General features: G+C 64.8%; 392 protein-coding genes and 8 pseudogenes (2 of these 400 only partly in view). 234 read left to right on the forward strand and 166 right to left on the reverse strand.

Going from position 1 to position 461,373, the window contains the following annotated elements; genetic code table 11:
• From ACE10X_RS13340 to ltrA (ACE10X_RS13370), 7 genes are all read left to right on the forward strand, one after another.
• Positions 1–3,022, forward strand: the 3' portion of a protein-coding gene (locus tag ACE10X_RS13340) for a helicase-related protein (RefSeq protein ID WP_038386469.1). 83 nt of this gene lie to the left of the window's left edge; only the last 3,022 of its 3,105 coding nucleotides appear in the window; its start codon lies beyond the left edge, outside the window; the stop codon is at positions 3,020–3,022.
• A 740-nt stretch (positions 3,023–3,762) separates the two neighbouring features.
• Positions 3,763–5,334 carry a porin gene (locus ACE10X_RS13345; protein ID WP_038386466.1) on the forward strand — a complete coding sequence of 524 codons (1,572 nt, stop codon included), beginning with the start codon at positions 3,763–3,765 and terminating at the stop codon, positions 5,332–5,334.
• Positions 5,335–5,817: 483 nt separating this feature from the next.
• Positions 5,818–6,165 carry a hypothetical protein gene (locus ACE10X_RS13350; RefSeq protein WP_375764261.1) on the forward strand — a complete coding sequence of 116 codons (348 nt, stop codon included), beginning with the start codon at positions 5,818–5,820 and terminating at the stop codon, positions 6,163–6,165.
• 93 nt (positions 6,166–6,258) lie between these two features.
• On the forward strand, positions 6,259–7,809 hold the full coding sequence (istA, locus tag ACE10X_RS13355; protein ID WP_080586188.1) for an IS21-like element ISBj11 family transposase: 1,551 nt from the start codon (positions 6,259–6,261) through the stop codon (positions 7,807–7,809).
• Positions 7,806–8,615: an IS21-like element ISBj11 family helper ATPase IstB gene (gene istB, locus ACE10X_RS13360; protein WP_016842034.1), complete on the forward strand. Its 810-nt coding sequence runs from the start codon at positions 7,806–7,808 to the stop codon at positions 8,613–8,615. The genes istA and istB overlap by 4 nt, the downstream gene beginning before the upstream one ends.
• 167 nt (positions 8,616–8,782) lie before the next feature.
• Entirely contained in the window at positions 8,783–9,850 is a 1,068-nt protein-coding gene (gene ltrA, locus ACE10X_RS13365) for a group II intron reverse transcriptase/maturase (RefSeq protein ID WP_375764262.1), read from the forward strand.
• Between the two features lie 574 nt (positions 9,851–10,424).
• Positions 10,425–11,750 carry a group II intron reverse transcriptase/maturase gene (gene ltrA, locus ACE10X_RS13370; RefSeq protein WP_375763020.1) on the forward strand — a complete coding sequence of 442 codons (1,326 nt, stop codon included), beginning with the start codon at positions 10,425–10,427 and terminating at the stop codon, positions 11,748–11,750.
• A 141-nt stretch (positions 11,751–11,891) separates the two neighbouring features.
• Here the strand turns inward: ltrA (ACE10X_RS13370) and ACE10X_RS13375 are convergent, their stop codons facing one another.
• From ACE10X_RS13375 to ACE10X_RS13390, 4 genes are all read right to left on the reverse strand, one after another.
• The gene (locus ACE10X_RS13375; RefSeq protein WP_038388063.1) at positions 11,892–12,926 is read right to left on the reverse strand and encodes an LLM class flavin-dependent oxidoreductase; all 1,035 of its coding nucleotides are present in this window, start codon (positions 12,924–12,926) and stop codon (positions 11,892–11,894) included.
• A 206-nt stretch (positions 12,927–13,132) separates the two neighbouring features.
• Entirely contained in the window at positions 13,133–14,056 is a 924-nt protein-coding gene (locus ACE10X_RS13380; protein WP_038388064.1) for a glutathione S-transferase family protein, read from the reverse strand.
• A 110-nt stretch (positions 14,057–14,166) separates the two neighbouring features.
• Positions 14,167–14,925, reverse strand: coding sequence for an SDR family NAD(P)-dependent oxidoreductase (locus ACE10X_RS13385; RefSeq protein ID WP_051003266.1), 759 nt, complete (start codon positions 14,923–14,925; stop codon positions 14,167–14,169).
• A gap of 37 nt (positions 14,926–14,962) precedes the next feature.
• A complete protein-coding gene (locus tag ACE10X_RS13390) occupies positions 14,963–15,532 on the reverse strand; it encodes a TetR/AcrR family transcriptional regulator (RefSeq protein WP_038388065.1) in 570 nt (189 codons plus the stop codon).
• 104 nt (positions 15,533–15,636) lie between these two features.
• On the opposite strand from ACE10X_RS13390, the pseudogene ACE10X_RS13395 reads away from it, so the two are divergent.
• Both ACE10X_RS13395 and ACE10X_RS13400 read left to right on the forward strand, forming a co-directional pair.
• Positions 15,637–16,424 (forward strand): annotated as a pseudogene (locus tag ACE10X_RS13395) (crotonase/enoyl-CoA hydratase family protein).
• 509 nt (positions 16,425–16,933) lie between these two features.
• Positions 16,934–17,719: a division plane positioning ATPase MipZ gene (locus ACE10X_RS13400; protein ID WP_051003267.1), complete on the forward strand. Its 786-nt coding sequence runs from the start codon at positions 16,934–16,936 to the stop codon at positions 17,717–17,719.
• A gap of 15 nt (positions 17,720–17,734) precedes the next feature.
• Here the strand turns inward: ACE10X_RS13400 and ACE10X_RS13405 are convergent, their stop codons facing one another.
• From ACE10X_RS13405 to ACE10X_RS13420, 4 genes are all read right to left on the reverse strand, one after another.
• Entirely contained in the window at positions 17,735–19,240 is a 1,506-nt protein-coding gene (locus ACE10X_RS13405; RefSeq protein WP_038388066.1) for a hypothetical protein, read from the reverse strand.
• Positions 19,241–19,297: 57 nt separating this feature from the next.
• Positions 19,298–20,158 (reverse strand): sugar phosphate isomerase/epimerase, encoded by an 861-nt coding sequence (locus tag ACE10X_RS13410; protein ID WP_304556557.1) that lies wholly within the window; start codon positions 20,156–20,158, stop codon positions 19,298–19,300.
• Positions 20,159–20,161: 3 nt separating this feature from the next.
• The gene (locus tag ACE10X_RS13415; protein WP_038388072.1) at positions 20,162–21,508 is read right to left on the reverse strand and encodes an MFS transporter; all 1,347 of its coding nucleotides are present in this window, start codon (positions 21,506–21,508) and stop codon (positions 20,162–20,164) included.
• A gap of 140 nt (positions 21,509–21,648) precedes the next feature.
• Entirely contained in the window at positions 21,649–22,521 is an 873-nt protein-coding gene (locus ACE10X_RS13420) for a phytanoyl-CoA dioxygenase family protein (protein WP_375764263.1), read from the reverse strand.
• Positions 22,522–22,619: 98 nt separating this feature from the next.
• On the opposite strand from ACE10X_RS13420, the gene ACE10X_RS13425 reads away from it, so the two are divergent.
• A complete protein-coding gene (locus tag ACE10X_RS13425; RefSeq protein ID WP_051003269.1) occupies positions 22,620–23,630 on the forward strand; it encodes a LacI family DNA-binding transcriptional regulator in 1,011 nt (336 codons plus the stop codon).
• Between the two features lie 48 nt (positions 23,631–23,678).
• On the opposite strand, the gene ACE10X_RS13430 is transcribed toward ACE10X_RS13425, so the two are convergent.
• The 8 genes from ACE10X_RS13430 to ACE10X_RS13465 all read right to left on the reverse strand — a co-directional run bounded on the left by ACE10X_RS13430 (position 23,679) and on the right by ACE10X_RS13465 (position 32,160).
• Positions 23,679–24,212, reverse strand: a complete 534-nt coding sequence (locus tag ACE10X_RS13430) for an NADH-quinone oxidoreductase subunit B family protein (protein ID WP_038388075.1) — start codon at positions 24,210–24,212, stop codon at positions 23,679–23,681.
• A 12-nt stretch (positions 24,213–24,224) separates the two neighbouring features.
• Positions 24,225–25,736, reverse strand: coding sequence for an NADH-quinone oxidoreductase subunit C (locus ACE10X_RS13435; RefSeq protein ID WP_038388076.1), 1,512 nt, complete (start codon positions 25,734–25,736; stop codon positions 24,225–24,227).
• 18 nt (positions 25,737–25,754) lie between these two features.
• The gene (locus ACE10X_RS13440) at positions 25,755–27,203 is read right to left on the reverse strand and encodes a hydrogenase 4 subunit F (RefSeq protein WP_038388077.1); all 1,449 of its coding nucleotides are present in this window, start codon (positions 27,201–27,203) and stop codon (positions 25,755–25,757) included.
• Positions 27,200–27,862, reverse strand: a complete 663-nt coding sequence (locus ACE10X_RS13445) for a hydrogenase-4 component E (protein WP_038388078.1) — start codon at positions 27,860–27,862, stop codon at positions 27,200–27,202. Before ACE10X_RS13445 ends, ACE10X_RS13440 begins: the two co-directional genes overlap by 4 nt.
• Positions 27,862–28,818 (reverse strand): respiratory chain complex I subunit 1 family protein, encoded by a 957-nt coding sequence (locus ACE10X_RS13450; protein ID WP_304556556.1) that lies wholly within the window; start codon positions 28,816–28,818, stop codon positions 27,862–27,864. Before ACE10X_RS13450 ends, ACE10X_RS13445 begins: the two co-directional genes overlap by 1 nt.
• Positions 28,809–30,824, reverse strand: coding sequence for a hydrogenase 4 subunit B (gene hyfB / locus ACE10X_RS13455; protein WP_304556555.1), 2,016 nt, complete (start codon positions 30,822–30,824; stop codon positions 28,809–28,811). The genes ACE10X_RS13450 and hyfB overlap by 10 nt, the downstream gene beginning before the upstream one ends.
• Entirely contained in the window at positions 30,821–31,093 is a 273-nt protein-coding gene (locus tag ACE10X_RS13460) for a helix-turn-helix transcriptional regulator (protein WP_028339461.1), read from the reverse strand. The genes hyfB and ACE10X_RS13460 overlap by 4 nt, the downstream gene beginning before the upstream one ends.
• Positions 31,094–31,260: 167 nt before the next feature.
• Positions 31,261–32,160, reverse strand: coding sequence for a CHAD domain-containing protein (locus ACE10X_RS13465; protein ID WP_375764264.1), 900 nt, complete (start codon positions 32,158–32,160; stop codon positions 31,261–31,263).
• A 292-nt stretch (positions 32,161–32,452) separates the two neighbouring features.
• Between ACE10X_RS13465 and ACE10X_RS13470 the strand changes: the two genes are divergently transcribed.
• The 3 genes from ACE10X_RS13470 to ACE10X_RS13480 all read left to right on the forward strand — a co-directional run bounded on the left by ACE10X_RS13470 (position 32,453) and on the right by ACE10X_RS13480 (position 34,732).
• Positions 32,453–32,887 carry a MarR family winged helix-turn-helix transcriptional regulator gene (locus tag ACE10X_RS13470; protein ID WP_038388084.1) on the forward strand — a complete coding sequence of 145 codons (435 nt, stop codon included), beginning with the start codon at positions 32,453–32,455 and terminating at the stop codon, positions 32,885–32,887.
• 77 nt (positions 32,888–32,964) lie between these two features.
• On the forward strand, positions 32,965–33,732 hold the full coding sequence (locus tag ACE10X_RS13475) for an enoyl-CoA hydratase-related protein (RefSeq protein WP_028339458.1): 768 nt from the start codon (positions 32,965–32,967) through the stop codon (positions 33,730–33,732).
• Between the two features lie 115 nt (positions 33,733–33,847).
• Complete coding sequence (locus ACE10X_RS13480; protein WP_038388085.1) at positions 33,848–34,732, forward strand: aldose 1-epimerase family protein; 885 nt, start codon at positions 33,848–33,850, stop codon at positions 34,730–34,732.
• A gap of 11 nt (positions 34,733–34,743) precedes the next feature.
• On the opposite strand, the gene ACE10X_RS13485 is transcribed toward ACE10X_RS13480, so the two are convergent.
• From ACE10X_RS13485 to bfr, 4 genes and pseudogenes are all read right to left on the reverse strand, one after another.
• On the reverse strand, positions 34,744–34,944 hold the full coding sequence (locus ACE10X_RS13485) for a hypothetical protein (protein ID WP_038388086.1): 201 nt from the start codon (positions 34,942–34,944) through the stop codon (positions 34,744–34,746).
• Between the two features lie 83 nt (positions 34,945–35,027).
• Positions 35,028–36,028 (reverse strand): annotated as a pseudogene (gene trpS, locus ACE10X_RS13490) (tryptophan--tRNA ligase).
• A 430-nt stretch (positions 36,029–36,458) separates the two neighbouring features.
• Positions 36,459–37,514 carry a cell division protein FtsZ gene (gene ftsZ, locus ACE10X_RS13495; protein WP_038388088.1) on the reverse strand — a complete coding sequence of 352 codons (1,056 nt, stop codon included), beginning with the start codon at positions 37,512–37,514 and terminating at the stop codon, positions 36,459–36,461.
• Between the two features lie 327 nt (positions 37,515–37,841).
• Complete coding sequence (gene bfr, locus ACE10X_RS13500) at positions 37,842–38,324, reverse strand: bacterioferritin (protein WP_038388089.1); 483 nt, start codon at positions 38,322–38,324, stop codon at positions 37,842–37,844.
• Positions 38,325–38,585: 261 nt separating this feature from the next.
• Between bfr and ACE10X_RS13505 the strand changes: the two genes are divergently transcribed.
• From ACE10X_RS13505 to ACE10X_RS13515, 3 genes are all read left to right on the forward strand, one after another.
• Complete coding sequence (locus ACE10X_RS13505; RefSeq protein ID WP_038388090.1) at positions 38,586–38,954, forward strand: VOC family protein; 369 nt, start codon at positions 38,586–38,588, stop codon at positions 38,952–38,954.
• 123 nt (positions 38,955–39,077) lie between these two features.
• Entirely contained in the window at positions 39,078–39,989 is a 912-nt protein-coding gene (locus ACE10X_RS13510; RefSeq protein WP_038388091.1) for a complex I NDUFA9 subunit family protein, read from the forward strand.
• Positions 39,990–40,526: 537 nt separating this feature from the next.
• On the forward strand, positions 40,527–41,213 hold the full coding sequence (locus tag ACE10X_RS13515) for a hypothetical protein (protein WP_375764265.1): 687 nt from the start codon (positions 40,527–40,529) through the stop codon (positions 41,211–41,213).
• 78 nt (positions 41,214–41,291) lie between these two features.
• Here ACE10X_RS13515 and ACE10X_RS13520 read toward each other — a convergent pair whose 3' ends face one another.
• On the reverse strand, positions 41,292–41,897 hold the full coding sequence (locus ACE10X_RS13520) for a CarD family transcriptional regulator (RefSeq protein WP_038388093.1): 606 nt from the start codon (positions 41,895–41,897) through the stop codon (positions 41,292–41,294).
• A 502-nt stretch (positions 41,898–42,399) separates the two neighbouring features.
• Complete coding sequence (locus ACE10X_RS13525; RefSeq protein ID WP_038388106.1) at positions 42,400–43,134, reverse strand: SDR family NAD(P)-dependent oxidoreductase; 735 nt, start codon at positions 43,132–43,134, stop codon at positions 42,400–42,402.
• A 197-nt stretch (positions 43,135–43,331) separates the two neighbouring features.
• Between ACE10X_RS13525 and ACE10X_RS13530 the strand changes: the two genes are divergently transcribed.
• From ACE10X_RS13530 to ACE10X_RS13540, 3 genes are all read left to right on the forward strand, one after another.
• Positions 43,332–43,745, forward strand: coding sequence for a DUF3830 family protein (locus ACE10X_RS13530; RefSeq protein WP_016843084.1), 414 nt, complete (start codon positions 43,332–43,334; stop codon positions 43,743–43,745).
• Position 43,746: 1 nt separating this feature from the next.
• Positions 43,747–44,685 carry an allantoinase PuuE gene (puuE, locus tag ACE10X_RS13535; protein ID WP_038388094.1) on the forward strand — a complete coding sequence of 313 codons (939 nt, stop codon included), beginning with the start codon at positions 43,747–43,749 and terminating at the stop codon, positions 44,683–44,685.
• 141 nt (positions 44,686–44,826) lie between these two features.
• On the forward strand, positions 44,827–45,978 hold the full coding sequence (locus ACE10X_RS13540) for a mechanosensitive ion channel family protein (protein WP_051003271.1): 1,152 nt from the start codon (positions 44,827–44,829) through the stop codon (positions 45,976–45,978).
• Positions 45,979–45,990: 12 nt separating this feature from the next.
• Here ACE10X_RS13540 and ACE10X_RS13545 read toward each other — a convergent pair whose 3' ends face one another.
• Genes ACE10X_RS13545 through ACE10X_RS13565 form a run of 5 tightly spaced genes read right to left on the reverse strand, consistent with a single transcriptional unit; the run spans position 45,991 to position 51,366 of the window.
• Positions 45,991–47,523, reverse strand: coding sequence for an ABC transporter ATP-binding protein (locus ACE10X_RS13545; RefSeq protein ID WP_038388095.1), 1,533 nt, complete (start codon positions 47,521–47,523; stop codon positions 45,991–45,993).
• Positions 47,520–48,203, reverse strand: coding sequence for a cysteine hydrolase family protein (locus ACE10X_RS13550; protein WP_038388096.1), 684 nt, complete (start codon positions 48,201–48,203; stop codon positions 47,520–47,522). The genes ACE10X_RS13545 and ACE10X_RS13550 overlap by 4 nt, the downstream gene beginning before the upstream one ends.
• Positions 48,204–48,222: 19 nt before the next feature.
• Positions 48,223–49,149 carry an ABC transporter permease gene (locus ACE10X_RS13555; protein WP_028339446.1) on the reverse strand — a complete coding sequence of 309 codons (927 nt, stop codon included), beginning with the start codon at positions 49,147–49,149 and terminating at the stop codon, positions 48,223–48,225.
• 1 nt (position 49,150) lies between these two features.
• Positions 49,151–50,260: an ABC transporter permease gene (locus ACE10X_RS13560; protein ID WP_038388097.1), complete on the reverse strand. Its 1,110-nt coding sequence runs from the start codon at positions 50,258–50,260 to the stop codon at positions 49,151–49,153.
• Positions 50,257–51,366 carry a BMP family ABC transporter substrate-binding protein gene (locus ACE10X_RS13565; RefSeq protein WP_038388098.1) on the reverse strand — a complete coding sequence of 370 codons (1,110 nt, stop codon included), beginning with the start codon at positions 51,364–51,366 and terminating at the stop codon, positions 50,257–50,259. The genes ACE10X_RS13560 and ACE10X_RS13565 overlap by 4 nt, the downstream gene beginning before the upstream one ends.
• Positions 51,367–51,739: 373 nt before the next feature.
• On the opposite strand from ACE10X_RS13565, the gene ACE10X_RS13570 reads away from it, so the two are divergent.
• The 3 genes from ACE10X_RS13570 (at position 51,740) to ACE10X_RS13580 (ending at position 54,820) form a co-directional block, all read left to right on the forward strand.
• A complete protein-coding gene (locus tag ACE10X_RS13570; RefSeq protein WP_038388099.1) occupies positions 51,740–53,011 on the forward strand; it encodes an allantoate amidohydrolase in 1,272 nt (423 codons plus the stop codon).
• A 199-nt stretch (positions 53,012–53,210) separates the two neighbouring features.
• Entirely contained in the window at positions 53,211–54,449 is a 1,239-nt protein-coding gene (locus ACE10X_RS13575) for an ATP-binding protein (RefSeq protein ID WP_038388100.1), read from the forward strand.
• A gap of 149 nt (positions 54,450–54,598) precedes the next feature.
• On the forward strand, positions 54,599–54,820 hold the full coding sequence (locus ACE10X_RS13580) for a hypothetical protein (RefSeq protein ID WP_038377517.1): 222 nt from the start codon (positions 54,599–54,601) through the stop codon (positions 54,818–54,820).
• On the opposite strand, the gene ACE10X_RS13585 is transcribed toward ACE10X_RS13580, so the two are convergent.
• Positions 54,768–55,739, reverse strand: coding sequence for a LysR family transcriptional regulator (locus ACE10X_RS13585; protein WP_038388101.1), 972 nt, complete (start codon positions 55,737–55,739; stop codon positions 54,768–54,770). The two genes, ACE10X_RS13580 and ACE10X_RS13585, sit on opposite strands and share 53 nt — an antisense overlap.
• Positions 55,740–55,825: 86 nt before the next feature.
• On the opposite strand from ACE10X_RS13585, the gene ACE10X_RS13590 reads away from it, so the two are divergent.
• Positions 55,826–56,896: a YeiH family protein gene (locus ACE10X_RS13590; protein ID WP_038388102.1), complete on the forward strand. Its 1,071-nt coding sequence runs from the start codon at positions 55,826–55,828 to the stop codon at positions 56,894–56,896.
• 63 nt (positions 56,897–56,959) lie between these two features.
• Here ACE10X_RS13590 and ACE10X_RS13595 read toward each other — a convergent pair whose 3' ends face one another.
• Positions 56,960–57,973 carry a formamidase gene (locus ACE10X_RS13595; RefSeq protein ID WP_038388103.1) on the reverse strand — a complete coding sequence of 338 codons (1,014 nt, stop codon included), beginning with the start codon at positions 57,971–57,973 and terminating at the stop codon, positions 56,960–56,962.
• A gap of 227 nt (positions 57,974–58,200) precedes the next feature.
• Between ACE10X_RS13595 and ACE10X_RS13600 the strand changes: the two genes are divergently transcribed.
• From ACE10X_RS13600 to ACE10X_RS13610, 3 genes are all read left to right on the forward strand, one after another.
• Positions 58,201–58,878: a cysteine hydrolase family protein gene (locus ACE10X_RS13600; protein WP_038388104.1), complete on the forward strand. Its 678-nt coding sequence runs from the start codon at positions 58,201–58,203 to the stop codon at positions 58,876–58,878.
• A gap of 104 nt (positions 58,879–58,982) precedes the next feature.
• Entirely contained in the window at positions 58,983–59,594 is a 612-nt protein-coding gene (locus ACE10X_RS13605) for a TIGR00730 family Rossman fold protein (RefSeq protein WP_038388105.1), read from the forward strand.
• Between the two features lie 209 nt (positions 59,595–59,803).
• Positions 59,804–61,153 carry an IS701 family transposase gene (locus tag ACE10X_RS13610; RefSeq protein WP_304556539.1) on the forward strand — a complete coding sequence of 450 codons (1,350 nt, stop codon included), beginning with the start codon at positions 59,804–59,806 and terminating at the stop codon, positions 61,151–61,153.
• A gap of 36 nt (positions 61,154–61,189) precedes the next feature.
• On the opposite strand, the gene ACE10X_RS13615 is transcribed toward ACE10X_RS13610, so the two are convergent.
• From ACE10X_RS13615 to ACE10X_RS13630, 4 genes are all read right to left on the reverse strand, one after another.
• A complete protein-coding gene (locus ACE10X_RS13615) occupies positions 61,190–62,014 on the reverse strand; it encodes a carbohydrate ABC transporter permease (RefSeq protein WP_038383999.1) in 825 nt (274 codons plus the stop codon).
• On the reverse strand, positions 62,011–62,862 hold the full coding sequence (locus ACE10X_RS13620; protein ID WP_229159989.1) for a carbohydrate ABC transporter permease: 852 nt from the start codon (positions 62,860–62,862) through the stop codon (positions 62,011–62,013). The genes ACE10X_RS13615 and ACE10X_RS13620 overlap by 4 nt, the downstream gene beginning before the upstream one ends.
• 164 nt (positions 62,863–63,026) lie before the next feature.
• On the reverse strand, positions 63,027–64,349 hold the full coding sequence (locus tag ACE10X_RS13625) for a sugar ABC transporter substrate-binding protein (RefSeq protein WP_028339434.1): 1,323 nt from the start codon (positions 64,347–64,349) through the stop codon (positions 63,027–63,029).
• Positions 64,350–64,464: 115 nt separating this feature from the next.
• A complete protein-coding gene (locus ACE10X_RS13630) occupies positions 64,465–65,319 on the reverse strand; it encodes a VOC family protein (RefSeq protein WP_038383997.1) in 855 nt (284 codons plus the stop codon).
• A 77-nt stretch (positions 65,320–65,396) separates the two neighbouring features.
• On the opposite strand from ACE10X_RS13630, the gene ACE10X_RS13635 reads away from it, so the two are divergent.
• From ACE10X_RS13635 to ACE10X_RS13645, 3 genes are all read left to right on the forward strand, one after another.
• Positions 65,397–66,764, forward strand: coding sequence for an NAD(P)/FAD-dependent oxidoreductase (locus ACE10X_RS13635; protein WP_375764578.1), 1,368 nt, complete (start codon positions 65,397–65,399; stop codon positions 66,762–66,764).
• A 229-nt stretch (positions 66,765–66,993) separates the two neighbouring features.
• Entirely contained in the window at positions 66,994–68,181 is a 1,188-nt protein-coding gene (locus ACE10X_RS13640; RefSeq protein WP_038383995.1) for a 6-phosphofructokinase, read from the forward strand.
• 143 nt (positions 68,182–68,324) lie between these two features.
• Positions 68,325–69,542, forward strand: a complete 1,218-nt coding sequence (locus ACE10X_RS13645; protein ID WP_375764266.1) for a fructose-1,6-bisphosphatase — start codon at positions 68,325–68,327, stop codon at positions 69,540–69,542.
• 16 nt (positions 69,543–69,558) lie between these two features.
• Here the strand turns inward: ACE10X_RS13645 and ACE10X_RS13650 are convergent, their stop codons facing one another.
• From ACE10X_RS13650 to ACE10X_RS13665, 4 genes are all read right to left on the reverse strand, one after another.
• On the reverse strand, positions 69,559–71,184 hold the full coding sequence (locus tag ACE10X_RS13650) for an ABC transporter ATP-binding protein (RefSeq protein WP_038383994.1): 1,626 nt from the start codon (positions 71,182–71,184) through the stop codon (positions 69,559–69,561).
• Complete coding sequence (locus ACE10X_RS13655; protein WP_016843116.1) at positions 71,181–72,011, reverse strand: ABC transporter permease; 831 nt, start codon at positions 72,009–72,011, stop codon at positions 71,181–71,183. The genes ACE10X_RS13650 and ACE10X_RS13655 overlap by 4 nt, the downstream gene beginning before the upstream one ends.
• Before the next feature lie 2 nt (positions 72,012–72,013).
• Positions 72,014–72,991, reverse strand: coding sequence for an ABC transporter permease (locus ACE10X_RS13660; RefSeq protein WP_038383993.1), 978 nt, complete (start codon positions 72,989–72,991; stop codon positions 72,014–72,016).
• 218 nt (positions 72,992–73,209) lie between these two features.
• Positions 73,210–74,823, reverse strand: a complete 1,614-nt coding sequence (locus ACE10X_RS13665; protein WP_038383992.1) for an ABC transporter substrate-binding protein — start codon at positions 74,821–74,823, stop codon at positions 73,210–73,212.
• Between the two features lie 433 nt (positions 74,824–75,256).
• Between ACE10X_RS13665 and ACE10X_RS13670 the strand changes: the two genes are divergently transcribed.
• Positions 75,257–75,556, forward strand: coding sequence for an HU family DNA-binding protein (locus ACE10X_RS13670; RefSeq protein WP_021077434.1), 300 nt, complete (start codon positions 75,257–75,259; stop codon positions 75,554–75,556).
• Positions 75,557–75,720: 164 nt separating this feature from the next.
• Here ACE10X_RS13670 and ACE10X_RS13675 read toward each other — a convergent pair whose 3' ends face one another.
• Positions 75,721–76,500 carry an SDR family oxidoreductase gene (locus tag ACE10X_RS13675; protein WP_038384007.1) on the reverse strand — a complete coding sequence of 260 codons (780 nt, stop codon included), beginning with the start codon at positions 76,498–76,500 and terminating at the stop codon, positions 75,721–75,723.
• A gap of 165 nt (positions 76,501–76,665) precedes the next feature.
• On the opposite strand from ACE10X_RS13675, the gene ACE10X_RS13680 reads away from it, so the two are divergent.
• Positions 76,666–77,619 (forward strand): sulfonate ABC transporter substrate-binding protein, encoded by a 954-nt coding sequence (locus ACE10X_RS13680; RefSeq protein ID WP_063709665.1) that lies wholly within the window; start codon positions 76,666–76,668, stop codon positions 77,617–77,619.
• A 56-nt stretch (positions 77,620–77,675) separates the two neighbouring features.
• Here ACE10X_RS13680 and ACE10X_RS13685 read toward each other — a convergent pair whose 3' ends face one another.
• On the reverse strand, positions 77,676–77,945 hold the full coding sequence (locus tag ACE10X_RS13685; protein ID WP_038383990.1) for a hypothetical protein: 270 nt from the start codon (positions 77,943–77,945) through the stop codon (positions 77,676–77,678).
• Between the two features lie 338 nt (positions 77,946–78,283).
• Positions 78,284–79,270, reverse strand: a complete 987-nt coding sequence (locus ACE10X_RS13690; protein WP_085970574.1) for an ABC transporter substrate-binding protein — start codon at positions 79,268–79,270, stop codon at positions 78,284–78,286.
• 472 nt (positions 79,271–79,742) lie between these two features.
• On the opposite strand from ACE10X_RS13690, the gene ACE10X_RS13695 reads away from it, so the two are divergent.
• The 8 genes from ACE10X_RS13695 (at position 79,743) to ACE10X_RS13730 (ending at position 88,695) form a co-directional block, all read left to right on the forward strand.
• A complete protein-coding gene (locus ACE10X_RS13695) occupies positions 79,743–80,837 on the forward strand; it encodes an ABC transporter substrate-binding protein (protein WP_038384005.1) in 1,095 nt (364 codons plus the stop codon).
• Entirely contained in the window at positions 80,815–81,831 is a 1,017-nt protein-coding gene (locus ACE10X_RS13700; RefSeq protein WP_038383988.1) for an ABC transporter permease, read from the forward strand. The genes ACE10X_RS13695 and ACE10X_RS13700 overlap by 23 nt, the downstream gene beginning before the upstream one ends.
• A complete protein-coding gene (locus ACE10X_RS13705) occupies positions 81,825–82,622 on the forward strand; it encodes an ABC transporter ATP-binding protein (protein WP_038383987.1) in 798 nt (265 codons plus the stop codon). The genes ACE10X_RS13700 and ACE10X_RS13705 overlap by 7 nt, the downstream gene beginning before the upstream one ends.
• Complete coding sequence (locus tag ACE10X_RS13710; protein ID WP_038383986.1) at positions 82,616–83,788, forward strand: acyl-CoA dehydrogenase family protein; 1,173 nt, start codon at positions 82,616–82,618, stop codon at positions 83,786–83,788. The genes ACE10X_RS13705 and ACE10X_RS13710 overlap by 7 nt, the downstream gene beginning before the upstream one ends.
• Before the next feature lie 33 nt (positions 83,789–83,821).
• A complete protein-coding gene (locus ACE10X_RS13715) occupies positions 83,822–84,916 on the forward strand; it encodes an LLM class flavin-dependent oxidoreductase (protein ID WP_038383985.1) in 1,095 nt (364 codons plus the stop codon).
• Positions 84,913–85,854: an ABC transporter substrate-binding protein gene (locus ACE10X_RS13720; RefSeq protein WP_038383984.1), complete on the forward strand. Its 942-nt coding sequence runs from the start codon at positions 84,913–84,915 to the stop codon at positions 85,852–85,854. Before ACE10X_RS13715 ends, ACE10X_RS13720 begins: the two co-directional genes overlap by 4 nt.
• 518 nt (positions 85,855–86,372) lie before the next feature.
• Positions 86,373–87,215, forward strand: a complete 843-nt coding sequence (locus ACE10X_RS13725; protein ID WP_038384004.1) for a CmcJ/NvfI family oxidoreductase — start codon at positions 86,373–86,375, stop codon at positions 87,213–87,215.
• Positions 87,216–87,459: 244 nt separating this feature from the next.
• Complete coding sequence (locus tag ACE10X_RS13730; RefSeq protein WP_038383983.1) at positions 87,460–88,695, forward strand: MFS transporter; 1,236 nt, start codon at positions 87,460–87,462, stop codon at positions 88,693–88,695.
• Between the two features lie 13 nt (positions 88,696–88,708).
• On the opposite strand, the gene ACE10X_RS13735 is transcribed toward ACE10X_RS13730, so the two are convergent.
• The 4 genes from ACE10X_RS13735 to ACE10X_RS13750 are packed head-to-tail and all read right to left on the reverse strand — an operon-like array spanning position 88,709 to position 91,955.
• The gene (locus tag ACE10X_RS13735) at positions 88,709–89,473 is read right to left on the reverse strand and encodes an anti-sigma factor (RefSeq protein WP_038383982.1); all 765 of its coding nucleotides are present in this window, start codon (positions 89,471–89,473) and stop codon (positions 88,709–88,711) included.
• Positions 89,470–89,997, reverse strand: a complete 528-nt coding sequence (locus ACE10X_RS13740) for an RNA polymerase sigma factor (protein ID WP_038383981.1) — start codon at positions 89,995–89,997, stop codon at positions 89,470–89,472. Before ACE10X_RS13740 ends, ACE10X_RS13735 begins: the two co-directional genes overlap by 4 nt.
• Positions 89,994–91,451, reverse strand: coding sequence for a YncE family protein (locus ACE10X_RS13745; RefSeq protein WP_375764267.1), 1,458 nt, complete (start codon positions 91,449–91,451; stop codon positions 89,994–89,996). Before ACE10X_RS13745 ends, ACE10X_RS13740 begins: the two co-directional genes overlap by 4 nt.
• Before the next feature lie 12 nt (positions 91,452–91,463).
• On the reverse strand, positions 91,464–91,955 hold the full coding sequence (locus ACE10X_RS13750) for a DUF305 domain-containing protein (RefSeq protein ID WP_038383979.1): 492 nt from the start codon (positions 91,953–91,955) through the stop codon (positions 91,464–91,466).
• Positions 91,956–92,215: 260 nt separating this feature from the next.
• Here ACE10X_RS13750 and ACE10X_RS13755 point away from each other — a divergent pair, with 260 nt between their 5' ends.
• Positions 92,216–93,868 (forward strand): hydantoinase B/oxoprolinase family protein, encoded by a 1,653-nt coding sequence (locus tag ACE10X_RS13755; protein WP_038383978.1) that lies wholly within the window; start codon positions 92,216–92,218, stop codon positions 93,866–93,868.
• A 7-nt stretch (positions 93,869–93,875) separates the two neighbouring features.
• A complete protein-coding gene (locus ACE10X_RS13760; RefSeq protein ID WP_038383977.1) occupies positions 93,876–95,915 on the forward strand; it encodes a hydantoinase/oxoprolinase family protein in 2,040 nt (679 codons plus the stop codon).
• A gap of 250 nt (positions 95,916–96,165) precedes the next feature.
• Here the strand turns inward: ACE10X_RS13760 and ACE10X_RS13765 are convergent.
• Positions 96,166–97,281 (reverse strand): annotated as a pseudogene (locus ACE10X_RS13765) (integrase core domain-containing protein); the annotation flags it as partial.
• A gap of 326 nt (positions 97,282–97,607) precedes the next feature.
• Here ACE10X_RS13765 and ACE10X_RS13770 point away from each other — a divergent pair.
• Positions 97,608–98,840: pseudogene (locus ACE10X_RS13770) on the forward strand (ABC transporter substrate-binding protein).
• Between the two features lie 156 nt (positions 98,841–98,996).
• On the opposite strand, the gene ACE10X_RS13775 reads toward ACE10X_RS13770, so the two are convergent.
• The gene (locus ACE10X_RS13775; RefSeq protein ID WP_038383976.1) at positions 98,997–100,211 is read right to left on the reverse strand and encodes a mandelate racemase/muconate lactonizing enzyme family protein; all 1,215 of its coding nucleotides are present in this window, start codon (positions 100,209–100,211) and stop codon (positions 98,997–98,999) included.
• Positions 100,212–100,443: 232 nt separating this feature from the next.
• Positions 100,444–101,703 (reverse strand): amidohydrolase family protein, encoded by a 1,260-nt coding sequence (locus ACE10X_RS13780; RefSeq protein ID WP_038383975.1) that lies wholly within the window; start codon positions 101,701–101,703, stop codon positions 100,444–100,446.
• A 153-nt stretch (positions 101,704–101,856) separates the two neighbouring features.
• Between ACE10X_RS13780 and ACE10X_RS13785 the strand changes: the two genes are divergently transcribed.
• The gene (locus ACE10X_RS13785) at positions 101,857–102,276 is read left to right on the forward strand and encodes a hypothetical protein (protein WP_038383974.1); all 420 of its coding nucleotides are present in this window, start codon (positions 101,857–101,859) and stop codon (positions 102,274–102,276) included.
• Positions 102,277–102,409: 133 nt separating this feature from the next.
• Here the strand turns inward: ACE10X_RS13785 and ACE10X_RS13790 are convergent, their stop codons facing one another.
• Positions 102,410–103,168 carry a GntR family transcriptional regulator gene (locus tag ACE10X_RS13790; protein ID WP_038383973.1) on the reverse strand — a complete coding sequence of 253 codons (759 nt, stop codon included), beginning with the start codon at positions 103,166–103,168 and terminating at the stop codon, positions 102,410–102,412.
• A 75-nt stretch (positions 103,169–103,243) separates the two neighbouring features.
• Between ACE10X_RS13790 and ACE10X_RS13795 the strand changes: the two genes are divergently transcribed.
• From ACE10X_RS13795 to ACE10X_RS13850, 12 genes are all read left to right on the forward strand, one after another.
• Complete coding sequence (locus ACE10X_RS13795; protein ID WP_162136644.1) at positions 103,244–103,396, forward strand: hypothetical protein; 153 nt, start codon at positions 103,244–103,246, stop codon at positions 103,394–103,396.
• Positions 103,380–104,234, forward strand: a complete 855-nt coding sequence (locus ACE10X_RS13800; RefSeq protein ID WP_051002917.1) for an ABC transporter ATP-binding protein — start codon at positions 103,380–103,382, stop codon at positions 104,232–104,234. Before ACE10X_RS13795 ends, ACE10X_RS13800 begins: the two co-directional genes overlap by 17 nt.
• A 2-nt stretch (positions 104,235–104,236) precedes the next feature.
• Positions 104,237–105,013 (forward strand): ABC transporter permease, encoded by a 777-nt coding sequence (locus ACE10X_RS13805; protein ID WP_038383971.1) that lies wholly within the window; start codon positions 104,237–104,239, stop codon positions 105,011–105,013.
• A 44-nt stretch (positions 105,014–105,057) separates the two neighbouring features.
• Positions 105,058–106,083, forward strand: a complete 1,026-nt coding sequence (locus ACE10X_RS13810) for an ABC transporter substrate-binding protein (protein ID WP_038384001.1) — start codon at positions 105,058–105,060, stop codon at positions 106,081–106,083.
• A 190-nt stretch (positions 106,084–106,273) separates the two neighbouring features.
• The gene (locus tag ACE10X_RS13815) at positions 106,274–107,716 is read left to right on the forward strand and encodes an amidohydrolase family protein (RefSeq protein WP_038383970.1); all 1,443 of its coding nucleotides are present in this window, start codon (positions 106,274–106,276) and stop codon (positions 107,714–107,716) included.
• Positions 107,717–107,889: 173 nt separating this feature from the next.
• Complete coding sequence (locus tag ACE10X_RS13820; RefSeq protein WP_038383969.1) at positions 107,890–110,313, forward strand: CaiB/BaiF CoA-transferase family protein; 2,424 nt, start codon at positions 107,890–107,892, stop codon at positions 110,311–110,313.
• A complete protein-coding gene (locus tag ACE10X_RS13825) occupies positions 110,313–111,389 on the forward strand; it encodes an ABC transporter ATP-binding protein (RefSeq protein WP_304556552.1) in 1,077 nt (358 codons plus the stop codon). The genes ACE10X_RS13820 and ACE10X_RS13825 overlap by 1 nt, the downstream gene beginning before the upstream one ends.
• Positions 111,386–112,390 (forward strand): ABC transporter ATP-binding protein, encoded by a 1,005-nt coding sequence (locus ACE10X_RS13830; RefSeq protein WP_375764268.1) that lies wholly within the window; start codon positions 111,386–111,388, stop codon positions 112,388–112,390. The genes ACE10X_RS13825 and ACE10X_RS13830 overlap by 4 nt, the downstream gene beginning before the upstream one ends.
• Before the next feature lie 130 nt (positions 112,391–112,520).
• On the forward strand, positions 112,521–114,068 hold the full coding sequence (locus ACE10X_RS13835) for an ABC transporter substrate-binding protein (protein ID WP_038383960.1): 1,548 nt from the start codon (positions 112,521–112,523) through the stop codon (positions 114,066–114,068).
• Positions 114,069–114,071: 3 nt separating this feature from the next.
• Entirely contained in the window at positions 114,072–115,028 is a 957-nt protein-coding gene (locus ACE10X_RS13840; RefSeq protein WP_038383959.1) for an ABC transporter permease, read from the forward strand.
• Entirely contained in the window at positions 115,025–115,909 is an 885-nt protein-coding gene (locus ACE10X_RS13845) for an ABC transporter permease (RefSeq protein ID WP_038383958.1), read from the forward strand. The genes ACE10X_RS13840 and ACE10X_RS13845 overlap by 4 nt, the downstream gene beginning before the upstream one ends.
• A gap of 82 nt (positions 115,910–115,991) precedes the next feature.
• Entirely contained in the window at positions 115,992–119,294 is a 3,303-nt protein-coding gene (locus tag ACE10X_RS13850; protein ID WP_038383957.1) for a carboxyl transferase domain-containing protein, read from the forward strand.
• Positions 119,295–119,519: 225 nt separating this feature from the next.
• Here ACE10X_RS13850 and ACE10X_RS13855 read toward each other — a convergent pair whose 3' ends face one another.
• Entirely contained in the window at positions 119,520–121,154 is a 1,635-nt protein-coding gene (locus ACE10X_RS13855; RefSeq protein ID WP_375764269.1) for a flavin-containing monooxygenase, read from the reverse strand.
• Positions 121,155–121,388: 234 nt separating this feature from the next.
• On the opposite strand from ACE10X_RS13855, the gene ACE10X_RS13860 reads away from it, so the two are divergent.
• From ACE10X_RS13860 to ACE10X_RS13895, 8 genes are all read left to right on the forward strand, one after another.
• Positions 121,389–122,612, forward strand: coding sequence for a cytochrome P450 (locus tag ACE10X_RS13860; protein WP_038383956.1), 1,224 nt, complete (start codon positions 121,389–121,391; stop codon positions 122,610–122,612).
• Between the two features lie 66 nt (positions 122,613–122,678).
• Entirely contained in the window at positions 122,679–124,280 is a 1,602-nt protein-coding gene (locus ACE10X_RS13865; protein WP_038383955.1) for a GMC family oxidoreductase, read from the forward strand.
• 17 nt (positions 124,281–124,297) lie between these two features.
• Entirely contained in the window at positions 124,298–124,747 is a 450-nt protein-coding gene (locus ACE10X_RS13870; protein ID WP_038383954.1) for a hypothetical protein, read from the forward strand.
• Between the two features lie 71 nt (positions 124,748–124,818).
• Complete coding sequence (locus tag ACE10X_RS13875; RefSeq protein WP_038383953.1) at positions 124,819–125,841, forward strand: S1C family serine protease; 1,023 nt, start codon at positions 124,819–124,821, stop codon at positions 125,839–125,841.
• 418 nt (positions 125,842–126,259) lie between these two features.
• Positions 126,260–126,835 carry a hypothetical protein gene (locus ACE10X_RS13880; protein WP_038383952.1) on the forward strand — a complete coding sequence of 192 codons (576 nt, stop codon included), beginning with the start codon at positions 126,260–126,262 and terminating at the stop codon, positions 126,833–126,835.
• Positions 126,836–127,560: 725 nt separating this feature from the next.
• Positions 127,561–128,469 carry a LysR family transcriptional regulator gene (locus ACE10X_RS13885; protein WP_038383965.1) on the forward strand — a complete coding sequence of 303 codons (909 nt, stop codon included), beginning with the start codon at positions 127,561–127,563 and terminating at the stop codon, positions 128,467–128,469.
• A 91-nt stretch (positions 128,470–128,560) separates the two neighbouring features.
• Positions 128,561–129,460, forward strand: coding sequence for an NAD-dependent epimerase/dehydratase family protein (locus ACE10X_RS13890; protein ID WP_080583302.1), 900 nt, complete (start codon positions 128,561–128,563; stop codon positions 129,458–129,460).
• A 3-nt stretch (positions 129,461–129,463) separates the two neighbouring features.
• Entirely contained in the window at positions 129,464–129,781 is a 318-nt protein-coding gene (locus tag ACE10X_RS13895) for a DoxX family protein (protein ID WP_038383951.1), read from the forward strand.
• 261 nt (positions 129,782–130,042) lie between these two features.
• Here the strand turns inward: ACE10X_RS13895 and ACE10X_RS13900 are convergent, their stop codons facing one another.
• From ACE10X_RS13900 to ACE10X_RS13920, 5 genes are all read right to left on the reverse strand, one after another.
• Positions 130,043–130,822 (reverse strand): alpha/beta fold hydrolase, encoded by a 780-nt coding sequence (locus tag ACE10X_RS13900; RefSeq protein WP_038383950.1) that lies wholly within the window; start codon positions 130,820–130,822, stop codon positions 130,043–130,045.
• A gap of 4 nt (positions 130,823–130,826) precedes the next feature.
• On the reverse strand, positions 130,827–132,122 hold the full coding sequence (locus tag ACE10X_RS13905) for an O-acetylhomoserine aminocarboxypropyltransferase (RefSeq protein WP_038383949.1): 1,296 nt from the start codon (positions 132,120–132,122) through the stop codon (positions 130,827–130,829).
• Positions 132,123–132,167: 45 nt separating this feature from the next.
• Complete coding sequence (pncB, locus tag ACE10X_RS13910) at positions 132,168–133,472, reverse strand: nicotinate phosphoribosyltransferase (protein WP_028343682.1); 1,305 nt, start codon at positions 133,470–133,472, stop codon at positions 132,168–132,170.
• A 61-nt stretch (positions 133,473–133,533) separates the two neighbouring features.
• A complete protein-coding gene (locus ACE10X_RS13915) occupies positions 133,534–137,076 on the reverse strand; it encodes a molybdopterin cofactor-binding domain-containing protein (protein ID WP_375764270.1) in 3,543 nt (1,180 codons plus the stop codon).
• Complete coding sequence (locus ACE10X_RS13920) at positions 137,076–137,543, reverse strand: (2Fe-2S)-binding protein (protein WP_038383947.1); 468 nt, start codon at positions 137,541–137,543, stop codon at positions 137,076–137,078. The genes ACE10X_RS13915 and ACE10X_RS13920 overlap by 1 nt, the downstream gene beginning before the upstream one ends.
• Positions 137,544–137,818: 275 nt before the next feature.
• Between ACE10X_RS13920 and ACE10X_RS13925 the strand changes: the two genes are divergently transcribed.
• From ACE10X_RS13925 to ACE10X_RS13960, 8 genes are all read left to right on the forward strand, one after another.
• On the forward strand, positions 137,819–139,258 hold the full coding sequence (locus tag ACE10X_RS13925; protein ID WP_038383946.1) for a hypothetical protein: 1,440 nt from the start codon (positions 137,819–137,821) through the stop codon (positions 139,256–139,258).
• The gene (locus tag ACE10X_RS13930; protein WP_051002912.1) at positions 139,255–140,163 is read left to right on the forward strand and encodes a UPF0280 family protein; all 909 of its coding nucleotides are present in this window, start codon (positions 139,255–139,257) and stop codon (positions 140,161–140,163) included. Before ACE10X_RS13925 ends, ACE10X_RS13930 begins: the two co-directional genes overlap by 4 nt.
• Positions 140,164–140,179: 16 nt before the next feature.
• Positions 140,180–140,764, forward strand: coding sequence for an amino acid synthesis family protein (locus tag ACE10X_RS13935; protein WP_038383945.1), 585 nt, complete (start codon positions 140,180–140,182; stop codon positions 140,762–140,764).
• Positions 140,765–140,792: 28 nt separating this feature from the next.
• Positions 140,793–142,007, forward strand: coding sequence for an ABC transporter substrate-binding protein (locus ACE10X_RS13940; RefSeq protein WP_038383944.1), 1,215 nt, complete (start codon positions 140,793–140,795; stop codon positions 142,005–142,007).
• Positions 142,008–142,158: 151 nt separating this feature from the next.
• Positions 142,159–144,048, forward strand: a complete 1,890-nt coding sequence (locus ACE10X_RS13945) for an ABC transporter permease (protein ID WP_038383943.1) — start codon at positions 142,159–142,161, stop codon at positions 144,046–144,048.
• Positions 144,045–144,836 carry an ABC transporter ATP-binding protein gene (locus ACE10X_RS13950; protein WP_038383942.1) on the forward strand — a complete coding sequence of 264 codons (792 nt, stop codon included), beginning with the start codon at positions 144,045–144,047 and terminating at the stop codon, positions 144,834–144,836. Before ACE10X_RS13945 ends, ACE10X_RS13950 begins: the two co-directional genes overlap by 4 nt.
• Complete coding sequence (locus ACE10X_RS13955) at positions 144,833–145,537, forward strand: ABC transporter ATP-binding protein (protein WP_038383941.1); 705 nt, start codon at positions 144,833–144,835, stop codon at positions 145,535–145,537. The genes ACE10X_RS13950 and ACE10X_RS13955 overlap by 4 nt, the downstream gene beginning before the upstream one ends.
• Before the next feature lie 14 nt (positions 145,538–145,551).
• Positions 145,552–146,007 (forward strand): MarR family winged helix-turn-helix transcriptional regulator, encoded by a 456-nt coding sequence (locus ACE10X_RS13960; RefSeq protein ID WP_038383940.1) that lies wholly within the window; start codon positions 145,552–145,554, stop codon positions 146,005–146,007.
• 203 nt (positions 146,008–146,210) lie between these two features.
• Here ACE10X_RS13960 and ACE10X_RS13965 read toward each other — a convergent pair whose 3' ends face one another.
• The 3 genes from ACE10X_RS13965 to ACE10X_RS13975 all read right to left on the reverse strand — a co-directional run bounded on the left by ACE10X_RS13965 (position 146,211) and on the right by ACE10X_RS13975 (position 150,134).
• A complete protein-coding gene (locus ACE10X_RS13965) occupies positions 146,211–146,879 on the reverse strand; it encodes a hypothetical protein (RefSeq protein ID WP_038383939.1) in 669 nt (222 codons plus the stop codon).
• A 103-nt stretch (positions 146,880–146,982) separates the two neighbouring features.
• A complete protein-coding gene (locus tag ACE10X_RS13970; protein ID WP_038383938.1) occupies positions 146,983–148,383 on the reverse strand; it encodes a selenium-binding protein SBP56-related protein in 1,401 nt (466 codons plus the stop codon).
• 554 nt (positions 148,384–148,937) lie between these two features.
• Positions 148,938–150,134 (reverse strand): amidohydrolase family protein, encoded by a 1,197-nt coding sequence (locus ACE10X_RS13975; RefSeq protein WP_038383962.1) that lies wholly within the window; start codon positions 150,132–150,134, stop codon positions 148,938–148,940.
• Between the two features lie 146 nt (positions 150,135–150,280).
• Between ACE10X_RS13975 and ACE10X_RS13980 the strand changes: the two genes are divergently transcribed.
• Positions 150,281–151,054, forward strand: a complete 774-nt coding sequence (locus tag ACE10X_RS13980; protein WP_038383961.1) for a ferredoxin--NADP reductase — start codon at positions 150,281–150,283, stop codon at positions 151,052–151,054.
• Between the two features lie 127 nt (positions 151,055–151,181).
• Here the strand turns inward: ACE10X_RS13980 and soxA are convergent, their stop codons facing one another.
• The 9 genes from soxA to ACE10X_RS14025 form a co-directional block, all read right to left on the reverse strand.
• Entirely contained in the window at positions 151,182–151,955 is a 774-nt protein-coding gene (gene soxA, locus ACE10X_RS13985) for a sulfur oxidation c-type cytochrome SoxA (RefSeq protein ID WP_375764271.1), read from the reverse strand.
• Entirely contained in the window at positions 151,952–152,272 is a 321-nt protein-coding gene (gene soxZ, locus ACE10X_RS13990) for a thiosulfate oxidation carrier complex protein SoxZ (protein WP_038383936.1), read from the reverse strand. The genes soxA and soxZ overlap by 4 nt, the downstream gene beginning before the upstream one ends.
• On the reverse strand, positions 152,272–152,736 hold the full coding sequence (locus tag ACE10X_RS13995; RefSeq protein WP_038383935.1) for a SoxY-related AACIE arm protein: 465 nt from the start codon (positions 152,734–152,736) through the stop codon (positions 152,272–152,274). The genes soxZ and ACE10X_RS13995 overlap by 1 nt, the downstream gene beginning before the upstream one ends.
• Before the next feature lie 9 nt (positions 152,737–152,745).
• On the reverse strand, positions 152,746–153,195 hold the full coding sequence (gene soxX, locus ACE10X_RS14000; protein ID WP_304556550.1) for a sulfur oxidation c-type cytochrome SoxX: 450 nt from the start codon (positions 153,193–153,195) through the stop codon (positions 152,746–152,748).
• On the reverse strand, positions 153,188–154,459 hold the full coding sequence (locus ACE10X_RS14005; RefSeq protein WP_038383928.1) for an NAD(P)/FAD-dependent oxidoreductase: 1,272 nt from the start codon (positions 154,457–154,459) through the stop codon (positions 153,188–153,190). The genes soxX and ACE10X_RS14005 overlap by 8 nt, the downstream gene beginning before the upstream one ends.
• Positions 154,460–154,516: 57 nt before the next feature.
• Complete coding sequence (locus ACE10X_RS14010) at positions 154,517–156,712, reverse strand: xanthine dehydrogenase family protein molybdopterin-binding subunit (RefSeq protein WP_038383927.1); 2,196 nt, start codon at positions 156,710–156,712, stop codon at positions 154,517–154,519.
• A gap of 10 nt (positions 156,713–156,722) precedes the next feature.
• Positions 156,723–157,172 carry a (2Fe-2S)-binding protein gene (locus ACE10X_RS14015; RefSeq protein WP_028338899.1) on the reverse strand — a complete coding sequence of 150 codons (450 nt, stop codon included), beginning with the start codon at positions 157,170–157,172 and terminating at the stop codon, positions 156,723–156,725.
• Between the two features lie 152 nt (positions 157,173–157,324).
• Positions 157,325–158,722: an MFS transporter gene (locus ACE10X_RS14020; RefSeq protein ID WP_038383926.1), complete on the reverse strand. Its 1,398-nt coding sequence runs from the start codon at positions 158,720–158,722 to the stop codon at positions 157,325–157,327.
• A gap of 100 nt (positions 158,723–158,822) precedes the next feature.
• Entirely contained in the window at positions 158,823–159,446 is a 624-nt protein-coding gene (locus tag ACE10X_RS14025; RefSeq protein ID WP_038383925.1) for a TetR/AcrR family transcriptional regulator, read from the reverse strand.
• 77 nt (positions 159,447–159,523) lie between these two features.
• On the opposite strand from ACE10X_RS14025, the gene ACE10X_RS14030 reads away from it, so the two are divergent.
• From ACE10X_RS14030 to ACE10X_RS14050, 5 genes and pseudogenes are all read left to right on the forward strand, one after another.
• Entirely contained in the window at positions 159,524–159,886 is a 363-nt protein-coding gene (locus ACE10X_RS14030) for a darcynin family protein (protein WP_051002910.1), read from the forward strand.
• Between the two features lie 259 nt (positions 159,887–160,145).
• Positions 160,146–161,320: pseudogene (locus ACE10X_RS14035) on the forward strand (IS481 family transposase).
• Positions 161,321–161,711: 391 nt separating this feature from the next.
• Positions 161,712–163,454, forward strand: a complete 1,743-nt coding sequence (locus ACE10X_RS14040) for an iron ABC transporter permease (RefSeq protein ID WP_038383932.1) — start codon at positions 161,712–161,714, stop codon at positions 163,452–163,454.
• Positions 163,455–163,477: 23 nt separating this feature from the next.
• Positions 163,478–164,503: an ABC transporter substrate-binding protein gene (locus ACE10X_RS14045; protein WP_244435755.1), complete on the forward strand. Its 1,026-nt coding sequence runs from the start codon at positions 163,478–163,480 to the stop codon at positions 164,501–164,503.
• Between the two features lie 15 nt (positions 164,504–164,518).
• Positions 164,519–165,622, forward strand: coding sequence for an ABC transporter ATP-binding protein (locus tag ACE10X_RS14050; RefSeq protein WP_038383923.1), 1,104 nt, complete (start codon positions 164,519–164,521; stop codon positions 165,620–165,622).
• 62 nt (positions 165,623–165,684) lie between these two features.
• On the opposite strand, the gene ACE10X_RS14055 is transcribed toward ACE10X_RS14050, so the two are convergent.
• The gene (locus tag ACE10X_RS14055) at positions 165,685–166,473 is read right to left on the reverse strand and encodes an IclR family transcriptional regulator (RefSeq protein WP_038383922.1); all 789 of its coding nucleotides are present in this window, start codon (positions 166,471–166,473) and stop codon (positions 165,685–165,687) included.
• Positions 166,474–166,596: 123 nt separating this feature from the next.
• Between ACE10X_RS14055 and ACE10X_RS14060 the strand changes: the two genes are divergently transcribed.
• Together ACE10X_RS14060 and ACE10X_RS14065 are read left to right on the forward strand one after the other, a co-directional pair.
• Positions 166,597–168,417, forward strand: coding sequence for an NAD(P)/FAD-dependent oxidoreductase (locus tag ACE10X_RS14060; protein ID WP_080583301.1), 1,821 nt, complete (start codon positions 166,597–166,599; stop codon positions 168,415–168,417).
• 49 nt (positions 168,418–168,466) lie between these two features.
• Entirely contained in the window at positions 168,467–170,410 is a 1,944-nt protein-coding gene (locus ACE10X_RS14065; RefSeq protein WP_304556549.1) for an alkyl/aryl-sulfatase, read from the forward strand.
• A gap of 172 nt (positions 170,411–170,582) precedes the next feature.
• Here the strand turns inward: ACE10X_RS14065 and ACE10X_RS14070 are convergent, their stop codons facing one another.
• From ACE10X_RS14070 to ACE10X_RS14095, 6 genes are all read right to left on the reverse strand, one after another.
• Complete coding sequence (locus ACE10X_RS14070) at positions 170,583–171,287, reverse strand: ABC transporter ATP-binding protein (protein ID WP_202948914.1); 705 nt, start codon at positions 171,285–171,287, stop codon at positions 170,583–170,585.
• Positions 171,280–172,029: an ABC transporter ATP-binding protein gene (locus tag ACE10X_RS14075; RefSeq protein ID WP_038383919.1), complete on the reverse strand. Its 750-nt coding sequence runs from the start codon at positions 172,027–172,029 to the stop codon at positions 171,280–171,282. The genes ACE10X_RS14070 and ACE10X_RS14075 overlap by 8 nt, the downstream gene beginning before the upstream one ends.
• 10 nt (positions 172,030–172,039) lie before the next feature.
• A complete protein-coding gene (locus ACE10X_RS14080) occupies positions 172,040–173,026 on the reverse strand; it encodes a branched-chain amino acid ABC transporter permease (protein ID WP_038383918.1) in 987 nt (328 codons plus the stop codon).
• A complete protein-coding gene (locus ACE10X_RS14085; protein WP_028334343.1) occupies positions 173,026–173,895 on the reverse strand; it encodes a branched-chain amino acid ABC transporter permease in 870 nt (289 codons plus the stop codon). The genes ACE10X_RS14080 and ACE10X_RS14085 overlap by 1 nt, the downstream gene beginning before the upstream one ends.
• 16 nt (positions 173,896–173,911) lie before the next feature.
• A complete protein-coding gene (locus ACE10X_RS14090; protein WP_038383917.1) occupies positions 173,912–175,165 on the reverse strand; it encodes an ABC transporter substrate-binding protein in 1,254 nt (417 codons plus the stop codon).
• A 303-nt stretch (positions 175,166–175,468) separates the two neighbouring features.
• Positions 175,469–176,536 carry a glycosyltransferase family 4 protein gene (locus ACE10X_RS14095; protein ID WP_038383916.1) on the reverse strand — a complete coding sequence of 356 codons (1,068 nt, stop codon included), beginning with the start codon at positions 176,534–176,536 and terminating at the stop codon, positions 175,469–175,471.
• Between the two features lie 313 nt (positions 176,537–176,849).
• On the opposite strand from ACE10X_RS14095, the gene ACE10X_RS14100 reads away from it, so the two are divergent.
• The 5 genes from ACE10X_RS14100 (at position 176,850) to ACE10X_RS14120 (ending at position 184,722) form a co-directional block, all read left to right on the forward strand.
• The gene (locus ACE10X_RS14100; protein WP_038383915.1) at positions 176,850–178,613 is read left to right on the forward strand and encodes an ABC transporter ATP-binding protein; all 1,764 of its coding nucleotides are present in this window, start codon (positions 176,850–176,852) and stop codon (positions 178,611–178,613) included.
• 84 nt (positions 178,614–178,697) lie between these two features.
• Entirely contained in the window at positions 178,698–180,899 is a 2,202-nt protein-coding gene (locus ACE10X_RS14105; protein WP_038383914.1) for an amylo-alpha-1,6-glucosidase, read from the forward strand.
• A gap of 48 nt (positions 180,900–180,947) precedes the next feature.
• Positions 180,948–181,511: a PRC-barrel domain-containing protein gene (locus ACE10X_RS14110; RefSeq protein WP_051002909.1), complete on the forward strand. Its 564-nt coding sequence runs from the start codon at positions 180,948–180,950 to the stop codon at positions 181,509–181,511.
• A gap of 88 nt (positions 181,512–181,599) precedes the next feature.
• Complete coding sequence (locus tag ACE10X_RS14115; protein WP_304556548.1) at positions 181,600–182,838, forward strand: MFS transporter; 1,239 nt, start codon at positions 181,600–181,602, stop codon at positions 182,836–182,838.
• Positions 182,839–183,102: 264 nt separating this feature from the next.
• Entirely contained in the window at positions 183,103–184,722 is a 1,620-nt protein-coding gene (locus tag ACE10X_RS14120; RefSeq protein ID WP_038383910.1) for a L,D-transpeptidase, read from the forward strand.
• 90 nt (positions 184,723–184,812) lie between these two features.
• On the opposite strand, the gene ACE10X_RS14125 is transcribed toward ACE10X_RS14120, so the two are convergent.
• Together ACE10X_RS14125 and glgA are read right to left on the reverse strand one after the other, a co-directional pair.
• Entirely contained in the window at positions 184,813–185,871 is a 1,059-nt protein-coding gene (locus ACE10X_RS14125) for a class I SAM-dependent methyltransferase (RefSeq protein WP_038383909.1), read from the reverse strand.
• Positions 185,872–186,051: 180 nt separating this feature from the next.
• Complete coding sequence (gene glgA, locus ACE10X_RS14130; RefSeq protein ID WP_038383912.1) at positions 186,052–187,479, reverse strand: glycogen synthase GlgA; 1,428 nt, start codon at positions 187,477–187,479, stop codon at positions 186,052–186,054.
• 153 nt (positions 187,480–187,632) lie between these two features.
• Here glgA and ACE10X_RS14135 point away from each other — a divergent pair, with 153 nt between their 5' ends.
• The 8 genes from ACE10X_RS14135 to ACE10X_RS14170 all read left to right on the forward strand — a co-directional run bounded on the left by ACE10X_RS14135 (position 187,633) and on the right by ACE10X_RS14170 (position 196,759).
• Entirely contained in the window at positions 187,633–188,862 is a 1,230-nt protein-coding gene (locus tag ACE10X_RS14135) for a CaiB/BaiF CoA-transferase family protein (RefSeq protein ID WP_038383908.1), read from the forward strand.
• A gap of 306 nt (positions 188,863–189,168) precedes the next feature.
• Complete coding sequence (locus ACE10X_RS14140) at positions 189,169–190,644, forward strand: ABC transporter substrate-binding protein (RefSeq protein ID WP_244435754.1); 1,476 nt, start codon at positions 189,169–189,171, stop codon at positions 190,642–190,644.
• A gap of 6 nt (positions 190,645–190,650) precedes the next feature.
• A complete protein-coding gene (locus ACE10X_RS14145; protein WP_028338875.1) occupies positions 190,651–191,601 on the forward strand; it encodes an ABC transporter permease in 951 nt (316 codons plus the stop codon).
• Complete coding sequence (locus ACE10X_RS14150) at positions 191,588–192,460, forward strand: ABC transporter permease (RefSeq protein WP_038383906.1); 873 nt, start codon at positions 191,588–191,590, stop codon at positions 192,458–192,460. Before ACE10X_RS14145 ends, ACE10X_RS14150 begins: the two co-directional genes overlap by 14 nt.
• A complete protein-coding gene (locus ACE10X_RS14155) occupies positions 192,457–193,443 on the forward strand; it encodes an ABC transporter ATP-binding protein (RefSeq protein WP_304556547.1) in 987 nt (328 codons plus the stop codon). Before ACE10X_RS14150 ends, ACE10X_RS14155 begins: the two co-directional genes overlap by 4 nt.
• Positions 193,440–194,408, forward strand: a complete 969-nt coding sequence (locus ACE10X_RS14160; protein ID WP_304556546.1) for an ABC transporter ATP-binding protein — start codon at positions 193,440–193,442, stop codon at positions 194,406–194,408. The genes ACE10X_RS14155 and ACE10X_RS14160 overlap by 4 nt, the downstream gene beginning before the upstream one ends.
• Before the next feature lie 84 nt (positions 194,409–194,492).
• Complete coding sequence (locus ACE10X_RS14165) at positions 194,493–195,563, forward strand: alcohol dehydrogenase (protein WP_038383899.1); 1,071 nt, start codon at positions 194,493–194,495, stop codon at positions 195,561–195,563.
• Positions 195,564–195,676: 113 nt separating this feature from the next.
• The gene (locus ACE10X_RS14170; RefSeq protein ID WP_038383898.1) at positions 195,677–196,759 is read left to right on the forward strand and encodes an isocitrate/isopropylmalate dehydrogenase family protein; all 1,083 of its coding nucleotides are present in this window, start codon (positions 195,677–195,679) and stop codon (positions 196,757–196,759) included.
• Between the two features lie 39 nt (positions 196,760–196,798).
• On the opposite strand, the gene ACE10X_RS14175 is transcribed toward ACE10X_RS14170, so the two are convergent.
• Both ACE10X_RS14175 and ACE10X_RS14180 read right to left on the reverse strand, forming a co-directional pair.
• Positions 196,799–197,131 carry a hypothetical protein gene (locus ACE10X_RS14175; RefSeq protein WP_075968771.1) on the reverse strand — a complete coding sequence of 111 codons (333 nt, stop codon included), beginning with the start codon at positions 197,129–197,131 and terminating at the stop codon, positions 196,799–196,801.
• A gap of 522 nt (positions 197,132–197,653) precedes the next feature.
• Complete coding sequence (locus tag ACE10X_RS14180; protein WP_016844123.1) at positions 197,654–198,049, reverse strand: helix-turn-helix domain-containing protein; 396 nt, start codon at positions 198,047–198,049, stop codon at positions 197,654–197,656.
• A 622-nt stretch (positions 198,050–198,671) separates the two neighbouring features.
• Here ACE10X_RS14180 and ACE10X_RS14185 point away from each other — a divergent pair.
• Positions 198,672–198,929 (forward strand): hypothetical protein, encoded by a 258-nt coding sequence (locus tag ACE10X_RS14185; RefSeq protein WP_051002908.1) that lies wholly within the window; start codon positions 198,672–198,674, stop codon positions 198,927–198,929.
• A 51-nt stretch (positions 198,930–198,980) separates the two neighbouring features.
• Here the strand turns inward: ACE10X_RS14185 and ACE10X_RS14190 are convergent, their stop codons facing one another.
• The 3 genes from ACE10X_RS14190 to ACE10X_RS14200 form a co-directional block, all read right to left on the reverse strand.
• Positions 198,981–200,300, reverse strand: coding sequence for a dicarboxylate/amino acid:cation symporter (locus ACE10X_RS14190; protein ID WP_375764272.1), 1,320 nt, complete (start codon positions 200,298–200,300; stop codon positions 198,981–198,983).
• Between the two features lie 87 nt (positions 200,301–200,387).
• Positions 200,388–201,896: a sensor histidine kinase gene (locus ACE10X_RS14195; protein WP_080583299.1), complete on the reverse strand. Its 1,509-nt coding sequence runs from the start codon at positions 201,894–201,896 to the stop codon at positions 200,388–200,390.
• Between the two features lie 183 nt (positions 201,897–202,079).
• Positions 202,080–203,354, reverse strand: a complete 1,275-nt coding sequence (locus ACE10X_RS14200) for a serine hydrolase (RefSeq protein WP_038383895.1) — start codon at positions 203,352–203,354, stop codon at positions 202,080–202,082.
• A gap of 156 nt (positions 203,355–203,510) precedes the next feature.
• Between ACE10X_RS14200 and ACE10X_RS14205 the strand changes: the two genes are divergently transcribed.
• The 6 genes from ACE10X_RS14205 (at position 203,511) to ACE10X_RS14230 (ending at position 209,428) form a co-directional block, all read left to right on the forward strand.
• Positions 203,511–204,425 (forward strand): intradiol ring-cleavage dioxygenase, encoded by a 915-nt coding sequence (locus ACE10X_RS14205; protein ID WP_028338860.1) that lies wholly within the window; start codon positions 203,511–203,513, stop codon positions 204,423–204,425.
• Positions 204,426–204,770: 345 nt separating this feature from the next.
• Positions 204,771–206,081, forward strand: a complete 1,311-nt coding sequence (locus tag ACE10X_RS14210) for a CmpA/NrtA family ABC transporter substrate-binding protein (RefSeq protein ID WP_038383894.1) — start codon at positions 204,771–204,773, stop codon at positions 206,079–206,081.
• A gap of 58 nt (positions 206,082–206,139) precedes the next feature.
• Complete coding sequence (gene ntrB, locus ACE10X_RS14215) at positions 206,140–207,042, forward strand: nitrate ABC transporter permease (protein WP_038383893.1); 903 nt, start codon at positions 206,140–206,142, stop codon at positions 207,040–207,042.
• Between the two features lie 10 nt (positions 207,043–207,052).
• Positions 207,053–207,847, forward strand: coding sequence for an ABC transporter ATP-binding protein (locus ACE10X_RS14220; RefSeq protein ID WP_038383892.1), 795 nt, complete (start codon positions 207,053–207,055; stop codon positions 207,845–207,847).
• Positions 207,848–207,951: 104 nt separating this feature from the next.
• Positions 207,952–208,377, forward strand: coding sequence for a globin family protein (locus ACE10X_RS14225; RefSeq protein ID WP_038383891.1), 426 nt, complete (start codon positions 207,952–207,954; stop codon positions 208,375–208,377).
• A gap of 151 nt (positions 208,378–208,528) precedes the next feature.
• On the forward strand, positions 208,529–209,428 hold the full coding sequence (locus ACE10X_RS14230) for an SMP-30/gluconolactonase/LRE family protein (protein ID WP_193375409.1): 900 nt from the start codon (positions 208,529–208,531) through the stop codon (positions 209,426–209,428).
• A gap of 94 nt (positions 209,429–209,522) precedes the next feature.
• Here ACE10X_RS14230 and ACE10X_RS14235 read toward each other — a convergent pair.
• A pseudogene (locus tag ACE10X_RS14235) lies at positions 209,523–210,608 on the reverse strand (substrate-binding domain-containing protein).
• Between the two features lie 117 nt (positions 210,609–210,725).
• On the opposite strand from ACE10X_RS14235, the gene ACE10X_RS14240 reads away from it, so the two are divergent.
• From ACE10X_RS14240 to ACE10X_RS14275, 8 genes are all read left to right on the forward strand, one after another.
• Complete coding sequence (locus tag ACE10X_RS14240) at positions 210,726–212,210, forward strand: aldehyde dehydrogenase family protein (RefSeq protein ID WP_038383902.1); 1,485 nt, start codon at positions 210,726–210,728, stop codon at positions 212,208–212,210.
• Positions 212,211–212,451: 241 nt separating this feature from the next.
• Positions 212,452–213,291 (forward strand): aldo/keto reductase, encoded by an 840-nt coding sequence (locus tag ACE10X_RS14245; RefSeq protein WP_038383901.1) that lies wholly within the window; start codon positions 212,452–212,454, stop codon positions 213,289–213,291.
• 199 nt (positions 213,292–213,490) lie between these two features.
• Positions 213,491–214,468 (forward strand): DMT family transporter, encoded by a 978-nt coding sequence (locus ACE10X_RS14250; protein WP_038383889.1) that lies wholly within the window; start codon positions 213,491–213,493, stop codon positions 214,466–214,468.
• A gap of 242 nt (positions 214,469–214,710) precedes the next feature.
• Positions 214,711–218,598, forward strand: coding sequence for an autotransporter domain-containing protein (locus ACE10X_RS14255; protein ID WP_375764579.1), 3,888 nt, complete (start codon positions 214,711–214,713; stop codon positions 218,596–218,598).
• 117 nt (positions 218,599–218,715) lie between these two features.
• On the forward strand, positions 218,716–219,798 hold the full coding sequence (locus ACE10X_RS14260) for a zinc-binding dehydrogenase (RefSeq protein WP_038383887.1): 1,083 nt from the start codon (positions 218,716–218,718) through the stop codon (positions 219,796–219,798).
• A 107-nt stretch (positions 219,799–219,905) separates the two neighbouring features.
• A complete protein-coding gene (locus ACE10X_RS14265; RefSeq protein ID WP_038383886.1) occupies positions 219,906–220,664 on the forward strand; it encodes an SDR family NAD(P)-dependent oxidoreductase in 759 nt (252 codons plus the stop codon).
• Between the two features lie 11 nt (positions 220,665–220,675).
• Positions 220,676–221,923, forward strand: a complete 1,248-nt coding sequence (locus ACE10X_RS14270; RefSeq protein ID WP_085970565.1) for an FAD-binding oxidoreductase — start codon at positions 220,676–220,678, stop codon at positions 221,921–221,923.
• Positions 221,924–221,981: 58 nt separating this feature from the next.
• The gene (locus ACE10X_RS14275; RefSeq protein WP_016839817.1) at positions 221,982–222,650 is read left to right on the forward strand and encodes an amino acid ABC transporter permease; all 669 of its coding nucleotides are present in this window, start codon (positions 221,982–221,984) and stop codon (positions 222,648–222,650) included.
• Positions 222,651–222,843: 193 nt separating this feature from the next.
• On the opposite strand, the gene ACE10X_RS14280 is transcribed toward ACE10X_RS14275, so the two are convergent.
• Both ACE10X_RS14280 and ppk2 read right to left on the reverse strand, forming a co-directional pair.
• Positions 222,844–223,722: a transporter substrate-binding domain-containing protein gene (locus ACE10X_RS14280; protein WP_038383884.1), complete on the reverse strand. Its 879-nt coding sequence runs from the start codon at positions 223,720–223,722 to the stop codon at positions 222,844–222,846.
• Positions 223,723–223,997: 275 nt separating this feature from the next.
• Positions 223,998–224,945: a polyphosphate kinase 2 gene (gene ppk2 / locus ACE10X_RS14285; protein ID WP_038383883.1), complete on the reverse strand. Its 948-nt coding sequence runs from the start codon at positions 224,943–224,945 to the stop codon at positions 223,998–224,000.
• A 148-nt stretch (positions 224,946–225,093) separates the two neighbouring features.
• Here ppk2 and ACE10X_RS14290 point away from each other — a divergent pair, with 148 nt between their 5' ends.
• Positions 225,094–226,266 (forward strand): fumarylacetoacetate hydrolase family protein, encoded by a 1,173-nt coding sequence (locus ACE10X_RS14290; RefSeq protein ID WP_038383882.1) that lies wholly within the window; start codon positions 225,094–225,096, stop codon positions 226,264–226,266.
• A gap of 115 nt (positions 226,267–226,381) precedes the next feature.
• Positions 226,382–226,711, forward strand: a complete 330-nt coding sequence (locus ACE10X_RS14295; protein WP_244435752.1) for a hypothetical protein — start codon at positions 226,382–226,384, stop codon at positions 226,709–226,711.
• Between the two features lie 329 nt (positions 226,712–227,040).
• On the opposite strand, the gene ACE10X_RS14300 is transcribed toward ACE10X_RS14295, so the two are convergent.
• Positions 227,041–227,502 (reverse strand): Lrp/AsnC family transcriptional regulator, encoded by a 462-nt coding sequence (locus tag ACE10X_RS14300; protein ID WP_375764273.1) that lies wholly within the window; start codon positions 227,500–227,502, stop codon positions 227,041–227,043.
• A gap of 131 nt (positions 227,503–227,633) precedes the next feature.
• Here ACE10X_RS14300 and ACE10X_RS14305 point away from each other — a divergent pair, with 131 nt between their 5' ends.
• On the forward strand, positions 227,634–230,000 hold the full coding sequence (locus tag ACE10X_RS14305; protein ID WP_375764274.1) for a transketolase: 2,367 nt from the start codon (positions 227,634–227,636) through the stop codon (positions 229,998–230,000).
• A 226-nt stretch (positions 230,001–230,226) separates the two neighbouring features.
• Positions 230,227–231,660, forward strand: a complete 1,434-nt coding sequence (locus tag ACE10X_RS14310) for an aldehyde dehydrogenase family protein (RefSeq protein ID WP_172648255.1) — start codon at positions 230,227–230,229, stop codon at positions 231,658–231,660.
• A 232-nt stretch (positions 231,661–231,892) separates the two neighbouring features.
• On the opposite strand, the gene ACE10X_RS14315 is transcribed toward ACE10X_RS14310, so the two are convergent.
• A complete protein-coding gene (locus ACE10X_RS14315) occupies positions 231,893–232,855 on the reverse strand; it encodes an SMP-30/gluconolactonase/LRE family protein (protein ID WP_038383874.1) in 963 nt (320 codons plus the stop codon).
• Between the two features lie 113 nt (positions 232,856–232,968).
• Here ACE10X_RS14315 and ACE10X_RS14320 point away from each other — a divergent pair, with 113 nt between their 5' ends.
• A complete protein-coding gene (locus ACE10X_RS14320) occupies positions 232,969–233,790 on the forward strand; it encodes an NAD(P)-dependent oxidoreductase (RefSeq protein ID WP_038383873.1) in 822 nt (273 codons plus the stop codon).
• Here the strand turns inward: ACE10X_RS14320 and ACE10X_RS14325 are convergent, their stop codons facing one another.
• Complete coding sequence (locus tag ACE10X_RS14325; RefSeq protein ID WP_157787919.1) at positions 233,791–234,357, reverse strand: invasion associated locus B family protein; 567 nt, start codon at positions 234,355–234,357, stop codon at positions 233,791–233,793.
• A gap of 34 nt (positions 234,358–234,391) precedes the next feature.
• On the reverse strand, positions 234,392–235,084 hold the full coding sequence (locus tag ACE10X_RS14330) for a GntR family transcriptional regulator (protein WP_028331865.1): 693 nt from the start codon (positions 235,082–235,084) through the stop codon (positions 234,392–234,394).
• 170 nt (positions 235,085–235,254) lie between these two features.
• Here ACE10X_RS14330 and ACE10X_RS14335 point away from each other — a divergent pair, with 170 nt between their 5' ends.
• The 4 genes from ACE10X_RS14335 to ACE10X_RS14350 all read left to right on the forward strand — a co-directional run bounded on the left by ACE10X_RS14335 (position 235,255) and on the right by ACE10X_RS14350 (position 240,067).
• On the forward strand, positions 235,255–236,958 hold the full coding sequence (locus ACE10X_RS14335) for an IlvD/Edd family dehydratase (RefSeq protein ID WP_038383871.1): 1,704 nt from the start codon (positions 235,255–235,257) through the stop codon (positions 236,956–236,958).
• 160 nt (positions 236,959–237,118) lie between these two features.
• The gene (locus tag ACE10X_RS14340) at positions 237,119–238,120 is read left to right on the forward strand and encodes a TRAP transporter substrate-binding protein (RefSeq protein WP_038383870.1); all 1,002 of its coding nucleotides are present in this window, start codon (positions 237,119–237,121) and stop codon (positions 238,118–238,120) included.
• Between the two features lie 25 nt (positions 238,121–238,145).
• Positions 238,146–238,730, forward strand: a complete 585-nt coding sequence (locus ACE10X_RS14345) for a TRAP transporter small permease (protein ID WP_038383869.1) — start codon at positions 238,146–238,148, stop codon at positions 238,728–238,730.
• Positions 238,727–240,067, forward strand: coding sequence for a TRAP transporter large permease (locus ACE10X_RS14350; RefSeq protein ID WP_038383868.1), 1,341 nt, complete (start codon positions 238,727–238,729; stop codon positions 240,065–240,067). The genes ACE10X_RS14345 and ACE10X_RS14350 overlap by 4 nt, the downstream gene beginning before the upstream one ends.
• Before the next feature lie 153 nt (positions 240,068–240,220).
• Here the strand turns inward: ACE10X_RS14350 and ACE10X_RS14355 are convergent, their stop codons facing one another.
• Entirely contained in the window at positions 240,221–241,015 is a 795-nt protein-coding gene (locus tag ACE10X_RS14355; RefSeq protein ID WP_038383877.1) for an enoyl-CoA hydratase/isomerase family protein, read from the reverse strand.
• 257 nt (positions 241,016–241,272) lie between these two features.
• Between ACE10X_RS14355 and ACE10X_RS14360 the strand changes: the two genes are divergently transcribed.
• Positions 241,273–242,490, forward strand: a complete 1,218-nt coding sequence (locus ACE10X_RS14360; protein WP_038383867.1) for an NAD(P)/FAD-dependent oxidoreductase — start codon at positions 241,273–241,275, stop codon at positions 242,488–242,490.
• Positions 242,491–242,588: 98 nt separating this feature from the next.
• On the opposite strand, the gene rbsK is transcribed toward ACE10X_RS14360, so the two are convergent.
• Both rbsK and ACE10X_RS14370 read right to left on the reverse strand, forming a co-directional pair.
• A complete protein-coding gene (gene rbsK / locus ACE10X_RS14365; RefSeq protein WP_038383866.1) occupies positions 242,589–243,524 on the reverse strand; it encodes a ribokinase in 936 nt (311 codons plus the stop codon).
• 22 nt (positions 243,525–243,546) lie between these two features.
• On the reverse strand, positions 243,547–244,440 hold the full coding sequence (locus ACE10X_RS14370) for a sugar kinase (protein ID WP_038383865.1): 894 nt from the start codon (positions 244,438–244,440) through the stop codon (positions 243,547–243,549).
• A gap of 225 nt (positions 244,441–244,665) precedes the next feature.
• Between ACE10X_RS14370 and ACE10X_RS14375 the strand changes: the two genes are divergently transcribed.
• The 9 genes from ACE10X_RS14375 (at position 244,666) to ACE10X_RS14415 (ending at position 254,222) form a co-directional block, all read left to right on the forward strand.
• Positions 244,666–245,514 (forward strand): VOC family protein, encoded by an 849-nt coding sequence (locus ACE10X_RS14375; protein ID WP_038383864.1) that lies wholly within the window; start codon positions 244,666–244,668, stop codon positions 245,512–245,514.
• 250 nt (positions 245,515–245,764) lie between these two features.
• Positions 245,765–246,421, forward strand: a complete 657-nt coding sequence (locus tag ACE10X_RS14380; protein WP_038383863.1) for a TetR/AcrR family transcriptional regulator — start codon at positions 245,765–245,767, stop codon at positions 246,419–246,421.
• A 264-nt stretch (positions 246,422–246,685) separates the two neighbouring features.
• Positions 246,686–247,495: an ABC transporter permease gene (locus ACE10X_RS14385; RefSeq protein ID WP_038383862.1), complete on the forward strand. Its 810-nt coding sequence runs from the start codon at positions 246,686–246,688 to the stop codon at positions 247,493–247,495.
• A gap of 58 nt (positions 247,496–247,553) precedes the next feature.
• Complete coding sequence (locus ACE10X_RS14390) at positions 247,554–248,552, forward strand: ABC transporter substrate-binding protein (RefSeq protein WP_038383861.1); 999 nt, start codon at positions 247,554–247,556, stop codon at positions 248,550–248,552.
• A 169-nt stretch (positions 248,553–248,721) separates the two neighbouring features.
• A complete protein-coding gene (locus ACE10X_RS14395; protein WP_038383860.1) occupies positions 248,722–249,567 on the forward strand; it encodes an ABC transporter ATP-binding protein in 846 nt (281 codons plus the stop codon).
• Between the two features lie 14 nt (positions 249,568–249,581).
• Positions 249,582–250,988 carry a hypothetical protein gene (locus tag ACE10X_RS14400; RefSeq protein ID WP_038383859.1) on the forward strand — a complete coding sequence of 469 codons (1,407 nt, stop codon included), beginning with the start codon at positions 249,582–249,584 and terminating at the stop codon, positions 250,986–250,988.
• A complete protein-coding gene (locus ACE10X_RS14405; RefSeq protein WP_038383858.1) occupies positions 250,985–252,136 on the forward strand; it encodes a Gfo/Idh/MocA family protein in 1,152 nt (383 codons plus the stop codon). The genes ACE10X_RS14400 and ACE10X_RS14405 overlap by 4 nt, the downstream gene beginning before the upstream one ends.
• A gap of 14 nt (positions 252,137–252,150) precedes the next feature.
• Positions 252,151–253,359 carry a dihydrodipicolinate synthase family protein gene (locus ACE10X_RS14410; protein WP_038383857.1) on the forward strand — a complete coding sequence of 403 codons (1,209 nt, stop codon included), beginning with the start codon at positions 252,151–252,153 and terminating at the stop codon, positions 253,357–253,359.
• Positions 253,359–254,222 (forward strand): sugar phosphate isomerase/epimerase, encoded by an 864-nt coding sequence (locus tag ACE10X_RS14415; protein WP_038383856.1) that lies wholly within the window; start codon positions 253,359–253,361, stop codon positions 254,220–254,222. The genes ACE10X_RS14410 and ACE10X_RS14415 overlap by 1 nt, the downstream gene beginning before the upstream one ends.
• A gap of 46 nt (positions 254,223–254,268) precedes the next feature.
• On the opposite strand, the gene ACE10X_RS14420 is transcribed toward ACE10X_RS14415, so the two are convergent.
• Together ACE10X_RS14420 and ACE10X_RS14425 are read right to left on the reverse strand one after the other, a co-directional pair.
• On the reverse strand, positions 254,269–254,961 hold the full coding sequence (locus ACE10X_RS14420; protein WP_038383876.1) for a potassium channel family protein: 693 nt from the start codon (positions 254,959–254,961) through the stop codon (positions 254,269–254,271).
• 130 nt (positions 254,962–255,091) lie between these two features.
• A complete protein-coding gene (locus ACE10X_RS14425) occupies positions 255,092–256,018 on the reverse strand; it encodes a Spy/CpxP family protein refolding chaperone (protein ID WP_375764275.1) in 927 nt (308 codons plus the stop codon).
• 72 nt (positions 256,019–256,090) lie between these two features.
• On the opposite strand from ACE10X_RS14425, the gene ACE10X_RS14430 reads away from it, so the two are divergent.
• A complete protein-coding gene (locus tag ACE10X_RS14430; RefSeq protein WP_375764276.1) occupies positions 256,091–256,525 on the forward strand; it encodes a hypothetical protein in 435 nt (144 codons plus the stop codon).
• A 522-nt stretch (positions 256,526–257,047) separates the two neighbouring features.
• Here ACE10X_RS14430 and rocD read toward each other — a convergent pair.
• Both rocD and ACE10X_RS14440 read right to left on the reverse strand, forming a co-directional pair.
• The gene (gene rocD / locus ACE10X_RS14435) at positions 257,048–258,262 is read right to left on the reverse strand and encodes an ornithine--oxo-acid transaminase (RefSeq protein WP_038383875.1); all 1,215 of its coding nucleotides are present in this window, start codon (positions 258,260–258,262) and stop codon (positions 257,048–257,050) included.
• 125 nt (positions 258,263–258,387) lie between these two features.
• Positions 258,388–259,611 carry a cytochrome P450 gene (locus tag ACE10X_RS14440; protein ID WP_038383854.1) on the reverse strand — a complete coding sequence of 408 codons (1,224 nt, stop codon included), beginning with the start codon at positions 259,609–259,611 and terminating at the stop codon, positions 258,388–258,390.
• A 203-nt stretch (positions 259,612–259,814) separates the two neighbouring features.
• Between ACE10X_RS14440 and ACE10X_RS14445 the strand changes: the two genes are divergently transcribed.
• The 6 genes from ACE10X_RS14445 to ACE10X_RS14470 all read left to right on the forward strand — a co-directional run bounded on the left by ACE10X_RS14445 (position 259,815) and on the right by ACE10X_RS14470 (position 266,954).
• Positions 259,815–260,348 (forward strand): thiamine pyrophosphate-binding protein, encoded by a 534-nt coding sequence (locus tag ACE10X_RS14445; RefSeq protein ID WP_038383853.1) that lies wholly within the window; start codon positions 259,815–259,817, stop codon positions 260,346–260,348.
• Positions 260,345–260,935 (forward strand): thiamine pyrophosphate-dependent enzyme, encoded by a 591-nt coding sequence (locus ACE10X_RS14450; protein WP_304499255.1) that lies wholly within the window; start codon positions 260,345–260,347, stop codon positions 260,933–260,935. Before ACE10X_RS14445 ends, ACE10X_RS14450 begins: the two co-directional genes overlap by 4 nt.
• Before the next feature lie 64 nt (positions 260,936–260,999).
• Positions 261,000–261,701: a TetR/AcrR family transcriptional regulator gene (locus ACE10X_RS14455; RefSeq protein WP_026192475.1), complete on the forward strand. Its 702-nt coding sequence runs from the start codon at positions 261,000–261,002 to the stop codon at positions 261,699–261,701.
• A gap of 1 nt (position 261,702) precedes the next feature.
• A complete protein-coding gene (locus tag ACE10X_RS14460) occupies positions 261,703–262,896 on the forward strand; it encodes an efflux RND transporter periplasmic adaptor subunit (protein ID WP_038383848.1) in 1,194 nt (397 codons plus the stop codon).
• A gap of 81 nt (positions 262,897–262,977) precedes the next feature.
• The gene (locus ACE10X_RS14465; protein ID WP_038383847.1) at positions 262,978–266,079 is read left to right on the forward strand and encodes a multidrug efflux RND transporter permease subunit; all 3,102 of its coding nucleotides are present in this window, start codon (positions 262,978–262,980) and stop codon (positions 266,077–266,079) included.
• Between the two features lie 131 nt (positions 266,080–266,210).
• The gene (locus ACE10X_RS14470; protein ID WP_038383846.1) at positions 266,211–266,954 is read left to right on the forward strand and encodes a hypothetical protein; all 744 of its coding nucleotides are present in this window, start codon (positions 266,211–266,213) and stop codon (positions 266,952–266,954) included.
• Positions 266,955–267,154: 200 nt separating this feature from the next.
• On the opposite strand, the gene ACE10X_RS14475 is transcribed toward ACE10X_RS14470, so the two are convergent.
• The 12 genes from ACE10X_RS14475 to ACE10X_RS14530 all read right to left on the reverse strand — a co-directional run bounded on the left by ACE10X_RS14475 (position 267,155) and on the right by ACE10X_RS14530 (position 280,895).
• On the reverse strand, positions 267,155–268,045 hold the full coding sequence (locus ACE10X_RS14475) for an ABC transporter permease (protein ID WP_038383845.1): 891 nt from the start codon (positions 268,043–268,045) through the stop codon (positions 267,155–267,157).
• A gap of 4 nt (positions 268,046–268,049) precedes the next feature.
• A complete protein-coding gene (locus ACE10X_RS14480) occupies positions 268,050–268,991 on the reverse strand; it encodes an ABC transporter permease (RefSeq protein WP_038383844.1) in 942 nt (313 codons plus the stop codon).
• 31 nt (positions 268,992–269,022) lie between these two features.
• On the reverse strand, positions 269,023–270,534 hold the full coding sequence (locus ACE10X_RS14485; RefSeq protein ID WP_038383851.1) for an ABC transporter substrate-binding protein: 1,512 nt from the start codon (positions 270,532–270,534) through the stop codon (positions 269,023–269,025).
• A gap of 18 nt (positions 270,535–270,552) precedes the next feature.
• A complete protein-coding gene (locus ACE10X_RS14490; protein WP_038383843.1) occupies positions 270,553–271,650 on the reverse strand; it encodes an ABC transporter ATP-binding protein in 1,098 nt (365 codons plus the stop codon).
• Positions 271,647–272,636 (reverse strand): ABC transporter ATP-binding protein, encoded by a 990-nt coding sequence (locus ACE10X_RS14495; RefSeq protein ID WP_375764277.1) that lies wholly within the window; start codon positions 272,634–272,636, stop codon positions 271,647–271,649. Before ACE10X_RS14495 ends, ACE10X_RS14490 begins: the two co-directional genes overlap by 4 nt.
• Positions 272,633–273,343, reverse strand: a complete 711-nt coding sequence (locus ACE10X_RS14500; protein WP_375764278.1) for a DUF1028 domain-containing protein — start codon at positions 273,341–273,343, stop codon at positions 272,633–272,635. Before ACE10X_RS14500 ends, ACE10X_RS14495 begins: the two co-directional genes overlap by 4 nt.
• Positions 273,344–273,358: 15 nt before the next feature.
• Positions 273,359–275,164 (reverse strand): gamma-glutamyltransferase family protein, encoded by a 1,806-nt coding sequence (locus tag ACE10X_RS14505; protein WP_038383840.1) that lies wholly within the window; start codon positions 275,162–275,164, stop codon positions 273,359–273,361.
• Positions 275,165–275,276: 112 nt separating this feature from the next.
• Positions 275,277–276,269 (reverse strand): ABC transporter ATP-binding protein, encoded by a 993-nt coding sequence (locus ACE10X_RS14510; RefSeq protein ID WP_038383839.1) that lies wholly within the window; start codon positions 276,267–276,269, stop codon positions 275,277–275,279.
• Positions 276,266–277,249 (reverse strand): ABC transporter ATP-binding protein, encoded by a 984-nt coding sequence (locus ACE10X_RS14515; protein WP_028338803.1) that lies wholly within the window; start codon positions 277,247–277,249, stop codon positions 276,266–276,268. Before ACE10X_RS14515 ends, ACE10X_RS14510 begins: the two co-directional genes overlap by 4 nt.
• Entirely contained in the window at positions 277,246–278,205 is a 960-nt protein-coding gene (locus tag ACE10X_RS14520) for an ABC transporter permease (protein ID WP_038383838.1), read from the reverse strand. Before ACE10X_RS14520 ends, ACE10X_RS14515 begins: the two co-directional genes overlap by 4 nt.
• Before the next feature lie 11 nt (positions 278,206–278,216).
• On the reverse strand, positions 278,217–279,197 hold the full coding sequence (locus tag ACE10X_RS14525) for an ABC transporter permease (protein ID WP_038383837.1): 981 nt from the start codon (positions 279,195–279,197) through the stop codon (positions 278,217–278,219).
• 102 nt (positions 279,198–279,299) lie between these two features.
• The gene (locus ACE10X_RS14530; RefSeq protein WP_038383836.1) at positions 279,300–280,895 is read right to left on the reverse strand and encodes an ABC transporter substrate-binding protein; all 1,596 of its coding nucleotides are present in this window, start codon (positions 280,893–280,895) and stop codon (positions 279,300–279,302) included.
• A 423-nt stretch (positions 280,896–281,318) separates the two neighbouring features.
• Here ACE10X_RS14530 and ACE10X_RS14535 point away from each other — a divergent pair, with 423 nt between their 5' ends.
• From ACE10X_RS14535 to ACE10X_RS14560, 6 genes are all read left to right on the forward strand, one after another.
• Positions 281,319–281,573 carry a DUF6489 family protein gene (locus ACE10X_RS14535; RefSeq protein WP_038383850.1) on the forward strand — a complete coding sequence of 85 codons (255 nt, stop codon included), beginning with the start codon at positions 281,319–281,321 and terminating at the stop codon, positions 281,571–281,573.
• A gap of 65 nt (positions 281,574–281,638) precedes the next feature.
• Positions 281,639–282,373, forward strand: coding sequence for an alpha/beta hydrolase (locus ACE10X_RS14540; protein WP_051002907.1), 735 nt, complete (start codon positions 281,639–281,641; stop codon positions 282,371–282,373).
• A 59-nt stretch (positions 282,374–282,432) separates the two neighbouring features.
• Complete coding sequence (locus ACE10X_RS14545) at positions 282,433–283,983, forward strand: wax ester/triacylglycerol synthase family O-acyltransferase (RefSeq protein ID WP_304556543.1); 1,551 nt, start codon at positions 282,433–282,435, stop codon at positions 283,981–283,983.
• A gap of 12 nt (positions 283,984–283,995) precedes the next feature.
• Positions 283,996–284,991 (forward strand): alpha/beta fold hydrolase, encoded by a 996-nt coding sequence (locus ACE10X_RS14550; RefSeq protein WP_028338798.1) that lies wholly within the window; start codon positions 283,996–283,998, stop codon positions 284,989–284,991.
• A 161-nt stretch (positions 284,992–285,152) separates the two neighbouring features.
• Complete coding sequence (locus tag ACE10X_RS14555; RefSeq protein ID WP_038383832.1) at positions 285,153–288,386, forward strand: bifunctional cytochrome P450/NADPH--P450 reductase; 3,234 nt, start codon at positions 285,153–285,155, stop codon at positions 288,384–288,386.
• 134 nt (positions 288,387–288,520) lie between these two features.
• Positions 288,521–289,195, forward strand: coding sequence for a spermidine synthase (locus ACE10X_RS14560; RefSeq protein WP_038383831.1), 675 nt, complete (start codon positions 288,521–288,523; stop codon positions 289,193–289,195).
• Between the two features lie 65 nt (positions 289,196–289,260).
• Here the strand turns inward: ACE10X_RS14560 and ACE10X_RS14565 are convergent, their stop codons facing one another.
• Together ACE10X_RS14565 and ACE10X_RS14570 are read right to left on the reverse strand one after the other, a co-directional pair.
• Entirely contained in the window at positions 289,261–289,656 is a 396-nt protein-coding gene (locus ACE10X_RS14565; protein ID WP_375764580.1) for a nuclear transport factor 2 family protein, read from the reverse strand.
• Positions 289,657–289,928: 272 nt separating this feature from the next.
• Positions 289,929–290,849 carry an alpha/beta fold hydrolase gene (locus ACE10X_RS14570; RefSeq protein WP_038383829.1) on the reverse strand — a complete coding sequence of 307 codons (921 nt, stop codon included), beginning with the start codon at positions 290,847–290,849 and terminating at the stop codon, positions 289,929–289,931.
• Positions 290,850–291,026: 177 nt separating this feature from the next.
• Here ACE10X_RS14570 and ACE10X_RS14575 point away from each other — a divergent pair, with 177 nt between their 5' ends.
• The 19 genes from ACE10X_RS14575 to ACE10X_RS14665 all read left to right on the forward strand — a co-directional run bounded on the left by ACE10X_RS14575 (position 291,027) and on the right by ACE10X_RS14665 (position 309,614).
• A complete protein-coding gene (locus ACE10X_RS14575; RefSeq protein ID WP_038383828.1) occupies positions 291,027–291,410 on the forward strand; it encodes a hypothetical protein in 384 nt (127 codons plus the stop codon).
• Positions 291,407–292,489 carry an alpha/beta hydrolase gene (locus tag ACE10X_RS14580; protein ID WP_038383827.1) on the forward strand — a complete coding sequence of 361 codons (1,083 nt, stop codon included), beginning with the start codon at positions 291,407–291,409 and terminating at the stop codon, positions 292,487–292,489. The genes ACE10X_RS14575 and ACE10X_RS14580 overlap by 4 nt, the downstream gene beginning before the upstream one ends.
• 26 nt (positions 292,490–292,515) lie before the next feature.
• Positions 292,516–293,112 carry a GNAT family N-acetyltransferase gene (locus ACE10X_RS14585; RefSeq protein WP_038383826.1) on the forward strand — a complete coding sequence of 199 codons (597 nt, stop codon included), beginning with the start codon at positions 292,516–292,518 and terminating at the stop codon, positions 293,110–293,112.
• 181 nt (positions 293,113–293,293) lie between these two features.
• Positions 293,294–293,770 carry a phasin gene (locus ACE10X_RS14590; RefSeq protein ID WP_028331816.1) on the forward strand — a complete coding sequence of 159 codons (477 nt, stop codon included), beginning with the start codon at positions 293,294–293,296 and terminating at the stop codon, positions 293,768–293,770.
• Positions 293,771–293,971: 201 nt separating this feature from the next.
• A complete protein-coding gene (locus ACE10X_RS14595) occupies positions 293,972–295,255 on the forward strand; it encodes a DUF445 domain-containing protein (protein WP_038383824.1) in 1,284 nt (427 codons plus the stop codon).
• Between the two features lie 190 nt (positions 295,256–295,445).
• Positions 295,446–296,216, forward strand: coding sequence for a triacylglycerol lipase (locus ACE10X_RS14600; protein ID WP_038383823.1), 771 nt, complete (start codon positions 295,446–295,448; stop codon positions 296,214–296,216).
• Between the two features lie 212 nt (positions 296,217–296,428).
• Positions 296,429–297,298 (forward strand): phenylacetic acid degradation operon negative regulatory protein PaaX, encoded by an 870-nt coding sequence (gene paaX / locus ACE10X_RS14605; RefSeq protein WP_304556542.1) that lies wholly within the window; start codon positions 296,429–296,431, stop codon positions 297,296–297,298.
• A gap of 76 nt (positions 297,299–297,374) precedes the next feature.
• Complete coding sequence (gene paaA, locus ACE10X_RS14610; RefSeq protein WP_038383820.1) at positions 297,375–298,367, forward strand: 1,2-phenylacetyl-CoA epoxidase subunit PaaA; 993 nt, start codon at positions 297,375–297,377, stop codon at positions 298,365–298,367.
• A gap of 13 nt (positions 298,368–298,380) precedes the next feature.
• Positions 298,381–298,668, forward strand: a complete 288-nt coding sequence (paaB, locus tag ACE10X_RS14615) for a 1,2-phenylacetyl-CoA epoxidase subunit PaaB (protein ID WP_016842890.1) — start codon at positions 298,381–298,383, stop codon at positions 298,666–298,668.
• A gap of 142 nt (positions 298,669–298,810) precedes the next feature.
• Positions 298,811–299,587, forward strand: a complete 777-nt coding sequence (gene paaC / locus ACE10X_RS14620; RefSeq protein WP_304556541.1) for a 1,2-phenylacetyl-CoA epoxidase subunit PaaC — start codon at positions 298,811–298,813, stop codon at positions 299,585–299,587.
• Complete coding sequence (gene paaD, locus ACE10X_RS14625; RefSeq protein ID WP_038383818.1) at positions 299,581–300,084, forward strand: 1,2-phenylacetyl-CoA epoxidase subunit PaaD; 504 nt, start codon at positions 299,581–299,583, stop codon at positions 300,082–300,084. Before paaC ends, paaD begins: the two co-directional genes overlap by 7 nt.
• A 2-nt stretch (positions 300,085–300,086) precedes the next feature.
• Positions 300,087–301,163, forward strand: a complete 1,077-nt coding sequence (gene paaE / locus ACE10X_RS14630; protein WP_038383817.1) for a 1,2-phenylacetyl-CoA epoxidase subunit PaaE — start codon at positions 300,087–300,089, stop codon at positions 301,161–301,163.
• 96 nt (positions 301,164–301,259) lie between these two features.
• Complete coding sequence (paaI, locus tag ACE10X_RS14635) at positions 301,260–301,715, forward strand: hydroxyphenylacetyl-CoA thioesterase PaaI (RefSeq protein WP_038383816.1); 456 nt, start codon at positions 301,260–301,262, stop codon at positions 301,713–301,715.
• Between the two features lie 20 nt (positions 301,716–301,735).
• The gene (gene paaK, locus ACE10X_RS14640; protein ID WP_038383815.1) at positions 301,736–303,067 is read left to right on the forward strand and encodes a phenylacetate--CoA ligase PaaK; all 1,332 of its coding nucleotides are present in this window, start codon (positions 301,736–301,738) and stop codon (positions 303,065–303,067) included.
• A gap of 35 nt (positions 303,068–303,102) precedes the next feature.
• Positions 303,103–304,533 carry an indoleacetamide hydrolase gene (gene iaaH, locus ACE10X_RS14645; protein WP_304556540.1) on the forward strand — a complete coding sequence of 477 codons (1,431 nt, stop codon included), beginning with the start codon at positions 303,103–303,105 and terminating at the stop codon, positions 304,531–304,533.
• A gap of 103 nt (positions 304,534–304,636) precedes the next feature.
• Positions 304,637–305,671 (forward strand): zinc-binding alcohol dehydrogenase family protein, encoded by a 1,035-nt coding sequence (locus tag ACE10X_RS14650; RefSeq protein ID WP_375764279.1) that lies wholly within the window; start codon positions 304,637–304,639, stop codon positions 305,669–305,671.
• A gap of 25 nt (positions 305,672–305,696) precedes the next feature.
• The gene (locus ACE10X_RS14655) at positions 305,697–306,752 is read left to right on the forward strand and encodes a YeeE/YedE family protein (RefSeq protein ID WP_038383812.1); all 1,056 of its coding nucleotides are present in this window, start codon (positions 305,697–305,699) and stop codon (positions 306,750–306,752) included.
• A 61-nt stretch (positions 306,753–306,813) separates the two neighbouring features.
• Positions 306,814–308,163, forward strand: coding sequence for an IS701 family transposase (locus tag ACE10X_RS14660; protein ID WP_304556539.1), 1,350 nt, complete (start codon positions 306,814–306,816; stop codon positions 308,161–308,163).
• A gap of 101 nt (positions 308,164–308,264) precedes the next feature.
• Entirely contained in the window at positions 308,265–309,614 is a 1,350-nt protein-coding gene (locus tag ACE10X_RS14665) for an IS701 family transposase (protein WP_304556539.1), read from the forward strand.
• A gap of 278 nt (positions 309,615–309,892) precedes the next feature.
• Here the strand turns inward: ACE10X_RS14665 and ACE10X_RS14670 are convergent, their stop codons facing one another.
• The 3 genes from ACE10X_RS14670 to ACE10X_RS14680 all read right to left on the reverse strand — a co-directional run bounded on the left by ACE10X_RS14670 (position 309,893) and on the right by ACE10X_RS14680 (position 313,609).
• Positions 309,893–311,197 carry a serine hydrolase domain-containing protein gene (locus tag ACE10X_RS14670; protein ID WP_375764280.1) on the reverse strand — a complete coding sequence of 435 codons (1,305 nt, stop codon included), beginning with the start codon at positions 311,195–311,197 and terminating at the stop codon, positions 309,893–309,895.
• Positions 311,198–311,348: 151 nt separating this feature from the next.
• Entirely contained in the window at positions 311,349–312,428 is a 1,080-nt protein-coding gene (locus ACE10X_RS14675; RefSeq protein ID WP_038387974.1) for an AraC family transcriptional regulator, read from the reverse strand.
• 281 nt (positions 312,429–312,709) lie between these two features.
• Complete coding sequence (locus ACE10X_RS14680) at positions 312,710–313,609, reverse strand: DMT family transporter (RefSeq protein WP_038387975.1); 900 nt, start codon at positions 313,607–313,609, stop codon at positions 312,710–312,712.
• Positions 313,610–313,699: 90 nt separating this feature from the next.
• On the opposite strand from ACE10X_RS14680, the gene ACE10X_RS14685 reads away from it, so the two are divergent.
• Positions 313,700–315,157, forward strand: a complete 1,458-nt coding sequence (locus tag ACE10X_RS14685; protein WP_080583564.1) for a PLP-dependent aminotransferase family protein — start codon at positions 313,700–313,702, stop codon at positions 315,155–315,157.
• 210 nt (positions 315,158–315,367) lie between these two features.
• Here ACE10X_RS14685 and ACE10X_RS14690 read toward each other — a convergent pair.
• The 5 genes and pseudogenes from ACE10X_RS14690 to ACE10X_RS14710 all read right to left on the reverse strand — a co-directional run bounded on the left by ACE10X_RS14690 (position 315,368) and on the right by ACE10X_RS14710 (position 320,201).
• Positions 315,368–316,587, reverse strand: a pseudogene (locus tag ACE10X_RS14690) (alpha/beta fold hydrolase).
• A 28-nt stretch (positions 316,588–316,615) separates the two neighbouring features.
• Positions 316,616–317,278, reverse strand: coding sequence for a sulfite oxidase-like oxidoreductase (locus tag ACE10X_RS14695; RefSeq protein WP_304556538.1), 663 nt, complete (start codon positions 317,276–317,278; stop codon positions 316,616–316,618).
• A 12-nt stretch (positions 317,279–317,290) separates the two neighbouring features.
• Complete coding sequence (locus tag ACE10X_RS14700; RefSeq protein ID WP_038387980.1) at positions 317,291–318,613, reverse strand: MFS transporter; 1,323 nt, start codon at positions 318,611–318,613, stop codon at positions 317,291–317,293.
• A gap of 81 nt (positions 318,614–318,694) precedes the next feature.
• Positions 318,695–319,921: a cytochrome P450 gene (locus ACE10X_RS14705; RefSeq protein WP_038387981.1), complete on the reverse strand. Its 1,227-nt coding sequence runs from the start codon at positions 319,919–319,921 to the stop codon at positions 318,695–318,697.
• A gap of 73 nt (positions 319,922–319,994) precedes the next feature.
• Positions 319,995–320,201: a ferredoxin gene (locus tag ACE10X_RS14710; RefSeq protein WP_038387982.1), complete on the reverse strand. Its 207-nt coding sequence runs from the start codon at positions 320,199–320,201 to the stop codon at positions 319,995–319,997.
• A gap of 208 nt (positions 320,202–320,409) precedes the next feature.
• Here ACE10X_RS14710 and ACE10X_RS14715 point away from each other — a divergent pair, with 208 nt between their 5' ends.
• Positions 320,410–321,042, forward strand: coding sequence for a TetR/AcrR family transcriptional regulator (locus ACE10X_RS14715; protein ID WP_038387983.1), 633 nt, complete (start codon positions 320,410–320,412; stop codon positions 321,040–321,042).
• Between the two features lie 172 nt (positions 321,043–321,214).
• On the opposite strand, the gene ACE10X_RS14720 is transcribed toward ACE10X_RS14715, so the two are convergent.
• Positions 321,215–322,639: an amidase gene (locus ACE10X_RS14720; RefSeq protein WP_038387984.1), complete on the reverse strand. Its 1,425-nt coding sequence runs from the start codon at positions 322,637–322,639 to the stop codon at positions 321,215–321,217.
• 88 nt (positions 322,640–322,727) lie between these two features.
• On the opposite strand from ACE10X_RS14720, the gene ACE10X_RS14725 reads away from it, so the two are divergent.
• The gene (locus ACE10X_RS14725; protein WP_038387985.1) at positions 322,728–323,588 is read left to right on the forward strand and encodes an alpha/beta hydrolase; all 861 of its coding nucleotides are present in this window, start codon (positions 322,728–322,730) and stop codon (positions 323,586–323,588) included.
• Between the two features lie 134 nt (positions 323,589–323,722).
• Here ACE10X_RS14725 and ACE10X_RS14730 read toward each other — a convergent pair whose 3' ends face one another.
• On the reverse strand, positions 323,723–324,499 hold the full coding sequence (locus ACE10X_RS14730; RefSeq protein ID WP_028338769.1) for an SDR family oxidoreductase: 777 nt from the start codon (positions 324,497–324,499) through the stop codon (positions 323,723–323,725).
• Positions 324,500–324,668: 169 nt separating this feature from the next.
• On the opposite strand from ACE10X_RS14730, the gene ACE10X_RS14735 reads away from it, so the two are divergent.
• The gene (locus tag ACE10X_RS14735; protein WP_038387997.1) at positions 324,669–325,748 is read left to right on the forward strand and encodes a tartrate dehydrogenase; all 1,080 of its coding nucleotides are present in this window, start codon (positions 324,669–324,671) and stop codon (positions 325,746–325,748) included.
• Between the two features lie 194 nt (positions 325,749–325,942).
• Here the strand turns inward: ACE10X_RS14735 and ACE10X_RS14740 are convergent, their stop codons facing one another.
• Genes ACE10X_RS14740 through ACE10X_RS14750 form a run of 3 tightly spaced genes read right to left on the reverse strand, consistent with a single transcriptional unit; the run spans position 325,943 to position 329,082 of the window.
• Positions 325,943–326,854, reverse strand: a complete 912-nt coding sequence (locus ACE10X_RS14740; RefSeq protein WP_038387998.1) for an NAD(P)-dependent oxidoreductase — start codon at positions 326,852–326,854, stop codon at positions 325,943–325,945.
• Between the two features lie 30 nt (positions 326,855–326,884).
• A complete protein-coding gene (locus ACE10X_RS14745; RefSeq protein WP_038387986.1) occupies positions 326,885–328,135 on the reverse strand; it encodes a Zn-dependent hydrolase in 1,251 nt (416 codons plus the stop codon).
• A gap of 14 nt (positions 328,136–328,149) precedes the next feature.
• On the reverse strand, positions 328,150–329,082 hold the full coding sequence (locus ACE10X_RS14750) for a LysR family transcriptional regulator (RefSeq protein ID WP_038387987.1): 933 nt from the start codon (positions 329,080–329,082) through the stop codon (positions 328,150–328,152).
• 120 nt (positions 329,083–329,202) lie between these two features.
• Here ACE10X_RS14750 and ACE10X_RS14755 point away from each other — a divergent pair, with 120 nt between their 5' ends.
• From ACE10X_RS14755 to ACE10X_RS14780, 6 genes are all read left to right on the forward strand, one after another.
• The gene (locus ACE10X_RS14755; RefSeq protein WP_028338764.1) at positions 329,203–330,021 is read left to right on the forward strand and encodes a putative hydro-lyase; all 819 of its coding nucleotides are present in this window, start codon (positions 329,203–329,205) and stop codon (positions 330,019–330,021) included.
• A gap of 87 nt (positions 330,022–330,108) precedes the next feature.
• Positions 330,109–331,356 (forward strand): ABC transporter substrate-binding protein, encoded by a 1,248-nt coding sequence (locus ACE10X_RS14760; protein WP_375764281.1) that lies wholly within the window; start codon positions 330,109–330,111, stop codon positions 331,354–331,356.
• A gap of 172 nt (positions 331,357–331,528) precedes the next feature.
• Positions 331,529–332,362: a branched-chain amino acid ABC transporter permease gene (locus ACE10X_RS14765; protein WP_016842864.1), complete on the forward strand. Its 834-nt coding sequence runs from the start codon at positions 331,529–331,531 to the stop codon at positions 332,360–332,362.
• On the forward strand, positions 332,362–333,339 hold the full coding sequence (locus ACE10X_RS14770) for a branched-chain amino acid ABC transporter permease (protein WP_038387989.1): 978 nt from the start codon (positions 332,362–332,364) through the stop codon (positions 333,337–333,339). The genes ACE10X_RS14765 and ACE10X_RS14770 overlap by 1 nt, the downstream gene beginning before the upstream one ends.
• A complete protein-coding gene (locus tag ACE10X_RS14775; RefSeq protein WP_028338762.1) occupies positions 333,336–334,067 on the forward strand; it encodes an ABC transporter ATP-binding protein in 732 nt (243 codons plus the stop codon). The genes ACE10X_RS14770 and ACE10X_RS14775 overlap by 4 nt, the downstream gene beginning before the upstream one ends.
• On the forward strand, positions 334,051–334,755 hold the full coding sequence (locus ACE10X_RS14780) for an ABC transporter ATP-binding protein (protein WP_018270525.1): 705 nt from the start codon (positions 334,051–334,053) through the stop codon (positions 334,753–334,755). The genes ACE10X_RS14775 and ACE10X_RS14780 overlap by 17 nt, the downstream gene beginning before the upstream one ends.
• Positions 334,756–334,931: 176 nt before the next feature.
• Here the strand turns inward: ACE10X_RS14780 and ACE10X_RS14785 are convergent, their stop codons facing one another.
• Positions 334,932–335,207 (reverse strand): hypothetical protein, encoded by a 276-nt coding sequence (locus tag ACE10X_RS14785; protein ID WP_018270526.1) that lies wholly within the window; start codon positions 335,205–335,207, stop codon positions 334,932–334,934.
• A 33-nt stretch (positions 335,208–335,240) separates the two neighbouring features.
• Positions 335,241–335,897 (reverse strand): aldolase, encoded by a 657-nt coding sequence (locus ACE10X_RS14790; RefSeq protein WP_038387991.1) that lies wholly within the window; start codon positions 335,895–335,897, stop codon positions 335,241–335,243.
• Positions 335,898–336,093: 196 nt separating this feature from the next.
• On the opposite strand from ACE10X_RS14790, the gene ltnD reads away from it, so the two are divergent.
• The 6 genes from ltnD (at position 336,094) to ACE10X_RS14820 (ending at position 345,698) form a co-directional block, all read left to right on the forward strand.
• A complete protein-coding gene (ltnD, locus tag ACE10X_RS14795; protein WP_038387992.1) occupies positions 336,094–337,005 on the forward strand; it encodes an L-threonate dehydrogenase in 912 nt (303 codons plus the stop codon).
• Positions 337,006–337,017: 12 nt separating this feature from the next.
• Complete coding sequence (gene otnI, locus ACE10X_RS14800; RefSeq protein WP_038387993.1) at positions 337,018–337,800, forward strand: 2-oxo-tetronate isomerase; 783 nt, start codon at positions 337,018–337,020, stop codon at positions 337,798–337,800.
• On the forward strand, positions 337,797–339,086 hold the full coding sequence (otnK, locus tag ACE10X_RS14805) for a 3-oxo-tetronate kinase (protein WP_038387994.1): 1,290 nt from the start codon (positions 337,797–337,799) through the stop codon (positions 339,084–339,086). The genes otnI and otnK overlap by 4 nt, the downstream gene beginning before the upstream one ends.
• A 170-nt stretch (positions 339,087–339,256) precedes the next feature.
• Complete coding sequence (locus ACE10X_RS14810) at positions 339,257–340,948, forward strand: methyl-accepting chemotaxis protein (protein ID WP_038387995.1); 1,692 nt, start codon at positions 339,257–339,259, stop codon at positions 340,946–340,948.
• 381 nt (positions 340,949–341,329) lie between these two features.
• Positions 341,330–344,509: an efflux RND transporter permease subunit gene (locus tag ACE10X_RS14815; RefSeq protein ID WP_375764282.1), complete on the forward strand. Its 3,180-nt coding sequence runs from the start codon at positions 341,330–341,332 to the stop codon at positions 344,507–344,509.
• Positions 344,496–345,698: an efflux RND transporter periplasmic adaptor subunit gene (locus tag ACE10X_RS14820; protein ID WP_038379444.1), complete on the forward strand. Its 1,203-nt coding sequence runs from the start codon at positions 344,496–344,498 to the stop codon at positions 345,696–345,698. The genes ACE10X_RS14815 and ACE10X_RS14820 overlap by 14 nt, the downstream gene beginning before the upstream one ends.
• A 183-nt stretch (positions 345,699–345,881) precedes the next feature.
• Here ACE10X_RS14820 and ACE10X_RS14825 read toward each other — a convergent pair whose 3' ends face one another.
• Both ACE10X_RS14825 and ACE10X_RS14830 read right to left on the reverse strand, forming a co-directional pair.
• Positions 345,882–347,396, reverse strand: coding sequence for an acetyl-CoA acetyltransferase (locus ACE10X_RS14825; RefSeq protein WP_038388000.1), 1,515 nt, complete (start codon positions 347,394–347,396; stop codon positions 345,882–345,884).
• A gap of 194 nt (positions 347,397–347,590) precedes the next feature.
• Positions 347,591–348,724: a nitronate monooxygenase gene (locus tag ACE10X_RS14830; protein WP_038388001.1), complete on the reverse strand. Its 1,134-nt coding sequence runs from the start codon at positions 348,722–348,724 to the stop codon at positions 347,591–347,593.
• 278 nt (positions 348,725–349,002) lie between these two features.
• Between ACE10X_RS14830 and yghU the strand changes: the two genes are divergently transcribed.
• Positions 349,003–349,878, forward strand: coding sequence for a glutathione-dependent disulfide-bond oxidoreductase (gene yghU / locus ACE10X_RS14835; protein WP_038388002.1), 876 nt, complete (start codon positions 349,003–349,005; stop codon positions 349,876–349,878).
• A 67-nt stretch (positions 349,879–349,945) separates the two neighbouring features.
• Here the strand turns inward: yghU and ACE10X_RS14840 are convergent, their stop codons facing one another.
• The 5 genes from ACE10X_RS14840 to ACE10X_RS14860 form a co-directional block, all read right to left on the reverse strand.
• Positions 349,946–350,221: a GNAT family N-acetyltransferase gene (locus tag ACE10X_RS14840; protein WP_038388003.1), complete on the reverse strand. Its 276-nt coding sequence runs from the start codon at positions 350,219–350,221 to the stop codon at positions 349,946–349,948.
• Between the two features lie 13 nt (positions 350,222–350,234).
• Positions 350,235–350,852: a flavin reductase family protein gene (locus ACE10X_RS14845; RefSeq protein WP_038388004.1), complete on the reverse strand. Its 618-nt coding sequence runs from the start codon at positions 350,850–350,852 to the stop codon at positions 350,235–350,237.
• A 269-nt stretch (positions 350,853–351,121) separates the two neighbouring features.
• A complete protein-coding gene (locus ACE10X_RS14850) occupies positions 351,122–352,396 on the reverse strand; it encodes an acyl-CoA dehydrogenase family protein (RefSeq protein ID WP_038388005.1) in 1,275 nt (424 codons plus the stop codon).
• Between the two features lie 160 nt (positions 352,397–352,556).
• Positions 352,557–352,934 carry a VOC family protein gene (locus tag ACE10X_RS14855; protein ID WP_038388006.1) on the reverse strand — a complete coding sequence of 126 codons (378 nt, stop codon included), beginning with the start codon at positions 352,932–352,934 and terminating at the stop codon, positions 352,557–352,559.
• A 441-nt stretch (positions 352,935–353,375) separates the two neighbouring features.
• Positions 353,376–354,158 (reverse strand): SDR family NAD(P)-dependent oxidoreductase, encoded by a 783-nt coding sequence (locus ACE10X_RS14860; RefSeq protein WP_038388007.1) that lies wholly within the window; start codon positions 354,156–354,158, stop codon positions 353,376–353,378.
• A gap of 151 nt (positions 354,159–354,309) precedes the next feature.
• Here ACE10X_RS14860 and ACE10X_RS14865 point away from each other — a divergent pair, with 151 nt between their 5' ends.
• Genes ACE10X_RS14865 through ACE10X_RS14875 form a run of 3 tightly spaced genes read left to right on the forward strand, consistent with a single transcriptional unit; the run spans position 354,310 to position 356,457 of the window.
• Positions 354,310–355,101: an enoyl-CoA hydratase/isomerase gene (locus ACE10X_RS14865; RefSeq protein ID WP_304556536.1), complete on the forward strand. Its 792-nt coding sequence runs from the start codon at positions 354,310–354,312 to the stop codon at positions 355,099–355,101.
• Complete coding sequence (locus ACE10X_RS14870) at positions 355,098–356,084, forward strand: phosphotransferase family protein (RefSeq protein ID WP_038388010.1); 987 nt, start codon at positions 355,098–355,100, stop codon at positions 356,082–356,084. Before ACE10X_RS14865 ends, ACE10X_RS14870 begins: the two co-directional genes overlap by 4 nt.
• A gap of 1 nt (position 356,085) precedes the next feature.
• Positions 356,086–356,457, forward strand: coding sequence for a DUF6285 domain-containing protein (locus ACE10X_RS14875; protein WP_038388011.1), 372 nt, complete (start codon positions 356,086–356,088; stop codon positions 356,455–356,457).
• Between the two features lie 254 nt (positions 356,458–356,711).
• Here ACE10X_RS14875 and ACE10X_RS14880 read toward each other — a convergent pair whose 3' ends face one another.
• Entirely contained in the window at positions 356,712–357,491 is a 780-nt protein-coding gene (locus ACE10X_RS14880; protein WP_028331766.1) for an enoyl-CoA hydratase-related protein, read from the reverse strand.
• A 220-nt stretch (positions 357,492–357,711) separates the two neighbouring features.
• Here ACE10X_RS14880 and ACE10X_RS14885 point away from each other — a divergent pair, with 220 nt between their 5' ends.
• Positions 357,712–358,986: an acyl-CoA dehydrogenase family protein gene (locus ACE10X_RS14885; RefSeq protein WP_038388013.1), complete on the forward strand. Its 1,275-nt coding sequence runs from the start codon at positions 357,712–357,714 to the stop codon at positions 358,984–358,986.
• A gap of 20 nt (positions 358,987–359,006) precedes the next feature.
• Positions 359,007–359,480, forward strand: a complete 474-nt coding sequence (locus ACE10X_RS14890) for a GFA family protein (RefSeq protein WP_038388014.1) — start codon at positions 359,007–359,009, stop codon at positions 359,478–359,480.
• Positions 359,481–359,570: 90 nt separating this feature from the next.
• Here the strand turns inward: ACE10X_RS14890 and ACE10X_RS14895 are convergent, their stop codons facing one another.
• The gene (locus tag ACE10X_RS14895; protein ID WP_038388015.1) at positions 359,571–361,151 is read right to left on the reverse strand and encodes a fatty acid--CoA ligase; all 1,581 of its coding nucleotides are present in this window, start codon (positions 361,149–361,151) and stop codon (positions 359,571–359,573) included.
• Positions 361,152–361,509: 358 nt separating this feature from the next.
• On the opposite strand from ACE10X_RS14895, the gene ACE10X_RS14900 reads away from it, so the two are divergent.
• Complete coding sequence (locus ACE10X_RS14900) at positions 361,510–362,451, forward strand: IS110 family transposase (protein WP_304557332.1); 942 nt, start codon at positions 361,510–361,512, stop codon at positions 362,449–362,451.
• Positions 362,452–362,505: 54 nt separating this feature from the next.
• Here the strand turns inward: ACE10X_RS14900 and ACE10X_RS14905 are convergent, their stop codons facing one another.
• Positions 362,506–363,381, reverse strand: a complete 876-nt coding sequence (locus tag ACE10X_RS14905; protein ID WP_038386383.1) for an SDR family oxidoreductase — start codon at positions 363,379–363,381, stop codon at positions 362,506–362,508.
• 98 nt (positions 363,382–363,479) lie between these two features.
• Here ACE10X_RS14905 and ACE10X_RS14910 point away from each other — a divergent pair, with 98 nt between their 5' ends.
• The 3 genes from ACE10X_RS14910 to ppc all read left to right on the forward strand — a co-directional run bounded on the left by ACE10X_RS14910 (position 363,480) and on the right by ppc (position 369,022).
• Positions 363,480–364,292 carry a crotonase/enoyl-CoA hydratase family protein gene (locus ACE10X_RS14910; RefSeq protein ID WP_038386384.1) on the forward strand — a complete coding sequence of 271 codons (813 nt, stop codon included), beginning with the start codon at positions 363,480–363,482 and terminating at the stop codon, positions 364,290–364,292.
• 149 nt (positions 364,293–364,441) lie between these two features.
• On the forward strand, positions 364,442–365,986 hold the full coding sequence (locus tag ACE10X_RS14915; protein ID WP_038386385.1) for an acyl-CoA synthetase: 1,545 nt from the start codon (positions 364,442–364,444) through the stop codon (positions 365,984–365,986).
• Positions 365,987–366,229: 243 nt separating this feature from the next.
• Positions 366,230–369,022, forward strand: a complete 2,793-nt coding sequence (ppc, locus tag ACE10X_RS14920; RefSeq protein ID WP_038386386.1) for a phosphoenolpyruvate carboxylase — start codon at positions 366,230–366,232, stop codon at positions 369,020–369,022.
• Between the two features lie 135 nt (positions 369,023–369,157).
• Here the strand turns inward: ppc and ACE10X_RS14925 are convergent, their stop codons facing one another.
• From ACE10X_RS14925 to ACE10X_RS14940, 4 genes are all read right to left on the reverse strand, one after another.
• Positions 369,158–370,270: an SMP-30/gluconolactonase/LRE family protein gene (locus ACE10X_RS14925; RefSeq protein WP_193375435.1), complete on the reverse strand. Its 1,113-nt coding sequence runs from the start codon at positions 370,268–370,270 to the stop codon at positions 369,158–369,160.
• Positions 370,271–370,440: 170 nt separating this feature from the next.
• Complete coding sequence (locus ACE10X_RS14930; RefSeq protein WP_375764283.1) at positions 370,441–371,355, reverse strand: SDR family oxidoreductase; 915 nt, start codon at positions 371,353–371,355, stop codon at positions 370,441–370,443.
• A gap of 175 nt (positions 371,356–371,530) precedes the next feature.
• Entirely contained in the window at positions 371,531–372,670 is a 1,140-nt protein-coding gene (locus ACE10X_RS14935; protein ID WP_038386417.1) for a thiolase, read from the reverse strand.
• A 4-nt stretch (positions 372,671–372,674) separates the two neighbouring features.
• Positions 372,675–373,088 carry a Zn-ribbon domain-containing OB-fold protein gene (locus tag ACE10X_RS14940; protein ID WP_016841161.1) on the reverse strand — a complete coding sequence of 138 codons (414 nt, stop codon included), beginning with the start codon at positions 373,086–373,088 and terminating at the stop codon, positions 372,675–372,677.
• Between the two features lie 253 nt (positions 373,089–373,341).
• Here ACE10X_RS14940 and ACE10X_RS14945 point away from each other — a divergent pair, with 253 nt between their 5' ends.
• The 10 genes from ACE10X_RS14945 to ACE10X_RS14990 all read left to right on the forward strand — a co-directional run bounded on the left by ACE10X_RS14945 (position 373,342) and on the right by ACE10X_RS14990 (position 382,928).
• Positions 373,342–374,589, forward strand: coding sequence for an amino acid ABC transporter substrate-binding protein (locus tag ACE10X_RS14945; protein ID WP_038386388.1), 1,248 nt, complete (start codon positions 373,342–373,344; stop codon positions 374,587–374,589).
• 45 nt (positions 374,590–374,634) lie between these two features.
• Positions 374,635–375,558 (forward strand): branched-chain amino acid ABC transporter permease, encoded by a 924-nt coding sequence (locus tag ACE10X_RS14950; RefSeq protein WP_028338731.1) that lies wholly within the window; start codon positions 374,635–374,637, stop codon positions 375,556–375,558.
• Positions 375,551–376,471 (forward strand): branched-chain amino acid ABC transporter permease, encoded by a 921-nt coding sequence (locus ACE10X_RS14955; protein ID WP_038386389.1) that lies wholly within the window; start codon positions 375,551–375,553, stop codon positions 376,469–376,471. The genes ACE10X_RS14950 and ACE10X_RS14955 overlap by 8 nt, the downstream gene beginning before the upstream one ends.
• Entirely contained in the window at positions 376,461–377,189 is a 729-nt protein-coding gene (locus ACE10X_RS14960) for an ABC transporter ATP-binding protein (RefSeq protein WP_038386390.1), read from the forward strand. The genes ACE10X_RS14955 and ACE10X_RS14960 overlap by 11 nt, the downstream gene beginning before the upstream one ends.
• Positions 377,179–377,898, forward strand: a complete 720-nt coding sequence (locus tag ACE10X_RS14965; RefSeq protein ID WP_051003112.1) for an ABC transporter ATP-binding protein — start codon at positions 377,179–377,181, stop codon at positions 377,896–377,898. The genes ACE10X_RS14960 and ACE10X_RS14965 overlap by 11 nt, the downstream gene beginning before the upstream one ends.
• A gap of 87 nt (positions 377,899–377,985) precedes the next feature.
• Entirely contained in the window at positions 377,986–379,335 is a 1,350-nt protein-coding gene (locus ACE10X_RS14970) for an amidase (RefSeq protein ID WP_038386391.1), read from the forward strand.
• Positions 379,328–380,014 carry a DUF2848 domain-containing protein gene (locus ACE10X_RS14975; protein WP_038386392.1) on the forward strand — a complete coding sequence of 229 codons (687 nt, stop codon included), beginning with the start codon at positions 379,328–379,330 and terminating at the stop codon, positions 380,012–380,014. Before ACE10X_RS14970 ends, ACE10X_RS14975 begins: the two co-directional genes overlap by 8 nt.
• Before the next feature lie 247 nt (positions 380,015–380,261).
• Positions 380,262–381,005, forward strand: a complete 744-nt coding sequence (locus ACE10X_RS14980; RefSeq protein WP_038386393.1) for a 2OG-Fe(II) oxygenase — start codon at positions 380,262–380,264, stop codon at positions 381,003–381,005.
• A gap of 13 nt (positions 381,006–381,018) precedes the next feature.
• A complete protein-coding gene (gene alkB, locus ACE10X_RS14985) occupies positions 381,019–381,672 on the forward strand; it encodes a DNA oxidative demethylase AlkB (RefSeq protein ID WP_038386394.1) in 654 nt (217 codons plus the stop codon).
• Positions 381,673–381,713: 41 nt separating this feature from the next.
• Positions 381,714–382,928: a hypothetical protein gene (locus ACE10X_RS14990; protein WP_038386395.1), complete on the forward strand. Its 1,215-nt coding sequence runs from the start codon at positions 381,714–381,716 to the stop codon at positions 382,926–382,928.
• Here ACE10X_RS14990 and ACE10X_RS14995 read toward each other — a convergent pair.
• The 6 genes from ACE10X_RS14995 to hpaH form a co-directional block, all read right to left on the reverse strand.
• Positions 382,925–384,553 (reverse strand): thiamine pyrophosphate-dependent enzyme, encoded by a 1,629-nt coding sequence (locus ACE10X_RS14995; RefSeq protein WP_038386396.1) that lies wholly within the window; start codon positions 384,551–384,553, stop codon positions 382,925–382,927. The two genes, ACE10X_RS14990 and ACE10X_RS14995, sit on opposite strands and share 4 nt — an antisense overlap.
• A 24-nt stretch (positions 384,554–384,577) precedes the next feature.
• The gene (locus ACE10X_RS15000) at positions 384,578–385,447 is read right to left on the reverse strand and encodes a fumarylacetoacetate hydrolase family protein (RefSeq protein ID WP_038386397.1); all 870 of its coding nucleotides are present in this window, start codon (positions 385,445–385,447) and stop codon (positions 384,578–384,580) included.
• A gap of 194 nt (positions 385,448–385,641) precedes the next feature.
• Positions 385,642–386,625, reverse strand: a complete 984-nt coding sequence (gene hpaD / locus ACE10X_RS15005; protein WP_375764284.1) for a 3,4-dihydroxyphenylacetate 2,3-dioxygenase — start codon at positions 386,623–386,625, stop codon at positions 385,642–385,644.
• A gap of 109 nt (positions 386,626–386,734) precedes the next feature.
• Positions 386,735–388,279: a 5-carboxymethyl-2-hydroxymuconate semialdehyde dehydrogenase gene (hpaE, locus tag ACE10X_RS15010; protein WP_038386399.1), complete on the reverse strand. Its 1,545-nt coding sequence runs from the start codon at positions 388,277–388,279 to the stop codon at positions 386,735–386,737.
• Positions 388,272–388,670 (reverse strand): 5-carboxymethyl-2-hydroxymuconate Delta-isomerase, encoded by a 399-nt coding sequence (locus tag ACE10X_RS15015; protein WP_038386400.1) that lies wholly within the window; start codon positions 388,668–388,670, stop codon positions 388,272–388,274. The genes hpaE and ACE10X_RS15015 overlap by 8 nt, the downstream gene beginning before the upstream one ends.
• A gap of 21 nt (positions 388,671–388,691) precedes the next feature.
• On the reverse strand, positions 388,692–389,498 hold the full coding sequence (gene hpaH, locus ACE10X_RS15020) for a 2-oxo-hept-4-ene-1,7-dioate hydratase (protein ID WP_038386401.1): 807 nt from the start codon (positions 389,496–389,498) through the stop codon (positions 388,692–388,694).
• A gap of 111 nt (positions 389,499–389,609) precedes the next feature.
• Between hpaH and hpaR the strand changes: the two genes are divergently transcribed.
• Positions 389,610–390,143, forward strand: coding sequence for a homoprotocatechuate degradation operon regulator HpaR (hpaR, locus tag ACE10X_RS15025; protein ID WP_038386402.1), 534 nt, complete (start codon positions 389,610–389,612; stop codon positions 390,141–390,143).
• A gap of 25 nt (positions 390,144–390,168) precedes the next feature.
• On the opposite strand, the gene ACE10X_RS15030 is transcribed toward hpaR, so the two are convergent.
• Positions 390,169–391,164, reverse strand: a complete 996-nt coding sequence (locus tag ACE10X_RS15030; RefSeq protein ID WP_038386403.1) for a GntR family transcriptional regulator — start codon at positions 391,162–391,164, stop codon at positions 390,169–390,171.
• Between the two features lie 289 nt (positions 391,165–391,453).
• On the opposite strand from ACE10X_RS15030, the gene ACE10X_RS15035 reads away from it, so the two are divergent.
• From ACE10X_RS15035 to ACE10X_RS15085, 11 genes and pseudogenes are all read left to right on the forward strand, one after another.
• Complete coding sequence (locus tag ACE10X_RS15035) at positions 391,454–392,599, forward strand: ABC transporter substrate-binding protein (protein ID WP_038373756.1); 1,146 nt, start codon at positions 391,454–391,456, stop codon at positions 392,597–392,599.
• A gap of 75 nt (positions 392,600–392,674) precedes the next feature.
• Positions 392,675–393,551: pseudogene (locus ACE10X_RS15040) on the forward strand (branched-chain amino acid ABC transporter permease).
• Positions 393,548–395,137, forward strand: a complete 1,590-nt coding sequence (locus ACE10X_RS15045) for an ATP-binding cassette domain-containing protein (RefSeq protein WP_375764285.1) — start codon at positions 393,548–393,550, stop codon at positions 395,135–395,137. The pseudogene ACE10X_RS15040 and the gene ACE10X_RS15045 overlap by 4 nt, the downstream one beginning before the upstream one ends.
• Positions 395,137–395,865 carry an ABC transporter ATP-binding protein gene (locus ACE10X_RS15050; RefSeq protein WP_038386419.1) on the forward strand — a complete coding sequence of 243 codons (729 nt, stop codon included), beginning with the start codon at positions 395,137–395,139 and terminating at the stop codon, positions 395,863–395,865. The genes ACE10X_RS15045 and ACE10X_RS15050 overlap by 1 nt, the downstream gene beginning before the upstream one ends.
• 36 nt (positions 395,866–395,901) lie before the next feature.
• Positions 395,902–396,987 (forward strand): malate/lactate/ureidoglycolate dehydrogenase, encoded by a 1,086-nt coding sequence (locus tag ACE10X_RS15055; RefSeq protein ID WP_028338710.1) that lies wholly within the window; start codon positions 395,902–395,904, stop codon positions 396,985–396,987.
• A 40-nt stretch (positions 396,988–397,027) separates the two neighbouring features.
• Positions 397,028–397,804 carry an HpcH/HpaI aldolase/citrate lyase family protein gene (locus ACE10X_RS15060; protein ID WP_028338709.1) on the forward strand — a complete coding sequence of 259 codons (777 nt, stop codon included), beginning with the start codon at positions 397,028–397,030 and terminating at the stop codon, positions 397,802–397,804.
• A 231-nt stretch (positions 397,805–398,035) separates the two neighbouring features.
• The gene (locus ACE10X_RS15065; protein ID WP_038386405.1) at positions 398,036–399,559 is read left to right on the forward strand and encodes a UxaA family hydrolase; all 1,524 of its coding nucleotides are present in this window, start codon (positions 398,036–398,038) and stop codon (positions 399,557–399,559) included.
• Positions 399,560–399,784: 225 nt separating this feature from the next.
• The gene (locus ACE10X_RS15070) at positions 399,785–400,288 is read left to right on the forward strand and encodes a GDSL-type esterase/lipase family protein (RefSeq protein ID WP_038386406.1); all 504 of its coding nucleotides are present in this window, start codon (positions 399,785–399,787) and stop codon (positions 400,286–400,288) included.
• 190 nt (positions 400,289–400,478) lie between these two features.
• Positions 400,479–403,736, forward strand: a complete 3,258-nt coding sequence (locus ACE10X_RS15075; protein WP_038386407.1) for a DUF2126 domain-containing protein — start codon at positions 400,479–400,481, stop codon at positions 403,734–403,736.
• Positions 403,737–403,756: 20 nt separating this feature from the next.
• Positions 403,757–406,300, forward strand: coding sequence for a circularly permuted type 2 ATP-grasp protein (locus tag ACE10X_RS15080; protein ID WP_038386408.1), 2,544 nt, complete (start codon positions 403,757–403,759; stop codon positions 406,298–406,300).
• Positions 406,297–407,175 carry a transglutaminase family protein gene (locus ACE10X_RS15085; protein WP_038386409.1) on the forward strand — a complete coding sequence of 293 codons (879 nt, stop codon included), beginning with the start codon at positions 406,297–406,299 and terminating at the stop codon, positions 407,173–407,175. Before ACE10X_RS15080 ends, ACE10X_RS15085 begins: the two co-directional genes overlap by 4 nt.
• Positions 407,176–407,222: 47 nt before the next feature.
• On the opposite strand, the gene ACE10X_RS15090 is transcribed toward ACE10X_RS15085, so the two are convergent.
• Both ACE10X_RS15090 and ACE10X_RS15095 read right to left on the reverse strand, forming a co-directional pair.
• Complete coding sequence (locus ACE10X_RS15090; RefSeq protein ID WP_038386410.1) at positions 407,223–408,725, reverse strand: sensor domain-containing diguanylate cyclase; 1,503 nt, start codon at positions 408,723–408,725, stop codon at positions 407,223–407,225.
• Between the two features lie 162 nt (positions 408,726–408,887).
• Positions 408,888–410,594 (reverse strand): methyl-accepting chemotaxis protein, encoded by a 1,707-nt coding sequence (locus ACE10X_RS15095; protein WP_085970715.1) that lies wholly within the window; start codon positions 410,592–410,594, stop codon positions 408,888–408,890.
• Between the two features lie 335 nt (positions 410,595–410,929).
• Here ACE10X_RS15095 and ACE10X_RS15100 point away from each other — a divergent pair, with 335 nt between their 5' ends.
• The 4 genes from ACE10X_RS15100 (at position 410,930) to ACE10X_RS15115 (ending at position 417,408) form a co-directional block, all read left to right on the forward strand.
• Positions 410,930–412,312 (forward strand): ethanolamine ammonia-lyase subunit EutB, encoded by a 1,383-nt coding sequence (locus ACE10X_RS15100; RefSeq protein WP_038386412.1) that lies wholly within the window; start codon positions 410,930–410,932, stop codon positions 412,310–412,312.
• A gap of 128 nt (positions 412,313–412,440) precedes the next feature.
• Positions 412,441–414,027, forward strand: coding sequence for a B12-binding domain-containing radical SAM protein (locus tag ACE10X_RS15105; RefSeq protein WP_038386413.1), 1,587 nt, complete (start codon positions 412,441–412,443; stop codon positions 414,025–414,027).
• 4 nt (positions 414,028–414,031) lie between these two features.
• Positions 414,032–414,826 (forward strand): ethanolamine ammonia-lyase subunit EutC, encoded by a 795-nt coding sequence (eutC, locus tag ACE10X_RS15110; protein WP_038386414.1) that lies wholly within the window; start codon positions 414,032–414,034, stop codon positions 414,824–414,826.
• Positions 414,827–415,023: 197 nt separating this feature from the next.
• Positions 415,024–417,408, forward strand: coding sequence for an RND family transporter (locus tag ACE10X_RS15115; protein ID WP_304556535.1), 2,385 nt, complete (start codon positions 415,024–415,026; stop codon positions 417,406–417,408).
• Between the two features lie 95 nt (positions 417,409–417,503).
• Here ACE10X_RS15115 and ACE10X_RS15120 read toward each other — a convergent pair whose 3' ends face one another.
• On the reverse strand, positions 417,504–418,007 hold the full coding sequence (locus ACE10X_RS15120; RefSeq protein WP_026192497.1) for a hypothetical protein: 504 nt from the start codon (positions 418,005–418,007) through the stop codon (positions 417,504–417,506).
• A gap of 405 nt (positions 418,008–418,412) precedes the next feature.
• Between ACE10X_RS15120 and ACE10X_RS15125 the strand changes: the two genes are divergently transcribed.
• The 10 genes from ACE10X_RS15125 to ACE10X_RS15170 all read left to right on the forward strand — a co-directional run bounded on the left by ACE10X_RS15125 (position 418,413) and on the right by ACE10X_RS15170 (position 429,117).
• Positions 418,413–418,649 carry a hypothetical protein gene (locus ACE10X_RS15125; protein WP_038386421.1) on the forward strand — a complete coding sequence of 79 codons (237 nt, stop codon included), beginning with the start codon at positions 418,413–418,415 and terminating at the stop codon, positions 418,647–418,649.
• Positions 418,650–418,844: 195 nt separating this feature from the next.
• A complete protein-coding gene (gene hpnC / locus ACE10X_RS15130; protein ID WP_038386422.1) occupies positions 418,845–419,723 on the forward strand; it encodes a squalene synthase HpnC in 879 nt (292 codons plus the stop codon).
• The gene (gene hpnD / locus ACE10X_RS15135; protein ID WP_038386423.1) at positions 419,720–420,556 is read left to right on the forward strand and encodes a presqualene diphosphate synthase HpnD; all 837 of its coding nucleotides are present in this window, start codon (positions 419,720–419,722) and stop codon (positions 420,554–420,556) included. The genes hpnC and hpnD overlap by 4 nt, the downstream gene beginning before the upstream one ends.
• Entirely contained in the window at positions 420,556–421,806 is a 1,251-nt protein-coding gene (gene hpnE, locus ACE10X_RS15140) for a hydroxysqualene dehydroxylase HpnE (protein WP_038386424.1), read from the forward strand. The genes hpnD and hpnE overlap by 1 nt, the downstream gene beginning before the upstream one ends.
• A 162-nt stretch (positions 421,807–421,968) precedes the next feature.
• Positions 421,969–423,930, forward strand: coding sequence for a squalene--hopene cyclase (shc, locus tag ACE10X_RS15145; protein ID WP_051003114.1), 1,962 nt, complete (start codon positions 421,969–421,971; stop codon positions 423,928–423,930).
• Entirely contained in the window at positions 423,927–424,685 is a 759-nt protein-coding gene (locus ACE10X_RS15150) for a phosphorylase (RefSeq protein WP_038375998.1), read from the forward strand. The genes shc and ACE10X_RS15150 overlap by 4 nt, the downstream gene beginning before the upstream one ends.
• A gap of 347 nt (positions 424,686–425,032) precedes the next feature.
• Entirely contained in the window at positions 425,033–425,677 is a 645-nt protein-coding gene (locus tag ACE10X_RS15155; RefSeq protein WP_038386425.1) for a TetR/AcrR family transcriptional regulator, read from the forward strand.
• Entirely contained in the window at positions 425,674–427,374 is a 1,701-nt protein-coding gene (locus ACE10X_RS15160; protein WP_038386426.1) for an acyl-CoA dehydrogenase family protein, read from the forward strand. The genes ACE10X_RS15155 and ACE10X_RS15160 overlap by 4 nt, the downstream gene beginning before the upstream one ends.
• Before the next feature lies 1 nt (position 427,375).
• Positions 427,376–428,218, forward strand: a complete 843-nt coding sequence (locus ACE10X_RS15165; RefSeq protein WP_038386427.1) for a class II aldolase/adducin family protein — start codon at positions 427,376–427,378, stop codon at positions 428,216–428,218.
• Positions 428,215–429,117, forward strand: coding sequence for a Rossmann-like and DUF2520 domain-containing protein (locus ACE10X_RS15170; RefSeq protein WP_038386428.1), 903 nt, complete (start codon positions 428,215–428,217; stop codon positions 429,115–429,117). The genes ACE10X_RS15165 and ACE10X_RS15170 overlap by 4 nt, the downstream gene beginning before the upstream one ends.
• A 59-nt stretch (positions 429,118–429,176) precedes the next feature.
• Here the strand turns inward: ACE10X_RS15170 and hpnH are convergent, their stop codons facing one another.
• Positions 429,177–430,337: an adenosyl-hopene transferase HpnH gene (gene hpnH / locus ACE10X_RS15175; RefSeq protein WP_038386429.1), complete on the reverse strand. Its 1,161-nt coding sequence runs from the start codon at positions 430,335–430,337 to the stop codon at positions 429,177–429,179.
• A gap of 44 nt (positions 430,338–430,381) precedes the next feature.
• Positions 430,382–431,308, reverse strand: a complete 927-nt coding sequence (gene ispH, locus ACE10X_RS15180; protein WP_304556533.1) for a 4-hydroxy-3-methylbut-2-enyl diphosphate reductase — start codon at positions 431,306–431,308, stop codon at positions 430,382–430,384.
• Positions 431,309–431,758: 450 nt separating this feature from the next.
• Between ispH and ACE10X_RS15185 the strand changes: the two genes are divergently transcribed.
• Positions 431,759–434,371 carry an MMPL family transporter gene (locus tag ACE10X_RS15185; protein ID WP_038386430.1) on the forward strand — a complete coding sequence of 871 codons (2,613 nt, stop codon included), beginning with the start codon at positions 431,759–431,761 and terminating at the stop codon, positions 434,369–434,371.
• 86 nt (positions 434,372–434,457) lie between these two features.
• On the opposite strand, the gene ACE10X_RS15190 is transcribed toward ACE10X_RS15185, so the two are convergent.
• A complete protein-coding gene (locus tag ACE10X_RS15190) occupies positions 434,458–435,087 on the reverse strand; it encodes a DUF2147 domain-containing protein (RefSeq protein ID WP_375764286.1) in 630 nt (209 codons plus the stop codon).
• A 102-nt stretch (positions 435,088–435,189) separates the two neighbouring features.
• Here ACE10X_RS15190 and hpnO point away from each other — a divergent pair, with 102 nt between their 5' ends.
• On the forward strand, positions 435,190–436,581 hold the full coding sequence (hpnO, locus tag ACE10X_RS15195; RefSeq protein WP_038386432.1) for an aminobacteriohopanetriol synthase HpnO: 1,392 nt from the start codon (positions 435,190–435,192) through the stop codon (positions 436,579–436,581).
• A 101-nt stretch (positions 436,582–436,682) separates the two neighbouring features.
• On the opposite strand, the gene ACE10X_RS15200 is transcribed toward hpnO, so the two are convergent.
• The 4 genes from ACE10X_RS15200 to ACE10X_RS15215 all read right to left on the reverse strand — a co-directional run bounded on the left by ACE10X_RS15200 (position 436,683) and on the right by ACE10X_RS15215 (position 439,391).
• On the reverse strand, positions 436,683–437,453 hold the full coding sequence (locus ACE10X_RS15200; RefSeq protein ID WP_038386433.1) for an anti-sigma factor: 771 nt from the start codon (positions 437,451–437,453) through the stop codon (positions 436,683–436,685).
• Complete coding sequence (locus ACE10X_RS15205; RefSeq protein ID WP_018270594.1) at positions 437,450–438,007, reverse strand: sigma-70 family RNA polymerase sigma factor; 558 nt, start codon at positions 438,005–438,007, stop codon at positions 437,450–437,452. Before ACE10X_RS15205 ends, ACE10X_RS15200 begins: the two co-directional genes overlap by 4 nt.
• Before the next feature lie 94 nt (positions 438,008–438,101).
• Complete coding sequence (locus ACE10X_RS15210; protein ID WP_038386434.1) at positions 438,102–438,425, reverse strand: cupredoxin family copper-binding protein; 324 nt, start codon at positions 438,423–438,425, stop codon at positions 438,102–438,104.
• A 12-nt stretch (positions 438,426–438,437) separates the two neighbouring features.
• Positions 438,438–439,391, reverse strand: coding sequence for a metallophosphoesterase (locus ACE10X_RS15215; protein WP_304556532.1), 954 nt, complete (start codon positions 439,389–439,391; stop codon positions 438,438–438,440).
• Positions 439,392–439,628: 237 nt separating this feature from the next.
• Between ACE10X_RS15215 and ACE10X_RS15220 the strand changes: the two genes are divergently transcribed.
• On the forward strand, positions 439,629–440,006 hold the full coding sequence (locus ACE10X_RS15220) for a GFA family protein (protein WP_038386437.1): 378 nt from the start codon (positions 439,629–439,631) through the stop codon (positions 440,004–440,006).
• Between the two features lie 193 nt (positions 440,007–440,199).
• Here the strand turns inward: ACE10X_RS15220 and ACE10X_RS15225 are convergent, their stop codons facing one another.
• Positions 440,200–440,667, reverse strand: a complete 468-nt coding sequence (locus tag ACE10X_RS15225; protein ID WP_244435892.1) for a Spy/CpxP family protein refolding chaperone — start codon at positions 440,665–440,667, stop codon at positions 440,200–440,202.
• A gap of 308 nt (positions 440,668–440,975) precedes the next feature.
• Here ACE10X_RS15225 and cax point away from each other — a divergent pair, with 308 nt between their 5' ends.
• Complete coding sequence (gene cax / locus ACE10X_RS15230) at positions 440,976–442,079, forward strand: calcium/proton exchanger (RefSeq protein WP_038386439.1); 1,104 nt, start codon at positions 440,976–440,978, stop codon at positions 442,077–442,079.
• A gap of 46 nt (positions 442,080–442,125) precedes the next feature.
• Here the strand turns inward: cax and ACE10X_RS15235 are convergent, their stop codons facing one another.
• The 4 genes from ACE10X_RS15235 to ACE10X_RS15250 form a co-directional block, all read right to left on the reverse strand.
• Positions 442,126–442,359, reverse strand: a complete 234-nt coding sequence (locus ACE10X_RS15235) for a hypothetical protein (RefSeq protein ID WP_028338677.1) — start codon at positions 442,357–442,359, stop codon at positions 442,126–442,128.
• A gap of 165 nt (positions 442,360–442,524) precedes the next feature.
• A complete protein-coding gene (locus tag ACE10X_RS15240) occupies positions 442,525–442,983 on the reverse strand; it encodes a hypothetical protein (RefSeq protein ID WP_080583440.1) in 459 nt (152 codons plus the stop codon).
• Positions 442,984–443,740: 757 nt separating this feature from the next.
• Positions 443,741–444,607, reverse strand: a complete 867-nt coding sequence (locus ACE10X_RS15245) for a hypothetical protein (RefSeq protein WP_038386449.1) — start codon at positions 444,605–444,607, stop codon at positions 443,741–443,743.
• A gap of 59 nt (positions 444,608–444,666) precedes the next feature.
• Entirely contained in the window at positions 444,667–445,716 is a 1,050-nt protein-coding gene (locus ACE10X_RS15250) for an AraC family transcriptional regulator (protein WP_038386442.1), read from the reverse strand.
• A 231-nt stretch (positions 445,717–445,947) separates the two neighbouring features.
• Here ACE10X_RS15250 and ACE10X_RS15255 point away from each other — a divergent pair, with 231 nt between their 5' ends.
• From ACE10X_RS15255 to ACE10X_RS15280, 6 genes are all read left to right on the forward strand, one after another.
• Complete coding sequence (locus ACE10X_RS15255; protein WP_375764287.1) at positions 445,948–446,313, forward strand: helix-turn-helix domain-containing protein; 366 nt, start codon at positions 445,948–445,950, stop codon at positions 446,311–446,313.
• A 106-nt stretch (positions 446,314–446,419) separates the two neighbouring features.
• Entirely contained in the window at positions 446,420–447,088 is a 669-nt protein-coding gene (locus ACE10X_RS15260; RefSeq protein ID WP_244435891.1) for a hypothetical protein, read from the forward strand.
• Between the two features lie 104 nt (positions 447,089–447,192).
• Positions 447,193–447,534, forward strand: coding sequence for an HdeA/HdeB family chaperone (locus ACE10X_RS15265; protein WP_051003117.1), 342 nt, complete (start codon positions 447,193–447,195; stop codon positions 447,532–447,534).
• Positions 447,535–447,627: 93 nt separating this feature from the next.
• On the forward strand, positions 447,628–449,061 hold the full coding sequence (locus ACE10X_RS15270; protein WP_038386443.1) for a DUF1254 domain-containing protein: 1,434 nt from the start codon (positions 447,628–447,630) through the stop codon (positions 449,059–449,061).
• Between the two features lie 216 nt (positions 449,062–449,277).
• On the forward strand, positions 449,278–450,279 hold the full coding sequence (locus ACE10X_RS15275) for a transporter (protein ID WP_375764288.1): 1,002 nt from the start codon (positions 449,278–449,280) through the stop codon (positions 450,277–450,279).
• 207 nt (positions 450,280–450,486) lie between these two features.
• Positions 450,487–450,921: a DUF2721 domain-containing protein gene (locus tag ACE10X_RS15280; RefSeq protein WP_038386445.1), complete on the forward strand. Its 435-nt coding sequence runs from the start codon at positions 450,487–450,489 to the stop codon at positions 450,919–450,921.
• A gap of 26 nt (positions 450,922–450,947) precedes the next feature.
• Here the strand turns inward: ACE10X_RS15280 and ACE10X_RS15285 are convergent, their stop codons facing one another.
• The 5 genes from ACE10X_RS15285 to ACE10X_RS15305 all read right to left on the reverse strand — a co-directional run bounded on the left by ACE10X_RS15285 (position 450,948) and on the right by ACE10X_RS15305 (position 456,100).
• On the reverse strand, positions 450,948–451,850 hold the full coding sequence (locus tag ACE10X_RS15285) for an alpha/beta fold hydrolase (protein WP_085970717.1): 903 nt from the start codon (positions 451,848–451,850) through the stop codon (positions 450,948–450,950).
• A 7-nt stretch (positions 451,851–451,857) separates the two neighbouring features.
• A complete protein-coding gene (locus tag ACE10X_RS15290) occupies positions 451,858–453,477 on the reverse strand; it encodes a GMC family oxidoreductase (protein WP_038386447.1) in 1,620 nt (539 codons plus the stop codon).
• Between the two features lie 99 nt (positions 453,478–453,576).
• Positions 453,577–454,884, reverse strand: a complete 1,308-nt coding sequence (locus tag ACE10X_RS15295; RefSeq protein WP_304556530.1) for an MFS transporter — start codon at positions 454,882–454,884, stop codon at positions 453,577–453,579.
• A 260-nt stretch (positions 454,885–455,144) separates the two neighbouring features.
• The gene (locus tag ACE10X_RS15300) at positions 455,145–455,597 is read right to left on the reverse strand and encodes a MaoC family dehydratase (RefSeq protein ID WP_038386453.1); all 453 of its coding nucleotides are present in this window, start codon (positions 455,595–455,597) and stop codon (positions 455,145–455,147) included.
• An 11-nt stretch (positions 455,598–455,608) separates the two neighbouring features.
• On the reverse strand, positions 455,609–456,100 hold the full coding sequence (locus ACE10X_RS15305) for a MaoC family dehydratase (RefSeq protein WP_038386454.1): 492 nt from the start codon (positions 456,098–456,100) through the stop codon (positions 455,609–455,611).
• Positions 456,101–456,270: 170 nt separating this feature from the next.
• Between ACE10X_RS15305 and ACE10X_RS15310 the strand changes: the two genes are divergently transcribed.
• The gene (locus ACE10X_RS15310; protein ID WP_304556529.1) at positions 456,271–457,041 is read left to right on the forward strand and encodes an IclR family transcriptional regulator C-terminal domain-containing protein; all 771 of its coding nucleotides are present in this window, start codon (positions 456,271–456,273) and stop codon (positions 457,039–457,041) included.
• Positions 457,042–457,205: 164 nt separating this feature from the next.
• A complete protein-coding gene (locus ACE10X_RS15315; RefSeq protein ID WP_157788047.1) occupies positions 457,206–457,832 on the forward strand; it encodes a pyridoxamine 5'-phosphate oxidase family protein in 627 nt (208 codons plus the stop codon).
• Positions 457,833–457,875: 43 nt separating this feature from the next.
• Here the strand turns inward: ACE10X_RS15315 and ACE10X_RS15320 are convergent, their stop codons facing one another.
• On the reverse strand, positions 457,876–458,301 hold the full coding sequence (locus tag ACE10X_RS15320) for a hypothetical protein (protein ID WP_038386457.1): 426 nt from the start codon (positions 458,299–458,301) through the stop codon (positions 457,876–457,878).
• Positions 458,302–458,563: 262 nt separating this feature from the next.
• Between ACE10X_RS15320 and ACE10X_RS15325 the strand changes: the two genes are divergently transcribed.
• A complete protein-coding gene (locus tag ACE10X_RS15325; RefSeq protein WP_028331680.1) occupies positions 458,564–459,736 on the forward strand; it encodes a M20 aminoacylase family protein in 1,173 nt (390 codons plus the stop codon).
• 3 nt (positions 459,737–459,739) lie between these two features.
• On the opposite strand, the gene ACE10X_RS15330 is transcribed toward ACE10X_RS15325, so the two are convergent.
• The gene (locus ACE10X_RS15330) at positions 459,740–460,921 is read right to left on the reverse strand and encodes a cytochrome P450 (protein WP_038386458.1); all 1,182 of its coding nucleotides are present in this window, start codon (positions 460,919–460,921) and stop codon (positions 459,740–459,742) included.
• Positions 460,922–461,058: 137 nt separating this feature from the next.
• Here ACE10X_RS15330 and ACE10X_RS15335 point away from each other — a divergent pair, with 137 nt between their 5' ends.
• Positions 461,059–461,373, forward strand: the 5' end (the start) of a protein-coding gene (locus ACE10X_RS15335; RefSeq protein WP_038386459.1) for a LysR family transcriptional regulator. The gene runs 594 nt beyond the window's last position; the window shows 315 of its 909 coding nt (coding positions 1–315); the start codon lies at positions 461,059–461,061; its stop codon lies off the right edge, out of view.

Below are 461,373 nucleotides of genomic sequence, written 5' to 3' on the forward strand. Positions count from 1 at the left end.
CGAGCGCCTCGGCAGCGTGCTGCATTCGCTCGATCCCTCGGTCGAGGTGCTGGTGTTCCCGCGGCTGAATACCTTGCCCTTTGACGGGCTGGAGCCGTCACGAGAGATCGCCGGCAGGCGCAGTTCGGTGTTGAGGCGCCTCGCCAGGAGCAAGAAGCCGGTGTTCCTGGTGTCGACGGCAGAGGCGATCATGGAGCGGTTGCCGTTGCCTGCCAGCTCGGCGCGCCTCAGCATCAGCCTGAAGGTGGGGGCGGGCTATTCCGAGCAGGAACTCAAGGATCGTCTGGAAGCTTTGGGATACGATCTCGACGAAGAGGCGGATTATCCCGGCAGCGCTCTCTTCCACGGAATGACGTTCGAGGTATTTCCCGCGGGCGCGCTGGGGCCGTTCAGAATTGAGCATTCCGGTGGCGTGATCCGCAGAATCGTAGGTGTCGATCCGGACGAGCACGACGTCGTGTTCGACGCGGAGGAACTGCACATCGACCCGATGTCCGAACGGATTGCGTTGGAAGGCAAGCGGGTCCAGCGGGCGGCGCTGCCGGATTATTGCCAGCGCGCGCACTGGATCGCGGACGCAGGCGTTTCGGGCCACGCCGATAGCTGGCTGAGCACGATCAAGGAGGCGGCCGGCCGCAGGGAGGCGGAACGCGAATATCTGGGGCCCGCTGACTGGAAACGGCTGGCCAAACGGATGAGCGCGCTGCCTCGAAAGGCGGCCTTCATCGCCACGCCTGACTTCTCGAAGGTCGCCTCGTCGCGGAAAGCTCTTCGCGCATTTGTCGCCGACACGCAGCGCGGCGGATCGCGGCTGCTCTTTGTCGCGGCGGTCGAGGACGATCTGCGCGCGTTGGAGCGAATGAGCGGGATCAAGGCGGAGCGTTTCGCCGACTGGAACGAGGCGGCGAAAGGGCGCGGGGGCGAAGGCGCGCTGTTGGCCGACTTCGACACCGGCTTCATCGGCCCAGGACGCAAGCCGCTCGTCGTCGTGACGGCGACCGACGTGCTCGGCAGCAGGGCGCATCATCCGCAGCCCATGGCGAGAGCCTGGAGTTCGGCTTTCGATCATCCCGACGTGCCGGAGCGCGGCGCGGTCGTCGTGCATCTGCAGCGCGGGCTGGCCGTGCTCGATGGCTTGCAGACCCTCGATATGGGGAAGGGATCATCGCGCGAGATGATCAGGCTGGCCTTTGCGGGGGATGATGCCGTCCTCGTTCCGCCGGCCGATCTTGCGCTGATTTGGCCGTATGCCGCGGAGCTCGGCAAGCTGGCACTGGACAGGGCCGATGGCAGTACGTGGTGGACGCGCCGTACCAAGGCGGAGCAGGAAATTCAAACGGCCGCCAAGGCGCTTGCCAAACACATCGCGCAACGGCGCCGCCGGCGCGCGCCCAAGCTGGTCGCTCCCGGTCCCGCATATGAGCGGTTCGTCGCGCGCTTTCCCTATTTCACGACCGTCGACCAGGCGAAGGCAATTCGCGACGTCCTGGATGATCTGGCGTCCGGTCATCCGATGGATCGGGTCGTCTGCGGCGACGTCGGATTTGGCAAGACCGAGGTGGCGTTGCGCGCGGCGGCGGCCGTTGCGTTGTCTGGCAAGCAGGTTGCCGTCGTTGTGCCGACGACTGTTCTGGCAAGGCAGCACGTCGCAACCTTCCGCAAACGGTTTGCTCCGCTTGGCATCGAAGTGGGAAGCCTGTCGCGGGCGACGTCGGCTGCGGAGATGAAGGAGACCAAGGAGGGCCTGCGAAGCGGCAAGATGAAAGTCGTGGTCGGCACGCAGGCGATCGCGTCGAAGGACTTGAAATTCGCCAAGCTGAGCCTGGTCATTGTCGACGAGGAGCAGCACTTCGGCGCAGCCGAGAAGGCGAAGCTTTCAGGCCTGGCGAAGGGCGCCCATACGCTGTGGATGAGTGCCACGCCGATCCCGCGCACGCTTGCGGCGGGACTTGCGGGATTCAGGGAGCTGAGCGTGATCGCATCCCCGCCCGTTCATCGGCTTCCGGTCGCGACCAAGATCGCTCCGCTCTCGGACGCCGCCATTGCCGCCGCATTGCTGCGCGAGCAGCGACGTCACGGGCAAAGCTTCCTGATCTGTCCGCGCATCCAGGATCTGGATCCGATGCTGGCGCGCGTGCAGTCGATGGCCCCGGAGCTGCGCATCGTCTGCCTGCATGGCAAGCTGCCCGCCGACGAACTGGACGATCGAATGATGAGTTTCGTCGAAGGCGAGGCGGACGTTCTGCTGGCGACCAACATCGTCGAAAGCGGTCTCGACATCCCGAGGGCGAACACCATCGTGGTCTGCTGGCCGGAAAAGTTCGGTCTGGCACAGCTCCATCAATTGAGAGGCCGGGTGGGACGCGGCGGGACACGCGCCTTCGCATACATGCTGACCGAATCCAGTTCGGAACAATCCGGCAGGCGTTTGGCCGTTCTGGAGGAGTTCAGCAGACCGGGCGCCGGGTTCGCGATCAGCGAGCGGGATCTCGACCTCAGAGGCGCCGGGGATCTGCTTTCGGAGCGGCAATCCGGCCACGTGCAGGTGTTCGGTCCGGTGCTCTACAGCCACCTTCTGAAACAGGCCTCGGAGAAGACCAACGACCGGTCCGCCGATCTGTGGGTGCCCGATCTCAACCTTCCGCTCGCGGATTTGCTGCCCAGGAGCTATGTGCAATCGGAATCCGTGCGGCTTGAAATCTATGGCCGTGCCGCGAGGTGCCGGAGCGAAGACGATCTGGAAGATCTCGAGGAAGAGACCTCGCGCCGCTTCGGCAGGCTGCCCTTGGCCGGTCGGGATTTCTTCGCCGCGGCGAGGCTCAGGATCGATTGCAAGCGGCGAGGCATCGTGAGGCTCGATGTCGGCCCGGAGGCCGTCGCGGCGACGTTCCTTCCGGGGAGGCTGCCGAAATCCAGGGCACGTTCGCTCGAGCGCGACGGCGATCGCGTGTTCTATTCGGACAACATACACGAGCCGCCTTTCGAGCGGATCGAGGATCTCCTGGACATTCTGGACGAGTGAGCGCGACGCGGCTCCGTCGCAGGCGAGCCTTGCGGGTGCGCCGCGCATAGCAGAGATATTTCAGCGCGCCGGGGCTGCGGAGAACAATCGACCGATTCTGCGCGCTGACATCCCAGTGACATGTAGCATCGTTACTGCACATCCGTGGCAAACCGCCCGCCGTCATTCGGCCTGCTCCGAGCCATCGGAAAGCCCCCTTCCAGGCGCGAGTCGACGGTATTCGGGGCGGGTTATGTTGTTCAAATCGCGGCGTTTTGGGCCAAAATGCCGTGCCCGGATACCGGAATCAGCGCTGCCGAAGCCGGCTCCGCTCTTCGCTTTCTCCGTAGGACTACCCGTTTTGCACACCGTTCCGCGCGGTGTTGCCCAATCTTGTACCCGATAACGGTAACTGAAATATTCGTATTGTATTTCAATGGCTTGCCGAAGTGTCGCAGTTCAAATGCCCGTGATATTTGTGCAACATTTGCCCGAAAACAGCCGCAACTCGCCCCAAACCGAGCGGTCTTTTGTTGCGTGATCGGGGGGCTTCTGTCTCATATGGAACTACGACGGAGGGGGGCATCCCGAGGTCGTCCCGTTCTAGGTGGTTCGCTTAAGTCCCTCGCGTTCATGCGGGTGTGTCCGAAGGCGCGAAGCGACTAAGCGGGGATTTTAAGGGACAAAGGGAACCAACCTGAGGGTGTTCGACCCGGCGGATCCGGAACCTTCCCTGAGATAGAGCAACTTGGAGGTTTAACATGAAGATGGTTAAGAGCCTTATCCTCGGCTCGGCGGCGGCTCTCGTCGCGGTCGGCGGAGCTCAGGCGGCCGATCTTCCCGTCAAGGCCAAAGCGGTCGAGTACGTGAAGGTTTGCTCCCTGTATGGTCCCGGATTCTACTACATCCCGGGCACCGATACCTGCATCAAGCTGGGCGGCTACCTGCGCGTCGACGTTCTGGCAAACACCAACTCGGACCACACCGGCAACACCTCGGGTGCTGGTGGTGCGAACAACCGCTTCACCAACGGCTACACCTGGCGTTCGCGTGAAGACCTGAACATCGATACGCGCACCGCGACCGAGTACGGCGTGGTCCGCACCTTCTTCGATGCCACGTTCTCCTGGACGTCGGACTCCTATGCCGGTCAGGGCAACGGCGCGACCGTTTACTCGCCGATCGGCGCGGTTGCGGCTCCGAACAATGCCGGCTCCGGTAACGTCGCCGCTGGTACGGTCGGCGTCTACTATGCCTTCATCCAGTTCGCCGGCTTCACCATCGGTAAGGCGGTCTCGCAGTTCTCGGCTCCGTGGGCCAACTACCCGGGCAACAGCTACGACGGTCTCGTCGGCGGCGGCGGCACGATCACTGGTGTGAACCAGTTCACCTACACCGCGCAGTTCGGCAACGGCGTGTCGCTGTCTCTGTCGGCTCAGGATCAGTCGGCCTACTATCAGGCTGGCGTGGTCAACCTCGGTGCGCCCGTCAACTTCGGCGTTCCCGGCAACACCAACGTGTTCGGCATCAGCGACTACGCTGGCACGATCGCTCCGGATCTCGTCGCGATGCTGCGCGTCGATCAGGCCTGGGGTCTGTTCCAGGCATCGTTCGCCGCGCATAACAACCACGTGGCCTACTATGGCGGCACCGAGTTGACCGGTCATCCGGACGACAAGTGGGGCTGGGCTGGTCAGTTGGCCTTGTCGATCAAGAACATCCCGACCGGACCTGGCGACACCATCAACTTGCAGGGTGTCTACACCAACGGTGCGACCCGCTACAACATCCAGGACCTTGCCGGTTCGGCTGGTGGCAACACCATCTTCGGCGGAACCAACGTTCCGGGCGCCTATCAGAGCATCGGCTTCGGCATCGCGCCGGACTCGATCTTCGTGACCGGCGGCCAGCAGCAGCTGATCACGACCTACGGCTTCCGCGGTGCCTACGTGCACAACTGGAACCCGAACTGGAACACCAGCATCTACGGTGCTTGGGCCCAGGTTAACTACAACAGCACGGCCAAGGGCTATATCTGCGGTCCGGCTGGGAACGGCGTGGGTGGCTCGCTCAGCAACTTCTTCGGTGCTGGTTCGGCTCTGACGTCCTGCAACCCCGACTACAGCATCGCGCAGCTCGGCACGCAGACCCAGTGGACCCCGGTGAAGAACCTGACCTTCTCGGCCGACTTCACCTACACCCGTCTGGACCAGAGCTTTGCCGGTACGGTCGCTTTCCCCGGCAGCGCCGCGATTGGCAAGCCGGCTGCGGTCTACGAGCTGAAGGACCAGAACACCTACATGTTGCTGCTCCGCGCTCAGCGCAACTGGTAATACCGGTTGATCTGATTGCGATCTAACAGGGCCCCCGGCGTGCAAGCGCCGGGGGTTTTGCTTGTGTGCCGAGTATGAACGACAGCTTGGAGGTGGAAGTCCTCTACCCAGCCTGATGGCGGCGAAGGGTTAGCGAAGCGCAAGGGCATCATCGCGAGGTGGGGTCTGAAGAAAGCGTGGAGCAAAGCCGCGGCCCGATGGACAAGAACCGGATAACGAGGCCTACCCGGCCGGACGAGCGAGCAAACGGTCGCGAAGTCCAAGGTCATCAAGGGTCGGGGTGGTAAATCCGGCGGGCGTGCGGCGAAGGCGGTCGGTCTTACCTCGGGAGGTCTGCGCTGTGTCCCGGCAACGGGACTGAGGTCGTCGCAAGGCGGCCTGACCGCAGCGCAGAAGTCAGCCGAGGGCATAGTAGGCGGCAGCGCGCCGCCGAAGGCCCGAACGGTGGAAGTGGTTAGTAGAGCGGTCGATCTCGCGCGAGCCATGCGGCAGAAGAATCAGGTTGAGCTGAACTCGGACACCGGAGCGAAGGGTGAAGCCCAAAGCGCCGCCGTCCGAGAGACCGAAGCAAGCGCGGCGACGGCCAGTCTTGAACGCCCGGCGGTCGCAGGGCTGTCGATGGAAGCAGTGGTCGAGCGTGAGAATCTGAAGAAAGCGTTGGCGCAAGTGAAGCGCAACAAGGGCGCGGCAGGCGTCGATGGGATGACCGTCAACGAACTGCCGGCCCACCTGAAAGAGCACTGGCTCACGATCCGAGCTCAACTTGCCGCGCGGCGAACAGGATGGAAGTGGAGCGTCGACCATGATGAGAGGGCTACGCCGGGCTCGTGACGCAGGGAGGGCGTAGCCCGACCGGAGTTACGAGCCCGGCGTCGGCGCGATCCACAGCGGACCGCGCCGACTGGTGATCGCGGCCGGCTGGTTATGCAAGTGGTTCTTCCGCCAAGAGGAATCACTCGCGTGCCAGGCCGACACATTACCGATCACCAAATGAGGCTCTACATGAAGTACCGTCAGACCGATAGCCCGCCCGTGGCCGCCGCCAAGGCGTCGTTCAGCACCTCGACCGCTTACCGGATCGAGCAGGATCGACGCCTTCCGTCGCAGAAGAAGGCTCCTCGCGGCCGTCGCCGGCCAGATCCCTTGGCCCGCGTATTTGAGACAGAGATCGTGCCGATGCTGAAGGCCGCCCCCGGTGTGCGGCCGGTCACGATCTTCGAGGAGTTGCTCCGACGCCATCCTGAGCTCGGCGCCGGCATCCGTCGCACGCTGGAGCGCCGGATCCGGGCCTGGCGGGCGATCCACGGCGAGGAGCAGGAGGTCATCTTCCGGCAGACCCACGAACCCGGTCAGCGCGGCCTGTCCGACTTCACCGACATGGGCGAATTGGGTGTCACGATCGCGGGCGTGCCGCTCGACCATCGTCTCTATCACTTCCGGCTGGCCTATTCCGGGTTTGAGCACGCCCATGTCGTGCTCGGCGGTGAGAGCTTCATCGCTCTGGCCGAAGGCCTGCAGAATGCCTTGTGGTCACTCGGTGGAGCGCCACGGGAGCATCGCACCGACAGCCTGTCGGCCGCCTTTTGCAATCTCGACCGCGACGCCAAAGACGATCTGACGCGGCGATACGAAGACCTCTGTGCCCATTACGGCATGCGCCCCTCCCGCAACAATCGTGGCATCGCCCACGAGAACGGGGCGATCGAGAGTTCGCATGGCCATCTCAAGCGGGCGGTCGGCGACGCGCTGTTGCTGCGTGGCACCGCCGACTTCGACGATCTCGCTGCCTATCGTGGCTTCATCGATGAGATCGTCAGCCGCCGCAATGCCCGCAACGCCAAGCGGATCGACAGCGAACGTACCGCACTTCAGGATCTGCCGGACCGCCGCACGTCGGACTATGAAGAGGTGATCGTCCACGTGACATCGTCCGGCGGCTTCACCTTGCGCAAGGTGTTCTACACGGTGCCGTCGCGCTTGATCGGCCATCGGCTGCGGGTGCGCCTGTATGACGATCACCTCGACGTGTTTGTCGGCGGCACGCATCTCCTCACCTTGCCGCGCGGGCGGCCGCATCCCAATGGCAAGCACGATCAGGTCGTCGATTATCGGCACGTGATCCATTCCTTGCGGCGCAAGCCGATGGCGCTCCTCAACCTGGTCTACCGCGACCAGCTGTTCCCCCGGGAAGCTTACCGCCGAGCCTTCGACGTCTTGCGCAAACGCTTACCGGACAAGAAGGCCTGCCGGATCATGGTCGATCTCCTCGCACTCGCCCATGAGCGCGGTTGCGAGGCCGAACTCGCCGATCAGCTCACGGCCGACCTGAACGACGGCCGGCTGCCCGACCTCAACCGGCTACGTACTCACTTCGCCCCGGATCCCGCCCAGATGCCGAACGTCGTGGTGCGCCTCGCACCGCTCGCCACCTATGAATGCCTCATCGGTACTGCCGAGATCGGAGGTGCCGCATGAGCACAACCAACGTAGTCGACACCGCGCGCCTCAATCTGTTGCTCAACGAGCTGCGGCTGCCCGCCATCAAGGTGCTGTGGCCGCAATTTGCCGAGCAGTCCGATAAGGAAGGCTGGCCGGCGGCGCGCTTCCTCGCCACCATTGCAGAGCACGAGATCGCTGAACGCAGCCGTCGCCGCATCGAGCGCCATCTCGTCGAGGCGCGGCTGCCCACCGGAAAGACCTTTGACAGCTTCGACTTCGAAGCCGTACCGATGATCTCCAAGGCGCAAATGACCGCGCTCGCCGCCGGCGACGGCTGGTTGAACAAGGGCGCCAATCTGCTGCTGTTTGGTCCGCCCGGTGGCGGCAAGAGTCACTTGGCAGCAGCAATCGGCTTGGCTCTCATCGAGAACGGATGGCGCGTCCTCTTCACCCGCACCACCGATCTCGTGCAGAAGCTCCAGGTGGCGCGCCGCGAACTCAACCTCGAGGGTGCCATCAACCGCCTCGATCGCTTCGATCTCGTTATCCTTGACGATCTTGCCTATGTCACCAAGGACCAGGCCGAGACCAGTGTGCTGTTCGAGCTCATCAGCGCACGCTACGAGCGACGCTCTTTGCTGATCACCGCCAATCAGCCCTTTGGAGAATGGAACAAGGTCTTTCCGGACCCAGCTATGACCCTCGCGGCGATCGATCGCCTTGTTCACCACGCCACCATCGTCGAGATGAACGTCGAGAGCTATCGCAGGCGGACTGCCCTCGAGCGAAAGCGTGGTCCAGGGCGGCCACCGGAGCACGCGACACAAAAAACGCTCGCTTGATTGACGCTCCGCGACAATCAAAGCAAACAAAACTCTTGCGCGCGACAATCATCGCGGCGATCATCATCGCGCCGCGACACTGACTCGCCATCCTGATCGCCGCGCTCTTCCGACCCAGATCGTCGCGCTATACTCAACTGCTTGACGGCACCTACAAGCCGCAGCCGGTGCGGCGGGTCGAGATACCGAAGGCGTCGGGCGGCCTGCGGCCGCTCGGCATCCCGACGGTGCTCGACCGCGTCATCCAGCAGGCGGTGATGCAGGTGCTGCAGGCGGATTGGGATGGGACGTTCTCCGAGACGAGCTTCGGCTTCCGGCCGACCCGCTCGGCGCATCAGGCGGTGGAACGGGCGCAGGCGTATATCGCGTCCGGGCACGCCGTCGTCGTGGACATCGACTTGGAAAAGTTCTTCGACCGGGTCAACCACGACGTCCTGATGGGGCTGGTCGCCAAACGGGTGACTGACAAGCGCCTTCTGAAGCTCATCCGCAGATTCCTGAATGCGGGGGTGATGGAGGGAGGGGTGGTCAGCCCGACGGAAGAGGGCACGCCGCAAGGCGGTCCGCTCTCGCCGCTGTTGTCGAATCTGATGCTGGATGTGCTGGACAAGGAACTGGAGAAGCGCGGCCACCGCTTTGTGCGTTATGCCGATGACTGCAACATCTATGTGCGCAGTCAGCGAGCGGGCGAACGGGCGCTGGCCGGCATCGAGAAGTTCCTCGAAAAGCGCCTCAAGCTCAAGGTCAACAAGGCCAAGAGTGCGGTCGCCAAACCGAGCGTTCGCAAGTTCCTGGGCTTCAGCTTCACCGGCGGGACAGCACCGCGGCGGCGCATTGCGCCGCAGGCGCTCGCCCGCTTCAAGGCGAAAGTTCGGGAGCTGACACGGCGCACGCGCGGCCGAAGCCTTGCGCAGATTGTCAAGGAGTTGTCCGTCTATCTGATCGGATGGCGCGGCTACTTCGGCTTCTGCCAAACCCCGTCGATATTGCGCGACCTTGATCAATGGCTCAGGCGGCGGTTGCGCGCCATCGCCTGGAAGCAGTGGAAGCGCGGAATCACTCGTTTTGCCGAGCTGCGACGCCGCGGCGTCGGCCGGGATCGGGCGGCGCAAACCGCCGGAAGCCCACATGGCCCCTGGCGGCTCGCGAACAGTCCCGCACTCACCATCGCCATGCCAATCGCGTTCTTCAGTTCACTCGGCTTGGCTTCCGTCGCGGCGCTGCAGACCGCATAATCCACTGAACCGCCGGATACGGACCCGTATGTCCGGTGGTGTGGGAGTTGCGCCTTGCAAGCGCGTTGAAATCTGCCGTCTGAGATGACGGCCACGGCAAAGCCTAGCGAGCGGCCGTGTACCAAGTCTTGCGTGGCGTCCGGTAACGGTCGCTACGAAGCGTAGACAGGGAGGTTGCAGGCCGGAATGAAGTGAACGGGAAGATAGCCCCGAAATCGAACGTGATCGGAGTAGCCGACCCTGTCTCTCAAAGGGGAAGGCGGAATCGCAACCCGCGTCATCGCGAGCGGGCTGAGGTGCTCCCGGGGTTCGTACCGCCAGCATGCAACCAAGGGGATTGACGTGAACAAGGGAGATCCGTCCGGTTCAAGCGCAAGCTTGTAGGACCTGCCAAGCCGATGAGGTGAGAAGGGTCTGATGACCGGGTGGAAGTCAGACTGACTGATAGTACTCGGAGGTCGGGAGAGCCGACTACATGGGGAAGCGGTCAGCGGTAGTTGAATTGTTCTTGGGCGACATGGGCTCCATTCAACGGGAGTCACGGCCTTCTATCCTAAGAGAAGATCAGCTGACCATGGAAACGAAACTTGAACAAATAGCAGTGAAAGCTCGGCGCGAGCCAAATCTTCGCTTCACCTCGTTGGCCCATCACATCACGCGCGACCGAGTGCAAAAGAATCTATTACAGATTCCGAAGCGCTCCGCCGCCGGGGTGGACGGACAGACGGTGGAGGCGGCGAGGGAGAGCTTCGACGGATGGATCGAGCCGATGCTCCAATCCATCCACCGACAGGGATATCGGGCGCCGAACATTCGGCGTGTCTATATCCCCAAGCCCGGTAAGACGGAGAAGCGCCCCCTCGGGGTTCCAACTGTCGCCGACCGGGCCCTCCAGCGCAGCACGGCTGAGGTGTTGTCCGCCATCTACGAGCAGGACTTCTTGCCCAGCTCGTTCGGCGGCAGGCCGAAGCTCAGCGCCCATCACGCCTTGGCGACCCTCAATGAGGTCATCGCCGGCGGCATGATCAGCTGGGTGTTGGAGGCGGACTTGAAGAACTTCTTCGGGAGTCTCGATCATGATTGGGTCCTCCGGTTTGTCGAACATCGAGTCGGTGATCCGCGCCTGATCAGCTTGATCCGGCGCTGGTTGAAAGCGGGTGTCTTGGAAGACGGAGCAGTGCATCCGAGCGAACAAGGAACGCCACAAGGCGGATCGATCAGTGTGCTTTTGAGCAACCTCTACCTTCATTACGTTCTCGACCTCTGGTTCGAACGCGTGGTGAAGGGTCGGTTGCGGGGCGAAGCCCGACTTTTGCGCTATATCGACGACTTTGTGATCTGCTTCCAATATCGATCGGACGCCATCCGCGTACAGGAGGCCCTGCGTCTTCGGTTGGGGAAGTTCGGCCTCACTCTAGAGCCGACCAAGACCAAGTTGGTCGAGTTTGGTCGGTTCGCGCAAAGACACGCGGGCAAACGCGGCAGAAACCGCCCGGAAACAATCTACTTTCTGGGGCTGACGCTCTATTGCACGCGAAACCAAAGAGGCAACTTCAAGGTTGGGATGCGTACCGAGAAATCTCGGCTAAAGCGCAGCCTCATGTCTCTGCAGGAGCTGATGCGGCGAATACGGCATTACAAGATCAGTGACCAGGCCGATGAAATCAACGTCGTCCTGCGCGGCCACTATGGCTATTACGGCGTCGCCGGAAATCTCCGGAGCCTCGTAAAAGTTTATCGGGCAGTGGAGCGTTACTGGCGCGGAATGCTGCGCAGCCGCAGCTGGGCAGGCCGACGCCTCACTTGGGACGCCTTCAACCAAATCAAAGAACGGACACCGTTGCTGAAGCCTAAGCTGCGCCTCCCTTATCGGGAGCTGCAGGCGCTTGCGGTGCTGTGAACCAACTGTCGAAGAGCGTCGGTGCGGGAAATCCGCACGCCACGTTCTGTGGGAACCGGGGGCGGGCGACCGCCTCCGGTGACCCGGTGGGCGGAGCCGCGAGGCCCCCCCTATCCCGATTGTCATGCCGGTTCTGGCGCGTCACGCGGCGAGCATCTCGCGCACCATCGGCACCACCTTGCTGCCATAGAGCTCGATGCTCTTCATCAGCTTGTCGTGCGGCAGCGGGCCCGCCGAGTATTTCAGCTGGAAGCGCGCCGCGCCGAGCGCCTTGACGGTCGCCGCGATCTTGCGGGCAACGGTTTCCGGCGCGCCGACATAAAGCGAGCCGTGCTCGGCCTCAGACACGAACTCGTCGCGGCCCATCGGCGGCCAGCCGCGCTCCTTGCCGATTCGATCGCGCATGACCTTGTAGTCCGGCCACAGCTCCTCGCGTGCCTGCGCGTCGGTCTCGGCGACATAGCCCGGCGAGTGCACCCCGATCGGCTTCGGTTCGCGGCCGAACTGCTGGTAGGCGCGCTGGTGCAGGTCGACATAGGGTGCAAAGCGCTTGGGATCGCCGCCGATGATGGCAAGCATCAGCGGCAGGTCGTAATGCGCCGCGCGAACGACCGATTCGGGACTGCCGCCGACGCCGATCCAGGTCTTCAGCCGGCCATGCTCGACCGGCGGATAGACCGACTGGCTCTTGAGCGGTGGCCGCAGCTTGCCCTGCCAGGTCACCGGCTCCTGCTTGAGCAGTTCGGTGAACAGATCGAGCTTCTCCTCGAACAGCTCGTTGTATTGCCTGAGGTCGAAGCCGAACAGCGGGAACGACTCGGTGAAGGAGCCGCGGCCGAGGATCACCTCGGCGCGGCCGTTCGAGACCGCGTCGACGGTGGCGAAGCGCTGGAAGACGCGGATCGGGTCGTCCGAGCTCAGCACAGTCACCGCCGAGCCGAGGCGGATGTTTTCGGTGCGCGCGGCGATTGCCGCCAGCACGGTCTCGGGCGTGGAGATCGCAAAATCGGCGCGGTGGTGCTCGCCGAGCCCGATGAAATCGATCCCGAGCTGATCGGCCAGCACCGCTTCGTCGACGACGTTGCGGATCACCTGGGCGTGGGGCAGCGGCGCGCCGGCGGCGTCGTTGGTGACGTCGCCAAACGTGTCAAGCCCGAATTCGACGGAGGTCGTCATAGTCAGTCCGGTTGTCGGCGTGGCGGAGCATCCGCCACGGGCTACCCATCGCACGCAGGCCGAAATTGCTGCGGATCTATCCGCAAGCCTGCGCTGTGGAGCCTTGGGTTGGAGATATGGTTGAGCTATTGCCGGTTCAGGGGGGCGGCAAGGTCACGCCGCGAAACGCAGCGTTTCCAGGCTCGCTTGGGAGCAGCCTGCGGCAATCAGCCCGGGAGCACCAGGAAGCCGGCGCGCGGGAAATGCACCACCACCTCGCCGGCGCGCTCATCCGACCGGCGGATCGCGATGTGTTGCGCCGACAGCGAAACGATCTCGCCACGCACCGGGATCTTGCCGTAGTCATCCGGCATCACGGCAACGACGTCGCCGGGCTTGCGACCGTTCGGATCCGTGGGGTCGCCGAACACAGGCGACTGCGGCCGCTCCTTCGCGGCGATCTCGAGCGCGTCGGCCGACGACATCTCGGTGCGCGTGCCGTGGCCGATGGCGCGGATGCGCTCCTCCCACGCCGCAACACGCGGCACGGACTTCATGATCTCGTCCATCGTGGCGAGGCTCTGCCGTGCGTACCACACGTTCATGTAGGCGCTGACGTCCGCGAGGCCGAACTCGCCGAACAGCCACGGCCGGCCGTCGCCGAGTTGCGCCTCGATCCAGTCGACATTGGCGCGGAACTGGTCGCGCATCTGCGGCAGCGCCGCGGTCATGGCGGCGACGTCGAACTTGCCGCCGCGCAACTTCTCGCGATCCTCGATGAAATCCCGCGGGACCTTGTCGCCGATGAAGCCGAACACGAGGTTGACCGTGTTCTGGAAGAACGGCCGGTCGGTCCACATGCCGAGCGCCCAGGGCATGCCGGCATTACCCGCCGGAAACAGCGTCGGCGTCGGGTAGCGCCGCTCTAGCTCGCGGATGATGATCTGGGTGTCACAATAGATGTCCGCGCCGATCTGCATCGTCGGCGTGCGGCGATAGCCGCCTGCCATCGGCATCAGGTCCGGCCGCGGCATGATCCGGGAGATCCGCACCGAGTTCCAGGCGAGCTTCTTGAATCCGAAGATGATGCGGATCTTCTCGGAGAACGGCGACTGATCGAAATGATGCAGGATCGGCGTGGGCTGCGACATGGCCTTCCCCCGGGACAGGATGCGATCTCGACGGACCTTGTCGCATAAGCTGACAAGATTCCGGCAGATCGCAACCCATATTCACGGGTGAGATGGGTGGCGCAGCGCGTTCAGAACTGCTCCGCCCACGGCCGCAGGTCGAGCTCCAGCGTCCAGGCGCTGCGATGCTGGTGATGCAGCACCCAATAGGCGTCGGCGATGGCCGCGATGTTGAGCATGCCATCCGGTCCGCGTTCATCCTTCAATTGCGGACGCATGCTCAGCAGGCGGTCGCCCTCGATACCGCCGTCGACTACGACATGGCCGACATGGATGCCCTGCGGCCCGAATTCCCGCGCCACGCTCTGCGCCAGCGCGCGCAGCGCGGCCTTGGCGGCGGCGAACGGTGAGTAGTTGGCCTTGCCGCGCAGCGAACCGCTGGCGCCCGTAAACACCAGCGTGCCGCCGCCGCGCGCAAGCAGAGCGGGGATCGCGGCCTGTGCGAGCTGGAAACCGCCGAGCGCATGCTCGCGCCAGTGTTCCTCGAAGCGCTGCTCGCTGACCTTCAGAAACGGTGCCGGCCGGTTGGAGCCGGCATTGTGCACGGCCATCGCGAGCGGTGCGAGCTTCTCGGCCGCCTCGACGAAGCGCGCGACATCGGCCGCCGTGGAGGCGTCGCCGACCACGTGCGCGACCGTCGCGCCGCTTGCGGCCAGCTCGGCCGCCGTCGCGGCGAGCTTGTCGGCGTTGCGGCCGGCGATCGCGACGGGATAGCCGCCGGCGGCAAAGCGACGCGCAATCGCAGCGCCGAGGCCGTTCGACGCGCCGACGCCGGCAATCAGCACGCTTCCTTGCACGGCGGTCGGCTCGAGGGCGGATCGATCGTTCATGGCTCACTCCATCAAGCTGCCCGCGGCGCGGGCGAAATCATTCGTCGGACGCCATCGCGACGATGGCATCGCGCACGGTGCGCAGAACGGCGTCGGACCGCTTCTGGTCGGTGAGGACACGCGAGATCGCCAGCGCCCCGACCATCGCACTCACCGCGACGATAGCGTTGCTGTCGTCATCGTCGCCGAACGTCTCGGCGACCTTGGCGATGAAGGATTCGATGTGCGGTTCCATCACCGCACGGCACTGCGCATCGGCGCGGCCGACATCCGAGATCAGTGCGCCGATCGCGCAGCCCGACTTGGGCGCGTCGCGATGGGCGCGGCTGAGATAGCTCCGCACCAGTGTGTTGATGTTGACCGGCCTGTCGGGACCGCGCGCCGCGTGAGCCGATGCTTCGCCTGCATTCAGCGCCTGTTCCAGCGCCGCGGCGATCAGGTCGGAACGTGAGGCGAAGTGCCCATAGAAACCGCCATGGGTCAGCTTCACCTGCTGCATCAGGCCGCCGATGCTGAGCGCGTCGAGGCCCTTGTCGCGGATCTGCGTTGCAGCCTCGTTCAGAATGCGCTCACGGCTTCTGGCCTTGTCGGCCTGGGAATGGCCCATCTCGGCTAGCCCCTGTTTGACTCTCTTTCTGGATTATGACCATCATGCATATGGATGACAACTATCATCCAGAAATTATCCGGTCACAAAGCAGGGAGGAACAGATGTCCGGCAGCGCGAGCGAAGGGCGGGTCCGCCACGAGCGGCACGACCACATCCTCAAGATCATCATCGACAATCCCGCGAAGAAGAATGCCTTCAGTCCGGAGATGATGACTGAGCTTTCCGACGCGCTGACGCTGCTCGACAATGACGACGGCCTCTGGGTTGGCGTGCTCTGCGCCGCCGGCGGCAGTTTCACCGCGGGTCTCGACATGCCGAAATTCTTCGGTCCGACGGCGACGCGCAAGCCGCTGCCGGAGGGCAACGTCGATCCCTTCGGACTATCGAAGCGCTGCCGGAAGCCGATCGTCACGGCGGTGCAGGGTATCGTGTTCACCGTCGGCATCGAGATGATGCTGGCAGGCGATATCGTGATCGCCGCGGACGACAGCCGCTTCTGCCAGATGGAAGCCAAGCGCGGCATCGCGCCGCTGGCGGGCGCGCATTTCCGATATATCAGCCGCGCCGGGTGGGGCGATGCGATGTATCACCTGTTGCTGTGCGACGAGTTCACCGCCGCCGAGCGTATCGGATCGGCCTCGTGCAGGAAGTCGTGCCGGCGGGCCAGCAGGTCGAGCGTGCAATGGCGCTCGCGGAGATCATCGCACGCAATGCGCCGCTTGGAATCCAGGTGACCAAGGAGGCGGGCCGCAAGTTCATCGAAGCCGGCGAGCAGGCGGCGATCGCGATCATCCCGCAGATCCGCGAACGCGTGCTCAACACCGCCGATGCCGCCGAGGGGATCAAATCTTTCGTGGAGCGCCGCGCCGCCGTGTTCCAGGGGCGCTAAAGCGGGATGAGTTTTGGTTGAATCTGCTTGGCGCGGTCTCGGTCACCTCTCCCCGCTGGGGAGAGGTCGGATTGCGCCTGGCGATGCGAAGCATCGTCCAGTGCAATCCGGGTGAGGGCTCTTGCTCTCTCGATGGACCGGAGCCCCTCACCCGATTTGCTGCGCAAATCGACCTCTCCCAAGGGAGAGGTGAACCTTCGACGTCGTTCCAGCTCAACCTAATCTCATCAGGCTTTAGCCTCGGGAGCGCCAGCCCCACGGCGCAAGTTGCGTTCACGATACGTGCTCGAAGAAGCAGTGACAATGATGTCGCAGCTTCTTGATTTCGATCACGACAATGTCGCAGCGACTCTTGTCGAGATTCGTCGAATCAGTGAGATTCGAATCCGTTCATTAAATTCTGTTTTGTCCTGCTTTCACTCAAGCGTCCGGTATGGATTCCCATGACAAACGCACGAGTAGTAGTTGTCGGAAATAACAAGGGCGGCTCTGGCAAGTCGACAATTGCCATGCACGTCGCCATCGCGCTGATCAAGGCGGGTCAGCGTGTCGCCACCATCGATCTCGACAACAAGCAAAAGTCGCTGACGCACTACGTCGAGAACCGGCGGGACTGGGCGCGGGAAACCTCGCTGGATCTCGGCATTCCCGCGCATATGTGCTTCGAGACAGTGAGCGGCAGGAGCAGCGAGGTCGAGACGCTCGGGCGCAGCGCGCTCGCCGAGATCGTCGAGCGGCTGGGCCGGTCGCACGATTTCGTCGTCATCGACTGTCCCGGCCACGACACCTATCTGACGACGTTCACGCATTCGCTGGCGAATACGCTGATCACGCCGCTCAACGACAGCTTCCTCGATTTTGACGTGCTGGGCACCGTCGATCCGAACAACTTCAAGGTGACCGGCATCAGCCACTATTCGAAGATGGTGGAGGAGGCGCGGCGCGAGCGCAGCGCACACGATCAGCCGGCATTCGAGTGGGTGGTGCTGCGCAACCGTCTCTCCACGCTCGGGTCACGCAACAAGCGCCTGGTCGGCGAAGCCCTGAGCGAATTGTCCAAGACGCTGAATTTCCGTCTGGTCGATGGCCTGGCCGAACGCGTGATCTTCCGCGAATTCTATCCGCGCGGACTGACCGCGATCGACGATGTCAGCCAGCTCGCACTCGGTAGCCGGCCGACCATGTCGCATGTCACCGCACGGCTCGAGATGGAACGGCTGATGACCGCCATCATGCTCGGCCATCTGGTGGCGCGCCCGCCGGAATCCTCCGACGCCAGCCGCGACGCGGCGTAAGGCGACGTCAGGCCGCTAACGGCAATTGGCGTTGCCGGCGTCGGCGACGGTCAGGAACGTGATCGTTGCAGGTGCGAAGACGATCGTTCCGGCGGCGGCTGGGTCGCCGTTCAGGGCTGGGATCCTGTCAGCGGCTCCAAGCAAAAGCGTCGCGCCATTGAGCTGAACATTGGCGTCGGCAGGCTTAGCGCTCGTCAGCGTGTAGCGTTGCGAGGCGGCTGGCAGCATGAGCTTGCGTTGTTTTCGCCGATCATTGTTGATGACGAGCAGGGCTATTCCATCAGGCATGTCGCACGCGCAATGCGCATAAACATGGAAGCCGGATTGCTCGGCGACACCGGCATCGAGCACAATGGTCCCCATCAACCGTCGCCACAGCAGCGCCGCCCAGTAGTTCGGCCGCGGCAGATGGGTTCGTTCGTCGAGCAGCCCGTAGTCGCTCGCGGCCAGCGTGTTATGCATCACCACCTGAACGCCAGCCCTGGCCAGCCGTCCGAGTTGATCGAGGTAACGGAACGTGTCGGCGAAGGTTTTAGCCCAGCGATTGCCGCCGCACGCGGTGTCGGCCGTCTCGGTCAGCCAGATCGGCTTTCCCGGTGCTAGCTGGTCGCGCAGCGTCTCGTAGAGGGCGAGGCTCTTGCCGGTTCGCGCCAACCATTCGTCCGACAATGCATGCCTTGCCTTGCGATCGCCGCCGCATCGGGCCGACAGCGCGCCATAATGATGGTAGGAGACCGTGTCGATGCCGGCTGCTGATGCGGCGAAGAGCGCTGGAGCCTCAGCGCCGGCGCCGATCGTGCCGGGGCCGAGGATCGTCACGTCGGGCGCTGTGTCCTTCATGAAGGCGCGGAACGCTGCAAAATCCCTGCCGTAGGCCGCGGCATCGTAGCCGCCAGGGGCGCCGCCGATGGTCGGCAGATCGGGCTCATTCATGAACTCGGCTGCGGCGATACGCCCGCCTGCGGATCGCGTGAACGCGAGAAGTTGCCGGGCCTGTTCGGGGCTCCATTGCCCCGTAGCGTCACGCGCGCCCGCGCTGATCGCAAAGGACGTGACGATCGGAGCGTCGACGGCGCGCGAGAACTCGATCACGTCCCGCCACTGCCGTCGCGTCAGGACGCCGTTGAAGCCGGCCGGCGGCGCGATCGGTGACGTTTCGGAATCTGCAAAGAACGTGCTGTTGGCCCAAGTCCCGCTGACGCGCAGATAGGCGGGGGAGAGCGCGGCGGCGAGTTTGCGCAATCTATCATCGTGCAGGTCGATCGGAGCGCGGGCCGCGAACCGCTCCGTTTCCGCACGCCGGCGCGTGGCGGCGGTTGCATAGGGCTTCCAGAACCGTCCGCCGGTCACCTCGACCATCTCGATGTTGTAGGACTGAAAGCGCGAGTCGATGGTCGCGACGCGCGGCAGGGTCGCGACATTCAAGGCCAGCTCTGCCGCGACCGCCTTCGTATGCGCGAAGGTTGCCATGGCCGAGACGGCGACGAGACATCGAAGCGGATAAGCCCAGCGGTCACGCACGGGTCCTCGCGGCGTTCCGGATTGTGGCGTTCAGGATGCCGCCGCGGCGTGTTTGAATCAATGCGGGAGCGGGCCTTGCGGCTCGTTCGCGATGCGATCCCACAGCGCGCGGATCATGTCCTTCATGACCAGCGCGTCCTGCCAGCGGTCGGACAATTCCCTGCCGTCGGGCCCGGTGATGGCATAGGGCGGGGGACCGAGCTCGCACAGGAAGGTCAGGGTCGCGTCGGGACCGGCACGTTTCCGCCAGGAGCGGATACCGTAGTCCCACCAGTCCATGAATAGGGACACCCAGCCCTGGTGCTGCGGAAAGCCGAGCGAGACCTGCACCTGCTCGCGGCTCGCGATGCGGCCGTGGATGCCCCAGGCGTTGTCGAGGATGCGATGGATCATCGCGTGGTTGACGTCGTCGACCGGCCAGGCGAATTCGCGGCCGACCAGATAATGCGAGAGATCGGCGGTGAGCCGCAGATCGGGAAAGCAGTCGAGCAGGTCGAGCATGAAGAACAGGTCGGTCGTCATGCGGTCGCGATGGGTCTCGACATGCACGGCGACGCCGGCCTCGGCGGCAAGCCGCCGCCAGCCTTCGAGCAGGGGAATGCAATCCGCGAGCCGGCGCGGCCGAACGTCCGGCTGCAAATTGACATGATCGGCGCCGAGCTTGGCGACCAGCTCGAGCACCGGCTTCAGGTCGTCGACGCTCTTCGGATAGCATTGCGCCTGCCAGAACATGCCATGCGCGCGAAGGAAGTTCGTCACTTCGCGCGCGAAGGCAGGATCGATGAAACGAACGCCGGCGCCGTCAAATCCGGCATCGCGGATCATCGCGAGCTGGGTGTGCAGCGGCCATTCGCCCTCATCGGCCAGCCGCCGCTCCATCGCCCAGAGCGACTGCAGGACACGCAGTTGCTGCGCCACCTATCAGGCCCGCGCCGGGATCGCCGCGGACAGCTCGGCCTGTTCGCTCGCGTCGGCGTCGATGTTCTCCTGGTAGGTCTCGGGCCCGATCCAGATCGCGACGACGGTGCAGGCCGACAGGAACATCGCGTAGCAGGCGACCGGCCACCAGGTGCCGTAGGCTGCCACCAATGCGGTGGCGACGAACGGCGCCGGGCCGCCCGACAGCAGCGAGCCGAGCTCGCGTGCGAAGGCAAAGCCGGCGAAGCGGCGTTGCGGCGGGAACAGTTCGGCGAAATACGCCGCCTGCGGCCCGAACATCGCCGCCGTCACCACGGCGCGCGCCAGGATGAAGGCGAGCGCGATCATGATCCATTCCTTGGTGCCGACCATCCAGAAGAACGGGAAGGCGAGCGCCACGCCGGCCAGCGCGCCGAACATGTAGACCGGCCGCCGTCCGATCCGGTCGGACAACGCCGCAAAGCCGAGGATCGCGAACAGCTCGACCGTGAATGCCAGCATCAGCGCGCTGAGCGCCTCCGCCTTGGGCACGCCGAGCGTTGTGATCACGTAGCTGAGACCAAACACCGGGAAGAAATAGCCGAGCCCGTTCTCGGCCATGCGGGCGCCGAGCACGACGAAGAAGTTGCGCGGGTGCCGGCGCAATGCCTCCATCGCCGGATTGCTCTCGACCTTGCCGCGCGCGACCACCGCCTCGGTGTAGACCGGCGTCTCGGTGATGCGCATCCGGACGAAGATGCCGACCACGATCAGGAGGAAGCTCGCCAGGAAGGGCAGGCGCCAGCCCCAGCTCATCAGGTCCTCGCGCGGCAGCATGGTCACCAGCGCGAAGGCGCCGGCGGCAAGCAGGTTGCCGACGGAGACGCCGAGCGGCGCGAAGCCGCCCCAGAAGCCGCGATGCTTCGGCGGTGCGTTCTCGACCAGGTAGATCACCGCGCCGCCATATTCGGCGCCGGCGCCGAGGCCCTGGATGACGCGCATCGCGACCAGCAGCAGCGGCGCCCAGATCCCGATCTGCCCATAGGTCGGCAGGAAGCCGATCGCGGTGGTGCCGATCCCGATCATCAGGAGGGTGGCGACCAGCACCGGCTTGCGGCCATAGCGATCGCCGAGGATGCCGAACAGGAGGCCGCCGAACGGCCGCACCACGAAGCCGACGCCGAAGGTCAGGAACGACAAGAGCGTGCCGACCACCGGATCGCTCTTCGGAAAGAACAGCTCGCCGAACACCAGCGCCGCTGCGGTGCCGTAGAGGAAGAAGTCGTACCATTCGAGCGCGGAGCCGATGCTTGCGGCCAGGATCACACGCAGGCGCGATGTGCGAGCGCCATCTCTTGCCATCTCGGTCATTCGTTTCCCCGTTATGTCTGTTTTTATGGTCGTCTTGATCGGGCGCGATCTCCGCGCAAACGCGTTCTACGTTGTCGCGGGGGATCGTGCTCGTGAAAGCAGCAATGCCCGCGGCCTGGCCGCGGGCATTGTCTCGGGTCTCAGGCGGCGCGCGTGAAGTAGGATTTCTTCGACGCCGATTGTGTCTCGTAGATCGATCCCTGCCGTTTCGCCGGCGGCAGTGGCATGCGCACCGGCACGTCGGTGAGCCGCGGCGCGACCACCGGTGGACCCGCCAGCAGGCGGCTGTTGAATTCGTCGAAGTCCTTCACGCCCATCAGCGGCCAGGCGTCGCTGGCAGCCACTTCATAGAGCAGCAGGTTGCGCGGCCGGTTCGACGTGTTGGTCGCTGAGCCGTGCAGCGCGCGCACGTGATGGAACGACATGCTGCCGGCCTTGCCCATGCAGGGCACCGCCCGCTTGATGTCGTCCGCGATCTGGTCCGGATCGATCAGGCCGGCGAAGTGGCCGTCCTCGCCGTGATGATCCCACATCGTGTCGCCGGTGTGCGACCCGGGCGTCACCAGCATCGGACCGTTCTCGATATCGCAATCGTCGAGCAGCACGCCGATCGCGAGGATGTCGTCATTGGTGTGCGGATAGAACGCCCAGTCCTGATGCCACTCGACCGGCGAGCCGTATTGCGCCGACTTCATGTTGAGCTTGGAGCCATGCAGGCGAAGGCCGGGGCCGATCAGCTTGGTGAGGATCGAGATGACGGCCGGGCTGCGCACGATCTCGTCGAAGATCGGATGCACCTTGTGCGGCGCCTTGATGCGGCGGACGCGCGGATTGTCAGGCGAATGGCCCGGCTCGAGGTCGTAGACGTCGGTGTGCTCGCTCACGCTGGCGGCGCCGGCCACCAGCTCGGCGAGCACCGTGCGCACCTTGGCTAAGGTCTCCTGGTTGAGCACCTCGGGGACCATGATCACCCCGTCGCGCTTGTAAGCCTGGGCCTGCTCGTCCGAAATCATGCCGTTTCTCCCTTTTTGTTCTATGTTAGCGCTAACATGGCACGATGCTAGCGCTAACATCATGGCTTGGCAACCCGGAATCGGGCAGGCTCCGCCCCATGAGCTCCGAACTGACCGCCCCCGGGACCGGCCCGGCCGGTGCCGCGCCCACCCTTTCAGAAGTGGCCAAGCGCGCCGGCGTCTCGTCGATCACAGTGAGCCGGGTGGTGCGGACGCCCGATCTGGTCGCCCCGGAGACCCGGGCGCGGGTCGAGCGGGCGATGCGCGACCTCGGCTATGTCCCGAACCTGGTGGCAGGCGCGCTGGCGAGCGCGCGGACCAATTCGGTCGGCGTGCTGGTGCCGACCATCGCCAACGCGATCTTCGCCGACACGGTGCAGGGCCTGTCGGACAAGCTCGAGCCGCTGGGCTTCTCCGTGATCCTGGCGCAGTCGCGCTATGACGCGGCGCGCGAGGAGCGCATGCTGGCGGCGCTGCTGTCGCGGCGGCCCGAGGCGATCATCATGGTCGGCTCGCCGGCGACCGAGGAAGGCAGCCGCCTGCTGCGCAATGCGCGCATCCCGATCGTCGAGACCTGGGATCTGCCGGCAAACCCGATCGACGCGGTCGCTGGCTTCGACAATTACATGGCCGGTGTCGCCGTCGCGAAGCATCTGGTCGCGCAGGGCCGCAAGCAGCTCGCCTTCATCGGCGGCGACGATCCGCGCGGAACGCGCCGCTGGTTCGGCTTCAGGGACGAGGCACTGGCCAGCGGCCTTGCAGAGCCGCGCCGGCTGATCCTGGACCGCAAGGATTCCGGCAGCGTGGCGGCGCATGCACGCCTGCCCGATGTCGACGCGGTGTTCGCCGCCAACGATGCCCATGCGATCGGCTTCATGTCGGGACTGCGCAAGGCCGGGCTGCTGCGCGACGGGCCTGCATCGGCGCAGCCGGTCGCCGTGATCGGGCTCGGCGATCTCGAAATGGGCCAGCTGATCTCGCCGACCCTGAGCACGATCAGCGTGCATGGCGACGCGATCGGCCGCACCGCCGCGACGCTGACGCTGGAGCGCGGCGGCGAGCGCCGCGTCGATCTTGGCTTCGAACTGGTGCTGCGCGACAGCGGTTAGCGACGCTGCCCACGGTGCGGGCGGAGGTGCTCGCTTCTTTCCGTGCTTTCACCTTGCCGCGACCCCGGAGTCGACCGCCTCGAGCAAGGTCACGAGGCCACGCAGGATGGCGATCGGCGAAGGCGGGCAACCCGGAATATGGAGATCGACAGGAACGACGGTGGAGACTCCGCCAACCACGGCGTAGCTGCCGGCGAAGCATCCGCCATCCCTTGCGCAATCGCCCGCAGCGACAACCCATTTGGGATCTGGCGTCGCACGGTATGTGCGCTCCAGCGCCTCGCGCATGTTCTTGGTGACCGGACCTGTGACCAGCAGCACGTCGGCGTGACGGGGCGAGGCAACGAACCGGATTCCAAACCGTTCGACGTCGTAATACGCATTGCTTAACGCGTGTATTTCCAGCTCGCATCCGTTGCAGGAGCCCGCATCAACCTCGCGGATCGAGAGGCTGCGGCCGAGGCGTCGTCGTGCGGTGCGGCCGACCATGGTCGCGAGCTCCACGAGCGCAGCGTCGTCCGGGCGCGGCGCTTGCTCCGTCAATGGCTGGCGAAACAGGCTCTGGAACAGAAGTTTGCGCATCGCCTCAAGCCCTCAGAGATCCTGCCCGGAATAGGAGCAGTTGAACGACTTATTGCAGAGCGGGAAGTCCGCCACGATGTTGCCTTCGATGGCCGCCTCGAGCAGCGGCCACTGAAACCACGACGGATCGCGCAGATGGCATCGCTCGATCCGATCGCCGTTCAGGCGCAGCCAGGCCAGGATGTCGCCGCGGAAACTTTCGACGAGGGCCATGCCTTCGCAAGGCTCTGCCGCACTGTGCAGTGGCACTTTCACCGGGCCGGCCTCGAGGCCAATGAGGATCTGGTACGCCAGCGCAAGACTCTGCTCAACCTCGCGGATCCGGATCCAGACCCGGGCGTTGACGTCGCCGTCGCTGAGGACGGGGACTTCGAAGCGGAGGCCATCATAGGGGAGATAGCCGGGCCTGCGTCGGGCGTCATGGTCGCGGCCGCTCGCACGCCCGACATAACCACCGGCAGCGAATTGCCGGGCGAGCGTTGGAGTCACGATGCCGGTGCTGACGGTGCGGTCCTGCAACGAGGCGGTGTTGTCATAGAGCTCGACCAGCGCAGGGAAATGCCGGCGGATCTGGTCGAGTACGGCCCGGATTACGTCGGCTCCATCGCCGGCGATATCGCGCGCGACGCCGCCGGGAACGACGAGGTCGCGCATCAGGCGGTGGCCGAATGCAGCGTCAGCGGCGCGCAGCACGGATTCGCGCAGCACGGCGCAATGCGCCTGCATCAGCGCAAATGACGCATCGTTGCAGATCGCGCCGATATCGCCGAGATGATTGGCCAGTCGCTCGAGCTCGGCCATCAGCGCGCGAAGCAACAGCGCGCGCGGCGGCACGGCAATCCGCTGCGCGGCCTCGACGGCTTGCGCGAATGCCAGCCCATAGGCGACCGTGCTGTCGCCGGAGACCCGGCCGGCAAGCCGCGCGGCCTGCTCGACGGTGCTTCCGGCCATCAGCCCTTCGACGCCCTTGTGGGTGTAGCCGAGCCGCTGCTCGAGGCGGACCACCGTCTCTCCGCTCGCGGTAAAGCGGAAATGCCCGGGCTCGATGATGCCGGCATGCACCGGACCGACCGCGATCTGATGCAGGCTGTCCCCCTCGGCCGGGAGGAATTGATAAGGCGCTGCGTCCGCCGATGCATCGCGACGTTCGCCCAGCGGGAAGCGTGTTTGCCAGCGGCCATGATCGAGCCAGGGACGGGGATCCGGTATGCCCATGGCCTGCAATCCGAACAGGTCGTGGAGGGTGCGCTCCAATCGAAGCGCCGGTGGATGATGGGCCGCGACCGAAGGGAATTGGCGATCGGGACAATCCAGGCTGATCACGCCGATATCGGACGTGCGGTCGTCGAGGATGGCCATGTGCACGCGCGACGGCTCACCCCACAGCCCGAGCAGGCTCAGGCCGCCATCGGCAAATGCGTGAGCGGCGGTGCGCCAGGTATCGCCGTCCACCACGGCGCGCGGCCATGGATGATGCCGTTCGATTCTGTGGCCGGCCCGGATCAGATCGATCAACCTCGGCATATCCCGTTCTCCCTCGCGCTAACCCAGCAGGTTGGCGACGTGCTGGAACCAGACGACCAGCGGTCCCGGAAGGTAGATGCCCGCAGTCAGCACCAGCGCGAAATGCGCGAACATCGGCAAATAGGACGCATCCGCCGGCGCGGCATTGCCGCGCGGCTCGCCGAACGCAAGGCTGGTAAGGCGCAGGATCAGCGCGCCGAAGGCGAGCAGCAGGCCGAACACCAGCGGGATGGCGAGCAGCGGCTGGCGCGCGAAGGTGGAGCTGACGATGAGAAACTCGCTCATGAAGATACCGAGCGGCGGCAGGCCGGCGATCGCGACCACGCCGATCACGAGACTCCAGCCGAGTGCCGGATGCGACTCGGTCAGGCCGCGAATGTTGGCGATCCGCTGCGTGCCCTTCACCTGTGCAATGTGGCCGACCGCGTAGAAGATTCCCGACTTGGTGAGGCTGTGCATCACCATGTGGAGCAGGCCGGCAAAGTTGGCGAGCGGACCACCCATGCCGAACGCAAACACGATGATGCCCATGTGCTCGATCGAGGAGTAGGCGAACAGCCGCTTGATGTCGCGGCGGCGGTAAAGCATGAAGGCCGCGAACAGCAGCGAGGTCAGCCCCATCGTCACCATCAACGGCCCGGGCGATATCGCATCCGGATTGGCGGCGAGCAGGATCTTGAAGCGGAGCACCGCGTAGAGCGCGACGTTGAGCAGCAGGCCGGAAAGCACGGCGGAAATCGGGGTCGGGCCCTCGGCATGCGCATCCGGAAGCCAGGCGTGCAGCGGCGCCAGGCCGACCTTGGTGCCGTATCCGAGCAGCAGGAAGATGAAGGCGACGTTGAGCAATGCCGGGTCGAACGTCGCCGCACGGCTGATCAGCACCGTCCACACCATGGCGTCCTGACCCTCGCCGACCACCGGCAGCGCGGCCATGTACACCAGGATCGTGCCGAACAGCGCCAGCGCGATGCCGACGCTGCCGAGGATGAAATACTTCCAGGCCGCTTCCAGCGCCGCATGGGTCCGGTAGATGCCGACCATCAGGACGGTGGTGAGCGTGGCAACCTCGACCGCGACCCATATCAGGCCGATATTGTTCGACACGAATGCGAGGTTCATGCCGAACATCATCACCTGATACATGGCATGGTAGAATCGCAGATAGCCCGGCGTCAGCCGCCCGGTTTCGAGTTCGTGGGCGATATAGCTTGCGCTGAACACGCTCGTGGTGAATCCCACGAAGGTGTTGAGCACGATGAAGACGATGTTGAGATCGTCGATCAGCAGGTACCGGCCGGGTTGCGGGCGCTCGATGACGAGCAGCGAAAGCGCGGCCAGCAAGGTGCCGAGACTGGCCACGATATTGAGACCGGCGGTCAAGCGGTAGCCGGGCAGCGCGGCCAGCACCGCCGCGGCGGCGATCGGTATCAACAGAACCCAGGTGACGGCATCCGACGCGGCAGTCATCGGCGCTCCCCCCTGAATTCATCGAGCGCGCCGACGTCGACGGTGTCGAACCGCTCGCGAATGCGGAACAGGAACACGCCGATCACGATGAACGCGATCAGGATCGAGAAGGCGACGCTGATCTCCACGACGAGCGGCATGCCCTTGGCGCCTGTCGCGGCCAGCACCAGGCCGTTTTCCAGCGACATGAAGCCGACGACCTGGCTGACGGCGTTGCGCCGCGTCACCATGACGAGCAATCCCAGCAGCACCACCGACAGCGCGAAGGCGAGGTCTTCCCGCGCAAGCGGATCGGCCGCGCCGGTGATGCGCAGCATCAGCACCATGGACAGGGCGACGAGCCCCATGCCCGCAAGCATGGTCGGACCGATGCTCACCGCGGTCTCGATATCGCGATGAATGCCGAGCTGCTTGATGATCCGATGCAACGCCACCGGGATGACGATCGCCTTGAAGACCAGTGCGATGGCTGCGGTCACGTAGAGATGCGGCGCATTCTGGATGAAGGCCTGCCAGGCGACCGAAGCTGCGAGCACCACCGCATGAAGCGCGAAGATGTTCAGCAGCGCATACAGGCGGTCCTGATACAGCATCATGAAGCTGATCAGCACGAGCCCGCCGGCGAGCAGATGGGCGATGTCGAAGGCGAGGTTGTGCATCAGAAGCCCCGTGACACGAACCGAAGCAGCGTGCCGAGCAGGCCGAGCATCAGCGCCGCGCCAAGGAATTCGGGGACGCGGAACACCCGCATTTTGGCCGTCGCGGTCTCGAACACGGCAAGCAGGAAGCTCGCGACCGCAAGCTTGAGGATGTAGGCGGTAACGCTCACCAGATAGGACAGCGGCCCCGCGCCTTCCGTGGTGATCTGCCACGGGAAGAACACGCAGATGATCAGGGAGATGTAGAGCAGCAGCTTGAGGAAGGCGCCGAACTCGATCATGGCGAGGTGACGCCCGGAATATTCGAGGATCATCGCCTCGTGCACCATGGTCAGCTCCAGATGCGTCGCCGGGTTGTCGACCGGGATGCGCGCGTTTTCGGCGAGCGCCACCATGATGAGGGCGATCATCGCCATGCCGAGCGAGACGCGCAGTCCGACCTCCGACGATGCCATGAAGGTCGCGACCGTCGACAGCTGCGTCGAGCCGGCAATCAGCGCGACGCAGAACACCATCAACAGCATGGCCGGCTCGGCGAGCGCGGCGATCATCACCTCGCGGCTGGAGCCGATGCCGCCGAAGCTGGTGCCGACATCCATGCCGGCAAGCGCGAGGAAGAAGCGCGCGCTGCCGAGCAGGGCGACGATCGCGATCAGGTCGGCGCTCCAGTTGAATTGCAGGCCGGTCGCGAATGTCGGGACCAGCGCCGCCGCGACCCAGATGGCCGCAAACGTCACATAGGGCGTGACGCGAAACAGCCAGGACGCGTTTTCGGCGAGCACGACCTCCTTGCGCAGCAGCCGCAGCAGGTCGCGGTAGGGCTGGAAGATCGACGGCCCTTTCCGCCGCAACAGCCGCGCCTTGATCTTGCGCACGACGCCGGTCAGCAGCGGCGCGAGCAGCAGCACAAGCGCCATCTGGCCGAGCTGAACGAGGATGTCCGAGATCACGACCATATCGCGAGCGCCAGCAGCAATGTGATGAGGGTTGCGAACACCAGGCTGAGGTAGCGGCGGATGGTCAGGAACTGGAGCTGGTTCAGCCGATCGGCGAAAAACCACACGGCTTCCGCCACGGGTGTGTAGAGCCGCTCCCAGACCAGGTCGTGCATATCGACCCTGAGGCGGGCCGGCCGCAGTTCGCTCGGCGCCGGCATGTCGACATGCTCGCGGGCCTGGAAAACCAGCGTGCCGAAGACGCGGCGGATCGGCTGCACGAAGCTCACGCCGGAATACTGCGCCGCCGGTGTCGGGTCGGCGAAGCCGCAACCCCATGCCGGTCCGCGCCGGATCGCGCGCGACGCAAAGCGATGGATGAAATACACCGCGAGCGACGCCGCGGCGGTGATGAACGCAAAGACGAGCAATCCGTTGTAGGAACTGCGGCTCTCCTCGATTGGAACGATCGAGAGCCAGGGATCGTTCATCTGAACCGGCATCCGGTGGCCGATCACAGCCTGCGCAACGGGCGAGAGCGCGTCGATCACCGTGCCGGGCAGAATGCCGGCGAGGAAGCAGAGCACGGCGAGGCTGAACATCGCGGCGAGCGAATAGCGATCGACTTCGCCGGCGGCTTCCGCGGCCGGGCTCCGCGCGCGGCCGAGAAATGTGATTCCGAAAGCCTTGACGAAGCATGCGGCGGCGAGCGCCGCCGCCAGCGCCAGCAAGGCGCCGACCGCCGGCACCATGATCTTCAGCAGCCATTGCGGCAGGTCGGGGCTCTGCAGGACGGCCTGAAACATCAGCCATTCCGACACGAACCCGTTGAACGGCGGCAGCGCCGAGATCGCGACGCAGCCGACCAGAAAGACGAAGCTCGTGAGTGGCATGCGGTGGATCAGGCCGCCCAGCTTCTCCATGTCGCGTTCGCCGGTCGACGTCAGCACCGCGCCGGCCCCGAAGAACAGCAGGCTCTTGAAGAACGAATGGTTGAGCACGTGGAACAATGCGGCCGTGAAGGCGAGGGCCGCCGCGAGGCCAAGGCCGTTCGCCTGAAATGCCAGCGCAAGGCCGAGGCTTGCGAAGATGACGCCGATGTTCTCGATCGTGCTGTAGGCGAGCAGGCGCTTGAGATCCTTCTCCATCAGCGCATAGAGGATCCCCATGACTGCGGTCGCGCCGCCAAGGACGAGAACCACGACACCCGCCGACCAGCCTGGCGGCCCGAGCAGATCGAACACGACCCGGATGAATCCGTAGATCGCGACCTTGGTCATCACGCCGCTCATCAGCGCCGAGACATGGCTCGGCGCGGCGGGATGAGCCAGCGGCAGCCACACGTGCAACGGGATCAGGCCGGCTTTCGACCCGGCGCCGAGCAGCATCAGTGCGAGCACCAATGCGGCCTCGGACGGGGTGTGCCGGGCGGCGCGGATGGCCGCAAAGCTGTAGCTGCCGCCGGCTCCCGCCAGCAGGCCGAAGGCAAGCAACAGAGCCAGCGTCCCGAAGCTTGCCATCACGAGATAGACGTAGCCTGCGCGGGCATTGTCTGCGTCACGGTGATGCGCCATGACGAGCGCCCATGAGGCGAGCGACATGAACTCCCAGCACAGCAGGTAGGTGAACGCATCGTCGGCGAGCACGACGAGATTCATCCCGGCCAGGAACGCCGGGAAAAACGGAAGGATGCGCTGTGGCGCGGATTCGTGGCTGCCGTAACCGATGCCATAAAGACTTGCGGCCGCACCGCCGAGATTGACCACGACGAGAAAGAATGCGGCGAGCGCATCGAGGCGGAAATGCGATCCCAGCCATGGCAAGCCGACCGGCAGTATCAGTTCCGTCGCGCCGGTGCGGGCGATGAGCGAGAGCAGGGCTCCGGCCAATGCGACCAGCGAAATCGCAAAGGTCGTGCCGTAGACGATGGCTGTCGATTGGCGCGATCGGCTCGTTGCAATCGCGAGAGCGGTCGTTCCCAGCAGGGCGGCTACACACCAGATCTGCTGAGTGACCGCCGGGATCATGTCTGCACCTTCGGTGAGCCTGATCCGGCCTTCAATCGCACCCCGCGGCCGCCGCCGCTGCTGACGGCGCCCTCATTGATGACCTCGACGCCGGCCGTGCCGAGCGCGTCGATCAGTTTCACGAGCGAGTCGACGTTGCCGCGAATGGTGCCTTCGCTCGCCTCCATCCTCTGGATGGTTGGCACCGAAAGTCCGGACAGCTCGGCGAGCTGCCGTTGGTCGATGCCAAGCAAGGCTCTGGCAGCTCGCAGCTGCGCCGCGGTGATCATCGAGTGATGGCCGTCGATTTGAGGAGTCGCGTCTATTTGAATGTCATTTATGCACATCAAGTAATGATGGCACAAGAGCAATAAATGACGTTTTATACATCATTCATGCGCGTGATCGTCGACGCGAGCCGCATCCGCCGCGCCGACGACGTTGCGCTGACGCGCGCTCAGCTGGAGATTTTTCGATAGACCGCCGCGGCGTGGCGCAGCAGCCGGCTCTTGCGCTTCCGCTCGTGGACGCGCTGGTGCTTGGCCTTGCGCTCGTGGGCGCGCTGCGCGGGTGCATCGACACTCTCGAGCAATCCGCGACGCACCTCGTCGTCGTTCAATTCGCCGAGCAGTTGTTGCCCCTTGCGCAGATGCTTCAGCATGATCCGCCATGACGCGTATTCGTCAGGGGGCAAGCCGCCCTCCGAGAACTCGATGGCGTAGCGCAGCCGCTTGCTGGCGAGACGGACGCGGTGCCGCTTGTTCTTGCCCATGCCTTGCAGCCCGCGGCTCTTCTGGCACAGCTTGCCATGCCACCGCGCCAGCCGGCGCGCGTGGAAGACCGAGACCGGCACGGCGCGCCGTTGCGCGGCACGGGGATCCTGCCGCGTGGTCCAGGGGCCGCTGCCGACCCAGTCCCACATGCCATCGAACCACTGCCAGTAGCGGTCGCTTTGCAACGCCTCCCTGAGGGCTTCGAACGCATCGGTTCGCGCCGTCTGCAGCATGCGTTCTTCGGGCAAGCCCTTGCTGTTCTCGATCGCGACGTCGAGGTCGCGCGTTGCGCCGAGATGTGCGCTCAGCCATTTCAGTTCGGATTTCAGTCGCGTCCACTCGCTATCCGCCACCATCGGGCCGTAGAACGCGATCGCGGCTTTCAGGCGTGTCAGTGCAATGCGGGTCTGATGGAGCGCGGCCGGATCACCGGAGCTCAAGGCCTCGTGATTGGTCGCGACTTCTTCGAGGCACTCGGACAGGATCAGGCGAAAGGCGGTCTCGCAACGCATGGCGTCGCTGAGATGGCGTGCCCGCTTCGGGCGGACAACGCGCTCCCTGTCCGGACCTGCCGCTAACGTCATGACACTCTCGTGACCCCGCCAGAGCCGCAACGCGGCTCCCGGATGCAAAGATTTCCCGTTTGATCGACGTCGATCAAGGGTTTTCTGCCGGGCTGCAGCGCAGCGATCGGGCGGCGGGATCAAAATGTCGCAGTTGCGCCGATGGGAACGGCTTGTTCCGGCCGAGCGCGTGCTGATTGGGTGAGTGCGGGGTTCTGAGACCCCCGAACGCAATGACGGATCTCCGCCAATAGCCGGATATTTCGTGCACGAAATATCTTGATATTTCGCGTGCGAAATATATAACGGCGTGATGAAAGCGGAACACCGGCTGATCTTTCTTCTGACCGTGGCCTATCGCCGGTTGCAGCGCGCCATCGATCAGGAGACGGCCGCCCACGATCTGACCTCGGCTCAGGCCGGCGTGCTGTTCTCTCTGGGGCGCAATGACGGCGCGCTGATCGGCGACGTCTCGCAGGCGCTCGACATCGTGCCGTCGGCGATGAGCGGGCTCGCCGACCGGATGGAACGTGCAGGCCTCGTGAAGCGCCGGCGCGATGGCGAAGACGGGCGCAGCCAGCGGCTCTATCTGACCGCGGCGGGGCAGGAGCTCGGCAAACGCGCCGCAACGCGGACCAGGGCGATCAACAACCGTCTGATGGAGGGATTCTCGGACGCTGAAATCGACGTGGTGGCGCGTTGGCTGACCAGCCTGCAAGACAAGTTTCCGAAAGACAAGGACAGCTAGAGCGTCTTCGAGCGAAGTGGGTACCGGTTCGCGTGAAGAAGACGCGTCGAACAACAAGCAAGCAACAGGAGTGCAGCATGAGTGAAGTGGTCGTAGCGCTGGACGGCGGTGTCCTCACCGTGACGATGGCGCGCCCCGACAAGAAGAACGCGATCACCAACGCGATGTATGGCGCGATGGCCGACGCGCTCGAGCGCGCCGAAGGCGATTCCGCGATCCGCGCCGTGCTGCTGCAGGGCGACGGCGACAGCTTTACCGCAGGCAACGATCTCGCCGATTTCGCGGCGGTGTCGCGCGGCGTGCAGGGCGAGCGCCACGTGACGCGCTTCCTCGCCGCTTTGGCCAAGGCGACGCGGCCGCTGATTGCCGCCGTGCAGGGCAATGCGGTCGGCATCGGCACCACCATGCTGTTGCATTGCGATCTCGTCTATCTCGCGCCGACCGCGCGGCTGATCACGCCGTTCGTCAATCTGGCGCTGGTGCCGGAGGCGGCGTCGACCTATCTGCTGCCGCAGCGTATCGGCTATGCGCGCGCCTATGCGATGTTTGCGCTCGGCGAACCGGTCGAGGCGGAGACTGCGGTCTCGATCGGCCTCGCCAATGCGGTTGTGCCGCTCGCGGAGCTGCGCGCCAAGGCCCGCGCGGCGGCGGACGCGCTGGCGAAGCGGCCGTTCGGCTCGCTTCAGCATACCAAGGCGCTGATGCGCGACCCCGCCAGGATCAGCGCGCAAATGGCGCGCGAGGGTGAAATCTTCCAGGAACGGCTGATGAGTGCGGAGGCGCGCGAGGCCTTTGCCGCCTTTGCCGAGCGCCGCCAGCCCGATTTCTCCAAGATTGCGGGGTAGGCCCGAAGCGTGGCGCCGCCACGCAAGGGCGGCCGCACCATTGCTTTGGGGTTGACGGCCTCGCCGGCTTCGAACATCTCCTGTCGGGGCATAGCGCAACCCGGCGAGGCGAGGCATGAGCGACAGTCACACGCTGCGCGGCGATGGAATCGCCGCGACCATTTTGGCGCAGGGCGCCGAATTGTCGTCGCTCAGCAATGCCGACGGGACCGAACTGTTGTGGCAGGCCGGTCCGCAATGGCCGCGCCATGCGCCCATCCTGTTCCCGATCGTCGGCCGATTGAAGAACGATGCGCTGCGCCACAACGGCAAGACCTATCCGATGACGCAGCACGGTTTCGCGCGCGATCGCCGCTTTGCCTGGGTGGAGCAGGGGCCCCGATCCTGCAAGCTCGCGCTCATCGACGATTCAGAGACGCGTGCGCGCTATCCCTTCGCATTCAGGCTCGAGGTCACCTATACCGTTGATGGCGCCGATCTCGATGTCGCCTTCGACATCGTCAACACCGGCGCCGAGACGCTGCCGGCCTCGCTCGGCGGTCATCCAGCCTTCAACTGGCCGCTGCTTCCGGGGTTGCGGAAGGAGGCCTACGCGCTGACCTTCGAGAAGGATGAGCCGGCGCCGATCCGGCGGCTGACGGAGGGACTGATGCGGCCGCAGGCCGAGCCAACTCCGATCAAGACAAGTCCGATCAAGGGCAGGGTGCTCGCGTTGTCGGAGCAATTGTTCGACGACGACGCCATGATCCTCGATCAGGTTGCGAGCGCCTCGGTGCGCTTTGCTGCTGCGCAGGGCCCCGCGATCGAGGTGTCGTGGCGCGGCTTTCGCGAACTTGGCATCTGGTCGAAGGTCGGCGGCGCGGCGTTCCTCTGCATCGAGCCGTGGCACGGCTTTGCCAGCCCGGTCGAATTCGACGGCGAGTTCGCCGGCAAGCCCGGCCTCATGCACATCGCGCCGGGCGCGCGGCAGTCACTGGGCTATCGCATTCGCGTGAGCTGACGAAGCACAGGTCAATGGGCACGGGGGCTGAGCGCACTGGTGATCGCGCCGACCGATGGCGGGTTCTCGTTCGCCCAAGCCTCATGCGCGGCCAGGTCGCGGTAATGCCCGGCCATGCGCAGCAGCCGCTCGCGGATGCCGGCATCTTCCTCGCCCTTGGCCTGATCGGTCAATTGTGCGGCGCGTTCGAGAAGCGTTTTCGGATCGATCACGACAAGCTCCAAATCCGGTTTTCGCCAAGCGGACAACTGTTACAGGCAAGCACAGTTCCTGCCATGGTTTGATGACAGCGCATTCAGAGCTGGAACACGCCGAGTCCCGCCATCACATCGCGCTTGGTGCGCTCGGTGATCTCGCGGGCTTTCAGGGTTCCGCGCCTGATCACGTCAGCGACATGGTCGCGATTGCTTGCCAGCTCGGCGCGCCGGGCCCGGATCGGTGCGATCAGGGCTTGCAGGATATCCTCCAGCCGCCGCTTGACGGCTGCGTCGCCGAGACCGCCACGCCGATAGCGCGCCTTCAATTCCTCGACCGCGTGCTGATCGTCATCGAACGCGTCGAGATAGCTGAAGACGACATTGCCCTCGATCTTGCCGGGGTCGCCGACACGCAGGTGATCGGGATCGGTGAACATCGCATGCACCGCGGCCGAGATGTCACCGGGCGAGGCCGAGAGAGCAATCGCATTGCCGGCGGATTTGCTCATCTTGGCGCGCCCGTCGGCGCCCGGCAGCCGTCCCGCGCGCGGTATGACGGCCACCGCCTCCTGCAGGAGCGCACGACCGGCGAGCGCGTTGACGCGCCTGATGATCTCATTGGTCTGTTCGATCAGGGAAGCCTGGTCCTCGCCGACCGGCACGACGGTGGCCCGAAACGCGGTGATATCGGCGGCCTGCGCCACCGGGTAGCACAGGAAGCCCGCCGGGATGTCGCGTCCGAATCCGCGGGCGCGGATCTCGTCCTTGATGGTGGGATTGCGCTCCAGCCGCGCGACGGTGACGAGGTTGAGATACAGCATCGACAACTCCGCGAGCGCCACAGCTGCGACTGCAGGCAGATCGAGGTTCGTTCGGGATCGATGCCGACGGCGAGATAATCCAGCGCGACCTCGATGACGTTGCCGCGGACCTTGCCGATGTCGTGCGCGTTGTCGGTCAGCGCCTGCATGTCGGCGAGCAGCAGGAACTGCTCATGACTGTCCTGAAACGCGAGGCGGCTTCTGAGCGAGCCGACGTAATGGCCGAGATGCAGCGGCCCGGTGGTGCGGTCGCCGGTGAGGATGATCGGTTTGGTCACGGCTTGTCTCCATTCGGTTGAATGGGGACGCCGCATGCGGGCCGGATGAGATGAAAGAAAAAGGCCGCCCAATGCGGCGGCCCCGAAATGCATGAACGCGTTCGGCCCGCCTGTCAGTCGGCGAGCCACCAGAAATTGGCGATCAGGATCGAGCGGTTCATGGCGTGAGGCGTAAGGCAATCAAGCGAGCCGGTCAAGCCGGCATAGCCGGGTGCGTCCTCAAAAAGTCGGTTGCTGCGAGCCGGCTACCTGATGTCTGCTTCTCCCCCAAACAGCGGCGCGGGAGCGGACATCGCGGCACTTCGCCTTCGGGCCAGGAGCGGAAATAGCCGAGTGCCCGGCATTCATGGACGCGGAGTAGCCAAGGTCGATACCGAAACGCTCCTTTATTGCGCGCACTGGACCGACGCGCCGATGCGGTGCGCGTCGGTTAGCGGTGTACTGCGCTCGATTCGGCGATTTGACGGCTGTCGTTGCGCAGCCTGCCGGCGAGCTCTGTAAGTGAGCTTTCCGCTGGTTGCGCGTGGGGTGCCGGGTCAAGATTATCGATGCCGGTCGCCACTACCGAGACGCGGACGATACCCTCCAGGCTTTCATCAAACGATGCGCCAATGATGATGTTGGCGTCCTGGTCGGCCTCGTCGCGAATGCGGGTAGCAGCTTCGTCGACTTCGAATAACATCAGGTCCTTGCCGCCAGTGATGGAAATGATGAGGCCGCTGGCACGCTTGATCGAGGGGTCCTCGATCAATGGGTTTGAGATCGCTGCTACGGCGGCGGTGACCACGCGGTTTGCGCCGGAAGCCTCGCCTCTGCCCATCATGGCCTTGCCCTTCTCCCGCATGACGGCGAGAACGTCGGCAAAATCGAGGTTGATCAGACCTTCCTTGACTATGAGGTCGCTGATGCAGGCCACACCCGAATAAAGCACCTGATCGGCCAACACGAAAGCATTGGAGAACGTGGTTTTTTCGTTGGCCACCCGGAATAGGTTCTGGTTTGGGATGATCAGCAGAGTATCTACCACCTTCAGTAGTTCCGCGATGCCGGCCTCGGCAAGGCGCATGCGGCGCTGGCCCTCGAAGTGGAATGGCTTAGTGACTACACCGATGGTGAGAATGCCAAGCTCGCGCGCGGTCTTGGCGATAATGGGCGCTGCGCCGGTGCCCGTACCGCCGCCCATGCCGGCAGTAACGAACACCATGTGTGCGCCGGTCAAAGAATCGCGGATCGCGTCGATCGTCTCTTCGGCTGCGGCGCGCCCCACTTCAGGATGCGAGCCAGCGCCGAGACCTTCCGTCACCCGCGTGCCCATCTGGATGAGGCGCTCGGCCTTCGACATGGTAAGCGCCTGTGCATCGGTATTGGCGACGATGAAGTCGACGCCTTGCAGCCCGGCCGCGATCATGTTGTTGACTGCATTGCCACCGGCACCGCCGACCCCAAACACGGTAATGCGCGCCTTCATCTCGCAAATATCGGTCATTCTTGCCTCACAATTGCTCTACCGAGCTGGGGACTGAGGGCTATACACCAGGATTTTGCTCCTAAGTGAGCGCGGCAAGCGCAGTCGCTTAGCAAGCGACGAGCGGCCACTGGCGAGATTTTCAGGCGCGCACCTGGCGCGGCATATGTCAGCGTCTTGGCGGACACCGGCTGTTCCTGGACCGAACCGAGCGGCAATCGGCTGATGATGACCAGGCTTGAGGTTAGGCTAGGCCGCGATGGTTAACGAATTCCTAACGGGCGAGCAGCGGTCATAATTCCGCGCCGCCGCGGTGTCCGATTTGGGCCGAATGCAGTCGTTTGCACTTTAGTCCTTGTCGAGCTCTCCGATATGACGCTGGGCATACAGCTCGAGGCCGATCCTCGCGACGAGTTCGATCTGGGTTTCCAGAAAATCGATATGCTCTTCCTCATCGTGCATGAGTTGCTCAAACAGATCCCGTGTCACGTAGTCCTTGACCTGATGGCACTGGGTCGCAGCTTGAGCGTAGAGGGAGTACGCCGACAATTCGGCTTGCAAGTCGCTATCGAGCACGGCCTTCACGGTCTTCCCGATATGGAGGGATTCCAGCGTCTGCATATTGGGAGATCCATCGAGGAAGATGATGCGTTCGATGAGCTTGTCTGCGTGTTGCATTTCTTCAATCGATTCCTTGCGCCACGCCTTGGCCAGCATCTTGTAGCCCCAATTGTCGAGGAGGCGGTAGTGCAGCCAGTACTGGTTCACTGCGGTGAGCTCGTGGCGCAGCGCTTTGTTGAGGTGTTCGATAACGTCTTTATCGCCCTTCATGCTCCCCTCCTTTTCGCGGGTGCCACCGGGATCGATAGGTTGTGTGGGCGTCTGGACTTGATGTTTGGCCGACGCGATGGAGAGCTTAGAGCGTCAGCGCTTTCGGTTCGAGCGGTTTGGGGCATCTACCGCTCGCCGTGAGCGGCGACGCAAGGAAAGGGGCGCTCGGCGTTGACTTGCTCACCGTTCGACGCACATGAGAGGTTAATCTCTGCGCCGCGACTTCAAAAGCGTCGGGAGGTAGAACAGGGAGTTTTGGCCATGATCGAGGGGATAAGCGCGCTCACGCTGGGCACCCATGACATGCCACGAGCTGTCCGATTCTACCGAGCCCTGGGCTTTGAGGTCCTGCATGGCGGCGAATGGTCGTCGTTCACAAGCTTTCGAGCAGGTCCGAGCTACCTCAACCTCATCGACCAACCTGCCGAACGACGCTGGTCCTGGTGGGGTCGGGTCATCTTCTACGTCACCGATGTTGACGCACTTTACGAACGCGCGCTCGCGGTGGGTTACCAGCCGGCGACTGTGCCCCGCGATGCTGAATGGGGTGAGCGTTTCTTCCACCTAGCTGACCCCGACGGCCACGAACTCAGTTTCGCTCGGCCTTTGCATCCGGCTTCCGTCCAATAGCGGTTCGAAGCGGCCTGCATTCCAACCGTCGCTGCGAAAGGGTATTGTTCCGACAGACGGCCATCGCCCTGACGTCAGCTTCGGCTCGGGCTATGGCGCGTTCTCTCGAGCAAAGATCAAAGGATGGCAACGAACGGTCGCACCGTCACTGTATTCGGCGGAACCGGCTTTCTCGGCCGCCGCATCGTTCAGCATCTGCGCGATCACGAATTTCCCGTCCGGATCGCGTCAAGGCATCCAGATCGCGGGCGCAGTCAGTTTGGACCGCATGATTCCCAACTTCTGTTCGTCGAGGCCGATATTCACGACGAACGGTCTGTCGCAAATGCGCTTGCCGGCGCTTACGCCGCCGTCAACACCGTCAGCCTTTACGTCGAGCACGGGCGTGAGACGTTTCATTCCGTTCATGTCGAGTCCGCCCAGCGGGTAGCGGCCCAAGCGCACCGGGCCGGAGTCAAAAGACTCGTTCATTTGTCAGGCATCGGCGCCGATGCCGCGTCTCGATCGCGGTACATCCGAGCGCGCGGCGAAGGTGAACTGGTGGTCAGGGCTACGTTTGCCGGCGCGTATATCATCCGACCCGCCGTCATGTTCGGACCGGACGATGCGTTTCTTACGACCATCCTCAACCTTCTCCGCCGGCTGCCGATCTATCCGATGTTCGGCCGCGGCTCGATGAAACTGCAGCCGGCCTATGTGGAAGATGTGGCGGAGGCGACTGTCCGGATCATCCAGCGAGCCGAGACGCAACCGACGATCTTCGAGTGCGGCGGCCCTCGCGTTTATTCCTACGAAGAATTGGTCGGAATCGTCGCGCAGCAGGCCGGTCTTGCGCCCATCCTGGTCCCGATCCCGCTCGCCGTTTGGCACGCCCTGGCATGGGCTTCCGAAATACTCCCGGACCCGATTCTCACGCGCAATCAGGTGGAGCTGATGCAGATCGATACCGTGTCGTCGCCTGGCCTTGTCGAACTTGGGATTTCGCCGCAGCCGGTTGAGGCAATACTCCAAAAGATGCTGTCAACGCGCGGATGACAGGGACTCATCGGTTAGATCCGCTTCAGATGGCTGGTTCGCGCGCTACCATTACAGGACGCGGTGGCTTATCCGCCGTTCGACGGCGGCAATATGGCTGTGCGCCGTCGGCAGCTGCAGATGGTTCGGGGGCAACTGACCTTGGGGTCACGAACGACAAAACTCAAAGTAACGCGTCCGCTTTCGGGCGCATCGCGACCAAAGCGCTCCTTGGCGGGGCTTTTTGAGCCGCCTGCGCCAGAACAGGCAAGGTCCGCTCCGTACCATTGAGCCGAAACTGTGAAGCGATCTTCGGCTGCGGGCCAAGCCTCGGTTCATGCGATGCACAACAGGAGACCGAGATTCGTTCATGCGGCGGGTGCTTCCGAGGCGGTCTTATTGATCATGTTCCTGCCAAGACGCGATTGGGCGTCACCAAGTCCACGTTGAACCGTCATCAATCTAGCGGGGACTAACCATTCAGCGCGGCTGGTCCAACCGCAAGCGGGACAAGACCGCGAAGCCGCCGCAGCCGAATGCCTTATATGGACCCTCTCCATGTCCGACACCCATGTCCGCGATCCCTCGTGGAAAACCGATTTAATCTGGCACTATTTCCACGCCGTCACGACGGCGGCCAAGGCACCCGCCGCCTATCGCAAGTTCTACAGCAATCAGGACGCCAGCGACGAATTGGACAGCCGCCATCGCGTCTATGAAATGCTGGTGGATGAGCAGCTGCACACCCTTCCCACCCTGGCGGCGACCGCTGACGCGTCGATGGAAAACTACAAGAAGAGCAAGCTGCCGTGGAACCAGAACAATGACGGTTTCCTCAAGGCTGTGAACAACGAATATTGGTGCGGATCGATCATCAAGATCGTGTTTGTCCGCTATATGGGCTGGAAAATGGCCGAACCGACGGCGCGCGACCAGGTGAGCGCGGGCCGCGATCCCAGCAAAGCGGTGGATTGGACAATCAAGAATCTCGAAAACAAGGTGCCGGTGCGGGCTTCCCTCGGCGGCGCCCATTATGTGGGCATTGTCGGCCACCGCACATCGGGAGCCGACGGCAAGATCACCGAGTTTCTGTGTCTCGACCCATGGGCCTATGGCATCGACGGGGGCAATCGGGACATGAAATATGCCGGTACAAAGACCGCCTTTCTCGGGATCAGCAAACGCGACGGCGCGATATGGACCTATAGCAACAAGACCGTCGCCTTCGTCGAACGGCCATCCTAGGAAATCATATCTGGCCGGCGGCGCCGGAACGTCGGCCGGGACCCGGACGCAGACGTTCCGAGGAGGTGCGACCAGTCTCTATGCGCTCCGCCTGACCTCAGCAATGATGAGGCTTTCAAGCTGCTTGACGGCTTCCTCTTCAGTAATGCCGCTAACGAGCGCCACTTCTCCGGACAGGCGTTCGACCGCCGCAGCGTACAGCTGTCGTTCGCTGTAGCTCTGCTCGGAATTGACCGCGGGCCGATACAGATCGCGCATGACCTCCGCGATAGCGACAATATTGCCCGAATTGATCTTGCTTTCGTATTCTTGAGCAAGTCGGGACCAATTACCCCGCGCTTTGTGCGGCGCCTGCCCCAGGATTCGTCGCATGTGCTCGATCGAAACGGGATCGGACAGTTGACGCATTCCGGCGTTTGCCGCCTTCCTCGTCGGAACGCGGAGCGTCATCTTGCTCTTCGCGAAATAGACGACAAAGAACTCGAGGCAAGCCCCCGCCACCGTCTGTTCCTCAATCGCTACAATTTGGCCGACGCCGTGCGCAGGGTATACGATCAAGTCCGTTGCCCTAAATCCAAAGCGCGTCTCGCCGTTCTGGCCCTCATCCGTTTTATCGGCGGAGGTCACTGATGCTGAATGTGTGTGGTTCGAATAAGGAGATCTGGTCTGATTATCGAAATTCATTTCGCGACAAGCTCCATGGCTTCTGAAATTGGCTCATGCCAATTTCAGCTCTGATCAATCAAGCATCTGAAACAAACTGCCGGGCTGGAAATGATTCATGTTGCCCGATCTGTCCCTAACCAATAAGCCGCAAGCGCGTGCGCCGCCACGAGAATGACGCCTCCAATTTCCATTCCCTTCAATCGCTGTGGCTTCTTGGCAACGTGTTCCCACTCGGCGAAATCAATCGTTTCGTGCCGATGAAACGAACATTTGCCAAAACCCAAGGGACGGGACACCGGAGCAATGGGTGGAACCGGCAGGGATGCACACGTCTCTGCCGCTGCTGGTCCAGATGCACTCACCTGCAGGCGATGATCTCTCATGCCTCGATCAGTTCACTCATTCGTACCGCAGGCGCGATGATCCCGCGACCGACGCGTTATGACAAGCTCGCCGCCAGCTACCTTGCCTTCGTTCAATTCGCATCGATCGGGCTATGGCTGCGCGCTGATGAGTCCGCCTAGTTGAACGCCATGCCGCCGCTCATTGCGATGGTCTGTCCGGTCATGTAGGGATTATTGACCAGCAGCATCACGGCCTGCGCGACCTCCTCGGCGGTGCCGAAACGGCCCATCGGAATGCGGCTGGCCAGCTCGCTCTGTCCCTTCATCATGTCGGTCTCGATCAGCGACGGCGCGACGGCATCGACCGTGATGCCCTCCTTGACGAGGCGTGCGGCGTAGCCGCGGGTCAGGCCCTCCATCGCCGCCTTGGATGCGTTGTAGTGCGGCCCGATCGAGCCGGCGCCGCGTGCGGCGCCGGAGGAGATGTTGACGATGCGGCCCCATTTCCGGGTGCGCATCATCGGCAGCACCGCTTGCGTGCACAGGAACGCCGATTTGAGATTGACCGTGATCGTGCGGTCGAAATCCTCCTCGGTGAGGTCGTCGATACCCCTGACGATGGCGATGCCGGCATTGTTGACGAGGATGTCGACCGGGCCGAGCCCGGATTTGACGCGCTCGACCAGCGTGGCGACGGCGGCGGCTTCCGAGACGTCGGCGGCGATCGCGACGGCGCGGCCACCGGCGGCAATGATGCCCTTCGCCAGCGTCTCCGCCTCCGCCGAGCGCTCGCGATAATTGATGGCGACGGCGGCGCCGGCATCCGCCAGCATCTTGACGATCGCCGCACCGATGCCGCGCGATCCGCCGGTCACCAGCGCCACGTGTCCGTGCAGAATGCTTGTTGTCATCAAAGTCACCCTGTTCGACGTATCCGTACAGGCTCGCAAACGGGGAGGCGCGGCGCAACGCAACTCTGCTCAAATCTGCGTTGCGGGGGCGCCGAGCGGCGAAAAACCGGCTTCCCGGGCCGGAATCGGCCTTGCGTCGGGCGCGGGCCGGCGGCAATGGTTGGGGCATCACTTCTTTGCGCACCCACGAGAGATCGATGAGCAAACTGATTGTCCGCGCCGGCGAGTTCACCTTTGACGCCCGTTTCGAGGAGCAGCTCGCGCCGAAGACGGTCGCCGCGTTCCGCAAGGCGATGCCGTTCGAGAGCCAGGCGATCCATGTGCGCTGGAGCGGCGAGGGCGTCTGGATGCCGCTCGGCGATCTCGACTTCGGCGTGTCCTACGAGAACCACACCAGCTATCCGGCGCCGGGCCAGATCATCCTCTATCCCGGCGGCATCAGCGAGACCGAGATCCTGCTCGCCTATGGCGGCGTGCATTTCGCCAGCAAGATGGGCCAGCTCGCCGGCAATCATTTCATCACGCTGACATCGGGGCTGGAGAACCTCACCGCCTTCGGCAAGACCGTGTTGTGGAAGGGCGCGCAGAACATCCGCTTCGAGGAAATCTGATGTGACCGAGGCCCGCTATCCGCGCGATCTCCGCGGCTACGGCCGCAATCCGCCCGATCCGAAATGGCCCGACGCGGCGCGCATTGCCGTGCAATTCGTGGTCAATTTCGAGGAGGGCGGCGAGAACAACATCCTGCACGGCGATCGCGCCTCGGAAGCGTTCCTGTCCGATGTGCTCGGCGCGCAGCCCTGGGTCGGGCAGCGTCACGCCAATATCGAAACGATGTTCGAATATGGCTCGCGCGCCGGCTTCTGGCGGCTGTGGCGGATATTCACCGCGCGGAAGCTGCCGGCCACGGTGTTCGGCGTCGCGATGGCGCTGAAGCGCAATCCGGACGTCGTCGCCGCGATGCAGGAGGCAGGCTGGGACATCGCGAGCCACAGCCTGCGCTGGGTCGAGCACAAGGACATGTCGGAGGACGAGGAGCGCGAGGAGATCGCCCGCGCCATTGCCGTGCACACCGAGGCGACAGGCGCGCGGCCGCTCGGCTGGTACACCGGCCGCTCCTCGATCAACACGATGCGGCTTTTGATGGAGGCGGGCGGCCTCCGTTATCTCTGCGACTCCTATGCCGACGATCTGCCGTACTGGATCAAGGCTGATGGCACCGAGCCGCATCTCGTGATCCCCTATACGCTCGATGCCAACGACATGCGCTTCATCAACGCGCAGGGCTTCGGCGGCGGCGAGGAGTTCTACAGCTATCTGAAAGACAGTTTCGACGTGCTCTATGCCGAGGGCGCGACCTCGCCGAAGATGATGTCGGTCGGCCTGCATTGCCGTGTCGTCGGCCGTCCCGGCCGCGCCGCCGCGTTGATGCGCTTTCTCGACTACATCCAAAAGCACGAGCATGTCTGGGTGCCGACGCGGCTTGCGATCGCCGAGCATTGGCACGCCAATCTGAAGCATCTCGCCGCGGACGCGTTCGAGATCGGCTAGCGCCGGTTCCACTCCAGCCAAATTGACGCAACATCCTGCGCATCCGAATTGCGTCGGGTGAATTGCTGCGTTGCACAGACGTCAGAAGCGATCCCGGATTCCACGCGTTAGCAGCCTGCAACGCGGGAGCAGGCGGGTTTCATGCAAGACGTCCAGGAGATCGTAACCGGATTGGAACACACATTTCGCTGGGTTCCGGATTGGGTGGTCGGCCTCGTCCTGATCACGGCCGCGATCGCCGTTGCGCTCGTCGTTCACTCCATCGCGCAACGCATCGTCCATCGCATGGTTGGACCAAAGAATTCCGTCGCGCCGATGCTGCTTGACCGGACGGCCGGTCCGTCGCGGCTGGCGCTGTGCCTTGCCGCCGTCGCGCTGGTGTTGCCATTGGCGCCGCTCAACGATCTGTTGCGGCTGACCCTCAGTCATTTCTTCGGCGTCGCCGTGATCGCGCTGATCGGCTGGATCTCGATCCGCGCCGTCGACATGGCGTCGGCCAGATATCTCGACAAATTTCGTCTCGACGTTGCCGAGAATTTCCTGGCGCGCAAGCACGTCACCCAGGTGCGCGTCTTCAAGCGGGTCACCGACACGCTGATTGTCATCATCGCGGTCTCCACCGCGCTGATGACGTTCGACTCGGTCAGGCAATATGGCGTCAGCCTGTTCGCTTCCGCCGGCGCCGCCGGCCTGATCGTCGGCCTCGCGGCAAGGCCGTTGCTGAGCAACCTGATCGCCGGCGTGCAGATCGCTGTGACCCAGCCGATCCGGATCGAGGACGCCGTCATCATCGAGAACGAATGGGGCTGGGTCGAGGACATCGCTTCGACCTATGTCGTGATCCGGCTGTGGGACTGGCGCCGCATGGTGGTGCCGCTGTCCTATTTCATCGAGCGCCCGTTCCAGAACTGGACGCGCGACGCGCAATCGCTGATCGGTGCGATTGCGCTGCATGTTGATTATAGTGCCGACGTGCCGGCGATCCGGAAAAGGCTGGAGCAGGCGGCGAAGGAGTCGCGGCTCTGGGACGGCGCGGTGGTCAATCTGCAGGTAATCGACACCCACCCGCGCACCATCGAGCTGCGCGCGCTGATCAGTGCACGGAATGCGCCGCAATCCTGGGACCTGCGCTGCGAGATCCGCGAGAAGCTGCTGGCGTACATCCGTGACGAGATGCCGGACGCGCTGCCGCGCGATCGGGCGATCCTGGCGCCCGCCGTCGATGATTTCGGCCGGGCGTTCCTGCGCGGCGCGCCGGCACGGCAGCGTGCGGCGGCGCCGGCGGGCAACTGATCGTGGTTTGCTCTAGTGCCCTGCCATGTGCCGGCCGATCTCAGTGAGGTCGGCCTCGCTGGCGCGGGCCTCATGCACGAACGCGCCGTGGAACATCACGACCAGCCGATCCGACAGCTCCAGCAGCTCATCGAGGTCCTCGCTGACCAACAGCACCGCCGCGCCGCGATTGCGGGCGGCCATGATCTCGGCGTGGATCTGCGCCACTGCCGCGAAGTCAAGCCCGAAGCAGGGATTGGCGGCGATCAGCACCTCGACGTCGCCCGAAAGCTCGCGCGCCAGCACCGCGCGCTGCACATTGCCGCCCGACAGCGCCGCGATCGGCGTCTCCGGCGTGCGGGTCTTGATCTTGTAGCGGTTGATCTTGCGCTCGGCGTCGTTGCGGAAGGCGGTGCGGTTCAGCCACCAGCCGCCGCGCGCGAACGGGGCGCGATCGAACTCGCGGAATGCGATGTTGTCGGCGACGCTCATGCCGCCGACGCAGGCGTTCTTCAGCGGCTCTTCAGGCAGCAGCGACATCCTGTGGCGCCGCATCTCCGCGCGGCTCGCCGCATAGCTCTCGCCCTGGACGCGGATGGTGCCGCTCTCGGCCTCGCGCTGGCCGGCCAAAACCTCCACGAGCTGGCGCTGGCCGTTGCCGGACACCCCGGCGATCCCGACGATCTCGCCGCTCTTCACGGTCAGTGACACGCCGTGCACGGCGATCGCCCCGGCATCGTCGAGCGCGGTGAGCTTGTCGAGCTCGAGCCGCGGCGCGCCGACGTTCCCGGTGCGCGGCGGTTGCACCGTCAGCTGCTCGGCGCCGATCATGGTGCGGGCCATCTCGTCCGGTGTCAGCTCGGCAACCCGGCCGGTGCCGGCAAGCTTGCCGCGGCGCAGGATGGTCACCTCGTCGGCAAAGGCCATCACCTCGCGGAACTTGTGCGTGATCATCAGGATGGTGAGCTCGCCCGCGACCACCATCGCGCGCAGCATGCCGAGCACCTCGTCGGCTTCGCCCGGTGTCAGCACCGAGGTCGGCTCGTCCAGGATCAGGAAGCGCCGCTTCAGGTAGAGCTGCTTGAGGATCTCGCATTTCTGCCGCTCGCCGGCGGAGATGTCGGAGACTTTTGCGTCGAGCGGCACCTTGAACGGCATCCGCGCCAGGAAGGCCTCGAGCTCCTTCTTCTCCTTGCGCCAGTCGACCATCGCAGGCACGTCATCGCGCGCCAGCACCAAATTCTCGGCAACCGTCATCGCCGGCACCAAAGTAAAGTGCTGGTAGACCATGCCGAGTCCGAGCGCATGCGCGTCCTTCGGATTGGCGATGGCCTGCTGGCGGCCGCCGACGAGGATGTCGCCTTCGGTCGCGTGGTAATAGCCCATGATGCATTTCACGAGCGTGCTCTTGCCCGCGCCGTTCTCGCCGAGCAGCGCGTGGAATGAGCCTGGACGCACCTTGAGCTCGACATTGTCGAGCGCGGTGAAATCGCCGAACCGCATCGTCATGGCGATGGCATCGACGCCGAACGCGCCTGATGGTGCGGGCGGCTCGCCGATGATCATGACAGTGCCCCGATCAGGTCGGCGGATTTGGTCACTGCGCCGAACACGCCGCCCTGCATCTTGATCATCTTCAGCGCGTGGTCGTGATTGCCTTTGTCGGTCGCGCCGCAGCAGTCCTCGACCAGCACGCATTCGAAGCCGCGGTCATTGGCCTCGCGCATGGTGGTGTGGACGCAGACATCGGTGGTGATGCCGGTCAGCACGATATTCTCGATGCCGCGCAGCCGCAGCATCAGCTCGAGGTCGGTGGCGCAGAACGAGCCTTTTCCGGGCTTGTCGATAACAGGCTCGCCCGGCAGCGGCGCGAGGTCGGGAATGATCTCCCAGCCCGGCTCGCCGCGCACCAGGATGCGGCCGCAGGGGCCGGGATCGCCGATGCCGGCGCCGATCTGGCGCGAGCGCCAGCGCTTGTTGGCGGGCAGGTCGGCCAGATCAGGCCGGTGCCCCTCGCGCGTATGGATGATGTGAAAACCCTGCGCGCGCATCACCGCGAGCAGCTTCCTGATCGGCTCGATCGGCGCCCGCGTCAGCGAAAGGTCGTAGCCCATCTTGTCGACATAGCCGCCGACGCCGCAGAAATCGGTCTGCATGTCGATGATGATGAGCGCGGTATTCTCTGGCCGCAGATCGCCATTATAGGGCCAGGCGTAGGGCTCGGACTTGATGAAGCGCTTGGGCATGAAATGATCTCGCAAGATGCTATCGGGTGATGGACAATTCGGCGGGCGCGCCGGTCAGCGTGCGTTTCGGCGAGCAGGTGATGATCATGATCGCGAGCGTCAGGATGTAGGGCGCGGCGTTGAACAGATGATAGCCGGAGGTGATACCGACCGATTGCAGCGCGGGGCCGAGCGCGGCCGCGCCGCCGAAGGCGAGCGAGGCCCACAGGCACAGCATCGGGTCCCAGCGCGCGAAGATCACCAGCGCCACCGCGGTGATGCCCTGTCCCGACGAGAGGCCTTCGTTCCAGCTGCCGGGATAGAACAGCGACAGGAACGAGCCGCCGATGCCGGCGAGGAAGCCGCCGACCATGGTGGCGCGCAGCCGGATCAGCAGCACCGAATGGCCCATCGCGCGCGCCGCATCGGCGCTCTCGCCGGCGGTGCGGATCAACAGGCCCCAGCGCGTGGTCCTGAAGGCCCAATAGAGCAGCGGCGCGATCGCGACGCCGATCAGGAACAGCACGTTGATGCGCAGCGCCGCGCGCACCTGCGGCACGTCGCTCCACCAGCCGAAATCGATCGCCGGCAGCCGTGCGGCCGTTGGCTCGATCAGCGGCTTGCCGAGGAAGAACGCGAGGCCGGTGCCGAGCAGCATCAGCGCGATGCCGACCGCGATGTCGTTGACGCGCGGCAGCGAGCAGATGCCGGCATGCAGCGCCCCGAACAGCGCACCGGTGATTCCGGCCGCGAGCACCCCGAGCCACGGCGAGCCCGACAGATAGGAGATGCCGTAGGCGCTCATCGCGCCCATCACCAGCGTGCCCTCGAGGCCGAGATTGATGCGGCCACTTCGCTCGGTGATGCACTCGCCGAGGCTGACGAACAGGAACGGCGTCGAGACGCGGATGGCGCCGCCGAACACGGCGAGCGGGACGGTCCAGAGCCCGAGCGATGCGTCCGCCATGTCAGGACTTTCCCTTCAGGAAGCCGATGCGCCCGTAGAGCGCGTCGCTGGCCAGCACGAACACGAAGATGATGCCTTGCAGCACCAGCACGGAGGCGTCGGGCAGGCCGAGCCGCCGCTGCAACAGGCCGCCGGAGGCCGAGATGCCGCCGAGCAGGATCGCCACCGGAATGATCGCCAGCGGATTCTGCCGCGCCAGGAACGCGACCAGGATGCCGGTGAAGCCGTAGCCCGCGGCGAGGTTGGCGTTGGTGCGGCCCTGCACCGCCGCGACCTCGATCATGCCGGCAAGTCCCGCGCAGCTGCCGGCGAGGAAGCACACGGTCAGGATCAGCTTGCCGACACTGAGGCCGACGATCTTGGCGGCCCGGATGTTGCCGCCGGCAACGCGCGCCGCGAAGCCGAAGGTGGTGTGATAGATCAGGATGTAGGCGGCGACGGCGGCGACGAGGCCGAACACCAGGCCCCAATGCACATCGGTGCCGGGAATGGTGCCGATCATGTTGGCGGCGCCGATCTCGCGCGTCGACGGCTTGTTGAGGCTCGCCGGATCCCGCATCGGGCCCTCGACCAGATGGTTCAGAATCGCAAGCGCGATATAGACCAGCAGCAGGCTCGAGATCGTCTCATTGACCCCGCGATATTGCCGCAGGCCGCCCGACAGCGTGATCCAGAGGCCGCCGCCGATCATGCCCGCGATCACCATGGCGATCTGCACGACGATCGGCGCCGCGCCTTGCAGCGCCAGCGCGGCAGCGGTTGCCGACAGCGCGCCGATCAGCAGCGCGCCTTCGCCGCCGATGATCACCATGCCGAGCTGCGCCGGCAGCGCGGTACACAGTGCGGTCAGGATCAGCGGTGCAGCGCGGGTCAGCGTGTTCTGCCAGGAGAAGGCGGTGCCGAACGCGCCGTAATACATGTAGAAATACAGATCGAGCGGGTTCTTGCCGTACAGCGCGACAAAACCGCCGAACACCGCGAGCGCGCCGACCAGCGCCGCGGCCGGGATCAGGATGTATTCGATGCTCGCGCCGTGGCGCTGGAGGAATCCGGGATCGACGGCCGGAGCGATGCCGGCCGCCTCCACCGATTCCGCCGTTTCCGTCGTCACGCGGTGGCTCCGATCACGCCCTCGACGAGATAGTCCATCTTCTCGAGCTCGGGATCCTGCTGGCCGCGATCGGTGCCGGAAGCGATCACCGTCTTGCCCTTGTTGTCGACGAGCGGACCCTTGAAGATCGCGTACTCGCCGGCCATGAACTTGGCCTTGACGTCGTCGGCATGCTTGCGTGCTTCCGCCGAGACCATCTCGCCATAGGGCGACACCTTGACGATCTCTTCCTTGAGGCCGCCGCGATAGAAGTTCGGGATCGCTTCGCCGGCGGTGATCATCTTGACGAATTTCGGGTACAGCGCCTCCCAATTCCACTCGGCGCCGGTGAGATAGGCCTTCGGCGCCAGCGGCGACTGGTTGACGTGATAGCCGCATACGAAAGCGCCGCGGCGCGCGGCGTTCTCGACCATCGTCTTCGGTCCGTCGACATGGCAGGTCAGCACGTCGACGCCCTGGTCGATCAGGCTGTTGGTCGCCTCGGCTTCCTTGACCGGCATCGACCAGTCGCCGGTGAAGATCACCTGCGTGGTCGCCTTCGGGTTTGCGAGCCGGGCGCCGAGCGTGAACGCGTTGATGTTGCGGAGCACCTGCGGGATCGGCTTGGCGGCGACGAAGCCGAGCTTGCCGCTCTTGGTCGAATAGCCGGCGACGATGCCGGAGATGTACTGCGCCTCGTCGATATAGCCGAAATAGCTGCCGGCGTTCTTCGGGTCCTTGTCGGACCACAGCCCGCCGCAATGCTCGAAATGCAGTTTTGGAAACTTGCCCGCCATCTTGAGGACGTGCGGGTTGTAGTAACCGAACGAGGTCGGGAACATGAGCGTGGCGCCGTCGAGATTGATCATGGACTCGATGGTCTTCTCGACGGCATCGGTCTCCGGCACCTTTTCTTCCTCGACGACCTTGATGCCGGGAAGCTTCTTCACCGCCGCGGCTCCTTGCGCGTGCGCCTGGTTGTAGCCGTAGTCGTCGCGCGACCCGACATAGATGAAGCCGATCGTGGTTTCGGCGGCGGCCGCGCCACGAATGCCAAGCGTGCTGCCGAGCGCCAGTGCGGCGCTCCTCTGCAATAAATGCCTTCTTGAAATCCTGCCAAAATCCATCGCCTGCTCCCTCCGGCGGGTCCGGCCCGCCTGTCCTTGTCGCAGCCGCCCGACGGCGGAGCTTGAGGGAAGTGTCGCAAGCTTCATGCCAGAGCATGTTTGGCGGTCATTCCTCCGTAAGTAGCTGAATATACGTTGGAATGATGATCGGCTCCCGAACGCTCGGAAGCTGATTGAGATCAGTTTGCCTATTTTATGAGCGATCAATCGTTGTTGTATGCAATGCCGTTAAGCAGTCGCTAACCGCTGGACAGCCGGTGCGAGCCCGGTCGGGACCTGCGCACGACGCGCCATTTGCCGGCTGGTGAATCGGATCGGGCCTGCTACGAGTGAAGCGGGCTCCGGCGGCCGCGTTGGACTGATGGGAAACAGCATGAGCGAGACAAAACCGTCCTCGAAACCGTCTTCCCTTGGCGAAGAGATCGTGGCGCGGATCAATCAGCTCGCGACGATCTCCGAGACGCCGGAGCATCTGGCGCGAATCTTCCTCACCGACGAGCACCGCAAGGCGGCCGATCTCATCCTGTCCTGGATGCGCGAGGCCGGCATGAGCGCGCATCTCGATGCCATCGGCAATGTCTGCGGCCGCTACGAGGGCGAGCGGCCGGGCCTGCCGGCGCTGATGCTCGGCTCGCATTACGACACCGTGCGCGACGCCGGCAGATGGGACGGCCCGCTCGGCGTCATAACCGCAATCGCCTGCATCGCCGATCTGAACCGGCGCGGCAGGCGACTGCCGTTTGCGATCGAGATCGTGGGCTTTGCGGACGAGGAGGGCGTGCGCTTCGCCTCGACCCTGCTCGGCAGCCGTGCGGTCGCCGGCACGTTCGACGAGAGCGTGCTCAGCACGCGCGACCGCGCCGGCACGTCGATGCGCGACGCGCTGATCCAGTTCGGGCTCGATCCCGATCATATCGGCAAGGCGGCGCGCGCCCGCCGCGAACTGCTCGGCTATGTCGAGCTGCACATCGAGCAGGGCCCCGTGCTTGAGGAGAAGGCGCTGCCGGTCGGCGTCGTCACCGCGATTTCAGGTGCGACCCGGCTGGCCGCCAGTCTCACCGGCGTCGCCGGCCATGCCGGCACGGTGCCGATGCCGCTGCGGCGCGACGCGCTGGCGGGCGCTGCCGAATGCATCGGTGCGATCGAACAGTTTTGCAAGTCCGACGAACAAGGCCTCGTCGGCACCGTCGGCTATGTCAACGCGATGCCGGGCGCCACCAATGTGATCCCGGGCAAGGTGTCCTTCACCATGGACATCCGCTCGCAGAACGACATGCATCGCAAGCGCGCCGTCGCCGACATCGTGCGGCAGATCGAGGCGATCGCAAAACGCCGCGACCTCGCCTTGCAGATCGATGTCACCCACGAGAACCGCAGCGTGCCCTGCGCGCTGTGGCTCAAGACGCAGATCGCCGAGGCCGTCGCGGCCGAGGGCTATGCCGCGTTCGAGCTGCCGAGCGGGGCCGGGCATGACGGCATGGCGATGGTCGACGTCGCCGATATCGGCATGATCTTCGTGCGCTGCCGCGGCGGGATCAGCCACAATCCGGCCGAGCATGTCGAGCTCGCCGATGCCGACACCGGCGCGCGGGTGCTGCTGCGCTTCGTCGAGAACTTTCGTCCGCATGGTGCAGTGAATAGCTAAAATTGCGCGCTTCGCAGGCCTTCGCTGAGAAGCGCTTGCTGTCCACGTTGCGTCAGCACGCCGCAGGCAACGGTCCGGGGGCCGCTGCCGGTCCCGCCCCGTCGAGTACAGACAGAGCAGACCACCGTTTCCGGCTCAGCTGGGCTATTTGCGGGCCGGGCGTGAAGCGCTAGACTTGGTGCAACGGGGGGTAGTGGACATGAGGTCGTCCGTCGTCCAGGACGTTCAGTTCCCAAAGCAACCGGCGCTGCAGCTGATCTACGACACTGCGCCGATCGGTCTTGCCTACCTCTCTCCCGATTGCCGTTACCTTCAGATCAACCAGCGTCTCACCGAGATCTGCGGCATTTCGGTCGAAGGCCACCTCGGGCGTACGGTGCACGATTGCGTGCCCGCACTGGCTTCGGCGGTCGAAGGTATCGTTCGGTCGATCATGGAGACCGGAGAGCCCGTCACCGACGTGGAGGTTTACGGCCAGCGCCCGGGCCACAATGACGAGCGGTGCTGGATCACGCATTGGCATCCGCAGCGCGAACCGAACGGGAGCATCGTCGGCGTCAACGTTGCGGCCGAAGAGATCACCGATCGCAAGCGCAGCGAACGCGAGATCCGCGCCGCGCGCGATGCAGCCGAGAAGGCCCTGCACCATCTGCAGGAGACCCAGGCGTCGCTGATCGAGGCGGAAAAGCTCGCGGCGTTGGGTCGGCTGGTGGCCGGCGTCGCGCACGAGATCAACAGTCCGGTCGGCACCAGTCTCACCGTCGCCTCGGTGCTGGAGCAGAAATGCGCCGACTTCGCTGCCGAGGCCGCGCGCGGCAAGCTGAAGCGATCCAGCCTGAGCGATTTCATCGAAGTCGTCGAAAGCGCCTCGTCGCTGCTTGTCGGCAACCTCAAGCGCGCGGCGGATCTGGTGCAATCGTTCAAGCAGGTCGCCGTCGATCGCAGTTATTTCGACCGCAGCCAGTTCGATCTCGCCGCGGCGACCGAGCAGGTCCTTTCGAGCCTGCGTCCGGCCTTGCCGAAGAACAACCTGGCGCTCGAGGTCGATTGCCCGCCCGGTCTTGCCATGAACAGCTATCCCGGCCCCTACGGCCAGGTGCTGACCAACCTGTTCGTCAATTCGGTGGCGCACGCGTTTCCGGATGGCAAGGGCGGCACGATCGCGATCCGGCTGCGCGCCTCAGGCGCGGACCAGGTCGAGATCCTGTTCACCGACAACGGTTGCGGGATGGACGACGACGTGCTGCGGCAGGCCTTCGATCCCTTCTTCACCACGCGCCGCGACATCGGCCGCATCGGGCTCGGTCTCCACATCGTTCATAACATCGTCACGAACCGGCTGGGCGGAGAGCTCCATCTCGACAGTGCCCCGGGCATGGGGACACGCATGCGGATCACGCTGCCATGCGTGGCGCCGCAGCGCGTGACCGATAGTTGATGGCTGAAGGGGACGTCGAGAAGGAAATGCTCCCCGGCTTTCAGACCGGAAAACGTCCTTCCAAGTAACCGCCGCAAAAGGCATTCCACTACCCTTGCTTCCGCCCCCGTCGTCGCGACATTCTCAGGGTATTCCTGATGGTTAGGACGATGAGCCAATCCGCATTCGATCCCTTCGGCGAGCCGGTCCCCGCGGTCGATCCTTCGATCGCGAGCGAGGGCGTGTCGAAATGGCTGAAGACCGCGGGCACCAGCGTGTTCTGGGTGCTGGTGGTCGGCATCGTGCTGGCAAGGGCCGTCTATTTCGAGCCCGGCGTGTTCAGCTTCGAGCATGCCGTTGCCTGGGCCCAGGGTCTGTTCGCCGCGCTCTAGCCGCAGGCCCGCGCGGCGCCGTCTTCGCCGTTTGCGCCTCCCGAATGATCCCCTCGAACGCCACTGCCGCCGGCACGTCCAGACGGCCGGGCGATTTCAGTTGCCAGAGCGTGCGCTCGATGTGGACGCCCTTGATCGGGATCACCTTCAGCTTTCCGAGCTTCACCTGATCGTCGATCGTCGCGATCGACACGATGGCGACGCCGACGCCTGCCGCCACCGCCTGCTTGATCGCCTCGGTGCTGCCGATCTCGAGCGTCCGCTGCGGCTCGACGTGGTGCGCGGCCAGCGCCTGCGCGACCACCTCGCGCGTGCCTGAGCCGGGTTCCCGCACGATCAGGATCTCGTCATTCAGCGACCGGATGTCGATCGGCCCCTGGACCGCTGCGAAGCGATGATCCGGACCCGCGATCAGCGCCATCACGTCGGTACGCCAGGCTTCGCTGACCAAATTCTCGTCCTCGACCGGTCCCTCGACCAGCGCGATCTCGATCTCGTGTCCCAGCATCAGCGCGGCGATGTCGCTGGTGTTGGCGCTCACGACGTGCAGATCGATGCCGGGAAAGGCGCGGTGGAACACGCCGAGATATTCCGGGATCATGTAGGTCGCGATCGTGGTGCTGGCACCGATCCGCAGCGAGCCGCTGTCGAGGTTGCGCAGCGCCTGCAATTCGTCCTCGGCGGCGCGTTCGGCCGCGAACAGGGTCTCGGCATGCCGCGCCAGCGCCGTGCCCTCCCGGGTCGGCCGCACCCCCTTCGGCGTGCGGTCGAGCAGCCGGCAGCCGACCTGCAGCTCGAAATCCCGCACGCCCTTGGAGATCGCCGGCTGGCTGATGTGCAGGAGGTCGGCGGCGCGGGAGAAACTTCCGGTTCTCGCCACGGCCGCGAACAGGCGGAGCAGATGCAGGTTGAGGGACATAACTTCTCTCTATCGGGGCAGTCCGAAAATATATTAGCCAAGAGGGGTGCCATGGCGCATAAAATCTTCTCCGAAAAGAGGATTTTGTGCCGGAACAACAACAAGACCAGGGGCAGAAGCAGGGGGCGTCGAGGCGCATATTCCAGCTCATTCCGGGGATTCTGCTCTGCGGGGTCGTCACGGTGATTTCGCTCGGCATCCAGGCCGCCGAGGAGCGCGTTTTCGACCATCCCTACATCGAGGCCCTCGTCGTCGCGATTCTGCTCGGCATGGCGGTGCGCACCGCCTGGGAGCCGTCGGAGCGCTGGCGCTCGGGCATTGCCTTCAGCGCCAAGCAGCTGCTCGAGGTCGCGGTGATGCTGCTCGGCGCCTCCATCAGCTTTGCCGCGATCGTGGCATCGGGCGGGCTGCTGATCGGCGCCATCGCCGTGACCGTCGTGATCATGCTGGCGGTGAGCTACGGCCTCAGCCGGATGCTCGGGCTCAAGACCAAACTCGCCATCCTGATCGCCTGCGGCAACTCGATCTGCGGCAACTCGGCGATCGCGGCGGTGGCGCCGGTAATCGAGGCCGATGGCGACGACATCGCCTCGTCGATCTCGTTCACCGCCATTCTCGGCGTGCTGATGGTGCTCGGCCTGCCGCTCCTGATTCCGCTGCTCAAGCTGACGGCGACGCAATACGGCATCCTTGCCGGCCTCACCGTCTATGCCGTGCCGCAGGTGCTGGCAGCGACCGTGCCGGCGGGCATCGTCAGCACCCAGATCGGCACGCTGGTCAAGCTGGTGCGGGTGTTGATGCTGGGCCCGATCGTGATCGGCCTCTCGCTGCTGGTGGCGCGGCGGCGCAAGGCCGGCGCCGCCAGGGAGGGCACTTCAAAGGCGGCCTCGATCAGCCCGTTCAAGCTGGTGCCCTGGTTCATCATCGGCTTTCTGGTGCTGGCCGCGCTGCGCTCGTTCCAGCTCGTGCCTGACATCGCGATCGCGCCGGTGACCAAGACGGCGGCGATCCTCACCGTCGTCTCGATGGCAGCTCTCGGTCTCGGCGTCGATGTCCGGGTGCTCTCGACCGTCGGCGGCCGGGTGACGGCCGCCGTCACGCTGTCGCTGATGCTGCTCCTGGGCTTGAGCATCGGCCTCGTGCACTTCTTCAAGTAAAGCATGATCCGGAAAAGTGTGGAGCGGTTTTCCGAAGAGATCATGCTCACATCAAAGGGCTGGCTACTCGGCGGCCTTCGCGGTCTTGCCGAACATCCGCGTCGGTGCGGGAAAGCCGCAGGACGTGCCGTCGGTGATCTTGACCTGATCTTCCCAGGGCAGGCGGAAGCGGCCGGACACCATGTCCTGCATGAACGTGTAGGGGCAATCCATCGCGCCGCCCTTCACAGCGACATAGCCGCGGTGCCAGAGCTGATAGATGTTGTTCTCGACGCCCCAGTTGATCCGCGCCTCGCGCACGAGGTCGGGCCGCACCTCGGCGGTGATGATCTCGTCGGCCCGTCCCGTGGTCCCGTGCGCGATGATGCTGCCGTCGAAATTGACGATCATGCCTTCGCCCATCGAGTCGAACGACCCATCCGAGCCGCACATACAGACATTGGCCGTCACCATCAGGTTCTGGAACGCGTTGGCCTGGTTGGTGAAGCGCCAGCTGTCGCGGATCGGCGCGGTGTAGCCTGCGGTGCGGATCATGATCTCCGCGCCCTTGTAGGCGCATTCACGCGCCATTTCCGGGAACATGCCGTCATGGCAGATGATCAGCGCGATCCTGGCGCCTTTCGGTCCGTCGATCACGGGAATGCCGATGTTGCCGGGCTCCCACGGCTCGACCGGAATCCAGGGATGGAATTTGCGGTAGTACAGCTTGATATCGCCGTGATCGTCGATGATCAGCCCTGAATTATAGGGGTTACCATGCGGATTGAACTCCATGATGGAGAAGCAGCCCCAGATCTTGTTCTCGATGCAGGCCCGCTTGAAAGCTGCGACTTCAGGCCCGTCGAGCCGGCACATGATCTCCGGATTGGTATCCATCGAGAGGCCGTGCAGCGAGTATTCGGGGAACACGACGAGGTCCATGGTTCCGAGGTTGCGCCGCGCCTTGCCGACCATCCATACGATGCGCTCGGTCTGCCGTGCCAGGTCGGACCTTGTCGCAACCACAGGCAACTGCAGCTGCACCAGTCCGATTACCACGCCATTTGGTGATTTGTTGAGACCGCCAAGTCCATTCATGCCTGTCCTCCCGCCTGTTTGAAATGGGCTGTCATTTCGCGAACGATGATCTTCGTTCGGTCGGGGCTCCCAGCTAGCAACGATCATGCCAGCAAGATCGCAGAATGCGCAAATGCAGGCGTACGGTCACATGCTGATCGGGATCGCCGCGATGCGCCGCATCATTGCGCAATGGCACGCGGTTTGCTTAATCAAATGCGGGTTTTCTCGCATTCGGGGCGTGCGTCATGGCGAATTCAAGCGGGACGATCGCGGCGGAGCCGGCGCCGATCACGCTCGACTGGAGCAGGACCGCGCTCGTCATCATCGACATGCAGCGCGACTTCATGGAGCGAGGGGGCTTCGGCGAGACGCTCGGCAATGACGTCAGCCAGCTTGCCCGCGCGGTGAAGCCGATTGCCGCAGTGCTCGCGGCCGTGCGCGACGCCGGGCTGCTCGTGGTCCATACCCGGGAGGGCCATCTGCCCGATCTTTCCGACGCGCCGCCTGCAAAGGTCGAGCGGGGCGCGCCTCGCTTGCGGATCGGCGATCCCGGACCGATGGGACGAATCCTGATCCGCGGCGAGGCGGGGCACGACATCATTCCCGAGCTCTATCCGCAGGGCAGCGAGATCGTGATCGACAAGCCCGGCAAGGGCGCGTTCTACGCCACCGAATTCGGCGACATCCTGCAGAAATACGGCATCGAGAATCTGCTGGTCTGCGGCGTCACCACCGAGGTCTGCGTCAACACCACGGTGCGCGAGGCCAACGACCGCGGCTACCGCTGCGTCGTGATCTCAGACGGCTGCGCGTCCTACTTCCCGGAATTCCACGAGATGGGCCTGAAGATGATCAAGGCCCAGGGCGGCATCTTCGGTTGGGTCACCGATTCAGCCGCGGTGCTGGAGGCGCTCGCTGGCTAGAGGGCGAGAGGACGCGTCAGGGATATCGCCTTTGTGACGCAAAGCGGACTCTGGCGAGCACAACAAGCTTGACGCTATGGCCGTGCATCGCGTTTATCCTCCACATGAGCACGATCAAAGCAGTCTGCGTCTATTGCGGCTCCTCGCCCGGTCACGACGTTGCCTACGTCGAGGCAGGCGAACGATTGGGACACGCTCTTGCCGCATCGGGATTAACGCTGATCTACGGCGGCGGAACCCATGGTGTGATGGGCGCGGTCGCTCGCGGCACACTGAACAACGGCGGCAAGGTCGGCGCGATCATCCCGAGATTTCTCACGAACTGGGAAACGACGACTGATGCGCTCAAGATGTTCGAAGACTTGACGATCACAGACACCATGCACGAGCGCAAACACAGAATGTTCGAGCGTTCTGATGCCTTCGTGGCACTTCCGGGTGGCATCGGCACCGTCGAAGAAATCGTGGAAATCATGACTTGGGCCCAGCTTGGGCAGCACCGTAAGCCGATGGTCTTGGTGAACATCAAAGGTTTTTGGGCGCCGATGATGGCAATGCTGGACCACATACGCAGCGCAGGTTTCCTTCATAGGGACCACCTGCTTCAACCCATTATCGTTGATCGTGCCGAGGACGTAATCCCCGCGATTGTCGCGGCCGCTCCTAAAGATAGCGCGTCCGAAGTCGGTGGTTCGTCGATCATCGACAAGATGTAGATTTCAGTGTCCTCAGACGTAATGGGGCCGGGTGCCATCGGCTTCTGCTATTGGCCTCGGCCGACATGATCGAGCGCGTGTCGTTTGTCCGCTTCTGACGGTAATGCAGGCGTCATTCGGCGGGCGGATTTACGAGTACGCGCTCTAGCACTACTTTGGCAGATTGTTGGATTTCGGCTTTTTATTAGGATTCCCGAATCAATTTTTCAATGATTCATGGGTGGTCGGCTCTTGGAGGGCTGACCATGGCGGAATGGGAAGACGAACTCGAACGCTGGCTGATGCCGTTCTTGGACCGGTTGGGTCATAAGACGCGGCAGCGGATGTGTCCCCTGTACGTTGCGGGATTGATCGGTCCTGGCGATCGCAAGAGCATTCAGCCGATGGCAGAACGCCTCGCAACCGGCAACTACGATCAGCTGCACCATTTCATTGCCGATGGTGTCTGGGACGCGTCAGCGCTGGAATCTGAGTTGCTCAACCAGGCCGACCGGCTTGTCGGCGGCAACGATGCGGTGCTGGTTATTGATGACACCGCGATCCCGAAGAAGGGTGAACGTTCGGTTGGTGTTGCAGCTCAATATGCATCGGCTCTCGGCAAAACGGCAAATTGCCAAACGCTGGTGTCTTTGACGCTTGCGCGAGGTGAAGTGCCGGTGATGGTCGCGTTGCGTCTTTTTCTACCCGACAGTTGGACGAGCGACCTGTCTCGTCTAAAGCGCGCTCGCGTGCCGGTCGAACACCGAACGGCACGGTCCAAGCCGGAAATTGCTTTGGCCGAGATTGACCGCGCGATGGCAGCCAACGTGCGCTTTGGATGTGTGCTGGCGGATGCAGGATACGGGCTCAGCGCGCCGTTTCGACAAGGGCTAACGGCACGCGGGCTGGCCTGGGCCGTCGGCATCCCTCGGCATCTCAAGGTGTATCCGGTCAATGTGAAGCTCATTTGGCCGATTACCAAAGTCCGCGGGAAACCACGAAAGCACCACGTACCAGATATCTTATCGATTGCGGCAGAACACATGCTGGCCAGCGCCAAATGGAAAACCGTGAGTTGGCGCAGCGGGACGAAAGGTCGGCTGAAAGCCCGATTTGCTGCTCTCCGTGTCCGCACCGCCGACGGCCCTCCGCAGCGGATTTGGGACAAGGGTCAGCAGCATCTCCCAGGCGACGAGGCCTGGCTCATTGGCGAGCAACGAGCCTCGGGGGAGAAGAAATACTATCTCGCCAATCTCCCTGCGGCGACGGATCTGCGCACACTGGCCGCCACTATCAAGGCAAGATGGGTTTGTGAGCAGGCGCATCAGCAGTTGAAGGAGGAGCTTGGACTTGATCACTTCGAAGGGCGATCATGGCAGGGTCTTCATCGCCACGCCCTGATGACAATGATTGCCTACGCCTTCCTGCAACATCGCCGCCTCGCATACGCGGGGCGGAAAAAAAAGAATCAACGGGCCTCCGCCTCAGCCAACCATGCCCGCCGTGCGTCACGCCATCGTCGATCTCATCCTTCGGCCACCGTCTCAACGGTGTCCATACTGCCGAAAACAAATCCTTGAAAAACACCGGCGCAAACAGATTCTGCCAAAGTAGTGCTAGCCGCCTTTCACCGCGCCCGCCGTCAACCCCGCCACGATCTGCCGCTGCGCCATCACGGTGAGCAGCAGCACCGGCGCGGTCACGATCAGCGCGGCGGCGGCGAGCGGGCCCCAGCTCAGCTGGTCGAACGAGATCATGTTGTAGACCGCGACCGGCAGCGTGCGGGTCTCGCGCCCGGCCAGCACGATGCCGAACACGAAATTGTTCCAGGAGAAGATCACCGCGAGGATGAAGGCGACGGCGAGCCCGGGCTTGGCGATCGGCAGCGCGACATGGCGGAACACCTGCCAGCGCGTCGCGCCGTCGATCAGCGCGGCTTCCTCGAGCTCCAGCGGCGTGGTCTCGAAATAGCCGATCATGATCCAGATCACGATCGGCACCGTGACGACGAGATGGATGATGATCTGCGGCACCAGCGTGCCGAGCAGGCCGAGCCACTGGAACAGCAGGAAGAGCGGGATCAGGTATGACAGGCCGGGCGTGATGCGCGCGATCAGGATCACGATCGCCGATTTGTGCGCGGCCATCCGCGCGATGCCGTAGCCCGCGGGCACGCCGACCAGCATCGCAAGCCCCGTGGCGCAGCCGGTGACCACAAGGCTGTTGCTGAAATAGGTCAGGAAGCGGTTGGAGGCGAACACGTCGGCATAGTTCTTCCAGGCGATATGCTCCGGAAAGAACACCGGCGGATAGGAGGCGTTGTCGATCTCGAATTTCAGCGACAGCGACGCCATCCAGAGGAAGAACAGGATCGCCGGCGAGACGATGACGAACACCGACAGCCAAAGCCCGATCCGCCCGAGAATCTGGCGCGGGTTCATGCCTCGCCCCCGAGCTCGGATGTCCACAGCAGGCGCTTGCGCAAGTAAAGCAGCAGTGCCGCCAGCGCCACGATCAGGAGGAAGAACACCACTGCGATCGCCGAGCCGTAGCCGAGGTCGTAATAGACGAAGGCGACGCTGTAGAGATAGACGTTGATGGTCTCCGACGCCGAGCCCGGCCCTCCTTGCGTGATCGCGAAGATGATGTCGAAGCTTTTCACCGCGTCGATCATGCGGATCATGCCGGCGATGAACAGGAACGGCATGATCAGGGGCAACGTGATGAAGCGGAACACCTGCCAGAAATTGGCACCGTCGATCTGCGCGCTCTCATAGGGTTCGGTCGGGATCGCGGCGAGGCCGCCGAGCACGATCAGCATCACCAGCGGCGTCCATTGCCAGGTCTCGACCAGCACCAGCGACGGGATCACCGTCGCGGGGTTGAACACCCAGAGCTGCGGCGGCAGCCCGACAAGCGACAGCAGATAGTTCAAGACGCCGAGCTGCGGGTGGAACATCATGGTCCACACCAGCGCGATCGCCACGGGTGTGGCCATCATCGGCATGATGAAGATGCCGCGCAGGAAGCCGCGCGCGGCGAATTTCTGATGGAACACCACCGCAGCCAGCGTGCCGAACACCAGCGGCAGCACGACCGACAGCGCGGTGTAGGACAGCGTGTGCCCGACCGCCTCGACGAAGCGCGGATCGGTCGGCAGCCGCAAATAGTTGGCGAGGCCGACGAAGACGGTCGGCGAGCCGACCTTCCATTCCTGCAGGCTCATCCAGATCGTGAACACCCACGGAAAGATGATCACCGCCAGCACCACGACCAGCGCCGGGATCACGAACGGCCAATAGGACGGCGGACGCCATTCACGCGCCGGGCCGGCCTCTCCAGAGCCTGCGGCTCTGGACTCTTGCTTTGACGCGCTTTCTTCACGCGAACCGGTACCCACTTCGCTTGAAAACGCTTTGCTGGCCGCCGCCGGCTCAGTCTGTGTCACCACGCTCACGCTTTTTCGCTACGCTCCAGGATGGGGCGGAATTGCTCGTGCGCCTTTTTCAGCTCGGTGGCGGGATCGGCGCCCGACAGCGTTGCGGTCAGCGCCGCACCGACGATGTCGCGGAATTCGGCGACCGGGATGATGACGGGCAGGCCGAGCTTCGAGATCTTGGCGGAATCAACCACCGACTGCAGCCATTCCTTGGTCTTCACGCCCTTGGCGACCTCGGCATCGTCGACGATGGAGTTGCGGAACGGCACGCCGCCGCCGGCCTGCAGCAGGCGCGCGCCCTGTCCGCGCGAGACCACCCATTGGCAGAGCAGATAGGCCGCTTCCTTGTTCTTGCTCGCGGCGGCGATACCGACGCCGTCGCCATAGGTCGAGGAGAACTTGCCCTTGGGACCGGCGGGCACCAGCGTGTAGCCGACCTTGCCGACGACGCGCGAGGCGGCGGGATCTTCCAGCGGCGGCGCCCAGCCGTCGGCGTCGATCCACATCGCCGACCTGCCTTGCGTGAAGGACGCCATCGACTCCATCCAGTTGAAGCCGGCGACGCCGGGAGGCGCGCATTTCGTCAGCAGCCGCTGATAGAGTTTGGTGGCCTCGATCGCCTCGGGGCCGTCGGTCAGGATGTTGCCCTTGGCATCGAGGAATTCGCCGCCATAGTTCAGATAGAAGTTGGTCCACATCGCCATGTTGGCGTTGCGCAGGCCGCGGCCGACAAAGCCGTAGATGCCTTCCTTCGGATCGGTCAGCTTCTCGGCCGCGATTGCCATCTCCTCCAGCGTCTTCGGGACCTCGACGCCCTTCTTCTGGAACAGCTCCTTGTTGTAGTAGAGGATGAAATAGTCGACCGACCACGGCAGCGACAGCATCTGGCCCTTGTCGTTGCGCGCATATTGCAGCCCGGCCGCCGAGAAATCGCTCTCGACGAGGTCCGGCGGCGTCATGCTCGGATCCTTGAGGTAGCCCGACATGTCGGCGAGCCAGCCGGCCTTCTCGAACTGCCGCTTCTGCACGTGATAGCTGAGATGCACGACGTCGAAGCTCGGCTTGCCCGAGGACAGCTCGATTACGCATTTCTGGCGCTGCTGCTGCTCGGGAATCTGCTCCGACTCGACCTTGATGCCGGTGAGCTCGGTAAATTCCTTGATGTATTTCTGCAGATTGTCGCCGCGCGGCCCCTTGGCGAGGATCACCTCGAGCGTGGTGCCGGAATATTTCTTCCAGTTGATGTCGGCGCGGGCCGGAAATCCGGTCAATCCAACCGCGCCGGCGGCAGCGGTGCCGGCCAGCATCTGCCGGCGCGAGATCAGGTGATGCGACATGTTTCTCTCCCTGGACGGTTCTTGTTTGGGAGAGATACTAGCGCCTCAACTTTCTGTGCCTAGTCCCACATGCGCGGCGCCGTTGCATAACGCTGCGCCGCGCATGGTATGGCAGCTATGCCTTGACGAAAGCGAGCAGGGTGCCGTTGCCGGAAGCCGGCGGCACGGTGATGCTGTTGCCGCTCTTCACGCCGGCTGAGCCCAGCGCTTTCTCGGTCGCGGCAAGGTCGGCCGCGATCACGAGGCCGGCGCCGCCGCGGTCGGACAGGCCATCCAGCGATACGCCGGGATAACGTTTGCCGAGCTGATCCCTGGTCAGGAACACGAAGTCGGCGCGGTCGCCGCCGGACGGCACCGCAACGGCACCGTCGGCGTCGTTCCTGACGGCGACGTCGATCATCTTGGAGAGATGCGCGGCATCGGCTGCGGGATCGGGCGAGACGATCAGCACCTGCTTGAGGCGTTTTGCCCCATTGGCGTGCGTCATCAATTCGGGAAGCCACACCGTCTCGCGGGTCTTGTGCTGGCAGGCGAAGATGCGGACGCCGCCGGGCGCCTCCGCGGTCGGCCACTGGAAGGTGCGGAATTTCGCCGCGGAGACCGTGCCATCAGGCAAGGTCACCGGGCGTTCGAAATCGGTCGGCCCGATCGGCGCATAGCCGCGCGCGCGGATCTCCTCGGCACCAGCAGCGGAATCCACCGCGGTGAACGCAATGCGTTCGATGCCTTCGCCGCGCTTCTCGAGGAAGGCGCGCGCCGGAGCGTTGTGTTCGGTCGGCGTCAGCACGCCGAGCAATTCCATGTAGTCGGGGTCGAACATGATGGTGTAATTGCCCGATCCCATATGCGCGCTGTGGGTGCCGCGCGGCGACACGGTGAAGCCGAGCCGCTTGTAGTTCTCGGCGGCCTTGTCGAGGTCCTTCACCATGACCACGGCGTGATCGATTCCGATGACGTTCTTGAGTGCCACTTGTTGTCTTCCCGGCTGGAATAGGAGAGTAGAGTTAGCTAACCAGAATGACCGGGCGCCCGCAAGAAAGGATCATGATGAACAGCAATGCCGTGCGCTGGCCCAATTCGCTCTGGGCGGCAGTGACGCCCTCCGGCCCTGATTGCCCCGAGCTGACCGGCGCGCAGCAGGCCGATGTCGTGATCATCGGCGGCGGCTTCACGGGTCTATCGACCGCACTGCATCTGCGCGAGGCCAATGTCGACGTCGCGATCGTCGAGGCCGCCGAACCGGGCTGGGGCGCCTCGGGGCGCAACAACGGCCAGGTGATCCCGACGCTGTCGCGTCCCGATCCCGACGACATCATCGCGAGACACGGCGCGGCCGGCGAGCGCTTCGTCGCGATGCTGCGCGACAGTGCCGCTGATCTGTTCGACGTCGTCAAACGCTACAGCATCGAGGCCGAGCAGGAGCAGGCCGGCTGGGTGCAGCCGGTGCACTCGCCGGGCCGTATCAAGATCGCGGAGCGGCGGGTGCAGCAATGGTCGAAATTCGGTGCGCCGGTCGAATTGCTATCGCGCGATCAGACCAGCGACATGCTCGGCTCGGATGCCTGGTACGGCGGCTTCTGGAACAGGACCGGCGGTCACGTCAATCCGCTGGCGCTGGCGCGCGGCCTTGCGCGCACCGTGCTCGGCCTCGGTGCGCGGATCTATGCCTGCTCGCCGGCACTCAGTTTCGAGCGCCGCGGCGATCGCTGGGTGGTGAAGACGGAGAAAGGTGAAATCTCCGGCCGCGCGCTGGTGGTCGCCACCAATGCCTATAGCGGCGAATTCGCGAAATCGCTGGTGCCGGAGATCGCAACCGAGGTGATGCCGGTGCTGTCGTGGCAGATGGCGACGCAGCCGCTGTCGGACAATGTCCGCAAGACCATCATTCCCGGCCGGCAGGCGATGTCGGACACCCATGGCGAACTGTATTTCGCGCGTTACGACGCCCGCAATCGCCTCGTCACCGGTGGTGCCGTGCTCGGCCCCGGCGACAAGACCGGGCGGCTGAAGGCACGGGTGACCGAGCGGTTGCAGCGCCTGTGGCCGCAGATCGGCGACGTCTCCTTCGACTATGTCTGGAACGGCTATGTCGGGATGACCGCGGATTTCCTGCCGCGCATGCACCGGCTGGGTCCTAACGCCTATGGCTGGACCGGCTGCAATGGCCGCGCGGTCGCGTTGACGATTCCGCTCGGCCGCGAATTGGCACGCGCGGTCCAGGGCGTCCCGGAAAGCGAGCTGGCGCTGCCGTTCTCCGAGCCGGTGCAGTACATGGCGCATGGCGTGCTCCGCAAGCTCGCGCCCTGGATGCTGGTGCTCTACCGGCGCCGCGACGCGCAGGAGCTGGTCAAGGGCGATCGTTTCGAGTTGCTGCGATGGGCGGAGTATTTCCTCGCCTCGCGCCGTTCACGGTAAGCGCGGAGCAACGTCGCGCCACGCACGCGAGATAAAGGGCATGGAGGGCAAGCCGCCCGAGGTGGGGATTGGTCGGAGAACGTTGCCTGAAGAGTGGGGGCCCAAGGAGGGCCCATGCAGGTTCGGCCGGGTGCCGCGATCACGAGGATTCCGCCGTTGGCGGATAGCGTTGTGGAAACCCCGACGCGACGCAGGCGTTATTGCCAGATAGCAACCCTGGGAGGTGGGCATGGCGAGGAAGCGCATTGGTATTCTCACGGGAGGCGGTGACGTCCCCGGCCTTAACGCGGTGATCAAGAGCGTGACCTATCGCGGCAGCGAGGACGACATCGAGGTTGTCGGTCTCCGCCGAGGCTGGGAGGCCCTCACGTACCTGAACCTCGACGACCCGTCGAGCAAGTCCCATTACATCATCCCGCTGAACCGCGAAAACACGCGCGTCATCGACCGGCGCGGCGGCACCGTGCTGCACTCGAGCCGCACCAATCCCTCTAAGATGAAGAAGTTGCCCGATCATCTCGCGGGCCGCGACTTTCCGGTTTCCCGGAGCACCAAGGGTGGCATCGCAACCACGACGTGGGACCTCACCGACGAGGTGCTCGCGAACCTCGCGGGGCTCGGTATCGAACATCTGATCGCCATCGGCGGCGACGATACTCTCAGCTACGCGGACAAGCTCAACAGGCGAGGCGTCAAGATCATTGCCATCCCGAAGACGATGGACAACGACGTGCGCAACACCGAATACTGCATCGGCTTCTCGACCGCGATCACCCGTGCCAGCGATGCCATCCAGCGCCAGCGCACCACCGTCGGCTCGCACGAGCGAATCGGCATTTTCCGCGTCTTTGGTCGCGATGCCGGCTTTACGGCACTCTATACCGCATACGCAACCTCGATCCGATGCGCCATACCGGAGTACAAGGTCAATCTCGACAAGCTGATCCAGCTTCTCCTCGATGACAAGCACGGCAACCCAAGCAACTACGCGCTGATCGTGCTCAGCGAGGGCGCCGAGTGGGAGGGCTACAAGGTGCAGGAATTCGGCGAGCCTGATGCCTACGGTCACCGCAGGAAGGCGAGCGTGGCCGAAGCGTTCGCGGACGAGATCAAGCGGCGCACCGGCGAGGAGACCATCGTCTCTGACCTCACCTACGACCTGCGGTCAGGCGATCCGGACTTCATCGACAAGCTTGTGGCGCTGACGTTCGGCAACATGGCTTACGATGCGATCCTGGAAGGCAAAACCGGCCTGATGTCGGCGCTGGTCGAGGGCCGCTACGACCTCGTGCCGATCCCCGACGCCAAGCTCGGGCCACGCAAATTGGACGTCGCAAGCGCGTACAACACCGAGCGCTACCGTCCTCTCTATTCCAACAAGCGGGGCCTGCCGATCTTTCTCAACCGCGCTTCATAGGGCGGGTGGTAATCCCATCGAGCATCACGAGTTATTCCAGATGCGTCGATCGCCCGTATCGACACGCGGTGACGGAGGGGCCATAGTTCCGCAAGAAATTTGCGCAGGGAACCTGTCGCACCACACGACGTTCTTTTTCGCAAATGAGCGCGCCGTCGCCCCCGGCGCAGCGAGCGCCGAGGCGAAGGCGCTGCGCTGCGGTCGGAGGGATGCTCATGAAACTCACCATTTCGGTCATCAAGGCTGACATTGGCTCCGTTGGGGGCCACACGAAACCATCTGCGCGCATGATGGTGGCTGTCGAAGGGGAGGTCGCGAAAGCGATCGACAACGGTCTCCTGATCGACGGGTTCGTGCGCCATACCGGCGACGATATTGCGATCATCATGACGCACACGCGGGGCGAAGGGAGCTCCGAAGTCCACCAATTCGCCTGGAAGACGTTTCTCGCGGCCACTGCGGTTGCGAAGACCTCCGGGCTCTACGGCGCCGGCCAGGATCTTCTCGTCGACGCCCCGTCCGGAAACGTTCGCGGCGCGGGCCCGGCCGTCGCCGAACTCAGCTTCGACCACAGCCTCTCGGGCGCGAGACCCGCGGAGTCCTTCATGGTGTTCGCCGCAGACAAATGCGGCCCCGGCGCCTACAACCTGCCGCTCTATCTGGCTTTTGCCGATCCCATGTATTGCGCCGGGCTGATGCTGCCCCCGATGATCAAGGGTTTCCGTTTCCATATCATCGATATGGACAACACGGCCGGCGACAGCGTGATCGAACTCGATGCGCCCGCGGACGGCTACCACATTGCGGCGCTGCTTCGCGACAACGAGCGCTTCGGTATTGATCGCATCGTCTCGAAAACCTATGGCGAGGTCGCCGTCGCCGTTTCGGCGCAGCGCCTTCACTCCATCGCAGGCAAGTACACCGGCAAGGATGATCCGGTCGCGGTCGTCAGGAACCAGGGCATTTTCGCGGCGCCCGAAGAAATCATCTCGCCCTTCGCCAAGGCGCACTTCGTGGGCGGCGATGCGCGCGGCTCGCATGTGATGCCGCTCATGCCGGTGCCGCTCAACACCCCGGTGACGGGGATGTACTGCCTGCCGATCGTGTCCTGCGTCGGCTTCTCGATCGACCGGGACGGGAAGTTCGCGGAGTCCTATACCGATTTCTTTGACAACCTTGCGTGGGACGAGGTCCGCCAGCGCGCGCAGCGCAAGGCGATCGAGATGCGCAGCCAGGGCTGGTCCGGCGCCGCGATGCTGCCCTATTCGGAGCTCGAATATGGCGGCTTCCGCGACACGGTATCCGGATTGCTGAAGCGCTTCCGGCTGCGCGAGGAGCCCAAGCCACAAGCGGCGGAGTAGGGCCGCGCGTGCCCGGCTACACGGTTGCGGTGCCGTGCTCGCGCGCGAACGCGCCGCCGGGGATCGCTGACAGCAGCGCCTGCGTATAGGGATGCTGCGGCTTGCCGAACACCTCGGCGGTCAGCCCTTGCTCGACCACGGCGCCGTCCTTCATCACGGCGACGAGATCGCAGATCTGGGCGGCGACGCGCAGATCGTGGGTGATGAAGATGATGGAGAGGCCAAGCTGCTGGCGCAGCCCGGCGAGCAGCTTCAAGACCTGCGCCTGCACCGAGACGTCGAGCGCCGAGACCGGCTCGTCGGCCACCAGCACATCCGGCTTCAGCGCCAGTGCGCGGGCAAGCCCGATGCGCTGCCGCTGGCCGCCGGAGAATTCGTGCGGGTAGCGATCGCCGGCGGACGGATCGAGGCCGACCAGCTCGAACAGCTTTCGCGCTTCCGCAATCGCGGTGGCGCGGTCGGTGCCGTGCACGATCGGTCCCTGCGCCACCAGCTCGGCCGCCTTGCGGCGCGGATTGAGCGAGGCGAACGGATCCTGGAACACCATCTGGATGTGGCGGGTCTCGCGCCTGATATCGTCGCGGCCGAGCTTTGCCCAGTCCTTGCCGTCGAGCACGATCGACCCGGTGTCGGGATCGATCAGCCGCACGATGCAGCGCGCGAGCGTCGATTTGCCCGAACCGGATTCGCCGACGATGCCGAGCGTCGCGCCGCGCGGCAGGTGCAGCGAGACGTTCTTGACGGCTTCCGTGATCCGCGCGCCGCGGCCGAGGAAGCCGCCGGTGCGGTAGGTCTTGGAGACGCCGTCGATGGTCAGGATGTCCTTGCCGGACAGGATGCGCGGCGGCGGCGCCTTCAGCGGGGGTACGGCCGCAATCAGCTGCTTCGTGTAGGCATGCTGCGGATCGTTCAGCACCTTGTCGGCCGCGCCTTGCTCGACGATCGCGCCGTGCTGCATCACCACGACGCGGTCGGCGATTTCGGCGACGACGCCGAAATCATGGGTGATGAACAGCACCGCGGTCTTCTTGCGCTGCTGCAAATCGCGGATCAGCTTCAGGATCTGGGCTTGCGTCGTGACGTCGAGCGCGGTGGTCGGCTCGTCCGCGATCAAAAGCTTTGGGTCGAGCGCCAGCGCCATTGCGATCATCGCGCGCTGGCGCTGGCCGCCGGACAGCTCGTGCGGATAGGCCTTTGCGGCCGCCCTGGGGTCGGGGATGCGGACGTCCTCGAGCAGCGCCAGCACCCGCGCATTGATCCCGGACTTCGACAGGCCGGTGTGGATCGCAAACATCTCGCCGATCTGGTCGCCGATGGTGCGCAGCGGATTGAGCGCGGTCATCGGCTCCTGGAAAATCATCGCAATCCCGGCGCCGCGCACATCGCGCATTTCGGCGCTGTCGGCGGCACAGAGGTCGCGGCCGTCGAACATCATCCGGCCCCGTTCGATCGTCACCTCGTTCGGCAGCAGCCGCATGATGGCGTTCGCCATCATCGACTTGCCGGAGCCGGACTCGCCGACCACGCAAAGAATTTCGTTGGAGGCGATCGACAGCGAGACATCGGACAGCGCATGCGGCCGGTCGGCGCCCTTGGGCAGGCGCACCGTCAGGGCGTCGAGGGAAAGGACGCTCTCGCTCATCGGCTCTTCAGCCTCGGATTGAGCGCGTCGTTGAGGCCCTGGCCGACCAGCGACACCGCGAGCACGGTGACGAGGATCGCAATGCCGGGGATCGCCGAGACGTACCACTGCACCCGGAGCACGTCGCGGCCGAGCCCGATCAGATTGCCCCAGGAGGCGACGTTGGGATCGGACAGCCTCAGGAAGGCGAGCGCGCTTTCCAGCAGGATCGCGACCGCCATCACCACGCTGGCATAGACGATCACGGGCGGCAGCGCGTTGGGCAGGATCTCGCCGAGGATCAGCTGGACGTCCTTCATGCCGAGCGTCTTGCCGGCCTGTACGAATTCGCGGTTGCGCAGCGACAGGAACTCGGCGCGGGTCAGCCGCGCCGGCGCCGGCCACGACACTACTCCAACTGCAATGGTCACCGTGGTCAGGGTCGAGCCGAACACCGCGACCAGCACCAGCAGCAGCACGAAGTTCGGCAGCGTCTGAAACGCCTCGGTGATCCGCATCAGCACATTGTCGACCCAGCCGCCGTAATAGCCGGCGAAGGCGCCGACCAGGATGCCGATCAGGATCGCGATCACGGTGGCGACGCCGCCGATCAGCAGCGAGATTCGCGCGCCGTAGAAGATCTGGGCGGCGATGTCGCGTCCGGAATTGTCGGTGCCGAGCAAAAAGCGCGGGTTGGAGAACGGCCAGATCAGCGGCCGGCCGGCAAGGGCGAGCGGATCGCGCGGATAGAGGAGACCCGCGCTGATTGCCATCGCGATGACAAGCAGCAGCAGGATCAGGCCGATCACCGCGGCCGGGCTGCGGAAGTAGCGTTTCACGGCATCCATCGTCAGCCCTCCGCCGCGATGCGCGGATCGAGCCGCGCGTAGAGCAGGTCGACGACGAAGTTCACCGATATGACGAGCAGCGCGGACACGAAGACGATGCCGAGCAGCGTGTTGAGGTCGCGCTGCACGACGGATTCATAAGCAAGGCGGCCGAGGCCGGGCAGCGAGAACACGCTCTCCACCACGACCGAGCCGCCGAGCATGGTGCCGGCCTGCAATCCGATCAGCGTCACCATCGGCAGCAGCGCGTTGCGCAGCACATGGCGGGTGATGACGTGGGTCTCGTCCAGCCCCTTGGCGCGGGCGGTGCGGACGAAATCGAGGTTCAAGACCTCCAGCATCGAGGCGCGCATGATGCGCAAATAGATCGCGAGGAAGATCAGCCCGAGCGTCAGCGTCGGCAGCACCAGGTGCGCGGCGATATCGAGCACGCGCCAGATTCCGGTCTGGACGTTGCCGATATCCTCGAAGCCGCCCGGCGGCAGCCACTGCAGATAGACCGAGAACACCACGATTGCCATCAGCCCGAACCAGAACGAGGGCGTGGCGTAGAAGATCAGGCCGAGCGTGGAGATCATCGTGTCCGGCCAGCGGTTGACGCCACGCGCGGCGATCACGCCGAACACGAGGCCAAAGAAGAACGCGAATGACAGCGACGCCGTCATCAGCAGGATGGTCGGCGGCAGCCGTTCCAGGATCACGGTCGCCACCGGCTTGCCGTAGATCGAGGAGAAGCCGAGGTCGAGCCGGACCAGATGCCACAGATAGTTCCCGAGCTGCGCCGGAACCGAGAGGTTCAGCCCGTAGAATTTGCGCAGCGCCTCGGCGGTCGCGGCGTCGCCACCGCCCATCTGCGCCATCAGCGCATCGACGGTGTCGCCCGGCGCGAGCTGCAGCAGCAGGAACACGCCGATCAGGATCAGGAACAGGGTCGGGATCGAGGCGGCGAGCCGCCGCCCCGCAAGGCTCAGGATACGCATGCGTTATTGTGGCTGATAAGGAGTTGGAGCGCGACGACTTTCGTCGTGCCATTTCGATCTATTCGTCAAGCCACTGATTTCAACGGGCCAGTCCGCGCCGGCCAATTCCTCATCCTGAGGAGCTTGCGGAGCAAGCGTCTCGAAGGATGAGGCCTCCACCGGGGCCTCATGGTTCGAGACGCGCTTCGCGCTCCTCACCATGAGGGGTGAGCCACGCCTCACGCACTCAGCCAAAGATCGTGCCAGCTCGTCGAGCCCCAGCGCGGCGTGTTGGAGTGGTTGCGCGCCTTGGCCGTGATCACGGTGACGAAGATCTGCTCGATCGGCATCCAGACCGGCAGCTCGGTGTTCACCTCCTTGACGAAATCGGCATAGAGCGCCTTGCGCTTGGCCGGATCGACTTCGGTGGCGGCATCGTCGATGGTCTTGTCGACGGTCTTGTCCTCCCAGCCCCATTGGTTGGTCCATGGCGCGCCCTTGGGCTGGCCGGAGCGGTACCATACCGTGGTCGAGACTGCCGGGTCGTTGCGATACTGGTGCCAGCCGGTCGCGAGATCGAAGGCGTGCTCGTCATAGACCTGCTTGAGGAAGCCGCCGCCGTCGTTGCGCACGATGTCGACCTGGATGCCGACTTCGCCCAGCGACTGCTGGATGAAGGTCGACCACAGCGAGATGTCCTCGCCCCACGGCGCCGGCAGCAGTTTGAGCGCGAAGCGGTTGCCGCCGGAGGCCTTGAAACCGGCCTCGTCGAGCAGCGCGATGGCCTTGGCCTTGTCATAAGGATATTGCGGCGTGTTCGGCCCGGGATAGAAGTCGGTCGAGGTCGACGGGATCGGGCCGGTGCCGAGCTTGGCGAAATCGCCCAGGAAATTCTCGATGAAGAAAGGCACGTTGATCGCGTGCGCGATGGCACGGCGGACGCGGATGTCAGACAGCTCCTTGCGGCGGAAGTTGAATTCGATGGTGTTGGTGCGGGCGTTGCCCTCATTGCCCTTGGTCGAGACGATGAAGCGCTTGTCCTTGCCGAGCCGCGCCATGTCCGAAATCGTCAGGCCCGAGAACGGGCTGTAGTGCAGCTCGCCGGCCTCCATCTGCGCGGCCGCTGCGGCGCGGTCGGTGATCACCTTCCAGACGATGCGGTCGAGATAGGGCGCGTTCGGCCGCCAGTAGTCCGGGTTGCGGTCGGCGATGATGTATTGCCCGCGCTCATATTTGACGAATTTGAACGGGCCGGTGCCGACCGGCGCCAGATTGGTCGGGTTCTGCCTGATGTCGCCGCTCTCATAGAGATGCTTGGCGGAGACATAGCCGAGGTCGGGCAGGGCCCGCAGCAGCAGGTTCAGCGGCATCGGCCGCTCGTAGCGGAAGATCGCGGTCTGCGGATCGGGCGTATCGACCGATGTGAGGAACAGCTGCAGCGTCGATCCGTAGTTGAGGATCTTCTTCCACATGTTCATCGCGGTGAAGGCGACGTCCTCCGAGGTGAACGGCTTGCCGTCGTGCCAGGTGACGCCCTTGCGCAGCTTGAAGGTGACGGTCTTGCCGTCCGGCGTCGCCTCCCAGCTCTCGGCGAGCACGCCGACCGGCTGGCCGTTGGCATCGAGGTCGACCAGATTCTCCTGGATCTTGCCGCCGATGATGTAGACGCCGGTCGAGGCCTGGATGCTGGGGTTGAGCTGGCGCTGCTCGGCGCCGTAATGGACGTTGAACACGCCGCCCTTGCGCGGGGTTTCCTGCGCGAATGCCCGCATCGGATTGATGACATTGGCCGCAATCGCGGCCGAGGTCAGAAGGGCCGTGCGGCGGTTGATCTCGAGGCGGCTCAAATCCATACGCGGGTCTCCAGCACATACATAAAGGCTGCATCCGGCGGCCAGCCGATCGGTCGTGGCCACGCTTCGCCGATGTTACCTTGGATTGGGAACCCGAGTCATTTTCTAATGCCTCGGCCTTTTGGAGGATCGTTTCCAAAACCTGAAGTGGCGTGCCGCAGCGTCTCGCAACCCGGATTGCGCGCAGCATTGTCGCACTTGGGCCGCGCGGGATGCGCCTGGTGATTCTCTCGAGGGGGCGTTTTCGGGAGCGCCGAAGCCGCGCAAACCCTGTAAATTTAGGGGTCGGAAGCGCCTTGACTGGAAAAAACACTGGAAAAACCCCTGATTCGGGGGCTGTCCACAGCGATATTGTGGTGGGGAGTGCAGAAAACACTGTTTTTCTCGGCGTTTTCCGCCATATCGTGCCCACTCCAGAATCAATGGAGCAACCATGGCTACCCAACTGTCGAAGTCGCAAGTGATCGAGAAGATCGCGACCACCACCGAACTCTCCAAGCGCGACGTCAAGAACGTTTTGGACTCGCTCGTCGATGTCGGCCACAAGGAGCTGAAGAAGGCCGGGGTGTTCCTCGTCCCCGGCTTCGCGAAGTTCGTTGTGGTCAAGAAGCCGGCGACCAAGGCGCGCAAGGGCACCAACCCCTTCACCGGCGAAGAGATGATGTTCAAGGCCAAGCCGGCCCGGAAGATCGTCCGCGCACGGCCGGTCAAGGCCGCCAAGGACGCGGTTTAAGACGAGAAGGCCTCCGGTGACGGAGGCCTTTTGCTTTTGAGCCGTCGCTTCCTGCCGTTGGTTGCCAGCCCGCGTTTTCCAGCGAGTGGACACCGGTTCGCGTGAAGAAAATGCGCCAAAGCAGAATCTGGAGCCCTGGTTCTGGTTGAACCAGGACCGGGGCTCTAGACTACCGACGACCGGCCACCATCGACATTGATGGCGGTGCCGGTGATGTAGGAGCCTTGCTCCGAGGCCAGGAAGCAGGCGAGGTTGGCGAACTCCTCCGCCGTGCCGATGCGGCCGAGCGGCGTACCCTTGGCAAGGCCCTTGGCGAATTCCCCGAAATCCGTGTTCGGCGCCTGGGCAGCATGCCGCTTGACCCATTGATCGCTCATGATCAGGCCGACCAAGAGCGCATTCACCAGGATGTTGTGCTCGCCGCCTTCATTGGCCATGACCTTGGTCAGCGCCATGCCGGCCGCGCGCGACACCGAGGTCGGCGCGGAATTGCCGGCCGGCGCCTTGGCAAAGGTGTTGAGCACGTTGATGATGCGGCCCCATCTGCGCTGCTTCATGCCCGGCCACACCAGCCGGCTGAAGCGGATCGCGGCGAACAGTTTCAGGTCGAGGTCCTCCTGCCAGGCCTCGTCGCTGATGCTCTCGAACGCCAGCGTGCGCGCGGTGCCGGCGTTGTTGACGAGCACGTCGATCTTGCCGAGATCGGCAACGATCTGGTCGTGGGCCTTGGTGATATCGGCGGCCTTCGCGACGTCGCAGACGTAATCGCGCACCGCAAGGCCGTCCCTGGCGAGCGCTTCGCGCGCCGCTGTGAGATCGGCGGCGCCGCGGGCGAGGATCGCGACGTTGGCACCGGATTCGGCAAACCGCCGCGCCACCGCGATGCCGATGCCCTTGCTGCCGCCGGTGACCACCGCGACGCGGTCCTTCATTGATAGTTGCATGCTGCTCTCCCTGTTGTCGTTGCGGACGGCGTCAAAGAAATTCTGCCGCACCGATGCTGCGTGAAAGGCTTGAACCGGAAATCGCCCATCTTTGAAATTGCTGCGATCAGCAAAATCAAACACGCTTGCCCTCTCCAATACTGTCTTTCGAGGGGGAAAGCGAGCATGCGAAACTGGCTGGGTCGAAGTCTTGCGCTGGCGATGGCTGGCTTGCTTCTGGGCTGGAGCGCGCTTCCGTCCGCGCAGGCGAGAGACAAGGTATTTCGCATCGCGTTCCAGAAGGGCGGCGGCAATCTGATCTTCCTCAAGGAGCGCGGTATCCTTGAGCAGAAGCTGGCGCCGCTGGGCTGGACGGTGAGCTGGAACGAATTTCAGGCCGGCCCGCAGCTGCTCGAATCCCTGAATATCGGCGCGGCCGACTTCGGTCCGGTGGGCGAGGCGCCGCCGATCTTCGCGCAGGCCGCCGGCGCCAACATCGTCTATGCCGGCTACGAGCCTGCGTCGCCGCGAAACGAGGCGATCATCGTCCCGAAGGACAGCCCGATCAAGACGATTCCCGATCTGCGAAAGAAGCGCGTCGCGTCGAACAAGGGATCGAACGTCAATTATTTCCTGGTGCGCGCGCTGGAGGCCAACGGTTTGACCTATCAGGATATCGAGCCGGTCTACCTTGCCCCGGCGGACGCGCGCGCGGCGTTCGAACGCGGCGCGGTGGACGCCTGGGTGATCTGGGATCCCTACTATGCCGCGGCGGAAATCGGCCTCGGCGCGCGCAGCATTGCGGACGCGAGCGGCCTTGCAGCCAATGTTTCCTTCTACATCGCATCGCGGCCGATCGCGGAAGAGAATCCGAAGGTGCTGACGACCGTGCTGACGGCGATCGACGAGATCGATCTATGGATCAGGGACAATCGCAAGCAGTACGCGGCCGAACTCAGTCCGAAGATCGGTCTGCCCGCCGAGATCATCGAGCGCTCGGTCAATCGCGCCGAGCTCGGCGCCCGGCGTGTGGACGCTTCGGTGCTTGCGGAGCAGCAGAAGATTGCCGATGTCTTCACCCGCCTCAAGCTGATCCCGAAGCCGATCAACGTATTCGATGCCGAATGGAAGACGGAGTGAGCCGGCGGCACTCTCAATAAGTCAAGCCCGAGCGCGCTCCCCAGCAATGGCGTTTGCTAGGAAGCGCTGGTCTCATCGGGCAACTCGGCGACCAGGAAGCGATCAGAGCCGTCGGCAAATTCGTCGGCGACGTCGCGATACAGCATGGCTTCCTCGGGGGTGGCCGCCCGGATACCGGTGGGCTCGCACGCCTGCGATGGCTCGCGGTGTCGACGATGAAACGCCTCGAAGGCCGCGGCGAGCCATGGCGTCCGCAGCAATTGCCGGGCCTGCGCAAGGCTCGCAGCCTCAAACGCGAACGCCGCATGCTGGCGGGTCTCGATCACAAAAACCGTTCGTTGCCTGATTGCCATTATGCGTATCGGGAGCTCTAGAGCGAAAGCATCACCAGCAGCGTCATGCAGGCAAGATGCGCTGCGACGATCAGTGCGAGATGGAGCGGACCGGACATCGGAGGTCTCCATTGTGGTGAGCGGCTTGATACTCGTTAGGTGGGCACCGCCGTCTGTCTTCCTCCCCCTGAAAGGGGGAGGGCGGGGTGGGGGTTGCTCTCCACGGACGCCGGAGTCTGCGGAGGCAGGATCCCCGCCCGGTTTGCTGCCCAAACCGACCTCCCCTTTTCAAGGGGAGGTGAGGAAAGAGCATGCCCGGTTCACGCGCGCCGCTAGTTCAAGCTCGCGCTTGCCGTAAAGCTGCGATCGACGGCCTTGCCGAGGTCGAGTGTCTTGCCGAGAATGCCGTAGCGCGTGGCGCGATCGGAGGCGGCCTGCACCTCCTTCACCACGGCCTCGTCGATCGCGATCGGGCTCGTCTTCTGCGCGGTGTAGGCGGCGAGCAGCACGTCTTCCGGCAGCTTGGTCAGCTCGGCTGTGTTTTTGGCATACTCGGCGAGATGGTCGAGCGACCATAGCCGCGCCTTGTTGAGCCGCTGCACCAGGTCCTGCACCGCCGCGCGCTTGGTCGCGATGGCGTTGTCGGAGGCGACGATGAAGGTGATGGTCGGCGTCAGCCCTTCGCCGTCGGCGACGACGCGCGCGTTGTCCTTCAACGTGGCGTAGGAAATGTAAGGCTCCCACACTGCCCAGGCGTCGATCGAGCCGGCCAGCAGCGCGATCTTGGCGTCGACCGGGCCGAGCGGGGCGAAGGTCGCATCCTCGATCCTGCTGCCGGCCTTCTCCAGCGTCGCGTTGATCAGGAACTGCCCCCAGCCGCCCCGCGTGCCGGCAAGGCGCTTGCCCTTCAAATCGGCCGCCGTCTTGATCGGCGAATCCCCGCGCACCAGGATCGCTTGCGTCCGCGCATCGGAGCGCGTGCCGCCGATTGCCTTGATCGGCGCGCCCGACGCATAGACCGTGAGGAAGGACAGGTCGCCGGTGTAGCCGACGTCGAGCGCGCCGGCATTGATCGCCTCCAGGATCGGCGCTGCGGCCGGGAATTCCGACCACTCGATCTTGTAGGGCAGATCCTTGGCGAGGCCGGAAATTTCCAGCAGCGAGCGGTTGCCGCCCTTCTGGTCGCCGACGCGCAGCACGATCGCGTCAGCCGCGAGTGCCGCAGCCGACGTCGACAGCGTGATCACGGCTGTGATCAGCGCGGCCGCCGTGCGGCGGGTGAAAGTATAGGGGGAACCCGAACGGGTCAGTTTGCGCATTTGAAGTTTCTTTCTGATTCATTCGCCGCTACGCGGAACGCGCGGCAGCGTTCGGTCAAGTCTATGAGCAAGCCGTTCGCCGTCAACGAAACGGAAATCTGAATTCGCCGGCTGCGCTGCAAGGATGATCTCGTCAGGCATGCCGTGCGTAGAAGACATCGCGCATGCGACCGCAAAACGCTCAAATTTGATGCAGTCGCGGTGATCGCGCCGCATCTCCGTGTGGGGACGATCGTGAAAATCCTTTCATCGCCGCGCGATGCGATCGTGGAGAGTTCGGCTGTGGCGTCGACAACATTCGAAATTCCATTTCATTGACGATGAACTTGTCGCGCCGCATCATTTGCACGTTGCTTTGAGTGCAATCGCGCCGGAGAAATCCGCTTTTTCTAAAACCATGAGCTTCGAACGACGGGGCGCGCAGACACGCTTTGCGCGCGGGGCGGAGCCTTGCCGAAATGCAGGAGTGATGATGTCGAGAGATAACAAGAAGACGGTGATGGATCGCCGCACATTGCTGCGTGCCGGCGCCGCCGCGGCCTTTGCCGCGCCGATCGGCGCCTACAGCGCGCAGGCCTTCGCACCACGGGCGATCACGCCGGCGATCGACTTCTCCGAATTCCCGATCTGCAAGACCGCGTCCGATGCGCCGGCTTTGACCGGCGCGCCGCGCAAGCTGAAGCTGTCCTGGAACGCCGGCGCGGTCTGCCTTGCGCCGCTGCCGGTCGCGATCGACCACGGCTTCTTCCAGAAGCAGAATCTCGACGTCGAGCTGGTCAACTATTCGGGCTCGACCGACCAGCTGCTGGAGGCGATCGCCACTGGCAAGAGCGACGCCGGTCTCGGCATGGCGCTGCGCTGGCTGAAGCCGCTGGAGCAGGGCTTTGACGTCAAGATCGCCGCCGGCACCCATGGCGGCTGCATGCGCGTCTTGACCCGCACCAATTCCGGTATAGGCAAGCTCGGCGATCTCAAGGGCAAGATCGTCGCGGTCGGCGATCTCGCCGGTCCCGACAAGAATTTCTTCTCGATCCAGCTCGCCAAGCTCGGCATCGACCCGATCAAGGACGTCGACTGGCGCGCCTATCCCGGCAATCTGCTCAACGTCGCGGTCGAGAAGGGCGAGGTGCAGGCCTTCCTGTCGTCGGACCCGCTGGCCTATCTCTGGCTGAAGGATGCGCAATACAAGGAGGTCGCCTCCAACCTCGACGGCGAATATCGCGACAAGAGCTGCTGCATCGTCGGCCTGCGCGGCAGCCTGGTGCGTGAGGAGCCGCAAGTCGCGCGCGCCATCACCCAGGCGCTGCTCGACGCCGCGATGTTCACCTCGCAGAACCCGGACAAGGCGGCGAAATCGTTCCAGCCCTATGCGCCGAAGGCGGCGAGCCTCGCCGATCTCGAGGCAATGGCACGCTACCACACCCATCACCATCATCCGACCGGCGAGGTGCTCAAGCGCGAGCTGAAGGGCTACGCCGACGACCTCAAGTCGGTGCAGGTGTTCAAGCAGAGCACCGACACGGCCAAATTCGCGGAGCGGATCTATGTCGACGTATTCAGTGTCTGACACGACGGCCGCGCCCGCGCCGCGGGCAGCGGTCACGTTCTCGAACCTCTCCGGCAGTTACGGTGTCGGCCTTGCGGCGAGCCTCGTCTGGCTCGCCTTTGGCCTCTCATGCCTTTATTGGCCCGATGTCGGCGACTGGTCGCGGACCGGATCGCTCGGCATCGGCGCGATCGTCATCGCCGCCTTCATCCTGTTCGGCACGGTCAGCGCGGATTATCTCGGCGGCGCCGGTCAGGCGTTGCGCAAACGCGCGCCGTGGCTGGTGGCGTTCGGCGCCTTCGTCACGCTGTGGGAGGTCGCCACCGCAAAGTTCGCCTGGCTGCCGCTGCCGTTCTTCCCGCCGCCGCAGTCGATCCTCGAAGTCTATACCGACGATCTGCCAAAGCTGCTCGACAGCGTGTTCGCCTCGATCAAGCTGCAGCTCGGCGGCTACATCATCGGCGCAACCGTCGGATTTATCACCGGTGTCTCGATCGGCTGGTCGCAGAAGATCGGTTATTGGGTGCATCCGGTGCTGCGCTTCATCGGTCCGCTGCCGGCCACCGCCTGGCTGCCGATCGCCTTCTTCACCTTCCCGTCGAGCTGGAGCGCCTCGACCTTCCTGATCGCGCTCGCCACCGGGTTTCCGGTGACGGTGCTGACCTGGTCGGGCGTGGCGAGCGTCAGCAGCGCCTATTACGACGTCGCGCGCACGCTCGGCGCGAAGCCATCGTTCCTGGTGTTGAAGGTCGCGATCCCCGCCGCGCTGCCGCATGTGTTCGTCGGCCTGTTCATGGGACTCGGCTCGTCCTTTGCGGTGCTCGTCGTCGCCGAGATGATCGGCGTCAAGGCCGGGCTCGGCTGGTACCTGCAATGGGCGCAGGGCTGGGCGGCCTATGCCAACATGTATGCGGCGCTGATCGTGATGTCGCTGCTCTGCTCCGGCGCGATCACGCTCTTGTTCCGCACCCGCGACCGCCTGCTGGTCTGGCAGAAGGGCGTCGTCAAATGGTAGTGCAGTCCGCCGCCGAGGCGATCACCTATCCTGCGGTCGGCGCCGAGCTCGATATCGAAGGCGTCAGCCACGCCTTTGATATCGATGGCGCCACGCTGCCGGTGCTCGACAATGTCAATCTCTCGATCGCGCCGGGCGAGTTCGTGGCGCTGCTCGGCCCGTCCGGCTGCGGCAAGTCGACCCTGCTGCGGCTGGTCGCGGGGCTGGAAAAGCCCTGGTCCGGCTCGCTGCGCGAGGATGAAGTGCGGATCGCCGGCCCGCATCCGTCGCGGGTTGTCGTGTTCCAGGATCCGACGCTGTTTCCGTGGCGTACGGTGTGGGACAATGTCGCGCTTGGCCTCGAAGCGCAGGGCATTTTGAAGGCGCAGCGCCACCGTGTCGATGATGTCATCGAGCTGGTCGGCCTGTCCTCGTTCCGAAACGCCTATCCGCACCAGCTGTCCGGCGGCATGGCGCAGCGCGTAGCGCTGGCGCGCGCGCTGGTCAATGATCCGAAGATCCTCGTGCTCGACGAGCCGCTCGGCAAGCTCGACTCGCTGACGCGGATCGCGATGCAGTCCGAGCTGGTGGCGCTGTGGCAGCGCAAGGGCTTTACCACGCTGCTCGTTACTCATGACGTCGAGGAGGCGCTGGTGCTGGCCAACCGCGTCATCGTGCTGTCCGATCGGCCGGCGCGGATCAAGGCTGACATCGCCGTCGCCCGGCCGTATCCGCGGCATCGCGGCGATCCTTATCTCGCCGAGCTGCGCAAGCAGATCCTCGGCCTGCTCGGACTGGAGGCGACATGGTGACGACAGCGGCGAGGGAGCTGCCGCAGACGAACGAGCCGGAGCACATCGCGCGCGCGTTGCAGCTCGCCGAGGTGTTTGCGGCGCGCGCACCCGCGCATGATCGCGATGCCAGCTTTCCGTTCGAGAACTTCGCTGATCTGTCGCGCGAAGGTCTGCTGGCGCTGACCGTGCCGGCAGCGCTCGGCGGCGGCGGAGCAGGCGCCCGCGACGCCACGCGCGTGCTCGGCATCATCGGCAAGGCCGATCCGTCGACCGCGCTGGTGCTGTCGATGCATTACATCCAGCATCTGGTGATGGCGCGCAGCACGCGTTGGCCGGCACGTCTTTCGCGCAAGCTCGCCAAGGAAACGGTCGAGGGCGTGGCGCTGATCAACGCATTGCGCGTCGAGCCCGAGCTCGGCTCGCCCGCGCGCGGCGGTCTTCCGGCGACGACGGCGCGCCGCACCGAGACCGGCTGGCGGCTGACCGGCAAGAAGATCTATTCGACCGGTGCACCGATCCTGAAGTGGTATTCGGTCTGGGCGAAAACCGACGAGCCGGAGACCCGTGTCGGCTTGTTTCTGGTTCCGGCTGGTCTGCCGGGAACGCGGATCGAGGAGACCTGGGATCACCTCGGCCTGCGCGCCAGCGGCAGCCACACCGTGATCTTCGACGACGTGGTGTTTCCGCTGGATTACGAGATCGACGTCCGCAGGCCCGACGACTGGAAGGTTCCTGACGTCACCCAGGCGACCGTGCATGCGATCTTCGTCGCAGCGATCTATGACGGCATTGCCCGCGCCGCCCGCGACTGGCTGGTCAAATTCCTGAAGGAGCGGGTACCCGCCAATCTCGGCGCGCCGCTCGCGACCTTGCCGCGGATGCAGGAGGTCGTCGGCGCGATCGAGGCGCAGCTCGCGGTCAATGCCCGCCTGATCGACAGCTTCGCCGCCGATTTCGATAACGGCTTCCAGCTGTCCACGATCGAGTCTAACATCATCAAGCTGACGGTGACCAATAACGCCGCGGCAGTGGTGGAGGATGCCTTGTCGCTGACCAGCAATCACGGCCTGTCGCGAACCAATCCGCTGGAGCGGCATTACCGCGACGTGCTGTGCGGTCGCGTTCATACCCCGCAAGACGATGCCACCCGTGTCTCCGCCGGACGCTCCGCGCTGGGCGTCTGAAAAACAATAGCCAACAACAACGGAGTTCCCGTCATGCCGGTCGAGTTCATCGGCTTCATCACCAACAACAATGCCTCCGAGACCATCGTCCGCGCCGGGCCGGTGCTCGATCCGCCCTATATCGAGACGGTGGCCAAGGCGCATGAGCTCGCCGGTTTCGATCGCGCGCTGCTGGCGTTCCATTCCACCACGCCGGATGCGTTGCAGGTCGCGCAGCATGTCCTGACCATCACCAAGCAGCTCAAGGTGATGATCGCGCAGCGGCCGGGCTTCACCGCGCCGACGCTGCTGGCGCGCCAGCTCGCGACGCTGGATCAGTTCTATGGCGGCCGCGTCTCGCTGCATGTCATCACCGGCGGCAACGCCATCGAGCTGCGCCAGGACGGCAACACGCTCGACGACAAGGACGAGCGCTACGCCCGCACCAGCGAATTCCTCGACGTGGTGCGGCTGGAATGGACCAGCGAGAAGCCGTTCAACTACAGCGGCAAGTATTACAACGTCGAGAACGGCTTCTCGCAGGTGAAGCCGCTGCAGAAGGGCGGCATCTACACCTTCGTCGGCGGCGGCTCGGACGCCGCGGTCGAGGTCGCCGGCAAGCACGCTGACACCTTCGCGCTGTGGGGCGAGTCCTACGCGCAGGTGCGCGACGTCACCGCGCGGGTGCGCGCGGCTGCTGCCAGGCACGGTCGGCCGACGCCGCGCTTCAGCCTGTCGGTGCGGCCGATCCTCGCCGACACCGAGGAGAAGGCGTGGAAGAAGGCGGAGCATATCCTCGAGCGCGCCACCGCGCTGCAGGACCAGACCGGCTATCGCCGGCCCGATCACGCGACCGACGGCGCCAAGCGGCTCTTGGCGCTCGCCGATCAGGGCACGCGCATCGACAAGCGGCTGTGGACCGAGATCGCCAAACTGACGGGCGCCAACAGCAACACCACTGCGCTGGTCGGCACGCCCGAGCAGGTCGCCGAGGTGTTCAGCGATTATTACGATCTCGGCGTCAGCCATTTCCTGATCCGCGGCTTCGATCCGCTGGTCGATGCGATCGACTATGGCCGTGCGCTGATCCCGCTGACCCGCAAGCTGATAGAAGCGCGCGACCAGCAGCGGGGGATTGCCGCCGAATGATCCGTCTCATTGTTGCGGCAGCGCTTGCGCTCGCCGCCGTCGATGGCGCTGCCGCGCAGACCACATTGCGCGTCGGCGACCAGAAGGGCAATTCGCAGGCCGTGATGGAAGCGGCCGGTGTGCTCAAGGACGTCCCCTACAAGATCGAGTGGAAGGAGTTCGCCGCTGCGGCGCCGCTGCTGGAGGCGTTGGGGGCGGGTGCGATCGACACCGGTCTGGTTGGCGACGCGCCGTTCACGTTTGCGGCCGCCGCCAAAATTCCGGTCAAGGCGATCGCGGCGGTGCGGCAGTCGCGCGACGGGCTCGCGGTCGTGGTGCCGGAAAACTCCGCGATCAAGAGCTTCGACGATCTGCGCGGCAAGAAGATCGCGACCGGCCGCGGTTCGATCGGCCATCAGCTGATCCTGGCGGCGCTGGAATCGAAGGGCTGGCAGGCGAGCGACGTGCAGATCGTGTTCCTCGCGCCGTCGGACGCCAAGGTCGCCTACACGCAGGGCGCGGTCGACGCCTGGTCGACCTGGGAGCCTTATGTCAGCCAGGAAGAGGTGCTGTTCAAGTCGCGCCGCGTCATCACGGCCGACGGCATCACGCCCGGCCTCGGCTTCCAGGTCGCAACGCCCGATGCGATCAAGGACAAGCGCGCCGAGCTCGAGGATTTCGTGCGGCGCCTCGCCGCCGCGCGCGCCTGGTCGCAGAACAATGTCGAGGGCTACGCCGCGACCTGGGGCAGGCTGATGAACATCCCGCCAGCGGTACCGCTCAACTGGCTGACGCGGGCCAAGATCCGCATCGCGCCGATCGACGACGGCGTGGTGGCCGACGAGCAGAAGACCATCGACCTCTACGACCGCTGGGGCCTGATAAGGCAGAAGATCAACGCCGCCGACATCGTCGACCGGTCGTTTAGCACCGCGGTCGAGAAGGGTGCGGGACTGTAGGCAATTTGCGAGCGACACCAGCGTCGTCCTGGCGGAAGCCAGGACCCACTACCCCGGCTGGCAGTTGTTGTACGACGCTGGGGCCGCGATGCCGCTCACTATCAAATTCGGTGGTAATGGATCCTGGCTTTCGCCAGGGCGACGGGCGCTTGCACAATTTCGGAATAATGGAAACGTATTCCTGATTTGCCCGACGTGTCAAGCGGCTCTGTCGAAGGCCGGCAGCCGCGAGCTCCTTTGCATGGGGTTGTTTTCGATATTTAGCCAGCGCACCTGCGGCGGCCCTGCAAGTCGGAGATGTGGACCGTCTGCGCGGAAGCGCTTCAACTCCGCACCATTGCACCGCTAACGAACCCGTGATTCAAAACATCCATTCGTCCGCGCGCTGCCGCGCGGCAAGGATTTTCCCCGTTTGGCACATTCCAAAACCGCAACGTTGCTATTTTCGCCACGACCTTGCCACCCCGGCCGGCGCCGCCAAGATCAAAAGGACGAACAATCGAGTCCGGGAGATCACCGTGGGCCTTCAACAAACTCGCATCGAGTCGCTGCCGTTTGTGACCGCTGAACTGAATTATCTTGCGCCGACGCCGGGCAAGCCCCGGACCTACGCCTTCGATCCGCCGCCCGGCGAACCCAAATCCACCGCGCTGCCCGAAGCCCACAACGTTCCGATCTTTGACGGGCGCCTGATCGCGGACAGCTTCTCGCTCGATCGCGAGGGCTTTGCGCTGGTCAAGCATCCGACCAGCGTGAAGGACTATTACGACGACAACGAAGTCCGCAACGTCTACTATCCCGCCGTGGAAGCCTTCCTGAAGGCGACGCTGAAAGCGGATCGTGTTTTCATCTTCGATCACACCGTGCGCAAGCGCGTCGAGGGTGCGGCCGATATCCGCGGCGGCGGACCGCGTCAGCCCGCGACCCGCGTCCATGTTGACCAGACCGCCGTCTCCGGCCGAAACCGGGTGTTCGAGCATCTGCCCGAGGAAGCCGAGCAACTGGTCAAGGGCCGCGTCCAGGTGGTCAACCTGTGGCGCCCGATCCGCGGACCGTTGCGCGATTCACCGCTCGCGATGGCCGACGGTACGACAGTGGCGCCGGAAGATCTGATTGCCTCCGACCTGATCTATCCGAACCGCAGCGGCGAGACCTATTCGGTGAAGTACAATCCGAACCATCGCTGGTTCTACATTCCCGAGATGACGCCGGACGAGGCGATCCTGCTGAAATGCTACGACTCGGCGACCGACGGCCGCACGCGGTTCGGGCCGCATACGGCGTTTGTCGATCCCACCACGCCCGCGGACGCCGCGCCGCGCGAGAGCATCGAGCTGCGCACGCTGGTGTTCCATAAGTAGTAAAGTCACCTCGCCCCGCTTGCGGGGATCGAGACGAGCGAAGCTCGCTCTTAGGTCGCCGCGAAGCGGAGGGTGAGGGGGAGCTTCCACGCATCCAATTGTCACCGTGTTCGCCGAGGCTGCCCCTCACCCCAACCCTCTCACCGTGAAGAACGGGGAGAGGGCTAACCAGATTGGCACCATCCGCCCAATAATGTTACGCCCGTCGCCAAACCGCTCGGGGAAGAGGCGATTCGTGGACGGCGTGGTGACGAAGGAAGAGGCGGGGATCGGGTTCCGCGCCCTGGTGCTTGCACTTCTGGCATTGGCCTCCGGCCACATGCTGTCGACGCTGCTGCGGACCATCCCGGCGATCAGCCTCGATCTGATGGCGTCGGATTTCGGTACCTCGCCGCAGGCGCTGGCGAGCCTCACCTCGATCTATCATTTCTCCTTTGCCGCCTCGCAAATCCCGGTCGGCGCCGCGATGGATCGTTTCGGCGTGCGGCCGGTGTCGCTGAGCCTGCTCGCCGGTACCGTGATCGGAACGCTGGTCTCGGCACTGGCGACGGGGCCGGCGAGCTTCGTGCTTGGCCAGCTCATGCTCGGCGTCGCCACTTCGGGCATGCTGATGTGCCCGATGACGCTCGCGGCCAAGCAGATGTCGGCGGCGAAGTTCGGCCTGTGGTCCGGCCTGATCCTCTCGATCGGCAATATCGGGATGCTGCTGTCGGCAAGCCCGCTGGCCTTCGTGGTCGATCAGTTCGGCTGGCGCGCCGGTTTCTGGGTTTCGGCCGGCTTCGGCATTGTCGTACTGATCGCGGTGTTCGGGCTGGTGCCGCGGCAGCCGGCGGCGCATGCGGACGATTCCTCGCCGCTGCACCAGATGGCCGAGGTGCTGCGGCTCGGCATGTCGCGCGGCCTGCGCGGGTTGATCGCGCTGTCGCTGGTGTCGCTCGGCGCGTCGTTGACCTTGCGCGGCTTGTGGGGCGGCCCGTGGCTGATGGACGAGAAAGGGCTGAGCCGGATCGAGGCCGGCAATGTGCTCGGCCTGTTCACGCTGGCGATGATCGTCGGCCCGGCCTGCATCGGCGCCTTCGATCGCAAGTTCGGGCACCGCCGTACCATGGTGGCGGTGACGCATGCCATCGCCGCGCTGCTGCTCGTCTTGATGGCGGCCGGTGCAGCGCATTTCCCGGTCTCGAACCTCTTCGGCGTTGCCGTGATGCCGACGCAATATGACCTGGTGCTGTTGATCCTGATCGGGCTCGCGACGTCGGCGCAGCCGCTGATCTACGGCATGACGCGCCAGCTCGTCGACGCACAGAACACCGGCAAGGCGCTGTCGTCGGTCAATCTCGCGTTCTTCCTCGGCGCAGCGCTGCTGCAATCCAGCACCGCCGGCGTTGCGGCGCTGTTCGGGCTGCCCGCGGTGCTGCTGTTCATCGCCGGCGCGCTGGCGATCGGGATCGTGCTGTTCCTGGTCTACACCAGGCCCTAGCGTTCCGTTCCGATCAGATCGTCTGCGCCTGCTTGCGAATCTCGTTGGCAAGCGGCCGCAGGGAATCGCCCCCGCGCGGCCCCACCAGGGAGTAGCCCGTACCGCCGTCGGCCCACGAGAAGCCCGCGACGTCGCCACCCGAATGCGCGGCCATCGGCGCGTTCTGGTCTGACGTCATCGGGCGGGTGAGAACCACAAGCCGCTCGCCGCGATCGTCGTCGTACATGAACATGGCCGCAGGACCATGTGCGGTCGGCACCACCCGTCCGCCCATCAAACGATATCCCGACTTGGTGAGATCCGGCAGCTTCACCGGTTGATGCAACCGGTTGGAGACCCATTGCACAAGCTCGGTGCTGTCGCGCAGCTCGACCGGCCGCGTGCGATCGGAGGCGTACACTCTGTAGGAATCGCTGGCCTCCTCGGCGAGCGCCACAATTCCGCCGACCGGTGCCTGTGTCGCGCCACGGATCACCCATCCGCCGAGGCCGCCGATCGAGAGCATCAGCATGGCTGCGATGGCCCAGCGCAATGACGAGGGGCGGCGGCGCGGGCTCTCGATCATCCTGGCGAGGTTAAGCTGTGGCGGCAGCGGCTCCTCGGTAATCGGCAGTAGTGCCGATCGCAAAAGGTTACGCTCATTGGAGTAGGCGGCGATGCGCTTGGCCACATCCGGATGCTTCTCCAGATAGGCAGCGACATCAGCCTCGCGTTCCGGTTCGAGCGCGCGATCCACATAGGCATGCAGATCGTCTTCGGTAATGGGTCGACTGCTCATGTCCTGTTCCGCAATTGCACGACATTATGGTCCCGCTGGCCTGACATCCCCTCCAACTCGTGATGCAGCCGCTCGCGGGCGCGCGCCAGCCGCGACATCACCGTGCCAACAGGCACGCCAAGCACCTTCGCGGCCTCGGCATAGGACAGATCCTCGACGCCGATGAGCAGCAGCACTGCACGCTGGTCATGCGGAAGCCTCGCGAGCTTCGCCATGACGTCGCGATACATCACCTTGTGCTCCTGTTCCGCCTCCTGACCGAATGTATCCTCGTTGGTTTCGTCGATCGTGACATGGACGCCGCGCCCCGTTGCGCGGCGAAACTGGTTGATGGCGAGGTTGTGCAGGATCGCGAACAGCCACGGCCGCGGATTGTCCGACCGCCGCTGCTCCCAGTGAATCACGGCGCGCTCGAGGCAGTCCTGCACCAGGTCGTCGGCCGCCGCCTGGTCGCGGACCAGGGCCCGCGCATACCGCCGCAAGGCGGGTATCAGCGGCTCGACCAGGTGCAGCATGTCGCTCATGGCGCTTGCACCTGCACGACCGCTCCGAGTTTCGCCGGTTCGCCGGATGCGATGACGAGGTAACGCCGCTCGGTCCTGGCTGCGCTCTGCACGATCTGGCGGATCGGTCCGATGACGTTGACAATGGCGGAGCCGGCGGGATTGGTCGTGAAGACTGCCAGAGGCTCCACCGATCCCGTGCCATCGGCACGTTCGGCCAATCCTAGCACGTAGTGCTGCTTGGGTTCGAGTCCGGTGACCGATGCCTGCAGCACCTGGATCAGCCCCTGATCGAACAGCGAGACGCTGGTCGGCGGCTTCTCCCCCTTGGCCTGCTTCTTCGGCGCGAGCGCAAGGTGAGCGGCCTGGCCGGCAACACCGAGCGCCTGCAGGTTCTGGCGGTCATCCGGATTCGGCGCGGCGTTCGGTACGTAAGCTATGGCCTGCGGCGCCTGGCCGATCGGGATGTTGGCGACCACCTTGTTGGTCGCGGTGTCGATCGCGGCCAGCGCGTCGGCGTTTTCGAGACCGACATAGACCCGCGTGCCGTCGCCGGACGGCCAGACGCCGTGCGGCAGATTGCCGACGGGGATGGTCGCGACTTGCGAGAAATCATCGGTTCGGAACACCTTGACCTCGTTGGTGCCGCCGATGGTCACATAGGCGAAGGTCCCCTTTGAGGTCCTGGCGAAATTGACGTGGTTGGTGATCGGGCCGGTGTCGATGGCCTTGATCAGGTTGAACGGCGGCTTGGCGTTGAACACCTGCGTCCTGCCGACATCCTTCAGCGTGAACCACACCTGGTCGCCATCGGGCGAGGCCGCGATGTTCGGGCAGAACGGGCTTTCCTGCTTCACCTTCGCGACGATCTGATGGTCTGCGACCGAGACCACGTCGGTCTCCGGATTGAACGACGAGCAGATGTAGCCGTACCTGCCGTCCGGCGAGAAGATCTGCATGCCGGGTCCCGCGGGCACCTCGATGCGCATCGTTTCCTTGAAGCTCTGCGCGTCGATGACCGAGATGTAGTTCTCGCCGCGCACGGTGACCCAGACTTCCTTGCCGTCGGGCGTGAAGAAGGCCTCGTGCGGCGAACGTCCGACATAGGTGACGTGCTTGACCGAGTTCGTCGCCGTGTCGATGAAGGTCACCGAGTTCGACCCGATCGAGACCACCGCGAGGGTCTGGTGGTCGGGCGAATAACCCATGCCGTGCACCAGCACCTGCCCCTTGTAGAGCGGGCTGAAATTCCCCGGCTGCGGATCGCCGAGCCGGATCACGCCGAGCAGCTTGTTGTCGGCCGGGTCGGTGACCGACACCGTGTTGGAGAACTGCTCGGCGGCGTAGACGCGATCGTGATGGCTGACCGGAATGTCGGGCGAGGATGCCGCCCCCGGCGCCTGGCCGGCGAAGGCGGAGCTCGACATCGCCAGCACGGTCGTCGCCAGCAGGCACTTCAGGATTTTGCGGTTCATCGTTTGAGGCTCCTAGTTCTTCATTTCGTGCGACATGTTCATGTGATCGTGAGCCGCGTGATCGTGGGCTGCGGCGGGCGCCGGGCCCGGCTGCGTCGGGGCCGGCGCGGATGCCGTCACCGGCTCGCCGATCGCGAGCTTCATGGCGTCGATCTCCTGCCGTTGCTCGATGATGATCTCCTGCGCGATCCGGCGCAGCTGCTCGTTCTTGCCGTAGCGGAGCTCGATCACCGCCATGTCGATCGCGCCCTGGTGGTGCGGCGCCATCATCGCGACGAAGTCGCGATCGATATCGCCGCTCGGTTTGGCGGCCATGTCGTTCATCATCTTGGTCATCGCGGCATCGTTTTCGGCGAGGAAGGCGCGCTCTTCCGCCGACTGCGCGGTCTGGTCCGGATGATGGGCTTCCTGGGCGAGCACCACCGGGGAGACCGCGACGGCGAACAGGACACGCATGCCGAACACCGCGGCACCGAAGCCGGGTCTGAGGAATCGCAGGATCATGATGTTTCACCCTGAAGGTTGTCGCGGAGGGGCCCCGCGATCCGGTTGGCTTGCATGGGTGGGACGCAGCAGCGTCAGTTCTATTCCGTCGCGGGGCAGGTTCTTCTCGATCACGACTTGCTGATCGAAGGAATGATCCGTTTCGGCCGAGCCAGCCGATTTGCGATCGGCAAGCCACTGGCTATAAGAGGGAATTCCGGTTCCGATCGACCGGTTCCTCGATCCTCCCTGCGCAAGTCGCTCGCGCCAAGAAGGCCAAGATGTCCGCCAAGATCGATCCGATCACCCGCTCCGTCGTCCAGCACCGCCTGTCGTCGATAGTGAAGGAGATGGGCGAAGCCATGCTTCGCACCTCCTATTCGCAGATACTCAATTCCAGCCGCGATTTTTCCCTGGCGATCTGCGACACCAAAGGGCGGCTGATCGCGCAGGCCGATCACATTCCGGTTCATGTCGGCGCCTTGCCCTGGGCGACGCTGGCGGTCGAGGAGCGCTTCAAGGATGTCGCGCCCGGCGACGTCATCCTGCTCAACGATCCCTATCAGGGCGGCAGCCATCTGCCTGACCTGACCGCATTCGTGCCGGTATTCGACGGGGGAAAAAGGCTGCTCTGGACCATCGTGCGTGCGCATCAGAGCGACATCGGCGGCGCCACCCACGGCGCCTACAATCCAGCCGCCACCGAGATCTATCAGGAAGGCATTCGCATTCCGCCGATCAAGCTCTACGAGGCCGGCAAGCCGCGCGAGGATCTGCTCGATCTGCTGGCTTTGAACATCCGCAACCCCCGTGAATTCCGCGGCGACCTCGCGGCAATGCTTGGCGCCGCGCATCTCGGCGAGCGGCGCGTCGCAAAACTGTTCAGCGAGTTTGGCGCGGAGACGGTCGAAGCCGCGATCGAGGCGATCTTGGATGCCACCGAGCAGCAGACCCGCGCCGTGGTGTCCGCCTGGAAGGACGGCGTGTTCTACGGCGAGGCGCTGCTCGACGATGACGGCCACGGCCGCACCGACATCAAGATCGCCGCCAAGGTGACCAAGAAGGGCAGTGACATCGAGGTCGATCTCACCGGCTCCGATCCGCAGTCGACCAGCTTCGTCAATTCGTCGCACGCCAACATGCAGGCGGCGGTCGCGATGGCCTTTGCCTATCTGATCGACGCCGATATCCCCAAGAACACCGGCGCGCTGCGGCCGCTGAAGGTGGTGGCGAAGCAGGGCACGATTGTCTGGGCCGATCCCGGCCGTCCCGTCACCTTGTGCACCAGCCATCCCTCCAACGAGATCGTCGAAGCCATCATCAAGGCGATGTCGGCGTCCTGTCCGGATCGGGTGATGGGCGGGTGGGGGCGCCGCTTCCGCATCGCGATCCAGGGCGAGGATCCGCGCAACGGACGCAATTTCATCTGGCACATGTTCCAGGCACGGCCCGGCGGCGGCGCCTCGCCTGGCGGCGACGGTTATTCGTCGATCGGCGAATGGCACTCGGTCGGCGGTCTCAAATTCGGCAGCATCGAGGTGGCCGAGGTGCGCTTTCCCCTGCATTTCCGCCAGCACGAATTCCGGCCGGACTCCGGCGGCGACGGCCAGCATCGCGGCGGGCTTGGCGTCGCGCTCGACATGGTGCTGGAGACGCAAAAGCCGGCCAAGGGCAACACCGCCGGCGACGGCGCGCGCCATGGTCCCTGCGGCATGCTCGGCGGCAAGGATGGCGAGCCGCACCACTACCGGCTGCTCTCGGAAGGACGCGAGCCGCGCGTGCTGAAGACCAAGGAGGTTGGCATCGAATTGCGCCCCGGCGACTGTCTCGAGATCCGCTCCTCCGGTGGTGGCGGCTGGGGTCCATCAGAGAAACGCTCGGCGGAAGCGCGGGCGCGCGACGTTGCGCAAGGTCTGGTTTCGAAGGCGGTATAGGGCAGCGATGTATACGATTGGGGTTGACGTCGGCGGCACCTACACCGACCTGATTGCGACTGATCAAACCGGGCGCACCGTTTTCGCGAAATCACCGTCCACGCCGGCCGATCAGTCGATCGGCGTCATGGCGGGACTGGAAGAGCTGGCGCGCCGCCTCGGCGTGACACGCGCGGCGATGCTCGCCGCGACCGATCGCCTGGTGCACGGCACGACGGTTGCGACCAATGCGCTGCTCGAGCGCAAGGGCGCGAGGGTTGCGCTCTTGACCACCGAGGGACACCGCGATGTCGTCGAGATGCGCGAAGGGCTGAAGCCGGACCGCTACGATCTGCGCACGCCGCCGCCCGAGCCGCTGGTGCCGCGCGAGCGCCGCTTTGGCGTGCGCGAGCGGCTGAAGGCCGACGGCAGCGCCGCGGTTGCACTCGATGCCACAGCGCTCGGCGATGTCATCGCCGAGGTGAAGCGCTCGGGTGCGAATTCCGTCGCGGTCTGCTTTCTGCACGCCTATCTCAACCCGGCGCATGAGCTCGCCGCCGTCGAGCAACTGGCGAAGGAGCTGCCCGACGTCAGCGTGTCGCGCTCGAGCGACGTGCTGCCGCAGATCAAGGAATATGAGCGCGTCTCGACCACCATCGTGAACGCCTATGTCGCGCCGACGGTGCGGCGCTATCTCACCAATCTGGAGCGCAGCCTCGCGGAAGCCGGCTTTGCGGGCTCGCTGTTCGTCGTGCTGTCGCATGGCGGCATGGCGCCGGTCGAGGAAGCCTCGCGGCTCGCCGCAGGCACCGTGCTGTCGGGGCCGGCCGGCGGCATCTCCGGCAGCCGCCGCTGCGCGGATCTTCTCGGAATTCCCGATCTCGTGCCGTTCGACATGGGCGGCACCTCGACCGACATCTCGCTGATCGCGGACGGCCAGGCCTCGCTGTCGGCCGACGGCATGCTCGCCGGCCAGCGCATCGCGCTGCGCAGCCTCGATATCGCCAGCATCGCCGCCGGCGGCGGCTCGATTGCGAGCGTCGACGGCGGCCGCACACTGCGGGTCGGGCCGGAGAGCGCGGGCTCGGTGCCGGGTCCAGTCTGCTACGGCAATGGCGGCACGGCCGCCACAGTCACCGATGCCAATGTCGTGCTCGGCTATCTCGATGCCGCGGCCTTCATGGGCGGCGCGCGGCCGCTCGATCGTGCGGCGTCGGAAACGGCGGTGGATCAGATCGCCGCAGCGCTCGAGCTGTCGCGGATCGAGGCCGCCGCCGGCATCTACAAGATGATCAATCTGAAGATGGCCGACGGCATCCGCCTGATGACGCTGCGCCGCGGCGTCGATCCGCGCAAATTCGCGCTGCTCAGCTTCGGCGGCGCCGCCGGCATGCACGCCGCCGAGGTCGCGCGCGAGCTCGAGATCAAGCGCATCATCGTGCCGACGGTCGCCTCGGTCCTATCGGCCTGGGGCATGCTGACCAGCGATCTGCGCTACGAGGTCAGCCGCACCCATTACGGCACGGGCCGGATTTCCGCCGACGAAATTCGCGCCTTGTTCGCCGGGCTGGAAGAGCAGGCGGCGGGGCGGCTGCGCGACTGGTTCAAGGGCGATATCGCCATCGAGCGCTCGGCCGAGATGCGCTACGGCGAGCAGGTGTTCGAGATCGACGTGCCGCTCGGCGACGTCGATCTCGGTGCCGCGGACCTGGTGGCGCAGATCGAGGAGCGCTTCCATCGCCGCCACGAGGAGCTCTACACCTATGCTTCGCGCGGCCAGGAGGTGGTGTTCGTCAACGCCCGCGTCGCCGCGGTCGGCAAGGTGGCGCGCGGCAGCAGTGATGCCGGAAAGGCCAGCTCGGCTGCACCCTGCGCGCCGCGCGGCAAGCGGCAGGCCTGGTTCGGTGGGTGGCGCGAGGTGCCGGTCTATGCGCTCGACGATCTCAAGCCGGGCCATGCGCTGGCCGGTCCCGCGATCATTGAGGCCGAAACCACGACGGTTCTGGTCGACAGCGGCGATCGTGTCGCGGTCAACCCGCTGGGCTGGCTCGACATAACATTGCGCTGATCGCCATGCTGGAACTGCGCTCTCTCTCTCTCTCTCTCTCTCTCTCTCTCTCTCTCTCTCTCTCTCTCTCTTGAGCAACCGGCAACATAGGTAACAGTTCAGACCGACAACATAGGTAACACAATTCTCGTTTCGTTCAGGTCTGTTGTTGTTGAGGCTGTGGACCCTGAGGGCAACGGGCAGCGTTGTCCTCAAGTCCACAGCCGCTTGCTTTGCGTCTCGGCCTGCGAAGTTGGTCACCGCGGCGAGCGATCGTGCCGAGCACGATCGGGCCATAGCTGACGGTCCAGCCGTCGTGGTCCTCGGCCAAGCCGACGGGCTCACCGATCAGCGCTTCGCTGATGTAAATCGTGTTGCCCAGCCACTTGATCTCTCCGTTCTGCCGGACCGAACGGACCTCCTGATCGTCAGCGTATTCCGGCTCGCGCAAGACACCGTGGAAGCGGCGCGAGGAGGCTTGGTAACGGTCGGCTGGCGTGGCGTTGTCGAGCGACTGGTGCGGGCGCTCTTCGTTGTAGAGATACTGGAAGCTGTGCAAGCGCTTAAGCTGCTCGCGCATGGTGGGAGCCGGCGGGCTGGCGACGTCTTGCAGCAGGGTCAGATGCATGCGCTCATGGCGGCCGTTCTGCTGAGGTTTGCCCGGTGCAATGCGCTCCGGCGTCACGCCGGCTTTGATCAGCTTCACCGACAGCCGCGACAATCCTCCAGCGCCGCGCGAGGCAAACGGCGAGCCGTTATCCGAGCGCATGTAATGCGGCAACCCAAATTCGCGGAACGCCGCGTCCAGCACGGGCCAGACATGATCCGTGTCGGTGCGCGCCAAAACCTGGCAGCGCAGCAGGTAGCGGCTATAGGCATCGGTGATCGTCAGCGGCTCGCAGCGCATGCCGTCCCCGGTCAGGAACCAGCCCTTGAAGTCGATGCACCAAGTATCGTTGGCTGCATCGCAACCGGCAAAGGGCGCGCTCGAGGGCGGGCTGCGTCGGCGCAGCTTGCGCTTCACCGTCAGGCCTTCACGATCGAACAGCTCGCCGATCGTGCTTGCCGCGGGCCATGCCGTCCGAGGTGACTTCCGTTCGAGAAAGGCCAGCACCTTGATCGGCCCCCAGGTCGGATGCGCCCGACGCACTTCAAGGCAGCGCTCGGCAATCTTTTCCGCAACGCTTTGCGGACGATGCAAAGGAGCTCGTGGACGATCGAACAGTCCGGCCGCGCCTTCTTCCTCGAACCGCGCAAGCCATTTGTAGCCCACCCGACGGCTCACTCCGAATCGCCGACACACCGCCGCAAATGACTCCTCGTGCTTTTGCGCCGCCACCACAAACCGCATCCGCTCATCCACAGCACAGGTCTCCATCCACCCCATCGGCAAGCTCCTCCTCGCCGATCAGTTGACCTGTTACCCATGTCGCCGGTCTATTCTGTTACCTATCTAGCCGGTTAGGACCCTCTCTCTCTCTCGCTTGCGGGGGAGGGTTGGGGTGGGGGTCTCGCCACGAGTCGGACCACGATTCTGTGGAAGGAGCCCCCACCCGAATTGCATCTTCGATGCAATCCGACCTCCCGCGCAAGCGGGAGAGGTAGAGGTCCGCCGCCGCCATCAACATTTCATTTTCCCGGCATTGGCTTGGGCGATAAGGTCGCGTCCTCGGGAGGGAGCGCCGGCTGCTGCCGGCGTTTGTGGCGATGTTGATGCAAACAAAAAGACAAACGGCGCTTTCGATATCCCTCGTCCTCGCAGCTGTCCTCGCGGCGGCGCCGTTGCGCGCGCAGCAGGCGCCCGAAGCAAGCGGCAGCGAGATCCGCGTCGGCAACGTCATGCCCTATACCGGGCCGCTCGCGGCGTTCGCGACCATCGGGCGGGCGGAGGCGGCCTATTTCGACATGGTCAACGAGCATGGCGGCATCAACGGCCGCAAGGTCAGGTTCGTCTCGGTCGATGACAGCTCCAATCCGAAGATCGCGATGGAGAAGACCCGCGATCTCGTCGAGAAGCAGGACGTGCTGTTGATGTTCGGCTCGTTCGGCACGCCGAGCAATCTCGCGGTCCGAAAGTACCTTAACGAGAACAAGGTGCCGCAGCTGTTCGTTGCCTCCGGCGACGAGGCGTGGGCGCATCCTGTGGCCTTTCCCTGGACCATGGGCTGGCAGCCGACCTTCCGCGCCGAGGGGCGGATCTACGCCAACTATATCCAGGCCGCCTATCCCTCGCGCAAGATCGCGGTGCTCTGGCAGAACGATCAGTTCGGCCGCGACCTGTTCAAGGGATTGCAGGAAGGGCTCGGCGACACCGCCGGCATGATCATCGCCGATCTCGCCTTCGACGCGTCGGAGACCGCGATCCAGAACCAGATCGGAATCCTGAAGAACTCCGGCGCCGATATTCTGGTGTTCGACGGCGCGCCGGCAATCGCGGCGCGCGCGATCCGCGTCGCCGCCGACCTCGACTGGCATCCGGTGTTCATCCTCGACAATGCGTCGGCCTCGATCGCCAGCGCCTTGCGGCCGGCAGGCTTGCAGAATTCGCTCGGCGTGATCTCGACCTCGTTCCTCAAAGATGCCGGCGATGCCTCCTGGAAGGACGATCCGCAGATCAAGGCGTAACTTGCCTTCATGGACAAGTATTATCCTGACGGCGACAAGGACGACATCTACGCCGTGTTCGGCTACGCCGCCGCGGATACGCTGATGCAGGTGCTGCGCCAGTGCGGCGACGATTTGTCGCGCGAGAACATCATGCGCCAGGCCGCGTCGCTGAAGGACTACCAGAGCCCGATCGCGCTGCCCGGGATCGTGATCAACACCGGACCGAAGGACTTCCGCCCGATCAAGCAGATGCGGCTGGTGCAGTTCGACGGCAATGCCTGGCAGCCGATCGGCGACGTGATCGACAGCGCGTTCACGGCAGTGCGCGAGGATAATTGAGGCACTCAGCTGGGTTATGCGTCGTCCCGGCGAAGGCCGGGACCCATTACCCCAACTCTCAGTTGTTTGTGCGTCGCCGGGGCAACAATCCTTTTCACACCACGCAGCGGTGGTTATGGGTCCCGGCTTTCGCCGGGACGACGGTGTGGAGAGAGTTTACTTCTTCAACCCGTAATTCAACAGCCCGCCCTTGTTCTTCGGCGGATGCGCGCGCAGGCCTTCCTCGTTCGGCTCGGTGCCCCAGCCCGGACGATCCGGGATCACGAGATGGCCGTCGACGAACTCCGGCACGTGGGTGAACAGCTCGTGGTCCCAGGCCAGCCGATCGATGTCGGTCTCCATGATCCGCAGGTTCGGCACCGCGGCGCAGAAATGCGCGTTCATCATGGTGCAGAGGTGGCCGTAGAAATTGTGCGGCGCGACGTTGACCTCGAAATGCTCGGCGGCGGCGGCGATCTTCATCGATTGCCAGACCCCGTTCCACGGCGTGTCGATGATCGCGACATCCATCGCCTGCTCGGTGAAATAGGGCAGGAATTCGCGCAGGCCGAGCAGCGTCTCGCAGGATGAAATCGGGTGCGGGCTCTGGCGGCGGATATAGCCGAGCGCCTGCGGATTGAAGGTGTCGATCTCGACCCAGAACATGTCCATCTTCTCGATGGCGCGCAGGATTTTCAGATAGCCCTCGGTCTTGGCGTTGAAGTTGAGGTCCAGCAGAAGATCGACATCCGGCCCCGCGCCGTCGCGGATCGCCTCCAGATGCATGCACAGATTGCGCAGCACATTGCGGTCGATATTGATCTCGGGCTGGAACGGCGAGCCGAAGCCGGGGCGCCAGCCCTGCGGCTTGCCGTCGGTGTAGACGAAGATGTTGGTCTTCATCGCCGTGAATTTCTTCTCGCGCACCTCGGCCCCGATCGCCTTGACGCCGTCGAGATCGGTGATTGCCGGCTTGTACCAGTCGGGATGATTGATGCGCCAGGTCGCGCAATGCGACCAGTAGACCCGCACGCGGTCGCGAATCTTGCCGCCGAGCAAATCGTAGCAGGGCACGCCGAGCGCCTTGGCCTTGACGTCGAGCAGCGCGTTCTCGATCGCCCCGAGCGCCAGCGCCACCACGCCGCCGGCGGCAGGGCGCGTCGCGGCGAACAGCTCGACATAGATCCGCTCGTGCTCGAACGCGTTCTTGCCGACCACCCGCGCCGACAGCCGCTCGATCGCCGCCGTCACGCCAGGCGCGCCGAAGCCCTCGTCATATTCGCTCCAGCCAACCAGCCCGTCCGCGGTCGTTACCTTGACGAAGTGATAATTCCGCCAGCCGGCATCGCAGGCGAGCGTCTCGACGCTTTTGATTGTGGTGGATTTGCTCATGGTTTCCTGCCCGACTGTTTGTTGGTGTTGAGGACGTTCAACAACGGATCGGCGAGGGCGTCAATTCGCGCCAGGACAAGGCGACAATGCGCGCAGGTTGGTGCTGCGGCACCGTATCGCTGTGCACGCTGGTACTCGATCCGTCATCCTGAGGAGCGCGGAACGCGCGTCTCGAAGGATGAACGGCCCCGCTCGTGGCCGTCGACCCTTCGAGACGCCGCTTCGCGGCTCCTCAGGGTGACGGGCAGAGTCCGGTGTCAGGCCGGAACAGCGTCGGGCGCTGGCGTTCGAAGGTCTTGCGGCCGCGCTTGAAACCCATCAGCACGTCGGGCAGTTCGGCGATCGCGTTGGTTCCGCTGTCGGTGTCGAGCACGACGATGTCGGCGGGATTGCCGACCGCGATGCCGTAGTCGCCGAGGTTCATCAGCCGTGCCGGCAGGTCGGTGACGAGATCGAGGCAGGCGTCGAACTCGCCGATCCCGGCATGCGCCGCATTGGCGTAGAGATTGGCCATCCGCAGCAGCGAGGCATCGCCGAACGGCGTGAAGGGATTTTGTACATTGTTGGTCGCGACCGAGCACAGCACGCCATCTGCGACGAGCCGGTGCGCGGCGGTCAGCCCGCGCGGCGCGTTATGGGTGGCGTCGCGGCCCATCAGATAGAGATCGGTCGCGGGCAGCACGGTGACCGCGACACCGGCCTCGGAGAGGCGTGTGCTCGCCGCCTTCAGCCGATCAGGCGGCAGCGCGGAGAGTTTGGTGGCGTGCCCGATCGCGACGCGCCCGTGATAGTTGCGCCGTTCGGTCTGCCGGCAGACCTCCTCCATGTGCCACCAGGAGGGATCGAGGTCGAAATCGAGATGGAGGTCGACATCGACGTCGAACTCCTGCGCGAGGTCGAAGATGCGCGCGATATGCGCGTTCGGATCGCTGTCGACATAGGGGCAGCCGCCGACCGCCTCGGCACCGTCGTTGAGCGCCGCGACCAGCAACTCGTCGGCGCCGGGGTCGTTGGTCAAGCCCTCCTGCGGAAAGACACAAAGCGAGAGGTCGAGCGCCCAGGCGTAGTCGCGCTTCAGCGCCTTGACCGCCTCGAAACCGCGCAGCCCGATCCGCGGATCGATCTCGACATGCGTTCGCATCCGCGTCGTCCCTGCCGTGATCGCGCGCTCGATGACTTTTGAGCCGCGCGCATAGACATCCTCGACCGTGAAGTCGCGCTTCATCGCCGACACCGCGCGGATCGCCTCGCCGAGGCTGGCGTGATCGTGGCCGCAGCGGCCGAGCAGGCAGGCCTTGTCGAGATGGATATGGGTGTCGACGAAGCCGGGCAACGCCAGCCGGCCGTTGAGGTCGACTTCGACCGCCTCGCACACGAGGTGCGGCGCGATCGCGGCGATCCTGCCGCCGGCGATGCCGATATCGACCGCTGACGCGGAGCTGCGCGTCACGGCATTGCGGAAGACCAGGTCGAAGGCAGGTTTCGCGATCATCGGGAAGAAGACATCAGGATGGTCTGAGCCTAGCGGAAGGGCAGGGAACCAGCAGCATCAGATTGTGTGCAATTTGCTAGTCATATTGTCCAAAAAATGTGCATACACTTTTGTCGCCGAATTGTAGAGTCCTGATTATCCCCGGAGGCCCCCATGTCCGCACCCGCCAAAGCCGATGTCCGCCCGATGTCCGATGCCGAGATCGTCGAGGCCTATCTGACGGCGTCGATGATCCCCGATCCGGATGCGGCCGCGGCCTATATGAAGCCGGGCACGCTGATCACCTTCACCGGCGGGCGCGAATTCGACCATCCGCGCGGGCCGACCGCCTTCAACGCGAAGCGCTACCGCTGGGTGAAGAAGAAGATGGACCGCTTCGATGTCTGCCCGGGCACGGACGAGACCGTCGTCTACAGCGTCGGCACGCTCTACGGCGAATGGACCGACGGCACGCCGTTCGAAGGCAACCGCTATGTCGACCGCTTCGTGGTGCGGGGCGGGCAAATCGTCAAGATGGATGTCTGGAACGACAGCGCCGAGCGGATTTTGGTGCAGCGGGGAATCGAGGCGTAGGGGAAGCAACCTTCTATCCCCGTCATCCTGAGGAGCGCATTGCGCGTCTCGAAGGATGCACGGCCCGACCGGTGGCCGTCGATCCTTCGAGACGGCCGCGTTGCGGCCTCCTCAGGATGACGGTGATGGAGCATCAGCGCCGCGCCGCCTTCGGCAGCTTCACCACCTTTTCGCCGCTCGCTTCGTCGGCATAGGGGGCCAGAATATCCAGCAGATCGCGCCCGCGCTGCGGGCTTGGCGCGACCAGCGCGCGGGTCGCCACGGAATCCAGATGGCTGTGCATCAGCCCCATCACCTTGTCGACGTCGCCTTTCGCCAGCGCGGCGATGATCGCGCGGTGCTCGTTGATCGCGCATTCCGACGAATGCGGCCGGCTGTAGAGCGACAGCGTCAGGCAGCAGCGGTAGGCGACCTCGCTGACATAGCGCACGAGGATCGGGCTGTTCGTCATGTGAGCAAGCAGGATGTGGAATTCGGTGGCGAGCCGGATCGACACCGCATCGGTGCCGTCGCGGGCCCGATCCTCGGCGTCGACATGCGCTGTGAGCTCGCCGATCTGCGCCTTGGTCAGCTTGCCCGCGAGCTGCCGCACCACCAGCCGCTCGAGCTCGATGCGAATATCGAAGGCGTCGCGCGCCTCCTGCCAGCTCGGCGTCGCCACCACGGCGATGCGGTTGCGGCGCAGCTCGACCAGGCCTTCCGCCGCCAATTGCCCGAGCGCATGCCGTGCGATGGTGCGGCTGACGCCGAAGCGCTCGCCGAGCGAATCCTCGGGCAGCTTGGCGCCGGGCTCCAGCGCCTGCTCGATGATCGCGCGCCGCAGCGCGCGGCAGATCACGCTGACCTTGTCTGACGATTCAGCCGTCTTGCTGCTGTCGGCGCGCCCCGCCATTGCCGCGAATCCCTCTCGAAGGTGCTTCGAACGCCTCTTTATCATACCGCCAAGGCAATCGGGCGCTCGAATTGCATGCAGTTTGAGCCGCGGATTGCCCAAAAGGAATCCGGCCTCTGGGGCGCGGAACGCGCGATCTCCTTGATTTTCAACGATTTTCAACGCGGCGGCCGCTGGCATCCGGCTTGCATGCACTTTGCTCGTGATGCGCATGCAACCAAACTCTGAATTCGCCGGCGAGCCGATGGCCGCCGGATCCGCGCCGACCGCGATCGAGCTGTCGGACGCCTCCGTGACCTTCGGCCGGGGCGCCCGCGCCGTGCCGGCACTGTCGACAACCACGCTGCGGATCGCCGACGGCGAGTTCGTCGCGCTGGTCGGCCCGTCCGGCTGCGGCAAGTCCACCATCCTGCGGTTGGTGTCGGGCCTGGCACGGCCGACCACCGGCGTCGTCATCGTCGGCGGCCGCGAGGTCGCGGCGCGCGCGATGCGGGTCGGCATGGCGTTCCAGAACCCGACCATGCTGCCGTGGATGACGATCGAGAAGAACATCATGCTGCCGCTGAAGATCGTCGAGCCGTTCCGCTCGCAATTCCGCAAGCTGCGCAAGACCGAATTCCGCGACAAGGCCAATACGCTGCTCGAGCAGGTCGGGCTGAAGGGGTTCGGCGGCCGCTATCCCTGGCAGCTCTCCGGCGGCATGCTCCAGCGCGCCAATCTGTGCCGCGCGCTGATCCACGAGCCGCGCATGCTGCTGCTCGACGAGCCGTTCGGCGCGCTCGACCAGTTCACCCGCGAGGAGCTGTGGGGAATCCTTCAGCAGCTCTGGATGACCCACAGGCCGACCGTGCTGCTGGTCACCCATGATCTGCGCGAGGCCGGCTTCCTCGCCAGCCGCATCTGCGTGATGAGCGCGCGGCCCGGCCGCATCCTCGACGACTCCAGGGTCGATTTCGCCCGCCCGCGCACCGTGGCGATGACCTTCGAGCCTGACTTCGTCGCGCTCAACCAGAAGCTCCGCGCCTTCATCGTCGATGCGCGCACCGCCGCGCTAGAGGGAGCCTGACCATGTCCGTGTCAGACATCAGGCAAAAGGCCTGGTCCGCCGCCCTGATCGTGCTGTTCTTCGTCGCCTGGGAGCTGTTCTGCCTGATGACGGGGATGTCGGATCTCGTGTTGCCGCGGCCGTCGCAGATCTTCGTCACGCTGTTCGATAAATTCCCGATCCTGTGGCCGCACATCGTGCAGACCCTGGTCACCACCATGATCGGCTTCGTGCTCGGCGTGGCGCTCGGCGTCGCGCTCGGTGCGGTGATCGGGGTGTCAAAAACCGCCTACGACACCTGTTATCCGCTGCTGGTCGGCTTCTCGTCGATCCCGAAGGTCGCCGTGGTGCCGATCTTCGTGCTGTGGTTCGGCTCCGGCACCGTGCCGGCGGTGTTGACCTCGCTGTCGATCTGCTTCTTCCCGATCGTCGTCAACATCGCCACCGGGCTTGCCACCACCGAGCCCGAGCTCGAGGACGTGCTGAAGGCGCTCGGCGCCAGCAAGTTCGATATCCTCTGGAATGTCGGCCTGCCCAGGACGATGCCGTTCTTCTTTGCCTCGCTGAAGGTCGCGGTCTCCTACGCCTTTGTCGGCGCGGTGCTGTCGGAAACCGTCGCCTCGAACCGCGGCATCGGCAACGTCATGATGACCGCGTCCTCCAATTTCAACGTGCCGCTGGTGTTCGCCGGGCTGTTCGTGCTCGCCGGTCTCGGCGTCGCGCTCTACGTCCTGTTCTCGCTGATCGAGGGCCGGGTCACCGGCTGGGCGACACGCAAGGACAATGTCATCGCCACCTGAGACACTTCGTCGACCGTCAAGCAATGAAGCTTAAGGAGATCTCGATGCTGAGAAAAGTAAGCGCCGCGCTGTTGGGATTGGCCCTGATCGCCGGTCCCGCGCGCGCCGAGGAAACCACCATCAAGTTCACGCTGGGCTGGAAGACGCAAGGCTCGGACGCCGCGTTCTTCTACGCCAAGGACAACGGTTACTTCAAGGAAGAGGGCCTCAACGTCGTGATCGACCAGGGCGAGGGCTCCGGCGCGACGGTGACGCGCATCATGTCGGGCGCCTATGACGCCGGCTTCGGCGACGTCAACGCGATCATCCAGAACGCCGCGACCAAGCCGCAGGATGCGCCCGTCATGGTCTACATGATGTGGAACCAGCCGCCATTCGCGATCGTCGCCAAGAACTCGAGCGGCATCAAGTCGATCAAGGATTTCGAGGGCCATACGCTCGGCGGCGCGCAGGGCACGCCGACCACGCGGCTGTTGCCGGTGTTCGTGCACAAGAACGGGCTCGATGGCGAGAAGATCAAGGTCTCCAACATGGCGCCGAACCTGCAGGAGCCGATGCTGATCAAGGGCGACATCGACGCCGCGCTGGTGTTCAACATCACGAGCTATTTCAACCTGGTGCTGAACCGCCAGGACCCCGACAAGGACTTCAAATGGTTCTCGTTCGGCGATTACGGGCTCGACCTCTATTCCAACGGCGTGATGGTCTCGCGCAAGCTGATCGCATCAAACCCGAAGGCGGTGGCCGGCCTCGTCCGCGCCATCAACAAGGGTGCGATCGCGGTCGCCAAGGATCAGAACGCGGCCATGAAGGCGGCGCTGAACTACGACAATCTGATCAATGTCGATGTCGAGAAGCGCCGGCTGCAATATTCCTTCGAGAAGCTGATCGTCTCGCCGGAGATGAAGGACATCGGCATCGGCGACGTCAGGGACGACCGCATGGCCCGCGCCATCGGCTTCATCGTCGAAGGCTACCAGCTCGCCCGCACGCCGGCTCCGACCGAAGTGTTTTCGCGAGAATTCCTGCCGCCGCGCGCGGAGCGGGAATTGGTGTATACGGCGAATTGAGTGAGGTTGAGCGCGGCCTGCAGCCTCGCCGCCGGTGCTCTCCCTCTCCCGCTTGCGGGGAGGGCCGGGGTGGGGTCCTCTCCACGAGTCATATTGCGGAGAGAGCCCCCACCCGGATCGCATCTCCGATGCGATCCGACCTCCCCCGCGAGCGGGAGAGGTGAAGTTACGCAAGCGGAGATGACAGGCGATGATGACCAACGTCACGGCAACCCGTCTGTTCTGCGGTGCTGACCGCGACATCCGCAACGACGCCGTGCTCCGTCACGCCGACGGCATCATCACCGACATCGCCGAAGCCGCGAGCCCGGAGACAGCCCCGCGCTCGCTCATCCTTCCCGCCTTCATTAACGCGCACGACCACGCGCGTCCGCGCGCGTCGAGCTTCGGCGCGGTCGGCATGCCGCTGGAGAGCTGGATCCTGCGCACGGTGGTCGGCACGCCGATCGATCCGTATCTCTCCGCGGCTTCGGCGTTTGCCCGCGCAGCGCGGGCCGGCTGCGCGGCGATGATGGTGCATTACACAAGGCCGAGCGGCACCATGCCGTTGCTCGATGAAGCCAGGGCGATCGCGCGCGCCGCCGCCGATGTCGGCATCCGCATCGCCTTTGCCATCGCGGTGCGCGACCAGAACCCGATCGTTTATGGCGACAGCGAACCGGTGCTGTCAGACCTTCCGGCCGACGACCGCAAGATGATCGAACAGCTGTTCGTGCGCGCCCCGATGTCGCCGAAGGCCTATATCGAGCTGACCGACGCCATCGCGGCAGCGATCGGCGGGCCGAAGATTGATGTGCAGCTTGGGCCGGCCGGGGTACAGTGGTGCTCGAAGCCGCTGCTGGAGGCGGTCGCGGAGAACTCTGCGCAGGCCGGCCGCCGCATTCACATGCATCTGCTCGAGACGATCTACCAGCGCGCCTGGGCCGACCGGCATTTTCCCGGCGGCATCGTCCGCTATCTCCGCGACATCGGCTTCCTCTCGGAGCGGCTGACGCTCGCGCATTGCATCCACGCCCGGCCCGACGAACTCGAGATGATCGCGGCGTCGGGCGCGCGCATCGTCACCAATTTCTCCTCCAACCTGCACCTGCGGTCCGGGCTGGCGCCAATCGCGGCGGCGCACGCTTGCGGCTGCGGGATTGCGGTCGGCGTCGATGGCCTCGCGCTCGATGAGGATGACGACGTGCTGCGCGAGATGCGGCTGGTGCAGATGACGCACGGCGGCCTCGGCTTCAAGCGTACATGGACTGCTCCGGAATTCTTCACGCTCGCGATCCGCAACGGCCGCCGCGCCACCGGCGCGCCGGGCACGGGCGAGCTCGCGGTCGGTGCGCCGGCTGATTTCGTCAGCATCGATCTCGACCGCCTCGAGCGTGATCAGATTCTCGATACCGATCCGCTCGACCTCTTGTTCGCACGCGGCAATGCGTCGCTGATCTCAGAGCTTGTGGTCGATGGTCGCACCGTCGCCAAGGCCGGCCGGTGCCTCGGTGTTGATCTTCCCGCCATTGAGCAGGAACTGCGCGGCATCACCCGCGCGAGCGTGGCCACATACGCGCATGTCTTGCGCGCATGGCCGCGATTGTCGAACTCAGTGCAACACTGGTTCGAGGCGCAGCTCACCTGCAATTAGCTGCACAATCTTCGCTTCGCGCTGAGCAGCAACTTCGGTCATATGCTCGCTAATTCCGCCAAGCGGAAGAAAATTCCACTTGCATCACACTCGTCGCGCGGCTTCAAGTTCACCCAACAAGAAACTGAATCAGCCGCTGTCACCGGCTGGTCATTTTGTCGCGAGGAAGCGTGATGGGCGCGTTGTCGCATCTGCGGATTGTCGAGATCGGAAGTGCTGCGGCGACGAGCTATTGCGCGCGGCTGTTTGCCGATTTCGGCGCCGATGTGCAGAAGGTCGAGCCGCCGCACGGCGATCCGCTTCGCCGCACCGCGCCGCTGACGCCCAAAGGGCAGAGCGCGTGGTTTGCGTTCCTCAACTTCAACAAGTCGAGTGTCGTGCTCGACAAGCGCGACGTCTCGCGCCTGCGCGAGCTGATCACCGGCTGCGACGTCCTGCTCGACGGGCGCGGCATCGCTGCGGCGGATTGTCCCGAAATCGATCTCGACGCGATCAAGCGGGATAATCCTGGCCTCATTCATCTCGACCTCGCCTGGTTCGGCGATCGCGGTCCCTACGCCAATTTCGCGGCGACGGACTCCACGATCCGCGCGCTGACCGGACTGGTGAAGCTGGTCGGTCCGGAGCAGGGGCCGCCGATGCATGCGCCGGATTTCCAGATCGGCATTCTGGGCGGGCTGTGGGGTTTCATCGCCGCCGCATCGTCGGTGCTCGGGCGCATGCAGGACGGGCGCGGCCGCGAAAATCATCTCAGCCTGTTCGAGGCCTCTATCGCCGTCACCGAATACATCATGTTCGAGGCGTTCCAGCGCGGCGACATCATGCGGCGGATCGGCGTCAACCGGTTCTGGCCGACCTTTCCGGTCGGCATCTACGAGACCAGGCAGGGCTGGCTCGGCGTCACCACGGTGACCCCGGCGCAATGGCGCGCGTTCTGCGAGATGCTCGAGCTCAACGAGTTGCGCGACGATCCGACGCTGGTCATGGGTGTCGACCGGCTGCGCCATGTCGCCGAGATCGAAGGCAGGATATTGCCGAAGCTGAAGCAGCGCACCGCGCAGGAGTGGTTCGCCGAAGGGCTCAAGCGCAGGATTCCGATCGTGCCGGTGCCGGAGGTGGCGGATCTCATCGCCGATGAGGAGAAGCGTGCGCGTGGCGCTATCGTCCCGATCACCATCGGTGACGAGACCGGCTTTTCCGCCGGCACGATGCAGCGGCTGACCGCAACGCCGCCGCTGCGCGGCGGCCGGGTGCCTGATCTCGGCGAGCAGCGGGCGAGGCGCGAGGCTGCGCCGCGCGTGCCGGCGCCCAGGCCCGCTGCAACCGATCGCTTGCCGCTCGCGGGCATCCGTGTCGTCGACTTTTCGATGGGCTGGGCCGGACCCATCTGCACCCGCACGCTCGCCGATCTCGGCGCCGATGTCATCAAGATCGAGGCGACGCAATATCCGGACTGGTGGCGCGGCGTCGACCGCCGTCCGGCCTATGTGCTGGAGCAGATGTACGAGAAGTCGGTGCGCTACTGCATCATGAACCGCAACAAGCGCGGCATCACGCTCGATCTGACCCGGCCGAGGGGGCTTGAATTGGCGAAGCGCCTGCTCGCCGATGCCGACCTCGTGGTCGACAATTATTCGGTCGAGGTGCTGCCCAAGCTCGGCCTCGGCTACGACGTGCTGAGCAAGATCAATCCCAAGCTGGTGATGATGTCGATGTCGGCGTTCGGCGCCGGCAGCGTGCATCGCGACTGCCGCGCCTATGGCTCGACCCTGGAGCAGGGCTCCGGTCTGCCCAGTGTTGTCGGCGATCCCGATGGTCCGCCCGTCATGAGCCATACCGCGTTCGGCGACGCCGTGGGCGGGCTCAATGGCGCGGCCGCGGTGCTGACCGCGCTGATCCACGCCAAACTGACGGGGCAGGGGCAGTTCATCGATCTCGCCCAGATCGAATGCATGATGCCGTTCGCCGCGCCCTGGATCGTCGCGCATTCGACCAGTGGCAAGCCGCCGACCAAATACGGCAACCGCCACCCCGATTTCGTGCCGCATGGCTGCTTTCGCTGTGATGGCGAAGACAACTGGATCGTCGTCGCGGTGTCCGGCGACGCGATGTGGCCAAAGCTCGCGCGGCTGCTCGGCCGCGAGGACTGGGCGGCGGACAAGACGCTCAAGACCGCCGCGGGCCGCCGCGCCATCGAGGGCGAGATCGAGGCTGCGATCATGGCCTGGACCGCGGCGCGCGATGCCGATGCAGCGATGGCCTCGCTGCAATCTGCCGGCGTTGCCTCCGGCGTGGCGCGGCTGCCGATCGATCTCCTGGAGGATCCGCAGCTCCACGCCCGCGGCTTCATCCAGCAGGTCGACCGCGCGTTCATCGGACGACATCCGCAGCCGTCGATGCCGTTTCGCGAGAGCGACGCGCCATTTGCCATTCGTTCAGTGCCGCCGACCCTCGGCGAGCATAACCGCGAGATTCTTGGCGGCATGCTCGGGCTCTCCGACGCCGAGCTCGATGAGCTCACCCGCGAGGGCATCATCGGCACCGAGATGCTGATGGAGGAGCAGCTGGTGAAAGAGAAGAAGCGGGCGGCGGGCTGATGGAGGCAGGTCAGCCGGCACAGCGCAGGGCGGAGGGCGCGCGCGAGGCCGCACGGCCGCTGCTGTCGGTGCGCGGGCTCGGCATCCGCTTCAAGACTGCGCAGGGCGTCTGGCAGGCGACGCGCCGCATCGACTTCGACATTGCGCCCGGCGAGCGCGTCGGCATCGTCGGCGAGAGCGGCTGCGGCAAGACCATCACCGGCCTGTCGATCCTGCGGCTGTTGCCGGGCAATTTTGCCGGCCTCGACGGCAAGATCCTGTTCGACGGCGTCGATCTCGCCTCCTGCAGCGCGCGGCAGATGCGCACGATCCGGGGCAAGCGCATCGCGATGATCTTCCAGGAGCCGATGAGCGCGCTCGATCCGGTCTTCACCGTCGGCCACCAGATCGCCGAGACGCTGCGCGTCCATACGGACGTTTCCCATGAGGAGGCGCGCGCCAAAACGCTGGAGATGCTCCGCCGCGTCGGCATCGCCTCGCCCGAGCGGCGGATCGACGACTATCCGCACCAGCTCTCCGGCGGCATGCGGCAGCGCGTGATGATCGCGGCGAGTTTGATCTGCGGGCCGCAGCTTCTGATCGCCGACGAGCCGACCACCGCGCTCGACGTCACCGTGCAGGCGCAGATCCTCGAGCTGCTGCGCGACATCAGCGAGACCTCGAAGACCGCGCTGATGCTGATCACCCACGATCTCGGCGTCGTCGCCGAGACCTGCACGCGGATGATCACGATGTATGCCGGTGAGGTGATCGAGGACGCCACCGTCGACGAAGCGCTGGTGCGGCCGCTGCATCCCTACACGTCGGGACTGTTACGCTCGCTGCCGCATTTGAGCCCGCGCCACGGCCGGCTGCCGTCGATCCCGGGCCGGGTGCCGTCGATCGCGGAGATGCCGAACGGCTGCCGCTTCCGGGCCCGCTGCGCGCATGCGGCCAAAGGTTGCGAGGCCGAGCAGAAGCTGCAGGACGCCGGCGGCGGCAGAAGAGTGCGCTGCTGGCGCTTTGCCGAGCTGAATCTGCCGGGCGCGCTGCATCCGCCCGGCGCGCCGGCTGCTGCAAAGGTCGCGACGCAATGACCACAGCCGATGCCGAGCCCCGCCGCGATGCCATCGTCTCGGTGCGCGACCTTCAGGTCCGCTTCCAGACCTCGGACCGCCGCGCCACCGTGAAGGCGGTCGATGGCGTCAATTTCGACGTCCGCCGCGGCGAGACCTTCGGCATCATCGGGGAGTCCGGATCGGGCAAGACCACGATCGGCCGCGCGCTGGTGTTCCTGCTCAATCCCAGCGCTGGCGCCATCCTGCATGACGGCATCGATCCAACGGCACTGCCACGGCGGGAGTTTCAAAACCATCGCCGCGACTACCAGATCATCTTCCAGGACCCGAACGCCGCGCTGAATCCGCGCATGACCATTCTGGCCTCGGTGCTGGAGCCGCTGGGGCTCGCCCGCGTCGGCAATAGCGCCGAGCGCGAGCGGCAGGCGCGGGAGGCGCTGGAGCGCGTCGGCCTGCCGCAAGAGTTCGGCGCGCGCTATCCGCATCAGCTGTCCGGTGGCCAGAAGCAGCGCGTCGTGATCGCCCGCGCGCTGACGCTCAAACCCAAGCTGATCGTCTGCGACGAGGTGGTGGCCGCGCTCGACATGTCGATCCGCGGAGACGTGCTCAATCTGTTTGCCGATCTGCAGCGCGACCTCGGGCTGACCTATGTCTTCATCACCCACGATCTCGCGGTGGTTTCGCATATCAGCGAGCGCGTTGCGGTGATGTATCTCGGCCAGTTCGTCGAGCTCGGGCCGACCGAGGAGGTCGCCGAGCGGCCGCTGCATCCCTACACGATCGCGCTGTTGTCGGCCGAGCCGCGGCCGCTGCCGTCCACGATGCGGCAGGAGAGCCGCATCGTCTTGCAGGGCGAGGTGCCGAGCCCGATCGATCCGCCCTCGGGCTGCCGGTTCCGCACCCGCTGCCCGCATGCGCAGCCGCTCTGCACCGACCGCGTGCCGGAGTGGCGCGAGCTGAAGCCCGATCACTGGGTGGCCTGCCATTTCGCCGACCGCCCCAATTTTTCGCCGAGTTAGCGCGCGATGAGATCAGTTCGAATAGTGACCCCGAAGGGACTGCACTCCCTCCCCCGCAAGCGGGAGAGGTGCAGCCAGTCTGCCGCTAAGCCGATTCAAATTGACGCCCTGGGATAATGGAGGACCTGCCATGACAATGACGACACGACGCGAGGCCATGGCGCTGATCTCGGGCGCATTGGCAAGCACCACGCTCGGCGGCCGCGCCTTCGCGGAAGGCGCGCCGAAGAAGGGCGGCACCCTGCGCATCTCGGCGCCGGCCAATCCGTCGAGCCTCGATCCCGCGACCGGCGGCGCCGGCTCCGACCACGCCTTCCTGTTCACGATGTACGACACGCTGACCGAATGGGAATTCGACACGCTGAAGCCGAGGCCCGGCCTTGCCGAAAGCTGGAAGTTCACCGATCCGACCACGCTGGTGCTCAACATTCGCGCCGGCGTCACCTTCCATGACGGCACGCCGCTCGATGCGGAAGCCGTCAAGTTCAATCTCGAGCGCAACCGCAGCGATGCGAAGTCGAACATCAAGGCCGATCTTCTCTCGGTCGCCGCGGTCGAGGTCACTGGCCCGCAGCAGGTGACGTTGAAGCTGAAGACACCGGATACCGCACTCCCCGGCATTCTCTCCGACCGCGCCGGCATGATGGTGTCGCCGACGGCGCTGAAGGCGGCCGAGGGCGGCGTGGTGACGCGCAAGCCGGTCGGCGCCGGCGCCTATTCGTTCGTCAGCTGGGCCGACGGCGAGAAGATCGTGGTCAAGCGCAACGAGAAATACTGGAAGCCGGAGCGGCCGCTTCCCGACGCCATCGAGATCTCGATCATTCCCGAGCTCACCACCGGCGCCCGCTCGGTCACCGCCGGGCAGAACGATCTGATCTACCAGCTGCCGCCGCGGCAGAAGGTGATCATCGAGCGCGCCTCGAGCGTCAAGGTGGTGCATGGCCCGACGCTCTACGTGCTTCAGATCTTCCTCAACTGGGCCAAGCCGCCGTTTGACAATCTCAAGGTCCGCCAGGCGCTCAACTTCGCGATCGATCGCGAGTCCTTCGTCAAGGCCGCGCTCGCAGGTCTTGCGGAGCCCGCCTACATGAATTTGCCGAAGGCGCATTGGGCCTATGATGCCGAGGTCGCAAAGCTCTATCCCTATGATCCCGACCGAGCGCGCAAGCTGCTCGCCGAGGCCGGCTTCAAGGAGGGCACCCCAATCGAGCTCGGCGGCTATCCGGACCAGGATTCGGTGCAGCGTCAGGAGATCCTGATCGAGCAATTGCGCAAGGCCGGCATCGGCGTGCGTTTCGTCAACGCCCCGATCGCGGAAGCTTCAGCGGCCTTCTTCGGCGCGGAGAAGAAGGGCGCCGGCCTGCTCTCGGCCTGGACCGGGCGGCCCGACCCGAGCCTGACTTACTCGCTGATGTTCACCAAGGACGCCTACTACAATGCCGGCCGCGCGCCGGTGCCGGCCGAGCTCGAGGCCGCGATCAAGGAATCGCGTGCGTCTGAGGATATCGAGGTCAGGCGCAAGGCGTTCTCCACCGTGCAGCGGCTGGTGATGGAGAATGCCTTCGTGGTGCCGCTCGCGTTCCAGTTCGAGCTGGTCGCGATGAACAAGAAGGTGCAGGGCTATCGGCCGAACCTGCTCGGCAAGCCGAAATACGACGACGTCTGGCTCGGGAGTTAGGCGATGGCGCGACGGTCACCAGTCAAGGTCGTCGGCAGCCGCCTCGTGCAGGCGCTGCCCGTGATCCTGCTCGCGACCTTCATGGTGTTCGCGCTGCTCAAGCTGGTGCCCGGCGACATCGCCGTGACGCTGGCGGGCGACAACGCGACCGACGCGCGGATTACCGAGATCAGGAAGATCTACGGCCTCGACCGCCCGTTCCTGGTGCAATATGGCGCCTGGCTCGGCAATGTCGCGCAGGGCGATCTCTCGCAATCGTTGTTGACCGGCGAGAAGGTCGCGGACTCGATCGGCCGCGCGTTTCCGAACACGCTCCTGATCGTCGTGATCGCGCTGGCGCTGGCGCTGGTCACGGGCATCCCGATGGGCGTGATGGCCGCGATCAAGCCGAACGGCTGGGCCGACAAGCTGATCAGCATGCTGGCGTCGTTCGGCGTCGCGGTGCCCGGCTTCTGGCTCGCGATGATCCTGGTGGCGGAATTCTCATTGAAGCTGAACTGGCTGCCGGCGACCGGCGCAAAATCCTTCAGCGCCTCGCCGGTCGATGCGATCAGGCATGCGCTGCTGCCTGGCATCGCGATCGCGGCCTACGGCATGGCCGAGGTCGCGCGCCAGCTGCGCGGCGCGCTGCTGGAGGTGCTGTCGTCGCAATATGTCCGCACCCTGCATGCCAAGGGGCTGTCGATGTCCCGCATCCTCTGGCAGCACGGCCTGAAGAATGTCGGCGTCAATCTGCTCACCATCATCAGCCTGTTGGTCAACCGCATGCTGGCGGCGACCGTGGTGATCGAGGCGGTGTTCGCCATTCCCGGGCTGGGCAGCTTGATCGTGCGCGGCGCGATCCAGCGCGATTTCCCGATCGTGCAGGGCGTCGTCTTCACCATGGTGGTGGTTGTGATCGCGGTGAATTTGATCACTGATTTGCTGTGCGCAGCGGTCGATCCGAGGATCGAGCAATGACCGAGGTGGCGCTTGCTCCCCTGAAGGCCCCGGCGAGGCCGACGCGGCTGCGCCGATTTGCGCGCTGGCTCGCCGGCGATCTCCGCGCCGCGCTGTCGATCCTGGTGCTCGTGGTGCTCGTTGTCGTCGCGATCGGTGCGCCCTGGATCGCGCCCTATGCGCCGACCGCGCAGGACGTCAACAACATGCTGGCGCCGCCGGGGCCGGTCCATCTGCTTGGCACTGACGATCTCGGCCGCGACATCTTCTCGCGCTTGATCTACGGCGCGCCGGCCACCGTCTATGCCAGCCTGCTTGCGGTCGGCGTCGCGGTTCTGATCGGGCTGCCGGTCGGCCTCATCGCCGGCTATTTCGGCGGCTGGATCGACGACATCATCAGCCGCATCATCGACACCTTCCTGTCGTTCCCCGCCATCGTGCTGGCGATCGCGGTCACCGGCGCGCTCGGCATCGGGCTGACCAACGGCATGATCGCGGTCGGCATCACGATGTTCCCGGCGCTGGCGCGCATCGTCCGCGCCCGCACGCTGATCGTACGGCAGGAGCTCTATGTCGATGCCTCCAGAGGCTTCGGCGCGCCGACCTGGCACGTGCTGTGGCGCCACGTGCTGCCGAACACGCTGCAACCGGTCATCGTGCAGGTGACGCTCTTGCTCGCCGCCGCGCTGCTGGCCGAAGCCAGCCTGTCGTTCCTCGGCCTTGGCATCCAGCCGCCGGACCCGAGCTGGGGCGCCATGCTGGCGCGCGCCTATCAATACATGGAAATCGCTCCGGAGCAGATGTATGCGCCGGGCCTTGCCATTCTCGTCGTCTCCCTGGCGTTCAATGCGCTCGGGGAGTCCTTGCGTGTCGTGCTCGATCCGACCATGAAGGATCGTTGACTGTGAGACGTCGGCCGGTCGCGCACGATTTCTTCACCTCTCCCCGCAGGCGGGGCGAGGTAGCAAACTCACGGAATTGATCATGTCGTTCAAGAAATTGCTGATTGCCAACCGCGGTGAGATCGCGATCCGCATTGCCCGTGCCGCTGCCGACAGCGGCATCGCGACCGTCGCGATCTATCCCGCCGACGATGCCGCCTCGCTGCATGTCCGATCCGCCGACGCCAGCCACGAGATTCCAGGCCGCGGCGCGCGGGCCTATCTCGACATCGAGACCGTGATCGCGGCGGCCAAGACCACGGGTTGCGATGCGCTGCATCCGGGCTACGGCTTCCTCAGCGAGAACACGCAGCTCGCGCGGCGCTGTGCCGAGGAGAGGATCACCTTCGTCGGCCCGTCGCCGGAGGCGCTCGATCTGTTCGGCGACAAGGCCAAGGCAAAGGCGCTGGCGAAGAAATGCGGCGTCCCGATCATTGCCGGCACTTCGGGCGCGACTGGTCTCGACGAGGCAAAGGCGTTCTTCGCCGCGCTCGGCGCCGGCGCCGCCGTGATGATCAAGGCGATCGCCGGCGGCGGTGGGCGCGGCATGCGCGTGGTCGAGGATGCCGCCAAGCTCGACGAGGCCTATGCGCGCTGCCAGTCGGAGGCCAAGGCGGCGTTCGGCAGCGATGCGGTCTATGTCGAACGGCTGATCCGCAAGGCCCGCCATATCGAGGTGCAGATCATCGGCGACCGTCACGGCGTCATCAGCCATCTCTGGGAGCGCGAATGCACCATCCAGCGCCGCAACCAGAAGCTGATCGAGGTGGCGCCGAGCCCGTCGCTGAGCGAGGGAATGCGCGCGCGCATCATCGAGGCGGCGAAGCAGCTCGCGGCCGCCGCGCGCTACGACAATCTCGGCACCTTCGAATTCCTGGTCGATGACGAAGCCGGGGAGAGCGAGGGTGCGTTTGCCTTCATCGAAGCCAATCCGCGGCTCCAGGTCGAGCACACCGTTACCGAGGAGGTGCTCGGCATCGACCTCGTGCGTTCGCAGCTCGCGGTCGCCGCCGGCGCCACGCTGGCCTCGCTTGGGCTGGCGCAATCAGCGGTGCCGCTGCCGCGCGGCTATGCGATGCAGCTCCGCGTCAACATGGAGGTGATGGACGAGAAGGGCATCACGAAGCCGACCGGTGGCACGCTCAGTGTGTTCGACCTGCCGTCCGGCCCCGGCGTTCGCGTCGATACGTTCGGCTATTCCGGCTACCGGACCTCCGCCGCGTTCGATTCGCTGCTGGCAAAGGTCATCGTGCATTCGCCGAGCCCGAAATGGACCGACGTGGTGCACAAAGCATCGCGCACCTTGCGCGAATTCCGCATCGGCGGCGTCGCCACCAACATCCCGTTCCTCGGCGCGATCCTGGCGCATCAGAGCTTTGGGCGGAACAAGATCAGCACCAACTTCATCGATACCCATGTGGCCGCGCTGGTCGGCGCGGCGCAGGATCTCGCCGCACCATTGATCGAAGTGAGCGAGGCGACTGCGACCAAGGCCGTTGCGACTGAGGCGCCGCCCGAGGGATCGCTCCCGGTGCCCGCGCCGCTGCAGGGCACCATCGTGGCGATCGAGGTCGCGGAGGGCGATCTGGTTCGGCCCGGCCAGCAGATCGCGGTGCTGGAATCGATGAAGATGGAGCATCTGGTCACGGCGCCGCATGGCGGCCGGGTGACCAGGATCGCGGGCGGCATCGGCGTCACCCTGATGCATGGCGAGCCGATCCTGTTCTTTGAGCCTGCCGAGGTCGACGGCCATGCCGCGGCGGAAGAGGCCGCGATCGATCTCGATCACATCCGCCCGGATCTCGCCGAGCTGATCGCGCGCAAGGCGATCACGCTGGACGAGAACCGCCCGGCCTCGGTCGAGCGGCGCCGCAAGACCAACCAGCGCACCGCGCGCGAGAACATCGCGCAGCTGGTCGATGAGGGCTCGTTCGTCGAATACGGCTCGCTGGCGATCGCGGCACAGCGCCGCCGCCGCAAGGTCGAGGACCTCATCAAGAATACGCCGGCCGACGGCCTGATATCAGGCGTCGCCACCGTCAACGCCAGGGATTTCGGCGCCGACGGCGCGCGCTGCATGGTGATCTCCTACGACTACACCGTGCTCGCCGGCACCCAGGGCCATATGAACCACAAGAAGATCGACCGCATGCTCGGCCTCGCCGAGCAGTGGCGCATGCCGCTGGTGTTTTATGCCGAGGGCGGCGGCGGCCGTCCCGGCGATACCGACCGGCTCGGCATGACCGGTCTCGACGGCCCGTCCTTCGTGCAGTTTGCAAAACTCTCCGGGCTGGTGCCCGTGGTCGGCGTGGTCTCCGGCTATTGCTTCGCCGGGAATGCCGCGATGCTCGGCGTCTGTGACGTCATCATCGCCACCAAAAATGCGTCGATCGGCATGGGCGGTCCGGCGATGATCGAGGGCGGCGGGCTCGGCGTCTACCATCCGGCCGAGGTCGGCCCTGTCTCGTTCCAGTCGCCGAACGGCGTGATCGACATCCTGGTCGAGGACGAGGAAGAGGCGACGGCGGTGGCGCAGAAATACCTGTCCTATTTCCAGGGCGCGATCGCCGACTGGAAGGCGCCGGACCAGCGGCTGCTGCGCCGCGCGATCCCGGAAAATCGCCTGCGGGTGTATGACATCCGCAACGTGATCGACCTGCTCGCCGACGAAGGCTCGGTGCTGGAGATCCGCAGGGATTTCGGCGTCGGCATGATCACCGCTTTCATCCGCATCGAAGGCAAGCCGTTCGGCCTGATCGCCAACAACCCGAGGCATCTCGGCGGCGCGATCGACGCCGCGGCCGGCGACAAGGCCGCGCGCTTCATGCAGCTGTGCGACGCCTTCGACATCCCGATCGTCTCGCTCTGCGACACGCCGGGCTTCATGGTCGGCCCCGAGGCCGAGAAGACCGCGATCGTGCGCCACGTCGCGCGGATGTTCGTCACCGGCGCGAGCATCACGGTGCCGCTGTTCGGCATCGTGCTGCGCAAGGGCTATGGCCTCGGCGCGCAGTCGATGATCGGCGGCGGCTTCCACGCCTCGTTCTTCACGGTGGCGTGGCCGACCGGCGAGTTCGGCGGCATGGGCCTCGAAGGCTATGTCCGCCTCGGCTTCCGCAAGGAGATGGAGGCGATCGAGGATCCGGTCGAGCGCGAGAAGTATTTCCAGACCAAGGTCGCCGAGCTCTACGCCAACGGCAAGGCGGTCTCGATCGCCTCGGTGCTTGAGATCGACGAGGTGATCGATCCCGCCGACACAAGGCACTGGATCATGGCCGGCCTCCGCTCGGTGCCGAAGCCCGAGCCGCGGACCCATCGCAAGCGGCCGTGCATCGATGCGTGGTAACGTGAGGGCGCGGCTGCGTCCTCACCCCAACTGTCATCGCCCGGCTTGACCGGGCGATCCAGTACGCAGCGGCCCGTCGGCTCGATAACCATTGTCTCTGGAATACTGGATCACCCGCCTTCGCGGGTGATGACGGGACCAGAGGCGCAACACACTCTGTGTCGTCCCGGCTTTCGCCGGGACGACGGCGGTGGGTGTGGCTCGCGCTTCGCCTCAATACGCACGTTAGCCCAACCTCAACTCCGCATACCCCTTCGCCGCCACCTCGTCGCATCGCGCGCGATATGCCGGCGCGCTGCCGCTGTAGCGGGCGACGATGCGGGTCTGCTTGCCCTCGACGTTGCGGTTGATGCCGGTCATCCAGGAATCGACCTCGTTGGAAAGCAGGCCTGTGCCGAGCGCCTTGACATGCTCGGTCCAGTCGGCGGTGCCTTCAGGCGTGGCGTCGAGGAAGGTCAGGCCTCTCTCCTGAGCGAAGCGGATCAGCCCGGTGACCCAGTCGACGCTGTATTCGATGCTGCGCGGGATGTTGCCGAGCGCGGTGTGCGGGCCCATCAGCATCATCATGTTGGGGAAGCCGTCGACCATCAGCCCGAGGTAGGTTTCCGGGCCGTGCGTCCACTTCTCCTTCAGCCGCGCACCGTGCGCGCCGCGGAAATCGATCCTGTCGAAGCTGCCGGTGATGGCATCGAAGCCGGTGGCGTAGATGATGATGTCGAAGGCGTAGTCCTTGTCGGTGGTCTGGATGCCGTCGGGCGTGATCTGCTCGATCGGCGTCTCCTTGAGATCGACCAGCTCAACATTGTCGCGGTTGTAGACCTCATAATAAAAGGTCTCGAGCGGCAACCGCCGCGTGCCGAAGCCGTGGTTCTTCGGGATCAGCATCTCGGCGACCGCCTGGTTCTTCACGCGCTCGCGGATCTTGCGCGCGACGAAATCGCTGATCGTTGCATTCGCCGCGCGGTCGATCAGGATATCCTTGAAGTTGCCCTGCCAGATGCCGAACCCGCGTTCGCCATAGAGCTTCTCGTAGAACGCCTCGCGCTCCGCCTCGCTCACCTCGAACGCGCCGCGCGGATCGGGCGTATGCACGAAGCAGGCGAAGGTCTCCTTGCAGCGCGCGAAGATCTCGGGATAGCCGGCCTTGATCCCGGCTTGCGTCTCGGCGTCGATCTTGCCGTTGTGCAGCGGCGCCGCCCAGTTGGCGGTGCGCTGGAACACGGTGAGGTGCCCGACCTCGCCGGCAATGGTCTGGATGGTCTGGATGCCGGTCGCGCCGGTGCCGATTACCGCGACGCGCTTGCCGGTGAAATCCACGTTCTGCTTTGGCCAGCGCGCGGTGTGGAACGATTGGCCCCTGAAATCGTCGCGGCCCTCGATGCGCGGCAGGGTCGGCGTCGACAACGGACCGATCGCGGTGATCAGGAAGCGGCAGGCGTGCTGCGCGCCGCTCTCCAGCGTGATCCGCCAGCTTCGCGTGTCGTCCTGGTAGATCGCTGATGCGACCCGGCTCTCGAACTGGATGTCGCGGCGCAGGTCGAACTTGTCGGCGACATAGTTGCAGTAGCGCAAGGTCTCGGGCTGGCCGGCGAAATGCTCCGACCATTCCCATTCATCGAGCAGCTCCTTCGAGAACGAATAGCCGTAGGAGTAGCTCTCGGAATCGAAACGCGCGCCGGGATAGCGGTTCCAGTACCAGGTGCCGCCGACGCCGGTGCCGGCCTCGAACACGCGCGCGCTAAGGCCAAGCTCGCGCAGCCGGTAGAGCTGGTACATGCCGGACAAGCCTGCGCCGATGATGATGACGTCGTAATCCAGCGCAGCCGTCTGGGCGCTGTTGTCCTGGCGCAATTCGGCCACCTGTCGTTGCTCCCTGATGGATCGATTGCCGGCAAGGCTAACCGGTCTTCCTGTCGCCGACAAACATCGAACAGCGGGGCAGCTATCGGGATTTGCCGGGTGCGTCGGGTTGCGCGCATTCCGCGCGGCGGACTGTCTGCCCCGCGGCTTTACTCGGCCGCGGGATTTCCTCTATCGTCGGCCCGACACAACGATCGCCCACCAAGCGGCGACGGAACCAGCGGGAGTGAAGCGATGGGAGAGGCGCTGCGCAGGCCGACGTCTACGGACGTCAGCAATCCCCGGCTTTATCAGGACGACACCTGGCGGCCGCTGTTCGCGCAGCTCCGCCGCGACGATCCCGTGCACTATTGCGAGGCGTCAGCCTACGGCCCCTACTGGTCGGTGACGCGCTACGACGACATCTTCGCGGTCGAGCTGGATCACCAGAACTATTCGTCGGCCTCCGAGCTTGGCGGTATCCAGGTCGCGGACCAGCCGAAGGGGCAGGAGCGGCCGAGCTTCATCCGCATGGACCCGCCCGGCCACACCGCGCAGCGCCGCACGGTGGCGCCGATCGTGGCCCCGTCAAACCTCGCCAATTTCGACGCCCTGATCCGCAAGCGCACCGCCGCGGTGCTCGACGCGCTGCCGCGCAACGAGACCTTCGACTGGGCCGAGCGGGTCTCGGTCGACCTCACCAACATGATGCTGGCGACGCTGTTCGATTTCCCCTCTGAGGACCGCGCCAAGCTGACCTGGTGGTCGGATGTCGCGATCGCCAACGTCGAATCCCCCGACGCGGTGGTGCATTCGGAGGCTGAACGCACCGCCGAACTGGTCAAGATGGGAGAATATTTCCGCAAGCTATGGGACGCGCGGATCGATGCGCCGCCGACTTTCGATTTGATCTCGATGCTGGCGCATTCGGACGCGACGCGGAATCTGGAGCCGCGCGAGTTCATCGGCACGATCGGGCTGTTGATCGTCGGCGGCAACGATACCACGCGCAACTCGATGTCGGCCGGGCTGATGGCGCTGTGCGAGAACCCGGAGCAGTTCGAGCTGGTCCGCGCGAGGCCGGAGCTGATCCCGAACCTGGTCTCCGAGACCATCCGCTACCACACGCCGGTGCTGCACATGCGCCGCACCGCACGCAACGATGTCGAGCTTGCCGGCCGGAGGATCAGCAAGGGCGACAAGGTCGTGATGTGGTACATCTCCGGCAACCGCGACGAGGACAAGATCGAGCGCGCCGACGAATTCATCATCGACCGCGCCAAGCCGCGTCAGCATCTCGCCTTCGGCGCCGGCGTCCACCGCTGCGTCGGCGACCGCCTGGCCGAGCAGCAGCTGCGCATCCTCTGGGAGGAGGTTCTGGCGCGTGATCTGCGTTTTGAGATGATGGGCCCGCCGCAAAGGCTCTATTCCAATTTCATCCGCGGTATACGAAGCTTGCCGGTGAGAATCGTCAATTGAGCTGCATTATCCCGTCATTGTTATCGCGCCTCGCAATGACGAAAGAAGAGACTTCAAGGAACAAGAATGAAGAACGATCCCGTTGACGTCCTGATCATCGGCGCCGGCGCGTCCGGCGCCGCGGTGGCTTGGAGCCTCGCCGATACCAAGATGCACATCCTCTGTCTCGATCAGGGCGGCTGGATGAATCCGGCCGAATATCCGAGCACAGGGCGCGACTGGGAGGCGAAGTTCTACGGCGAGTGGTCGTCCAGCCCGAATGTCCGCCGCCGGCCCGAGGACTACCCGATCAACGACGACAATTCGCCGATCAAGGTCGTCAACTTCAACGCCGTCGGCGGCTCGACGGTGATGTACACCGCGCACTGGCCGCGGCTGCATCCGTCCGACTTCAAGGTGAAGACGCTCGACGGCGTCGCCGACGACTGGCCGATCGATTACGACGCGCTCACTCCGTTTTTCGAGGAGAACGATCGGATGATGGGCGTCTCGGGCCTGTCGGGCGATCCGCTGTCGCCGCTGAGCCACCCGCCGATGCCGCAGCAGCCGCTCGGGCTATCCGGCCCGCTGATTGGCAAGGCCATGAACAAGCTCGGCTGGCACTGGTGGCCGTCGGACACGACGGTGGCGACGATGGATTACGAGGGCAGGGCGCGCTGCATCAATCTCGGCCACTGCACGCCGGCCTGCGCGCAGGGTGCCAAGGCCTCGACCGACATCACCTACTGGCCGCACGCGGTCCGCGCCGGGGTCGAGCTGAAGACCCATTGCCGGGTGCGCGAGATCCTGACCAACGAGCACGGCATGGCCTCCGGCGTCATCTATTACGACCAGGACGGTGTCGAGCAGTTTCAGGCGGCCGAAGTCGTCATCATCGCCTGCAACGGCGTCGGCACGCCGCGGCTGCTGCTCAATTCGGCGTCAGGCAAATTCCCGAATGGCCTTGCTAACTCATCCGGCCTGGTCGGCAAGAACCTGATGTTCCACCCCTACGCGCAGATTTACGGCTTCGTGAAGGAGCCGACCGACAGCAACCGCGCGCCGCCGACCTGCCTGTGGAGCAAGGAGTTCTACGACACCGATCTGTCGCGCGGCTTCGTCCGCGGCTACGGCATCCAGTTCGGCCGCGGCGCCGGGCCGGTGTTTGAGGCGGTCGCGAGCGAGCAGAAGGGCATCCTGCCCTGGGGCAAGGATCATCACCGCGTCTTCCGCAAGCTCAACGGCCATCGTCTGGCGGTATCGGCGATCTGCGAGGATTTGCCGGAGGAGCACAACCGCGTCACGCTCGATCCCGTGCTGAAGGACAGCCATGGCATCCCCGCGCCGAAGATCGACTACACGATCAGCGCGAACAGCCGGAAAATGATGGATCACGGGTTGGCGCGCGGCCGGGAGATCCTCGAGACCGCCGGCGCCACCGACATCTGCATCAACGATCCGATCCCGTGGGGCGGCTGGCATCTGCTCGGCACCGCGCGGATGGGCACCGATCCAGCGCGCTCCGTGGTCAACGAATGGGGCCGCTCGCACGACGTGAAGAACCTCTTCATCGTCGACGGCAGCATCTTCGTCACCTCGGGCGGGGTGAACCCGACCTCCACCATCCAGGCCCTTGCGCTCTACATCGCCGACCAGATGAAGCAGCGCCTCGCCAATCTGTTCGACTGAGACCGCCAGAGACCGACATGTCCGATAGCAATGAACTGACTGCAGCCCAGCGCGCCGATCTGCGCACCGTCGCCGCGATGATCGTTCCCGAAAGCGACGAGTACAAGGTGCCGGGGGCGGATGATGCCGCGATCCAGGCCGACCTGCTGGCGACGCTCGGCCGCGACACCGCGCTGGTCGCGCGGGCGCTGGATCATCTGGCTGATCTCGCGGGCAAGCCGCTCGCCGAGCTCGACGATGCCGGGCGCGATGCGGTGGCGCAGGAGTTTCGTAGCCGCGGCGGCGCGGCCGCGGCAACGCTCGTTCGCGTGGTGCTGCAATGCTACTATCGCGACGACCGCGTGCTGCGCTCGCTCGGGCTTGAGCTGCGCGCGCCGTTCCCGAAAGGCCATGTGCTGCCGGAGGGCGACTGGTCGCTGCTCGATCCGGTCAGGGAGCGTGGCGGGACGCTGCGGCGGGCGCCCTAGCCGACCGGGCAGGTAACCACTTGCGGCGCGGGGAACCGGTCACCATCTGAGGAGACCAAAGGACTCTCGCCATGCTGGATATTACCTCAGATACCGCCGGTGACACGCCGTCACCGCGAACGGCCGATGCTGCCCGGGATAATGACCGGGCTTTGCGGGATGCCTATTCCAATGCCGTGATCGACGTCACCGACCGCGTCGGCCCCGCCGTGGTCCGGGTCGAAACCGGGCCGAAAGTGCGCAACGCGCGCGAGCGCGGCGGGCTCGGCTCGGGCATCGTGATCTCGCCCGACGGGTTCGTGCTGACCAACAGCCATGTGGTCGGATCGTCGAAGGAGATCCGCCTGCGCGACACCGAAGGCTTCGTCACCGATGCCCATGTGCTCGGCGTCGATCCCGACACCGACCTCGCCTTGCTGCGGGCCGACGGCGCGCGCGATCTGCCTTATGCCTTGCTCGGCAACTCCAAGACGCTGCGGCGCGGCCAGCTCGTGGTCGCGATCGGCAATCCGCTCGGCTTCGAATCGACGGTCACCGCCGGCGTGGTCTCGGCGCTCGGCCGCTCGATCCGCTCGGTGAGCGGGCGGACCATCGAGGACGTGATCCAGACCGATGCCGCGCTCAATCCCGGCAATTCCGGCGGGCCGCTGGTGTCGTCGAAGGGCGAGGTGATCGGCATCAACACCGCGATCATCAACGGCGCGCAGGGCATCTGCTTTGCGGTCGCCAGCAATACCGCGCAGTTCGTGCTGTCGGAGATCATCCGCCACGGCTATGTCCGCCGCGCCTATATCGGCGTCGCCGGCCAGACCGCGCCGGTGCCGCGGCGGCATGCGGTGCTGGCCGGGGTCGAGAACAAGATGGGTGCGCTCTTGATGCAGATCGAGCCGGACAGCCCGGCCGCCCGCGCCAGCCTGTTGCCGGGCGACGTCGTGATCAGGCTCGACGGCATCGAGATCAACGGCGTCGACGACCTGATCCGCGCACTCGATCACAGCCGGATCGACCGCACCCTGTCGATGGACGTGCTCCGCCTCGGCCGCCTGCGCGCGATCGACATTCACCCGATCGAGCGGAGGCCGGCGAAGCAGTGAGCGCTACGAGGGAGATCCCAAACCCTCATGGTGAGGAGCCGCGCAGCGGCGTCTCGAACCACGAGGCCCCGACTGTGGCCTCATCCTTCGAGACGCGCGTTCCGCGCTCCTCAGGATGAGGGGAGAGTGTTGAGCGCGCGGCAGCGTTACAGCCGCGCCGCCAGCAGCTCGTCGGCCTGCTCGACCTTCATGATGTGACCGGCGCCTGGCAGCACCACCATGCGGGCGTTCGACGTCGCGGCATCGTCCGCTGCCGCCTTCGCAGTCCGACATGTGCCGCCAGCAGCCGATGAGGCCGCACCTAGGTGTAATCACCGAATCCGCTCGCTGGTTGCTTGACGTGTGAACGCGAATTAAGTTGCCATCCACAATTTTTGATTGAGAGCAGTTGCAGCGTCACTGAATTTGGATCGTCAATATGTCCACCAAGCTCGAAACGAACGACTGCCTGGAAATCTCCGAATCCCGCGTCCGGCTCGTAATTTTCGCTGCCTTAGGTATGGTTATGACTGCCGGTGTGCTGTTCATGACCGGAGCGTGCGTTGGCGTTCTTCTCGGCTTCCTTGGTCCTCCATCAAAGGATCACACGCTTGTTGCACCTATTCTGGTCTTCCTGATTGGGACTGTCGGCATCATCCTGTTCGGATCAGCTACCTTTCAGGCCATTGTCAGGTGGTTAGGCCCCGGCGGCCAACCAGTCCTCTTCATGACGCGGGACGGCTTCAAAGATGTTCGGATCAGCGCCGATTGGATTCCATGGTCTGCGGTTTTGTCCTTAAAAGATTATCGTGGTAAGGGCATCGTCATAGATGTTGATCCTGACTTCCTTCGGAAAAATCTGCGGCTAGGTTCTGTAACCCGGTTCACGCGAATGGCGAACGGGCTTTTTGGCAATCGTGGCCTATGGGTCGCCGCATTCTCCCTAGGCATATCATCGCGCGAACTTCTCGATGCTATGGCAAGCCATATCGCCCGGCGCACAGGACGTAGCTGAAACGCTACCCAGAAGATGCTGACTACCCACTTGCGTTAATGGCCCCTCCGGACCTACGGCAATGTCCGTTTTCGCGTTCCTGTCAGGGCCATAGCAGACGTCCAACGCGCGTGATCCGTACGCTGTTGCGTAGGCGCCGGGGCATTCGCAAAACTTCGGAATAATAGAAGATATCGCTGAGTTGCCCGACGTGCAAGCTGCTTGTCCGGGTGGCGGCGGCCGCCCTGCTCTTCATGGGGTTGTTTTCGATATTTTGGTGGCGCTCACGCTCGAATGACGTTTTCCAACGTCACCAGCAGTCGCGGCGGTAAAGGGCATTCGAATGCGGAAGCATCAAAGCCGGGTGAGGGGTCTGTCTCCGCGATCTCATCCGTGGAGAGAACCCCTCATCCGGCGCTGCGCGCCACCTTCTCCCACAAGGGGAGAAGGGTGGCCGTGTCGTCTCTAACCTGAGATGAATGCCTTTATTGAAAAGACCCGGCCTCGCTAGGGTGTGGCCTTCGTTCGCGGGCTTTTTCCCATTTTCGATGTCGCCTATTGACCCTCGGCGCCGCTTCCTAAGCGGCGTCCGCTTGTGGGTGAGCGCGGACTGCCAGGCGATGCATGACTCGCCGTAACGCCATCCTCGACGGATCGGGTCCAGCCCAACCGGGGGGCCCTCGAGCGGCGTGCGCTTGACATACGGCCGCTATCCCCGTTCGGCGCATTCCCTTATGGTCGGCCACATGGATATAGCCGGCTTCGACCTCAACTTGATGAAGGCCTTTGATGCGCTGTACGCGGAGCGCCACGTGACGCGCGCCGGATCGCGGATCGGCCTCAGCCAGTCGGCGATGAGCGGAGCGCTCACGCGCTTGCGAGAGCTTCTTGGGGACGAGCTCTTCGTGCGAACGCCTTCAGGCATGCAGCCAACGCCCCGCGCCCATGACCTTGCTGGTCCCGTCTCGGATGCGCTCCGGCTTCTGCGGAGCGCGCTGCAACCTGATAGCTTCGACCCCGCGACGGCCGACAATACCGTCACGCTCGCGATGAGTGACTATGCGGCGTTCGTCTTGTTGCCGCCGCTCATGGCCCGCCTCAGCATCGATGCCCCGCACGTCAACGTGCGGGTCTGCGGGATGTTCGGACGAGAAGAAGCCATCACGCTGCTCGACAGCGGCGAGGCGAACCTCGCGATCGGTTTCCCCGTCGAGACGTCGGCGCGCATTATCAGCAGCCCGCTCTTTCTTGAGAGTTTCGCCTGCGTCGTGCGGGAGGGACACCCGGCGTTCGCGGACGGTCCGAGCCTCAAGGCTTTCGCAGCGGCGCCGCATCTTCTGGTCTCTCCGGAAGGCGACCGCTCCGGGATCGTCGATCTGAGGCTTGCCGATCTCGGCCTCGAACGGCGCGTCGTGCTGAGCCTGCCACAATTCCTGGCCGCCCCTTTCGTGATCGCCGGGACCGACCTCGTCGCGACGCTGGCCTCCCGGGTCGCACGAAGGTTCGCTGGTACCGGAGCAGGCATAGCGATTTATGATCCGCCGCTCGAACTGCCCACTTGGCCACTCCACCTGATGTGGCACCGGCGGGCGGATACGCATGGGGCTATTGCCTGGCTGCGCGGCATTATCACCAAAATCGCCGCCTCGGCTTGACTCCATCGGCGCGATCGATAGCGCCACATCAGAACTCGCGATTTCCATCCGCATTGCCGTTCCGCTTTGTTGGATTCACCGAAATTGAAGGATGATCGACATGCGAGTTTTGGTAACAGGCGCGACTGGCTTGATCGGCGGTGCAGTAGCGCACCGATTGAAAGAGGGAGGCCATGAAGTCGTGGGACTCGCCCGGTCGGAAGCGAGCGCGACCAAGCTGCTCGACCGAGGTTTCGTGGCGAAGATAGGTGAGCTTGCCGACCCGGTGAGCTTGGCCTCGGCGGTGCGGGGCGTGGACGCCGTCGTCCATGCCGCTTCGCCCAACGATCAGAACGCTGCGTCGCTCGATGAGATTGCGACGCGCGCGATCCTCGAAGCCCAGCGCGGAACGGGTAAGCGCTTCATCTATACCAGTGGCAGCTTGGTCTACGGCTCCGCGGGTGACACGTCAGTCACCGAGCGCACTCCACTGAACCCGGTCGAGATGGTCCGCTGGCGCCAGGCCCTGGAACGCGAGATCCTCGCGGCCGAAGTCGGGGGCGTCCATCCGGTCGTTATCCGGCCTGCCTGGGTATATGGCAACTGGGGCGGCGCCGCGATGATGATGGTCGCAGCGGCCAAGGAACATGGTGCGGCGCTTCATGTCGGTGACGGTCAAAATCGCTGGTCGACCGTGCATGCCGACGATCTGGCCGATCTCTATGCGCTCGCGCTCGAGCGGGCACCGGCGGGATCCGTCTTCAATGGCGCGCACGGTTCGGCGCCGCGGCTCATCGAGATCGCCCGTGCAGCGAGCGAGTTGGGCGGTGCCGGGGGCCGAGTAGCGGCATGGCCGCTCGAAGAGGCGCGCAAGGTCCTCTGGGGTTTCGCCGATGCGATCGCCTCCGATCAGATCATCTCGGGCGAGAAGGCGAAGCGCGAACTCGGCTGGAATCCTTCGCGGGGATCGATCATCGACGAGTTACGCGCTTATGCGTTGGCGGTCGCTTAAGTCATGCACCTAATATTCATTAGGCTGCTTGCCGTTGCCTTCGCCAGTGCAGGTCTGTTCAATGCGATCGCGACGGCGACGACGCGGAGCAACTTTGTTCGATGGGGGTATCCCGCGTGGTGGTGCCGGGTCACCGGCGGATTGGAGATATCGGCCGCGATCCTGGTCGCCATATCGGCAACCCGTGCAGCAGGCTTGATCCTCTGCGCCGTCATTCTCGCGGCGGCAGCTTTGACCATTCTGCGACATCGGGAGTTTTCCCACCTCGTACCGATCGGTTGCTTCGCTGCCTTGCTCCTGATGGCGAGTCGGATTTCCTGAAAGATCGGCGGCTCCGGGCACTTGAGGAGGCTGCCGATCGGCTTGAAATGCCCAAGGGGCACTGGGAGCGTTGCGCAATTTCTGAATAATAGAAGGTATCGCTGAGTTGCCCGACGTGTCAAGTCGCTTGTCCGAGGGCCGGCGGCTGCCCTGCTACTTTGCATGGGGTTGTTTTCGATATTTTGGCGGCGGTCATCCGGCGCGGACTTGTGTCCGCGCGACCTTCTCCGACAAGGAAAGGGAGAGGAGCCCGCGGCTCCGCTACCGCAGCGCCGCCAGCAGCTCGTCGGGCTGCTCGACCATCATCATGTGGCCGGCACCGGGCAGCACGACGGTGCGGGCGTTCGGCGTTGCGGCGGCGAGCGCCTTGCCGGCCTTGGCGGGGGTCATCATGTCGCGCTCGCCGAGCACGAAGGTCGCGGGCACCTTGACAGCGGCAGCAGCCGTGAGCGCGTTCTGGTAGGCGTTGCAGGCGTTGAGGTCGTTGTACAGCACGCCCGGCTTCGCCTCCTGCAGCACCCGCTGCGCGCCCTGGTGCATCCACAGGCCCGGCGCGAGGCTGCCGCCGAGCTCGGCCTTGAAGCCGAGGCCCCAGATCGAGACCATGTCGATCGCCGCGACATCATTGGCTTCGGCGGCCTTCAAGAGATCGGGGCCGACCGTCATGGTCGCCGCGGTGCCGATCAGCGCGAGGCCGGAGACCTTGTCGGGATGCCGCGCCGAGGTCTCGATCGCGATCAGCGAGCCCATCGAATGGCCGACCAATCGGGCCTTCGATGCGCCGGCCGCCGTGATCAGCGCCGCGATCCAGTCGGCCATCTCGGCGATGGTCGGGAGCGGCTTGCCGGCGGAGCGGCCATGACCCGGCAGGTCCGGCGCCAGCACGGAAAAACCGTGATGGGCGAACCAGCGGCTGTGCAGCGCCCAGGTCGAGGAATCGAAGCCGGCGCCGTGGATCATCACCACCGCCGGCAGCGATGGATCGAACGGCCTGCCGCCGGTCGCGATGAAGGTGTCTGATCCGTTCACGGAAAGCTGCATGGCCCTAAGTCCTTTGCGAGGCGCGCAGCGCCTGGCCGAGATCGTCGATGATATCCTGCGCGGTTTCGATGCCGACCGAGAGCCGCACCAGCTCTTCGCCGATGCCGGCCGCTTTGAGTTGTTCGGCATCCATCTGCTGGTGCGTGGTGCTGGCGGGATGGATCACCAGCGTCTTGGCATCGCCGACATTGGCGAGATGGCTGATCAGCTTCAACGACTCGATGAACTTCTTGCCGGCGGCGCGGCCGCCCTTGATGCCGAAGCTGACGATCGAGCCGGCGCCGCGCGGCAACAGCTTCTTGGCCAGCGCGTAATCCGGATGCGTCTCCAGCGAGGGATGCAGCACCCAGTCGACCGCCTTGTTCGCGGCGAGGGCGTCCAGCACCGCGTGGGTGTTGCTGACGTGGCGGTCCATGCGGACGCCGAGCGTCTCGATGCCCTGCAGCAGCTGGAACGCGTTGGTCGGCGACAGGCAGGCGCCGAAATCGCGCAGCCCCTCGGTGCGGGCGCGCATGATGAAGGCGGCCTTGCCGAACTGCTCGTCGAAGACGATGCCGTGATAGCCGGCATAGGGCTCGGTGAGCTGCGGGAACTTGCCGGAGGCGCGCCAGTCGAACCGCCCGCCGTCGACGATCACGCCGCCGATCGCGATGCCGTGGCCGCCCATCCACTTGGTCGCCGAGTTCATCGTGATGTCGGCGCCGAGCTCGATCGGCTGGCTGAGATAGGGCGTCGCGAAGGTGTTGTCGATCAACAGCGGAATCTTCGCGTCATGCGCGATACTAGCCACCGCGGGGATATCGAGCACCTCGAGGCCGGGATTGCCGATGGTCTCGCCGATCACGAGGCGTGTGTTCGGCTTGATCGCGGCACGGAATTCGTCGAGCGCACGCGGCTTCACGAAGGTCGTGGTGATGCCGAACCGCGGCAGCGTGTGCGCCAGCAAATTGATGGTGCCGCCATAGAGCGAGGCGGAGGCGACGATGTGGTCGCCGGCATTGAGCAGCGTCGCGATCGCGAGATGCATCGCGGCCATGCCGCTGGCGGTGCAGATCGCGCCGACGCCGCATTCAAGCGCGGCGATGCGTTCTTCCAGAACCGCAGTCGTGGGGTTCGAGATGCGGGTGTAGATGTGGCCGGCGCGCTCGAGGTTGAACAGCGACGCGGCGTGGTCGGCGTCCTGGAACACGTAGGACGTGGTCTGATAGATCGGAACCGCGCGCGCGCCGGTCGCGGGATCGGGGCGCTGGCCGGCGTGCAGGCTCAGGGTTTCGAAGGCAGGCGGCTTGGGTGCGGGCATGCGAAACTCGTCAGGTCAGTCGATGGGAGTGATCGGTGCGTTGATTTATACGTGAACGGCGGTGCGAACGCGGCCGACATTGCCGAACACGCGCAAATAGCGCTCGACCTCGGACGGGATGCCGGTCGCCTTCTCCGGATTGTCGGAGAGCTTGACGGCCGGCCGGCCGTCGACCGACGTCACCTTGCAGACGATCGAGATCGGGTCGAGCTCGGCGGTGCCATCCGGCGCGCAGCCGACGAAATCGTTGGTGAGGTTGGTGCCCCAGCCGAAGCTGACGCGCACGCGTCCCTTGAAATGGTGGAATGTCTCCTCGATCGAGCCGACATCCATCGCGTCGGAGAACACCAGCAGCTTCTCCTTGGGGTCGCGGCCCTTCTGCTTCCACCACTTGATGATCTCTTCGCCGGCCGTGATCGGCGGCGCGCTGTCGGGCCGAAAGCCAGTCCAGTCGGCGACCCAGTCCGGCGCGTCGCGTAGGAACGGCTTGGTGCCGAAGGCGTCGGGCAGCGCGATCAGTAGATTGCCGCCATAGGTGTGGCGCCACTGGTCGAGGATGCGATAGGGCGCCCAGCGCAGCGCCTCGTCGTCGTTGGCGAGCGCGGCGGCGACCATCGGCAGCTCATGCGCGTTGGTGCCGATCGCCTCGAGGTCGTTGTCCATCGCGAGCAGCACGTTCGACGTTCCGGTGAAGGAGGGGCCGAGGCCTTCCTTCACTGCCTCGACGCACCAGCGCTGCCAGAGGAAGCCATGGCGGCGGCGTGTGCCGAAATCGGACAGCCGCAAGCCGTCCAGCTTGCGCAACCGCTCGACTTTGGCCCACAGCTTGGCCTTGGCGCGCGCATAGAGCACGTCGAGCGCGAAGCGGCCGTAGGTCTTGGTCGCCGCGCGCGAGCGCAGCTCGTTGAGGATCGCGAGCGCCGGAATCTCCCACATCGTGGTGTGGGTCCACGGCCCGTGGAAATGCAGCTCATACTGGCCGTCGACCTTGTGCAGCTCGTATTCGGGCAGCCGGAAGTTCGAGAGCCAGTTGATGAAGTCGGGCGAGAACATCTGGGTCTTGCCGTAGAACGTGTTGCCGGCAAGCCAGATCAGCTCTTTCTTGGTGAAGCGGATGGTGCGGGCGTGGTCGAGCTGGGCGCGCAGCTCGGCCTCGTCGATGACCTCGGCGAGCCGGATATGGGTCGAGCGGTTGATCACCGAAAAGGTCGTGCGGGTGTCCGGATAGCATTCCCGGATCATCTGCTGCATCAACAGCTTGTAGAAATCGGTGTCCAGCAGGCTGCGCACGATCGGGTCGAGCCGCCAGCCGTGGTTGTAGGTCCGGGTCGCGATATCTGTCACGGTCATGCGGGAACCTTAGCCTGCCGGGCGCCGCCCGCCCAGTGGGTATCGGGCGGAACATGGCAGGTCAGCGCGCTATGGTCTGCCGCATACGGCCGACCGTGGCGGTGACATCGGTCCAGACCGGCTTGTCAGGGGCAAATTGCCGCCGGAGGAAGGTGACGAGGTCGACGACCTGGCCGTCGCTCATGCTGTCCTTGAAGGCCGGCATGTAGCCCAGATCGGTCACGGCCGGCTTGGCGATGCCGTGCAGGATCACCTGGATCAGATTGTCGGGCGCGTCGCTGTGCAAATTGCTGTTGAGCGCCAGCGAGGGCCGGCTGCCGAACAGCGGCGGGCCGCCGACCTCATGGCAGACCGCGCAGGCGCCTTGATAGATCCGCGCGCCGGTCGAGGCTGCCGTGGTCACAACGGTGCCGGCTTCGAGCTTGGCTGCCATGGCGTCGTGGGCCGGCCGATCAGCGGTCACGTTGAACGAGGCGAGATAGATGGCCATCGCGCGGATGTCCTGGTCGGGCAGCGCGGCGAGCTCCTGCACGACCGGCGCCATCGGCCCCGCGGCGACGCCGTGCAGGCGGGACTCGCCGGTGCGCAGATAGGCGTAGAGCTCGTCCTCGCTCCAGGGAATCGGCGCCTTCGACAGCGACGTCAGCGCCGGCGCCTCCCAGCCCTCGGCGAAGCCCCCGGCGAGATAGGCCGCTTGCCGCTCGGCGCCGAGCGCATTGCGCGGCGAGTGACAGGCGCTGCAATGGCCGAGCCCTTCGATCAGATAGGCGCCGCGATTCCATATCGCTGACTTCGATGGATCGGGCTGGAATGCCTGCGCCTGATGGAACAGCGCATTCCACCCCGCGAGCAGCGGCCGCAGGTTGAACGGAAAGGCGAGCGCGTTGGCCGGCGTTTCGGCGCGCACCGGCGCCTGCGCCATCAGATAGGCATAGAGCGCCTGCAGGTCGGCATCACTGGTCCTGGCGAAGTGCGTGTACGGGAACGCGGGATAGAGATGGCGTCCGTCGCGATGGATGCCCTCGCGCATCGCGCGCTCGAACGCGGGATAGGACCAGGCGCCGATGCCGGTGTCGACGTCGGGCGTGATGTTGGTCGTGAAGATGGTGCCGAACGGCGTCTCGAGCGGCCGACCGCCGGCGTTCGGAACGCCATGCTCCGACGTGTGGCAGACGGCGCAGGCGCCGAGCGCTGCAAGCTCCTTGCCGCGCGCGATCGTCGCGGCGGAATACACCGAAGCGTCGGGCCGGGCGATCGGCGCGATCGCGCGCCACGGCAGCACGGCCGCGCCGATGCCGATCGCGGCTGCACACATCGCTGCAATGCCGGCAAGGATCCCGCCGCGCTTTGCAAAGGGATTCTGCCATCGGTTGCGGTCAGCGGTTTGCGCGGGCGGCGGGAGCGGGGCGGGCGCGACCGGCTGCTCGCCGCGCAATCCCTTCAGGATGCGTTCCGGCGTGAACGGCAATTCGCGGAAACGGACGCCGGTCGCGTCGTAGATCGCGTTGGCGATCGCGGCGGCACTCGGCACCGAGGCGGACTCGCCGACCCCGAGCGGCGGTTGATCCTGCCGCGGCAGCATCAGCACATCGATCTTGGGCAGCTCAGGAAACTTGATGATGGGGTAGGCACCCCATTCCCTCGCCGTCACCGCGCCGCGCTCGAAGGACACTTCCTCCATCAGCGCGCGGCTGGTCGACTGGATCACATTGCCTTCGATCTGGTGCCGCACGCCTTCCGGATTGATCATCAATCCGGAATCCTGGCCGGCGACGACGCGCGTCACGCTGACATCGCCGGTCGCCTTGTTGACGACGACATCGGCGATCCAGGCCGACCATGCCGCGCCGTAACCGGGAAACTTGCTGTGCACGTAGAGCGCATAGGCAAAGCCGCGACCGCGGACGATGTCGCCGTCCGCCTCGGGCTCTTTCCACACCGGGCGCGGCGTCCAGCCGGCGCGCTCGGCGACCGCATTGACGAGATCGATCGCGCGCTCGTCCCTGAGATAGCGCAACCGGTATTCGATCGGATCGACCCCGGCCTCGGCCGCAAGCTCGTCGATGTAGGATTCATGCGCAAAGGTGTTCGGCAGCGCCGAGACGCCGCGAAACCAGGACGCGCGCACGATCGGCGGCATGTCGTTGGCGACCACGCGCATGTTCTCGTAGTCGTAGGGCGGGATCGCGGTGCGGTCGCCCATCTCGAACACCGCGGCTTCAGGCGCGATCCGCCCGGTGAGCAGCAGCGCCAGCGTCGGCGCACCGTTCGAGGGATAACGTGTCGCGAAATCGTAACCGGCGACGCTGCCGTCGGCGTTGAGCCCGCCATTGACATCCATCAGCTGCGCGGTGCCCTTCGGCTCCCAGGCATGTTCCTGCTCGCGGGTCAGCTGCACGCGCACCGGGCGACCGACCGCACGCGACAGCAGCAGCGCATCGGCGGAGACATCGTCGGCACAGTTGCGACCGTAGCAGCCGGCCGCCTCCATCCGGATCACGTCGATCTCGGACTCGGGCCGCTGGATCAGCAGTGCGAGGTCGCCGCGCAGGATGTGCGGGTTCTGCGTGCCGGACCAGACCCGGATCGCGCCCTCGCTGTAATCGGCAACCGCGCATGACGGGCCGATCGAGCCGTGCATCTGGTAGGGCCAGAGATAGGTCCGCTGCATCGGCTTGGCAGCCGCCTTGAGCGCGGCGTCGACGTCGCCCTTGTCGATCAGCTGGCGCGGCGTCGAGGGATTGGCGCGCAGCGCCTGCTCGACGTCGGCAAGATCGGTCAGCACTGGCCCCGGCTTCCAGCTCACGGTGAGCTGCGCGGCAGCCTTGATCGCATTCTCCTCGCGCTCGGCAACGACGCCGACGAAATCGCCGATCCGCACCACCGCGACGAGGCCTGGAATATCGCGCACCGAAGCCTCGTCGACCGCGATCAGGCTGGTGCCGACGAACGGGCCGGCATCGACGCCGGCGTAAGGCGGGCGGACCACGCGGCCGTGCAGCATGCCGGGCACGCGCACATCGTGGACATAGACGAGCTCGCCGGTGGCCTTCGCCGGCAGATCGACGCGCGGCACGGACTTGCCGACCACCGAATAGGCGCTCACGGCCTTGACCGGAACCTCATCGGCAAGATCGAGCCGGATGATCTCGTCCGCGATCAGCTCGCCATAGGTGACGCTGCGGTTGTCGTGGCCGCGGATCAGCCCGTCCTCGATCGTTAGCTCGTCGACAGCTAGCTCCAGTCGTTCGGCCGCGCGCGCGAGCAAAAAATGCCGCGCTTGCGCGGCGGCCTTGCGCAGGGGAACGGCGGTGATCTGGATGGTCTCGCTTGCGATGGTCGGGCCCTGGTTCGGCACCACGGCGGTGTCGCCGAGGATCACGACGACGCGGGCAAGGGAGACGTCGAGCTCCTCGGCAACGATCTGTCCGAGCGCGGTGCGGATGCCGGTGCCGAGATCGACATGGCCGTTATAGGCATTGACCGTGCCGTCGGCAGTGATGGTGATGAAGGTCTCCAACGCGCCTTCCGCGCCCAGCACCGCAGGGCGGACGACCGACAGCGAGCCGCGCTGGCGTTGCTCGGGAGGCCGTGCGTCGACCATCAATCGCGCGCCTCGAGCGCGTGGCCGGCCGCGCGCATCGCCGCGCGGATGATCTCGATGTGCGCGCCGCAACGGCAGAGATTGTAGCGCAGCGCCTCCAGCACCTCATGCTCGGACGGATTTGGATTGCGCGTCAGCAATGCCTTGGTGGTGATGATCATGCCGTTGAGGCAATAGCCGCACTGCGCGGCCTGTTCGTGAATGAAGGCATCCTGCACCGGATCGGGATGCTCGCGGCTGCCGAGGCCTTCGAGCGTGACGATGTTGCGGCCGGCGCAGCCCTCGATCGGAATCAGACAGGCGCGCGCGGCGATGCCGTCGATCAGCACCGCGCAGGCGCCACACTCGCCGAGCCCGCAGCCATATTTCGGTCCGTTCAATTCGAGGTCGTTGCGCAGCACGTAAAGCAATGCGGTGTCGGGAGCGGCGTCGACATCGTGATTCCTGCCGTTCACGGTCAGGCGCATTGCCCAGGTTCTCCCTTGATGTTTGCGCTGCAACGTCAGCGTCAGATCGCCGACGAGGATAACGTTTGTATACAAACGTGCAAGCGGCGGCATGCCGCGCTGCAGCGCGTGCCCGCTTTATGAACAGGGTGCGCAAGCGAAGGGCAGGGTTTGATTGCAAAGGCCGCTTGACAGGTCCCGGGCTCGCGCGCAGGATCATTCGTATACGAACGATATGCATGGGAGGCGGAAGCGCAGTATGATCCACCGCCGCCACAAGTCCAGGCTTGGTCACGATGGCTGACACAATGACCGTCGCCGCCGGCGACAAGATCCGCTGCGATGCCTGTCCGGTGATGTGTTACATCAAGCCGGGCGCGGCCGGCGCCTGCGACCGCTATGCCAACCATGACGGCACGCTGGTGCGCGTCGATCCGCACGTCGTGCTGGAGCGCACCGTGTCGCATGGCGGCAAGCTGGTTCCGTTCCAGGTGAGCGGCGACTGGGACGGCAAGATCGTCCGCCAGCCCGAACTGTTCGTCACGGCGATCGGCGCCGGAACCACCTATCCGGACTACAAGCCGGCGCCCTTCATCGTGTCGTCGGAGGTCGACGGCGTCGACATGGTCACCGTGGTGACCGAAGGCATTTTCTCGTATTGCGGCGTCAAGGTGAAGATCGACACCGACCGCTATCTCGGCCCGGAAACCGCGACCGTGCGCGCGGACGGCGAGGCGGTCGGCCATGTCACGACCAGCGAATATGGCTCGCAGATGCTCTCGCTCGGCGGGGTGCATCATCTGACCGGCGGCTCCAAGAAGGAGGGCCGCGTCACCTGCGACACGCTGATGGACCTCTCCAACTGCAAGGCGGTGGAGCTGACCATCGACGGCGGCGCCACCGTCGTGGTGCAGGCCGGCAGGCCGCCGATCGTCAACGGTGTGGCAGAAGAGCGCATGCGGGTCGGCTGCGGCTCGGCGACGATCGGCATGTTCGCCAAGCAATGGCACGGCAAGGTCGATGAGGTCGTGGTGGTCGACGACCACATCACCGGCGTGCTCAGCGAACACCAAGCCGGCAAGCTGCTCGACATCGCCGACACCGGCATCAAGATGAAGGGGCGGCGCTCGACGCCCGGCCGCTATTTCCAGGTCGCCGATCCCGGCACCGGATGGGGCGGCACCAACATCTCCGATCCGCTGTCGATCCTCGGTCCCTTCAATGCGAAGGAGGCACGGCCCGGGCTCACCATGCTGATGGTCTCGACCACCGGCGAACATGCTTCTTATTATGTGCTCGACGAGGCGTTGAAGCCGGTCGAGACCGAGATGCCCGCGGACCTCAAGTTCTCGGTCGAGCGCATTCAGGAGAATTGCGAGCCGGCGCTGTGCACCGTGCTGTTCATGGGCGGCGCGGGCGGATCGCTGCGCGCCGGCGTCACCGACAATCCGGTGCGGCTGACGCGCTCGGTGAAGGACGCGCTGACGCGGGTGACCAGCGGCGGCGCGCCGGTCTATGTCTGGCCCGGCGGGGGCATCACCTACATGGTCGATGTCACGCAGATGCCGGCCGGTGCCTTCGGCTATGTGCCGACCCCGGCACTGGTGGCGCCGATTGAATTCACGATGCGCATGACCGATTATGCGGCGCTGGGCGGTCACATGGACTATGTCCGGCCGCTGTCGTCACTGCGGGACAGCGCTGAGGTCCGGCCGATGCCCGGGCGGCGCGCATGACTAGGCTTCCGCAAATCGCGCTTCTTCCTGACGGCAAGCGGCTGCATTTGCAGGACGGTCCGATTGATCTGGTCATCGAGGCGAAGGGCAGGGACGACGACGTCAGCGCCGCCTATCGAGCGGCGGCCGAGCGCTTCACCGGTTTGCTCGACGAGCTATGCGCGGAACTCACCGAGCTGCGCAGTGCAGCCGATCCGCACCGTTGCATGTTGAGAGGCGTGGTCGCGCGGCGCATGCATGCAGCGGTCGCGCCGTTTGCCGCCGATTGCTTCATCACGCCGATGGCGGCGGTCGCGGGCTCGGTCGCCGAGGAAATCCTCGGCGCGATGCTTGAGGCGGGGCCGCTCGATCGCGCCTATGTCAACAATGGCGGCGACATTGCCCTGTATCTCGGCGACGGCGAACAATTCACGGTCGGCCTGATAGATCGGCCCGACCGTCACGGCGTGATGCGCACCATGACGGTCGATGCCGACACGCCGGTCCGCGGCATCGCGACCAGCGGCCGCCATGGCCGCAGTTTCTCGCTCGGCATTGCCGATGCCGTCACCGTGCTGGCGCGAACGGCGTCGCAGGCCGACGCCGCGGCGACGGTGATCGCCAATGCGGTCGATCTGCCTGATCATCCCGCGATCCTGCGCTGTCCGGCGAGCGAATTGCAGCCCGACAGCGACCTCGGCGCGCGGCTGGTGACCCGCGATGTCGGGCGGCTCTCGGAACACGAGATCGATCAGGCGCTCGAGGCGGGGGCTGTGCGGGCGCGCGACCTCCTGACGTCGGGATTGATCGAGGGCGCGGCATTGCGTCTACTGGGCGAAACGCGAATTGTCGGCGCAACTGGGATTGGGGCGCCGGCGTCGCACGCGTTTCAGGGACAAACGATAGAACATATGCTGCGGGCATGACCGGGAGCGAGGCAAGATGAGCGCCGTCATTCGCAAGATCGTCACCGTGGTCGAGGAGACCCATCTGGAGATGGGCAAGACCATCGCACCGCCGACGAGGCGGGCCGCCGTGATCGCCGTGATCGAGAACCCCTTTGCCGGCCGCTATGTCGAGGATCTGTCGCCGCTGATCGCGATTGGCGAGGAACTCGGCGAACTGCTCTCGAAACGGGCCGTCGCCGCGCTCGGCATCGACGGCGCCAAGGCGCACAGCTACGGCAAGGCCGCCGCGGTCGGTGAAAATGGCGAGCTCGAGCATGCGGCGGCGATCCTGCATCCGAAGATGGGGGCGCCGGTGCGCAAGGTGCTGTCGAAGGGCGCGGCGCTGATCCCGTCGTCGAAGAAGCGCTCGGGCCCCGGCACCACGCTGGATATTCCGCTCGGGCACAAGGACGCGGCTTTCGTGCGCAGCCATTTCGACGGCATGGAGGTGCAGATCAACGACGCGCCGCGGGCCAACGAGATCATGGTCGCGGTCGCGGTAACCGACAGCGGGCGACCGCTGCCGCGCGTCGGCGGGCTGACGGTCGGCGAGATCAAGGGCGAAGACGGATTGCGATAATCTCTTTGAAGAAAAACTGGAGGACGGGATGCGTGGTTATTTCGTAGGGGCGGGATTGGCGATCGCGGTTGCGACCATGGCAACGAGCGCCATGACGACGCAGGCCATGGCGCAGAGCGAAATCAAGATCGGCGAGATCAACAGTTACTCGCTGCTGCCGGCGTTCACCGAGCCCTATCGCAAGGGCTGGCAGCTCGCGGTGGAAGAGATCAACGCGGCCGGCGGCATCGGCGGCAAGAAGCTCGTGGTCATTTCCAAGGACGACGGCGGCAAGCCGGCGGATGCGCAGACCGCGGCGAACGAGCTGGTGTCGAGCGAGAACGTCGCGATGCTCACCGGCACGTTCCTCTCCAATATCGGCCTTGCCGTCTCCGACTTCGCCAACCAGAAGAAGGTGTTCTTCCTCGCGGCCGAACCTTTGACCGATGCGATCACGTGGTCGAAGGGCAATCGCTATACATTCCGCCTGCGTCCCTCCAACTACATGCAGGCCGCGATGCTGGTGGAGGAGGCGGCGAAACTACCCGCAAAACGCTGGGCGACGATCGCGCCGAACTATGAATACGGCCAGTCAGCGGTCGCGGTGTTCAAGAAGCTGATGTCGGCGAAGCGGCCCGACATCCAGTGGGTCGACGAGCAGTGGCCGCCGCAGGGCAAGATCGACGCCGGCCCGGTGGTGCAGGCGGTTGCCGCGGCGAACCCGGAAGCGATCCTCAACGTCACCTTCGGCGCCGACCTCGTCAAGCTCGTGCGCGAAGGCAACACGCGCGGCCTGTTCAAGGGCCGCACCGTGGTGAGCTTCCTGACCGGCGAGCCGGAATATCTCGATCCGCTCAAGGACGAGACGCCGGAAGGCTGGATCGTCACCGGCTATCCCTGGTACGCGATCAAGACGCCTGAGCATGACGCATTCCTGAAGGCCTACCAGGGCAAGTACAACGACTATCCGCGGCTCGGCTCGATCGTCGGCTACCAGACCATCAAGGCGGCGGCGGCGATCCTTGCCAAGGCCGGCTCGAGCGATCCGGAGAAGCTGATCGCGGCGGCGGAAGGCATCTCGATGCCGTCGCCGTTCGGCGAAATCACCTTCCGCAAGATCGATCACCAGTCGACGCTCGGCGCCTTCACCGGCAAGACCGCGCTGAAGGACGGCAAGGGCATCATGGTCGACACCGCCTATCGCAAGGGGGCGGACTATCTGCCCAGCGATGCCGAGATCGAGAAGCTGCGGCCGAAGGATTGAGGTTGCGAATATAGCGGGGCCTCGTGGTTCGAGACGCGCGGCGTTGCCGCGCTCCTCACCATGAGGGTCTCGCTCCTCATCCTGAGGAGGCGCGGAGCGCCGTCTCGAAGGATGAGGCCCTGATGCAAGTTCACGTTGAAGCGGACCGCCCATGGCCTTCTATGTCGTCCAGTTCCTGACCGGTCTTGCCAGCGCGGCGTCGCTGTTCCTGGTCGCTTCGGGTCTGTCGATCATCTTCGGCGTGACGCGGATCGTGAATTTCGCGCATGGCGCGTTCTACATGCTGGGCGCCTATGTCGCCTTCACGCTGACCGAGCGCTTCTCGGGCGCGCTCGGCTTCTGGGGCAGCATCGTCGTCGCGGCGCTGGCGGTTGCTGCGATCGGCGTGCTGGTCGAGATGGTACTGCTGCGCCGGATCTATCATTCGCCGGAGCTGTTCCAGTTGCTCGCCACCTTCGGCCTGACGCTGATGGTCGAGGATCTCGTGGTGCTGATCTGGGGCCCGGACGATCTGGTCGGCCGCCGCGCGCCCGGCTTCAAGGGCGCGATCGATTTCTTCGGCCAGAATATTCCGAGCTATGATCTGTTCCTGATCGTGCTCGGGCCGGTCGTGCTCGGCGTGCTCTGGCTGTTGTTCCAGCGCACCCGCTGGGGCGTGCTGGTGCGCGCGGCGACGCAGGACCGCGACATGGTCGCGGCGCTCGGCGTCAATCAGAAATGGCTGTTCACCAGCGTGTTTGCGCTCGGCGTCTTCCTCGCCGCGCTCGGCGGCGCGCTGCAGATTCCGCGCGATGCGGTCAACCACGCGATGGATCTGCGCGTCATAGTCGAGGTCTTCGTCGTGGTCGTGATCGGCGGCCTCGGCAGCATCATCGGTGCCTTCGTCGCGGCGGTGCTGGTGTCCGAGCTCAACGCCTTCGGCATCCTGATCTTCCCGAAGATCTCCATCATCCTGGTGTTCCTGGTGATGGCGGTGGTGCTGATCGTCCGGCCGTGGGGGCTATTCGGCAAGCCGGAGGCGCCGGCACGGCGCACGCCGGGTCTCACCGTTAATCCGTGGCGGCCGCTGACGATGAACGAGCGGTTCGCCGCGATTGCCGCGCTCGTCCTCGCCGCCGCGCTGCCGTTCGTCGCCGGAAATTACGTGCTCACGGTCGGCTCGGAGATCGCGATCTTCGTGATCTTTGCGGTGAGCCTGCACTTCCTGATGTCGGTCGGCGGGCTCGCCTCGTTCGGCCACGCCGCCTATTTCGGCCTCGGCGCCTATGGCGTGGCGCTGCTCGCCAAGATGGCGGGCTTGCCGATGATTGCCTGCCTGCTGCTCGGCCCGCTGCTCGGGCTGCTCGGCGCCGCCGTATTCGGCTTCTTCGCGGTGCAGCTCTCCGGGGTCTATTTCGCGATGCTGACGCTGGCCTTTGCCCAGATCGTCTGGTCGATCGCGTTCCAGTGGGTGTCGGTCACCGGCGGCGACAACGGCATCCTCGGGGTCTGGCCGGAAAAATGGGCGGCGAGCCCGTCGCATTTCTACTGGCTGTCGCTCGGCATCGCCGCGCTCGCGGTCGTGATCCTCCGCATCATCGTGTTCTCGCCGTTCGGCTTCGCGCTGCGCGCGACGCGCGATTCGCCGCTGCGCAGCGAAGCCATCGGCATCGACGGCAAGCGCATCCAGTGGACCGCCTTCGTGATCGCGGGTACGGTCGCCGGCCTTGCCGGCGCGCTGTTCGCCTATCTCAAGGGCAGCGTGTTCCCCGACAATATGGGCATCTCGCTGTCGGTCGATGCGCTGGTCATGGTGCTGCTCGGCGGCGTCGAGACGGTGTCGGGCGCGGTGGTCGGCGCCATCGTCTACAAGGCGCTTAACATCTGGCTGGTCAGCCAGACCGATTGGTCAAAACTCGTGCTCGGCGGCTTCGTCGTGCTGATCGTGGTCGCGTTCCCGAAGGGCATCGTCGGCACGCTGGAAGCCTTCATGCATCGCCGGCGCAAATCCTCGTCGTCGGTATCGCCCTTGCTGACCTCCCGCATCGAGAGCGCCGAATGAGCATGGTTCCTACATTGCTGTCGGTTGAGGGGCTGACCAAATCCTATGGCGGCGTGCATGCCGTGCGCGGCGTCTCCTTCGAGCTGCGCGGCGGCGAGATTTTGGCGCTGATCGGGCCGAACGGCGCAGGGAAAAGCACCTGCTTCGACATGCTCAACGGCCAGAACATTCCTGACAGCGGCCGCATCCGCGTGCTGGGTGCGGAGACCACCGGCAGGAAGCCGCGCGTGATCTGGCGCATGGGCGTCGGCCGCACCTTCCAGATCGCCGCGACCTTCCCCACCATGACGGTGCGCGAAAACGTGCAGGTCGCGCTGGTGTCGCATGGCGGGCAATTGTTCAACCTGTGGGCCTCGACCGCGCGTCACGCTCGCGACGAGGCCGGACGGCTGCTCGATCTGGTCGGCATGGGCGCCTATGCGGAGCGGCCCTGCGGCGAGCTCGCCTATGGCGACGTCAAGCGGCTCGAGCTTGCGATCGCGCTCGCCAACCAGCCAAAGCTGCTCTTGATGGACGAGCCGACCGCCGGCATGGCGCCGCGCGAGCGTGTCGAGCTGATGCGGCTGACGGCGCGGATCGCGCGCGAGCAGTCGATCGGCGTGCTGTTCACCGAGCACGACATGGACGTGGTGTTCGAGCATGCCGACCGCATCCTGGTGCTGAACCGCGGCAGCCTGATCGCCGAAGGCTCGCCCGGGGAAGTCCGTGGCAATGCCCAGGTGCGCGCGATCTATCTCGGCGAAGGCCTCGTCTACGATGCGCGGCACCGCGAGGGAGCATCGGCATGAAGCTGACGGTGAAGGATCTCAACAGCTTCTACGGCCCGGCGCACATCCTGTTCGACATCGCGCTCGAGGTCGGCGAGGGCGAAGTGGTCGCCTTGCTCGGACGCAACGGTGCCGGCAAATCGACCACGTTCCGCTCCATCGTCGGCCTGGTCGAGAACCGCTCCGGCCGCGTCATGTTCGAGGGCAGGGACGTCTCCGATCTGCCGACGCATGCGATCGTGCGCGGCGGGCTCGGCTATGTCCCGGAGGAGCGGCGCATCTTCACGGATTTGACGGTCGAGGAGAATCTCGAGGTCGGCCGCCAGCCGAAGCGGGCAGGCGCGCCGCAATGGGACCGCGAAAAACTGTTCAAGCTGTTCCCGAACCTCGGCGAGATGCGCGGCCGGCCCGGCGGGCGCATGAGCGGCGGCGAGCAGCAGATGCTGACGATCGCGCGCACGCTGATGGGCAATCCGTCGCTGGTGCTGCTCGATGAGCCCTCGGAGGGGCTGTCGCCGAAAATCGTCGAGCAGATGGTCGATGCGATCCTGGCGATGAAGAAAGAGGGCGTCAGCATCGTCGTCTCCGAGCAGAATCTGCATTTCGCACGATTGATCTCGGATCGCGCCTACATCATCGAGCGCGGCCGGATATGTTTCGGCGGCACCATGGCGGAACTCGATGCGCGTCCGGATATCCGCGACGCGCATCTGTCGCTGTAAGGGCGGGGTGGACGATGGCGAGGAGTGCAGCACCGAAGCGAAACGGGAAGGCGACCAAGCCGGGATACGTGCTTGACGAGCAGATCGGCTTCATCCTGCGCCAGGTGTCGCAGCGCCACGCCGTGATCTTCGCCCGCGAGATCGGCATCAATTTGACGCCGACGCAGTGGGCGGCGCTGTCGAAGCTGTCGGAGGTCGGCGCCTGCTCGCAGAACCAGCTCGGGCGGCTGACTTCGATGGACGTTGCGACCATCAAGGGCGTGATCGATCGCCTGACCGCGCGCGGTCTGACCGAGACCGCGCCCGATCCTGATGATGGCCGCCGCCTGCTGGTAAGTCTCACGCGCGCCGGCCAGCAGATGGCCGACAAGGCAGCGCCAAATGCGCTGGTGATCTCCCGCGAGACGCTGGCGCCGCTGGACGCCAAGGAGCGCGAGACGCTGATCGCGCTGCTCGGCAAGTTGCGGTGACACAATCTATCACCGTCACCCTGAGGAGCGCGAAGCGCGTCTCGAAGGGTCGACGGCCCGGCTCTCGCCGCGCAGATCTCGCCGGGCCGTTCACCCTTCGAGGCACGCTTGCGCGTGCACCTCAGGATGACGGGTTATCTATCGTGCCTCACGTCGTCACGACCTCCGCAACCTTGCCGATTGGGCAGCGTGTCGTGTCCGCACTACGATTCCAGGCCAAGCACCAGCGCAACGACACCCACCAGCACCAAGCTGAGCGCCCAAACCGTGTCCAGGTTGAACCAGCTCCGGGACACGAATTTGAGCCCGAGGTAACGGTAGACCAGCCACGCCAGGCATCCGCCGGCGGCGATCATCGCGCCGGCATGGACGACGGAAACCAGCACGGCCATCGTGAGGCTGGTGTCGATCAGGCTGTTGGCGGCCGCATGGCCCTGGTCGGCTTCAGCCTCGCGGCACAGCCCCAGATAGATCGGCACCAGCATCAGCGCCGCGCCATGGGCGATCGCCACCGCGAACGACCACAAAGCGAGTTGCGTCGGCGGTATCCGCGCCAGGGCCCGCGGATGGCGCCGGTCGATCAGTCGATAGACACCGAACAGGATGACGAGCAGGCTGGCGCCGATCCGGATCGTGCGCTGCCATTCGACGAGGGTGATCAGCAGCGCGAACGGAAGGATCACCAGCAGCATCGCCAGCAGATGACCGATCGCGAGCGGGCCAAGCGCGGCGAGCAGCGCGCGCGAACTTCGCTGCATCAATCCCGCAGAAACGGCGAGCGGCCAGCCCATGCCCGGGTTGATCCCGTGGTAGAGGCCACTCGCGATGACCGCCAGCCACAGCCAGGCCGGAGTCCAGTCGGCCGGACTCACGTCAAGGCCCTTTCCGGTTCCGATCGAATCGGAACGGTCTCTGGGTTCTTGTTTTGACGCGTTTTCTTCACGCGAACCGGTACCCACTTCGCTCGAAAACGCTCTAGACCGACGGATAGCAGAAGGAGTCGGTGGAGCAGTCACCGCCATCGAGCCGGATCTGGTGCGCCCGGTAGCCGTCGGGGAAGCTGACCCAGTAGTCCTTCGCCAGTTCGAGGCCGCCGCCCGGGCTTGCATTCGCCATCACCTCGGCGCCGGGAATGCCTTGCGGATAGAACTGGTTGTCCCAGGTCGAGTAGAGCGAATTGGTCCAGTACACCCGCTTGCCGTCGCGGCTGATCTCGACCATCTGCGGCCCGCCGGCAAAAGCCTGTCCGTTCGGGTGTGGCGCGCGATGAACGATGCCGCCGATGCGGACCGATCCGGCGAGCTTCGGCTTGCGCGGATCGCTGACATCGTATTGGCGCATCTCGCCAGTGCCCCAGCAGGCGACGTAGAGAAACTTGTCATCCATCGACAAGTCGATGTCGGTCACCAGCGGAGGTACGGCGCCGAAACCCTGCAGCAGCGGCGGCAGCTGGTCTTTCGATGCAGGCTCGGGCGGGATCGTCACCGTCTTCTCGATGTGAAACTTGCCGCCCTCGCGCCACCAGGTCCAGATCGAACCCTCGAGGTTCGTGGTGTCGACCACGACGCCGACGAAGCCGTGTTCGCGAACCGGATCGTGCGCCGGACGCACCTCCAGCGCCATTTGATGGTTGGCGCCGAGGTCGATGGTCTGGACATTGCGTCGGGCGCGCAGGTCCCAGAAATGCAGCCGGTGGCCGTATTTGTTCGACAGCAGGTCTTCCGGCACGATGCCGTTCTCGAACTGCGGCGGCAAGGCCCACTCGCTGCTCACCATGTAGTCGCGCGGCAGGTTCCACCAGAAGTCATAATGCTTGGTCTGCGGACCACGATCGATCTCCCACCGGCCGAGCACCTCGAATGTCTCGCAGTCCATGATGAAGATGCCGGGCGGCCCATCGGTGCCGTCCTTGCCGCTCCCGCCGAGCGTGCTGACATAGATGCCTTCCGGCCCGCAATGGATCGTATGTGGCCGCGAGTAGCCGGTCTTCTTGAAGATTTCCTCGGGCTCGATGATCTTGTGGATCTTCGCTTGCGTCGGGTCCGGCTTGGTGTCGACGATATAGATCCGGGACGATCGCATGCCGGGGATGATGAGATAGCGCCGCTCGAGGAAGGCGTGTCCGGCCAGCGGGGACAACGCCGACGAGCAGGCGTTCCAGCCGAAATGGTGGAACTCGTCGCCCTTGTTGGGCATCGTCACCGTATGGACGACCTTGCTGTAGGTCGGCGAGCCGGGCTTGACGTCGATCACCGCGAGTGCGTCCGGCTTTGAAAAATCCGGACTGAGCAGCACGGTGTAGGCAAAGCTCTCGGCCGGCGCTTCCATCGCGAGCTTCGGCGACGCGTGGAACGTAGGATCTGGCCTCATCGTCATCGGCTGCCTCCTGGTTGTGTGATGTGGATCAACACGGCGCGGCGGCATGCAGCAGCGGGAATTTAAATCCGGTTCGAGATGCCTCTTGCGAGTGCTGCCGGCCAAGGTTCGCTTCCGCTGAGACTACACCTCAACGGTGACATGTGAAAACAAGGTTCGTTGACGGCGTCGGCGCGGCAAAGCCGCGCGGTGCCTAGTCCGTCCGATCGCCTAGTCCGTCACTGTCATCCTGAGAGAATGTTGAAATGCATAACTGAGAGCGGCACCAAATATTCAGTGTCGTCCCGGCGAAGGCCGGGACCCATAACCACCGAAGGTCATGGTTACGCGACGCTGGGGCCACAGCATTCTTCAGCAATCCAACCCTGTGGTTATGGGTCCCGGCTTTCGCCGGGACGACGCATGGGGAGAACTACGCTGCCGTCACCGTCACCCTGAGGAGGTCGCGAAGCGACCGTCTCGAAGGGTCGACGGCCCGGCTGTCTGCCACGGGCCGTTCATCCTTCGAGGCTCGCAAGAGCTCGCACCTCAGGATGACGGATCACGTACAGCGCTCACTTCGCCACGATCTCCGGCACCTTGCCCGCGGGCGGCGTGTTGCGGCTGCGCTGGGTGCGGACGATGCCGTCGATGATGGTCATGCCGATGCCCGGGAGATCGCCGAGCTGAACGCTGTCCAGAATGTTCTTGCCCGGGGAATGCTGCGCCTTGTCCATCAGCACGAAATCGGCCGAGCGGCCGACCTCGATCAAGCCGCAATCGAGCTCGCGCATCCGCGCGGTGTTGCCGGTCGCAAGGCAGAACGCCAGCTCGGCCGGGAGTTCGCCGAGCGAGGACAGCAGCGAGACCATCCGCAAGATGCCGAGCGGCTGCACGCCGGAGCCGGCGGGCGCGTCGGTGCCGAGGATGACGCGGTGCAAGTCGCCCATCTCGCGCGCGGTGCGCAGCGTGAACAGCGCCGAGCGCTCATTGCCGTTGTGCACCAGCTCGAGCCCGCGCTTGCAGCCCTCGCAGATGCAGCGGATCTGGTCGTCGGGCAGGGCGGTGTGGCCGCCATTGATATGACCGACCACGTCGGTGTCGGCTTCCAGCACCACGTCCTTGTCGATCAGGCCGGAGCCCGGGATCGATGGGCCGCCGGTGTGGATCGTGCTTTGAATGCCGTATTTGCGCGCCCAGCCGACCATCTTGCGCGCGGTCGGTCCATCCTTGACGCCGCCGAGCCCGACCTCGCCGAGCAGCTTGACGCCGGCGGCGGCCATTTCCTTGAAATCGTCCTCCACCATCTCGCATTCGATCACGGGCGCGCCGGCATGCACCTTCACGCCGCCCGGACGCAGCGTCCAGAACGCGCGTTGCGCGAAGATCGCCATCGCCTTCAACCCGACGACGTCGCGTGGACGCCCGGGCATGTGCACCTCGCCGGCGGAGATCATGGTGGTGACGCCGCCATGCAGATAGCTGTCGATCCAGTTGATCTGGTTCTGCCGCGGCGTCCAGTCGCCGGCGACCGGGTGAACGTGGCTGTCGATCAGGCCGGGCGCGACCGTCGTGCCGTTGGCATCGACTGTCGTGGTGGCGCCTTCGGTGTCGACGTCCTTGAGGCGGCCGATCGCGGTGATCTTGCCGTTCTCGGCGACGATGGTATCGGCATCCAGGATCGGCTTCTCCAGGGCCCCCGACAGCAACAGCCCGATATTGCGGATCACCAGCTTGCCCGGACCGGTCGCCTGGGGTGCATCGTGCGCCATGGTTTTTCCTTTTGGTTCAATGCCTTCGCCGGCCATTGTGCCCGTGGCTTGACGGCCGGATCAAGCTGGATTATTCATTTGCATACGAACGATCGTGTACAAATGATTTTGCCGCCAATCCGGCCCGCGCGTCAAGGAAACTGACGATGAGCAATTTCAACCAGGAAAGCGTCCTCAGCGTTCATCACTGGACCGACACGCTGTTCTCCTTCAAAACCACGCGCAATCCGTCGTTCCGCTTCCGCAACGGCGAGTTCACCATGATCGGGCTCAAGGTCGGCGAGAAGCCGCTGCTGCGGGCCTACAGCGTCGCCAGCGCGAATTACGAGGACACGCTGGAGTTCTTCTCGATCAAGGTTCCGGACGGCCCGCTGACCTCGCGCCTCCAGCACCTGAAGGAAGGCGACGAGATCATCGTCAGCCGCAAGGCGACCGGCACGCTTGTCATCGACAACCTCGAGGATGGTCGCAACCTCTATCTGGTCGGCACCGGCACCGGGCTTGCGCCGTTCCTCAGCGTGATCAAGGATCCCGAGACCTACGACCGGTTCGAGAAGGTCGTGCTGCTGCACGGCTGCCGCCGCGTCAAGGAGCTCGCCTATGGCGAGATGATCACCGAGAAGCTGCCGCAGGACGAATTGATCGGCGAATTGGTGCGCGACCAGCTGATCTACTACCCGACCGTGACGCGCGATCCGTTCCGCAACCGCGGCCGCATCACCGACCTCATCACCTCGGGCAAGCTGTTCAACGACATCGGCCTGCCGGCGCTCGATGCCGCGCATGACCGCGTCATGATCTGCGGCTCGCCCGCGCTGGTCGCCGACACCCGCACGCTGCTGAACGGCCGCGGCTTCGTCGAGGGCAATCACGGCGAGCCCGCGCAATTCGTGGTCGAGAAGGCGTTCGCTGAGCGCTGACCGCTACGCAGTAACTCCATCTCCTCACCCTGAGGAGCTTGCGCAGCAAGCGTCTCGAAGGGCGAGGCCCGACTGGGGCCTCATGGTTCGAGACGCGCTTTCGCGCTCCTCACCATGAGGGTTGGCGCTAGGGCCTGACCGCCGGTGTCTCGACCGGCATGCCGCGCGCCCGCGTCATCAGATAGAGCTCGAGCTCGACCAGCTCGGGCGAACCATAATCGTAAGCCTGCGCGCGGATGCCGGTGATGCAGGCGCGCAGCCGTCGCTGCAGCGATCCCAGCGCCTGCCATTCCAGCCGGTACAGCGGATAGCCGGTCGGCTGGCCTTGCGTGATCGCGCTGCCCGCGAGCTTCTTGTCCCAGTTATCATCGTGGCAGTTGGTGCAGCCGAGATTGAGCTGGCCCTGCCGCTGCATGAACAGCGCGTGGCCCTGTTCGACGAACGGCGCGAGTTCCGGATCGTCGCCGGCCGTAATCGGCATGCCGCGCGATTGCCGTGCGACATAGGCGGTCACCGCCAGCAGCTCGCGGCTTTCATAGGCGAAGGGCGAGACCTGCTGGTGGTTGGTCCGGCAGAGGTTGATCCGTCCCTCGAGGTCGACCGGCTTGCCCAACGCCTTGTCGAAGGCCGGGTAGCGCGCGGCGACGCCCTTCATGCTGACGCGGGCGTCGTTGTGGCAGTCGGCGCAGGCCTTGTTTGCGCTGCCGGCCTTGCGCGTCCACAGCGCCTCGCCGTCGAGCACGGACAGCATGCCGGGATTGGCGGTGTTCTCGTCCTGCATCGCCTTGCTGTCGGCGCTCATGAAGCTGTAGCCGGAGCGGCGTTCGCCTTGCGGGATCCCGTCGGCGAGCGCGGCGCCCGCCATCGCCGTCAGCAGCGCGATGCAGACCGCAATCCTCATTCGACCGTGATCGAAGCCTGCGCGGTCTCCGAAAATCCCTTGTCGCCGATCCACTCGAATTCGAACTTGCCGCTCTCGGTCACCGTGGTGAAGAAGGTGATGAACGGATTGGCCGCGATCGCTGGATAAAGATCGGCGCGGAACACTTCCTCGCCGTTGAAGCGGCAAGTGAAGCTCGTGATGATGTCGCGCGGCACCACGCTGCCCGAGGCGGTGTGGCGATAGCCGGTCTCCATGATGTGCGACATCAGCGTCTTGATCTCGATGACGCTGCCGCGCTTGGCCTTGGCGGGGACATTGATCAGGGCCGACGGCATCAGATCGCCTCCTCGGTGCAGGCGGCGAGCGTCACCACGACGTCGGCGGTTGCCGACCAGAACGTGTCGTCGGACAGCCGCGCGATGGCGGTGATCTTCTGGCTGTCGGCGAGGCGGATGCGGGTCGACACCTGGGCGCGTCCGGCGCGCGGCCCGAGATATAAATTGCCGATGTTCGGCTGCGGGTTCTTCTCGTTGAAGACATGGATGCTCTTCACATACTCGTCCGCCGTCATTGGGCTGGTGACGCTGACCGTCATCGGCACCGTGTTGCCGTTCTCGACCAGCGGCGGGATCTCGAGCTTGACCTTGCCGGTGTGGACATTGGCCTCGCCGATGACATTGCGGATCGCAGCCGACAGCATCGCCGGCGTCGCGTCCACGGGGCGCACGATCACCAGCGCGGCGGCACCGCCAGTAAGGCTCAGAAACGTTCGGCGTGTGGTGGAGTCGGAAATCGCCATCGCTTGGTCCTAGTTCCGCAGTGTCGTCAAGTAAGCCACGAGATCCTCGATCTGCTCCGCCGACAGGATCGGCTTGCCGCGCCATGAGGTGCCGACACGCGCGAGCCCATCGACGCGATAGTAGGACGGCATGATCGTCATTGCATTGAGATGCGACGCATCGACCAGGCGGAGTCGCAATTCTCCTTCCGACCAGCGGCTGCCGCTGCCGGCGAGGTTCGGCGCGAGGTCGCCCTGGAACGCCTGCTCGGGAAATGGGCCGCTGTGACAGAGGATGCAAGTGGAGGAACGCTCGACGATCAGCGCACGGCCGCGCGCGACATCGCCTTTGGTTCCCGTCAGCGAGGCTGGAATCGCATCGCCCGCGACGGTGTAGGGCCGTAGCTCTTCGGCGCCGGCGGGCCAGCAGGCCGCGAACAGTCCCGCGGCGAGGAGCGTCGTGAGGGCGAACCTAGCCAAAGGCCTCTCCCGTGATCCTCTTGAACCAGTCGAGCGCTTGGTCAGCTTCTCGCTGGCGCATTTCCCGCGGCGCGTCGACCGGGCTCGTGGTGACCTCGGCTTCGGCGTACTGATCTTCCTTGGGCTGATAGATGCCCTTCAGCGAGAAGGCGTAGCCGGGAGCGACCGTGTTGTAGCAGGCGCCATCGAGCCGCGGCGTCTCCGGCGCCTTGCCCGCAAGTGAGTTGACGATCGCGGCCGCGCAGGCGCGGCCTTGCGCTGCCGCGGCGGAGGCGGATTTCGGAATGCCGCCGGCGATCGCGGCATCACCGATGACGTGGATGTTGGGCACGAGCTTTGATGCAAAGGTAACGGGATCGATCGGGCACCAGCCGGTATGGTCGGCGGCTCCGGCGATGTCAGCAATGCGGCCGGCCCTTTGCGGCGGGATCACATTGGCCACCGCGGCGGTGTAGTTGCCGAAGTCGGTGACGATCTCGTTGGTCGCCGGATCGACCGACGTCACCCGTCCGCCCTGCGACAGCGCGATCCGTTCGATCATGCCGGGATAGAGCTCTGACCACGCTTTCTCGAACAGCTTCTGCTGCGAGTAATTGTCCTTGGCGTCGAGCACCAGGATCTTCGAGCGCGGCTTGTTCGCCTTCAGATAATGCGCGATCAGGCTGGCGCGCTCGTAAGGCGCGGGCGGACAGCGCAGCGGCGCAGCCGGCACCGCGATCACGACGAGGCCGCCATCGTCCATGGCTTCAAGCTGCCTGCGCAGCAGCATGGTTTGCTCGCCGGCCTTCCAGGCATGCGGCATCTTCTCGGCCGCCGCCTCGTCATAGCCGGAGAGGGCGTCGAAGCGCAGGTCGATGCCGGGGGCCAGCACCAGCCGGTCATAGGACAGCGTCGTGCCGTCAGCGAGCGCGATGCTGCGCGCCTGGGCATCGACCTTCGTCGCCGCCTGCGCGGCGACCGTGATGCCGTCGGCCGCAACCTTGTCATAGGTGAATTGCTGTGCGGCAAGCTCGCGCAGACCCGCGATCACCTCGTTGCTGAACGGGCAGGCGGTGAAAGTCCTGTTCGGCTCGATCAGCGTGACCTGAAGCTTCGTCTCGAGCCGCCGCAGCGCCCGCGCGCAGGCCGCGCCGCCGAAGCCGCCGCCGATCACCGCGATGCGCGGCGCAGCCTGCGCCAGCGCCGGACGCGCCAGTGCGGCCGCTGCGACGGCAGCAGCGCCACGGATCACATCCCTGCGCGTCTGATGACGCGTGACGGCCATGCACGAGAATCCGAAAGATGGAAGCAGCGGCCGGTCGGGCCGCCGCTTCCGGTTTGATCAGGCGAAGCTGATGTTCTGGTTGCGCAGCGGGAAGCTGCGGATGCGCTTTCCCGTCGCCGCGAAATAGGCGTTGAGCACCGCCGGCGCCGCGACGCCGATGGTCGGCTCGCCGACGCCGCCCCAGAATCCGCCGCTCGGCACCATCACCGCTTCCACCTTCGGCATTTCGTTGATGCGCATCGAGTTGTAGGTGTCGAAATTGGTCTGCTCGATGCGGCCGTCCTTCACGGTGCAGCCGCCGTAGAACAGCGCGCTGAGGCCGTAGACGAAGGAGCCCGCGATCTGCCGTTCCACCTGCGCCGGATTGACGACATAGCCGGGGTCGGTGGAGGCGACGATGCGATGCACCTTGATCTTGCTGCCGTCGGTCACCGAGATCTCGGCGGCGCCGGCAACATAGCTGCCATAGCCCATCACCTGCGCGATGCCGCGATAGACGCCCTGCGGCGCCGGCGTGCCCCAGCCGATCTTCTCGGCCACGGCGTTGAGCACGGCGAGATGCTTGGGGTGCTTGCCCATCAACTTGCGGCGGAATTCGAGCGGGTCCTGGCCGACAGCCAGCGCCAGTTCGTCCATGAAGCATTCCATGTAGATCGCGTTGTGGTTGACGTTGACGCCGCGCCAGAAGCCCGGCGGAACGTGCGGGTTGCGCATCGAATGCTCGACCAGCAGGTTCGGCACCGAATAGCCGATCGCGGCCTCGCCGGCTTGCGCGACGCCCTGGAACGCGGCGGGGTCCATGCCGTTCTGTAATGCTTCAGGGCGCACCGAGAACAGGATGGATTGGCCCGACAGCCGGTAGTGCAGCGCGACCAGGTTGTTGTCGGCATCGAACGCGCCGGTCAGCTTGCACTGGGTGATCGGGTGATACTTGCCGTGCTGCATGTCCTCTTCGCGCGACCACAGCAGCTTGATCGGCGTGCCCGGCATCTGCTTGGCGATCGCCACGGCCTGCCGCACATAGTCGGTCATGCCGCGCCGGCCGAAGCCGCCGCCGAGCATCAGCTTGTGCACGTCGACCTTCTCCGCCGGCAGGCCGGAGGCCTCGAGCGCCGCCGCGAAGGCCGCCTCGCCATTCTGCGTGCCGCACCACACCTCGCATTTGTCAGGCGTGTAGAGCACGGTGGCGTTCATCGGCTCCATCGTGGCGTGGTTCTGGTAAGGATAGCTGTAGACCGCCTCGACCTTCTTGGCAGCAGCAGCGATCGCCGCCTTGGCGTCGCCGTTCTGGTTGCCGACATAGGCCGGCTGCGCATTGTCGAGACCCTCGGCGAGCCATGTCGCGATCGTCTCGCTGGAGACCTTGGCGTTGGGGCCTTCGTCCCAGACGATCGGCAGCGCATCCAGCGCAGTCTTGGCGTGCCACCAGGTGTCGGCGACCACGGCAACGGCGCTGTCGCCGACCTGCACCACCTTCTTGACGCCCTTCATGCCAGCGATCTTGGCCTCGTCAAAGCTCTTCACCTTGCCGCCGAACACCGGGCAGTCCTTGATCGCGGCGTTCAGCATGCCGGGCAGCTTGACGTCGATGCCGTAGACCATCTTGCCGGTGGTCTTGTCTGATGTGTCGAGCCGCTTCAGGCCCTTGCCGGCGATGGTCCAGTCCTTCGGGTCCTTCAGCTTGACGTCGGCCGGCGGCTCGAGCTTGGCCGCGGCTTCCGCGACCTTGCCGTAGGTCGTTGTCTTGCCCGAGGCCGTGTGGGTGATGACTCCGCTGGAGACCTTGCACTCCGAGGCCGGCACCTTCCACTCGTTGGCCGCCGCCTGGATCAGCATCACGCGCGCGGTGGCGCCGCCCTTGCGGACATAGTCCTGCGAGGTCCGGATACCGCGGCTGCCACCGGTCGAGAAATCGCCCCAGGCGCGCTTGCGGGCGACGCTCTGGCCGGGCGTCGGATATTCGGTCGTGACCTTCGACCAGTCGCATTCCAGTTCTTCGGCGACGAGCTGGGCGAGGCCGGTCAGCGTGCCCTGGCCCATTTCGGAGCGGGCGATGCGGATCACCACGGTATCGTCGGGCCGGATCACGACCCAAGCGTTGACTTCAGGCGCATTGACTTCAGGCGCGCCGTCGGCCGCGCGCACCACGGCGGGGCCGCCGAACGGCAGGTCGAGGCCGAGCGCGAGGCCGGCGGTTGCGGTGCCGATCACAAAGGCGCGGCGATTCAGTTTTGGCATGACGTACTGGTTCATCGCTGCGTCCTTATGCGTTCGCGGCAGCATGGATCGCCTCGCGCACCTGCTGGAAGGTGCCGCAGCGGCAGATATTGGTGATGGCGTCGTTGATGTCGTCGTCGGTCGGCTTCGGATTGTCCTTCAAGAGCGCCGCGACGGCCATGATCATGCCGCTCTGGCAATAGCCGCACTGCGGCACGTCGCTGGCGATCCAGGCGAGCTGCACCTTGTGCATCACGCCGCCCGCCGCGAGACCCTCGATCGTGGTGATCTCCTTGCCGGCCGCCTCACTCACCGTCACGCCGCAGGAGCGCATCGCGACGCCGTCGATATGCACGGTGCAGGCGCCGCATTGGGCGATGCCGCAGCCGTATTTGGTCCCTGTCAGTCCGACGTTCTCGCGAATCGCCCACAACAGTGGCGTGTCGTCCTCGACGTCTACATTTATTGTCTTGCCGTTGATTTTGAGGTTTGCCATCGCGATCCCCTGAATGGTCCGATCCTCCGACCGGACTGCGGGGCGATGTTGGCCTTGGAACTGGAACGGTTCAAATCAAGAAAATGCGCTCGCAGCGCGAAGAAAGTTGATGCTGTGGTGTTTGGCCGCGCACTGTGCGCGCCGCATACCTGTCATGACTTTTGCGGTGATGCGACGGCCAAACGCAGAAAGCTCATGACGCTGCCGAGCGCGGCAAATCCGGCACCCAGCGCCAGCGCCACAGTGGCGCCCTCGCGATCGGCCAGCGCGAAGCAGAGCGCGGCGAGGGCGGCGCCGGTGGTCTGCCCGGTCAGCCGCGCGGTCGCGACGATGCCGCTGGCGCTGCCGCTGCGATGCGACGGCGCGCTCGACATGATCGCCTTCATGTTGGGGGTCTGGAAGAAGCCGAAGCCGATGCCGCAGATCATCGTGCGCCAGACGATGTTGGCGACGCTGGGCTCGGCCGGCAGGGTGGCGAGCAGCACCATGCCAAGCCCCAGCAGCAGCATGCCGATGCCGCCGAGGATGCCTGCCGGATAGCGGTCCGACAGCCGGCCGCCGATTGGCGCCATGAAGGCGACCACCAGCGGCCAGGGCGTCATGAAGAAGCCGGTCTCGACTTGCGAGCGGTGCAATATGTCCTCGAAGTAGAAGGGCAGCGATACGAAGGCGAGGCCCTGCACAGCGAATGAGCAGACGGCGGTCGCGGCGGACAGCGCGAAGATCGGCCGCCGGAACAGGTCGATCGGCAGCATCGGTGCCGGATGATCGGCATGCCGCCGGGTCAGGATCCATCCGAACAGGACGGCGGCGACAAGCTCGGCGATGACAAGCGCCGGCGCAGCCTTGTGCGCAGCGCTACCGATGCCGATGATGAAGAGGCCGAGACAGGCGCAGGCCAGTGCCGCGCCGGTGAAGTCGAAGGCGTGGGTGGCACGCGGCGTCGTCGGCAGCGTCTTCATGCCCATCAGCAACGCGACGACGCCAAAGGGAATGTTGACGGCGAACAGCCAGGGCCATGGGCCGAGCGCGAGGATTCCGGAGGCGATGGTCGGCCCCAGCGTAAAAGCCGTCGCGACCACGAGCGCATTGTGGCCGAAGCCGCGGCCGTGCATCCGGCTCGGATAGACGAAGCGCACCAGCGCGGTGTTGACGCTCATCAGGCCGCTGGCGCCGAGCCCCTGCAAGGTACGCGCGACCAGCAGGCTCGGCAGCGACCACGCCAGCGCACAGCCGAGTGACGCCAATGTGAACAGCAGCAGGCCGCCGAGATAGATTCGCTGATGGCCGACGATCTCGCCGAGCGCGCCGAGCGGCAGCAGCGTCGCGACCAGCGCGATCTGATAGACGTTGACGACCCAGACCACTTCCGCAGGGCTGACATGCAGATCGCTCGCGATCGCCGGCAGCGCGATATTGGCGATCGCGGTATCGAGCGAAGCCATCGCCAGCGCCGTGAAGATCGCGGCCACCGCCCAGCGCCGGGTCTCCCAAGGCAAACCATCGGTGATCGGTGCCGCAGCCGCGGCGGTCGGGGTCTTCTCGAGCATGCCTGTAAGTGTCTCCGGGACCGCCATGTACTACGCCGGCATCCCGTTCCCCAGCCGCGGCATTGCATGATGCGTATGCGAAGCGGCCTAGCCGGAAGTGTCAAAAGTCCCGCCGCGGACCGAACAGATATCCTTCGATGGCGCGCAGCACCCGGCGGCTGGCCGCAGCCTGCGAGAGGTCCTTTTGAAGCGCGTGGTCGACCATGGCGCGGCTGATCACGATCAAATCCTCGACGGCGTCATCGTCGACGGGCCTTGCGATCTCACGACGATGCCGGGCCAGCAGGGCGGCGACCAGTTCCTTCAATTCGTCGGCTGCTGACGTGCCCGATGACGCGGGGCGCAGCCGATCCTCCTCGGCCTCCAGAATGCGATTGAGCCCGGCTCGCTCGGCGTGCGCCTCGAGCTGGGCTTGAACGATCAGGTTGAGCGACGCCGTCAGGCTCTTGCTCTCGGATGCCGCGACCGCATCCCGCACTTTTGCCAGCAGCGCGTCCTCGAACCTCGTGATCAATGCCAGCGTCAGCGCGTCCTTGTTGGGGAAGTACTGGTACACCGATCCGACGCTGATCCCGCCGCGTTCGGCCACCGCATTGGTGTTGTAGCCCTCGAGCCCGCGCGCCTCCAGAACGCGAGCCGCCGCTTCCAGAATCACGGCCACGGTTTCCCGCGAACGCTGCTGAAGCGGCTGTTTCCGGGCCTTTATGCGCCGCTTCGCCGGCATGAGGGGGATCTCCCAAAACGCGAGTTGTGGAATATGAGCAATTACTCACATTATGGGCGTGAAAGGAGAACCGATCAATGGTGACACTGCAAACGACCTCGTCCCCCGTGCTTCCCGAACACGAGGACGATCCGCACAGGTTTCACATCTTCGTCATGGTCAAGACCACGCGGCATTGGCTCGATCTGAAGACCGAGCAGCGCCTCGCCTTCCTGCATGAGGAGGTCATTCCTTTGCTCCGGCGCCGTCCGGAGCTGAAGGTGCGCTGGTTCGAGCCGGAGGCCTTCTGGACCAGGGCGACCGACGTCATGATCTGCGAGACCGATGACCTCTCGGCCTGGGCGTGGTTCTGCGACCACCTGCGCGAGACGAAGTTCTGGGACCATTACTTCGAAGTGCTCGACATCATGCCGGCGCTCGAAGGCAATTACCTTGCCTAGAATGCCGACGCCGGCCCGGATCGTTCCGGGCCGGCGTCCCGGCAGCCTGTGGCGACGCAACTGCGTCCCAATCCACATCTGTCATCGCCCGGCTCGACCGGGCGATCCAGTACGCCGCGGCCCATCGGCTCAAGCACTGGCGTCTCTGGAATACTGGATCACCCGCTTTCTGTTTGGCCCGGACAGATCACTGACGGGTGTTCGGAGACATAGCTGACACATCAACCTTGGCTGGATTGGTCCGATTCGGGAGGCCGCCATGCCGTGGAGTGAGGTGTCAGTAATGGATCAGCGCCACGAGTTCGTGCGGCTGGCTCTGCAGGAAGGCGCCAACCGGCGCGAGCTGTGCCGACGGTTCAACATCAGCCCTGACGTCGGCTACAAATGGCTGCGGCGCTGGCAGGCTGGCGATCGGGAGCTGGCCGACCGCTCCCGGCGCCCCCATGAGATGCCCAAGCGCAGTGAGGCTGCGGTCGAGACGCAGGTTCTGGCCGTGCGCGACAAGCATCCGGCCTGGGGTGCGCGCAAGATCGCCCACTGCCTGGAGCGGGATGGCCAGACGGTGCCTGTGCCGTCGACGGTGCACCGGATCCTGTGCCGGAACGGCCGGGTCAAGCCGAGCGAGAACGCGCCGCCAAATCCAGGGCACCGCTTCGAGAAGGAAGCTCCCAATCTGCTGTGGCAGATGGACTTCAAAGGCCACGTGCCGCTCGCCGACGGGACGCGGTGCCATCCGCTCACGATCGTCGACGATCACTCGCGCTATGTCCTGTGCCTGAAGGCCTGCGCCGACGAGCAGCGGCGCACCGTGCAGGGTCACCTGACGACGACGTTCCGCCGCTATGGTTTGCCGGAGGCCTTCTACACCGACAACGGCTCACCATGGGGCGATACGTCCGGCATTCGCTGGACCGGATTGAAGGTCTGGCTGCTCAAGCTTGGCGTCAGGGTGGTGCATGCCAGGCCATGTCATCCACAGGCCCGCGGCAAGAACGAACGCTTCCATCGCACCCTGAAGGCTGAAGTCTTTGCGATGCGTCGCTTCCGCACTCTCCCGGAAGTCCAACGCGCCTTGGATGCCTGGCGGCCGGTCTACAATCTGGAGCGTCCCCACCAGGGCCTCGATATGCACGTTCCCGCCGATCGCTTCCGACCGAGTATCCGGGCCATGCCGGCCCGCGTCCCGAACGTCGCGTACGACAGCGGCGAGATCGTGCGCAGGGTCTCATCGACAAGACCCTACATCTCCTTCAAGGGACGCTTCTGGAAGGTTCCGCTGGCCTTCGCGCGCGAACGGCTTGCCATCAGGCCCTGGATCGCGACGGCCATTACGGCGTCTTCTTCGCCAGCTGGCAGGTCGCATCAATCGACTTGACCGCCGGCCAACCTGTCAGTGATGTGTCCGAACAGGTGTCAGCCATGTCTCCGGACTAAACATTTCGCGGGTGATGACACCGAGTGGCTGTTTTGACATCTCGAATTGCGCCCCACCCACATCCTGACAGACTTCCAAGACACAGGGACCCATAACCACCGATGCTGCTTGTCGGGCAATGCTGGAACGACGAGTCCCGTTCAAGACATCCGCCGCGGAGTATGGGTCCCGGCCTGCGCCGGGACGACGGCGGTGGATGCAGCGTGCGAGCGCGATCAATCCGAATTCATGTTCCCGCGGTGCGTCACAGAATCGCGCCGAAGCGACTTTCGGATAGCTTGCGTCACAGTCGCGATCGACTACCCTTGGTATACAAGCAGGCCCGGCGTCAGATCGGGCCGCAAGAGGGAACGCGCATTGCACGGACAGGCCGACCGGCGCAGCGAAGCCATGCGAAGCGCCAGCGAGGGAACTCGCCGCCGCGCGTTCACCGGCCTCTGGGTCGCGGCATTGCTGGCGATCCTGACCTTCCTGGTCATCTATCCCGTCTTCATGCTGCTGCTCGGCGCGCTTACCGACACCAATCCGGTGGTCGACGGCATTCGTCTCAGCCTGAGCCATTTGTCGATCGCCAATTTCCTCGCCGTGCTGGCCAATCCGAACGTCGCCGAAGCGCTGCTCAACACGCTGATCGCCTGCGGCGGCGGCACGGTGATCGCGGTCGCGATCGGGCTGTTGTTCTCCTGGATCGTGGTGCGCACCAACACGCCGTTCAAGGGCTTCATAGCCGCGGCCAGCATCCTGCCGCTGTTCGCGCCGCCGCTGGTCGCGGGCGTGGCCTGGGCCATTCTCGGTTCGCCGAAGACCGGCTTGATCAACACGATGTTCAAGTGGATGGGCTCCGACCTGCGCGTCGATCTCTACTCGATGTGGGGCCTGGTGTTCGTCTTCGGCATCTACTACGCGCCGTACGTCTACATGTTCACCTCGTCGGCGCTGCGCAACATGGACCCGAGCCTGGAGGAGGCCGCGGAAATCTCCGGCGCGAGCCCGGTCGCGACCCTGTTCACGGTGACGTTCCCGCTGATCATGCCGGCAATCGTCTCGGGCATGCTGCTGTCGTTCATCGTGATGCTCGGCATCTACGGCATCCCGGCCGTGCTCGGCGCGCCGACCAACCTGAACGTGCTCACCACCTACATCTTCAAGCTCACCAACTGGTCGCCGCCGCTCTACAACACCGCGGCGGCGGTCGCGATCATCCTGATGGTGGTCACGGGACTGCTGGTCTATCTGCAGCAGAAACTGCTGAGCGGGCGCAGCTATACCACCGTCGCGGGCAAGGCGTTCCGGCCGCGCAGCCTCGATCTCGGCCCGTGGCGCTGGCTCACCTTCGCGATCGGCATCGTCTACCTCCTCATCGTCGTGGTGCTGCCGTCGCTGGCGCTGATCGTCGCGGCGTTCCGCAAGTTCATGTTCATCCGTGACATCGCGAGCCTGTTCGACATGCGGCAATATTCGCTGACGCATTTCGAGAGCATCTTCGACAATCCGTTGACGATGCGGTCGATCTACAATGCGGTCGAGGTCGGCGTCATCACGGCTGTTGTCGGCGGCGCGCTCGCCTTTGCGATCGGCTACACCATCCATCGTACCCGCGTCAGCGGACGCGGCGCCATCGACCTGATCTCGACCCTGCCGGTCGCGATCCCCGGACTGGTGGTCGGCGTCGCCTATCTATGGGCCTGGATCGGCGTGCCGGGCGGGCTCTACGGCACGATCTGGATTCTCGCGCTGGCCTTCATTGCGCGATTCATGCCGGACACCGTGAAGGCGCTGTCGACCTCGTTCCTGCAAATCCACCGCGAGCTCGAGGAGGCCGCCTGGGTCTGCGGCAAGGGCATGCTCGGCACCATCAGGACGATCGTTTTGCCGCTGGCGCGGCCGGGCGTGCTGGCGTCGATGACGCTGCTGTTCGTGCTGGCGATCCGCGAGCTCGGCTCGTCGCTGTTCCTTTACACCAGCAACACCATGGTGATGTCGGTGCTGCTGCTCGACTATTACGAGGGCGGCAATATCGGCAAGACCGCGGCCTTCAGCCTGGTGCAGACGGTGCTGCTCGGTGTCCTGATCGGCGGCGCCAACTGGCTGTCGCGCGGATCGGCGCAGGGCAACGTGGCGCGGACCGGATAACAACGAATAAGGGGAGGATTGCGATGGATAGACGAACCTTCACCACACTGGCCTTGGCAAGCGTGGCGACGCTTGCATTGCCGCCTGCGGCACGGGCGCAGGACTTCGGCTCGGCGGAGTTGATCGCGGCGGCCAAGTCCGAAGGCAAGCTCGTCTACTACACCGCGAACTTCGCCGAGATCGAGCAGCAGGTCATCAAGGCCTTCAACAAGCGCTTTCCCGAGATCAAGGTCGAGATGGTCCGCGCGCCCGGCGGGCAGCTGATCACCCGCGTCAAGACGGAGGCTGCGGCCGGCAAGCTGATCGCCGATGTCGTCGACCACTCCGACCGCGCGCTGATGCAGCCGCTGGAGGCCCTGTTCCAGGATTACGCGCCGCCGAACGCAGCCGATTACGATCCGCACGCGCTGATCTCGCCGAAATACTGGCCGCGCGCGACGATCGCCTGGTCCATCGCCTACAACACCGAGCTGGTGAAGGACCCGCCGAAATCCTGGATGGACCTGACCAAGCCGCAATATGACAAGTTGATCGGGCAGGTGTTCGCGCAGTCCGGCGGCACCACCTGGACGCGGATCATGTTCGAGCGCCAGGTGCTCGGCGAAGACTACTGGGCCAAGCAGGCCGCGACCCATCCGGTGCTGTATCCCTCCGGCGCGCCGACGGCCGATGCGCTGGTGCGCGGCGAGATCGCGATCGCGCCGCTGCTCTATAACGTCATCTACCAGAAGAAGAAGGACGGCGCGCCGATCGAGATCTTCTTTCCGCCCGAGGGTGCTCCGGTCAATCCCTACGCGACCGGCATTCCGAAGACGGCGGCTCATCCCAATGCAGCAAAGCTGTTCCTGAACTGGTGTCTGTCCAAGGAAGGACAGACCTTCATGATCAAGGAGCTCGGCAATCTCACATCCCTGAAGGCACCGCCGGCATATCCGGAGGGGTTCGATCCAAAGGTGGTCAAGCTCTGGTATCCGAAGTTCGACGAGTATGTGAAGCTGCATGCGGCGTGGGTCGCGGACTGGGACAAGACGTTTGGCTACCGGCAATAGGCTGATGGTGCAGCGATGACGGCGACGCTCGAAGTCACCGATCTCAGGAAGCAGTTTTCGATCGGCCGCCCGGCCATCGACGGCGTCAGCTTTGGCGTGCCGGCCGGCGAGATCGTGGTGCTGCTGGGGCCGTCCGGCTGCGGCAAGACCACGACGCTGCGCTGCGTCGCCGGGCTCGAACATCCGACCGGCGGCGAGATCAGCATTTCCGGGCGGGTGGTCTCGTCGCCGGCAAGCGGCGTCCTCGTGCCGCCGCGTTCGCGCGATCTCGGCATGGTGTTCCAGTCCTATGCGGTGTGGCCGCATATGACGGTGCGGCAGAACGTGATCTATCCGCTGAAGCACCGCAAGATCGGACGCACCGATGCTGCCCGCATGGTCGAGGAGGCGCTGGCGCTGGTTGGACTGTCCGACTATGCCGACCGGCCGGTGGTGGCGTTGTCGGGCGGCCAGATGCAGCGCGTCGCGCTGGCACGCAGCATGGTGTACCGGCCGCAACTCCTGCTGCTCGACGAGCCGCTGTCGAACCTCGATGCCAAACTGCGCCTGCGGCTGCGCGACGACCTCCGCGTCATCCTCAAGCAGACCGGGATGACCGCGCTCTACGTCACCCATGACCAGGCCGAAGCGGTCGTGCTCGGCGACCGGATCGGCGTGATGCGCGACGGCAAGCTGTTGCAGATGGATACGCCCGACGTGATCTACAATCGTCCGGCCGATCTGTTCGTCGCTAATTTCACCGGCGCCACCAACGAGCTCGCGGGTACGCTCGTCACATGCAACGGCCGCTATGGCGTGGTCGATTTCGGTGACGGCCGGCAAGGCGAGGTCGCGCTGTGCCAGACGCTCAAGCCCGACGAGAAAGTGCGGATCGCGCTGCGGCCCGAGAACATCGCGATCGGCCGGCCCGACGGCACCAACACGTTCTCGGCAAAGGTGCTCGACCGCAGATATCAGGGCACCCAGACCGCCTACGGCATCGAGCTGTTCGGCAAACGGCTGGAAGCGATCGAACTCGGCACCGCCGCGCGCCATCAGGTTGGCGTCGAGGCACAGGTCGCGTTGCCGCGCGAATGCCTGTGGGCCTACCGCGACAGCGGGCCGGCATCGCATGATTAGCGTGACCGCGGCCGTTGTCGGTTCGCAATGATGTGAGGCAACCCGTGCCGACGGTTCGCCTGTTAGCCTTCCTCCACCAGCGCGCGGATGCTGCGGGCGAGTCCGAGGATGCGCGGGCCGCATTCGCGCTCGATCTGCTCGGCGCTGAAGCGGAAGGAGGGGACGCCGCAATTGACCGACAGGCATTCGCCGGTCGGCGTGCGATAGAGCGGGGCGGCGACGCCGAAGATCTCGCGCCGCCATTCGCCGAGCGAGACGGCAAAGCCGCGCTCGCGGCACAATTCGATGTCGGGCAAGGTGCGCTTCTGCACGTAATCGAACTCGTCGGGGCGCTCGGCCTTGACGCGCGCGACATAGGCGCCGAGCTCTTCCTCGGTGAACAGCGACAGCAGCGCGCGCCCGACCGCGGTCGGCGCCAGCGTGCTGACAAAGCCGACGTCGGGCACGTGCGGCGCCGTATCCGTCGTGCGCAACGTCTCGACATAGATGAAGTCGATCCCGAACGGCATTGCGATCGACACCGTGCCGCCGGCATAGGTCGCGAAGTCGCGCATCAGCGGACGCGCGAGTTGGCGCACCTTCAATGCCGACAGCACGGGGTAGGCGGCGGCGAGTGCGCCGAGGCCGAGCACGAAGCGGCCCTTGGTGTCGCGCCTGAGATAGCCGAGCTGCTCGAGCGTGTAGGTCAGCCGCGACACCGTCGGCCGCGACAGGCCAGTATGCAACGCGAGCTCGGCGTTCGACAGCGAGCCCGGATGACGGCGAAACGCCGCCAGCACGTCGAGGCCATGCGCCAGGGTCGTCGCAAAGGAGGGATCCGCCTGAACCTCGGCAGGGGAAGATGCTGTCATACGGAATATTGGTCTCAGATGGCCAGATTTGTCAATATATCGAAATGAATTTGCAAATCGTGTCGATACCGGTTTATCTGCGGGGAATAAGGACAAGGAACCGCTGGAGCGAGGCGCCTTCCGATGACGATGACCGAGCAAGCCCGAGACGCAAAGCCCGCCGCGATCGACAAGGCGCGGCTGCGCCTGAAGTATCAGGAGGAGCGCAACAAGCGGCTGCGTCCCGACGGCAATGACCAGTATCTCCAGATCAAGGGCCAGCTCGCGCATTATCTCGACGATCCCTACACGCCGGTCGTTGAGCGCGCGCCGAAGACCGATCACGTCACCTTCGCCTTCATCGGCGGCGGCTTCGCCGGGCTCGCCACCGCGGCGCGGCTGACCGAGGGCGGGATCAAGGATGTCCGCATTGTCGAGAAGGGCGGCGATTTCGGCGGCACCTGGTACTGGAACCGGTATCCCGGCGCGCAGTGCGACACCGCGTCGATGGTCTATATGCCGCTGCTCGAAGAAACCGGCCACATGCCGTCGGAGAAATACGCGCATGCGCCCGAAATTCTGGCGCACTGCCAGCGGATCGGTCGGCAGTTCAATCTCTATGACAATGCGCTGTTTCATACCGAGGTGACGAGCCTCGATTGGGACGCAACGCAATCGCGCTGGATCGTCCGCACCACGCGGGGCGACGCCTTCACCGCGCAATATGTCGGCATCGGCACCGGCCCGCTGCATGTGCCGAAGCTGCCCGGCATTCCCGGCATCGAGCGCTTCAAGGGCCACTCGTTCCACACCAGCCGCTGGGACTACGACTACACCGGCGGCGATCCCAAGGGCGCGCTGATGGAGAGGCTTGCCGACAAGCGCGTCGGCATCATCGGCACCGGCGCGACCTCGGTGCAATGCATTCCGCACCTCGCGCGCGCCTGCAAGGAGCTCTACGTGTTCCAGCGCACGCCGTCGTCGGTCGATGTGCGCGGTAACGGGCCGATCGATCCCGACTGGTTTGCCGAGATCGCGACGCCGGGCTGGCAACAGCGCTGGCTGGAGAATTTCACCGCCAACCAGGCCGGCGGATCGGCCGAGGAGGATCTGGTGCAGGACGGCTGGACCGACCTGTCGAAGCGGATCCGCGCCAAAATCATGCTGCTGCCGCGCGAGCAGCGAAGCGTGGAAAACATGCGGGCGGCGTTCGAGGATTCCGACTTCGAGAAGATGGAGGAAATCCGCAACCGGATCGACACCATCGTCCGCGATGCCGACACCGCCAGGAATCTCAAGGCCTGGTACGGCCAGCTCTGCAAGCGGCCATGCTTCCACGACGCCTATCTTCAGGCGTTCAACACCCCTAGCACCCATCTGGTCGATACCGACGGCAGGGGCGTCGAGGAGATCACCGAGAACGGAATCGTCGTCGCCGGCAAGGAATACGCGCTCGATTGCATCATCTATGCATCGGGTTTCGAGGTCGGGACGGAATATCGCCGTCGCGCGGGCTTCGACCTCACCGGCCGCGATGGCGTCAAGCTGTCGGAGCATTGGGCCGAGGGCATGCGTACCAAGCACGGCATCCACGTGCACGGCTTCCCCAACGTGTTCTTCGTGCAGCCGACGCAGGGCGCCAATCTGATCTCCAATGTGCCGCACAACCTGACCGAAGCGGCGCGGACCATCGCGCTGATGGTCGGCCACGCGCAGGATAACGGCTTCGCGGAAATCGAGGTCAGCAAGGAAGCCGAGGATCGCTGGGTCGAGCTGCTGCTGACCGGCGTCGGGCGGATGATCGGCGGGCCGGATTGCACGCCCGGCTACTACAACAACGAGGGCCGTGAGCCCGGTCCCGCCGCCAAGCTCAATGTCGGCCATCCCTTGGGCGCGCTAGCCTACTTCAAATATATCGACGGCTGGCGCCGCAGCGGCCAGTTCGAGGGCGTGCAATTTCGCTGAGGGAAGCGCGATCGGAACCGATTTCCGCCAATCGAGGGAGTGCTTGAGTATGGCCCAGACAACCGCAAGCGAAACGTCACACGAAGGTCCGAAGGCGGCATCCGCTCCGGTCATCGCCCAGCACGCGGCGACGTTGAAAGCGCTGCCGTTCGCCGACACCCGGGATTTCGACGACGCCGCGCGCGGCTTCCTCGGCACCATCGAGAACGCGCGCGTCACCTCGGCCCAGGGCAGGGTGGTCTGGAGTCTCGAGCCTTACGGATTCCTGTCGGAGGAGAAGGCGCCCGCGACCGTCGATCCGAGCCTGTGGCGGCAGTCGCGGCTCAACATGCATCACGGCCTGTTCGAGGTGGTGCCGGGTGTCTACCAGGTGCGTGGCCTTGACATCGCCAACATGACGCTGATCGAGGGCGACAAGGGCGTCATCGTGGTCGACACGCTGACCTCGATCGAGGGCGCGCGCGCCGCGATGGAATTGTACTTCCAGCATCGCGGCAAGCGGCCGGTCGCCGCCGTGATCTTCACCCACACCCACACCGACCATTGGGGTGGCGCGCGCGGCGTGCTCGACGACGTCATGTTGGCGGCGGGCGTACCGATCATCGCGCCCAACTTCTTCATGGAGCACGCCGTCTCCGAGAACATCATCGCGGGGCCGGCGATGCTGCGCCGCGCGCAATATCAGTTCGGGCCGTTCCTCGCCAAGGGCGTGCGCGGCCATGTCGACTGCGGCCTCGGCAAGACCATGGCGGCGGGCGGCGTGGCGCTGCTGCGGCCGACCGATTTGATCATCGCAACCGGCGACAAGCGCGTGATTGACGGCGTCGAGTTCGAATTCCAGATGGCGCCGAACAGCGAAGCGCCGGCGGAGATGCATTTCTTCATCCCGCGCTACAAGCTGTTGAATCTCGCCGAGAACTGCACGCATAATTTCCACAATCTGCTGCCGTTCCGCGGCGCCGATGTGCGCGATGCGCTGGCCTGGTCGAAATATCTCGGCGAGGCGCTGCAGATGTGGGGCGGCAAGGCGGAAGCGATGTGCGGCCAGCACCACTGGCCGGTGTGGGGGCAGGCGCGGATCGACACCATGATCCGCGAGCAGCGCGACCTCTACAAATACGCCCATGACCAGACCATCCGTCTGATGAACCACGGCCTCAACGCGGCCGAGATCGCCGAGACGATCCGCCTGCCGCAGAGCCTGGAGGGCGCCTGGCACGGCCGCGGCTATTACGGCCATATCAGGCACAACGTGAAGGCGATCTACCAGAAGTATCTCGGCTGGTACGACGCCAATCCGGTCAACCTCGATCCGCTGCCGCCGGTCGAGGCCGGCAAGAAATATGTCGAGTATATGGGCGGCGCCGACGCGATCCTGAAACGCGCCGCGGCGGATTTTGCCAAGGGCGAATTCCGCTTCGTGGCGCAGGCCGTCAGCCATCTCGTGTTCGCCGAGCCTGATAATCAGGCCGCGCGTTCGCTCCTCGCCGATACGTTCGAGCAGCTCGGCTACGCCGCGGAAAGCTCGACCTGGCGCAACGCCTATCTGTTCGGTGCGCAGGAACTGCGGCAGGGCATGCCGAAGACGCCGCCGCGCTCGCCGATGCCGCGCGAGACGCTGGCTGCGCTGCGCACCGAGCAGCTTTGGGACGTGCTCGGCATCCGCCTCAACGGCCCCAAGGCCGAAGGCAAGCGCATCGTGCTGAACTGGAGCTTCACCGACACCGGCGAGACCTTCGTGCTCAATCTCGAGAATTCCGCCCTGACCTACGTTGGGGATACGCAGGCGGCCGATGCGCAGGCGAGCTTCACGCTGGCGCGCAGCGTGCTCGACGAGGTCATCGCCAAGCTGACCACGTTCCCGGACGCCGTGGACGCCGGCAGGATCAAGGCATCAGGCGAGCCGCAGCGGCTCGATGAATTGATGGCGCTGATGGACGAATTCCCGCGGATGTTCGAGATCGTCGAGCCGAAGCGGACGGCGGTGACGTAGGGCCACGCAAGCGGAATTTACAAACCGTCACCCTGAGGAGCGCGGAACGCGCGTCTCGAAGGGTCGACGGCCCGGCTGGTGGCCGATTGATCCTTCGAGACGCCGCTACGCGGCTCCTCCAGCGACAAAGGCGAAACCTTTGCGCGGGGATGACGGGTTGGCAGACGATGCCTCAAATCCCGAGATACGCCGCCTGTACCTGCTTGTTGCCCGCGAGTTCGGCGCTCGTGCCCTGCATGATCACGTTGCCGCTTTCCAGCACATAGGCGCGCTGCACCAGCGACAGCGCGCGGCTGACATTCTGCTCGACCAAGAGGATCGCGGTGCCCATTTTGTGGATCTCGCCGATCTTCTCGAAGGTCACGTCGGTCATCACGGGAGCTAAGCCGAGCGAGGGCTCGTCCAGCATCAGAAGTCGGGGCTTCAGCATCAGCCCACGGCCGACCGCGACCATCTGCTGCTCGCCGCCGCTCATGGTGCCGGCGAGCTGTTTCCTGCGGTCGGCGAGCCGCGGGAAGATGCTGTAGACGAGCTCCATCGTGCGCGCGCGATCCGCCTTGGCCTTCGGCGTGTAGGCGCCGATCTCGAGATTCTCCTGCACCGTCATTTCCGGGAACACCTGGCGGCCTTCCGGGACATGCGCGATGCCGAGCTCGGGGATCCGGTAGGGCGGCAGCGTGGCGAGGTCGACGCCGTCGACCGTGACCTTGCCGCCGAACAGTTTGACGAGGCCGGAGACGGCGCGCAGCGTCGTGCTCTTGCCGGCGCCGTTGGCGCCGAGCAGGCCGACGGCTTCGCCCTCGCCAATGGAGATGCTGACGTCGGTGATGGCAGGGACCGAGCCATAGCTGGCGCTGACGCGGGAGAGCTCAAGCATGGGCGTCTCCCTGCGCCGGCGGATGCACATAGGAGCCGAGATAGGCGCGGATCACTTCCGGATTCTCCACGATCTCCTTCGGCGCGCCCTCGGCGATCTTCTGGCCGTGGTCGAGCACCACGATGTGGCGCGCCACCGCCATGATCGCGCGCATGACATGCTCGACGATCACGATAGTCAGGCCGCTGGCGGAGAGCTTCTTCACCAGCGCCACCGCCTGGTCGATCTCGGCGGGGTTGAGTCCGGCCATCACCTCGTCGAGCAGCAGGATCCTGGGCTGCGTTGCCAGCGCGCGGGCCATTTCCAGCCGCCGCTGGTCGATGGTGGTGAGGTCCTTGGCCGGGGTCTGCTCCTTGGCGCCGAGGCCGACGAACTCGATCGCCTCGCGCGCCTTGTTGCGCGCGGCCGCGATATGGCGGTCGCGCAGGAACGCGCCGGTCATCACATTGGCGAGCACGGTCATCGCGCCGAACGGCTTGGCCACCTGGAAGGTGCGGGCAAGGCCGAGCGCGCAGACATCGTGCGGCCTGAGCCCCACGACCTCGTGGCCGAAGGCGAGCACCGAGCCGGAATCCGGCCGGTGAAATCCCGTGATCAGGTGAAAGCTCGTGGTCTTGCCGGCGCCGTTCGGTCCGATCAGCGCGACCGTTTCGTTTTCCTGCACCGTGAAGCTGACGTCCTGCACGGCGCGCAGGCCGCCGAAGCGCTTGCTGAGACCCTTGATGACCAGTGCTTCTGCCATCGCGACGACCTCAGGCGCGCGCCGGCTTGCGCCGGGCGGTGCGGTGATAGATGTCGGTCGCGAACCCGATCAGCCCGGTCGGCCGCCACAGGATCACAGCCATCAGGATCAGGCTGTAGACCGTGAGCTGGATGCCGCCCACCGAGCTGCCGAGCCAGCTTTGCAGCAGCGCCGAGGTGGTCTCCAACAGCACGGTGCCGATCACCGGTCCCCACAGCGTGCCGATGCCGCCGACGATGGATACCAGCGCCGCCTCGATCGAGACGTTGAAGCTGAACGCGGTCGCAGGATCGATGAAGTAGATGTATTGCGTGTAGAACGTCCCCGCGAGCGCGGTCAGGAACGCGCTGATCATGTAGATGTCGCGCTTGACCTTCGGCGCGTTGACGCCGACCGCTTCGGCCGCGTCCTCATCCTCGCCGATCGCGACGAGATAGTAGCCGATCCAGGATTTCTCGATTCGGTGGGTGATCCACAGCCCGACCACGAGCAGGCTGAGCACGACGTAGTAGTAAGACGACTTCTCCTCGAACTGCATCATCAGCGGCGCGCTGCCGAGGTTCGGGATCGTGGTGCCTTCGGCGCCCCAGGCGAAATCGCGGAACTTGAGGAAGATCAGCATCAGCACCTGGGCGGTCGCAATGGTGGCGATGGTGAAGTAGGGGCCGCGCAGGCGGAAGCAGAGCCAGCCGATCGGCAGGCTTGCAAGCATCGCGACCACGCCGCCCGCGATCATCCCGATCCAGGGCGAGATGCCGTAGTTCACCTGCATGATGGTGGAGGTGTAGGCGCCGAGCCCGAAATAGGCGGCGTGCCCGAGCGACAGCTGCTTGGCGTAGCCGCCCATCAGGTTCCAGGCGACGCCGATGAAGGAGAACAGCAGGATGCGGATGAAGATGTCGATCGCGAACGATGAGGTGACGAGCTGGGGCAAGGCGAGCATGACGACGGCCCCGATCGCCAGCCACAGCCATTTGAAGTTGCTGGACGTCTGCATCACCGGCCCCTCCTGGCGCCGAGCCCGCTCGGCCTGAAGGCAAGCGTCAGCAGCAGCAGCGCGAACACCACGATCAGGCCGGAATCGGCGCCGACGAACTGGATGCCGAGCGATTCCGCGACGCCCATCATCAGACTTGCGATCAGTGCGCCCATCACATTGCCGAGCGTGCCCATCACGACGGCGACGAACGCCATCAGCACGAACACCTGGCCGACGAATGGATAGGCCGAATAGAACGGCATCAGCAGCGAGCCGGCGGCGCCCGCGAGCGCCAGCGCGGTGCCGAACGCGACCGCGAACACGCGGTTCGGATTGATCCCCATCAGCATCGCGACGTCGCGGTTCTGCGACGCAGCGCGCATGGCGCGGCCGAGATCGGTGGTGTGCAGGAACACCCACAGCAGCCCGCTCAGCGCCATTGCGACCGCGAAGGCGATCAGTTTCGCCACCGGTATGTACAGCCCGCCGATGTGCCACGCCGCATCCGAATAAGACGTGTGGACGGTGCGGTAGTTGGCGCTGAACAACATCAGCGACAGATTGAGCAGCAACAGCGATAGCGCGAAGGTCAGGAAGATCTGCGGCATGTCGTTCGGCCCCAGCACCCTGCGGATCAGGAAATGCTGGATCAGGACGCCGGCGAGGAACAGCACCGGCATCGAGACCACGAGCGAGACCAGCGGATCGATGCCGAACTGGGTGGCGAGGAAGAACGAGATATACATCCCGATCATCACGAACTCGCCCTGGGCGAAGTTGACGATCTTGACCACGCCGAAGATCAGCGTGACGCCGATGCTGACAAGCGCGTAGATGCCGCCGATGAGCAGGCCGTTGATCACGGCCTGGGCCAGTGTCTCCCACATGCGATGCGACCGCGGCTCAGGTCTTCATCAGCGGCGCGCGGGCGTCTTCCTTCGGGAAGACGCTGACGAGATCGGTGTTCTGCCACTGCACGCCGACCGGGCGGCCGTAGACGTTCTTGCCGTCTGGCCCGAACTTCACCTTGCCGCCCGGCGCCATCGCAGCAAAGCCCGAGGAGACGTCGAGCGTCGAGAGCGCCTCGCGCACCTTCTTGGGATCGGCGGAGGCGGCGCGCTCCAGCGCGTCGGCCAGCATGAAGGTCTGCGCGACCAGGCCGCCGGCATATTCGAACGCGAATTCGCCGGTGCGCTTCTTGAATTCGACATTCACCTTCTGCGCGTCGTCGCTGACGTCGTGGTTCCAGTGCGCGACGCCCTGCAGGCCCTCGGCGGCATTGCCGACATTCTTGTAGAAATCCGGCATCACGAAGCCGCCGGAGCCGCCGTTGATCGCGATGTTGAGCCCGACCTGCTTCACGGTGCGCACGATCAGGATGAGGTCGTTGAGATAGGACAGCGAGAACAGCGTGTTGGCGCCGGAGGCCTTGACCTTGTTGATCAGCGGGCTCGCGTCGGTGAAGCCGGCCGAATAGGGCTCGAACATCACGATCTCGACGCCTTCGCCCGGCGCCAGCTCCTTTAGCCCGTTCGAGGTCGAGGTGCCGAACGCAGTGTTCTCGAAAATCACGGCGACCTTGGCCTGCTCGCTGACCAGCTTGGCCATCTGCAGCTGCGCCTTGGCGAATTGCGAGGCGCGCGCGAACGGCGTGAAGGTGTAGGTGCGTCCCTTGTTGAGCTGATCGGAGCTCGATCCGGTGATGATCGGGACCTTTGCCCGTTCGCAGACTTCGCTCGCGATCAAGGTCAACGCGCTGGCATAGCAGCCATGGATCGCCGACAGCTTGTTGCCCGTGATCAGGCGGTCGGTCTCGGTGCGCGTTACCGTGGTGTCACTCTGCACGTCCGAGACGATGAGGTTGAGCTTGGCGCCGCCGAGCGACTTGATGCCACCGGCCTCGTTGACCATGTCGACCGCGAGCTTGGCCGCAGCCACGCAGCCTACGCCGATCTGCGCCATGCTGCCGGTGGTCGGATAGAGCGCGCCAATGTTGATCGGGTCGGCCGCCCAGCCGCGCAGCGGAACGGCGCCGAACGCGCCTGCCGCCAGCACGCCGCCGGTTTTGGCGAGGAATTTGCGGCGGTTCAGCTTCTTTTGTGAGGCTTTGGTCGGTGCGGCATTATTAATGGGCGACGGCTTGCGGTCCCCTGTCATGGCGTTCCCCCCTGCGCGATCACGGCACGGTTGCTCCGTCCGCTCGCTTATTATTTTTTGCTCAAGCGGGGCGCATAAGAGCACGTAATTCGGCATTCGCAAAGGCGATATCAGCCGAACTCATGGGGAAACCTGTCATTGCTGGTGCGTCGCAGCAATCGCGCGACGCGCGCATGCGGATTGTTTTGCCGCGTGAGAGTTGCCGACGCCCGCGACGGTATTATTGACAATCGAATGACCCGACGGACCGGCACGGATGGTGCCGGCCGGCCCGCCGGATCATTCGATCGGCCGCTGCAACTGCTACTCCGCGCTGGCCACCAGCTTGAAGCGCGGCTCGGCTTCCATCAGGCTGCGGAAGGCGGCGAGATAGTCGAGCGCCATGCGCCGCGCGGTGAAGCGGGTCTCGAACTGCTTGCGGATCGCGTCGCGATTGAGCGTTCCGAGGCGGCCGACGGAGGAGATCGCACTGATCTCGTCCTCGACGATGAAGCCGGTCAGGCCATCCTCGATGATCTCCGGCACCGAGCCGCGGTTATAGGCGATGACGGGCGTGCCGCAGGCCATCGCTTCGATCATCACGAGGCCGAACGGCTCCGGCCAGTCGATCGGAACCAGGAGTCCGATCGCGCCGCTGAGAAAATCCGGCTTCTCGCGGTCGCTGATCTCGCCGATGAACTCGACCAACGGGTTGCTGGTGATGAGTGGCTTGATCAACTCATCGTAATATTCCTGGTCGGCACGATCGACCTTAGCCGCGATCTTCAGTGGAATGCCGCAGCGGGTCGCGATCTTGATCGCGCGATCGACGCCTTTCTCCGGTGCGATGCGCCCGAGCACCGCGAGGTAGGACGGCTTCGCCGGTTGCGGCGTCAGCAGATTCTCCGGCAGGCCGTGATGGATGGTGCGCACCCAATGCGCCTGCGGCACCGGCCGCCGCTGCGCGTTGGAGATCGAGATCACCGGAATCTTGGAGAAGGTGTTGAACACCGGCTGATGCTCCGGCAGGTCGAGCCGTCCGTGCAATGTGGTGACGAACGGCGTCGGCTGCCGCGCGAACAGCGACCACGGATAATAGTCGAGATGGCAGTGCAGGAAGTCGAACTCCTCATCATCGGCCTTCTGCCGCACGCGTTCCAGCATCACCATGTGGAGCGCATTGGGATCGCGGACCGAGCCGTCGAGCCGCAGTGCGTTCGGCCAGGTCGCATCGAGCTTCGCGGAGGTTTGAGAATCGCCACTGGCGAACAACGTCACGTCATGTCCAAGTGTTACAAGTTCTTCGGTCAGCCAGTGCACGACCCGTTCGGTGCCGCCGTAGAGCTTGGGGGGAACAGCCTCCGTCAGCGGGGCAACCTGCGCGATGCGCATCTCTCCGTCTCCTGTTTGTAATGTGGGATGAACTACCCTCAGCCCTCAGATGGCACCGACATGCCAAAGACGGGAACGTTCTCGCACGTGCGAGGTTCCTTAGATGTGGGAGATCTGCCGCTTCTTTCTTCCATCACACTGTGGTCTTGCTGATGCCATCACGCTCCAACACGGTTTTGCCTATGCCAGCGTTGCAAAATTGTTGCGCAGTGATGGCTGCATCAAGGAATCCCACCGCCGCCCTTCACGTCATCGTGCGCGAGAGCTTCGACTAAAATTTTCTCGTTCACCTTCAACAGCTTTGCAGGACGTCATGGACCATCTGTCAGGATACGCGCATCGCCCGTTTCCCTTTGTGCTGCGCTATCTGCGCCGGCGTCTGCCGTCGCATGTTGTGATTTTGTCAGCCGTGGTAGCGGCGGTTGCCTGTTCGGTAGGCACGCAATACGGCGTGAAGAATCTGGTCGATGCGTTGTCGGCGGGGCCGTCGGCCGCGAATGGCGTATGGCTGGCATTCGCTCTGCTCATGTCGCTGATCGCAGCCGACAACTTCCTGTGGCGGATCGCGAGCTGGACCGCGAGCTACACCTTTGTCAGCGTCACCGGCGATCTTCGCCGCGACATGTTCCGGCATCTCACCGGCCACGCGCCGAGCTATTTCACGGACCGGCTGCCGGGCATGCTGACCAGCCGGATCACGGCGACGTCGAACGCCGTGTTCACCGTCGAGAACATGTTCGTATGGAATGTGTTGCCGCCTTGCATCGCGACCTTCGCGGCAATCACCCTGGTTGGAACCGTCAGCGTGACAATGTCAGCAGTGCTGATCCTGATCGCGGGAACCATGGTGGTAGCCATGTTCCGCATTGCCGCCGCCGGCCGGCCGCTGCACGACGATTTCGCCAACAGGGCTGCTGCCGTGGACGGCGAAATGGTCGACGTCATCAACAACCTGCCGCTGGTACGCGCGTTCTGCGGCCTCGGCTATGAGCACGAACGCTTCGATGCGACCGTCAATCGGGAACTCGTCGCACGCGGCCGTTCCCTGCGCTACCTCGAGAAGCTTCGTCTTATTCACGCCGGCGTGACCGTCATTCTGACCATCGCGATGCTGGCCTGGGCGCTCAGTCTCTGGCAGCAGGGCACGGCGACCACGGGCGATGTCGTGCTGGTCTGCACGCTCGGCATCTCGATCCTCAGCGCCACCCGCGATCTCGCGGTCGCGCTGGTCGACGTCACCCAGCATGTCGCCCGGCTGACCGAGGCGCTGGCGACGCTGCTGCAGCCGCACGAGCTGAAGGACCATCCGGAGGCCGAGGCGCTGGTGAAGAGCGGCGCCGCGATCGCGTTCAACAATGTCGCGTTCCGCTATCCCGGCGGCCTGCAGGTGTTCGAGCGCTTCAGCCTGCGCATCCAGCCCGGCCAGCGGGTCGGCCTGGTCGGCCAGTCGGGTGGTGGCAAGTCAACATTGTTTACCCTTCTGCAGCGCTTCTACGACGTCGAGCAGGGCAACATCACCGTCGACGGCCAGGACATCTCGCGCGTCACCCAGCAGAGCCTGCGCGCGGCAATCTCGGTGGTGCCGCAGGATATCTCCCTGTTCCATCGTTCGATCCTGGAGAACATCCGCTACGGCCGGCCGGACGCCACCGACGACGAGGTGCTGCGGGCGGCGATCGCGGCGCGCTGCGACTTCATCGAATCCTTGCCCGAGGGCATGAACACCATCGTCGGCGATCGCGGCGTCAAGGTCTCCGGCGGTCAGCGCCAGCGGATCGCGATCGCGCGCGCCTTCCTGAAGGACGCGCCGATCCTGCTGCTCGACGAGGCCACCGCGGCGCTCGATGCGGACTCCGAGGAGGCGATCCGCGAGGCGTTGTCGCGGCTGATGCGCGGGCGTACCGTGGTCGCAATCGCGCACCGACTCGCGACGCTGCGCAGCTTCGATCGCGTGATCGTGCTGCAGGGTGGCCGCATCGTCGAGGACGGTCCGCCCGATATCCTCGTGAAGGGAAGGGGCCCCTACCGCGACCTGGTCGCGCGCGAGATGGGCCGCCTCTCCACCAGCGCGGCCTGACCCCGCGTTTCTCAAGCGTGTTTGTGCGTTCCGGTGCGTTCGTTCGAGCCGAAGTGGAGCCAAGCAAAGTCGCCAGAGGTTCAGATGGCAGCTGACGTCGTTACGCAGATCATCACCGCTCGTATCACTGAGCACGTCGCCGAATCGCCGTTCTACATTCCGATGACCGGGCCCGCGGCACGGCCGCGGCGCTCGCTCAAGCATGACGACACTTTCATCGTGCTCGACAGCCACGGCGACATCGGCGCCTCGGCCGGTGGGCCGGACGGCCTGTTCAACGCCGACACCCGCTACCTGGCGCGGCTGGAAATGGTGCTGGAGGACGTGCAGCCGCTCCTGCTCGGCTCCAACATGCGCGACGACAATTCGGCGCTGACGGTCGACCTCACCAATTCCGACGTCTATCGCGACGACCGTCTGACCCTGCCGAAGGACACGCTGCACATCGTGCGCTCGATCTTCCTGTGGCGCGGCACGGCCTATCAGCGCATCGGCCTGCAGAATCACGGCGATCATGCCGCGAGCTTCGATCTCACGCTGCTGTTCGACAACGACTTTGCCGATCTGTTCGAGGTGCGCGGCGAGCGCCGGCCGCGGCGTGGCATCGGCTCGAGCAAGCTGCTCGGACCGACCGACGTCGTGCTGGAATATTGCGGCCTCGACGAGCAGACGCGGATCACCGCGCTGCATTTCGATCCGCGGCCGACGCGGCTGTCGGTCAACGCGGCGACCTATCATTTCGATCTCGAGCCGGGGCAGGTCACGTCGCTGTTCGTCGCGGTCTCCTGCAACAAGCCGATCATGCAGAAGCCGGTGCCGTTCTTCCGTGGCCTGCTGGCGCATCGCCGCGAGATGCGGACTTCGTCGGCCGGCGCGGCCAGCATCGAGACCTCGAACAACATCTTCAACGAGGTGCTGTGCCAGGCGATGGCCGACCTCAACATGCTGATGACCGAGACGCCGCAGGGCCGTTACCCCTATGCCGGCATTCCCTGGTATTCAACGACGTTCGGCCGCGACGGGCTGATCACCGCGCTGCAGATGCTGTGGGTCGATCCGCGGATCGCCAAGGGCGTCCTGAAGCGGCTCGCGTTGTTCCAGGCCAAGGCGGTCGATCCGCTGGCCGATGCCGCGCCGGGCAAGATCCTGCATGAGATGCGCGGCGGCGAGATGGCCGCGCTTCGCGAGGTGCCGTTCGCGCATTATTACGGCAGCGTCGATTCCACTCCGCTGTTCGTGCTGCTCGCCGGGCTCTATCTGGAGCGCACCGGCGATTTGGAGACGCTGCGCGAGCTGTGGCCCGCGGTCGAGGCCGGTTTGCAATGGATCGACGGCCCGGGCGATTCGGATCGCGACGGCTTCGTCGAATACCAGCGCGCCACCGAGCAGGGGCTTCGCAATCAGGGCTGGAAGGATTCGTTCGACGCCATCTTCCACGCCGACGGAACGCTTGCCGAGGGCAACATCGCGCTGGCGGAAGTGCAGGGCTATGTGTTTGCCGGCAAGCAGCTTGCCGCGCGCGCGGCGCGCAAACTCGGCTTTGCCGACAAGGCCGCGAAGCTGGAAGCCGAGGCCGAGCGGCTGCGCGAGCGGTTCGAGGAAGCATTCTGGTGCGAGGAGCTCGGCACCTATGCGGTCGCGCTCGACGGCGCCAAGCAGCCGTGCAAGGTGCGCACGTCGAATGCCGGCCAGACATTGTTTTCCGGCATGGTGCGGGAAGACCGCGCGCGACGGGTCGCCGCCGATCTGATGAGCCAGAAGTTCTTCTCGGGTTGGGGCATCCGCACCGTCGCCGCGGGCGAAGCGCGCTACAACCCGATGTCCTATCACGATGGCTCGATCTGGCCGCATGACAATGCGCTGATCGCGCTCGGATTTGCCCGCTACGGCCTCAAGCATTCGGTCGCGCATCTGTTCAAGGGCCTGTTCGATGCCGCGAGCTATATGGAACTGCGACGGCTGCCGGAGCTGTTCTGCGGCTTCCGCCGCGAGCGGCGGCGCGGCCCGGTGCTCTATCCCGTGGCCTGTGCACCGCAGGCCTGGGCGAGCGCGACGCCGTTCACGCTGCTGGAGGCGGCGCTCGGCCTCGAGTTCGACACCGCGCGGGGCGAGATTCGCTTGCGCGATCCGCGGCTGCCGGAGTTCCTCAACGACGTGGTGCTGCGCGACCTCAGGCTAGGCGCTTCCAGCGTCGATTTGAGGCTGCGCCGCCATGGCGACGAGGTGTCGCTCGAAGTGTTGCGCACACGCGGCCAGATCCAGGTGTCGATCGTGCTGACGCATTGAGCGTCGTGGCGCGGCATGCGTGCGCCGGGAAATCGCGGGGAGAGTAACATGCGTCCGAGGGTTTTGATGATGCTGGTCGCAGCGGTGCTGCTGACATGCGCGGGTGTCCGTGCCGCCGACGACGAAGCGCCGGCGCCGACACCATCGCCGCCGCCGGCGGCCCAGGCGCCGCCAGCAACGCCTGCGCCGCCGGCAGCCTCCGCGACGCCGAAGGAGCAGGCCAAGGAGCCCTCAAAGGAATCGTCCAAGGAGCCGTCGCCGCCGCCGTCGGTGACCGTGATCGGCGCGCGCGATGCGCACGGCATTCTCGGGCGCGACGTTCGCAGTTCCGCCAATGAGAACATGGGCCGCATCGTCGACGTCATTGTCGACCGCGACGGCAAGGTCCGCGCCGCGGTGATCGATTTCGGTGGGTTCCTCGGCGTCGGCAGCCGCAAGATCGTGGTCGATTGGAACGCGCTGCGTTTCGCCGGTGTTTCCAGCAAGAGCGACAGTATCACGCTGGACCTCAACAAGCAGCAGGTGAGCGCTGCACCCGAGTACAAGGAAGATACGCCGCTGATCGTGCTGGGCGCGGCGGGAAGCCTGCATCCATGGGACTACGAACATTAGGGGGGTAAAGCTGGTCGCGCGTCCGAACTCTTCTTTCGAGACGGTTGGCGACGATCGTAGCGAGCGATCAGCCGGCAGCACCAACGTTGTGTCAATTGTCCCCGACCAGCCCAGTCCGGAGGAACCGCGCGGGCCGTCGCGGGAGAGCCAGCGCGGGCTCGACTGGTTCATCTTCTTCCTGGCCGACGTGCAGACCGGCTTCGGCCCGTTCGTCGCGGTCTATCTGACGACGCAGAAATGGACCCAGGTCGAGATCGGCTTCGTGCTCTCGATCGGCGGCATCATCGGCCTGCTGGGCCAGATGCCCGGCGGAGCGATCGTCGATGCGGCGCGCTCGGAGCGGGTCGTTGCGGGCTGTGCGGTGGCCGCGATCGGCGCCAGTGCGCTGGCCTACGCGCTCTGGCCGATCTTTCCCGTGGTCACGCTCGCCGCGGCGCTGCACGCGCTCGCAAGCTGCGTGCTCGGTCCGGCGATCGCCGCGATCAGCCTCGGCCTGGTCGGGCCGCTTGCGATCGGCGAGCGGCTCGGCCGCAACGCGCGCTTCGCCTCGCTCGGCAGCGGTTCGGCCGCGGCACTGATGGGCGCCTGCGGTTATCTGCTGTCGAGCCGCTCGGTGTTCCTCGTCACCTTCATCCTGGCGATCCCGACGCTGCTGTCGCTGGCCCGGATCCGCGAGCGCGAGATCGACATCGCCCAGGCCCATGGCGAGGTCAAACGCGAGGTCCCCGACAAGCGCGCCACCAGCGTGTTCGCGCTGGTGCGGCAGCGGCCGCTACTGATCTTCGCCGGCGCGATGATGCTGTTCCAGCTCGCCAACGCCGCGATGCTGCCGCTGATGGCGGGCGTGGTGACGACACGGTCGAGCCAATGGGCGCCGGTCCTGATCGCGGCCTGCATCATTGTGCCGCAGGCGATCGTCGCTTTGTCCTCGCCCTCGGTCGGCCGCATAGCCCAGATCCGGGGCCGGCGGCCGCTGCTCCTGATCGCATTCGTCGCGCTGGCGGTCCGCGGCCTTTTGTTTGCAACCGTGCGTGATCCCTATCTGCTGGTCATGGTGCAGATTTTCGACGGCATCACCGCGGCGATCTTCAGCGTGATGGTGCCGCTGATCGTGGCCGACGTCGCCTTCGGCAGCGGCCATTTCAACCTGGCGCAGGGCATTGTCGGCACCGCGGTCGGCATTGGCGCATCGCTCAGCACGGTGCTGGCCGGCTATGTCAGCGACAAGCTCGGCAGCAGCACCGCCTTCATGGGCCTCGCCGGCGTCGCCGCGTTCGGGCTGCTCGTGGTCTGGCTGGTGATGCCGGAGACGCGGCGGACGGCATGATGGCAGGGCGCAGCCGCGGCACCATTGGCCGCCGCCGACCGGACCAGGGCCGCGGCTACGGGCCCGTTTTGCTGCGCGGCACCCTTTCTCCTGCATGTGCCGTCATATATGAGTGAATACATAAGTGATTTGCTGCTGGAACGAGCCCGATGGTCCCCAGGAGCGAGTTCGCGCGTTGAACCGCGGCGGCGATTAATCAATCCAAAATCGCGGTCTGGTACGGGATTGACGCAGCGCGGGCAGGCATTTCGACCGAGGAACGGCATGGTAAATCGAACGACGACGGCGCAGACCACCGGAGCGATGCGGCGTTGGGGGCAGCCCGCCTTTGTGACTTTCGCGGCGATGGTCACAGTTGCGTCACTGACCGGTGGCGTCGCGGCGAAAGAGCAGCGTCCGGCGGCAGCCGTTGAGGCGACCGCGCCGCGCACCGCTGGCGAGCCGATCATGGCGATCGTGTCGATCAAGGCCCAGAAGGTCACGTTCTACGACGCCGAGGGCTGGATCTACCGCGCGCCGGTGTCGAGCGGCGTGAAGGGACGCGAGACGCCGGCCGGCGTCTTTGCGCTGATCGAGAAGGACAAGGACCACCACTCGACCCTCTATGACGATGCCTGGATGCCCAACATGCAGCGCATCACCTGGAACGGCATCGCGCTGCATGGCGGACCGCTGCCGGGATATGCGGCTTCGCATGGCTGCGTGCGGATGCCCTACGATTTTGCCGAGAAGCTGTTCGACAAGACCCGGATCGGGATGCGGGTGATCATCGCGCCGAACGACCCGGCCCCGGTCGATTTCACGCATCCGGCGCTGTTCGTGCCGAACGCGCAAGCCATGGCGGCCGCGCCGGCGCGCGCCGAAAAGCTCAGCCGCGAGGCCGCGGATGCCGCCAAGGCGGCCGACGAGGCGAAGAAGGCTTCGGTAGCCGCGTCCAAGGAAGCTGCACTGTTCACGCCGGCGTCGCTGCGAAAATTGCAACAGATCAAGACCCGTGCCGACGCGGCGGTTGCGTTGGCCGACAAGACGCTCGCCGCGGCCAAGACCGATCAGGCCAAGGCGCGCGCCGAGGATCTGAAGCAGAAGGCAGTGGCTAAGGCCGCGGAAGCGACCACGCAGTTCGAGGCCGCCCAGGGTGACGCCAAGCCGAAGCTCGACGCCGCAGCCGCCGCCAAGGACGCCGCCAAGGCGGCCGAGACCAAGAAGGCCGATACCCAGAAGGCGGCGACCGAGGCCAAGCTCGCGCTGGAGCCGGTGTCCGTCTACATCAGCCGCGCGACGCAGAAGCTCTACGTTCGGCGCAACACCCACAAGCCATGGGCTGACGGCGGCGAGGTGTTCGATTCAAGCATCGAGGTTCCCGTCACGATCCGCGATCCGGACAAACCGATCGGCACGCATATCTACACGGCGATGGCGCGCAACGACGCGGGCGGCCTGCGCTGGACGCAGGTGACGATCGACGACGGAGACAACGCCAAGGACGCGCTCGACCGCATCACCATCCCGCAGGATGTGCTGGATCGCATCGCGCCGACTGCCGTTGCGCGCTCTTCGATCATCATCTCGGACGAGCCGCTGAGCGCCGAGACCAACTATCGCACCGAGTTCGTCGCCGTGCTGAGCAACCAGCCTCAGGGCGGTTTCATCACGCGCAAGCCGACCCGGCCCATGATGACCGACGACATGATCGCGAGCAGGGACGAGGACGGTTTCGGCTTCTTCTATCAGCGCAGCTGGAATCCCCAGGCGCCGACCAATTATGGTAGCTCCCAATACGGCGCTCCCCAGTTCGGTAGCCCGCAGATTTATGGCAATCCTCAAGCCGCCAACCCGCGCCGGCGCGGCGGCCAATACTACTGGCAGTCGCAACAGGACTGGTAGTGGGCGCTGCCAGGGGCAGGCCGCCCATCACGGTGAGCCTCCGACGGCGGCGTGATGCCGCCGTCGAAACGCACTGCGCTATGGACTGCCTTACGGGCGAGCTTCCAGGATCAGGTTGAACGGCGTTTCCGCTGCGCGGCGGAACCGCGAGAAGCCGCCTTGGCGCGCCACCTCGCGCAGTCTTGCCTCTCCGGCCTGCGCGCCGAGCGCGAGCCCGACCTCCTGGTCCAGCGACGCCGGTGTGCAGATCATCGTCGACGCCGCGTAGTAGACGCGCCCGATCGGATTGAGGTTGTCCTCCAGCCGGTCGTTGGCGAACGGCTCGATCAGCATGCAGGTGCCGTCGTCGGCGAGGGTGGAGCGGGTGTGCTTGAGGGCGCCGACCGGATCACCCATGTCGTGCAGGCAGTCGAAGAAGCACACCAGGTCATAGCCCTTGGCCGGGAATGTCTTGGCGGAATGCGTTTCGAAATGAACGCGGTCCGACAGTCCCGCCTCCCGCGCGGACTTCCGCGCCGCCTCGATCGAGCCCTCGTGATAGTCGAAGCCGTAGAACGTTGATTTCGGGAACGCCTCCGCCATCAATCGCGTCGAGACGCCGTGCCCGCAGCCGACGTCCGCGACGATAGCGCCTTTCTTCAGCTTGTCGACGACGCCCTCGAGCGCCGGCAGCCATTCCTGGACCAGATAATGCTTGTAGCTGGTGCGGAAGAAGCGGGCGGTGCCGCAGAACAGGCACTCGCTGCGCCTGTTCCAGCCGACGCCCTTGCCGGTCTTGAAGGCGTCGGTAATCTTTGGCTCATCGAGAAAGGTCGCGCCGACAAGGCTTCCGACGGCGCCGAGGAAGACCGGGCTGTCCTCGTCGGCCAGCGCGAGCGCCTGCTCGGGCAGCATCGAGAACTTTCCGGTTGCCTTGTCGTACTCGATGTAGCCGGAGGCCGCCTGCGCTGACAGCCACTCCTGGATGTAGCGCTCGGCCGTTCCCGTCGCCTTGGCCAGGGTCGCGGCATTCATCGGCCCGCCCTGCGCGAGAGCCCTGTACAGCCCCAGCTTGTCGCCCAGCAGCATCAGCGAGGCGTTCATCGCCGCACCGACATCGCCGATCATCTTTCCCATGAATGAATTGAGGCGCTCTTCGTTGACGTCCATGATGTTCCTCCATCGCAATCGCGTTTGGCCAAAAGTCATCATTCGCAATTTCACGCATGCGTCGTCGTCCAGCCGTGTGGCGACGTGATCGCCTGAAAGGTTCGGTGCAATGACCCGATTGTTACCGGGCCGGTGGGATCCCAGAGCCGCCGGGCTTCACAAGCCCGCGAGGCGAGCCGCCTACGCCATCACGCGCGGCATGATCAGCCTTTTGTACAGCGCACCATAGCAGGCGGCCGACAGGTCCCAGCTGTAGGACTTGGCCATCGCGCTGGAGCGCATGGCGTTGAGCCGGTCCTTGGCGCGGTAGGCGTCGAAGGCGCGCCTGACGCCGCCGAGGAAGGATTCCGCCGACGGCTGCGCAAACAGGAAGCCGGTCTCGCCGTCGGCGATGGTTTCCGCAAGCCCGCCGGTCTGGTGTCCGATCGGCAGCGAGCCGAAGCGCTGCGCATACATCTGGCTGAGGCCGCAGGGCTCGAAGCGCGACGGCATCAAAGTGAAATCGCTGCCGGCGAAGATCCGGCGCGCCTGCGCGTCGTTGAAGCCGATGATGACGCCGATCGCATCGGGCCGGCGGCGATGCGCGGCCACCAGTGCATCCTCGATGGCGGGCTCGCCGCTGCCGGTGACGACGATCTGTCCGCCGTCCCTGATGATCTCGTCGGCGGCGGATAGCACGAGGTCGACGCCCTTCTGATGCACGAGGCGTGCGACGAGGCCAAAGATCGGCCCGCGCGAGACCGCAAGCCCGAACTGACGGCGGACATAGTCGGCGTTGGCCTGCTTGCCCTTCCAGTCGCCGGAGCCGAACGGCTGTGCGAGCTGCGCGCAATGGCGCGGATCCCAGCTCTCGTCGATGCCGTTCAGGATGCCGGTCAGCTGGTCGGCGTCGGAGCGCACGCGGAGCAGGCCTTCCAGGCCGCAGCCGAGCTCCGCGGTCGTGATCTCCCTGGCATAGGTCGCGCTGACCGTGGTCAGATGCGAGGCGTAGACGAGGCCGCCCTTGAGGAAGGAGAGCTTGTCGTAGAACTCCAGCCCGTCGATGTGGAACGAGCTTTCCGGTGCGCCGATCCGCCGCAGCGAGTCCTTCGGAAACAGGCCCTGATAGGCGAGATTGTGGATGGTCAGGATCGAAGGAATCCGCGCGTTGCGCCAGGCGAGGTAGGCCGGTGTGAGCGCGGCCTGCCAATCGTTGGCGTGTACGAGGTCCGCTGCCCAATCCTTGTCCAGCATTCCGGCTGCAAGTTCGGCAGCGGCCGAGGCAAAACGGCCGAAGCGGATGTCGTTGTCGGGCCAGTCGCGGCCGGACTCATCGCCATAGGGATTGCCCGGCCTCTCGTAGAGTTGCGGGCACAGCAGCACGTAGACCGGAAGTCCGTCCCTGGTCGACGCACGCCCGAGCGTGCAGGCCGGCATCTCGGCGAGCGCTCGGCATTGCCCAACGATTTCAATATGCGTGAACTGTTCGACCACATCCCGGTAGCCGGGAAGCATGATCCTGACGTCGCTCCACGGGCGGAGCGCCCGCGGAAGGGCAGCGGAAACGGCGGCGAGCCCGCCCACGCGGACGAAATCGTCCATCTCCGTCGTGACGAATAAGACCTTCAACAAGCGCCCTCGTTCCAGCCCGTGACATGGCTATGCAAGATCGGGTCCAATCTGCCTTTGAGTAAAATGCAAGACCGCCCGCGCTCCCGGTCTGGACGAGACGCTTTCCTGCCAGGGCGGCTCACTTTAGGGTCACGCGACGCCGAACAACCAATGACGAAGGTGGAGGAAGCCTTGCCGACGACCATAGCCGCTGACGATGAGGGGAATTTGACACGGAGCTTCGACGGCCTTCGCGTGCTCGATTTTTCGACCACGATCGCCGGACCTCATTGCACGCGGATGCTCGCCGACATGGGCGCGGAGGTGATCAAGATCGAGCCCACTGAGGGCGAGACGATGCGGACGCGGCCGCCGGTGCGCAACAATTGCTCGACTGCGTTCGGTCAGCTCAATATCGGCAAGAACAGCCTGGTGCTCGACCTGAAGTCGCCGGCCGGCGTCGAAGCCGTGCGCCGGCTGATCGCCACCGCCGACGTGCTGGTGGAGAATTTCCGTCCCGGCGTGATGCGGCGGCTGAAGCTCGACTATGCCTCGGTCCGCGACATCAATCCGAAGCTGATCTTTTGCTCGATCTCCGGCTACGGCCAGACCGGCCCGTCGGCGGAATTGCCGGCCTATGCGCCGGTGATTCATGCCGCCTCGGGTTACGAGATGGCGCATCTCGCCTATCAGCCGGGACGCAGCCGGCCGGACTATTGCGGCATCTATCACGCCGATGTGCTGACCGGCGTTTACGCCTTCGGTGCGATCTCGTCGGCGCTCTACCAGCGCGCCGCCAGCGGCAAGGGCCAGCACATCGACGTCTCGATGCTGGAATCGATGCTGAGCCTGACCCTGAACGAGTTGCAATGGTCGCAATTCGAGGTGAAGCAAACCCAGCGCCCGATGTTCGGCCCGATCGAAACCACCGACGGCTACGTGATGGTGGCGATCGCCAGCGAGAAGACGTTCCAGAACCTGATGCAGGTGATCGGCCGTCCCGATTGGGTGTCCGATCCGCGCTTCGCCAAATATTCCGATCGGCGGGACAACTGGGCGGGCCTGATGGAGGGCGTCGAGGCGTGGTCGCGCTCGGTCAGCACGCAGGCCTGCCTTGCCGCGCTCAACGAGTATGGCGTGCCGTCGTCGGCCTATCGCACCGTGCGCGAGGCGCTTGCCGATCCGCAAATCGCCCATCGCGGCGCGCTGGCCGAGGTTGCGGACGGCGGCGGCAGCTTCAAGGTGCTCAATCTGCCGTTCCGCATGTCCGGCGCGACGGTCGGTGCGCGCAAGCGGATGTCGACGCTCGGCGAGCACACACTGTCCTATCTGAAGGAGATCGGGCTCTCCGAGGATCAGATCGCAGGCTTCGCAGCGCGACCGGCGGAGACGGGTGCGTAGTTAGAGCATGATCCGGACCCGGAGGGCCGCGTTCGCGCAAAGTGCGTACCGGTTTTCCGAAAGATCATGCTCAAACAAGTAGATCAGATCACGATGCGAGCTCATGAGATCGCATCGTGATCGCCCTGCGGCTTTTCATCCGTATTACGGTCTTGTCGCGCGCGGCGATTCCGGACAATCTGCCGCCCAACAGACGACGATCCGGAACACCGGACGTCGCCCACCTGGGAGGGAGCATTGATGAAGCTGGTCGGGCGCGCGCGCGCAGTTGCGCGCATATTTCTTGTGGCGGGATTAGGTGGGGCGATGTCAGCTGCACCGGCCCATGCGCAGAAGCAGGGGGGCACGCTCACCGTCGGCCAGGAACTGGACGTTCCGGGCTTCGACCCGCTCAAGGTCGGCGTCTACGACACGTCGGCCAACACCGCCGCGGCCGCGATCTTCGACACGCTGACGACGCTCGACGACAAGGGCGAACCGAAGCCGAAGCTCGCGCTGTCGTGGACGCATTCCGACGACTTCAAGACCTGGACCATCAAGCTGCGGCCCGGCGTCAAATTCCACGACGGCACGCCGTTCAATGCGCAGGCGGTGAAGGAGAACTTCGACCGCCAGAAGGACCCGGCCAACAAGTGCCGCTGCGCCTTCTACATCACGAGCATCATCAGTGTGCAGGCGGTCGATGACCTCACGGTGGTCTACAATTTCAGCGACCCGTCGGTGAACTTTCCGGCGACCCAGTCGATCCAGAGCTCCAACAACGTCATGCAGTCGCCGACCGCATGGAAGACCAAGGGCGACGACTACAACCGCAACCCGGTCGGCACCGGACCCTACATTCTGAAATCCTGGACCGCCGGCGATCGCATGCTGCTGGAGAAGAATCCGGACTACTGGGACAAGGGCAAGCCCTATCTCGATCGCATCATCTTAAAGCCGCTGCCGGATGCGCAGTCGCGCTTTGCCTCGCTGCAATCGGGCGAGGCCGACATCATCTGGGACGACGAGGCCGACGCCGACAACATTATCAAGGCGCGCAAGGACACCAGTCTAACCGTGCATACCTATCAAGGCTCGGGGGCTGCAGTCGCGGCCTTCAACACCAAGGTCCCGCCGTTCGACGACGTGCGCGTGCGCCAGGCGCTGGTGATGGCGCTCGACCGCACGAAGATGTCGCAAGCGATCACCAATGGCCTGGCGCGACCGGCCAGCAATCCCTATGGCGACGGGTCCTGGGTGAAGTGCAAGGATGACGGCGCGTTGCCCTACGATGTCGAAAAGGCGAAGGCGTTGATCAAGGATTACGGCAAGCCGGTCGAATTCAAGATGCTGGTCACGGCGACGCCGCGCGGCCGCACCGGCGGTCAGGTGTTGCAGCAATTCTGGAAGCGCATCGGCGCCAATATGGAGATCGAGCAGGTCGATCAGGCGACCATTCCGCCGCGCGCCTTCATGCGCCAGTTCCAGCTCACGCCCTGGCGCATCGTCGATCTCGCCGATCCGGATCCGCAGATGTACGCCAATTTCCACACCGGCAGCCCGGTGGCGCTGGCGAACTACTCCAATCCGGAACTGGACCGGCTGCTGGAGCATGCGCGAACCACCGCCGACGTTGCCCAGCGTACCGAGGACTATTGCGCGATCAGCCGCCTGATCAACAAGGAAGCAATCTGGTTCTGGACCTTCCAGAACACCTACTACGCCATCTCGAGCGCGAAGGTGAAGGGCGTGCCGAAGATGTTCAACGGGGTGCTCGACGTCTCCTACGCCTGGAAGGAATAGCCTTTCATGCTGTTCTTCGTCGCGCGCAGGCTCCTGTACCTGGTACCGGTGCTGATCGCGGTCTCGGTTCTGACCTTCGTGATCGCCTCGCTGTTGCCCGGCGATCTGGCCTACGTGATCCTCGGCGACCAGGCGACGCCCGAGAACGTCGCGGCCCTGCGTCACGACATGGGGCTCGATCAGCCGATCTGGCTGCGCTATCTCGGCTGGCTGTGGCACATCCTGCAGGGTGATTTCGGACGGTCCTTCCGCACCGGGCAGACCGTGTTGCAGGCCGTCAGCGAACGCATCCCGGTCTCGTTCGAGCTGATGATCCTGGCCGAGCTGATCGGGCTTGCGATCGGCGTGCCGCTCGCGATCGCCTGCGCGGCCAAGGCCGGCAGCGCGTTCGACCGCTTCATGACCGGCTCGGCGTTCGGCATGCTGTCGGTGCCGACCTTCCTGTCCGCGATCCTCTTGATCTATCTGTTTGCGGTCGAGCTGCGCCTGCTGCCGGCGACCGGCTATGTGCCGTTCACCGAGGACCCGGTCGCCAATCTGCGCTTCATGGTGCTGCCGGCGCTGACCCTCGGGCTTGCGGAATGGCCGGGCATCATGCGCGTGCTGCGCTCCGACATGATCGCAGCGCTGCAGGAGGACTATATCGCGCTCGCCAAGGCGAAGGGCCTCAAGCCGTCGCGCATCCTGTTCGTGCACGCGCTGAAGCCGTCGTCGCTGACGCTCGTCACCATCACCGGCATCAATATCGGCCGCCTGATCGGCGGCGCCGTCATCGTCGAGTCGATCTTCGCCTTGCCGGGGATCGGCCGCCTCCTGGTCGGCGCGATCTATACTCGCGATCTGATCATTCTGCAGGGCGTGGTGCTGCTGGTTGCCGCGGGCTTCGTGATCATGAACTTCGTCGTCGACATGCTCTACGCCCTTCTCGATCCGAGGATCCGCCATGGCCACGCTTGAGCTCAGCCTCGAGGAAGAGGCCAGTACGACGCCGGCCCGGCGCCGCCGCGGGCTCGGCATGCTGTTCTGGATTGCGATCGGCTGGATGGCGCTGGTGTTCGCGGTCGCGATCTTTGCCGACCTGCTGCCGCTGCCAAGCCCGACCGACATGGACATGCTGGAGCGGCGGGCGCCGATTTCGGCCGAACATTGGCTCGGCACCGACGGTCTCGGCCGTGACGAGCTGTCGCGGTTGATCTATGGCGCGCGCATCTCGCTGATCGTCGGCCTCTGCGCACCGATGATCGGTGTCACGATCGGCGGCGCGCTCGGCATGCTCGCGGGCTATTTCCGCGGCCGGTTCGAATCCTTCGTGGTCGGCAGCATGGACGTGCTGCTGGCGTTCCCGCCGCTGATCCTGGCGCTTGCGGTCACCGCCTATCTCGGCCAGTCGATCTTCAATCTGACCTGCATCCTCGGCGTGCTTGGCATTCCCGCCTTCATGCGGGTAGCGCGGGCGGCGACCTTGTCGCTGGCGCGGCGCGAATTCGTCATCGCGGCGCAGGCGCTCGGCGCCACGCATGCGCGCATCCTGCTGCGCGAGCTGCTGCCCAATGTGATGCTGCCGCTGCTCGCCTTCTTCCTGCTCGGCGTCGCCGTCACCATCGTGGTCGAGGGGTCGCTGTCGTTCCTCGGCCTCGGCGTGCCGCCGCCGATCTCGAGCTGGGGCAGCATGATCGGGGAGGGCCGTGAGAGCCTCGAGGTGGCGCCGCGGCTCGCCTTCATTCCGGCGATCGCGATGTTCCTGACCGTGCTTTCGTTCAACCTGATCGGCGATACGATGCGCGCGCTGACCGATCCCAGGCAGGGGGCGCTATGAGCCGGACGCTGCTCTCGGTCGAGAATGCGGTGGTCGACCTGCCGACGCCGCGCGGCAATCTGCGGGCGGTCGATCATGTCGATCTTGCCGTCGGCGCCGGCAGGACGCTCGGCATCGTCGGCGAGTCCGGGTGCGGCAAGACCATGCTGTCGCGCGCGATCCTGCAGCTGCTGCCCAAGAAGGCGAAACTGTCCGGCCGCGTGATGTTCGACGGGCAGGATCTGACGAAACTGCCGGCGGAGAAATTGCGCAAGCTGCGCGGCCGCTCGCTCGCGGTCGTGTTCCAGGACCCGATGACCTCGCTCAATCCGGTGCTGACCATCGGCACCCAGCTGATCGAGACCATTGTGGAACATCTCGAGCTCGACGTGGCCCAGGCCAGGCAGCGCAGCATCGAACTGTTGGCGGCGGTCGGCATTCCCGCGCCCGAGCAGCGCCTGGCGCAATATCCGCACCAGCTCTCCGGCGGCATGCGCCAGCGCGTCGCGATCGCGGTGGCGCTGTCCTGCGAGCCGCAGCTCCTGATCGCGGACGAGCCGACCACCGCGCTCGACGTCACGATCCAGGCCCAGATCCTCGATCTCTTGGCGCGCGAGCAGCAGCGCCGTCACATGGCGATGATCATCATCACGCATGACCTCGGGGTGGTCGCCGGCCGCACCGACGAGGTCGCTGTGATGTATGCCGGGCGCGTCGTCGAACGCGCGCCGACGCCGGCATTGTTCAAGCAGATGCGGATGCCCTACACCGAGGCGCTGCTCGCCGCCTTGCCGAGGCTCGACGTCGCGCCGCATACGCCGCTGCCCGCGATTTCAGGACGGCCGCCCGACCCGACCCGGCCGCTTAGGGGCTGCTCGTTCTCGCCGCGCTGCCGCTATTCCGCGGAGCGCTGCGGCACGGAGAAGCCGCAGCTCAGCCGGGCGGAAACGCCGGAACATCTCTACGCCTGCTTCCATCCGATCACCGCGGGGGTCGGCGCATGATGCTGCAGGCCGCACCCGATCCGCTGATGAAGGTGGAAAACCTCGTCGTCGAATATTCGGTGGGAGGCAAGACCATCCATGCCGTCTCCGACGTCAGCCTCGAGATCGCGCGCGGCGAGACGCTCGGGCTGGTTGGCGAGTCCGGCTGTGGCAAGTCCACGCTCGGCCGCGCCGTGCTGCAATTGCGCCAGGCGGTCTCCGGCAAGGTGCTGTTCGACGGGCACGATCTCACCGCCCTGAAGGGCGAGGCGCTGCGCAAGATGCGCCGGCGCGTGCAGCTGATCTTCCAGGACCCGATTGCCTCGCTCAATCCGCGGCGGCGGATCGGCGATATCGTCGCCGAGCCGCTGGTGATCGCGGGCGTCAAGGATCCCGAGGAACGCCGGCGGCGGGTCAGCGACGTGCTGTCGGCGGTCGGCCTCGATCCGGCGTTGGTGAGCGGACGACTGCCGCATGAATTCTCCGGCGGACAATGCCAGCGCATCTGCATCGCCCGCTCGCTGGTGCTCAATCCGGAATTCGTGATCTGCGACGAGCCGGTGTCCGCGCTCGACGTTTCAATTCGTGCCCAGATCCTCAATCTGCTGGAGGAGATGAAGGCGCGCTACGGCCTGACCCTGCTGTTCATCGCCCATGACCTTGCCGTGGTGAAGGCGGTCTCAGATCGCGTCGCGGTGATGTATCTCGGCCGGCTCTGCGAGGTTGGCCCGTCGGAGCAGCTGTTTGCACGGCCGGCACATCCCTATACCGCGCTGCTGATCGAGGCGATCCCGGTGCCGGATCCGGATGTCCGGCCGACCCAAAGCGTGCCGGTCGGCGAGCCGCCGTCGCCGATTGCGCCGCCCTCCGGCTGCCGCTTCCGGACCCGCTGCCCGCGGGCCGGTGCGCGCTGCGCCAGCGAGGTGCCGGAACTGCGCGTGGTCGCGCCGGGCCAGTTCGCGGCTTGCCATCATCCCCTGATCTAAATATCCGGAGGCCGACACCGCGTTTGTCCCGGACGGGCAGGCGTGGCAAGGTCCGCCGCAAGAACAAGCTACGGGAGAACAGCGATGAAGAGTTTCCAGGTCGTCGATTTCAACGCCCCCTTGAAGGAGGTCGATCAGCCGACGCCGCAGCCGTCGGGCACGCAGGTGCTGATCAAGGTCAAGGCCGCCGGCGTCTGCCACAGCGATCTGCACATCTGGGAGGGCGGCTATGATCTCGGCCACGGCCGCAAGCCGCTGTCGCTGAAGGATCGCGGCGTCTCGCTGCCGCGCACGATGGGCCATGAGACGGTCGGCGAGATCGTTGCCTTCGGGCCCGACGTCAAGGACGCCGACAAGGGCGGCCTCAAGGTCGGCGATGTCGCGCTGGCCTATCCCTGGCTCGGCTGCGGCAAGTGCCCGACCTGTCTCGGCGGTGACGAGAACATGTGCGCGATCAAGCCGAATGCGCTCGGCGTCTATTGCGACGGCGGCTACGCCGACCACATGACGGTGCCGCATCCGAAGTATCTGCTGAACCTCAAGGGGCTCGATCCCGTCACGGCCGCGCCTTACGCCTGCTCCGGCGTCACGACCTACAGCGCGCTGAAGAAGGTCGAGAAGGATCTCGACACGCCGATCGTGATCTTCGGCGCCGGCGGTCTCGGCCTGATGGCGCTCTCGCTGCTGAAGGCGATGGGCGGCAAGGGCGCGATCGTGGTCGATATCGACGCCAGGAAGCGCGAGGCGGCCGAAGCCGCCGGCGCGCTCGCGACCGTCGACGGCAAGGCGCCCGACGCGCTGGAACAGCTCGTCAAGAAGGCCGGCCAGCCGATCCGTGCAGCGATCGATCTGGTCGGCAACGCCCAGACCTCGCAGCTCGGCTTCGACTGCCTGACCAAGGGCGGCAAGCTCGTGATCGTCGGCCTGTTCGGCGGTGGTGCGCCCTGGGCGCTGCCGCTGATCCCGATCAAGGCGGTCACCATCCAGGGCAGCTATGTCGGCAATCTGCGCGAGACCCAGGAGCTGCTCGACCTGGTGCGGACCAAGAAGATTCCGGCGATCCCGGTTACGCCGATGCCGCTGGCACAGGCGAACGAGGCGCTGACCAATCTGCAGAAGGGCCAGCTGGTCGGCCGCGCGGTGCTGACGCCGTAGATCAACTCACCGTCATTCCGGAATGGTGCGTCAGCACCAGACCCGGAATCTCGAGATTCCGGGTTCGATGCTCCGCATCGCCCCGGGATGACTGTTGTGTTCCGGAGAATCCCATGTCCGCCAACGACGCACTCCACATCGCCGTCCTCGGTGGCGACGGCATTGGCCCCGAGGTGATGGCGCCGGCGCTCGACGTGCTGCGCAAGATCGAGGCGTCGGCCGGTCTCAAATTCCGCTTCACCGAGGCGCCGGCCGGCGCGGGCCATTACAGGGAAACCGGCAAGTCGATGCCGGAGAGCACGATCCGGCTGTGCGAGGAGGCCGACGCGATCCTGCTCGGAGCCTGCGGCCTGCCGTCGGTGCGCTATCCCGACAACACCGAGATCGCGCCGCAGATCGAGTTGCGGATGATCTTCGATCTCTATGCCGGGGTGCGGCCCGCGCGATTGATCCCCGGTGTATCGAGCACGATCGTCGGCGCCGACCGGAAGGGCATCGACCTCGTCGTGATCCGGGAATCGACCGAAGGCCTGTTCGCCTCGATGGGCAAGGGCGTCGTCACCGACAGCGAGGCGCGCGAGACGATGGTGATCACGCGCCACACCTCCGAGCGGCTGTTCGAGTTTTCGTTCCGGCTCGCCGAACGCCGCAAGGCGCGCGGCAAGGTTAATGGCGGGCTGACCTGCGTCGACAAGGCGAACGTGTTCAAGGCGTTCGCATTCTTCCGGAACATCTTCGACGAGACTGCGAAGCGTCATCCCGACGTCAGGGCTGACCACCTCTACATCGATGCGACCGCGGCTGCGCTGGTGAAGCGCCCGTGGGACTTCGACGTCATGGTGACCGAGAACATGTTCGGCGACATCCTGTCCGATCTCACCGCCGGTCTGATCGGCGGCATGGGCATGGCGCCGTCAGCCGACATCGGCGACCGCTACGCGGTGTTTCAGCCGTGTCATGGCACGGCGCCCGACATCATGGGGCAGGGCAAGGCCAATCCGACCGCGATGATCCTGTCGGCCGCGATGATGCTGGACTGGCTCGCCGACAAGCATGGACTCGAAAGCGCCGCCGAAACCGGAGAGCGGATCGAGCGCGCCGTCGACAAGGTCTACGCCGACGGCATCAAGCCGTTTGAGTTCGGCGGCAGCAACGGCACGACCGATGTCGCGAAGGCGGTGCTGGCAGCGCTCTAGCGCGGAAGGGTGAGGGGGCCGAAGCCCCCTCGCGGATGATTAGCGATGGTGTCCGCCGTGATGTCCACCGCCGTGATGGCCGCCATGATGTCCGCCGTGATGAGGGCGGTGCCCATAATGATGCGGACGATGGTGGAAGTGCGGACGATGATGCCATCCGTGATGGCGCGGTCCGTAGTAGCCGTATGCGCCCGGTCGCCAATAGCAGCGGCCCCAGCGATCGCAGACCTGGCGCACCTTGTCGACATTGGACGTTTCGCCCGCGATGTGACTGGCTTGCGGAAGCCCGTTGGGCATCGCGGATGCCGCGCCGGACATCAACGCTGCGCTTCCAAGCGCGGCGAGTCCAATAACGGCAAGCTTGATATTCATCGAGATCTCCTTGGTTGAAGCCTGAAAACGTTCATGCGGGCCACTTCGTTGCTGCGACAAAAAAGACAGGCTTGTGCACTCGGTTCTGGCGGCGCCGGTTCAACTGAGGAAATGCGGGAGTTATGAGGTCGCCCGATGTGCGGGCGACAATTGGCCGCGCGACAGAATAGCGACGCATTGCGCGCGCCTGCGCTGCGCGAGATGGCTAGTCGGAGCGCGAGTTGGAAAAGCGCGGCGCGCATGCGCGGCGATCTGCGCGCATGCTCACGTGGAGCGATGAGATCAATGACGCGATGCTCGTCGCCGCTTCATGACCACGCATCCGGCGTGGGGGACTGAAGCTATATGCCTGGATCACAAAATCTTGAAAGACAGAAGCGCCTCAAGAAAAAGCGCTGCCATCGGCAATGGCAGCGCTTCGACATCTTCTCGGCCCGACCGGCATGTGCGGCCGCAGCGGCCGGCGACCGGCCGTTGCGGTGTGGTGGGATCGCGTTCGCGGCGCCGCGACCCGATCCGCGCTCAGTCTTCGTTGGCGGCGATCGATTCCATCAGCGACACCAGCTGACGCTGCACCGTCTGATCCTTGATCTTGCTGTAGGCGCGCAGCAACCGGAGGCTGAACGCGCTGTCGAGGAACAGCAGGCTCTCGACTTCGCGGGCCTTGTTGTCGCCGTCGTAGAAGAAGGTGACCGGCACATCCAGCGCCGTCGCGATCTGCTGAAGGCGGGCAGCGCCGACACGGTTGACGCCCTTCTCGTACTTTTGAACCTGCTGGAAGCTGACGCCAAGCTTGTCGCCGAGTTCGGCCTGCGAGATCTTTTGCTCGACACGGCGCAGGCGAATCCGCTTGCCCAACTCAATGTCCGGCTTGCCGGCACTGCGCTGCTTCATCTTCTTTGCTGCTGATCTGTTCATTCTTGTGACCCGTCCTTCAAATCGAGAATCCCTGGCCCGGCTGGGTCAGGGACACGTTCATGATGTACCGCGTTAAGCTCGAGTGGATCGCCAGTTCGTCGGAACCACGAAATCCAGGAAGATCGCGGGATGGTATCCAACCGCAAAAGCGCATTGGAAACACCTTAGTGCCAACTCGGTCGACTACCTGAAGTCGACCGCGCCAAGGTGTCTGTCGACACCCCGCCCTCTACATTTGGCAAAATATTGACCAAACCACAACTAGCGCGAGTTTGATCGACACAGATTTTGCGCGCATGCATAATAGGCGTCAACGCACAGCGCCCGTAGTTCTACGGGCCACCATATTGTACGGGCGTCGTTGCGTGGATGCAACCCCAGCTAGTGCAGCCTGAGGTCGAGAAGTGGCCGGCGAGTGCTTGACTGAATCATCCGATTTGCAAGAGTTTGACGTAAGTCCAAGTCAGGCTTTCGGAATGTTGCTGGACAATTGCCCAAAAGTTCTCAATCATCTGGAACAAATGTGTGCCTACGACAAGCCGGCGAACTCTGGCGGGAGGGGCCAATGAAGCGAAAGAGGGGAAGGCCTCGACTCTACCTCGCGGCTTCGGGAGTTGAAGAAATGCCGGTCGCAAACACGGAAGAACGGTTGCTGGCGCTGCTCGCAACGCTGGAGGAATGTCAGGCGTTCCTGACCGACCGGGCGAACACGGAGACGGCGCGGCTGTTGTCCCTTGCCATCCTCGAGCTTCGGATGGAGCTCCACAAGGTGACGGATTCCGAGCTGAAAGCCCTCTGTGACATGATCGCGTCGGACGAGCCGGTGCAGGAACAATCGACGACCCGGCAACTGCCGCCGTATTTGAGGCTGGTCAAGTAAGCCAGCGCCCCGCGCCACGCGCGGGACGCTGCTCGCTTTGGGACGCGCGGCTCAGCCCGCAGTCACGTCAACCGCCTCGGCGCCTTCGAGCACGCGACGGGCCTTGTCGCGGTCGAGGTCACCTTCCCATGCCGCGACCACGACGGTGGCGACGCAGTTGCCGATCAAATTGCCGACGGCGCGCGCCATGCCGATGAACCAGTCGACCGAGAGCACCAGCACGAGGCCGATCGCGGGGATGCTCGGCACGGCGTTGAGCGTCGCCGCCAGGATGACGATCGCCGAGCCGGGCACGCCGTGCGCACCCTTCGAGGTGATCAGCGACACGCCGAGCACCAGCGTCAGGTCGCCGAACGACAGCGGCGTGTTGGTCGCCTGCGCGATGAAGACGACCGCAAGCGTCAGGTAGATCGAGAAGGCATCGAGGTTGAAGGAATAGCCGGTCGGGATCACGAGGCCGACCACCGAATCCTTGACGCCGAAACGCTCCAGCTTGCGCATCACCTGCGGCAGCACCGCGTCGGACGATGCCGTGGCGACCACGATCATCAACTCCTCGCGCAGGTAGCCGAGGAACTTGAGGATGTTGATGCCGGCGAGCGCCATCACGGCGCCGAGCACGCCGAGCACGAAGATCGCGACCGACACGTAGAACAGCGCGACCAGCGATAGCAGCTGCTTCAGCGAACCGACGCCGTATTTGCCGACCGTATAGGCGACGGCGCCGAGCACGCCGATCGGCGCGAAGCGCACGATCAGGCCCATGGCGCGGAACAGCACGGTCGAGACCGCGTCGATGAAGGAGGAGATCTTCTCGCCCTTCTCGCCGCCGACCAGCGCCAGGCTGACGCCGAAGATGATGGCGAAAAACAACACCTGCAGCACGTCGTTGCGCGACAGCGCGTCGAACGAGGTGGTCGGGATGATGTTGAGCAGGAAGCTGCCGATGCCTTCGCCCTTCAGCTTCTGTGCATTGCTGGCATAGTTGCCCAGCGCCTTGGCATCCAGCGTCGAGGTGTCGATGTTCATGCCATGGCCGGGGCCGAACAGATAGGCGAGCAGCAGGCCGACCACGAGCGCGACCGTCGTCATCGCTTCGAAATAGACCAGCGCCTTGACGCCGACCCGGCCGACCTTCTTGAGGTCGCCGGCACCCGCAATGCCGTGCACGACGACGCAGAACACGATCGGCGCCACGATCATCGAGATCAGCTTCAGGAAGGCATCGCTGAAGATCTTCAGCCCGATCGCGAAATCGGGTGCGGCCATGCCGATGACGATGCCGAGCAGCAGCGCGACAAGCACCTGCACGAACAGTGATGTGTAAAGCGGCTTGCGCGTAACTGTCGCTTCCGCTGCGATGGTCGACATGACTTCCCCCTGGTTCTGGCCGGCCGAACCCGCCAATCTTAGCAACTTGCGTGCCAAGATGTCGCAGGATCGGCCACTCCTGCCCGGTCAGCCGTCGATTTCGAGGGTGCTGGTCACGGTGTAGACGACGCCATGGGGCAGGAAATCCACGGTGGCCTCGCCGCCGAGCTGGTCGCGGGCGCTGCGCTCGATCAGGCGGGAGCCGAAGCCGCGCTGGACCGGCGCGGTGACCTGTGGGCCGCCGGCCTCCGTCCAGACCATCCGCAGCTTCGGTCCGGGGCTCTCGTTGAGGATCTCCCAGTCCAGCGTCACCGTGCCAGTGTCGTTGGACAGCGCGCCATATTTGGCGGCGTTGGTCGCCATCTCGTGCAGGATCATCGACAGCACCAGAGCAAGCCGGGGCGACAGCGGCACGCGGGGTCCGAACATCCTGACCCGCTCGGAGGTGTTCAAGAGATAGGGCCGCAGCACGCGGCTGACCACGTCCTGGAAGTCGGAGCTCTGCCATTTGTCGGTCGAGAGCAGATTATGCGCCTCCGCCAGCGCGCCGAGCCGCCCCTCGAACTTGTCGCGCTCGGTGCGGCTTGCGCTGCGGAAGGTCTGCGTGGCGATCGATTGCAGGATCGCCAGTGTGTTCTTGACGCGGTGGTTGAGCTCTTCGATCAGCAGATCGTGCAGCATCTCGCCCCGCGCGATCGTGGTCGCCATCCGCACCGCAAAGCCGAGCCCGACCAGCAGCAGGACGCCACCGATCACGCTGGTGATCGCCAGCGAGCGCCATAGCGGCGCCACCAGCGAGTTCTCGGCGATCCCCGCGGCAACGGTCCAGCCGGTGAGGCGCGATCGGGTGAAACCCGTGATCAGCGCCACACCTTCCAGCGAGACGGTCGGCAGCGTCGCCTCGCTCTGGCGGAACATCTCGGCAAACAGCGATGGCGAGGCGCGCTGGCCGATGGTCGCCTGCGGATTTGGCACCCGCGCCAGGTTGACGCCGTCGCTGTCGAAGATCGAGATGGTCCAGTCCTGGTTGAGGCGCTGCTTCTCGATGATGGCCTGGAATACCTCGATCGGCGGGCTGAAGGAGATGTCGTAAAGCACCTCGCCGTCGCGCATCACCGGCACCTCGACTGTGATGATCAGCCGCTGCTTCACCGCGCCGAAGAACAGGTTGGAGTATTGCGGCTGCCGCGTCGTGAACACCTTCTCGAGGATCTCGAGATTGTTGCGAGGCGGCAGGCTCGCGGTGTCCGGCGTCAGCGAGGAGAACACCTGGCGTCCGGCGCGGTCCGCCACCAGCACCACGCCGTCCTTGCCGTACTGGTCGATGAAGCCGACCGCGACGCGGCGGAAGTTGTCGAAGTCGCTGTTGCGCAGCGAGTTGGTCAGCGCCAGCACCTGCAGCCCGCCGGTCATGCGCTGCATCTCCGCATCGAGCAGCAGGCGGATGCTGCGCGCCGTCTCCAGCACCCGTTGCGTGGCCGTCTGGCGATCTCGCTGATAATTGTGGAAGACGATCCCGACCGCGAAAATGATCAGCGGCAACATCGTTCCCGCGACCAGAAGCGCGAGACGGACTGGCAATGTCAGTTTCGGCACGATGTCCCCAGGTCGGTGCCCATTGGCTGTGAGCTTAGGGGAAGCGGGAAAAGTCCGCCAAAGGAAACAGTTGGTTATCGGAAAAGTTCCGCGGCGCCCAAAGCATGATCCGGAAAAGTGTGAAGCGGTTTTCCGAAAGGATCATGCTCGAACGAGGAGTATGCGCCGCGGAATGACGTCATGTCAGAGATTGCTCTCGGTGATCGCGGCGTAGACCATGGTGCGCAGCTCGCGCCGCAGCGGATACGCGCTCGACGGCAGCACCTGGGTCATGAAGATCGTGATCAATTCCTCGGCCGGGTCGATGAAGAACGACGTCGTCGCGGCGCCGCCCCAGTTGAATTCGCCCGGACTGCCGGCGATCAGCGTCTGCGCCGGGTGCATGGTGACGGCGAACCCGAGGCCGAAGCCGATGCCGTTATAGGCGGCTTCGGCGAACATCGAGCGCGACATCGCCGGCAGGTCGACGCCGCCGGGCAGATGGTTCGAGGTCATCAGCTTCAGCGTCTTCGGGCCGAGCAGCCTGACGCCGCCGAGCTCGCCGCCATTGAGCAGCGCCCGGCAGAAGGTCAGGTAGTCGGCCGCGGTCGAGCACAGTCCGCCGCCGCCCGAGATCAGCGAAGGCGGCGCCAGGAACGAGCTGGTGGTCGGATCGTCCTGCAGCGTCAGTGTGCCCTTGCGCTCGGCGGCGAGCGGGTTGAAGCCGCCCTGCGGATCGGCAGAATAGCAGGCGGCAAACCGATGCGCCTTGTCGGCCGGCACGAAGAAATCCGTGTCGTTCATGCCGAGCGGCTTGAAGATGCGCTCCTTCAGGAATTTCTCGAACGGCACACCCGAGATATTGCCGACGAGATAGCCGAGCACGTCGGTCGAGACCGAGTAGTTCCAGGCTTCGCCCGGCGAGAACTCCAGCGGGATCTTTGCCAGGTCCTCGATCATGCCGTCGAGCGTGCCGGCCTTGATGACCTCGCCAATCTTCTTCTCGCGATAGGCCGCGTCGACATTGGAGCGCTGCTGGAGGCCGTAAGTGAGGCCCGAGGTGTGGCGCAAGAGGTCGACGATCTGGATCGGCCGCGTCGGTGGGCGGGTCAGGAAGGCGGGCGCGGTGCCGGCGACGAACACGCCGAGATTCTTCCATTCCGGAATGTACTTCGCGACCGGCTCGTCGAGCGCGACCTTGCCTTCCTCGACCAGCATCATGAAGGCGACCGACGTGATCGGCTTGGTCATCGAATAGATGCGGAAGATGGTGTCGTCCTTGACCGGCACCTTGCGCTCGAGATCGGCAAAGCCCTGCACCGTGGAATGCACGATCTTGCCACGGCGATAGATCAGGACCTGCGTGCCGGGAAAACGGCCGGCATCGATGTAGCGGCTCTTCAGATGCGCTTCGAGGCGGTTGAGGGCAGCGGTCGACATTCCCGCGGATTCGGGCGAGGCAGGCGTGGGGGCTAGCATCAGGCGTTTCTCCGGCTTGCAAGGCAGCCTTGATAGCCGAAAAGTGTCTGCTGCACCAATCCGCTGCGGCTTACCGGCATTGAACGAGTGGTGTACGGTCGCCCCTGCAATCGCGCCCCCGAGGGGGCCAAGGAACACGTCAAGGGAAACGCCGAGATGACCCAGTTCAACGAAACCGAGCTCACCGCCGCCGTCATCCGCAGCTTCGACCAGACACCCGATCCGCGGGCCAAGTTCCTGCTGCAGGAATTGGTGAAGTCGCTGCACGATTATGTGCGCAGGACCGATCTCACCTTCGAGGAATGGGACCACGCGATCGGCTTCCTGACCCGCACCGGGCAGAAGTGCACCGACATCCGCCAGGAGTTCATCCTGCTGTCCGACGTGCTCGGCGTGTCGATGCTGGTCGATGCGGTCAACCATCGCGATCGCGACGGCGCGACCGAGACCACCGTGCTCGGCCCGTTCTATGTCGGCGAGCACAAGGTGACCCCGCACGGCACCGACATCTCGGCAAGCCTGCCCGGCGAGCGCATGTTCGTGCAGAGCCGCGTCACCGACCTCGACGGCAAGCCGTTGGCCAATGTGCCGGTCGATATCTGGCACGCGGATGACGACGGATTCTACGACTCGCAGAAGCCGAGCTACGCCACCGAAGGTCCGTCGTCGCGGGCGCGCTTCATCACCGATGCCGACGGCCGCTTCTTCTTCCGCACCATCGTGCCGTGCAGCTATCCGATCCCGACCGACGGGCCGGTCGGGCAGATGATCACGCAGACCAACCGTCACCCGATGCGGCCGGCGCATGTGCACTTCCTGGTCAACGCCAAGGGCTACGAGCCGCTGATCACGCATGTCTTCGTCGAGGGCGACAAATACATCGACTCCGACGTCGTGTTCGGCGTGAAGGATGAATTGATCGCCAAGGTCGAGCGGCGCACCGATCCTGTGATGCCCGATGGCCAGCGCTCGGATGGGCCGTGGAGCCTGATGACCTACGAATTCCACGTGAAGCCCGGTGGCGGAATGGCGCCCGCGCCGCTCGGCACCAAGGTCAGCGAAGACGCCTGATCCGTTTCTGAACACTTCTGCTCAATTCTTGTGCGCCGCACAAGGATTGGGCGAATCGCAAGTTTTGGCAGCGCGCGGAAAATCCACGCGCGCTGCGACATGTTGCGCAAGGCTTTGCAGCGAAATCCGTTTTCGCACTGCGGTAGGTTGGCACAAGGCTTGAATAATCATTAGCCGACGCCATTGAAGCCGTCCCTCGAGGCTACCCCATCGGATTTCTGACGCCGCCAGACCGGGGCTTCCCGGTGCACGCCTTTTTGCGCCCTGCGCGCGTCGCCACCCGAAGGACGGCGCTCGACGCACTGACGCAACACCGCAACGCAACGACGCAGCAAAGGACGACCGATGACCAAGCCCACCAACCAGCCTTCTGGCGGCGGCCTCAGCCGCCGTCAGCTTCTGAAGGCAACCAGCGGCGCCGCCGCTCTGCTTGCCGCGGCCAAGCTGAACTTTCCCGCTGGTGCATTCGCGCAGGGCGCGGGTCCGGAAGTGAAGGGCGCCAAGCTCGGCTTCATTGCGCTGACCGATGCCTCGCCGCTGTTCGTCGCCAAGGAGAAGGGCATCTTCGCCAAATACGGCATGCCCGATGTCGAGGTGCAGAAGCAGGCCTCGTGGGGCACCACGCGCGACAATCTCGTGCTCGGCTCCGAGGGCAACGGAATCGACGGCGCGCATATCCTGACCCCGATGCCGTATCTGATCTCGGCCGGCAAGGTGACGCAGAACAATCAGCCGACGCCGATGTACATCATGGCGCGGCTCAACCTGAACGGCCAGTGCATCTCGGTCGCCAAGGAATATGCCGATCTCAAGGTCGGCATCGACACCGCGCCGTTCAAGGCGGCGCTGGAGAAGAAGAAGGCTTCCGGCAAGGCGGTGAAGGCAGCGATGACCTTCCCCGGCGGCACGCACGATCTCTGGATCCGCTACTGGCTCGCCGCCGGCGGCATCGATCCCGACAAGGATATCGAGACCATCGTGGTGCCGCCGCCGCAGATGGTGGCCAACATGAAGGTCGGCACGATGGATTGCTTCTGCGTCTGCGAGCCGTGGAATCTGCAGCTGATCCATCAGGACATCGGCTATACCGCGATCACGACCGGCGAGCTCTGGGACAAGCATCCGGAGAAATCGTTCGGCCTGCGCGCTGCCTGGGTCGACAAGAATCCGAAGGCCGCGAAGGCGCTGCTGATGGCGGTGATGGAAGCCCAGCAGTGGTGCGAGAAGGCGGAGAACCGCGAGGAGACCGCGGCGATCTGCGCCAAGCGGCAGTGGATCAACTGTCCGGTCGAGGACATCACCGACCGCATGAAGGGCAAGTTCGACTACGGCACCGGCCGCGTGGTCGAGAATTCGCCGCAGCAGATGCGGTTCTGGAGCGACAACGCCTCCTATCCGTATCAGAGCCACGACCTCTGGTTCCTCACCGAGGACATCCGCTGGGGCAAGTACGAGGCAGGCTTCGACACCAAGGCGCTGATCGCCAAGGTGAATCGCGAGGATCTCTGGAAGGAGGCCGCCAAGGAGCTTGGCGTGTCGGACATTCCGGCCTCGACCTCGCGCGGCAAGGAAACCTTCTTCGACGGCAAGATGTTCGATCCTGCCGACCCCGCCGCCTATTTGAAGTCGTTGTCCATCAAGCGTGTTGACGTCTGATTTGAGCGAGCCGCGCGTGCAGCGCGGCTCTCCCTTTGACCACGGAGATTTTCGTTCAATGTCGATGCCTGCCATGAAGACCGAAGTGTCGGCGGTCGCGATCCCGCCGGCCGCTGCCGCGGCGCCGGTCGTGACCATGATGCCGAAGCGCGCGCCGCGCGCCGAGGCCTACGCCAGGATGGCGAAGGAGACCGCTGCGCGCGTGGTGCCGCCGCTGATCGTGGTCGCGCTGCTGCTGGTGGTGTGGGAGCTGATCTGCCGGCGCGCCGGCTCCAGCCTGCCGCCGCCGTCAAAGGTGTTCAAGGACACCAAGGAGCTGATCCTCGATCCTTTCTTCGACAATGGCGGCATCGACAAGGGCCTGTTCTGGCATCTCTCCGCCAGCCTGCAGCGCGTCGCCTACGGCTATTCGCTGGCCGCGATCGCGGGCATCGCGCTAGGCACGCTGGTCGGACAATCGGTCTGGGCGATGCGCGGGCTCGATCCGCTGTTCCAGGTGCTGCGCACGATCCCGCCGCTCGCCTGGCTGCCGCTGTCGCTGGCCGCATTCCGCGACGGCCAGCCCTCGGCGATCTTCGTGATCTTCATCACCTCAGTGTGGCCGATCATCATCAACACCGCGGTCGGCATCCGCAACATCCCGCAGGACTACCGCAACGTCGCGGCCGTCGTGCAGCTCAATCCGCTGGAGTTCTTCACCAAGATCATGATCCCGGCGGCCGCGCCCTACATGTTCACCGGCCTGCGCATCGGCATCGGCCTGTCCTGGCTCGCGATCGTCGCCGCGGAAATGCTGATCGGCGGCGTCGGCATCGGCTTCTTCATCTGGGATGCGTGGAATTCCTCGCATATCAGCGAAATCATCCTGGCGCTGTTCTATGTCGGCATCATCGGCTTCGTGCTCGACCGCCTGATCGCGGGGCTGGGCAAGATCGTGACCCGCGGCACGGCGGCGAACTGAGGAGAAAGTCATGCAGGCCTATCTGAAGCTCGATCACATCGACAAGACCTTCACCCGCGGCAACGCCACAACGGAGGTTCTGAAGGACATCAACCTGACGATCGAGAAGGGCGAATACGTCTCGATCATCGGTCACTCCGGCTGCGGCAAGTCGACCCTGCTCAACATCGTCGCCGGCCTCACCGGCGCCACCAATGGCGGCGTGCTGCTGGAGAACCGCGAGGTCAATTCGCCGGGACCGGATCGGGCCGTGGTGTTCCAGAACCACAGCCTGCTGCCGTGGCTCACCGTCTACGAGAACGTCAAGCTCGGCGTCGACAAGGTGTTTGCAAGGACCAAGAGCAGGGCCGAGCGCGACGCCTGGGTAATGCACAATCTCAGCCTGGTGCAAATGGCGCATGCAAAGGACAAGCGGCCGAGCGAGATCTCGGGCGGCATGAAGCAGCGCGTCGGCATCGCGCGTGCGCTCGCGATGGAGCCGAAGGTGCTGCTGCTCGACGAGCCGTTCGGCGCACTCGACGCGCTGACCCGGGCGCATCTGCAGGATTCGGTGATGGCGCTGCACCAGAAGCTCGGCAACACCATCCTGATGATCACCCACGACGTCGACGAGGCGGTGCTGCTGTCGGACCGCATCGTCATGATGACCAACGGCCCGAGCGCGCGGATCGGCGAGGTGCTCGAGGTGTCGTTGGCGCGCCCGCGCAAGCGGCTCGAGCTTGCGACCAACCAAGGCTACCTGAGGTGCCGGCAACGCGTGCTCGAATTCCTCTATGAGCGCCACAGCTTCGTCGAGGCGGCGTGATGATCACGTCGACGGCAAGCGCTTTTCCGCTTTGAACCGAAACGCCGGATGCGGCTACCAATGCTCGCATTTTGCAGGTCATTCCAGAACCAGGGAGAGTCGAGATGAATCCGGCCCAAATCAAGCTGGTTCAGGACAGCTTCGGCAAGGTCGCGCCGATCTCGGAGCAGGCCGCGGTCATTTTCTACGATCGCTTGTTCGAAGTCGCGCCCGCCGTGCAGGCGATGTTTCCGGCCGACATGAAGGAGCAGCGCAAGAAATTGATGTCGACGCTTGCCGTCGTCGTCAATGGGCTGAGCAATCTTGATACGATCCTGCCGGCCGCGAGTGCGCTGGCCAAGCGGCATGTCGGCTATGGCGCCAAGCCCGAGCATTATCCGGTGGTCGGCGGCGCGTTGTTGTGGACGCTGGAGAAGGGGCTCGGCGAAGCCTGGACGCCTGACGTCGCCGCCGCATGGACCGCGGCCTACGGCACGCTGTCAGGCTACATGATCTCGGAAGCCTATGGCTCGGCGCAGCCGGCCGAATAGCAGGCGGTGACAGACTGAAGCCTTCCACGTCGCTGCAAGAACCCTTCCGTCCGGCCATCGCTCAGGCGGATAGGTGGATTGCTTCGCGGCGCTCGCAATGGCGCACGCAAGCATCTATGGTTCGCCCGCTCCGCCAACGGGTGAACCAACAATGATGTTCCTGGAAACGCCGCCGAAACTGATCCCGACCGAAATCTTCTCCGCCGTGCCGGCCGAATTCCGCCGCAGGATGGCGAGCGAATGGGCCGACGCCAACCGCCCGGGCGCGGTGACCGATTGCTTCATCGAGGGACCGTCGTTCGATGCCGATGGCAATCTCTACATCGTCGACATCCCGTTCGGTCGCATCTTCAGGATCGCGCCTGACAAGTCATGGTCGCAGGTTGCCGAGTATGACGGCTGGCCGAACGGGCTGAAGATCGATGCGATGGGCCGCATCCTGATCGCCGACTATCGGCACGGCCTGATGGAGCTCGATGCCAGGTCCGGCGAGTTCACGCCCCTGCTGCGCTCGCGCAATTCGGAATCGTTCCGCGGCTGCAACGACCTGCACATCGCCTCGAACGGCGACATCTATTTCACCGATCAGGGCCAGACCGGGCTGCACGATCCGACCGGCCGCGTCTATCGACTGCGGGTGAATGGGGCGCTCGACTGCCTGATCGACACCGGCATCAGCCCGAACGGCCTGGTGCTCGATCCGCACGAGGCAGTCTTGTTCGTCGCCATGACGCGCGACAATGCGGTCTGGCGCGCGCCGTTCATGAAGGACGGCAGCGTCTCCAAGGTCGGCCGCTTCTGCTCGCTGTTTGGCCCGAGCGGGCCCGACGGCATGACGATGGACGCCGCCGGTCGGCTGTTCGTCGCGCACGCCTCGCTCGGCCATGTCTTCGTGTTTGCGCCGAACGGCGAGTGCATCGCGCGGATCAAGTCCTGCGCCGGGCCGAGCTGCACCAACGTCGCGATCGGCGGCGCCAACCGCGACCGTCTTTACATCACGGAATCGGTGACAGGCTCGGTGCTGGTCGCCGACATCGGCGGCCTCGGCTAGATATTTTCCCGTCTGTCGATCCTCGTCATCGCACCTGACGCGGGTCCCGAAGGATCGACGGCCACCAGGTCGGCCGCCGCCGGGTGTGGCCTGGTCAGCGGTCCGAATGCAGCTTCTCGAGAAACTCCTTCACGCCGCTGACGGCGCCGGTGTTGGAGGCGACATAGCCGGGAAGGGCGCCCACCGCTTTGTGAAACTCGCTGCTCTTCATGATGTCGAGCACCCGCTGCATCGGCTCGGTCTCGAGGAAGGCGCGCTTGCAGACGAAGAAATAATCTTCCGTGAGCAGGCGGATGAAATCGAGCCCGAACTGCCGCGCCGCGGCCTCGACGCCAAAGCTCGCATCCGCCATGCCGCTGGCGACATAGGCGGCGACCGCCGCATGGGTGAATTCCATGTGCTGGGCGCCGTTGATCCGCCCTTCCGGGATCTTGTGCAGCGCCAGCAATTGATCGAACAGCAGCCGCGTGCCGGAATCATGGTCGCGGTTGACGAAACGGGCCTTGCGCTCGACCAGGTCCTTCAGCGACGTGATCTTCAGCGGGTTGCCGCGCTTGACCATCAGGCCCATCTCGCGCGTCACGAAATTGATGACGCGGTCCTCGCGCGGATCGAGCCATTCGCGGCAGGCCTTGATGCCTTGCGCGCGCAATTCGCCGCGCGGCAGGTGCACGCCGGAGAGATCGCAGGCGCCCTGCGCCAGCGAGACCAGCGAGTTCTGGTTGCTGACGTAGCGCAGATCGACGCCGACGCCGCCCGCGCGGTCGAGGAACTCGCGCAGCTTGGACACCGCAAAGCCGTGGCTGGCATGGACCCGGATCACCGACGGCCGCTGCTCGAGAAACGGCTTGATCTCGGTGACCAGTTCCTGCGCGAGGTTCTCGAGCTGCAGCCCGAGCCGCGCCTGCATGCGCTCACCGGCCCACACCAGCTTCTCGCCGAATGGCGTCAGCTTCGAGCCCTTGCCGCGCTGCGTCTCCACCAGCGGCACGCCGAAGAAGCCGGTCCATTGCTCGATCAGGTTCCAGACATGGCGATAGGACAGCTGCGCGTCGTTGGCGGCGCTGGTGATCTTCCCGGTCTTCCTGATCTCGTTGAGGATGCCGAGCATCACGACCGCGGTCTGCGGGCTGTCCTCTTTCCGGAATCACCAGACGGTCTCGATCTCGATCTGCAGCATGGTGGTCACTAAATATGAAAATTACTTCATATCATGGCATGCCAATAGGCACAAGATATCATATTTACTGCTGATGAAAGCCTCCTAGGTTGAATGGCAACACCAGGAGGAAATATGATGTCAGTTGCATATGACTATGAGCGTGACGCCCGCCGCGCCCCGACCATCAGGGACGAATTGTTGCTGATCGACGGCGCCCGCGTCCGTTCGCTGTCCGGAAACACCTTCAAGTCCCTCAATCCCGCCACCGAGCAGGTGATCGCGGCCATCGCCGAAGGCAATGAGGCGGATGTCGACCGTGCCGTGGTGGCCGCCCGCCGCGCCTTCGACGGGCCGTGGCGCACCATGCGCGCGGCCGAACGTGGCCATATTCTGCTCCGATGGGCCGAGCTGCTGAAGCAGCACGCCGATGAAATCGCAGCGCTGGAGAGCCTTGATGCCGGCAAGCCGATCTCGGCGGTGCTGCGCCAGGATTTTCCGGCCGCCATCGACACGCTGACCTATTACGCCGGCTGGGCCGACAAGATCAGCGGCGATGTGGTCTCGGCGCGCGACGACGCGCTGACCTATACGGTGCGCGAGCCGGTCGGCGTGGTCGCCGCGATCGTGCCGTGGAATTTCCCGCTGATGATCGGCATGTGGAAACTCGCGCCGGCGCTCGCCTGCGGCTGCACGGTGGTGATGAAGCCGGCCGAGCTGACCTCGCTGTCGGCGCTCAGGATCGGCGAGCTCGCGCTCGAGGCCGGGTTGCCGAAGGGCGTGCTCAACATCGTAACCGGTCCCGGCCGCATCGTTGGCGATGCGCTGGTCAATCATCCCGATGTCGACAAGGTGACGTTCACCGGCTCGCCCGGCGTCGGCCGCGGCATCATGAAGGGCGCCGCCGGCAACTTCAAACGGGTCTCGCTCGAGCTCGGCGGCAAGTCCGCCAATGTGATCTTCGACGATGCCAATCTCGAAGCCGCTGCCAAGGCCGCGGCTGCCGGCATCTTCTTCAACGCCGGGCAGGTTTGCTCGGCCGGCTCGCGCGTGCTGGTGCAGGAGAGCGCCTATGACGAGGTGGTCGAGCGTCTGGTCGCCCGCGCCGAGGCGTTGCGGATCGGCGATCCCGCCGATCGCGCCACCGCGCTCGGGCCGGTCATCTCCGAGAAGCAGATGCGCTCGATCCTCGATTATGTCGAGATCGGCAAACATGAGGGCGCGCTGCTGGCCACCGGCGGCGCGCGGGTCGGTGACCGCGGCTATTTCATCAGTCCCGCGGTGTTCGCCAACGTCGCGCACGAGATGCGCATCTCGCAGGAGGAGATTTTTGGCCCCGTCGTCAGCGTGATCAAGTTCAAGGACGAGGCCGATGCGCTGCGCATCGCCAACGGCACCGCCTACAGCCTCGCCGCCGGCGTCTGGAGCGCCGATATGGGCCGCGTGCAGCGCTTCGCCAAAAGGGCCCGCGCCGGCACGGTGTGGATCAACACCTATGGCTACACCGATGTGCGGCTGCCGTGGGGCGGCGAGCGCGATTCCGGCCTCGGCCGCGAGCACGGCACCGCCGCGCTCGATAACTTTACCGAGCCGAAGGCGGTGTGGATGAACCTCAACGTTTGACGCGCGTCGAGAGACGCGAGAGCGCGCGTCACAAAACAGCTGTCGTCCCGGCGAAGGCCGGGACCCATAACCACGAATATCTGTTGTTGCACACGGGTGGAATGACGAGTCCCGCCAACTACGCCTGCTGCGGAGTATGGGTCCCGGCCTTCGCCGGGACGACGATGTGGAGACATGGTCGTCCGTTTGCTTTATCGTCCTGCGCGGGGGCCACAAGCCAAACACGCAGAACGAGGCGATCGTGCAGACAAAAAAATTCGGCAACAGCGGCCCGCAGGTCTCGGTGATCGGGCAAGGCACCTGGTATCTCGATCGCGGTGACCGCAAGGCGGCCGTCGCTGCGCTGAAGCGCGGCATCGATGCCGGCATGACGCATATCGACACCGCCGAGATGTATGGCGACGCCGAGCTCGTGATCGCGGATGCGATATCAGGTCGGCGCGACGAAACGTTCCTGGTCTCGAAAGTCCTGCCGAGCAACGCCTCGCGGCGCGGCACCATCACCGCCTGCGAGCGCTCGCTGAAGCGGTTGAAGACCGATCGCCTCGATTGCTATCTGTTGCACTGGCGCGGAACCACTCCGCTCGCCGAAACGGTCGCGGCGTTCGACGAATTGATCGCGGCGGGCAAGATCCGAGCCTGGGGCGTCAGCAATTTCGACGCCGAGGATCTCGACGAACTGCTCGATGTCGCGGGTGAGGGTACGATCGCCTGCAACCAGGTGCTCTACCATCTGCAGGAGCGCGCCATCGAGCACGCCGTGATCCCGTGGTGCGAGCAGCACGGCGTTGCCGTCGTCGCCTACTCGCCGTTCGGTCACAATGATTTTCCGTCGCTATCGACCAAGGCCGGCGCGGTGCTGCAATCGATCGCGCAGGCGCACAAGGCAACGCCGCGCCAGGTCGCGCTGAGCTTCCTCACGCGGCTGCCGTCGGTGCTCGCGATTCCGAAGGCGTCAAACGCGGAACACGCGGCGGAAAATGCGGCGGCAGGAATTCTGAAGCTCAGCGGCGATGAACTCGCCGCGCTCGATGCCGCGTTCCCGCGCGGGCCGAAGCCGCGCTCGCTGCCGATGCTCTGAGCGCGTCCGCTCCACACAGTTCTTAACAAACTGTTGCAGTTGCGGCGGCACACAGCCTGCGGCGGGCGGTCGCGCGCGCTGGCGCATATCGGAGTCCCGTTTTCGGGCATTGTTCTCGCGGCGGAATTGGCGTTTTGTACGAGCAGCAGATTCCCTTTATTTTGCCTTCGAGATTGCCGTGACACCGCCCCCCGCAGCCGTGGCCGCCAGGCTGGACAGCGTTCCCCTTTCATTGCCCGCAAAGACCGCGCCCGCAGCGACAAGCAAGGCGCCCGCCCGCACTGACCGGCCGTTCAAGGGCATCGCGCTGATCCTGCTGTCGACCGTGTTCCTGGGCACCTCCGACGTCACGGCAAAATATCTCTCCGCCACGCTGCCCTCGATCGAGATCGCCTGGATCCGCTTCCTGGTGTTCGCGATGATCATGACGCCGGCGATGCTGCCGGGCTCGCCGCTGTTCGCGCTGCGCAGCAGCCGTCCCGCGCTGCACGTGCTGCGCGGCGCCGCATTGCTCGGTTCCTCGCTGATCTTCATCACGGGGCTCGGCTTCCTGCCGATCGCCGAAGCCTCGGCCACCAGCTTCGTCTCGCCGCTGTTCGTCACCGCGCTGTCGATCGCGTTCCTCGGTGAGAGGGTCGGCATGCGACGCTGGATCGCGACCGCGGTCGGCCTCGCCGGCGTGTTCATCATCCTGCGGCCGGGCACCAGCGCGTTCCATCCCGCCGCGATTTTCCCGCTCGTCTCGGCGCTGGCCTGGGCCGGCACGCTGATCCTGACGCGCATGATGAGCGGCAGCGAGCGCCCGATCACGGTGATGACCTATTCGTCCATTGTCGGCGTCGCCATCGTCAGCGCGCTGGTGCCGTTCGTCTGGGTCACGCCGAGCTGGCACGACATCATGTTCGGCATCCTGATCGGCGTTGCGTCCACCGTCGGACAGTGGATCGTGGTGCTGGCATTCCGCTATGGCGATGCCTCGGTGCTGGCGCCGTTCTCTTACACGCAGCTGCTGTGGGTCAGCATCCTCGGCTTCCTGATCTTCGGCGAAGTGCCCGACAGCTGGACTATCCTCGGCGCCGGCTTCATCGTCGCCTCGGGCCTCTACACCGCGCACCGCGAGCGCGTCCGACGGTCGCAGCTGCTGACCGTGGCCAGCGAGCCTTCGCCGAACGCCTGACCGGGGTACCGAGAATCGTGCGCTGGTTGCGAAGCTAGCCTCCGCTAGCGTTGCGCGTGTACAACAGTCGGGCCGAAACTTCGATTTTCGGAAGCTGAATCGAAGGATTACGGAAACAATCGGCAATCGCGCGTTTGGCTGCATGCTAATCTCGCCCCAAGAGCGCCGTAGAGCGTTTGGGGGCAGTACACGTGCATTTTGGTTCGTTCTTTTTCTCGTTTCGTCGGCAGTTTCGCGGTGTGCTGGCTTCGGCAGTCTGCGTCTCGGCGGCTGCAAGTCTGTTGCCGTCCAGTTCGACACACGCCCAGAGCTTCACCTGGGGCGGCAGCGGCAGCACCACGAGCAGCGACGATTACCAGCTCTCGACCAACTGGTCGACGACGTCGCCCGGCGCGCCGCCGATCCTCCCGTCCCAATCCGCCATTTTCGATTCGACGGGATCGGCGACGGTCACGATCGGCGCTGGCCCGATGCTGCCGGACTCGTGGACCTTCACCGCCAATTCGCAGTCGTACACGATCAGCGGCAACCCGGTTAACTTCGCCTTGACGGGGCCGAGCGGCGGCCTGATCAACCGGGCCAACAGCGGCCAGACGATCACCATCAGCGCCAGCATCAACGACGGGCTTGCGCCCGGCGTGATGGTGCAGCAGCTCGGCAACAGCACGTTGGTGCTCGCGGGCACCAATGCCTACTCCGGCGGCACGCTGATCTCCGCTGGAACCGTGCAGGTGACGAATGCGGATTCGGTCGGCACCGGCACCATCACGCTCAATGGCGGCACGTTCCAGATGCAGTCGCCGACGGTCTCGAGCATCGCCTTCGCCAACAACATCGCGGTCAACGCGGCCGGCGGCACGGTCGATGCGAACGGCGCCCGGGTCAATCTCCAGGGCGTGATCGCCGATGGTGCCGGCGCTGGCGTTCTGCGCCTGATCGACTCGTCGGCGTCCGGCTTCTCCAACGTGCAGCTCTCCGGCGCCAACACCTATTCCGGCGGCACGCTGGTGGTCGATACAGCCGTTGTCGTCGGCAACAACGGCTCGGTCGGGTCGGGCACCGTCACGCTCGACAATGCCTCGTTTCAGGCCGACGGCCTCGGCAACCTGACCTTCGCCAACAACTTCAAGATCAACACGTCGGCCATTGGCAGCGCGATCGACGCCAATGGCGTGACGCTCACGATCGCCGGCAACATTGCCGACGGCAACGGCCCCGGCAAGCTGACGGTGCTGGACAATTCGGGCGGTCTCGGCCGCGTGGTGCTAACAGGCACCAACACCTACACCGGCGGCATCACGATCTGCGATTGCGCGACCTTGCAGCTCGGCGACGCCACCCACACCGCCTCGATCGTCGGCGAGGTCGCCGTCGACGGCAAGTTCGACATCGTCAATGCCAACACGGCGGGCATTACCAAGATCGTCAACGACGGCTTCAACGGGATCGCCACCACAACGTTCTACAATTCCACCACGGCGTCGACGGCGACGATCGTCAACCAGAATTTCGGCATCACGGAGTTTCGCGACAGCAGCACCGCGGGCAATGCCACCGTGAGCAACACCAATGGTGCGCTCACGATCTTCCGCGACACCAGTTCTGCCGGCAACGCCAGATTCACCAACACCAACGGCGGCACCGTGGTGTTCGGCGACGCGTTTGGTCCTCCCGGCGGCTCCGACACCAGCACGGCCGCCAAGGCCGTGATCGACAACTCCAACGGCGGTGCCGCGGTGTTTCTGGGCCACACCAATGCGGGCCAGGCCACCATCACCAACGGCACCAATGGCGGCTCGACGCAGTTTTTCGAGTCCTCATCCGCGGCTTCCGCAACCATCGTCACGCTCGCGGGCGGTCAGGTCGCCTTTTTCCAGAACAGCACGGCGGCAAACGCCAGCTTCGACAACAGCGGCGTGCTCTATTTCGGATCTGGCGGTTTCAACCCGGTGGAGGCGCCGACCGCGGCCAACGCGACGATCGTCAATCGGGACGGCAGCGTTCTCCAGTTCGATACCTATGCCACCGCGGGCAATGCGACCATCGACAACCAGGCCGGCAGCCAACACATCTTCACGGCGTTCGCTACGGCGGGCGATGCCACCATCACCACCGAAGCCGGCAGCACCATCAAGTTCTTCAACAACGCGACCGGCGGCAACGCACAGTTCATCACCAACGGCACCGGACTGGTCGATTTCTCGCTCAGCACGGGGCTGAACGGCGACGGGCGCATCACCGCGGGTTCGATCGCAGGCTCCGGCTTTTACTATATCGGCTCAGGCAACACCCTCGTCGTTGGCAGCAATAATCTCTCGACGGCGCTCAGCGGCGTGCTTGCCGATTTCGATCCGTCGAATCCATTCCACATCTGTGGCTGCTTCGGCGGCGGCCGCACCGGTCCTGCCAATTTCGAGAAGACCGGCAGCGGCACCCTGACGCTGTCCGGCGTCAACAGCTATACCGGCACCACGACGGTCAACGGCGGCATTCTTCAGGTCGACGGCTCGATCGCCTCGTCGAGCCTCACCACGGTGAATGCTGGCGGCGCGCTGTCCGGCGTCGGCACCGTCGGCAACACGACGATTGCAAGCGGCGGCATCCTGCTGCCCGGCAATGCGACGCCAGGCACATTCCTGAACGTGGCGGGCAACCTGGCCTTCCAGTCGGGTGCACTGTACCTCGTCGGGCTCAATTCGACGGCGTCCACCCTGGCCAAGGTGAGCGGCAGCGCGACGCTGGCGGGATCGGTCGGCGTCCGCGTCGCCGCCGGCAGTACGATCGCCAAGCAATACACCATTCTGTCGGCGGCCGGCGGCCGCAGTGGCACGTTTGCGGGTGTCGATTCAACCGGGCTGCCGTCGAACCTCGTCGCGACGCTCGGCTATGACGCGAGCAACGCCTATCTCAACTTCGCGCTCGATTACGGCGCGAAGTCGAAGCTGAACGTCAATCAGCAGAACGTCGCCACCACGCTGCAGAACTTCTTCAACGCCAATGGCGGTATCAATGCGGTGTTCGCCGGACTGTCGCCGAACGGCCTGACGCAGGCCTCGGGTGAGGGTGCTACCGGCTCGCAGCAGGCGACGTTCAACGCGATGGGCCTGTTCCTCGGTCTGCTGACCGATCCGTTCATCGCCGGGCGTGATGGTGGCCTTGGTGACGGCGCGGGGGCAACGCCGTTCGCCGAGGAGAGCACGCCGCTCGCCTATGCGGCGCGCAAGACCGAACCACGCGATGCGCTGGCCGCGATCTACACCAAGGCGCCGCCACCGCAGCCGAGCTTCGAGCAGCGCTGGAGCGTTTGGGCGGCGGGCTATGGCGGCTCGCAGAGCACCAGCGGCAACGCGGTGCTCGGCTCGAACAACACCAGCAGCAACCTCTATGGCACCGCGGTCGGCGCCGACTACCGCTTCTCGCCGAACACCATTGCCGGCTTTGCGCTCGCCGGCGGCGCCACCAGCTTCAGCGTCAACGGTCTCGGCTGGGGCCGCTCCGATCTGTTCCAGGCCGGCGCGTTCGTTCGCCACAGCGTCGGCGCGGCGTACTTAAGCGCGGCGCTCGCCTATGGCTGGCAGGATGTCACCACCGACCGCATCGTCACTGCGGCCGGCGCCGATCACCTGCGCGCCAACTTCAATGCCAATGCCTGGTCGGGCCGGCTCGAGGGCGGCTATCGCTATGCCACGCCGTGGATCGGGCTGACGCCTTACGCGGCGGCCCAGTTCACGAGCTTCGAGCTGCCGGCCTATGCGGAGAGCGTGGTCTCCGGCGGCGGCGCCTTCGCGCTGAACTATGCAGCGAAGAGCGTCACCGACGTCAGGAGCGAACTCGGCCTGCGCTCCGACAAGTCGTTCGCGGTTGACGGCGGCATCGTGACGCTGCGCGGCCGCGTTGCCTGGGCGCATGACTTCAATCCGGACCGCGCCGTTGGTGCCGTGTTCCAGACGCTGCCTGGCGCGGCCTTCGTGGTCAACGGTGCGGCGCAGGCCAGCGACTCGGCGCTGACCACGGCTTCCGCCGAGCTGAGGTGGCGCAACGGCTGGTCGGCCGCCGCGACCTTCGAAGGCGAATTCTCCAACGTGACACAGTCTTACGCCGGCAAGGGCGTTATGCGCTATACGTGGTGACCCTCCGTGCTATAGCCTCCTGCGGCGAAAGCTTGTCCCCGACGTGATCCGCGACAGCATTTCGCGGGACGAAATACGCATCAAAATGAGTGGGACAAAACCCACGCGGGAGGGAATATGCGCGCAGCGATCTTCAGGAACGGCGAGATTGTCGTCGACCGGGTGCCCGAGCCGAAGCCCGGCGCCGGCCAGGTGCTGGTCAAATCGCTCGCCTGCGGCATCTGCGGTTCCGATCTGCACGCACGCAAGCATGCCCACCGCATGGTCGAGCTGAGCAAGTTCCTGCCCGGCCGCACGCCGATGGATCTGTCGCGCGACGTCGTGTTCGGTCACGAGTTCTGCTGCGAGGTCCTCGATTACGGCCCGAACACCACGCGCAAGCTGAAGCCGGGCACGCGCGTATGCTCGTTGCCGGCGCTGCTGACGCCGGAGGGCCCGAAGGGCATCGGCTATTCCAACGATTATCTCGGCGGCTATGCAGAGCAGATGCTGCTCAGCGAGCCGCTGCTGCTCGAAGTGCCGAACGGGCTTGCGGCCGAGCACGCCGCGCTCACCGAGCCGCTTGCGGTCGGGGTGCATGCGGTGGCGATGGCCAACATCAGGGGTGGCGAGGTGCCGCTGGTGATCGGCTGCGGGCCGGTCGGGCTGGCGGTGATTGCGGCGCTGAAGATCAGGGGGCTCGGACCGATCGTTGCTGCCGATTATTCGCCGGCAAGACGCCTGCTCGCCGAGAAGATGGGCGCCGATGTGGTGGTCGATCCTGCCAAGACGCAGCCCTATGCGAGCTGGGCCGAGCATGCCCAGATGACCGACGCGGAGAAGGCGGCGCGGCCGCCGATGCAGGCGCTGCTGCCGCCGCTGAAGCCCGCGCTGATTTTCGAATGCGTCGGCGTGCCCGGCGTGCTGCAGCAGGTGTTCGAGGGCGCCCCGCGCAGCGCCCGTGTCGTCGTGGTCGGCGTCTGCATGGAGACCGACAAGTCCGAGCCGATGCTCGGCATCATCAAGGAGCTCAACGTCCAATATGTGCTCGGCTACACGCCCGAGGAATTTGCCTATTCGCTGCGCCTGATCGCGGAAGGCCAGGTGGATGCCGCGTCGCTCGTCACCGGCCGCGTCGGCATCGACGGCGTCGCGCAGGCGTTTGCCGATCTCGCCAATCCCGAGGCGCACACCAAGATCCTGGTCGAGCCGTGGCGCTGATTTGGCGTTGAACCTGGCGCTACACTGACGGCGATGGGTGCGGTTTGCATTTCGTGGCGCCGAACCTATAGTTCGCTGTCTCTTATCGCACTGACTGCACGCACCTCATGCGCGTTTCAATCATCACGGGAGGCGGCTCCGGCATCGGCGCCGCAGTCGCGCGCCGGCTCGCCGGCCCCGATCAATCCCTGATGCTGCACGGACAGGGCACTGACCCCGCCGGCCTCGCGCGGCTGAATTCGGTTGCGGAGGAATGCCGCAGCAAGGGCGCGAAGGTCGAGGTCTGCACCGGCGATCTCGCCAAGGCCGGCGCCGGCACCGCGCTGGTCGTGGCAACGCGGGCCGCGTTCGGGCCGATCGACGGCATCGTGCACGCCGCGGGCTTTGCCGACCGGCGCGAATTCTTAAGCCTGCCGCGCGAGGCGCTGGAGCGCGCCTTCGCGGTAATGGCGGCGGCCTTCCATGAAATCGCGGCGGCCGCGCTGTCCGACCTCACGCGCAGCGCGCAAGGCCGCGTCGTCGCGGTGTCGAGCTTCGGGCCGCATCGCTTCGTGCCCGGCGCCACCTATCCGGGATCGGCGGCCGCGAAGGCCGCGCTCGAGGTGCTGGTGAAGTCGCTCGCGATCGAGCTCGCCGCGTCAGGCGCCACCGCCAATGCCGTAATGCCGGGCTACACCCGCAAGGATCCCGGCCTGTTCGGCGCGCTTGATACCGCGACCTGGGAGCGCGTCGCAAAGGCCAATCCGATGCAGCGGCTGGCCGAACCCGCCGAGGTCGCCGCCGTCGTCGCCTTCCTGCTGTCGCCGGAAGCGGGCCACGTCACCGGCGCGACACTGCCGGTCGATGGCGGCCTTACCTTGATGTGATGGCAGAGGGCATGGCAGCACAGCAGGTCGATGTCGCCGTGCTCGGCGCCGGCATGGTCGGCGTCTCGGCGGGCCTCGCCGCGCGGCAGCGCGGGCTCTCCGTCGTCGTCGTCGATCGCCGCGAGCCCGGCAGCGAAACCTCCTACGGCAATGCCGGCATCATCTCGTCGGGCTCGATCCTGCCGCTCAATACGCCGTCGCTGCTGAAGAACCTGCCGAAATATCTGACCAACGCGCATCCGGCGCTGCGCTGGAACATTGCGTGGGCGCTCGCCAATGCCGGCTGGGTGATGCGCTTCCTCGCGGCCGCTGTGCCGTCGCAGACCAAACCGCGCGCCGCCGCGCTGCATGGCCTGATCGGGACCTCGCTGAAACTGCATCGCGACTGGATCGTGCAGGCCGGCGCCGGCCATCGCATCCGCGAAACCGGCTGGCTCAAGGCCTGGCGCGCCGATGGGCTCGCCGCCGCGCAGGCCGAGCAGGCGGCGCTCGCCGAGTTCGGCATCAGGAGCGAGGTGCTTGATCGCCAGGCGATCTCCGCGCTCGAGCCGAACATCATCCCTGCCTATAGCACGGGTCTCCTGCACACGCAGACGGCATCGGTCGATTCACCCGGCGCGGTGGTCAAGGCCTACGCGCAGATGCTTGCCGCTGGCGGCGGCACGATCAGGCAATCAGGGATCTGGCGGATCGAACCGCGCGGCGACAGCTGGCGCGTGCAGCTCGCCGACGGCGAGATCGCCGCGCGCCATGTCGTGGTCGCGCTCGGGCCGTGGTCGGCCGAGCTGCTGCGGCCGCTCGGCTATCGCGTGCCGCTGGCGTTCGAGCGCGGCTATCACCAGCACTTCGTGCCGAACCCGGCACGCAAATTGCTGCGGCCGATCCATGACGCGGAGGGCGGCTTTCTGATGACGCCGATGGAGCAGGGCGTTCGCGTCACCAGCGGCGTCGAGCTCACCGGGCGCGACGCGCCGTCGAATTTTTCGCAGCTCGAGGCGGTGGTGCCGATGGCGCGCAGCGTGGTCGAATTTGGCGATGCGGTCGGCGAGCGCTGGCGCGGCGCGCGGCCGACGCTGCCCGACAGCCTGCCGATGATCGGTAAGGCGCCGCGACATCGCGGGCTCTGGCTCGCCTTCGGCAACCAGCATATCGGCTTCACCACCGGTCCCGGAACGGGCGCCGCAATTGCGGCGATGATCGCGGGCGATGCGCCGCCGTTCGAGGTCAAGGCATTTTCGCCGAACCGGTATATCGCGTGACTTGCGCGAGGCCGCCTGCGATGTTTGGCGATCAAGCGCGCGGCAACCGAGGGGCAGGATGAACTACGTCTGGGATTTCGGCATCCTTGCCAAGTACAGCCATCTGTTCTGGCTCGGGCTCGGCTGGACCATCGCCTACACCATCGGCACCATCATCCTCGGAACCTTGATCGGCCTGATCGTCGGCATGCTGCGGCTGCGGCGCATTCCGGTGATCGACTGGCTCCTGATCGCCTATATCGAATTGTTCCGCTGCACGCCGCTGCTGGTGCAGATCATCTGGTTCTACTACGCGTTTCCGGTGGTGATCGGCGTCAACATCCCGGCGCATGTCGCCGCCGTCAGCGTGCTGTCGCTCTATGGCGGCGCGTTCTATGCCGAGATCGTGCGCGGCTCGATCGAGAGCGTGCCGGTCGGGCAGTGGGACGCCGCGAAGGCGCTCGGCTTCCGCGGCTGGCGCCTGATGCGGCTCGTGATCTTGCCGCAGGCGTTGAAGCCGATGATGGCGCCCTATGTCAACCAGTCGGTCACGCAGCTCAAGAACACCTCGCTGGTCTCGATCATCGCGGTGCCCGATCTCGTCTACAACGCGACCTTGATCAACGCCGACACCTACCGGCCGCTCGAGGTCTACACCATCGTGGCGCTGATTTATTTCGCGATCCTGTTCCCGTCGACGCTGGTGGCGAGGCGGCTGGAGCGCGGGCTGACGTATGACAAGGTTTGAGTAATTCTGAGAAGCGGCCGCATCGGTGGTTCACCTCTCCCGCAAGCTTGCGGGGGAGGTCGGATCGCATCGTAAGATGCGATCCGGGTGGGGGCTCTTTCCACCCGAAGGTTCCGACGCGCGGTGACACCCCCACCCCAGCCCTCCCCCGGAAGCGGGAGAGGGAGCCGACCGCCGATGCGGTGGCCAAGCCTCAAATACTCAACTCCACCGGCACATCCTCCGGCTTGACGCCGGCGAGGCCGAGGCCCTTGACGAACCATTCGCGCATCTGGCCGATGCCGCGGTTGTAGTCGATCCATACCGAGAGGAAATCGCGCCAGCGCTTGTCGGCTTCGCGCCGTACCGCCGTGCCGCTCGCGATCGTCACCGACGGCGAGGCCAGGATCTTGTAGGTGCCGAGGTTCGGGTTCTTGGCGATCGCGGTCAGCCCGAGCACCAGCGCGTTGACCACGCAATCGACGCGGCCCGACGACATTTCCAGCATCACCTCGTCGCGCGACTTCAGTGACTTGATAGTGGCGTTCGGCGCAAAGCGGCGCGCCACCGCTTCGTTGGCCGAGCCGACGTCGACCGCGATCTTCACCTCGGGCTTGTTGATGTCGGCCCAGGTCTTGGCTTCCAGCCCCTTCTTCAGCATCGCGCCGAACGGATGCGGGAACACCAGATTGGTGAAATCCACCACCAGCGCGCGCTGCGGGGTCGGGTTGAGCGCGAAGCCGAGATCGATCTTGTTGGCCTGCAGATCGAGAATTGAATTGCCGTAGGTCGACTCGACATATTCCAGCTTGACGTCGAGCAGTTTGGCCAGATCGTTGGCCATCTCGATCGAGAATCCGGACCAGGTGCCCGAGGCGAGGTCCTTGTTGAAATAGGGCAGCTCGCCCGGCAGCACCGCGATCCGCAGCACCTTGCTGGCCCGGATGCGATCCAGCGTATTGTCGGCTTGCGTCTGCGCCGCGGCCGGGGTTGCCATCGCGGCCGCGAGCGCCGCGCCGCTGCCGATCCCGAGCGCATAGCGCAGCGCGTCGCGGCGATCTTCGGAGATTTTGATGTCGTCGGATTGAGTCAAACGGGCCTCCCTGCACCAGATCGGGGGAAGCCTAGCGTCGGTATCCGGTGCCAGCAAGTGGGCGCGCCTGCACCATTGGTAGGCGCCGTTGCCCAAGCGCTGGTCCTTCTTACCTCGCCCCGCTTGCGGGGAGAGGTCGGACTCGAGCGGAGCTCGAATCCGGGTGAGGGGGACTCTCCGCTTGCGAACTGGGAGCGCTTGTGCGGAAGCAGCCGCTCACCCCAGCCCTCTCCCCGTAAGAACGGGGCGAGGGAGCGCAGTGTCGCCCAGTCCGATCAATACCGTCCCGGCACGTACATCTCCGGCGGGATCGGGCCGCGGTGATAGTCGGGGTTGCGCATCCGCGGCGGCAGCACCACCGGTTGGTGCTGAACCGCCTGATACGGTACCTGACTCAGGAAATGCGAGATGCAGTTGAGCCGGGCGCGCTTCTTGTCGACGGCATCGACGATCCACCACGGCGAGTCCTGCAGATGCGTGCGTTCCAGCATCGTCTCCTTGGCCTTGGTGTAGAGCTCCCAGCGGGTCCGCGCCTCGACGTCCATCGGGCTCAGCTTCCACTGCTTCAGCGGATCCTGGATCCGCATCGAAAAGCGGAACGCCTGTTCCTCGTCGGTGATCGAGAACCAGTATTTCAACAGGACGGTGCCGGAGCGGATCAGCATGCGCTCGAATTCCGGCACCGAGTTGAAGAATTCCTCGTACTGCTCGTCGCTGCAGAACCCCATCACCTTCTCGACGCCGGCGCGGTTGTACCAGCTGCGGTCGAACAGCACGATCTCGCCGCCGGCCGGCAGATGCGAGACATAGCGCTGGAAGTACCATTGCGTGCGCTCGCGCTCGTTCGGCGCCGGCAGCGCCGCGATCCGGCACACCCGCGGATTGAGCCGCTGGGTGATGCGCTTGATCACGCCGCCCTTGCCGGCGGAATCGCGGCCTTCGAACAGCACGACGACCTTCTTCTTCTCGTGCTGCACCCAGTCCTGCAGCTTCACCAGCTCGCCCTGCAGCCGCAGCAATTCGCGGAAGTAGAACTTGCGGTCGATCGACGGCTTGCCGGCGGCGCCGTCATGGTCGAGCTCGTCGAGCCTCATGTCGTCGAGCTCGAGCTCGAGTTCCTCGTCGAGGCTGTCGGCCATCTCCTGATGGATGCGGGCGCGCAAGGCTTCGTCCCGCAAGGCTTCATCCCGGGAGGCTTCGTCGGTGAGGGCGGAGGTCGTCATGAAGGTCCGTCTTTCAGTGTGTTAGATGGATCGGACGGCAGCATTGACGGGCGATGTTACCCCTCTATGACAATGCCATGACCGCTGTTTCACGCCGCCGGGCGGACTGTGCTAACAAGCCGACAAAACCAAAAAGGGAGATGTGCCGATGATTTCGCTCACGCCAAAAGACGTCCTGCCGGAGGACGGCACCGCCGGCACGCTGGTCGGGCGGGTCTGGCTGCCGCTGGCCGGGGGGCCCGCTGTCGTCGCGGTTCGGGCAGACGGTGTGTTCGACGTCACGGCGCGGTTCCCGACGGTGAGCGCGCTCTGCGAGGAAAGCGATCCCGCGGCCGCGCTGCGCGCCACGCGCGGCGAGCGGATCGGCGATTTCGAGGCGATCCTCGCCAACACCCCGCCCGACGGCCGCGACAAGGCCAGGCCGCATCTGCTGGCGCCGGTCGATCTCCAGGTGCTGAAGGCCGCCGGCGTCACCTTCGCGATCTCGATGCTGGAGCGCGTGATCGAGGAGCGGGCGCGCGGCAATCCGTCCTCGGCGGACGCGATCCGCAAGGAGGTGGTGCGCCTGGTCGGCGACGATCTCTCCAAGCTGAAGCCCGGCTCCGAGCAGGCGATGAAACTGAAGCAGGTGCTGATCGATCAGAATGCCTGGAGCCAGTATCTCGAGGTCGGCATCGGTCCCGACGCCGAAGTGTTCACCAAGGCGCCGACGCTGTCCTCGGTCGGATCAGGCATGGATGCCGGGCTGCATCCGAAGTCGACCTGGAACAATCCGGAGCCGGAGGTCGTGCTTGTTGTCTCCGCCGCCGGCAAGATCGTCGGCGCCGCGCTCGGCAACGACGTCAATCTGCGCGACTTCGAGGGGCGCTCGGCGCTCTTGCTGTCGAAGGCCAAGGACAACAACGCTTCCTGCGCGATCGGCCCGCTGCTCCGGCTGTTCGACCAGACCTTCTCGCTCGACGATGTCAGGAAGATGGATGTCGGCCTGACCGTGACGGGCGCAGACGGCTTCGTGCTCGAGGGTCATTCCTCGATCTCCAAGATCAGTCGCGACCCGACCGATCTGGTCGCCCAGACCATCGGCCCCGTGCATCAATACCCTGATGGATTTGCGCTGTTCCTTGGCACGATGTTCGCGCCGGTCAAGGATCGCGATGCCAGGGGCGAGGGTTTTACCCACAAGCGCGACGATATCGTCACCATCGCCGCGCCGCAGCTCGGCAAGCTGGTCAACCGGATGCGGGGCAGCGACGAGTGCGAGCCCTGGACCTTCGGCGTCGGTGCTCTGATGAAGAACCTCGCACAGCGCAAGGTGCTGTGAGGATCGGGACGGGACGGCGAGTCCGCTACCTCGGCCGTTTCGTCGGCCATGTGCGGCCTGTCGCGTGGCGGCAGGTCGGCGCTGCGCTCGCAATCCGGTGAGGTTCAGCCGCCTCTTGCAGCGCGTTGAACGCGATGATGGTGACTGTGCCGAAGCGGCGGCATTGTCGAACATGTTCAGAAACCTGCGCGGCAGATCGACCATGTGGCGCAACTTGAGCGCGCTAAAACACGCGGAATTTGCCGCTTTTTCCGAGCTTTATGTGAACCAGTTCATCCTCGTTCGCGCCGGTCCGCTCCAGCATATTGGCTCGACGCGAACAGAAGGAGTCGCGGACATGAGCGAGCAGCCATCAAACGGAATGCCCGATTGGCTCACCACCGATATGCTGGTCATTGCCGTCTCACTGGCCATCATCGTGATTGGGATATGGATCGCGCCGTAGCCTGATTGTCGCGGCGAGGCCGTCCAGCCGGGCAGGGCGCCAACGCCAATCACTGAGTTGCCCGACGGCGCAAACCCCTTTTGCAAAAAAGAACGAGATGCAAAGCTCGGGCAGATCGTGTCGCGAGAATGCGAAGTTATGCCCACTGACAGCGCAAACACTCAGTGTCGTCCCTGCGAAAGCAGGGACCCATAACCCCAAATGCAAATTGTTAAGCGATGCTGCAACGACGAGTCCCTCTCACAACAACTGCTGCGGCGTATGGGTCCCGGCCTTCGCCGGGACGACACTGTGGTGTTGGCACCATTCGAGTTGACAAACCAACGCCCTCACACCGGCAACGCCGTCGAATACTTCACCTGGCTCAGCGCAAAGCTCGACTCGATCGAGGCGATGCCGTCGAGCCGGGTCAGCTTGTTTTTCAGGAACGCTTCATAGGAGGAGAGGTCGGCGGCGACGACGCGCAGCAAATAGTCGCGATTGCCGGTCATCAGGTAGCATTCGAGCACCTCGTCCCATTTCGAGATCGCCCGCGCGAAGCGGTTGAGGTCTTCCTCCTTCTGCCGCGCCAGCTTGATCGAGATGAAGACGGAGACGTGCAACCCGATCGACTTCTGGTCGACGGTTGCGATGTAGCGCGAGATCACGCCGCGCTCCTCGAGCAGCTTGACCCGGCGGTGGCAAGGCGACACCGACAGCCCGACCTTGTCGGCCAGTTCCTGCATGGTCATGCGGCTGTCGGCCTGGAGCAGACTCAGGATCTTGCGGTCGATGGCATCGAGGGCAGGCATTGGGATGAACTCGTCAGTTGAAGCCGGATCGTGGGAATTTATCCCAATTTTTCCTGTGCTGTCGCGTGGAATTGAGATTTTCGCCGCCGCTTGCGGCAGTAACATTCCGGCATATCGCCCGGAGCATTGCCATGGGAATCGCGCCTGAACGCCTCGACATGCTGTCCGCCCTGGCCCGCAAGGTGCTGTGGCTGTCGTCGTGGACCATCCATCACGCCAACCATGTGCGGCCCTCCACCGACGGGTTGAAGGTCGGCGGCCACCAGGCCTCGTCGGCCTCGCTCGCCAACATCATGTCGGCACTTTATTTCTCGGTGTTGCGCCCGCAGGACCGCGTCGCGGTGAAGCCGCATGCGAGCCCGGTGTTTCACGCCATCCAGTATCTGTTCGGCCACCAGACCCGCGACAAGCTGGAGAATTTTCGCGGCTACAAGGGCGCGCAGTCCTACCCCTCGCGCACCAAGGACAGCGACGACGTCGACTTCTCGACCGGCTCGGTCGGCCTCGGCGTGGCGCAGACCTTGTTCGCCTCGCTGGTGCAGGACTACGTCAAGGCGCATGGCTGGCTGAACGACCGGCCGGAGGGGCGCATGATCGCGCTGGTCGGCGACGCCGAGATGGACGAGGGCAACATCTTCGAGGCGCTGCTCGAAGGCTGGAAGCACGGCCTGCGCAACACCTGGTGGGTGGTCGACTACAACAGGCAGTCGCTCGACGCCGTGGTGCGCGAGGGGCTGTGGGCCAAATTCGAGACCATGTTCCGCAACTTCGGCTGGGACGTGGTGATCGTGAAGTACGGCAAGCTGATGCTCGAGGCGTTCGCCGAGCCCGGCGGCGAGGCGCTGCGGCGCTGGATCGACAACTGCCCGAACCAGATGTACGCCGCGCTCTGCTTCCAGGGCGGCGCCGCGTTCCGCAAGCATCTGCGCGACGACATCGGCGACCAGGGCGAGGTGTCGGCGCTGATCGAGCGCCGCAGCGACGACGAGTTGCTGGCGCTGATGTCGAATCTCGGCGGCCACGACATGGCGAGCATGATCGAGGCCTTCGAGGCGATCGACCATGATCGGCCGGTCTGCTTCATCGCCTACACCATCAAGGGCGTCGGCCTGCCGATGCAGGGCCACAAGGACAACCACGCCGGCCTGATGACGGTGGCGCAGATGGAGAAATGGCGCGCCGCGCAGAATATCCGCCCCGGCCACGAGTGGGACAAGTTCGAGGGCCTGTCGCAAGAACCTGCGAAGCTCGAGGCCTTCCTCGCCGAGGCGCCGTTCAACCGCGAGGGGCGCCGCCGCCTGTCGGCGCCTGAAATCGATGTGCCGGAACGGCTGGCCTTCAAGGCCTCGGCGCAGATGTCGACGCAACAGGGTTTTGGCCTCGTGCTGCACGAGCTGGCCCGCGGCGATAGCGAACTCGCCTCGCGCATCGTCACCGCATCGCCCGACGTCACCGTGTCGACCAATCTCGGCGCCTGGGTCAACCGCCGCGGCCTGTTCGCGAAGGCGGAGAACCACGACCTGTTCCGGCAGGAGAAGATCCCGTCCGCCTACACCTGGGAATATTCGCCGAAGGGACAGCATCTCGAGCTCGGCATCGCCGAGATGAATCTGTTCATCATGCTGTCGGCGCTCGGCCTGTCGCACCAGATCAACGGCGCGCGGCTCTTGCCGGTCGGCACGCTGTACGATCCCTTCATCGAACGCGGCCTCGATGCGCTGAACTACGCCTGCTACCAGGATGCCCGCTTCATGGTGGCGGCGACGCCGTCGGGCATCTCGCTGGCGCCGGAAGGCGGCGCGCATCAGTCGATCAAGACGCCCTTGATCGGGATCGGGCAGGACGGGCTCGCGTCGTTCGATCCGGCCTTCGTCGATGAACTTGCCGTGATCATGGGCTGGGGCTTTGGCCACATGCAGCGCGAGGGTGCCGAGGGTGGTTCGGTTTACTTGCGACTCTCGACGCGGACGCTGGAGCAGCCGCAACGGATCATGACCCCGGACCTGCAGCGCGACATCACCGATGGCGCCTACTGGATGCGCAAGCCGGGCCCGAACTGCGACATCGTCATTGCGTATACCGGCACCGTCGCGCCGGAGGCGATCGAGGCGGTCGGCCTGATCGGCGAGAGCCACCGCGACGTCGGTCTGCTGGCGGTAACCTCGGCCGACCGGCTCTATGCCGGTTGGTCCGCCGCGCGGAATTTGCGCCGCGACCGCCGCGGCGCGCAGCATTTGAGTCATATCGAGCGCATGCTGGCGCCGCTCGGCCGCGACTGCGGCATTGTGACCGTGATCGACGGCCATCCGGCAACGCTCGGCTGGCTCGGCAGCGTGCGCGGCCACCGCGTCGAGGCGCTCGGCGTCGAGCATTTCGGCCAGACCGGCACGATCGGCGACCTCTACCGCCACTACGGCATCGACGCCAACGCCATCATCGACGCGGCGGAAAGCGTCTCGGTCGGCGCCCCGGTGCGGCATCGCAAGATGGCCGTGTGAGGCATTGCAGGCTCCACATCGTCGTCCCGGCCTAGTGCGCAATTGCGCACGGGGGCCGGGACGACGGATATAGCCTTGCCACACGTGCGGCTCGGACCTTATATCTCGCGGACGCGCGCGAGCCGCGTCCCGCATATGGCGGGTTCAATTCGCCGGGCTTTCGTGCAAGGATGCCTGCCGAACGCTTTCGTTCCCCATTCCATACGCCCCGTACAAGAGGTTTCCGATGGTCAATCGCATGCAATTCTACATCGACGGCGCCTGGGTCGATCCCGTCGTCAAAGGCAAGTCCACCCCGGTCGTCAATCCGGCGACCGAAGAAGCGATGTATGAGATTGCGCTCGGCTCCAAGGCCGATGTCGACAAGGCAGTCGCTGCCGCCAAGCGCGCCTTCGAGACCTATTCCAAGACCAGCCGCGAGGAGCGCATCGCGCTGCTCACCAAGGTCGTCGAGGTCTACAAGGGCCGCATGAAGGAGATCGGTGCTGCCGTCTCCGACGAGATGGGCGCGCCGCTGCCGATGGCCGAGAAGCTGCAGGCCGGCGCCGGCCTTGGCCACCTCATGAACACCCTCGAAGTGCTGAAGAAGTACGAGTTCGAGGAGACCATGGGCACCGCCGTGATCGTGCGCGAGCCGGTCGGCGTCGTCGGCATGATCACCCCCTGGAACTGGCCGCTCAACCAGATCGCCTGCAAGGTCGCGCCCGCGCTCGCCGCCGGTTGCACCATGATCCTGAAGCCGTCGGAGTTCACCCCGACCTCGGCGCTGATCTTCGCGGAAATCCTTCATGAAGCCGGCGTGCCGAAGGGCGTGTTCAACCTCCTCAACGGCCTCGGCCCGGAGGTGGGTGCGGCGATGAGCGAGCACCCGGACATCGACATGATCTCGTTCACCGGCTCGACCCGCGCCGGCGTCGACGTCGCCAAGCGTGCGGCGCCGACCGTGAAGCGCGTCAGCCAGGAGCTCGGCGGCAAGTCGCCGAACGTGATCCTCGACGGTGCCGACCTGACCAAGGCGGTGACCGGCGGCGTGATGCACATGTTCAACAATTCGGGCCAGTCCTGCAACGCGCCGTCGCGCATGATCGTGCCACTCTCCAAGATGAAGGAAGTGGCCGCGATCGCGAAGGGCGTCGCCGACAAGACCAAGGCCGGCGATCCGCGTGCCGACGGCACGACGATCGGTCCGGTGGTCAACCGCGGCCAGTGGGACAAGATCCAGGCGTTGATTCAGAAGGGCATCGACGAGGGCGCAACGCTTGTCGCCGGCGGACCGGGCCTGCCCGAAGGCGTCAACAAGGGCTTCTATGTCCGTCCGACCATCTTCGCCGACGTCACCAACGACATGACGATCGCCCGCGAAGAGATCTTCGGACCGGTGCTGACCATCCTCGGCGCCAAGGACGAAGCCGATGCGGTGAAGATCGCCAACGACACGCCGTATGGTCTCGCCGGTTACGTCTCGGCCGACACCGTGGAAACCGCGCGCCGCGTCGGCCGCCAGATCCGCGCCGGCAACGTCAACCTGCAGGGCGTGCCGAACGAGCGCACCGCGCCGTTCGGTGGCTACAAGCAGTCCGGCAACGGCCGCGAGTGGGGCCGCTACGGTCTGGAAGAATATCTCGAGGCCAAGGCGGTCGCCGGCTACAACGCCGCGTAAGCCGAGCCACGAGAGACGCGACTTTTGGCGCCGGGGCGGATCACCGCTCCGGCGTCAGACGTTTTGAAGGCAGAAGTTCTTATCGTCGTCCCGGCGAAGGCCGGGACCCATTACCACAGGCCTTCGTTTTGCGAAGATTGCGGCCCCAAGCTTACTCAACCAGATGTATCGGTGGTTATGGGTCCCGGCTCCCGTGCTCAATTGCGTACTAACGCCGGGACGACGACAAGGATCAACCGCCGACCGCGCCTTGGGTGTTGACGTAGAGCGCATAGATCGACTGGCTCGCCGCCATGAACAGGCGGTTGCGCTTGACGCCGCCGAAGCAGAGGTTGGCGCAGCGCTCCGGCAGCGCGATGCGGCCGATCATCACGCCGTCGGGCGCGAACACGACGACGCCGTCGAGCTCCGGATCACCCATGCCCCAGCCGCACCACAGATTGCCGTCGATGTCGCAGCGCATGCCGTCGGGCGTGCCCGGGCCGGCGTCGATGAAGACGCGCTTGTTGGAGATCGTCCTGCCGTCGGCTGCGACGTCATAGGCGAGGATCTTGCGGTTCGGCTCGCCACGGGATTCCACGACATAGAGGATCCTCTCGTCGGGCGAGAAGCACAGCCCGTTCGGCCCCAGTACCCCCTCGGCGACGATGGTGGCCTTGCCGGTTTCGGGATCGAACCGGTAGACGTTGGGCTCGATCTCGGGATCGGCCTTGTAGCCTTCGTAGTTGCCGAGCAGGCCGAAGATCGGATCGGTGAACCAGATCGAGCCGTCGGATTTCACCACGACGTCGTTCGGCGAGTTCAGCCGCTTGCCGCCGAAGGAATCGATCAGCACCGTAATCGATCCGTCATATTCGGTGCGCACCACGCGGCGGCCGCCGTGCTCGCAGGTGATCAGCCGGCCCTGGCGATCGCGGGTGTTGCCGTTGGCGAAGTTCGTCGGCTTGCGGAAGATGCTGACCGCGCCGGTCTCTTCCTCCCATTTGAGGATACGCTGGTTCGGGATGTCGCTGCACAACAGGTAGCGGCCGTCGCCGAACCACACCGGACCTTCGGCCCAGCGCAGGCCGGTCGCGATGCGTTCAACCGCGGAGAGTTTAAGCCAGTATTTTTCGAAGCGCGGATCGAGCGCGTGGATCGCGGGATCGGGATAGCAGGTCGCGGGACGCCAGCCGGCGGAATGAACATCGGACATTTGCTGTTCTCGTTGTTGTGTTTCGATGGTGTTTCCTTGAGCGCCTGGTTTGCTATCATTGTCGGCCTGCGACCGCAATTCGATCGCAGCAATCAAGAAAGAAGAGGAACGGCATGCCACGCATATTGATGACCGGCGCATCGGGGGGAATCGGAACGAGCCTGCGCAAGCTGCTGCCGCCGATCTATCCGGATCTCCTGCTGAGCGACATCAAGCCGCCGGCCGATCTCGGCGCGGGCGAAAAATTCAAGGCGGCCGATCTCGCCGACCTCGCACAGGTCGAGGCGATCTGCGAGGGCGTCGACGGCATCCTGCATTTCGGCGGCTATTCGGTCGAAGGTCCCTGGGACGCGATCCTGCAATCCAACATCATCGGCTGCTACAATATGTTCGAGGCGGCGCGGAAGCAGGGCGTCAAGCGCGTGATCTTCGCCTCATCCAATCACGCGGTCGGGTTCTATCCGCGCCATCACCGCATCGGCACCGACGTCACCGCGCGGCCGGACAGTCGCTACGGTGTCAGCAAGGTGTTCGGTGAAGGCGTCGGCGCGCTCTATGCCGACAAGCACGGCATCAAGGTCACCTGCCTGCGGATCGGCAATTTCGGCGAGGCGCCGCTCGACCACCGCAGGCTCTCGATCTGGCTCAAGCCGGAAGATCTGGTTCGGCTCTGCCGCATCGGGCTCGAGCATCCCGACATCCATTTCGAGGTGCTGTACGGCGCGTCCTACAATGAGCGCTCGTGGTGGGACAATCACCGCGCCTACGATCTCGGCTATCGCCCGACCGGAAGGGCTGAAGATTTCCGCGAGCACGCGATGGCCGAGCAGGCCAAGCTGCCGCCGGATCCGGTCGGCGACTATTACCAGGGCGGTGCGTTCTGCAGCATGGAGTTCGACGGCGACAAGGAGCGGGTGATCGACTGGAAGAAGTGATCAATCCTCGCATTGCGGCAGCTGCTTCACGGATTCGGTGTGCTGCTGCGCGTCCTTCGAACCTTGCCCGGATGTCTTGGGCGGGCTGCCGGGCCCGTCAAAGGTCTCGGCGAAGTGCGTGAGGGGAAAGGCGAGGCTGATGGTCTGCCCGGTGAGGTTCTTGGCTTCGACGGCGATGGTCTGCGCGTGCTTCAGCCGCTCGATCATTTCGCCATCGGCCTCGAGCGTGCCGCCGCAGCCGAGCGTGTAGCAATGCGGCTTGGCGATCTGGATCGGCTCATCCTGATCGATGCGGAGGCTGATCGTGCCCTCCAGCATGGTCCGCGTTCCGACGTTGGCGCTCACGATCGCGCGCTTGCTATTCTGCGGCGAGACGCTGAGCGTGCCACCCGATGGCGAGCACTGACCGCGCGCGGCGGCGCCGACGAAACAGCTCGCCTCTGTCAGGCACGTCTTGGTCCAGGGCTCGTAGGTGAGCTGCGTCGCGCGCGGGTCGGCCGCTTCGCCGACTCCGCCGAGCGCAAGCTGCACGGCCAGCGATCCAAGGAATATAGCTACATAGCGCATCGCCGTCTCCTTCACGAGGAGGCCGGGTATCGCGTTATTGCGGCTTTTTGTCGTTGGAGATGCGGACGAGATAATCCGCCTTGCTGTACTGCATGTGATCGACGCAGAGCTGCGCCAGCGCCCAGCTGTCGCGGCCCTTCAAGAGCTCGATCATCAATTCGTGCTGGCGGCGCGACAATGCGAGGCCCTCGCTGTCGGCGAGATTTTTGGCGCGCATCGGCAGCGTCAGGTTCATGTAGTCCTGCAGCGAGCGGACCAGATAGGGATTGCCGCAGGCGGAGAACAGCGCGAGGTGGAACGCATCGTTGGTCTCGTGAATGCCGCGCATGTCCTGCGCCTCGGCCTTGATGCAGTAATGCCGTTGCAGCTCGCTCAACTGGTCGATCAGGCTTTGCGGCGCGGGCAGTGCAATCATCAGCGCGGCCTGGCGCGTCAGCATCTCGCGCACCTCATAGATCTGCCGCACTTCCTCGGCCGAATAGAACCGCACCGTGGCGCCGACATTCTTCTCGCGCAGCACGATGCCCTGGCGCTCGAGCTGGAACAGCGCCTGGCGGACGAAATGCCGGCTCGCGCCGTAGCGCTGCATCAGGGTATCCTCGACCAGCCGCAAACCGGGCGCGAAGCGGCCGAAGATGATGTCCTCCTCCAGCCGGCGGATCACCTCCGCCTGTTCCTCCTCGCGCGAGGGGGCCTGGAGTTCGGGCAATGTGGGCTCGGCTGTCATGTGCTCTCGGCTTTGGTCGATGCCTGAGGTCAGCATGGCGCTACGGTTATTGTCAATAATGGGGACGATTTTGCCGCAGACCAGCCGCCCGCCGCGACCGGATTATCTCATATTGACAATAATTCCTGCCGCTCCTTAAGTGCGGCCGAACAACCACGGGATAGAAGAAAATGGCCGACGGACTTCGCAAGGGACTGACAAGCTATGGTGACGCCGGCTTCTCGCTGTTCCTGCGCAAGGCGTTCATCAAGGCGATGGGGTATTCGGACGATGCGCTCAATCGCCCGATCGTCGGCATCACCAACACCTACAGCGACTACAATCCCTGCCACGGCAACGTGCCTGACATCATCGAGGCCGTGAAGCGCGGCGTAATGCTGTCGGGCGCGATGCCGTTCGTGTTCCCGACCATCTCGATCGCGGAGAGCTTTGCGCACCCGACCTCGATGTATCTGCGCAACCTGATGGCGATGGATACCGAAGAGATGATCCGCGCCCAGCCGATGGATGCAGTGGTCGTGATCGGCGGTTGCGACAAGACCTTGCCGGCGCAGATCATGGCCGCGATCAGCGCCGATCTGCCGACCGTGGTGATTCCGGTCGGGCCGATGGTGGTCGGCCATCACAAGGGCGAGGTGCTCGGCGCCTGCACCGACTGCCGCAGGCTGTGGGGAAAGTATCGCGCCGGCGAGATCGACGACAACGAGATCGAGGCGGTGAACGGCCGCCTCGCGCCGTCGGTCGGTACCTGCATGGTGATGGGCACCGCCTCCACCATGGCCTGCATCACCGAGGCGCTCGGCCTGTCGCTGCCGATGAGCGCGACGATCCCGGCGCCGCATGCCGAACGCTTCCGCTCCGCGGAGGCCAGCGGCCGCGTCGCCGCCGAGATGGCGAAGACCAAGGGACCGAAGCCGAGCGAAATCCTGACGCCATCCTCGTTCCGCAACGCCCAGGTCGTCATGCAGGCGATCGGCGGCTCGACCAACGGGCTGATCCACCTCACGGCGATCGCCAATCGCTCGCCGCACAAGATCGACCTCGAAGCGTTCGACAAGCTCGGCCGCGAGGTCCCCGTGCTGGTCGACCTCAAGCCGTCGGGCGAACACTACATGGAGCATTTCCATCATGCCGGCGGCGTGCCGAAGCTGATGGCGCAGCTCGGTGACCTCATCGACCTCGATGCCAAGACCATCACCGGCCAGACCCTGCGCGAGGTCGTCGCCAATGCTGAGGATGTGCCGGGGCAGGACGCGATCCGCTCCAAGGCGAACCCGATCAAGTCCGAAGGCGCGATGGCTATCCTGCACGGCAATCTCGCGCCGCGCGGTGCCGTGATCAAGCAGTCGGCGGCGAGCCCGAAACTTTTGCAGCACACCGGCCGCGCCGTGGTGTTCGAGTCGGTCGAGGACATGACGCTGCGGGTCGATGATCCCGCGCTCGATGTGACCGCCGACGACGTGCTGGTGCTGCGCAATGCCGGCCCGAAGGGCGCGCCGGGCATGCCGGAGGCGGGTTACCTGCCGATCCCGAAGAAACTCGCGCGCGCCGGCGTGAAGGATATGGTCCGCATCTCCGATGCGCGGATGAGCGGCACCGCGTTCGGCACCATCGTGCTGCACATCACGCCGGAATCCGCCGTTGGCGGTCCGCTCGGGCTGGTGCGGAACGGCGACATGATCCGGCTCGATGTCGCCAAGCGCAGCATCGACCTGTTGGTCGACGAGGCCGAATTGCAGGAGCGCCGCGCCGCGCTCGCGCCGGCCGGGACGCCCGATTGGGCCAAGCGCGGCTACGCGCATCTCTTCAACGAGACCATCCTGCAGGCCGACGAAGGCTGCGATTTCGACTTCATGCGCGCCAAGGGCAAGTAGCAAGTCGCCCGCGTCGTTCGGCCTGGTGGTCGAATTGTCGATAATTTCTGCGCTGTTGCACTCAATGACACCCGTAGGCGGCTCGTTTCGCCTGTTTTATTGACAATCCCGCGCGACTGGTGGGATGATCCCCTCAACTAAGAACAGGGGGAACGTCGCGATGGGCTATTCAGCCAGGATCGTCGGGATTGCCTTGGCCGCGGCAGCGCTGCTGCTGTCCGCGGGCGCCGGCGCGCAGGAGGTCAAGCATTACCGCTTCGCGCACGATCAGCAGCTCAATACCGGTTATAGCGTCGCCTACGACATGTTCTCCGCCAAGCTCAAGGAATTGAGCAAGGGGACCATGATAGTCGACCAGTATCCGGGGGCGCAGCTCGGACAGGAGCCGCAGCTGCTGCAGCTTGTGAAATCCGGAGACATTGAATTCGCCATCATCTCGTCGGCGAACACTGCAACCATCTCGCCGCAGGCCGGTGTGATGTCGCTGCACTTCCTGTTCCGCGACGCCAACCACGTGGTCAAGGCGCTAGCCGATCAGAAGGTGATCGATGCGATCAAGGCTATGATCGACGACACGTCGCAAGGCCTTCATGTCATCGCGACGGGCAGCCAAGGTGTGAGAAGCATCTATGCGAGGAAGGAAATCCACAACGTCAGCGACCTCAAGGGTGTAAAGATTCGCGTTCAGGCGACGGCCACGGAGGACACGATCTTCCCGGCTTACGCGGCGCAAACCGTCCACATGCCGTTCGGCAGCGTGTACACGTCATTGCAGACCGGCGTCGTCGATGCGGCGGAAAACAGCGTGAACGTTTACCTCGTCAATAAGCACTACGAAGTCGCGCCGGTGCTCTCTATGACCGAGCACGAGGCCAACAATGCGCTGCTGTTCGTCAGCGACAAGCTGTGGCAGAGCCTTTCAGCCGAGCAGAAGGCCTGGGTGACGACGGCGGCCGCCGAGGTGAGCGCCAAGGAGCCGGCGAAGGCGTTCGAATTGGAGAAGGCCGCGGCTGCAAAACTGAAATCGTTCGGCGTCAAGGTGGTCGAGGATGTGGACAAGAAGAGCTTTACCGCGATCGCCGATCCCTATCTCGACAAGCTCGCCAAGGACCTCGGGCCCCATGCCGAGAAGATCAAGAATTTGATCCGCGCGATCAACTAGCCCGGGTCGACGGGGAGCGCGAGCCATGGCCATCGCCGACACGCTGGTGCTGCAACGGCAGCGGCATCTGAAATGGCGGGCGCTCGACCGGCTCGAGCTGATCCTGATGATGCTGTGCGGCTTGCTGTGCTTCGGTTTCTCGCTGTCGGTGACCGCCGATATCGTCACCCGCACCATCGGTCATCCCTGGCTGTGGCTGCAGGAGGTGACCTCGACGCTGTTCATCTACGCGATCTTCATCGGGGCCGCGGTCGCGACACGTCGCAACGACCATCTCTATCTCACCGCGATCTCCGAAGCGCTGCATGGCAGGTCGCGGCTGTTCGTCGAGATCGTCATCCGTCTGGTGGTGCTGGGCGTCGCCTTCTGCCTGGTCTGGCACGGTTATCAAAATTACCTGCGCGGCTTCGGCAGCTTCCGCCTGCCGTCGGGTACGCCGATCGCCTCGCTCTATGCGGTGATCCCGCTGTCCGGAATCCTGATCGGCCTGTTCACGATCGAGCAGCTCGTCAACGGGCTCCGCAACGGCTTCGACCATCCGGAGCCGCCGGATGGCGACCTTCCGATTCCTGCGATCGACACCCGCGCGACGACGGGAGTGCAGCCGTGAGCGCACCGGTCGTGCTGGCGTTGATGTCGTTCTGCTTCCTGTTCTTCGGCTATCTCGGCGTGCCCGTGCCGTTCTCGCTGATGGCCGGCGTGTTCGTCGGCGCAATGCTATCAGACGTCTCGCTGGCGGCGATCATCCAGAAGATATTCGACGGCGTCGATTCCGAGGCGCTGCTTGCGATCCCGTTCTTCCTGCTGGTCGGCGAGCTCATGAGCTCGGCAAATGTCGTGGTCCGCATCGCCAATCTGTCGGTCTCGCTGGTCGGTCACATCAGGGGCGGGCTGTCGCAGGTCGTCGTCGTCTTCAGCATGTTCTTCTCGGAGATGTCGGGCTCGACCACTGCCGACGTCGCGGTCATGAGCCGGGCGCTCGGCGGGCCGATGCGGCGGGAAGGGTATGAGCCGGCCTTCATCGCCGCGATCATTGCCTCGGCGTCGACGATCGCAGCGCTGGTGCCGCCGAGCATCACGGCGGTGGTCTATGGCGCGGTCGGCAATGTCTCGATCGCCGGGTTGTTCATGGCCGGCGTGGTCCCCGGGCTGATGATCGGCTTCGGGCTGATGATCTACTGCTACTTCTTCGGGCCCTCGGGCCTGCGCAAGCCGCGCGCGCCGCTGCGCCAGGTTGTCTTCGCCGCCGGTGACGCGGCGCTGCCGATGATGATCCCGGTGATCCTGCTCGGCGGCATCCTGACCGGCTGGTTCACGCCGACCGAGGCCGGCGTGGTCGCGGTCGCGTACATCATTATCGTGGTGATCCCGGCGCTGAACCGCGGGCATTTGAAAAAGATCCCGTATGATTTCTGTCTGGCCGGCCTGATCTTCTCGCTGCCGCTGATCACGATCGGCGCGGCGAACGCGTTCGGCTGGATGCTGGCCTATCTGCGCGGCGCGATCTACATCGCCGACTGGATTACCTCGATCGCCGGCAACGATCCCCACCTCATCATGCTCTTGATGGTGCTGCTGTTCACCGTGGTCGGCGACTTCATCGAGCCGGTGCCGACCATCATCATCTTCATGCCGCTGGTCAACGCGCTGACCCAGGCCGGCGACATCAACGGCGTGCATATGGGCGTGGTGCTGATCGCAACGCTGGCATTCGGCCTGATCACGCCGCCCTACGGGCTCGTGCTGCTGATGGCTTCGAAATTCGTCGGCATCAGCTTTGCAAAAGCGTTGCGCGCGGCGTTGCCGATCTATGTCGTGTTCCTGGTCACGATCTGCTTCACGATCTATTTTCCGAAGGTCGTGCTGTGGCTGCCCAAGCAGGTGATCCCGGAATCGGTCGGCTGTTTCAAGGCACCCGGCGGCACGGGATACATCTGCCCTAACTAATCTTACCGGCACAGAACCCCTCATGGTGAGGAGCGCGGAACGCGCGTCTCGAACCATGAGTCCCGTCTGTGGCCTCATCCTTCGAGACGCGCGCGATCCGCGCTCCTCAGGATGAGGGGAAAGACCGCTGTAACGCTGTCGTAATTATTGTTCCTACTTCGACTTGCTGGTGAACTTCTTCACGGCGACGCGGAAATCGTCGGTATGCATCGCCGTGATGATCTTGTGTTCCTCGGCGTCGAGCTGCTGCTTGGTCGGCGTGGTGGCGGCCTGATAGACCAGTGATTTGGTCCCCGCGATTGCGGCGGGCGGATTTTGCGCCAGGCGCTCGGCGAGCTGCCGCGTCGCCGCCTTCAGCTCGGCCGCGGGGACGGTCTTGACGACGAGACCCCATTCATAGGCCTGCTTCGCGGTGAACCCATCCTCGGCGAGGAAAATCTGCAGCGCGCGGCGGGTACCGACCGTGCCGACGATGCCGACCGTGCTGCCGCCATCCGGCGACACGCCGATCTTGGCATAAGCGGGCGTGAAGCGGGCATCGTCCGCGGCGATACACAGGTCGGTCACGAACGCGAGGCCCATGCCGGCGCCGGCCGCCGAACCATGCACGCTGGATAGAACGATCTTCGGCATCCGCCGGACCGTCTCGATGAAGGCATGGTAGTGGTGAAGCATCTCGCCGACCACGGGGGCGACATTGTTGGCTTCGGTCGCGGCGCCGATGGTCTGCAGATCGCCGCCGGCGCAGAAGGCGCGGCCTTCGCCCTCGATGACCAGTACGCGAACGTCCTTGTTGGCTTCGACCTCGGCGCTGAGCTGCTCGAGCTTCTTGGCGATCGTCATGTCGATCGCGTTGAACGCGGCCGGCCGGTTCAGCGTGATGGTCGCGATGGCGCCGTCGATGCGGAGCAAAGCGGGGTCGTTGGCGGAGGGGGCGGGTGCTGGCATATTGAAGACCTTGGGCTTGTTGGTTCCGGACATTTAAGGCCTTGGCGGGAGCCGTGGCAATCCGGCCCGGCGGCCGGGGACCGCGGGTGCGCCCAGAATCGCCTGAGACCCCCTTGCATCGGTGCGAGCCATGAGGCCAAATGGCACGCGCCTTCGGTACGCAGACACGAGCGCTGTGGGGACGGGGCAAGCAAGCTAACATCGACAAGAGGAAACGGCATGGGTCACTCCTGCTCGCGCGTATTTGGGTTGTTCCGATGACGGGCTCGGTCATCATCGTCGGCGCCGGACACGCCGGCTTCCAGCTCGCGGCGTTGCTGCGCCAGGCCGGCTTCGCCGAACGCATCGCCCTGATCAATGATGAAGGCCATTTGCCGTATCAGCGGCCGCCGCTGTCGAAGGCCTATCTGAAGGGGACCGGCGGGCCCGAGACCCTGATGTTCCGGCCGGACAAATTCTACCAGGACAACAAGATCGAGCTGATCACCGATCGCGCCCACGCGATCGACCGCAATGCGCGGAAGGTGGCGCTCGCCTCCGGCGCATCGCTCGACTACGGCCATCTGGTGTTCGCGACCGGCGCGCGGAACCGGCTGCTGGATATCCCCAACGCCAGGCTCGATGCAGTCCGCTACCTGCGCATCCTGGATGAGAGCCAGGCGCTGCGCGACTTGATCGCACCCGGCATGCGCGTCGTCGTAATCGGTGCAGGCTTCATCGGGCTCGAATTCGCCGCCACCGCCCGGGCCAAGGGCCTCGAGGTCGACGTGGTCGAACTCGCCTCCCGCGTGATGGCGCGGGCGGTGACCGCGGAGATTTCCGAGTTCTCGCAATCCCGCCACAGCGCGGCCGGCATCCGGATTCACCTCGGGGTGCAGGTCACGGCGATCGAGGCCGATGGCGGCAAGGTTACCGGCGTCAGCCTGAGCAACGGCACGCATATCCCGGCCGATCTCGTCGTGGTCGGCGTCGGCGTGCTGCCGAATGTCGAGCTTGCCGCGGAGGCCGGCCTGCCGGTCGCATCCGGCATCATCGTCGACGAGCATCTGTTGACCGCCGATCCGAATGTCTCCGCGATCGGCGATTGCGCGCTCTATACCAGCAAACGCTTCGGCGGATCGCTGCGGCTGGAGTCGGTGCAGAACGCGACCGACCATGCACGCTGCGTGGCGTCGCGGCTGACCGGCAAGACCGAGATCTATGACGGCCTGCCGTGGTTCTGGAGCGACCAGGGCCCCGACAAGCTACAGATGGCGGGTCTCACCACCGGCTACGACCGCGTCGTGGTGCGCGGAGACCGCGCGCAGGGCGCGTTCTCGGCGTTCTGCTATCGCGGCGACAAACTGCTCGGCATCGAGTCGGTCAATCGCGCCGGCGATCACATGTTCGGCCGCCGGCTGCTCGGCGCCGGTGGCTCGATCACCCCGGAGCAGGCGGGAGATGCGAGCTTTGATTTGAAGAGTGCGCTGACGTAGTTTCAAAAATGCGTCGTCCCGGCGAAGGCCGGGACCCATACGTCATTGGCGGAGTCGAACGCAGTTACTGCGCGGGTGCCCCAAACTGTAGCCGGTGGTTATGGGGCCCGGCCTTCGCCGGGACGACGCGTGGAAAGAACGGCGCTAACCTCATCCGCCGTCGGCATCGACGGTGCCGCCCCCATCCGTTGCACGCAGATCGAGGCGGCGGCGTTGGCGTAGGCCAGCGCGTCGCGCAGCGGCCTGCCGGTGGCGAGCTGTGAGGCGAGGGCCCCGACGAAGCAGTCGCCGGCGCCCGTGGTGTCGACGGCCTTGACCTCGCGCCCCGGCACGAGCAGCGGCTGATCCTCGAACAGCGCCAGCACGCCGCGCTTGCCGAGCGTGACACAAACGATCTTGCCTTGCCCCAGGGTCCGGGCCGCCTCCGAGAAGCGCTCCGGCGCGTCGCTGTCCTGCAGCTCCATGCCGGTCAGGAAGCCGAGCTCGGTCTCGTTGAGAACAAGGATGTCGACGAGATCGAGCAGCGCCTTGTCGGCCTGTTTCGCCGGTGCCGGATTGAGGATCGTGGTGGCGCCGGCAGCGCGAGCGCGCTTGAAGAACGCAGCGATCGCTGGCAGCGGAATCTCGAACTGGCTGACCGCGACGTCGCCTCTTACGAAATCAGGTGAGGCGACGTCACGGGCACTGACCAGCCCGTTGGCGCCCGGCACGACGACGATCGTGTTGTCGGCATTGGCAATGGTGATGATCGCCGTGCCTGAATGGGTGCCGCTCGTAGTCTTGACGCAGGAGAGATCGACGCCTTGCGCGACAAGGAACGCTCTCAGCTCCTTGCCGAACGCATCCATGCCGAGCCGGCCGACAAGCGTGGTCGGGACGCCGAGTTTTGCCGAAGCCACCGCCTGGTTGGCGCCCTTGCCTCCGGGAAAATACAGCACGGCCTCACCGGCGACGGTTTCGCCTACCTTCGGATGGCGCTCTGCGGTCGCCACCACGTCCATATTGATGCTGCCGGCGACGAAGACGTGCCTCATGGCCTAGCCCCATTCACCCATATCAGGCCTCGGCGCGAAATTCCTGCTTGACCGCTGCGATATCTGCGAGTGTCGGCAAGCCGGCCTCGTTGCCGAGCTTCTGGATCTTGAAGGTCGAGGCTGCACGCGCGAACTTGAAGTGCTCATGCCAGCCTTTGCTCGGATTTGAAAGGTAGGAGTAGATGTAGGCGCCGTGGAAGACGTCGCCGGCGCCGTTGGTATCGATCACGCGCGCGCGCGGGATCGGGAAGGCCGGCAGCGTGCGCACTGTGCCGGCCTCGTCATACCAGAGCAGGCCGCGCTCGCCCATGGTGACGCCGCCGACCTTGCAACCGCGACCCTTGAGGTAGTCGAGCATCTGCTCCGGCGTCTTGTCCATCTGCTCGCACAGCCGTTCGGCGACGATCGCAATGTCGATGAATGCGAGCAGCTCGTGGGTGTTGGTGCGCAGGCCGCCGCCGTCGAGCGAGGTCAGGATGCCGTCCTCGCGGCACAGCTTCGCATAATGGATTGCGGCGTCCGGCTGGTGGCCGTCGATGTGCAGCGCGCGGCAGCCCTTGATGTTCAGCAGCGGAAAGGGGTGGATGTGCTGGTCGTCGCGGCAGCGGACGATGGCGCGCTTGCCGTCGTTCGGCATGATGAACGACAGCGAGGAGGAGTTGACCTTGCGGGGGTGGAACGAGATGCCGTACCTGTCGGCCATGTCCCAGAACATCCGTCCCAGCCAGTCATTGGCCATGGTGGCGATCAGGTCCGGCGGGAAGCCGAGCTTGGCGCAGCAGAATGCTGCGGTCACGGCGTTGCCGCCGAACGACACCGCATAGGCGTCGGCGACGTGCTTTTCGTCGCCGACGGGCATGTGATCCGTGATGAAGGTGACGTCGATATAGGTCTGTCCGATGAAGAGAGCCTGCATTCGCTTTCCGTCGTGGCTGGTGTGGTCCCGGCCGGCGGTTCCAGACTAGCATTGCTGATCGGCCGATATCGCTGAAAATATTCGCAACCCTGCCTGGTTTACAGGTAGAGATGATGGCTGCGCCGGGCCCTTCTGGCATGCGGCATAACGGCCGGCGGCAGTCCGTGGTTCCGGGTTGGGTTAAGGGAGAAACACAATGACGGCAGATTCGAGGAGGTTGCGGCCATGATTCCCGGTCTCGATCACGTCGTCGTCCTGACCAGCGACATCGCTGCTGCCAGCGCGGCCTACGAGACGCTGTTCGCGCGGACGCCTTCCTGGCGCTACAGCGGCGGCGGCGCGGACCGCACGCTGTTCACGCTCGACAACACCACGCTGGAATTGGTGGCGCCGCACGGCGACGACGATGCAGCCCAGCGCATCCGCAGCGCGCTTGCCACCCAGGGCGAGGGGCTTGCGAGCCTGTGCTTCCGCACCAGCGATATCGCGAAGACATACCGCAGGCTCGACCGCTTGACGCTGAAGCCCGAACCCGTCGCGGAGGTCGAGAGCCGCGACGACACCAGTGGCGCCACGCTGTCGTGGAAGCGTACGCGGGCCGCGACCGATGCGACGCGCGGCGTGCGCATGTTCTTCCTGGAGCGCGAGCAGGAGCGGCCGCTGTCGGTCCGCACCACGACCGCATCGATCACCGCGATGGATCACGTGGTGGTTTCGACCGCCGATCCGGAACGCGCCGCGGCGCTCTATGGTGCGCGGCTCGGGCTCGACATGGCGCTCGACCGGTCGCATCCGGAGTGGGGCCGGCTGATGTTCTTCCGCTGCGGCGACCTCGTGGTCGAGGTCACGCACCGGCCGGGCAAATCGGAGACGGACGCGCTGGACCAGCTGCGCGGCATCTGCTGGCGCGTCGCCGATATCGACGCCACACGTGCGCGGCTGATTGCCGCTGGCGTCGACGTCTCCGAGGTTCGCACCGGCCGCAAGCCCGGCACGCGCGTGATGACGGTGCGCAACGGCACATGCGGTGTGCCGACGCTTCTGGTGCAGCCGTCACAGGGAAAGCCAGGCTAGGCCGCGTTTTATCCGCGGGTCGTCCCGGCAGCGTGCGTCGCGCGACCCGGTGGCGCGCCCCTCAGGTGCGCAATTGCGCACCGGTGAATGACGAAGAGGGCACCTGCGAGAAATATTCCCGCACGAGCATCACGACAACATTCGTTCTCAAACGTCGCGCGTCATGCTACATTCACCAACCCAGCATCACCGGGCGATCGAATTGGCCAAGGCAAAGCGAATACAGAGATGGCAGCGCGACCCCCAGGGGATGCGGCTGCGCATTCTCGAGGCCGCCAAGCAGGAATTCGCCGCCCATGGCCTCGCCGGGGCGCGGGTCGACCGCATCGCGGCCAACGCCGACGCCAACAAGCGCATGCTGTACTATCACGTCGGCAACAAGGAGGATCTCTATCTCGAGGTGCTGGAAGGCGCCTATGAGAAGATCCGCGCCGAGGAGCGCACCCTCGATCTCGAGCATCTCGATCCGCCCGAGGCGATCGGGCGCCTGATCGATTTCACGTGGAACTATTTTCTGCGCAATCCCGAGTTCCTGGCGCTGCTGAACACGGAAAACCTCGCCAAGGCAAAACACCTGAAGCGATCAACCAAGGTCAAGTCGATGCACTCGCCCTTTGTCGAGATGATCCGCACCGTGGTGACGCGCGGGGTCGAGAGCGGCGATTTCCGCGTCGCCGTCGATCCGGTGCAGCTCTACATCTCGATCGCCGGGCTCGCGTTCTTCTATCTCTCCAACAGCGCCACGCTGAGCGTGATCTTCGGTCGCGACCTCTTGAAGAAGGACGCCCGCGACGAGCGCCTCGAGCACATGACCGCGCTGGTGCTGGCGGCGCTGACCGGCAAATCCACGGCGGCGTTCGGCGGAGCGATGCCGGCGCTGAAGTCGATGGAACACCGCGTGGTGTGAGGCGGCGCGGCTTGTCCGCGCTCATTGCCCATCATTCTGGCGTGTAGCCCGGATGGAGCGAAGCGCAATCCGGGGCGTCTTTATCCGTGGACAGGCCGGTCCCGGATTTCGCTGCGCTTCATCCGGGCTACGCAACTTCAAAATTTTCACCTGACGAAATCAGGGCACTTTTCGGTGCGATTTTGCCGCGCGCTTGGGGCTGGACAGTATTTATCCAACGGGTTAATTTCTGAACGAACAGAGAGACTGCAAGGGGAGCGTGACGTGGCGGAGGCAAAGAGCCCTTCGGGCCTGTCGAAGGTGCTGAACGCGGCGTGGCTGCGCCCGTTCCTGTTTCTGGTCGTCATTGTGGCGGCCTGGGACCTCGCGATCCGCCTGTTCCACATCCCGGCCTATCAAATTCCGTCGCCCGGCGACGTCGTCGCGGTGCTCTGGAGCGACTGGCCGGAGTTGTTGCGGCAATCCTGGCCGACCACCTATGCAACGATCTGCGGCTTCCTGCTCTCGGCGCTGTTCGGCATTCCGGTCGCGATGCTGATCGCGGGCTCGAAGACGGTCGAGAGCTACGTTTATCCGCTGCTGGTGTTCTCCCAATCGGTGCCGAAGATCGCGATCGCGCCGCTGTTCGTGGTGTGGTTCGGCTTCGGCATCATTCCCAAGGTGATCTCCGCGTTCCTGCTCGGCTTCTTCCCCGTGGTGGTCTCGGCGGTGCAGGGCTTCAAGTCGGTCGACCCTGATATGGTCGATCTGGCGCGCGCGATGCAGGGCAGCCGCTTCCAGGTGTTCCGCGCGGTCAACCTGCCGCACGCGATGCCCGCGATCTTTTCCGGCCTGAAGGTCTCGGTGACGCTCGCTGTGGTCGGCGCCGTCGTCGGAGAGTTCGTCGGCTCCAATTCCGGCATCGGCTATGTGATGCAGCGCTCGATCGGCACCTTCGACCTGCCGACGATGTTCGCCGCGCTGGTGATCCTCGCGCTGCTCGGTGTCATCCTGTTCTGGATCGTCGACCGCATCGAGCGGCTGGTGATCCCCTGGCACGTCAGCCAGCGCGACGACATCATCTTCGCTTCATAGCGCAGCAACCGGACAAGCGGTCCACACAAGGACCGCGGACAACAAAGGGAGAACAACCATGAAGCGTTTGATTGCGGTCGCCGGCGCCGCGCTGGCCTGGACCGCGCTTGCGGTGGCTCCAGCATCCGCAGCCGACAAGGTCGTGCTGATGCTGAACTGGTACGTCTATGGCGAGCACGCGCCGTTCTATTACGGCAAGGCCAAGGGCATCTATGCTGCCGAAGGCATCGACCTCGAGATCCAGGAAGGCCGTGGCTCGGCCGCGACCACGCAGGCGGTGGCCGCCAAGACCGCCGATTTCGGCTATGTCGACGTGCCCACCATGATGCGCGCCGCGGTGAAGGGCGCGCCCGTGATCGCCACCGGCGTGCTGCTGCAGACCAGCCCGATGTCGGCGATGAGCCTTGCCGACAAGAACATCAGGAAGCCGGAGGACATCAAAGGCAAGACGGTCGCGATCACGCCGGCGGATTCGATGACGCAGATCTGGCCGCTGTTCCTGAAGAAGACCGGGCTCAAGGAAAGCGATTTCAACACCGTCGCCGGCGACGGCCAGACCAAGCTCAACGCCGTGATCAACGGCCAGGCCGACCTGCTGCTCGGCTACGTCATGGACCAGTCGATGAAGATCAAGGACGCCACCGGCAAGGACGTCTATCCGATCAAGTTCGCCGACTACGGCATCAACATGGTGTCGTCGGGTATCATCGCGAACTCCGACTATGTGAAGGCCAATGCCGACCTGGTCCGCCGCTTCATGTCGGCGACCACCAAGGCCGTGGAAGCCGCGGAGAAGGACCCGAAGGCCGCCGCGCAGTCGATCCTCGACGCCAACCCGAAGGGCGGCAAGATCGACACGTTGACGCAAGGCTTCGAGCTGACGATCCCGCTCTATCGCACGGCGGAGACCAGGACCAAGCGGCCGTTCCAGGTGACCGACCAGAACATGACCGAGTCGGTCAATCTGATGGTCGAGTATGGCGGCCTCGACGCCAAGGCCAGGGCCAATCCGAAGGCGTTCTATACCAATGATTATCTGCCGAAGGGTGACTCGTGAGCCGTAAACTCCCGCTGTCGTCCCTGCCGAGTGCGCTGTTGCGCACGGAGCAGCGACCCATAACCACCGACCTTGATTGTTACGGAAGGTCTCTACCCGCGTGCCAAAATGAGAGGACACGGCGTATGGGTCCCTGCTTTCGCAGGGACGACGGGTGGAGAGGGCTGTGATGAATCCTGCAACCAAATCAGCCGATGTCGAGCCCGCCGCGCATCTGCGCCTGGTGTCGGACCGCGCAGCCGGCGCCACGCCAGGCATCAAACTCTCCGGCGTGTCGAAGACCTACCGCTCGCGCGACGGCGATGTGCCGTCGCTGCGGCCGCTCGACTTCACCATCAATGACGGCGAGTTCTTCGTCGTGGTCGGGCCCTCCGGCTGCGGCAAGTCCACGCTGCTCAAGATGATCTCGGGCCTGCTGCCGCCGACGACGGGCGAAGTGCTGGTCGACGGCGAGCCGGTGACCAGGCCGCACGGCAATGTCGGCATCGTGTTCCAGAACGCGCTGCTGTTGCCGTGGCGCAACATCCTCTCCAACGTGATGCTGCCGATCGACATGAAGCAGCTGCCGCGGGACAAGTATCTTGCGCGCGCCAAGGACCTGCTGAAGCTGGTCGGCCTCGAAGGTTTTGAGAAGAAGCTGCCCTGGCAGCTGTCCGGCGGCATGCAGCAGCGCGCCTCGATCTGCCGCGCGCTGGTGCACGACCCCAAGATCATGCTGATGGACGAGCCGTTCGGCGCGCTCGACGCCATGACGCGCGAGCGGATGAACGTCGAATTGATGCGGATCCAGCGCGAGACCGGCAAAACCGTGCTGCTGATCACGCACTCGATTCCCGAGGCCGTGTTCCTCGCCGACCGCGTGCTCGTGATGACCGAGCGGCCCGGCGCGATCGCCGCGATCTACGACGTGCCGATGCCGCGGCCGCGCTCGCTCGAGACGATGTCCGATCCCGTCTTCAACGAACTGGTGCAGCGGATCCGGAAGCATTTCTTCACACAGGGGTCGCTGGACTAACACCCGAGCCTTCAATGCCGCTTCGCCTCAAAGTCAACGATATCGCGTTCTTCGAACGGCCGCTGGTATTCGCCCGGCCGTTCCGCTTCGGCGCGGTGACGATCACCGCATCGACGCAGTTGTTCGTGCGGGTCGAGATCGAGGTGGAGGGCAAGGGCCGCGCGACCGGCGCCGGTGCCGAGATGCTGGCGCCGAAATGGTTCGACAAGCGGCCGCATCTGACGGAAGCACAGTCGCTCGACGGACTTCGCCGCTCGCTTGCAGTTGCGCGCGAGCCCTATCTGACGAACAGGGGCTTTGACACCGCGTTCGGCTTGCACGCCGCGTGTATCGGTCCGCAGGTCGCGGCCTGCACTGCGGAAGACATTCCGCCGCTCGCCGCTAGCTTCGGCCTGGCCGAGATCGACAAGGCGATCCTGGATGCGCTGCTGCGCGCGGCGGGCGCGAACTTCTTCGACGGCATGGCCGGCAATATCGCCGGCATCGATGCGCGGCTGACGCCGGATCTCGACGACGCCGCGATCGCGCGGTTCCTGTCGACGCGCAAACGGCTCGAGCGTGTCGCTGTCAGGCACACGGTCGGGATGGACGACAAGGTTGAAGGCGAGGGCGGCGTCGCCGACCGCAACGAGAACGCCGGTGCGCGCTATTTCAAGCTCAAGCTGAACGGCGATCCCGCGCATGACGCGGCGCGGCTGGCGCGGATCGGCAGCGAGCTCGCAAAGCTGCCTTACGCAACCAGGATCACGCTCGACGCCAACGAGCAATATGCCGACCTTGCCGCGCTGAGCGCGCTGGTCGACCGGCTCGACCATGACGCCGCGCTGCAGCCGATCAGGGCAAACCTGCTCTATATCGAGCAGCCGATGCCGCGCGATATCACAAGAGCCTCGCCGCTCGGGAAGCTGGCGGCGCACGGCTTCATCATCGACGAGGCCGACGATTCCTATGATGCATTCTCGCAGGCGCGCGCGCTCGGCTATCGCGGCATCTCCTCGAAATCGTGCAAGGGTATCTACAAGTCGATCATCAACGCCACCCGCGCGGCGGCGTGGAGCGCAGGTGCCGGACAGTATTTCGTCAGCGGCGAGGACCTGACGTGCCAGGCCGGGCTCGGCGTGCAGCAGGACCTCGCGCTCGGGGCGCTGATCGGCGTCACCCATGCCGAGCGCAACGGACACCATTATGTCGATGGCTTTGCCGACACGCCGGCTGACGAGGCCGACGCCTTCCTCACCGCGCATCCCGATCTCTACACGCGCGCGGGCGGCAAGGTCCGCCTCGCGATCCATGACGGCGATCTGCTGACCGGATCGATCGCCGCCGCGCTGGGCTTTGCCAGTTCGGTCCATCCGGACTGGTCCACCATGCAGCCGCTCAAGCGGCCAACACCACGCGTTTCGCAGGAGCAGACAGTATGACGACCAAACGCCTCGGCCTGATCATGAACGGCGTCACCGGCCGGATGGGGCTCAACCAGCATCTGATCCGCTCGATCGTCGCGATCCGCGAGCAGGGCGGTGTGCAGCTCGCGAACGGCGACCGCGTCTTGCCCGATCCGATCCTGGTCGGCCGCGACGCCGAGAAGGTCGGCGCGCTGGCAAAACGCTACAACATCGAACGCCACGCCACCGATCTCGATCGTGCGCTCGCGGACAAGGGCGACACCGTGTTCTTCGACGCCGCCACCACGCAGGCGCGGCCCTCACTGCTGACCAAGGCGATCAATGCCGGCAAGCATGTCTATTGCGAGAAGCCGATCGCGACCAATCTCGAGGAGGCCGTTGCGGTCGTGAAGCTCGCCAATGCCAAGGGCCTCAAGCACGGCACCGTGCAGGACAAGCTGTTCCTGCCGGGCCTGAAGAAGCTCGCTTTCCTGCGCGACTCCGGTTTCTTCGGCCGCATGCTCTCGGTGCGCGGCGAGTTCGGCTATTGGGTTTTCGAGGGCGGCTGGCAGGAAGCGCAGCGGCCGTCGTGGAATTACCGGGCCGAGGATGGCGGCGGCATCATCCTCGACATGGTCTGCCACTGGCGCTATGTGCTCGACAATCTGTTCGGCGAGGTCGAGAGCGTGACCTGCCTTGGCACGACTGACATCCCCGAGCGCTATGACGAGAAGGGCAAGAAATACCAGGCGACTGCCGATGATTCCGCCTACGTCACCTTTCGCCTCAAGGGCGGCGTCATTGCACACATCAACATGAGCTGGGTGACGCGCGTCTACCGCGACGATCTCGTCACCTTCCAGGTCGACGGCACCCACGGTTCAGCGGTCGCGGGCCTCACCGACTGCGTGATCCAGGCGCGTCAGGCGACACCGCGGCCGGTATGGAATCCGGACGAGAAGCGGATGCACGATTTTTATGCCGACTGGCAGAAGCTGCCTGAGAACGTCGTGTACGACAACGGCTTCAAGGAACAGTGGGAGATGTTCATCCGCCATGTCTGCGAGGATGCGCCCTACAAATACACCCTGCTCGAAGGCGCCAAGGGTGTGCAGCTCGCCGAATGCGCGCTGAAGAGCTGGAAGGAGCGGCGCTGGATCGACGTCGCACCGATATCAGTCTGAGAAGGGACCTTGCCATGAACAAGCCAGTCCTGCCCAAGCCTGCCATGACAAAGTCATCGCTGTCGCTGAAGCTGCCGACCGCCGGGGGCGGCCTCGAGACCTATCGCCTCGCGGCGTCGCGGACCTTTCCAGCGAAGCTCGAGGGCACGCTCAATCGCGTCGCGTTCTCGGCAGCGCATGTGGTTGCCGATCCGCGCGCCGACGTCGATCCTTGGCTGACGGCCGCGATCGACTGGGACAGGACGATCGCGTTCCGTGAGCACGTCTGGGACCTCGGCCTCGGCGTCGCCGAAGCCATGGACACCGCGCAGCGCGGCATGGGGCTGGACTGGGCGACCTCGCTCGAACTGATCCAGCGCTCAGTGAGGGCGGCGAAGACCAAAGGCAATGCGCTGGTGTTTTCCGGCGCCGGCACCGACCATCTCGCGGTCGAGGACGCCAGGTCGATCGACGACGTGATCCGTGCCTATGAGGAGCAGATCGCGGCAGTCGAGAAGGCAGGGGGGCGCATCATCCTGATGGCCTCGCGCGCTTTGGCAAAGCTCGGCAAGGGCGCGGAGGATTACGCCAGGGTCTACGACCGTGTGCTGTCGCAGGTGCGTGAGCCCGTGATCATCCATTGGCTCGGCGACATGTTCGATCCGGCGCTATCAGGCTACTGGGGTACGGCCGATCTCGACAGGGCGATGGATACGGCGGCTGCGATCATCAACGCCAACGCGGCCAAGGTCGATGGCGTCAAGGTCTCGCTGCTCGACAAGCAGCGTGAGATCGACATGCGGCGCCGGCTCGATCCGCGCGTGAAGATGTATACCGGCGACGACTTCAACTATGCCGAACTGATCGCCGGCGACGACAAGGGCTTTTCCCACGCGCTGCTCGGCATTTTCGATGCCATCGCGCCGGCGGCGTCCTACGCGCTGTCGCGGCTCGCCGCGGGTGACGAGGCCGGCTTCCACGATGTGCTGGGACCGACGGTGCCGTTGTCGCGCCACATCTTCAAGGCGCCGACGCGCTTCTACAAGACCGGCATCGTGTTCATGGCCTATCTCAACGGGCACCAGGATCACTTCACCATGGTCGGCGGGCAGGAGAGCGCGCGCTCGACCTTGCATCTTGCCGAATTGTTCCGGCTCGCCGACAAGGCCGGGCTGCTCGCCAATCCGGAGTTCGCGACGCGCCGGATGGCGACGATCCTGGCCACCCGGGGCATCGACGCCTGATGCGCGATTTCTCCAATGACCACCGCTGGCTGTCGCTGAATACGGCGACCGTTCGCAAGCAGGGCGATCTCCTCGCCATCGTCGAGGCCTGCGCGCGCCATGGCATCCGCGCCATCGATCCCTGGCGCGACCAGGTCGCAGCCGTCGGGCTCGATCGCGCCGTCCGTGCGGTCAGGGATGCCGGGCTCGATCTGTCGGGCTATTGCCGCGGCGGCATGTTCACGGCCGATGGCGCGCATCGCAGCGAGGCGCGCGACGACAACCGCCGCGCGGTCGACGAGGCGGCGGCACTCGGCGCCTCCTGCATCGTGCTGGTGGTCGGCGGCCTGCCGCAATATTCCCGGCCGGGCAGCGCGGCGTCCAAGGATATCGCATTGGCACGATCGCAGGTGCACGACGGCATCGCCGAAATGCTGGATTACGCTAAGCAGGCCAAGCTGCCGCTCGCGATCGAGCCGCTGCATCCGGCCTATGCCGCCGACCGCGCCTGCGTGAACACCACAAAGCATGCGCTCGATATCTGCGACGCACTCGATCCCGACAGAACCGGCGCAATCGGCGTCGCGCTCGACGTCTATCACATCTGGTGGGATCCGGAGCTGGTGAGCCAGATCGCGCGCGCCGGCCAGGATCGCCTGCTCGCGTTCCACGTCTGCGACTGGCTGGTGCCGACCAGGGACATCCTCAACGACCGCGGCATGATGGGCGACGGCGTCATCGACATCAGATCGGTGCGCGCCGCCGTCGAGGCGCAGGGCTTTGCCGGCTATTCGGAGATCGAGATCTTTTCGAATGACTGGTGGGGCCGTCCGGTGGACGAGGTGCTGCGAACCTGCATCGAGCGGCACCGGACGGTGGTCTAGGACGCCGTCAGGTGGGCATCGCGCTGCATGCCCGCTTCGCGCCTCATCAGGACTCCTCGTTGCGGTGCTCGATCTCCAGTGTGACGAGCCGCGCCAGCAGCGTTGCCGGATAGAGCTGGCCGAAGATCGCCTCGAGATTGCACAGACTCCGCGCGATCGGATGCAGCGGAGCGACGTCGCCATAACCTGTCGTCGTGAGCGTGGCGAAGCTGAAATAGAGTACGCGACTCGCCAGGGTCGGGCTGTCTTCCACCTTCATGCCGGGAAATGCGTCGGGCCTCAGCGTGCCGACAAAGGTGTAGAGCGCCGCGAAGATCACGGCGACCGTGAGATAGAGCAGAACCGCGCCGATCACGCGGTGATAGGTGACGCGGCCTGGCGCAAACGTCGCACGCGCCACCGTCACGGCCATGGTGAGGCCGACGAGCAGCCAGGATCCGGCGAACAGGTTGAGATCGACGATTGAAGGTGAGCGTAGTCTCAGGATTCCGCCCGTGACGATCATGACGAGCGCGACCAGCATCGTGACGACCGCCACCGCGCTGCCTGACATCAGGAACACGCCGCCGACCAGGACCAGCGCGAGCAGGAGTTCAAAAATCTGGAATTCGAACAGGCCCAACGCCTGCAACGGCGCCACCACGAAAATCATGACCACGAGCAGGATAGTGAGCACCGTCAATAAGGAATCGCCCCAGCGCTCGCGTAGCTCGCCAGTGTTCATCCAGCCGCGCGTCATTCCCGCCCCGTCATTCGGCATCGCATCGGGATGCCGGTGACAGACATTGCTGCGCGCCGGCCGCAAAGGCAAGATGGGGGACAGGGCATCCTATGGCGCACCCGGCGATCCGGATCGCCCGGCGGCCGTCTCAGGGGCTTGCGACCTGCTGCAACGTGTTGAAGCGGGCTTTCTGCTCGCTGCTCAGCATCGTATAGAACTCGTCCAGTGCAGGCTCGATCAGGTTCGCGGCTTTCTGCATGGCCTCGAGCCGGTGCTGCATCGCCTCCAGCCGGCCGACCGGCGTCAGCGGCACGTCGTTCGGACAGGCCGCCTGCAGGTCCGCGATGGCTTTTGTGGTCGCATCGCTCAGGCGGTCGAGCGCCTCCTTCTGCTTGCCCGCCGGATGAAGCGAGGCCGCGATCCGGTTGATCGGCAGCTGGGCCAGGTCGGATTTCGAATCGCCGCAATTGCCGGTTTGCGCGGTCGCCTCCTGCTGTTGCGCCGAACGCTCGCCGACACGTGGACCGAGCGCATTGAAGCGGGCCTGCTGCTCGTCGCTGAGCGAACTGTAGAAATTCTCCAGCGCAGGTCGCACGATCTTGATCGCCTCGAGCGTCGCGCTGATGCGGTTTTGCATCGACCGCAGGCGGCCGGTTGGCGTCATGGCATAGCTGTCCGTGCAGGAGTCCTTGAAGATATCGGCGGCCTTTGCCGCTGATGTCTTCAACTCGTCGAGCAGCGCGCGCTGCTGCTGGTCCGGCCGTACCGCCCGCGCGATGTCGGCAAGCGGCCAGGCCGTGACGCCCTTGTCCGGTTCGCCGCAGAGCTGCTTGATTGCCTGCGGGCTCGTGTCGGTGCGTTGACGGGACCGATAGCGGCCCGCGGTCGCCGGATAGTCGCCAGGACTGATGCTGGCATAGGCGGAGTAGGGAGTGTTGGTGTCCCAGAACACGGTGTCGACGAAGTCGTCATAGGCGTAGGCCCAATAGCCGGGCTCGTAGGCATAGGACCAGAATGTGTAGTCAAAGATGTCCGAATAGGCGTAGGGCCAGAACACGGGCCCAAGCCACGCCACGAAGGCCGCGCGGCTGCCGCGTCGCCAGGCGTGCCGGGGTGCCCAGCCGCCTTGGCGCGCCGCAAGCCCTGCTTGGCCTTGCGCGCCTGCCTGCTCGCGGAAGTGGGCGGCAAATCGCTCGCGTTGAGCCGCTTGCGTCGCGGCCGTGGTCGCGACCGCGGCGCCAACCGTCGCGGCCGGCGCCAATCTCTGCTGGCGGGCAACGTCGGCCTGCTGCGCGCGCTGCTCGCGCTGCAACAGGCGGTTCTGCGCCTGCAGGGCACGGTCATGGACGCGTTGCGCGCGTGCGCCTTGCACCTTTTGCGACTGCAATTGCTGCACGCGTTGCTGCAGGCGATCGATCCGGGTCTGCCGCTCGGTGGTCTGGCGCGAGAGCGTGTCACGCTGCCGCTGCTGCGCCGCCTGCTGGCGTTGCTGGATCATTTGCTGCTGTTGCTGCGCGCGCTGTTGAACGCGGTCCGTCGGCGACGGCCGCTCGCTCAAGCGCGACGGTGGGCTCGGGCGTGATGGCGCCGCGATATGCGGAGCCTGACGCTGCGGCGCTCCTCGACGGAATTCGGGGCGTGGCGTTGCGACACGCGGCGCGGCGATGTGGGGGGCCTGGCGTACCGACGGGGCAGCGAAATGCGGTGCCGGGCGCGGCGCCATCGCCGGTCGCTGCGGAGCGTGGAACGCGGGTGCTGCCGGCCGTGCCATCGCGGGTGGCCGCGCCATTGCAGGCGGTCTCGCCATTGCGGGCGGCCTGGCCATCGCGGGAGGGGCGGCGTGTACCATCGGGGCGGGACGTGCCATTGCGGCCGGTGCAGCCGGCCTTGCCGCCGGTGGACCCTTTCCGTGTGGCTGGGCGGACGCGCCGCCGTTCGCCACGAGCATCGAGCTGCCAATCGAAAAGACAACAAACAAAGCGCGACGGGAAAGCATGAGCGTAGCTCTCCTTTCAACAGTCGCCCGCAGTGCTTTAACGCACTGACGTCGGATTCGTTCGTTGTGGCTACGGCCGGCGTTACGGTCTTCCGGCGCGGGGAACCGTCAGGAGACGTCCTGCGTGAGGGTCGCCGCGATCCGCTCCGTCGCCCAGTCGACCTGATCGCCCGTGATCACCAGCGGCGGAGCGATCCGGATGGTGTGTTCATGGGTGTCCTTGGCGAGGATGCCGCGCGCCTGCAGCGCCAGACAGTAGCGGCGGGCACCGCCGGCTTCCGGATGCAGCTCGATCGCCAGCATCAGCCCGCGCCCGCGCACCTCGCGGATGACGTTGGCGCGGATGTCCTGCAACCCGGCGAGGAAGCGCGCGCCCTGTTGGGACGCGTTCTCGATCATTCCCTCGTCGATCAGCACGCGCAGCGCCGCCCGCGCCACCGCGCAGGCCAACGGATTGCCGCCGAAGGTCGAGCCGTGCTGGCCCGGCCGCAACGTGCCGAGTACGGCGTTGTTGGAAAGCACCGCCGACACCGGATAGAAGCCGCCCGACAGCGCCTTGCCGAGCAGCGTCACGTCGGCCTCGATCCCCTCGTGCTGCTCGGCGAGCAGCTTGCCGGTGCGGCCAAGCCCGGTCTGAATCTCGTCGAGCACAAGCATCACATTGTGCGCGGTGCACAGCTCGCGCACGCGGACGAAATAGCCTGGCGGAGGAATCACGACGCCGGCTTCGCCCTGGATCGGCTCGACCAGGAAGGCCGCGGTGTTCGGCGTGATCGCCTGCTCAAGCGCGGCGGCATCGCCGAACGGGATGATCTTGAAGCCCGGCGCGAACGGGCCGAAATGGTCGCGCGAACCGGGGTCGGTCGAGAAGCCAACGATGCCGAGCGTGCGTCCGTGGAAATTATTGGCGCAGACGATGATCTCGGCCTGCCCGTCCGGCACGCCCTTGACTTCATAGGCCCATTTGCGCACCGACTTGATCGCGCTCTCCACCGCCTCGGCGCCGCTGTTCATCGGCAGCACCTTGTGCGAGCCGGTCAGTTCCGCGAGCTCGCGGTAGAAGGGAGCGAGCTGATCGTTGTGGAAGGCGCGCGAGGTCAGCGTCAGCCGATGCGCCTGCTCGATCATCGCGGTGAGGATCTTCGGATGGCAGTGGCCCTGGCTCACCGCCGAGTAGGCGGAGAGACAGTCGAGATAGCGGTTGCCATCGGTATCCCAGACCCAGACGCCTTCGCCGCGGGACAGCACGACCCCGATCGGCTCATAATTGTAGGTGCCGAACTGCGCTTCGGTTGCGAGGAAATCAGTGACCGATGCATTCATCATGCGTCACTCCCGCTGCAGCGCACGAGAGATTACATCAAATCGTGCCTGCAGTTGATTTGGGCATCGGTTCCTCCACAGGGAAGTGTGTCGCCGGCCAAATTCGCAGGCGACAATGTGTCGTCTTATGCGCTGATGCTGCAGGGCACGCTGAGGAAGCCGCGGAAGCGCACCCGCCCGCCGCGCACCGGCTCGCCATCGAGCGCGTAGTTCGGGAAGCGTTCAAGTAACCGCGAGATCGCGATGGCGCCTTCGAGGCGCGCCAGCGCCATGCCGGCGCACTGATGCGCGCCGGTGCCGAAGGCGAGGTGGCGGTTCGGCGTGCGCGCGACGTCGAAGCCTTCGGGATTGGGGAATTGCGCGGGGTCGCGGTTGGCAGCGCCGATGCACAGCGTGACCAGCGTGCCCGCCGGCAGCTTGATGCCGCCAAGCTCGGTCTCTTCCACGATCATGCGGTTGCCGAGCTGGTTCGAGCTTTCGTAGCGCAGCATCTCCTCGACCGCGGTCTTGATCAGCTCGGGTTGCGCGATCAGCCGTTGCTTCTGCTCCGGATTTTGGGTGAGCGTCACCAGCCCGTTGCCGATCAGATTGGTCGTGGTCTCATGGCCGGCGTTGAGCAGGAAGATGCAATTGTGCAGCAATTCCTTCGCGGTCAGCCGCTCGCCATTATCCTCGCCCTGGATCAGCCTTGTCAGCACGTCGCGTTCGGGATTGCCAGGCTTCTTGCGGCGGCGTTCAACCAGCGTTTCGAGATAAGCGAGAAAATCCTTCACCGCGTTGTTGCCGCGGTCGAACGCGTCCTTGCCGATCACCGGCTCCAGCGCGCCCAGAATCGCCAGCGACCAGTCGCGCAGCGGCTCGCGTTCGTCGTGCGGCACGTCGAGCAGATTGCCGATCACCTCGACCGGAATTGCCGAGGCGAAGTCGCCGATCAGCTCGAAGCGGTCGCGGGTCTCGATCCGGTCGAGCAGGCTGTCGACCAGCGCGATCAGGTCAGGCTCCATGCCGGCGATCGCCCGCGGCGACAATGCGCCCATGATCAGCCGCCGCACGCGGGTATGCGCCGGCGGATCGTTGAAGACGAGGCTGGTCGTGTGATGCTCGTAGAGCAGCGAGTTGCCGTATTTCGGCAAGAACTCCTTCTTCTTGTCGGAGGAGAATACCTTGGTGTTCTTGTAGGCGGCGATGAGGTCGTCGTAGCGGGTGAGAAAATAGCAGCCGTTCGGCAGCCGCTTGACCGGCGCGTTCTCGCGCAACGCGCGATAGGTCGGGTAGGGGTCGGCGTAGAACTCCGGCGTCAGCTTCTCCAGGTCGAAGCCGTCAGCCAGCTCGCGCGTGTGTCCGTTCATGGCGCATCCAACCCAAATAGTTTCATTTGCAACTATCGTAAGCCGCGGGCGGCGGCCGCGCAACACAATTTGCTCGGCGCCGGGAACGCGCGGCGGACGTCGCGTGGTGCGAGCAAATCGCAGAGCCATATGCGGTTTTGCGCTTTGATGAAGCGCGCGCGCCCCTCTACAGTCGCGACCAAACAACAAGACCGGAAACGCCAGTGCATGCCCGTGCCGACACTGCGGCCTCCTGGCCCGAGGAGATCTTCTCGATATTGCAGCGCTTCGAGGTGCGTCAGGTGCCCTACGTGCCGGACGCCGGCCATTCAGAGCTGATCGAGCGGGTGCTGGGGTCGTCCTCGATGCGCGGCATCGCGCTGACGACCGAGGAGGAGGGCGTGGCGCTGCTCGCAGGCGCCTGGGCCGGCGGCCAGCGCGGCGTGCTGCTGATGCAGTCGAGCGGGGTCGGCAATTGCATCAACATGCTGTCGCTGGTGCAGATCTTCCGCTTGCCGTTCCTCACGCTGGTGACGATGCGCGGCGAATGGGGCGAGTTCAATCCCTGGCAGGTGCCGATGGGCTCGAACACGCAAGGGATTCTCGAATTGTCCGAGATCAAGGTGCTGCGCGCCTCGCACCCTGAAGAGGTCCGCGAAGTCGTCGAGGCCGGCGCAGCGCAGGCTTATAACGCCTGCACGCCAACCGCCGTCCTGCTGTCGCAGCGCCTGATCGGGGCAAAGGTCTTCACCAAATGAGCAAAGCCAATCTCCTCGACCGCCGTGCCGTCGTTTCCGAACTGCTCAGGGATCGCAAGGGCGCCTTTGCCGTCGGCGGCCTCGGCGCTTCGACCTATGACATCGCCGCCGCCGGCGACCACGACCGCAACTTCTATCTCTGGGGCGGCATGGGCGGCGCCGTGATGATCGGGCTCGGCCTCGCGCTGGCCCAGCCGACGCTGCCGGTCGTCGTGATCACCGGCGACGGCGAGATGCTGATGGGGATGGGGAGCCTTGCCACCGTCGGCCTGCAGCAGCCCAAAAATCTCTCGATCATCGTGCTGGACAATGAGGCTTACGGCGAGACCGGCGGCCAGGCCAGCCACACCGGCGGACCCGCCGACCTGGTCGGTGTTGCCAAAGCCTGCGGAATCGGTGATAGCCGGGCGATCAGCACGATGGCTGAGGTCGAGGCTTTTGCCTCGTCTTTGCAAGATGTTACGGCGGGGCCGCGGTTCGCCAGCGCCAAGATCGACGGGGCCAATCTGGAGCGCGTGCTGTCCAGCCGCGACGGCACCTACCTCGTGAACCGCATCAGAGGGTCGATCGGCCACACTCCTATTTAAAGTGGCTTTCGCGGTGCAATAGAACCTTGACTTTTGGTAAAGTGAGTGATTACTCACGACCCAAATGTCTACCTTACGCATGACGAGTGACTTGCGGCGTCAGTTGATCCTGAGCGCCGCAAAGCGCTGTTTCGCCCGCAACGGCTTTGCCGGCACCACGACAAAGAGCGTGGCGGCCGCGGCTGCCATTTCGGAAGGGCTGCTTTTCAAGCACTTCCCGTCCAAGGCGGCGCTCTATGCCGAGATCCTTGCCGAGGAGTGCGAGGCGGATCCCGATCTCGCGCACCTGCTCGGGCAGGAGCCCTCGACCGCGACGCTGGTCGAGCTGGTGCAAGGCATGGTCGGTCACTTCATGCAGTTGCGTGATGCGCCGGACCAGGAAGAGGCGCAACGGATGCGGCTGATGGTGACGAGCCATCTCGACGACGGCGAGTTTGCGCGCCTGCTCTACGACAAGGTCGGCAAGCTGATCGGTCCGACCTTCGCCGCCTCGCTCGAGCGGGCGATTGCCGCCGGCGAGGCCACGAAGATCGGCGACGAGCCGCTCAACCTGTTCTGGTTTGCGCATCATACAGTGCTGATGGGTGCGCTGACACAGCTCCCTGCGACACCATGCCTCCCCTACGGCGATGCCGCCGCGGCCGAGCGCCAGCTTTGCCAATTCATCCTTCGCGGCATCGGACTTACCGAAGCCGCAATTTCAACTCATTTGGGCCGCCAGCCGTCGCCGATCGCAGGACCGTCGGTAACTGCAGAAAGTGCATGACATGAATATTCAGACCGAAAGCCACATCTCGGGGCAACCGATCAAGGAGAAGCAAGCCAAGCGTCCCGTCCGCATGGTGCGCTGGTTCATCATCGTAGGCCTGTTGCTGGCCCTGCTCGTCGGTGCGCTGGTCGGCTTCAATGCCTTCCGCAGCCACATGATCGCGCAGTTCTTTGCCAACAATAAGCCGCCGCCGGCGAACGTGTCTGCCGTTGAGGCGAAGACGGAAGTGATTCCGAACCTGCTGACCGCCGTCGGCGATCTCGTCGCCGTGCACCAGGTCAACGTCACGACCGACGTGCCGGGCCGCATCACCGAGATCCTGTTCACGGCCGGCAGCCACGTAAAGGCCGGCACGCCGCTGGTGCAGTTGTTCGACGCACCGGAGCAGGGCGACCTCGCCAACTACAAGGCGCAGGCGACCGTCGGCGAGCTGCAGCTCGACCGCGCCAAGCAGCTCGCGTCGCGCCAGTTCGGTCCGCAATCGACCGTCGACACCGCGCAGGCCGCTTACGACCAGGCCAAGGCGGGCATTGCCAAGACTGAAGCGCTGATCTCGCAGAAGCTGGTGCGCGCACCGTTCGAAGGCGATCTCGGCGTGCGCCAGGTCGAAGTCGGCCAGTACCTGACGGCCGGCACCCAGATCGTGTCGCTGACCGATCTGTCGGTGCTGTACGCCAACCTGACCGTGACCGAGAAGCAGAGCTCGCAGATCAAGGTCGGCCAGGCCGTGCGGGTCTCGGTCGACGCCTATCCGGGCCGCACCTTCGAGGGCAAGATCACGACCATCGAGCCGCAGATCGCGACCGACACCCGCAACATCCGGGTTCAGGCCACGATCCAGAATCCGGACAGCATCCTCAAGCCCGGCATGTTCGCGACCACCACGATCGTGCTGCCCGGGAAGCCGCCGGTTGTGACGATTCCCGAAACCGCCGTCGACTACACGCTGTACGGCGACTCGGTGTTCCTGATCACCGAGAAGAAGGGCGACGACGGCAAGACCACCCTGACCGCGGACCGCACCTTCGTGAAGACGGGCAACCGCGTCGAGGGCCGTGTCGAGATCCTCAAGGGCCTGAAGGCGGGGGACAAGGTCGTCGCCGTCGGCCAGATCAAGCTGCAGTCGGGCATGCCGGTTGCGATCTCGACCGATCCGCCGCCGCCGGTTCCGGCCGAACCGCCGCGCTACTGATCTTCATTCATCGAACTCGGAGGGCCATTGGCCCTCCGCCACATCTTGCCGCAAGCCGGCAGAACACGAATCGAGTTGGCGATGGCCTTCACTGATATTTTCATCAAGCGCCCTGTGCTGTCGGTCGTCGTCAGCCTGCTGATCCTGCTGATCGGCCTGCGCGCGGCGATGGTTTTGCCAATCCGGCAATATCCGAATCTTTCGAACACCGTCGTGACGATCACCACGTCGTACCCCGGTGCGTCGCCCGAGCTGATCAACGGCTTCATCACCACGCCGATCGAGCAGGCCGTCGCGTCGGCCGAAGGCGTCGACTACATGACGTCGAACTCGGTGCTCGGCACCTCGACGATTCAGGTCTACGTCAAGCTCAATCACGATCCGAACCAGGCGCTGACCGAGGTGCTCGCCAAGGTCAACTCGGTCAAATACCTGATCCCGAAGGAAGCCTTCGATCCCGTCGTGACCAAGGCGACGGGTGACACCATCGCCGTGATGTATCTCGGCTTCTCCAGCGAGGAGCTGACCGGATCGTCGATCTCCGACTACCTGACTCGCGTCGTGCAGCCGGTGCTCTCGACGGTCGATGGCGTCGCGTCGGCCGACATCCTCGGCGGCCAGACCTTTGCGATGCGCGTCTGGCTCGATCCGACCCGCATGGCCGGACGCGGCGTGTCGCCCAACGACGTCGCCGCCGCGATCGCCGCCAACAACTTCCAGGCGGCCGCCGGCCAGACCAAGGGTTTCTTCATCGTCTCCAACGTCTCGGCCAATACCGACCTTCAGAACATCGATCAGTTCAAGCGGATGATCGTGAAGGCGAAGGACGGCGGCTTTGTGCGCATCGAGGACATCGCGACGGTGGAGCTCGCGGCGCAAAGCACCGACGCTAGCGTCGCCTTCAACGGCGAGCATGCGATCTTCATCGGCATCAAGGCGACGCCGCAGGGCAACCCGCTGACCCTGGTGAAGGGCGTGCGCGCGCTGTTCCCCGACCTCGAGCGCAACCTGCCGCCGTCGATGAAGATGAAGGTGGCCTACGATTCCACCAAGTTCATTCAATCGTCGATCGATGAGGTCGAGAAGACGCTCACCGAAGCGGTCCTGATCGTCGTCGTCGTCATCTTCCTGTTCCTGGCCTCGCTGCGGTCGGTGATCATTCCCGTCGTCACCATCCCGCTGTCGCTGATCGGCGTCTGCATCCTGATGCTGGCCGCCGGCTTCAGCTTCAACCTGCTGACGCTGCTGGCGATGGTGCTGGCGATCGGCCTCGTGGTCGACGACGCGATCGTTGTCGTGGAGAACATCCATCGACATCTCGAGGAGGGCCTGCCACCGGTGCAGGCATCGCTAAAGGGGGCCCGCGAGATCGTCGGCCCCGTCGTCTCCATGACGATCACGCTGGCGGCGGTGTACGCGCCGATCGGCTTCCTCGGCGGCGTGACCGGCACGCTGTTCCGCGAATTCGCCTTCACGCTGGCCGGCTCGGTGATCGTGTCGGGCGTGATCGCGCTGACGCTGTCGCCGATGATGTGCTCGGTGTTCCTCAAGAGCGCGGAGGAGGGGCGTTTCGCCAGGCTGGTCAATCGCGTGTTCGGCGCGTTGACGCGCGCCTATGGCCGTCAGCTCGACCGTTCGCTCGACTACCGCCCGATCACGGCGCTGTTCGCCGTGACCATCCTCGGTCTGGTCGGCTTCCTCTATATGCACATCCAGAAGGAGCTGGCGCCGCAGGAGGACCAGGGCATCGTGTTCGCGGTGACCAAGGCGCCGAAATACGCCAACATCGATTACATCGATTTCTACGGCGACAAGATGGACAAGGAGTTCCAGAAGTTTCCCGAGACCGACCTGCGGTTCATCCTGAACGGCATCACCGGTCCGCAGGGCGGCTTCGCCGGCATGCTGCTCAAGCCGTGGGATGAGCGCAAGCGCAGCGCGCAGGCGCTGCAGCCGCTGGTTCAGGCCGAGCTGTCCAAGATCGAGGGCATCAGCGCGTTCGCGTTCAGCCTGCCGCCGCTGCCCGGCGGCCCCGGCGGTCTGCCGGTGCAGATGGTGATCTCTTCGACGGCCGGATTCCAGCAGGTGTTCGACCAGATGAGCAAGCTGAAGGATGCAGCGCGCAAGAGCGGCCTGTTCATCGTCACCGACAGCGACCTCGACTTCAACCAGCCGGTGGTCCGGGTGAAGGTCGATCGCTCCAAGGCGAGCGACCTCGGCATCACCATGCAATCGATCGGTGGCGCCCTGGCGACGCTGCTCGGCGGCAACTATGTCAACCGCTTCAATCTGGAGGGACGCTCCTACCAGGTGATCCCGCAGGTGCCGCGCGCCAGCCGGCTCGCGCCCGAGGCATTCAACGATTACTACGTTCCCACCGCGACCGGGCAGCTGGTGCGGCTGTCGACCGTGGTTTCGGTCGAGACCGGCGTCGATCCGAATGCGCTGACCCACTACAACCAGCTCAACTCGTCGACCTTCCAGGCCGTGCCGATGCCCGGCGTCTCGATGGGCCAGGCGGTGGAGTTCCTGCAGGGTGAAGCCAAGAAGCTGCCGTCCGGCTTCAGCTACGACTTCCTGGCCGACTCCCGGCAATACGTCCACGAAGGCAACCAGCTGCTGGTCACCTTCGCGTTCGCGATCATCATCATCTTCCTGGTGCTGGCGGCGCAGTTCGAGAGTCTGCGCGATCCGTTCGTGATCATGATCTCCGTGCCGATGGCGATCGTCGGCGCCTTGATCCCGTTGTTCTTCGGCGTCGCCACCATGAACATCTACACCCAGGTGGGCCTGCTGACGCTGGTCGGACTGATCACCAAGCACGGCATCCTGATGGTGGAGTTCGCCAACGAGTTGCAGCTCAACGAGGGACTGGACCGCCGCGCGGCGATCGAGATGGCCGCCCGGATCCGCCTGCGTCCGATCCTGATGACGACGGCGGCCATGGTCACCGGCCTGCTGCCGCTGCTCACGGCCTCGGGCGCGGGCGCTGCCAGCCGCTTCTCGATCGGGCTTGTGGTCGTGGCCGGCATGACGATCGGCACGCTGTTCACGCTGTTCGTGCTGCCGATGGTCTACACGGTGATCGCGACCGATCACCAGGCCGCGGCCCATTCCGATCGCGCCAAGCAGATCGCCGACTACGAGCTCGATCAGCGTGGCGGCGCGCTGAAACCGACCTGAGCCCTCCAAGCTCATGCTCGCAGAGAAGGCGGCACTGGCGAAAGCCACTGCCGCCTTTTCTTTGTCTCGTGATAGGGTTTGCCGACGGCGGGCAGAAAATACTCGCCTCAGGAAATCCGGAGGAAGCAGGCATGGCGAGCGAGTTTGCGGCGGGCAACTACCGGTTCATTCCGGCCGTGTTCCAATATTCAAGCGGCGCGCAGGCGAACGCGGGCTATGAGATCGAGCGGGTGCGCTTCGATCGCCTGCTGCCGCTCGCGGAAGGTTTTGCACGGATCGCGGCCTACATCCGGGACGCTGGCCGGCCGCTGACCGCGTTCTGCGCCTGCGAATTGCGTTCGCCGGCCGCCTTCACCGAGGACGGCTTCCGGGCCTTCAACCAGCACTACGTCAAGACGCTCGCCGAATGGGGCCTGTTCGACGGCACCATCAATCCGGTGGCGCGCAGCAACGTCTGTCCCGAGATCGATCCGCCGGCCGAGCCGTCGTTCCATGCGTTCTCGTTCACGCGGCCGAGCACGAGCGCTTCACCGTCCTTCGTGATCGCCGGCGGCGCCGAAGCACGCGGCGGCACCGCCAGCTATCCGGACCGCATCGTTTGCTATCGCGATCTCAGTCCCGGCGCGTGGAAGGAGAAGGTCCGCTTCACCGCCAGCGAGATGGAGCGCCGTCTGGCGGAGTTCAGCTTCGGCTGGCAGGAGACGACGGCGGTACAGGCCTACACCGTGCACGACATCCATCCGGTGCTCGTCGACGAACTGGTCCGCCGCGGCGCCACCCGCTCCGGCCTGACCTGGCACTTCTGCCGCCCGCCGGTGGTCGATCTCGAATACGAGATGGATTGCCGCAGGGTGCTGCGCGAGGTGGTGATCTAGGTTGAACAGCCCAAGGCGCGTACACAGCTAATCCCGTCATCCTGAGGAGCGCGTAGCGCGTCTCGAAGGATGAACGGCCCGGTCGGTGGCCGTCGACCCTTCGAGACGCGCGCAAGATGCGCGCTCCTCCAGCGACAACGGCGAAGCCGTTGCGCGGGGGTGACGGAGAGAGCATAGGCGCTCGCTGTGGCACGAATCCACTACCGCGCCTTCGGATCGAGCGCGTCGCGCAGGCCGTCGCCGACCAAATTGAACGACAGCACGACCAGGAAGATCGCAAGCCCCGGCCAGACCGCCATCCAGGGCGCGCTGGTCAGGAAGCGTTGCGCGGCGTTGAGCATGCTGCCCCAGGACGGCGCCGGCGGTTGCTGGCCGAGGCCGAGGAACGACAGCGCGGCCTCGGCGATGATCGCGGCCGCAATCGACAGCGTCGCCTGCACCAGCAGCGCCGGTAGGATGTTGGGCAGGATGTGGACCAGCGCGATGCGCCAGCGCGGATTGCCCATGGCGCGCGCCGCCTCGACATAATCCTCGACCTTGACGCTCATCACCTGGCCGCGGGTCAGGCGGATGAAGATCGGGGTCGCCGAGACGCCGATCGCGATCATGGCATTGCTAAGACTCGGGCCGAGAAATGCTGCGAGCGCGATCGCCAGGATCAGGAACGGGCAGGCGAGCATGGCATCGGAGATGCGGCTGATCAGCGCGTCGATGAAGCCGCCGCGGTAGCCGGCGAGGAGGCCGAGCGGCACGCCGATCGCAAGCGCGATGCCGACCGAGATGACGCCGGCAAGCAGCGAGGCGCGGGCGCCGAACACGACGCGGGCGAACACGTCGCGGCCGAGTTCATCGGTGCCGAACCAGTGTTGCGCCGACGGCGCCTTGCGCACCAGCGACCAGCTCGTCGCGACCGGATCATAGGGCACGATCAGCGGCGCGAACACGGCGAGCAGGATAAAGAGCGCGATCACGGTGAGTCCGAGCACGGCACCCTTGCGCCGGATCAGCCGCCGCCAGGCGCGCCGCGCCGGGCTCTCGAGCGTTTCGGCGGCGGCAAGCGGAGCGAGGGGGCTGAGTGCAGCGTCGGTCATCCGATCAGCCCCTCAGCCGCGGGTTGACGAGGATGTAGGCGATGTCAGCGATCAGATTGAGCGTGATGTAGATCGTTGCCGTGGTCAGCACCACGCCCTGCACGACGGCATAGTCGCGGTTGAACACGGCATCGACGATCAGCTTGCCGAAGCCCGGGATCGAGAAGATCTGCTCGGTGAGCACCGCACCCGACAGCAGCGTGCCGAGCTCGAGCGCGCCGAGCGTGATGATCGGTGTCAGCGCGTTGCGCATCGCATGCTTGAGGATCACCGTGCGTTCGGACAGGCCCTTCGCCCGCGCGGTGCGGACATAGTCGCTCTCCAGCACCTGCAGCATCGCGCTTCGCGTATGCCGCATCAGGATCGCCGCGATCGCATTGCCGAGCACGAAGGCGGGCATGACGGATGCGGCGAGGCTCGCGCGCCAGTTTTCGCTGAGCGGCACGTAGCCGGAGGCCGGCAGCCAGCCAAGTTCGACGGAGAACAGGAAGATCAGCATGATGCCGAGCCAGAAGTTCGGCGTCGAGATGCCCCACAGCGCGAACAAATTGGCGCCATAGTCCCACGCCGTGCCGATTTTCACCGCCGAGATGATGCCGGCGGGAATGCCGATCAGGAAGGCGACCACGATCGCCATGCCGGCGATTTGCATCGTAACCGGCAGCTTCTGCGCGATCAGGCTCGACACCGGCATCTTGTTGCGCAGGGACTCGCCGAGGTCGCCCATGAGCACGCCCTTGACCCAATAGGCATATTGCACCGGGATCGGTTGATCCAGATGGTATTGCTGGCGGATCTGTTCGATGACGGCCGGATCGCGCTCCTCGCCGGCCATGACGAGTGCCGGATCGCCGGGCAACAAATGTTGCAGCGAGAAGATCAGGAGCGAGACGAAGAACAGCGTCGGGACCAGCTGAACCAGCCGCTTGGCGAGGAAGTTCAGCATTGTCGGCCCCGCGTGTCCTGCGCTGTGGCGATCATTTCAATTTCAGCCCGATCACGCGCACCAATCCATCCGGCATTTGGCGGTAACCCTCGACCTTGGTGGAGTGCGCGATCAGGAGTGTGCGGTGATAGATGTAGATGATCGGCTCGTCATTGAGCACGATCCTGGTCATCTTCTCGTAGATTGCCTTGCGCTGGGCGGGATCGTTGATCAGCCGCGCATCTTCCATCAGCTTGTCGGCTTCCGCGTTGGAATAGCCGCCATCGTTCTGCGGCGCCTTGGTGTGCAGGAAGACATAGGAATTGCCGTCAGGATCGATCCGGCCGCTCCAGTTGATCTGAAACACCTGAAATTCGCCGGCCTGGGCCTGCTTGAAAGTCGTCGCAAATTCGACCACACGGATCTTGATGTCAAAGCCTGCTTCGGCCGCCATCGACTGCACGACCTGGGCTACGGCTTCGTTCTCGGCGCCTTTGGGGACCATGTAGTCGATGGCGACCGGCAGCGTGACACCGGCCCCCTTCAGCAGCGCCTTGGCCTTGGCAATGTCGCGGGCCCGAACCGGAAACGCCTTCTGATAGTAAGGGTGCGTCGGGCTGACCCACTGATTGCCCGGCGTGAACTCGCCGTTGAAGACGACCTGGTTGAGCGCCTCGCGGTCAATCGACAGATCGAGCGCCTGGCGCACCTTTTCCGACTGGCTGAGCGGCCCCTTGCTCTTGTCGTTGCCGATGTTGATGGTGAGGCCGAGATAGCCGAGTTCAGGTGCGGTCGACAGCACGAGCCGCTTGTCAGCTCGGACGTCCTTGATATCGGTGGCGAGCACGCGCTCGATCAGATCGAGCCCGCCGGATTTCAGATTGGCGAGCCGCACCGTGGCATCGACGATAGGAAGGAACACGATGCGATCGATGAAGACGTTGTCCTTGTTCCAGTAATCCCCGAATTTCTCGAACACCATGCGGTCCTGCTGCACGCGTTCGACGAACTTGTAGGGTCCGGCGCAGACTGGATGCAGACCGAATTTGTCGCCGGCTTCCTTCACCGCCTTCGGCGAAACCATCATGCCGGCGCGGTCGGTCAACTGGGCGATCAGCGGCGAGTAGGGCGTCTTGAGCACCAGCTTGATGGTCAGGGGATCAACGACGTCGACGTGGTCGAGCGCAGCCAATTCCGGTTTGCGAAACGAGGTCGGCAGCGTCAGATGGCGCTCCAGCGAGAATTTGGCGGCCTCGGCGTCGAACGGCTCACCGTCGTGGAACTTGACGCCCGGCCGGAGCTTGATCGTCATCTCCTTGCCGTCGGCCGAGTTCTCGTAGGACAGTGCGAGCTGCGGAACGATGTTCAGCTTCTCGTCAATGTCGAACAGCTTGTCGCAGAAGGCTGAAAAGACGATGCGGCCGACATAGGTGCGTCCGATTGAAGGATCGAGGATGTCGGGGTCCTCGGCGAGCCCGATGCGAAGTGTCGTCTCGGCACGCGCACTCGTTCCGCACCAGGTCACGAGGGCCGCCATCAGGACCGCCAAGCGCCAAAATCTCATCGCCAACCCCCTTATTCCCTACGCCTTTGTTCCCTGTGAAATAACCCCGGGCCGCCCCGAGGCTTCCGCCGCATTGAACGCCGCCACCAGCTTTTCCAGTGTCGGCGAGAACCCGCCATCGGAAGGCACGATCGCCTCCGCGCCGGGCAGCTCGCCCGTCCGGTGACAGGCCGCTGCATATCCAGTGCCATCTTCGCGCAACTGCGGCACTTCGCTGCGGCAGCGCGCGATCACATAGGGACACCGGGTATGGAAGCGGCAGCCGGACGGCGGATTGAGCGCGCTCGGCAGCTCGCCCTCCAGCACGATGCGGCTGCGCCTGGCGCGCGGCTTCGGCACCGGGATCGCCGACAGCAGCGCGCGGCTATAGGGATGGCGCGGCGCGGCGAACAGCGCTTGTGCATCCGCCGTCTCGACGATGGTGCCGAGATTCATCACCGCGACGCGGTCGGCGATGTGCTTCACCACGGCGAGATCGTGCGAGACGAAGATGTAGGCAAGCTTCAGGCGATCCTGCAGGTCGCGCAGCAAATTCAGGATCTGGGAACGGATCGAGACGTCGAGCGCCGACACCGGCTCGTCGCAGATGATCAGCTTCGGCTCGACTGCGAGCGCGCGGGCAATCGCGATGCGCTGGCGCTGGCCGCCGGAGAATTCGTGCGGATAGCGGCGCGCAAAGCGCGGCTCGAGCCCGACCAGGCGCAACAGCTCCTCGACCCGCGCGCGGCGTTCCGCGACCGGGACGAGATTATGCAGCGCCAGCGGCTCGGTCAGGATCTGGCTCACCGTCATGCGCGGGTTGAGCGAGGCGTAGGGGTCCTGGAAGATCAGCTGCGCGTCGCGGCGGAATGCGCGCAGCTGCCCGGCATTGAGCGTGCCGAGGTCGCGGCCCTCGAAGCGGATCCGTCCGGCGTCCGGCTCGATCAGCCGCAGCACCAGCCGGCTGACGGTGGATTTGCCGCAGCCGGATTCGCCGACCAGCGCCAGCGTCTTGCCGGCCTCGACCGTGAAGCTGACGCCGTCGACCGCCTTCACATGGGCGGTCGGCCGGCCGAACAGCGAGCGTTCGGCGACGAAATGCTTCACCAGCCCTTCGACCTCGAGCAGCGCGGTCATGACACCAGCCGCTCCAGCGGCGCGCGGATGCAGCGCGAGGCGTGGGTCGGGCTCAGCAGCGCGAGCGGCGGCGGCGATTGGGTGCAGGCAAGTTCCACGAACGGACAGCGCGCGGCGAAGCGGCACCCGGCGGGCGGGTTGGCCATGTTCGGCACCATGCCCTCGATGATGGCGAGGCGGCTGGTGCGGCGGTCGAGCCGCGGGATCGAGCCGAGCAGGCCGACCGTGTAGGGATGCTGCGGATTGGCAAACAGCTCGTCGACCGGCGCGCGCTCGACGATTTCGCCCGCATACATCACCGCGACCTCGTCGCAGACTTCGGCGACGACGCCGAGATCGTGGGTGATCAGGATGATCGCGGCGCCGCTCGCGGCCTTCAGCTCCCGCATCAGATCGAGGATCTGCGCCTGCAAGGTGACGTCGAGCGCGGTGGTCGGCTCGTCGGCGATCAGAAGCTGCGGATCGCAGGCCAGCGCCATCGCGATCATCACACGCTGGCGCATGCCGCCGGACAGCTTGTGCGGAAACTCGTCGATGCGTTTTTCGGGCGAGGGGATGTGGACGCGGCGCAGCAGCTCGATGGTGCGTTCGCGCGCCGCGCGCCGGGAGCCGCCGCGGTGGCGCAAGATGGTCTCGGTGATCTGGTCGCCGATGGTGAAGCTCGGGTTGAGCGAGGTCATCGGCTCCTGGAAGATCATCGCAAGGCGATTGCCGCGCAGGTCGCGCAGCGTCGTATCAGGCACGTCGAGCAGGTCGAAACCGTCGAAGCGGATCGCGCCGGAGACCGCGGCGGATTGCTTCGGCAACAGCCCCATGATCGCGAGCGAGGTCACGCTCTTGCCGCAGCCGGACTCGCCGACCAGGCCGAGCGTCGCGCCTTTGCCGACGGAAAAATCGACGCTGTCGACGGCATGCGTCTTGCGGCCGTCATCGCCCTGGAAGGTGACGCGCAGGCCCTCGATCTCGAGCAGCGGGCCTGCCGTCATTCGCGGCTCGTGGTTGCCGCTGCGATGCCGGCGTCGATTGTGGCGCGATCGCTGGTTCCGGCCGGGTTGCCGCGGGTCGGCGTGAAGCTCCGGAACGGCACCCAGTGCTCGCGGCTGACGGCTTCCAGCCGCTCAAGCTCGCGCAGGGGATCGGCGTGGTCGTCGACGCGCAGGTCGAGCGCCGGCCATTCCTCCGCGCCGTGGATCAGAAGCGCCGCCGATTGCTTGCCGCGCTTGTCGCCGCCGGCCGCTTCGCCGGCGAACATCGCCTTGATCAGCCGCTCCGCGAACGGCAGCTTCTCGTTCTCGGCATAAACGCGCGCGGTCTCGTCGAGCACCGCAGGTCCAGCCAGCATGTTGCCGGCGATCGAGAACCCGTCGCCGGCGATATGGCCGAACCAGTCGATGCAGTCCTTGCCGGAATGCGCCGCGATGCGGCCCCTGGCGTCCATGACATGGAGCTGCCGGCTTTCGCGGCCGCTGTCGGGCGCAATCAGCGCCGCGATCACCTCATGCGGGCTGTTGCCGCTGCGTAACAGCGCAAGGCCGTCGATGCCGTAATAGGGATTGACCAGCGCCTGCGTCGCCACCGCGCCGATTGCGGGTGCGATGTGCGGCACCAGCGCGCCGACCGCGAAGAACCGCGTTGCGACGGCGATGCCGAGCTGGCCGGTGGTTCTATCGCGGGCGATGATCGACCAGGTCATCTCAAACCTTCGTGCTTAGCGGCCTGCGGCGTAACCCTGCATGCCGCGCGGATTGGCGGCAGCGCGGCGGCGGGCGCCGACCTTCGAGGCCGCGGTGAGGCGGCCTTCCGACCAATCGGGACCAATCTCAACCACATGGCCGCGGCGTTTCAATTCGTCGATGGTCGATTTCGGCACGCGGTTTTCCAGCACCAGCACGCCGGGCCGCGACGTGCGCGGCCAGAACGAGATCGGGAAATGCTCGGAGTGCCAGGCCGGGGCGTCGATCGCCTCCTGCAGATTGAGCCCGGCGTGGATGTGGCGCAGGAAGAACTGCGTGATCCACTGGTCCTGCTGGTCGCCGCCCGGCGAACCCCAGGAGAGATACGGTTCGCCGTCGCGCAGCGCCATGGTCGGCGAGAGTGTGGTGCGCGGCCGCTTGCCCGGCGCAAGCGAGGCAGGGTGGTTCTCCTCGAGCCAGAACATCTGGGCGCGGCTGCCGAGGCAGAAACCGATCTCGGGAATCACCGGCGAGGACTGCAGCCAGCCGCCGGACGGCGTCGCCGAGATCATGTTGCCGGCCTTGTCGATGATGTCGAAATGCACGGTGTCGCCGCGCACCTCGCCGAACCGGCCGACGGTCGGCTCGCCCGCGCCCATGGCGCCGACCGCTTCGCGATGCCCTTCGGCGTGTCGCAACTTCACGACGCCGCCGAAGCCCTCGACCGAGCCGGGGCGGAAGTCGAGCGAAGCTTTGTCTTTTGAGATCAGCTTGCGCCGTTCGTTGTTATAGGCATCGGACAGCAGCGTCTCGATCGGGATCTCGGTGAACTTCGGGTCGCCGTAGAACGTCTCGCGATCGGCATAGGCGAGCTTGGCGGCTTCGATCTGCAGATGGATAAAGTCGGGACCTGCGGGATCGAGCCCGTCGAGCTCGAAACCTTTCAGCAGCGCGAGCTGCTGCAGCATCACCGGACCCTGGCTCCAGACCCCGGCCTTCTGCACGGTGTAGCGGCCGTAATCATAGGTGAGCGGCGCCTCGATGGTCGGCTGCCAGCGCGCCATGTCGTCGGCCGACAACACGCCGCGATGCGGCGAGCCGGAGACGTCCATCACCTCCTGGGTGCGGCAGAACTTGTCGATCGCCTCGGCGACGAAGCCCTTCGACCAGGCCTGCCGCGCGCGCTCGATCTGCGCGACGCGGTCACTGCCGGCGCTCTCTGCCTCATCGAGGATGCGTGTGTAAGTTTCCGCGAGCTTCTTGTTGGTGAAGATGGTGCCGGGCTTCGGCACCTCGCCGTTGGGCAGATAGACGTCGGCCGATGTGGTCCAGTATTTCCGGAACAGTTGTTCGACGGTCTTGATGGTGGCCGATGCACGCTCGACCAGCGGATAGCCGTCGCGGGCGTAGGCGATCGCGGGCTCCAGCACGTCGCGCAGCTTCATGGTGCCGTAGTCGCGCAGCAGCAGCATCCAGGATTCGAATGTGCCGGGCACGCAGGCCGCAAGCAGGCCGGTGCCGGGCACCATCTCGAGACCCTCGCTGCGATAATGCGCGATGGTTGCCTTCGCCGGCGCCGGGCCTTGGCCGCAGATCACCTCGCTCTTGCCGCGCTTGACGTCGTGCACGATGATCGGCACGTCGCCGCCGGGGCCGTTCAGATGCGGCTCGACCACCTGTAGCGTGAAGGCGGTGGCCACTCCGGCGTCAAAGGCGTTGCCGCCTTTCTCCAGCGTTGCCATGCCGACCGCGGTGGCGATCCAGTGCGTCGAGGTGACGACGCCGAAGGTGCCTTCGATCTCGGGCCGGGTTGTGAACGGATCGGGGTTGATGTTGCTCATGGCGATTGACCGTTCGTCGGTTTGTTGTTGGGCCTCTTCGGCGGGCGCACTTGATCACAGGCCGGCTGGTATGCCAACCGCTTGGTGGACATGGCCGCTCCCATCCGCGTGATCATGCCGGAACGACGGCGGGACTGTTGACGGCATGGCAGGCGACGCCGTCGATCAGTTCCGGCGTCTTCTGGCGGCAGAGATCGAAGGCGAGGGGACAGCGCGGGTTGAACGAGCAGCCCTGCGGCGGATCGATCGGATTTGGAATCTCGCCCTTCACCGGGATGCGCTGGCGGCCGGACATCGCAAGGTCCGGAACCGCGCCGAGCAGCATCTTCGTGTACGGCATCCGCGGGTTCTCGAACAATTCCCGACCCTCGGCGATCTCGACGATGCGGCCGAGATACATCACGCCGATCCGGCTCGCCATGTGGCGGACCACTGCGAGATTGTGGCTGATGAAGAGATAGGTGAGGCCGAACTTGTCCTGCAGGTCGCGCATCAGATTGAGGATCTGCGCCTGCACGGAGACGTCGAGCGCCGAGGTCGGCTCGTCGCAGACGATGAACTCGGCCTCGGACGCCAGCGTGCGGGCGATCGCAATGCGCTGGCGCTGGCCGCCGGAAAATTCATGCGGGAATTTTTGGCCGTCGTCGGGGTGCAGGCCGACCAGCGAGAGCAATTCGCCGACCCGGGCCTTGATGTCGCGCTCGCCCTGGATCAGGTCGAAGGCGCGGATCGGCTCGGCCAAGATGGCGGCGACCCGGTAGCGCGGATTGAGGCTCGCATAGGGATCCTGGAAAACCATCTGGATGCGCCGACGCAGGCGGCGGCGCGCCTGGCCCTGCCGCGGATCGGTCATCGAGACCCCGTCGATGACGACCTCGCCCGAGCTCGGCGGCAGCAGGCCGACCACCATGCGCGCGACGGTGGTCTTGCCGGAACCGGATTCGCCGACCAGCGCGAAGGTCTCGCCGCGCTTGATGTCGAAAGAGACGCCGTCGACGGCTTTCAGGAATTCGAGATGGCCGCCCTCGATCACGCGGTTGAGCCACGGCTTGGAGACGTCGAAGACGCGGCGCAGGTTCCTGACCTCGATCAATGTCCCGCTCATGCCGCCGTCTCCTTCGCCGGCTCGAACAGGTGGCAGGCGACGGATTGCGTGCCCTGCCGGATCGGCTCGGGGCGTTCGACGTGACAGCGATCGAAGGCAAACGCGCAGCGCGGATTGAACGGGCAGCCTGGCGGAATCGCCGACAGCCGCGGCATCGAGCCGGGGATCTGCACCAGGCGCTTGTCCTCGCCGGCGAGGGTCGGGATCGCGCCCATCAGGCCCCTGGCGTAGGGATGCAGCGGGTTGCGCACCACCTCCTGCACCGGGCCGATCTCGGCGATGCGGCCGGAATACATCACCGCAACGCGGTCACAGGTCTCGGCGATCACGCCCATGTCGTGGGTCACCAGCATCACGGCGGTGCCGTGGTCGCGGCCGAGCCGCTTGATCAGCGCGATGATCTGCGCCTGCACGGAGACGTCGAGCGCGGTGGTCGGCTCGTCGGCGATGATCAGTTCGGGCTCGGCGCAGATCGCAAGCGCGATGACGACGCGCTGGCGCATGCCGCCGGAGAATTCGTGCGGGTAGCCGTCGATGCGCTTTTCCGGCGCGGGAATGCCGACCTCGGCCAACAGATCGATGGCGCGCCTGCGCGCGGCGCTCTCGCTCAGATTGCTGTGGGTGCGAATGGTCTCGATGATCTGGTCGCCGATCCGGTAGAGCGGATTGAGGCTGGTCAGCGGATCCTGGAAGATCATGCCGATCCGCTTGCCCCTGATGCGGCGGATCTCCTCCGGCGGAAGATGGTCGATCCGCGTGCCCGAGAGCTCGATCTCGCCGCCGGAAATCCGGCCGGGCGGATCGATCAGCCCGATCACGGCTAGCCCCGTGACCGATTTGCCGGCGCCGGACTCGCCGACCACGCCGAGCACCTCGCCCTTGGCGATGTCGAACGACACGCCGTTGATGGCGCGCAAGGTCGCACGGCGGGTGACGAATTCCACCTCGAGATTGCGCACGGAAAGAACGGGCTTGGTCATCGGAGCTTTGGATTGAGTGCGTCGCGCAGCCAGTCGCCGAGCAGGTTGATGGAGAGGATCAGCCCGGCCAGCGCAATGCCGGGGAAGGCGACGATCCACCATTCGCCGGCGAACAGATAGTTGTTGCCGATCCGGATCAGGGTGCCGAGCGAGGGCATGGTGTCGGGCATGCCGGCGCCAAGGAACGACAGCGTCGCCTCGGTGATGATCGCGAGCGCGAGGTTGATGGTGGCGATGACGAGGATCGGGCCCATCGTGTTCGGCAGCACGTGCCGCAGCATGATCTTCGGCGCCGGCAGGCCGATCAGCTGCGCCGCGGCCACGTAATCCTTGTTCTTCTCGACCATCACCGAACCGCGCACGGTGCGGGCATATTGCACCCAGAAACTGAGGCCGATCGCGATGATCAGGACGCCGAGCGTGCTTATCTCGTCGAGCCGGTTGCCGAGCAGCGATTTGGCGACGCCGTTGACCAGCAGCGCGATCAGGATCGCGGGGAAGGTGAGCTGCACGTCGGCGATCCGCATGATCACGGTGTCGACCACGCCGCCGAAATAGCCTGCGATCAGCCCGAGGGCGATGCCGAGCGCGCCGGCAAAAACCACGCCGGCCAGGCCGACTGCAAGCGAGATGCGCAGGCCGTAAAGGATCGCCGAGAGCACGTCGCGGCCCTGCTCGTCGGTGCCGAGCAGGAACGGGCTCTGGCCGTCGGCGGTCCACAGCGGCGCGATCCGCGAGTTGATCAGCTGCAGCTGCGCCGGGTCGAACGGGTTCTGCACCGCGAGCCATGATGCGAAGATTGCGAGCAGAAAGAACAGCAGCGTGATCACGGCGGCGACCATCGTCAGCCTGGAGCGGCGGAACGAATAGAAGATGTCGCTGTCGAGCGCGCGCCTGAACCAGCCGGCAGGGGCCTGGTGGTCTTGGGAGCGATGGGGGACGACGGCATCGGACATCGGTCAGCCCCTCACGCCGCGCGGCCGACGGTCGACCGCAAGCGCGGATCGACCACGGTGTAGAGGATGTCGACCACGAGATTGATGGTGACGAAGATCAGCGAGACCATCAACAGATATGCGGCCATGATCGGGATATCGACATTTTGCACGGCCTGCACGAACAGAAGTCCCATGCCCGGCCATTGGAACACGGTTTCGGTGATGATCGAGAAAGCAATAACCGAGCCAAACTGCAGGCCGGCCACCGTGATCACGGGAACCAGGGTGTTCTTCAGCGCATGGCCGAAATGGATTGCGCGCGTGGTCAGGCCGCGGGCGCGGGCGAAGCGGATATAGTCGGTCCGCAACACTTCCAGCATTTCGGCGCGCACCAGCCGCATGATCAGGGTCATCTGGAACAGCCCGAGCGTGATCGCCGGCATGATCAGGGCCTTGAGGCCCGAGACGGTCAGCAGTCCGGTGGTCCACCAGCCGAGCTTCACCACCTCGCCGCGGCCGAAGGAGGGCAGCCAGCCCAGCGTCACCGCGAACAGATAGATCAGGAGGATGCCGATCAGGAAGGTCGGCAGCGAAATGCCGATCAGCGATACCGCCTGGAATAATTTGGCAAGCACGGTGTCGCGGCGCAGCGCCGAATAGACCCCCATCAGGATGCCGGCCACCATCGCGAACAGCGTCGCGCAGATCGAAAGCTCCAGCGTCGCCGGTAGCCGTTCCGCCAGCAGCGAGGAGACCGGCAGGCGGAACTGGTAGGACACGCCGAACTTGAACTGCAGCGCATTGATGAAGTAGCGGCCGAACTGCACCAGCACGGGATCGTCGAGGCCGAGCGATTGCCGGATTTCGGCGCGCTGCGCGGCCGAGGTGTCGATCGAGACGATCTGATTCACCGGGTCGCCGGCGAAGCGGAACATCGCGAACGCAATCACGCCCACGGCGAGCATCACGCCGATCGCCTGCAGGAAGCGGCGAAGAGTGAAAGCCAGCATCTCTACCTTTCACTGCTTTTGACATTGGCGCGCGGCTTTGCACGACCGGAAAACGAGCGGTCCCGGAAGCCTTCGCTTCCGGGACCCAATTCGCCAAAGCCACTATTCACCCTGTTTGGTCGCCCAGTAGAGCAGCACCTGGTTGTCCGCGCGCTGGGTCAATTTGACCTTTTTCGACACGCCCCACACCAGCGGTTGCTGATGCAGCGGAATGTAGCCGTAATCCTTGATGACGATGTCGTAGGCTTGCTTGATCAACTGGTCGCGCTTGGCGGTGTCGCCCTCGACCAGGACCTTGTCGGTGAGCGCGTCGACGTCCTTGTTGCAATAGCCACCGAGATTGGCCTCGCCCCGGGTGGCATCCTTCGGATCGTCGCGGCAGCCGAGGATGTCGTGCAGCACGTTGTGCGAGTCGGACGTCGCGGGCGTCCAGCCCAGCATGAAGAACGAGGTCTGGTAGCCGCCGGGCTTCAGCACCTTGGCGAAATACTGCGCCTTCGGCTGCGCCAGCAGGTTCACCTTGACGCCGATGCGGGCCAGCATGCCGACCACCGCCTGGCAGATCGCGGCGTCGTTGACATAGCGGTCGTTCGGGCAGTCCATCGTGACTTCGAAGCCGTTCGGATAGCCGGCGTCGGCCAGCAGCTTCTTGGCACCATCGGGATCGAGCTTCGGCCGGGTGAATTCCTTCGACAGCGGATAGAGCTCGGGTGCGATCATCAACGTCGAGGGGGTCGACATGCCGCGCATGACGCGGGTCTTGATCAGATCGACGTCGATCGTCTTGTAGAAGGCTTCGCGGACGCGGATGTCCTTGAACGGATTCTTGCCCTTGATGTTGGAATACAGCAGCTCGTCGCGCGCCGTATCCATGCCGATAAAGATGGTACGGATCTCCGGCGCGGTCATGACGGTGGCGACGCCGCTGGAATTGACGCGCTGGATGTCCTGGAGCGGAACCGGTTCGATCACGTCGACTTCGCCCGAGAGCAGCGCGGCAACGCGGGTGGCGTCGGAGCCGATCGGGGTGAAGATGATCTCCTTGAGATTATGCTCGGGCTTCCGCCAATAGCCGGCAAACGCCTTGAACACGGTCTTCACGCCGGGCTGGTGGCTCTCGATCGTGAAGGGGCCGGTGCCGTTCTCGTGCAGCGCCGCGTAGCTCGGCGTGGTTGCGGAGGCCGGCGTCGGTGCAACCGAGTTGTTCTCCTCGGACCACTTCTTGTCCATGATGTACCAGCTATCCCACTGCGAGATCAGGATGGGATTGGGCGAGTCCAGCGTCACGTCGACGGTGTAGTCGTCGACCTTGCTGAACTTGGCGTCGGCCGGGACGTTGCTGAGGAAGTTGGAGCCCTTGGCGCGGACGCGCTCGGCCGAGAACAGCACGTCGTCGGCGGTGAAGGGATCGCCATTGTGGAATTTCACGCCCTTGCGCAGATGGAAGCGCCATTTGGTCGGGCTCAGCGTCTCCCAGCTTTCCGCCAGGGCCGGAATGATCTTGAGGTCCTTGTCGCGCGCGGTGAGGCCTTCGTAGACGTGGGCGTGGTGCGCGATCGTCGTGGTTTCCTTCAGCGTGTAGGGATCCAGCGACTTCAGCTCGCCCTGGTTGGCGTACTTCAGCGTCTGGGCCGATGCCGGCAAAGCAAAGGCGACGAATGCGACGGCAGCCGCCGCAAAACTCCAACGTACCGACATGTGATCCCGCGTCCCCGTTTTTGTCCGCCGGCTGCTCTGTCCGGCTGGTATTATCGATCCATGTTGCCAGAGTTTACCGGCCACGCAAGCGCGATTTGCCAAAGGGTTAACCCGTCCGCGCGGGTGCAGCGCAATGAACCGGAAAAGAGAGTAGGCTGTCGGCGCGAACGCGTGACATTCGACTTTCGGAGTGCCGCTTGTCGCTCTCGGGAATGATCACCGGCGCGCCTCGTTTATGCCGGCCGCTCCAACCAGTCTGGAGCAACCGCTCCAAGCGGTTTGGAGCAACTGCTCCAAACGGTTTGGTTGACCATAACGGATGATTGAGGCCGACTGCCCCCCGGGACAGGTACGGCTCGCTTGCGCAACTCGCCCCGTCCCGGCGATACTATGGCGGGCCAAGGCGCATTTGAGGAGGCGGATATGAAGGTCAACGTCGAGATAGATTGCACGCCCCTCGAAGCGCGGCAATTCTTCGGCCTGCCGGATGTGGCGCCGATGCAGAACGCGGTGATGGACAGGCTGCAGCAACAGATGCTGTCGAACATCGAGAAGGTTTCGCCGGAAGCGTTGCTGCAAAGCTGGTTCACCTTCGATCCCAAACTCGCCGAGCGCTTCCAGGACATGTTCGTGACGATGGCCGGCCTCGGCGGCATGGGCAAGAAGGACAAGAAATAGTGGCGGCGGCGAAAGGGAGCGTTGATGGGACCGAACGCCGGTTGCGCCCGCCGAGCCTGTTCCTGATGCTGGCGGAGGCGCGCGGCGTGCTCGAACTCAATTCGAGCCTGCTGCTGTCGCCCCTCCTGATGCAGGCGCCGAAGGGCGACGGTCATCCGGTGCTGGCGCTGCCGGGCTTCCTTGCCAGCGACCTTTCGATGGCGCCGATGCGGCGCTATCTGAAGGAGCTCGGCTACGACGCCTGTGCCTGGAACATGGGCCGCAATTTCGGCGGGATTTCCAGCAGGCGGGCTGCGCTGCGCGACCTGCTGAAGCGGGTCCATGAGGCGTCAGGGCGCAAGGTCTCGATCATCGGCTGGAGCCTCGGCGGCGTCTATGCGCGCGACCTGGCGTCGCAGATGCCGGAGTTGGTGCGCTCCATCATCACGCTGGGCAGCCCGTTCGCCGACGACATCCGCGCCACCAATGCGACGCGGCTCTATGAGCTGTTGTCCGGCGAAGGTGTGGGCGACATCCCGGAAATCCGCGCCGCGATCGCCGGCGACATGCCGGTGCCGACAACCTCGATCTATTCCCGCACCGATGGCATCGTGAACTGGCGGACCTCGCGCGTGCGGCCGTCGGCCACCGCCGAGAACATCGAGGTGCATTTCGCCAGCCATATCGGCCTCGGCGTCAATCCCGCGGCGCTATGGGCGATTGCGGACCGGCTGGCCCAGCCGGAAGGGGAATTCCGGCATTTTGACCGCTCGGGCCCCTTTGCCATTGCCTACGGGCCGGCAGAACAGGCACTATCCTGACCAAACGACGAGAAGCGCCGCCCAAGGCGCCCGCGTAAGTAGGCTCTCGGGAGGAGATCATGAGCGGCGCCAAGAAGCTGTCCTCGCTGGACGCATCGTTTCTCTATCTGGAAACGCCGGAAATGCCGATGCATGTCGGCAGCATGGCGATCTTCCGCCTGCCCGACGGCTACAAGGGCGACTTCTTCGAGGAGTTCAAGGCGATGATCGCCTCGCGGCTGCACATCGCGCCGATCCTCAAGGCGCGGCTGCAGAAGGCGCCGCTCGACATCGATCATCCGTCCTGGGTCGAGGACGATCAGTTCGACATCGACCGTCACATCTTCCGCGCCAGCCTGCCGGCGCCGCGCGACCGTGCGACGCTGGAGCGTATCGTCGGCTGGATGCACGCCAAGCTGTTGAACCGCGCCCGCCCGCTCTGGGAGTTCTACGTCTTCGAGGGCATGAAGGACAACGAGATCGGGCTCTATTCCAAGATGCACCATGCCTGCATCGACGGCGGCGCCGGCGCGGCGCTGACCAGCATGATCTACGACCTGACGCCGGTGCCGCGCGAGATCGAGCCGCCGAGCGCGAAGAAAGTCGCGCAGGAGCCGCGCGACATCGCGGCCAATCTGATCGATGCCTATCAGCAGCTCTGGACCCAGCCGTTCGAGGCCGCTGCCGCCGCGCAGAAGAGCCTGGAGCTGCCGCGTTCCGGCAAGAGCGACCTTGGCTCGATCCTGTTCGACAACGCCATGTTCCAGATCGAAAGCGCGGTGAAGTTCGCCGGCTCGATGCCGACGGTCATGAAGAGCCTGTCCGACGTCGTCGCCAAGGTCGCCGATCCGAGGTCGCGCGAGAGCCTGCAGGCGATGTCCTCGCCGCCGACCATCCTCAACAAGGCGATCTCGTCCGAACGCAGCTTTGCCGGCACCTCGATCTCGCTGTCGCGCGCCAAGGCACTGGCGAAGGCGTCCGGCGGCAAGCTCAACGACGTCGTGCTGGCGCTCGCCTCCGGCGTGGTGCGGCGCTATCTGATCAGCCAGGGCGCGCTGCCGAACAAGTCGCTGACGGCAGGTGTTCCGATCTCGCTGCGCGAGGAGGGCAATGCCGAATCCAATAACCAGGTGTTCGGCATGATCTGCTCGATCGCGACCGACATCGAAGACCCCAAGAAGCGGCTGGAAACCATCATCGCGCAGTCGACCAGGTCCAAGGAGATGTCGCATCCGCTGCGCGCCTTGGTGCCGCAGGTCACCAACATCTCGCTGCTGGGCGCGCCGATCCTGGTGCAGATCCTGGCGCTGCTCTACAGCCGCTCCGACCTCTCCAACGTGCTGCCGCCGGCCACCAACATCACGGTCTCGAACGTGCCGGGGCCGCGGCAGACGCTGTATGCGGCGGGTGCCGAGCTGCTGCACATCTTCCCGGTTTCGATCTCGACCCACGGCGTCGCGCTCAACATCACCGTGCAGAGCTACCGCGATCAGCTCGATTTCGGTTTCATCGTGGGCGCCAACATCATTCCCCACGTGCAGGTGATGTGCGACATGCTGCCGCTCGAGTTCGATGTACTCGAGGCGGCGTTCGCTCCCCCGCCTGCGGACATCAAGGGCGCAGCCGAATAAGGATCCCTGCCGATGATTGAGATGCCACCGCTGCAGTTCGCCGAGACGAACGGCATCCGCATGGGGTTTTATGAAGCGGGCCCCAAGACCGACACGCCGCCGGTGGTACTGTGCCACGGCTGGCCTGAACTGGCATTCTCCTGGCGCCACCAGATCAAGGCGCTGGGCGAGGCCGGCATCCGGGTGATTGCGCCGGATCAGCGCGGCTATGGCGCGACCGACCGGCCGGAGCCGGTCGAGGCCTACGACATGGAGCACCTGACCGGCGACCTCGTCGGCCTGCTCGACCATCTCAAGATCGACAAGGCGATCTTCGTCGGTCACGACTGGGGCGGCTTTGTCGTCTGGCAGATGCCGCTCAGGCATCCTGCGCGGGTCGCCGGCGTCGTCGGCGTCAACACGCCGCATTGGGACCGTGCGCCGATGGACCCGATCGCGCTGTTTCGCCAGCGCTTCGGCGACCACATGTACATCGTCCAGTTCCAGGATCCGGGGCGCGAGCCCGACCGCATCTTCGGCAGCCGCGTCGAGCAGACCTTCGACGCCTTCATGCGCAAGCCGGTGCCGCGTCCGGCGGATGCGCCGCCCGAACAGCCGATCGCCGGCGTCGGCGCCTCGGCGCGGCTCAATCTGGCGTTTCCGCAGATGATCGCGAATTACGACGCCAAGCATGACCCGCGCACGCCGATCCTGTCCGCGGACGAGAAAAAGGTGTTCGTCGACACCTTCACCAAGACCGGCTTCACCGGCGGCATCAACTGGTATCGCAATTTCACCCGCAACTGGGAGCGCTCGGCCGGGCTGGACCATCACGTCCGGGTGCCGTCGCTGATGATCATGGCCGAGAACGACGCGGTGCTGCCGCCCTCGGCCGCCGACGGCATGGAGCGGCTGGTGCCGGACCTCGAGAAGTACCTGGTCAAGGACAGCGGCCATTGGACGCAGCAGGAAAAGCCTGACGAAGTCAGCGCGAAGCTGATCGAATGGCGCAGAAAGCGGTTTGGGTAGCCGTCATCCTGAGGTGCGCGCCACCTTTGGCGCGCCTCGAAGGATGAGAGGGACTGGAGCAAGCGGCCATCCTTCGAGACGCGCGCGTGCGCGCTCCTCAGGCAATAACGGCAAAGCCGTTATGCAGGGATGACGACTCGTAGCGAGGGGGCACTTCGAAAATGGCGTCCGGCAACAGACTGAGTCCGATTCCGCATCCGCCGACGAAGCCGGTGGTCGGCAACATGCTGTCGCTGGACTCGACCGCGCCGGTGCAGCATCTCGTCAAGCTCTCCAAGGAGCTGGGACCGATCTTCTGGCTCGACATGATGGGCGCGCCGCTCGTGATCGTGTCCGGTCACGATCTGGTCGACGAGCTCTCCGACGAGAAGCGCTTCGACAAGGCGGTGCGCGGCTCGCTGCGCCGGGTGCGCGCGGTCGGCGGCGACGGCCTGTTCACCGCCGACACCAAGGAGCCGAACTGGAGCAAGGCGCACAACATCCTGATGCAGCCGTTCGGCAACCGCGCCATGCAATCGTACCATCCGAGCATGGTCGACATCGCCGAGCAGCTGGTCAAGAAATGGGAGCGCCTCAACGCCGACGAGGAGATCGAGGTCGTCCACGACATGACGGCGCTCACCCTCGACACCATCGGCCTCTGCGGCTTCGACTACCGCTTCAATTCGTTCTACCGCCGCGATTACCACCCGTTCGTGGAATCGCTGGTGCGCTCGCTCGAAACCATCATGATGACCCGCGGCCTGCCGCTCGAGGGTCTGTGGATGCAGAAGCGGCGCAAGACGCTGGCCGACGACGTCGCCTTCATGAACAAGATGGTCGACGAGATCATCGCCGAGCGGCGCGGCAACACCGCCGCGACCGACGACAAGAAGGACATGCTGGCGGCGATGATGACCGGCGTCGACCGCGCCACCGGCGAGCAGCTCGACGACGTCAACATCCGCTACCAGATCAACACCTTCCTGATCGCCGGCCACGAGACCACCAGCGGCCTGTTGTCGTGCACGATCTACGCGCTGCTGAAGCACCCGGAGGTGCTGAAGAAGGCCTATGAGGAGGTCGACCGCGTCCTCGGGCCCGACGTCAACGCGCGGCCGACCTATCAGCAGGTGACGCAGCTCACCTACATCACGCAATGCCTGAAGGAGGCACTGCGGCTGTGGCCGCCGGCGCCGGCCTACGGCATCGCGCCTTTGGCCGATGAGACGATCGGCGGCAAGTACAAGCTGAAGAAGAACACCTTCATCACCATCCTGGTGATGGCGCTGCACCGCGATCCCAGCGTCTGGGGCCCGAACCCCGACGTGTTCGATCCCGAGAATTTCAGCCGCGAGGCGGAGGCCAAGCGCCCGATCAATGCCTGGAAGCCGTTCGGCAACGGCCAGCGCGCCTGCATCGGCCGCGGCTTCGCCATGCACGAGGCGGCGCTGGCGATCGGATTGATCCTGCAACGCTTCAAGCTGATCGACGTGCATCGCTACCAGATGCATCTGAAGGAGACGCTGACCGTCAAGCCCGACGGCTTCAGGATCAAGGTGCGGCCGCGCGCCGACAGGGACCGCGGCGCGTTCGCCGGCAGCACGGGCGCGGTTGCAGCCGCGCCGAAGGCGCCGCGCGCGCCGACCACGCGCCCTGGCCACAACACGCCGATGCTGGTGCTCTACGGCTCCAATCTCGGCTCGGCCGAGGAGCTCGCGACCCGCATGGCGGATCTGTCCGAGATCAACGGCTTCGCGACGCGGCTGGGTCCGCTGGACGACTATGTCGGCAAGCTGCCGGAGGAGGGCGGCGTGCTGATCATCTGCGCCTCCTATAATGGCGCGGCGCCCGACAACGCCACGCAGTTCGTCAAATGGCTCGATAGCGACCTGCCGAAGGATGCGTTCGCCAAGGTCCGCTACGCGGTGTTCGGCTGCGGCAACAGCGATTGGGCGGCGACCTACCAGTCGGTGCCGCGCTTCATCGACGAACAGCTGACTAAACATGGCGCGCGCGCCGTCTTCCCGCGCGGCGAGGGCGATGCGCGCAGCGATCTCGACGGCCAGTTCCAGAAATGGTTCCCGGAGGCCGCGAAGGTCGCGACCAAGGAATTCGGCATCGACTGGAATTTCACCCGCACCGCCGAGGACGAGCCGCTCTACGCGATCGAGCCGGTGGCACAAGGCGCCGTCAACACCATCGTGACGCAGGGCGGCGCGGTGCCGATGAAGGTGCTCGCCAACAGCGAGCTGCAGACCAAGGATGGCGCCAATCCGTCGGAGCGGTCGACCCGGCACATCGAGGTCGAGCTGCCGGCCAGTCTGAAATATCGTGTCGGCGATCATCTCAGCGTGGTGCCGCGCAACGATCCGACATTGGTCGATTCCGTTGCACGCCGCTTTGGCTTCCTGCCGGCCGACCAGATCCGTCTGCAGGTCTCGGAAGGCCGCCGCGCGCAATTGCCGGTCGGCAATGCCGTGTCGGTCGGGCGGCTGCTCACCGAGTTCGTCGAGCTGCAGCAGGTCGCGACCCGCAAGCAGATCCAGATCATGGCCGAGCACACCCGCTGCCCGGTGACCAAGCCGAAGCTGATGGCCTATGTCGGGGACGACGATGCCTCGGCCGCGCGCTATCGCACCGACGTCTTGGCGAAGCGCAAATCGGTATTTGACCTGCTCGAGGAATATCCGGCCTGCGAGCTGCCGTTTCACCTCTATCTCGAAATGCTGTCGCTGCTGGCGCCGCGCTATTATTCGATCTCGTCGTCTCCGGCCGGCGAGGCGCAGCGCTGCAGCGTCACCGTGGGCGTGGTGGAGGCGCCGGCAAGTTCCGGCCGCGGCATCTACAAGGGCGTCTGCTCGAACTACCTGGCGCGCCGCCGCGCCGGCGACACCGTCCACGCCACCATCAAGGAGACCAAGGCAGGCTTCCGCCTGCCCGATGACAATGCCGTGCCGATCATCATGATCGGGCCGGGCACCGGCCTCGCACCGTTCCGCGGCTTCCTGCAGGAGCGCGCCGCGCGCAGGGCGCAGGGCGCGACGCTGGGACCGGCGATGCTGTTCTTCGGCTGCCGGCACCCCGAGCAGGACTTCATCTATGCGGATGAACTGAAGGCGTTCGCAGCCGACGGCGTCAGTGAACTACACACCGCGTTCTCACGTGCCGATGGCCCGAAGACCTATGTGCAGCACCTTGTCGCCGCGCACAAGGACCGGATCTGGGAGCTGATCCAGAAGGGCGCGATCGTCTATGTCTGCGGCGACGGTGGCAAGATGGAGCCCGACGTCAAGGCGACCCTGATGTCGATCTATCGCGAGCGCACCGGTGTCGACACTGACGCCGCCGCGCGCTGGATCGAGGAAATGGGCACCAGGAACCGCTACGTGCTCGACGTCTGGGCAGGTGGGTAGGCTCACGCCTCCGTAGCCCGGATGGAGCGAAGCGAAATCCGGGGCAGCGTCAGATGCGGACCGACCGGCCCCCGGATTTTGCTGCGCTTCATCCGGGCTACGGCAGAGGTGCCGGCCATGTTACAAGCCGCCGCATGATTCCATGGGAAAAGATCGATACCGCGCGCATTCCCGGCACCGAGGGTGAATTGCGTCTGATGCGGCGAGGCCGCGAATTCTCGATCATGCTCGGGACCAACGAGCTGATGAACAGCCGCCTGTCGGGCTCGGAAGAGGCGTTGGCGACGCTTGCCGCAAAGAAGATCGAGAAGGTCGCACGGCCGCATTTTCTGATCGGCGGCCTCGGCATGGGCTTTACGCTGCGGGCCGCACTCGCCGTACTCGGGCCTGAGGCGAGAATCGTGGTGGCCGAACTGGTGCCGGCGGTCGTTGCCTGGGCGCGAGGCCCGATGGCGGAGATCTTCGGCGACAGCCTGAACGATCCGCGCGTGAGCATCCGGGAGGAGGATGTTGCCAGCGTGATCGAACGCCAACCGCTCAGCTTCGATGCCATCCTGCTCGACGTCGATAACGGGCCTGAAGGCCTGACCCGCAAGGCCAATGACGCGCTGTACGATGTCTCCGGACTCAGGATCGCGCACACTGCTTTGCGGCGCGGCGGCGTGCTCGCCGTCTGGTCGTCCGGTCCGAATGCCAGGTTCCCGAAATCGCTGACCCGGGCCGGGTTCGCGGTCAACGAAATTGCCGTCCGCGCCACGGGCCGGGGCCGCGGTGTCCGCCACGTGATCTGGATCGCGGTCAAGCAATAGCCGGCGTCCCGGCGCGCTCGCCAGCCTGATCATGCCAGTGGCCGAGCACAAGCCGTCACGATGCCTCAGAACATCGTGTTGCTGTTCGCCGGGTTTTCCGGAACTGGCTGTACCACGTCCCAATGCTCGACGATCTTGCCGTCCTCGAGCTTGAAGATGTCGATGATCGCATTGCCGCGGGTGCCGGGCTCGCGCACGGCGTGGACGTGCAGGATCACGTAGTCGCCGTCGACGAATGAGCGCTTGATCTCGCTGTGCGAGTTCGGAAACTTCTCGCGCAGGAAGCCGATGAACTTGCGGAAGCCTTCCGGGCCGTCGGCCGCGCCGGGATTGTGCTGCACATAGCGGTTGCCGACATAGGCGAGCGCTGCGTCGGCGTCCTTCTGGTTCAGCCCCTTCTCGTAGAACGCCAGCACCGCCTTGCGGTTGGCCTCCTGCTGCGCCTCGCCGGCGGCCGCCATTGCCGATGTAGATGTCAGCGCGAGGAGGAGAGCGGCGACGGCTGTCCGTGGCCGGAGAAGGGTCTTCATCTGGGGACTCCCGGTGGCTGAGCGGTGGATAGCGCTCTCTACAGCGTCCATGCCGCGCCCGGAAGAACGCACTCCTGGCTCACATGGTTACCGGAAGATACCAGAGCCTCGTTCCGATTGAATCGGGACGGGCTCTCGATTGTGGCTTTGGGGCGTTTTCTTCACGCGAACCGGGATCCGCTTCGCTCGAAAACGCTCCGGCCTCACGCCGCCTTCGCCGCCGCGCCATGCGCGTGCTTGTCGATGGCGTCGATGATCTGCGGCCACATCGGAATCGGCAGGGCGTGGCCCATGCCCTCGATCATCACGAGCTTCGCGCCCGGGATCGAGACCGCGGTGTCCTTGCCGCCTTCGGGATGCACCAGCGGATCGATGGTGCCGTGGATCACCAGCGTCGGCGCCTTGACGCCGCGCAGGCGCTCCTTGCGGCTGCCGGAGGCGAGGATGGCGCGAAGCTGGCGGCCGACGCCCTCGGGATTGAGGCCGCGCTCATAGGTGCGCCGCGCGCGTTCGGGATCGAGCGCCTCATCTTCAGGGAACGAGCCGTTGCGCAGGACCTTCCAGGTCTGCCCGAAGCGGACGAAATACTCTTCCTTGCTCTTCGGCGGCGGCGCCATCAGCAATGCGGTCGCCTCGCGGGTCGGCCCCGGGACCTTTGGATTGCCCGTCGTCGACATGATCGAGGTCAGCGAGCGCACGCGCTCGGGAAAGGTGATCGCAACCTCCTGCGCGATCATGCCGCCCATCGAGGCCCCGACCAGATGCGCGGTGCGGATGCCGAGCGCATCCATCAGCCCGATCGTGTCCCTCGCCATGTCGGCCAGCTTGTAGGGCGCTGCGACCGGGATCTTCAGGAAGCGGAGCTTGAGCAGTTCGAGCGCGGTCAGCCGCTTGCCGCCGCTCAGGCGGGAGGATTTGCCGATATCCCGGTTGTCGAATCGGATGACGCGAAAACCGCGCGCGGCGAGCTGGCGGCAGAATTCGTCGTCCCAATGGATCATCTGGGCGCCGAGGCCCATGATCAGGAGCAGCGGCTCGGCATTCGCATCGCCAAAAATCTCGTAGCAGATGTCGATGCCATTGGCGCGGATGATCTGCGGCGGCTGATGGGCGAGCGTGGTCACGGGCGTCCCCTGCTGGTGTCGCGGTCAGGAACCTCTATGCCACGGATTGACGCAGCGCAGAAGAGCCTCGGCGTCGCTGGTCGCGCCGCGCTGTTGACCGATCAGCAGCAACGGTGTCGTATGGCAGAAACAAATGGAAGCGCGGCAAGCGCTCGGATTTGGTGTGGAGGAGCGCGCATGGCCGACAAGGGCAACGACCCTGCCGTGATCTGGCAGACGATGATTGGCGAGATGGAGAAGGGGTTCAACTCCTTCGGCAACCAGCTGATGACCTCGCCGGAATTTTCCAAGGTGATGAACCAGGCCGGCGGCGTCGCGGCCGGCGCGCAGAAGCAGCTCGGCGAGCTGATGGAGAAATATCTGCTGGCGATGAACCTGCCGAGCCGCGCCCAGCTCGTCGGCATGGCCGAGCGGCTGCAATCGATGGAAAACCAGCTCAACGAGATCAAGACGCTGCTGCAGCAGGTGCACCACAATTCGCTGGCGCCGGACGACGGCCACGGCGCAACGCCACGGCCACCGCGCACCAAGCAGCCGCCAGCGGAGGGAGGCAGCAAATGAATGCTCCCACCCCCTTTGATTTCGCCTCGATCTCCGAGCGGGTCCAGTCCGAGGTGCAGCGCGCGATCCAGCGCAGCATCAAGGGCGTCGAGTATTTCTCGAGCTCCGGCCCGTCGCTCGGCTCGACGCCGAAAGACGTGCTGTATTCGCGCGGCACCATGAACCTCTATCACTACCGGCCGCTGGCCGACGAACTCTATCGTGTGCCGGTCCTGATCGTGATGGCGACCACCAATCGCGGCTACATCCTCGATCTGGTGCCGGGGCAGAGCTTCATCGAGTTCCTGCTCAAGCGCGGCTTCGACGTCTACATGCTGGACTGGACTGCGCCGAAGCCCGAGGAAAAATCGCTGCGCATGGAGGATTACGTCCTCGACTTCATTCCGGAATCGGTCCGCCGGGTGCAGCAGGATTCCGGCGAAAAGGACGTCTCGGTGATCGGCTATTGCTTCGGCGGCGTGCTGTCGCTGCTCTACGGCTCTATCTTCAACGACGGGCCGATGAAGAATCTGATCTGCTTCACCACGCCGATCGATTTCCGCGAGATGAAGCTGTTCTCGAATTTCGCGGACCGCCGCTATTTCGACGTCGACCGGCTGATCGACAGCACCGGCAACATGCCGCCCGAACTGATCCTGCAATCGTTCGACATGTTGCGGCCGGCCGCGCGTGTCGTCGGCCAGATCCAGCTCTGGGACAACATCTGGAACGACGAGTTCGTCAAGTCGTACCGGATGTTCGATCGCTGGGCGACCGACACGTTGCCGCTCGCGGGCGAATATTTCCGCGCCATCACCAAGGACCTGATGTGGGACAACAAGCTCTACAACGACACCATGACGGTCGGCGGCCGCGAGGCGAAGCTTGCCGACATCAAGGTGCCGATCCTGCACGCGGTCGCCGAGCACGATCACATTGTGCCGTATGATGCGGCAAAACATCTGATCACCAAGATCGGCTCCGAGGACAAGGAGGAGGTGATGCTGAAAGGCGGTCACGTCTCGCTGGTCGCCGGCGCCAACGCAATCAAGCGGCTGTGGCCGAAACTGGACTCCTGGCTGGGCAAGAGATCGACCTAAGAAGGGTCGACTTGAGAGAGATCGACATGACCGAACAACGTTCCTATCCGCGCCGCGTCAAGACCGAAGCGGGCGACATCGAGTTTCGCCTGATGATTCGGGACCACGAGGCCGCGGTGCTGGCCTTCGCGCAGAAGCTGCCGACGCATGATCTCTTGTTCCTGCCGCGCAATATCAGCCAACCGAAGGTGCTGTCGGCCTGGATCAACGAGATCGAGCGCGGCGACATCACGAGCCTGCTCGCGATCAAGGACGGCAAGGTGGTAGGTTGCGGCACCCTGGTGCGCGATCCGCACTCCTGGTCGCCGCATGTCGGCGAGATCCGGATGGTGGTGTCGCTCGACGTGCGCGGGCAGGGCGTCGGCCGGGCATTGTCGCAGGAGACTTTCGCCATCGCGCTCGGTGCCGGGCTGGAGAAGTTCTCGGTGCAGATGACAGTCGACCAGCGGGCGGCGATTGCGCTGTTCGAAAGCCTCGGCTTCAAAGCGGAGGCCCTGCTGCGTGACCATGTCCGCGACGTCGAGGGCAAGACCCACGACATCGTCGTGCTGGGCCACAATGTGGCGCAGGTCCGGGCCCAAATGGAGGCGTACGGGGTGTCCGACGCGGTCAGTGGTAATTAGGGACCGTTTGCTGCCGGTTCCTTGGGCGATCTGCCGGATATTCATGCTGTTCACTGTTTCGTGATATCGCGTTGCAACATCAATGTTGCGGCGCACCATGAGGTGTGTCATAACACCGTTGCCCCGGGCCAAACCGGACGGGGTGAGCCCATAGCTCAAACCTGAGGATGGAGAGACCCCAATGACCACCGAAACCAATTCCGTGCTGAACAGCGTCAAGGAAGCCTTCGCGCCCGTCACCGAGGCGTTCACCAAGCTTCAGAACCTGGAAGTTCCGGAAGCCGCCCGTGAGTTCGTGAAGAAGCAGGCCGAGGCCGCCAAGACCCGCGCTGCCGATGCCTATGCCGGCTCGGAGAAGGTGACCAACGTGATCGAGTCCGCTGTTGCCGGTTCGGTGACCGAAGCCGCCAAGATCAGCCGCAACATCCAGCAGGCGATCTACCAGGACGCCGAGGCGTTCTTCGCCGGCATCGACAAGCTCGCGTCCGCCAAGTCGCTGAGCGAAGCCGCCCAGATCCAGTCGGAGCTGGCCCGTGCGCGTGGCGAACTGTTCGTCTCGCGGGCGAAGGCCACCACCGAGTATCTCGGCAAGCTCGTCACCGATGGTGCGAAGACCGCGCAGGACAACTTCGCCAAGGTCTACGGCAAGACCGCCTGATCGCGCTTGCACTGATCGACTGCCCTTTCGAAGGCCCGCCATTTGCGGGCCTTCTTTTTTGGGCGCACTCCCATACATCTCCTCATGGTGAGGAGGCGCTCTTGTGCCGTCTCGAACCATGAGGCCACCATACGGGCCTCATCCTTCGAGATGCGCTCCGCGCTCTGTAGGGTGAGGATCGTCGTCCAGTCGAAGGTCCCCATGACCCTTCCCGCCGCTCTCATCGCAACGCCCGTCGATGCCGAACGCGCGGCCGAACTGCGGCGCGTCAAGTGGCTGGCGACCGGCGTGCTGGCGGCAACCTTCGTCATCTTCGTCGCAGCGAAGGCGCTGCTGCCGGTGCATCCGGTGTTCGGCTTCATCGCGGCATTTGCCGAGGCCGCAACCATCGGCGGGCTCGCCGACTGGTATGCGGTCGTCGCCTTGTTCAAGCGGCCGCTCGGCCTGCCGATCCCGCACACCGCGATCATCCAGAGCAATCAGGCGCGCATCGCCGAGAAGCTCGGCGAGTTCATCGAGAACAATTTTCTGGAGTCCGGGCCGGTCGAGGCCAAGCTGCGCGAGATCGATTTCGGTTCGTTCATCGCCGACTGGCTGCGCGACCGCAAACGTTCGGAGGATCTCGCCCGCTTCGTGCTGCGGATGCTGCCCGAGGCATTCGCGGCGACCGAGAGCTCGGGGCTGATGCAGTTCATCAGCCGCCGCGTCACGACGCAGGTGCTCTCGATCGACCTCGCGCCGCTTGCGGCCGGCGCGCTGCGCGGTTTCGTGCAGGAAGGCAAACATGGCGGCCTGCTCGACGACATCCTGCGCGTGCTGCACCAGACGCTGACGCAGCAGGAGACCATGGCCGTGATCCGCGACAAGGTCCGCGCCGAAATGCCGACGCTGCTCCGGCTCTATCGCGCCGACAAGTTCGTGGTGAACCGGATCATCGCTTCCGCCACGAAATTCTTCGAGGAGGTGCGCAACGATCCGCAGCACCCGTTCCGCGGCGAGTTCGACCGCATGCTGCTGTCCTTTGTCGACCGGCTGGGCAGCGACAAAGCATTCGCCGATCGCATCGACGGTCTCAAGCGCGATTTGATGGCGCGGCCGGAGCTGGCCAATCTCGGGCGCACCATCTGGGCCAACGTCAAGGACTTCATCGAACGCAGCGCCTCGGGCGAGTCGCAGGTGCTGCAGCATCAGCTGGCGCGAATGCTGGTCGAGGCCGGCGACGCGCTCGACGGCGACGCCGACCTGCGCGGCGAGATCAATCAGGGCCTGGTGGCCATCCTGCGCACCGTCGTCGCCGAGCAGAAGAGCGGCGTCTCGGGCTTCATCGCCGACCAGATGAAGGGCTGGGACATGGAGCAGCTGATCTCCCTGATCGAGGTCAATGTCGGCAAGGACCTGCAATACATCCGCTTCAACGGCGCGCTGATCGGCGGGCTTGCCGGCCTCGCGCTTTACACCCTGGAGTACACGCTGCGGCTGCTGTGACCGATTGGGTACGAACGTCACTTTAGTTGTGGCAAGTGTGACCTGGACCGCTTGCGCGAAAGTGTCCGGTTCCCTAGCTTTTCAGGACCGATTGTTGCGTTGCGGAACGATTCCGCCGGGTTTGCGTCAATTCCGTTGACCCATTCTCGTTGGTCCCATTGCCGGCGGCCCTGCCGGAAGAGGAGCTGAAATGTCCGTTGCTGCGCAGACGCTACGCCCGCCGTCCAGGACGCTGATGTTTCTGGAAGGCCGCGCCATTCATGAGCTCGGCGCCTTTCTTGGTGCATTGCCGCTGCTCAGCCTCGCGCCGCGCGGCGATGGGCATCCGGTGCTGGTGCTGCCGGGGCTGATTGCCTCCGACATGTCGACCCGGCCGCTGCGCGACTTTCTCAGGAGCAAGGGCTACGCCGTCAGCGGCTGGCGCCAGGGCCGCAATCTCGGGCTTCGCGCCGGCGTGCAGGACGGGATGGTCGACCTGTTGCAGGAGATGAATGAAACCACCGGCCGCAAGGTCTCGGTGGTCGGCTGGAGCCTCGGCGGCCTCTATGCGCGCCAGCTCGCCAAGATGATGCCGGAGCGCGTGCGCCAGGTGATCACGCTCGGCAGCCCGTTTGCCGCCGGCCCGAAGTCGACCAACGCCTGGCGCGTCTATGAGATGGCCAGCGGCCGCCGCGCCGACGAGGAGGATTCCCGTTTCGGCGGCTCGCTCGCCAGCGCGCCGCCGGTGCCGACCACCGCGATCTTCAGCCGCACCGACGGCGTCTGCGCCTGGCAGGGCTGCCGCGAGCAGTCCTCGTCGATGACCGACAGCATCGAGGTCGAGAGCAGCCATTGCGGCATGGGTCATCACCCGGCCGTGGTCTACGCGGTCGCCGATCGCCTCGCGCAGAAGGAAGGCGAGTGGGCGCCGTTCGATCGCAGCGGCTGGCGCAGCATCGTTTATCCCGATCCCAATCGGTAGGTCTTGCGAAGGTCTCTCTTCACCTCGCCCCGCTTGCGGGGAGAGGTCGGATTGCGAAGCAATCCGGGTGAGGGGGACTCTCCACGTGTCGTCTTTCACCGCATTTGCGGAAGCGGCCCCTCACCCCAACCCTCTCCCCGCAAGAGCGGGGCGAGGGAGAAGCTAGAGCGGCTACATTGTCGTGAATCGACAAAACGCGCTATGCGTTGCGCATGCCACAGCCGCTTGCCCGCATCGTCGATCAGCTGAAGCGCGAGCCGTCACGCACCGGCTCGATCGTCATCACCGTGTTCGGCGATTCCATCGTGCCGCGCGGCGGCTCGGTGTGGCTCGGCACGCTGCTCGAATTCTTCAAGTCGCTCGACATCGACGGCAACGTGGTGCGCACCGCGATGTCGCGGCTCGCCGCCGATGGCTGGCTCGAGCGCAACAAGGTCGGCCGCAACAGCTTCTATCGGCTCAACGCCAGGGGCCGGCAGACCTTCGACACCGCAACAAGGCACATCTACGATCCGCCGCCGTCGGACTGGACCGGCCGCTTCGAGCTGCTGCTGATCGGCAATGCCGAGGACCGCGACGCCGCGCGCGAGGCATTGAAGAATGCCGGCTTCGGCAGCCCGCTGCCCGGCGTGTGGGTCGCGCCGTCGGGCGTGCCGATCCCCGTTGAGGCGTCGCGCGCGATCCGTCTCGAAGTCTCCGCGGAAGACGACAGCGGACGCCGGTTGCTCAGCGAGAGCTGGCCGCTCGACCGCACCGCGGACGCCTATCTGAAGTTCATGAAGACGTTCGAGCCGCTGCACGGCTCAATCGTCCGCGGCGAGCAGCTGAGCGACGCCGACGCCTTCACCGCGCGCATTCTCTTGATCCACCATTACCGCCGGGTCGTGCTGCGCGATCCGCTGCTGCCGTATCAGCTGCTGCCGAAGGATTGGCCGGGCAGGGCGGCGCGCAAACTCTGCGGCGAGATCTATCGCGGGCTGCTTTCGCCGTCGGAACAATGGCTTGACGACCATGCAACCAACGAGGACGGGCCGCTGCCGAAGCCCAACGGGGCGGTGGCGCGCCGCTTCGAGGGCGTCTGAACATATTACAAAAAGCTATTGCATTTTGCAATTTATGTTATATATTCATGCCTAACAACACATTGGGAGGTCGGCCATGTATACGCAGGCGCTCAACTCATCCGACGGCGACGATCGCGGCGTCGAGGATGTTGCCCGTGCCAGTCAGTTCCAGGCCCGCATCGATGCCGACGAGCGCATCGAGCCGAACGACTGGATGCCCGCCGCCTATCGCAAGACGCTGACGCGGCAGATTTCCCAGCACGCTCATTCCGAAATCGTCGGCATGCTGCCCGAGGGCAACTGGATCACCCGCGCGCCGTCGCTGCGCCGCAAGGCCGCGCTGCTCGCCAAGGTGCAGGACGAATGCGGCCACGGCCTCTATCTCTACGCCGCCGCCGAGACGCTCGGCACCTCGCGCGAAGAGCTCGTCGACGCGATGCTCTCGGGCAAGGCGAAATATTCCTCGATCTTCAATTATCCGACGCTGACCTGGGCCGACATCGGCACCATCGGCTGGCTGGTCGACGGCGCCGCGATCATGAACCAGATCCCGCTGTGCCGCTGCTCCTACGGCCCCTATGCGCGCGCGATGATCCGCGTCTGCAAGGAAGAGTCGTTCCACCAGCGCCAGGGCTTTGAGATCATGGTGACGCTGTGCCGCGGCACCGCGGAGCAGAAGGCGATGGCGCAGAACGCGCTCGATCGCTGGTGGTGGCCGGTGCTGATGATGTTCGGTCCGCCCGACCAGGTCAGCCAGCACAGCGACGCCTCGACCAAATGGAAGATCAAGCGCTTCTCCAACGACGAGCTGCGTCAGAAATTCATCGACGCCACCGTGCCGCAGGCCGAATTCCTCGGGCTGACGATCCCCGATCCCGGCATGAAGCAGAACGCAAACGGCAATTGGGAACACAGCCCGATCGACTGGGACGAGTTCAAGCAGGTGCTTGCCGGCAACGGTCCCTGCAACCGCGATCGCCTCGCCGCGCGTCGCAAGGCGCATGAGGAAGGCGCCTGGGTCCGCGAGGCCGCGATGGCCTATGCCGAGAAGCGCAAGCGCCGCCAGCTCGCGCAAGCCGCAGAATAAGGGAGCGCTAGAGATGGCCACGCCGAACGTTCCGCTCTGGGAAGTCTTCATCCGCAGTCGCAATGGCCTCGCGCACAAGCATGTCGGCTCGCTGCACGCGGCCGACGCGACGCTCGCCCTGCAGGCGGCGCGCGACATCTACACCCGCCGCGGCGAGGGGCTGTCGATCTGGGTGGTGCCCTCGAACGCGATCACCGCGTCCGATCCGTCCGAGAAGGGCATGATGTTCGAGCCGGCGGAATCCAAGATCTACCGCCACCCGACCTTCTACGACGTCCCCGACGAAGTCGGGCATATGTGAATTTCACTCCCCCTCATGATGAGGAGCGCGCAGCGCGTCTCGAACCATGAGGCCCGTGCAGTGACCGCAGCCCATCCTTCGAGACGCGCCTTCGGCGCTCCTCAGGATGAGGCTCGAATGTGTTGATACAGGATATGGGACCATGGCAACCGCCAACATCGAAGTCTCCGAAACACCGCTGGTGCTCTACGCACTGCGTCGCGCCGACGATGCGCTGATCCTCGGCCATCGGCTGTCCGAGTGGTGCGGCCATGCGCCCGCGATGGAAGAGGACATGGCGCTCGCCAATATGGGTCTCGACCTGCTCGGCCAGGCCCGTGAGCTCTACAGCTACGCGGCCAAGGTCGAAGGCAAGGATAACGACGAGGACAAGTTCGCCTATTTGCGCGACGTCAGGCAGTACCGCAATCTGCTGCTGGTCGAGCAGCCGAACGGCGACTTTGCCCGCACCATGGTGCGGCAGTTCTTCTATGCGGCATTCGCCGATCTGTACTGGCGCGCAATGATGGCCTCGTCCGATCCGACGCTGGCCGCGATCGCGGCGAAGTCGGAGAAGGAGAGCGCCTATCATGTCAGGCATTCGTCGGAATGGATCGTCCGTCTCGGCGACGGCACCGAGGAGAGCCATCGCCGCGCGCAGGGCGCGATCGACGATCTCTGGGCCTATACCGGCGAGATGTTCGCGGTCGACGACGGCGATCGCGGCCTGATCGACGTCGGCATTGCGATCGATCCCGCGGCGCTGCAGCCGCGCTGGCTGAAGACGGTCACCGGCATCATCAACGAGGCGACGCTGTCGTTGCCGAAGAGCGATTGGATGCAGCAGGGCGGCCGCAGCGGCAGCCACAGCGAACATCTCGGCCATCTCCTCAGCGAGCTGCAATCGATGCAGCGGACCTTTCCTGGGGCGACATGGTGACCGTTGCGCTCAGCGATGCCGATCTGCGCCGGCGCGCCTGGAGCGCGGCCGCGCAGGTGGTCGATCCCGAGATCCCGGTTCTGACCATCGCCGATCTCGGCGTGCTGCGCGATGTCGCGGTCCATGACGGCCATGTCGAGGTCGCGATCACGCCGACCTATTCCGGCTGTCCTGCCATGAACATGATCGCGCTCGAGATCGAGCTCGCGCTGGAGCGCGAAGGCATTCATAAGCCGAAGGTCCGCACTGTGCTGTCGCCGGCCTGGACCACCGACTGGATGAGCGAGGACGGCCGCCGCAAGCTCAGGGAATACGGCATCGCGCCGCCGCTGCCGGGCTCCTCGCGCCGCGCACTGTTCGGCGAGCAGGCGGTCGCGTGCCCGCAATGCGGCTCTGTCAATACCGAGCTGCTGTCCGAATTCGGCTCGACCTCCTGCAAGGCGCTGTGGCGTTGCAAGAGCTGCCGTGAACCCTTCGATTACTTCAAGTGTCATTGACCATGTCGACACCACGATTCCACCGCCTGTCCGTCAGCGATCTGCGCCGCGAGGCGTCGGACGCGATCTCGATGACTTTTGCGATTCCCGACGATCTGCAAGGCGACTACCTCTTCACGCCCGGCCAGTATCTGACGCTGCGCACCACGATGGATGGCGAGGAAGTTCGCCGTTCCTATTCGATCTGCTCCGGTCCTGACGACGGCGAGCTGCGCATCGCGGTGAAGAAGGTCGACGGCGGCGCATTCTCGAACTGGGCCGCCGACGAGCTGAAGGCCGGCGACGAGCTCGACGTGATGACGCCGACCGGGCGTTTCGGCGTCGCTCTCGCGCCGGGCGACGCGCGGACCTATGTCGGCTTCGCCGCCGGCAGCGGCATCACGCCGATCCTCTCGATCGTCAAGGGCGTGCTGGCGCGCGAGCCGGACAGCCGATTCTTCTTGTTCTACGGCAACCGCTCGACCGAAGGCGTCATGTTCCGCGAGGCGCTGGAGGAGCTGAAGGACCGCTTCATGCAGCGGCTCTCTGTATTCTACGTCATCTCGGGCGAGGAGCAGGACATTCCGATCCTGCACGGCCGGCTCGACGGCGAGAAGGTGCGGGTGCTGCTGCGCTCGCTGGTGCCGGCTGCGACCGTCGATCACGTCTTCGTCTGCGGCCCGGCCGCGATGAGCGAGACCATCGAGGCGACTTGCCGCGAGATCGGCATCGCCGACCAGCGCATCCATGTCGAACGCTTCGTGTCGGAGTTCGGCGGCAAGCCGCGGCCGAAGGTCGTCGTTCCCGCCGGCGCGCCGCCGAAGGCGATTGCCGGGCTGATTATCGACGGCAAGCGCCGTGAGGTGCCGGTGGCCGCCGGCGAGTCGATCCTCGACGCCGCGCTGCGCGCCGGCATGGACCTGCCGTTCGCCTGCAAGGGCGGCATGTGCTCGACCTGCCGCGCCAAGCTGGTCGAAGGCGAGGCGCCGATGGATCTGAATTATTCGCTGGAGCCGTGGGAGCTGAAGGCGGGGTTCATCCTCACCTGCCAGGCCAAGCCGTGCTCTGAGAAGGTCGTGGTCGACTACGACCACGTCTAATTCTGCTCGCGCGCGTTGACACCCAAGGTGTCGCGCCCAACACTGATTTGACACCAAGAGGCCCTCAGCAACGGGCCCGCGCACAGGGAGTTCGATGTGAACGTGAAGGCCACGCTATCGCCCGAGGATGTCGCCCGCGCCTGCGCTGACGCGATGTGGAAGGAAGACGACGCCAGCAAGGGCCTCGGCATGGAGCTCGTCGAGATCAGGCCGGGGCAGGCGGTGATGGCGATGACGGTGCAGCCGCACATGGTCAACGGCCAGCGCATCTGTCATGGCGGCTACATCTTCACGCTGGCCGATTCAGCCTTCGCCTTTGCCTGCAACAGCCGCAACGATCGCGCGGTGGCGGCGCAGGGCAATGTCACTTTCATCCGGCCCGGCAAGCTCGGGGATCGTCTGGTGGCGACCGCGCGCGAGATCTCGCGCAGTGGCCGCTCGGGAATCTACGACGTGAGCGTGACGTCCGGCGACAGCGTGATCGCCGAATTCCGCGGGCATTCGCGCGTGATACCGGGCACCTGGCTGCCCGACACGGACATCAAGGGATAAAGGCTTCAGGGGAAACGTCGATGGCAACGGCAAAGCTCAAGGTTAGGGATAGCGGTTATCACGCCGAGCTGGATGCGGCGGAACGCGCCTCCCGCGACGAGATCATGGCGCTGCAGACCAGGCGGCTGGCCTGGTCACTCAAGCATGCCTATGACAATGTCGCGCACTACAGGAAGGCGTTCGATGCCGCCGGCGTGCACCCGTCCGATTTCAGGCAGCTTCCCGATCTCGCCAAATTCCCGTTCACGGTGAAGACGGATCTGCGCGACAATTATCCCTTCAACATGTTCGCGGTGCCGCGCGAGCAATTGGTGCGGGTCCATGCGTCCTCCGGCACGACCGGCAAGCCGATCGTGGTCGGCTACACCAGGGCCGACATCGATACCTGGGCGGATGTGATGGCGCGCTCGATCCGCGCCGCCGGCGGCCGCACCGGCATGCTGATGCACAACGCCTATGGCTACGGCCTGTTCACCGGTGGCCTCGGCGCGCATTACGGCGCCGAGCGGCTCGGCTGCACGGTGATCCCGATCTCCGGCGGCATGACCGAGCGGCAGGTGCAGCTCATCAACGACTTCCGGCCCGACATCATCACGGTGACGCCGAGCTACATGCTGGCGATCCTCGACGAGTTCAAGCGCCAGGGCCTCGATCCGCGCAAATCGTCGCTGAAGTTCGGGATCTTCGGCGCCGAACCCTGGACCAACGCGATGCGCGTCGAGATCGAGCAGGCGTTCGACATGGACGCCACCGACATCTATGGCTTGTCGGAGGTGATCGGTCCCGGCGTCGCGCAGGAATGCGTGGAGACCAAGGATGGTCTGCATATCTGGGAGGATCACTTCTACCCCGAGGTGATCGATCCCCTGACCGGCAAGGTGCTGCCCGACGGCGAGAAGGGCGAGCTGGTGTTCACCTCGCTGACCAAGGAAGCCTTCCCGATCATCCGCTATCGCACCCGCGATCTGACGCGGCTGTTGCCCGGCACGGCGCGGCCCGGCATGCGGCGGATGGAGAAGGTGACCGGCCGCTCCGACGACATGATCATCCTGCGCGGCGTCAACGTGTTCCCGACCCAGATCGAGGAAGCGCTGCTGGCGACCGACTGGTGCGGCGGTCACTTTGTCATCGAGCTGACCCGCGAGGGCCGCATGGACGAGATGACGGTGCTCGCCGAAGCCCGGCCCGAGAGCTGGGACGGCGAAGGGCTGACCGCGCATGCCGAGAAGGTCTCCGCCTTCATCAAGAACACGATCGGCATCTCCACCCGCGTCCGCGTCGTTGCGCCCGAGACGCTGGAGCGTTCGCTCGGCAAGGCGAAACGTGTTTACGACAAGCGGCCGAAAGAATAGCCTCTCGCCCGCAATCCGAGAGGCGCGGGGTTTCCATGGCCGATACCAATGAAGCAACCGCCGCGGAAATCGTGGCTGGTATCCGCAGCGGCAAGGTGACGGCGCTCAGCGTCGTCGAGGCCGCACTCGATCGTGCGGAGCGGCTCAAGCACCTCAACGCCTTCATCGTGCTGAACCGCGAGGGCGCGCTTGCCGCGGCGCGCGAGGTCGATGCCGGGATGCGGACCGGCGTGTTGGCCGGGCTTCCCATCGTCGTGAAGGACAACATCAACACGTCAGACCTGCCGACATCCGGCGGCACGCCAGCGCTGCAACACGCACGGCCTGCGCGCAATGCGCCGTCGCTGCAGAAGCTGCTCGACGCGGGTGCGGTCGTCATCGGCAAGACCAATTTGCACGAGCTCGCCTTCGGCATCACCAGCACCAATCTCGCGCCGTTCGCGGGACCGGTACGGAATCCATACGACACGAGCCGGATCCCGGGCGGGTCGTCGGGCGGAACGTCGGCGGCGATCGCCGCGCGCATCGCCACTTGTGGCCTCGGATCGGACACTGGCGGCTCGACCCGCGTGCCCGCGGCGCTGACCGGGACCGTCGGCCTTCGGCCTTCCGTCGGCAATGGCGGCGCCGAGCGGCGTTATCACGACGACAACCAGGTGGTTCCGATCAGCCATACCCGCGACACCGTCGGCCCGATGGGACGCACGGTCGCCGATGTCGCGCTGCTCGATGCCGTGATGACAGGCACGCCGCTGGCAACGAGCATCCCGCTGCGCGGCGTGCGTCTCGGTATTCCCGCATGCTTCTGGAGCGGCCTCGATCGCGATGTCGAAGCCGTCGCCCGCGCAGCCTGCGCCCGGCTCTCGGCGGCCGGCGCGGTGTTGGTCGATGTCGATATGCCCGATCTATTTGAGCAGAACGGCAAGGTGTCGTTTGTGGTCGCGTTGCACGAGCCGATCGCCGATATCCCGGCCTGGCTCGCCGCCTCCGGGATTGAAGGGATCACGCTGTCCGACATCGCGGCCGCCGTTGCCAGTCCCGACGTCGTCGGCGCTTTCGATGCCATCACGGCGGACGCGTTCGGTGCCGCCTATGATGATGCGATCAAGGTGCAGCGGCCGGCGCTGCAGGCGATCTATGCCGCGTATCTCAGGGACAACAGGCTGGATGCGATCCTGTTTCCGACCACGATCGCGCCCGCACCGGTCATCGACGAGAAGAATGGATCCGGCGAGATGTCGGTCAATGGCGGCGCGCCGGTGCCGACCTTCGGCACCATGATCCGCAACACCGATCCCGGCAGCAATGCCGGCCTTCCCGGGCTGTCGCTCTATGCCGGCATGACGTCCGATGGCCTGCCTGTTGGGCTCGAGCTCGACGGTCCGGTCGGCAGCGATGCCAGGCTGCTCGGGCTCGGCCTGTCGATCGAGGCGATCCTGGGTACGGCCCCGCCGCCGAAGCTCTGACACCGCCGGCCGCAACAAGCCCCTTGAATTGATCGGTCAGTCGATTAGTCATGACCGGAGGCCACTTGGCCGCCACCATCCGCGCGCTTCAACAGCGCGCTTCATGACCAGGACTGGAACGCTGATGCCGCCGGCCCCGCAAGCAAACCGTCATTCCGTCGACGCCCGCTGCGTGCGCCTGCTGACGAAGGCGGAGGACGCGGCGGCGGTGGCGCCGGTGGTCGAGACTCATGCACTTTCGCGCGGCGACAACGACGTCTTGATCGAGGTGAAGGCGGCGGCGGTCAATCCATCCGACGTGAAAGCCGCGACCGGGTTGATGCCCTATGCCGTCTTCCCGCGCACCAGTGGTCGCGACTACGCCGGCGTCGTGATCGATGGCCCGGCTGAATTCATCGGGCGCGAGGTGTTCGGCTCGTCCGGCGACCTCGGCATCCGCCGCGACGGCACCCATGCCACGCATCTGGCGGTCGAGCACGATGCCGTGGTGGAAAAGCCCGCCGGCATCTCCTGGGACGAAGCCGCCGGGATCGGCGTGCCCTTCGTCACCGCGATGGAGGGCCTGCGCCGCGCCGGCCTGCCGAAGACGGGCGAGAGCGTGCTGGTGATGGGCGTCAACGGCAAGGTCGGGCAGGCGGCGGTGCAGATCGCGAGCTGGCACGGCGCGCGCGTGATCGGCGTGGTGCGCAAGAGCGAGCCCTATGAGGGCCACAGCAATTCGCCGGTCGAAGTGATCGATGCCTCGACCACCGATGTCGCCGCTCGCGTGCGCGAGCTGACCGGCGGCAAGGGCGCCGACATCGTCTACAACACGGTCGGCGATCCCTATTTCCAGGCCGCGCACAAGTCGCTGGCGCTGCGCGGCCGCCAGATCCTGATCGCGGCGGTCGATCGCATCGTGCAGTTCAACATCCTCGAATTCTACCGCGGCCAGCACACCTATGTCGGCATCGACACGCTTGCGCTGTCGTCGGTTGCGACCGGCGAGGTGTTGCGCGAGCTTGCGCCGGGCTTTGCCGGCGGACATCTGAAGCCATTCCCGATCAAGCCGGGCGCGATCTATCCGCTGGAACAGGCCAAGGCGGCGTTTGTTGCCGTGGCAGGCTCGTCGCGTGACCGCGTGATCCTGCGGCCGTGATGACGAGAGAGCCGAGAGAACCCGCATGGACCCCGCCACGATCGTCATCCTCGCCGCCCTGATCATCGGCCTGATCTATGGCTCGGTCGGGCTGCTCAGCGGCTTCTGCATGATGAGCGGCCTGCGCGGCTGGTGGGCGGAGGGCGACGGCCGCCTGGCGCGCACCTATGCGCTGGCGATGGGGGTTGCGATCGCCGCCTCGCAGCTTTTGGCGGCGGCAGGCCTCGTCGATCTCGGCAAGTCGATCTATCTGCAGCCGTCCTTCTCGGCGCCGGTGATGTTCCTCGGCGGGCTGCTGTTCGGTTACGGCATGGTGCTGTCGAACGGCTGCGGCTCCCGAGCGCTGGTGCTGCTCGGGCGCGGCAATCTGCGCTCCTTCGTGGTCGTGATCGTGCTCGGCATCTTCGCCGAGATGACGCTGAAGGGCCTGATCGCCCCGGCGCGGATCGCGATGGTGCAGGCCTCGCAGGCAACAGTCGCCGCCAATTCGGTGCCATCACTCCTGGCGAGCACCGGCCTCGGCGCTGTGCCGGCGCGAATGGTCGCGGCGTCGGTGCTATCAGCCGTCCTGATCATCTTTGCCTTCGCCCATGCGCCATTCCGCAAGTCGCCGGGCCAGGTTGCGGCCGGCGTGATCGTCGGCCTGCTGGTGGCGGGCGGCTGGTACGCGACCGGCTATCTCGGCGCGGATGATTTCAATCCGGTGCCGGTGACGTCGCTGACCTTCATCGCGCCGATCGCCGACGCCCTGCAATATGTGATGCTGTCGACCGGCTCGACGCTGAATTTTGGCATCGTCACCGTGTTCGGCGTGTTCGCAGGCAGCCTGATCACGGCCATTGCCACCGGGCGCTTCCAGCTCGAAGGCTACCGGTCGCCGCAGCACATGCTGCGCTCGGCAGGCGGCGCCGCGCTGATGGGCGCGGGCGGCGTGATGGCGTTCGGCTGCTCGGTCGGGCAGGGGCTGACCGGACTGTCGACGCTCTCGCTGTCGTCCTTCATCGCAATCGCCGGCATCATGCTCGGCACCGGCGCCGGCCTGCGCGGCGCGCTGCGGGTCAGGCCGCTCGCAACGGCCTAGCACTACTTTGGCAGATTGTTGGATTTCGGCTTTTTATTAGGATTCCCGAATCAATTTTTCAATGATTCATGGGTGGTCGGCTCTTGGAGGGCTGACCATGGCGGAATGGGAAGACGAACTCGAACGCTGGCTGATGCCGTTCTTGGACCGGTTGGGTCATAAGACGCGGCAGCGGATGTGTCCCCTGTACGTTGCGGGATTGATCGGTCCTGGCGATCGCAAGAGCATTCAGCCGATGGCAGAACGCCTCGCAACCGGCAACTACGATCAGCTGCACCATTTCATTGCCGATGGTGTCTGGGACGCGTCAGCGCTGGAATCTGAGTTGCTCAACCAGGCCGACCGGCTTGTCGGCGGCAACGATGCGGTGCTGGTTATTGATGACACCGCGATCCCGAAGAAGGGTGAACGTTCGGTTGGTGTTGCAGCTCAATATGCATCGGCTCTCGGCAAAACGGCAAATTGCCAAACGCTGGTGTCTTTGACGCTTGCGCGAGGTGAAGTGCCGGTGATGGTCGCGTTGCGTCTTTTTCTACCCGACAGTTGGACGAGCGACCTGTCTCGTCTAAAGCGCGCTCGCGTGCCGGTCGAACACCGAACGGCACGGTCCAAGCCGGAAATTGCTTTGGCCGAGATTGACCGCGCGATGGCAGCCAACGTGCGCTTTGGATGTGTGCTGGCGGATGCAGGATACGGGCTCAGCGCGCCGTTTCGACAAGGGCTAACGGCACGCGGGCTGGCCTGGGCCGTCGGCATCCCTCGGCATCTCAAGGTGTATCCGGTCAATGTGAAGCTCATTTGGCCGATTACCAAAGTCCGCGGGAAACCACGAAAGCACCACGTACCAGATATCTTATCGATTGCGGCAGAACACATGCTGGCCAGCGCCAAATGGAAAACCGTGAGTTGGCGCAGCGGGACGAAAGGTCGGCTGAAAGCCCGATTTGCTGCTCTCCGTGTCCGCACCGCCGACGGCCCTCCGCAGCGGATTTGGGACAAGGGTCAGCAGCATCTCCCAGGCGACGAGGCCTGGCTCATTGGCGAGCAACGAGCCTCGGGGGAGAAGAAATACTATCTCGCCAATCTCCCTGCGGCGACGGATCTGCGCACACTGGCCGCCACTATCAAGGCAAGATGGGTTTGTGAGCAGGCGCATCAGCAGTTGAAGGAGGAGCTTGGACTTGATCACTTCGAAGGGCGATCATGGCAGGGTCTTCATCGCCACGCCCTGATGACAATGATTGCCTACGCCTTCCTGCAACATCGCCGCCTCGCATACGCGGGGCGGAAAAAAAAGAATCAACGGGCCTCCGCCTCAGCCAACCATGCCCGCCGTGCGTCACGCCATCGTCGATCTCATCCTTCGGCCACCGTCTCAACGGTGTCCATACTGCCGAAAACAAATCCTTGAAAAACACCGGCGCAAACAGATTCTGCCAAAGTAGTGCTAGCACTACTTTGGCAGATTGTTGGATTTCGGCTTTTTATTAGGATTCCCGAATCAATTTTTCAATGATTCATGGGTGGTCGGCTCTTGGAGGGCTGACCATGGCGGAATGGGAAGACGAACTCGAACGCTGGCTGATGCCGTTCTTGGACCGGTTGGGTCATAAGACGCGGCAGCGGATGTGTCCCCTGTACGTTGCGGGATTGATCGGTCCTGGCGATCGCAAGAGCATTCAGCCGATGGCAGAACGCCTCGCAACCGGCAACTACGATCAGCTGCACCATTTCATTGCCGATGGTGTCTGGGACGCGTCAGCGCTGGAATCTGAGTTGCTCAACCAGGCCGACCGGCTTGTCGGCGGCAACGATGCGGTGCTGGTTATTGATGACACCGCGATCCCGAAGAAGGGTGAACGTTCGGTTGGTGTTGCAGCTCAATATGCATCGGCTCTCGGCAAAACGGCAAATTGCCAAACGCTGGTGTCTTTGACGCTTGCGCGAGGTGAAGTGCCGGTGATGGTCGCGTTGCGTCTTTTTCTACCCGACAGTTGGACGAGCGACCTGTCTCGTCTAAAGCGCGCTCGCGTGCCGGTCGAACACCGAACGGCACGGTCCAAGCCGGAAATTGCTTTGGCCGAGATTGACCGCGCGATGGCAGCCAACGTGCGCTTTGGATGTGTGCTGGCGGATGCAGGATACGGGCTCAGCGCGCCGTTTCGACAAGGGCTAACGGCACGCGGGCTGGCCTGGGCCGTCGGCATCCCTCGGCATCTCAAGGTGTATCCGGTCAATGTGAAGCTCATTTGGCCGATTACCAAAGTCCGCGGGAAACCACGAAAGCACCACGTACCAGATATCTTATCGATTGCGGCAGAACACATGCTGGCCAGCGCCAAATGGAAAACCGTGAGTTGGCGCAGCGGGACGAAAGGTCGGCTGAAAGCCCGATTTGCTGCTCTCCGTGTCCGCACCGCCGACGGCCCTCCGCAGCGGATTTGGGACAAGGGTCAGCAGCATCTCCCAGGCGACGAGGCCTGGCTCATTGGCGAGCAACGAGCCTCGGGGGAGAAGAAATACTATCTCGCCAATCTCCCTGCGGCGACGGATCTGCGCACACTGGCCGCCACTATCAAGGCAAGATGGGTTTGTGAGCAGGCGCATCAGCAGTTGAAGGAGGAGCTTGGACTTGATCACTTCGAAGGGCGATCATGGCAGGGTCTTCATCGCCACGCCCTGATGACAATGATTGCCTACGCCTTCCTGCAACATCGCCGCCTCGCATACGCGGGGCGGAAAAAAAAGAATCAACGGGCCTCCGCCTCAGCCAACCATGCCCGCCGTGCGTCACGCCATCGTCGATCTCATCCTTCGGCCACCGTCTCAACGGTGTCCATACTGCCGAAAACAAATCCTTGAAAAACACCGGCGCAAACAGATTCTGCCAAAGTAGTGCTAGGCCGTGTACTCATAACCGTCGGCTTCCCGTCATAAAGCGGAAGTTGCCCAGTTCGGTAGTTATCGGCGGCTTATGACCCAGAGCGGAAGTCGAGACCGCCACCATCTCGGGCCGCCGGACACCTGATGTTCGAGCAACGCAAGCTCCCGCCAATTTCATCAGCTGTCAGTGTGCCTTATTGTGCGAGTACGCCGCGTTGCTCCCATGGTCCCGGATTGAGACGGAATAAGCACCCCGATCAAGCCTGCCCGAACTGCGCGACTACGCCCGACCATAGTCGCCAGATTTCGGGGGACTTTTCATCGACGGCGGTTTGCACCATGACCAGCTTCGAGGGCGGATCAACAAGGATACGCTGCCCGAGATGACCCAACATTGCGAATTGCCGTCGGCTTCCGGGAAACAGATAGAACTGATAGCCGTAGCCGAACCCTCCCTCGGCCTTTTTCAGATAGCCGTCGGAAGCGCGCACCGTGGTTGCATCGACCATCCATCGCGCCGGGATGATCTGTTTGCCTTCCCATGCTCCGTCGTGGGCGAGCAGGCGGGCGAGCCGGGCATAGTCGCGCAACACGGCGTTGAAGAAGCCGTGCGCCACTTCATAGCCTTCCGCGTCGATCAGCCATTTGGCATCGGCTTCCGTGCCGATCGGCTGCCACACCTTTTCCTGGAGATAGTCGGAGAGTGATTTGCCTGTTGCGTAACGCAGCACCAGACCAAGCACATCCGTTTCGATGCTGGCGTAGCGGAATTGCGTACCCGGCGGCGCGATCCGCCGATTGAATTGCGCGATGCTGGCAACGGTGCCTTTGTTGGAAAACCAGTGCTTGCGCACCATGTCGACCCACAAGCGATCGAGGTCGCGGCCGCTGCCTTTGCCTTCGTCGGCCTGCTCGCCGAACTCCACGCCCGACGACATGTGCAGCAGCGCGCGGAGCGGCGTCGCGCCATATTCGGTGCCTTTCAAGCCAGGCACATAGGTCTCCGCGGTATCGTCGATAGATTCAATCGCGCCTTCCGAGATCGCGATACCGACCAGCATGCCCGTAATCGATTTTGCCATCGACTGCGATATCAGCCGGTCTCGATCGGTGCGGCCGTATTGATAGTGCTCGACCAGAATCCGTTCGTCCTTTGCGATCAGCAGACCCGTCACCGGATTGCGCGACAGATAATCCGCAAGCGAAGAGTGGCTTCCCTTGTACTGGTAGCTGATATCCACCTGCGTTCGCTTGAACGGCCAGGCCGTGGCTGCGCGATTGACCAAGCGCGTTGGAAATATCTCGTCGTAGTGACTGAATGCCCCGACGCGGTATTTTGGCGAAGCCGGATTGCCGGGCTGGTAAACGCGCCAGCGATCCTTCACCGGATAGTCCTCGGTGGCGCCGTAAAGCTCTGCATCGGGACCACCAGCGGAAAAGACCGGACCACCGCCACTCTCGGCAGCCCAACTCCACTTGACCGACGCAGCAACAAAACTCGCCGCAAGTCCGGTCAGAGCCGAGCGGCGCGAGAGTGCGTTTCCGGCGTCGGCGAAAGACAATAAAATGGTAAACCGCTGATTCAGCCTAAGGAGGCCCGTTGTCGCAGCTCATTGCGAGGAAGGAGCCCCATCAGTCTGTCAAATGTTTTCGATCCCTTCTCGCCGATTCCCGCAGTTCGGCTGGCCGATTTCTAAACGACTGGCCGATTCTTCAATCGGTCGTGCCACGGGCTGCATTTCCCGCCATTGAGAGACGGCGGAATTCGGTTGGGGTCAAATTGGTCGCCGCCTTGAAGGCGCGGTTGAACGGCCCGATCGACTGGAAACCTGTGTCCATGGCAATTGTCAGCACCGGGACTTCTACTTGTTCAGGGTCGACCAGCGCTGCCTTGGCTTCCCCGATCCGGTAATGATTGAGGAACGCATTGAAATTGCGATAACCGAGGCCCTCGTTGATAAGTTGCCGCAGCCGGTACTCCGGCACGCCAAGCTCGACGGATAGCAATTTGATGGTCAACCCCTCACGCCGGTAGATGCGCTCGACGGTCATGAGCTGTTCCAACCGGCGCAGGAGAGCCGGTTCAATCGTTGCGTCAGACGCCTTGGTTGGCGCGCTGGGGGGGACGTTTGCTGCGGGCAGCAGGATCGAACCTTTCCGCGTCCCCGCCTCCAGCAGATTCCATGTGCTCAAACCAACTAACACGAACAGAACGAAGGCGTTGGCAACGCTAGTCATAGAAAAAGTGGGATGCGAGGGCTGCTGCAGGAAGCTCAAGTAAGAGTTGAGAACGATTTGGGCCGACGCGCCGATCAGGACGACCAGCCGGAGCCCACGCCGGCCTTGCACAAGGTCCGCCGGCCAAGTGACAAGCGTCTGCGCCACCGCCAACAGGGCCAGGCCGAGAAAGGCAAACGACAGCGTGCGTTCGATCGCAAGCTCGAGCGCGGCCGATCTGGTGACTCCGCTGGCGTCCAGCCATTGTGCGACGGCGACGGCCGCCCACAAGACGCCATGCCAAGGCCGTGGTACGAAATCGTCATCGAAGGCAGCACGCGCCCATAGCCAGAACACGACACAGTTCGCGCTGGACAACGCCAGTAGCAACAGGCCCCACCACGCAAATGGCCGCGGGAACGTGGGCGCCGAGCAGACCATCGAAGCCGCGGCGCCGATTGCGAGCGCGGCGCCCAGCAGTGCGGCCGTGCTATCGCGGCGATCGCGTAGCGCCATAGATGCGATCAGCAGGCACAATGCTACGACGGCGCCTCGTAACCCGAGGTCAATCGACATCAAACCGCTGGTGCCCACTATCGGAAACACTCCAAATGCCATTGTTGAGCCGCGTAGGCTCGCTCATACGCCCTGGGCGCAACTGATGTCGAGTCGTCAGATAATCTCGAAGCGGCTACGAACTGAAAAAGCCCCGATCCGGCTCAGAAGTTGATGTCCGAAAGCCAGCTCGCAATGGCCACTTTCGGTTTTGGCCCAAGGCCGACATGCAGCGACGTCGGTTTCGACGTCAACTTCCGAGACCGAAGCGAACGTGACGAATCTATGGGTACAGGCCCTCATTACGCGCGAGCCGGCGCATCCGCCAGCGAACTCAGCGCGATCCCGCCGACGATCAGGGCCGCGGCAATCGCCAGCGAGAGATCGATCGGCTCGCCGAGCAAGAGTGCCGCGGTCACGATGCCGACGATCGGCGTCGCTGTGGTGCCGAGCGAGGTCGTTAGCGCCGGCAGGCTCTTGTTAACCATCGACATCGCCCAATAGGCCAGCGCCGTGCCGATGAAGCCGGAATAGAGGAACAGCAGCAGGAGGTGTGGCGACCATGTCACCTCGGGCACGCCCTCGGTGATCAGCGCCGACATCGTCAGCACCAGCGTCGCGACCAGCACCTGCCACAGCAGCAATTGCAGCGGCGTCGCGATCCAGCGGTGCGAGCGGATGTAGATGATGTTCGCGGCCCAGCAGATCGCGGCGATGATGATCATGCCGGCGCCGGCGAGGACGTGCAGATTGCTCCAGTCCAGCGACGCCGGGTTGAGGATCACGCAGAGCCCGGCGAGCCCGGAGGCGACGCCAATCAGCTTCAATGTCCCGAGCCGTTCAGTCCGCGCGGCGCCTGCTGCGAGCGCGACCCAGAGCGGCGTGGTGTAGCCGAGCACGACGCCCTTGCTGGCCGGGAGATAGCGCAGGCCGGCGGCGACCAGCGTCGAGAAGAACGTCATGTGCAGCAGCGCCACGCTGAGCACCACGGGGACATCGGCGATACGCGGAATGATCAAATTGCCGCTGGCGCGCAGGATCACCAGCAGCGCGATCAGGGCGACCCAGCTGCGGATCGATGCGGTCCACAGCGGCGGCACCGCCTCGACCAGCGATTTCGTGACCGACCAGTTGATGCCCCAGGCCAGCACCACGACGATGAACAGGGCGGCCGCCTTGGCGGGGGAGAGTGACTGGTTCACGGCAGAATCCTTGCGGGCGATACCCGCTTGTGAATAGGATCAGGCTGGCTCTCTCGAAAGAGCCAGATTGTGTAGAACGATGGAGCCAGATTGATCCTTGCCGAATTGCTCGCGCTGAAGCGATCGGACGATGCCGGGCTGGCCGCGCAGCTGACCCAGCAGCTGCGCGCGCTGATGGCGAGCGGCCGGATCAGGAGCGGCGCCATGCTGCCGTCGAGCCGCAGCCTTGCGGCCGAGCTCGACGTGGCGCGCAACACCGTGACGCATGCCTATGAGCAGTTGGCCGCCGAAGGATATCTGCGGGTCGCGGCGCGGCGGCGGCCGGTTGTGACCGACGATATCGAAGCGCGCTTCGCCAAACCTGCGCTGGCGCCAAAGCGCGAGGCCGCCAGCAAACCGTTGCTATCGCCGTGGGCCTTGCAGCTCTCCGATGCCGATTGGCCGCTGTCGTACCAGGCGGATTTCCGGCCGCTCCGTCCCGGGCTCGCGGACGCGCGCGAGTTTCCGCACGAGATCTGGGCCCGCTGCCTGCGCCGCAGCGCGCTGCGTCGCCGCTTCAACGACCAAACCGTGGTCAACCGGCCAAGTCTGCGCGAAGCCTTATGCGACTACCTTGAAGTCAGCCGCGGGGTGCGTGCCGAGGCCGATCAGATCCTGATCCTGCCGACGGCGCAGGCGGCGCTGACGCTGATTGCCGCGACCACCATCGTGGCCGGTGATGCGGTGTGGACCGAGGATCCCGGCTATCCCGGCGCCGCGGCGGCGTTTCGCGCGGCCGGCGCCGACGTCGTCGGCGTCAGGCTCGATCAATGGGGCATGATGCGGATGCGCGCGACACGCGCGCCGAAGCTCATCTTCGCGACGCCGTCGCATCAGCACCCGACCGGACGGGTGATGCCTGTCGCGCGCCGCACCGAGCTGCTGGCTTCCGCCGAGCCCGGCAAGACCTGGATCGTCGAGGACGATTACGACGGCGAGTTTCACTATGACAGTCGCCCGATGCCGGCGCTGCAGGGGCTCGATCGCGAGGGACGCGTGCTCTATCTCGGCACCTTCGCCAAGGCGATGACGGCCGATATCCGCATCGGCTATCTGGTGGTGCCGCCACAGCTGGCACGGACGATGGAGATCGCGCAGCGCCATCTCGGGCTGATCGCCTCCGTGCATGTCCAGGAAGCGCTGGCCGGCTTCATGGCCGACGGGCATTTCCTGGCGCATGTCAGGCGGATGCGGCGCATCTATCGCGCGCGCCGCGACCACCTCGCTACGGCGCTGGCGCGGCAGCTCGGCGAGGTGCTCACGGCCGAGGTCCCGCCGGGCGGCATGCAGTTGATTGCCCGCTTCAAGGATGGCACCGCGGACCGGAACGCCGTGGCCCGGCTGGTGGCCGCAGGGGTCGAGGTGCGCGCGCTGTCGAGCCTCGCGCTGGAGCGGCCGCGCGACCACGGCCTGTTGCTCGGCTTCGCCGCCTGGCGCGAGAACGAGATCGGCGCCGCGGTGCGGATCATGGCGAACTGCCTGACCGGCAAGCGCATTGCGCGTGGGTAGAGGGGTGCTCGCACGATTTCGGAATAATGGAAGAATATCCCTGAGTTGCCCGACGTGTCAAGTCGCCTTGTCGAGCGCCGGCGGCCGCCGGCACCTTTGCATGGGGTTGTTTTCGATATTTTCAGCGCGCCCCTGCGACGGCCTGCAGGCGGGAGGGGGGACGCAGCGGACATGCTGCTACGGCTCGGCCCATGTCGCTGCGTCGCGGGCTCACTCCGCCGCCTTGGTGACGATCCGTACCTCCGACGTCAGCGTCTTGTGCACCGGGCACTTGTCGGCGATCTCCATCAGCCGCTTGCGCTGGTCGGCGTCGAGTTCGCCCTCGATCCTGATGACGCGGTCGATCTGGTCGAGCATGCCCTCGCGCGTCTCGCACTCCTCGCAATCCTTCGCTAGATCTTGCTGTGCGTGAGCGTCACCGTGACGCGATCGAGCGGCAGCGACTTGCGGTCGGCATACATCCGCATCGTCATCGAGGTGCAGGCACCTAACCCGGCCAGCACGAAGTCGTACGGCCCGGGGCCGGAATCCTGGCCGCCGACGGCGACCGGCTCGTCGGCCAGCATGCGATGCGGGCCTGCCGTGACGATCTGCTGAAACTTGCCGGCCCGAGTCTCCTGCACCACGACGTTGCGCGGCGCAGTGCCGGTATCTGCCGCCGGCTGCGGCGCGAGTTCGACGTAGCGTTCGGCCCAGGCGCCGATCACGTCGGCGACATAGGCGGCATCCTGCTTGCCGCTCAGGAGATGATCGGCGCCGGCTAGCGAGACGAAGCTTTTGGGGTGCCTAGCGGCGCTGAAGATATGCGTGGCGTTGTCGATGCCGACGGTGTCGTCGGTCGGCGAATGCATGATCAGCAGCGCCTTGTGCAGCTGCTTCACCTGCGCCATCAGATTCTGCTCGGCGACGTCGTCGAGGAATTCTCGCTTGATGCGGAACGGGCGGCCGGCGAGCGAGACTTCGCCTTCACCCTGCGCGCGGATGTCCTCGATCCGGTCCTTGAAGAAATGCGTGACATGGACGGGATCGGACGGCGCGGCGATGGTGGCGACCGCCTTGGCCTCGGGGATCCGGCCTGCGGCGGCGAGGATCGCGGCGCCGCCGAGGCTGTGGCCGATCAGGATCGCGGGCGCCTTGCGCGTCTCGCGCAAATGGTCGGCGGCGCGGACGAGATCGGCGACGTTCGACGTGAAGGTCGAGTTGGCGAACTCGCCCTCGCTGGAGCCGAGGCCGGTGAAGTCGAAGCGCAGCGTAGCGATGCCCTTGGCCGCGAGCGCAACCGCGATGCGCTTTGCGGCCAGCACGTCCTTGCCGCAGGTGAAGCAGTGCGCGAACAGCGCATAGGCCTCGATCGGCCCGTCGGGCGTGTCAAGCGCGGCGGCCAGCTGATGGCCGCCCACACCGGTGAATTGAAAGCGTTCGTGCGGCACGGGCAGGCTCCATCATCTTGTTGGTTTGTCAGTCGCCAGAATAGCGCTGTTCGGTCCAGGGATCACCGCGATTGTGATAACCGCGGACCTCCCAGAAGCCGGGCGCGTCCTCGGTGAGGAATTCGATGCGCTGCAGCCACTTCGCGCTCTTCCAGAAATACAGGTGCGGCACCACGAGCCGCACCGGGCCGCCATGCTCCTGCTCCAGCGGCTTGCCCGACCAGCTATGGGCGAGCAGCGCGTCCTCGGCGGCGAAGTCCTCAAGCGGCAGGTTCGTCGTATAGCCGTCATAAGAATGCAGTGCCACGAACCGCGCATCCTCGCGCGGCTGGCAGGCGGCGAGCAGGTCGCGGGTGGCGAGCCCCTCCCACTGATTGTCGTAGCGCGACCAGGTCGTGACGCAGTGGATGTCCGAGACGAATTGCGTCTGCGGCTGCGCCATGAACTGCTGCCAGGTCCAGTAGATGGTCTGCTCGACCGCGCCGTAGACGTCGAGCCGCCAGCGCTCCTGCGAGATGTTCGGCATCAGCCCGAGATCGAGCACCGGCCAGTCCGCCGTCAGATGCTGACCCGGCGGCAGGCGCTGCTCCTCCGGGCGGGTGACCTTGCCGGTGAGGAATTTGCCTTCGCGTGCCCAGCGCTGCTTGCTGCGCGTCAGCTTGCTCTCGGGCGGTTCGTTATCGTCGGTCATGGCGTCGTGCGATCATTCGTGGCGATGCATCGCGGAGTCGCGCTTGGTATCGCGCATCGTCGAATAGATCAGCAGCGACAGAAAAATCATGCCGCTGAGATAGTAGTAGAACCAGTCCTCATGCCCGATGCTCTTGAAGTAGAGCGCGACCGCCGGCGCGGTGCCGCCGAAGATCGACACCGTGATGGCATAGGGCAGGCCGACGCCGAGCGCGCGGACATTGGTCGGAAACAGCTCGGCCTTCACGATCGCGTTGATCGAGGTGTAGCCGGCGACGAAGATCCAGGCGCCGCAGATCAGAAGGAAGGCCATGAACGGCGACTTGGTGTCCTTCAGCGCGGTCAGGATCGGGATCGTGCCGAGCGTGCCGGCGATGCCGAAGAAGATCAGCAGCGGCTTGCGGCCGATTTTGTCGGAGAGCCCGCCATAGATCGGCTGCAGGATGGTCGCGAAGATCAGCGAGCCGAAGATCACGAAGGTGGTCTGGTCCTCGGTGAGGCCGACCGACAGCTTGACGAAGGTCTGCATGTAGGTGGTGAAGGTATAGAACGCCGCGGTGCCGCCGGCGGTGAGGCCGACCACCAGCAGCAATTCGCGCGGATAGTTCAGCAGGCCGACGATCGAGCCGGTCGGCTTGGAGACCTTCTTGGCCTCCTCGAACGCCTCGGTCTCATGCAGGCCGCGCCGCATCACCGCGGCGACGATCGCGAGCATGGCGCCGATCACGAACGGAATCCGCCAGCCCCAGGCCTTCAGCTCGTCCGGCGTCAGGAACACCTTCTGCAGCAACAGCAGCACGATGATCGCGGTGAGCTGGCCGCCGATCAGCGTGACGTACTGAAAGCTGGAATAGAAGCCGCGGTGCTTGGGATCGGCGACCTCGCTGAGATAGGTGGCGCTGGCGCCATATTCGCCGCCGAGACTCAGGCCCTCGATCACGCGGGCCAGCGCCAGGATCGCCGGGGCCGCGATGCCGATCGTGGCATAGGTCGGCGTCACCGCGATGATCAGCGAGCCGAAGCACATGCAGACAACGGACAGTGTCAGCGACAGCCGCCGGCCATAGCGGTCGGCGATGTAGCCGAACAGCCAGCCGCCGAGCGGGCGCATCAGGAAGGTCGCGGCAAACAGCACGGCGGCATTGAGCTGCTGCACCACCGGGTCGCTGTGCGGGAAGAACGCCGGCGCGAAATACAGCGCAAACGCCGTGTAAGCGTAAAAATCGTACCACTCGACGAGATTGCCGACCGAGCCGATGAAGATCGCCTTCACCCGCCGCTCGACGTCGTGGATGTCGAGATGGTCGCTCGCGGGCTGAGCGGTTTGTTCGGACATAGCATTGCTCCCGGACTCGTCGGTTCGATTCCGGGGCAAGCTACCTCATTGGGTCACGTGATGTAACCGCTGTCCGGTTCCTCAGGCGTTGTTGCCGAACAGAACGGGGAGCTGACGCGGGCCGCGCACCGTGCCTTCCGACCAGGTGACCTTACCGGCCGGATCGAGCCGGAAATCGGGGATCCGCTTCAGCCATTCCTCGATCGCAACCTGCATCTCCATACGCGCGAGGTTGGAACCGACGCAGCGGTGAATGCCGAGGCCGAAGGCGGCGTGGCGGTTCTCCTTGCGGTCGATCACCACCTTGTCCGCATCGGGGAACATGGCGGGGTCGCGGTTGGCGGCGGGGAAGGACAGCAGCACCATGTTGCCCGCCTTCACCGGGCAGCCGGAGATCGTGGTCTCCTTCATCACCTCGCGCGCCATCGTCACCGGCGAATAGGCGCGCAGGAATTCCTCGATCGCGGTCGGGATCAGTGCCGGCTCCGCGATCAGGCGCTCGCGATCGGCCGGCGTCTTGGCGAGGTGCCAGAGCGAGGAGCCGATCGCGCTCCAGGTGGTGTCGATGCCGGCGATCAGCAGCAGCCGCAGCGAGCCGAGCACGTGCTCGTCGGTGAGCGGCTGGCCGCCGGGGCCCTTGGCCCGCAGCAGCTGCGAGATCAGATCATCGCCCGGCTCAAGCTTGCGCTGCTCGAGATGGGCCATGAAGTAGCCGGTCATCTCGCGGACGCCGTTCATCAGCTCGTCTTCGTTCTTGATGCCGAGCTCGAGGATCTGGTGGATCCATTTGATGAAGAGATCGCCGTCCTTCTCGGGAATCCCCAGCATATGGGCGATGGCGCGCACCGGGATGTGCTTGGTGTAGCGCGCGGCGGCGTCGCAGTGGCCATCGGCGATGAAGTCGTCGATCAGCTCGTTGCAGATCGCGCGCACCCGCGGCTCCAGCCGCTTCATCGCGTCCGGCGTGAACGGCGGCAGCAGCACCTGCTTGGCGGGCTTGTGCTCCGGCGGATCGGAGGTGATCGGCGGTGCGCGAGCGGTAATCTCGGGGCGAACGTCGCGCACGATGACGCGGCGCGAGGAGAAGTGCTCGGTGTCGTAGGCGATCTCCTTCACCGCCTGATAGGTGGTCGGCATGTAGCAGCCGAGGAAACGCTCGGTATGCACGACGGGCGAAGCCGCGCGCAGCGTCTCCCAGATCGGGAACGGGTCGTCGGTCCAGACCGGATCGGTATGGTCGAAATCGTGCACCCAGTCGGATACCGGGGGATGTTCGGGCAGATAGCTTGCGGACGGGGAATCGGACATCAGCTCGTTTCCTTCTCGTTCGATCAAACGCTGGCGGCTCAACGGGCGGCGCGCGGCCGTTCCCGGCTGGCCGTCATTCCTCGGTGACTTCGATCGCGATTTCCGGGCAATTGGTCTGCGCGAGCCAGGCCTTGTCCTCGAGCCCGGCCGGGACGGTCCCGTCGCCGACCTCATGGGCGTTGCCGTATTCGTCGAGCTCGAACAGTTCGGGAGCGAGTGATTTGCAGCGGGCGTGACCCTGGCACTTGTCCTGGTCGACGCGGATTTTGAGCTTGGACATGCAAGCATCCTCCCTCGGCTTTGGCGCATTGTGGGTTGCGCCCGGTTCCTCAATCCAGTTTATGCAAGTCTTGTTCAGGCAAGTTCTTGTTCAGGCAAGTTCTTGGCTTGCTTGGGCGGCCGGCCTCTTAACCGGATCGCCAAGTTATAGCGTATTACATTATCGTCGCGCTTGCGCGTCAAGCGAAAATTCAGCGATCATTGCCGCAATGGGACAAATCGTTCGTAAGCCGTTCAAAACCTACCACCATGGCGACCTCCGCGAAGCCCTGATCCAGGCCGCGTTACGCGAGGTCGAGCTGGGTGGTCCCGAGGCGATCAGCATCAAGGCGCTGGCCAAGCAGCTCGGCGTCTCGCAGCCGGCGCCGTACCGGCATTTCGCCGACCGCGAGGCGCTGCTGGAGGCGGTGACCGCGGAAGCATTCCGGCAGTTCAACGTGATCATGCGCGAGGCGATCGAGCAGTCGGGCAAAGGCTCGAAGCTGTCGCGCTTTGCCCAGGCCGCGCTCGCCTTCGGGCTCGAGCGCCACGGCATCTACCGGCTGATGTTCGCGTCGCGCACCATGGCCTGCGCGCCCAAGGGCAGCGAGCTGCACACCGCGGCGATGGAAACGCTGGCACTGCTGATCGAGTCGTTCGAGGCGCCGGCGGTCGGGCTGTTGCGCGAGCGGCAGGCGCTGAAGATCTGGGCCGGACTGCACGGCATCGTGATGCTCGCCGAGCAGGGCCTGCTCACCGGCGAGTCCGCGCAGATCAGCCGCGAGGAGTTGCTGGACGAGATCGTCGAGCAGACCAAGGCGGCACTCACCGTGGCGCTGCAGGCGACGAAGGATAGGGCGTAGGGCAGATCGTCTGCAGCCTATCCCTTCATCCCATAGAAATAGATAGCCCGGTCATTGCGAGGAGCGAAGCGACGAAGCAATCCATCGTTCTGTGCGCTCGGTGACAATGGATTGCTTCGCTTCGCTCGCAATGACGAAGTGGAGGGTGTCGCCCACCTCTCCACCATAAGGGTTAGGATCGCGGCGGCCGCGGATCGATCGGCGTGGTGCTGCGCACGCCCAGAATATCCTCGAGCACTTTTGCTCCGGCCAGGAGCTGCGCCTCGGCACGCGGCTTGGCGACCATTTGCAGACCGACCGGCAGACCCGACGCCGTGAAGCCGCAGGGCAGCGACAGCGCCGGACAGCAGGCCAGCGTAATCGCGTAGACGATGCCGAGCCATTCGACGTAGTTGTCGAACTTCTTGCCGTCGCACTCGGCGACATAGCGGTTCTCGACCGGGAATGGCGCCACGATGGTCGCGGGCGCCAGCAGCAGGTCGTACTTGTCGAAGAATTCGAGCGCACGCGCCGTCATCGCGACGCGCTGCGCCTCGGCGCGTTCGAGCTTCTCGACCGTGAGCTTCAACCCTTCCTCGATGTTCCAGATCACCTCGGGCTTCAGCAAATCGCGCTTGGTGCGCAGCAATTCGGCCTTGCTGATCGCGAAATCGAACGCGCGCAACACGTGGAAGCATTCATGGGCTTCGCGCAGATCGGGATGCGCCTCCTCGACGATCGCACCGGCTTCCGCGAAACGCTCCGCCGCCTTGCGGGTCACCGCCCTGACCTCGGGATCGACCGGCGTGATGCCGAGATCTGGCGAATAGGCGATGCGCTTCGGCTTCTGGTTCGAACGCGCCGCAGACAGGAACGAGGTCGGCGGTGCGGGCAGCGACAGCGGATCGGCGGCATGTTCGCCGCTCATCGCGTCGAGCAGCAGCGCGAGGTCCTCGACATTGCGCGCCATTGGTCCCTGCACCCCGAGGGTGCGGTCGACACCGAATTTCGGCGTTTGCGCGACGCGGCCGATCGACGGCCGTAGGCCGACGATGCCGCAGAAGCTCGCCGGGTTGCGCAGACTGCCGCCCATGTCGGAGCCGTGCGCGAGCCACGCGGTGCCGCTCGCAAGGGCCGCCGCGGCGCCGCCGGAGGAGCCGGCGGCCGAGCGCGATGTGTCCCAGGGATTGCGGGTCGGACCGAACACCTCGTTGAAGGTGTTGGCGCCGGCGCCGAATTCCGGCGTGTTCGACTTGGCGTAGATCACGCCACCATTCTGTTCGAGGCGCTCGACCAGGATGTCCGACTTCGCCGGGATGTTGTCCTTGAAGATCGGCGAGCCCTGCGTGGTCAGCACGCCGGCGACGGCAGTGAGGTCCTTGATCGGAACGGGAAGGCCCGCGAGCAGGCCGCGCTCGCTGACAGGTTTCTGCATCAGGGCCTTGGCGTGGCTGCGGGCGCGGTCGAAGCAGAGCGTCGGCAGTGCGTTGACCTTGCCGTCCACCTCGGCGATGCGCGTCTCCAGCACGTCGAGCAGATCGAGCGGCGTGACGTCGCCGGCCTTCAGCTTTTCGACGACGGCACACGCCGTTTCCTTCACCAAGCCCTGATCAGCCATGCGCCGTTGCTCCTATGCCTTCTGTTTGCTTGTGCTGTAGAACATTTTCTGCCGTCGTGGCAATGCGACGTGAACGGAAGGGGCAGGGATGGCAGCGTTGTTTTCCGCGCTGGACCGGCGCGCGATGAGCCAACAGGAGCGCGATCTCGGTCTGAACAACGGCGTTGCCGTCAAGGGCAGCGCCGAAATCGCTGCGGGCTGGGAGCAGCGCTCGGCGGCACTGCGGCAAAAGTACGCCGGCCATCTCGACCTCAGATACGGCCCGCGCGAGCGCAACCGGATCGATTTCCTGAAGGCACGCGACGGCGCGCCGACGCTGCTGTTCATCCACGGCGGCTACTGGCAGACCCGTGCCAAGGAAGTGTTCACGATCTTCGCCGAGGGGCCGATGGCCCATGGCATCAATGTCGCGCTGATCGGCTATACGCTCGCGCCGGATGCGACGCTCGATGACATCGTCGCCGAGATCCATGCCGGCATCGACTTTCTGGCCGGGCAGTTGCCCGCGCTCGGGGCCGCTGCCGAGGGCATCGTGGTGTCGGGCTGGTCGGCCGGCGGACATCTGACATCGATGGCGCTGTCGAACGCCCATGTCCGGGCCGGCATGGCGATCTCGGGGATCTACGACCTCGAGCCGATCAGGCATTCCTACCTCAACGAAAAGCTCAAGCTCGACGAAGCGGCCTCGCGGCGCAACTCGCCGATGATGGCGGAAGGCGGCACGGCCAAGCCGCTGTCGCTGGTGGTCGGCAGCGCCGAATTGCCGCTGCTGCGCAAGCAAACCGCCGATTTCGCCGGCCATCGCGCCCGTTACGGCCTGCCGGTGACCTATGAGGAGATCGCCGGCGCCGATCATTTCTCCATCATGAACCAGATGCTGGCGCCGCAGGGCCGCATCACGACGCTGATCCGGCAGCTATTCGAGCGGACGGCGAGTACGTCATCCTGAGGTGCGAGCCTTGCGGCGCAATTGCGCCGCTGGGCGAGCCTCGAAGGGTGGCGTGGTCCGTGGCCCATCCTTCGAGACGGCCGCTTTGCGGCCTCCTCAGGATGACGGCGGAATGAATGGCTAGCGCGAGCTAGTTATCCCCATCCCGACGTCAGCCCGCCATCCACGGTATAGATCACGCCCGACGTATAGCCCGCGCGGTCGGACGCCAGGAACGCCATCAGGTCGCCGATCTCGCGTGCATGTGCGGGCCGGCCGAGCGGCAGGCCCTTCTGGAATTCCTTGTAACGGTTCTCGTCGCCGAACTGGTTCCTGGCGCGGGTCTTGAGCAGCGTGACGTGGCGGTCGGTGCCGACAGGGCCGGGATTGATGCCGACGACGCGGATATTGTCGGCGAGGCTCTTGCCGCCGAGCGCGCGGGTGAAGGCCATCAGCGCCGCATTGCCGGCGCTGCCGCAGATGTAGTTGGCGTCGAACTTCTCGCCGGCCGCGCCGATGTCGTTGACGATCACGCCGCCGCCGCGCGCCTTCATCTGGGCGTAGATCGCGCGCGTCAGATTGACGTAACCGAACACCTTGAGCTCCCAGGCATGCCGCCAGGTCGCCTCGTCGATCTTATCGATCGAGCCGCCCGGGATATCGCCGGCATTGTTGACGAGGATGTCGATGTCGGCGGCCTCCTTTGCCAATCGCGCCAGATCTTCCGATTTGCGCAGGTCGACGACGCTGATCGCCGCATCGATCTGATGCGCCGATCGGAGCCGCTCGGCCAGTGCCTTCAATTGTTCGCCGTTGCGGGCGGCGAGCAGCAAATTGGCGCCTTCCTCGGCAAAGGCTTCGGCGGCGGCCGCGCCAATGCCCTTGGAGGCGCCGGTGATCAGGACACGCTTGCCGCGCAGATGCAGATCCATGGGATGTCTCGCTTGGTATGGGGAGTAGGGTGTCGGCGAATTTGGTGGGGCAGGGTCGCGCCGCGGTCAACACTGCACTGCAGCGTTGCGCTCGCGCGAAGTTTGGTCCATTGCAGGACCATCAGAATAGGCGGCATTGCCGGCCGGGCAAATCACAAGGGTGTTCTCGATGAGCAGCGCAAAGAAGCAGTATCGGATTGCGGTCATTCCCGGTGACGGCATCGGCAAGGAAGTGATGCCGGAGGGCCTGCGCGTCATCGAGACGGCGGCGAAGAAGCAGGGCGTCGACATGAAGTTCGACCATTTCGACTTCGCCTCCTACGACTATTACGAGAAGCACGGCGAGATGATGCCGGCCGACTGGAAGGACAAGATCGGCAAGCATGATGCGATCTATTTCGGCGCGGTCGGCTGGCCGGCCAAGATCCCGGATCACATCTCGCTGTGGGGGTCGCTCATAAAATTCCGCCGCGAGTTCGACCAGTACGTCAACCTGCGCCCGGTGCGGCTGATGCCCGGCGTGCCGTCGCCGCTGGCGAACCGCAAGCCCGGCGACATCGATTTCTGGGTGGTGCGCGAGAACACCGAAGGCGAGTACTCTTCCGTCGGCGGCCGCATGTTCCCGGACACCGACCGCGAATTCGTCACCCAGCAGACCGTGATGACCCGCACCGGCGTCGACCGCATCCTGAAATTCGCGTTCGATCTGGCGCAGTCGCGGCCGAAGAAGCATTTGACCTCGGCGACCAAGTCGAACGGCATCTCCATCACCATGCCCTACTGGGACGAGCGCGTGGAGGCGATGGCCAAGAAATATCCCGGCGTGAAGTGGGACAAGTACCACATCGACATCCTGACCGCGAACTTCGTGCTGCATCCGGACTGGTTCGACGTCGTGGTCGGTTCCAATTTGTTCGGGGACATTCTTTCCGATCTCGGCCCGGCCTGCACCGGCACGATCGGCATCGCGCCGTCGGGCAACATCAATCCGGAAGGCGATTTCCCCTCGGTGTTCGAGCCGGTCCATGGCTCGGCGCCTGATATTGCAGGCCAAGGCATTGCCAACCCGATCGGCATGATCTGGTCGGGCGCGATGATGCTGGAGCATCTCGGCGAGAAGCAGGCAGCTAGCGCCATCGTCGGCGCGATCGAGCGCACGCTCGGCGAACGCACGCTGCGCACGCGCGACCTCGGCGGCAATGCCGACACCACGGCGTGCGGCAAGGCCGTCGCGGAGATGGTGGATTAGGCTCTTTCACCCCCTCCCCTTGTGGGAGAGGGTGACTGGTCGCCAAACCCCGCGCTGTCGTCCCCGCGAAAGCAGGGACCCATAACCACAGGGTCTCGTTGTTGGGGCTCGCCGTTGCCCCAGCCTTCGTGACAATGTGAAGCGGTGGTTATGGGTCCCGGCTCGCGCTTCGCTTGGCCGGGACGACGGTGAAATTACCCCTTCACGATCCTGCGGCAGTGCTCCCACGCCGCGTGGATCAAATTCTCGCTCGCCTCGGGCGTGCGGAAGGCGGAGTGCGCCGACAGCGTCACGTTCGGGATCTTCGTCAACGGATGATCCTTCGGCAGCGGCTCGATGTTGTAGACGTCGAGGCCGGCGTGGCGGATGTGGCCCGAATTGAGCGCATCGATCATCGCCTGCTCGTCGACGATCGCGCCGCGCGCGGTGTTGATCAGCACCACGCCCTTTTTCATCTTCGCGATCTTGGCGCGCGTGATCAGGCCGCGGGTCTCGTCGTTCAATAGCAGATGGATAGAGACCACGTCGCTGCTCGCCAGCACGGTGTCGAGTTCGACGAACTCGACGCCCGGATGGCTCTTGGGCGACCGGTTCCAGGCGATCACCTTCATGCCGCTGCCGAGCGCGATGCGGGCGACCTCGGCGGCGATGCCGCCGAAGCCGACGAGGCCGAGCGTCTTGCCGGTGAGCTGCATGCCGTCCTCGCGCAGCCAGTTGCCGGCGCGCATCTCGCGGTCCATCTGCGCGATCACGCGCGCCGACGACCACATCAGCGCGATCGCCGATTCCGCGACCGCGGTGTCGCCATACCCCTTGATCAGGTGCACGGAAATGCCGAGCTCGGCGAGCTCTTCCGGGTTCATGTAGCTGCGCGCGCCGGTGCCGAGGAACACGACATGCTTCAGGCCGGTACACTTTTTCGCAACATCGGTCGGCAGCGCGGTGTGATCGACCACCGCGATCTCGGCGCCGTCGAGCACCGCTGGATAGTCCTCGGACTTGATGTCCGGGTTGCGGTTGATCCGCATCCTGGGATCGCCTGATTTTTCCAGGCGCTCCGTGATGACAGCGAGCGATTCATTGGCGTCGACAAACACTGCGCGCACGAAAGCCTCCATCGAGGGGAGAAAGGAAGATCAGGACGCGACGCCGGCGAGCGCCAGCACCGTATGCATCAGGACGTTGGCGCCGGCGGCGCAATCGGTCTGTTTGGCATCTTCCAGCTCATTATGGCTGATGCCGTCCTTGCAGGGCACGAACACCATCGCGGCCGGCATCACCGTGTTGAGGTTGCAGGCGTCGTGGCCGGCGCCGGAGGTGATGCGGCGGTGCGAATAGCCGAGCTGCTTCGCCGCGTTCTCGACCGCGTCGACCAGTTTGGGGTCGAAATGCGTCGGCGCCTTGCGCCAGACGAGATCGAGCTGCACCTCGACCTTGCGCCGCGCGGCGATCTCGGTAACAGCGGCACGCAGGTCGCGATCCAGCGCATCCATGATCGCGGCGTCGGCGCTGCGGCAATCCACCGTGAAGGCGATCTCGCCGGGGATGACGTTGCGCGAGGGCGCGGCGATCACGGCCTCGCCGATGGTGCCGACTGCCTTCGGGCCGTGCTTCTTCGCGATGCTCTCCATCGCCAGCACGATCTCCGACAGCGTCGCCAGCGCATCGCGGCGCAGCGGCATCGGTGTCGAGCCGGCGTGGCTCTCGAAGCCGGTGATCTTGCCGTCGTACCACAACACGCCCTGGCCGGAATCGACCACGCCGATGGTCTTGTTCTCGGCCTCCAGGATCGGGCCCTGCTCGATATGCAGCTCGACGAAGCTGGTGAACTTCTGGCGGCCGACCGGGGCCTCGCCGCGATAACCGATCGTGTCCAGCGCCTGCGCCACCGTGACGCCCTCGGCGTCCTTGCGCGACAGGATGTCGTCGGTGGTGAAGTCGCCGACATAGGCGGCCGATGCCATCATCGCCGGCGCAAAGCGCGAGCCTTCCTCATTGGTCCAGTTGCAGATGCAGATCGGCAGCTCGGTCTCGATCCCGGCATCGTTGAGCGTGCGCACCATTTCGAGCGCGGCCAGCGTGCCGAGGATGCCGTCATATTTGCCGCCGGTCGGCTGGGTGTCGAGATGCGAGCCGACGCCGATCGGCGGCTTCGACATATCCCGTCCTTTCCGCAAGCCGAACATCGAGCCGAGCGCGTCGACCTGCACCTCGAGGCCGGCGTCCTCGCACGCCTTGCGGAACCAGTCGCGCACCTGCTTGTCTTCGGCGCTCAGGGTCAGCCGCCGCACACCGCCCTTGGGCGTTGCACCGAACTGAGCGGTTTCGTGGATGGTGCCCCAGAGGCGGGCGGAATCGATCTGCAGGTTGGTGGCGGCTCGGCTCATTGCGGCTCTTCCCTTTACGCGATCGTTTTTTCATGACGCGCCACTCTCGCGCCGTCAACCGCCACGCTCGCCTGCGCGATCTGCCGGGCGAGATTGGCGACACGCTCGATGGCGACCGCATCGGGCGAGGCGAGCCAGCTCGCGGTGAAGGTGAGGGGCGGCAGCTTGAGGTCGGTGTCGAGCAGTTGCAGCCGTCCGTCGGCAAGCTCGTTCTCGACGATCGCCGCCGGGATCACCGCGATGCCAAGCCCTTCATTGGCCATGTGGATCACGGTCGCGAGCGAGGTCGAGGCGTGCAGCCGGATCGGCGGCAGATCGGGGGCGTTGAACAGCGCGCGTACGGTCTCGTAGGGCTGGGTCTTGCGCGGAAAGGTGATGATCGGAAACCGCGCCAGGTCCTGCCGCGCCACCGGGCCGTCGCCGAGGCCGAGCGCCGGGCTCGCCAGGAAACCGATCGGATAATCGCACAGCACATGGTTGTGCGCGCCGGACGCCGAGACCGGCCCAAGCACGAAGGCGAGCTCGATCTCCTGCGCCAGCAGCCGCGCGGTCAGATTGGGCGTGATGTCGACCTCGATCTCGAGTGACAGGTTGGGGTAGATCTCGTTGACGCTCTTGACGAGGCGCGGCAGCCAGGTGTGCACGATGGTCTCCGCGACACCGAGCCGCAGCGCGCCGCGCATCGCCGAACGGTCGCCGACCTCGGCCATCATCTCCGAGCGCAGGCCGATCAGCTTCTCGGCATAGATCATCATCAGCCGTCCACTCGGGGTCGGCGAGGCCACCCGGTGGTCACGGTTGAGCAGTTTGACGCCCATTTCGCGCTCGAGCTGGGCAATGCGCTGGGAGATCGCCGGCTGGGTGGTGTTGAGCCGCTGGGCGGCGCCGCGGAAGCTGCCGAGCTTGACGACCCAAAGGAATGTCTCGATCGAGCGGAAGTCCGTCATTGGAAGCATTTTCCCGATCGATAAATCTGTTTTATCGATTTTGATTAGAAAGGACGATTAGACATTATATCACGCTTGGTGTTGGTTTGTCCTTGTCGAGATTATGGGCAGGAGAATCCCATGACTGTTTTTGCGGCAGTGCAGCGATCTCAAGGGGAACCAGTGCTGGCGAGCGTCGAAGCGCGCCGCGCCTGCCGTGACGGCGTGGCCTCGGCCACCACGGCCGGTCTCGCGAACGGCTTCGTCCAGGGCAATCTCGCGATCCTGCCGGAAAAGCTCGCCGGTGCCTTCCATCGCTTCTGCCAGCTCAATCCGAAACCGTGCCCGATCATCGGCATGTCCGATGTCGGCGATCCCCGCATTCCGGCGCTGGGCCTCGACCTCGACATCCGCACCGACGTGCCGCGCTACCGGGTCTGGCGCGACGGCGAGGTGGCGGACGAGCCGGCCGACATCACCAAATACTGGCGCGACGATCTCGTCACCTTCGTGCTCGGCTGCTCCTACTCGTTTGAAGAGGCGCTGCTGGATGAGGGCCTGCCGATCCGTCACATTGAACGCAATCTGCGTGTGCCAATGTACCGGACCAATATCGCCTGCAGCCCGTCGGGGCCGTTCGCGGGACCCATGGTGGTGTCGATGCGCCCGTTCAAGCCGGCGGATGCGATCCGCGCGGTGCAGATCACCTCGCGCTTTCCGTCCGTGCATGGCGCGCCGGTCCATCTCGGCCATCCGCATGCGATCGGCATCAAGGATATCGCCAAGCCCGATTACGGCGATGCGGTACCGGTCGCCGACGACGAAATCCCGGTGTTCTGGGCCTGTGGCGTCACGCCGCAATCGGTGATCGCAAGTGCGAAGCTGCCGTTCGCGATCACGCATTCGCCGGGCCTGATGCTGGTGACCGATCTCAGGAACAAGCAGCTCGCTGTGCTCTGAATAGGCAATTCGTGCAATTCATTGAGGCTTTACTGCGCGCTACAAGCGTCACATCGATAATAACAAGCTGACCAAGGGGAAATTTCGATGACGATCTCTCGCCGTAACGTGTTGCTGGGTGCCACCGCTGCCGCCGCACTTGGCCCGATGGCCGCGCGCGCGCAGGCCAGTGAAGTGGCAATCGGCGTGATCTATCCGCTGTCGGGCGCCAGCGCCCAGATCGGCGTCGACGCGCAGCGCGCGTTCGAGACCGCGGCAGACATCATCAACAAGACCTATGATTTCGCGCTGCCGCTCGCCAAGGGCGAGGGCCTGTCCGGCCTCGGCGGCGCCAAGGTCAAGCTCGTGTTCGCCGACCACCAGGCCGATCCGCAGAAGGGTCGCGCCGAAGCCGAGCGCCTGATCACGCAGGACAAGGTCTGCGCCGTGATCGGCACCTATCAGAGCGCGGTCGCCGTCACCGCCAGCCAGATCTGCGAGCGCTACGGCGTTCCGTTCCTCTCGGCCGACAATTCCTCGCCGAGCCTGCATCGCCGCGGCCTGAAATACTATTTCCGCGCCTCGCCGCATGACGAGATGTTCTCGACCGCGATGTTCGATTTCTTCGATGCGATGAAGAAGAAGGGCCAGAAGATCGAAACGCTGGCGCTGTTCCACGAGGACACCATCTTCGGCACCGATTCGGCGAACGCGCAGACCAAGCTCGCCGCCGAGCGCGGCTACAAGATCGTGGCCGACATCAAGTACCGCGCCAACTCGCCGTCGCTGACCGCCGAGGTGCAGCAGCTCAAGGCGGCGAATGCCGACGTGCTGATGCCGTCGAGCTACACCACCGACGCGATCCTCCTGGTCAAGACCATGGCCGAGCTCGGCTACAAGCCGAAGAACATCATGGCGCAAGACGCCGGCTTCTCGGAAAAGGCGACCTATGACGCGGTCGGCGACAAGCTCGAGGGCGTGATCTCGCGCGGCAGCTTCTCGCTCGACCTAGCGCAGAAGCGGCCGATGGTCGGTCTCATCAACGAGATGTACCGCGCCAAGTCCGGCAAGGACTTCAACGACTATTCGTCGCGCCAGTTCATGGGCCTGATCGTGATGGCGGACGCCATCAACCGCGCCAAGTCGACCGACGGCGAGAAGATCCGCGAGGCGCTGGTCGCCACCGATATGCCGGGCGATCAGACCATCATGCCCTGGCGGCGCGTCAAGTTCGACGAGATGGGGCAGAACAACTTCGCCGATCCGGTGCTGTTGCAGTACTCCGCGAAGAACTTCGTGACGATCTTCCCGGAACAGGCCGCCGTCTCCGAGGCGATCTGGCCGATGAACAGCTGATCGGTCGGGCGCCAGAGCGTCCGTTCCGATTATATCGGAACGGAGCTCTGGATTCTTGTTGCGACGCGTTTTCCCAGCGCGAACCGATTTAGTTCGCTCGAAAACGCTATTGAGGGGACAGACGGCGGTGACAGCCGAGACCATTATCCAGAGTTTGGCGAGCGGCCTGTTGATGGGGCTGCTCTACGGACTGATCGCCGCAGGCCTCGCATTGATCTTCGGATTGATGGACGTCGTGAATTTCGCGCACGGCGAGTTCCTGATGATCGCGATGTACGCGACCTTCTTCCTGTTCGCGTTCTTCGCGATCGATCCCTTGCTCTCGGCGCCGCTGGTCGCCGCGGCGCTGTTCGTGTTCGGCGCGGTGGTCTATCTGTTGATCGTCCGCTTCGCGATGCGCGCCAAGGCCAATGCCGGCATGGTGCAGATCTTCTCGACCTTCGGCCTTGCGATCGTGATGCGGGGCCTCGCCCAGTTCTTCTTCACGCCCGACTACCGCAGCGTCACCAACTCCTGGGTCGGCGGCAAGACGGTGTCGATCGCCGGCATCTATCTGCCGGAGCCGCAGCTGATCGGCGCGATGCTGTCGATCGCGGCCTTCGTCGCGCTCTACTTCTTCATCAATCGCACCGATTTCGGCCGCGCGCTCGAAGCGACGCGCGAGGACGCCGGTGCGGTGGCGCTGGTCGGCATCGACAAGAACCGGGTGTTCGCGCTCGGCTGGGGCCTCGGCGCGGCGCTGGTCGGCCTCGCCGGCGCCATCATGGCGATCTTCTTCTACGTCTATCCCGATGTCGGCGCGTCGTTCGCCCTGATCGCCTACGTCACCGTGGCGCTCGGCGGCTTCGGCAGCGTGTTCGGCGCCTTTGCCGGCGGCATCATCGTCGGCCTGGTGGAGGCGACCACCGCGCTGATCCTGCCGCCGTCGCTGAAATCGGTCGGCATCTATGCCGTTTACCTGCTGGTCGTCTTCATCCGCCCGCGTGGCCTGTTCGGATCGATGTGATGGACACCCAGTTCGCCCAACGCCGCAGGCGTGACCTGATCGTGGCGGCCTGCCTCGCGGTGATCGCCGCGCTGGTGCCGCTGTTCGTCAAGGACGTCTACGTCCAGAACATCATGGTGCTGACGCTGATGTATGCGGCGCTGTCGCAGAGCTGGAACATCCTGTCCGGCTATTGCGGCCAGATCTCGCTCGGCCATGCGCTGTATTTCGGGCTCGGCGCCTATACCACCGCGCTCCTGTTCACCAAGTTCGGCGTGCTGCCCTGGTTCGGCATGCTGGCCGGCGGGGCGATCTCCGCCTTGATCGCGATGGCGCTCGGCTATCCCTGCTTCCGCCTGCGCGGGCATTACTTCGTGATCGCGACCATCGTGATCGCCGAGATCGCGCTGCTGTTGATCCAGAACTGGGATTGGGCCGGCGCGGCGCTCGGCATCGACATCCCGGTGCGCGGCGACAGCTGGCTGAAATTCCAGTTCACCCGCTCGAAGCTGCCTTACTTCTATTTCGCGCTGGCGCTGGCCTGCGTCGCCTGGTTCGTCACCTGGTGGCTGGAGGATTCCAAATGGGGCTATTGGTGGCGCGCGGTGAAGGACAACCCGGACGCGGCCGAAAGCCTCGGCGTGGTCGTGTTCAATTCCAAGATGGGCGCGGCGGCGGTCTCGGCCTTCCTCGTTGCGGTCGGCGGCAGCTTCTACGCCCAGTTCGTCTCCTACATCGATCCTGAAAGCGTGATGGGCTTCCAGTTCTCGCTGCTGATGGCGCTGCCCGCGGTGCTTGGCGGCATCGGCACGCTGTGGGGGCCGGTGCTCGGTGCCGTCATCCTGATCCCGCTCACCGAGCTGACGCGCTCGTTCATCGGCGGCTCCGGGCGAGGCGTCGACCTCATCGTCTACGGCACGCTGATTGTCGTGATCTCGCTGGCGCTGCCGCGCGGCCTGGTCAGCGTATTCTCCCTGCGCAAGGGAGCTGCACGATGACGGCGCTTCTGGAAACGCGTGGCGTCTGGCAGCGCTTCGGCGGCCTCGTCGCCAACAGCGACGTCTCGATTTCGGTCGGGCGCGGCGAGATCGTCGGCCTGATCGGCCCGAACGGCGCCGGCAAGTCGACGCTGTTCAACCTGATCGCGGGCGTGCTGCCGCCGACCCAGGGCTCGATCATCTTCGACGGCGAGGACGTGACAAAGCTGCCGGCGGCGGAACGCTGCCAGCGCGGCGTCGGGCGCACCTTCCAGGTGGTCAAGAGTTTTGAGACCATGACCGTGATCGACAACGTCATCGTCGGCGCGCTGATCCGCAACACCAAGATGCGCATCGCGCGGCAGAAGGCCTATGAGGTGCTGGAGTTCTGCGGACTTGCGGCGCGCGCCGACAAGCTTGCCGCCGACCTCGTCCCGTCCGAGAAGCGCCGGCTCGAGGTCGCCCGCGCGCTCGCCACCGAGCCGAAGCTGCTGCTGCTCGACGAAGTCCTCACCGGACTGACGCCGGTCGAGGCACAGACCGGCGTCGAGCTGGTGCGCAAGGTGCGCGCCACCGGCGTCACCGTGCTGATGGTCGAGCACGTGATGGAGATCGTGATGCCGCTGGTCGATCGCGCCATCGTGCTCAATCTCGGCAAGGTGCTGGTCGAGGGCAAGCCGACTGAGGTCGTCCGCAATCCGGAAGTCATTTCTGCCTATCTCGGGGATCGTCATGCTGTCGGTGCGTGAAGTCACCACCGCCTATCAGGGCCTGGTTGCGATCTCCTCGGTGTCGATCGACGTCACCAAGGGCGAGATCGTCTGCGTCGCCGGCGCCAACGGCGCGGGCAAGTCGACATTGCTCAAGTCGATCGCCGGTGCCGAGCGGCCGCGCGCAGGAACCGTCACCTTCGACGGCAAGCGTATCGACGGCCAGCCGCAGCACGTCATCACATCAAGCGGCATCGCCTACGTGCCGGAGAACCGCCGGCTGTTTCCGCGGCTGTCGGTGCGCGACAATCTGCGGCTCGGCAGCTATCTCTATCGCAGCCAATCCGACCGCGACGCGCCGCTCGATCTGGTGTTCAAGCTGTTTCCGCGACTTGGCGAACGGCTCGACCAGCGTGCCGAGACCTTGTCCGGCGGCGAGCAGCAGATGCTCGCGATCGGCCGCGCGCTGATGACGCGGCCGCGGCTTCTGATGCTCGACGAACCGTCGCAGGGCATCATGCCGAAACTGGTCGACGAGATCTTCCAGGCCGTGAAGCGCATCCGCGACGCCGGCATGACGGTGCTGATCGTCGAGCAGCGCATGGCCGAATGCCTCGAGATCGCCGACCGCGCCTACATCCTGCAGACCGGCCGCGTGCTGATGCAGGGCACCGCCGCCGAGATCAGCGGCAATCCGGATGTGCGCAAGGCGTATCTGGGGCTGTAGCGACGGAATATCTCTACGCTCGCACCTCCAGCGACAAAGGCTTCGCCTTTGCGCGGGGATGACGCCAGTGTATGTGGTGCGCGCTGTCCAGCCCGTAGCCCGGATGAGCGCAGCGACATCCGGGGCGTCTCGCATATCGCTGCGCTCATGCGGGCTACTGAACCAGCCCACGCTGCCTACTTGCCCTCGTCGATCTTTTCGACCTTGGCGGCGAGGTCCGGCACGCGGCTGACGCGATAGGTGGCGTTGCTGCAGGTCAGCGTCCAGGCCTCGTTGTCGGGCTTGGAGAGCTTGTCGTCCCGTTCGGCCTTGAGCGGCTTGTCGCAAGGATAGCCCTGCGCGCGCAGCTGGGTTGCCAGCATGCCTTGCAAGGTCTCTTCGGTCCGTGCGTCGGACGCCGCAAGGCCAACGGCGAACGGAACCGCTAACGCCAAGCCTGTGAACCTCATCATGACTGTCTTCCGCATATCGATCCTCCGCTTGATCTAGTGAGGGTGATCCGGCAGCACGAGCCCGAACGTCCTTGTCAAATCCGCCACCTGGTCGGGCGACAAATAGCGCGGGTTCAGCCCGCGCAGCAGCAGATAGAGCTTTGCGGTTTCCTCGAGCTCCTCGGTCGCGAACACCGCCGCTTCCAGCGTATCGCCCGACACCACGGGACCATGATTGGCGAGCAGCACCGATGAATATTTCCCGGCCAGCCCCCGGATCGCATCGGCAACGGCGGGATCGCCGGGGCGATAATAGGGCACCAGCGCGGTCTGGCCGCACTTCATGACGTAATAGGCCGTCATCGGCGGCAGCGCGGCGCGCGGGTCGATCTCGGGCAGCATCGAGAGCGCGACGGAATGGGTCGAGTGCAGGTGCACCACGGCGCCGGCGGAGGGGCGCGTCTGGTAGAGCGCGGTGTGCAGCGGCACTTCCTTGGTCGGGGCGCCGCCGGAGACGAGCCGGCCGTTGCCGTCGAGCCGTGACATTTTCGCCGGATCGAGGAAGCCGAGCGAGGCGTTGGTCGGCGTCACCAGCCAGCCGCCGTCGTCGAGCCGGACGCTGATATTGCCCGAGGACCCCGGCGTCAGGCCGCGCTCGAACAGCGAGCGGCCGAAGCGGCAGATATCCTCACGAAGCTTTGTTTCGCTCATCCGGTTTCGCTCGTGGCGCCATCTTCGGCGCTATCCGTTTTCCGCTTTGTCTCATGCTTTGGCAGCGCGGCCAAGCCGTGATAGGCAAGCAGCAACGAGTGTGAACCGGACCCGGAAGGCCGCGCTGGCGCAAAGTGGCAGCCGGTTTTCCGAAAAGGTCATGCTCAAACAACTAAAAATGTTCAGGGATCGCCACATGTCCAGTTCCGCACCATCACGTGTCGCCGTCATCGGGCTGGGCTCGATGGGATACGGCATGGCGACCTCGCTCAGGCGGGCCGGTTTCGAGGTGACCGGCTGCGACGTGTCGGCCGATGCGGTGGCGCGCTTCGTCGCCGACGGCGGCAAGGGCGCCAGGTCGCCGGCCGAGGCGGCCAAGGATGCCGACATCGTCGTCAGCGTCGTCGTCAACGCCGCGCAGACTGAAGGGATCCTGTTCGGCAAGGACGGTGTCGCCGAGACCTTGGCCAAGGACGCGGTCTTCATCTCCTCGGCGACCATGGACCCCGATATCGCGCGGCGCCTCGCAAAACAGCTCGAGGCGACCGGGCGGCATTATCTCGACGCCCCGATCTCCGGCGGCGCGCAACGCGCGGCGCAGGGCGAATTGACAATTCTCGCCTCCGGCAGTGCGGCGGCGTTTGCGAAGGCGCGGCCGGCGCTGGATGCGATGGCGGCCAAACTCTACGAGCTCGGCGATGCCGCGGGGCAGGGTGCTGCGTTCAAGATGATCAACCAGCTGCTGGCCGGCGTGCATATCGCGGCCGCCTCGGAGGCGATCGCCTTTGCCGCCAAGCAGGGCCTCGACATCCGCAAGGTCTATGAGGTGATCACCGCTTCCGCCGGCAATTCCTGGATGTTCGAGAACCGCATGCCGCATGTGCTCGACGGCGACTATGCGCCGCGCAGCGCCGTGGAAATTTTTGTGAAAGACCTCGGCATCATCCAGGACATGGCGCGCAATGCACGCTTCCCGGTGCCGGTCTCGGCCGCCGCCTTGCAGATGTTCCTGATGACGGCGGCCGCCGGCATGGGCCGCGACGACGATGCGTCGGTGGCGCGGATGTATGCGCAGGTTACCGGCACCAAGCTTCCAGGCGAGAAATAAGAGGATCCTGCAATGCCCCGTTTTGCCGCCAACCTCACCATGATGTTCAACGAGGTCCCGTTTCTCGACCGCTTCGAGGCGGCGGCGAAAGCGGGCTTCACCGCGGTCGAGTTCCTGTTTCCTTACGACCATCCGGCCGAGGAGGTCGGCAAGCGGCTGAAAGGCAATGGGCTGACGCAGGCGCTGTTCAACTTGCCGCCGGGCGACTGGAACGCCGGCGAGAAGGGGTTTGCCGCGCTGCCCGATCGCTTCGCCGACCTCCAGCAAAGCCTGAAGACCGCGCTGCCCTATGTGCAGGCGACCGGCGTCAAGCGGGTGCATCTGATGGCGGGAATAGCCGACCGCAGCGATGCCACGGCGGTCGCCGCGTTTCGTAAATCGGTCGCCCATACCGCGGAGTTCTTCGCGCCGCACGGCCTCGACCTCGTGATCGAGCCGATCAATCCGCGCAACGTGCCCGGCTACTTCCTCAACGACTTCATCTTCGCGCGCGACCTGATCAACGAGCTCAAGATTGCGAACCTGAAGCTGCAGTTCGACATCTACCACTGCCAGATCATCCATGGCGACGTCACCATGCGGCTGCGCGAGATGATGCCGATCATTGGCCACATCCAGATCGCGTCGATCCCATCGCGCAACGAGCCCGACGGCGAGGAGCTGAACTATCCGTTCCTGTTCGGCGAGCTCGACCGGCTCGGCTATGGCGGCTTCGTCGGCTGCGAGTACAATCCGCGCGGCAAGACCACCGACGGTCTCGCCTGGTTCAAGCCCTATGCCGGAGTGAAGCCGTGACAGCAGCCGGAAAACTGTCTCTTGGCTGCGTCGCCGACGACTATACCGGCGCCTCCGACCTCGCCAACACGCTGACCCGCGCCGGCCTGCGCACGGTGCAGACCATCGGCGTGCCTGCGGACGATCTCGCGCTGCCCGAGGTCGACGCCGTCGTGGTGTCGCTGAAGAGCCGCTCGATCGAGGCCGGCCTCGCCGTGACGCGTTCGCGCGCAGCGGAGGCCTGGCTGCGCGGCCGCGGCGCCAAACATATCCTGTTCAAGATCTGCTCGACCTTCGATTCAACCGATGCCGGCAATATCGGCCCCGTGATGGACGCGCTGCGCGCCGATTCCAGGGATGCCATCGTGCTGGTGACGCCGGCATTCCCGGAGACCGGCCGCACCGTCTACCAGGGCAATCTGTTCGTCGGCTCGGTGCCGCTGAACGAGAGTCCGCTGAAGGACCATCCGCTCAACCCGATGCATGATTCCAATCTGGTTCGCGTGCTGGCGCGGCAAAGCACGACCAAGGTCGGCCTGGTCGATCTGGCGACGCTGAGCCGTGGCGCGGACGCCGTCCGGGCAAAGCTCGCCGAGCTCACGCAAAGCGGCATCGGCGCCGCCATCGTCGATGCGGTGTTCGACCGCGACCTCGAGACTATCGGGCAGGTCGCGCTGGATCACCGTCTTTCAGTCGGCGCTTCCGGGATCGGGCTTGGCCTGGCGCGGGCGCTGGTCGCCACGAGCAAGGCCAAACCGGACACCGCGGATGCAATGCTGGCGACGCCGGTCGGCGGCCCGGCGGCGTGCCTTGCCGGCAGTTGCTCGCAGGCGACCTTGCGCCAGATCGCCAACGCCGAGAAGGTGATGCCGGTCCTGCACCTCGATCCCGAGCGGGCGGTCGCCGGCAAGGACGAGGCGCAGCGCGCGCTCGCCTGGGCCGGAGACCGGCTCGGGGCGGGGCCGATCCTGATTGCGAGCAGCTCGACCCCGGATGAGGTGGCAGCTGTGCAATCCCGTCATGGTCGCGATGCAGCCGGGCATGCCATCGAACAGGCGATGGCCGACATCGCGGATGGTCTGGTGCAGTCGGGCGTGCACAGGCTGGTGGTCGCCGGTGGTGAAACTTCGGGCGCCGTGGTCGATCGCCTGCGCATCCCGGGATTCCTGGTCGGCGCGGAAATCGCCGCCGGCGTGCCGGTTCTGCGAGCGGTCGGCGCCGGGAGAGGCGAGATGGTGCTTGCCCTGAAATCAGGCAATTTCGGCGGACCGGAGTTTTTCTCGGATGCGCTGGCATTGATGCCTTGATGCGGCTGGCGCGCATCATGCCACGGTGTCGAACAGCGTCTCAGTAGTTCAACGGGGGACCAAATTAACCCTACTTAAGGAGGGGGGCTGGCTTTGATGTCTGCGGCGTCCCGCCGCGCCCCCAGCCATTCGATCGGGCTTCGCGAGCCCGATATCCAAGAGACCCCACGATGTTCGCCAAATTCTCGATCCGCGCCAAGATTATTGCCGTGGTTGCGTTCCTGCTTGTCGCGATGACCGGCATGGGCCTGCTCGCGGTCGTGAATTTACGGTCGATCAATGCCAACACCGTCGACATCACGACAAGCTGGCTGCCGAGCGTGCGTGCGCTCGGCGACCTGCGCGCCGGCGTCATCACCTATCGCAACGTGATCCGCGAGCACATGCTGTCCGAGACGCTGGAGGACAAGCTCGCGCAGGAAAAGACCCTCGCGACCGTGGTCGACGCCAACACCAAGGTCCGCGCGATCTATGAGCCGCTGATCGCGTCGCCCGACGAGCGCGCGCTCTACAATCAATGGGTCGATGCCTGGACCCGCTACAAGAAGGGCACCGAGGAGGTGATGGCGCTGTCGCGCAGGGATGTCGGCAAGACCCAGCACGAAGCGCATGAGCTGAACGCCAAGACCGTGAACAAGATCGGCCTCGAGGCCGACGAGATCCTGCGCAAGGACATCGAGCTCAACAATGCCGGCGCCGACAAGGCGGCGCAGGAGGCGGCAAACAGCTACGCGTCTGCCGTCATGCTGCTTGCGATGATCCTTGGCGCCGCCATCATCGTCGGCGTCGCCGTCAGCTTCCTGATGATCCGCGACGTCTCGGCCGGCATCGCCTCGATCGTGAGCCCGATGCAGGCGCTGGGCCGCGGCGACCTGACCGCAAACGTGCCGCATCAGGGCGAGAAGACCGAGATCGGCGCGATGGCCGATACGCTGCACGTGTTCAAGGAAGCCCTGGTCGCCAAGAAGGCGGCCGATGAAGCCGCGGCCGCCGACGCCGAAGCCAAGATCGAGCGCGGCCGCCGGGTCGATACCATCACCCGCAATTTCGAACAGATGATCGGCGAGATCGTGCAGACCGTGTCGTCGGCCTCGACCCAGCTCGAAGCCTCCGCCGGCACCTTGTCGTCGACCGCCCGGCGTTCGCAGGAGCTGACCACGTCGGTTGCCGCTGCGTCCGAGGAGGCCTCGACCAATGTCCAGTCGGTGGCGTCGGCGACCGAGGAGCTGTCGTCGTCGGTGACCGAGATCAGCCGCCAGGTCCAGGAGTCGGCGCGGATGGCCGGCGATGCCGTCGGCCAGGCGCGCACCACCAACGATCGCGTCAGCGAGCTGTCGAAGGCCGCCGCGCGGATCGGCGACGTCGTCGAGCTGATCAACACCATCGCCGGCCAGACCAATCTGCTGGCGCTGAACGCCACCATCGAGGCGGCGCGCGCCGGTGAGGCCGGCCGCGGCTTCGCCGTGGTGGCGTCCGAGGTGAAGGCGCTGGCCGAGCAGACCGCCAAGGCGACCGGCGAGATCGGCCAGCAGATCGCCGGCATCCAGACCGCGACCCAGGAGTCGGTCGGCGCGATCAAGGAAATCTCCTCGACCATCGAGCGGCTGTCGGAGATCTCGTCCACCATTGCCGCCGCGGTCGAAGAGCAGGGCGCGGCGACGCAGGAAATCTCCCGCAACGTGCAGCAGGCGGCGCAGGGCACCCAGCAGGTCTCGGCCAACATCACCGACGTCCAGCATGGCGCCAACGAAACCGGCTCGGCGTCGAGCCAGGTGCTGTCGGCGGCCCAATCACTCTCGGGCGACAGCAGCCGCCTCAAGGTCGAGGTCAGCAAGTTCCTCGACGCCGTCCGCGCCGCCTGATACGGCGGCGCCGCTCGGGCGGCCGCCATCCTTCGCGTAACCGATGCCGACGTGGTGGGCTGACCCGGCCCACCACGTTTTACATTTTCGCAGAGCAGCGATGCGTTAATCTCGCGTCGGCCGAAATAGCGTCCTCAGCGGGCTCGCATTCGCAGCAGAGCCGTCTCTTTTTGACGACGATCCGCGCGCGATCGGCGGCACAGCGCCCGGCATGGCCGATCGGAGCGCGCAGCCTCACGCACTATGCCGAGGAAGTGAAAGCCGCCGCGGCTCCGCGGGTTGGCGTTTTGCCCGCCATCGGGTAAATCGGCCGCTGCGGAACGACTTTTGCAATGTCGATTACTCTGCCTGGGCGGGCTTCATTTCGGGAATGCTTGTTTTATGATCGCACTGGTCCGTATCGCGCTGAGCCGGCCATATACTTTCGTCGTGCTCGCGATCCTGCTGCTGATTATCGGACCGCTGGCGGCGTTGCGCACGCCGACCGACATCTTCCCGGACATCCGCATCCCCGTGATCGGCGTGGTCTGGCAGTACACTGGCCTGCCGCCGGACCAGATGTCCGGCCGCATCACCACGCCGTTCCAGCGCGCGCTGACCACGACCGTCAACGACATCGAGCACATCGTCGCCAATTCCTATAACGGCGTCGGCATCATCAAGATCTTCTTCCAGCCCAACGTCGACATCCGCACCGCCAATGCGCAGGTCACCGCGATCTCGCAGACCCTGCTCAAGCAGATGCCGCCAGGCGCGACCCCGCCGCTGATCCTGAACTACAGCGCCTCGACGGTTCCGATCATCCAGGTCGCGCTGTCGGGCGAGGGCCTGACCGAGCAGAACCTCGCCGATATCGGCATCAACCAGCTGCGCACGCCGCTGGTCACGGTGCCCGGTGCTGCGATCCCGTATCCGTTCGGCGGCAAGCAGCGCCAGGTCCAGATCGACCTCAATTCGACTGCGCTGCAGGCGCGCGGCCTGTCGGGCCAGGACGTTGCCAACGCGCTCGCCGCACAGAACCTGATCACCCCGGTCGGCACGCAGAAGATCGGCAATTTCGAATACACCATCAACCTCAACAACTCGCCGCTGCGGCTCGAGGAGCTCGGCGACCTGCCGATCAAGCAGGTCAACGGCGCGATGGTCTATGTGCGTGACGTCGCCTCGGTCCGCGACGGCAACCCGCCGCAGACCAACATCGTCCATGTCGACGGCAACCGCTCGGTCTTGATGATGGTGCTGAAGGCCGGCGCCACCTCGACGCTCGATATCATCTCCGGCATCAAGCAGAAGGTGATCGAGGTCAAGGACCAGATGCCGGATGCGCTCAAGATCGGCTTCATCGGCGACCAGTCGGTGTTCGTCCGCGGCGCGATCACCGGCGTCGCCTTCGAGGGCGTGATCGCCGCGCTGCTCACAAGCATCATGATCCTCTTGTTCCTCGGCAGCTGGCGCTCGACAGTCATCATCGCGGTGTCGATCCCGCTGTCGGTGCTCGGGGCCATCATCATGCTGTCCCTGATCGGCGAGACGCTGAACATCATGACGCTCGGCGGCCTCGCGCTCGCGGTCGGCATCCTGGTCGACGACGCCACGGTGACGATCGAAAACATCAATTATCACCTCGAGCAGGGCAAACCGGTCGAGCAGTCGATCCTCGACGGCGCCAACCAGATCGTGACGCCGGCCTTCGTCTCGCTGCTCTGTATCTGCATCGTGTTCGTGCCGATGTTCTTCCTCACCGGCGTGGCGCGCTTCCTGTTCGTGCCGATGGCCGAAGCGGTGATGTTCGCGATGATCTGGTCGTTCATCCTGTCGCGCACCTTGGTGCCGACCATGGCGAACTATTTGCTGCAGGCGCATGTGCATCATGAGGGCGCGCCGCCGAAGTCGCGCAATCCCCTGGTCTGGTTCCAGCGTGGCTTCGAGGCGCGGTTCGAGCGCATCCGCAGCGGCTATCGCGGCCTGCTCGCGATGGCGCTCGGTCACCGCACGGTGTTCGTGAGCTGCTTCCTCGCGGTGGTCGCGGCGTCGTTCCTCTTGGTGCCGTTCCTCGGGCGCAACTTCTTCCCGTCGGTCGATGCCGGCAACATCCTGATGCATGTCCGCACCCAGGTCGGCACCCGCGTCGAGGAGACCGCCAACCAGCTCGCCGACATCCAGAAGGCGATCCGCAAGCTGGTGCCCGGCGAGATCGAGACCATGACCGACAACATCGGCATGCCGATCTCCGGCATAAACATGACCTACAACAACACCGGCGTGATCGGTCCGCAGGATGGCGACATCCAGATCCGCCTGAAGGAAGGCCACAAGCCGACCGAGGAGCACGTCCGCACATTGCGTGAGCAATTGCCGCGACTGTTCCCGGGCACCAGCTTCGCGTTCCTGCCTGCCGACATCGTCAGCCAGATCCTGAACTTCGGCGCGCCGGCGCCGATCGATTTGCAGATCCGCGGCGCCAATCTCGATGCCAACTTCGCCTATGCCAACAAGCTGCTGGCCGGGATCAAGCGCATCCCCGGCATCGCCGATGCGCGGATCCAGCAGTCGCCGAACAACCCGACCTTCAACATCGATGTCGACCGCACCCGCGCGCAATATGTCGGCCTGACCGAGCGCGACGTCACCAACTCGCTGGTGGTCAACCTCGCCGGCTCCTCGCAGGTGGCGCCGACCTATTATCTCAATCCCGACAACGGCGTGTCGTATTCGATCGTGATGCAGACGCCGCAATACCAGATCGACTCGCTGAGCGCGCTGCAGACGCTGCCGATCACCGCGACCGGCAACACCCAGGCGCCGATCCTCGGCGGCATCGCCGACATCAAGCGCGCGACCTCGAGCGCGGTGGTGTCGCAATATGACATCCAGTCGCTGGTGCAGATCTACGCCACGACGCAAGGCCGCGATCTCGGCGGCGTCGCGACCGACGTGCGCAAGCTGATCGCCGACACCGCCAAGGAGGTGCCGAAGGGCTCGTCCGTGGTGCTGCTCGGCCAGGTGCAGACCATGAACTCGGCCTTCACCGGCCTCTTGTTCGGCCTGCTCGGCGCCGTCGTGCTGATCTACTTCCTGATCGTCGTGAACTTCCAGTCCTGGTCGGACCCGTTCGTGATCATCACGGCGCTGCCCGCAGCGCTCGCCGGCATCGTCTGGATGCTGTTCACGACGGAGACCACGCTGTCGGTTCCGGCGCTCACCGGCGCCATCATGTGCATGGGCGTGGCGACCGCCAACAGCGTGCTCGTGATCAGCTTCGCCCGCGAGCGCTATGAGGAACTCGGCGATCCCGTCGCGGCGGCCCTGGAAGCCGGCTTCGTCCGGTTCCGCCCGGTGCTGATGACCGCGCTCGCCATGATCATCGGCATGGCGCCGATGGCGCTGGGGCTGGGCGAGGGCGGCGAGCAGAACGCGCCTTTGGGCCGGGCCGTGATCGGCGGCCTGATCTTCGCCACCTTCGCGACGCTGATGTTTGTTCCCGTGGTATTCAGTATGGTACACAAGAAGCAAGGCGCCAAAGCCGGCGCCTCATCGGAGATTCCGCATGCCGCCCACTGAACAGCGCCCCCCGGTCTCACGCCGGAAGCTGGGCATCTTCGGCGTGGTGGCCTTGGTCGGGGCGGGCCTGATCGTCGGCACCGGGATCCGCGCCCGTGAGGAACAGGACACACGGCTGAAGGAATGGACCGACGACCAGGCCATTCCGACCGTCGCGGTGGCGCTGCCCAATGCCAAGGCGCTGAGCCCCACGATCGACCTGCCGGGCCGGCTCGAGGCCTATTCCCGCGCGCCGATCTATGCCCGGGTGTCCGGCTATCTCAAGAACTGGGACGCCGACATCGGCGCCCGCGTCAAGGCCGGCCAGGTGATCGCCGAGATCGAGGCGCCCGACCTCGACCAGCAATTGCTGCAGGCGCGCGCCGATCTCGCCAGCGCCCAGGCCTCAGCCAAGCTCTCCGAGGCCACGCTGAACCGGCGCAAGACGCTGGTGGCCTCGAACTTCGTCTCCGCCCAGGAGATCGACGAGCGTACCGCCGACCTCTCCAACAAGAACGGTGCGGTCAAGGCCGGCCAGGCCAATGTCGAGCGGCTGGAAGCGCTCGCCGGTTACAAGAAGATCACGGCGCCGTTCGACGGCGTGGTGACCTCGCGCGACACCGACGTCGGCGCGCTGATCAACGCCGGCGGTAACTCGGGCCCGGCGATGTTCACGATCTCGGACATCACCAAGCTGCGCGTCTATGTCAACGTGCCGCAGAATTACGTCCCGGCGATCAAGATCGGTGCCAAGGCCACGCTGGCGCTGCCGGATTACCCGAACCGCACCTTCCAGGCGACGGTGGAAGCCTCCTCGCAGGCGGTCGATGTCGCCTCCGGCACGACGCGAATGCAGCTCGGGCTCGACAATTCCTCCGGCGAATTGATGCCAGGCAGCTATGCCAGTGTGAAGCTCAATTTGCAGCGCGAATCCACGCCGCTCAGCATTCCCGCCAGCGCGCTGATCTTCAACAGCAGCGGCCTGCGGGTCGCAACCGTCGGTCCTGACGACAAGGTGCTGTTCAAGACCGTGAAGATCGGCCGCGACCTCGGCAAGGAGATCGAGATCGCCACCGGCCTCGCGCCCGACGACCGCATCATCACCGCCCCGCCGGACGGACTCGCCGACGGCGACCATGTCCGCGTCACCGGTGCCGGCGCCAAGGGCAAGCCGACCACGGCGTCCGAAAAGCAGGACGTGAAGGGGTAGGGGAGGACGGGTAAGTTCGTTCCTGCCTCTCACCTCAAGCCGCTTGCTCTGCCGTCATCCTGAGGTGCGCGCCCTTGCGCGCCTCGAAGGATGGGATCACGACGCTGTTCGCAGCCCATCCTTCGAGGCTCGCTCCGCTCGCACCTCAGGATGACGGCGGATTTTGCGGCGTGGCAGGAATTGTTACCCCACCCGCCATTCCAGCATGCCATCGCCGGCGGTGACGATGTTGCCAGTGGTACCGACTGGCGTGCGATCCATGTCCTGCAGATAGGCCAGCGTTGCCGTGTCGCTCGCCGGGATGCGGCCGAGCGTGCGGCGGCCGTCCTCGGTGCGCAGCATGGTGACGCCGTGCTCGACCTCGCCATTGGCGCGATAGATCACCGTGAAGGCCTCGACCTTACCTTTCCCCGCAGCTTCCGTGGTGAAGTCGGGCACGTTGCGCCTGTTGCGGTCGGCCTCCGCCTGCACGGACGTGTCCTGCTTGAGCGCGACGTTCGGCGCCGCGCGCGACAGCACGAGGCCATGATGTTTGGTGACGAAGCCGCCCTGGCCATAGAGCAGGCCAAGCGTGCCGCTGCCGCGGAGCTTGCGCACCATCGCGCAGGCCGAATGCGTCATGTAGGTGTTGAGCGGTGCGCCGAAGAACGTGAGACCCCCCGTCACGGTCGGCTGCACGTCGGACCCAAGGCCGAGCGTCCGGCGCGCCATCTTCGGCACGCAGGGGAAGCAGCTGTACAGCTCGATCGCGTCGAACTTTTTCCCATCGCCGCCGGCGAGATCCATCACCGCCTTCAGCACCGCGGTCTGCGCGTGGCTTTCGACGAACTGATCGCGGATCAGATAGTCGCGCGGCTCTTCCGCCGAGGCGCCTCCGAGCGGATAGATCAGCTTTTCCTCCGGCACGCCGGCCGCGCGCGCTTTCGCGAGGCTGGTCAGGATCAGCGCGCCGCCCATGTTCACCGTCGGGTTCGCCACCATCAGTTTTGTATACGGCCAGGCGATCATCCGGTTGTCGGGCGTGGCCGTGGTGATCTCGTCGCCGGTAAATCTCTTCTTCAGCCACGAGTTCGGGTTGTCGGCGGCAACGCGCGCATAGGTCGACCACAGGTCGCCGGATTCCCTCAGCGCTTCGCGCGGCGTCTGGCCCCAATGCGCCGATGTTGCGGACTCATAGAGCGGATAGACCGTGATCGGCCTGAACACGCCGAGCGCAACGGCCATCGGTTTCTGGAACGCGGCGCCGCGCTTCGGCTCCTCCACGTCGTGCGCGAACGGCGTCCACGGCAGCTCCACGCCGGCGCGCTGCGCCTTGGTCGCGGTCGACTGCGCCTCCGCGCCGCAGACCGCGGCAACGCTGCATTCGCCGCGCGCGATGCGTTGCGCAGCCTCGTGCAGGTAGCGGATCGGGCTCTCGCCGCCGACCGGGCCGTAATAGAGATGCGAAGGCTGAATGCCGAGCCGCTGCGCCAGCTGCTTCTCGGGATCGCGGTAGCGCCAGCTCAGGAAGTTGACGATGTCGAGCGACTGCAGGTCGGAGAGCAGCTTGGCGCCGCTGTCGGCCTCGGCGCGCTTCAGTGCCTCCTCCAGCAAGGTGAGCGGCTCGAGGCCGGCGGCGATGTCTTTCGGACGATCGACGATCTCGCCGACGCCGACGATGACGGGAATGCGGTCTTCGGGGATGTGAGATGTGGTCATTTCTTCTTGCTTTAGTTGTTAGTTCTTCGTCACGCCGTCGCCCTTCGAGGCCTTCGCTGCGCTACGGCACCTCCAGCGACAACGGCTTCGCCGTTGCGCGGGGGCGACGGCTGCAGGCAAACCGTTATCCTGAGGTGCGAGCCTTGCGGTGCACTTGCACCGCTGGGCGAGCCTCGAAGGATGGGCCACGTACTCTACTCCGCCACCAGCGCGTTCATGTGCTCGACGGCTTCGACAAATTCTTCCTTGAACTCCTGCACCACGGCGCCAGCCGACTTCACGCTGTCGATCAGGCCGACACCCTGGCCGACGAAATAGCTGACGAGATCGCGCGCCTTCTCATTGCCGGCCGCAGCGGCGCGGTCGATCGCGTTGAAAGCGTCGCGGCTGATGATGCTTTGCAGCGGCATCGGCAGCGCGCCGGGGCTTTCCGGCGAGCGGTCCCACGCGTCGGTCCAGACCGAGCGGAGCTGCCGCGCCGGCTTGCCGGTGCGGCCCTTGGAGCGGATCGCGTCGCGCGAGGAGGCCGCGATCATCTTCTCGCGGAAGATCTCCGAGGTCTCCGACTCCACCGTGGCCAGCCACACCGAGCCGGTCCACGCGCCGGCCGCGCCCATCGCCATGCAGGCCGCCATCTGGCTGCCGGTCATGATACCGCCGGCGGCCAGCACCGGCACGTCGCGGATCTTTTTGACCGCCTTGATCACCTCGGGCACCAGCACCATGGTCGAGACCTCGCCGCAATGGCCGCCGGCCTCGGTGCCCTGCGCGACCAGGATATCGACGCCGGCCGCGACCTGGCGCAGCGCGTGCTCCTTGGAGCCGACCAATGCTGCCACCGGCACACCATGCTTGCGCCCCATCTCGATCATCGCCTTCGGCGGCACGCCGAGCGCATTCGCGATCAGCCTGATCGGATGCCGGAACGAGACCTCAAGCAGTTGCAGCGCGGTCTCGGCGTCGAACGGCTGCGGCTGGTTGTCGGCGACGTTGCGGCTGGTCAGCTCGATATCGTATTTCTTCAAGAGATTGCGGGTGAAGTCGCGATGCTCCTGCGAGACGCGCGCCTCGAGGCTCTTCCAGGTGACGTTCTTCTCGCCCGCGGTCGAGATGTTTTCGGGGATCAGCACGTCGATGCCATAGGGCTTGCCGTCGACATGCGCGTCGATCCACTTCAACTCCTGCTCCAGCGTCTCCGGCGAATGCGCGGTTGCGCCGAGCACGCCGAAGCCGCCGGCGCGGCTGACCGCCGCCACCACGTCGCGGCAGTGGCTGAAGGCGAGCAGGGGGAAGTCTATCCCCAGCATGTCGCAGATCGGTGATTTCATGGACTGGTTTTCTCCCGGCGGCTGCTTCTTGTGCTTGTTGGCGTCAGCCCCTGCAACGCTAGCGCATCACGGTCAGCGAAGCCAAGCGGGTTTCGGCCACGGCGATCTTGCGTGCAGGCGCTGCTCCGGCTGCATCCCTCGCGGTGCATTCCGCTGGATAGAAAATGCGATCGCGCGGGGTGGGCAAAGTGCAGCCTGCGCACCATCTAGTGCGGACATGGGATGGGCACGGCGGCCGCCGCGCCACCCGGCAAGAACATGAATCGGGAGCCAACGACGTGAATGACATTCCTGCCTATGAGCCGCCGAAAGTCTGGACCTGGAACAAGGAGAGCGGCGGGCGCTTCGCCAGCATCAACCGGCCGATCGCCGGTCCCACCCACGACAAGGAACTGCCCGTCGGCCGCCATCCGCTGCAACTCTACTCGCTGGCGACGCCGAACGGCGTGAAGGTCACCGTGATGCTGGAAGAGCTGCTGGCGGCGGGTCACAAGGGCGCGGAATACGACGCCTGGCTGATCAAGATCGACGGTAACCAGTTCGGCAGCGGCTTCGTCGCGGTCAACCCGAATTCGAAGATCCCGGCGCTGATGGACCGCAGCGGGAAGGAGCCCATCAGGGTGTTCGAGTCGGGCTCGATCCTGGTGTACCTCGCGGAAAAGTTCGGCGCGTTCCTGCCGACCGACGTCAAGACCCGCGCCGAAACCTTCTCCTGGCTGTTCTGGCAGATGGGCGCCGCGCCGTATCTCGGCGGCGGCTTCGGGCATTTCTATGCTTATGCGCCGACCAAGATCGAATACGCCATCGACCGCTTCGCGATGGAGGTGAAGCGCCAGCTCGACGTGCTCGACCGCCGGCTTGCCGACAACGAGTATCTCGCGGGCGATGTCTACACCATCGCGGACATGGCGGTGTGGCCCTGGTACGGCAGCCTTGCCAAGGGCCTGCTCTATGGTGGCGGCGAATTCCTCTCGGTGCAGGACTACAAGAACGTGCAGCGCTGGACCGATGCGATTGCGGCAAGGCCGGCGGTGAAGCGCGGCCGCATGGTCAACCGCACCTGGGGCGAGCCGTCGAGCCAGCTCCACGAGCGGCATGAGGCCAGCGATTTCGAAACGAAGACGCAGGACAAGGTCGAGCAGGCCGCATCGTAACGAAACGCATCATGGCCGGGACAAGCCCGGCCATGACGATGACACGCTTTGCCAACCTGCCCTGCGATCACCCCAACAGGTCATCATACTCCGGATGCTTCTTCATGAAGCCCTGGATGAATTCGCACTTCACCACGAGTTTGATGCCTTGCGCGCGTACCGCATCCAGTGTGGCACGGGCGAGCTTTGAACCGATGCCGCGGCCGCCGAGCTCCGGAGGCACTTCGGTATGAACCAGCGTGATCGTATCCGGCGTCTTGCGGTAGACCACGAAGGCGGTGGCGCCATCGACGGCGAGCTCGAACCGGCTCTGCGCTTCGTTGTCGCGGAATGTTTCGCTCATTGTCTTGTCCTTGTTATTTCGTCTTTGCGCCCTCGGCCGCGGGAAACACCACGCGGTCGTCGGTGCGGCAGTAGCGGTCGGCGAACATGCGGCCGATCGGGTGGTAGCGCTCCATGTGGACGCGCATCGCCTCGCGGTCCCACAATTCGTCGCGGATGTGGAAATGGATGCCTTCGCCCATGATGAGCTGGCGGTCGCCATTGACGTCGATCAGCTTCCAGGTCTTGCACTCCATCGCGAACGGCGCATCCGCAAGCCGGGGCACCGCGATCCTGCTCGACGGCGCGAGCTTCAGGCCGAGATAATCGGGCTCGCCGATCTCGAGCGGGAAATCGCCCGAGGTCTCATGCATCGCGCGCGCCAGCGGCTCGTCGGTGAGGTTGACCACGAATTCGCCGAGGCGCTGGATGTTGACCAGGGTGTCCTTCTCGCGGCCGTCCGGCCTGCGGTTGACCGCGAACATGCAGAGCGGCGGGTCCTCGCAGAACACGTTGAAGAACGAGAACGGCGCGGCGTTGACCACGCCACCCGTGCTCGTGCTCGTCACCCAGGCGATCGGCCGCGGCAGCACGAAAGAAGTCAGCACCTTGTAGCGTTCGCGCTGGCTCAGGTCGCTGGGGGAATATTCCATAATGGTCATTCCGAAAGGCGTAGGGCGGGTTGGCGCAAGGGTAACCTGCCGCCGACGGTTCGCAAAGCAAAAGGCGGGACACGCTTGCGCGAACCCGCCTTGCAGACTTGCTTCCTTACCTCGCCCCGCTTGCGGGGAGAGGTCGTATCGCATCGAAGATGCGATATGGGTGAGGGGGAGCCTCCGCGAGTCCTTCTCTCACCGTCTTCGAGGAGGCTGCCCCTCACCCCAACCCTCTCCCCGCGAAGAGCGGGGAGAGGGAGAGGTCTTTACGACATACTCAGCTCGTGGCGGCCGACCACCATCCAGTGCACCTCGTCCGGACCGTCGGCGAAGCGGAGATGACGGACGTCCTGGTACATTTCGCCGAGCGGGGACCACTGCGAGATGCCGGTGGCGCCATGCATCTGGATCGCCTGGTCGATCACCTTGCAGGCGCGCTCGGGCACCATGGCCTTGACCATTGAGACCCAGACCCGGGCTTCCTTGTTGCCGAGCACGTCCATCGCCTTGGCCGCCTTCAGCACCATCAGCCGCATCGCCTCGATTTCGCAGCGCGCCTGGGCGATGATCTGCATGTTGCCGCCGAGATGGGCGATCTTCTTGCCGAACGCCTCGCGGGTCAGGCCGCGCTGCACCATCATGTCGAGCGCCTTCTCGGCCTTGCCGATGGTGCGCATGCAGTGATGGATGCGGCCCGGTCCGAGGCGGACCTGCGAGATCTCGAAGCCGCGGCCTTCGCCGAGCAGCATGTTCTCCTTCGGCACCTTGCAATTGTTGAAGCGCAGATGCATGTGGCCGCGCGGCGCATGGTCATGGCCGAACACGTGCATGGGCCCGAGGATCTCGACGCCGGGGGTGTCGATCGGCACCAGGATCTGCGACTGCTGCTTGCTCGGCGCGGCGTCGGGATTGGTCTTCACCATCACGATCATGATCTTGCAGCGCGGATCGCCGGCGCCGGAGATGTAATACTTCTCGCCGTTGATCACCCACTCGTCGCCGACGAGCTTTGCGGTGGTCGAGATGTTCTTGGCGTCGGAGGAGGCGACGTTCGGCTCGGTCATCGCATAGGCCGAGCGGATCTCGCCGTTGAGCAGCGGCTTCAGCCACTTCTCCTTCTGCGCCTTGGTGCCGACGCGCTCCAGCACCTCCATGTTGCCGGTGTCGGGCGCCGAGCAGTTCATCGTCTCGGAGGCCAGCGGGCTCTTGCCGAGCTCGGCGGCGATGTAGGCGTAGTCGAGGTTATTGAGGCCTTCGCCGGTTTCGGCGTCGGGCAGGAAGAAGTTCCAGAGGCCGACTTCCTTGGCCTTGTCCTTGGCCTTCTGCAGGATCGCGAGCTGCTCGTCCGTGAAGCTCCAGCGGTTGGTCTTCTTCTCGCCGGCGCGATAGAACTCGACCGACATCGGGTCGACCGTGTCGCGGATGAACTGCTTCACATGATCGTAGAGCGGGCGGACCTTGTCCGACATCCGCAGGTCATTGAGCTCGTCGCCCGGATTGAGCGTGTAGTTCGTGGTCCGCGGCACATAGGCATGTTTCATTGTCTTTTCTCCCTCGCGAAGGCGCGTTTCGCGGCGGACAATAGACGCGTGCGGCGCGAAGCGCGAGCACGGATTTTCCGGTCACCTCTACCGCATCGCGGAATTTAGCGACGGCGTTTCAAACGTTGTTTGAACGCCGCCGCGGACGACGCGCGGATCGTCAGACCATCCGGTGCATCGCGCAGATCTTGTTGCCGTCGAGATCGCGCAGATAGGCAAGGTAGAGCTTCACGCCAGAACCTTCCCGTACACCCGGCGGGTCCTCGCAAGGCTTGCCGCCATTGGCGACGCCGGCCGCGTGCCAGGCATGGACCTGCTCCGGCGAAGAGCAGGCAAAGCCGATCGTGCCGCCATTGGCGTGCGTCGCCGGCTCGCCGTTGATCGGCTTGGAAACCATGAAAATGCCGGCCTTGGTCAGGTACATGATGCGGTGACCATCGACCCGGGCCGGCCGGACATCGAGCGTGCCGAGCAGCGCATCATAAAACGCCTTGGCCTTGTCCAGATCGTTGGTGCCAACCATCACGTGTGAAAACATCTGAAATATCCTCCCTGCTTGTTAAAAGCCGCTTCATTGCGTCCCTTGCGGCTCAAACGCTAGCAGCAGTTTTGCCACGACGGAAGCGACGCTGCGTCGCGCGTTGTTCTACCCGTCACTCTCCGGCCGTCATTCCGCGCTACGCAACTGCGCATCCCCGCGCTACGCTGCGATCGGCACCGGGCCTTCCCTGCGCCCTCTGCTTTGGAGGAGGGCAAGTAAGGCAAGACTCGGACGCAGCAGCGCCGCGACGATGTGGATGTATGATTCAAGCTCTCGCCACATATTCAGTGTCGTCCCGGCGAAGGCCGGGACCCATAACCACCGATGTCATTTGTGGTGCGATGCTGGTACGACGAGTCCCGTTCACAACACCCGCCGCGGCGTATGGGTCCCGGCCTTCGCCGGGACGACGGCAATGAATGTGGAGGCGGGCAGTCTTCAGAACGCCGTGTACCCGCCGTCGATCACAAAGCAATCCGCCGTATGATAGGACGACGCCTTGCTCATGAGGTAGACGGCGATGCCGCCGAAGTCGCTCGGCTCGCCGAAGCGGCGTACCGGGATGCGCGGCATCACATTGGCGACGAACTTGTCGTTGGCCATGATGCCGGCGGTCATGTCGCTCTTGATCCAGCCGGGCAGGATCGCGTTCGCGGTGACGCCGTGGCGCGCGAGTTCGACGCCGAGTGCGCGGCACAGCGCGTTCAGCGCCGCCTTGGTGCCGGCATAGTGCTCGTTGCGCGCGGTGCCGAACAGCGAGGCGAGGCTCGAGGTCGCGACCAGCCGGCCGAACTTATCGCCGGCCTCGGCGCGGTCGGTCATGTGGCGTGCCGCAGCCTGGAATACGTGAAACACGCCGTCGAGATTGGTCGCGAACATCTTGCGCCATTCTTCCTCGGTGCGGTCGATGAAGGCTCTTCGTCCGCCGCCGCCGATGCCGGCATTGGCGAAGCAGCCGTCGACGCGGCCGAAGGTGTCGAGGGTTGCCTTCATCGCGGTCTTGACCGAGCCGGGATCGCTGACGTCGCAGAATTGCGTCGCGACCTTGCCGGGGCCGGCCTTCATCGAGGCCGCGGCGTTGGCGTTTTTTTCCGCGTTGCGTCCCCAGATCGAGACGTTGCAGCCGGCGGCGTTCAGCGCCTGCGCGATGCCGAGGCCGATGCCGCCATTGCCGCCGGTGATGACAGCGACGCGGCCGGTGAGATCGAAGATGCCACTCATTGGGGTTTCCATTTGGTTTGGTGCGCGCTAATCACGCGTTCACGGATGGGCTTGCCGCCGACCATGGACAAGCCCGGCACAAAAATCAAATATGGGTCGAAGCATCGACCTACCGCGGTACCAACCGCCGAAACAAGGTGAAGAGGAAACCATGCAGTTCAAACACGTCACGCTCGACTTCGACGGATCGGTCGCGATCCTCAGGCTCGACCACCAGGAAGTCATGAACGCGGTCTCGATCGACATGCTCGGCGGGCTTGCCGAGGCACTCGATGCGATCGACGACAAGCGCGACGAGGTGCGCTGCCTGGTGATCACGGGTGCCGGCCGCGCCTTCTGCACCGGCGCCAATCTGCAGGGCCGCAACCAGCAGAAGCTTGGCAAGAGCAATGCCGGCGCGGCGCTGGAGACCGCGTTCCATCCGTTCCTGCGCCGATTGCGTAAGCTGCACTGTCCGATCGTGACGGCGGTGAACGGGCCGGCCGCCGGCGCCGGCATGAGCTTCGCCCTGATGGGCGACATCATCCTGTGCGCGCGCTCGTCCTATTTCCTGCAGGCGTTCCGCCGGATCGGCCTGGTGCCGGATTGCGGCTCGACCTGGCTGTTGCCGCGGCTGATCGGCAAGGCGCGCTCGGTCGAGCTGTCGCTGCTCGGCGAGCGGCTGCCGGCCGAGAAGGCGCTGGAGTGGGGCCTCGTCAACCGCGTCTATGACGACGGCGCGCTGATGGAGGAGACCATGAAGCTCGCGCATGACCTCGCCAACGGCCCGACGGTCGCGCTGTCGCTGATCCGCAAGCTCTATTGGGACAGCCCGGAAAATACCCTCGAGGATCAGCTCAATCTGGAATTCGAGTCGCAGCGCATCGCGGGCAGCGCCGAGGATTTCAAGGAAGGTGTCACCGCATTCCTCGAGAAGCGGCCGGCGAAGTTCAAGGGCAAATGATCGAGACCGAACTCACCCGCTGCGTCGCCTCGTTTCACCCAGGGGCAACCGGCGTCACCGGCGCGGCAAAACTCTCCGGCGGCGCCAGCCAGGAGACCTGGACGTTCGACATCGTGCACCCGAACGGCACTATCGGCGCGATCCTGCGCCGCGCGCCGCCGGGCTACGGCGCCGCGCCGGGCCGCGCCGCCGGCCTCGATGCCGAGGCGACGCTGATGCAGCTCGCGCATGACGCGGGCCTGCCGTCGCCGAAGGTGATGCATGTCTTGAGGCCGGAGGACGGCCTTGGCCGCGGCTTCATCATGGCGCGGGTTGAAGGCGAGACCATCGCGCGGAAAATTTTGCGCGACGAGGAATTTGCGGGCGCGCGGCCGATTCTCGCCCGCCAGCTCGGCCGCGTCATCGCCGGCATCCACGGCCTGCCGCAGGCCAAACTGCCGAAGCTCCGCAGCCTGACCGCGACCAGGGAGATCGAGGATCTCTCCCGCGAGTATTACAGCTTCAACTGGCCGCGGCCGGTGTTCGAACTCGCGCTGCGCTGGCTGCGCGATCACGATCCCGGTCCGTCGTCGGAGACGACGCTGGTGCATGGCGATTTCCGCCATGGCAATCTGATCATCGGCCCCGAGGGGGTGCGCGCGGTGCTCGACTGGGAGCTCGCGCATACCGGCGATCCCATGGAGGATCTCGGCTGGATCTGCGTCAACTCGTGGCGCTTCGGCGAGATCGACAAGCCGGTCGGCGGCTTCGGCACACGCGAAGATTTGTTCGCGGGCTATGCAGAAGCCGGCCGCAAGGCCGACCCCGACCGCGTGATGTTCTGGGAAGTGATGGGCACGCTGCGCTGGGGCGTGATGTGCTGCGGCATGATGCAGCGCTTCCGAAGTGGCCCGGATCACTCGATGGAGCGCGCGATGATCGGGCGGCGCGCGTCGGAGACGGAGATTGATCTGCTTAGGCTACTCGCACCGAGAGGTCGTTGAGATGCAGGACGAACCGACACCGACCGAACTGATCAAGGCCGTCGCCGATTTCCTGCGCAGCGAGATCGCGCCCGCGATCAAGGGGCACAACGGCTTCAAGCTGCGCGTCGGCATCAACGCGCTCGATCTGGTGACGCGACAGCTCGCGCTCGCCGAGGCCGGCGATGCGACCGAGGCCGCGCGGCTGAAGCAGTTGCTGGGTACCGACGGAACGCTGATGGAGCTGAACCGCGTGCTGTCGGACAAGATCGCCGGTGGCGAGGTCGATCTGAAAACGCCGGGGCTATCGGAGCATCTGTGGCAGACCACGCTGGACAAGCTCGCCGTCGACCAGCCGAACTACGCGTCCTACAAGCGGGAACTCGAAAAGTAGGATGGGTAGAGCGCAGCGAAACCCATCACGACGCGGCGAGAGCGCTGATGCGTTTGGCTGCGCTCCAACAACCTCGCCGTCGTCCCGGCGATGGCCGGGACCCATAACCCCAAATCTCACTTGTGGTGCGATGCTGGGGCTACAGCCTTTCATCCACAATTCACATAGGTGGTAATGGGTCCCGGCCTTCGCCGGGACGACGAGGGGAGACAGCCATGCGCTCACTCTCCCGCCATTGAGGTGTGGACGAAGTCTTACCGCCCCAGCCACTTCGGCGGGCGCTTCTCCGAAAACGCCTTCGGTCCCTCGATGTAATCCTGCGAGGCGGCCATCGCCTTCACCGCCGGATAGTCGCGCTGCTCGGCCAGCGCCTGCTCGAGCGAGACTTCGAGGCCCTTCTGGATCGCCTGCTTGGAGGCGCGGATCGACATCGGCGAGTTCTTGGTGATGGTCTCGGCCCAGCGCTCGGCGGCTGCGAGCGCCTCGCCCTGCGGCACCACCTCGTTGACGAAGCCGAGTTCGAGGCCTTCCTTGGCGCTGACATGGCGCGCGGTCAGGATCATGCCCATGGCGCGCTTCAGCCCGATCTGGCGCGGCAGCCGGTGCAGCCCGCCAGCCAGCGCCGCGAGGCCGACGCGCGGCTCGGGCAGGGCGAAGGTCGCATTCTCGGAAGCGATGATCAGGTCGCAGGCCAATGCGATCTCGAACCCGCCGCCCATCGCGACGCCGTTGACGGCGGCGATGATCGGCTTGTCGCAGTCGAAGCGGGTGGTGAGGCCGGCAAAGCCGCCCTTGTCCCAGCCGCGCTTGCCGCCGGCGGCCTGCCATTTCAGGTCGTTGCCGGCGCAGAACGCCTTGTCGCCGGCGCCGGTGACGATCGCGACCCACTGCTCCGGGTCGGCGGAGAAGTCGTCGAACACCTTGTTGAGCTCGAAATGCGCATCGATATGCAGCGCGTTGTAAACCTCGGGCCGCGACAGCGTCACGATGGTGATGGGACCCTTGCGCGTCACCTTGGAGAATTTCAGATCCATGTTTGCTCCCGTCGATTTTCTGCGGCGAAGAATATTGCTCTTATCCTAGCGCCTGCGCGGCGTTCCGTGCCATCCAATTACGCAAGGCGACCGCGCGCGCAAGCCTCGCTCACCTGCTTGACTTGGCGACAGGCTTCTCACCTTAATCGATCCGAACGTGGATGCGCGACAGCGTCTAGACGCAAAATCAGAATCAACAATATTTCCGGGAGAGACTGCCTTGGATTTCAATCTGCCGGCTGACCTGACAGCCTATCTCGCCGAGCTCGATCGCTTCATCGAACGCGAGATCAAGCCGCTGGAGGAGGCTGATGACAACATCCGCTTCTTCGACCATCGCCGTGAATGGGCGCGCACCGATTTCGACAAGGGCGGCCTGCCGCGCCATGAATGGGAGCTCTTGCTGCGCAAGGCCAAGAACCTGGCCGATGCGGCCGGCCATCTGCGCTTCGCGATCCCGAAGCGTTACGGCGGCAAGGACGGCTCCAATCTCTGGATGGCTGTGATCCGCGAACATTTTGCCTCGAAGGGTCTCGGCTTGCACAACGACCTGCAGAACGAGCACTCGATCGTCGGCAATCTGCCGATCGTGACCATGCTCGACCGCTACGGAACCGACGAGCAGAAGGCGATGATCGACGGCTCGATCACCGGCAAGTACCGCATCACGTTTGGTCTGACCGAGCCCGAGCACGGCTCGGACGCCACGCATATGGAAACCAAAGCGGTCCAGGCCACGCGTGACAACGTCAAGGGCTGGATCATCAACGGCGAGAAGATGTGGACGACAGGCATGCATGTCGCGACGCACTGCGCGCTGTTTGCCCGCACCTCGGGCAACGACGGCGACGCCCGCGGCATCAGCTGCTTCCTGGTGCCGGCGAAATCGGCGGGCGTGAAGGTCGAGGAGTATATGTGGACCTTCAACATGCCGACCGACCATCCGCGGGTCAGCTTCACCGATGTGTTCGTGCCCGAGGATGCGCAGTTCGGCGAGGTCGGCCGCGGGCTGTCGCTGGCGCAATGCTTCGTGCACGAGAATCGCATCCGCCAGGCGGCGAGCTCGCTCGGCGCTGCGGTCTACTGCATCAATGAGAGCGTGAAATATGCCCGCGAGCGCAAGCCGTTCGGCAAGGCGCTGGCCGAGAACCAGGCGATCCAGTGGCCGCTGGTCGAGCTCGCGACCCAGGCCGAGATGCTGCGGCTGTTGATCCGCAAGACCGCCTGGGAGATGGATCAATTGACCCAGGCCCAGGTCGAGCACACGCTGTCGGACCGGGTCTCGATGTGCAATTTCTGGGCAAACCGCCTGTGTTGCGAAGCCGCCGACCGCGCGATGCAGGTGCATGGCGGCATGGGCTATTCGCGCCACAAGCCGTTCGAGCACATCTACCGCCACCATCGCCGCTACCGCATCACCGAAGGCAGCGAGGAGATCCAGAAGCGCAAGGTGGCGGGCTTCCTGTTCGGTTACATGGGAGCCGGCAAGCACTAACGCAGAGGAGGCGGTACGACATGGAAGGTGGATGCACCTGCAGAAACGTCCGCTACCGCCTGACCGGCAGGCCGCTGATCGTGCACGCCTGCCACTGCACCTGGTGCCAGCGCGAGACCGGCACTGTGCATGCGCTCAACGCGATGTACGAGGCCGAGCGGGTCGAGCATATCGTGGCCGAGCCCGAGATTGTCGACACGCCATCGGCGAGCGGCAAGGGGCAGAAGATCGCGCGCTGCCCCATCTGCAAGGTCGCGGTGTGGAGCAATTATCCGGGCGCGGGACCCGCGGTGCGCTTCGTCCGCGTCGGCACGCTGGACGATCCGAACCAGTGTCCGCCGGACGTCCACATCTTCACGTCGTCGAAGCAGCCCTGGGTGACGTTCCCGCCGGGCGCCAAGGTGTTCGCCGAGTATTACGATCGGAAAGAGGTCTGGCCGGAGGAGGCGCAGGAGCGCTGGCGCGTGCTGCGGGAGAAGATGAAGAAGGCGTGATGCGTATGTGGCCCCAGTATCGCACCACTACGAACAGCGGTGGTTATGGGTCCCGGCTCGCGCTTCGCTTGGCCGGGACGACAGAGAGGGCTAATTCACCTGCCGGTCCTTGCCCGCCCAATACGGTTCACGCAGGCTCCGCCGCAAAATCTTGCCCGACGGGTTGCGCGGCAGCGCCGGGATGAAGTCGACCGATTTCGGTGTCTTGTAGCCGGCGATCCGCTCGCGCGTGAAGTTGATGATGTCGGTCGCGGTCGCGCTCTTGCCCGGCTTCATCACCACCACGGCCTTCACCGCCTCGCCCCATTTGTCGTCGGGGATGCCAATCACGGCCGCTTCCGCCACGTCCGGATGGTCGCACAGCGCGCTCTCGACCTCGGCCGGATAGATGTTCTCGCCGCCGGAGATGATCATGTCCTTGATGCGGTCGTGGATGTAGAGATAGCCGTCCTTGTCCATGTAGCCGGCATCGCCGGTGCGCAGCCAGCCGTCGCTATTGATCGTGTGCGCGGTGGCTTCGGGCAGATTCCAGTAGCCGGCCATGTTGGAGCCGGAGCGGGTCGCGATCTCGCCGACTTCACCCGGCGGCAGCGGTTTGCCGTCGCCGTCGAGGATCGCAAGCTCGATGCCGGGCAACGCCTTGCCGGCCGAGCGCATGCGGTCGAGCCCTTCGATGTGATCCTCCGGCGGCAGCGCGACGATGGTACCGGTAGTCTCGGTCATGCCGTACATCTGCACGAAGCCGCACTTGAAGACCTCGATGCACTCCTTCAGCAGCGCCGCCGGAATCGGGGAGGCGCCATAGAGCATGTATTTCAGGCGGGAGAAGTCGACCTGCCGCGCGCGCGGCTGCCGCACCACGAACTGCATCGCGGCCGGCACCATGAACAGCTTTGTGATGCCGGATTGCTCGAAGAAGTCGAGCACCTTGGTCGGGTCGAACTCGCGCGCGATCACGCCGCGGGCGCCGTGATAGAGCCCCATCACGCCCCAGCCGGAGCCGCCGATGTGGAAGATCGGCATCGCGACCAGCGAGACGTCGTCGGTGGTCCACCGGTTCCATTCCGGCTTCTCGGCCTCGTTGCCGCTCTGCACGAGGTTGAGGAAATTGGCGTGCGACAGCATCGCGCCCTTTGGCTTGCCCGTCGTGCCCGAGGTGTAGAGCTGGATTGCGATGTCCTTTGGCTCGATCGCAACGCGCGGGTCGTCTCCGCCCTGCGCATCGCGCCAGGCGAGAAAGTCGGGCCATTCCGGCGCGCCGCCTTCGGTCGTGATAATGGTGCGGACGCTCGGCAGCTTGTCGCGGATGTTGCGCGCCTGCGTGACGAATTCGGGGCCGACGAACAGCACGGGGGCCTTGCAGTCGTCGACGATGAAGGCGACCTCGGGGCCTGCCAGGCGCCAGTTCACCGGCGCCATCACCACGCCGGCCTTCATCGCGCCCATCAACAGCTCGAAATAGAAGTCGCTGTTCTTGCCGAGATAGGCGATCCGCTCGCCCTTCTTGACGCCCATCGCGATCAGCGCGTTGGCAACGCGGTTGGTCTTGATGTCGAACTCAGCGAAGCTGGTTTGCCGTCCCTCGAATTCATAGGCCAGCGCATTGCCGCGACTCCTGGCGCGGTCGCGCACCATGTCGGCAAGGTTGATCAGTTTCGGCGCGTCGGACATGTTTCCCCCGTGACGTCTTGTTTTGGTTGCGCGGAGTGTGGCGGCATCGCGCGCGAAAAACAATACGGGGGATGTGCACGCGCGCCGCTTCAACATCGTCGTCCCGGCGAAAGCCGGACCCATAACCACGAATGTGAATGTGGCGCGACGCTGGGGCCGCAGCGCGGTCAACAACGCTCAGTGGTGGCTATGGGTCCCTGTGTCTTGGAAGTCTGTCAGGATGTGGGTGGGCGGGAAGCCGTTGGGTCCTTGGCGCTTGACGCCGCGAGCCGGCTCGGTCTCCCGCCCGTTCCATCTATCAACCTGAACAGTTGCACGAGGCTGCGCCAACAGACCTCGCATCACAGGGACAGGCACCGTGATCATAGCTCTTCGTTACGTCGGAATCGACGTCTCCAAAAAACACCTCGATATCTTTGATGAGGCTGACGGCGTGCCGAGGCGCATTGCCAACGCGACACAGGCCATCACACAGCAGGTGGCGCGTTGGCAATGCGATGCGCTGGTGGTCTTCGAGGCGACGGGTATCTATGACCTCGCGCTTCGCGAGGCGCTGCGTCAGGCCGGGATCCAGTTCGCACGGATCAACCCGGCCCGTGCCCGCGACTTTGCACGGGCCAGCGGCCTGCTCGCCAAGACCGATCCGATCGATGCGCGGATGCTGGCGGCCTTTGCCCGGGCCATGCAGCCCGCCCCCGAGCAGGTCGCCGATCCTGCACGGGGCGCCTTGGCGAGGCTTGCAAAACGGCGGGATCAGCTGGTCCTCATGCGCGCCCAGGAGAAGAACCGGCGCAGCGAGGCCGACGATCGCGCCATGGCCGAACGCATTGGCCGCCTCATCGAGGTCCTCGACAGCGAGATCGCCGGGATCGAGGCCGACATCAGCGCATTGATTAAAGCCGAAGCGCAGATCGCGGACGATGCGAAGTTAATGCGTTCGCTGCCCGGCGTGGGTCCCGTGGCCTGCATACAGCTCATCGCGCAGATGCCGGAACTCGGGCGGGTCGGACCGAAACAACTCGCAGCGCTCGCTGGCCTTGCTCCCTTCAACGTCGACAGCGGCACCTTCCGCGGCAAGCGCAAGATTGCGGGCGGCCGAAAGCGCGTTCGTGACGCCCTTTATATGGCGGCCCTCAACGCAGTTCGCAGAGCTGATCCGTTCAAGGCCTTCTATGCACGACTGCGACAGGCCGGAAAACCAGCCAAACTCGCCCTCATCGCCGTCGCCAGGAAGCTGCTCACGGTCCTCAATGCCATGATGCGAGACCGAAAGCCGTACCTGCAGACCAAACCAACATAACAGTTGCCGGCTTTCGCCGGGACGACGGTGGTGGTGGAGGCGCAAGCGCGAGCGTCAGCCCCGCGCCGCGCGGTCCTTCTCGTTCTGGGCCTTGATCGACTCGCGCGCCTTGGTCCAGTCGTCGTCGCTCCAGTCGCGCAGTTGGTAGAAATTGCCGCCCATCGCGAGCGCCTGCGCGCCGTCCATGGCGATGGTCTCGCCGTTGATCCAGTCGCAGCCGCCGGAGATCAGGAACACCGCGAGGTTCTGCAATTCCTCCATGGTGCCGACGCGGCCCATCGGGTTCATCGCCTTGGTCCGCGCGCCGGCCTCGTCGCCGGGCTTGATGCGCTTGCTCATGCCTTCGGTCGGGATCTCGCCGGGCGCGATGGTGTTGAGGCGGATGCCGTGACGGCCCCATTCGATGGCGAGCGACATGGTCATGGCGTGGATCGCCGACTTGCTCATCGCCGACGGCACCACGTAAGGCGAGCCGTTGCGCACCCAGGTCACGGTGATCGACACCACGTTGCCGCGATGGCCGCCAGCGATCCAGCGCCGGCCCACCGCGTGCGTGACGTAGAAGGTGCCGTGCATCACGATGTTGGCGACCGCATCGAAGCCGCGCGGCGAGAGCTCCTCCGAACGCGAGATGAAATTGCCGGCGGCGTTGTTGATGAGATCGGTGAGGGGGCCGCTGGTGGTCCAGATCGCCTCGATCATCTCGTCGACCGCCATGGCGTTGCGGATATCGACGCCGTGGCTGACCACGCGCCCGCCATACTCGGCCATAAGCTCGGTCGCGGTTTCATCGCAGACGCTCTTGCGGCGGCCGCAGATATGCACCTCGGCCCCGAGCTGCAGGAACCGCGAGGCCATGGACTTGCCGAGGCCGGTGCCACCGCCGGTTACCAGCATGCGCCGCCCGGCAAGAAGCTGATCAGAGAACATGTTTCCTCCACGGGGTTGTCAGTTAATTGGTCGATTGACTAAAACCGGACAACGGCCTTTCTGTAAAGCGCCAACAAGGAACAGCGGAGGAGATTTCAATGGAAGATCGCGTTTCGATATCGATTTCGGACGGTATCGCCGATGTCCGCCTGGTGCGGGCGGACAAGATGAACGCGCTCGACGCCGCGATGTTCGAGGCATTGGTGGCCGCAACCGACCGGCTTTCCAGGGAAAAAGCCGTTCGGGTGGTGGTGCTGTCCGGCGAGGGCCGGGCGTTCTGCGCCGGGCTCGACATGGGCCGTTTCGCCGCCATGAAGGATGGCGGTAACGGAGTGCCGGGCGGCGAGAAGCGCGATCTCACGATCCGCACCCACGGCAAGGCCAATTTCCCGCAGCAGGCGGTCTGGGGCTGGCGCCAGCTTCCGGTGCCCGTGATCGCAGCGGTCCACGGTGTCGCGTTCGGCGGTGGCTTCCAGCTCGCGCTCGGCGCCGACATGCGCTTCCTCTCGCAGGATGCGCGGATGTCGATCATGGAAATCAAATGGGGTCTTGTGCCCGACATGGCGGGCACGCCGATCCTCGCGAGCCTCGTGCGCGACGACGTCCTGCGCGAGCTCACCTATACCGGCCGTATCTTCTCGGCACAGGAGGCCCAGAGTTACGGCCTTGCCACCCGCGTCTGCGACGACCCGCGCGCCGCGGCGCTCGAGGTCGCGCGCGAGATCGCCGGCAAGAGCCCGGATGCGATCCGTGCCGCCAAGCGCATGCTCAACAATCTGTCGGTCGATCCGGCGGCCGCGCTGCTCGCGGAGTCGGTCGAGCAGCAGAAATTGCTCGGCAGTCCGAACCAGACCGAATCCGTGCGCGCCAATCTGGAGAAGCGCGCGCCAAGGTTTGCGGATGCGGGGTAGCAGCCGCGCCGTCATTCCGGGGCGATGCGCAGCATCGAACTCTGGTGCGCAATTGCGCACCGGGGAATCTCGATATTCCGGGTCTGGTCCTTCGGACCATCCCGGAATGACAACCTAACTCCGAACCGACGAAAGATCGGACAACGACAATGGAAACGTCCCAGCCCTTCCTCGGCATCGTCAGCGGCGGTCGCCGGCGCGATCACACTGCGGTGGCCGAGCGCGCCGACCGTATTGCCAGCGGACTCAACGAGCTCGGCGTCAAGCCGGGCGACAGCGTCTGCATGCTGATGCGCAACGACATCGCCTTCATCGAGGCTGCCTATGCCGCGATGCGACTCGGCGCCTATGGCGTGCCGATCAACTGGCACTTCAAGCCGGAGGAGATCAACTATGTGTTGACGGATTCCGGCACGCGCGTCCTGATCGGTCATGCCGACATGCTGCATCCGCTGCGCGGTGCGATCCCGCCCGGTGTCATCGTGCTCAGCGTGCCGACGCCGCCGGAAATCCTCGCCAACTACAAGATCAATCCCGATCATCTGGCGACACCGGATTTCGCGATCGATTTCGAAGCCTGGCTGGCGCAATTCCCGCGCTACGACGGCCCGGTGGTGCCGCAGCCGCAGAACATGATCTACACCTCGGGCACGACAGGCCATCCGAAGGGCGTGCGCCGCTTCGCGCCGACGCCGGAGCAGACCGTCAACGCGGAAGCGATGCGCGCGATGATCTACGGCCTGAAGCCCGGCGCACGCGCGATTCTGCCGGGACCGCTCTACCATTCCGCGCCGAATTCCTTCGGCTTGCGCTCGGGCAAGCTCGGCGGCGCGCTGGTGCTGATGCCGCGCTTCGACGCGGAGGAGTTTCTGCAGCTGATCGCGCGCGAGCGGATCGACACCATCTTCATGGTGCCGACGATGTTCATCCGCCTGATGAAGCTGCCGGAGGAGGTGCGCCGGAAGTACGACGTGTCGTCGCTGCGCCACATCATCCACGCCGCCGCGCCCTGTCCGCCCGATGTCAAGCGCGCCATGATCGAATGGTGGGGGCCGGTGATCTACGAGTTCTACGGCTCGACTGAGTCAGGTGCGGTCACCTTCGCCAATTCCGAGGACGCGCTGAAGAAGCCCGGCACGGTCGGAAAGATCTCGCCCGGTGCCGAGCTGCGCTTCGTCGGCGACGACGGCAAGGAGGTGCCGCAAGGCCAGATCGGCGAGATCTATTCGCGGATCAAGGGCAATCCCGACTTCACCTATCACAACAAGTCGGAGAAGCGCGCCGAGATCGACCGGCAGGGATTCATCACCTCGGGCGACGTCGGCTATATCGATGCCGACGGCTACGTCTTCATCTGCGATCGCAAGCGCGACATGGTGATCTCGGGCGGCGTCAACATCTATCCGGCCGAAATCGAGGCGGTGCTGCATGCCGTCCCCGGCGTGCACGACTGCGCGGTGTTCGGCATTCCCGATGCCGAGTTCGGCGAGGCGCTGATGGCGGTGGTCGAGCCGCAGCCAGGCGTCGTGCTCGACATCGCCTCCGTCCGCGCCCAGCTGAAGACTGCGCTCGCCGATTACAAGGTGCCCAAGCACATCGAGATCCAGACCAACCTGCCGCGTGAAGATTCCGGAAAAATCTTCAAGCGCCGGCTGCGCGATCCATACTGGGATCGGGCGGGGCGGAGAATTTAGGGCCGCAAACTCGCTGTCGTCCCGGCGAAGGCCGGGACCCATAGCCACGAGTGGCAGTGTTGTGCAACGCTACGGCCGCAGCCGGCCATGCCACAGCCGCCTGTGGTTATAGGCCCCCGCTTTCGCTGGGACGACGGCAGTGGTGCACCGCCACCAAGTTCATCTTGCGCTGCGGCAAAAAAAGCGCACACTCGGGAGGAGCCGGGCAGCCTCTGGAGTAGCGAAGCCATGTCTCCCCAGGTAATGCCTCCCCAGACCATGCCGTCCGAGACGGAAATCCGCGCCGAGCGTGCCGCGGAGGTCCAGGCGCAGGAGGAGGAGGCGCGGCTCCGGAACGACATCCGCCTTTTGGGGCGCGTCCTCGGCGACACCGTGCGCGACCAGGAAGGGGCCGATGTATTCGACCTGGTCGAGCGCATCCGCCAGACCTCGGTTCGCTTCCATCGCGACGAGGACAAGCTGGCGCGGCGGGAACTGGAGAGCATCCTCGACGGCATGTCGATTGCCGAGACGCTGCAGATCGTCCGCGCCTTCAGCTATTTCTCCCACCTCGCCAACATCGCCGAGGATCAGAACAACATCCGCCAGATGCGCAGCCGCGGGCCGAGCGGGGCGCCGCGGCCGAGCACACTGGAACAGACGCTGGTGCATGCCCGCCAGGCCGGCATCAGCCCGGCCGATTTGCGCAGCTTCTTCAGGAGTGCACTCGTCAGCCCGGTGTTGACCGCGCATCCGACCGAGGTCCGCCGCAAGAGCACGATGGACCGCGAGATGGAGATCGCGGATCTGCTCGACCGCCGCGAGCGGCTGCAGATGACGCCGGACGAGAGCGAGGCCAGCGACGAGCAGCTGCGCCGCGCGGTGGTGACGCTGTGGCAGACCAATCTGCTGCGCCGGACCAAATTGACCGTGCTCGACGAGGTCGCCAACGGCCTTTCGTTCTACGACTACACCTTCCTGCAGGAAGTGCCGCGGCTGCATTGCGCGCTGGAGGACCGCCTGAACAAGGAGGGCGGCGAGGCCGGTGAACTCGCATCCTTTCTCAGGATGGGAAGCTGGATCGGCGGCGATCGCGACGGCAATCCCTTCGTCACCGCGGAGGTGATGCGCGGCACGCTGCGCCTGCAGTCGAGACAGGCACTCAACTTCTACCTCGAGGAGCTGCATGCGCTTGGCGCCGAATTGTCGCTGGCGGCGCATCTCGCCGACGTCTCGGACGAGCTGCGGAGCCTCGCCGAGCGTTCGCCCGACACCTCGCCGCATCGCAGCGGCGAACCGTATCGTCTGGCCGTATCGGGCATCTATGCAAGGCTTGCGGCGACGGCCTCTCGGCTCGAGGTCGAGACCACGCGGCCGCCGGTCGGCAAGGCCGAGCCGTATGCGAGCGCCAGGGAATTCCAGGCCGATCTCGACGTGCTCAACCGCTCGCTGATCGCGAACAATTCCAGCGTGATCGCGCGCGGCCGGCTGCGGCAGTTGCGGCGGGCGGTCGATTGCTTCGGCTTCCATCTGGCGCGGCTCGACATCCGCCAGAACTCGGCGGTGCACGAGCGCACCATCGCCGAGCTGTTCGATACCGCCAATCCGGGGATGTCCTATCTGGCGCTCGGCGAGGACGCCCGCGTCAGCCTGCTGCTCGGCGAGCTGCGCAATGCACGGCCGCTGGCCTCGCCCTTCGTGAAATATTCCGAGGAGACCCAAAGCGAGCTCGCCGTGTTCCGTGCCGCGGCCGAGGCGCATGCCAGGTTCGGGCCGGAGGTGATCTCCCAATGCATCATCTCGATGTGCCAGGGCATGTCCGACATGCTCGAGGTCGCGGTGCTGCTGAAGGAGGTCGGGCTCGTCAATCCGTCCGGCCGCAGCGCCGTCAACATCGTGCCGCTGTTCGAGACCATCGAGGACCTGCAGGCCTCAAGCGGCATCATGGACCGCATGCTGGTACTGCACGATTATCGCAAGCTGGTCGACAGTCTCGGCAGCGTGCAGGAGGTGATGCTCGGCTACTCCGACAGCAACAAGGATGGCGGCTTCGTCACCTCGGGCTGGGAGCTCTACAAGGCCGAGATCGGCCTCGTCGAGGTGTTCGAGCGCCACGGCGTGCGCTTGCGCTTGTTCCACGGGCGCGGCGGCTCGGTCGGCCGCGGCGGCGGCCCGAGCTATGACGCGATCATCGCGCAGCCCGGCGGCGCCGTGAACGGCCAGATCCGCATCACGGAGCAGGGCGAGATCATCTCGTCGAAATATTCTAATGCCGAGGTCGGCCGCAGCAATCTGGAGATCCTCGCCGCGGCGACACTGGAAACCAGCCTGCTGCAGCCGCGGCAGAGCGCGCCGCGCCCCGAATATCTCAAGGCGATGGAGGAAATTTCCGCGCTCGCCTTCAAGGCCTATCGCGGCCTCGTCTATGAGACCGAAGGCTTCGCCGATTATTTCTGGGGTTCGACCGTCATCAACGAGATCGCGACGCTGAACATCGGCAGCCGTCCGGCCTCGCGCAAGAAGACCCGCGAGATCGAGGACCTGCGCGCCATCCCGTGGGTGTTCTCCTGGGCGCAATGCCGGCTGATGCTGCCGGGCTGGTATGGCTTCGGCAGCGCGGTCGAGAGCTGGATATCCGGGCATCCCGAGCAGGGCATGGCGTTCCTTCAGGAGCTCAATCGGGAATGGCCGTTCTTCCGCACGCTATTGTCCAACATGGACATGGTGCTGGCGAAGAGCTCGATCGCGATCGCCTCGCGCTATGCCGAACTGGTGCCCGACGTCGCGTTGCGCGAGAAGATTTTTGGCCAGATCCGCCGCGAATGGCACCTGTCGATCGAGACGTTGCTCGACATCATGGGGCATGACCGGTTGTTGCAGGGCAACCCGCTGCTGGAGCGCGGCATCCGCAACCGCTTCCCTTACATGGATCCGCTCAATCACGTGCAGGTGGAGCTGCTCAAGGAGTATCGCGCGCAGAACCCGGACGAGCAGGTGCTGCGCGGGATTCAGATCACGATCAACGGGATCTCGGCGGGGTTGCGGAATAGCGGCTAGCCACAGCGTCGTCCCGGCGAACGCCGGGACCCATAACCACGACCGGGAGTGTCGTGAGCGATGTGGGCCCCAGCTTTCTTCAGCTATCAACAGCGGTGGTAATGGGTCCCGGCGTTCGCCGGGACGACGGTTAGGTCAACAGTTGTGCGCGCCCTTCGTCTCCACATAGACCGCGTAGAGCGACTGGCTTGCGGTCATGAACAGGCGGTTGCGCTTCTTGCCGCCGAAGGTGAGGTTGGCGCAGGTCTCCGGCAGCAGGATCTGGCCGATCCGCTGGCCGTCGGGCGCAAACACCTGCACGCCGTCATAGCCCGGTCCGACCCAGCCGGCGCCGACCCAGATGTTGCCGTCGACGTCGACACGCAGGCCGTCCGGGAAGCCTGACTTGCCGTCCAGCGTCATGTCGATCAGCGTGCGCGGGTTGGAGAGCTTGTCGCCGTTGAGGTCGTACTGCCAGACGATGTTCTTGGCGTTCGGGTAATGCGTGGTGCCGGTGTCGCAGACATAGACCTTCTTGTAGTCGTGGCTGAAGGCGATGCCGTTCGGCTTGAACGGCTCGTCGGCGACCTTGGTGATCTGGCCGGTCGCAGCATCGATGCGATAGACCGCTTCCTTCTGGTAGGGCTGCTTCGATCCCGTGTTGGCCAGTTGGCCCTCATAGATCGAGATCGCGCCATAGCCGGGATCGGTGAACCAGATCGACTTGTCGTTGGGATGCACGACCATGTCGTTCGGCCCGTTGAGCTGCTTGCCATTGGCCTGCTCCGCCAGGGGCGTGACGGTTCCGTCGTGCTCGTAGCGCACCAGCCGCGTGCGCTCGGCGGTGATCTGGCGGCCCTCGAAATCGAAGGTCGAGCCGTTGGCCTCGTTCGACGGCTTGTGGAATTGCTCGGAGATGTGGCCGTCATCGTCGAGATAGCGCAGCTGCCGGTTGGCCGGGATATCGCTCCAGACCAGATACTGGCCCTGCGCGTTCCAGGCCGGGCCCTCTGCCCACAGGCAGCCGGTGTAGAGCCGCTTGATCGCAGTGTTGCCGACCTTGGCCTTGAAGCGCTTGTCGTCGATCACAACGATGTCTGGATCGGGATAGCGCTGCGGTTCCGCGTTGGGGCCGAAGTCGCGCGCTGCGGCATCGGATGCGGCCATCGCGGTTGCAGCAAGCGCGGTTGCGCCGCGCAAGATTGTCCGACGGTCGAACGCCTTCGCACCGTCGCCCTCGTGTTTCTGAATGTTGCTTGGATTTATCACGAAAGTCCTCCCAGGCTTTTTTGTTATCGGGAGGACGATCATACCCCCGCAATTCTGGCACAATGCGGGCACGCCATGATGAAACAACCAAAGAGTGTGTCGCCCCCGCTGTTTCGCGGAGGCGACCAGTTCATAAAACTGTCAGATCAGATCGGAGGATCGGATCAAGTTCAGATCGGATCCCAGGTGAAGACGTCGGCCGAGCGGTCGAGCTTGGCGAACGATCCCTTCAGCGCCGGCATGCCGTGTTCGGCAATGGTCTCGGGCGTCCAGCCTTCGCCGCGATGAACCGAGCGCACCGGACGATGCTGGCCGAACAGGAAGATCTCGTTCATGCGCACGCCGAAGATTTGTCCGGTGACGTCCTTGGCCGCGTCCGAGAGCAGATAGGCGCAGACCGGCGCGATCTTCTCCGGGCCCATCTGCTTGATCTTCTCGACGCGCGCCTTCTCGGCGTCGGTCTCGGTCGGGATGGTGCCGATCATGCGGGTCCAGGCGAACGGCGACACGCAGTTCGAGCGCACGTTGAAGCGGCCCATGTCCAGCGCGATCGATTTCGACAGGCCGACGATGCCGAGCTTGGCGGCGGCGTAGTTGGCCTGGCCGTAATTGCCGATCAGGCCGGAGGTCGAGGTGAAGTGCACGAACGAGCCCGACTCCTGCTCGCGGTAGATGCGTGCCGCGGCGTGGCTGACATAGAACGAGCCCATCAGATGTACCTTGATGACGGCCTCGAAGGCTTCCACGCTCATCTTGTGGAAGATCATGTCGCGCAGGATGCCGGCATTGTTGACGACGCCGTCGAGCCTGCCGAAATGATCGGTCGCGGTCTTCACGATCTTGCTGGCGGGGATCGCTTCCGCCACCGACTCGAAATTGGCGACCGCGGTGCCGCCGTGCTTCTTGATCTCCTCGACCACTTCCTCGGCGGGCGCGGCACTCGAGCCGCCGCCGTCGGCTGCGCCGCCGGGATCGTTGACCACGACCTTGGCGCCTTCCGCCGCGCAGAGCAGCGCGATCTCGCGGCCGATGCCGCGGCCCGCGCCGGTGACGATGATGACTTTATCCTGCAGTGATTTTGCCATGTCGGTTCTCCTGGTGTCTTGCTGACCTCGCCCCGCTTGCGGGGAGAGGTCGGATCGCATCGCAGATGCGATCCGGGTGAGGGGGACTCTCCGCGAGTCCGAGTATGTGGAAGCGGCCCCTCACCCCCTCCCTCTCCCCGTAGGAACGGTGTGAGGGAGGAGGCGAGCAGCTCGCTCATTTCTCGTTCGTAAAGATGATCGTGCCACTTGCGGCGAACATGCCGCCGACGCCGTGGCAGACCGAGATCTTCGCGTTCGGCACCTGCGCCGGCGCGATGCCGCGCATCTGCCGCACGCTCTCCTGCAGCGCGTACATGCCGTACATGCCGGAGTGCATGTAGCTGAGGCCCCCGCCATTGGTGTTGAGCGGCAGCTTGCCGCCCGGGCGGGTGTTGCCGTCGGCGATGAACTTGCCGGTCTCCTCGTACGGCATGAAGCCGAGGTCGCCGAGGCCGTAGAGCGGCAGATGCGCGAAGGCGTCGTAGATCATCAGATGATCGACGTCCTTGTGGGTGATGCCGGCCTCGTTGAAGGCGAGGGGGCCCGCCACCTTGAAGGCGCGCGATGAGTCGAACGTCTTCATCTGGCTGACCATCGGCGTTTCCACGCTCTCGCCGGTGCCGAGGATGTAGACCGGCTTGTTCGGGAAATCCTTGGCGCGGTCGGCCGAGGTGAGGATCAGCGCGCCGCCGCCGTCGGTGACGAGGCAGCATTGCAGCAGCCGGAACGGGTAGGCGATCATCCGCGAGTTCAAGACGTCGGCGACCGTGATCGGATCCTTCATGGTCGCGCGCGGATTCTTCGCCGCCCATTCGCGCTGCACGACGGCGACCATCGCAAGCTGCTCATGCGTGATGCCGTGCGTCTTCATGAAGCGCAGCACGGGAATCGGGAACATGCTCGGTGGCCCGTAGACGCCGAACGGCGATTCGAACTGGCCGTTGAGGCTGTCGGGCGCGGTAAAGCGCGGCTGCTTGCCGATCATCGACTTGCCGCTTTCAGCATGGGTGATCAGCACCGTCTTGCACAGGCCGGCCTCGATCGCGGCGGCGGCGTGGCGGACATGCAGCATGAAGGAGCAGCCGCCGACCGAGGTGCCGTCGACCCAGGTCGGCGTGATGCCGAGATAGTGCGCCATCTGCTGCGGGGTCTCGACCGCAGTAGCGAAGCCGTCGATGTCGGACAGCTTCAGGCCGGCGTCCGCGATCGCATTCAGCGCCGCGTCCGCGTGCAGCTGGATCTGCGACATGTTCGGGATGACGCCGAGTTCGGTGGTTTCGGCCGCACCGACGACGGCAACCTGGTTCCTGCGCATCACATTACCCCTTTGCCGGACGGAACAAGGGAAGGGTGATCTTGTCGTCGAGTGCCTCGAAGGCGACCTCGAGCCGCATGTCGAGCTCGAGCGCTTCCGGCGTCTGCGGACAATCGATGATGTTGCTCATCATGCGCGGGCCTTCGTCGAGCTCGACCACGGCGATCGCATAAGGCGGCGTGAAGCCGGGCGCGGCGGGACGGTGGTTGATGACGTAGCTGTAGAGCTTGCCCTTGCCGCTGGCCTTGAAGATCGAGACCTTGCGCGAGGCGCAAGAGGGGCAGAACGGCCGTGGCGGAAAGTAGACATTGGCACAGGCATCGCAGCGCTGCAGGCGCAGCTCGCCGGCCTTGGTGCCATCCCAGAAATGCTGGGTCTCCGGTGTCGGCTTTGGTTTCGCGCGCGCGGGCTCGGCCATGTCTGATGTCTCCTCCCGAAATCGTTACGATCTTGATGCGACATTGAACCAAGGCCCGTCAACGGTCCATCCATGCTCCGCGCAGCGGCCTGTGCCCCGCGCATGCCGCATATTCCGCCCCTCGCACAATTGCTAAGGCCGCGATGCTTGTGTCGCTCCGATCCGGCGCGTAGAAGGGCCGCGTCCAAGATACGTTCAAGACACGTTCAAGACACGTTCAAGACACGTTCAAGATAGCCGGGAGGAACATATCATGCTGAGGATCATCGGCGCGGCACTCGCTGCCAGCCTCGCATTTGCCACGCAGGCGATGGCCGCCGACGCACCGTCGGAGATCAAGATCGGCACGCTCTATGCGTCGTCGGGGCGCTACGCCTCGATCTCGATGCCGGTCTACAGCTCGTTGAAATTGTGGGTCGAACAGAAGAACGCCGAGGGTGGCGTGTTCGTGAAGGCGTTCGACAAGAAGATCCCGATCAAGCTCGTCTCCTATGACGACCAGAGCAACACCGCGACCGCCGCGACGCTTTATAATCAGCTCGTCACCCAGGATAAGGTCGACCTTCTGGTCGCCGATTCCGGATCGGTGCTGACGGCGCCCGCGGTCGCGATCGCGCGCGACCACAAGATGTTCCTGTTCGACCAGACCGGTACCGGCGCGAGCTTCTTCTCCAAGGACAATCCCTACATAGCGCTGATGGCCGATCCGGTGTCGACGGTGTGGCCGAAGCCGGTCGCTGACTTCATCAGCCATGACGGCCCGGGCCTCGGCATCAAGAAGGTCGCCATCCTCTATTCGACCAACGAGTTCACCGGCACCCAGGCCAACGCGTTCCGCAAGTTCGTCAAGGAGTCTGGCGCGCCGATCGAGATCGTCTATGACCAGGGCGTTCCGACCGAGACCACCAACTACAACGTCATCATCAACAACATCAGCAACGCCAATCCGGACGCGGTGATCCATTTCGGCTATGCGCCGAACGACATCGCCTTCCTGCGCAACGTCCAGGACGTCGGCACCAAGTTCAAGATGCTGTTCGCGATCTATGCCGGCCTCGAGACCGAGTTGCTCGAGAAGAATGTCGGCGCCAAGGGCCTCGAGCACATCTGGACCTATGTGCCGCCGTCCGAGCTGGATTATCCCGTCAATTTCGGGATGAACATGAAGGATTTCCGCGCCGCCTGGACCAAGAAGTACAACGACGGCAAGATGGAGTTCGGCTTCAACGCGGTCGCCGGCTACACCACCGCGTTGGTGATCGAGAAGACGCTGTCGGTTGCGACCAGCCTCGAGCAGATGGAGCTGCGCCGCGCAGTGTTCTCGCTCAGCGGCCAGCTCAAGACGCTGGACGGCACCTTCGCGCTGGACGAGACTGGCGGCCAGATCGGCGAATTGACGCCGCTCGGCCAGCTCACGGTCGACGAGCACGATCACATCAAGTTCGTCTCGATCTATCCGCACGAGACCGCCACCGGCAAGCCGATCTATCCGGCGCCGTGATGCGAGTGAGTGCGGCGGGCGTAACCTTCGGCAGCGAGCGGTAGCATGACCTATGCGCTCGTAGCCGGCGTGCTGTTCGGGCTGTATTTCAGCCTGGTCGGCATCGGTCTCAATCTCGTGTTCGGCGTCATGCGCATCGTCAACCTTGCGCATGGCGACATCCTGATGCTCGGCGCCTTCATCGCGCTCGGCGTGGTCGGCATCGCCGGCATCGACCCGCTGTTCGCGGTGCCGCTGGCCTTCGTGGTGTTCGTGCTGGTGGGCGTGCTGCTGTACTGGGTGCTGGTGCCGCGGCTGCAGGGCTCGGCCAATCCGGAAATGCTGTCGATCATCCTGTTCTTTGGCCTGTCGCAGGTGATCGAAGCCGTCACCACGATCTTCGCCGGCACCAGCGAGCGCTCGATCCAGAGCCGGCTGCTCGGCACCGTGTTCACGACCATCAAGGTCAAATGGTTCGGCGGCAAGGCCGGCGGAGCAGGGCCGATCCAGATTTTCGGCCAGGGCTTTCCCGCGCCCTGGGTGATCGCGGCCATCACCAGCCTGATCGCGATCGCGCTGGTCTACCTCTATCTCTACCACACAAGGCTCGGCACCCTGACCCGCGCGGTGATGTCACGCCGTGACGAGGCGCTGGCGACGGGCATCGATGTCGATCGCGTCTCGGCGGCGGCGTTCGGTATCGGGCTTGGCATCGCGGCTGTCGCCGGCGTGTTCGCGCCCTTCATGTTCGGCTCGGTGACGCCGGCGTTCGGCGCCGACGCGACGGTGACGTCGTTTGCGATCGTCGTGCTGGGTTCGCTCGGCAATCCGCTCGGCACCGCGCTCGGCGGTGTCGTCTACGGCCTGTGCTACATGCTGGTGCAGACCTATCTCAGTTCCTGGGCCGACCTGCTGCCCTATGTGTTGTTGATCGTGATCCTGTTGTTGCGCCCGAGCGGTCTGCTCGGAAGGCGGGTGCGCGTTGCATAACGCCTCGAAGCACCTGCTGTTCATCCTGGCGCCGCTGGTGGTGGTGTTCGCACTGCTGCCCGGCGTCTATCAAAACCATCTGCTGCTGTTCAACTTCGTGATCTTCCTGATCCTCGCGCAGGGCGTGAACATCATCTATGGCTTCACCGGCTATCTGCCGTTCGGCTATGTCGGCTTCTTCGGCGCCGGCGCCTATGGCTTCGCCATCATGGTGATGCATCTGCAGACGCCCGCACCGCTCGCCGTGCTGGTCGGCGGCGTCGTGGCGGTTGCGCTCGGCCTGTTGCTGACGCCGCTGCTGCGGCTGTCGGGCGCGTATTTCGCGATCGCCAACCTCGCGGCCTCGCTCGCGGTGCTGCACTTCGTCGCCAACCCGGCGCTGGAGGGCATCACCAAGGGCCCCTACGGCGTGTCGCTCACCGGCACCTTCAACCCGACCCATGCGTACTATGCCGCGGTCGTCGTGATGGCGCTGACGGTCGGCGCGGTGGTCTATCTGAAGAACTCGCCGTTCGGGCTGGCGCTGCAGGCGGTGCGCGAGGATGCGGTGTCGGCCTCGATGGCCGGCGTCAATATCGTGAAGATGCGGGTGATAGCCTGGCTCGCCTCGGCGCTGGTCGCGGGCCTCGCCGGCGGCATCTACGCCTGGTACGTCTCGGTGTTCTATCCCGACAACGTGTTCTCCGGCGAGTTCAGCATCTTCGCGATCGTGTTCGCGCTGTTCGGCGGCGTTGCCACCATCACCGGCCCGATCGTCGGCGTGTTGATCCTCTACGGCATCTACAATCTGATCGGCTTCACCACGCCGCAATACTTCCAGCTGATCTATGGCCTCCTGATCATGGGCCTGGTGCTGTTCCTGCCCGCAGGACTGGTGTCGCTGGCAACCCGCAGGGGGTGGCATGTCCCCTGAGAAAACCCCGATCCTCAAGGTCTCGAAGCTGGTGAAGCGCTTTGGCGGCTTCCACGCGCTCGATGGCCTCAGCTTCCACGTCGTGCCGGGCGAGATCCTCGGCCTCGTCGGTCCGAACGGCTCCGGCAAGACCACGGCGATCAACGTGATCTCCGGCCTCTACGCGCCCGATGGCGGCGAGGTCGTGTTCGACGGCGCATCCGCCGGCGGCGTCGCCTCGCACAAGCTCGTTCACCGCGGCATCAACCGCACCTTCCAGGTGCCGAAGCCGTTCCTGTCACTCACGGTGCGCGAGAACATCCAGGTTGCGCTGGCCTATGGCGGCGCGACCGGTGCGCCGTCGATCGCCGAACTGCTCGAGGATTTCAGGCTGAAGGAGGTTGCCGACCGTCCGGCCGCCGATCTCAACAGCGCCCAGCAGAAGATGCTCGATCTGACCCGCGCGCTCGCCACGCGGCCGCGGCTGCTGCTGCTCGACGAGCTCGCGGCCGGCCTCAACCCGGCGGAGCTCGACTGGATCGCCGGCCGCATCAAGGCCCTGGCCGCGACCGGCATGGCGATCATCGTGGTCGAGCATCTGATGGGCTTCATCGAGCAGATCACCGACCGCGTCATCGTGCTCAATGCGGGCAAGGAGATCTTCGAGGGCACGCTCGCGACCGCGGTGCGCGAGCCGCAGGTGATCGAGGTGTTTTTGGGAGGCGAGCATGCCCACTGATGCGGTGCCGCTTCTGGACACGAGGGGCGTCGATGCCGGCTACGGCACCATGCAGGTGCTGTGGGGCGTCGATCTCGACGTCCGCCCCGGCGAGACCGTGCTGCTGCTCGGCGCCAACGGCGCGGGCAAGACCACGTTCCTGAAGTCGCTGGTCGGCCTGATCGAAGCCCGCAGCGGCCACATCAAGCTTGGCGGCGAGGACATCACCAGGATGCGCTCGTCGGACCGGATGAAGCGCGGCATGACCTATATGTCGGAGCTTGCGGTGTTTCCCGACCTGTCGATCGAGGAGAACATCCGCGTCGGCGCGCAGGCGCTCGGCCATGCCAACCCGAGCGCGCGGGTTGACGAACTGTACGGCCTGTTCCCGGTGCTGCGCGACAAGCGCCGCGATCCCGCGTCCAGCCTGTCCGGCGGTCAGCGCAAGATGCTCGGCATCGCCAAAGCATTGTCGGCCGAGCCGAAGCTGCTGGTGATGGATGAGCCCTCGGCCGGGTTGTCGCCGCTGTTCGTCAAGGAGGTGCTACGCGCCCTGTCGAGCCTGCAGGGCCGCGGACTGGCACTCTTGATCGCCGAGCAAAATATCGGTTTTCTCGAGATTGCCACCCGCGTATTCGTGCTGGAAGGCGGGCGTATCCGCTTCTCCGGCACGGTTGCCGAGATGAGCGGCAGTGAAGAGCTGCACCGTGCGTACTTCGGATTGAAGTGATACGAGGTCGAGGCTGGCGCACACTGGAAATCCGCCCCGGTTCGCGCAACAATTAGTGCAAGCCATGCAAGCCGTGAAGTGAAAGCCATGCCCAAGAATCCGACACTCGCCTCCCTTGCCGCCGATCTCGCCAGTGGCGCGACCTCTGCCCGCAAGCTCGTCGAGCAGTGCATCGCCAGAATCGCTGATCCCTCGGGCGAGGGCCAGCGCACCTTTATCCATGTCGACCGCGACGCCGCGCTGGAGGCCGCCGACGCCATGGACCGGCTGCGCAAGGCCAATGCGGCGCCGTCGCCCTTTGCCGGCATCCCGGCCTCGATCAAGGATTTGTTCGACATCAAGGGGCAGGTGACCCGCGCCGGCTCCCGGGCGCTGGAGGATTCGGCGCCGGCGGAGGCCGATGCGCCGGTGGTGGCGCGACTCAAGCGCGCCGGCTTCGTCGTGATCGGCCGCACCAACATGACCGAGTTCGCCTATTCCGGCATCGGCATCAATCCGCATTACGGCACGCCGAAGAGCGCCTGGAACCGGAGCGTCGGCCACGTGCCGGGCGGCTCGTCCTCGGGGGCGGCGGTCTCGATCGCCGACGGCATGGCGTTCGGCGCGCTCGGCACCGACACCGGCGGCTCCTGCCGGATTCCGGCGGCCTTCAACGGCATCGTCGGCTACAAGCCGACGCAACGCCGGATTCCGCTCGCGGGCGGCGTGCCGCTGTCGTTCACGCTCGACAGCTACGGCCCGCTGGCGAATTCGGTGGCCTGCTGCGCCGCGCTCGACGCGGTGCTGGCGGATCAGCCGGTGACGCCGGTCACGCCGCGCCCGGTGAACGGCATGCGGCTCGCGGTGCCGACCACGGTCGCGCTCGACGACCTCGACGATGCCGTCGCGAAAACCTTCGAGCGCGCGCTCGCTTCGTTGTCGCGCGCAGGCGCCTTGATCGAGCGGATCGAGGTGCCCGAATTGCTCGATGTCGGCGTCATGAACGCCAAGGGCGGCTTTGCCGCCGCCGAAAGCTATGCCTGGCACCGCTTCCTGCTGGCCAGCAAGGGCGACATCTACGATCCGCGCGTCGCCGTACGCATCCAGCGCGGCGAGGGCTTTCCGGCGGCCGACTATATCGATCTGCTCAACGCGCGCCGCTCCTTCGTCGCCCGCACCGAGAAGCGGATCGCGCCCTACGATGCGATGGTGCTGCCGACCACGGCGAACCTGCCGCCAACGATCGCCGGCCTCGCCGACGACAAGGCGTTCGCCACCGAAAATTTGCGCGCGCTGCGCAACTGCACGCTGATCAATGTGCTCGACGGCTGCGCGATCTCGCTACCCGCGCATCGCGAGGGCGACGCGCCGGTCGGACTGATGCTCGCCGCCGCGGGCGGTTCGGATCGGCGCATTTTCGAGCTCGCTGCCGGAATGGAGACCGTGATCCGTGTTTGATCTCACCTTCAATGTCGACGACAAGGGCGTCGCCACTCCGCTCACACTGGAAATCAGGCAGGCCGTGATCGCCGGCTGGACCGGCCGCGATCCGGTGGCGCGCGACAAGCATATCGCCGAGCTCGAGGCGCTCGGCATCGCACGGCCCGCGACCACGCCGATCTACTACCGCTGCTCGGCGCGCCGGCTCACCTTCGCCGATGCCATCGAAGTCTGCGGCGAGGATTCGAGCGGCGAGGTCGAGTTCGTGCTGATCGGTTGGCAGGGCCGCATCTTCGTCGGCTGCGGCTCCGACCACACTGACCGCAAGGTCGAGAGCTACAGCGTCACCGTGTCGAAGCAGATGTGCGACAAGCCGATGGCGTCGGAGCTGTGGGAACTCGAGGATGTGATTGATCACTGGGACCAGCTGGTCCTGCGCTCCTGGGCGGTGATCGGCGGCCAGCGCGTGCTCTACCAGGAGGGCACGCTGGATCACATGCTGCCAGTGAAGGACCTGATCGCGCGCGGCTTCGACCAAGGTGCGCTGCCCGACGGCTGCGCCATGTTCGGCGGCACCTTCGCCGCCAAGGGCGGCATCCGCCCGGCCAGCCGCTTCGAGTTCGAGCTCGAAGACCCGGTGCTGAAGCGGAAGATCAGCCACGGCTACGACGTGATGACGCTGCCGGTCAGGGGTTGACCTTTCACCGCGCGTCGTTCTCAGAGCCGACCGAGACCTCTCCACGCGTCGTCCCTGCGAAAGCAGGGACCCATACGCCGCGGCCTTCGGAAAGGGCACGCGGCCAGACGGCTTTCGAACAACCAGCAGCTGTGGTTATGGGTCCCGGCTTTCGCCGGGACGACACCGCAATTGTGGCGGCGTTCTCGGCATATTTCGATCGGAAATCGGGTGGCGCGGGCCGCAATCAGGGGCCAGATTCCGTCCCATGACAGCAACAGCCAAAACAATCACCCGTCAACCCACCGGCATCCCGGCACGCGTCGACGCGCTCGACTGGGACCGGATCACGACCGATCTCGACGGGCAGGGCTGCGCCGTCCTCAACGGCTTGCTGACGCCTGAGGAATGCGATGCCATCGCGGCGCTGTATCCCGACGACAGCCGGTTCCGCAGCCGGATCGTGATGGGCCGTCACGGCTTCGGCCGTGGCGAGTACAAGTACTTCTCCTATCCGCTGCCGGACCTGATCGCGGAGCTGCGGCCCGCGCTCTATGCGCAGCTGACCGCGACAGCCAATCGCTGGAACGAGACGATGGGGATCGAGATCAGCTACCCGCCGTCGCATGCGGCGTTCCTGAAGCGCTGCCACGATGCTGGACAGACGCGGCCGACGCCGCTGCTGCTGCGATATGGCGAGGGCGACTACAACTGCCTGCACCAGGATCTCTACGGTGAGCACGTGTTTCCGATCCAGGTCGCGATCCTGCTGTCGCAGCCGGGGCGCGATTTCAGCGGCGGCGAGTTCGTGCTGACCGAGCAGCGGCCGCGGATGCAGTCGCGCCCTGAGGTGGTGCCGCTCACCAAGGGCGATGCGGTGGCCTTTGCCGTGCATCATCGCCCGGTGCAGGGGACGCGTGGACCGTATCGTGTCAATCTGCGCCACGGCGTCAGCCGGATTCGCTCCGGCCATCGCCACACCGTTGGTGTGATCTTCCACGACGCGAAGTGAGTGCGAGAGAGGCGTGGCCGCTGATCTGTTCGAGACAATTGGCGATACACGGCCGTCGCGCGAGACGATCGCGGATGGCGCGGTGCTGCTGCGCGGCTTTGTCCGGTCGTTCGAGGCCGAGCTGATCCCGGCATTGCGTGTCATCGTCAAGCAGGCGCCGTTCCGGCATCTGATCACGCCGGGCGGCCACCGCATGTCGGTGGCGATGACCAATTGCGGCAGCCTCGGCTGGGTCTCCGATCCCAGTGGCTATCGCTATGATCCGATCGATCCCGACTCGGGACAACCCTGGCCTGAAATGCCGGAGGTGTTGCGCAGGCTTGCCGCCGGCGCCGCTGATGAGGCCGGCTTCACCGGCTTCGCGCCGCAGGCCTGCCTGATCAATCGCTACGTCCCCGGCGCAAAACTGTCGCTGCATCAGGACAAGGACGAGCTCGATTACGGCGCACCGATCGTCTCGATTTCGCTCGGGCTGCCGGCGATCTTCCTGTTCGGCGGCCTGAAGCGCAGCGATACGCCGCGCCGCTATCGAGTCGAACATGGCGACGTTGCGGTGTGGGGCGGCCCGTCACGGTTGTTTTATCACGGCGTGGCACCGCTCGCCGACGGCGAGCACAGCGTGCTCGGCCGCCAGCGCATCAATTTGACCTTCCGCAAGGTGCGCTGACGCCCCTCCCGCAAACCGGAGAGGTGGTCTAAACTCTGAACATGACCACCAAGGCCGACCGCGCCGCCAACCGCACCGGCGTCTATCTCGCCGTGCTGCAGCTCGTGTTCACGCTGGGCTGGACCACCTATCTGATCTATCTGCCGAAGCTGTGCGCCGATGTCGGCATCGCGCCGGCGACCGTGATCCTGATCCTGATGATGGATCAGGGCATCTTCACCATCACCGACACGGCGATGGGCATGGCCGCCGACAAGATTTCGAGCCTGGTCGGCCGCCTTGGCTTGTTCGTCGGTATCCTTGCCGCGATCTCCTGCGCCGCCTTCATCGCGCTGCCTTACGTCGCTGGCACCGGGCCGGGGGCAAAGGTCTGGCTGATCGTGTTGATCGTGATCTGGGCCGTGACGTCGTCGGCCTTGCGTGCGCCACCGCTCACGCTGCTCGGCAAGTATCGTGCGCAACCCTCGGTCCCGTTCCTCGCGGCGCTGGCGATGCTGGGTTATGGCATCGCGGGCGCGGTCTCGCCCTATCTTGGCGTCGTGCTGCGCAACCAGGATGCGCGGTTGCCGTTCGTGCTGTCAGGCGCCGTGCTGCTGCTGACCGCGCTGGCCTTCTCGGGGATCGAGCGTCGCATCGCGGCGGAGGCGCAGCCGGCGCGGCTGGCGCCCCCGGCCAAGCGGCTCGGCGCGGTGCCGACGTTTTTGATCGGATCGATGGTGCTGCTCTCGCTCGGCTATCAGCTGCACTTCAATATCAACAGCGCGCCGTTCTATTTGCGCTTTGCCAGGCCGGGCGATCTGCAATGGCTGATGCCGGTGTTCTGGATCGGCTTCAACATCGCGATGTTCCCGGCGAGCATTGTCGTCAAGCATCGCGGCGGCCTGATCGTGATGGGCATGGCGGGACTGCTTGGCGCGTTCGCGATCGTCGCCGCGGAGATCGCCGGAAGCCTCAATGGCCTGATCGTGGCGCAATTCATGGCGGGGGCCGCCTGGGGCTGCATGCTGATGAGCGCGGTGTCGGCGGCGCTTGCGATCGGGGAGACCGGTGCGGAAGGCAAGGTCACCGGCCTCGTCTTCTCGGCGCTGGCGCTCGCGACCTTTGCGCGGATGGCGGCCGTCGCCGGCGGCCTGCAGAAGATGCCGGACTATGCGCCGCTGGTGCACTGGGCGCCGGTCGCCTGCTGGTCGGTCGCCGGCGCCGGCCTGCTCGTGATCGCCGCGTCACAGCTGCAACGCGGCGCGAAAGCCGCCTAGCTGTTCCGCGCCGGGTGGATGAACGCCCAGGGGCTGACTTCCGAATCCGTCGGCACTTCCACCGAGATCACGTAAGGCCCGCCGTCGGCCAGCGCCTTCTCCAGCACGGGGCGGAAGTGATCGGGCGAGGTGACGCGCGCGGCGCCGACGCCGAAGGATTCTGCAAGCTTCACGAAATCCGGATTCACCAGGTCGGAGGCGACGACGCGGCCGTCGAAGCGCTCGCGCTGGTCGCGGCGGACATTGCCATAGGCGTTGTTGTTGAACACCAGCGTCACCACGCCGATCTTGAACTGCGCGGCGGTGGCGAGTTCCTGCACGCCGAACATGAAGCCGCCGTCGCCTGATATCGCGACCACCGGCTTGTCCGGATTGGCGACCTTGGCGCCGAGCGCGGTCGGGAAGCCCGAGCCGAGCGTGCCCTGATAACCCGAGGTGACGAAGGTGCGCGGCTCGTAGATCGGAAAGCCGTACCAGGAGGCGAAACCGACCTGCGACAGCTCGTCGGTGACGATGGCGTTGGCCGGCAGCACCTCGCGCAGGATCTTCAGATAGGCCATCTGGGGCTGGATACGCTGGATCTCTTGCTCCGTCGCGGCCGTTGCCTCGCGGATCGCGGCGCGGCGGCCGGAGGTCTTGCGGTAGCCCACCTTGCGCACGGCGGCGACGAGATCGGCGGTGCCGGCCCTGGCGTCCGCGATCACACCAGCATCAGCCGGCCAGCGCCGCAGCTCGATCGGATCGATGTCGATGCGCACGCATTTCAGTCCAGCCGGCTGGTAGGGCCAGCGCGACATCGTCGGCAGCTCGAGGCGCGTGCCGATGCCGATCATCAGATCGGTCTTCGGCCAGAGCTTGTAGGCCGAAGCCATGGTGAGCCCGAGTTCATGCGCGTTGGAGACGATGCCGCGGCCGCTGCGGAATGCGACGACCGGCGCGTCGATCATCTCGGCCAATTCGAGGATCTCCTCGCGCGCCTCGATGGCGCCGCTGCCGACGAAGATCATCGGCGCCTTGCTGCCGGCGATCAGGTCGGCGGCGGCCTTGATGCGGTCCGGATCGGGCTGCGGCGCCGGCAACGGATCGAACGGGTTGACGGGCGCGACCTGAGTGCGCTGGGTGAAGACATCCCACGGCATCTCCAGCGAAGCCGGGCCGCGCCGGCCCGACAGCATCTCCTGGAACGCGCGCGACACCAGCGCGGGCGCGTTATCAGGGTATTCGATCCGGTCGGCCCATTTCACGAAGGTGCGTAGCGTCGCCAGCTGGTCCGGCATCTCGTGCAGATGGCCGCGGCCCTTGCCCAGGAACTGCGTCGGCACCTGACCGGTCAGGCACAGCACCGGCTCGTTGCAGCCGAATGCGGTGAGCAGCGCCGCCGAGGCGTTGAGCACGCCGGGGCCGGGCACCACGCTGAACACGCCGGGCTTGCCGCTGGAGCGGGCATAGCCGAACGCCATGTAGCCGCAGGCTTGCTCATGCCGGGCGCCGATCACCTTGAGCTGGGCCTGGTGGAACGCATCGAACAGGCCATAGATCTGCGCGCCGGGCAACCCGAACACGGTGTCGACGCCGTGGGCGACGAGGCCGTTGACGATTGCTTCGCCGCCGGATGTTGAGGTCATGGCACTGTCCACTTGCTGGTGAGGTTAGGTAGCTTCGTCGACGACGCTGTTGCGCAGAATGCCGACGCCTTCGGCCTCGACCTCGACGACATCGCCGGGCTTCAGATAGCGCGGCGGATCGAATCGCGCACCTGCGCCGGTCGGGGTGCCCGTGACGATGATGTCGCCGGGAACCAGCGTCGTGAAGGTCGAGATGTAGTTGATGAGGTAGCGAAAGCCGAAGATCAAGCGCGAGGTGCGGTCGTCCTGGCGGGTCTCGCCGTTGACCCGCGTGGTCAGGCGGATATCGACGATCTGTGCTTCACCGGTGTAGGGCACGATCCACGGGCCGAGGCTGCCGGTGGAATCGAAGTTCTTGCCCTGGGTGACGTTGAACTTGGCGTGGCGCACCCAGTCGCGGATGGTGCCTTCATTGCAGAGCGTGATCGCGGCGATGTGATCGAGCGCGGCGCTCTCCGCGATGTGCCGGCCGGCCTTGCCGATCACCAGCACCAGTTCGCCCTCATAGTCGAGCTGCGGCGAGATGCGCGGCCGCACCACCGGCGTGTTGTGGCCGACGAAGGAACGCGGCACCCGCAGGAACATGCTGGGGTATTTCGGCGCGTCCGAGCCGTCCTTGTATTCGGCATTGCGGTCCGGGTAGTTGACGCCGATGCAGATGATCTTTTCCGGCGCCGGGATCGGCGGCTGCCACGCGACTGCGTCGAGCGCATGGTCGGGCGCGCGCCTGGCGGCATCCTCCACGAGCCTAGTCAGCGCGCCAGCGGCGATTGCTTCGCGCAAGGTCGGATAGTCCTTGAAGCGCGACGAGAGGTCGACGATGCCGGTGTCGGTGACGGCGCCATAGCTGGTGGCGCCGTTGACGGAATAGGTGGCGAGGCGAGGGGCTGACATCGGCGATCCATTCATTGCTGTCGTCCCGGCCTAGTGCGCAGTTGCGCACGGGGGCCGGGACCCATACGCCGCGGCCATCGGAATGGGTACGCGGCCAGACATTCTTTCGGCAACCCTATTCGGTGGTCATGGGTCCCGGCTCCGTGCGCAATCGCGCACTCGGCCGGGACGACGAGGGGATGGAGTCCTGTGCACTAGTCCGCAACCAGCACGTCGGCGACGAAGCGCGGCTCGCGCACCGCCTGGCCGGCGAAGGTCGAGCCTTCCTCGAACCAGGAGCGCGGCGCCGGCGCGCCCCACAGCGTCTGGCGGCGCGGATCGCGCAGCGACCAGCGCAGCGGCTCATGGTCGTGATCGCCGGTGAAATAGTCGCTGGTGTAGAGCTCGATGCGGTGGCCGTCGGGGTCGCGGATGTAGAGGAAGAAGGCATTGGAGATGCCGTGCCGGCCAGGGCCGCGCTCGATGTTTTTGAGATAGCCGGAGGAAGCCATCACGTCGCAGAGATGCACGATGTTCATCGCGGTCGGCACCCAGTAGGCGATGTGGTGCAGGCGCGGGCCACGGCCATTGGTGATCGCGAGGTCGTGGACGTTGCCCTTGCGGTGCATCCAGGCGGCTGCGATGCGGCCGTTGTCGCCGTCCTCCTCGGCATATTCGGTGAGGCGGAAGCCGAGCCGGGCGTAGAAATCGACGGTGTCCTGCACCTCGGCGGCGAACACGTTGAAATGGTCGAGCCGCTGCGGATGGCAGCCCTTGTAGAGATCGTAGCGCCGCAGCAGATGCGGGCGCTTCTCCATCGTGGCGTAAAGCTCGATCTGGAAGCCGAACGGATCGGTGAATTGCAGCGTGCGGCCCTGGAACGGCTGGTCGACGAAAGCGTAGGTGATGCCGTTTTCGGAGAAGAAGGCCGCCGCCTTGTCGAGGTCGCCGTCATTGCCGACCTTGAAGCCAAGCCGGTTGCAGGCCGCCTTCGCTGCCTTGCGCAGCACCACCGAGTGATGCTGGTGCTCCTCGCTGGCGCGCAGATATACCGACTTGTCGTCGCGGTCCTCGATGTGGAGGCCGACCGTCTTCTCGTAGAAGGCGGCGCTCTTGTCGAGATCCGTGACGTCGAGCACGGCATGGCTGGAGCGGATGATATTGAACGGCGGATCGAAAACATGCGTCGGAACGGGCATCGGTGTTTCCCCTCAATTTTATCGTCATTCCGGGATGGTCCGAAGGACAAGACCCGGAATCTCGGGGTTCCGGGTTCGCCGCTACGCGCCGCCCCGGAACGACGTGCAATCAAATTCCCAGTTTCTGAATCTTGTGCGTCCCGCGCGCGAGCGAGACGTGCTTGGTTTCCATGTAGAAGTCGAACGAGTAGTCGCCGCCGTCGCGGCCGATGCCTGACGACTTCATGCCGCCGAACGGGGTCGGCAGATGGCGGACGTTTTCCGAGTTGAGCCAGATCATGCCCGCTTCCAGCGCATCCGCCACGCGCAGCGCGCGGCCCATGTCGCCGGTCCAGACATAGCCGGTCAGGCCGTATTGCACGCCATTGGCGATCTCGATCGCCTCTCGCTCGTCCTTGAACGGGATCACGGTCAGGAATGGGCCGAACACCTCCTCCTGCGCGACGCGCATTTTGGCGTTCGCGCCGGTCACCAGCGTCGGCTGCACATAGTGGCCGCCGCCGGGGCCGTCATGCGGCTTGCCGCCGACCGCAATCGTGGCGCCGTCGTTCTTGGCGACGTCGAAATAACTGCAGACCTTGGCGAGATGCCGCTCATGGATCAACGGCCCGATCTCGGTGGCGGGATCGAGGGGGTGACCGACCTTGAGTGCCTTTACGCGCGCGGTCAGCTTTTCGATGAACTTGCCGGCGACGCTCTCCTGAACTAGCAGCCGGCTCGACGACGTGCAGCGCTCGCCATTGAGCGAGTAGATCATGAACACGACGGCATCGAGCGCGCGGTCGAGATCGGCATCGTCGAACACGATCACCGGGTTCTTGCCGCCGAGCTCGAAATGTACCCGCTTCAGGGTCGGCGCACCCTGCGCCATGATCGCCGAGCCCGTCGCGCTTTCGCCGACGAAGCCGATCGCCTTGATGGCGGGGTGCTCGGTCAGCGCCTTGCCGGCCTCCTCGCCGAAACCATGCACGGTGTTGAGCACGCCGTCGGGGATGCCGGCCTGTTTTGCGAGTTTGACCAGCAGATCGGCGGTCACCGGCGACCATTCCGCCGGCTTGTGCACCACGGTGCAACCCGCGGCGAGGGCGGGTGCGATCTTCCAGGTCGAGAGCATGAACGGCGTGTTCCACGGCGTGATCACGCCGACCGGGCCGATCGGCACGCGGGTCGAGATGTTCCAGTGCTCTTCCGAGGGCGTGTTGAGGCCGTCGCGGGCCTCGCCGCATTTGTCAGCGAAGAAGCGGAAATTCTCCGCGGCGCGGATCGCGGCCTTGGCCATGAAGCGGTGCGCCTGGCCGGTGTCGATGCATTCGAGCACGGCGATGTCGTCAGCCCGCGCCTCGATCGCATCGGCGACGCGATGCAGCAGCTTGCGGCGCTGCGCCGCCGGCATGTCGCGCCAGGCCTTGAAGGCCTTGGACGCAGCGGTCGCGGCACGGTCGATATCCTCGGCATTGCCGCGTGCGACCGTCGCCAGGACCGTGCCGTCGATCGGCGATTTCGTCTCAAAAGTCTGCCCGGAGGCCGCAGGCACGATCTTGCCGTCGATCACATGGCCGATGCCTTCGGCTTTCAGCTTTGCAAGCAGTGGGCCGGCGCGATCGCGGTTGGCCTGGAATACGTCGGCTGACGATTTCGGGGCGGCTTTATCCATTGACCGTCTCCACCTTCAGTGCGTCGTGGATGTTGTTGCGTTTCCAGCTGGTGTCCTTGTCGTTGATCTGCATGTCGAACGACAACGCGAATTTGCTGTTGGAGAAGACCGGATCGAGATGGGCCGACAGCGCCTTGAAGATGTGCTCGCCAGCCTTCTTGCGAGTGGCGAGATCGCGGCCTTCGCCGAGCCGCAGCACCATGTCGAGGAAGCCGTAATTCTTGCGGCCGTCGGCGATCGCATAATGCTCGCATCTGACGGCGCGGACGCGGATGCCGCCGAGCGGGAAGATGCCGGTCTCGACCGCGGCCCTGCGGACCAGTTCGACCGTCGCGCCCATGTCGACGAGATCGTCGAGATTGGCGGAGTATTCAAGCGTGAAATGCGGCATGCAGCGCTCCTGCTGAAGGCGTCAGGCGAAGTAGCAGCTTACGGAACCGTACGGTCCGTAGTCGGCCTGGATGGTGTCGCCCTTGCGGGTCTCGATCGGACGGATGAAGGAGCCCGCCAGCACGACCTGGCCGGCCTCGAGCGCCAGTCCGTTCGGCGCGATCTTGTTGGCGAGCCACGCCACCGCGGTCGCCGGATGATTCAACACGCCGGCGGCCAGACCGGTTTCCTCAAGCTGGCCATTTCGGAAGCACAGCGCGCCGATCCAGCGCAGGTCGGCGTCCAGCGGGCGGATCGGCCGGCCGCCGAGCACGATACCGGCATTGGCGGCGTTGTCGGCGATGGTGTCGAAGATCTTCCGCGTCGCCTTGGTCTCGGGATCGACGCGCTCGACCCGGGTATCCAGGATCTCCAGCGCCGGTACCACGAAATCGGTGGCGTTCAGCACGTCGAACAGCGTGCAGTTCGGCCCGGCCAGACGATGCTTCATCACGAAGGCAAGCTCGGCCTCGACGCGGGTGGCGATGAAGCGGTCGCTTGGCACCAGGCCGCCATCGGCGAAGAACATGTCGTCGAGCAGGATTCCGGAATCGGGCTCGTCGATATTGAGCGCGCTCTGCATCGCCTTCGAGGTCAGGCCTATCTTGTGGCCCTTGACGACGCGGCCCTGCGCCACCTTCATCTCGACCCAGGCCTTCTGAATCGCGTAGGCGTCTTCGAGGGTGATGCGGGGGTATTCCAGCGAGAGCTGGCGGATTTGCTTGCGGGTCTTTTCCGCGCCGTCGAGCCGTGCGGCGGCAGCGCGGATATCGTCCTTGGAGAGGGCCATGCGTGCTACACAAAAGTGGATGTCGGGGAGATGATTAACATGTTAAGTTAATTCCCGCAAACTGAATCAAGGCATGTTGCAACGCAAAATTTCGTTGCGCAGGATTAGGTAATGGCGCGCAAAAATTCGAACGACATTCGGCTGGGGCAGGGTGACGACGCGGCGGCGCGACGGACGCCAATGCGCGAGTTCTCGCGCTCGCTGCCGATGTCGCTGCTCCGCGCGCGCGAGGCTGTGATGCGGCAATTCCGTCCGTCGCTGCGCAATCACGGGCTGACCGAGCAGCAGTGGCGGATCCTGCGCGCGCTCACCGCGGTCGACGAGATCGAGGTCACCGAACTCGCCCGCATGGCGTTTCTGCTCGGCCCGAGCCTGTCGCGAATCCTTCGCGATCTCGAGGGCCGCGCGTTGATCGAGCGCAAGGCGGCTGAGAACGACGCGCGGCGCGCGGTGGTCTCGATCTCCGCCAAGGGGTTGAAGCTGATCGAGGCGGTGGCGCCGACGTCGGAGACGATCTATGCCGAGATCACCCGGCGCTTCGGGGCGCGCAAGCTTGCCGAATTGCAGGAGATGCTGGGCGCACTCGAAGCGAGCCTGGCCGGAATGGGCTCGGCCGATGACGCCGAGGTCGAGGCTGACGAGTAGCTGCGATCATGCGCGGCATTCGCGCTCAGGCCATGTAGGGTACGCGCGAAATCACGTTGATGGCACGGAATTCGGCGATCCAGCCCGCAACCTTCGAGTGAGACCATTCGATGTGGCGGCGCAAGGTCGCCGCCGCGGCGTCGCCGTCACGCGTGCGCAAAGCCTCGATGATCACCAGATGCTCGTCCATGAAGGAATCGATCTGCGGCGCGGTCAGAGCGACCTGGATGTGCTTGCCGATCACGAACGCGCAATGGGTGCGCTTGAGTGCTTCGATCATTTCGCGATTGGCACCGTAACCCAGGCAGCGGATATGGAGGTCGCCTTCGATCTCATCGAGTTCGCCGACGCCGACGCGGTCGCGGTGCTGGATCCCCTCGCGCAGCCGCTCCGCCATCCGGTCGAGCAGGGCGGCAGGAATCGTCGCCATCGCGGATTTGAGGAGCAGCGGCTCGAGCGTTGCGCGCACCTCGAAGATGTCGCGGAGGCGGTCCTCGTCCAACGGCACCACGTACCAGTGCGCCTTGGCGCCTTTCTCGAGGATGCCGATCGCCTGCGCACGTAACAGCAGGTTGCGCGCAACCGTGCGCCCCACCCGGAAATGCCGCGCCAATGCGAGCTCGCTGACGCGGAAGCGTCCGAACAGCGACCGGTAAATGATCTCACGTTCGAGCTTGTAGTAGAGAGTATCCCAGGCGTCGTTGCGCACGGCGTCGACGGGGCCGTCGGTAAGCCCAAACATTTCCGGTGTGATCGGGACGCGCCGAGGGTCGACCTTGCGCTTGCCGGCAATGACGCCGCGACCGTCAAACCGTCGCACCAGGCCGATATGCTCGAGCTGTTCGAAAGCCTGCCGCACCGGAGAGCGGCTGGAGCCGAACAAGGTCGCGATCGCCGATTCGGAAAGAACCGTGCCAGGTGGCACGTCACCGGCGCGGATGTGCTTTGCCAATGCGCTCTTGATCAGCGCGTAGGCCGGCTGCTTCCGTCTGGTCTGCGATTTCGCTCTTGGAATCGACATCGATGACTGCCCGCCGGTCACACTAACACGTGATCGCGCCACGGTCGTTGGTAGCAGGCATTTACGCACCGCTGCCAGCGAACTTTTGGCTATTGCGTGCAATGTGCAATCATGGTTAGCTACGTCAAACGCCAGATCGATGGTCGCCGTTGCACGTCTTGTGCGCAGCAGCGGTGCTGATGTTTGTTCGTCGCGCCGTTCGATGGCTGCGGATAGGGCAGCAGATCGACGCGTCAGCTCGTTTCAACGCAGCCGACATGCAAGTTCGGCGCACCACAGGGAGGATTGAATGAAACTGACGAGGCGTGAGTTTTCCGCCGGCTTGGCGGCAGGTCTCGCTGCACCGGCGCTGATGCGCAGCGCTTGGGCGCAGGGTGCGACGATCAAGATCGGCATGTGCGTGCCGGTCACCGGACCGGCGGCGGAGCAGGGGCTGTGGGCCCAGAACGGCGCCAAGCTGGCGCTGGCTGCGGTCAACAAGGCCGGCGGCGTGCTCGGCAAGCAGGTCGAGCTCGTCATCGAGGACGATCAGACTACCAATCCGGGCATCGTGCTGGCATTCTCCAAGCTCGCCGCTCAATCCGACATCGTCGCCTTCCTCGGCTCGATCCGCTCGACCCAGGTGCAGGCGATGGCGCCCGACGTGATCAAGGTCGGCAAACCGGTGATGATCGGCGGCACCAATCCCGATCTCACCCATTCCGGCAATCCCTGGCTGTTCCGCTTCCGTCCGAACGACAATTATTCCGGCCGCGTGATCGCCGACTTTGGCGTCAACACGCTGGGCAAGAAGAAATGGGCGATCGTCCATTCCACCGACGCCTTCGGCACTGCGGGGGGCAAGGCGCTCACCGAAGCGCTGACCAAGCTCGGCGCGCCGCCGGTGCTCGACCAGGGCTATGCCAACCAGAGCCAGGACTTCACGCCGGTCGTGCTGGCCGTGAAGCAGTCCGGCGCTGACGTGCTCGGCACCTACTTCACCTTTGAGAACGATCTCGGCATCTTTGCCCGGCAGCTGCGCCAGCTCGGCGTCAATATTCCCTGGGTCGGCTCGCCCTCGGTGGTGGCGGTCTCCTCGACCAAGCTCGCCGGTCCCGCGCTGTTCAACACCTACGGCGTCGCCGACTTTGCCGAGGACTCGAGCGATGCCGCGAAGGCGTTCGGCAAGGCCTATCGCGATGCCTACAAGACCGCGCCCGACAACCAGAGCGCCTGGCCCTATGATGCGATCACCATCCTGTCGGCGGCGATCAACAAGGCAGGCTCGACCGATCCGAACAAGATCCGCGACGCCATCCTTGCGACGCAGAAGTTCGCCGGCGCCGAGGGTGAATACAATTTCGACAAGAACGGCGACGGTCTGCACGGCTACAACGTCGTGAAGAACGACAAGGGCAAGATCGTCTACGACAAGCATATCGACTTCAACGATTGATAGCGGTTCGGCCTCTCCGGGCCATCTCGGAGAGGCCGTTCGTCCGCGATACAAATCTCAGATCGAGCGCTCGTCATGGATCTCGTCCTCCAACTGCTCTTTACCGGAATCGGCATCGGCGCGGTCTACGCGCTGGTCGCGCTCGGTTTCGTGCTGATCTTCCGCGCCACCAACGTGGTGAACTTCGCGCAAGGCGAGTTCTCGATGGTGGCCGCCTATCTGATGGTGGTGTTCTCGGTCGATCTCGGCTGGCCTTACTGGCTGTCGTTCCTGATCGCGCTCGCCGGCATGGCGTTGTTCGGCGTCATCTTCAATCTCGGCGTCTATTATCCGCTGCGCAATCGCACCTATCTGCCCGTGATCATTGCCACCATCGGCGCCTCGATCCTGCTGTCGAACTCGGTGCTTGCGATCTATGGTCCGCAGCCGCAGGTGCTGCAGGGCTGGTTCGATACGCCCGGCATTCAGCTCGGCCCGGTCTATCTCGACAGCCAGTATCTTCTGATCATCGGCGTCACGATCCTCTTGGTGCTGTTCAATTTCTGGTTCTTCGAGAAGACGCTGCTCGGCAAGAAGCTGCAGGCGACCTCGCAGGACAAGGAAATGGCCTCGCTGCTCGGCATTTCCGTCTCCACCATGATCATGATCACCTTCATCTATTCGGCCGTGCTCGGCGGTCTCGCCGGCATCCTGGTGGCGCCGGTGCTGTTCGTCTCGATCCAGATGGGTTCGACGATTGCGGCGGCCTCGCGCTCGGCGTCATCGAGACGTTCGGCGCCGCCTATATTTCAGTGATGGTCGCGGCAAACGCCTTCAGCGACGATAGCGCCTGCGACATCACCGAAGCCGCCGATTGCCGTACAAGGACGGCTTTGCCTTCCTGGTGCTGATCGCTTTCCTGGTGTTCCGGCCGCAGGGCATCTTCGGCGAACGTGTCGCGGAGAAAGCATGAGCGCCACCGACAACATGATCCCCGCGCCGGCCGTGCGCTCGAAGCCGCTGATCATCCGTCATCTGCCGTATTTCATCGGCGCTGCGGTGCTGGTGGCGCTCGCCGTCTGGCTTTGCCTGGTTGGCGCCTGCGCGATCACGCTGATCGCCGGCGCCTTCCTCGGCATGTCGACGCTGCGGCTCGGCGGACACTACCTTGCGATGGTGACGATCTCGTTCCAGCAGATCGTGACGCTGGTGATGATCAACGCCATCGGCGTGACCCACGGGCCGGACGGCGTCGCCAATATTCGTCGGCCCGAGCTGTTCCAGTCCTCGCAGAGCTATCTCGCCTTCTGCGTCGCGATGCTCGCGATCGTCGGTTACCTGGTCTGGCATCTTCCTGATACCAAGCTCGGTCGCGCCATGCGTGCGGTGCGCGACAACGAGCTTGCGGCCGGCGTCAACGGCATCGACGTGTTCCGCACCAAGATCTACGCCTTCGGGCTGTGCGCGTTGCTCGGCGGTCTGGCCGGTGGCCTGTTCGCCGGCGGCTTCGCCTATGTCAGCCCGGACCAGTTCTCGTTCGCGGAATCGATCGTGTTCCTGACCATGTCGCTGCTCGGTGGCGTGGCCTCGCCGATCGGCTCGGTGATCGGCACGGGCCTCCTGATCCTGATCCCGGAATGGCTGCGCTTCCTGAAGAGCGTGCCGGGACTTTATCTGGCGATCTACGGCCTGTTCGTGATCCTGATCATCCGCTTCATGCCCGACGGTATCTGGGGTTTTGTGTCGGACGCATTCACGCGCTGGCGTGCGCACACCAAGGCGCCGCCGGCCGCGGCGGCCTTGCAGCTCAAGCCGGCGACGTCAGGCGGCGACATCGTGCTCGAAGTGACCGGCCTCTCGAAGCATTTCGGCGGCCTCAAGGCGGTCGACGGCGTCGATATCGCGGTGAAGCGCGGCAGCGTGCATGCGCTGATCGGACCCAACGGCTCCGGCAAGACCACGACGCTGAACGTGCTGTCCGGGCTCTACAAGGCGACCGCGGGCAGGATCGTGCTCGACGGCACCGACATCACCAACATGGCGCCGCATCAGCGCACGGCGGCCGGCCTCGGACGCACCTTCCAGAACATCCGCCTGTTCCGTTCGATGACGGCGCTGGAGAATGTCGAGATCGGGGCCGAGCGTCCCGGCAACACCATGATCGGGAAAGGCGAGGATGCGCTGACCGAGCGCGCGATGGAGGCGCTGACCTTCGTCGGGCTCGGCAACCGCGCCAACGAGTTGATCTCGAGCTTCTCCTATGGCCACCAGCGCCTGATCGAGATCGCGCGGGCGCTGGCGTCGAACCCGACGCTGCTGCTGCTTGACGAGCCAGCGGCCGGTCTCAACTCGACCGAGAAGCTGGAGCTGCATGAGCTGTTGAAGCGCATCGCAGCCCAGGGCCTCACCATCCTGATCATCGATCACGACATGACGCTGGTGTCGGAAGCCGCCCAGCACATCACCGTGCTGAACTTCGGACGCCGCATCGCGGACGGCGAGTCCATGGCGGTGCTGCGCCATCCCGACGTCGTCTCCGCCTATCTCGGGAGCGAATGATGCAGCTGCTCGAAATCCGCAATCTCGTGGTTCGCTACGGCGAGATCGAAGCGCTGCGCGGCGTCACCATCGCCGTGGAGCAGGGGCAGGTGGTCACGCTGCTCGGCGCCAACGGCGCCGGCAAGTCGACCACGTTGCGCGCGATCTCAGGCCTCGCCAAGCCCGCCTCCGGCGACATTATGTTCGACGGCCACTCGATCGCCGGCCTCGGGCCGGAAGCGATCGTCCGGCTCGGCATCTCGCATGTGCCGGAAGGCCGCCGCGTGTTTCCGGGCCTCACCGTGAAAGAGAACATCATGCTCGGCGCGTCGAACCGGAAGGTGTCGGCGTCGCAGATCTCGCGCGAGGCCGACGCGATGTTCGACCTGTTCCCGGACATCCGCGCCTTCTCCAACGCGCTCGGCTGGACGCTGTCCGGCGGCCAGCTGCAGATGGTCGCGGTGGCGCGCGGCCTGATGGCCAAGCCGCGGCTGCTTCTGCTCGACGAACCGTCGCTCGGGCTGGCGCCTGTCATCGTGCAGTCGGTGTTCCGCATTATTTCGCAGATCAGGAAGGACACCACGGTCTTGCTCGTCGAGCAAAATGCGCGCATGGGACTCTCGGTCGCCGATCACGGCTTCGTCCTGGAAACGGGACGGATCGTGCTGGGCGGCAAGCCCGACGAATTGTGGGGCAATGAAGCCATCGCCGCGGCCTATCTCGGCGGCCACGCCAAGACCCACGCCTGACAACGTCCCGTGCTTTACTAAGCGAGCTGGTTTTTCATGGTCACCATCAAGGTCGATAACCTCATCAACTTCGTGTCCGAGGTGTTTTCCCATTCGGAGTCCTCTCCGGAAGAGGCGAAGCGCATCGCGACCTATCTGACGACCGCGAATCTTACAGGTCACGACAGCCACGGCGTGATCCGCGTGCCTGTTTATGTCAGGTGGAAGAAGATGGGCTCGATCGTGCCGAACCAGACCCCCGAGGTGGTGGTCGACACGCCGTCGCTCGCGGTGGTCGACGGCAAGTTCGGCTATGGCCAGACCGTCACGCCGGTTGCGGTCAAGCTCGGCATCGAGAAGTGCAAGAAGGCGGGGCTCGCCGCGGTCGCGCTGCGCAACTCCGGCCATCTCGGCCGCGTCGGCGACTGGGCCGAGATGGCCGCCGCCGAAGGCCTTGTTTCAATTCATTTCGTGACCGCGGCGGGCTCGCTGCTGGTCGCGCCTTACGGCGGCGTCGAGAAGCGCCTGTCCACGGCGCCGTATTGCGTCGGCATTCCGCGTCAGGGCCAGGATCCGATCGTGCTCGATTTTGCGACCTCGGTTGTCGCCGAGGGCAAGTGCCTGGTGGCAAGCCGCGGCGGCAAGAAGCTGCCGATCGGCGCGCTCGTCGATGCCGACGGCACGCTGAGCGAGGATCCGCACGTGCTGTATGGTCCGTACACGCCGGACGGACCGCGCGACCACACCAAGGGAACTGGCGCGATCCGCGCCTTCGGCGATCACAAGGGCTCGGGTCTCGCCTTCATCTGCGAACTGCTAGGCGGCGCGCTGACCGGCACCGGCGCGACGTCGTCGGACCGGCGCTTCGCCAACGGCATGATGGCGTTCTACATCGACCCCAAGGTGATCGACACCAGCAATTTCTTCGATGGCGAAATCACCCGCTACACTGATTTCATCCGCGCCACCAAGCCGATCGCGGGAACAGATTCCGTGCTGGTTCCGGGCGATCCCGAGCGGAAAACCCGTGCCGATCGCACCAGGAACGGCATCCCCTTGCCTGACGACACCTGGGCGGCGATAGTGAATACCGCGCGCGAAGTCGGCGTCAGCGAAGTTTCTATCCAGCGGGCGACCAGCTGAAAGCTCGTCCCCCAATAAACCGCAAAGGGAAACGCGATCAATGGCAAACAAGGTCAAGCAAGTCTGGGCATCCGGCAAGGCGGTGGTGAACGCGTGGCTCGCGATTCCCTCCGGGTTTTCAGCCGAGGTGATCGCGCAGTGCGGCTTCGACAGCGTCACCGTCGACATGCAGCATGGTGTGCAGGATTATCAGTCGATGGTGCAATGCTTCCAGTCGATGCACGCCCATCCGGTCACCCCGATGGTCCGCGTGCCCTGGAACGAGCCCGGCATCATCGGCAAGGTGCTGGACGGCGGCGCCTATGGCGTGATCTGCCCGATGGTCAACACGCCGCAGGAAGCCAAGAACCTCGTCTCCTACGCCAAGTATCCGCCGAAGGGTGTGCGCTCCAACGGCCCGATCCGCGCCGGCATGTACGGCTCGGCCGGCACCTATCAGCAGACCGCCAACGACGAGATCGTGCTGCTGCCGATGATGGAGACCAAGACCGCGGTCGAGAACATGGAAGCGATCCTCGATGTCGAAGGCATCGATGGCGTGTATATCGGCCCGTCCGATCTTGGCTTCTCCTACGGCCTGGTGCCGAAGCTCGATCGCGACGAGCCGGAGATCCTCAAGATCTATGAGAAGATCATCAAGGAGTGCGGCAAGCGCGGCCTCAACCCGGGCATCCACTGCTCGGGCGCCGACGGCGCGGTGCGCGCGATCAACATGGGCTTCAAGCTCGTGACGCTGTCGAACGAGGTCGGCCTGATGCAGGTCTACGCCAAGATGCAGGTCAACGCGACCCGCGAGAAGTCCGGCGGCAAGGCGTAAGTTCTGTCCGCGATGTTAGCTCTGCTCCCTCGCCCCGCTCTCTTGTCCGCCGAAGCACGCCTTCGGGCGAAGGCGGATGCGGGGAGAGGGTTGGGGTGAGGGGCCTCTATCCGGCGAGCGCCATCGTTGTAAGTGACATCGTGCCTCGCCCCTCACCCGGATCGCTGACGCGATCCGACCTCTCCCCGTAAAGGACGGGGAGAGGTGAAGAAGACACCAAGGAGAACTCCCATGGCCTCGGCACAAGTGATCCGCCTGCACGCCGACGACAGCGTCCTGATCGCGCGCGCGAGCTTGCCGCCGGGGCTTGAGGTGACCGAGGGCGTCACGACGGTCGATCGCATTCCGGCCGGCCACAAGGTCGCGATCAAGCCGATCGCGCAAGGCGAGCCGATCCGGCGCTACGGCCAGATCATCGGCTTTGCGACCCAGGCGATCGCGCCCGGCCAGCACGTGCATACCCAGAACTGCGGCATGGGCGATTTCGCCAAGGATTATGCCTATGGCGTCGACGTCAAGCCGGTGCCGAACTTCGATCTGCCGGCGACGTTCGAAGGCATCCGCCGCGCTGACGGCCGCGTCGCGACCCGCAACTATATCGGCATCCTCACCTCGGTGAATTGCAGCGCCCATGTCGCCGGCATCGTGGCCGACATGTTCAAGAAGAACCCGTTCACCGGCGACAATCCACTCGCCGATTTCCCGAATGTCGACGGCGTCGTCGCGCTGACCCACAAGACCGGCTGCGGCATGACCCAGGACGAGCCCTTGGCGCTGCTCCGCCGCACGCTCGGCGGCTATGCGCGTCACGTCAATTTCTCCAACGTCATCGTGCTCGGCCTCGGCTGCGAGGTGAACCAGATCGGCGGCCTGATGCAGGAGCAGAAGCTTGCGGGCCGGCTGCGCGCGATGGACATCCAGGAGGTCGGCGGCACCCGCAAGACGGTGGAAGCCGGCGTTGCCTTCGTGAAAGAAGCGCTCGCCGATGCCAACAAGGTCAAGCGCGAGGCGGTGCCGGCGAGCGAACTCACCGTGGCGCTGCAATGCGGCGGCTCGGATGGTTACTCCGGCGTATCCGCCAATCCGGCGCTCGGCGCGGCGAGCGATCTCTTGGTCCGTCACGGCGGCACCGTGATCCTCTCGGAGACGCCGGAGACCTACGGCGCCGAGCATCTGCTGACTCGCCGCGCCGTCAGCCGCGAGGTCGGCGAGAAGCTGGTCGGCCTGATGCGCTGGTGGGAGGAATACACGAGCCGCGAAGGCGCCGAGATGAACGCCAATCCGAGCCCCGGCAACAAGGCCGGCGGCCTCACCACCATCTTGGAGAAGTCGCTGGGCGCGATGGCCAAGGCCGGCAGCACCAATCTCGTCGACGTCCTCAACTACGCCGAGCCCGTCACCAAGAAGGGCTTTGTGTTCATGGACACGCCCGGCTACGACCCGGTCGCTGCGACTGGGCAGGTCGCCGGCGGCGCCAACCTTGTCTGCTTCACCACCGGCCGCGGCAGCGTGTTCGGCTGCAAGCCCGCGCCGTCGATCAAGCTCGCCACCAACACGCCGATGTACAAGCGGATGGAAGACGACATGGACGTCAATTGCGGCACCATCCTCGATGGCGAGGAGAGCGTGCAGGAATGCGGCCAGCGCATCTTCGACCTCATCCTCAAGACCGCCTCGGGCCAGCCGACCAAGAGCGAGAGTTTTGACTTTGGCGGCGCCGAGTTCGCGCCGTGGGTGCTCGGCGCGACGATGTAGAATTGGGCTACGATCTAGCCTTACACTCCGCTGTCGTCCCTGCGAAAGCAGGGACCCATAGGCACCGGCCGTAGCGATGTGCAAGGCGTCTGCCAGCGTTTTTCATCGATAGATCACGCGGTATGGGTCCCTGGTTTCGCAGGGACGACAAGGAAGCACGTTGGCGAATGCAGCTTCCCGGATTACGCTGCTCTCCATCCGAGCTACGGATTGGACGGAGGAAGCATGCGCGCGCGTCGGCTGGGAATTGTCGGATGCCTCGTATTTCTCGCCGCCTTGAGCCTCGGCGCCGGTTTGGCCGACGCCGCAACCATCGTGGCGCTTGGCGCGAGCAATACCTATGGCAAGGGCGTGGCGCGCAACCAGGCCTATCCCGCGCAGCTTGAAGCGATCTTGCGGGCGAAGGGACTGAATGTCCGTGTCGTGAACGCCGGCATCAACGGCGACACCACGGAAGGGATGCTGCAACGCCTGGACCGCGCCGTCCCGAACGGGATCCGCGCGGTTATCTTGCAGCCAGGCGGCAATGATCGACGCAAGGGCAGCCCTGACCGGACAGCGGATATTCAAAGTCGCCTCAGCGCCCGTGGCATCGCGGTGATCATGCTCCCTAACGGGATGCTGGGTGGACTCCCCCATCAGCCCGACGGTGTGCATTTGACCCCCGAGGGCTATCACATGCTCGCCGAGCAGCTTGCTTCGCAGGTATCCGGCGCGGTCGGCCGCTAGCAATCGCGTAGCCCGGATGAAGCGCAGCGCAATCCGGGATTCTGTCTGCGGAGAAGATCCCGGATTTCGCTTTCGCTCCATCCGGGCTACAGAACACGCCCTTACCTTGGGCAACCGCTGCCCGTTGTTAGTGCTTGATGTCGACCGGAACCAGTGTTCTGCTCAAAAAAGCTGCTGGAGCCCTCGGTCCGTGTCGATATCCATCGCACTGCATCACGTCACGCACTACAAATACGACCGGCCGATCGATCTCGGGCCTCAGACCATCCGGCTCCGGCCCGCGCCGCATACGCGCACGCCGATCACAAGCTATTCGCTCAAGGTCACGCCCGCCAATCACTTCGTGAACTGGCAGCAGGACCCGCAGGGCAACTGGCTGGCGCGCTACGTGTTTCCGGAGAAGACCACCGAGCTCAAGGTCGAGGTCGATTTCACCGCTGACATGACGGTGGTCAATCCGTTCGACTTCTTCGTCGAGCCCTACGCCAACAGCTTTCCATTCGAATATCCCGGCGATCTCAAGACCGAGCTCGCGTCCTATCTCGAGACCGATGAGCCCGGGCCATTGCTCGCGGCTTACCTGAAGGAGATTCCGCGCCAGGCCGACAGCACCGTCAACTTCCTGGTCGAGCTGAACGCGCAGCTGCAGAAGAAGATCAGCTACGTGATCCGCATGGAGGCCGGCATCCAGACGCCGGAGGAGACGCTGGCCGCGGGCTCCGGCTCCTGCCGCGACTCGGCGTGGCTGTTGATCCAGACGCTGCGCCATCTCGGGCTCGCCGCGCGTTTCGTCTCCGGTTACCTCATTCAGTTGCGGCCGGACATCGATCCGCTCGAGGGGCCGCGTGAGGTCGAGAGCGATTTCACCGACCTGCACGCCTGGGCCGAGGTCTACCTGCCGGGCGCGGGCTGGATCGGTTTCGACGTCACCTCCGGCATGCTGACCGGCGAGGGTCACATCCCGGTCTGCGCCACGCCGCACTACCGCTCGGCCGCGCCGGTGACCGGCACCGCGGGCGTTGCCAATGTCGAGTTCGGCTTCGAGATGAGCGTCAGGCGGATCGGCGAGGCGCCGCGCATCACCAAACCATTCTCGGATGAATCCTGGGCGCGGCTCGACCGGCTCGGCGAGCAGGTCGATGCCGATCTGAGGAAAGACGATGTGCGGCTGACCATGGGCGGTGAGCCGACCTTCGTTTCGGTCGACGATCTGGAATCGCCGGAGTGGAACGTCGCCGCGGTCGGCCCGACCAAGCGCGCGCTCGCCGATGAGTTGATCCGCAAGCTGCGCACCCGGTTCGCGCCCGGCGGCCTGCTGCATTACGGCCAGGGCAAATGGTATCCCGGCGAGAGCCTGCCGCGCTGGGCGTTCGGTCTCTACTGGCGCAAGGACGGCAAGCCGATCTGGAAGAATGCCGAGCTGATCGCTGGCATCGAGAATTCGCGCAAGGCCGAGATCGCGGAAGCCCGACGTTTCGTCGAGGCGACCGCAGCGAGGCTCGGTCTCAGCGCCGACTATGCCATGCCCGCCTATGAAGATCCGGGTTTCTGGCTGCAGCGTGAGGCCGCCCTGCCGGCCAATGTAACCCCTGCGAATTCCAAATTAACCGATCCGGAAGAGCGCGCGCGCCTTGCGCGGGTGTTCGACGAGGGGCTGACCACGCCGAAAGGCTATGTGCTGCCGATCCAGCGCTGGAGCCCGCTCGGCGATCGTGTGCCGGCGCGTTGGCGCAGCGAGCGTTGGAAGATCCGGCGCAGCCATCTGTTCCTGTCGCCCGGCGACTCCCCGCTGGGCTTGCGGCTTCCGATCTCATCGCTCGAATATGTGCCGCCGGACGATTATCCCTACGTCGTCGAGCGCGATCCGATGGCGCCGCGCGACGCGTTGTTCGAAGAGCTGCAGCAGGCATTGAAGGAGATTCCCGAGCCGCTGCCGGTGCGCACCGCGATGTCGATCGAGCTTCGCGACGGAGTGCTGTGCGCCTTCATGCCGCCGGTCGAGAAGGTCGAGGATTATCTCGACCTGATCGCAGCGATCGAAGCCGCCGCCGAGGAGCTGCAGCTGCAGGTCCATGTCGAGGGTTACGCGCCGCCTTTCGATCCGCGCATCGAGGTGATCAAGGTGACGCCGGATCCCGGCGTGATCGAGATCAATGTGCAGCCGGCACAGAGCTGGCGCGAGGCCGTCGACATTACGCTCGGCCTCTATGAGGATTCCGCGAAGACGCGGTTAGGGGCCAACCGTTTCCTGATCGACGGCCGCCACACCGGCACCGGCGGCGGCAACCACATCGTGGTCGGCGGCAGCAATCCGGAGGATTCACCATTCCTGCGCCGGCCGGATCTGTTGAAGAGCCTCGTGCTGTACTGGCAGCGGCATCCGTCGCTGTCCTATCTGTTTTCCGGCATGTTCATCGGTCCGACCAGCCAGGCGCCGCGCATCGACGAGGCGCGGCATGACGGGCTCTATGAGCTGGAGATCGCGCTGTCGCACGTGCCGCCGCCGGGCATGGATGCGCCGCTGTGGCTGGTCGATCGCCTGTTCCGGCACATCCTGGTCGACATCACCGGCAACACCCATCGCGCCGAGATCTGCATCGACAAGCTCTATTCGCCCGACGGCCCGACCGGCCGGCTCGGCCTCGTCGAATTCCGCGCGCTCGAGATGCCGCCCGACCCGCGGATGTCGTTGGCGCAGCAGCTGTTGATCCGCGCGCTGATCGCAAAGCTCTGGCGCGAGCCGCAGCAGGGCAAGTTCGTGCGCTGGGGCACCGCGCTGCATGACCGCTTCATGCTGCCGCATTTCCTCTGGGAGGATTTTCTCGGCGTGCTCGCCGAGCTCAAGCAATCCGGCTACCACGTCGAGCCGGAATGGTACCAGGCCCAGCTCGAATTCCGCTTCCCTGTCTTCGGCCGCGTTCATCACGGCGGCGTCGGCCTCGAGCTGCGGCAAGCGCTCGAGCCCTGGCATGTGCTGGGCGAGGAGGGCACCTCCGGCGGCACCGTGCGCTACGTCGATTCGTCGGTCGAGCGCCTGCAGGTGAAGGCGACCGGCTTCGTCGAAGGCCGCCACGTCATCACCTGCAACGGCAGGCGGATGCCGATGACCGAGACCGGCCGCGCCGGCGAGGCGGTCGCGGGCGTCCGCTTCAAGGCCTGGCAGCCGGCCTCCGGCCTGCATCCGACCACCCCCGTGCATGCGCCGCTGACGTTTGACCTGATCGACACCTGGAACGGCCGCTCGCTCGGCGGCTGCGTCTATCATGTCGCCCATCCCGGCGGCCGCAACTACGAGACCAAGCCGGTCAATTCCTACGAGGCCGAGGCACGGCGGCTGGCGCGCTTCCAGGAGCATGGCCACACCCCCGGCAAGATCGAGACGCCGCCCGAGGAACGCACAATTGAGTTTCCCTTGACCCTCGACTTGCGGACGCCGCTCCTGCACTAATTGTGTCAAGGGGAAGTGGAATGACCGCATCGGGTGGCCAAGGCAATAGTCAAGGCAGCAGTCAGGAGAGCAGGGCCCGTCCCGGTCAGCGCCGGATGGCGCAGTGGACCCGCGACTATGTCCGGCTGCCCGGCATCCCCGACGAGTATATTGCTGACAACGGCGCGCCGCGGCCGGCCTGGGCGCGCTTCTTCGACGCCTTTGCCGCGCTGTCGCCGGCCGATATCGAGCGCCGCTTCGCCTCCGCCGACCGCCATCTGCATGAGGCCGGCGTCACCTATCGCGCGCCGGGCGACACTTCCGACCGGATCTGGCCGCTCAGCCATCTGCCGCTGATCATCGATGCGGCCGACTGGCGGCAGCTCGCCGCCGGTGTCGCGCAACGCGCGCAGCTTCTGGAGATGGTGCTGGCCGATCTCTACGGCGAAGGGCGGCTTGTTGCCGACGGCGCCATCCCCGCGGCGGCGATTGCCGGCAGCAGCGAGTATCTGCGCGCGGTCAGCGGCATCAAGCCGCCGGGGGGCCGCTATCTGCATCTCTACGCCGCCGACATCGGCCGCGCGCCCGACGGCCGCTGGTGGGTGCTCGGCGACCGCACGCAGGCGCCGTCGGGCGCGGGCTATGCGCTGGAAAACCGCCTGGTGCTGTCGCGCGCCTTTTCCAATCTCTACAAGTCGATGAATGTCGAACGGGTCGCGCCGTTCTTCGAGGCGTTCCGCGATTCACTGCGCGCCAGCGCCGATCGCGACGAGCCGCGGATCGGCCTGCTGACGCCCGGCGCGTTCAGCGAGACCTATTTCGAGCACGCTACGCTGGCGCGCTATCTCGGTTTTCTGCTGGTCGAGGGCGACGATCTCGCGGTCTCCGGCGACCGCATCCACATCCGCACCGTTGCCGGATTGAAGCGGCTCGACGTGCTGCTGCGCCGGGTCGATTCCAACATGCTCGATCCGCTCGAGCTCGACGCGTCCTCCTATCTCGGCGTGCCCGGGCTCGTCGAGGTGCTGCGCAAGGGCGGCGTCGTGGTCGCCAACATGCCGGGCTCCGGCGTGATGGAGGCGAGGGCACTGCTGGGCTTCCTGCCAAATCTCTGCCGGCGCCTGCTCTCTGAAGACCTGATGATGCCGCACATCGCGACCTGGTGGTGCGGCCAGAAATCCGCGCGCGAGCATGTGCTGTCGCGGCTCGACGAGTTCGCGATCGAAGGCGCCTATGGCCGCGGCGTTACGGATTTTCCCGGCAACGGACCGGTGCTGCCGGGCGAATTGTCGGCCGCGGACCGCGACCGCCTGAAGGATGCGATCAGCCATCGCGGCATCGATTATGTCGGTCAGGAGTTGGTGCGGCTGTCGACTACGCCGGTATGGGAGAACGGCCGCATCGCGCCGCGTCCATTCGTGTTGCGGGTGTTCGCGGCGGCGACGCCGAACGGCTGGACGGTGCTGCCGGGCGGCTTCTGCCGGATTGCCGATCGGGCCGATGCGCGCGCGGTGTCGATGGGCGATGGCGCGGTGTCCGCCGACGTCTGGGTGGTCTCCGACAGGGCGGTTGCGACCTCGACCTTGCTGCCGGCGGGCGACACCGTCCGCATCCGCCGCATTGCGGGCGTGCTGCCGAGCCGTGCCGCCGACAATCTGTTCTGGCTCGGCCGCTATCTGGAGCGCGCCGAGGCCACCATCCGGCTGATCCGCGCCCTGTGCACGCCGCTGCGCGATCCCGCGCGCGCGAATTCGAACGGCGCGGCGCCGGCGATGCATTCGGCCGAGCGCATCCAGCGCATGCTGGTCGCATGGGGCGCGGCCTCGCAAACCGCGCGCGCCAATCTCGCCAGGGTCGCGCTCGAAGCGCTGCAGAGCGAGGAGAAATTCGGCTCGGCGCTGTCGCTGGTGCGATCGGCGCAGCGCACGGCGACCTCGCTCCGCGAGCGGCTGTCGCCGGACGCCTGGCAGGTCATCACCGAGATGGCCGATCGGCTCGCCATCGAGGTTCACGACGATGACGGCGTCGTCAGCGCCGCGGAGCTGACCCTGCAGGAGCTCGCAAGCTTCGCCGGCCTTGCACAGGAAAACATGAACCGCGCCGCCGGCTGGCGTTTCCTCGAGATGGGCCGCCGCGCCGAGCGCGCCGTCAACACCACGCGCTTTGCCCGTCAGTTCGCCTATGACGAAGCCGGTGACGAGGACCTCGACGTTCTGCTCACGCTGGTCGACTGCCAGATCACCTATCGCTCGCGCTATCTGGTGCAGCCGTTGCTCGCACCGGTGCGCGATCTGGCGGTGCTCGACCCCTACAATCCGCGCTCGGTCGCATTCCAGGTCGCGGCGCTGAACGAGCACATCGCCGCGCTGCCGAGCCTGAAGGAGCATGGCCTGATCGAGCGGCCGCAGCGGCTCGCCGTCGCGGTCGAGGCGATGCTCACAACGGTTGAAGCCTCGAGCCTCGACGTCAAGACCCTGTTCGCCCTGGAGCAGGATCTGCTCAACCTCGCCGACGCGATTGGGCTGCATTACTTCCCGCACGGACCGAATGCCAGCCGGCCGGAGAAGCTCACGGGGCTGGCGTGATCTACGACATCCGTCACGTCACGACCTACAGCTACGAGACCCAGGTCAGCTTCGCGCGCTGCTCGCTGCGGCTGGAGCCGATCAGCGGCGACGGGCAGCAGCTGATCTCGCATTCGGTCGAGATCCGTCCGAAGCCCGCGGAACGCACCACAAGGCGCGACTTCTTCGGCACGCTCACGGAAAGCGTCCTGATCGAGACCGCGCATCGCAGTCTGCGCATCGATGCCCGCTCGCGGGTCTCGGTGGCGCGGCAGTCACCAGCGCGCGGCGCCACCAGCCCGCCCTGGGAGGACGTGCGCGACAATGCGTTCGAGGCGTCGAGCCTCGATGCGGCCTCGCCGGTCGGCTACGTCTTTGCCAGCGCGCTGGTGCCGGTGCTGCGGCCGGTGACGGCCTACGCCTCTGCGAGCTTTTTGCCTGGTGGCGGCATCCTTGCCTGTGCGTCCGACCTGATGCGCCGCATCCGCAACGACTTCAAATACGATCCCAAGGCGACCGTGATCTCGACGCCGCTTCGCGACGTGTTCGAGAAGCGCCATGGCGTGTGCCAGGACTTTGCCCATGTGATGATCGCAGGGCTGCGCGGCCTCGGCCTGCCCGCGGCCTATGTCAGCGGCTATTTGCGCACCATTCCGCCGCCGGGCCAGCCGCGGCTGCAGGGCGCGGACGCCACCCATGCCTGGGTCTCGGTCTGGTGCGGCAGCGCGCTTGGCTGGGTCGGGTTCGACCCGACCAACGATCTGATGGTCGGGAGCGACCACATCATTCTCGCCATCGGCCGCGACTTTGCCGACGTCTCGCCGGTCGACGGCGTCATCGTCGGCGCGCGCAAGCAAAAGCTCGCCGTTGCGGTCGACGTGCTGCCGGTGGAGTGAGCCGGGATGGGCGCGCGGCGCGCTCGACCGCGCCAATGCGATCGCGATCAGGCGACGTGCCGCTTGCCCGATTTGTCCCACCCGATCGGGCTGACGATGACGCGGTCGCGGCCTTCGCGCTTGGCTTGATAGAGCGCGAGGTCCGCGGCCTTGAGCAGATCGCGCGACGTGCGCTCGTGGTCCGGGACGAGGCAGGACAATCCGATGCTGACGGTCGGCAACTCAGGCTCGGATTCCCGCGCAGCCGCCAGCTTCGCGCGAATCCGTTCGGCAATTTCCAGGGCGCCCGTCTTGCCGATGCCCGGCAGCAACACCGAAAACTCCTCGCCGCCATAGCGGGCGCCGAGATCGGTTGCACGCTTGGCGCTGCTTGCGATGCACCGTCCCACGGTGGTGAGCACGGCGTCGCCGGCCTGATGCCCGTAGGTGTCGTTGTAGATCTTGAAATGATCGACGTCGATCATCAGAAGCGAGACCGGCGCCTTTGCGCGCATGCCACGGCGCCATTCGACGTCAAGGGTATCGTCGAGGCGGCGGCGGTTGGCGAGGCCTGTCAGTGCATCCGTGTTCGCGAGGTGCGCGAGCCGGTCTTCCGCGGCGGCCCGCCGTTTGAGAGCGGCCACCAGGTAGAACATCAGGACGATCGAGAAGCCGCAGAGCGCTGCAACCACGCTGCCGATCAGCCAGATCTGCTGCCACCAGTCGGCATAGATGCCGTCGAGCGCGAGACCCTCGGCGATGAGCAGGCGATTGTGGCCCACCGCCTGGAAAACATAGAGCCGGCTGACATGATCGACGATCGATTTCGTGATGTAGGAGCCGGACTGCCGTGCCGGAAACTGCTTGAAGACCAGAGAGTCCTTGATGCTCTGCCCGATCTTGCTGATGTCGAACGGTGCGCGCATCAGTATGACGCCATCGCTGTTGAACAGCGCCATGCTGTCGCCGAAGCCGAAGTTCAGCTTGCGAAACAGATTGTGGAAATAGCTGAGCCGCATGCTGCCCGCGACCACGCCGGCAAAGGAGCCGTCGTCATTGTTGATGCGGCGGCTGAGGCTGATCAGATATTCGCCATCAGAAGTAATCCACGGAGCGCTGATGAACAGTCCGCTGTCCGCTCGCGTCTGATGCGCCCGGAAGAAGTCTCGATCGGCGAAATTTGCGGCCCGCGGCGTCAACGTCCTGGAATCGAGCGTGACGTCTCCCGCCGCATTCAGCACGAGGATCGAGCCGAGATCCTTGGCTGTGGCGGCGCGGTCGAACAGCACGACCTGGCGAAGCTCGGGGCTGATCTTGCCGAGCTCCGGCAGCTTGACGCCGTCGGCGACCGCCTGGAGCGAGAGGTCGTAGAGGTCGATGTTGCGGTCGATCTCGCTGGCGATGGAGGCGACGAGGTTGGTCGCGCCTTCCTTCGCATGCCGATAGTCCTTGCTCGCCATCTCCCAGAGAATGGATGCGCAGATCGCCGAAAAGCAGAGAACGAGGCCGATCCCGAGCGCAAGGAGCCGTTTGGTCGGCACCGCCTTCGGCCTTGGCAAAAGCCCGTTCATTGCTCGCTTCCACTTTCCCGCGCAGTGACGCTTTCTATGGAGGCATCAAATTGAGAAATGCGACCTGAAGCGGACGCAATTTGCGTCCGTGCGTTGGGAGAGTCTTAACCATCCAGATTGCCGGGGCCCTGTCGTAGGGCCTCGCAACATCGCGGGATCGGCTCAGGTTCCGGTCCGCTGCAGGCCGTCGGCCGCGTCGCTGCGCAGGTTGCGGAAGAACTGCTCGACCTCGCGCGACAGTGTCTCGGCCGTTGCGGTCAGATCGTTTGAGGCCGCGAGCACCGATTCCGCCGCCTTGCTGGTCTGGTCCATATCGTCGCGGAGCGAGCCGACATTGGTAACCAGGGTCTCGTTGCCCTGGGCGGCCATCTGTGCATTGGCGGAGATTTCGCGCGTGGCCGCGTCCTGCTGGCCGATCGCGCTCGCGATGTTCGCGGTGACGTTGCTGATCTCGCGCACCGCCTGGCCGATCTCGCGCACGGCGGCCACGGAGTTGCGGGTCGAGGCCTGGATCAGGCCCACATTCTCGCTGATCTCGGCGGTTGCCTTCGCGGTCTGGCCGGCGAGCGCCTTGACCTCGTGCGCGACGACGGCGAAGCCACGGCCGGCATCGCCGGCGCGGGCGGCTTCGATGGTGGCGTTGAGGGCGAGCAGGTTGGTCTGCTCGGCGATCGCCTGGATCAGGCTCAGCACCCCGTCGATGCGCTGGGTGGTGGCGGCAAGGCCCTCGATCTCGGTGATCGAGCGGTCGGTGCGTACACCGGCCTGATCGACGGCGCCGGACGACTGCTTGACCTGGCGGCCGATCTCCTCGACCGAGGCGGAGAGTTCTTCGGCTGCGCCCGCCACCGCGGAGACGTTGCTCGAGGCCTGTTCGGTGGCGCCTGCCGCCGCCACCGCGCGGCCGCTGGCGTCCGACGCGACGGTTGCGATGGTCTGCGCGGTTTGGCGCATCGTCGCAGCGTTGTCATGCACCGCGCGGAGCACCTCGCCGATCGTGTCACGGAACGCTTCGACGAAGGTCTCGATATGCCGGCCGCGCGCGTCGCGCGCCTCGGACTCCTGTACGACCTGCGCGTTCAGGCTGCGATTGCGGTCCATCGCGTCCTGGAAGACCTTGATGGCGCGTGCCAGTGCGCCGATCTCGTCGCTGCGCCCGACATGCGGTACTTCGACATGGTCGGTGCCCTCGGCGACGCGCTTGATCGTCGTGGTGATCTGCGACAGCGGCCGGGCCACCGAGCGGGCGATGATCAGCACGCCGAGTACCACCACAATCAAGGCCGCGGCGCCGAGGCCGGTCAGCACCAGTGCCATCGTGCGGTTGGTGTCGGTCTCCCGCGCCAGCTTCTTGCTGCGCTCGGCATAGACCTTGGAGAGCGCCTCGAGATCCTTGTTCAGCGCGGTGCGCACGTCGCGGTTGGCGTCGTTGTCGCCCCACTCCCGCCCGGCTGCGGCGCCGATCTCGATGCCGCGGCGTACCAGCTCTTTGCGGAAATCGATGAACTGCTCGATGCGCTTCTTGAACACCGCGAACTGGGCGGCGTCGTCGGCCTGCACCAGCGTTTCCCAGTTCTTGACCACGCCGAGAATGCGTTCGTTGAACGCCAGCAGTCCGTCGCCGTATTTCTTCACCGCTGCCGGATCGGTCGACATGTAGATGCCGCGGGATTCCATCACCACGGCATAGACCAGTGAATTGACCCGCTCGACATTGAGTGCGGCACGGCTTGCGAGGTCGACGGCCTCGGTCAGCTCGGCATTACGCCGCGCATTGTATTCGGACAGGAAGGTGATGGCCGCGGTCAGCGCCGCAATCAGCGCAAACGTCGAGTACAGCCTGGCAGCAAGCGAGAATCGGGATGCCATTGGAGGCCGGGACATGGAGATGGGGAATGTGACGGGGGCGGGCATTGCGGGGCACTCCAAGAGGCCGGGGAGTACCTTCGGCCGATTAAAGCTTATGCAAAATTTTCATGGACAATTTCTTAACGCGCGAGATTTGTGCAGCCGCAACCGTTAAAATCTGTAAATAATCCCAATGCCTTAGGCCGCTTTGAGTCTGCCGGGTGCTCGCGGCTTGCGGCCGTGCCGAGGATGCGGCGCTATCACCGCCAGCGGCGCCAGCACGCGGGGCGAAGCCGATGGCACGCCTTTCGCAAAGAGGTGCTAGATTGCGCTGCCCCAGCCCGCGACGAACCCCCATGCTCTATCGTCACACCATCGACGCCACCAATTACGCATTCGACGATCTGCGCATCCTGCTTGCCAAGGCCTCGCCGCCGCGTTCGGGCGACCGCCTGGCCGGCATCGCCGCTGACAGCGCGGAGGAGATGATCGCAGCGCGGCTTGCGCTGGCCAATGTTCCGCTCAAGCAATTCCTCGATGAGTCGCTAATCCCCTATGAGGCTGACGAAGTCACCCGCCTGATCCTCGACAGCCACGACGTTGCCGGCTTTTTGCCGGTGTCGTCGCTCACCGTCGGCGGATTCCGCGACTGGCTGCTGTCGGATGCCGCCAGCGGGGATGCGATCAAGAAGATCTCGCGCGGCATCACGCCAGAGATGGTTGCGGCGGTGTCGAAGCTGATGCGCAACCAGGATCTGATCCTGGTCGCGAAGAAATGCGAGGTGACGACCCGCTTCCGCAACACCATCGGCTTGCGCGGGCGAATGAGCACGCGGCTGCAGCCGAACCATCCTTTCGACGATCCCAAGGGCATCACCGCCTCGATTCTCGACGGGCTGCTGCTGGGAGCGGGCGATGCCTGCATCGGCATCAATCCGGCGAGCGACGACCCGAACGTGATCGGCACGCTGCTGCGGCTCCTGGACGACATCATCACGCGATTCGAGATTCCGACGCAGGGCTGCGTGCTGACCCATGTCACGACCACGCTCGGACTGATCGGGCAGGGGCTGCCGGTCGATCTCGTGTTCCAGTCGATCGCCGGCACCGAGGCGGCCAATCGCAGTTTCGGCGTCGACCTCTCGCTGCTGCGGGAGGCCCGGGAAGCCGGGCTGTCGCTGCGCCGCGGCACGGTCGGTGACAATGTGATGTATTTCGAGACCGGGCAGGGCTCGGCGCTGTCCGCCAATGCCCATCACCAGGTCGACCAACAGACGTGCGAGGCGCGGGCCTATGCGGTGGCGCGCGCGTTCGATCCGCTGCTCGTCAACAGCGTGGTCGGCTTCATCGGTCCTGAGTACCTCTATGACGGCAAGGAAATCATCCGCGCCGGGCTCGAGGATCATTTCTGCGGCAAGCTGCTCGGCCTGCCGCTCGGGATCGACGTCTGCTACACCAACCACGCCGAGGCGGATCAGGACGATATGGACAATCTCCTGACGCTGCTTGCGGCGGCCGGCGTGAACTTCATCATGGGCGTGCCGGGCGCGGATGACGTCATGCTGAACTATCAGTCGACATCGTTTCACGATGCGCTCTATGTCCGCGACCTTTTCGGCCTGAGGCGGGCCCCCGAATTCGACGACTGGCTCGCGCGCGTCGGCCTTGTCGGGCAGGACTTCCGCCTCGTGGCCGATGCGGAGCGGCTGCCCGACCTCGCTGCCAGGCTCTTGACCTGACGGGATAGCGAAATTCTGCAGAGCAACTATCTCGTCGTTATGACGTTAAGTAGTGCCACAATGTTGAAGAATTTCTGGCCCAGCGTTCCACGCCGTGGTTAGATTTGCCGGTGCTTCGGGGTCGATTGATGAGAGCTGAGGGCATAGAGACAGTACGACGTATCCTCTGCGTTTTTCCGCGCTATACGTCGTCGTTTGGGACCTTCGAGCACGCCTACCCCCTCACTGACGGCGTCAAGGCGTTCATGCCGCCGCAGGGCCTGCTGCTGATCGCCGCATACCTTCCCGAGAACTGGCCGGTCCGTTTCGTCGACGAGAACCTGCGTCCGGCGACGGCGGAGGATTTCGAGTGGGCGGATGCCGTGTTCGTCAGCGGTATGCACATCCAGCGCCAGCAGATGAACGACATCTGCCATCGCGCGCATGACCATGACCTGGTGGTCGCGATCGGCGGCCCGTCGGTCAGTGCTTGCCCGGACTACTATCCCTCATTCGACTACCTCCACGTCGGCGAGCTCGGCGATGCGACCAATGAGCTGATCAAGCGTCTGGCTGATGATACCAACCGTCCCGACGAGCAGGTGGTGCTTAAAACCATCGACCGTCTGCCGATGACGGATTTCCCGCTGCCGGCCTATGAGCTCGCCGAAACCAAGAAGTATTTCCTCGGCAGCATCCAGTTCTCCTCGGGCTGCCCGTATCAGTGCGAGTTCTGCGACATCCCCGGGCTCTATGGCCGCAATCCGCGCCTGAAGTCGCCGCAGCAGATCATCGCCGAGCTCGACAAGCTGCGCGCGTGTGGTGCCACCGACACCGTGTATTTCGTCGACGACAATTTCATCGGCAACCGCAAGGCGGCGAGCGAGCTGTTGCCGCACCTGATCGAGTGGCAGAAGCGCACCGGATATGTCACGCGCCTCGCCTGCGAGGCGACGCTCAACATCGCCAAGCGCCCCGAGATCCTGGAGAAGATGCGCGAAGCCTACTTCGTGACGATCTTCGTCGGCATCGAGACGCCCGATCCCGACGCGCTGAAGGCCATGCACAAGGATCAGAACATGATGGTTCCGATCCTCGAGGGTGTGCGCACCATCAACTCGTTCGGCATGGAGGTCGTCTCCGGCATCATCATGGGGCTCGATACCGACAAGCCCCAGACCGGCGACGCATTGCTCTCCTTCGTCGAGGAGTCGCGGATTCCGCTGCTCACCATCAACCTGCTGCAGGCGCTGCCCAAGACGCCATTGTGGGATCGGCTCGAAAAAGCCGGGCGTCTGATCGATGACGAGGGCCGCGACTCCAATGTCGAGTTCCTGCTGCCCTATGAGGACGTGGTCAGTTCCTGGCGCAAATGCATGGAAGTTGCCTACGAGCCGAAGAAGCTGTTCGCGCGCTATCTGCATCAATGCAATTACACCTATGCCAATCGCATCAAGGTGCCGGTCAGCCCGGAAATGAAGAGCTGGGCCAACATCCGGCGCGGCCTGATCATGCTCCGCAACATCTTCTGGAAGGTCGGCGTGCTCGGCGACTACAAGCGCGTGTTCTGGAGCTTTGCGCTCGGCCGGCTCAAGCGCGGCGACATCGAGGGGTTGATCTCGGCGACGCTGGTTGCGCATCACCTGATCACCTTTGCGCGTGCAGCCTCCAGCGGCCGGCAGAACGCCTCGAACTACTCGATCCGGCTGCGCGAGGCCTCCGTCCCCGCCGAATAACAGCATGACGACACCGCCGACGCCCTTGTCCCCTTCGCTTGCCGATCTGCGCGAACTCACGCCGGCGCGCGTCGGTCTTGGCCGGTCCGGGGCCAGCCTGCCGACCAATGCGCTGCTCTCCTTCACGCTCGACCATGCCCGCGCCCGCGACGCCGTCCACGCCGCCTTCGACGTCAGCGGGATTGCGGCCGGTCTTGCCGGCCTCGGCATCACGCCGCTTGAGGTGTCTAGTCAGGCGCACAGCCGGCGCGACTATCTGCGGCGGCCCGATCTCGGGCGCATGCTGGATTCTGCATCGCGGCGCTCGCTCGAGAGCAGCGGCATCACCGCATGCCCCTGCGCCATCGTGATCGGTGACGGCCTGTCGCCGACGGCGGTCAACGTGCATGCCGTTGAACTGATCCGGCATCTCGTGCCGCGCCTTGCGGCCGACAAGGTCGACGCCGGCGCGGTGATCGCAGCGTCCGGCGCGCGGGTCGCGCTCGGTGACGAGATCGGCGCCATCATCGGCACGCGCATGCTGGTGATGCTGATCGGCGAACGGCCCGGGCTGTCCGCACCCGATAGCCTTGGCGCCTATCTCACCTTCGCGCCGCGAATCGGCCTCACCGATGCCGACCGCAACTGCGTCTCCAATATCCACCATGCCGGGCTGAGCTATGCGGAAGCCTCATTCAGGATTTCGTGGCTTGTGCGCGAGGGCCTGGCACGCCAGATCACAGGGGTCGCGTTGAAAGATGAAAGCGGCGGTGGATCGTCCAGGAATGCGCTACCAGGGTGTGACAAATCAGATACTTAATGTCGGTGATCGGCGGTTCCCTGCCGATTTGGTCAGCCCCTCGCGCTTGCGAGCAAAGGGGCGGGCAGGTAAAACCGGCGCCGGTCAATATTCGCGTGTTTTCAAGGACTAGCGCCGATCAGTTGCGCTCACCCGCCTCATTCGCGCCCCTAGACCCAAGCTAGACAGATTGAGCCGTTTTCAGAACTGGACAGGGCATGCTCGAAAAGAATTCCGAAAGTCAGGTCCACGTCGAGAAGATCGAAGAGCCGCGGTCGGGCCTCAGCATCGCGTTCGGGATCGAGCGTCTCGGCCTGATCCCAATGCGGGCGCCGATCCTGTCCTGCGTCGTCCTCGTTCTGTTGCTGATCGGCGCCGTGTTCGGCGTGCACCGGATCAAGATCGACGACTCGCTGTCGCAGCTGTTCCGCTCCGACTCCAAGGACTACAAGCAGTATGAGGCGGTGACCAAGCGCTTCCCGGCGACCGAGTTCGACGTCCTCGTCGTGGTCGAAGGCAAGACGCTGCTCGCCCGCGACAATCTCGAAAAGCTGCGCGACATGGTCACCGACCTGCAGCTCGTCGAGGGCGTGCGCGGCCTGGTGTCGCTGTTCTCCGCGCGCCAGGCGCCGGAGCCCGGCAAGCTGCCGGCGGCGCTGTTCCCGAATGAACTTCCCGACGGCGCGGCCTACGACAAGTTCGTCGAGACCGTCAAAAGCAACGAGATCATCCGCGGCAAGCTGCTGTCGGAGGACGGCACACTCGCGCTGATCGTGCTGTCGCTCGAGCCCGAGGTGGTCGGCAGCAACAAGCTCAGCAAGGTGGTCGGCGACATCAGGAAGATTATGGCCGACGATCTCGGCGGCAGCGGGCTCAATGCCCAGTTGTCCGGCGTGCCGGTCATGCAGCTCGAGATCCGCAATGCGGTCGAGCGCGACGGCCTGACCTACAACATCCTCGGCATCCTCGCCGGCTGCATCATCGCCATCATCTTCTTCCGCAAGATATCCTTCATGGTGGCGGCGGCGTTCCCGCCGATGATCGCGATCCTGCTCGCGCTCGGCGGCCTCGGCTGGGCCAATTTCAATCTCAACATGTTCCTCAACGTGATGACGCCGCTCATCATGGTGATCAGCTTCTCCGACTCGATGCAGCTGACATTCGCGGCGCGCGACCGGCTGATCGCGGGGCAGGACAAGTTCACCGCGTTCAAGAATGCGGTGCTGGTGGTCGGACCGGCCTGCGTGCTGACGCACGGCACGGCCGGAATTTCCTTCATCGCGCTGCAGTTTTCGGATTCCGATCTGATCCGCAAGTTCGGCGAGGCCGGGCTTGCGGCGACCATCATCGCGCTGATCGCGGTGCTGTCGCTGGTGCCGGTGTTCGGCGTCCTGTTCGTGCGCAACGAGAAGATCTTTGCGGTCAAGTTCCAGAGCGCGGATGCCGGCGTGCAGGCGCTGCGCAATTTCTGCTACTGGATCGCGGTGCGCATGGTCGGTCGTCCCGGGCTGTTCAGCCTGCTGGCCCTGATCGTGGTCGGCGGCCTCGGCATCATCTACGCCAATCTCGAGCCGCGCTACCGGCTCGCCGATCAGGTGCCGGACAAGCGGCAGGCGGTGGCGGCGTCGAGCCGGCTCGACGCCAAGCTGACCGGCGCCAATCCGGTCGATGTGCTGATCGAATTCCCCAAGGGACAATCGCTGTACTCGCCGGAGACCTTGAAGACGATTGCCGATGTCCATGCGATGGTCGAGGACTCTGCCGGCGTCGGCAACGTCTGGTCGCTGGAGACCTTGCGGCGCTGGCTCGCCGAAAAGGCCGGCAGCAATGATGTCGCGACGCTGAAGGAATATGTCGACCTGATCCCTGAACACCTGGTGCGCCGGTTCATCGACAAGAATCAGGATGCTGTCGTGGTGTCGGGCCGCGTCCCGGATGTGGACTCGAGCCAGTTGCTTCCGGTGGTGAACAAACTCGATCATTCGCTAGACAAGGTGCGCGCCGAGCATCCCGGCTACGAGATCGCGGTCACGGGTCTGTCGGTGATTGCCGCACGCAACAGCGCCAGCATGATCGAGAAGCTCAACCACGGCCTCACCATCGAATTCCTGCTGGTCGCGATCTTCATCGGGCTCGCATTCCGCTCGATCGTGGTGATGTTCTCCTGCATCCTGCCTGGCATCTTCCCGGTGGTGCTGTCGGGCACCGTGCTGTGGCTGCTCGGGGAGGGGCTGCAATTCGCCAGCGTGGTGGCTTTGACGGTGTCGTTCGGCCTCGGCCTCAGCGCCACCATCCACTTCCTCAATCGCCTGCGGCTCGAGACCAAGCCGGGTGTCACGCCGGAACTTGCGGTGGAGCGCGCCACCGTCCTGGTCGGTCCTGCGCTGATCCTGACCACGGTGGTGCTGGCCTGCGGCCTCGTCGTCACCGTGTTCTCCGACCTGCCGTCGCTGCGCCTGTTCGGCTGGCTCAGCGCGTTCTCGATGGTCGCAGCCCTGGTCGCGGACCTCTTCATCCTGCGGCCGACCTCGATGTTCCTGATCAACCTGTCGCAAAAGCTCCGCGGCAGGGGCGGCCAGCCCGCGCCGATCGAAAAGGCCTGATCGACGAGCAATCAAAAAGCTGCAGCAAAAAGGCCCGGTTCCGAAGCGTTCGGAACCGGGCCTTTGTGTCTTGTGGGCGCAATCGGCCGGGAGCGTCAGCTTTTCGTCATCGTGATCGAGACGCCCCGGATCTCGCCCTTGGAGTCGATCTGCACGACCTGCTTGGAGCCGTTGGTCTGCAGGTTCAGGTTCGCGGCAAAGCCGGACGCCTCGACGAACACGTCGATCCGCCCGCCGCCCGCGGTGCCCTGCAGATTGCCGAAGATGTTGCGGCTCGCCTCGCTCCAGTTGCCGGAGATCCGGTCGCCCTGGCTGGTGACGTCGCTGGAGAGGTCGAACTTGTAGCTGTCGCTGGCGCAATGCAGGGATTGTTTCAGGCTCATGCCCGACGGCGCGACCTTGTAATCCGCCTTGCAACGAATCCGTTCAGTCGTGCCGTTGGACAGCGCCACCGTGCCCGTTCCGGTCCACGAGCCGGCAAAACCGGCAAACGGCCCGCTGGCTTGGGCGTGGACGGCGGAGGCAGAGAGCATCAGTGCGGCGCCGACGCCCACAGCCCTGAGAGCCTGACCATAAAGGCTGGAACCAAACAGTTTCATTGTGAATTTTCCCATCAAAATCAACGCTTCCTACGCAAGAAAGCGTCTCGCCGCATCGAAGGTTTAGTGTCACCGAAGAATGTTAGGTTCAAACGACAGAAGCGGCGCGCGGCGCCCATATTGTCATCGAACAGAATCAGAAACCGTCGGCTTCGTGACGGCATGTAGCTTTGCGCAACCGCTATCCGCAATAGCCGAACGCGACAAAGTGATGGCACGAATCGTCATTGTGAATCAATAACTTATGTAGGGGTTTACAGCGCCGCAAATTTAGCCGCATTTAACGGTGCTTGTCGTCAATCCGTTGCCGCGTTACGTGGCGTCTGCAATCCCCAAAATCCGTCCCGGCCATGCCGAAGCGCTTTTCGGGAACAGGTTTTCTGCTGTCGGAAATGAAGGAATACGATGCGTAAATTTCTCTTGGCTCTTGCCCTGTTGTCGATCCCGCTCTCCTCCAGCGCCTTCGCCCAGCAGCAGACGCGCGGGACACCCGATGAGCAGAAGGCTTGCACGCGCGACGTGCAGCGTCACTGCCGCGCCGTGATCGATCAGGGCGATTTCACCATTCTCGCCTGCCTGCAGCAGAACCGCAGCAAGATCAGCGCCGCCTGCGACCAGGTGCTGAAGACCCACGGCCAGTAAGGCCGCTTCAGGTCCCATGGATCGCCGCAAGGCCCGTGCTCGGCATGCGTGCCGGCCACGGGCTTCGTATGCTGGCGGTCACAGACAGCATTGGTTTTGGTGGCGTATTCCCCTATATGGGGCTCGCAAATCCCCCCGCATGCGCTGACCTTTCGCGCCTGCGTCGTGCCATGACCAGTGTAGCCCAAATTTCCCATGACCACCGCGAGCGACCTGCGATCCGGAAAGACCCACCGCGACGAGAATTTTCCGGTCGCGTCGTGGATCATTCATCCGCGGCATCGTGCCCTGATCCTGGCCTTTTATAATTTCGTCCGCACCGCCGACGATATCGCCGATCACGCCACGCTGCCCGCCGAGGAGAAGCTGCGCTACCTCGACCTCATGGAGGCCGAGCTGCTTGGCAATGGCGACACCCAGAAGGAAGCGGTCAATCTGCGCCGCGCCTTCGCCGAGCGCGGCATGCCGCCGCGGCACGCGCTCGACGTGCTGGTGGCGTTCCGCCTCGACGTCACCAAGCTGCGTTACGAGAATTGGGACGATGTGATCGATTATTGCCGATACTCGGCGATGCCGGTCGGGCGGTTCATGCTCGACGTGCACGGCGAGGATACCTCGACCTGGGCGGCGTCGGACGCGCTCTGCGCCGGGCTGCAGATCAACAACCATCTGCAGGACTGCGGCAAGGACTACCGCAACCTGAACCGTGTCTACTTGCCGCGCGATGCCTTGGCCGCCGCGGGCGCGACCGTCGAGATGCTCGGCGAGGCGAAGTCGCAGCCGGCCCTGCTCGAATGCCTGCAGGCGCTCGCGGTGCGCACCGAGGCGCTGCTCGACCAGAGCAAGTCGCTCGCCGCCGAAGTGAAGGATTTCAGGCTGGGGCTCGAGATTTCCGTGATCCAGGCGTTCGCCGACAAGATCGTCAACATGCTGAAGGTGCGCGATCCGCTCAGCGAGCGCGTGCATCTGAGCAAGGTTGAACTGCTGCTGCAGAGTCTCGGCGGCGTCGCCGGCGAGACCGCGCAGCGTGCGACTGGACGGCGTCCGGTCTCCAAGACGGCGGCAGGCGCATGAGCGCTGAGGCGGCGGCCAACGCAAATTACGGCAGCACCGCGTCGGGCAGCTCGTTCTATGCCGCGATGCGCATCCTGCCGCACGCGCAGCGCGAAGCGATGTTCCAGATCTACAGCTTTTGCCGGCAGGTCGACGACATCGCCGATTCCGACGGCCCGCGGCCGGAGCGGCTGGCCGCGCTGCAGCAGTGGCGTGACGATATCGACGCGCTCTACGAGGGACGTCCGCCGGAGCGCCTGAAGGACTATGTCGGGTCGGTGAAGACCTTCGGCCTGAAGCGCGAGGATTTCGTTGCGATCGTCGACGGCATGGAAATGGACGTGCCGCAGGATATCCGCGCGCCGGATCTTGCGACGCTCGATTTGTATTGCGATCGCGTCGCGAGCGCGGTCGGCCGGTTGTCGGTACGCGTATTCGGCCTGCCCGAGGACGATGGCATCCAGCTCGCGTACCACCTCGGCCGCGCGCTGCAGCTCACCAATATCCTGCGCGACATCGACGAGGATGCCGGTCTCGGCCGGCTCTATCTGCCGCGCGAATGGCTCTGGCACGCCGGCATCACCAATAACGATCCGGCCCGCGTCACCGCCGACCGAGCGCTGCCGAAAGTGTGCGCGCCGCTGGCCGAGCGCGCCAAGATGCATTTCCAGAAATCCGACGAGATCATGAAGCGCAATTCGCGCCGCGCCGTGCGCGCGCCGCGGATCATGTCGAAATACTACCGCGCGATTCTCGATCTCCTGATCGCGCGCGGCTTCACCGCCCCGCGTGCGCCGGTACGTGTGTCCAAGGCCGCCAAGATCGGCATCCTTCTTCGTTACGCGATCATCTGATGCAAAAGACCGTTCATATCATCGGTGCCGGCATTTCCGGCCTCTCCGCAGCCGTGCGCCTCGCCAATGGCGGCTACAAGGTGTTCGTCCATGAGGCGACGCAGCAGGCCGGCGGCCGCTGCCGCTCTTATTTCGACGCCGCCACCAATCTCACCATCGACAATGGCAACCATCTGCTGCTGTCGGGCAACCGCCATGCGCTGAACTATGCGCGCGCGATCGGCACCGAGGCCGGCCTCGTCGGGCCCGCGCGCGCGCAGTTTCCGTTCGTCGATCTTGCCAGCGGCCAGCGCTGGCAGCTCGACCTCGGCGATTCCCGCCTGCCGCTGTGGGTGTTCGACGAGGCGCGCCGCGTCCCGGACACCAGCCTGCGCGACTATCTCGCCTTGGCGCCGCTGGCTTGGGCCGGCACCGGGGCGCTGGTCGGTAACACCATTCCCTGCAAGGGCACGCTGTATGAGCGCCTGGTGCAGCCGCTGCTGCTGGCCGCGCTGAACGTCGATCCGCCGGAGGGCTCGGCCGGGCTCGCCGGCGCCATCGTGCGCGAGACGCTGCTCGCTGGCGGGCAGGCCTGCCGTCCGCTGATCGCGCGCGACGGCCTGAGCTCGGTCCTGATCGAGCCGGCCGTGAAGCTGCTGCAGGAGGGGGGCCACAGCGTCCAGTTCAGTCACGAGTTGCGTGCGCTCGGCATGTCGGGTGATCGCATCAGCGAGCTCGACTTTGGCAATGGCGACAAGATCGCGCTGGGAGCCGACGATGCGGTCGTGCTCGCCGTGCCGCCGCGCGCTGCGGCATCCCTGCTGCCCGGCCTGAAAACCCCGACCAAATTCCGCGCCATCGTGAACGCGCATTTCCGTGTCGATCCGCCGCGCGATGCCGCGCCCATTCTCGGCGTGGTCGGCGGCCTCGTGGAGTGGCTGTTCGCGTTCCCGCAACGGCTGTCGGTGACGATCAGCAACGGCGACCGCCTGGTCGACATGCCGCGCGAGGAGCTTGCGCAGGCGATCTGGCAGGACATCTGCGAGGCGTCGGGGGTTTCCGGCGACCTGCCGCCGTGGCAGATCGTGCGCGAGCGCCGTGCCACATTTGAGGCAACGCCGGAACAGAATGCCCTGCGTCCGGGGCCCACGACGGCGCAAAAAAACCTGTTCCTTGCCGGCGACTGGACTGCTACCGGGTTGCCGGCAACCATCGAGGGATCGGTGCGATCGGGGGATCGCGCCGCCGATCTGGTGCTGGCCAGACGTTAGATTCGACCTGTTGGCGCGTTTTCGAGCGAAGTGGTTACCGGTTCGCGTGAAGAAAACGCGACCAAAAAAAGACAAGAACGTGATCCGAAGCAATCGGATCATGCTCTGGAGCGGCCGCGGCTTTCGATCAGCCGGCCCGCGATGAAGAGGATATCGAGCGAAATGCTTGCGAGAGATCACAGCGTTGCAGTCGACCCGGTCGCGCTGGAGAAGAGCATCTCCAAGGCAACCGAAGCGCTGCTCGGCTACCGCCAGTCCGACGGACATTGGGTGTTCGAGCTCGAGGCCGACAGCACCATTCCGGCCGAGTACATCCTGCTGCGTCACTATCTGGCCGAGCCGATCGATGCCGGGCTGGAGGCCAAGATCGGCAACTATCTGCGCCGCGTCCAGGGCGCGCATGGCGGCTGGCCGCTGGTGCATGACGGCCCGTTCGACATGAGCGCCAGCGTGAAGTCCTACTTCGCGCTGAAGATGATCGGCGATTCCGTCGACGCGCCGCACATGGTGCGGGCGCGCGAGGCGATCCGTTCGCGCGGCGGTGCTTCGGGCAGCAACGTGTTCACGCGCTTCCTGCTTGCGCTCTATGGCGTCGTGACCTGGCGCGCGACGCCGGTGCTGCCGATCGAGATCATGCTGCTGCCGATGTGGTCGCCGTTCCACATCAACAAGATCTCCTACTGGGCGCGCACCACCATGGTGCCGCTGATGGTGCTTGCCGCGCTGAAGCCGCGTGCGAAGAATCCGAAAGGCGTCGGCATCGACGAGCTGTTCCTGGAGGATCCGAAATCGGTCCGCATGGCGCCGAAGGCGCCGCATCAGAGCGCGTGCTGGTTCTATCTGTTCCGCTCGCTCGACGCCGTGCTGCGGGTGATCGAGCCGATGTTTCCGAAGAGCCTGCGCCAGCGCGCGATCGATGCCGCGCTCGCCTTCACCGAAGAGCGGCTGAACGGCGAAGACGGCATGGGCGCGATTTATCCGCCGATGGCCAACATCGTCATGATGTACGAGGCGCTCGGCAAGGACGAGAATTTCCCGCCGCGCGCCATCACCCGCCGCGGCATCGACAAGCTGCTTGTGATTAGCGAACACGAGGCCTATTGCCAGCCCTGCGTCTCGCCGGTGTGGGACACCGCGCTGGCCAGTCATGCGCTGCAGGAGGCGGGCGGCGACGACACCCTGGCCAAGGCCAAGCAGGGCCTCGACTGGCTGAAGCCGCGCCAGGTGCTGGAGCTGAAGGGGGATTGGGCGGTCAAGGCGCCGGACATCCGCCCGGGCGGCTGGGCGTTCCAGTACAACAACGACCATTATCCCGATCTCGACGACACCGCGGTGGTCGTGATGGCGATGGACCGCGTGCGGCACCACACCGGAACCAGGGAATATGACGAGGCCATCGCGCGCGGCCGCGAGTGGATCGAGGGGCTGCAGAGCCGCGACGGCGGCTGGGCCGCGTTCGACGTCAACAACCTCGAATATTACCTCAACAACATCCCGTTCTCCGATCACGGCGCATTGCTCGATCCGCCGACCGAGGATGTCACCGCGCGCTGTATCTCGATGCTGGGCCAGCTCGGCGAGACCGCCGAGAGCAACAAGACGATGGCCGACGGCATCGCCTATCTGCGCCGTACCCAGCTTGCCGAGGGCTCCTGGTACGGCCGCTGGGGCCTGAACTACATCTACGGCACCTGGTCGGTGCTCTCGGCGCTAAATGTCGCAGGGGTCGATCGCAACGACCCGATGATTCGGAAGGCGGTCGACTGGCTGGTGTCAGTTCAGAATCAGGACGGCGGCTGGGGCGAGGACGCCGTCAGTTACCGGCTGGATTACAAGGGTTATGAAGTTGCGCCTTCGACCTCCTCGCAAACGGCATGGGCTTTGCTTGGATTGATGGCGGCCGGAGAGGTCGAAAATCCCGCTGTTGCGCGGGGGGTGGAGTACCTAAAGGCAACACAGACGGAAAAAGGGCTGTGGGACGAGCAGCGATACACAGCTACGGGGTTTCCGCGGGTATTTTACTTGCGATATCATGGCTACTCGAAGTTCTTTCCGCTCTGGGCGCTGGCGCGGTATCGAAATTTGAGAAGCACCAATAGCAGGGTGGTAGGGGTCGGGATGTGATTGTTGAGGCGGGGGCCGCCGAGACCGTGGGCAGTAGAATTGATCCTCGGCCGGTATTGATTGTGACTGGATTGGTGCAGGAGGCCCGCATCGCGGCAGGCCCCGGCATGATCGTAATCTGCAGTTCGAGCGATCCGCAGCAGCTGCGTGAGTTGCTGGCGACGCTGGATCCGACCACCTTTCGTGGCGTGATTTCGTTCGGCGTGGCCGGCGGGCTCGACCCGTCGCTCAAGTCCGGCGACGTCGTGGTCGCGACCGAGGTGATGTCGGGCGATACCCGTTTCCTGGCCGCATCCGCGCTGAACGAAGAGATGATCGCCAGCGCCGCGCTGAAGCGCCGCAGGATCGTCCGCGGCGGTCTCGCAGGCGTGGAAGAGGTGATCGCGGCGAAGGCCTGCAAGGCCGCTCTGCGCTCGATGACGGGCGCAGCCGCGGTCGACATGGAGAGCCATATCGCGGCGGCCTATGCCGCCAAAGCCGGCATTCCGTTCGCCGCGTTGCGCGTAATCAGCGATCCCGCGCACCGGGCGCTACCGGAACTTGCGAAATCCGCGGTGAAGCCGAACGGCGACATCGACCTGCGCAAGGTGCTGCGCGGCATCGCCCGCAATCCACGGACGCTGCGCGCGCTGGTGTCGACCGGGATCGACTTTAACCGCGCGCTGCGCTCGCTGCGCAGCTGCCGCGGCTTCCTGCTCGGCAACGAGGTGTTGATGCCGGTGGAAGACGTTCTGATCACGGCGAAGGCGGCCTGATCCGCTGCGCCGGTCCGGGACCGGGTTTCTCGCCGCATCAAGCTCAACTCACAGGCCCGGTCGCATCGCGATCGGGCCTTTTGCATTGGTGCCTTAGTTTCGCTTGATGCCACGCTGTTCCGGTTCCGCGCGTTCAGCGGGGACTTACGCGTCGGCTGTGGGGTGAGACCCCTGTATCCCTGTTCCTCGCGCCCCTGCGTCGCGCCGCAGCCTCTAACGACCTTCCGGCAACGTGCCGGCGCCCACGGCACGGCCCTGCGGTCGCAGGGCGGGTCGATATACTTGACAGCCACGGTGATCCGTATAACGATGAACCATGATCCTTTATTCATGAACTAAGGTTCACTATGGCAATCGCTGCCGTTCGCCTCAACCAACTGGTCGAAACCAAAGCGCGCATTCTCGATGCCGCCAGGGAGGCCGTGGCGCTGAGTGGCTGGAAGGACGCCCAGATCGCCCTGATCGCCGCACGGGCCGGCGTGGCCACGGGCAGCGTGTATCGCTACTTCGACTCCAAGGCGGACCTGTACGCGCAGGTGCTCGGCCTGGTGTCTGAGCGCGAGGTGGCTGTCGTCGCCGCGATCGTCGAGGCGGAAGGCTCGGCGTCCCAGTGCCTGGTCGACGCGATCTACACTTTCGCGGTCCGGGCGATGCGCGGCCGCCGCCTGGCCTACGCCTTGATCGCCGAACCCTGTGAACCCGAGATCGACGCCGCGCGCCTGAAATACCGGGCGGCCCTGGCCGATCAGATCGCAAGGCTGGTTCGGCGCGGTATCGCCGGCGGTGAGTTCGTCGAGATCGACGCGAACGTCGCGGCATCCTGCGTGACCGGCGCCTTCATGGAGGCGTTGGTTGGTCCCCTCGCGCCCGAAGCGGCTCCCGATTCCGACGCGGCGAAGGCGATCGCACAGTCGATCGCAGGGCTTTCCGCGCGCATGCTTTTTCGCCACGCCACGCCTGAACTCACCCCTGTATCGCGAGTCTCCGCATGAACGCGCGCGTCCAGCCGGTTGCCGTCGCTGAAGCGAAAGCCGCTCCGTTTGCGACCCATGAAGTGCGCAATCAGGCGCGGCCGGCGCTCGGCTTCAATGCATTCGATGACGACCGCGCGCTGAGTGGCCTGATCGCATCGATCGCGCCGTGGGCTAAAGACAAGCTTTCCGCGCTCGGCGCTCATGCCGGCAGCGAATCCGTGCAGGAGGCGGCACGGCTGGCCAACGAGCATGAACCGAAGCTCTTGACCCATGACCGGTATGGCAACCGCAATGATTGGGTCGAATTTCATCCGGCCTGGCATCAATTGATGGCGCTGGCGTTCCGGAGCGAGGTGCATAGCCTCGCCTGGTCGACGCGCGAACCACACGGCCATCTGGCGCGTGCGGCGCTGAGCTATCTTTGGAATCAGATCGAGAACGGCGTCGGCTGCCCCACCGGGATGGCGTACGCCGCGATCGCCGGGTTCCCCGGCAAGCCGCAATTCAATCTGTGGCGGGAGCGAACGCTGGCGGCGGACTACGATCCGCGGCGGCTTCCGATCGAGGCCAAGCGCGCCGCGGTCATCGGTTACGCCATGACCGAAAAGCAGGGCGGTTCGGATCTGCGCGAGACCCAGACCACCGCGCGCTTGGTCGAGCGCGGCGCGCATGGCGAGATCTATGCGATCACCGGCCACAAATGGTTCTTCTCGGTGCCGGTGGCCGACGGATTCTACACGCTGGCGCGCACCCAGTCCGGCGTCAGTTGCCTGTTCGTGCCGCGCCTGCTGCCCGACGGCAGCGCCAACCGTATCCACATTCAGCGCCTGAAGGACAAATGCGGTAACCGCTCGAACGCATCGAGCGAGATCGAATATCACGACACGTGGTCGATCCTGGTCGGCGAAGAGGGCCGCGGCATCGCGGAAATCCTTTCGCATGCCCATCTGACGCGGCTGGATTTCGCGGTTGGCTCCGCTGGCCTGATGCGCCAGGCCCTGAGCCTCGCCCTCAACCACGCGCAAACGCGAACGGCGTTTGGCAAGCCGATGTCCGAGCTTCCGATGCAGCGCAACGTGCTCGCCGACCTCGCGCTCGAGAGCGAGGCGGCGATGCTCGGCGCATTTCGGGTCGCGCGTGCGACCGACGGCCTGCAGGCAAGCGAACACGAGCGATTGCTGGCGCGGGTCGCGACACCCGTGATGAAGTTCTGGAATTGCCAGCGCGCGCCGGCCTTCACCTATGAATGCCTGCAGGTGCACGGCGGCAACGGCTTCATCATGGAGAATCCGATGGCGCGACTGTATCGCGAGGCGCCGCTGAATTCGATCTGGGAAGGCACCTCGAACATGATGTGCATGGACGTCCTGCGCGCCATGCAGCGCGATGAGAATTGCCGGGACGCATTCGTTGACGAGTTGCGTGCGAGCAGGGGCCTCAATCCGGTCTATGACCGAAGCACGGACGATCTCGCCGATCGATTGCGCGCACGATATCCGGACGACGGGCACGCGCGGGCGCTCGTCACCCGCGTGGCACATGCGCTGCAGGCTGCCGAGATGCTGAGGCATGGCGATGCCGCTGCCGCCGATCTGTTCGTGCAATCCAGGCTTGGCGCGGACGGGATGCATGTATTCGGCGGGCTTCCATCATCGGAAGATCTCAGCCGTATCGTCGAGCGCGCCTCCGTCATCCGACACCAAGGGCCCCAGTGACATGCGTCAGATCGAAGTTTGCGCCGTCAACGATATCAGGGCCGTCGTGGGAGAGCAGGAGTGGGCAACCCGCGTCGATCTTGCGGCGTGCTACCGCCTGGTCGCGCTCTACGGAATGACCGACCTGATCTACAACCACATCAGTGCACAGGTCCCGGGGCATCACGATCAGTACCTGATCAATCCCTATGGCATGCTGTACGAGGAAATCACCGCGTCGAGCCTCGTCAAGATCGACATCGAGGGCCGCACCCTGCTGCAGCCCGACCACGGCTACAACGTCAACGTCGCCGGTTTCTATCTGCACGCCCCGATCCATCGCGCGCGGCCCGACGTGAACTGCGTCCTGCATACTCACACCAGGGCCGGCACCGCGGTCAGCACGCTTGCTGAGGGGCTGCTGCCGCTATCGCAGACGGCGATGCGGTTTCACGGGCGGATCGGCTATCACGATTTCGAGGGGCCGGCGATCGATCGGGACGAGTGCGACCGTGTCGTCGCCGATCTCGGCCGCAACAATGTGCTGGTGTTGCGCAATCATGGCCTCCTGGTTTGCGGCAACACGATTCCGCAGGCGTTCAACGCGATCTACTGGCTGGAGCAGGCCTGCCGGATCCAGGTCGACGCGCTCTGCTGCGGCCGGCCACTGCATGCGCCGACCGAGATGGCGATCGGCAACACGGTGACCTGCTTTGACGGCACCGAGATCACGCTGGACAATGAGCGCGACACCAATCCGGTGCTGAATGAAGCGGCGCAAAATCTGCAGGCCGGCTACGGCCTGCTGGAATGGCCGGCGCTGCGGCGCAGGCTCGACCGCATCGACGGGAGCTACGCGCAATGAGCACGGCGCTGGCGGCGTTGCGGATCGGCTTCATCGGCGCCGGCCGCGTGGCGCAAACGCTCGCGCCGGCCTTCGCCCGCGCGGGGCTGAACGTCGCGGCGTTCTACAACCGCGGTGCCGATGCCGCGCAGCGGCTTGGATCCCGCATCCCGTCGGCAAGGCCGATGACCGACGCGCAGCATGTCGTCGACAGCTGCGACATGGTTTTCCTCACCGTAAGCGACGACGCGATCCTGCCGGTGTGCCGCGATTTGCGCTGGGAGCCGCGTCACCGCGTGGTTCATTGCAGCGGCGCGACCGAACTGGCCGCGCTCGATCATGCGAAATCCGCAGGCGCCGCGACCGGCGGATTTCATCCGATGCAGATGTTTGCCAATCCGGACGTCGCGCTCGAGGGATTGCGCGGATGCACCGTCGGGATCGAGGCAGAGGGCGACTTCGGGCGTGACCTGGAATTGCTTGCGACCCGGATCGGGTGCGAACCGCTGGCGCTGCCGGCCGGTGCGCGGGCGCTCTATCATGCGTCGGCATATTACGTCGGTCCGTTCCTGATCGCGCTGCTCAAGGAAGGCGCCGAGCTCTGGAAGAGCTTTGGCGCCAGCGAGGCCGACGCGTTGCGCGCGATGATGCCGCTGCTGCGCGGGACGGTCGCGGCCGTTCTCGACGGCGGACTGGCGAATGGCATGGGCGGGTGCGTGGCGCGCGGCGACGTCGGAACGATCCTCAAGCACCTCCGGGCGCTGGATGAGCGATTTCCTCCATCCGGCGCGCTGTATCGCGAGCTCGCTTTGCGCAATGTCCCGCTCGGGATCGAGCGTGGCACACTCAGCGCGCCGCGCGCGGCGGAGATCGAGAAATTGCTTCTGCGCACGAGGCTGGAAGAGCGGGCGGCATCCTGAAAAAAGCCCCGGTTCGCTGAACCGGGGCTTTCATGTTCTGCTTTCGCTCACATCGCGCGTCAGGCGGCGGTGGAAGCCTTCGCTTGCTGCTTGGCGGCGGCGGCCGCAGCCTCGTCGCGGCGGATCTCCGAGAGCTTCTTCTGCACCTGCTCGGCGAAGATGTACTGCGCCGGACGCTGCTTCGACATGTCGATCTCGGGCGCCATCGGGCCTGATGTCTTGATGCCGCGCAGCGCAACCCACATCGCCTTCAGCGGATTGTTGATCGCCGCGGTGGCCGCGGTCGGCTCATAGCCGCAATGGGCCATACAGTCGGCGCACTTCTCGTACTTGCCGGTGCCGTAGGTGTCCCAATCGGTGGTGTCCATCAGCTCCTTGAAGGTCTTGGCGTAGCCTTCACCGAGCAGATAGCAGGGCTTCTGCCAGCCGAAGATGTTGCGCGCCGGCATGCCCCAGGGCGTGCACTCGTATTCCTGGTTGCCGGCGAGGAAGTCGAGGAACAGGCCGGAATGCATGAAATTCCACTTCTTGCCCTTGCCGAGCGCAAAGACGTCGCGGAACAGCTTCTTGGTCTTGGTGCGGTTGAGGAAGTGCTCCTGATCGGGCGCACGCTCATAGGCGTAACCCGGCGACATCGAGACGCCGACGCCGAGCTCGGTGGTGAAGTCGAGGAACTTGGCGATCTCCTCGGCCGGATGGCCGTCGAAGATGGTGGCATTGACGTTGACCGTGAAGCCGCGCGCCTTCGCCGCCTTGATCGCCGAGACGGCGCGATCGAACACGCCCTTCTGCGACACCGCCTTGTCGTGATGATCCTTCAGGCCGTCGAGATGCACCGAGAAGAACAAATAGGGCGACGGCTCGAACAGATCGAGCTTCTTCTCGAGCAGCAGCGCATTGGTGCACAGCGAGACGAACTTCTTGCGCGCCACCAGGCCGCGCACGATCTCGCCAATCTCCTTGTGGATCAGCGGCTCGCCGCCGGGAATCGCCACCATCGGCGCGCCGCATTCATCGGCCGCATCCCAGCACTCCTGCGCCGTCATGCGGCGATTGAGGATCGCATCGGGATAGTCGATCTTGCCGCAGCCGACGCAGGCGAGGTTGCAACGGAACAAGGGTTCCAGCATCAGCACGAGCGGATAGCGTTTGCGGCCAAGCAGCTTCTGCTTGATCAGATAACCGCCGATACGCATTTCCTTGAAGAACGGTATAGCCATTAGACGATTTCTTTCTGCACTTATCAAAGGGATGTGGGTTCAGATCAGCCCGCATTCAGTTCGGCTGGCAGCCGGAATTCGATATTCTCTTCTCGGCCCGGAACGACCGAGACCGATACCGGTCCGATCCGCCGCAGGGCCTCGATCACATCGTCGACCAAAACTTCGGGCGCAGAAGCGCCCGCGGTAATGCCGACGGCCTTCGCATCCTTGAGCCAATCCGGATTGAGTTCGCTCCCATCGGCAATGAGATAACTCGCGACGCCGACCTCGGTGCCGATTTCACGAAGCCTGTTCGAGTTGGAACTGTTGGCGGCCCCCACCACCAAAATGACGTCCACCAGTTTGCTCAGGTCCCTTACCGCAGATTGGCGGTTCTGTGTCGCATAGCAGATATCCCTGATATCCGGGCCTTGAATATCTGTAAATTTTGCCTGAAGGGCCGCGATAATGTCCCTAGTGTCGTCCACGGACAGGGTGGTCTGGGTGATGTAGGCGACCGGCGCATCGCTCGGCAGCCTCAGTTCCGCCACATCCTGGACGCTCTGGACCAGCAGAACCGGCCCCGGAACCTGTCCCATGGTTCCCTCGACCTCGGGGTGGCCGGCGTGCCCGATCAGGATCAGGGCGCGGCCCTTCGAGATATAACGCTTGCCCTGGTTGTGGACCTTGGTGACGAGCGGGCAGGTGGCATTGAGTACCGGCAAGTCGCGGGCTTCCGCCTCCTCCTCGACGCTCCTGGCAACACCATGGGCACTGAAGACGGTCACCGCCTTGGCCGGCACTTCCGAGAGGTCCTCGACGAAGATCGCGCCCTTCTTCTTCAGGCTCTCGACGACGTGTTTGTTATGCACGATCTCGTGGCGGACATAGACCGGCGGGCCATACTTCTCGAGCGCGCGTTCGACGATCTCGATCGCGCGCACGACGCCAGCGCAAAAGCCGCGCGGCTGAGCAAGAAACACTTCCATCGGACGTCCGTTACGCAAATTGCACCAATCTCATTCAATGCCCTGCGGCCATTTCGGCAACGCACTCCACACGTCGGACGTCGCAACGTCAGTTGCAATGTCCGCGCCATCACAGTTCCTGGACGGGATCTGTGCCCCAAGCGCATGGAAATACAGGGATTTGTGGCAAAAAGGTAGCGTTTCGAGTGGGGCTGGATCACGAAGAAGGGGGTATTGGAGGTAATATAGTGTGGTTTTTCCTCCTGCGACCGTCCGTCTCCCTCACTTGTTCGTCACTTTATCGCCCACTCATGCGGTTTATACCGGCCATTCGTGGCCGTTCCTGTGCTTTGGAACCTCCTCGCCGTCCCGTCGAGGAGGATAACCAAAACAACATTAGATCGGTCCCGGGAACTCCGCTACAGAGCGGGCGTTTTCGGCCATGCTTCCCCGAGATTAGAAAGAAACGAAGTGCTGACAAATATTGTCGTCTCCGTTGTTAGGACCTGTACGCGTTTTGCCCTTCCGGTTGTGATTATCTCTGTGTTGCTGTCGATCGGCGCCGGCTTCTACACGGCCCGCAACTTCTCGATCAACACCGACATCAACAAGCTGATCTCGCCGGATCTGGATTGGCGCAAGCGCGACAACCAGTTCGAGGAAGCGTTTGATCGCGAGCGGCTGATCCTGGCGGTGGTCGAGGCAGCAACGCCGGAGCTGACCAGCTCGGCCGCGAAGGCGCTCACCGCGAAGCTGCAGGCCGACAAGAAGAACTTCGAAGCGATCACCGCGCTCGGCTCCGGCGAATTCTTCGAGAAGAACGGCCTTTTGTTTCTGCCGACCGAAGAGGTCGGCAAGGTCGCGGGCCAGCTCGAAGCGGCCGCACCGTTGATCGAGATCATGGCCGGCGATCCCTCGATTCGCGGATTGACCGGCGCGCTCGAGACCGGCCTTGCCGGCGTCAAGCGCGGGCAGGTCAAGCTCGACAATACGGCGCCGCCCTTCAACCTGATTTCCGAGACGGTCGAGACCGTCCTCGCCAAGGGCAACGCGACCTTCTCGTGGCGCGAGCTCACCAGCGACAAGCCGCTGACTGATTCGGACAAGCGCGCCTTCATCGAGATCAAGCCGATCATCGACTATTCGGCGCTGGAGCCGGGCAAGGGCGCGACCGATGCGATCCGCCAGGCGGCGGCCGATCTGAAATTCCCGACCGAATATCACGCGCGCGTTCGCCTGACCGGACCCGTGCCGATCGCCAACGAGGAATACGCCACCGTGCAGGACGGCGCGATCACCAACGGCATCGGCACCGTCGTGATCGTGCTGGTCATCCTCTGGATGGCGCTGCATTCCGGCAAGATCATCTTCGCCGTGTTCGTGAACCTGTTCATCGGGCTCGCCATCACCACGGCGGTCGGCCTGATGATGGTCGGCTCGCTGAATCTGCTCTCGATCGCCTTCGCCGTGCTGTTCATCGGCCTCGGGGTCGACTTCGGCATCCAGTTCAGCGTTCGCTACCGCTCCGAGCGCTTCAAGAACGACAATCTGACGCTGGCGCTGGAAAACGCGGCGCGCCGCTCCGCGGTGCCGCTGTCGCTTGCCGCGATGGCAACCGCCGCCGGTTTCCTCTGCTTCCTGCCGACTGACTACAAGGGCATCTCGGAGCTCGGCAAGATCGCCGGCGCCGGCATGCTGGTGGCGTTTGTCACCAGCATCACGGTGCTGCCGGCGCTGCTCGATCTGCTCAATCCGCCCGGCGAGAAGGAGCCGGTCGGCTACGCCTTCCTGGCGCCGCTCGATCTCTTCCTGGAGAAGCATCGCGTTCCGATCATCGTCGGCACGCTGCTGGTCACGGTCGCGGGCCTGCCGCTGCTCCACTACATGAAGTTCGACTTCAACCCGATCAATCTGCGCAATTCCAAGGTGGAATCGATCGCGACCTTCCTCGACCTGCGGAAGGATCCGAACACCGGCGCCAACGCCATCAACGTGATGACGCGCTCGGAAGCCGACGCAAAGAAGATCGAGGCCAAGCTCGAGAAGCTGCCGGAAGTGTCGCGCGTGATGTCGCTCGACAGCTTCGTGCCCGACGACCAGCCGGCCAAGCTGAAGCTGATCGCGCAGGCGGCCAAGACGCTCGGCCCCGCGCTCAACCCGGATTCGGTCGATCCGGCGCCGTCGGATCAGGAGAATGTCGAGTCACTGAAGAGCTCGGTCGACAGCCTGCGCAAGACCGCGGGCGACGGCAAGGGGCCGGGCGCAGCGGCCGCGCGCCGGCTCGCCGAAGCCCTGCAGAAGCTCGCCGGTTCGAACCAGGCGACCCGCGACAAGGCGCAGGACGTCTTCGTCGCGCCGATGAAGATCGTGTTCGATCAGCTCCGCAATACGCTGCAGGCCCAGACCGTCACGCTGCAGAATCTGCCGCCGGAACTCGTCAACAGCTGGAAGACCAAGGACGGCCTGATGCGTGTCGAGGTGGAGCCGAAGGGCGATCCGAACGACAACGACAATCTGCGCCGCTTTGCCGACGCCGTGCTCGCCGCCGAGCCGACCGCGATCGGCGGGCCGGTCTCGATCCTGAAGTCGGGCGACGTCATCGTGAAGGCGTTCATCCACGCCGGCATCCTGGCGCTGGTCACTATCGGTCTGCTGCTGTGGCTCACGCTGCGCCGCGTCGTCGACGTGCTGATGACGCTGGTGCCGCTCCTGGTCGCCGGCATCGTCACGTTGGAGATCTGCGTCTTGATCGGGCTGCCGCTCAACTTCGCCAACATCGTCGCGCTGCCGCTGCTGCTCGGCGTCGGCGTGGCGTTCAAGATCTACTATGTCACGGCGTGGCGCCAGGGCAGGACGAATCTGCTGCAGTCGAGCCTGACGCGCGCGATCTTTTTCAGCGCGCTGACCACGGCGACCGCGTTCGGCAGTCTGTGGCTGTCGAGCCATCCCGGCACCGCGAGCATGGGCAAGCTGCTGGCGCTCTCGCTCGTCACCACGCTCGCGGCGGTGTTGTTGTTCCAGCCGGCGCTGATGGGCAAGCCGCGCGAGGTCAAGGAGGAGGATATCGCCAACGACGTCACCTGACGCGTTGGCGGTTCGCGGTCGAACCGGCTTGGCGGCAGGCGCCGCCGAGCCGCGATGTCAGCGGACGGTGTTCCCGCAGGCTTCCGCTAATGCGTCGGTCGCGCGATGTCCGGAAGCAGGCAGATATCGCTCACGGCGTCAGCCTGTGCATTGGCGTTGCCCGGGACCTGCTTTTGACCCGGCTTGGTGGCCGGTACCACGGCGCCGGTGGTTTTCTGCGGTGCTGTTGACTTGGGTTGGGTGCCCTTCGCCGCCGGGTTGCCGGCGGCGCTCACCGGAATCGGCGGACCGACGCGGGTCCAGGTCTCGCCGCCGCACAGGAAGCCGAGCACGCAGCCCTGGATCTCCAACTGATCGGTGCCGACGGGCTTGATGGTCGAGCTGTAGAGCTGGCCGTCCTTGGCGTTGTAGACCTGACCTTCCCACGCATCGGCGCCGGCCTTCTTCTTCATGTCGATCAGGATCGGCATGCCGAGCGTCGGCCTGCTCTGCTTTGCAGGATCAGGATTGTTCTTATCCTTGCCGCCCGGGGTTTTTTCCCAGGACACCGCACCCCACATGTTGCCATTACACTGGGCGACGCGGATGGTGGCGACACCGTCAGCGACCTTCCAGTCGCCGGTCGGGTCCGCTGCAAGTGCCGGTGATAATACGGTGGCCAAAAATAAACCTGAAAAGGCTATTGTACGCGCGAAAGTTCTTGGGCAGTGCAACATGGTCCAAACCTGTGCTTAACTGGACGATCCGAGCGGGGGTCAAAACGCCGCTAGCGAGCGTTTTAAGTTGACGAGATGGCCATCAACCGACGTATGTAACGAATGGTAAGTTCCAATTTAGACGTTTCCGAGATTTTTGTGGAGCGCGAGGGGCAGCGCGGTGCCATGCACACGCGTCACCTCAACGAGCAGCTCGTTCGCGTTCTCAAGACCATCGGCTACGACGTCGGCTTCCAGAAGGGGCAAGGCCAATACCTCTTCGATCGTCAGGGGGCTCGTTACCTTGATCTATTGAGCGGATTTGGCGTTTTTGCGATTGGCCGCAATCATCCGGCCCTGCGCCAGGCGCTGAAGAGCGTGCTCGACGCCGATCTGCCCAATCTTGTGCAACTCGATGTCTCGACGCTCGCCGGCGTGCTCGCTGAACGGCTTCTGGAACATGTTCCATATCTGGACAAGGTGTTTTTCGCCAATTCCGGCGCCGAAACCGTCGAAGCTGCGATCAAGTTCGCGCGCGGCGCGACCGGCCGCCCCGGTATCGTCTATTGCGGGCATTCGTTCCACGGCCTGTCCTACGGCGCGCTGTCGCTGACGGATGATTCGAATTTCCGCGGCGGATTCGAGCCGCTGCTGCCGGGCTGCACCCCGATTCCCTTCAACGATCTCGAGGCTCTGGAGAAGGCTCTGACGTCGCGCCAGGTCGGCGCCTTCATCGTCGAGCCGATCCAGGGCAAGGGCGTCAACATGCCCACCGACGAGTTCCTGCCCGGCGCGCTGGCGCTGTGTCGCAAATACGGCACGCTGTTCATCGCCGACGAGATCCAGACCGGCATCGGCCGCACCGGAAAATTCCTCGCGATCGAGCATTGGGGCATCGAGCCCGACATGGTGCTGCTGGCGAAGGCGTTGTCGGGCGGTCACGTGCCGATCGGCGCGCTGCTGACGCGCAAGAACATCTTCGACAAGATCTTCAACCAGATGGATCGCGCGGTCGTGCACGGCTCGACCTTCGCCAAGAACGATCTGGCGATGGCCGCCGGCATCGCCACGCTCGACGTCATCAAGGCCGAGAAGCTCGTCGAGAACGCCGCCAAACGCGGCGCCGAGCTCCGTCTTGCGCTGACGCGCATGGTGCCCGGCTATGAACTGATGAAGGAAGTGCGCGGCAAGGGCCTGATGATCGGCGTCGAGTTCGGCCCGCCGAAATCGCTGCGGCTGAAGGCGTCGTGGAATCTGCTGGAGACCGCCAACAAGGGCCTGTTCTGCCAGCTGATCACGGTTCCGTTGTTCAAGGATCACAAGATCCTGACCCAGGTCGCCGGCCACGGCCTCCACACCATCAAGCTGCTGCCGCCGCTCACGATCACCGAAGAGGACTGCACCTGGATCGAGAAGTCGTTCGACGACGTGATCGCCGGCAGCCACAAGGTGCCCGGCGCGATCTGGTCGCTCGGCAAGACGCTGGTCGACAACGCGGTGCGCAAGTCGGCGTAGTTTCGAACCTGTAGCCCGGATGCAGCGAAGCGAAATCCGGGGTTCTCACAGCGGGTAAGACCATCCCCGGATTACGCTGCGCTCCATCCGGGCTGCAAGACTCATCCCTCCTTGTTCGCGCGCATCGCGCCCTCGAACTTGTCGCCGAACTCGCCCAGCTCGTCGGCGCCGAGATCGCTGACCGCCCAGTAGTTCAGGCCGCGGTCGCTCCAGCGGCGGATGTTGAAGCCCTGCAACGTCGAGATCTTCGCCGCCTTGCGTTCGGTGTTCGCGGTCTGCGCCACGAACAGGTTGATGACGTGCTGGCGCCGCTTGTAGACCACGGCGCCGATCTCGCGGGCGTTGACGTAGTCGAGCCGGCCGCCGATCAGCGTGAAGCCCTGCGCGGTGAGATCGATCACCGGCGGCGAGACGTCGAGCTTGCCGTTGAACCAGGGCTTGACCGTGTGCTGATCCGTCGAGATCACGTCGGTGAGGTGGCCGGCCTGCAGCGAACGCAGATGCGCCGACACCACCTCGTTCTCGATGCGCTGCTCGTCATCGTTGCGCAGCACGATCGCGACAAGGCCGGTCGCTGCCATCGCCGACACCGCGGAGCCCAGCGCGAAGCCGCGCAGCACCGAGCGCCGGGTCGGCGCCGCCTGCGCTTGTGGTTGCGGCAGCGACCTCTCGATCTTGCGGCGCAGCTCGAGCGGCGCCTTGTAGCGCAAATCGCTCTCGGCGATCGCCTGGCGGATCTCCTGGTACTCCTTCATGAGCGCGGCACAATGCGCGCACCCCTCGACATGGGCTTCCACTTCGCGCGCATGGCCGGCGTCGAGTTCGCCGTCGATCAGCGCGTGGATCAGCACTCCGGCTTCCTCGCAGGTCATTTCGCTTGCTCCTGTTCCGCAAGCCAGGCCGATCGCAGCATGGCGCGGGCGCGCGCGAGGCGGGACATCACGGTGCCGACCGGCACGGCGGCGACATCGGCGATCTCGCGGTATGAAAGATTCTGGATTTCCCTGAGCACGAAGGTCTCGCGGAACGGCTCGGCAAGCGCCGCGACCAGCTTGCGCACGGTCTCGCCGTCGAAGCGGCGAAGCAGCTGCTTTTCCGGGGTCTCCGGGGCTTCATTCCACAGCGGGGTCTGCTCGCCGCCTTCGGGCAACTCCTCGACCGCGGTCGGGGCGGTCTTGCGCCTTGCATATTCGGCACGGCAGACATTGCGCAGGATCGCGAACAGCCACGGCTTCATCGCAGGTCCGCGGTAGCTGTCGAAATGCTTGTAGGCGCGCAGATAGCATTCCTGCACCGCATCCTCGGCGTCGGCGGCATCGCGCAGCAGATAGCGGGCCAGCGTATAGGCGTCGTCAAGATACGGCAGCGCGGCCTCGCGGAAGCGCCGCGCCTTTTCGGGATCGTCTTGCGACGCGTTGACAACCATCGTGTTCTGCCCGGCATGTCGAGAGACGGCTCGTGCCCGGCCGGGGGCGGAGGGCCACCGGCCGGGCATGGTTGTGATTGTATGGGTTGTCACGTTACCCAACCTTGACACTGCCTGTCATGTGCGGATGCAGCGAGCAGAAATACTTGTACTCGCCGGGCTCCGTGAAGGTGAACGAGAAGGTGCCGTCGGTATCCATGGTCTTGGAGCGGAATTTGCCCGCACACACCACGGTGTGCGGGATGTCGTCGCGGTTGGTCCAGGTCACGGTGGTACCGACCTTCACGTCAAGCTGGGGCGGGGTGAACGAGAAGTTGTCGATGTGAACCGCGGTATCTTCGGCGCGGGCCACCGTGATCGGCAGCAGCATGGTCGCGACCACGGCAATCCCGAAGTCGCGTCGATTGATCGAACTCATCGGTCGTGTCCCTTAGCCTTGCAGCGGCGTGTCGATGATCGCCAGCGGCTGGCTGTTCTGCTTGAAGTTGATGCTGGCGACGCCGAGCATGCTGCGCAGCTTGGTATCCTCCACCTTCATCGGGCCGGGCGAGGGGGCGGAGCCCGGCGCCGGCTGCGGGAAGGCGGTTGAACGCGCGGTGTGGAAGGTGACGTTGCCCTCGACCTTCTGCATCACCTGGTGGATGTGGCCGTTGAGCACGGTGACCGAGCCGAAGCCCTTCACGTATTCCAGCGCGCGGGCGCCGTCCTCGGTGCCCCAGCCCCATTGCGGATAGACCGTCCACAGCGGGATGTGGGCGAACAGCACGATCGGCGTCGACTTCGAACGGCCCTTGAGGTCGTTCTCCAGCCATTCGAGCTGCTCGTTGCCGAGATTGCCGAGGCCGCCGCCCTTGAGGTCGACGACGTTGACGAGGCCGATGAAATGCACGCCGCCGGCGTCGAAGGAATAGTAGCCCGGACCCTTGGTGCCGCGGCCGTAACGCTCCTTGTAGAGCTTGACCTCCTCGTCGATGAAATCGTGCTCGCCCGGCACGTAGTGCACGTCGAGCTTGGCCTGCGAGATGATGCGATCGGCGTCATCGAATTCGGACGCTTTCGACAGATGCGTGATGTCGCCGGTGTGGATCATGAAGGACGGCTTGACCGGCATCGCCCGGACCTTGTTGATGGCCTCTTCCAGCGTGCCGATGGCGTTCGGGTTGGCCGGCTTGTCGAAGCCGACATGGCTGTCGCTGATCTGCATGAAGGTCATGCCGGGCGCCGCTTCCGCAGCGGCGGCCGAGCCGACGATGCCGAGCGAATGCGGCACGCCGCCGGTGACGGTCCACAGCACGCCGGTGCCGGCCCAGGTCATGCATTCCAGCACCTTGCGTCGGCTGACGCCTTTTTCCTCATCGCGATGGTCGTGATCGTGTCCGCTCATGGCAAGTCTCCCGTGGGCCCAGGGATTGGGTTTCCGGGAAGATGATCGGCGGGGCCGGGGCTTTATTCCCGGGGCTTTGGCGCGGCCGAGGGCAGGGATGACGATTTCGTGAGGCCCGCATGATCGGGGGCGCAGGGGACCGCGCGACAGCTCGACGCAAGGGCAAGATGCGCAATTGAAGCGTTGCTGCTCGCAGCGTTATCGACCCGGCAAACCACTGATCGAGCGGAGGAAAACATGGCTGACGTCACCGGCGTAACCGGCGAACCGGTCGTCCATGCGCTATGTCACTGCACCGATTGCCGGCGCCACGCCGGCGCGCCGATGGTCGGCTGGGTGATGGTTGCCGAGGGCATGGTCAAGGTGACCAAGGGGCAGCCCAGGATCTACCGATCCTCGGAGCATGGCCGGCGGCACTTCTGCCCGAACTGCGGCAGCGGACTTTTCTATACCAATGGCAACATGCTGCCCGGGTTCATCGACATCCAGAGCGGCACCTATGACGATCCCGATCGGGTGCCGGCCACGATGCATATCCAGGTCGCGGAGCGGCTGCGCTGGATGGAGGATGCGCATGAGCTGCCGACCTTCGACCGCTTTCCGCCGCCGGAATGACCGGGTTGATGGACGCGGTGCTTTCCGGCGAAGCGACTGTGCGCGCCGCAACATGGAATCGCCCGAAACATAGATGGACGGTTGCAGTACGGCGTTTTCGTTTGGCGGGTACGTGCGACGCTCGCCCTTGATCGAGCGTCCAATCATTTCACGCACAAACCAGCAGGGGATGCTCGCCTGCGTCCGGTTGGCCTTATTCGTCCTCGTCGTCCGGACCGCCACGCTGCTCGATCGCGTTTCGCACGCCGCGCATGACGGCGAACGACACGAATGCCATCCTTCGCTTCTGATCATCGCTCAATGTCTTGTAGAGCGGCTCCCAGGCATCGGAGAGCTTCTTGAGATCGGTCCCGCGCTGAATCAGCCGGTCTGCCCTGCGTTGCATCATTTCGACCGGATTGCTTCCGCCAAGGACCTCCATCGGTCCGTTCTCCTGGAGTTCGGCAATCCGCTCCAACCGAGCCTGCCGGTTTTTCGCTCGCGCACGAATGGCCTCCTCGATGGCCGGCCAGTATTTCTCCTGATCGGGTGTCAGCTGCAAGGCGGCCTTGACGATCCCGACACGCATATCCGTCAGGCTCTTCAGGTCGGCGGCGCTGGGTTGCGCAGCTCCGACCGTCGTGGATGTCTCTGCTGCGAAAGCGAGAGACGAGGTCGTCACCAAAAATGCAATTGCTGCGACAGCTGCGTTCCTCGTCATTGTAAGCTCCTGAGCTGCTCATCAAGGATGTCCGCGAGAACAACCGCAATCTGATCGGCCACGGGTTGATCTAGGTCAAAAGGGGGAGGAGCCGGAAAATATGGACGCGCTTCTGACCGTTCGGGAAATTCCGTGAGGTTCCGGATCGGCTGGTCCGGCTCAAGCCGTGACCGGCGCGACGGTGGCGCCGGATTGTTGAGCTAGATCAAGGTTACGCTGCCTGCGGTGTTCAGAAACTGCTTTCGACCTCGTTTCGACCGGGCGGTACCATGCACCTTCTGCTCAAGGAAATTCGACATAATCCACTGCTCTGGATGCTGGTCTTCGTGCCGATCGTGCTGGCGGTCGAGACGGCAGCTCCGTCCGCCCACACCGCGCTGTTTGTGCTCGCTGTCCTTGCCATCGTGCCGTTGGCCGCCCTTCTCAGCCACGCGACGGAAAGCGTCGCAGAGAAAACCGGCGATGCGGTCGGAGGCCTGCTCAACGCAACTTTGGGCAATCTGACCGAGCTGATCATCGCGATCGCCGCGCTGCATGCCGGAGAATACATGCTGGTCAAGGCATCGATCGCTGGTGCCATCGTCACCAATTCACTCTTCATGCTCGGCGCATCATTCCTGCTCGGTGGGCTCCGCCATCACGTTCAGGAATATAATCGGGCCGGCGGAAGGATGTACGCAGCGCTGCTGCTGATGGCCACGATTGCGTTGCTTGCGCCATCGGCTGTTGCCGACCTCGATCCGGCGCGCGGCGAAGCGATGGCGTTGGCTCTCAGTACGGGCCTCGCTGTGCTGCTGATATGTGTCTATGGACTCGGCTTGCTGTTCTCGCTCAAGACACACAAGGAGCTGTTTGCAAGCGAGGAGCATGGCGAAACCGGCGGCGCCGGCTGGCCGATCGGACTTGCAATAGGCACCCTTCTCGTGGTCACGGTGCTGGTCGCACTGGTCAGCGAAATATTCGTGAACTCGGTGCAGAAGGCGGGCGAGACGCTGGGATTGAGCCCGGCGTTCGTCGGTTTCATCATCGTCGCGCTGGTCGGCGCCGCGGCAGAAATGGCGGTCGCGTTTTCCGCGGCACGCAAGAACCGTCTCGACATGAGCGTCAGCATCGCGCTCGGCAGCGCGTCTCAAATCGCCTTGTTTGTCGCGCCGGCGCTGGTGCTTCTGAGCTACGTCGTCGGTCCGAAGCCGATGGATTTGCAGTTCTGGCCGGGTGCCGTGACGATGGTCATGATCGCCTCCGTGACGTCCTGCTTCATCACGAACAGCGGGCGGTCGGCATGGTTTATCGGCGCCTTGCTCGTGCTCATCTATGTGATTTTCGCCATGACCCTGTACATGGTGCCACCGGGATCGCACGGCCCGGTTTGACCAACAGCGAGCGTGATCGTGCCGGCACCGCGGACCCCTGATAGGTTTAGAGCGACAGCTCGTCCTGGCCCTTCGTCCAGTCGATGATGTCGATCTGGAGCCCCCGTTTCAGAATCTCGGCCTCGAGATTGCTGGCATGCCGCTTCCATTCGGCCGTGGACCGGACCCGGAATTTTGGCTCTTCACCGTTTGCCGCGAACTCATCGTCGGCTTCGAGCGCGCCGCGAACAGCCTCGTACATCATCTTGAGGCTCGCGTCGGTGAAGGCGTCGTACTCCATCTAGCCGTCTCCTCGGGAACGCAAATTCAAGGGACCGCCACGATGGCCATCGTGGCGTTCCTTTGCGGTCGATCCATTCAACATGGACATGCCGATGCCTGACCGAAGCTCGACAGCGAGCCCGTGCGGTGCAACCGCATGTCCATCGACTGCTGCTCAGCCGGATCAATACTGATACTGGTTCTGCGGGCAGATCATTTGCCCGTATTCATTGTAGTAGCAGCCTTGGTTGCCGTAGTAGCCATAGGCGCCATACGCGCCGGCCGCGGCCGCTGCGCCGACGGCAGCAGCGCCATAGCCCCAGCCTGGCCGATAGTAGCCTCTGCCGTAGCCGGGATAGCCGGCGACCGGGCGGCCAGGGCGCCCCGCAATCGGTCGACCGGGATAGCCCGGACGCCCTGCAATCGGTCGGCCACCTGGACGGCCGGCAACGCGATATCCTCCACCATGTACCCTTCCACCACCTACATGCATGCCACCGCCGCGCATTCCGCCGCCGTGAAAACCGCCTCCGCCACCGCGGAAGCCGCCGCCACCTCCACGGCGGGCATAGGCGTCATCAGGAATCATGCAGACAGCAACGAAAACCAGAGCCGCCAGAGCGGCGAGGATACAACGAAGCATGGCGTGTCCTCCCTCGCGGACGATTTTTACGAGCCGCGAAGCTGCGACAATTTCGGCGCGCGAGCTTGACGTAGATCAACGGAATGCAGCAGGGCGCGCGTTCGAAAAAGGACAGGCAGCTGTCATCAACCGCCCCAGGCACAATCTGCACTTTGCTGCCGAAGCATCTTGCCTAGAATGCGAACCTGAGTTCCATGACATTTTGCTTTCGCCTCGGTCAGGCGACAGCCATCGTTTCTTTGCCGAGTTCACCTGGTGTTTTCACGTCCTGCGGAACCCTGCCAAGAGGAACAACGTGCGGAAAGCGGATGTAACGTGCGCGTGCTGTGGCGCAGGTTTCCGGCGGTTGGAGCTATGGTCCGAACCTGGCGCCAAGGGTGAGTATCACTGTCCCGTTTGCGACCACTTGCTCGAGGCATTCGATGGCACCAACCTGATCGCCTATCGGCTGACGATCCAGCCGGTGCGCGCGCCGGCCCACTCGGTCAAGCCGTTCGACGATCAGCGATAGCCGGACGATCGGTTGCCACCGGCGCGCTTCGGTTTTCGAGGTGACGGCCGACGCCATGACTGTTGGGACGTGTCGCTGCACCGATTGGCGCCGCATCCCGGCGGGCCGATGGCCGACCCGGTGATGGCCGCAGAGGACACGGTCAAGCTGACCCGGGGTAGATCTACCCGTCGTCGGAGCACGGCCGGGGGTGGGTCGCTCGCACCCGCGTCGGATGGTCTCGGTGCTTGCTTGCTCGTGCGCCGGCTAGTTCTTGACGGCATACAGAGGCGTTCTGAACGTCAGTTGATAGGCGGGGTTCGGCACCCACATGATTTCGGCTGTGATGCCAAACAGTCGGTTGTCATTATCATCCATGCGGTCGAGATCGAGCCGCACGATCGGTTGTGCAAAGGGCTGAATCGACGCGAGGTTCAGAAGCTGCGCGCCTTCGAAGGATTGCAAGCCCACGCGGCCGGTAAACTTCCAATTGTTCGGCCATTGATAGTAGCCACCAACGTAGGCAATCGTGTTCGGGTTGACCCTTCCCAGCGCACCATCGACGTCGGTTCGCGTGTATTGGATGCCGCTGAGGAAGCCTCTGGTCTCATCGGAATCGAGCGCATAGTCAAATTCGAGAATGTTGTTGAAGGAGGTTGTGCCCAGCGGAGCATTGGGAATCGACTGTGTGACGGTCGATTGCAGCGTCGCCGTAGGAAAGGTCCCGCCGTTCTGCTGATATAAATCGGCCTGGAAGCCGATGTTCCAGCTTGTGATTTGAAAGGACGAAAAGCCGGCGCTTCCGAAGTTCGTCGAACTGCCAGAGACGCCGGCGTAGAGCGAGACGCTTTCGGTGACATCGACCGTCAGCGGAAAATCCATATTGAGGGATTTCGCTGCTGGTAGGCCTGCCGGAAATGCCACGCCGCCCGATGCCGCAAGCGTCTGCGTATTGAACAGCGTTGGACGTCCAAAGCCGAACGCGAGCGATCCTGCCGGAACCTGCGCGTAGGTCGTCCTGAGGTCGAGATAGATCGTCGGCACCGAAGCATTGGCAAGGCCATCATCGCTTGCGGCAAAGGCCTTCGCAACCGGGACAGCGACAAGGAGCGCGCACAATGCCGCGCTCAAGATCGATCCGGGAGCCGGGAGCCCTGTGTTACGTGGCGGCGCGTTCAATGCGAGAACCTTCGCTAGGCGCGATTGCCATTGGGTCGGGCGGCAGGCCGATCGATCGTGGCTTGTCCCTTCCTCGACCTCTCCCGAAACTCCCGCGGGGTGCAGCCGGAAATCCGGCGGAAAGCTCGCGCGAAGTGGGCAGGGTCGGCATAGCCCGATGAGAATGCCACGTCGATGATCTTGATTTCGGTGCCGCCCAGAAGCTTGGCCGCATTGTTGAAGCGAGCCTGCTCGAGCAGACCGGAATATGTCAGCCCTGCGAGTGAAAGCCTCCGTTGTAGACTCCTGGTGCTCACTCCCATCATCTCGGCTGCCTGCATGATAGTGAGGCCTCCTTGATCCAGGTAGGAGGGCAAGCTCAGCTTCAGTGCGCTGACGACGTCCTTTCCGAATGACTGCGGCGCGTGATCGGACGGCGCCGGCCGGAAGTCATTTGCGGGATTTGCAAGGCTGAGGAGTTCGACCGGCACTTCGATCCATGAGGCCTTTTGACCCGACATGAAGCGCGTGTTCGGCCAATGCGACTGGATCTCAGGGCTCGGCGTATAGATCGCTTCAAACGCAATCACTCTTGGAGACCAACTCGCCCCGGCGAACTGACGGACGATGTGCAGGACGAAAATGTTCTGAAGCCACTGGGATATCTCAAGATGGGAAATGCCCTCCGTCCCAACGAGCTTGCTGCAAATCCTCAAACTCTCGCCGCTTGGCTCGAGCCATAGTTGGAGGATTGTATCTTCGCACGGGGCCCACCGGCATGTTTGCTGTAGGGCAACCAATAGGGTTGGCGCATGGCGCACCCGCGCCCGCATGGTTTCGCTCAAATGTTCGAACGAGAGTCGTTGGGCTGCGCGAAAGGCAATTTCCGACAGGCCCTGCTTTTGCTGAGCGGCCGTCGCGAACCGAACCGCCGGCAGCAAAGGCACGTAATGATCCGCTTTTTCTTCAAAGGACGTCGGGAGTTGAAATCTGGCGAGAAGTGCTGCTGTCGGGCCGCCTATCTCAGAATGAAGCTCAGCGAATGGGATCAGAAATTGACAGCGGGTCAATGGAATGACGGTCATTACTACCTGCCCAAGAAGTTTGGCCGCGATCGCAGCTTAGCAGGCCGGAACTCTCTTGGGTTGTCTTTATCGAGCAACCGGGTGCAACAACACGTTCGACGAATTCCGCTTGGCGAAAGTTTTGGCGGCTGATGGCCAGATCGATGCCGGAAACTGCTTTATCTTGGAGCGTCGTTTCTCTTGCAGGAGCACGGGCTTCACGCCTCAGCCCAACCGATGAGAGCTGTCCGATTGCCTTCAGTCCAGGCGGTCCGCGCAGTCATTGTCGCGTCGCTGCGACACGGTGACGCAACCCTTGATAGCACCGCTCGTGCCCTCAAGATCAGCTCGCGCACGCTACAGCGTTACCTTGGTGGCATCGGCACCAGCCACAGCGAAATGCTTGCGGAAGTTCGCTTGAACATCGCTTGTCGCCTACTCGTGGACTCAGGCAAGCCACTGTCGGAAATCGCGAAATTCGTCGGCTACAGCAACCCCAGCAGCTTCAGCCGTACTTTCGTGCGTTTGATGAAAATTCAACCCATCATCTACAGGCAACTTGCCGATAGGCAAAACCGAGCGAACCATCGCAAGAGGTCTCACGCCGCTCGGCAATGACAATTCCGATCATTGGCGCGAAATGGCAAGACGCGCGATTTGAATTGGCGCGAAATGCTTAGCGAAGCTGATTGCCGAAATTGCGCTCCCCAAAGGAATAACAAACATGACCCTTCGCTCAGCTCTGTTCGTATTTTGTGTCGCCGGATTGATTGCCGCTCCCCATAAGGTGCTTTCCCAGTCTGCCCCCGAGAGCAAACCACACGTACCGCTAGAGAAGTCGATAGGTCAGGCAAAGCCGGAAGTCGTGCCATCGCTCTTCGTCCTCAACTCGCGCGGTGCGAGCTTGAAGGACGGGAAGCTTGTGCTGACGGGGGTTTCACCGAATGCGATCGTGTTCGCCGATCGGCCCGTGAGGGCGGCTGGTCACGATCTCACGTCGCGAATTGTCGAGGATTGGGGCAACGGCAGTGACAATTTCGCGAAAGATCCTCCAAACGCCACCGTGTCCGGGTTCAGGAAAGACGGATCATCGGTAGCCGACGCCGTCGTCGTCCTGAAATCGCCCAAGCTCGAAGGCGACAGGCTGACTTTCGATGTTGATATGCTCGAAGGTGACCTTGCGGGGGCTGATGGACCGGCGTCGATCTTTATCGACATCATCGGTCGTCCATTCACGCCGCTGTCTTTTGCCGGCGTTGCTCGCCGCACCGCCTGGCGAGGTGCTTACTACCGCGGCGCTGCAGTCGCGGGTGCGGCCGCGCTTGGAGCTGCGGCAGCCTATCCCTATTACGCCCCGCGGTGCGGATACTATCCGTATCCGCCTTGTTACTGAGCAACGCGACCGTCGCGTCACAGCCGCTCGGCCGACAGGGAAGGTCGGCCCGATCTAAGCCGAACACACGAGCTCACAGGAGAGGGATCATGGGACGAACCGCCATGATTGCAGCAGCGTTGATCGTCGCCGGCATTCAGTCGGCGCATGCGCAGACGGACTTGAGCGCTTATGCCAACGCCGAAGGCTATCTGGATGTTCAGAAGCTGACCTGCGCGCAACTCGCCGGAACGTGGCAGGGAGACGCCGATCTTCTCACTGCCTGGTACAGCGGTTGGTACAACGGCCTCGCGCGCAAGCACTACCTCGACATCAAGAAGTCCCGCGAGGCCGAGCACGAAGTGATCCAGCATTGCAAGGCTCATCCTGACCAGCTCATCATCGAGGCGATCGCAGTGGTCTTCAAGGATATGAGAGCGGCGCTCGGGATCAGGATGCAGCCTTAACCGCGGGATCGGACACCTTTCACGGCAGGCCGACAGTCGAAGCAGCCTGACGATCGTTTGAAAACCATTCGATTTGCACACAAGGAGAGAGCAATGGAGATCACTCGTCGCAATCTTGCGCTTGGCGGAATGGGTCTGCTCACCGGAGCGGCGATAGGTCGACCAGCCGTCGCCGAGGAGGGAGCTTTCCTGGGTGTCGGTCAGGGCTTGGAGGACTTCTGGCTCGCGAGCGACGCCTACATATTCGGCTATCCGTTGGTGACGATGGAGATGACGCGGAGGATCATCACCAACGTCGCGGAGCCGGTGGGCACGCGAGGGCCGATGGGCCATATCATCAAGCTGCGCCAATATCCGGACGCGTCGTTCCGCGATGTCACTGCGCCCAACGCGGACACGCTCTACACCACGTCCTTCTTCGACGTCGGGAAAGAACCGTGGGTCCTCAGCATCCCGGACATGAAGGGGCGCTATTTCCTGATGCCCATGCTGGATGGCTGGACGACGGTATTCCAGGTGCCGGGGAAGCGCACCACCGGCACCGGCGCACAAACCTATGCCATCACCGGGCCCGGCTGGAAGGGCACGCTGCCGGATGGCGTGAGGGAGTACAAATCGCCTACCAACATCGTGTGGCTGCTCGGCCGCATCTATTGCACCGGAACGCCGGAGGACTATGCAGCCGTCCACAAGCTGCAGGACGAGTGCAAGCTCGTTCCGCTCAGTGCTTACGGCAAGCCGTACACGCCACCTCCGGGAAAGGTCGATCCGTCGATCGACATGAAGACGGCTGTCCGCGAACAGGTCAATCGCATGGACGCGGTGTCGTATTTCAAGCTGCTCTGCGAGCTCATGAAAACCAACCCGCCATACGCGGCGGACGCGGCCCAACTCGCCAAATTTGCCCGCATCGGCATCGTACCCGGGCGCGACTTTGACGAGACCAAGCTGAAGGCGGACTTCCTGAAGCGCGTCCCGGAGGTGTCGTTCGACAGGATCATGCTTCAGTTCAAGGTCAACAAGGCCGTCAAGGACGAGAACGGCTTTGCGTTCACGACGAAAACCGGCATCTACGGTACCGACTATCTGATGCGGGCCCTGGTGACCGCGATCGGGCTTGGCGCCAACCGCCCGCAGGATGCGGTCTACCCGACCTCGCAAAAGGATGTGGATGACCGCAAGTACAATGGTGCGAACAAGTACGTCATGCGGTTTCCCAAAGGCCACCTTCCTCCGGCCGAGGGATTCTGGTCGCTCACGATGTACGACAGCGGCTATTTCTTCGTGAACAATCCGCTCAACCGATATTCGATCAGTGCGCGGGAAAATCTGAAGGAAAATCCGGACGGCTCGACCGATCTCTACATTCAGAAGGACTCCCCCGGCAAAGACAAGGAGTCGAACTGGCTTCCGGCGCCCGAGGGAGACTTCATACTCATGCTGCGAATGTATTGGCCGCAGGAAACCGACCCTTCGATCATCAACGGCACCTGGACGGTTCCTGCCGCCAGGAAGGTCGGGGCTTGAGAACCTGGATTCATGCCGGCCCCGCTGGGGCCGGCATGAATCAACGTGCTTCAATTTGCGGTCGCGAATCGAACGCGCGAGCGAGCCGTACCGATCGTTCTGCGATGCGCCAAAAGTGGGGTGGGTGACATGCGGCTTCGTGATCTTTCGAAGAGGCGGCAACCAAACAGGCGAAGTAAGACACTCAGGGATGTCGGCATCGCCATGACAATGGTCATGGCGTCATTCTCGCCTGAAGCCGCCCGTGCCGACGAGGGCGGCGTCTCATATTGGCTTCCCGGCCGCTTCGGCAGTGTCGCTGCGACCCCGCAGGTCCCCGGCTGGTCGATGGCGGAGGTCTACTATCACACCAGTGTAAGTGCATTCGGCAATGCCGCGGCCGCCAGGGAAATCCAGGTCGGCAGAATTCCTGCCGCGGCAAACGTCGACCTAAACCTGCATCTGAGCGCGCAGGCGGATCTCATCCTTCTCAATCCCACTTACACGTTCGCGACGCCGGTGCTGGGTGGCCAGCTTGCCATCGGCGTGACCGGACTGTTCGGGCGGTCCAGCGCAGATCTTGCGGGGACGCTGACGGCGGCCGTCGGTCCGCTGGCGACAACGCGCACCGGCAGCTTCGGCGATTCAATCACATCGGTAGGCGACCTCTACCCGCAGGCGACGCTGAAGTGGAACGCCGGCGTGCACAATTTCATGACCTATGTAACGGGAGACGTTCCGGTCGGAGCATACAGTCCGAGCAGCCTCGCCAATCTCGGCATCGGTCACGCCGCCATCGATGCAGGCGGCGGCTACACCTACTTCAACCCGCAGGCGGGCCATGAATTTTCCGCGGTCGCGGGCTTCACCTACAATTTCAAGAATCAGGATACGCAGTATCAGAACGGGATCGACTTCCATCTGGATTGGGGCGCCTCCCAGTTTCTGTCAAAGCAGGTTTTCGTTGGCCTGGTTGGATATGCCTATCAGCAGGTCACCGATGATTTCGGCCAGCACCCTGTCCTGGGGGGCTTTCGGTCCCGCGTGCTGGGCGTTGGTCCGCAGATCGGCTTCCTGTTTCCCGTGGGCGACATGCAGGGTTATCTGAATCTCAAAGGGTATGGAGAATTTGCAGCACAGAATCGCCCGGCCGGCTGGAATTCCTGGTTGACGTTCTCGATCTCTCCGATGGCGCCGACCAGCACCGTGACGCCGACCCGACGGATCGTCACAAAATAGCAGTGTTGTGCGTGCCTTCAATTGTGCCAAGATCACGCCACGATGCGCCGCACTCGCGGCCGTCGATGCCGGCTGTTCGGACGCCGGCTGGACAATCGTCGCCGCTGCCCGTTCGATACTTCGGAGTCGTGATGGCCAGGCTGCAGGGTTCAGGTTGCCAATGTCCGGCTGATTGGTTTCGGCCGCGCTAACCCGAAGGTCGAGTCGATGTTGCCGGATACGCCGTCGGTCAGTCAGCTCTCTCAAGTGATTTCTCAAGCGGCTGCGCCCGCATTTCTGCTCGGTGCATTGGCGGCTTTTATCGCGGTGCTGATTTCCCGCCTCAACCGGATCATCGACAGATCGATTTACCTGAACCAGATTTCTGATCAGGATCAGGCGAGGTGCCGGCTCAAGGCAGACCTGCCGCGTCTTGCTCGGCGCGCCACCATGATCAATCGCGCGATCTTCTGGTCCATCATGGGAAGCATCTCGATCAGCGTTGTCATCGTCGTCGGCTTTGTGAGTGCGTTCCTTCACATCCAGCACGAGCGGGGCGTTGCCATCCTCTTCATTGTTGCCGTCGTGGCTTTCATCGTGTCGTTGGTGGATTTCGCGCGAGAGGTCCGAATTGCCCTGAGCGAACTTGATCACTACGGCTAGGTGCAACGCATTGATGCGTTCACGCCTTAACGCGTACGCGCGGCAAACGTCATGAGCGCTGCCACCATCAGCTCCGGCGCCTCCTGCGCGACGCAATGGCCGGCGCCGTCGAAGGTCCATCGGCTCGCATGCGGGATCAGCGCCGCGGCGCGGCCTGCCATCTCCTTGTAGATCGGCCATGACTGCTCAGCGGTCGCGATGCAGACCGGGCAGGTAATGTCGGAGAGCCACGCGAACGGATTGCCGCGGGCGTCGCCGGTGTAGATTTGCTCCATGGCCTGGAAGATCGGCCCGAGCAGGGCCGACTCGATTTCCGGCGTGCAAAGCAGCCGCATGCGGCCGTCGTCGAGCCGGGCAAAGCCGTGATGGACATAGGCCCACAGCGACCGTTCGGTCCATGGCGCGAAGGCCGGTGCGGCGCGCAGCCGCTGGAACAGGTCGTCGGCGCTGTCGAACTCGGCCCGGCGGCGCAGCACACCTTGCACGGATCCGCGCGCGATGTCGCTGAGGCCGCCGGCGCGCGGCGCGCGCGGATCCATCGCGGTCGGCTCCGTGACATACAGGCGCGCGAAGCGACCGGGCATCAGTCTGGCGGCGAGCAGCAGGTCGGTTGCGCCGGCACTGTGACCGATGCCGTAGATGTCATGGAGGTCGAGGCGCTCCACCACCATGCGGACGTCTTCGGCAAAATCCTGGAAGTGATAGCGATCGGCCGGCGGCTTGTGGCTCAGGCCATGGCCGCGACGGTCGAGCGCGTAGACCGTGTAATCGACCGCCAGCGCCTCTGCGACCTCGGTCCACACCTCCGCGACGAAGCCTGTGCCGTGCAGCAGCAGCGCCGGCGACTTGTCCGAGGCCGGCTCGCCCCATTGCGCCACCGCAACCTGTGCGCCGGCATCGCCGACCAGAAAGCGCTTCGGGGCGTTCATCGTCGTTCTATCGTGCATCCTGCAGGATCATCGCCGCGGCCTTCTCGGCGATCATCGCCGTCGGCGTGTTGGTGTTGCCGGAGGTGATGGTCGGCATCACGGAGGCATCCGCGATGCGCAGGCCGTGCAGGCCGTAGAAGCGCAGCCGCTCGTCGACCACGGCCATCGGATCGTTGGCCGTTCCCATCTTCGCGGTGCCGACGGGGTGGAAGATCGTGGTGCCGATGTCGCCGGCCGCCTTGGCGAGCGAGGCATCGTCGTCGCCGACCGAGGGGCCGGGCAGGAATTCCTCGGGATGATATTTCTCCAGCGCCTTCTGCTTCATCAGCTTGCGCGTGGTGCGGATTGCGTCGGCCGCGACCTGGCGGTCGTCGTCGGTCGAGAGATAATTCGGCGCGATCGACGGCTTGTCGTCGGGGGCGGTCGAGCGGATCCGCACCGTGCCGCGCGAGCTCGGCTGCAGATTGCAGGCGCTTACCGTGATCGCGGGGAAGCGGTGCAGGGGATCGCCGAACTTGTCGAGCGACAGCGGCTGCACGTGGAACTGGATGTTGGCGCGCGAGCGCGTCGCGTCCGAGCGCGTGAAGATGCCGAGCTGCGACGGCGCCATGGTCAGGGGACCGCGGCGGCGGAACGCGTAGTCGAGGCCCATCAGGCCGCGGCGAACCAGATTGTAATAGGTCTCGTTCAGCGTGCGCACGCCGGAGACCTTGTAGATCGCGCGCTGCTGCAGATGGTCCTGCAGATTATGGCCGATGCCCTGCACGTCGAGCACGATGTCGATGCCGAGCGGCGACAGCCATTCGGACGGACCGATGCCGGAGCGCTGCAGCACCTGCGTGGTTCCGATCGAGCCGGCGCAGAGGATCACTTCGCCCCTGGCACGGGCCTCGACCACCTCATTGCCCTGCCGGAACAGCACGCCGGCGGCGCGGCCGCTCTCGATGATCAGGCGGTCGACCAGCACGTCGGTCTCGAGCCGCAGATTGCTGCGGTTCAGCACCGGCTTGAGGAAGCCGCGCGCCGACGACCAGCGCCGGCCGCGCTTCTGGTTGACGTGGAAGTAGCTGGTGCCTTCATTGTCGCCGGTGTTGAAGTCCGGGATGCGCTTGATGCCCATCTCCTCGGCGGCATCGCCGACCGCGTCGAGGATCTGCCACGACAGCCGCGGCGCCTCGATGCGCCAGCCGCCGCCGACACCGTGATGCTCGCTTTCACCGAGGAAATGATCCTCCAGCCGCTTGAACGCCGGCAGCACGTCGCTGTAGCTCCAGCCGGTGAGGCCGAGCTGCCGCCAATGGTCGTAATCCGCGGCCTGGCCGCGCATCGAGATCATGGCGTTGATTGCAGAGGAGCCGCCGATCACCTTGCCGCGCGGATAGGCGAGCGCCCGGCCGTTGAGGCCCGGCTCGGCCTCGGTCTTGAACATCCAGTCCGAGCGCGGATTGCCGATAGCGAAGAGATAGCCGACCGGGATATGAAACCAGATCCAGTTGTCCTTGCCGCCGGCTTCCAGCAGCAGCACGCGCTTCTTCGGATCGGCCGACAGGCGGTTGGCCATGATGCAGCCCGCCGTGCCTGCGCCGACGATAATGTAGTCGAAATCACCCTCGAGCCTTCGCGGCATGTCCTCGTTCCCGGCAAGCGTCTTTTGTTGGGCTCTTATTAGTCAGACGCAGCGGGCCGACACAAGCCCGGCAGTGGATGCCGGGCGTGCGCTGGATGCTCAGGGACGGCTCGGTTCGGCCAGTGTGACCTCATGTCTCGCGCGGGGGACGCAGACGATCAGCGTCAGCATGCCGATGCCGAGCACGGCGCCGACGAGGGCGAGCGGTGCGTAGATGCTCCCGGTCGCGACATTCATCCAGCCGATCAGGGCAGGGCAGACCGCGCCGCCGAACGAGCCGATCGCGCTGATCAGCGCGATGCCGCCGGCCGCGGCGCTGCCCTCCAGCATCGCGTTCGGAATGGTCCAGAACAGCGACAGGATCGCGAAGATGCCGATCGAGGCGACGGCAAGCAGCGTCACGGTCAGGAGGACGCTGTCTTGCGCTGCCTGCAAGGCGATGAAACACGCCGCTGCGACGAGGCCGCAGCAGACCACGTGCCAGCGCCGTTCCCGTGTGCGGTCGGAGCTGTAGCCGATCGCCACCATGCCGATCGCGGACGCAACCGAGATCGCGCCGCTCAGCCAGCCGATCTCGGTGGTGGTCGCCGCGCCGACGCATTTCAGCAGCGTCGGGGTCCACAGCAGGATGGTGTTGAGCGAGCAGAAGAACGCGAAGTAGATGAAGGAGAGCAGATAGACGCGCGGCTCGCGCAGCGCCGCCGCGAAGCTCCGCGTGGTGCCGGGAACGGCGGCGCGGTCGCGGGCGAGGTCGCTTGCGACCTGCCGCCGCTCGTCGGCCCTCAGCCAGCTCGCGACCTGAGGTCCGTCGGCGAGGTAGAGATAGGCGGCGATGCCGAGCAGCACGGCCGGACCGCCTTCAAGGATGAACAGCCACTGCCAGCCGTGCAGGCCGTGGACGCCTTGCATGTGATCCATGATCAGGCCCGACAACGGTCCTGCAATGACGCCGCCGAGCGGCACCGCCATCACGAACAGGCTCGTCATGCGGCCGCGCACGCGGTCCGGGAACCACAGCGTCAGATAGTACAAAATGCCCGGGAAGAAACCGCCTTCGGCGGCGCCGAGCAGGAAGCGCAGCAGATAGAGGTGATACTGGTTCTGCACCAGCGCGAGCAGCATGGTGACGACGCCCCACAGCACCATGATCCGCAGCAGCGTCTTGCGGACGCCGACCTTGACCAGCAGGAGGTTGCTCGGCACTTCGAGCGCGACATAGCCGACCGAGAAGATGCCGGCGGCAAGCCCGAACACCGCGTCGTCGATCTTGAGGTCGTGCAGGAACTGCAGCTTGGCAAAGCCGATGTTGAAGCGATCGATGATCGCAATCGTGTAGCACGCCAGCAGAAACGGGATCAGGCGCCAGGCGATCCGTCCATAGAGCCGCGAATGGGCAGCATCCTGCATCGAAACCTCCGAATGATTCTTTGATTGTTGGGTCGCATGGCTGCCGCGCAGGTGCTGCGCTCCCTCGCCCCGTCCTTACGGGGTCGAGACGAGCGAAGCTCGCTCTTAGAGGGCTGGGGTGAGGGGCTATCTCCGCACAACGCGGTGGTAGCTGAGCCCGCGGAGACTCCCCCTCACCCGGAATGCATCTGCGATGCATTCCGGCCTCTCCCCGCACGCGGGGTGAGGCGGAGCCCGTTGCTCCGATCGAGTGCGCGCGGCTAGTTCACCTTCGCGCTCGGCGGAAACTCCAGCATCGCTTCGCCGGCCGCGACCGTCTCGCCGCGCTGGTTCTGCACGGCGACGTCGACCAGCACCCAGCGCGATTTTGCGGTGACCTGCTTGGCCTTGATGGTGCCGGCCGGGCGGATGGTGTCGCCGGGCCTCACTGGCTTCAGCCAGCGCGTCTCGAGCCTGCGATGGATCGCGCCTGCGGGAAGCGCCCAGTCGGTCAGCATGCGCGAGATCAGGCCGAAATTGTTCATTCCGTGCATGATGATGCCGCCGAAATTGGTCTTGCCGAAATCGCCCTTCATGTAGTTGTCGTCGAGATGCAGCGGGTTGTAGTCGAGCGACGCATCGCAGAACAGGCGGATCGATTCGCGCGAAACCGCGAATGCCGGGCCGTCGATGGTGTCGCCGGCCTTGAGAGATTCGAAATTCGCTGTGGTCATGGTGATCCTCCTTACATCGGACGGATGGTCTGGCCGCGACCTGAGCAGATCACGTCGCCATGCTGGTTGAAGAAGACGTTGTCGTGCACCACGAACAGCCGCTCGCGCTTGATGAACTTGTCGAGCGCGCGCGCCTGCAGGGTGATGGTATCGCCGGGGCGGGCCGGGATGTTGTAGCTCCACGACTGCCCGGCATTGACGGTGCCCGGCGAGCGCATCCAGTCGTCGGCCGGCGTGCAGGCGAACATCAGCAGGATATGGATCGCGGGCGGCGCGATCAGCCCGCCATAGGGCCCGGCCTTCGCGGCGGCTTCGTCCAGATAGAGCGGATTGATCTCGCCGACCGCACGGCAGTACAGCGCGATCGCTTCCTGGGTGAGCTTGTAGGGCAGCGTCTTGCGCGGCTCGCCGGGGACGATGTCGTCCCACACCTTGCGCAGCTTCGCGTCTTTCCAGAAATCGGTTTCGAACGGGGTGGCCGCAGAACTTTCTGCTTGCGCCATCGTGCATCCTCCTGCTATTGAGTTCGCCAGGCGAACAATTAATTCGCTGTATGAATTGACGCTAGCGCGGTCGGGAGCCCCTGACAAGCGCACGGAGCCGCGTCATGTGCAGGCAGCCATGCGGGCTGCGATGTCGTGAGTGCGATGACGGAACCAGCCAGGCGCCCGCCATGAGCAAAGAGAGTGACGGCTTCGTGCGCGCGATTGCGCGCGGCTTCTCGATCATCGAAGCACTCGGCAAGCCTCCGGGGCGGCACACGCTGGCGGAGGCCGCCGACACTGCGGGCCTCAACCGCGCCACCGCGCGGCGTATCCTCGCGACCCTGGTGGCGCTGAAATATTGCGCCTCCGATGGACGCTATTTCAGCCTGCGGCCGCGCGCGCTCGGGCTCGGCCTGTCCTATCTCAACGCGCTGCCATACTGGGGGCATGCGCAGCGCGCGCTGGAAAACCTGCGCAACGAGATCGGCGAGTCCTGTGCGATGGCGGTGCTCGACGAGGACGAGATCGTCTATGCGCTAAGGCTGCCGGCGCGGCGGATCCTCTCGGCCAATCTCGGCGTCGGCAGCCGGCTGCCCGCGCATCTGGTGTCGCTCGGCCGCGTCATGCTCGCGGCGCTGCCGCCTGGCACCCGCGAGGCTTATCTCGCGACCGGGGGCTTCACGCAGGTCACGCCGCGCACGGTCACCGATCCGGAGCGTCTTGGCGAGTTGCTCGCGCGGGTCGAAAGCGACGGCTATGCCTGGGTCGATGGCGAGCTCGATCCGGCGATCTGCGGCATCGCGGTGCCGTTGCGCGATCCCGCGGGCGCGGTGGTCGCCGCGCTCAGCGTCAACACGATCTCGGGGACGGTGAGCGAAGCCGGCGCGCGCAAGAAATTCCTGCTGCCGCTGCGCCGCACCGCGCAGGAGATCCGCAGCCAGATGCTCACATCGGGGTAGGGAACGGCCGTTATCGACGCCTTTTCACCCGCTTCGGACCTGGGTGGCTTTCCACGCCCGTGCCGAACGAATAGTCTTTCGCTTTGTTGGCCGGGTGAACTGCCAAGGAAAATCCCGGCCACGTCAACGTGCTGATCGATTGCTCAGCTTGCTGGAGGATTGCCGTGGCCGACCCAGTCCGCGCCCCTTTCTACCACGACGGAATGCGTGAGTTGCAGGACCGCTTCGATGGTCGTCGTGTCGCCGACGGCCTCGAGAAGCATCGCCTCCACTTCGAGTTCTGGGAACAGGATCGCAAGCTCATCGAGGAGACGCGATTCTTTTTCATCGCGACCAGCTATCAGGACAACGTCGATTGCTCGATGCGTTCCGGCGATCCCGGCTTCGTGAAGATCACCGGGCCTGATACGCTTGAATTCCCTGAGTACGACGGCAACAACATGTACCGCACGCTCGGCAACATTCACCGCAACCCCAACGTCGGATTGCTGTTCGTACGGCTCGACGGCAAGACGTTTCGCACGCGCATCCGGGGCAAAGCGACGATCCACGACGGCGCGGAGGCGCTTGCCGGGCATCATGGCGCGAAGGTCGTCGTGCGCGTCAAATGTGAAATCTTTCCAAATTGCCCGCGCTACGTTCCGGACCTGATGGGCGCATCAGCGGACGTTCCGGCGAATCTGTACGTGCCTCGGCCCGGCTACGAGCCGCCCGCCCCGGAATGGAAAAGCCGGGATTACCTCAGGGACGTCCTTTCGAAATACGATCCGCATCGGAAACGTGACGCATAGCGGGCAGCCGGGAACCGCATCCGGACAAGCGAGCAAACTGCGTTCAGGGCAGCGGTGCCATGTAGGGAATGCTGCCGACCAGAACGAACACCTGCACCGCGTTGCACAGCATGCCGCCCCAATGCAGCTGGCGCAGCCGCCGCACGGCGGTGGGATCCCCGGCGTCTCTCGCGTCCGCCTCGGCATCGAGCCGCCGCAGAAACCATTGCCGCGCCAGCACCGCGAACCCTGCGATCAAGGCGATGCCGAGCGCAACGGCGAACCGGCCGGCCGTTGCGAAGGCGAGCGTGCCGACCGCACCGGCGATCGCCAGCACCAGGAAGTAGGCATTGAACATGCCGCGCAGCAGCCGCGTGACCGGCGGGACGTCGAGCTTCACAAGCAGGAACGCCGGCGCCGCCAGCAGGAAATATCCCATCGGCACCAGCAGGATGATGGTGGAAAACAACACCGCCTGATCCGGCGTCATGCAGCCGCTCCCTGTTGGAAGGCGAGAGGATTTCGGTGCGGAAAACCTGGGGTAGTATCCGCGCCGGATATTTCCCGCACTATTAGGCTTTGGTCGGATGCGATGATATCAGGCCCGAGGTCTGCGCAAAGTCCAGCGAGGGACGGCCCGCATCCCGATTGCGAATGCAGGCCCCAGCCGCGAGCATGCCACATCTGTTTGGGTGGACCGGCTCTTGCATGCTAGAGATGACTTACGTCCAACCTCTGAGGCCAGAATTCTCATGCCCATCGTGAACCGCGTCGCCGATCTGCAACCCGATATCCAGGCCTGGCGCCGCGACATCCATGAAAACCCCGAGCTGCTCTACGATGTGCACCGCACTGCATCATTCGTCGCCGACCGGTTGCGCGAGTTCGGCTGCGACGAGGTCGCGACCGGGCTCGGCAAGACCGGCGTGGTCGGGGTCATCAAGGGCAAGAAGGGGCCGGCCAAGGGCGACGTCAAGGTGATCGGCCTGCGCGCCGACATGGATGCGCTGCCGATTCACGAGCAGACCAATTTGCCTTACGCCTCGAAGACGCCGGGCAAGATGCACGCCTGTGGCCATGACGGCCACACCGCGATGCTGCTCGGCGCCGCGCGCTATCTCGCCGAGACGCGCAATTTCGCCGGCGACGCGGTCGTGATCTTCCAGCCGGCCGAGGAGGGCGGCGCCGGTGCCGCCGCGATGATCAAGGACGGCCTGATGGACCGCTTCGGCATCGAGCAGGTCTACGGCATGCACAACGGTCCGGGAATTCCGATCGGCTCGTTCGCGATCCGCACCGGCCCGATCATGGCCGCGACCGATGCGATCGACATCAAGATCGAAGGGCTCGGCGGTCACGCCGCGCGGCCGCATAAATGCATCGATTCCGTGCTGGTCGGCGCGCAGCTCGTCACCGCCTTGCAGCAGATCGTCGCGCGCACCGTCGATCCGCTCGACTCCGCCGTGATCTCGATGTGCGAATTCCATGCCGGCAACGCCCGCAACGTGATCCCGCAGACCGCGGAGCTGCGCGGCACCGTGCGCACGCTGACCCGCGAGGTGCGCGATCTCATCGAGAAGCGCGTGCGCGAGGTGGTGGATGGCGTTGCCAAGATGACCGGCGCCAAGATCGATCTGACCTATGAGCGCGGCTACCCGGTCACTGTCAACCACGAGGCGCAGACCGAATTCGCGAGCCGCATCGCGCGCGAGGTCGCGGGCGCATCCAACGTGCACGAAATGCCGCCGCTGATGGGCGCCGAGGATTTCTCCTATATGCTGGAGGCGCGGCCCGGTGCGTTCATCTTCTGCGGCAACGGCGACAGCGCCGGCCTGCATCACCCTGCCTACAATTTCAACGACGAGGCGATCGTCTTCGGCACGTCGTATTTCGTGAAGATCGTCGAGAACGCACTGGCGGCGTGAGGCTCACGCGTCCCATCGCACCGGCAGCGTCACCGGTCCGCGAAACACCCAGCCGCGCACGACCGGCGGCGTCTCCGCGCGGAGGCGCAGATTGCGCAAGCGCGCGAACAGCATCGGCGCCACGATCTTGCCGACGGTGAGTCGTGACACCCAGGTGCCGGCGCAGAAATGCGGTCCGGCGCCGAATGCCAGATGCGATTGCCTGGGCCGCGTCACGTCGAAGCGGTCGGGCTCGGCGAAGCGGCTGCCGTCGCGGTTCGCGGCGCCGACGCAAAGGCCGATCTGAAGGTCTTGCGGCAGCGTGATGCCGGAAAGATCGACGTCGCGGGTGACGCGGCGCGGATACATGCCGATCGGCGAGATCCAGCGCACCGCTTCCTCGAGCGCGGCCGGCCACAGCTCCGGCTTTGCCAGCACGCTGTTCTTCTGCGCCGGGTTTTCCAGGAGGCCGAGCACGAGCGTCAGGATCGCGTCGCGCGGCTCGTTCAGGCCGCCGCCGATGATCACCTTGATGTTGGCGCGGATGGCCTCGATCGGCATCGGCGGATCGGCGTTGACCATCGAAGACAGGATCGAGGGATTGGGCTGGCCGTGATGCTCCTCGAGCACCGCGTCGATCGCGGCATCGACCTCGGCACTCGCCTGCATCGCCTTGCGCTCGATCTCGGCATCGGCGGCGTAATTGCCGGCGCCGTCGATCAGCGCCTGCGACCACTCGGCGAGGGTCTGCCACGGCATCTTGCGAAAGCCGATCATCGCCATCAGGCTGAGCGAGGCCATCGGCGCGGCAAGGGCGGAGAACAGATCGGCCTCTTCAGTCTCCAACAAATCACCGATCAGCTTTTCTGCGATCGCGGTGAATTGCGGTGCCCAATGCTCCTTGATCGTGACCGGGCGGAACGAGGGCTCGATCGCCTTGCGGCCGATCGCATGCTCGGCGCCGTCCTTGCGCATGAAGGTCGGCCCCATCACCTTGTTGACCAGCGAGGCCGGATTGTCGGCCGAGTAGGTCACAGGATCGCGCTCGATCCGCGTGATGTCGTCGAAGCGCGTCACCAGCGTCAGCTTCGCAGGCTCGACGAAGACCGCGGGCGCCATCGCGCGCAGGCGGCGGAAGATCGGATAGGGGTCGTCGAGCAGATCCTCATATGCGATGTCGGTGACGACTGGTACGCCGCTGGCCATTGGTCCTCCCGGGAGCGCTTTTCGCGAAGGCTAGCGCCGGGCGCGCAATCACTCAATTCGATGGGATCGATCTGGCTCATCGAAATATTCCATGACCTTGTGCTAGGCTGGCCGCCAGCAATGCAGGGACGCGCAGCGTGGTGGCCAATTCCTCGATCGATCCGATCGATATCGGGACTCTGCGGACCCTCGTGCTGGTCTATGACCTGCAGTCGTTCTCCGCCGCCGCCAAGCGGCTCGACGTCAACCAGTCCACCATCAGCTATGCGATCGAGCGGTTGCGCGGCGCGCTGCATGACCCGCTGTTCATCCGCAGCGGCAATGGCGTGACGGCGACCGAACGGTGCGCGGCGCTGGTTGCCTGGGCGCGGGACATGATCGGGGAGATCGACGGGCTTGCATCACCGGCGGAGTTCGATCCGGCGACGGCACAGGGCAGCGTGACGATCTCC

Origin of the sequence: Bradyrhizobium sp. Pha-3 (genome assembly GCF_042258325.1) — a bacterium.
GTDB lineage: Bacteria > Pseudomonadota > Alphaproteobacteria > Rhizobiales > Xanthobacteraceae > Bradyrhizobium > Bradyrhizobium elkanii.

Excerpts from the sequence above, each read along its gene's own strand:
- ACE10X_RS13345 (WP_038386466.1), top strand. The coding sequence starts at position 3,763 with ATGAAGATGGTTAAGAGCCTTATCCTCGGCTCGGCGGCGGCTCTCGTC.
- ACE10X_RS13350 (WP_375764261.1), top strand. The coding sequence starts at position 5,818 with ATGCGGCAGAAGAATCAGGTTGAGCTGAACTCGGACACCGGAGCGAAG.
- istA (WP_080586188.1), top strand. The coding sequence starts at position 6,259 with ATGCAAGTGGTTCTTCCGCCAAGAGGAATCACTCGCGTGCCAGGCCGA.
- istB (WP_016842034.1), top strand. The coding sequence starts at position 7,806 with ATGAGCACAACCAACGTAGTCGACACCGCGCGCCTCAATCTGTTGCTC.
- ltrA (WP_375763020.1), top strand. The coding sequence starts at position 10,425 with ATGGAAACGAAACTTGAACAAATAGCAGTGAAAGCTCGGCGCGAGCCA.
- ACE10X_RS13375 (WP_038388063.1), bottom strand. The coding sequence starts at position 12,926 with ATGACGACCTCCGTCGAATTCGGGCTTGACACGTTTGGCGACGTCACC.
- ACE10X_RS13380 (WP_038388064.1), bottom strand. The coding sequence starts at position 14,056 with ATGTCGCAGCCCACGCCGATCCTGCATCATTTCGATCAGTCGCCGTTC.
- ACE10X_RS13385 (WP_051003266.1), bottom strand. The coding sequence starts at position 14,925 with ATGAACGATCGATCCGCCCTCGAGCCGACCGCCGTGCAAGGAAGCGTG.
- ACE10X_RS13390 (WP_038388065.1), bottom strand. The coding sequence starts at position 15,532 with ATGGGCCATTCCCAGGCCGACAAGGCCAGAAGCCGTGAGCGCATTCTG.
- ACE10X_RS13400 (WP_051003267.1), top strand. The coding sequence starts at position 16,934 with ATGCACGTCGCCATCGCGCTGATCAAGGCGGGTCAGCGTGTCGCCACC.
- ACE10X_RS13415 (WP_038388072.1), bottom strand. The coding sequence starts at position 21,508 with ATGACCGAGATGGCAAGAGATGGCGCTCGCACATCGCGCCTGCGTGTG.
- ACE10X_RS13420 (WP_375764263.1), bottom strand. The coding sequence starts at position 22,521 with ATGATTTCGGACGAGCAGGCCCAGGCTTACAAGCGCGACGGGGTGATC.
- ACE10X_RS13425 (WP_051003269.1), top strand. The coding sequence starts at position 22,620 with ATGAGCTCCGAACTGACCGCCCCCGGGACCGGCCCGGCCGGTGCCGCG.
- ACE10X_RS13430 (WP_038388075.1), bottom strand. The coding sequence starts at position 24,212 with ATGCGCAAACTTCTGTTCCAGAGCCTGTTTCGCCAGCCATTGACGGAG.
- ACE10X_RS13435 (WP_038388076.1), bottom strand. The coding sequence starts at position 25,736 with ATGCCGAGGTTGATCGATCTGATCCGGGCCGGCCACAGAATCGAACGG.
- ACE10X_RS13440 (WP_038388077.1), bottom strand. The coding sequence starts at position 27,203 with ATGACTGCCGCGTCGGATGCCGTCACCTGGGTTCTGTTGATACCGATC.
- ACE10X_RS13445 (WP_038388078.1), bottom strand. The coding sequence starts at position 27,862 with ATGCACAACCTCGCCTTCGACATCGCCCATCTGCTCGCCGGCGGGCTC.
- ACE10X_RS13450 (WP_304556556.1), bottom strand. The coding sequence starts at position 28,818 with ATGGTCGTGATCTCGGACATCCTCGTTCAGCTCGGCCAGATGGCGCTT.
- hyfB (WP_304556555.1), bottom strand. The coding sequence starts at position 30,824 with ATGATCCCGGCGGTCACTCAGCAGATCTGGTGTGTAGCCGCCCTGCTG.
- ACE10X_RS13460 (WP_028339461.1), bottom strand. The coding sequence starts at position 31,093 with ATGATCACCGCGGCGCAGCTGCGAGCTGCCAGAGCCTTGCTTGGCATC.
- ACE10X_RS13465 (WP_375764264.1), bottom strand. The coding sequence starts at position 32,160 with ATGACGTTAGCGGCAGGTCCGGACAGGGAGCGCGTTGTCCGCCCGAAG.
- ACE10X_RS13470 (WP_038388084.1), top strand. The coding sequence starts at position 32,453 with ATGAAAGCGGAACACCGGCTGATCTTTCTTCTGACCGTGGCCTATCGC.
- ACE10X_RS13475 (WP_028339458.1), top strand. The coding sequence starts at position 32,965 with ATGAGTGAAGTGGTCGTAGCGCTGGACGGCGGTGTCCTCACCGTGACG.
- ACE10X_RS13480 (WP_038388085.1), top strand. The coding sequence starts at position 33,848 with ATGAGCGACAGTCACACGCTGCGCGGCGATGGAATCGCCGCGACCATT.
- ftsZ (WP_038388088.1), bottom strand. The coding sequence starts at position 37,514 with ATGACCGATATTTGCGAGATGAAGGCGCGCATTACCGTGTTTGGGGTC.
- bfr (WP_038388089.1), bottom strand. The coding sequence starts at position 38,324 with ATGAAGGGCGATAAAGACGTTATCGAACACCTCAACAAAGCGCTGCGC.
- ACE10X_RS13505 (WP_038388090.1), top strand. The coding sequence starts at position 38,586 with ATGATCGAGGGGATAAGCGCGCTCACGCTGGGCACCCATGACATGCCA.
- ACE10X_RS13510 (WP_038388091.1), top strand. The coding sequence starts at position 39,078 with ATGGCAACGAACGGTCGCACCGTCACTGTATTCGGCGGAACCGGCTTT.
- ACE10X_RS13515 (WP_375764265.1), top strand. The coding sequence starts at position 40,527 with ATGTCCGACACCCATGTCCGCGATCCCTCGTGGAAAACCGATTTAATC.
- ACE10X_RS13520 (WP_038388093.1), bottom strand. The coding sequence starts at position 41,897 with ATGAATTTCGATAATCAGACCAGATCTCCTTATTCGAACCACACACAT.
- ACE10X_RS13525 (WP_038388106.1), bottom strand. The coding sequence starts at position 43,134 with ATGACAACAAGCATTCTGCACGGACACGTGGCGCTGGTGACCGGCGGA.
- ACE10X_RS13530 (WP_016843084.1), top strand. The coding sequence starts at position 43,332 with ATGAGCAAACTGATTGTCCGCGCCGGCGAGTTCACCTTTGACGCCCGT.
- ACE10X_RS13540 (WP_051003271.1), top strand. The coding sequence starts at position 44,827 with ATGCAAGACGTCCAGGAGATCGTAACCGGATTGGAACACACATTTCGC.
- ACE10X_RS13545 (WP_038388095.1), bottom strand. The coding sequence starts at position 47,523 with ATGATCATCGGCGAGCCGCCCGCACCATCAGGCGCGTTCGGCGTCGAT.
- ACE10X_RS13550 (WP_038388096.1), bottom strand. The coding sequence starts at position 48,203 with ATGCCCAAGCGCTTCATCAAGTCCGAGCCCTACGCCTGGCCCTATAAT.
- ACE10X_RS13555 (WP_028339446.1), bottom strand. The coding sequence starts at position 49,149 with ATGGCGGACGCATCGCTCGGGCTCTGGACCGTCCCGCTCGCCGTGTTC.
- ACE10X_RS13565 (WP_038388098.1), bottom strand. The coding sequence starts at position 51,366 with ATGGATTTTGGCAGGATTTCAAGAAGGCATTTATTGCAGAGGAGCGCC.
- ACE10X_RS13570 (WP_038388099.1), top strand. The coding sequence starts at position 51,740 with ATGAGCGAGACAAAACCGTCCTCGAAACCGTCTTCCCTTGGCGAAGAG.
- ACE10X_RS13575 (WP_038388100.1), top strand. The coding sequence starts at position 53,211 with ATGAGGTCGTCCGTCGTCCAGGACGTTCAGTTCCCAAAGCAACCGGCG.
- ACE10X_RS13580 (WP_038377517.1), top strand. The coding sequence starts at position 54,599 with ATGAGCCAATCCGCATTCGATCCCTTCGGCGAGCCGGTCCCCGCGGTC.
- ACE10X_RS13585 (WP_038388101.1), bottom strand. The coding sequence starts at position 55,739 with ATGTCCCTCAACCTGCATCTGCTCCGCCTGTTCGCGGCCGTGGCGAGA.
- ACE10X_RS13595 (WP_038388103.1), bottom strand. The coding sequence starts at position 57,973 with ATGAATGGACTTGGCGGTCTCAACAAATCACCAAATGGCGTGGTAATC.
- ACE10X_RS13600 (WP_038388104.1), top strand. The coding sequence starts at position 58,201 with ATGGCGAATTCAAGCGGGACGATCGCGGCGGAGCCGGCGCCGATCACG.
- ACE10X_RS13605 (WP_038388105.1), top strand. The coding sequence starts at position 58,983 with ATGAGCACGATCAAAGCAGTCTGCGTCTATTGCGGCTCCTCGCCCGGT.
- ACE10X_RS13610 (WP_304556539.1), top strand. The coding sequence starts at position 59,804 with ATGATTCATGGGTGGTCGGCTCTTGGAGGGCTGACCATGGCGGAATGG.
- ACE10X_RS13615 (WP_038383999.1), bottom strand. The coding sequence starts at position 62,014 with ATGAACCCGCGCCAGATTCTCGGGCGGATCGGGCTTTGGCTGTCGGTG.
- ACE10X_RS13625 (WP_028339434.1), bottom strand. The coding sequence starts at position 64,349 with ATGTCGCATCACCTGATCTCGCGCCGGCAGATGCTGGCCGGCACCGCT.
- ACE10X_RS13635 (WP_375764578.1), top strand. The coding sequence starts at position 65,397 with ATGAACAGCAATGCCGTGCGCTGGCCCAATTCGCTCTGGGCGGCAGTG.
- ACE10X_RS13640 (WP_038383995.1), top strand. The coding sequence starts at position 66,994 with ATGGCGAGGAAGCGCATTGGTATTCTCACGGGAGGCGGTGACGTCCCC.
- ACE10X_RS13645 (WP_375764266.1), top strand. The coding sequence starts at position 68,325 with ATGAGCGCGCCGTCGCCCCCGGCGCAGCGAGCGCCGAGGCGAAGGCGC.
- ACE10X_RS13650 (WP_038383994.1), bottom strand. The coding sequence starts at position 71,184 with ATGAGCGAGAGCGTCCTTTCCCTCGACGCCCTGACGGTGCGCCTGCCC.
- ACE10X_RS13655 (WP_016843116.1), bottom strand. The coding sequence starts at position 72,011 with ATGGATGCCGTGAAACGCTACTTCCGCAGCCCGGCCGCGGTGATCGGC.
- ACE10X_RS13660 (WP_038383993.1), bottom strand. The coding sequence starts at position 72,991 with ATGCGTATCCTGAGCCTTGCGGGGCGGCGGCTCGCCGCCTCGATCCCG.
- ACE10X_RS13665 (WP_038383992.1), bottom strand. The coding sequence starts at position 74,823 with ATGGATTTGAGCCGCCTCGAGATCAACCGCCGCACGGCCCTTCTGACC.
- ACE10X_RS13670 (WP_021077434.1), top strand. The coding sequence starts at position 75,257 with ATGGCTACCCAACTGTCGAAGTCGCAAGTGATCGAGAAGATCGCGACC.
- ACE10X_RS13675 (WP_038384007.1), bottom strand. The coding sequence starts at position 76,500 with ATGCAACTATCAATGAAGGACCGCGTCGCGGTGGTCACCGGCGGCAGC.
- ACE10X_RS13680 (WP_063709665.1), top strand. The coding sequence starts at position 76,666 with ATGCGAAACTGGCTGGGTCGAAGTCTTGCGCTGGCGATGGCTGGCTTG.
- ACE10X_RS13690 (WP_085970574.1), bottom strand. The coding sequence starts at position 79,270 with ATGCGCAAACTGACCCGTTCGGGTTCCCCCTATACTTTCACCCGCCGC.
- ACE10X_RS13695 (WP_038384005.1), top strand. The coding sequence starts at position 79,743 with ATGTCGAGAGATAACAAGAAGACGGTGATGGATCGCCGCACATTGCTG.
- ACE10X_RS13700 (WP_038383988.1), top strand. The coding sequence starts at position 80,815 with ATGTCGACGTATTCAGTGTCTGACACGACGGCCGCGCCCGCGCCGCGG.
- ACE10X_RS13705 (WP_038383987.1), top strand. The coding sequence starts at position 81,825 with ATGGTAGTGCAGTCCGCCGCCGAGGCGATCACCTATCCTGCGGTCGGC.
- ACE10X_RS13710 (WP_038383986.1), top strand. The coding sequence starts at position 82,616 with ATGGTGACGACAGCGGCGAGGGAGCTGCCGCAGACGAACGAGCCGGAG.
- ACE10X_RS13715 (WP_038383985.1), top strand. The coding sequence starts at position 83,822 with ATGCCGGTCGAGTTCATCGGCTTCATCACCAACAACAATGCCTCCGAG.
- ACE10X_RS13720 (WP_038383984.1), top strand. The coding sequence starts at position 84,913 with ATGATCCGTCTCATTGTTGCGGCAGCGCTTGCGCTCGCCGCCGTCGAT.
- ACE10X_RS13735 (WP_038383982.1), bottom strand. The coding sequence starts at position 89,473 with ATGAGCAGTCGACCCATTACCGAAGACGATCTGCATGCCTATGTGGAT.
- ACE10X_RS13740 (WP_038383981.1), bottom strand. The coding sequence starts at position 89,997 with ATGAGCGACATGCTGCACCTGGTCGAGCCGCTGATACCCGCCTTGCGG.
- ACE10X_RS13745 (WP_375764267.1), bottom strand. The coding sequence starts at position 91,451 with ATGAACCGCAAAATCCTGAAGTGCCTGCTGGCGACGACCGTGCTGGCG.
- ACE10X_RS13750 (WP_038383979.1), bottom strand. The coding sequence starts at position 91,955 with ATGATCCTGCGATTCCTCAGACCCGGCTTCGGTGCCGCGGTGTTCGGC.
- ACE10X_RS13755 (WP_038383978.1), top strand. The coding sequence starts at position 92,216 with ATGTCCGCCAAGATCGATCCGATCACCCGCTCCGTCGTCCAGCACCGC.
- ACE10X_RS13760 (WP_038383977.1), top strand. The coding sequence starts at position 93,876 with ATGTATACGATTGGGGTTGACGTCGGCGGCACCTACACCGACCTGATT.
- ACE10X_RS13775 (WP_038383976.1), bottom strand. The coding sequence starts at position 100,211 with ATGAGCAAATCCACCACAATCAAAAGCGTCGAGACGCTCGCCTGCGAT.
- ACE10X_RS13780 (WP_038383975.1), bottom strand. The coding sequence starts at position 101,703 with ATGATCGCGAAACCTGCCTTCGACCTGGTCTTCCGCAATGCCGTGACG.
- ACE10X_RS13785 (WP_038383974.1), top strand. The coding sequence starts at position 101,857 with ATGTCCGCACCCGCCAAAGCCGATGTCCGCCCGATGTCCGATGCCGAG.
- ACE10X_RS13790 (WP_038383973.1), bottom strand. The coding sequence starts at position 103,168 with ATGGCGGGGCGCGCCGACAGCAGCAAGACGGCTGAATCGTCAGACAAG.
- ACE10X_RS13795 (WP_162136644.1), top strand. The coding sequence starts at position 103,244 with ATGCAGTTTGAGCCGCGGATTGCCCAAAAGGAATCCGGCCTCTGGGGC.
- ACE10X_RS13800 (WP_051002917.1), top strand. The coding sequence starts at position 103,380 with ATGCAACCAAACTCTGAATTCGCCGGCGAGCCGATGGCCGCCGGATCC.
- ACE10X_RS13805 (WP_038383971.1), top strand. The coding sequence starts at position 104,237 with ATGTCCGTGTCAGACATCAGGCAAAAGGCCTGGTCCGCCGCCCTGATC.
- ACE10X_RS13810 (WP_038384001.1), top strand. The coding sequence starts at position 105,058 with ATGCTGAGAAAAGTAAGCGCCGCGCTGTTGGGATTGGCCCTGATCGCC.
- ACE10X_RS13815 (WP_038383970.1), top strand. The coding sequence starts at position 106,274 with ATGATGACCAACGTCACGGCAACCCGTCTGTTCTGCGGTGCTGACCGC.
- ACE10X_RS13820 (WP_038383969.1), top strand. The coding sequence starts at position 107,890 with ATGGGCGCGTTGTCGCATCTGCGGATTGTCGAGATCGGAAGTGCTGCG.
- ACE10X_RS13825 (WP_304556552.1), top strand. The coding sequence starts at position 110,313 with ATGGAGGCAGGTCAGCCGGCACAGCGCAGGGCGGAGGGCGCGCGCGAG.
- ACE10X_RS13830 (WP_375764268.1), top strand. The coding sequence starts at position 111,386 with ATGACCACAGCCGATGCCGAGCCCCGCCGCGATGCCATCGTCTCGGTG.
- ACE10X_RS13835 (WP_038383960.1), top strand. The coding sequence starts at position 112,521 with ATGACAATGACGACACGACGCGAGGCCATGGCGCTGATCTCGGGCGCA.
- ACE10X_RS13840 (WP_038383959.1), top strand. The coding sequence starts at position 114,072 with ATGGCGCGACGGTCACCAGTCAAGGTCGTCGGCAGCCGCCTCGTGCAG.
- ACE10X_RS13845 (WP_038383958.1), top strand. The coding sequence starts at position 115,025 with ATGACCGAGGTGGCGCTTGCTCCCCTGAAGGCCCCGGCGAGGCCGACG.
- ACE10X_RS13850 (WP_038383957.1), top strand. The coding sequence starts at position 115,992 with ATGTCGTTCAAGAAATTGCTGATTGCCAACCGCGGTGAGATCGCGATC.
- ACE10X_RS13860 (WP_038383956.1), top strand. The coding sequence starts at position 121,389 with ATGGGAGAGGCGCTGCGCAGGCCGACGTCTACGGACGTCAGCAATCCC.
- ACE10X_RS13865 (WP_038383955.1), top strand. The coding sequence starts at position 122,679 with ATGAAGAACGATCCCGTTGACGTCCTGATCATCGGCGCCGGCGCGTCC.
- ACE10X_RS13870 (WP_038383954.1), top strand. The coding sequence starts at position 124,298 with ATGTCCGATAGCAATGAACTGACTGCAGCCCAGCGCGCCGATCTGCGC.
- ACE10X_RS13875 (WP_038383953.1), top strand. The coding sequence starts at position 124,819 with ATGCTGGATATTACCTCAGATACCGCCGGTGACACGCCGTCACCGCGA.
- ACE10X_RS13880 (WP_038383952.1), top strand. The coding sequence starts at position 126,260 with ATGTCCACCAAGCTCGAAACGAACGACTGCCTGGAAATCTCCGAATCC.
- ACE10X_RS13885 (WP_038383965.1), top strand. The coding sequence starts at position 127,561 with ATGGATATAGCCGGCTTCGACCTCAACTTGATGAAGGCCTTTGATGCG.
- ACE10X_RS13890 (WP_080583302.1), top strand. The coding sequence starts at position 128,561 with ATGATCGACATGCGAGTTTTGGTAACAGGCGCGACTGGCTTGATCGGC.
- ACE10X_RS13895 (WP_038383951.1), top strand. The coding sequence starts at position 129,464 with ATGCACCTAATATTCATTAGGCTGCTTGCCGTTGCCTTCGCCAGTGCA.
- ACE10X_RS13900 (WP_038383950.1), bottom strand. The coding sequence starts at position 130,822 with ATGCAGCTTTCCGTGAACGGATCAGACACCTTCATCGCGACCGGCGGC.
- ACE10X_RS13905 (WP_038383949.1), bottom strand. The coding sequence starts at position 132,122 with ATGCCCGCACCCAAGCCGCCTGCCTTCGAAACCCTGAGCCTGCACGCC.
- pncB (WP_028343682.1), bottom strand. The coding sequence starts at position 133,472 with ATGACCGTGACAGATATCGCGACCCGGACCTACAACCACGGCTGGCGG.
- ACE10X_RS13915 (WP_375764270.1), bottom strand. The coding sequence starts at position 137,076 with ATGGTCGACGCACGGCCTCCCGAGCAACGCCAGCGCGGCTCGCTGTCG.
- ACE10X_RS13920 (WP_038383947.1), bottom strand. The coding sequence starts at position 137,543 with ATGCGCCTGACCGTGAACGGCAGGAATCACGATGTCGACGCCGCTCCC.
- ACE10X_RS13925 (WP_038383946.1), top strand. The coding sequence starts at position 137,819 with ATGGCTGACACAATGACCGTCGCCGCCGGCGACAAGATCCGCTGCGAT.
- ACE10X_RS13930 (WP_051002912.1), top strand. The coding sequence starts at position 139,255 with ATGACTAGGCTTCCGCAAATCGCGCTTCTTCCTGACGGCAAGCGGCTG.
- ACE10X_RS13935 (WP_038383945.1), top strand. The coding sequence starts at position 140,180 with ATGAGCGCCGTCATTCGCAAGATCGTCACCGTGGTCGAGGAGACCCAT.
- ACE10X_RS13940 (WP_038383944.1), top strand. The coding sequence starts at position 140,793 with ATGCGTGGTTATTTCGTAGGGGCGGGATTGGCGATCGCGGTTGCGACC.
- ACE10X_RS13945 (WP_038383943.1), top strand. The coding sequence starts at position 142,159 with ATGGCCTTCTATGTCGTCCAGTTCCTGACCGGTCTTGCCAGCGCGGCG.
- ACE10X_RS13950 (WP_038383942.1), top strand. The coding sequence starts at position 144,045 with ATGAGCATGGTTCCTACATTGCTGTCGGTTGAGGGGCTGACCAAATCC.
- ACE10X_RS13955 (WP_038383941.1), top strand. The coding sequence starts at position 144,833 with ATGAAGCTGACGGTGAAGGATCTCAACAGCTTCTACGGCCCGGCGCAC.
- ACE10X_RS13960 (WP_038383940.1), top strand. The coding sequence starts at position 145,552 with ATGGCGAGGAGTGCAGCACCGAAGCGAAACGGGAAGGCGACCAAGCCG.
- ACE10X_RS13970 (WP_038383938.1), bottom strand. The coding sequence starts at position 148,383 with ATGACGATGAGGCCAGATCCTACGTTCCACGCGTCGCCGAAGCTCGCG.
- ACE10X_RS13975 (WP_038383962.1), bottom strand. The coding sequence starts at position 150,134 with ATGGCGCACGATGCACCCCAGGCGACCGGTCCGGGCAAGCTGGTGATC.
- ACE10X_RS13980 (WP_038383961.1), top strand. The coding sequence starts at position 150,281 with ATGAGCAATTTCAACCAGGAAAGCGTCCTCAGCGTTCATCACTGGACC.
- soxA (WP_375764271.1), bottom strand. The coding sequence starts at position 151,955 with ATGAGGATTGCGGTCTGCATCGCGCTGCTGACGGCGATGGCGGGCGCC.
- soxZ (WP_038383936.1), bottom strand. The coding sequence starts at position 152,272 with ATGCCGTCGGCCCTGATCAATGTCCCCGCCAAGGCCAAGCGCGGCAGC.
- ACE10X_RS13995 (WP_038383935.1), bottom strand. The coding sequence starts at position 152,736 with ATGGCGATTTCCGACTCCACCACACGCCGAACGTTTCTGAGCCTTACT.
- ACE10X_RS14005 (WP_038383928.1), bottom strand. The coding sequence starts at position 154,459 with ATGGCCGTCACGCGTCATCAGACGCGCAGGGATGTGATCCGTGGCGCT.
- ACE10X_RS14010 (WP_038383927.1), bottom strand. The coding sequence starts at position 156,712 with ATGAACCAGTACGTCATGCCAAAACTGAATCGCCGCGCCTTTGTGATC.
- ACE10X_RS14015 (WP_028338899.1), bottom strand. The coding sequence starts at position 157,172 with ATGGCAAACCTCAAAATCAACGGCAAGACAATAAATGTAGACGTCGAG.
- ACE10X_RS14020 (WP_038383926.1), bottom strand. The coding sequence starts at position 158,722 with ATGCTCGAGAAGACCCCGACCGCCGCGGCTGCGGCACCGATCACCGAT.
- ACE10X_RS14025 (WP_038383925.1), bottom strand. The coding sequence starts at position 159,446 with ATGCCGGCGAAGCGGCGCATAAAGGCCCGGAAACAGCCGCTTCAGCAG.
- ACE10X_RS14030 (WP_051002910.1), top strand. The coding sequence starts at position 159,524 with ATGGTGACACTGCAAACGACCTCGTCCCCCGTGCTTCCCGAACACGAG.
- ACE10X_RS14040 (WP_038383932.1), top strand. The coding sequence starts at position 161,712 with ATGCGAAGCGCCAGCGAGGGAACTCGCCGCCGCGCGTTCACCGGCCTC.
- ACE10X_RS14045 (WP_244435755.1), top strand. The coding sequence starts at position 163,478 with ATGGATAGACGAACCTTCACCACACTGGCCTTGGCAAGCGTGGCGACG.
- ACE10X_RS14050 (WP_038383923.1), top strand. The coding sequence starts at position 164,519 with ATGACGGCGACGCTCGAAGTCACCGATCTCAGGAAGCAGTTTTCGATC.
- ACE10X_RS14055 (WP_038383922.1), bottom strand. The coding sequence starts at position 166,473 with ATGACAGCATCTTCCCCTGCCGAGGTTCAGGCGGATCCCTCCTTTGCG.
- ACE10X_RS14060 (WP_080583301.1), top strand. The coding sequence starts at position 166,597 with ATGACGATGACCGAGCAAGCCCGAGACGCAAAGCCCGCCGCGATCGAC.
- ACE10X_RS14065 (WP_304556549.1), top strand. The coding sequence starts at position 168,467 with ATGGCCCAGACAACCGCAAGCGAAACGTCACACGAAGGTCCGAAGGCG.
- ACE10X_RS14070 (WP_202948914.1), bottom strand. The coding sequence starts at position 171,287 with ATGCTTGAGCTCTCCCGCGTCAGCGCCAGCTATGGCTCGGTCCCTGCC.
- ACE10X_RS14075 (WP_038383919.1), bottom strand. The coding sequence starts at position 172,029 with ATGGCAGAAGCACTGGTCATCAAGGGTCTCAGCAAGCGCTTCGGCGGC.
- ACE10X_RS14080 (WP_038383918.1), bottom strand. The coding sequence starts at position 173,026 with ATGCAGACGTCCAGCAACTTCAAATGGCTGTGGCTGGCGATCGGGGCC.
- ACE10X_RS14085 (WP_028334343.1), bottom strand. The coding sequence starts at position 173,895 with ATGTGGGAGACACTGGCCCAGGCCGTGATCAACGGCCTGCTCATCGGC.
- ACE10X_RS14090 (WP_038383917.1), bottom strand. The coding sequence starts at position 175,165 with ATGACAGGGGACCGCAAGCCGTCGCCCATTAATAATGCCGCACCGACC.
- ACE10X_RS14095 (WP_038383916.1), bottom strand. The coding sequence starts at position 176,536 with ATGCGCATCGCGCAGGTTGCCCCGCTGACGGAGGCTGTTCCCCCCAAG.
- ACE10X_RS14100 (WP_038383915.1), top strand. The coding sequence starts at position 176,850 with ATGGACCATCTGTCAGGATACGCGCATCGCCCGTTTCCCTTTGTGCTG.
- ACE10X_RS14105 (WP_038383914.1), top strand. The coding sequence starts at position 178,698 with ATGGCAGCTGACGTCGTTACGCAGATCATCACCGCTCGTATCACTGAG.
- ACE10X_RS14110 (WP_051002909.1), top strand. The coding sequence starts at position 180,948 with ATGCGTCCGAGGGTTTTGATGATGCTGGTCGCAGCGGTGCTGCTGACA.
- ACE10X_RS14120 (WP_038383910.1), top strand. The coding sequence starts at position 183,103 with ATGGTAAATCGAACGACGACGGCGCAGACCACCGGAGCGATGCGGCGT.
- ACE10X_RS14125 (WP_038383909.1), bottom strand. The coding sequence starts at position 185,871 with ATGGACGTCAACGAAGAGCGCCTCAATTCATTCATGGGAAAGATGATC.
- ACE10X_RS14135 (WP_038383908.1), top strand. The coding sequence starts at position 187,633 with ATGACGAAGGTGGAGGAAGCCTTGCCGACGACCATAGCCGCTGACGAT.
- ACE10X_RS14140 (WP_244435754.1), top strand. The coding sequence starts at position 189,169 with ATGTCAGCTGCACCGGCCCATGCGCAGAAGCAGGGGGGCACGCTCACC.
- ACE10X_RS14145 (WP_028338875.1), top strand. The coding sequence starts at position 190,651 with ATGCTGTTCTTCGTCGCGCGCAGGCTCCTGTACCTGGTACCGGTGCTG.
- ACE10X_RS14150 (WP_038383906.1), top strand. The coding sequence starts at position 191,588 with ATGGCCACGCTTGAGCTCAGCCTCGAGGAAGAGGCCAGTACGACGCCG.
- ACE10X_RS14155 (WP_304556547.1), top strand. The coding sequence starts at position 192,457 with ATGAGCCGGACGCTGCTCTCGGTCGAGAATGCGGTGGTCGACCTGCCG.
- ACE10X_RS14160 (WP_304556546.1), top strand. The coding sequence starts at position 193,440 with ATGATGCTGCAGGCCGCACCCGATCCGCTGATGAAGGTGGAAAACCTC.
- ACE10X_RS14165 (WP_038383899.1), top strand. The coding sequence starts at position 194,493 with ATGAAGAGTTTCCAGGTCGTCGATTTCAACGCCCCCTTGAAGGAGGTC.
- ACE10X_RS14170 (WP_038383898.1), top strand. The coding sequence starts at position 195,677 with ATGTCCGCCAACGACGCACTCCACATCGCCGTCCTCGGTGGCGACGGC.
- ACE10X_RS14175 (WP_075968771.1), bottom strand. The coding sequence starts at position 197,131 with ATGAATATCAAGCTTGCCGTTATTGGACTCGCCGCGCTTGGAAGCGCA.
- ACE10X_RS14180 (WP_016844123.1), bottom strand. The coding sequence starts at position 198,049 with ATGAACAGATCAGCAGCAAAGAAGATGAAGCAGCGCAGTGCCGGCAAG.
- ACE10X_RS14185 (WP_051002908.1), top strand. The coding sequence starts at position 198,672 with ATGCCGGTCGCAAACACGGAAGAACGGTTGCTGGCGCTGCTCGCAACG.
- ACE10X_RS14190 (WP_375764272.1), bottom strand. The coding sequence starts at position 200,300 with ATGTCGACCATCGCAGCGGAAGCGACAGTTACGCGCAAGCCGCTTTAC.
- ACE10X_RS14200 (WP_038383895.1), bottom strand. The coding sequence starts at position 203,354 with ATGCTAGCCCCCACGCCTGCCTCGCCCGAATCCGCGGGAATGTCGACC.
- ACE10X_RS14205 (WP_028338860.1), top strand. The coding sequence starts at position 203,511 with ATGACCCAGTTCAACGAAACCGAGCTCACCGCCGCCGTCATCCGCAGC.
- ACE10X_RS14210 (WP_038383894.1), top strand. The coding sequence starts at position 204,771 with ATGACCAAGCCCACCAACCAGCCTTCTGGCGGCGGCCTCAGCCGCCGT.
- ntrB (WP_038383893.1), top strand. The coding sequence starts at position 206,140 with ATGTCGATGCCTGCCATGAAGACCGAAGTGTCGGCGGTCGCGATCCCG.
- ACE10X_RS14220 (WP_038383892.1), top strand. The coding sequence starts at position 207,053 with ATGCAGGCCTATCTGAAGCTCGATCACATCGACAAGACCTTCACCCGC.
- ACE10X_RS14225 (WP_038383891.1), top strand. The coding sequence starts at position 207,952 with ATGAATCCGGCCCAAATCAAGCTGGTTCAGGACAGCTTCGGCAAGGTC.
- ACE10X_RS14230 (WP_193375409.1), top strand. The coding sequence starts at position 208,529 with ATGATGTTCCTGGAAACGCCGCCGAAACTGATCCCGACCGAAATCTTC.
- ACE10X_RS14240 (WP_038383902.1), top strand. The coding sequence starts at position 210,726 with ATGTCAGTTGCATATGACTATGAGCGTGACGCCCGCCGCGCCCCGACC.
- ACE10X_RS14260 (WP_038383887.1), top strand. The coding sequence starts at position 218,716 with ATGCGCGCAGCGATCTTCAGGAACGGCGAGATTGTCGTCGACCGGGTG.
- ACE10X_RS14265 (WP_038383886.1), top strand. The coding sequence starts at position 219,906 with ATGCGCGTTTCAATCATCACGGGAGGCGGCTCCGGCATCGGCGCCGCA.
- ACE10X_RS14270 (WP_085970565.1), top strand. The coding sequence starts at position 220,676 with ATGGCAGCACAGCAGGTCGATGTCGCCGTGCTCGGCGCCGGCATGGTC.
- ACE10X_RS14275 (WP_016839817.1), top strand. The coding sequence starts at position 221,982 with ATGAACTACGTCTGGGATTTCGGCATCCTTGCCAAGTACAGCCATCTG.
- ppk2 (WP_038383883.1), bottom strand. The coding sequence starts at position 224,945 with ATGACGACCTCCGCCCTCACCGACGAAGCCTCCCGGGATGAAGCCTTG.
- ACE10X_RS14290 (WP_038383882.1), top strand. The coding sequence starts at position 225,094 with ATGATTTCGCTCACGCCAAAAGACGTCCTGCCGGAGGACGGCACCGCC.
- ACE10X_RS14300 (WP_375764273.1), bottom strand. The coding sequence starts at position 227,502 with ATGCCTGCCCTCGATGCCATCGACCGCAAGATCCTGAGTCTGCTCCAG.
- ACE10X_RS14305 (WP_375764274.1), top strand. The coding sequence starts at position 227,634 with ATGGGAATCGCGCCTGAACGCCTCGACATGCTGTCCGCCCTGGCCCGC.
- ACE10X_RS14310 (WP_172648255.1), top strand. The coding sequence starts at position 230,227 with ATGGTCAATCGCATGCAATTCTACATCGACGGCGCCTGGGTCGATCCC.
- ACE10X_RS14315 (WP_038383874.1), bottom strand. The coding sequence starts at position 232,855 with ATGTCCGATGTTCATTCCGCCGGCTGGCGTCCCGCGACCTGCTATCCC.
- ACE10X_RS14320 (WP_038383873.1), top strand. The coding sequence starts at position 232,969 with ATGCCACGCATATTGATGACCGGCGCATCGGGGGGAATCGGAACGAGC.
- ACE10X_RS14325 (WP_157787919.1), bottom strand. The coding sequence starts at position 234,357 with ATGCGCTATGTAGCTATATTCCTTGGATCGCTGGCCGTGCAGCTTGCG.
- ACE10X_RS14330 (WP_028331865.1), bottom strand. The coding sequence starts at position 235,084 with ATGACAGCCGAGCCCACATTGCCCGAACTCCAGGCCCCCTCGCGCGAG.
- ACE10X_RS14335 (WP_038383871.1), top strand. The coding sequence starts at position 235,255 with ATGGCCGACGGACTTCGCAAGGGACTGACAAGCTATGGTGACGCCGGC.
- ACE10X_RS14340 (WP_038383870.1), top strand. The coding sequence starts at position 237,119 with ATGGGCTATTCAGCCAGGATCGTCGGGATTGCCTTGGCCGCGGCAGCG.
- ACE10X_RS14345 (WP_038383869.1), top strand. The coding sequence starts at position 238,146 with ATGGCCATCGCCGACACGCTGGTGCTGCAACGGCAGCGGCATCTGAAA.
- ACE10X_RS14355 (WP_038383877.1), bottom strand. The coding sequence starts at position 241,015 with ATGCCAGCACCCGCCCCCTCCGCCAACGACCCCGCTTTGCTCCGCATC.
- ACE10X_RS14360 (WP_038383867.1), top strand. The coding sequence starts at position 241,273 with ATGACGGGCTCGGTCATCATCGTCGGCGCCGGACACGCCGGCTTCCAG.
- rbsK (WP_038383866.1), bottom strand. The coding sequence starts at position 243,524 with ATGAGGCACGTCTTCGTCGCCGGCAGCATCAATATGGACGTGGTGGCG.
- ACE10X_RS14370 (WP_038383865.1), bottom strand. The coding sequence starts at position 244,440 with ATGCAGGCTCTCTTCATCGGACAGACCTATATCGACGTCACCTTCATC.
- ACE10X_RS14375 (WP_038383864.1), top strand. The coding sequence starts at position 244,666 with ATGATTCCCGGTCTCGATCACGTCGTCGTCCTGACCAGCGACATCGCT.
- ACE10X_RS14380 (WP_038383863.1), top strand. The coding sequence starts at position 245,765 with ATGCGGCTGCGCATTCTCGAGGCCGCCAAGCAGGAATTCGCCGCCCAT.
- ACE10X_RS14390 (WP_038383861.1), top strand. The coding sequence starts at position 247,554 with ATGAAGCGTTTGATTGCGGTCGCCGGCGCCGCGCTGGCCTGGACCGCG.
- ACE10X_RS14395 (WP_038383860.1), top strand. The coding sequence starts at position 248,722 with ATGAATCCTGCAACCAAATCAGCCGATGTCGAGCCCGCCGCGCATCTG.
- ACE10X_RS14400 (WP_038383859.1), top strand. The coding sequence starts at position 249,582 with ATGCCGCTTCGCCTCAAAGTCAACGATATCGCGTTCTTCGAACGGCCG.
- ACE10X_RS14405 (WP_038383858.1), top strand. The coding sequence starts at position 250,985 with ATGACGACCAAACGCCTCGGCCTGATCATGAACGGCGTCACCGGCCGG.
- ACE10X_RS14410 (WP_038383857.1), top strand. The coding sequence starts at position 252,151 with ATGAACAAGCCAGTCCTGCCCAAGCCTGCCATGACAAAGTCATCGCTG.
- ACE10X_RS14415 (WP_038383856.1), top strand. The coding sequence starts at position 253,359 with ATGCGCGATTTCTCCAATGACCACCGCTGGCTGTCGCTGAATACGGCG.
- ACE10X_RS14420 (WP_038383876.1), bottom strand. The coding sequence starts at position 254,961 with ATGACGCGCGGCTGGATGAACACTGGCGAGCTACGCGAGCGCTGGGGC.
- rocD (WP_038383875.1), bottom strand. The coding sequence starts at position 258,262 with ATGAATGCATCGGTCACTGATTTCCTCGCAACCGAAGCGCAGTTCGGC.
- ACE10X_RS14440 (WP_038383854.1), bottom strand. The coding sequence starts at position 259,611 with ATGAACGGACACACGCGCGAGCTGGCTGACGGCTTCGACCTGGAGAAG.
- ACE10X_RS14450 (WP_304499255.1), top strand. The coding sequence starts at position 260,345 with ATGAGCAAAGCCAATCTCCTCGACCGCCGTGCCGTCGTTTCCGAACTG.
- ACE10X_RS14455 (WP_026192475.1), top strand. The coding sequence starts at position 261,000 with ATGTCTACCTTACGCATGACGAGTGACTTGCGGCGTCAGTTGATCCTG.
- ACE10X_RS14460 (WP_038383848.1), top strand. The coding sequence starts at position 261,703 with ATGAATATTCAGACCGAAAGCCACATCTCGGGGCAACCGATCAAGGAG.
- ACE10X_RS14465 (WP_038383847.1), top strand. The coding sequence starts at position 262,978 with ATGGCCTTCACTGATATTTTCATCAAGCGCCCTGTGCTGTCGGTCGTC.
- ACE10X_RS14470 (WP_038383846.1), top strand. The coding sequence starts at position 266,211 with ATGGCGAGCGAGTTTGCGGCGGGCAACTACCGGTTCATTCCGGCCGTG.
- ACE10X_RS14475 (WP_038383845.1), bottom strand. The coding sequence starts at position 268,045 with ATGACCGACGCTGCACTCAGCCCCCTCGCTCCGCTTGCCGCCGCCGAA.
- ACE10X_RS14480 (WP_038383844.1), bottom strand. The coding sequence starts at position 268,991 with ATGCTGAACTTCCTCGCCAAGCGGCTGGTTCAGCTGGTCCCGACGCTG.
- ACE10X_RS14485 (WP_038383851.1), bottom strand. The coding sequence starts at position 270,534 with ATGAGATTTTGGCGCTTGGCGGTCCTGATGGCGGCCCTCGTGACCTGG.
- ACE10X_RS14490 (WP_038383843.1), bottom strand. The coding sequence starts at position 271,650 with ATGACCGCGCTGCTCGAGGTCGAAGGGCTGGTGAAGCATTTCGTCGCC.
- ACE10X_RS14495 (WP_375764277.1), bottom strand. The coding sequence starts at position 272,636 with ATGACGGCAGGCCCGCTGCTCGAGATCGAGGGCCTGCGCGTCACCTTC.
- ACE10X_RS14500 (WP_375764278.1), bottom strand. The coding sequence starts at position 273,343 with ATGACCTGGTCGATCATCGCCCGCGATAGAACCACCGGCCAGCTCGGC.
- ACE10X_RS14505 (WP_038383840.1), bottom strand. The coding sequence starts at position 275,164 with ATGAGCAACATCAACCCCGATCCGTTCACAACCCGGCCCGAGATCGAA.
- ACE10X_RS14510 (WP_038383839.1), bottom strand. The coding sequence starts at position 276,269 with ATGAGCGGGACATTGATCGAGGTCAGGAACCTGCGCCGCGTCTTCGAC.
- ACE10X_RS14515 (WP_028338803.1), bottom strand. The coding sequence starts at position 277,249 with ATGACCAAGCCCGTTCTTTCCGTGCGCAATCTCGAGGTGGAATTCGTC.
- ACE10X_RS14520 (WP_038383838.1), bottom strand. The coding sequence starts at position 278,205 with ATGTCCGATGCCGTCGTCCCCCATCGCTCCCAAGACCACCAGGCCCCT.
- ACE10X_RS14525 (WP_038383837.1), bottom strand. The coding sequence starts at position 279,197 with ATGCTGGCTTTCACTCTTCGCCGCTTCCTGCAGGCGATCGGCGTGATG.
- ACE10X_RS14530 (WP_038383836.1), bottom strand. The coding sequence starts at position 280,895 with ATGTCGGTACGTTGGAGTTTTGCGGCGGCTGCCGTCGCATTCGTCGCC.
- ACE10X_RS14535 (WP_038383850.1), top strand. The coding sequence starts at position 281,319 with ATGAAGGTCAACGTCGAGATAGATTGCACGCCCCTCGAAGCGCGGCAA.
- ACE10X_RS14540 (WP_051002907.1), top strand. The coding sequence starts at position 281,639 with ATGCTGGCGGAGGCGCGCGGCGTGCTCGAACTCAATTCGAGCCTGCTG.
- ACE10X_RS14545 (WP_304556543.1), top strand. The coding sequence starts at position 282,433 with ATGAGCGGCGCCAAGAAGCTGTCCTCGCTGGACGCATCGTTTCTCTAT.
- ACE10X_RS14550 (WP_028338798.1), top strand. The coding sequence starts at position 283,996 with ATGATTGAGATGCCACCGCTGCAGTTCGCCGAGACGAACGGCATCCGC.
- ACE10X_RS14555 (WP_038383832.1), top strand. The coding sequence starts at position 285,153 with ATGGCGTCCGGCAACAGACTGAGTCCGATTCCGCATCCGCCGACGAAG.
- ACE10X_RS14560 (WP_038383831.1), top strand. The coding sequence starts at position 288,521 with ATGATTCCATGGGAAAAGATCGATACCGCGCGCATTCCCGGCACCGAG.
- ACE10X_RS14565 (WP_375764580.1), bottom strand. The coding sequence starts at position 289,656 with ATGGCGGCCGCCGGCGAGGCGCAGCAGGAGGCCAACCGCAAGGCGGTG.
- ACE10X_RS14575 (WP_038383828.1), top strand. The coding sequence starts at position 291,027 with ATGGCCGACAAGGGCAACGACCCTGCCGTGATCTGGCAGACGATGATT.
- ACE10X_RS14580 (WP_038383827.1), top strand. The coding sequence starts at position 291,407 with ATGAATGCTCCCACCCCCTTTGATTTCGCCTCGATCTCCGAGCGGGTC.
- ACE10X_RS14585 (WP_038383826.1), top strand. The coding sequence starts at position 292,516 with ATGACCGAACAACGTTCCTATCCGCGCCGCGTCAAGACCGAAGCGGGC.
- ACE10X_RS14590 (WP_028331816.1), top strand. The coding sequence starts at position 293,294 with ATGACCACCGAAACCAATTCCGTGCTGAACAGCGTCAAGGAAGCCTTC.
- ACE10X_RS14595 (WP_038383824.1), top strand. The coding sequence starts at position 293,972 with ATGACCCTTCCCGCCGCTCTCATCGCAACGCCCGTCGATGCCGAACGC.
- ACE10X_RS14600 (WP_038383823.1), top strand. The coding sequence starts at position 295,446 with ATGTCCGTTGCTGCGCAGACGCTACGCCCGCCGTCCAGGACGCTGATG.
- paaX (WP_304556542.1), top strand. The coding sequence starts at position 296,429 with ATGCCACAGCCGCTTGCCCGCATCGTCGATCAGCTGAAGCGCGAGCCG.
- paaA (WP_038383820.1), top strand. The coding sequence starts at position 297,375 with ATGTATACGCAGGCGCTCAACTCATCCGACGGCGACGATCGCGGCGTC.
- paaB (WP_016842890.1), top strand. The coding sequence starts at position 298,381 with ATGGCCACGCCGAACGTTCCGCTCTGGGAAGTCTTCATCCGCAGTCGC.
- paaC (WP_304556541.1), top strand. The coding sequence starts at position 298,811 with ATGGCAACCGCCAACATCGAAGTCTCCGAAACACCGCTGGTGCTCTAC.
- paaD (WP_038383818.1), top strand. The coding sequence starts at position 299,581 with ATGGTGACCGTTGCGCTCAGCGATGCCGATCTGCGCCGGCGCGCCTGG.
- paaE (WP_038383817.1), top strand. The coding sequence starts at position 300,087 with ATGTCGACACCACGATTCCACCGCCTGTCCGTCAGCGATCTGCGCCGC.
- paaK (WP_038383815.1), top strand. The coding sequence starts at position 301,736 with ATGGCAACGGCAAAGCTCAAGGTTAGGGATAGCGGTTATCACGCCGAG.
- iaaH (WP_304556540.1), top strand. The coding sequence starts at position 303,103 with ATGGCCGATACCAATGAAGCAACCGCCGCGGAAATCGTGGCTGGTATC.
- ACE10X_RS14650 (WP_375764279.1), top strand. The coding sequence starts at position 304,637 with ATGACCAGGACTGGAACGCTGATGCCGCCGGCCCCGCAAGCAAACCGT.
- ACE10X_RS14655 (WP_038383812.1), top strand. The coding sequence starts at position 305,697 with ATGGACCCCGCCACGATCGTCATCCTCGCCGCCCTGATCATCGGCCTG.
- ACE10X_RS14660 (WP_304556539.1), top strand. The coding sequence starts at position 306,814 with ATGATTCATGGGTGGTCGGCTCTTGGAGGGCTGACCATGGCGGAATGG.
- ACE10X_RS14665 (WP_304556539.1), top strand. The coding sequence starts at position 308,265 with ATGATTCATGGGTGGTCGGCTCTTGGAGGGCTGACCATGGCGGAATGG.
- ACE10X_RS14675 (WP_038387974.1), bottom strand. The coding sequence starts at position 312,428 with ATGTCGATTGACCTCGGGTTACGAGGCGCCGTCGTAGCATTGTGCCTG.
- ACE10X_RS14695 (WP_304556538.1), bottom strand. The coding sequence starts at position 317,278 with ATGACCGACGATAACGAACCGCCCGAGAGCAAGCTGACGCGCAGCAAG.
- ACE10X_RS14700 (WP_038387980.1), bottom strand. The coding sequence starts at position 318,613 with ATGTCCGAACAAACCGCTCAGCCCGCGAGCGACCATCTCGACATCCAC.
- ACE10X_RS14705 (WP_038387981.1), bottom strand. The coding sequence starts at position 319,921 with ATGTCCGATTCCCCGTCCGCAAGCTATCTGCCCGAACATCCCCCGGTA.
- ACE10X_RS14710 (WP_038387982.1), bottom strand. The coding sequence starts at position 320,201 with ATGTCCAAGCTCAAAATCCGCGTCGACCAGGACAAGTGCCAGGGTCAC.
- ACE10X_RS14715 (WP_038387983.1), top strand. The coding sequence starts at position 320,410 with ATGGGACAAATCGTTCGTAAGCCGTTCAAAACCTACCACCATGGCGAC.
- ACE10X_RS14720 (WP_038387984.1), bottom strand. The coding sequence starts at position 322,639 with ATGGCTGATCAGGGCTTGGTGAAGGAAACGGCGTGTGCCGTCGTCGAA.
- ACE10X_RS14725 (WP_038387985.1), top strand. The coding sequence starts at position 322,728 with ATGGCAGCGTTGTTTTCCGCGCTGGACCGGCGCGCGATGAGCCAACAG.
- ACE10X_RS14730 (WP_028338769.1), bottom strand. The coding sequence starts at position 324,499 with ATGGATCTGCATCTGCGCGGCAAGCGTGTCCTGATCACCGGCGCCTCC.
- ACE10X_RS14735 (WP_038387997.1), top strand. The coding sequence starts at position 324,669 with ATGAGCAGCGCAAAGAAGCAGTATCGGATTGCGGTCATTCCCGGTGAC.
- ACE10X_RS14745 (WP_038387986.1), bottom strand. The coding sequence starts at position 328,135 with ATGAGCCGAGCCGCCACCAACCTGCAGATCGATTCCGCCCGCCTCTGG.
- ACE10X_RS14750 (WP_038387987.1), bottom strand. The coding sequence starts at position 329,082 with ATGACGGACTTCCGCTCGATCGAGACATTCCTTTGGGTCGTCAAGCTC.
- ACE10X_RS14755 (WP_028338764.1), top strand. The coding sequence starts at position 329,203 with ATGACTGTTTTTGCGGCAGTGCAGCGATCTCAAGGGGAACCAGTGCTG.
- ACE10X_RS14760 (WP_375764281.1), top strand. The coding sequence starts at position 330,109 with ATGACGATCTCTCGCCGTAACGTGTTGCTGGGTGCCACCGCTGCCGCC.
- ACE10X_RS14765 (WP_016842864.1), top strand. The coding sequence starts at position 331,529 with ATGGGGCTGCTCTACGGACTGATCGCCGCAGGCCTCGCATTGATCTTC.
- ACE10X_RS14770 (WP_038387989.1), top strand. The coding sequence starts at position 332,362 with ATGGACACCCAGTTCGCCCAACGCCGCAGGCGTGACCTGATCGTGGCG.
- ACE10X_RS14775 (WP_028338762.1), top strand. The coding sequence starts at position 333,336 with ATGACGGCGCTTCTGGAAACGCGTGGCGTCTGGCAGCGCTTCGGCGGC.
- ACE10X_RS14780 (WP_018270525.1), top strand. The coding sequence starts at position 334,051 with ATGCTGTCGGTGCGTGAAGTCACCACCGCCTATCAGGGCCTGGTTGCG.
- ACE10X_RS14785 (WP_018270526.1), bottom strand. The coding sequence starts at position 335,207 with ATGATGAGGTTCACAGGCTTGGCGTTAGCGGTTCCGTTCGCCGTTGGC.
- ACE10X_RS14790 (WP_038387991.1), bottom strand. The coding sequence starts at position 335,897 with ATGAGCGAAACAAAGCTTCGTGAGGATATCTGCCGCTTCGGCCGCTCG.
- ltnD (WP_038387992.1), top strand. The coding sequence starts at position 336,094 with ATGTCCAGTTCCGCACCATCACGTGTCGCCGTCATCGGGCTGGGCTCG.
- otnI (WP_038387993.1), top strand. The coding sequence starts at position 337,018 with ATGCCCCGTTTTGCCGCCAACCTCACCATGATGTTCAACGAGGTCCCG.
- ACE10X_RS14810 (WP_038387995.1), top strand. The coding sequence starts at position 339,257 with ATGTTCGCCAAATTCTCGATCCGCGCCAAGATTATTGCCGTGGTTGCG.
- ACE10X_RS14815 (WP_375764282.1), top strand. The coding sequence starts at position 341,330 with ATGATCGCACTGGTCCGTATCGCGCTGAGCCGGCCATATACTTTCGTC.
- ACE10X_RS14820 (WP_038379444.1), top strand. The coding sequence starts at position 344,496 with ATGCCGCCCACTGAACAGCGCCCCCCGGTCTCACGCCGGAAGCTGGGC.
- ACE10X_RS14825 (WP_038388000.1), bottom strand. The coding sequence starts at position 347,396 with ATGACCACATCTCACATCCCCGAAGACCGCATTCCCGTCATCGTCGGC.
- ACE10X_RS14830 (WP_038388001.1), bottom strand. The coding sequence starts at position 348,724 with ATGAAATCACCGATCTGCGACATGCTGGGGATAGACTTCCCCCTGCTC.
- ACE10X_RS14840 (WP_038388003.1), bottom strand. The coding sequence starts at position 350,221 with ATGAGCGAAACATTCCGCGACAACGAAGCGCAGAGCCGGTTCGAGCTC.
- ACE10X_RS14845 (WP_038388004.1), bottom strand. The coding sequence starts at position 350,852 with ATGGAATATTCCCCCAGCGACCTGAGCCAGCGCGAACGCTACAAGGTG.
- ACE10X_RS14850 (WP_038388005.1), bottom strand. The coding sequence starts at position 352,396 with ATGAAACATGCCTATGTGCCGCGGACCACGAACTACACGCTCAATCCG.
- ACE10X_RS14855 (WP_038388006.1), bottom strand. The coding sequence starts at position 352,934 with ATGTTTTCACACGTGATGGTTGGCACCAACGATCTGGACAAGGCCAAG.
- ACE10X_RS14860 (WP_038388007.1), bottom strand. The coding sequence starts at position 354,158 with ATGAGTGGCATCTTCGATCTCACCGGCCGCGTCGCTGTCATCACCGGC.
- ACE10X_RS14865 (WP_304556536.1), top strand. The coding sequence starts at position 354,310 with ATGCAGTTCAAACACGTCACGCTCGACTTCGACGGATCGGTCGCGATC.
- ACE10X_RS14870 (WP_038388010.1), top strand. The coding sequence starts at position 355,098 with ATGATCGAGACCGAACTCACCCGCTGCGTCGCCTCGTTTCACCCAGGG.
- ACE10X_RS14875 (WP_038388011.1), top strand. The coding sequence starts at position 356,086 with ATGCAGGACGAACCGACACCGACCGAACTGATCAAGGCCGTCGCCGAT.
- ACE10X_RS14880 (WP_028331766.1), bottom strand. The coding sequence starts at position 357,491 with ATGGATCTGAAATTCTCCAAGGTGACGCGCAAGGGTCCCATCACCATC.
- ACE10X_RS14890 (WP_038388014.1), top strand. The coding sequence starts at position 359,007 with ATGGAAGGTGGATGCACCTGCAGAAACGTCCGCTACCGCCTGACCGGC.
- ACE10X_RS14895 (WP_038388015.1), bottom strand. The coding sequence starts at position 361,151 with ATGTCCGACGCGCCGAAACTGATCAACCTTGCCGACATGGTGCGCGAC.
- ACE10X_RS14905 (WP_038386383.1), bottom strand. The coding sequence starts at position 363,381 with ATGTTCTCTGATCAGCTTCTTGCCGGGCGGCGCATGCTGGTAACCGGC.
- ACE10X_RS14910 (WP_038386384.1), top strand. The coding sequence starts at position 363,480 with ATGGAAGATCGCGTTTCGATATCGATTTCGGACGGTATCGCCGATGTC.
- ACE10X_RS14915 (WP_038386385.1), top strand. The coding sequence starts at position 364,442 with ATGGAAACGTCCCAGCCCTTCCTCGGCATCGTCAGCGGCGGTCGCCGG.
- ppc (WP_038386386.1), top strand. The coding sequence starts at position 366,230 with ATGCCTCCCCAGACCATGCCGTCCGAGACGGAAATCCGCGCCGAGCGT.
- ACE10X_RS14930 (WP_375764283.1), bottom strand. The coding sequence starts at position 371,355 with ATGGCAAAATCACTGCAGGATAAAGTCATCATCGTCACCGGCGCGGGC.
- ACE10X_RS14935 (WP_038386417.1), bottom strand. The coding sequence starts at position 372,670 with ATGCGCAGGAACCAGGTTGCCGTCGTCGGTGCGGCCGAAACCACCGAA.
- ACE10X_RS14940 (WP_016841161.1), bottom strand. The coding sequence starts at position 373,088 with ATGGCCGAGCCCGCGCGCGCGAAACCAAAGCCGACACCGGAGACCCAG.
- ACE10X_RS14945 (WP_038386388.1), top strand. The coding sequence starts at position 373,342 with ATGCTGAGGATCATCGGCGCGGCACTCGCTGCCAGCCTCGCATTTGCC.
- ACE10X_RS14950 (WP_028338731.1), top strand. The coding sequence starts at position 374,635 with ATGACCTATGCGCTCGTAGCCGGCGTGCTGTTCGGGCTGTATTTCAGC.
- ACE10X_RS14960 (WP_038386390.1), top strand. The coding sequence starts at position 376,461 with ATGTCCCCTGAGAAAACCCCGATCCTCAAGGTCTCGAAGCTGGTGAAG.
- ACE10X_RS14965 (WP_051003112.1), top strand. The coding sequence starts at position 377,179 with ATGCCCACTGATGCGGTGCCGCTTCTGGACACGAGGGGCGTCGATGCC.
- ACE10X_RS14970 (WP_038386391.1), top strand. The coding sequence starts at position 377,986 with ATGCCCAAGAATCCGACACTCGCCTCCCTTGCCGCCGATCTCGCCAGT.
- ACE10X_RS14980 (WP_038386393.1), top strand. The coding sequence starts at position 380,262 with ATGACAGCAACAGCCAAAACAATCACCCGTCAACCCACCGGCATCCCG.
- ACE10X_RS14990 (WP_038386395.1), top strand. The coding sequence starts at position 381,714 with ATGACCACCAAGGCCGACCGCGCCGCCAACCGCACCGGCGTCTATCTC.
- ACE10X_RS14995 (WP_038386396.1), bottom strand. The coding sequence starts at position 384,553 with ATGACCTCAACATCCGGCGGCGAAGCAATCGTCAACGGCCTCGTCGCC.
- ACE10X_RS15000 (WP_038386397.1), bottom strand. The coding sequence starts at position 385,447 with ATGTCAGCCCCTCGCCTCGCCACCTATTCCGTCAACGGCGCCACCAGC.
- hpaD (WP_375764284.1), bottom strand. The coding sequence starts at position 386,625 with ATGCCCGTTCCGACGCATGTTTTCGATCCGCCGTTCAATATCATCCGC.
- hpaE (WP_038386399.1), bottom strand. The coding sequence starts at position 388,279 with ATGGATAAAGCCGCCCCGAAATCGTCAGCCGACGTATTCCAGGCCAAC.
- ACE10X_RS15015 (WP_038386400.1), bottom strand. The coding sequence starts at position 388,670 with ATGCCGCATTTCACGCTTGAATACTCCGCCAATCTCGACGATCTCGTC.
- hpaH (WP_038386401.1), bottom strand. The coding sequence starts at position 389,498 with ATGGCCCTCTCCAAGGACGATATCCGCGCTGCCGCCGCACGGCTCGAC.
- hpaR (WP_038386402.1), top strand. The coding sequence starts at position 389,610 with ATGGCGCGCAAAAATTCGAACGACATTCGGCTGGGGCAGGGTGACGAC.
- ACE10X_RS15030 (WP_038386403.1), bottom strand. The coding sequence starts at position 391,164 with ATGTCGATTCCAAGAGCGAAATCGCAGACCAGACGGAAGCAGCCGGCC.
- ACE10X_RS15035 (WP_038373756.1), top strand. The coding sequence starts at position 391,454 with ATGAAACTGACGAGGCGTGAGTTTTCCGCCGGCTTGGCGGCAGGTCTC.
- ACE10X_RS15045 (WP_375764285.1), top strand. The coding sequence starts at position 393,548 with ATGAGCGCCACCGACAACATGATCCCCGCGCCGGCCGTGCGCTCGAAG.
- ACE10X_RS15050 (WP_038386419.1), top strand. The coding sequence starts at position 395,137 with ATGCAGCTGCTCGAAATCCGCAATCTCGTGGTTCGCTACGGCGAGATC.
- ACE10X_RS15055 (WP_028338710.1), top strand. The coding sequence starts at position 395,902 with ATGGTCACCATCAAGGTCGATAACCTCATCAACTTCGTGTCCGAGGTG.
- ACE10X_RS15060 (WP_028338709.1), top strand. The coding sequence starts at position 397,028 with ATGGCAAACAAGGTCAAGCAAGTCTGGGCATCCGGCAAGGCGGTGGTG.
- ACE10X_RS15065 (WP_038386405.1), top strand. The coding sequence starts at position 398,036 with ATGGCCTCGGCACAAGTGATCCGCCTGCACGCCGACGACAGCGTCCTG.
- ACE10X_RS15070 (WP_038386406.1), top strand. The coding sequence starts at position 399,785 with ATGCGCGCGCGTCGGCTGGGAATTGTCGGATGCCTCGTATTTCTCGCC.
- ACE10X_RS15080 (WP_038386408.1), top strand. The coding sequence starts at position 403,757 with ATGACCGCATCGGGTGGCCAAGGCAATAGTCAAGGCAGCAGTCAGGAG.
- ACE10X_RS15090 (WP_038386410.1), bottom strand. The coding sequence starts at position 408,725 with ATGAACGGGCTTTTGCCAAGGCCGAAGGCGGTGCCGACCAAACGGCTC.
- ACE10X_RS15095 (WP_085970715.1), bottom strand. The coding sequence starts at position 410,594 with ATGGCATCCCGATTCTCGCTTGCTGCCAGGCTGTACTCGACGTTTGCG.
- ACE10X_RS15100 (WP_038386412.1), top strand. The coding sequence starts at position 410,930 with ATGCTCTATCGTCACACCATCGACGCCACCAATTACGCATTCGACGAT.
- ACE10X_RS15105 (WP_038386413.1), top strand. The coding sequence starts at position 412,441 with ATGAGAGCTGAGGGCATAGAGACAGTACGACGTATCCTCTGCGTTTTT.
- eutC (WP_038386414.1), top strand. The coding sequence starts at position 414,032 with ATGACGACACCGCCGACGCCCTTGTCCCCTTCGCTTGCCGATCTGCGC.
- ACE10X_RS15115 (WP_304556535.1), top strand. The coding sequence starts at position 415,024 with ATGCTCGAAAAGAATTCCGAAAGTCAGGTCCACGTCGAGAAGATCGAA.
- ACE10X_RS15120 (WP_026192497.1), bottom strand. The coding sequence starts at position 418,007 with ATGAAACTGTTTGGTTCCAGCCTTTATGGTCAGGCTCTCAGGGCTGTG.
- ACE10X_RS15125 (WP_038386421.1), top strand. The coding sequence starts at position 418,413 with ATGCGTAAATTTCTCTTGGCTCTTGCCCTGTTGTCGATCCCGCTCTCC.
- hpnC (WP_038386422.1), top strand. The coding sequence starts at position 418,845 with ATGACCACCGCGAGCGACCTGCGATCCGGAAAGACCCACCGCGACGAG.
- hpnD (WP_038386423.1), top strand. The coding sequence starts at position 419,720 with ATGAGCGCTGAGGCGGCGGCCAACGCAAATTACGGCAGCACCGCGTCG.
- hpnE (WP_038386424.1), top strand. The coding sequence starts at position 420,556 with ATGCAAAAGACCGTTCATATCATCGGTGCCGGCATTTCCGGCCTCTCC.
- shc (WP_051003114.1), top strand. The coding sequence starts at position 421,969 with ATGCTTGCGAGAGATCACAGCGTTGCAGTCGACCCGGTCGCGCTGGAG.
- ACE10X_RS15155 (WP_038386425.1), top strand. The coding sequence starts at position 425,033 with ATGGCAATCGCTGCCGTTCGCCTCAACCAACTGGTCGAAACCAAAGCG.
- ACE10X_RS15160 (WP_038386426.1), top strand. The coding sequence starts at position 425,674 with ATGAACGCGCGCGTCCAGCCGGTTGCCGTCGCTGAAGCGAAAGCCGCT.
- ACE10X_RS15165 (WP_038386427.1), top strand. The coding sequence starts at position 427,376 with ATGCGTCAGATCGAAGTTTGCGCCGTCAACGATATCAGGGCCGTCGTG.
- ACE10X_RS15170 (WP_038386428.1), top strand. The coding sequence starts at position 428,215 with ATGAGCACGGCGCTGGCGGCGTTGCGGATCGGCTTCATCGGCGCCGGC.
- hpnH (WP_038386429.1), bottom strand. The coding sequence starts at position 430,337 with ATGGCTATACCGTTCTTCAAGGAAATGCGTATCGGCGGTTATCTGATC.
- ispH (WP_304556533.1), bottom strand. The coding sequence starts at position 431,308 with ATGGAAGTGTTTCTTGCTCAGCCGCGCGGCTTTTGCGCTGGCGTCGTG.
- ACE10X_RS15190 (WP_375764286.1), bottom strand. The coding sequence starts at position 435,087 with ATGTTGCACTGCCCAAGAACTTTCGCGCGTACAATAGCCTTTTCAGGT.
- hpnO (WP_038386432.1), top strand. The coding sequence starts at position 435,190 with ATGGTAAGTTCCAATTTAGACGTTTCCGAGATTTTTGTGGAGCGCGAG.
- ACE10X_RS15200 (WP_038386433.1), bottom strand. The coding sequence starts at position 437,453 with ATGACCTGCGAGGAAGCCGGAGTGCTGATCCACGCGCTGATCGACGGC.
- ACE10X_RS15205 (WP_018270594.1), bottom strand. The coding sequence starts at position 438,007 with ATGGTTGTCAACGCGTCGCAAGACGATCCCGAAAAGGCGCGGCGCTTC.
- ACE10X_RS15210 (WP_038386434.1), bottom strand. The coding sequence starts at position 438,425 with ATGAGTTCGATCAATCGACGCGACTTCGGGATTGCCGTGGTCGCGACC.
- ACE10X_RS15215 (WP_304556532.1), bottom strand. The coding sequence starts at position 439,391 with ATGAGCGGACACGATCACGACCATCGCGATGAGGAAAAAGGCGTCAGC.
- ACE10X_RS15220 (WP_038386437.1), top strand. The coding sequence starts at position 439,629 with ATGGCTGACGTCACCGGCGTAACCGGCGAACCGGTCGTCCATGCGCTA.
- cax (WP_038386439.1), top strand. The coding sequence starts at position 440,976 with ATGCACCTTCTGCTCAAGGAAATTCGACATAATCCACTGCTCTGGATG.
- ACE10X_RS15235 (WP_028338677.1), bottom strand. The coding sequence starts at position 442,359 with ATGGAGTACGACGCCTTCACCGACGCGAGCCTCAAGATGATGTACGAG.
- ACE10X_RS15240 (WP_080583440.1), bottom strand. The coding sequence starts at position 442,983 with ATGCTTCGTTGTATCCTCGCCGCTCTGGCGGCTCTGGTTTTCGTTGCT.
- ACE10X_RS15250 (WP_038386442.1), bottom strand. The coding sequence starts at position 445,716 with ATGACCGTCATTCCATTGACCCGCTGTCAATTTCTGATCCCATTCGCT.
- ACE10X_RS15260 (WP_244435891.1), top strand. The coding sequence starts at position 446,420 with ATGACCCTTCGCTCAGCTCTGTTCGTATTTTGTGTCGCCGGATTGATT.
- ACE10X_RS15265 (WP_051003117.1), top strand. The coding sequence starts at position 447,193 with ATGATTGCAGCAGCGTTGATCGTCGCCGGCATTCAGTCGGCGCATGCG.
- ACE10X_RS15270 (WP_038386443.1), top strand. The coding sequence starts at position 447,628 with ATGGAGATCACTCGTCGCAATCTTGCGCTTGGCGGAATGGGTCTGCTC.
- ACE10X_RS15275 (WP_375764288.1), top strand. The coding sequence starts at position 449,278 with ATGGCGTCATTCTCGCCTGAAGCCGCCCGTGCCGACGAGGGCGGCGTC.
- ACE10X_RS15280 (WP_038386445.1), top strand. The coding sequence starts at position 450,487 with ATGTTGCCGGATACGCCGTCGGTCAGTCAGCTCTCTCAAGTGATTTCT.
- ACE10X_RS15285 (WP_085970717.1), bottom strand. The coding sequence starts at position 451,850 with ATGAACGCCCCGAAGCGCTTTCTGGTCGGCGATGCCGGCGCACAGGTT.
- ACE10X_RS15290 (WP_038386447.1), bottom strand. The coding sequence starts at position 453,477 with ATGCCGCGAAGGCTCGAGGGTGATTTCGACTACATTATCGTCGGCGCA.
- ACE10X_RS15295 (WP_304556530.1), bottom strand. The coding sequence starts at position 454,884 with ATGCAGGATGCTGCCCATTCGCGGCTCTATGGACGGATCGCCTGGCGC.
- ACE10X_RS15300 (WP_038386453.1), bottom strand. The coding sequence starts at position 455,597 with ATGACCACAGCGAATTTCGAATCTCTCAAGGCCGGCGACACCATCGAC.
- ACE10X_RS15305 (WP_038386454.1), bottom strand. The coding sequence starts at position 456,100 with ATGGCGCAAGCAGAAAGTTCTGCGGCCACCCCGTTCGAAACCGATTTC.
- ACE10X_RS15310 (WP_304556529.1), top strand. The coding sequence starts at position 456,271 with ATGAGCAAAGAGAGTGACGGCTTCGTGCGCGCGATTGCGCGCGGCTTC.
- ACE10X_RS15320 (WP_038386457.1), bottom strand. The coding sequence starts at position 458,301 with ATGACGCCGGATCAGGCGGTGTTGTTTTCCACCATCATCCTGCTGGTG.
- ACE10X_RS15325 (WP_028331680.1), top strand. The coding sequence starts at position 458,564 with ATGCCCATCGTGAACCGCGTCGCCGATCTGCAACCCGATATCCAGGCC.
- ACE10X_RS15330 (WP_038386458.1), bottom strand. The coding sequence starts at position 460,921 with ATGGCCAGCGGCGTACCAGTCGTCACCGACATCGCATATGAGGATCTG.